Annotated in this window: 409 protein-coding genes, 2 tRNA genes and 6 pseudogenes (2 of these 417 cut by a window edge); 200 read left to right on the top strand and 217 right to left on the bottom strand. The window is 66.4% G+C overall.

The window, feature by feature from the left end:
* The 6 genes from ACSQ24_RS12400 to hflX all read left to right on the top strand — a co-directional run.
* Nucleotides 1-965, top strand: partial view of a two-component system sensor histidine kinase NtrB gene (locus ACSQ24_RS12400; protein ID WP_436097881.1) — the 3' portion only. Its footprint begins 88 nt before the window's first position; 965 of the gene's 1,053 nt are visible here — the last part of the coding sequence; its start codon lies off the left edge, out of view; its stop codon occupies nt 963-965.
* 25 nt (nt 966-990) lie between these two features.
* Complete coding sequence (ntrC, locus tag ACSQ24_RS12395; RefSeq protein ID WP_436094966.1) at nt 991-2,442, top strand: nitrogen regulation protein NR(I); 1,452 nt, start codon at nt 991-993, stop codon at nt 2,440-2,442.
* A gap of 258 nt (nt 2,443-2,700) precedes the next feature.
* Complete coding sequence (locus ACSQ24_RS12390) at nt 2,701-4,950, top strand: ATP-binding protein (protein ID WP_436094965.1); 2,250 nt, start codon at nt 2,701-2,703, stop codon at nt 4,948-4,950.
* A complete protein-coding gene (ntrX, locus tag ACSQ24_RS12385; RefSeq protein WP_436094964.1) occupies nt 4,947-6,314 on the top strand; it encodes a nitrogen assimilation response regulator NtrX in 1,368 nt (455 codons plus the stop codon). Before ACSQ24_RS12390 ends, ntrX begins: the two co-directional genes overlap by 4 nt.
* A 196-nt stretch (nt 6,315-6,510) precedes the next feature.
* Nucleotides 6,511-6,759 (top strand): RNA chaperone Hfq, encoded by a 249-nt coding sequence (hfq, locus tag ACSQ24_RS12380; protein ID WP_069880868.1) that lies wholly within the window; start codon nt 6,511-6,513, stop codon nt 6,757-6,759.
* Between the two features lie 3 nt (nt 6,760-6,762).
* Nucleotides 6,763-8,160 (top strand): GTPase HflX, encoded by a 1,398-nt coding sequence (hflX, locus tag ACSQ24_RS12375; RefSeq protein ID WP_436094963.1) that lies wholly within the window; start codon nt 6,763-6,765, stop codon nt 8,158-8,160.
* A 51-nt stretch (nt 8,161-8,211) separates the two neighbouring features.
* On the opposite strand, the gene ACSQ24_RS12370 is transcribed toward hflX, so the two are convergent.
* The 9 genes from ACSQ24_RS12370 to ACSQ24_RS12330 all read right to left on the bottom strand — a co-directional run bounded on the left by ACSQ24_RS12370 (nt 8,212) and on the right by ACSQ24_RS12330 (nt 19,897).
* Nucleotides 8,212-9,834: a phytoene desaturase family protein gene (locus ACSQ24_RS12370; protein WP_436097880.1), complete on the bottom strand. Its 1,623-nt coding sequence runs from the start codon at nt 9,832-9,834 to the stop codon at nt 8,212-8,214.
* Nucleotides 9,835-9,889: 55 nt separating this feature from the next.
* Nucleotides 9,890-10,219 carry a heat shock protein HspQ gene (hspQ, locus tag ACSQ24_RS12365; protein WP_436094962.1) on the bottom strand — a complete coding sequence of 110 codons (330 nt, stop codon included), beginning with the start codon at nt 10,217-10,219 and terminating at the stop codon, nt 9,890-9,892.
* Nucleotides 10,220-10,339: 120 nt separating this feature from the next.
* On the bottom strand, nt 10,340-11,389 hold the full coding sequence (locus ACSQ24_RS12360; protein ID WP_436094961.1) for an HpcH/HpaI aldolase/citrate lyase family protein: 1,050 nt from the start codon (nt 11,387-11,389) through the stop codon (nt 10,340-10,342).
* Between the two features lie 127 nt (nt 11,390-11,516).
* Nucleotides 11,517-12,638 (bottom strand): DUF2865 domain-containing protein, encoded by a 1,122-nt coding sequence (locus ACSQ24_RS12355; protein WP_436094960.1) that lies wholly within the window; start codon nt 12,636-12,638, stop codon nt 11,517-11,519.
* A 180-nt stretch (nt 12,639-12,818) separates the two neighbouring features.
* The gene (locus tag ACSQ24_RS12350) at nt 12,819-15,965 is read right to left on the bottom strand and encodes an efflux RND transporter permease subunit (RefSeq protein WP_436094959.1); all 3,147 of its coding nucleotides are present in this window, start codon (nt 15,963-15,965) and stop codon (nt 12,819-12,821) included.
* Complete coding sequence (locus ACSQ24_RS12345; protein ID WP_436094958.1) at nt 15,965-17,017, bottom strand: efflux RND transporter periplasmic adaptor subunit; 1,053 nt, start codon at nt 17,015-17,017, stop codon at nt 15,965-15,967. Before ACSQ24_RS12345 ends, ACSQ24_RS12350 begins: the two co-directional genes overlap by 1 nt.
* Nucleotides 17,018-17,445: 428 nt before the next feature.
* Nucleotides 17,446-17,856 (bottom strand): MAPEG family protein, encoded by a 411-nt coding sequence (locus tag ACSQ24_RS12340; protein WP_436094957.1) that lies wholly within the window; start codon nt 17,854-17,856, stop codon nt 17,446-17,448.
* Nucleotides 17,857-17,879: 23 nt separating this feature from the next.
* Entirely contained in the window at nt 17,880-19,373 is a 1,494-nt protein-coding gene (guaB, locus tag ACSQ24_RS12335) for an IMP dehydrogenase (protein WP_436094956.1), read from the bottom strand.
* A 179-nt stretch (nt 19,374-19,552) separates the two neighbouring features.
* Nucleotides 19,553-19,897, bottom strand: a complete 345-nt coding sequence (locus ACSQ24_RS12330) for a hypothetical protein (protein WP_436094955.1) — start codon at nt 19,895-19,897, stop codon at nt 19,553-19,555.
* Between the two features lie 286 nt (nt 19,898-20,183).
* Here ACSQ24_RS12330 and ACSQ24_RS12325 point away from each other — a divergent pair, with 286 nt between their 5' ends.
* From ACSQ24_RS12325 to ACSQ24_RS12315, 3 genes are all read left to right on the top strand, one after another.
* Nucleotides 20,184-21,623: an MFS transporter gene (locus ACSQ24_RS12325; RefSeq protein WP_436094954.1), complete on the top strand. Its 1,440-nt coding sequence runs from the start codon at nt 20,184-20,186 to the stop codon at nt 21,621-21,623.
* Nucleotides 21,624-21,669: 46 nt separating this feature from the next.
* The gene (recJ, locus tag ACSQ24_RS12320) at nt 21,670-23,472 is read left to right on the top strand and encodes a single-stranded-DNA-specific exonuclease RecJ (RefSeq protein WP_436094953.1); all 1,803 of its coding nucleotides are present in this window, start codon (nt 21,670-21,672) and stop codon (nt 23,470-23,472) included.
* A gap of 94 nt (nt 23,473-23,566) precedes the next feature.
* Nucleotides 23,567-23,641, top strand: a tRNA-Glu gene (locus tag ACSQ24_RS12315).
* A 94-nt stretch (nt 23,642-23,735) separates the two neighbouring features.
* On the opposite strand, the gene ACSQ24_RS12310 is transcribed toward ACSQ24_RS12315, so the two are convergent.
* Nucleotides 23,736-25,424, bottom strand: a complete 1,689-nt coding sequence (locus tag ACSQ24_RS12310; RefSeq protein WP_436094952.1) for a hypothetical protein — start codon at nt 25,422-25,424, stop codon at nt 23,736-23,738.
* A gap of 257 nt (nt 25,425-25,681) precedes the next feature.
* Here ACSQ24_RS12310 and ACSQ24_RS12305 point away from each other — a divergent pair, with 257 nt between their 5' ends.
* Together ACSQ24_RS12305 and ACSQ24_RS12300 are read left to right on the top strand one after the other, a co-directional pair.
* On the top strand, nt 25,682-26,653 hold the full coding sequence (locus ACSQ24_RS12305; protein WP_436094951.1) for an AEC family transporter: 972 nt from the start codon (nt 25,682-25,684) through the stop codon (nt 26,651-26,653).
* A gap of 33 nt (nt 26,654-26,686) precedes the next feature.
* A complete protein-coding gene (locus tag ACSQ24_RS12300) occupies nt 26,687-27,790 on the top strand; it encodes a CaiB/BaiF CoA transferase family protein (protein ID WP_436094950.1) in 1,104 nt (367 codons plus the stop codon).
* A 3-nt stretch (nt 27,791-27,793) separates the two neighbouring features.
* Here the strand turns inward: ACSQ24_RS12300 and ACSQ24_RS12295 are convergent, their stop codons facing one another.
* Together ACSQ24_RS12295 and ACSQ24_RS12290 are read right to left on the bottom strand one after the other, a co-directional pair.
* Nucleotides 27,794-28,966, bottom strand: coding sequence for a UbiH/UbiF family hydroxylase (locus tag ACSQ24_RS12295; RefSeq protein ID WP_436094949.1), 1,173 nt, complete (start codon nt 28,964-28,966; stop codon nt 27,794-27,796).
* A 73-nt stretch (nt 28,967-29,039) separates the two neighbouring features.
* Complete coding sequence (locus ACSQ24_RS12290; protein WP_436094948.1) at nt 29,040-30,740, bottom strand: SulP family inorganic anion transporter; 1,701 nt, start codon at nt 30,738-30,740, stop codon at nt 29,040-29,042.
* A gap of 128 nt (nt 30,741-30,868) precedes the next feature.
* On the opposite strand from ACSQ24_RS12290, the gene ACSQ24_RS12285 reads away from it, so the two are divergent.
* A complete protein-coding gene (locus ACSQ24_RS12285; protein WP_436094947.1) occupies nt 30,869-31,840 on the top strand; it encodes a quinone oxidoreductase family protein in 972 nt (323 codons plus the stop codon).
* Nucleotides 31,841-31,993: 153 nt separating this feature from the next.
* On the top strand, nt 31,994-32,206 hold the full coding sequence (locus ACSQ24_RS12280) for a hypothetical protein (RefSeq protein WP_436094946.1): 213 nt from the start codon (nt 31,994-31,996) through the stop codon (nt 32,204-32,206).
* A 12-nt stretch (nt 32,207-32,218) separates the two neighbouring features.
* Here ACSQ24_RS12280 and rimO read toward each other — a convergent pair whose 3' ends face one another.
* Nucleotides 32,219-33,538 carry a 30S ribosomal protein S12 methylthiotransferase RimO gene (gene rimO / locus ACSQ24_RS12275; RefSeq protein ID WP_436094945.1) on the bottom strand — a complete coding sequence of 440 codons (1,320 nt, stop codon included), beginning with the start codon at nt 33,536-33,538 and terminating at the stop codon, nt 32,219-32,221.
* 306 nt (nt 33,539-33,844) lie between these two features.
* Here rimO and ACSQ24_RS12270 point away from each other — a divergent pair, with 306 nt between their 5' ends.
* Nucleotides 33,845-34,300 (top strand): hypothetical protein, encoded by a 456-nt coding sequence (locus tag ACSQ24_RS12270; protein ID WP_436094944.1) that lies wholly within the window; start codon nt 33,845-33,847, stop codon nt 34,298-34,300.
* Between the two features lie 21 nt (nt 34,301-34,321).
* Here the strand turns inward: ACSQ24_RS12270 and ACSQ24_RS12265 are convergent, their stop codons facing one another.
* From ACSQ24_RS12265 to ACSQ24_RS12175, 19 genes are all read right to left on the bottom strand, one after another.
* Entirely contained in the window at nt 34,322-35,185 is an 864-nt protein-coding gene (locus tag ACSQ24_RS12265) for a sulfurtransferase (protein WP_436094943.1), read from the bottom strand.
* Entirely contained in the window at nt 35,182-35,619 is a 438-nt protein-coding gene (locus tag ACSQ24_RS12260) for an OsmC family protein (protein ID WP_436094942.1), read from the bottom strand. The genes ACSQ24_RS12265 and ACSQ24_RS12260 overlap by 4 nt, the downstream gene beginning before the upstream one ends.
* 65 nt (nt 35,620-35,684) lie before the next feature.
* Nucleotides 35,685-36,731 (bottom strand): sulfate/molybdate ABC transporter ATP-binding protein, encoded by a 1,047-nt coding sequence (locus ACSQ24_RS12255; RefSeq protein ID WP_436094941.1) that lies wholly within the window; start codon nt 36,729-36,731, stop codon nt 35,685-35,687.
* A 128-nt stretch (nt 36,732-36,859) separates the two neighbouring features.
* Entirely contained in the window at nt 36,860-37,753 is an 894-nt protein-coding gene (gene cysW, locus ACSQ24_RS12250) for a sulfate ABC transporter permease subunit CysW (protein WP_436094940.1), read from the bottom strand.
* Nucleotides 37,746-38,591 carry a sulfate ABC transporter permease subunit CysT gene (gene cysT, locus ACSQ24_RS12245; RefSeq protein ID WP_436094939.1) on the bottom strand — a complete coding sequence of 282 codons (846 nt, stop codon included), beginning with the start codon at nt 38,589-38,591 and terminating at the stop codon, nt 37,746-37,748. The genes cysW and cysT overlap by 8 nt, the downstream gene beginning before the upstream one ends.
* Before the next feature lie 2 nt (nt 38,592-38,593).
* A complete protein-coding gene (locus tag ACSQ24_RS12240) occupies nt 38,594-39,631 on the bottom strand; it encodes a sulfate ABC transporter substrate-binding protein (RefSeq protein WP_436094938.1) in 1,038 nt (345 codons plus the stop codon).
* 174 nt (nt 39,632-39,805) lie between these two features.
* Nucleotides 39,806-41,263 (bottom strand): siroheme synthase CysG, encoded by a 1,458-nt coding sequence (cysG, locus tag ACSQ24_RS12235; protein ID WP_436094937.1) that lies wholly within the window; start codon nt 41,261-41,263, stop codon nt 39,806-39,808.
* On the bottom strand, nt 41,260-41,427 hold the full coding sequence (locus tag ACSQ24_RS12230; RefSeq protein WP_436094936.1) for a hypothetical protein: 168 nt from the start codon (nt 41,425-41,427) through the stop codon (nt 41,260-41,262). The genes cysG and ACSQ24_RS12230 overlap by 4 nt, the downstream gene beginning before the upstream one ends.
* Before the next feature lie 76 nt (nt 41,428-41,503).
* Nucleotides 41,504-42,022, bottom strand: coding sequence for a DUF934 domain-containing protein (locus ACSQ24_RS12225; RefSeq protein ID WP_436094935.1), 519 nt, complete (start codon nt 42,020-42,022; stop codon nt 41,504-41,506).
* On the bottom strand, nt 42,009-43,691 hold the full coding sequence (locus tag ACSQ24_RS12220) for a nitrite/sulfite reductase (RefSeq protein WP_436094934.1): 1,683 nt from the start codon (nt 43,689-43,691) through the stop codon (nt 42,009-42,011). Before ACSQ24_RS12220 ends, ACSQ24_RS12225 begins: the two co-directional genes overlap by 14 nt.
* A 3-nt stretch (nt 43,692-43,694) precedes the next feature.
* Nucleotides 43,695-44,048, bottom strand: coding sequence for a DUF2849 domain-containing protein (locus tag ACSQ24_RS12215; RefSeq protein WP_436094933.1), 354 nt, complete (start codon nt 44,046-44,048; stop codon nt 43,695-43,697).
* A gap of 174 nt (nt 44,049-44,222) precedes the next feature.
* A complete protein-coding gene (locus ACSQ24_RS12210) occupies nt 44,223-44,678 on the bottom strand; it encodes a hypothetical protein (RefSeq protein WP_436094932.1) in 456 nt (151 codons plus the stop codon).
* 79 nt (nt 44,679-44,757) lie between these two features.
* Entirely contained in the window at nt 44,758-45,453 is a 696-nt protein-coding gene (locus ACSQ24_RS12205) for a response regulator (protein WP_436094931.1), read from the bottom strand.
* Nucleotides 45,450-48,173 (bottom strand): DUF4118 domain-containing protein, encoded by a 2,724-nt coding sequence (locus ACSQ24_RS12200; protein WP_436094930.1) that lies wholly within the window; start codon nt 48,171-48,173, stop codon nt 45,450-45,452. Before ACSQ24_RS12200 ends, ACSQ24_RS12205 begins: the two co-directional genes overlap by 4 nt.
* 5 nt (nt 48,174-48,178) lie before the next feature.
* Nucleotides 48,179-48,760 carry a potassium-transporting ATPase subunit KdpC gene (kdpC, locus tag ACSQ24_RS12195; RefSeq protein WP_436094929.1) on the bottom strand — a complete coding sequence of 194 codons (582 nt, stop codon included), beginning with the start codon at nt 48,758-48,760 and terminating at the stop codon, nt 48,179-48,181.
* A 22-nt stretch (nt 48,761-48,782) separates the two neighbouring features.
* Nucleotides 48,783-50,834, bottom strand: coding sequence for a potassium-transporting ATPase subunit KdpB (gene kdpB, locus ACSQ24_RS12190; protein ID WP_436094928.1), 2,052 nt, complete (start codon nt 50,832-50,834; stop codon nt 48,783-48,785).
* 21 nt (nt 50,835-50,855) lie between these two features.
* Entirely contained in the window at nt 50,856-52,565 is a 1,710-nt protein-coding gene (kdpA, locus tag ACSQ24_RS12185) for a potassium-transporting ATPase subunit KdpA (RefSeq protein ID WP_436094927.1), read from the bottom strand.
* A gap of 24 nt (nt 52,566-52,589) precedes the next feature.
* Complete coding sequence (gene kdpF, locus ACSQ24_RS12180) at nt 52,590-52,676, bottom strand: K(+)-transporting ATPase subunit F (RefSeq protein ID WP_126116082.1); 87 nt, start codon at nt 52,674-52,676, stop codon at nt 52,590-52,592.
* Nucleotides 52,677-52,962: 286 nt separating this feature from the next.
* On the bottom strand, nt 52,963-53,124 hold the full coding sequence (locus ACSQ24_RS12175) for a hypothetical protein (RefSeq protein ID WP_436094926.1): 162 nt from the start codon (nt 53,122-53,124) through the stop codon (nt 52,963-52,965).
* A gap of 148 nt (nt 53,125-53,272) precedes the next feature.
* On the opposite strand from ACSQ24_RS12175, the gene ACSQ24_RS12170 reads away from it, so the two are divergent.
* Nucleotides 53,273-53,716: a GFA family protein gene (locus ACSQ24_RS12170; protein WP_436094925.1), complete on the top strand. Its 444-nt coding sequence runs from the start codon at nt 53,273-53,275 to the stop codon at nt 53,714-53,716.
* A 1-nt stretch (nt 53,717) separates the two neighbouring features.
* Here the strand turns inward: ACSQ24_RS12170 and ACSQ24_RS12165 are convergent, their stop codons facing one another.
* The 11 genes from ACSQ24_RS12165 to ACSQ24_RS12115 form a co-directional block, all read right to left on the bottom strand.
* The gene (locus ACSQ24_RS12165; RefSeq protein WP_436094924.1) at nt 53,718-54,146 is read right to left on the bottom strand and encodes an acyl-CoA thioesterase; all 429 of its coding nucleotides are present in this window, start codon (nt 54,144-54,146) and stop codon (nt 53,718-53,720) included.
* An 89-nt stretch (nt 54,147-54,235) separates the two neighbouring features.
* Nucleotides 54,236-54,532, bottom strand: a complete 297-nt coding sequence (locus ACSQ24_RS12160) for a GNAT family N-acetyltransferase (RefSeq protein WP_436094923.1) — start codon at nt 54,530-54,532, stop codon at nt 54,236-54,238.
* A gap of 144 nt (nt 54,533-54,676) precedes the next feature.
* A complete protein-coding gene (locus tag ACSQ24_RS12155; protein ID WP_436094922.1) occupies nt 54,677-54,895 on the bottom strand; it encodes a DUF2934 domain-containing protein in 219 nt (72 codons plus the stop codon).
* Between the two features lie 300 nt (nt 54,896-55,195).
* The gene (locus ACSQ24_RS12150) at nt 55,196-55,855 is read right to left on the bottom strand and encodes a 3-oxoacid CoA-transferase subunit B (RefSeq protein ID WP_436094921.1); all 660 of its coding nucleotides are present in this window, start codon (nt 55,853-55,855) and stop codon (nt 55,196-55,198) included.
* Nucleotides 55,855-56,565 carry a CoA transferase subunit A gene (locus ACSQ24_RS12145; protein WP_436094920.1) on the bottom strand — a complete coding sequence of 237 codons (711 nt, stop codon included), beginning with the start codon at nt 56,563-56,565 and terminating at the stop codon, nt 55,855-55,857. Before ACSQ24_RS12145 ends, ACSQ24_RS12150 begins: the two co-directional genes overlap by 1 nt.
* Nucleotides 56,566-56,736: 171 nt before the next feature.
* Nucleotides 56,737-57,612 (bottom strand): hydroxymethylglutaryl-CoA lyase, encoded by an 876-nt coding sequence (locus ACSQ24_RS12140; RefSeq protein ID WP_436094919.1) that lies wholly within the window; start codon nt 57,610-57,612, stop codon nt 56,737-56,739.
* A 2-nt stretch (nt 57,613-57,614) separates the two neighbouring features.
* A complete protein-coding gene (locus ACSQ24_RS12135) occupies nt 57,615-58,319 on the bottom strand; it encodes an ABC transporter ATP-binding protein (RefSeq protein WP_436097879.1) in 705 nt (234 codons plus the stop codon).
* Nucleotides 58,320-58,321: 2 nt separating this feature from the next.
* Entirely contained in the window at nt 58,322-60,115 is a 1,794-nt protein-coding gene (locus tag ACSQ24_RS12130) for a branched-chain amino acid ABC transporter ATP-binding protein/permease (RefSeq protein WP_436094918.1), read from the bottom strand.
* The gene (locus ACSQ24_RS12125; RefSeq protein ID WP_436094917.1) at nt 60,115-61,032 is read right to left on the bottom strand and encodes a branched-chain amino acid ABC transporter permease; all 918 of its coding nucleotides are present in this window, start codon (nt 61,030-61,032) and stop codon (nt 60,115-60,117) included. Before ACSQ24_RS12125 ends, ACSQ24_RS12130 begins: the two co-directional genes overlap by 1 nt.
* 156 nt (nt 61,033-61,188) lie before the next feature.
* Nucleotides 61,189-62,391 carry an ABC transporter substrate-binding protein gene (locus ACSQ24_RS12120; RefSeq protein ID WP_436094916.1) on the bottom strand — a complete coding sequence of 401 codons (1,203 nt, stop codon included), beginning with the start codon at nt 62,389-62,391 and terminating at the stop codon, nt 61,189-61,191.
* A 58-nt stretch (nt 62,392-62,449) separates the two neighbouring features.
* Nucleotides 62,450-63,769, bottom strand: a complete 1,320-nt coding sequence (locus ACSQ24_RS12115) for a hydroxymethylglutaryl-CoA reductase, degradative (protein ID WP_436094915.1) — start codon at nt 63,767-63,769, stop codon at nt 62,450-62,452.
* 161 nt (nt 63,770-63,930) lie between these two features.
* On the opposite strand from ACSQ24_RS12115, the gene ACSQ24_RS12110 reads away from it, so the two are divergent.
* On the top strand, nt 63,931-65,340 hold the full coding sequence (locus tag ACSQ24_RS12110) for a PLP-dependent aminotransferase family protein (RefSeq protein ID WP_436094914.1): 1,410 nt from the start codon (nt 63,931-63,933) through the stop codon (nt 65,338-65,340).
* 100 nt (nt 65,341-65,440) lie between these two features.
* Here ACSQ24_RS12110 and ACSQ24_RS12105 read toward each other — a convergent pair whose 3' ends face one another.
* The 8 genes from ACSQ24_RS12105 to ACSQ24_RS12070 form a co-directional block, all read right to left on the bottom strand.
* Nucleotides 65,441-66,187, bottom strand: coding sequence for an SDR family NAD(P)-dependent oxidoreductase (locus tag ACSQ24_RS12105; RefSeq protein WP_436094913.1), 747 nt, complete (start codon nt 66,185-66,187; stop codon nt 65,441-65,443).
* 42 nt (nt 66,188-66,229) lie between these two features.
* On the bottom strand, nt 66,230-67,186 hold the full coding sequence (locus ACSQ24_RS12100) for a carbohydrate kinase family protein (RefSeq protein ID WP_436094912.1): 957 nt from the start codon (nt 67,184-67,186) through the stop codon (nt 66,230-66,232).
* Between the two features lie 47 nt (nt 67,187-67,233).
* The gene (locus ACSQ24_RS12095; protein ID WP_436094911.1) at nt 67,234-67,926 is read right to left on the bottom strand and encodes a class II aldolase/adducin family protein; all 693 of its coding nucleotides are present in this window, start codon (nt 67,924-67,926) and stop codon (nt 67,234-67,236) included.
* 132 nt (nt 67,927-68,058) lie between these two features.
* On the bottom strand, nt 68,059-69,054 hold the full coding sequence (locus ACSQ24_RS12090) for an MDR family oxidoreductase (RefSeq protein WP_436094910.1): 996 nt from the start codon (nt 69,052-69,054) through the stop codon (nt 68,059-68,061).
* A gap of 75 nt (nt 69,055-69,129) precedes the next feature.
* Nucleotides 69,130-69,888, bottom strand: coding sequence for an IclR family transcriptional regulator (locus tag ACSQ24_RS12085; RefSeq protein ID WP_436094909.1), 759 nt, complete (start codon nt 69,886-69,888; stop codon nt 69,130-69,132).
* A 100-nt stretch (nt 69,889-69,988) separates the two neighbouring features.
* Nucleotides 69,989-71,080: an extracellular solute-binding protein gene (locus ACSQ24_RS12080; RefSeq protein ID WP_436094908.1), complete on the bottom strand. Its 1,092-nt coding sequence runs from the start codon at nt 71,078-71,080 to the stop codon at nt 69,989-69,991.
* 35 nt (nt 71,081-71,115) lie between these two features.
* Nucleotides 71,116-72,900 (bottom strand): ABC transporter permease subunit, encoded by a 1,785-nt coding sequence (locus tag ACSQ24_RS12075; RefSeq protein ID WP_436094907.1) that lies wholly within the window; start codon nt 72,898-72,900, stop codon nt 71,116-71,118.
* A complete protein-coding gene (locus ACSQ24_RS12070; protein ID WP_436094906.1) occupies nt 72,897-74,039 on the bottom strand; it encodes an ABC transporter ATP-binding protein in 1,143 nt (380 codons plus the stop codon). The genes ACSQ24_RS12075 and ACSQ24_RS12070 overlap by 4 nt, the downstream gene beginning before the upstream one ends.
* Nucleotides 74,040-74,302: 263 nt before the next feature.
* Between ACSQ24_RS12070 and ACSQ24_RS12065 the strand changes: the two genes are divergently transcribed.
* From ACSQ24_RS12065 to ACSQ24_RS11985, 17 genes are all read left to right on the top strand, one after another.
* Nucleotides 74,303-75,103, top strand: coding sequence for a CoA transferase subunit A (locus ACSQ24_RS12065; RefSeq protein ID WP_436094905.1), 801 nt, complete (start codon nt 74,303-74,305; stop codon nt 75,101-75,103).
* Nucleotides 75,100-75,849, top strand: a complete 750-nt coding sequence (locus ACSQ24_RS12060) for a CoA-transferase (RefSeq protein ID WP_436094904.1) — start codon at nt 75,100-75,102, stop codon at nt 75,847-75,849. The genes ACSQ24_RS12065 and ACSQ24_RS12060 overlap by 4 nt, the downstream gene beginning before the upstream one ends.
* A 42-nt stretch (nt 75,850-75,891) precedes the next feature.
* Nucleotides 75,892-77,109 carry a CaiB/BaiF CoA transferase family protein gene (locus ACSQ24_RS12055; protein WP_436094903.1) on the top strand — a complete coding sequence of 406 codons (1,218 nt, stop codon included), beginning with the start codon at nt 75,892-75,894 and terminating at the stop codon, nt 77,107-77,109.
* A complete protein-coding gene (locus ACSQ24_RS12050) occupies nt 77,106-79,418 on the top strand; it encodes a molybdopterin-dependent oxidoreductase (RefSeq protein ID WP_436094902.1) in 2,313 nt (770 codons plus the stop codon). Before ACSQ24_RS12055 ends, ACSQ24_RS12050 begins: the two co-directional genes overlap by 4 nt.
* Before the next feature lie 75 nt (nt 79,419-79,493).
* Entirely contained in the window at nt 79,494-80,063 is a 570-nt protein-coding gene (locus ACSQ24_RS12045; RefSeq protein WP_436094901.1) for a peroxidase-related enzyme, read from the top strand.
* Between the two features lie 305 nt (nt 80,064-80,368).
* Nucleotides 80,369-81,613: a tyrosine-type recombinase/integrase gene (locus ACSQ24_RS12040; protein ID WP_436094900.1), complete on the top strand. Its 1,245-nt coding sequence runs from the start codon at nt 80,369-80,371 to the stop codon at nt 81,611-81,613.
* Between the two features lie 318 nt (nt 81,614-81,931).
* Complete coding sequence (locus tag ACSQ24_RS12035) at nt 81,932-82,243, top strand: helix-turn-helix transcriptional regulator (protein ID WP_436094899.1); 312 nt, start codon at nt 81,932-81,934, stop codon at nt 82,241-82,243.
* A gap of 10 nt (nt 82,244-82,253) precedes the next feature.
* Complete coding sequence (locus ACSQ24_RS12030; RefSeq protein ID WP_436094898.1) at nt 82,254-82,547, top strand: hypothetical protein; 294 nt, start codon at nt 82,254-82,256, stop codon at nt 82,545-82,547.
* A 573-nt stretch (nt 82,548-83,120) separates the two neighbouring features.
* Nucleotides 83,121-83,981 (top strand): hypothetical protein, encoded by an 861-nt coding sequence (locus ACSQ24_RS12025; protein WP_436094897.1) that lies wholly within the window; start codon nt 83,121-83,123, stop codon nt 83,979-83,981.
* A 354-nt stretch (nt 83,982-84,335) separates the two neighbouring features.
* Nucleotides 84,336-84,632 (top strand): hypothetical protein, encoded by a 297-nt coding sequence (locus tag ACSQ24_RS12020; RefSeq protein ID WP_436094896.1) that lies wholly within the window; start codon nt 84,336-84,338, stop codon nt 84,630-84,632.
* 287 nt (nt 84,633-84,919) lie between these two features.
* On the top strand, nt 84,920-86,554 hold the full coding sequence (locus tag ACSQ24_RS12015) for an ATP-binding protein (protein ID WP_436094895.1): 1,635 nt from the start codon (nt 84,920-84,922) through the stop codon (nt 86,552-86,554).
* A 1-nt stretch (nt 86,555) separates the two neighbouring features.
* Nucleotides 86,556-87,374 carry an HNH endonuclease gene (locus tag ACSQ24_RS12010; RefSeq protein WP_436094894.1) on the top strand — a complete coding sequence of 273 codons (819 nt, stop codon included), beginning with the start codon at nt 86,556-86,558 and terminating at the stop codon, nt 87,372-87,374.
* Entirely contained in the window at nt 87,367-89,199 is a 1,833-nt protein-coding gene (locus ACSQ24_RS12005) for a DEAD/DEAH box helicase (protein WP_436094893.1), read from the top strand. The genes ACSQ24_RS12010 and ACSQ24_RS12005 overlap by 8 nt, the downstream gene beginning before the upstream one ends.
* Nucleotides 89,196-89,630, top strand: coding sequence for an EcoRII N-terminal effector-binding domain-containing protein (locus tag ACSQ24_RS12000; protein WP_436094892.1), 435 nt, complete (start codon nt 89,196-89,198; stop codon nt 89,628-89,630). The genes ACSQ24_RS12005 and ACSQ24_RS12000 overlap by 4 nt, the downstream gene beginning before the upstream one ends.
* A gap of 133 nt (nt 89,631-89,763) precedes the next feature.
* The gene (locus tag ACSQ24_RS11995; RefSeq protein ID WP_436094891.1) at nt 89,764-91,212 is read left to right on the top strand and encodes a hypothetical protein; all 1,449 of its coding nucleotides are present in this window, start codon (nt 89,764-89,766) and stop codon (nt 91,210-91,212) included.
* 209 nt (nt 91,213-91,421) lie between these two features.
* Nucleotides 91,422-92,612, top strand: a complete 1,191-nt coding sequence (gene dcm, locus ACSQ24_RS11990; protein ID WP_436094890.1) for a DNA (cytosine-5-)-methyltransferase — start codon at nt 91,422-91,424, stop codon at nt 92,610-92,612.
* A complete protein-coding gene (locus ACSQ24_RS11985; RefSeq protein ID WP_436094889.1) occupies nt 92,605-93,093 on the top strand; it encodes a very short patch repair endonuclease in 489 nt (162 codons plus the stop codon). The genes dcm and ACSQ24_RS11985 overlap by 8 nt, the downstream gene beginning before the upstream one ends.
* On the opposite strand, the gene ACSQ24_RS11980 is transcribed toward ACSQ24_RS11985, so the two are convergent.
* The 7 genes from ACSQ24_RS11980 to ACSQ24_RS11950 form a co-directional block, all read right to left on the bottom strand.
* Nucleotides 93,090-93,284 carry a hypothetical protein gene (locus tag ACSQ24_RS11980; protein ID WP_436094888.1) on the bottom strand — a complete coding sequence of 65 codons (195 nt, stop codon included), beginning with the start codon at nt 93,282-93,284 and terminating at the stop codon, nt 93,090-93,092. The genes ACSQ24_RS11985 and ACSQ24_RS11980 overlap by 4 nt on opposite strands.
* 334 nt (nt 93,285-93,618) lie before the next feature.
* On the bottom strand, nt 93,619-93,852 hold the full coding sequence (locus ACSQ24_RS11975) for a hypothetical protein (RefSeq protein ID WP_436094887.1): 234 nt from the start codon (nt 93,850-93,852) through the stop codon (nt 93,619-93,621).
* On the bottom strand, nt 93,849-94,061 hold the full coding sequence (locus ACSQ24_RS11970) for a hypothetical protein (protein ID WP_436094886.1): 213 nt from the start codon (nt 94,059-94,061) through the stop codon (nt 93,849-93,851). Before ACSQ24_RS11970 ends, ACSQ24_RS11975 begins: the two co-directional genes overlap by 4 nt.
* Nucleotides 94,058-94,309, bottom strand: a complete 252-nt coding sequence (locus ACSQ24_RS11965; RefSeq protein ID WP_436094885.1) for a hypothetical protein — start codon at nt 94,307-94,309, stop codon at nt 94,058-94,060. The genes ACSQ24_RS11970 and ACSQ24_RS11965 overlap by 4 nt, the downstream gene beginning before the upstream one ends.
* Nucleotides 94,306-95,328 (bottom strand): phage major capsid protein, encoded by a 1,023-nt coding sequence (locus tag ACSQ24_RS11960; protein ID WP_436094884.1) that lies wholly within the window; start codon nt 95,326-95,328, stop codon nt 94,306-94,308. Before ACSQ24_RS11960 ends, ACSQ24_RS11965 begins: the two co-directional genes overlap by 4 nt.
* Nucleotides 95,329-95,423: 95 nt before the next feature.
* Nucleotides 95,424-95,729, bottom strand: coding sequence for a hypothetical protein (locus ACSQ24_RS11955; protein WP_436094883.1), 306 nt, complete (start codon nt 95,727-95,729; stop codon nt 95,424-95,426).
* 197 nt (nt 95,730-95,926) lie between these two features.
* Nucleotides 95,927-96,016: transfer RNA gene (locus tag ACSQ24_RS11950), tRNA-Ser, on the bottom strand.
* Between the two features lie 399 nt (nt 96,017-96,415).
* Between ACSQ24_RS11950 and ACSQ24_RS11945 the strand changes: the two genes are divergently transcribed.
* The 7 genes from ACSQ24_RS11945 to ACSQ24_RS11915 all read left to right on the top strand — a co-directional run bounded on the left by ACSQ24_RS11945 (nt 96,416) and on the right by ACSQ24_RS11915 (nt 103,737).
* Nucleotides 96,416-97,534 (top strand): septal ring lytic transglycosylase RlpA family protein, encoded by a 1,119-nt coding sequence (locus ACSQ24_RS11945; RefSeq protein ID WP_436094882.1) that lies wholly within the window; start codon nt 96,416-96,418, stop codon nt 97,532-97,534.
* 121 nt (nt 97,535-97,655) lie between these two features.
* Complete coding sequence (locus ACSQ24_RS11940) at nt 97,656-98,798, top strand: D-alanyl-D-alanine carboxypeptidase family protein (protein WP_436094881.1); 1,143 nt, start codon at nt 97,656-97,658, stop codon at nt 98,796-98,798.
* 2 nt (nt 98,799-98,800) lie between these two features.
* Complete coding sequence (tmk, locus tag ACSQ24_RS11935; protein ID WP_436094880.1) at nt 98,801-99,475, top strand: dTMP kinase; 675 nt, start codon at nt 98,801-98,803, stop codon at nt 99,473-99,475.
* On the top strand, nt 99,472-100,542 hold the full coding sequence (locus tag ACSQ24_RS11930) for a DNA polymerase III subunit delta' (protein WP_436094879.1): 1,071 nt from the start codon (nt 99,472-99,474) through the stop codon (nt 100,540-100,542). Before tmk ends, ACSQ24_RS11930 begins: the two co-directional genes overlap by 4 nt.
* 23 nt (nt 100,543-100,565) lie before the next feature.
* A complete protein-coding gene (gene metG, locus ACSQ24_RS11925; RefSeq protein ID WP_436094878.1) occupies nt 100,566-102,125 on the top strand; it encodes a methionine--tRNA ligase in 1,560 nt (519 codons plus the stop codon).
* Complete coding sequence (locus tag ACSQ24_RS11920) at nt 102,125-102,925, top strand: TatD family hydrolase (RefSeq protein WP_436094877.1); 801 nt, start codon at nt 102,125-102,127, stop codon at nt 102,923-102,925. The genes metG and ACSQ24_RS11920 overlap by 1 nt, the downstream gene beginning before the upstream one ends.
* Before the next feature lie 8 nt (nt 102,926-102,933).
* Nucleotides 102,934-103,737 (top strand): MBL fold metallo-hydrolase, encoded by an 804-nt coding sequence (locus ACSQ24_RS11915; protein WP_436094876.1) that lies wholly within the window; start codon nt 102,934-102,936, stop codon nt 103,735-103,737.
* 184 nt (nt 103,738-103,921) lie between these two features.
* Here ACSQ24_RS11915 and ACSQ24_RS11910 read toward each other — a convergent pair whose 3' ends face one another.
* Nucleotides 103,922-104,428: a winged helix-turn-helix transcriptional regulator gene (locus ACSQ24_RS11910; protein WP_436094875.1), complete on the bottom strand. Its 507-nt coding sequence runs from the start codon at nt 104,426-104,428 to the stop codon at nt 103,922-103,924.
* A gap of 66 nt (nt 104,429-104,494) precedes the next feature.
* Between ACSQ24_RS11910 and ACSQ24_RS11905 the strand changes: the two genes are divergently transcribed.
* Nucleotides 104,495-104,983: a MaoC family dehydratase gene (locus tag ACSQ24_RS11905; RefSeq protein WP_436094874.1), complete on the top strand. Its 489-nt coding sequence runs from the start codon at nt 104,495-104,497 to the stop codon at nt 104,981-104,983.
* A gap of 152 nt (nt 104,984-105,135) precedes the next feature.
* Nucleotides 105,136-106,116, top strand: coding sequence for a Bug family tripartite tricarboxylate transporter substrate binding protein (locus ACSQ24_RS11900; RefSeq protein ID WP_436094873.1), 981 nt, complete (start codon nt 105,136-105,138; stop codon nt 106,114-106,116).
* Nucleotides 106,117-106,128: 12 nt separating this feature from the next.
* Here ACSQ24_RS11900 and ACSQ24_RS11895 read toward each other — a convergent pair whose 3' ends face one another.
* The gene (locus tag ACSQ24_RS11895) at nt 106,129-106,680 is read right to left on the bottom strand and encodes a regulatory protein RecX (RefSeq protein ID WP_436094872.1); all 552 of its coding nucleotides are present in this window, start codon (nt 106,678-106,680) and stop codon (nt 106,129-106,131) included.
* A gap of 230 nt (nt 106,681-106,910) precedes the next feature.
* On the opposite strand from ACSQ24_RS11895, the gene ACSQ24_RS11890 reads away from it, so the two are divergent.
* The gene (locus ACSQ24_RS11890; protein WP_436094871.1) at nt 106,911-107,210 is read left to right on the top strand and encodes a hypothetical protein; all 300 of its coding nucleotides are present in this window, start codon (nt 106,911-106,913) and stop codon (nt 107,208-107,210) included.
* Nucleotides 107,211-107,297: 87 nt separating this feature from the next.
* On the opposite strand, the gene arfB is transcribed toward ACSQ24_RS11890, so the two are convergent.
* Nucleotides 107,298-107,717, bottom strand: coding sequence for an alternative ribosome rescue aminoacyl-tRNA hydrolase ArfB (gene arfB / locus ACSQ24_RS11885; RefSeq protein ID WP_436094870.1), 420 nt, complete (start codon nt 107,715-107,717; stop codon nt 107,298-107,300).
* Between the two features lie 140 nt (nt 107,718-107,857).
* Here arfB and mazG point away from each other — a divergent pair, with 140 nt between their 5' ends.
* Nucleotides 107,858-108,694, top strand: coding sequence for a nucleoside triphosphate pyrophosphohydrolase (gene mazG / locus ACSQ24_RS11880; RefSeq protein ID WP_436094869.1), 837 nt, complete (start codon nt 107,858-107,860; stop codon nt 108,692-108,694).
* 60 nt (nt 108,695-108,754) lie between these two features.
* On the opposite strand, the gene ACSQ24_RS11875 is transcribed toward mazG, so the two are convergent.
* Nucleotides 108,755-109,600, bottom strand: coding sequence for an invasion associated locus B family protein (locus ACSQ24_RS11875; protein WP_436094868.1), 846 nt, complete (start codon nt 109,598-109,600; stop codon nt 108,755-108,757).
* Nucleotides 109,601-109,841: 241 nt separating this feature from the next.
* Between ACSQ24_RS11875 and ACSQ24_RS11870 the strand changes: the two genes are divergently transcribed.
* Entirely contained in the window at nt 109,842-111,692 is a 1,851-nt protein-coding gene (locus ACSQ24_RS11870; protein ID WP_436094867.1) for an ABC transporter substrate-binding protein, read from the top strand.
* A gap of 14 nt (nt 111,693-111,706) precedes the next feature.
* On the top strand, nt 111,707-112,735 hold the full coding sequence (locus tag ACSQ24_RS11865; protein ID WP_436094866.1) for an AMP-binding protein: 1,029 nt from the start codon (nt 111,707-111,709) through the stop codon (nt 112,733-112,735).
* Between the two features lie 124 nt (nt 112,736-112,859).
* On the opposite strand, the gene mfd is transcribed toward ACSQ24_RS11865, so the two are convergent.
* Together mfd and ACSQ24_RS11855 are read right to left on the bottom strand one after the other, a co-directional pair.
* Complete coding sequence (gene mfd / locus ACSQ24_RS11860) at nt 112,860-116,408, bottom strand: transcription-repair coupling factor (RefSeq protein WP_436094865.1); 3,549 nt, start codon at nt 116,406-116,408, stop codon at nt 112,860-112,862.
* Between the two features lie 180 nt (nt 116,409-116,588).
* Nucleotides 116,589-116,885: a succinate dehydrogenase assembly factor 2 gene (locus ACSQ24_RS11855; protein WP_436094864.1), complete on the bottom strand. Its 297-nt coding sequence runs from the start codon at nt 116,883-116,885 to the stop codon at nt 116,589-116,591.
* Between the two features lie 142 nt (nt 116,886-117,027).
* Between ACSQ24_RS11855 and recG the strand changes: the two genes are divergently transcribed.
* Nucleotides 117,028-119,130 (top strand): ATP-dependent DNA helicase RecG, encoded by a 2,103-nt coding sequence (recG, locus tag ACSQ24_RS11850; RefSeq protein ID WP_436097878.1) that lies wholly within the window; start codon nt 117,028-117,030, stop codon nt 119,128-119,130.
* Between the two features lie 8 nt (nt 119,131-119,138).
* Here the strand turns inward: recG and ACSQ24_RS11845 are convergent, their stop codons facing one another.
* On the bottom strand, nt 119,139-119,564 hold the full coding sequence (locus ACSQ24_RS11845) for a RidA family protein (protein WP_436094863.1): 426 nt from the start codon (nt 119,562-119,564) through the stop codon (nt 119,139-119,141).
* A gap of 138 nt (nt 119,565-119,702) precedes the next feature.
* Here ACSQ24_RS11845 and ACSQ24_RS11840 point away from each other — a divergent pair, with 138 nt between their 5' ends.
* Nucleotides 119,703-120,596, top strand: coding sequence for a LysR family transcriptional regulator (locus ACSQ24_RS11840; RefSeq protein ID WP_436094862.1), 894 nt, complete (start codon nt 119,703-119,705; stop codon nt 120,594-120,596).
* Nucleotides 120,597-120,665: 69 nt separating this feature from the next.
* Nucleotides 120,666-121,499, top strand: coding sequence for an AraC family transcriptional regulator (locus tag ACSQ24_RS11835; protein ID WP_436094861.1), 834 nt, complete (start codon nt 120,666-120,668; stop codon nt 121,497-121,499).
* Nucleotide 121,500: 1 nt separating this feature from the next.
* Here the strand turns inward: ACSQ24_RS11835 and ACSQ24_RS11830 are convergent, their stop codons facing one another.
* Complete coding sequence (locus ACSQ24_RS11830; RefSeq protein ID WP_436094860.1) at nt 121,501-122,205, bottom strand: DUF502 domain-containing protein; 705 nt, start codon at nt 122,203-122,205, stop codon at nt 121,501-121,503.
* Between ACSQ24_RS11830 and ACSQ24_RS11825 the strand changes: the two genes are divergently transcribed.
* Nucleotides 122,192-122,716 carry a YbaN family protein gene (locus ACSQ24_RS11825; protein ID WP_436094859.1) on the top strand — a complete coding sequence of 175 codons (525 nt, stop codon included), beginning with the start codon at nt 122,192-122,194 and terminating at the stop codon, nt 122,714-122,716. The two genes, ACSQ24_RS11830 and ACSQ24_RS11825, sit on opposite strands and share 14 nt — an antisense overlap.
* On the opposite strand, the gene ACSQ24_RS11820 is transcribed toward ACSQ24_RS11825, so the two are convergent.
* The 3 genes from ACSQ24_RS11820 to glmU all read right to left on the bottom strand — a co-directional run bounded on the left by ACSQ24_RS11820 (nt 122,680) and on the right by glmU (nt 126,240).
* Nucleotides 122,680-122,907, bottom strand: a complete 228-nt coding sequence (locus ACSQ24_RS11820; RefSeq protein ID WP_436094858.1) for a hypothetical protein — start codon at nt 122,905-122,907, stop codon at nt 122,680-122,682. The two genes, ACSQ24_RS11825 and ACSQ24_RS11820, sit on opposite strands and share 37 nt — an antisense overlap.
* A 42-nt stretch (nt 122,908-122,949) precedes the next feature.
* The gene (gene glmS, locus ACSQ24_RS11815; protein ID WP_436094857.1) at nt 122,950-124,776 is read right to left on the bottom strand and encodes a glutamine--fructose-6-phosphate transaminase (isomerizing); all 1,827 of its coding nucleotides are present in this window, start codon (nt 124,774-124,776) and stop codon (nt 122,950-122,952) included.
* Nucleotides 124,777-124,884: 108 nt separating this feature from the next.
* Nucleotides 124,885-126,240, bottom strand: a complete 1,356-nt coding sequence (gene glmU, locus ACSQ24_RS11810; protein ID WP_436097877.1) for a bifunctional UDP-N-acetylglucosamine diphosphorylase/glucosamine-1-phosphate N-acetyltransferase GlmU — start codon at nt 126,238-126,240, stop codon at nt 124,885-124,887.
* A 383-nt stretch (nt 126,241-126,623) separates the two neighbouring features.
* Here glmU and ACSQ24_RS11805 point away from each other — a divergent pair, with 383 nt between their 5' ends.
* A complete protein-coding gene (locus ACSQ24_RS11805; protein ID WP_436094856.1) occupies nt 126,624-128,114 on the top strand; it encodes a glucan biosynthesis protein in 1,491 nt (496 codons plus the stop codon).
* A 38-nt stretch (nt 128,115-128,152) separates the two neighbouring features.
* Nucleotides 128,153-130,309, top strand: a complete 2,157-nt coding sequence (gene mdoH, locus ACSQ24_RS11800) for a glucans biosynthesis glucosyltransferase MdoH (RefSeq protein WP_436094855.1) — start codon at nt 128,153-128,155, stop codon at nt 130,307-130,309.
* Nucleotides 130,310-130,326: 17 nt separating this feature from the next.
* On the opposite strand, the gene ACSQ24_RS11795 is transcribed toward mdoH, so the two are convergent.
* From ACSQ24_RS11795 to ACSQ24_RS11780, 4 genes are read right to left on the bottom strand one after another with little or no spacing between them, the layout of a single operon-like run.
* Nucleotides 130,327-131,202, bottom strand: a complete 876-nt coding sequence (locus tag ACSQ24_RS11795) for a VOC family protein (RefSeq protein ID WP_436094854.1) — start codon at nt 131,200-131,202, stop codon at nt 130,327-130,329.
* Nucleotides 131,203-131,223: 21 nt separating this feature from the next.
* Complete coding sequence (locus ACSQ24_RS11790) at nt 131,224-132,390, bottom strand: glutathionylspermidine synthase family protein (RefSeq protein ID WP_436094853.1); 1,167 nt, start codon at nt 132,388-132,390, stop codon at nt 131,224-131,226.
* A gap of 2 nt (nt 132,391-132,392) precedes the next feature.
* Nucleotides 132,393-133,025, bottom strand: a complete 633-nt coding sequence (locus tag ACSQ24_RS11785) for a DUF1190 domain-containing protein (protein ID WP_436094852.1) — start codon at nt 133,023-133,025, stop codon at nt 132,393-132,395.
* Nucleotides 133,026-133,035: 10 nt separating this feature from the next.
* Nucleotides 133,036-133,437 (bottom strand): DUF350 domain-containing protein, encoded by a 402-nt coding sequence (locus tag ACSQ24_RS11780; RefSeq protein ID WP_436094851.1) that lies wholly within the window; start codon nt 133,435-133,437, stop codon nt 133,036-133,038.
* A gap of 121 nt (nt 133,438-133,558) precedes the next feature.
* Here ACSQ24_RS11780 and ACSQ24_RS11775 point away from each other — a divergent pair, with 121 nt between their 5' ends.
* Nucleotides 133,559-133,939, top strand: coding sequence for a GFA family protein (locus ACSQ24_RS11775; protein ID WP_436094850.1), 381 nt, complete (start codon nt 133,559-133,561; stop codon nt 133,937-133,939).
* Nucleotides 133,940-133,948: 9 nt separating this feature from the next.
* On the opposite strand, the gene ACSQ24_RS11770 is transcribed toward ACSQ24_RS11775, so the two are convergent.
* The 3 genes from ACSQ24_RS11770 to tpiA form a co-directional block, all read right to left on the bottom strand.
* The gene (locus tag ACSQ24_RS11770) at nt 133,949-135,577 is read right to left on the bottom strand and encodes a CTP synthase (RefSeq protein ID WP_436094849.1); all 1,629 of its coding nucleotides are present in this window, start codon (nt 135,575-135,577) and stop codon (nt 133,949-133,951) included.
* Nucleotides 135,578-135,698: 121 nt separating this feature from the next.
* Nucleotides 135,699-136,103, bottom strand: a complete 405-nt coding sequence (gene secG / locus ACSQ24_RS11765; RefSeq protein ID WP_436094848.1) for a preprotein translocase subunit SecG — start codon at nt 136,101-136,103, stop codon at nt 135,699-135,701.
* Between the two features lie 271 nt (nt 136,104-136,374).
* A complete protein-coding gene (gene tpiA, locus ACSQ24_RS11760; protein ID WP_436094847.1) occupies nt 136,375-137,136 on the bottom strand; it encodes a triose-phosphate isomerase in 762 nt (253 codons plus the stop codon).
* A 149-nt stretch (nt 137,137-137,285) separates the two neighbouring features.
* On the opposite strand from tpiA, the gene ACSQ24_RS11755 reads away from it, so the two are divergent.
* The 5 genes from ACSQ24_RS11755 to ACSQ24_RS11735 all read left to right on the top strand — a co-directional run bounded on the left by ACSQ24_RS11755 (nt 137,286) and on the right by ACSQ24_RS11735 (nt 143,902).
* On the top strand, nt 137,286-139,193 hold the full coding sequence (locus ACSQ24_RS11755) for a SurA N-terminal domain-containing protein (protein ID WP_436094846.1): 1,908 nt from the start codon (nt 137,286-137,288) through the stop codon (nt 139,191-139,193).
* A gap of 10 nt (nt 139,194-139,203) precedes the next feature.
* The gene (trpE, locus tag ACSQ24_RS11750; protein WP_436094845.1) at nt 139,204-140,718 is read left to right on the top strand and encodes an anthranilate synthase component I; all 1,515 of its coding nucleotides are present in this window, start codon (nt 139,204-139,206) and stop codon (nt 140,716-140,718) included.
* A 220-nt stretch (nt 140,719-140,938) separates the two neighbouring features.
* Nucleotides 140,939-141,913, top strand: a complete 975-nt coding sequence (locus tag ACSQ24_RS11745) for an ABC transporter substrate-binding protein (protein WP_436094844.1) — start codon at nt 140,939-140,941, stop codon at nt 141,911-141,913.
* A 274-nt stretch (nt 141,914-142,187) separates the two neighbouring features.
* Nucleotides 142,188-143,111: an ABC transporter permease gene (locus ACSQ24_RS11740; protein WP_436094843.1), complete on the top strand. Its 924-nt coding sequence runs from the start codon at nt 142,188-142,190 to the stop codon at nt 143,109-143,111.
* Nucleotides 143,108-143,902 carry an ABC transporter ATP-binding protein gene (locus ACSQ24_RS11735; RefSeq protein WP_436094842.1) on the top strand — a complete coding sequence of 265 codons (795 nt, stop codon included), beginning with the start codon at nt 143,108-143,110 and terminating at the stop codon, nt 143,900-143,902. Before ACSQ24_RS11740 ends, ACSQ24_RS11735 begins: the two co-directional genes overlap by 4 nt.
* 167 nt (nt 143,903-144,069) lie before the next feature.
* Here the strand turns inward: ACSQ24_RS11735 and ACSQ24_RS11730 are convergent, their stop codons facing one another.
* A complete protein-coding gene (locus ACSQ24_RS11730) occupies nt 144,070-144,984 on the bottom strand; it encodes a LysR family transcriptional regulator (RefSeq protein ID WP_436094841.1) in 915 nt (304 codons plus the stop codon).
* A 107-nt stretch (nt 144,985-145,091) separates the two neighbouring features.
* Between ACSQ24_RS11730 and ACSQ24_RS11725 the strand changes: the two genes are divergently transcribed.
* From ACSQ24_RS11725 to lexA, 13 genes are all read left to right on the top strand, one after another.
* A complete protein-coding gene (locus ACSQ24_RS11725; RefSeq protein WP_436094840.1) occupies nt 145,092-146,285 on the top strand; it encodes an MFS transporter in 1,194 nt (397 codons plus the stop codon).
* Nucleotides 146,286-146,316: 31 nt separating this feature from the next.
* Nucleotides 146,317-147,351: an aldo/keto reductase gene (locus tag ACSQ24_RS11720; protein WP_436094839.1), complete on the top strand. Its 1,035-nt coding sequence runs from the start codon at nt 146,317-146,319 to the stop codon at nt 147,349-147,351.
* Between the two features lie 254 nt (nt 147,352-147,605).
* Nucleotides 147,606-147,971: a YciI family protein gene (locus ACSQ24_RS11715; RefSeq protein WP_436094838.1), complete on the top strand. Its 366-nt coding sequence runs from the start codon at nt 147,606-147,608 to the stop codon at nt 147,969-147,971.
* Nucleotides 147,972-147,973: 2 nt separating this feature from the next.
* On the top strand, nt 147,974-149,236 hold the full coding sequence (locus ACSQ24_RS11710; protein ID WP_436094837.1) for an RNA polymerase sigma factor: 1,263 nt from the start codon (nt 147,974-147,976) through the stop codon (nt 149,234-149,236).
* Nucleotides 149,237-149,438: 202 nt separating this feature from the next.
* The gene (locus ACSQ24_RS11705; protein WP_436094836.1) at nt 149,439-150,221 is read left to right on the top strand and encodes a DUF899 domain-containing protein; all 783 of its coding nucleotides are present in this window, start codon (nt 149,439-149,441) and stop codon (nt 150,219-150,221) included.
* 141 nt (nt 150,222-150,362) lie between these two features.
* Nucleotides 150,363-150,914, top strand: coding sequence for an SRPBCC family protein (locus tag ACSQ24_RS11700; RefSeq protein ID WP_436094835.1), 552 nt, complete (start codon nt 150,363-150,365; stop codon nt 150,912-150,914).
* A gap of 51 nt (nt 150,915-150,965) precedes the next feature.
* Nucleotides 150,966-151,502, top strand: a complete 537-nt coding sequence (locus ACSQ24_RS11695) for a DUF1579 domain-containing protein (protein ID WP_436094834.1) — start codon at nt 150,966-150,968, stop codon at nt 151,500-151,502.
* 260 nt (nt 151,503-151,762) lie between these two features.
* Entirely contained in the window at nt 151,763-152,380 is a 618-nt protein-coding gene (locus ACSQ24_RS11690) for an anthranilate synthase component II (RefSeq protein WP_436094833.1), read from the top strand.
* Between the two features lie 14 nt (nt 152,381-152,394).
* Nucleotides 152,395-153,408, top strand: a complete 1,014-nt coding sequence (gene trpD / locus ACSQ24_RS11685; protein ID WP_436094832.1) for an anthranilate phosphoribosyltransferase — start codon at nt 152,395-152,397, stop codon at nt 153,406-153,408.
* A gap of 9 nt (nt 153,409-153,417) precedes the next feature.
* The gene (trpC, locus tag ACSQ24_RS11680) at nt 153,418-154,230 is read left to right on the top strand and encodes an indole-3-glycerol phosphate synthase TrpC (RefSeq protein ID WP_436094831.1); all 813 of its coding nucleotides are present in this window, start codon (nt 153,418-153,420) and stop codon (nt 154,228-154,230) included.
* Nucleotides 154,227-154,715: a cyclic pyranopterin monophosphate synthase MoaC gene (moaC, locus tag ACSQ24_RS11675; protein ID WP_436094830.1), complete on the top strand. Its 489-nt coding sequence runs from the start codon at nt 154,227-154,229 to the stop codon at nt 154,713-154,715. The genes trpC and moaC overlap by 4 nt, the downstream gene beginning before the upstream one ends.
* Entirely contained in the window at nt 154,712-155,923 is a 1,212-nt protein-coding gene (locus tag ACSQ24_RS11670; RefSeq protein WP_436094829.1) for a molybdopterin molybdotransferase MoeA, read from the top strand. The genes moaC and ACSQ24_RS11670 overlap by 4 nt, the downstream gene beginning before the upstream one ends.
* Nucleotides 155,924-156,159: 236 nt before the next feature.
* Nucleotides 156,160-156,891 (top strand): transcriptional repressor LexA, encoded by a 732-nt coding sequence (gene lexA, locus ACSQ24_RS11665; RefSeq protein WP_284170052.1) that lies wholly within the window; start codon nt 156,160-156,162, stop codon nt 156,889-156,891.
* Here lexA and ACSQ24_RS11660 read toward each other — a convergent pair.
* Nucleotides 156,885-159,146, bottom strand: a complete 2,262-nt coding sequence (locus ACSQ24_RS11660) for a ComEC/Rec2 family competence protein (RefSeq protein WP_436094828.1) — start codon at nt 159,144-159,146, stop codon at nt 156,885-156,887. The two genes, lexA and ACSQ24_RS11660, sit on opposite strands and share 7 nt — an antisense overlap.
* A 170-nt stretch (nt 159,147-159,316) precedes the next feature.
* Here ACSQ24_RS11660 and gltX point away from each other — a divergent pair, with 170 nt between their 5' ends.
* From gltX to ACSQ24_RS11645, 3 genes are all read left to right on the top strand, one after another.
* A complete protein-coding gene (gene gltX / locus ACSQ24_RS11655) occupies nt 159,317-160,735 on the top strand; it encodes a glutamate--tRNA ligase (RefSeq protein ID WP_436094827.1) in 1,419 nt (472 codons plus the stop codon).
* Between the two features lie 382 nt (nt 160,736-161,117).
* Complete coding sequence (gene gltA, locus ACSQ24_RS11650) at nt 161,118-162,407, top strand: citrate synthase (RefSeq protein WP_436094826.1); 1,290 nt, start codon at nt 161,118-161,120, stop codon at nt 162,405-162,407.
* 138 nt (nt 162,408-162,545) lie between these two features.
* Entirely contained in the window at nt 162,546-163,532 is a 987-nt protein-coding gene (locus ACSQ24_RS11645; RefSeq protein ID WP_436094825.1) for a Bug family tripartite tricarboxylate transporter substrate binding protein, read from the top strand.
* Nucleotides 163,533-163,539: 7 nt separating this feature from the next.
* Here ACSQ24_RS11645 and lpxB read toward each other — a convergent pair whose 3' ends face one another.
* From lpxB to frr, 11 genes are all read right to left on the bottom strand, one after another.
* Entirely contained in the window at nt 163,540-164,715 is a 1,176-nt protein-coding gene (gene lpxB / locus ACSQ24_RS11640; protein ID WP_436094824.1) for a lipid-A-disaccharide synthase, read from the bottom strand.
* Nucleotides 164,712-165,581, bottom strand: a complete 870-nt coding sequence (locus tag ACSQ24_RS11635; RefSeq protein ID WP_436094823.1) for an LpxI family protein — start codon at nt 165,579-165,581, stop codon at nt 164,712-164,714. The genes lpxB and ACSQ24_RS11635 overlap by 4 nt, the downstream gene beginning before the upstream one ends.
* A complete protein-coding gene (lpxA, locus tag ACSQ24_RS11630) occupies nt 165,578-166,387 on the bottom strand; it encodes an acyl-ACP--UDP-N-acetylglucosamine O-acyltransferase (RefSeq protein WP_436094822.1) in 810 nt (269 codons plus the stop codon). Before lpxA ends, ACSQ24_RS11635 begins: the two co-directional genes overlap by 4 nt.
* Nucleotides 166,388-166,440: 53 nt before the next feature.
* Nucleotides 166,441-166,899 carry a 3-hydroxyacyl-ACP dehydratase FabZ gene (gene fabZ / locus ACSQ24_RS11625; RefSeq protein ID WP_436094821.1) on the bottom strand — a complete coding sequence of 153 codons (459 nt, stop codon included), beginning with the start codon at nt 166,897-166,899 and terminating at the stop codon, nt 166,441-166,443.
* Nucleotides 166,900-166,991: 92 nt separating this feature from the next.
* A complete protein-coding gene (gene lpxD, locus ACSQ24_RS11620; RefSeq protein WP_436094820.1) occupies nt 166,992-168,056 on the bottom strand; it encodes a UDP-3-O-(3-hydroxymyristoyl)glucosamine N-acyltransferase in 1,065 nt (354 codons plus the stop codon).
* Nucleotides 168,057-168,092: 36 nt separating this feature from the next.
* Complete coding sequence (gene bamA / locus ACSQ24_RS11615) at nt 168,093-170,594, bottom strand: outer membrane protein assembly factor BamA (RefSeq protein ID WP_436097876.1); 2,502 nt, start codon at nt 170,592-170,594, stop codon at nt 168,093-168,095.
* Nucleotides 170,595-170,933: 339 nt separating this feature from the next.
* The gene (gene rseP / locus ACSQ24_RS11610) at nt 170,934-172,082 is read right to left on the bottom strand and encodes an RIP metalloprotease RseP (protein WP_436094819.1); all 1,149 of its coding nucleotides are present in this window, start codon (nt 172,080-172,082) and stop codon (nt 170,934-170,936) included.
* Nucleotides 172,083-172,104: 22 nt separating this feature from the next.
* Entirely contained in the window at nt 172,105-173,286 is a 1,182-nt protein-coding gene (dxr, locus tag ACSQ24_RS11605) for a 1-deoxy-D-xylulose-5-phosphate reductoisomerase (RefSeq protein WP_436094818.1), read from the bottom strand.
* A gap of 7 nt (nt 173,287-173,293) precedes the next feature.
* Entirely contained in the window at nt 173,294-174,112 is an 819-nt protein-coding gene (locus tag ACSQ24_RS11600; protein WP_436094817.1) for a phosphatidate cytidylyltransferase, read from the bottom strand.
* Entirely contained in the window at nt 174,109-174,870 is a 762-nt protein-coding gene (locus ACSQ24_RS11595) for an isoprenyl transferase (protein WP_436094816.1), read from the bottom strand. The genes ACSQ24_RS11600 and ACSQ24_RS11595 overlap by 4 nt, the downstream gene beginning before the upstream one ends.
* Before the next feature lie 65 nt (nt 174,871-174,935).
* Nucleotides 174,936-175,499, bottom strand: a complete 564-nt coding sequence (gene frr, locus ACSQ24_RS11590) for a ribosome recycling factor (protein ID WP_092154115.1) — start codon at nt 175,497-175,499, stop codon at nt 174,936-174,938.
* 268 nt (nt 175,500-175,767) lie between these two features.
* Between frr and ACSQ24_RS11585 the strand changes: the two genes are divergently transcribed.
* Nucleotides 175,768-176,181 (top strand): VOC family protein, encoded by a 414-nt coding sequence (locus ACSQ24_RS11585; RefSeq protein WP_436094815.1) that lies wholly within the window; start codon nt 175,768-175,770, stop codon nt 176,179-176,181.
* A 106-nt stretch (nt 176,182-176,287) separates the two neighbouring features.
* Here the strand turns inward: ACSQ24_RS11585 and pyrH are convergent, their stop codons facing one another.
* The 5 genes from pyrH to ACSQ24_RS11560 form a co-directional block, all read right to left on the bottom strand.
* Nucleotides 176,288-176,995: a UMP kinase gene (pyrH, locus tag ACSQ24_RS11580; RefSeq protein ID WP_436094814.1), complete on the bottom strand. Its 708-nt coding sequence runs from the start codon at nt 176,993-176,995 to the stop codon at nt 176,288-176,290.
* Nucleotides 176,996-177,114: 119 nt separating this feature from the next.
* Complete coding sequence (gene tsf / locus ACSQ24_RS11575) at nt 177,115-178,038, bottom strand: translation elongation factor Ts (RefSeq protein WP_436094813.1); 924 nt, start codon at nt 178,036-178,038, stop codon at nt 177,115-177,117.
* A gap of 171 nt (nt 178,039-178,209) precedes the next feature.
* Nucleotides 178,210-179,217 carry a 30S ribosomal protein S2 gene (locus ACSQ24_RS11570; RefSeq protein WP_436094812.1) on the bottom strand — a complete coding sequence of 336 codons (1,008 nt, stop codon included), beginning with the start codon at nt 179,215-179,217 and terminating at the stop codon, nt 178,210-178,212.
* A 160-nt stretch (nt 179,218-179,377) separates the two neighbouring features.
* Nucleotides 179,378-179,689: an antibiotic biosynthesis monooxygenase gene (locus ACSQ24_RS11565; protein ID WP_436094811.1), complete on the bottom strand. Its 312-nt coding sequence runs from the start codon at nt 179,687-179,689 to the stop codon at nt 179,378-179,380.
* Nucleotides 179,690-179,797: 108 nt separating this feature from the next.
* Nucleotides 179,798-180,190 carry a pore-forming ESAT-6 family protein gene (locus ACSQ24_RS11560; RefSeq protein ID WP_436094810.1) on the bottom strand — a complete coding sequence of 131 codons (393 nt, stop codon included), beginning with the start codon at nt 180,188-180,190 and terminating at the stop codon, nt 179,798-179,800.
* A 307-nt stretch (nt 180,191-180,497) separates the two neighbouring features.
* Here ACSQ24_RS11560 and ACSQ24_RS11555 point away from each other — a divergent pair, with 307 nt between their 5' ends.
* Entirely contained in the window at nt 180,498-180,884 is a 387-nt protein-coding gene (locus tag ACSQ24_RS11555) for a RidA family protein (protein ID WP_436094809.1), read from the top strand.
* 42 nt (nt 180,885-180,926) lie between these two features.
* Here the strand turns inward: ACSQ24_RS11555 and ACSQ24_RS11550 are convergent, their stop codons facing one another.
* The 5 genes from ACSQ24_RS11550 to dnaE form a co-directional block, all read right to left on the bottom strand.
* Complete coding sequence (locus ACSQ24_RS11550; protein WP_436097875.1) at nt 180,927-181,298, bottom strand: VOC family protein; 372 nt, start codon at nt 181,296-181,298, stop codon at nt 180,927-180,929.
* Between the two features lie 69 nt (nt 181,299-181,367).
* Nucleotides 181,368-182,060 (bottom strand): helix-turn-helix transcriptional regulator, encoded by a 693-nt coding sequence (locus ACSQ24_RS11545; RefSeq protein ID WP_436094808.1) that lies wholly within the window; start codon nt 182,058-182,060, stop codon nt 181,368-181,370.
* A gap of 17 nt (nt 182,061-182,077) precedes the next feature.
* A complete protein-coding gene (gene pncA / locus ACSQ24_RS11540; protein ID WP_436094807.1) occupies nt 182,078-182,806 on the bottom strand; it encodes a bifunctional nicotinamidase/pyrazinamidase in 729 nt (242 codons plus the stop codon).
* 142 nt (nt 182,807-182,948) lie between these two features.
* Complete coding sequence (locus ACSQ24_RS11535) at nt 182,949-183,671, bottom strand: FkbM family methyltransferase (protein ID WP_436094806.1); 723 nt, start codon at nt 183,669-183,671, stop codon at nt 182,949-182,951.
* A gap of 236 nt (nt 183,672-183,907) precedes the next feature.
* The gene (gene dnaE / locus ACSQ24_RS11530; RefSeq protein ID WP_436094805.1) at nt 183,908-187,375 is read right to left on the bottom strand and encodes a DNA polymerase III subunit alpha; all 3,468 of its coding nucleotides are present in this window, start codon (nt 187,373-187,375) and stop codon (nt 183,908-183,910) included.
* A gap of 468 nt (nt 187,376-187,843) precedes the next feature.
* On the opposite strand from dnaE, the gene ACSQ24_RS11525 reads away from it, so the two are divergent.
* A complete protein-coding gene (locus ACSQ24_RS11525) occupies nt 187,844-188,749 on the top strand; it encodes a DMT family transporter (protein WP_436094804.1) in 906 nt (301 codons plus the stop codon).
* A gap of 17 nt (nt 188,750-188,766) precedes the next feature.
* Here ACSQ24_RS11525 and ACSQ24_RS11520 read toward each other — a convergent pair whose 3' ends face one another.
* From ACSQ24_RS11520 to ACSQ24_RS11505, 4 genes are all read right to left on the bottom strand, one after another.
* Nucleotides 188,767-190,398, bottom strand: coding sequence for a PAS-domain containing protein (locus tag ACSQ24_RS11520; RefSeq protein ID WP_436094803.1), 1,632 nt, complete (start codon nt 190,396-190,398; stop codon nt 188,767-188,769).
* Between the two features lie 91 nt (nt 190,399-190,489).
* Nucleotides 190,490-191,272 (bottom strand): hypothetical protein, encoded by a 783-nt coding sequence (locus ACSQ24_RS11515; RefSeq protein WP_436094802.1) that lies wholly within the window; start codon nt 191,270-191,272, stop codon nt 190,490-190,492.
* 1 nt (nt 191,273) lies between these two features.
* Nucleotides 191,274-192,488, bottom strand: coding sequence for a PAAR domain-containing protein (locus ACSQ24_RS11510; protein WP_436094801.1), 1,215 nt, complete (start codon nt 192,486-192,488; stop codon nt 191,274-191,276).
* A gap of 1 nt (nt 192,489) precedes the next feature.
* Nucleotides 192,490-192,879, bottom strand: a complete 390-nt coding sequence (locus ACSQ24_RS11505; RefSeq protein ID WP_436094800.1) for a hypothetical protein — start codon at nt 192,877-192,879, stop codon at nt 192,490-192,492.
* Between the two features lie 199 nt (nt 192,880-193,078).
* On the opposite strand from ACSQ24_RS11505, the gene tssK reads away from it, so the two are divergent.
* From tssK to ACSQ24_RS11475, 6 genes are all read left to right on the top strand, one after another.
* Nucleotides 193,079-194,416, top strand: a complete 1,338-nt coding sequence (tssK, locus tag ACSQ24_RS11500) for a type VI secretion system baseplate subunit TssK (RefSeq protein ID WP_436094799.1) — start codon at nt 193,079-193,081, stop codon at nt 194,414-194,416.
* Complete coding sequence (icmH, locus tag ACSQ24_RS11495; RefSeq protein ID WP_436094798.1) at nt 194,413-195,936, top strand: type IVB secretion system protein IcmH/DotU; 1,524 nt, start codon at nt 194,413-194,415, stop codon at nt 195,934-195,936. The genes tssK and icmH overlap by 4 nt, the downstream gene beginning before the upstream one ends.
* Nucleotides 195,937-195,967: 31 nt before the next feature.
* Complete coding sequence (gene tssM, locus ACSQ24_RS11490; protein WP_436094797.1) at nt 195,968-199,630, top strand: type VI secretion system membrane subunit TssM; 3,663 nt, start codon at nt 195,968-195,970, stop codon at nt 199,628-199,630.
* A gap of 267 nt (nt 199,631-199,897) precedes the next feature.
* Complete coding sequence (tagF, locus tag ACSQ24_RS11485; RefSeq protein ID WP_436094796.1) at nt 199,898-200,602, top strand: type VI secretion system-associated protein TagF; 705 nt, start codon at nt 199,898-199,900, stop codon at nt 200,600-200,602.
* A complete protein-coding gene (locus ACSQ24_RS11480) occupies nt 200,599-201,396 on the top strand; it encodes a PP2C family protein-serine/threonine phosphatase (protein WP_436094795.1) in 798 nt (265 codons plus the stop codon). Before tagF ends, ACSQ24_RS11480 begins: the two co-directional genes overlap by 4 nt.
* Entirely contained in the window at nt 201,393-203,336 is a 1,944-nt protein-coding gene (locus ACSQ24_RS11475) for a protein kinase domain-containing protein (protein WP_436094794.1), read from the top strand. The genes ACSQ24_RS11480 and ACSQ24_RS11475 overlap by 4 nt, the downstream gene beginning before the upstream one ends.
* A 126-nt stretch (nt 203,337-203,462) precedes the next feature.
* Here the strand turns inward: ACSQ24_RS11475 and ACSQ24_RS11470 are convergent, their stop codons facing one another.
* From ACSQ24_RS11470 to ACSQ24_RS11455, 4 genes are all read right to left on the bottom strand, one after another.
* On the bottom strand, nt 203,463-203,741 hold the full coding sequence (locus tag ACSQ24_RS11470; protein WP_436094793.1) for a hypothetical protein: 279 nt from the start codon (nt 203,739-203,741) through the stop codon (nt 203,463-203,465).
* 114 nt (nt 203,742-203,855) lie between these two features.
* Nucleotides 203,856-205,445 carry a transglycosylase SLT domain-containing protein gene (locus ACSQ24_RS11465; protein ID WP_436094792.1) on the bottom strand — a complete coding sequence of 530 codons (1,590 nt, stop codon included), beginning with the start codon at nt 205,443-205,445 and terminating at the stop codon, nt 203,856-203,858.
* A gap of 58 nt (nt 205,446-205,503) precedes the next feature.
* Nucleotides 205,504-207,045, bottom strand: a complete 1,542-nt coding sequence (locus ACSQ24_RS11460; protein ID WP_436094791.1) for a methyltransferase domain-containing protein — start codon at nt 207,043-207,045, stop codon at nt 205,504-205,506.
* Nucleotides 207,046-207,184: 139 nt separating this feature from the next.
* Nucleotides 207,185-208,693 (bottom strand): caspase family protein, encoded by a 1,509-nt coding sequence (locus tag ACSQ24_RS11455; protein ID WP_436094790.1) that lies wholly within the window; start codon nt 208,691-208,693, stop codon nt 207,185-207,187.
* Nucleotides 208,694-209,092: 399 nt separating this feature from the next.
* On the opposite strand from ACSQ24_RS11455, the gene ACSQ24_RS11450 reads away from it, so the two are divergent.
* Nucleotides 209,093-211,327 carry a caspase family protein gene (locus tag ACSQ24_RS11450; protein ID WP_436094789.1) on the top strand — a complete coding sequence of 745 codons (2,235 nt, stop codon included), beginning with the start codon at nt 209,093-209,095 and terminating at the stop codon, nt 211,325-211,327.
* Nucleotides 211,328-211,404: 77 nt separating this feature from the next.
* Here the strand turns inward: ACSQ24_RS11450 and ACSQ24_RS11445 are convergent, their stop codons facing one another.
* From ACSQ24_RS11445 to ACSQ24_RS11415, 7 genes are all read right to left on the bottom strand, one after another.
* On the bottom strand, nt 211,405-211,743 hold the full coding sequence (locus ACSQ24_RS11445; protein ID WP_284173073.1) for an SUF system Fe-S cluster assembly protein: 339 nt from the start codon (nt 211,741-211,743) through the stop codon (nt 211,405-211,407).
* A gap of 77 nt (nt 211,744-211,820) precedes the next feature.
* Entirely contained in the window at nt 211,821-213,059 is a 1,239-nt protein-coding gene (locus ACSQ24_RS11440; protein WP_436094788.1) for a cysteine desulfurase, read from the bottom strand.
* A gap of 1 nt (nt 213,060) precedes the next feature.
* Nucleotides 213,061-213,270, bottom strand: coding sequence for a tautomerase family protein (locus ACSQ24_RS11435; RefSeq protein ID WP_436094787.1), 210 nt, complete (start codon nt 213,268-213,270; stop codon nt 213,061-213,063).
* Nucleotides 213,270-214,619, bottom strand: a complete 1,350-nt coding sequence (locus ACSQ24_RS11430; protein ID WP_436094786.1) for a SufB/SufD family protein — start codon at nt 214,617-214,619, stop codon at nt 213,270-213,272. The genes ACSQ24_RS11435 and ACSQ24_RS11430 overlap by 1 nt, the downstream gene beginning before the upstream one ends.
* A complete protein-coding gene (gene sufC, locus ACSQ24_RS11425; RefSeq protein ID WP_436094785.1) occupies nt 214,619-215,371 on the bottom strand; it encodes a Fe-S cluster assembly ATPase SufC in 753 nt (250 codons plus the stop codon). Before sufC ends, ACSQ24_RS11430 begins: the two co-directional genes overlap by 1 nt.
* Before the next feature lie 110 nt (nt 215,372-215,481).
* Nucleotides 215,482-216,954, bottom strand: a complete 1,473-nt coding sequence (gene sufB, locus ACSQ24_RS11420) for a Fe-S cluster assembly protein SufB (RefSeq protein ID WP_436094784.1) — start codon at nt 216,952-216,954, stop codon at nt 215,482-215,484.
* Nucleotides 216,955-217,015: 61 nt separating this feature from the next.
* Nucleotides 217,016-218,221 (bottom strand): cysteine desulfurase family protein, encoded by a 1,206-nt coding sequence (locus tag ACSQ24_RS11415; protein ID WP_436094783.1) that lies wholly within the window; start codon nt 218,219-218,221, stop codon nt 217,016-217,018.
* Nucleotides 218,222-218,511: 290 nt separating this feature from the next.
* Here ACSQ24_RS11415 and ACSQ24_RS11410 point away from each other — a divergent pair, with 290 nt between their 5' ends.
* Together ACSQ24_RS11410 and tyrS are read left to right on the top strand one after the other, a co-directional pair.
* The gene (locus tag ACSQ24_RS11410; protein WP_436094782.1) at nt 218,512-219,183 is read left to right on the top strand and encodes an alpha/beta hydrolase; all 672 of its coding nucleotides are present in this window, start codon (nt 218,512-218,514) and stop codon (nt 219,181-219,183) included.
* A gap of 170 nt (nt 219,184-219,353) precedes the next feature.
* The gene (tyrS, locus tag ACSQ24_RS11405; RefSeq protein WP_436094781.1) at nt 219,354-220,604 is read left to right on the top strand and encodes a tyrosine--tRNA ligase; all 1,251 of its coding nucleotides are present in this window, start codon (nt 219,354-219,356) and stop codon (nt 220,602-220,604) included.
* Between the two features lie 69 nt (nt 220,605-220,673).
* Here the strand turns inward: tyrS and ACSQ24_RS11400 are convergent, their stop codons facing one another.
* Nucleotides 220,674-224,150, bottom strand: a complete 3,477-nt coding sequence (locus ACSQ24_RS11400; RefSeq protein ID WP_436094780.1) for a hypothetical protein — start codon at nt 224,148-224,150, stop codon at nt 220,674-220,676.
* Between the two features lie 224 nt (nt 224,151-224,374).
* Between ACSQ24_RS11400 and ACSQ24_RS11395 the strand changes: the two genes are divergently transcribed.
* Nucleotides 224,375-224,839, top strand: a complete 465-nt coding sequence (locus ACSQ24_RS11395; protein ID WP_436094779.1) for a peroxiredoxin — start codon at nt 224,375-224,377, stop codon at nt 224,837-224,839.
* Nucleotides 224,840-224,987: 148 nt separating this feature from the next.
* Nucleotides 224,988-226,265 carry a M23 family metallopeptidase gene (locus ACSQ24_RS11390; protein WP_436094778.1) on the top strand — a complete coding sequence of 426 codons (1,278 nt, stop codon included), beginning with the start codon at nt 224,988-224,990 and terminating at the stop codon, nt 226,263-226,265.
* A gap of 96 nt (nt 226,266-226,361) precedes the next feature.
* On the opposite strand, the gene ACSQ24_RS11385 is transcribed toward ACSQ24_RS11390, so the two are convergent.
* The 5 genes from ACSQ24_RS11385 to ACSQ24_RS11365 form a co-directional block, all read right to left on the bottom strand.
* Nucleotides 226,362-227,471 (bottom strand): SGNH/GDSL hydrolase family protein, encoded by a 1,110-nt coding sequence (locus tag ACSQ24_RS11385; protein ID WP_436094777.1) that lies wholly within the window; start codon nt 227,469-227,471, stop codon nt 226,362-226,364.
* Nucleotides 227,472-227,633: 162 nt separating this feature from the next.
* A protein-coding gene (gene prfB / locus ACSQ24_RS11380) for a peptide chain release factor 2 (RefSeq protein WP_436094776.1) occupies nt 227,634-228,762 on the bottom strand; the annotation gives its coding sequence in 2 pieces (ribosomal slippage) (nt 227,634-228,692 and nt 228,694-228,762; 1,128 coding nt in all).
* 96 nt (nt 228,763-228,858) lie between these two features.
* A complete protein-coding gene (locus tag ACSQ24_RS11375) occupies nt 228,859-229,080 on the bottom strand; it encodes a hypothetical protein (RefSeq protein ID WP_436094775.1) in 222 nt (73 codons plus the stop codon).
* A gap of 41 nt (nt 229,081-229,121) precedes the next feature.
* A complete protein-coding gene (locus ACSQ24_RS11370) occupies nt 229,122-231,569 on the bottom strand; it encodes a penicillin-binding protein 1A (protein ID WP_436094774.1) in 2,448 nt (815 codons plus the stop codon).
* Between the two features lie 155 nt (nt 231,570-231,724).
* Nucleotides 231,725-232,945: an N-acetylmuramoyl-L-alanine amidase gene (locus ACSQ24_RS11365; RefSeq protein WP_436094773.1), complete on the bottom strand. Its 1,221-nt coding sequence runs from the start codon at nt 232,943-232,945 to the stop codon at nt 231,725-231,727.
* A 692-nt stretch (nt 232,946-233,637) separates the two neighbouring features.
* Here ACSQ24_RS11365 and ACSQ24_RS11360 point away from each other — a divergent pair.
* From ACSQ24_RS11360 to ACSQ24_RS11350, 3 genes are all read left to right on the top strand, one after another.
* Nucleotides 233,638-236,394, top strand: coding sequence for an Rne/Rng family ribonuclease (locus tag ACSQ24_RS11360; protein WP_436094772.1), 2,757 nt, complete (start codon nt 233,638-233,640; stop codon nt 236,392-236,394).
* A gap of 164 nt (nt 236,395-236,558) precedes the next feature.
* Nucleotides 236,559-236,960: a VOC family protein gene (locus ACSQ24_RS11355; protein WP_436094771.1), complete on the top strand. Its 402-nt coding sequence runs from the start codon at nt 236,559-236,561 to the stop codon at nt 236,958-236,960.
* A gap of 113 nt (nt 236,961-237,073) precedes the next feature.
* Nucleotides 237,074-237,448 (top strand): hypothetical protein, encoded by a 375-nt coding sequence (locus ACSQ24_RS11350; RefSeq protein ID WP_436094770.1) that lies wholly within the window; start codon nt 237,074-237,076, stop codon nt 237,446-237,448.
* A gap of 22 nt (nt 237,449-237,470) precedes the next feature.
* Here the strand turns inward: ACSQ24_RS11350 and ACSQ24_RS11345 are convergent, their stop codons facing one another.
* The 7 genes from ACSQ24_RS11345 to ACSQ24_RS11315 form a co-directional block, all read right to left on the bottom strand.
* Nucleotides 237,471-239,729, bottom strand: coding sequence for a mechanosensitive ion channel family protein (locus ACSQ24_RS11345; protein WP_436094769.1), 2,259 nt, complete (start codon nt 239,727-239,729; stop codon nt 237,471-237,473).
* A gap of 59 nt (nt 239,730-239,788) precedes the next feature.
* Nucleotides 239,789-240,979, bottom strand: coding sequence for a pyridoxal phosphate-dependent aminotransferase (locus ACSQ24_RS11340; RefSeq protein ID WP_436094768.1), 1,191 nt, complete (start codon nt 240,977-240,979; stop codon nt 239,789-239,791).
* A 63-nt stretch (nt 240,980-241,042) separates the two neighbouring features.
* The gene (locus tag ACSQ24_RS11335; RefSeq protein WP_436094767.1) at nt 241,043-241,609 is read right to left on the bottom strand and encodes an ImmA/IrrE family metallo-endopeptidase; all 567 of its coding nucleotides are present in this window, start codon (nt 241,607-241,609) and stop codon (nt 241,043-241,045) included.
* A 123-nt stretch (nt 241,610-241,732) separates the two neighbouring features.
* Nucleotides 241,733-242,701: a Gfo/Idh/MocA family protein gene (locus tag ACSQ24_RS11330; protein WP_436094766.1), complete on the bottom strand. Its 969-nt coding sequence runs from the start codon at nt 242,699-242,701 to the stop codon at nt 241,733-241,735.
* A 58-nt stretch (nt 242,702-242,759) separates the two neighbouring features.
* Nucleotides 242,760-243,986: a diguanylate cyclase domain-containing protein gene (locus tag ACSQ24_RS11325; protein WP_436094765.1), complete on the bottom strand. Its 1,227-nt coding sequence runs from the start codon at nt 243,984-243,986 to the stop codon at nt 242,760-242,762.
* A 182-nt stretch (nt 243,987-244,168) separates the two neighbouring features.
* Nucleotides 244,169-244,636 (bottom strand): DUF6644 family protein, encoded by a 468-nt coding sequence (locus ACSQ24_RS11320; RefSeq protein ID WP_436094764.1) that lies wholly within the window; start codon nt 244,634-244,636, stop codon nt 244,169-244,171.
* 5 nt (nt 244,637-244,641) lie between these two features.
* Complete coding sequence (locus ACSQ24_RS11315; protein WP_436094763.1) at nt 244,642-245,031, bottom strand: DUF6152 family protein; 390 nt, start codon at nt 245,029-245,031, stop codon at nt 244,642-244,644.
* A gap of 160 nt (nt 245,032-245,191) precedes the next feature.
* Between ACSQ24_RS11315 and tenA the strand changes: the two genes are divergently transcribed.
* The 21 genes from tenA (at nt 245,192) to ACSQ24_RS11210 (ending at nt 269,859) form a co-directional block, all read left to right on the top strand.
* Entirely contained in the window at nt 245,192-245,869 is a 678-nt protein-coding gene (tenA, locus tag ACSQ24_RS11310) for a thiaminase II (RefSeq protein ID WP_436094762.1), read from the top strand.
* A 202-nt stretch (nt 245,870-246,071) separates the two neighbouring features.
* Nucleotides 246,072-247,259, top strand: a complete 1,188-nt coding sequence (locus tag ACSQ24_RS11305) for an MFS transporter (RefSeq protein ID WP_436094761.1) — start codon at nt 246,072-246,074, stop codon at nt 247,257-247,259.
* A gap of 239 nt (nt 247,260-247,498) precedes the next feature.
* On the top strand, nt 247,499-248,749 hold the full coding sequence (locus ACSQ24_RS11300; protein WP_436094760.1) for an ABC transporter substrate-binding protein: 1,251 nt from the start codon (nt 247,499-247,501) through the stop codon (nt 248,747-248,749).
* Nucleotides 248,750-248,919: 170 nt separating this feature from the next.
* Nucleotides 248,920-249,774, top strand: a complete 855-nt coding sequence (locus ACSQ24_RS11295; protein ID WP_436094759.1) for an AraC family transcriptional regulator — start codon at nt 248,920-248,922, stop codon at nt 249,772-249,774.
* Complete coding sequence (locus tag ACSQ24_RS11290; RefSeq protein WP_436094758.1) at nt 249,767-250,780, top strand: branched-chain amino acid ABC transporter permease; 1,014 nt, start codon at nt 249,767-249,769, stop codon at nt 250,778-250,780. The genes ACSQ24_RS11295 and ACSQ24_RS11290 overlap by 8 nt, the downstream gene beginning before the upstream one ends.
* A gap of 2 nt (nt 250,781-250,782) precedes the next feature.
* Nucleotides 250,783-251,871 (top strand): branched-chain amino acid ABC transporter permease, encoded by a 1,089-nt coding sequence (locus tag ACSQ24_RS11285; RefSeq protein WP_436094757.1) that lies wholly within the window; start codon nt 250,783-250,785, stop codon nt 251,869-251,871.
* Nucleotides 251,868-252,656, top strand: a complete 789-nt coding sequence (locus ACSQ24_RS11280; RefSeq protein WP_436094756.1) for an ABC transporter ATP-binding protein — start codon at nt 251,868-251,870, stop codon at nt 252,654-252,656. The genes ACSQ24_RS11285 and ACSQ24_RS11280 overlap by 4 nt, the downstream gene beginning before the upstream one ends.
* Nucleotides 252,649-254,892 (top strand): ABC transporter permease, encoded by a 2,244-nt coding sequence (locus ACSQ24_RS11275; RefSeq protein ID WP_436094755.1) that lies wholly within the window; start codon nt 252,649-252,651, stop codon nt 254,890-254,892. The genes ACSQ24_RS11280 and ACSQ24_RS11275 overlap by 8 nt, the downstream gene beginning before the upstream one ends.
* 205 nt (nt 254,893-255,097) lie before the next feature.
* Nucleotides 255,098-255,979, top strand: coding sequence for a phosphoenolpyruvate hydrolase family protein (locus ACSQ24_RS11270; RefSeq protein WP_436094754.1), 882 nt, complete (start codon nt 255,098-255,100; stop codon nt 255,977-255,979).
* Between the two features lie 175 nt (nt 255,980-256,154).
* Nucleotides 256,155-258,920 carry a flotillin domain-containing protein gene (locus tag ACSQ24_RS11265; RefSeq protein WP_436094753.1) on the top strand — a complete coding sequence of 922 codons (2,766 nt, stop codon included), beginning with the start codon at nt 256,155-256,157 and terminating at the stop codon, nt 258,918-258,920.
* Nucleotides 258,921-258,931: 11 nt separating this feature from the next.
* On the top strand, nt 258,932-259,369 hold the full coding sequence (locus tag ACSQ24_RS11260; protein ID WP_436094752.1) for an SRPBCC family protein: 438 nt from the start codon (nt 258,932-258,934) through the stop codon (nt 259,367-259,369).
* Nucleotides 259,370-259,371: 2 nt separating this feature from the next.
* Entirely contained in the window at nt 259,372-259,824 is a 453-nt protein-coding gene (locus tag ACSQ24_RS11255) for an SRPBCC family protein (RefSeq protein WP_436094751.1), read from the top strand.
* 1 nt (nt 259,825) lies between these two features.
* Nucleotides 259,826-260,647: an FAD binding domain-containing protein gene (locus ACSQ24_RS11250; protein WP_436094750.1), complete on the top strand. Its 822-nt coding sequence runs from the start codon at nt 259,826-259,828 to the stop codon at nt 260,645-260,647.
* An 11-nt stretch (nt 260,648-260,658) separates the two neighbouring features.
* Nucleotides 260,659-261,141: a (2Fe-2S)-binding protein gene (locus ACSQ24_RS11245; RefSeq protein WP_436094749.1), complete on the top strand. Its 483-nt coding sequence runs from the start codon at nt 260,659-260,661 to the stop codon at nt 261,139-261,141.
* Nucleotides 261,142-261,155: 14 nt separating this feature from the next.
* Complete coding sequence (locus ACSQ24_RS11240; RefSeq protein WP_436094748.1) at nt 261,156-262,916, top strand: xanthine dehydrogenase family protein molybdopterin-binding subunit; 1,761 nt, start codon at nt 261,156-261,158, stop codon at nt 262,914-262,916.
* Between the two features lie 128 nt (nt 262,917-263,044).
* Entirely contained in the window at nt 263,045-264,088 is a 1,044-nt protein-coding gene (locus ACSQ24_RS11235) for a xanthine dehydrogenase family protein molybdopterin-binding subunit (RefSeq protein ID WP_436094747.1), read from the top strand.
* A 4-nt stretch (nt 264,089-264,092) separates the two neighbouring features.
* Nucleotides 264,093-264,977, top strand: a complete 885-nt coding sequence (locus ACSQ24_RS11230; protein WP_436094746.1) for an AAA family ATPase — start codon at nt 264,093-264,095, stop codon at nt 264,975-264,977.
* A gap of 247 nt (nt 264,978-265,224) precedes the next feature.
* Entirely contained in the window at nt 265,225-266,340 is a 1,116-nt protein-coding gene (locus ACSQ24_RS11225) for a vWA domain-containing protein (protein ID WP_436094745.1), read from the top strand.
* Nucleotides 266,337-267,218 carry an amidohydrolase family protein gene (locus tag ACSQ24_RS11220; RefSeq protein WP_436094744.1) on the top strand — a complete coding sequence of 294 codons (882 nt, stop codon included), beginning with the start codon at nt 266,337-266,339 and terminating at the stop codon, nt 267,216-267,218. The genes ACSQ24_RS11225 and ACSQ24_RS11220 overlap by 4 nt, the downstream gene beginning before the upstream one ends.
* A gap of 18 nt (nt 267,219-267,236) precedes the next feature.
* The gene (locus ACSQ24_RS11215; RefSeq protein WP_436094743.1) at nt 267,237-268,085 is read left to right on the top strand and encodes an N-acyl homoserine lactonase family protein; all 849 of its coding nucleotides are present in this window, start codon (nt 267,237-267,239) and stop codon (nt 268,083-268,085) included.
* Between the two features lie 157 nt (nt 268,086-268,242).
* Nucleotides 268,243-269,859: an isochorismatase family protein gene (locus tag ACSQ24_RS11210; RefSeq protein WP_436094742.1), complete on the top strand. Its 1,617-nt coding sequence runs from the start codon at nt 268,243-268,245 to the stop codon at nt 269,857-269,859.
* A 100-nt stretch (nt 269,860-269,959) separates the two neighbouring features.
* Here ACSQ24_RS11210 and ACSQ24_RS11205 read toward each other — a convergent pair whose 3' ends face one another.
* The 3 genes from ACSQ24_RS11205 to ACSQ24_RS11195 are packed head-to-tail and all read right to left on the bottom strand — an operon-like array spanning nt 269,960 to nt 272,896.
* Nucleotides 269,960-271,462 carry a tripartite tricarboxylate transporter permease gene (locus ACSQ24_RS11205; protein WP_436094741.1) on the bottom strand — a complete coding sequence of 501 codons (1,503 nt, stop codon included), beginning with the start codon at nt 271,460-271,462 and terminating at the stop codon, nt 269,960-269,962.
* The gene (locus tag ACSQ24_RS11200) at nt 271,463-271,888 is read right to left on the bottom strand and encodes a tripartite tricarboxylate transporter TctB family protein (RefSeq protein ID WP_436094740.1); all 426 of its coding nucleotides are present in this window, start codon (nt 271,886-271,888) and stop codon (nt 271,463-271,465) included. It lies immediately after the preceding gene.
* A 36-nt stretch (nt 271,889-271,924) separates the two neighbouring features.
* Nucleotides 271,925-272,896: a tripartite tricarboxylate transporter substrate binding protein gene (locus ACSQ24_RS11195; RefSeq protein ID WP_436094739.1), complete on the bottom strand. Its 972-nt coding sequence runs from the start codon at nt 272,894-272,896 to the stop codon at nt 271,925-271,927.
* Nucleotides 272,897-273,108: 212 nt separating this feature from the next.
* Here ACSQ24_RS11195 and ACSQ24_RS11190 point away from each other — a divergent pair, with 212 nt between their 5' ends.
* The 5 genes from ACSQ24_RS11190 (at nt 273,109) to ACSQ24_RS11170 (ending at nt 278,643) form a co-directional block, all read left to right on the top strand.
* Nucleotides 273,109-274,560: a bifunctional 2-methylcitrate dehydratase/aconitate hydratase gene (locus tag ACSQ24_RS11190; RefSeq protein WP_436097874.1), complete on the top strand. Its 1,452-nt coding sequence runs from the start codon at nt 273,109-273,111 to the stop codon at nt 274,558-274,560.
* A 6-nt stretch (nt 274,561-274,566) separates the two neighbouring features.
* Nucleotides 274,567-275,499, top strand: coding sequence for a methylisocitrate lyase (gene prpB / locus ACSQ24_RS11185; RefSeq protein ID WP_436094738.1), 933 nt, complete (start codon nt 274,567-274,569; stop codon nt 275,497-275,499).
* A gap of 108 nt (nt 275,500-275,607) precedes the next feature.
* A complete protein-coding gene (locus tag ACSQ24_RS11180) occupies nt 275,608-276,558 on the top strand; it encodes a Bug family tripartite tricarboxylate transporter substrate binding protein (protein ID WP_436094737.1) in 951 nt (316 codons plus the stop codon).
* Between the two features lie 68 nt (nt 276,559-276,626).
* Nucleotides 276,627-277,118, top strand: a complete 492-nt coding sequence (locus ACSQ24_RS11175; protein ID WP_436094736.1) for a tripartite tricarboxylate transporter TctB family protein — start codon at nt 276,627-276,629, stop codon at nt 277,116-277,118.
* Nucleotides 277,119-277,122: 4 nt separating this feature from the next.
* On the top strand, nt 277,123-278,643 hold the full coding sequence (locus tag ACSQ24_RS11170; RefSeq protein WP_436094735.1) for a tripartite tricarboxylate transporter permease: 1,521 nt from the start codon (nt 277,123-277,125) through the stop codon (nt 278,641-278,643).
* 28 nt (nt 278,644-278,671) lie between these two features.
* Here the strand turns inward: ACSQ24_RS11170 and ACSQ24_RS11165 are convergent, their stop codons facing one another.
* Nucleotides 278,672-279,373, bottom strand: coding sequence for a GntR family transcriptional regulator (locus tag ACSQ24_RS11165; protein ID WP_436094734.1), 702 nt, complete (start codon nt 279,371-279,373; stop codon nt 278,672-278,674).
* A 122-nt stretch (nt 279,374-279,495) separates the two neighbouring features.
* Nucleotides 279,496-279,957, bottom strand: coding sequence for an Lrp/AsnC family transcriptional regulator (locus tag ACSQ24_RS11160; protein WP_436094733.1), 462 nt, complete (start codon nt 279,955-279,957; stop codon nt 279,496-279,498).
* Nucleotides 279,958-280,017: 60 nt separating this feature from the next.
* Between ACSQ24_RS11160 and ACSQ24_RS11155 the strand changes: the two genes are divergently transcribed.
* The 11 genes from ACSQ24_RS11155 to ACSQ24_RS11105 all read left to right on the top strand — a co-directional run bounded on the left by ACSQ24_RS11155 (nt 280,018) and on the right by ACSQ24_RS11105 (nt 292,094).
* The gene (locus ACSQ24_RS11155) at nt 280,018-281,472 is read left to right on the top strand and encodes a PLP-dependent aminotransferase family protein (RefSeq protein WP_436094732.1); all 1,455 of its coding nucleotides are present in this window, start codon (nt 280,018-280,020) and stop codon (nt 281,470-281,472) included.
* Between the two features lie 132 nt (nt 281,473-281,604).
* Nucleotides 281,605-282,633 (top strand): hydroxyectoine utilization dehydratase EutB, encoded by a 1,029-nt coding sequence (eutB, locus tag ACSQ24_RS11150; protein WP_436094731.1) that lies wholly within the window; start codon nt 281,605-281,607, stop codon nt 282,631-282,633.
* Nucleotides 282,630-283,643 carry an ectoine utilization protein EutC gene (gene eutC, locus ACSQ24_RS11145; RefSeq protein WP_436094730.1) on the top strand — a complete coding sequence of 338 codons (1,014 nt, stop codon included), beginning with the start codon at nt 282,630-282,632 and terminating at the stop codon, nt 283,641-283,643. Before eutB ends, eutC begins: the two co-directional genes overlap by 4 nt.
* Nucleotides 283,640-284,818, top strand: a complete 1,179-nt coding sequence (doeA, locus tag ACSQ24_RS11140; RefSeq protein ID WP_436094729.1) for an ectoine hydrolase DoeA — start codon at nt 283,640-283,642, stop codon at nt 284,816-284,818. Before eutC ends, doeA begins: the two co-directional genes overlap by 4 nt.
* Nucleotides 284,819-284,822: 4 nt before the next feature.
* Nucleotides 284,823-285,836, top strand: a complete 1,014-nt coding sequence (gene doeB, locus ACSQ24_RS11135; RefSeq protein WP_436094728.1) for a N(2)-acetyl-L-2,4-diaminobutanoate deacetylase DoeB — start codon at nt 284,823-284,825, stop codon at nt 285,834-285,836.
* Nucleotides 285,837-285,942: 106 nt separating this feature from the next.
* Nucleotides 285,943-286,794, top strand: coding sequence for an ectoine/hydroxyectoine ABC transporter substrate-binding protein EhuB (gene ehuB / locus ACSQ24_RS11130; RefSeq protein WP_436094727.1), 852 nt, complete (start codon nt 285,943-285,945; stop codon nt 286,792-286,794).
* Between the two features lie 84 nt (nt 286,795-286,878).
* Nucleotides 286,879-287,544 (top strand): ectoine/hydroxyectoine ABC transporter permease subunit EhuC, encoded by a 666-nt coding sequence (gene ehuC / locus ACSQ24_RS11125; protein WP_436097873.1) that lies wholly within the window; start codon nt 286,879-286,881, stop codon nt 287,542-287,544.
* 10 nt (nt 287,545-287,554) lie between these two features.
* Nucleotides 287,555-288,247, top strand: a complete 693-nt coding sequence (ehuD, locus tag ACSQ24_RS11120; protein WP_436094726.1) for an ectoine/hydroxyectoine ABC transporter permease subunit EhuD — start codon at nt 287,555-287,557, stop codon at nt 288,245-288,247.
* Nucleotides 288,244-289,023 carry an ectoine/hydroxyectoine ABC transporter ATP-binding protein EhuA gene (gene ehuA / locus ACSQ24_RS11115; protein ID WP_436094725.1) on the top strand — a complete coding sequence of 260 codons (780 nt, stop codon included), beginning with the start codon at nt 288,244-288,246 and terminating at the stop codon, nt 289,021-289,023. The genes ehuD and ehuA overlap by 4 nt, the downstream gene beginning before the upstream one ends.
* A gap of 135 nt (nt 289,024-289,158) precedes the next feature.
* Nucleotides 289,159-290,667, top strand: a complete 1,509-nt coding sequence (locus tag ACSQ24_RS11110; RefSeq protein ID WP_436097872.1) for an NAD-dependent succinate-semialdehyde dehydrogenase — start codon at nt 289,159-289,161, stop codon at nt 290,665-290,667.
* Nucleotides 290,668-290,702: 35 nt separating this feature from the next.
* Complete coding sequence (locus ACSQ24_RS11105) at nt 290,703-292,094, top strand: aspartate aminotransferase family protein (protein WP_436094724.1); 1,392 nt, start codon at nt 290,703-290,705, stop codon at nt 292,092-292,094.
* 147 nt (nt 292,095-292,241) lie between these two features.
* Here ACSQ24_RS11105 and ACSQ24_RS11100 read toward each other — a convergent pair whose 3' ends face one another.
* The gene (locus ACSQ24_RS11100; protein ID WP_436094723.1) at nt 292,242-293,135 is read right to left on the bottom strand and encodes a LysR substrate-binding domain-containing protein; all 894 of its coding nucleotides are present in this window, start codon (nt 293,133-293,135) and stop codon (nt 292,242-292,244) included.
* Nucleotides 293,136-293,243: 108 nt separating this feature from the next.
* Between ACSQ24_RS11100 and psrA the strand changes: the two genes are divergently transcribed.
* From psrA to ACSQ24_RS11030, 14 genes and pseudogenes are all read left to right on the top strand, one after another.
* On the top strand, nt 293,244-294,332 hold the full coding sequence (gene psrA, locus ACSQ24_RS11095) for an iron-containing alcohol dehydrogenase PsrA (RefSeq protein ID WP_436094722.1): 1,089 nt from the start codon (nt 293,244-293,246) through the stop codon (nt 294,330-294,332).
* Between the two features lie 76 nt (nt 294,333-294,408).
* The gene (phnD, locus tag ACSQ24_RS11090; RefSeq protein WP_436094721.1) at nt 294,409-295,284 is read left to right on the top strand and encodes a phosphonate ABC transporter substrate-binding protein; all 876 of its coding nucleotides are present in this window, start codon (nt 294,409-294,411) and stop codon (nt 295,282-295,284) included.
* Nucleotides 295,285-295,313: 29 nt separating this feature from the next.
* Nucleotides 295,314-296,123, top strand: a complete 810-nt coding sequence (phnC, locus tag ACSQ24_RS11085) for a phosphonate ABC transporter ATP-binding protein (RefSeq protein WP_436094720.1) — start codon at nt 295,314-295,316, stop codon at nt 296,121-296,123.
* A 15-nt stretch (nt 296,124-296,138) separates the two neighbouring features.
* Nucleotides 296,139-296,942 carry a phosphonate ABC transporter, permease protein PhnE gene (phnE, locus tag ACSQ24_RS11080; protein WP_436094719.1) on the top strand — a complete coding sequence of 268 codons (804 nt, stop codon included), beginning with the start codon at nt 296,139-296,141 and terminating at the stop codon, nt 296,940-296,942.
* Nucleotides 296,943-296,967: 25 nt separating this feature from the next.
* On the top strand, nt 296,968-298,221 hold the full coding sequence (gene phnA, locus ACSQ24_RS11075; RefSeq protein WP_436094718.1) for a phosphonoacetate hydrolase: 1,254 nt from the start codon (nt 296,968-296,970) through the stop codon (nt 298,219-298,221).
* Between the two features lies 1 nt (nt 298,222).
* Nucleotides 298,223-299,674, top strand: a complete 1,452-nt coding sequence (gene phnY, locus ACSQ24_RS11070) for a phosphonoacetaldehyde dehydrogenase (RefSeq protein WP_436094717.1) — start codon at nt 298,223-298,225, stop codon at nt 299,672-299,674.
* Nucleotides 299,675-299,798: 124 nt separating this feature from the next.
* Nucleotides 299,799-300,539: a metallophosphoesterase family protein gene (locus ACSQ24_RS11065; RefSeq protein ID WP_436094716.1), complete on the top strand. Its 741-nt coding sequence runs from the start codon at nt 299,799-299,801 to the stop codon at nt 300,537-300,539.
* A 48-nt stretch (nt 300,540-300,587) separates the two neighbouring features.
* Nucleotides 300,588-300,944 carry an ArsR/SmtB family transcription factor gene (locus tag ACSQ24_RS11060; RefSeq protein ID WP_436094715.1) on the top strand — a complete coding sequence of 119 codons (357 nt, stop codon included), beginning with the start codon at nt 300,588-300,590 and terminating at the stop codon, nt 300,942-300,944.
* A pseudogene (locus ACSQ24_RS11055) lies at nt 300,937-301,011 on the top strand (arsenate reductase ArsC); the annotation flags it as partial. The gene ACSQ24_RS11060 and the pseudogene ACSQ24_RS11055, both read left to right, overlap by 8 nt.
* A gap of 50 nt (nt 301,012-301,061) precedes the next feature.
* Nucleotides 301,062-301,487, top strand: a complete 426-nt coding sequence (arsC, locus tag ACSQ24_RS11050) for an arsenate reductase (glutaredoxin) (RefSeq protein WP_436094714.1) — start codon at nt 301,062-301,064, stop codon at nt 301,485-301,487.
* Between the two features lie 7 nt (nt 301,488-301,494).
* Complete coding sequence (arsB, locus tag ACSQ24_RS11045; protein WP_436094713.1) at nt 301,495-302,547, top strand: ACR3 family arsenite efflux transporter; 1,053 nt, start codon at nt 301,495-301,497, stop codon at nt 302,545-302,547.
* A gap of 58 nt (nt 302,548-302,605) precedes the next feature.
* Nucleotides 302,606-302,923: an ArsR/SmtB family transcription factor gene (locus ACSQ24_RS11040; protein WP_436094712.1), complete on the top strand. Its 318-nt coding sequence runs from the start codon at nt 302,606-302,608 to the stop codon at nt 302,921-302,923.
* Between the two features lie 55 nt (nt 302,924-302,978).
* A complete protein-coding gene (locus tag ACSQ24_RS11035) occupies nt 302,979-304,376 on the top strand; it encodes an FAD-dependent oxidoreductase (protein WP_436094711.1) in 1,398 nt (465 codons plus the stop codon).
* Entirely contained in the window at nt 304,373-305,605 is a 1,233-nt protein-coding gene (locus ACSQ24_RS11030) for an MFS transporter (RefSeq protein ID WP_436094710.1), read from the top strand. Before ACSQ24_RS11035 ends, ACSQ24_RS11030 begins: the two co-directional genes overlap by 4 nt.
* A gap of 108 nt (nt 305,606-305,713) precedes the next feature.
* Here ACSQ24_RS11030 and ACSQ24_RS11025 read toward each other — a convergent pair whose 3' ends face one another.
* Together ACSQ24_RS11025 and ACSQ24_RS11020 are read right to left on the bottom strand one after the other, a co-directional pair.
* Nucleotides 305,714-306,952, bottom strand: a complete 1,239-nt coding sequence (locus ACSQ24_RS11025) for an ABC transporter substrate-binding protein (protein ID WP_436094709.1) — start codon at nt 306,950-306,952, stop codon at nt 305,714-305,716.
* A gap of 266 nt (nt 306,953-307,218) precedes the next feature.
* Complete coding sequence (locus ACSQ24_RS11020) at nt 307,219-307,905, bottom strand: DJ-1/PfpI family protein (protein ID WP_436094708.1); 687 nt, start codon at nt 307,903-307,905, stop codon at nt 307,219-307,221.
* 92 nt (nt 307,906-307,997) lie between these two features.
* On the opposite strand from ACSQ24_RS11020, the gene ACSQ24_RS11015 reads away from it, so the two are divergent.
* Complete coding sequence (locus tag ACSQ24_RS11015; protein WP_436094707.1) at nt 307,998-308,936, top strand: GlxA family transcriptional regulator; 939 nt, start codon at nt 307,998-308,000, stop codon at nt 308,934-308,936.
* Between the two features lie 22 nt (nt 308,937-308,958).
* Here the strand turns inward: ACSQ24_RS11015 and ACSQ24_RS11010 are convergent, their stop codons facing one another.
* Both ACSQ24_RS11010 and ACSQ24_RS11005 read right to left on the bottom strand, forming a co-directional pair.
* Nucleotides 308,959-309,885 (bottom strand): CobW family GTP-binding protein, encoded by a 927-nt coding sequence (locus ACSQ24_RS11010; protein ID WP_436094706.1) that lies wholly within the window; start codon nt 309,883-309,885, stop codon nt 308,959-308,961.
* Nucleotides 309,885-311,396 (bottom strand): annotated as a pseudogene (locus ACSQ24_RS11005) (amidohydrolase family protein); the annotation flags it as partial. The gene ACSQ24_RS11010 and the pseudogene ACSQ24_RS11005, both read right to left, overlap by 1 nt.
* Before the next feature lie 248 nt (nt 311,397-311,644).
* Between ACSQ24_RS11005 and ACSQ24_RS11000 the strand changes: the two are divergent.
* The 13 genes from ACSQ24_RS11000 to ACSQ24_RS10940 all read left to right on the top strand — a co-directional run bounded on the left by ACSQ24_RS11000 (nt 311,645) and on the right by ACSQ24_RS10940 (nt 326,065).
* Nucleotides 311,645-312,904 carry an extracellular solute-binding protein gene (locus ACSQ24_RS11000; RefSeq protein ID WP_436094705.1) on the top strand — a complete coding sequence of 420 codons (1,260 nt, stop codon included), beginning with the start codon at nt 311,645-311,647 and terminating at the stop codon, nt 312,902-312,904.
* A 64-nt stretch (nt 312,905-312,968) separates the two neighbouring features.
* Complete coding sequence (locus ACSQ24_RS10995; RefSeq protein ID WP_436097871.1) at nt 312,969-313,883, top strand: carbohydrate ABC transporter permease; 915 nt, start codon at nt 312,969-312,971, stop codon at nt 313,881-313,883.
* Entirely contained in the window at nt 313,876-314,724 is an 849-nt protein-coding gene (locus tag ACSQ24_RS10990; RefSeq protein WP_436094704.1) for a carbohydrate ABC transporter permease, read from the top strand. The genes ACSQ24_RS10995 and ACSQ24_RS10990 overlap by 8 nt, the downstream gene beginning before the upstream one ends.
* Before the next feature lie 37 nt (nt 314,725-314,761).
* Entirely contained in the window at nt 314,762-315,859 is a 1,098-nt protein-coding gene (locus tag ACSQ24_RS10985) for a Gfo/Idh/MocA family protein (RefSeq protein WP_436094703.1), read from the top strand.
* A 17-nt stretch (nt 315,860-315,876) separates the two neighbouring features.
* A complete protein-coding gene (locus ACSQ24_RS10980) occupies nt 315,877-316,518 on the top strand; it encodes a ThuA domain-containing protein (protein ID WP_436097870.1) in 642 nt (213 codons plus the stop codon).
* A complete protein-coding gene (locus tag ACSQ24_RS10975) occupies nt 316,518-317,570 on the top strand; it encodes a LacI family DNA-binding transcriptional regulator (RefSeq protein ID WP_436094702.1) in 1,053 nt (350 codons plus the stop codon). Before ACSQ24_RS10980 ends, ACSQ24_RS10975 begins: the two co-directional genes overlap by 1 nt.
* A gap of 235 nt (nt 317,571-317,805) precedes the next feature.
* Nucleotides 317,806-319,656, top strand: coding sequence for an ABC transporter substrate-binding protein (locus ACSQ24_RS10970; protein WP_436097869.1), 1,851 nt, complete (start codon nt 317,806-317,808; stop codon nt 319,654-319,656).
* 106 nt (nt 319,657-319,762) lie between these two features.
* Complete coding sequence (locus tag ACSQ24_RS10965; protein ID WP_436094701.1) at nt 319,763-320,767, top strand: ABC transporter permease; 1,005 nt, start codon at nt 319,763-319,765, stop codon at nt 320,765-320,767.
* Nucleotides 320,767-321,630, top strand: coding sequence for an ABC transporter permease (locus ACSQ24_RS10960; protein WP_436094700.1), 864 nt, complete (start codon nt 320,767-320,769; stop codon nt 321,628-321,630). Before ACSQ24_RS10965 ends, ACSQ24_RS10960 begins: the two co-directional genes overlap by 1 nt.
* Nucleotides 321,627-322,637, top strand: coding sequence for an ABC transporter ATP-binding protein (locus ACSQ24_RS10955; RefSeq protein WP_436094699.1), 1,011 nt, complete (start codon nt 321,627-321,629; stop codon nt 322,635-322,637). Before ACSQ24_RS10960 ends, ACSQ24_RS10955 begins: the two co-directional genes overlap by 4 nt.
* Nucleotides 322,634-323,479: an ABC transporter ATP-binding protein gene (locus ACSQ24_RS10950; protein WP_436094698.1), complete on the top strand. Its 846-nt coding sequence runs from the start codon at nt 322,634-322,636 to the stop codon at nt 323,477-323,479. Before ACSQ24_RS10955 ends, ACSQ24_RS10950 begins: the two co-directional genes overlap by 4 nt.
* Complete coding sequence (gene arfA / locus ACSQ24_RS10945) at nt 323,476-325,011, top strand: arabinosylfuranosidase ArfA (RefSeq protein ID WP_436094697.1); 1,536 nt, start codon at nt 323,476-323,478, stop codon at nt 325,009-325,011. Before ACSQ24_RS10950 ends, arfA begins: the two co-directional genes overlap by 4 nt.
* 19 nt (nt 325,012-325,030) lie before the next feature.
* A complete protein-coding gene (locus ACSQ24_RS10940) occupies nt 325,031-326,065 on the top strand; it encodes an ArsR/SmtB family transcription factor (RefSeq protein WP_436094696.1) in 1,035 nt (344 codons plus the stop codon).
* Between the two features lie 102 nt (nt 326,066-326,167).
* Here the strand turns inward: ACSQ24_RS10940 and ACSQ24_RS10935 are convergent, their stop codons facing one another.
* The 7 genes from ACSQ24_RS10935 to ACSQ24_RS10905 form a co-directional block, all read right to left on the bottom strand.
* Nucleotides 326,168-327,493, bottom strand: a complete 1,326-nt coding sequence (locus ACSQ24_RS10935) for an NAD(P)/FAD-dependent oxidoreductase (protein WP_436094695.1) — start codon at nt 327,491-327,493, stop codon at nt 326,168-326,170.
* Nucleotides 327,486-328,250 carry an amino acid ABC transporter ATP-binding protein gene (locus ACSQ24_RS10930; RefSeq protein ID WP_436094694.1) on the bottom strand — a complete coding sequence of 255 codons (765 nt, stop codon included), beginning with the start codon at nt 328,248-328,250 and terminating at the stop codon, nt 327,486-327,488. Before ACSQ24_RS10930 ends, ACSQ24_RS10935 begins: the two co-directional genes overlap by 8 nt.
* Nucleotides 328,247-329,746 (bottom strand): argininosuccinate lyase, encoded by a 1,500-nt coding sequence (argH, locus tag ACSQ24_RS10925; RefSeq protein ID WP_436094693.1) that lies wholly within the window; start codon nt 329,744-329,746, stop codon nt 328,247-328,249. The genes ACSQ24_RS10930 and argH overlap by 4 nt, the downstream gene beginning before the upstream one ends.
* A gap of 37 nt (nt 329,747-329,783) precedes the next feature.
* Entirely contained in the window at nt 329,784-330,500 is a 717-nt protein-coding gene (locus ACSQ24_RS10920; protein WP_436094692.1) for an amino acid ABC transporter permease, read from the bottom strand.
* A gap of 10 nt (nt 330,501-330,510) precedes the next feature.
* Entirely contained in the window at nt 330,511-331,173 is a 663-nt protein-coding gene (locus tag ACSQ24_RS10915) for an amino acid ABC transporter permease (protein ID WP_436094691.1), read from the bottom strand.
* A 72-nt stretch (nt 331,174-331,245) separates the two neighbouring features.
* Nucleotides 331,246-332,088, bottom strand: a complete 843-nt coding sequence (locus tag ACSQ24_RS10910; RefSeq protein ID WP_436094690.1) for a transporter substrate-binding domain-containing protein — start codon at nt 332,086-332,088, stop codon at nt 331,246-331,248.
* The gene (locus ACSQ24_RS10905) at nt 332,085-333,260 is read right to left on the bottom strand and encodes a PLP-dependent lyase/thiolase (RefSeq protein ID WP_436094689.1); all 1,176 of its coding nucleotides are present in this window, start codon (nt 333,258-333,260) and stop codon (nt 332,085-332,087) included. Before ACSQ24_RS10905 ends, ACSQ24_RS10910 begins: the two co-directional genes overlap by 4 nt.
* Before the next feature lie 61 nt (nt 333,261-333,321).
* Between ACSQ24_RS10905 and ACSQ24_RS10900 the strand changes: the two genes are divergently transcribed.
* Together ACSQ24_RS10900 and ACSQ24_RS10895 are read left to right on the top strand one after the other, a co-directional pair.
* Nucleotides 333,322-334,320 carry a LysR substrate-binding domain-containing protein gene (locus tag ACSQ24_RS10900; RefSeq protein ID WP_436094688.1) on the top strand — a complete coding sequence of 333 codons (999 nt, stop codon included), beginning with the start codon at nt 333,322-333,324 and terminating at the stop codon, nt 334,318-334,320.
* Between the two features lie 422 nt (nt 334,321-334,742).
* The gene (locus tag ACSQ24_RS10895; protein ID WP_436094687.1) at nt 334,743-336,332 is read left to right on the top strand and encodes a carboxylesterase/lipase family protein; all 1,590 of its coding nucleotides are present in this window, start codon (nt 334,743-334,745) and stop codon (nt 336,330-336,332) included.
* 114 nt (nt 336,333-336,446) lie between these two features.
* Here the strand turns inward: ACSQ24_RS10895 and ACSQ24_RS10890 are convergent.
* The 8 genes and pseudogenes from ACSQ24_RS10890 to ACSQ24_RS10855 form a co-directional block, all read right to left on the bottom strand.
* Nucleotides 336,447-337,109: pseudogene (locus ACSQ24_RS10890) on the bottom strand (efflux RND transporter permease subunit); the annotation flags it as partial.
* A gap of 229 nt (nt 337,110-337,338) precedes the next feature.
* A pseudogene (locus ACSQ24_RS10885) lies at nt 337,339-337,470 on the bottom strand (3-isopropylmalate dehydratase); the annotation flags it as partial.
* 91 nt (nt 337,471-337,561) lie between these two features.
* Nucleotides 337,562-337,717: a hypothetical protein gene (locus ACSQ24_RS10880; protein WP_436094686.1), complete on the bottom strand. Its 156-nt coding sequence runs from the start codon at nt 337,715-337,717 to the stop codon at nt 337,562-337,564.
* Nucleotides 337,718-337,722: 5 nt separating this feature from the next.
* A complete protein-coding gene (locus ACSQ24_RS10875; protein ID WP_436094685.1) occupies nt 337,723-338,574 on the bottom strand; it encodes an ABC transporter permease in 852 nt (283 codons plus the stop codon).
* Between the two features lie 2 nt (nt 338,575-338,576).
* Nucleotides 338,577-339,413 carry an ABC transporter ATP-binding protein gene (locus tag ACSQ24_RS10870; protein WP_436094684.1) on the bottom strand — a complete coding sequence of 279 codons (837 nt, stop codon included), beginning with the start codon at nt 339,411-339,413 and terminating at the stop codon, nt 338,577-338,579.
* A gap of 7 nt (nt 339,414-339,420) precedes the next feature.
* Nucleotides 339,421-340,467, bottom strand: a complete 1,047-nt coding sequence (locus ACSQ24_RS10865; protein ID WP_436094683.1) for an ABC transporter substrate-binding protein — start codon at nt 340,465-340,467, stop codon at nt 339,421-339,423.
* A 22-nt stretch (nt 340,468-340,489) separates the two neighbouring features.
* Nucleotides 340,490-341,641, bottom strand: coding sequence for a CaiB/BaiF CoA transferase family protein (locus ACSQ24_RS10860; protein WP_436094682.1), 1,152 nt, complete (start codon nt 341,639-341,641; stop codon nt 340,490-340,492).
* A complete protein-coding gene (locus tag ACSQ24_RS10855; RefSeq protein ID WP_436094681.1) occupies nt 341,638-342,564 on the bottom strand; it encodes a hydroxymethylglutaryl-CoA lyase in 927 nt (308 codons plus the stop codon). Before ACSQ24_RS10855 ends, ACSQ24_RS10860 begins: the two co-directional genes overlap by 4 nt.
* Here ACSQ24_RS10855 and ACSQ24_RS10850 point away from each other — a divergent pair.
* Nucleotides 342,550-343,584 carry a GntR family transcriptional regulator gene (locus ACSQ24_RS10850; RefSeq protein ID WP_436094680.1) on the top strand — a complete coding sequence of 345 codons (1,035 nt, stop codon included), beginning with the start codon at nt 342,550-342,552 and terminating at the stop codon, nt 343,582-343,584. The two genes, ACSQ24_RS10855 and ACSQ24_RS10850, sit on opposite strands and share 15 nt — an antisense overlap.
* A 54-nt stretch (nt 343,585-343,638) precedes the next feature.
* On the opposite strand, the pseudogene ACSQ24_RS10845 reads toward ACSQ24_RS10850, so the two are convergent.
* The 4 genes and pseudogenes from ACSQ24_RS10845 to ACSQ24_RS10830 form a co-directional block, all read right to left on the bottom strand.
* Nucleotides 343,639-343,734: pseudogene (locus ACSQ24_RS10845) on the bottom strand (IS481 family transposase); the annotation flags it as partial.
* 204 nt (nt 343,735-343,938) lie between these two features.
* Complete coding sequence (locus ACSQ24_RS10840; RefSeq protein WP_436094679.1) at nt 343,939-344,904, bottom strand: Bug family tripartite tricarboxylate transporter substrate binding protein; 966 nt, start codon at nt 344,902-344,904, stop codon at nt 343,939-343,941.
* Between the two features lie 151 nt (nt 344,905-345,055).
* Entirely contained in the window at nt 345,056-346,336 is a 1,281-nt protein-coding gene (locus ACSQ24_RS10835; protein WP_436094678.1) for an FAD-dependent oxidoreductase, read from the bottom strand.
* 79 nt (nt 346,337-346,415) lie between these two features.
* On the bottom strand, nt 346,416-347,975 hold the full coding sequence (locus ACSQ24_RS10830) for a tannase/feruloyl esterase family alpha/beta hydrolase (protein ID WP_436094677.1): 1,560 nt from the start codon (nt 347,973-347,975) through the stop codon (nt 346,416-346,418).
* A gap of 277 nt (nt 347,976-348,252) precedes the next feature.
* On the opposite strand from ACSQ24_RS10830, the gene ACSQ24_RS10825 reads away from it, so the two are divergent.
* A complete protein-coding gene (locus ACSQ24_RS10825) occupies nt 348,253-349,152 on the top strand; it encodes a LysR family transcriptional regulator (protein WP_436094676.1) in 900 nt (299 codons plus the stop codon).
* A pseudogene (locus tag ACSQ24_RS10820) lies at nt 349,118-349,382 on the top strand (transposase); the annotation flags it as partial. The gene ACSQ24_RS10825 and the pseudogene ACSQ24_RS10820, both read left to right, overlap by 35 nt.
* A gap of 32 nt (nt 349,383-349,414) precedes the next feature.
* Here the strand turns inward: ACSQ24_RS10820 and ACSQ24_RS10815 are convergent.
* Nucleotides 349,415-349,714, bottom strand: coding sequence for a lactonase family protein (locus tag ACSQ24_RS10815; RefSeq protein ID WP_436094675.1), 300 nt, complete (start codon nt 349,712-349,714; stop codon nt 349,415-349,417).
* Here ACSQ24_RS10815 and ACSQ24_RS10810 point away from each other — a divergent pair.
* Nucleotides 349,677-349,931: an autotransporter outer membrane beta-barrel domain-containing protein gene (locus ACSQ24_RS10810; protein WP_436094674.1), complete on the top strand. Its 255-nt coding sequence runs from the start codon at nt 349,677-349,679 to the stop codon at nt 349,929-349,931. The genes ACSQ24_RS10815 and ACSQ24_RS10810 overlap by 38 nt on opposite strands.
* Nucleotides 349,932-349,959: 28 nt before the next feature.
* On the top strand, nt 349,960-350,391 hold the full coding sequence (locus tag ACSQ24_RS10805) for a hypothetical protein (RefSeq protein WP_436094673.1): 432 nt from the start codon (nt 349,960-349,962) through the stop codon (nt 350,389-350,391).
* A 73-nt stretch (nt 350,392-350,464) separates the two neighbouring features.
* Here ACSQ24_RS10805 and ACSQ24_RS10800 read toward each other — a convergent pair whose 3' ends face one another.
* From ACSQ24_RS10800 to ACSQ24_RS10780, 5 genes are all read right to left on the bottom strand, one after another.
* Nucleotides 350,465-351,613, bottom strand: a complete 1,149-nt coding sequence (locus tag ACSQ24_RS10800) for an acyl-CoA dehydrogenase family protein (RefSeq protein WP_436094672.1) — start codon at nt 351,611-351,613, stop codon at nt 350,465-350,467.
* A 141-nt stretch (nt 351,614-351,754) separates the two neighbouring features.
* Entirely contained in the window at nt 351,755-352,954 is a 1,200-nt protein-coding gene (locus ACSQ24_RS10795; RefSeq protein ID WP_436094671.1) for an acyl-CoA dehydrogenase family protein, read from the bottom strand.
* Between the two features lie 4 nt (nt 352,955-352,958).
* Entirely contained in the window at nt 352,959-354,146 is a 1,188-nt protein-coding gene (locus ACSQ24_RS10790) for an acetyl-CoA C-acyltransferase (protein WP_436094670.1), read from the bottom strand.
* A 9-nt stretch (nt 354,147-354,155) separates the two neighbouring features.
* Nucleotides 354,156-355,853, bottom strand: coding sequence for an AMP-binding protein (locus ACSQ24_RS10785; protein ID WP_436094669.1), 1,698 nt, complete (start codon nt 355,851-355,853; stop codon nt 354,156-354,158).
* A complete protein-coding gene (locus ACSQ24_RS10780) occupies nt 355,850-357,937 on the bottom strand; it encodes a 3-hydroxyacyl-CoA dehydrogenase NAD-binding domain-containing protein (protein ID WP_436094668.1) in 2,088 nt (695 codons plus the stop codon). The genes ACSQ24_RS10785 and ACSQ24_RS10780 overlap by 4 nt, the downstream gene beginning before the upstream one ends.
* A 236-nt stretch (nt 357,938-358,173) precedes the next feature.
* Here ACSQ24_RS10780 and ACSQ24_RS10775 point away from each other — a divergent pair, with 236 nt between their 5' ends.
* From ACSQ24_RS10775 to ACSQ24_RS10735, 9 genes are read left to right on the top strand one after another with little or no spacing between them, the layout of a single operon-like run.
* Entirely contained in the window at nt 358,174-359,334 is a 1,161-nt protein-coding gene (locus tag ACSQ24_RS10775; RefSeq protein ID WP_436094667.1) for an ABC transporter substrate-binding protein, read from the top strand.
* Between the two features lie 28 nt (nt 359,335-359,362).
* Nucleotides 359,363-360,235, top strand: a complete 873-nt coding sequence (locus ACSQ24_RS10770; RefSeq protein ID WP_436094666.1) for a branched-chain amino acid ABC transporter permease — start codon at nt 359,363-359,365, stop codon at nt 360,233-360,235.
* Nucleotides 360,236-360,245: 10 nt separating this feature from the next.
* Entirely contained in the window at nt 360,246-361,208 is a 963-nt protein-coding gene (locus ACSQ24_RS10765; protein ID WP_436094665.1) for a branched-chain amino acid ABC transporter permease, read from the top strand.
* Nucleotides 361,195-361,908 carry an ABC transporter ATP-binding protein gene (locus ACSQ24_RS10760; RefSeq protein WP_436094664.1) on the top strand — a complete coding sequence of 238 codons (714 nt, stop codon included), beginning with the start codon at nt 361,195-361,197 and terminating at the stop codon, nt 361,906-361,908. The genes ACSQ24_RS10765 and ACSQ24_RS10760 overlap by 14 nt, the downstream gene beginning before the upstream one ends.
* Complete coding sequence (locus ACSQ24_RS10755; RefSeq protein ID WP_436094663.1) at nt 361,901-362,617, top strand: ABC transporter ATP-binding protein; 717 nt, start codon at nt 361,901-361,903, stop codon at nt 362,615-362,617. The genes ACSQ24_RS10760 and ACSQ24_RS10755 overlap by 8 nt, the downstream gene beginning before the upstream one ends.
* A gap of 12 nt (nt 362,618-362,629) precedes the next feature.
* Complete coding sequence (locus ACSQ24_RS10750; RefSeq protein ID WP_436094662.1) at nt 362,630-363,589, top strand: NAD(P)H-dependent flavin oxidoreductase; 960 nt, start codon at nt 362,630-362,632, stop codon at nt 363,587-363,589.
* Between the two features lie 7 nt (nt 363,590-363,596).
* Complete coding sequence (locus tag ACSQ24_RS10745) at nt 363,597-364,364, top strand: enoyl-CoA hydratase-related protein (protein WP_436094661.1); 768 nt, start codon at nt 363,597-363,599, stop codon at nt 364,362-364,364.
* A 4-nt stretch (nt 364,365-364,368) separates the two neighbouring features.
* Complete coding sequence (locus ACSQ24_RS10740; protein WP_436094660.1) at nt 364,369-365,199, top strand: IclR family transcriptional regulator; 831 nt, start codon at nt 364,369-364,371, stop codon at nt 365,197-365,199.
* Nucleotides 365,196-366,395, top strand: a complete 1,200-nt coding sequence (locus ACSQ24_RS10735) for a CaiB/BaiF CoA transferase family protein (protein WP_436094659.1) — start codon at nt 365,196-365,198, stop codon at nt 366,393-366,395. The genes ACSQ24_RS10740 and ACSQ24_RS10735 overlap by 4 nt, the downstream gene beginning before the upstream one ends.
* Nucleotides 366,396-366,835: 440 nt before the next feature.
* Here ACSQ24_RS10735 and ACSQ24_RS10730 read toward each other — a convergent pair whose 3' ends face one another.
* The 4 genes from ACSQ24_RS10730 to ACSQ24_RS10715 form a co-directional block, all read right to left on the bottom strand.
* Nucleotides 366,836-367,744, bottom strand: coding sequence for an alpha/beta hydrolase (locus tag ACSQ24_RS10730; RefSeq protein ID WP_436094658.1), 909 nt, complete (start codon nt 367,742-367,744; stop codon nt 366,836-366,838).
* A gap of 64 nt (nt 367,745-367,808) precedes the next feature.
* Nucleotides 367,809-368,399: a TetR/AcrR family transcriptional regulator gene (locus ACSQ24_RS10725; protein ID WP_436094657.1), complete on the bottom strand. Its 591-nt coding sequence runs from the start codon at nt 368,397-368,399 to the stop codon at nt 367,809-367,811.
* Complete coding sequence (locus tag ACSQ24_RS10720) at nt 368,399-369,217, bottom strand: oxidoreductase (protein WP_436094656.1); 819 nt, start codon at nt 369,215-369,217, stop codon at nt 368,399-368,401. Before ACSQ24_RS10720 ends, ACSQ24_RS10725 begins: the two co-directional genes overlap by 1 nt.
* Before the next feature lie 519 nt (nt 369,218-369,736).
* A complete protein-coding gene (locus ACSQ24_RS10715; RefSeq protein WP_436094655.1) occupies nt 369,737-373,462 on the bottom strand; it encodes a vitamin B12-dependent ribonucleotide reductase in 3,726 nt (1,241 codons plus the stop codon).
* 704 nt (nt 373,463-374,166) lie between these two features.
* Here ACSQ24_RS10715 and ACSQ24_RS10710 point away from each other — a divergent pair.
* The gene (locus ACSQ24_RS10710; protein WP_436094654.1) at nt 374,167-374,862 is read left to right on the top strand and encodes a putative quinol monooxygenase; all 696 of its coding nucleotides are present in this window, start codon (nt 374,167-374,169) and stop codon (nt 374,860-374,862) included.
* A 73-nt stretch (nt 374,863-374,935) separates the two neighbouring features.
* Complete coding sequence (locus tag ACSQ24_RS10705) at nt 374,936-375,346, top strand: NADH:ubiquinone oxidoreductase subunit NDUFA12 (RefSeq protein WP_436094653.1); 411 nt, start codon at nt 374,936-374,938, stop codon at nt 375,344-375,346.
* A gap of 22 nt (nt 375,347-375,368) precedes the next feature.
* On the opposite strand, the gene ACSQ24_RS10700 is transcribed toward ACSQ24_RS10705, so the two are convergent.
* From ACSQ24_RS10700 to ACSQ24_RS10690, 3 genes are all read right to left on the bottom strand, one after another.
* Complete coding sequence (locus ACSQ24_RS10700; RefSeq protein WP_436094652.1) at nt 375,369-375,683, bottom strand: type II toxin-antitoxin system RelE/ParE family toxin; 315 nt, start codon at nt 375,681-375,683, stop codon at nt 375,369-375,371.
* Nucleotides 375,680-375,931, bottom strand: coding sequence for a ribbon-helix-helix domain-containing protein (locus tag ACSQ24_RS10695; protein WP_436094651.1), 252 nt, complete (start codon nt 375,929-375,931; stop codon nt 375,680-375,682). The genes ACSQ24_RS10700 and ACSQ24_RS10695 overlap by 4 nt, the downstream gene beginning before the upstream one ends.
* Nucleotides 375,932-375,995: 64 nt before the next feature.
* Entirely contained in the window at nt 375,996-377,342 is a 1,347-nt protein-coding gene (locus ACSQ24_RS10690; protein WP_436094650.1) for an Nramp family divalent metal transporter, read from the bottom strand.
* A gap of 241 nt (nt 377,343-377,583) precedes the next feature.
* Between ACSQ24_RS10690 and ACSQ24_RS10685 the strand changes: the two genes are divergently transcribed.
* Complete coding sequence (locus ACSQ24_RS10685) at nt 377,584-378,195, top strand: DUF2155 domain-containing protein (protein ID WP_436094649.1); 612 nt, start codon at nt 377,584-377,586, stop codon at nt 378,193-378,195.
* A gap of 9 nt (nt 378,196-378,204) precedes the next feature.
* Here the strand turns inward: ACSQ24_RS10685 and aat are convergent, their stop codons facing one another.
* From aat to ACSQ24_RS10665, 4 genes are all read right to left on the bottom strand, one after another.
* On the bottom strand, nt 378,205-378,882 hold the full coding sequence (aat, locus tag ACSQ24_RS10680; protein WP_436094648.1) for a leucyl/phenylalanyl-tRNA--protein transferase: 678 nt from the start codon (nt 378,880-378,882) through the stop codon (nt 378,205-378,207).
* Nucleotides 378,883-379,047: 165 nt separating this feature from the next.
* On the bottom strand, nt 379,048-380,412 hold the full coding sequence (gene accC, locus ACSQ24_RS10675) for an acetyl-CoA carboxylase biotin carboxylase subunit (RefSeq protein WP_436094647.1): 1,365 nt from the start codon (nt 380,410-380,412) through the stop codon (nt 379,048-379,050).
* Nucleotides 380,413-380,441: 29 nt separating this feature from the next.
* Nucleotides 380,442-380,900 carry an acetyl-CoA carboxylase biotin carboxyl carrier protein gene (gene accB, locus ACSQ24_RS10670; protein WP_436094646.1) on the bottom strand — a complete coding sequence of 153 codons (459 nt, stop codon included), beginning with the start codon at nt 380,898-380,900 and terminating at the stop codon, nt 380,442-380,444.
* Nucleotides 380,901-381,090: 190 nt separating this feature from the next.
* Nucleotides 381,091-381,699: a cysteine hydrolase family protein gene (locus tag ACSQ24_RS10665; RefSeq protein ID WP_436094645.1), complete on the bottom strand. Its 609-nt coding sequence runs from the start codon at nt 381,697-381,699 to the stop codon at nt 381,091-381,093.
* A gap of 121 nt (nt 381,700-381,820) precedes the next feature.
* Between ACSQ24_RS10665 and ACSQ24_RS10660 the strand changes: the two genes are divergently transcribed.
* Nucleotides 381,821-382,777: a GlxA family transcriptional regulator gene (locus tag ACSQ24_RS10660; RefSeq protein ID WP_436094644.1), complete on the top strand. Its 957-nt coding sequence runs from the start codon at nt 381,821-381,823 to the stop codon at nt 382,775-382,777.
* A 104-nt stretch (nt 382,778-382,881) separates the two neighbouring features.
* Here the strand turns inward: ACSQ24_RS10660 and ACSQ24_RS10655 are convergent, their stop codons facing one another.
* The gene (locus ACSQ24_RS10655; RefSeq protein ID WP_436094643.1) at nt 382,882-383,670 is read right to left on the bottom strand and encodes a DsbA family protein; all 789 of its coding nucleotides are present in this window, start codon (nt 383,668-383,670) and stop codon (nt 382,882-382,884) included.
* 365 nt (nt 383,671-384,035) lie between these two features.
* Between ACSQ24_RS10655 and ACSQ24_RS10650 the strand changes: the two genes are divergently transcribed.
* Nucleotides 384,036-384,317, top strand: a complete 282-nt coding sequence (locus ACSQ24_RS10650; RefSeq protein ID WP_436094642.1) for a YARHG domain-containing protein — start codon at nt 384,036-384,038, stop codon at nt 384,315-384,317.
* A gap of 177 nt (nt 384,318-384,494) precedes the next feature.
* Here the strand turns inward: ACSQ24_RS10650 and ACSQ24_RS10645 are convergent, their stop codons facing one another.
* Together ACSQ24_RS10645 and ACSQ24_RS10640 are read right to left on the bottom strand one after the other, a co-directional pair.
* Nucleotides 384,495-385,208, bottom strand: coding sequence for a DNA helicase (locus ACSQ24_RS10645; protein ID WP_436094641.1), 714 nt, complete (start codon nt 385,206-385,208; stop codon nt 384,495-384,497).
* Between the two features lie 138 nt (nt 385,209-385,346).
* The gene (locus tag ACSQ24_RS10640) at nt 385,347-386,282 is read right to left on the bottom strand and encodes a LysR substrate-binding domain-containing protein (protein WP_436094640.1); all 936 of its coding nucleotides are present in this window, start codon (nt 386,280-386,282) and stop codon (nt 385,347-385,349) included.
* A gap of 119 nt (nt 386,283-386,401) precedes the next feature.
* Here ACSQ24_RS10640 and ACSQ24_RS10635 point away from each other — a divergent pair, with 119 nt between their 5' ends.
* The 4 genes from ACSQ24_RS10635 to ACSQ24_RS10620 all read left to right on the top strand — a co-directional run bounded on the left by ACSQ24_RS10635 (nt 386,402) and on the right by ACSQ24_RS10620 (nt 389,635).
* On the top strand, nt 386,402-387,127 hold the full coding sequence (locus ACSQ24_RS10635; RefSeq protein ID WP_436094639.1) for an SDR family oxidoreductase: 726 nt from the start codon (nt 386,402-386,404) through the stop codon (nt 387,125-387,127).
* Between the two features lie 11 nt (nt 387,128-387,138).
* Nucleotides 387,139-387,600 (top strand): carboxymuconolactone decarboxylase family protein, encoded by a 462-nt coding sequence (locus ACSQ24_RS10630; RefSeq protein ID WP_436094638.1) that lies wholly within the window; start codon nt 387,139-387,141, stop codon nt 387,598-387,600.
* Between the two features lie 11 nt (nt 387,601-387,611).
* Nucleotides 387,612-387,983, top strand: coding sequence for an Atu4866 domain-containing protein (locus ACSQ24_RS10625; RefSeq protein ID WP_436094637.1), 372 nt, complete (start codon nt 387,612-387,614; stop codon nt 387,981-387,983).
* A gap of 146 nt (nt 387,984-388,129) precedes the next feature.
* The gene (locus tag ACSQ24_RS10620; protein WP_436094636.1) at nt 388,130-389,635 is read left to right on the top strand and encodes a helicase HerA domain-containing protein; all 1,506 of its coding nucleotides are present in this window, start codon (nt 388,130-388,132) and stop codon (nt 389,633-389,635) included.
* 160 nt (nt 389,636-389,795) lie between these two features.
* Here the strand turns inward: ACSQ24_RS10620 and ACSQ24_RS10615 are convergent, their stop codons facing one another.
* Nucleotides 389,796-390,365, bottom strand: a complete 570-nt coding sequence (locus tag ACSQ24_RS10615) for a TIGR00645 family protein (protein WP_436094635.1) — start codon at nt 390,363-390,365, stop codon at nt 389,796-389,798.
* Nucleotides 390,366-390,578: 213 nt separating this feature from the next.
* Between ACSQ24_RS10615 and ACSQ24_RS10610 the strand changes: the two genes are divergently transcribed.
* The gene (locus tag ACSQ24_RS10610) at nt 390,579-391,028 is read left to right on the top strand and encodes a BA14K family protein (protein ID WP_436094634.1); all 450 of its coding nucleotides are present in this window, start codon (nt 390,579-390,581) and stop codon (nt 391,026-391,028) included.
* 98 nt (nt 391,029-391,126) lie between these two features.
* On the opposite strand, the gene ACSQ24_RS10605 is transcribed toward ACSQ24_RS10610, so the two are convergent.
* Nucleotides 391,127-391,579, bottom strand: coding sequence for a universal stress protein (locus ACSQ24_RS10605; protein ID WP_436094633.1), 453 nt, complete (start codon nt 391,577-391,579; stop codon nt 391,127-391,129).
* A 255-nt stretch (nt 391,580-391,834) separates the two neighbouring features.
* Between ACSQ24_RS10605 and ACSQ24_RS10600 the strand changes: the two genes are divergently transcribed.
* From ACSQ24_RS10600 to ACSQ24_RS10590, 3 genes are all read left to right on the top strand, one after another.
* Nucleotides 391,835-392,092, top strand: coding sequence for a hypothetical protein (locus tag ACSQ24_RS10600; RefSeq protein ID WP_436094632.1), 258 nt, complete (start codon nt 391,835-391,837; stop codon nt 392,090-392,092).
* A 154-nt stretch (nt 392,093-392,246) separates the two neighbouring features.
* Nucleotides 392,247-393,026, top strand: a complete 780-nt coding sequence (gene xth, locus ACSQ24_RS10595) for an exodeoxyribonuclease III (protein ID WP_436094631.1) — start codon at nt 392,247-392,249, stop codon at nt 393,024-393,026.
* 2 nt (nt 393,027-393,028) lie between these two features.
* The gene (locus ACSQ24_RS10590; protein ID WP_436094630.1) at nt 393,029-393,319 is read left to right on the top strand and encodes a putative quinol monooxygenase; all 291 of its coding nucleotides are present in this window, start codon (nt 393,029-393,031) and stop codon (nt 393,317-393,319) included.
* A 25-nt stretch (nt 393,320-393,344) separates the two neighbouring features.
* On the opposite strand, the gene ACSQ24_RS10585 is transcribed toward ACSQ24_RS10590, so the two are convergent.
* The 3 genes from ACSQ24_RS10585 to ilvD form a co-directional block, all read right to left on the bottom strand.
* Complete coding sequence (locus ACSQ24_RS10585; RefSeq protein ID WP_436094629.1) at nt 393,345-393,713, bottom strand: hypothetical protein; 369 nt, start codon at nt 393,711-393,713, stop codon at nt 393,345-393,347.
* 165 nt (nt 393,714-393,878) lie between these two features.
* On the bottom strand, nt 393,879-394,832 hold the full coding sequence (locus tag ACSQ24_RS10580; protein ID WP_436094628.1) for a tetratricopeptide repeat protein: 954 nt from the start codon (nt 394,830-394,832) through the stop codon (nt 393,879-393,881).
* A complete protein-coding gene (ilvD, locus tag ACSQ24_RS10575) occupies nt 394,819-396,549 on the bottom strand; it encodes a dihydroxy-acid dehydratase (RefSeq protein ID WP_436094627.1) in 1,731 nt (576 codons plus the stop codon). Before ilvD ends, ACSQ24_RS10580 begins: the two co-directional genes overlap by 14 nt.
* A gap of 667 nt (nt 396,550-397,216) precedes the next feature.
* On the opposite strand from ilvD, the gene ACSQ24_RS10570 reads away from it, so the two are divergent.
* From ACSQ24_RS10570 to ACSQ24_RS10560, 3 genes are all read left to right on the top strand, one after another.
* Nucleotides 397,217-398,230 carry an extracellular solute-binding protein gene (locus ACSQ24_RS10570; protein WP_436094626.1) on the top strand — a complete coding sequence of 338 codons (1,014 nt, stop codon included), beginning with the start codon at nt 397,217-397,219 and terminating at the stop codon, nt 398,228-398,230.
* Complete coding sequence (locus ACSQ24_RS10565) at nt 398,227-399,924, top strand: ABC transporter permease (protein WP_436094625.1); 1,698 nt, start codon at nt 398,227-398,229, stop codon at nt 399,922-399,924. The genes ACSQ24_RS10570 and ACSQ24_RS10565 overlap by 4 nt, the downstream gene beginning before the upstream one ends.
* Nucleotides 399,925-400,106: 182 nt before the next feature.
* Entirely contained in the window at nt 400,107-401,855 is a 1,749-nt protein-coding gene (locus ACSQ24_RS10560; RefSeq protein WP_436094624.1) for an AsmA family protein, read from the top strand.
* A gap of 151 nt (nt 401,856-402,006) precedes the next feature.
* On the opposite strand, the gene gyrA is transcribed toward ACSQ24_RS10560, so the two are convergent.
* The gene (gene gyrA / locus ACSQ24_RS10555) at nt 402,007-404,808 is read right to left on the bottom strand and encodes a DNA gyrase subunit A (RefSeq protein WP_436094623.1); all 2,802 of its coding nucleotides are present in this window, start codon (nt 404,806-404,808) and stop codon (nt 402,007-402,009) included.
* Between the two features lie 266 nt (nt 404,809-405,074).
* Between gyrA and ACSQ24_RS10550 the strand changes: the two genes are divergently transcribed.
* From ACSQ24_RS10550 to ACSQ24_RS10540, 3 genes are all read left to right on the top strand, one after another.
* Nucleotides 405,075-405,704, top strand: coding sequence for a MarC family protein (locus ACSQ24_RS10550; protein WP_436094622.1), 630 nt, complete (start codon nt 405,075-405,077; stop codon nt 405,702-405,704).
* Between the two features lie 98 nt (nt 405,705-405,802).
* A complete protein-coding gene (locus ACSQ24_RS10545; protein WP_436094621.1) occupies nt 405,803-406,981 on the top strand; it encodes an ROK family transcriptional regulator in 1,179 nt (392 codons plus the stop codon).
* A gap of 15 nt (nt 406,982-406,996) precedes the next feature.
* Nucleotides 406,997-408,553 (top strand): ABC transporter substrate-binding protein, encoded by a 1,557-nt coding sequence (locus ACSQ24_RS10540; protein ID WP_436094620.1) that lies wholly within the window; start codon nt 406,997-406,999, stop codon nt 408,551-408,553.
* 76 nt (nt 408,554-408,629) lie between these two features.
* Here ACSQ24_RS10540 and ACSQ24_RS10535 read toward each other — a convergent pair whose 3' ends face one another.
* The 4 genes from ACSQ24_RS10535 to ACSQ24_RS10520 all read right to left on the bottom strand — a co-directional run bounded on the left by ACSQ24_RS10535 (nt 408,630) and on the right by ACSQ24_RS10520 (nt 411,616).
* Nucleotides 408,630-410,015, bottom strand: coding sequence for a PepSY-associated TM helix domain-containing protein (locus ACSQ24_RS10535; protein ID WP_436094619.1), 1,386 nt, complete (start codon nt 410,013-410,015; stop codon nt 408,630-408,632).
* Between the two features lie 102 nt (nt 410,016-410,117).
* Nucleotides 410,118-410,507, bottom strand: a complete 390-nt coding sequence (locus ACSQ24_RS10530) for a hypothetical protein (RefSeq protein WP_436094618.1) — start codon at nt 410,505-410,507, stop codon at nt 410,118-410,120.
* A gap of 71 nt (nt 410,508-410,578) precedes the next feature.
* The gene (locus ACSQ24_RS10525; protein WP_436094617.1) at nt 410,579-410,926 is read right to left on the bottom strand and encodes a gamma-glutamylcyclotransferase family protein; all 348 of its coding nucleotides are present in this window, start codon (nt 410,924-410,926) and stop codon (nt 410,579-410,581) included.
* 24 nt (nt 410,927-410,950) lie between these two features.
* Nucleotides 410,951-411,616 (bottom strand): DJ-1/PfpI family protein, encoded by a 666-nt coding sequence (locus ACSQ24_RS10520; protein WP_436094616.1) that lies wholly within the window; start codon nt 411,614-411,616, stop codon nt 410,951-410,953.
* A gap of 74 nt (nt 411,617-411,690) precedes the next feature.
* Between ACSQ24_RS10520 and ACSQ24_RS10515 the strand changes: the two genes are divergently transcribed.
* Nucleotides 411,691-412,653 carry a GlxA family transcriptional regulator gene (locus ACSQ24_RS10515; protein WP_436094615.1) on the top strand — a complete coding sequence of 321 codons (963 nt, stop codon included), beginning with the start codon at nt 411,691-411,693 and terminating at the stop codon, nt 412,651-412,653.
* Nucleotides 412,654-412,761: 108 nt separating this feature from the next.
* Here the strand turns inward: ACSQ24_RS10515 and ACSQ24_RS10510 are convergent, their stop codons facing one another.
* The 5 genes from ACSQ24_RS10510 to ACSQ24_RS10490 all read right to left on the bottom strand — a co-directional run bounded on the left by ACSQ24_RS10510 (nt 412,762) and on the right by ACSQ24_RS10490 (nt 418,119).
* Nucleotides 412,762-413,355: a hypothetical protein gene (locus ACSQ24_RS10510; protein WP_436094614.1), complete on the bottom strand. Its 594-nt coding sequence runs from the start codon at nt 413,353-413,355 to the stop codon at nt 412,762-412,764.
* Nucleotides 413,356-413,360: 5 nt separating this feature from the next.
* Nucleotides 413,361-415,043 carry an SWIM zinc finger family protein gene (locus tag ACSQ24_RS10505; protein ID WP_436094613.1) on the bottom strand — a complete coding sequence of 561 codons (1,683 nt, stop codon included), beginning with the start codon at nt 415,041-415,043 and terminating at the stop codon, nt 413,361-413,363.
* Nucleotides 415,044-415,119: 76 nt separating this feature from the next.
* Complete coding sequence (locus tag ACSQ24_RS10500; protein ID WP_436094612.1) at nt 415,120-415,566, bottom strand: GNAT family N-acetyltransferase; 447 nt, start codon at nt 415,564-415,566, stop codon at nt 415,120-415,122.
* Nucleotides 415,567-415,576: 10 nt separating this feature from the next.
* Entirely contained in the window at nt 415,577-416,755 is a 1,179-nt protein-coding gene (locus tag ACSQ24_RS10495) for an E22 family MetX-like putative esterase (RefSeq protein ID WP_436094611.1), read from the bottom strand.
* A 248-nt stretch (nt 416,756-417,003) separates the two neighbouring features.
* The gene (locus tag ACSQ24_RS10490; protein ID WP_436094610.1) at nt 417,004-418,119 is read right to left on the bottom strand and encodes a M20 family metallopeptidase; all 1,116 of its coding nucleotides are present in this window, start codon (nt 418,117-418,119) and stop codon (nt 417,004-417,006) included.
* Between the two features lie 181 nt (nt 418,120-418,300).
* Here ACSQ24_RS10490 and ACSQ24_RS10485 point away from each other — a divergent pair, with 181 nt between their 5' ends.
* Nucleotides 418,301-418,564, top strand: coding sequence for a hypothetical protein (locus tag ACSQ24_RS10485; RefSeq protein WP_436094609.1), 264 nt, complete (start codon nt 418,301-418,303; stop codon nt 418,562-418,564).
* On the opposite strand, the gene ACSQ24_RS10480 is transcribed toward ACSQ24_RS10485, so the two are convergent.
* The 3 genes from ACSQ24_RS10480 to ACSQ24_RS10470 form a co-directional block, all read right to left on the bottom strand.
* A complete protein-coding gene (locus ACSQ24_RS10480; RefSeq protein ID WP_436094608.1) occupies nt 418,561-420,147 on the bottom strand; it encodes an ABC transporter substrate-binding protein in 1,587 nt (528 codons plus the stop codon). The two genes, ACSQ24_RS10485 and ACSQ24_RS10480, sit on opposite strands and share 4 nt — an antisense overlap.
* Nucleotides 420,148-420,382: 235 nt before the next feature.
* Nucleotides 420,383-421,594: a DUF2336 domain-containing protein gene (locus ACSQ24_RS10475; RefSeq protein ID WP_436094607.1), complete on the bottom strand. Its 1,212-nt coding sequence runs from the start codon at nt 421,592-421,594 to the stop codon at nt 420,383-420,385.
* The gene (locus tag ACSQ24_RS10470; RefSeq protein WP_436094606.1) at nt 421,591-422,727 is read right to left on the bottom strand and encodes a lytic transglycosylase domain-containing protein; all 1,137 of its coding nucleotides are present in this window, start codon (nt 422,725-422,727) and stop codon (nt 421,591-421,593) included. Before ACSQ24_RS10470 ends, ACSQ24_RS10475 begins: the two co-directional genes overlap by 4 nt.
* Nucleotides 422,728-422,864: 137 nt before the next feature.
* Here ACSQ24_RS10470 and ACSQ24_RS10465 point away from each other — a divergent pair, with 137 nt between their 5' ends.
* Together ACSQ24_RS10465 and ACSQ24_RS10460 are read left to right on the top strand one after the other, a co-directional pair.
* Nucleotides 422,865-423,356, top strand: a complete 492-nt coding sequence (locus tag ACSQ24_RS10465) for a MaoC family dehydratase (RefSeq protein ID WP_436094605.1) — start codon at nt 422,865-422,867, stop codon at nt 423,354-423,356.
* Entirely contained in the window at nt 423,356-424,234 is an 879-nt protein-coding gene (locus ACSQ24_RS10460; protein ID WP_436094604.1) for an HpcH/HpaI aldolase/citrate lyase family protein, read from the top strand. The genes ACSQ24_RS10465 and ACSQ24_RS10460 overlap by 1 nt, the downstream gene beginning before the upstream one ends.
* A 146-nt stretch (nt 424,235-424,380) precedes the next feature.
* On the opposite strand, the gene ACSQ24_RS10455 is transcribed toward ACSQ24_RS10460, so the two are convergent.
* From ACSQ24_RS10455 to ACSQ24_RS10445, 3 genes are read right to left on the bottom strand one after another with little or no spacing between them, the layout of a single operon-like run.
* Nucleotides 424,381-424,572 carry a hypothetical protein gene (locus tag ACSQ24_RS10455; protein WP_436094603.1) on the bottom strand — a complete coding sequence of 64 codons (192 nt, stop codon included), beginning with the start codon at nt 424,570-424,572 and terminating at the stop codon, nt 424,381-424,383.
* A 5-nt stretch (nt 424,573-424,577) separates the two neighbouring features.
* Nucleotides 424,578-425,183: a flavin reductase family protein gene (locus ACSQ24_RS10450; protein ID WP_436097868.1), complete on the bottom strand. Its 606-nt coding sequence runs from the start codon at nt 425,181-425,183 to the stop codon at nt 424,578-424,580.
* A 5-nt stretch (nt 425,184-425,188) separates the two neighbouring features.
* Entirely contained in the window at nt 425,189-425,758 is a 570-nt protein-coding gene (locus ACSQ24_RS10445; protein WP_436094602.1) for a nitroreductase family protein, read from the bottom strand.
* A 144-nt stretch (nt 425,759-425,902) separates the two neighbouring features.
* Between ACSQ24_RS10445 and ACSQ24_RS10440 the strand changes: the two genes are divergently transcribed.
* Entirely contained in the window at nt 425,903-426,796 is an 894-nt protein-coding gene (locus ACSQ24_RS10440) for a hypothetical protein (RefSeq protein WP_436097867.1), read from the top strand.
* 103 nt (nt 426,797-426,899) lie between these two features.
* On the opposite strand, the gene ACSQ24_RS10435 is transcribed toward ACSQ24_RS10440, so the two are convergent.
* From ACSQ24_RS10435 to ACSQ24_RS10370, 14 genes are all read right to left on the bottom strand, one after another.
* The gene (locus ACSQ24_RS10435; protein ID WP_436094601.1) at nt 426,900-427,730 is read right to left on the bottom strand and encodes an SGNH/GDSL hydrolase family protein; all 831 of its coding nucleotides are present in this window, start codon (nt 427,728-427,730) and stop codon (nt 426,900-426,902) included.
* Complete coding sequence (locus tag ACSQ24_RS10430; protein WP_436094600.1) at nt 427,667-428,851, bottom strand: OpgC family protein; 1,185 nt, start codon at nt 428,849-428,851, stop codon at nt 427,667-427,669. The genes ACSQ24_RS10435 and ACSQ24_RS10430 overlap by 64 nt, the downstream gene beginning before the upstream one ends.
* A 274-nt stretch (nt 428,852-429,125) precedes the next feature.
* Entirely contained in the window at nt 429,126-429,947 is an 822-nt protein-coding gene (gene tatC / locus ACSQ24_RS10425; RefSeq protein ID WP_436094599.1) for a twin-arginine translocase subunit TatC, read from the bottom strand.
* Nucleotides 429,944-430,495 carry a Sec-independent protein translocase protein TatB gene (gene tatB, locus ACSQ24_RS10420; protein ID WP_436094598.1) on the bottom strand — a complete coding sequence of 184 codons (552 nt, stop codon included), beginning with the start codon at nt 430,493-430,495 and terminating at the stop codon, nt 429,944-429,946. The genes tatC and tatB overlap by 4 nt, the downstream gene beginning before the upstream one ends.
* Before the next feature lie 50 nt (nt 430,496-430,545).
* Nucleotides 430,546-430,785 carry a twin-arginine translocase TatA/TatE family subunit gene (locus ACSQ24_RS10415; RefSeq protein WP_436094597.1) on the bottom strand — a complete coding sequence of 80 codons (240 nt, stop codon included), beginning with the start codon at nt 430,783-430,785 and terminating at the stop codon, nt 430,546-430,548.
* 69 nt (nt 430,786-430,854) lie between these two features.
* Nucleotides 430,855-431,949, bottom strand: a complete 1,095-nt coding sequence (locus tag ACSQ24_RS10410; protein ID WP_436097866.1) for an ABC transporter ATP-binding protein — start codon at nt 431,947-431,949, stop codon at nt 430,855-430,857.
* A gap of 61 nt (nt 431,950-432,010) precedes the next feature.
* Nucleotides 432,011-432,697, bottom strand: coding sequence for an SMC-Scp complex subunit ScpB (gene scpB, locus ACSQ24_RS10405; RefSeq protein ID WP_436094596.1), 687 nt, complete (start codon nt 432,695-432,697; stop codon nt 432,011-432,013).
* 7 nt (nt 432,698-432,704) lie between these two features.
* A complete protein-coding gene (locus ACSQ24_RS10400; RefSeq protein ID WP_436094595.1) occupies nt 432,705-433,523 on the bottom strand; it encodes a segregation and condensation protein A in 819 nt (272 codons plus the stop codon).
* 68 nt (nt 433,524-433,591) lie between these two features.
* Nucleotides 433,592-434,605, bottom strand: a complete 1,014-nt coding sequence (nagZ, locus tag ACSQ24_RS10395; RefSeq protein ID WP_436094594.1) for a beta-N-acetylhexosaminidase — start codon at nt 434,603-434,605, stop codon at nt 433,592-433,594.
* Between the two features lie 232 nt (nt 434,606-434,837).
* A complete protein-coding gene (locus ACSQ24_RS10390) occupies nt 434,838-435,929 on the bottom strand; it encodes a TRAP transporter substrate-binding protein (RefSeq protein ID WP_436094593.1) in 1,092 nt (363 codons plus the stop codon).
* 166 nt (nt 435,930-436,095) lie between these two features.
* Nucleotides 436,096-437,028, bottom strand: a complete 933-nt coding sequence (locus ACSQ24_RS10385; protein ID WP_436094592.1) for an arginase family protein — start codon at nt 437,026-437,028, stop codon at nt 436,096-436,098.
* A gap of 161 nt (nt 437,029-437,189) precedes the next feature.
* A complete protein-coding gene (locus ACSQ24_RS10380) occupies nt 437,190-438,773 on the bottom strand; it encodes an SPOR domain-containing protein (protein ID WP_436094591.1) in 1,584 nt (527 codons plus the stop codon).
* A gap of 187 nt (nt 438,774-438,960) precedes the next feature.
* On the bottom strand, nt 438,961-440,727 hold the full coding sequence (gene argS / locus ACSQ24_RS10375) for an arginine--tRNA ligase (RefSeq protein WP_436094590.1): 1,767 nt from the start codon (nt 440,725-440,727) through the stop codon (nt 438,961-438,963).
* 35 nt (nt 440,728-440,762) lie between these two features.
* Entirely contained in the window at nt 440,763-442,004 is a 1,242-nt protein-coding gene (locus ACSQ24_RS10370) for a deoxyguanosinetriphosphate triphosphohydrolase (RefSeq protein WP_436094589.1), read from the bottom strand.
* 86 nt (nt 442,005-442,090) lie between these two features.
* Here ACSQ24_RS10370 and ACSQ24_RS10365 point away from each other — a divergent pair, with 86 nt between their 5' ends.
* Nucleotides 442,091-442,441, top strand: a complete 351-nt coding sequence (locus tag ACSQ24_RS10365; RefSeq protein WP_436094588.1) for a HesB/IscA family protein — start codon at nt 442,091-442,093, stop codon at nt 442,439-442,441.
* Nucleotides 442,442-442,448: 7 nt separating this feature from the next.
* Here the strand turns inward: ACSQ24_RS10365 and ACSQ24_RS10360 are convergent, their stop codons facing one another.
* The 3 genes from ACSQ24_RS10360 to ACSQ24_RS10350 form a co-directional block, all read right to left on the bottom strand.
* Nucleotides 442,449-443,495 carry an HD-GYP domain-containing protein gene (locus tag ACSQ24_RS10360; RefSeq protein WP_436094587.1) on the bottom strand — a complete coding sequence of 349 codons (1,047 nt, stop codon included), beginning with the start codon at nt 443,493-443,495 and terminating at the stop codon, nt 442,449-442,451.
* Nucleotides 443,496-443,602: 107 nt separating this feature from the next.
* Nucleotides 443,603-444,280: an HPP family protein gene (locus ACSQ24_RS10355; protein WP_436094586.1), complete on the bottom strand. Its 678-nt coding sequence runs from the start codon at nt 444,278-444,280 to the stop codon at nt 443,603-443,605.
* 218 nt (nt 444,281-444,498) lie between these two features.
* Nucleotides 444,499-445,110 carry a cold-shock protein gene (locus tag ACSQ24_RS10350; protein WP_436094585.1) on the bottom strand — a complete coding sequence of 204 codons (612 nt, stop codon included), beginning with the start codon at nt 445,108-445,110 and terminating at the stop codon, nt 444,499-444,501.
* Nucleotides 445,111-445,303: 193 nt separating this feature from the next.
* Between ACSQ24_RS10350 and ACSQ24_RS10345 the strand changes: the two genes are divergently transcribed.
* Together ACSQ24_RS10345 and ACSQ24_RS10340 are read left to right on the top strand one after the other, a co-directional pair.
* Nucleotides 445,304-446,422: a mandelate racemase/muconate lactonizing enzyme family protein gene (locus ACSQ24_RS10345; RefSeq protein WP_436094584.1), complete on the top strand. Its 1,119-nt coding sequence runs from the start codon at nt 445,304-445,306 to the stop codon at nt 446,420-446,422.
* A gap of 15 nt (nt 446,423-446,437) precedes the next feature.
* Complete coding sequence (locus ACSQ24_RS10340; protein WP_436094583.1) at nt 446,438-447,070, top strand: LysE family translocator; 633 nt, start codon at nt 446,438-446,440, stop codon at nt 447,068-447,070.
* Here ACSQ24_RS10340 and ACSQ24_RS10335 read toward each other — a convergent pair whose 3' ends face one another.
* The 3 genes from ACSQ24_RS10335 to ACSQ24_RS10325 all read right to left on the bottom strand — a co-directional run bounded on the left by ACSQ24_RS10335 (nt 447,071) and on the right by ACSQ24_RS10325 (nt 448,645).
* The gene (locus ACSQ24_RS10335) at nt 447,071-447,238 is read right to left on the bottom strand and encodes a hypothetical protein (protein ID WP_436094582.1); all 168 of its coding nucleotides are present in this window, start codon (nt 447,236-447,238) and stop codon (nt 447,071-447,073) included. It lies immediately after the preceding gene.
* Between the two features lie 12 nt (nt 447,239-447,250).
* Nucleotides 447,251-447,790, bottom strand: a complete 540-nt coding sequence (locus tag ACSQ24_RS10330; RefSeq protein ID WP_436094581.1) for a GrpB family protein — start codon at nt 447,788-447,790, stop codon at nt 447,251-447,253.
* Nucleotides 447,791-447,889: 99 nt separating this feature from the next.
* Nucleotides 447,890-448,645: an SIR2 family NAD-dependent protein deacylase gene (locus tag ACSQ24_RS10325; RefSeq protein ID WP_436094580.1), complete on the bottom strand. Its 756-nt coding sequence runs from the start codon at nt 448,643-448,645 to the stop codon at nt 447,890-447,892.
* 283 nt (nt 448,646-448,928) lie between these two features.
* On the opposite strand from ACSQ24_RS10325, the gene ACSQ24_RS10320 reads away from it, so the two are divergent.
* Nucleotides 448,929-449,959, top strand: the 5' portion of a protein-coding gene (locus ACSQ24_RS10320) for an aminotransferase (protein ID WP_436094579.1). It continues 154 nt past the right edge of the window; 1,031 of the gene's 1,185 nt are visible here — the first part of the coding sequence; the start codon lies at nt 448,929-448,931; its stop codon lies beyond the right edge, outside the window.

Below are 449,959 nucleotides of genomic sequence, written 5' to 3'. Positions count from 1 at the left end.
TGAAGCGCCAGCGCCTCGACGATCTCGTCGCTTTCGGCTCGCCGGTGCTTGGGTTGGTCGAGGAAGTCCAGCGGCGCGGTGCCAGTGTCAGCGAGTACCGGCTCGAGCTGGCCTCGCCGCGGCTCGGCGTTGACCGTGTGGTCGACGTTTTTGCCTCGCTGCTGCCCAGCCAGCCCGGTGCGGTGGTACTTCTGCTGCAAGAACGGACAATTGCTGAAAAAATGGACAGGCAGCTGACGCATCGGGGGGCAGCCCGCTCGATCACGGCGCTGGGCGCGATGCTGGCGCATGAGATCAAGAACCCGCTCTCCGGCATCCGCGGCGCGGCGCAACTGCTCGAATCCTCGGTCCAGGACGACGATCGCCTGCTGACGCAGCTGATCTGTGACGAAGCCGACCGGATCGTGAAGCTGGTCGAGCGGGTCGAGCTGTTCGGCGACGAGCGTCCGAGCGAACGTGGGCCGGTCAACGTCCATGACGTGCTCGACCATGTGAAGCGGCTGGCTCAGTCCGGCTTCGCCCGGCACATCCGTTTCAGCGAGGTCTATGACCCGTCGCTGCCGCCGGTCGCCGGCAATCGCGACCAGCTGGTCCAGGTTCTGCTCAACCTGGTCAAGAACGCGGCCGAAGCGATTGGCAATGACGCGATCGATGGCGAGATCACGCTCACCACAGCCTATCGCCCCGGCATCCGCATGCAGGCACCCGGATCTAGCGCCCGACTCGCTTTGCCGCTCGAGATCGGTGTCCGCGACAACGGTCCGGGCGTGCCGCCCGACCTGCACCAGCATCTGTTCGATCCCTTCGTCACCACCAAGGCGCAGGGAAGTGGCCTTGGACTTGCACTTGTCGCCAAGGTGATCGGCGATCACGGCGGAATCGTCGAATGCGAATCCGCGCAGCGACGTACGACATTCCGAATTCGATTGCCCCTGCACGAGGCGAAGCCGCCTCAGGCTGGGTAAGAGGCGAGCAGGACATAGGAACCGCATGCCGACGGGTAACATTCTCATCGCCGACGACGACGCCGCGATCCGCACCGTCCTCAACCAGGCACTCGCCCGCGCCGGCTACGAGGTGCGCACCACGGGGCAGGCGGCGACCCTCTGGACCTGGGCCGCGCAAGGTCTTGGCGATCTCATCATCACCGACGTGGTGATGCCGGACGGCAACGCCTTCGACCTCCTGCCGCGCATCAAGCGGGTCCGGCCCGAGCTGCCGATCATCGTGATGAGTGCGCAGAACACCTTCATGACCGCGATCAAGGCCTCCGAGCGCGGCGCCTACGAATACCTGCCGAAGCCCTTCGACCTGAAGGAGCTCGTCGCCATCGTCGGGCGCGCGCTGTCGCGTCCGCGCGGCGACGTGCCACGCAGCCAGGCTGCCGAGCCCGAGGACATCCCGCTGGTCGGTCGCTCGCCAGCGATGCAGGACGTCTATCGTGCCCTGGCGCGGCTGATGCCGATCGACCTGACGGTGATGATCAATGGCGAGTCGGGCACCGGCAAGGAGCTGGTCGCCCGCGCTCTCCACGACTATGGCAAGCGCCGCAACGGACCTTTCGTTGCCATCAACATGGCGGCGATCCCAAAGGATTTGATCGAGTCGGAGCTGTTCGGTCACGAGAAGGGGGCCTTCACCGGCGCACTGACCCGTTCCTCCGGCCGCTTCGAGCAGGCCGAGGGCGGCACGCTCTTCCTCGACGAAATCGGCGACATGCCGATGGAGGCGCAGACGAGACTGCTGCGCGTGCTCCAGCAAGGTGAGTACACCACGGTCGGCGGACGCACCCCGATCAAGACCAATGTTCGCATCGTCGCCGCGACCAACAAGGACCTGCGCATCTCGATCGCGCATGGCCTGTTCCGCGAAGACCTGTTCTTCCGTCTCAACGTCGTCCCGATCCGGCTGCCGCCGCTGCGCGAACGTGTCGAGGATATCCCCGACCTCGTCCGCCATTTCTTCGCGCTGGTCGAGAAGGAGGGGCTGGCGCGCAAGCAGATCGATTCGGAAGCGATGGATGTGCTGCGGCGTTACCGCTGGCCCGGCAATGTCCGCGAGCTCGAGAATCTGGTGCGGCGTCTGGCCGCGCTTTATCCGCAGGACACGATCACAGGCCCCATTATCGAGGCTGAGTTGCAGCCGGCGACCGGGGGCCCGATACAGATCGGGAGCAGCAGCGCGCCGGAGCGGGCAGAAACCCTTTCCGGCTCGGTCGAGCGTCACCTCAACCAGTATTTCGGCGGCTTCGGCGACCAGATCCCCCCGCCGGGGCTTTATCATCGCATCCTGCGCGAGGTCGAGCCGCCGCTGATCGCAGCCGCCCTGGCGGCAACGCGCGGCAACCAGATTCGCGCCGCCGAACTGCTGGGACTTAATCGCAACACCTTGCGCAAGAAGATCCGCGAGCTCGACATGCAGGTGGTGCGCTCGCCCCGTTGACAGGGCCGGGTCCGAGCAGGTTGGTTCAACCTGCTCGGAGAATCCGTCTCACTTTGAGTTGGAAACCGTTTTTCCGATCGGCTTGCAGCGCAAGCTGATCGGAACGGGTTCCGGGCACTGTGGCTGCCTTGCATCTGTCATATTTTGACAACACCGTTGCGGCGGCGCATCAGTGCGCCGTGCAGCGACTTCCATGATGGGAGCCGCAGGCGACGGAGCTTCGACATCGTCTTGACGGCCTCGACCGGCGACATGCGCATGACACCTCGAACCGAAGACCCGCCCCGGCGGGTTTCGGGCTGGCTCGGCGCGCTCGTTGTCGGCTTCGCGCTCGTCTCCGCGCTGACGACTTTCCTCGTGCTTTCGGGTGCGACGCCGGTCGTGCCGGTCCACGAGGTCGTGGTCGGCGTCTTCATCATCAACGGCCTGCTGATCCTGTTGCTGCTGATCATCGTCGCCTTCGAGGCGGCGGTGCTGATCCGCGCGAGGCGCAAGGGCGTGGCGGCAGCCGGTCTGCACGTGCGGATCGTCAGTCTGTTCAGCATCGTCGCGGCACTGCCGGCTGTACTCGTCGCCGTGATCGCGACCGCAACACTGGAGCGCGGCCTCGAGCCCTGGTTCTCGGACCGGATGCGCGACGTGATCTTCAAATCCGTCGAAGTCGCCGACGCCTACACCACTGGACAGTGCCGCTCGCTCGGCCGCGAGATCAGACTGCTCTCGGACGATCTGGGACGAGCGAAAACGGCTTACGATGCCGACCGCCGTTGGTACGAGAGCTTCGTGACGGCGCGCGCCACGGCGCTCGGCCTTCCGGTCGTCTGGATCATGAAGCCGCCGGATACCATCCTCGTCCGGGCCAATATCGATGTACTGCGGGACGCCAGCAAACCGAATGCCGATGCCTTCGAGGATGCCCAGAGCTCGCCGGAGCCGATCTGTGTGCTGCCGTCGGCGGGCCGGGTTTTCGGCGCTCTGATGAAGCTGCCGAGCTATGACGGCGCCTTCCTCTATGTCGCCCGCGAAGTCGATCCGCTCGCGGTCGAGTTCCCGGCGGTGGCTCGCGGTGCTGCGGTCGAATACCTCGGCATCGACGCCCGGCGCAAGGGCGTGCAGATCGCCTTTGCCTCGATGTACGCGCTGATCTCCGTGATCCTGCTGCTCTCGGCGATCTGGCTCGGTCTCAACTTCGCCAATGGCCTTGTCGCGCCGATCCGGCGGATGATCCACGCCACCGATCAGGTCTCCAGCGGCAACTTCTATGTCCAGGTGCCGATAAGGCGAGCGGAAGGCGATCTGGCCCATCTTGGCGAGACCTTCAACAAGATGACGGCCGAGCTCCGCCGTCAGCGCGATGGTCTCGTCACCGCAAGCGAGGTGATCGACCGGCGCCGCCGTTTCACCGAGACCGTCCTCTCCGGCGTCTCCTCCGGCGTTCTCGGCATTGACGAGGACGGACACATCACCATCAGCAACCGCTCGTCCGAGACCCTGCTCGGCGCCGGCGGGCGTCTGCTCGGCGAGCCCGTGACACGGGTTGCTCCGGAAATCGCTGCGTTCGTGTCCGAAGCGCTGGCCGGGCGGCAGCGCCTGAGCTCCAGCCAGGCGGCGATCACGCGCGGCGGTCGCGAGCGGCTGGTCAACATCCGGGCCACACGCGAAGGCGAGGGCGCCGGTGCCGGCCTGGTTGTGACGCTCGACGACATCACCGACCTCGTCTCGGCGCAGCGTACTGCCGCCTGGGCCGATGTGGCGCGCCGCATCGCCCACGAGATCAAGAACCCGCTGACGCCAATCCAGCTCTCGGCCGAGCGTATCCGCCGCAAGTTCGGCCGGGTCATCGTCGACGACAAGGAGATCTTCGACCAGTGCACCGCCACCATCGTGCGGCAGGTCGAGGACATTCGCCGCATGGTCGACGAGTTCTCGTCCTTTGCGCGGATGCCCAAGCCGTCGCCGGCGCGAGACGACATCGTCGAGACGGTCCGGCAGGTCATTTTCCTGATGCGGGTGGGCAATCCCGAGATCGACATGTCCGACAACCTGCCCGACGCACCGGTCCTGGCGCATTTCGATCGGCGCCTGATCTCGCAGGCTCTGACCAACGTCATCAAGAACGCGACCGAGGCGGTCGAGGCCGTGCCGGCCGAGGAACGCGGCAAGGGTCGCATCGAGATCGGCTTCGAGCGGCTCCAAGACGGCCGGATCGTCATCGACATCCTCGATAACGGCAAAGGCCTGCCGGCCGATCAGCGCCAGAAGCTGCTCGAACCCTATATGACCACGCGCGACGGCGGCACCGGGCTCGGCCTCGCCATCGTCGGCAAGATTCTCGAAGACCATGGCGGCGGCATCGAGCTGCTCGACCGGCCAGACGGCGCTCGCGGCGCCAGGATCAGGCTCTGGTTCGTCGAGACCGGACCGCCACCGGCCGGCGAAGACAGACCAGAGACAGGCAATAGGACGGCGGATGACGCCACACGACAAGTGAACGGGACGAAGGCATGAGTGCTGATATTCTCGTCGTCGACGACGAGGTCGATATTCGCGAACTGGTAGCCGGCCTCCTGGAGGACGAAGGCTATCGTACGCGCAAAGCCGGCTCCGCCGACGAGGCACTGGCTGCGATCACGGCGCGGCGGCCCAACCTCGTCTTCCTCGATATCTGGCTGCAGGGTAGCCGGCTCGACGGATTGCAGGTGCTCCAGCTGATCAAGGAGAGCCACCCCGACCTGGCAGTGGTGATGATCTCCGGTCACGGCAACATCGAGACGGCAGTCTCGGCGATCAAGAGCGGCGCCTACGACTTCATCGAGAAGCCGTTCAAGGCCGATCGGCTGGTGCTGGTCGCCGAGCGAGCCCTGGAGGCTTCGCGCTTGCGACGCGAGGTGCGCGAGCTGAAGACCCGTTCGGTCCAGGCAAGCCGGATCGTCGGCCGCTCGACCGCGGTCAACCAGCTGCGCCAGACGCTGGAGCGCGTCGCGCCGACCAATGCGCGCGTGCTGATCACCGGCGAGCCGGGCTGCGGCAAGGAATTGACCGCGCGCACGCTGCACGAGGCATCGGCCCGCTCGTCCGGGCCCTTCGTCGTGATCAACGCGGCGACGATCACGCCCGAGACGATGGAAGAGGAGCTCTTCGGCGTCGAGGGCGGCGATGGGCGCTCGCGCCGCGTCGGCGCACTTGAGGAGGCCCATGGCGGCACGCTCTACATCGACGAGATCGGCGACATGCCGCGCGAGACGCAGAACCGCATCCTGCGCGTCCTGGTCGACCAGAATTTCCAGCGCGTCGGCGGCGCGACCCGGGTCCATGTCGACGTCCGCATCATCTCGTCGAGCAGCCGTGACCTCCTCAAGCTGATCGCCGACGGTCAGCTGCGCGAGGATCTGTATCATCGGCTCGGCGTGGTGCCGATCCGCGTGCCTGCTTTGTCGGAGCGCCGCGAGGACGTGCCCGAGCTGATCGAGTTCTTCATGGACCAGATCTCGGTCGGGGCCGGACTGCCGAAGCGCCGGATCGGCGGCGAAGCCATGGCCATCCTGCAATCGCATGAATGGCCGGGCAATGTTCGCGAATTGCGCAACAACGTCGAGCGATTGATGATTCTGACCAAGGGCGATCCCACGGCGGAGATCACGGTCGACATGCTGCCTGCCGAAGTCGGTGCCATGGTGCCGACCACACCGTCCGGCTCGGGCGGCGAGAAGCTGATGAGCCTGCCATTGCGCGATGCGCGCGAGATATTCGAGCGCGAGTATTTGATGGCGCAGATAGCCCGCTTCTCCGGGAACATCTCGCGCACCGCGGAATTCATCGGCATGGAGCGTTCAGCCCTTCACCGTAAGCTCAAATCGCTAGGGGTGGGCTGACACTCGACCGTTGTGTTGCACTGCACGCAGGGCGGCAGGCCGAATTTCGCGCCTCGCAACCCTTGCGCGTTCTCACCGGGTCACGATCTAATGAGGCGTCGGTGTCCCGAACGCCCGGCGATTGGCGCCGAAGCCTAACGGGACGATCTGGATCGCATGCGCAAGCCGATTGCGATCCCAACAACAGGGGCTACCCATGGCCGCAGAGCGGGCCCAAAACCTTCAGGACACGTTTCTCAATCATGTCCGCAAGCAGAAGATTCCCCTCACCATCTTTCTCGTGAACGGCGTCAAATTGCAGGGCGTCGTCACCTGGTTCGATAATTTCTGCGTGCTGCTGCGCCGGGATGGACATTCCCAGCTCGTCTACAAGCACGCGATCTCGACCATCATGCCAGGCCACCCGGTGCAGCTGTTCGAGCCCGAGGAAACGGACAAGGCCTGAGCCGTGGCCGGCAAGGCTGGGGCTGACAACGGCGGCTCGATCGGGATTTCGATCGACGCCGCCGAGCATGCACTCGCAGCCAACACCCGCGCCGTCGTGGTCGGTCCCTATCTGGCGCGTCATGCCGCCAGTCGGGGCAGTGCGGCCGACGAGAACCAGCGCAGCCACGCAGCGCGGCTGGATGAGGCGTTCGGGCTGGCCAGCGCCATCGATCTCCAGATCGTCGAGGCGATCCCGGTTGTGCTCAGCGCGCTCCGGCCCGCGACCTATCTTGGCAAGGGCAAGGTCGAGGAACTGGCGGAACGCGTCAAGATCGAGGAGATCGGCCTCGTCGTGATGGATTGCGCCTTGTCGCCGGTCCAGCAGCGCAATCTTGAGAAAACCTTTGGTTGCAAAGTCATCGACCGCACCGGGCTGATCCTCGAGATCTTCGGCCGGCGTGCCCGCACGCGCGAGGGCGCGCTGCAGGTCGAGCTCGCCCATCTCAATTACCAGAAGAGCCGCCTGGTGCGGTCATGGACCCACCTGGAGCGTCAGCGTGGCGGCTTCGGCTTCCTTGGTGGCCCGGGCGAGACCCAGATCGAGGCCGACCGGCGCATCATCCAGGAGCGGATGAGCAAGATCGAGCGCGAGCTCGAGAGCGTAAAGCGCACGCGCTCGCTGCATCGCGCCAGCCGCAAACGCGTGCCTTATCCGGTGGTTGCGCTGGTCGGCTACACCAATGCCGGCAAGTCGACGCTGTTCAACCGGCTGACTTCGGCCGAGGTCCTGGCGCAGGACATGCTCTTCGCCACGCTCGACCCTACGGCGCGGGCAATAAAACTGCCGCATGGCGCCAGGATCATGCTGTCCGATACTGTCGGTTTCATCTCAGACTTGCCGACGCAGCTCGTCGCTGCCTTCCGCGCCACGCTCGAGGATGCGATCGAGGCCGACGTACTGCTGCATGTCCGCGACGTCTCGCACGAGGACACTCAGGCCCAGGCGGCCGATGTCCAGGGCATCCTGCGCGATCTCGGCATCGATCCTGATGATGGCGACCGCGTCATCGAAGTCTGGAACAAGGCCGACCTGCTCTCGGGCGAGGAGCGTGAGCGCCAGGGGGCACTCGCTACGCTCAAGCCGGGAGCTTCACGCCCTGTGCTGGTCTCAGCCCTGACAGGCGAGGGGATGGGCCCGCTGACCGATGCGATCGAGCAACGCATCGCGCGAACCCGGCCGGTCTACCGGCTCACCTTGCCGCCGGGCGATGGCAAGTCGCTGGCCTGGCTGCACGCCAATGGCGAAATCCTCGACCGCGAGGATGCGGAGGACGGTGCGCTGGCACTGCTGGTGCGGCTGCCGCCCGAGCGGGAAGGGGCCTTTACCGCACGTTTCCCGCAGGCTGAGCGCAGCGGGTAGCATCGGTTTCGAACGGATAGGGTTGCGGCGGTCCGTGATTGATCGCTTCGGTTACGCTCGCAACGACCGCAGCCCGAAGCGCCGAGGCTGCAGATCGGTGAGCACGGAGCGGGCTGCGTTATGGCCCGGCGCGCCGGTGACGCCCCCGCCCGGATGGGCACCGGAGCCGCAGAGGTAAAGGCCCGGCACCGGCATGCGATAATCGGCGTGGCCGAGCACCGGGCGGGCGCTGAAGAGCTGGTCAAGCGTCAGGCGACCGTGGAAGATGTCGCCACCGATCAGCCCGAAACGCTCCTCCAGATCGCTCGGCGTCAAAGCCAGCCGACCGATGACGGACGCGCGGAAGCCAGGAGCGTAGCGGTCCACGGTCTCGACCATCAAATCGGCCACCGTGTCGCGATGTTCGTCCCAGCTCTCGCCGTCCGGCAGGCTTGGCGCAACATGCTGGCAGAACAGGCTCGCGACATGCCGACCGGACGGGGCGAGGCTGTCGTCGAGCGTCGACGGGATCAGCATCTCGACGATCGGCTCGCTCGACCAGCCTGACAGCCGCGCCTGTGCATGGGCGCGGTCCATATAGCCGAGCGACGGCGCAATGATGATGCCTGCGGTGAGATGGTCGCCCGGTTCCGGCAGGCAGGCAAAGCGCGGCAGCTCCGACAGCGCCAGATTCATCCGGAATGTACCCGAGCCCGAGGCATAGCGGCGGATGCGCTCGCCGAAATCGGTCGAGACGATCGCCGGGTCGACGAGCCGCTCGAACAGCAGGCGCGGATGCAGGTTCGACACCACGGCGCGCGACCGCACCACCTCGCCCTGCTCGGTCACCGCGCCGGCGGCGCGGCCTTTCTCGGTCAATACCTGCGCGACCGGCGTCTCCAAACGGATATCGACGCCCTGTTCAGCGCAAGCCCGGGCCATCGCCTGCGTGATCGCGCCCATGCCACCGAGCGCGTGGCCCCAGGCGCCGCTCTTGCCGTTGACCTCCCCGAAGACGTGATGCAGCAGCACATAGGCAGAGCCCGGCGTATAGGGGCTGGCATAATTGCCCACGACGCTGTCGAAGCCGAACAGGGCCTTGATCGGGTCGCTTTCGAACCAGCCGTCGAGCCAGTCGCCCGCCGACTTGGCGAAGAGGTCGAGCAGGTCGCGCCGGCCGGCCTGGTCGAGCCCCGCGACGCGTCGCCCAAGTGCAGCCGCTTCCAGCATCTGCGGCAAGGCGGCAAGCCAGCCGCCTTCGCCGAGATTGGGCGGCGCCTGCAGCACGAGGTCGCGCAGCATGGCGGCGACCCGCTCCAGCCGCTCGCCATAGGCCTGGAGCCGTTCGGCATCGTGAACCGAGAACTTTGCCACCTCCGCTTCCGTGCGCCCCTCGCCGGCGGCGAGGTAGCGCCCGTCCGGCAGCGGCATGAAGTTCGCCATCCGCCGCTCGACGATCCTGAGCCCATGCCGTGCCAGCTCCATCTGCTCGATGATGCGCGGGTTGAGCAGGCTGACCGTGTAGCTCGCGGTGGAATTGCGGAAGCCGGGGTGGAACTCCTCGGTGACGGCTGCACCGCCAACCACGGCGCGCCGCTCCAGCACGGTGACCTTCAGCCCGGCCTTGGCGAGGTAGAAGGCGCAGACGAGCCCGTTGTGGCCGCCGCCGAGAATGACGATGTCGGCATGGCCGATGCTCACGAATCCGTCCCTTCGTCAGCACAAAGCCCAATTACCAGAGGGTTGAAGCTCAGTTCAGCTCGGATCGGTCGAGCCGGTATTTGCCCTTGCGGTCGCGCCGAAAATGTTCGCGCGCCTGCGGGTGCCGGATCGGTTGACCGGACTCGTCGATCACGAGATTTTGTTCGGAGACATACGCGACGTACTCGGTCTCCTCGTTCTCCGCGAAGAGATGGTAGAAGGGCTGGTCCTTGGACGGACGCAGATGCTCGGGGATCGCCAACCACCATTCATCCGAATTCGAGAACACCGGATCGACGTCGAAGATCACCCCGCGGAACGGATAGACGCGATGGCGCACCACGTCGCCGATGCGGAATTTCGCAGTGCGTGATTCCATGTCCTCGTTCAGTCCCAGGCCGGCCCGTCACTGCCGGTATCGTCGCCGCGTGCAGCGCTTGACCTAGGATTACGTCGCAAATGCGTCAATATCCCGGGATGTCGCGGCAAGAAATCTGCTTCAGAATCCGTAGCGCACTGCCAATGCCGGATCGCGAGCCGCCACCTGCCGCGCCAGGTCGACGATGACCTTGGCCTGCTTCCAGGTCGCATCGTCCTGCATTTTGCCGTCGATCATCACAGCGCCCGAGCCATCCGGCATCGCCGCCAGGATACGCACAGCAAAGGCGACCTCATCAGGATCGGGGCTGAACACGCGCTTGGCGATCTCGATCTGCGAGGGGTGGAGCGTCCAGGCGCCGGCGCAGCCGAGCAGGAAGGCGTTGCGGAACTGCGCCTCGCAGGCGGCCCCATCAGAGAAATCGCCGAAAGGCCCGTAGAAGGGCTTTAAGCCCGCCGAGGCGCAGGCGTCGACCATCTTCGCGAGGGTGTAATGCCAAAGATCCTGCTGCGCGACGGCACGCAAGCCGCCATCCGGAGCCGGATCGGCGATCACCTTGTATTCCGGGTGGCCGCCGCCGACACGCGTCGTCTTCATCGCGCGCGAGGCGGCGAGATCGGCCGGCCCAAGACTCATGCCGTGCATGCGAGGGGAGGCGGTCGCGATCGCGTCGACATTTTTCACGCCCTCGGCGGTCTCCAGAATGGCGTGGATCAGCACCGGCTTGGGCAGGGCGTGCCGCGCCTCGTATTGCGCCAGCAGCTGGTCGACATAGTGGATGTCCCAGGGCCCCTCGACCTTGGGCACCATGACGACGTCGAGCTTGCCGCCGATCTCGCCCATGATCGCGGCCATGTCGTCGAGAAACCAGGGCGAGTTCAGCGCATTGACCCGCGTCCACAAGCCGGTCGCGCCGAAATCGGTCGCCTTGGCCAGTTCGATGAAGCCGTCGCGTGCCGCCTGCTTCGCCTCGACCGGGATCGCGTCCTCGAGATTGCCGAGCACGATATCGACCTGACCGGCGAGTTCGGGAACCTTGGCGCGCACCTTTTCCAGATGAGGCGGCACGAAATGGATCATCCGCTCCAGCCGTAGCGGCAGCTCGCGATAAGGCTCGGGCGCGCCGATCGCCAGCGGACGGTAGAACTGGCGCGGCGTCTTCGTCGTCATGCTCGGCTCCATGCTGCAATGCAGCGAATGTGCCGGAAGGCCATCCGGTCGTCCATCGATCTTTCGGCGGATCTTAGGCGGATTGTCCTAGGAACAAAAACCCAGGACAATCATCCCAAAAAGTAGCTCAATTCCGCGCGAACGGTGTCTGCAGGACCACGCGCGGCGTATTTACGATGGCGTCGCGTGGAGCGAGCACACCGCGCAGGCCGAGCGCGTCGCTGGCATAGTTGTCGTCGTGCAGGCTGGCCTCGCGCACCCGCATCTGCCGGCGCAAGGCACGTACCTGCGCTTCAGCGTGCGAGATGCCGACCTTCGTATCGATCTGTCGGCGGTCGCTGGCGGTCAGCTCGGGCGAGCCGCGGAAGTCGCGGAAATCCGCCGCAGTATAGGGCCACTTGCCGGAGCCGGTGAAGGTACGAACCCGCCCGTCGAGCACGATGCTGTCGCCTGGCCGCAAGGTGAAGTCGCGCAGCAGCGAGACACGGCGATCATTCGCGGTTGCGATCGCCGGCCGGCAAGCCGCATCGGCGCCGCGCTCATAGGCATAGGCCATCGGCAGCGCGCGATAGGTCTTGCCGTCGCGCGCCACCGCATCGTCGATGGTCGCAGCACCGGCTGCGACCTTGAAGACCTTGACCGGTACGCCCGGATTGGCAGCTTGGCAGAGCGCCTCGTGCGCCCTGTAGTCGGACTGGCTGCGCAAATGGCCAATCGGCGCGTGGAAGCCGTCGCAGAGGCGCACGCAGAGAGTTCGCGTCACGTCGGCCGCGCCAGACACCGTGTCGTAGCGGATGGCCGGTGGCTTCTGCTTCTGCTGCGCCTGCTTCTGCTGCGCCTGCCTCGGCGCGGCCTGGACCGGCTTGAATGGGTTCAAGTCGACCGGCGGTGGGCTGAGGCGTCCTTCCGGGCGCGCCTGGAAGAACGGCACGGACCAGGTCTGGCGGGCCGGAGCATAGGCCGACACCGGAACGGAAGCATAAGTCGCCCGTTGCGGTGCGCGCTCTGTCCGGCGGGCAGCTTCCTCGCGATGGAAGGCGCGAATGCCGGCATCATCCTCGGCCTGAACCAGGGAGACGGTCAGAACCGTGCCACATGCGCCGAGCGCAAGCCCGAAGCCGGCCATGGCCGCGAGGCGCAGGCCGCTGCTGCGGCCGCGCGAAACGGGGTTCACTATCGTCGAGGAGCTGGAACCGGTCGGCAGGACAGGATCGGAACCCAGATAGTCGACATTACGGACACGAAGCACCGCGATTACTCCATCGCTCGCTAGTTCATTGTCCGCCGCTTTATGGGCTTAGTTTACTTTTCGTTAAGACTCAACGGCCAGCCGGCCGCTGTCACCGCAAAGCCGGCGTCATCGTTAATACGCGGATCGCCGTGAGATGGGCTGCCGGTCCTGAGGAAAGCGGCAGCCGGACGTGCAGGGTCAATCCTGCTGGCGGTGGACCGCCTGCGGGATCGCGACCGGCACTGCGCCTGGAAGCGCCGCTGCCTCCTCCCGCTCGCCACGGCCGCGGCCGGAAAGCCAGCTGTCGACCTTGTCGAGATAGAAGTAGACGACAGGCGTGATGTAGAGCGTCAGCAACTGCGAAACGATGAGGCCGCCGACCACGGCGATGCCGAGCGGCTGGCGCAGTTCCGCGCCGGCTCCGGCGCCGAGCGCGATCGGTAGCACGCCGAAGATCGCGGCGAAGCTCGTCATCATGATCGGCCGAAAGCGGACGAGCGCCGCATCGCGGATCGCGGTCAGCGCGTCATCGCCCATCTTGCGGCGCTCGATCGCGAAGTCGACCATCATGATCGCGTTCTTCTTGACGATGCCGACCAGCATCAGGATGCCGATGATCGCGATCACCGACAGGTCCATGTGGAAGTACTGCAGGGCGAGCAGGGCGCCGAGACCGGCCGAGGGCAGGCCGGACAGGATCGTGATCGGGTGGATGAAGCTCTCGTAGAGAATCCCGAGGATGATGTAGATCACCAGGATCGCGGCGAAGATCAGCAGGCCCTGGCCCTTCAGCGCATCCTGGAAGAGCTGGGCCGAGCCGGCGAAGCTGGTGACGATCGAGGCCGGCAGGTTGACCTCGCGTTCGGCCGCACGGATCGCGTTGACCGCGTCGCCGAGCGAGATGCCCGGTGCGGTGTTGAACGAGATCGTCACCGCCGGCTGCTGCGAGATCCGGTTGACGGCAAGCGGCCCGACGCTCGGCTTGATCGTTGCGACCGTTTCCAGCGGCACGTTCAGGCCATTGGCCGCCTTCAGCAGCAGGCGCGACAGCACCGCCGGGTCCTGCTGGTAGGCGCGCTCGGCCTCCATGATCACCTGGTAGTCGGTCGCCGGCGTGAAGATCGTCGCGATCTGGCGCGAGCCGAAGGCATTGCCGAGCGCCTGGCGGATCTGGTCGCTGGAGATGCCGAGGCTGGCGGCGCGCTCGCGGTCGATCTCGATCGAGAGCTGGGGATTGCGCAGCTGGAGGTCGATATTGGCGTCGCGCAGTTGCGGCAGCTGCGCCAGGCGCTGCTGCATCAGCGGCGCGTAGTTGAAGAGAGCGCCAAGATCGGGCCCCTGCAACGAATAGAGGTACTGCGCCCGCGAGGAGCGGCCGGCGTTGAGATTGATGTTCTGGACCTGCTGGAAGACCGCGGTGATGCCCGGCACCTCCGAGACCGCCCGGCGCAGGCGGGCGATCACCACATCGGCCTTGTCGCGCTGATCCTTCGGCTTCAGCGCGATGAACATGAAGCCGTTATTGGTGGCGTTGAAGCCGCCGATGTTCGAGGTCAGGTAGTCGATCGCCGGATCGGCCTTGACGATCTCCGCGACGCGCATCTGGCGCGCCGCCATCGCCTCGAACGAGGTGTCCGGCGGCCCCTCGGTCGCGCCGCGCAACAGGCCGGTATCCTCGGTCGGGAAGAAGCCCTTGGGCACGTCGATATAGAGCTGGACCGAGACGTAGACCGTGCCCAGCGTCACCAGCAGCATCAGGAAGCGCGCCTTGAGCACGGCGTCGAGCGTCCAGCGATAGGCGCTCAGCATGCCCTGGAAACCGGCCTCGAACACGCGTTCGACAATGTTCGGCTTCTTGTGATGATCGTGCGCCTTGAGGAAGCGGGCGCAGAGCATCGGCGTCAGCGTCAGCGAGACGAAGCCGGAGACGATGATCGCCGCCGCGATCGTGCCGGCGAATTCGGCGAAGACCTTGCCGACTACCCCGCCCATGAAGAAGACGGGGATGAAGACCGCGACCAGCGAGATGGTGATCGACAGGATGGTGAAGCCGATCTCGCGCGAGCCGTCGAGCGCCGCCTGGAACGGCTTCTTGCCCATCTCGATGTGCCGGATGATGTTCTCCAGCATGACGATGGCGTCGTCGACGACGAAGCCGACCGCGAGCGTCAGCGCCAGCAGCGAGATGTTGTCGAGCGAATAGCCCAGCGCGTGCATGATCGCGAAGGTGCCGACCAGCGAGATCGGCAGCGCCAGCGTCGGGATCACCGTCGCGGCGAAACTCTTCAGGAACAGGAAGATCACCATGACCACGAGGGCGATCGCGATCATCAGCGAGACCTCGACATCCTCGACCGCCTCGCGGATCGGGATCGAACGGTCGTTGAGCACGACAAGGTCGATCGCGGCCGGCAGTTGCGCACGATAAGCGTCGAGCCGGCTCTTGATGCTGTCGACGACCTGGACGGTGTTGGCGTCCGACTGGCGATAGACCGCCAGCATGATCGAGCGCTGGCCGTTGAACCAGCTGCCGGTCTGGTCGTTCTCGACCGAATCGAGGATCTGCGCCACGTCATTGAGGCGGATCGGCACGCCGTTCTTCTGCGAGATGATCAGGTTGCCATATTCGTTGGCGCGTTCCATCTGGCCGGTGGCGCCCAGCACCATGCGTTGGTTGGTGCCGTTGAGCGTTCCGACGGGGGAGTTCGAGTTCGCGGCGGCGATGGCGCTGCGGACATCGCTCAAAGCGAGGCCGCGGGCGGAGACGGCGTCGGGGTTGACCCGCACCCTGACCGCATATTTCTGCGCGCCGAAGATGTTGACCTGGGCGACGCCGGGCAATTGCGAAATCTGCTGCTGCAGGATGTTCTCGCCGAACTCGTGGACCTCGTAGAGCGGCTTGGTCGCCGAGGTCAGCACCATGAACAGCACCGGCTGATCGGCCGGATTGACCTTCCTGAAGCTCGGCGGAGCCGGGAGCTCGGGCGGTAGCCGCCGGGTCGTGGCGCTGAGCGCCGCCTGCACATCGAGAGCGGCGCCGTCGATATTGCGGTTGAGGTCGAATTGCAGCGTGATCGAGGTCGAGCCCTGCTGCGAAACCGACGACATCGAGGTGATGCCGGAGATCGAGGCGAATTCGCGCTCGAGCGGCGCGGCGATCGAGGAGGCCATCGTCTCCGGGCTGGCGCCGGGCAGGCGAGCACTGACGTTGATGGTCGGGAAATCGACGCGGGGCAGGGCCGCGACCGGCAACTGTTTGAAGGCGAACAACCCGAAGATCAGGAACGTCGCCATCAGAAGGGTCGTCATGACCGGGCGACGGATGCAGGCCTCGGGCAGGTTCATCAGCCGGCGCTCCCTCGCTGGGAGGTCAGGTTGGGCGCCGGCGGGCTCTGGCCGCCGCGGCCGCGCTCGATCGTACGCGCACCATCGGTCAGGAGCAGCTGCCCGTCGATCACGACGGTCTCGCTGCCGGTCAGGCCCGACGCGATGACCACGCGGTCCTCGACATTGCGGGCGACCACGATCGGCCGAGCCCGAGCGGCGCCGTTGTCGATGACGAAGACATAGGAGCCGTTCTGCCCGGTCTGGACCGCCTCGCGCGGAACCGTGACGGCATCGGGCTCTGTCCTCAGCGTCAGCCGGACCTGGCAGAGTGCACCGGGCCAGAGCGCCTCATTGGGATTGTCGAAGCTGGCCCGGATCTGGATCGTGCCCGTCGTCGCGTCGACGGAGTTGTCGACCACCGCGATCGTGCCTTCGACGCTCTTGCCGGCGCCTTGCTGGGTCGCCTGGACGGCGGCCGTCTTTGCCTGCATCGCCTCGCGGATTTCCGGCAGATAGCGCTGCGCCACGGCGAAGCTGACATAGATCGGGTCGATCTGGTTGATCGTCGCCAAAGTGGCCGAACTGTCGCCGCTCTTGGCGATATTGCCTTCCTTCAGTGCGGCGACACCGACCCGCCCCGAGACCGGAGCGGTGATCGTGTAGTAGCTGAGCTGGACGCGCAGGCTGTCGACGGCAGCTTCCCCGCCCCGGATCGCAGCACGCAGCGTGCTCACTGCGGTGCGGGCATTGTCGAGGCGCTGGTCGGTGGCGATCTCACGCCGCGAGAGTTCCTCGGCCCGCCGCAGATCGGACTCGGCTGCAACGAGCGAGGCCTTGTCGCGTGCGACATTGGCCTCGGCCTGGCGCGACTGCGCCTCGAGCTGGCGCGAGTCCAGCCGGAACAGCACGTCACCCCTGTTCACGGTGGCGCCGTCGCGGAACTCGACCGCCATGATCTGGCTGTCGACGCGTGAGCGGATATTGACGGTGGAGATCGCCTGCACCGTGCCGATCGCATCGATCCGGACGGGCATCGGGCGGCGCTCGGCCTTGGCGGTGACGACGGTCACCGGCGGCCGGTTGGCCTGGCCCGGACGATTACCCCCGGCTGCGGGGGCGGAAGCTGTTGGAGTCGGCTTTGCCGGTGCCGGGAGCACCTTGCCGTAGGGAATCTGGTCTAGCGGCCATGGCACAGGGCGCCCGGTCACATGAAGAAGCGCGCCCGCGGCGAGAACACCCGCGGCCGAGAGCAGAGCCACACGCCCGAAAGTCAGCACCGCCATAGAAAGCCTTGCGCCACGGGGAGCACGACGCCGACCCTGCCGGACGGCTGCTTCCCAAACCATCCTCACCGCAAGTATTTAGCATGAAGAGGGTGTAGTTTGGACGCAAGTGTCGATTACGGTTTATCGGTCGCTGTAGCGAGGATGTGACAGAGCCGACAAATCGGCGGCGAGAACTCGCCGCCACACGTCTTGCGTGCGCGAAGAAAAAACGATCAGACGACGGCAATCACAATACCGAGCCACATGAAGAACAGGCATGCGACGCCGATCGCGAAGATGATCGCGCGTTGCCGCAGCCTGTTCGAGCCAGTGTGGATCAGTGTATGGACAATTCGGGTCGCGACATAAGCCCAAGCCAGCGCCGCCATGACATAGCCCGTCGCGCCGACGTGGATCGCGATCAAGGTCAGCACGAAGAACAGGAGCGGGGTTTCGAACTGATTACTGAAGTTGGCCGCTGCGAGCCGCGCCGGCTCCGGATAGCGTTCGGTCGAGATGGCGATATCGGCGAGCCCGACCTCGCGATTGGCGAATGCCTGCTTGCGGCGTCGGAACATGATGACGAGGACGACGAAGCTCCAGAGGATCTGGGCCAGCGCCGGATAGATCAGCTTGAGCGTCATGTCGGCCTCGCCTCAATCATTCATCAAGAGCGCGTCGGATAGTTCGGGCTCTCGCGAACGATCGTCACGTCGTGGACGTGGCTCTCGCGCAGGCCGGCGCTGGTGATGCGGATGAAGCGCGCCTTGTTGCGGTAGTCCTCGAGGTTGCGGCCGCCGACATAGCCCATCGCCGCGCGCAAGCCGCCGGCGAGCTGATGCAGCACATTCGAGACGGGCCCCTTGTAGGCGACCTGGCCCTCGATGCCCTCCGGCACCAGCTTCAGCGCGTCCTTGATGTCCTGCTGGAAGTAGCGGTCGGCCGAGCCACGCGCCATCGCACCGACCGAGCCCATGCCGCGATAGGCTTTGTAGGAGCGCCCCTGGTAGAGGAAGGTCTCGCCTGGGGTCTCGTCCGTACCGGCGAGCAACGAGCCGACCATGGCGCAGGCGGCGCCGGCGGCGAGCGCCTTGGCGAGGTCACCAGAATACTTGATGCCGCCATCGGCGATCACCGGGATGCCGGCCTTCTGCGCGGCGGAGGCGGCATCCATGACCGCGGTGAGCTGCGGCACGCCGACGCCGGCGACGATGCGGGTGGTGCAGATCGAACCCGGACCGATGCCGACCTTGATCGCGTCGGCACCAGCGTCGATCAAGGCCTGCGCTCCACCGGCGGTCGCGACGTTGCCGGCGATGACCTGGACGGCGTTGGAGAGCTTCTTCACCCGCGTCACGGCTTCCAGCACCTTGGCCGAGTGACCATGGGCGGTATCGACAACGATGATGTCGACGCCGGCATCAATCAGCAACTCCGAACGCTCGAAGCCCTGATCGCCGGTCGTGGTCGCGGCCGCGACGAGCAGCCGACCCCGCGCGTCCTTGGCGGCGTGCGGGTGGGTGACCTGCTTCTCCATGTCCTTGACGGTGATCAGCCCGATGCAGCGATAGTGATCATCGACCACCAGGAGCTTCTCGATCCGGAACTGGTGCAGCAGGCGCCGCGCCTCGTCCTGGCCCACGCCCTCGCGCACCGTGATCAACCGGTCCTTGGTCATCAGTTCCGAGACAGGTTGCTCGGGATTGGCAGCGAAGCGCACGTCGCGATTGGTCACGATGCCGACGAGCTTGCCGTTGTGACCCTGCGGGCCGCGCTCGACCACCGGAATGCCGGAAATCCCGTTGTTCTTCATCAGCGCCAACGCATCGGCCAGCGTCTCGTCCGGGTGGATGGTGATCGGATTGGCGATCATCCCGGATTCGAACTTCTTGACGAGGCGGACCTGCGCCGCCTGCTGATCGGGATCGAGGTTGCGATGCACGACGCCGAGGCCGCCGGCCTGTGCCATGGCGATCGCCATCTTGGCTTCAGTGACCGTGTCCATCGCCGAGGCGATGATCGGCAGGTTGAGCGAGATCGTCTTGGTCAGCTTGGTCGAGATGTCGACATCGCTCGGCATCACCTCGGATGGACCGGGCTCGAGCAGCACATCGTCGAAGGTGAAACCGTCGCGAATGAGACCGTCAGTGATCGTCGCCATCGTCAACTCCGGGGCCGGTACGGCCGGCACTGAAAAGGGGCAGGGCGGATATGCCCTAAGCCGAGTTGACGAGGCCCGATATCACGCGTGCGACGCGGCCGCTAGGGGCGCTGCAACAAAAACTGCCGAGGCGGCCGCGGCACGGGGCCGCGACCGTCGGAATTGCGAGAGATGCTGGCTTACTGCTGCTGGGATGGCCGGGCCTTGCCGGCCTGCTGCGCGACTGGGGCGGAGCCCTTCGGTTCAACGCCGAAGCAACCCATGCCCATCATCATGCCGCCTTTGGCATTGGCCATCTGTTGGCACATTTTCTGCCGGTCGCAGTTCATGGTCCTGAGGATGTCGCCGGAGCCGGGCGTGACCACGCGCACAGCGCAGCCTTCCTCCCAGCTGGTGGATTGGGCGAGCGTCGGCGCCTGACCGGCGCCAAAAAACGCAGCTCCCGCCAGTAGCGCGACCGCGGCGCCGTGACGGAGCGCGGTCGAAGCGAACGAGCGGACGTGGTGGTGCGTGGAGTTGGTCATGGAAACACCTTTTGCCCGCGGACCGGCCGCGTCGGCATATGCAAAATCATCACCCCTTCAACCTGCAGATAGGTAGCGCTCGACTAGAATGACCCGCTAAAAACGCATAACGGGGCCGCAATCACATCCTTGTGACGACGTAAGGGCAGGTCGGAATCCGGCTCAGCACGGCCCGCCCGCCATGCGCCAGACGCAACCCTCGTCACTGTGCTCCGATCCGCTCTCGCCAGCCGGATACACCCGCAGTAAAGGGCAGCAGGGCGGCCAAATCCGAAAGTCCGATTCCTTGCAGCGCGCCAAGCTCCTGCCTCTCATCGTTGCCTGCGCGCTGTTCATGGAGAACACCGATTCGACGGTGATCGCGACGTCGCTGCCGGTGATCGCCCAATCGCTCGGCGAGGACCCCATCGCCCTCAAGCTGGCGCTGACCTCCTATCTCGTCAGCCTCGCAGTGTTCATACCGATCTCCGGCTGGATGGCCGACAAGTTCGGGGCCCGCACCATCTTCCGCACTGCGCTCTGCATCTTCATGCTCGGCTCAGTGCTCTGCGCCTTCTCGAATTCGCTCGGAGCGTTCGTCGGCGCGCGCTTCATCCAAGGCATGGGTGGGGCGATGATGGTGCCGGTCGGCCGGCTCGTCATCCTGCGCAGTGTCGAGAAGTCGCAGATCGTCAGCGCGCTCGCCTATCTGACGGTCCCGGCGCTGGTCGGACCGGTCGTCGGACCGGTGGTCGGCGGCTTCATTACCACCTATTTCGACTGGCGCTGGATCTTCTTCATCAACATCCCGATCGGCCTGCTCGGCATCGCCTTGGCGACGATGTTCTTCGAGGACATCCGCGAGGAGGACGTCGCGCCGCTCGACATCACCGGCTTCCTTTTATCCTCCAGCGGCTTTGCCGCCTTGATGCTCGGCCTTGCCACCGGCGGACGCCACCTCGTGCCCGCCGCGGTCTCCTATGGCTGTGTCGCTTTCGGCATCGCGGCGCTGCTCCTCTACTGGTTTCACGCGCGCCGGCTGGCCTATCCGGTGCTCAACCTCGCGCTGCTGCGGATACCCACCTACCGGATCGGCGTGATCGGCGGCTCGGTCTTCCGCGTCGGCATCGGCGCCATACCGTTCCTTCTGCCGCTGATGCTGCAGCTCGGCTTCGGGCTCGATGCACTGCAGTCGGGCCTGATCACCTTCGCTTCGGCTGCCGGTGCGCTGATCATGAAGACGCTGGCGAAGACCATTCTCGCCCGCTTCGGCTTCCGGGGCGTGCTGACCTTCAACGCGCTGGTCGGCTCGGCTTTCCTGGCAGGCTCCGGCCTGTTCACGCCGGCGACACCGCATTGGCTGATGCTCGGCGTGCTGCTCGTTGGTGGCTGCTTTCGCTCGCTGCAGTTCACCGGCATCAATGCGCTGAGCTATGCCGACGTCTCGAACCGCGACATGTCGAGCGCGACCAGCCTCTCCAGCGTCGCCCAGCAATTGTCGCTCAGCCTCGGCGTCACCATCGGCGCCTTCGCGCTCGAGTCGGCCAATCTTCTCAATGGCGGCAAGGCGCTCGGCGCTGGCGATTTCTGGCCCGCTTTCGTCCTCGTTGGCCTGATTTCCGCCTCCTCGGTCTTCTGGATGATGCAGTTGAAGCCTGATGCCGGCGCCGAGGTCTCCGGCCATGCGCCGGTGAGCGCCCGCAAGGTCACCGCGCAGGCGATCGAGGACCAGAAGCCGCTCGAGTGATGCGCCAAGGATTGACGAGGCCGCGCCACTGCGCCAGCGGTGGCGCATGAACTCCGGCCAGAATCGCCTTTTCCTCGGTGTCGGACATTCGGCGCTTGGACGCCCATGGCGCGACCGGCTCGATTCCGCCGGCCTCGCACAGGCCGAGGCGCTGGCGCAGGTCGAGGGCGTGCCCGATACGCTGGCCCGCATCCTGGCCGGGCGCGGCGTCCTGTCGAGCGAAGCACTGCGTCATCTCGAGCCAAAATTGCGAGACCTCCTGCCGGACCCGTCGGTTCTGCGCGACATGGATCGTGCCGCCGAGCGGCTGGCGCAGGCGGCGATATCCGGCGAGAAGGTCGCGATCTTCGGCGACTACGACGTCGACGGCGCCTGCTCGGCGGCGCTGCTCGCCGGCTTCCTCGCCGAGGCGGGCGCGCGGCCGCGCATCCACATCCCCGACCGGCTGATCGAGGGCTATGGCCCGAACGCCGAGGCGATCACGATGCTGGCAGGCGAGGGGGCAACCCTGCTCGTCACTGTCGATTGCGGCACGACCAGCCATGAGCCCCTGCAGCAGGCGACACGGCTCGGGCTCGACACGGTGGTGCTCGACCACCACCAGGCGCCCGAACTGCTCCCCAGCGTTCAGGCGCTGGTCAATCCGAACCGGCAGGACGATCTCGCGGGCCTCGGCCATCTCTGCGCCGCCGGCGTTGTCTTCCTCACGCTCGTGGCGACGAATCGCGAATTGCGCCGGCGCGGCGCCTGGCAGGCGAGGGGAAGCGAGCCCGACCTGCTCGCAGCGCTTGACCTCGTCGGGCTCGCAACCATCGCCGATGTCGTGCCGCTCACTGGCCTCAATCGTGCCTTCGTGCGCCAGGGCATCACCATCATGCGCCTGCGCCAGCGGCCGGGGCTCGCGGCCCTACTCGATATCGCAGGCCTCGACGGTCCGGTGCAGCCCTGGCATCTCGGCTTCCTGCTCGGCCCGCGCATCAATGCCGGCGGACGCATCGGCGATGCCGCTCTTGGAGCCCGGCTACTTCTGACCCGCGACGAGGTCGAGGCGCGCACCATCGCCGCCGAGCTCAACCGACTCAATCAGGAACGGCAGGAGATCGAGCGGGCCGCGGTCGAGGAGGCGGTGGCCGAGGTCGAGCATCGTTTCGAGGATGCCGCCTCGCACCCGGTGCTGGTCGTCGGCTCGGCCGATTGGCACCCCGGCATCGTCGGGCTGATCGCAGGACGGTTGAAGGAGCGCTTCCGCCGGCCGGCCTTCGCCTTGGCACGTAATGGCGATGGCGGCGCGACCGGCTCCGGCCGCTCGATCGCCGGCGTCGATATCGGCGGAGCCGTGCGTCAGGCGGTCGAGACCGGTCTTGCGGTCAAGGGCGGCGGCCATGCGATGGCGGCCGGCGTCACGCTGGCGCAAGGGCAGGAGGCCCCCTTCGCAAGCTTCATCGGTGAACGGCTGGCCGCCGGCGTGGCGAATTCGCGCGAGGCCGAGGCGCTGCTGATCGATGCGGCGATCAGCGCCGGCGGCGCCAATCCGCGCCTGCTCGCCGAGATCGATCAGGCCGGGCCTTTCGGCGCCGGCTGTCCCGAGCCGGTCTTCGTGCTGCCGGCCCACCGGCTGACCGAGGTCATCGAAGTCGGCACGGGCGGGCATCTGCGCATCAAGCTGCGCTCAGGCGACGGCGCCACCATCGGCGGCATCGCCTTCCGCGCCGCGCGCGAGCCGCTCGGCCAGGCGCTGCTGGCGGCACGTGGCGAGAGCGTGCATCTTGCCGGCACGTTGACGCTGAATCGCTGGGGCGGCAGCGAGCGGGCGGAGCTGCGCGTCGTCGATCTGGCCCGGCCTGCCTGAGCCGTTGCGAAAAACCCTGACAGCGGGCTTGCCCAAGCTTCGCCGGGACACTATAGCTCGCCCCGCCTCGTTAGAGCGCTTCGCGCTCCGGCCTGCGGTCTTCGTCTATCGGTTAGGACACCAGCCTTTCACGCTGGGGAGACGGGTTCGACTCCCGTAGACCGCGCCACCCTCACTCAGAGCTGCAAACGTCAGAATCCACAGCGTTGGCGCCCGCAAACAGGCGTCATATTGCTATCGATTCGCACAGCTACGGGCCGCCTCTACTTCCGCAGATACATGTCCCAGCAGGGCGAGAGAGCCACGAGCTGGCGGCCTTCGAGAGCCTGGGCGTATTGCTTCCAGATCGCTGCGCGTTTGACCTCGACCGGGCATTTCGGCCGCATGATCGCGTCAATGTCGCGCAGGGCCTGCAGCATCTCGGCCGTGACCCGAGGATTGGTGCGCTCGGTGTCGATGCCGAGCGCGACGTGAAGCGGCGCGGCGCGACCGAGCAGGTGGTTGAACGGGCTGACGAAATCGAGCGCGAAGAAGCCGTTGAGCTGGCGACCATTGGTCGCCTCCCAGCGCTCGATCGCGTCGATGCCCTGCTGCACCTCGAGCAGCCAGGTCGCCTGATGATCGATCTCCGAGAACAGCGTAGCGGACGGAAGCAGGCCGCGACGGACGAGATCCTCATAGGCATCGTTGTATTTCGGGTAATGGTCGACCTGCGCGATCGCACGCTCGGCCAGCTCCGGCTTGAGGCTGACCCGGCCGAGCGGTCCGACATCCGGCACGTCCAGCGCCTGATAGCGCGGCGCAGCGATCACGGCCCGGGCGCCTCTCTCCAGAAAGTTCACGGCGCTCGGCAGCGACACGGCCATGACGAGCACCAGCACATAAGGCCGCAGGCGGTCGTCGGAGCGAGGATAATACGCCCTGAGGATCAGGATCAGGACCGGCCAGAGTCCGATGAATTCGAGCGATCCGCTGTTCTGGGTTTCGCCCAGGATCAAAGCAAAGAGGCTCGCGGTCAGCCAGCCGAGTGGCGACGCCAGAAAGCTCGCCAGCGAGTGCTTTTCGCGGCGGGCAGCGACGGCAAGCACGCCGAGCAGCATCAGGCAGGGCGCGATCACGTTGAACTTGATCGAGCCCAGCGTCAGGAAACGCCGCAGGAACGAAGCGGAGTTGAGCATGGCGAGGACGAGGACGTCCTCGACATAAGCGTAGACGACGCCGGTCGTGAGCTCGATCACGCCCAGGCAGGCTATGACAGCGCCGGCGGCGATCGCCGCGTCGCGAAAACGCAAGCGCCCGGCCAGAACCGCATAACCGACGAGAACGGCACCCGATACCGGCCCGGTGACCTTGACCAAGAACAGCGCCGCCATCAGCACCGCGACGAGCGTGGTCAGCAGGATCCGGCTCTCGACGAAGAGAAGCGCTGCCAGCAGAAGATAGAGCAGCAGGGCGACATGGCGGTTGTAATAACCGAAGCCATCGAAGCCGGGCGACGGATAGAGGCTGTGAAGATTGATCGGCAGCGAGGTCAGGAACAGCAGCGGTATCAGGATCGCCAGGGCCAGGCGACGCGACCGCGGGGCCACATCTCGGACGATCAACGCTGCAATCGGCAGCAGGACAGGCACGATCGCCCAGTTGGCAAGCAGGGCCGGCTGGGCCTGCGGGAAAAGCGCCTTGATGCCGGCGGTGAGATAGAATCCGAGCGGGCCGATCGACGTGAAGAAGTCGATATTGGGAATCTGCCCCTGCCAGATGCGCTGGGCGGCATCGAGGTAGATATCGGTGTCCCAGTAATTCGGCCCGAGCGGCAGGCGTATGGGAAGCGCGAGCCCGAGGATCACCAGCACGAGGAAAGACACTATCCAGAACGTCGGAGACATCACGAAATCGCGCCAGAACGCCCCGGTTGCCGGATTATCTGCCGCCGCCTGAGTGCTGGTTGTCATTGCCTGTTCCACGAGCCCTTCGCGGAACGTGGCAGAAATATGTTACCGATCGCTTCCACTGGATCGGAATTTTGCAATTCCCGGTTGTGCCGATGCTCGGGCGATCGGCTTGTCGGTATCGCGTTCTACTCCCGGTGCAGAGCGTGCCTCCGCTACCGGGTTCTCATGCGCTGACGGCCATCCTATAAGGCGGCGCCGTCGCCATCGGTCGGGCGAGAAACCGTCAGCGGCTCTCGCTCCGCCCCAAGGACCTTCGCATGGCCGACATCGCCAATCTGTTCAATCTCGTCGCGCCCTTCTTCGGCCTGATCCTGCTCGGCTTCCTCGTCGGCCGCTACAAGCGGCTGCCCGGGGAAGGGCTGGCCTGGATGCAGTTCTTCCTGATCTATGTGGCGCTGCCTTGCCTGTTCTATCGGCTGATCGCCGATAAGCCGTTGAACGAATTGACGAACTGGGGCTTCGTCGCCGTGACGACGCTCGCGACCTTCTGCGCCTTCGTGCTCTCCTTCGCACTTGGCTGGCGCCATAACCATGGCGACATGCCGCAGGCGGTGATGCAGGGCGTCGCCGGCTCCTACTCGAACATCGGCTATATGGGCCCGCCCTTGATCCTGGCCGCCCTCGGGCCGGTCGCCAGCGCGCCGGTCGTGCTGATCTTCGTCTTCGACAATCTCCTGCTGTTCTCGCTGATCCCGTTCCTGATGGCGCTGGCCGGCGTCGAGAAGCGTAGCCTCGCCGCAACGGCCCGCGAGGTGGCCTGGCGGGTTGTCAGCCATCCTTTCAATATCGCAACGGTCGTCGGCGTGCTCGCAGCCTTCCTGAAGCTCGAATTGCCGACCGCGCTCGACAAGATGACGCTCTGGCTCTCGCAGGCGGCCGCGCCCTGCGCGCTCTTCCTGCTCGGGGTCACAGTGGCCCTGCAGCCGATGCGGCGGATGCCGGGCGAATTGCCGGCGCTCGTCGCGATCAAGCTTCTGCTGCATCCTCTGCTGGTCTGGCTGCTGCTCTCGGCACTCGGCAATTTCTCGGCGCCCTGGGTCTACGCCGCCGTGATCATGGCGGCGCTGCCGCCGGCGCTGAACATCTTCGTCATCTCGACCCAATACCGCGTCGGTGTCGAGCGCGCCTCGGCCTGCATTCTCGTCGGTACCATCGTCTCGACGGTGACGCTGACGGGCTTCCTGTGGCTGGTGAAGACGGGCAGGATGCCGGCAGACCTCTTCCACTGATGGCCCGCACGGGCCAGCTTGCCCGGGCCATCGATGCAGCCGCTCTCCGATCTCCTCGTCCTCGACTTCTCGACGCTGCTGCCCGGGCCGATGGCGAGCCTCTTTCTCGCCGAGGCCGGCGCACGCGCGATCAGGATCGAGCGGCCGGACGGCGAGGACATGCGCCGCTTCCCGCCGCGCTTCGGCGAGACCTCCGCGCCCTTCGCCGCGCTCAACCGTGGCAAGCAGAGCCTCGCCATCGACCTCAAGGCGTCGGATGCGCTGGCGCGGCTGACACCGTTGATCAAGCAGGCTGACATCGTCATCGAGCAATTCCGGCCGGGCGTGATGGCCCGGCTCGGCTTCGGCTATGAGGCGCTGAAGGCACTCAATCCACGGCTGATCTATTGCTCGATCAGCGGCTACGGCCAGGATGGTCCGCGCGCCTTCGAGGCCGGCCACGACATCAACTACCAGGCGATCGGCGGGCTGCTGGGCCAGTCGCTCGCCCATGGCAGGCAACCACCCCTGCCGCCGACCTTGGTCGCCGACATCGCCGGCGGCGCCATGCCGGCGGTGATCAACATCCTCCTGGCGCTGCGCGAGCGCGACCGCTCCGGCCAAGGCTGCCATCTCGACATCGCCATGACCGATGCGATGCTCACCTTCGCCTGGTATGCGCTGGCACAGGGCCAAGCCTCCGGCCGCTATCCGGCCGGCGGGGAGGGGCTGCTGACCGGCGCCAGCCCGCGCTATGGCCTCCATGTGACGGCGGATGGCTGGTTCCTGGCCGTCGGCGCGATCGAAGAGAAGTTCTGGGTCAGCTTCTGCGAGGCTATCGGGCTCGATGCTGAGTTGCGTGACGACCAGCGCGACCCTGCGGCGACGCGCGCCGCCATTGCCGCGATCATCGCATCCCGGCCGGCAGAGCACTGGCGGGTAACGATCGAGCCGCTCGACTGCTGCTGCACCGTGGTCCGGACGCTCGACGAGGCGCTGGCCGATCCACATCTGACCGCGCGTGGTCTGCTCGACCGACAGGTGGAGGAACCGGGCGGAAAACGCATGGTCTCGACGCCGCTGCCGCTCGCGCCCGTCTTCCGCGACGCTGCGCCGGCACTACGGGCGAGCCCGCCGATCGGCGACTACGAAATCTGAGCCTCAGCCTGCGGCGGTGCCGCCCGCCAGCCCCTGCCGCATCACCAGCCGACGCAGCGGCGCGATCCGCGACAGCGCCAGCAGGCCGGCGCCGCGCATCAGGTCGGCCGGCATCAGGTCGGTCAGCAAGGTCCGGTTGAGCGCGTCGACCGCACCGGTGCGCAGGCGGACATCGGCCTGGCGCGAGCGGTCGTAAGCGGCGAGCGCCGCCTCGTCGCCGGGATCGTCAGTGCCGGCAACCGCATCGCGCAGCGCCACGACGTCGCGCAGACCGAGATTGAGCCCCTGCGCCCCGATCGGCGGAAAGACATGTGCGGCTTCGCCGATCAGCGCCATGCGCGCATCGGCGAAGCGGTCGACCGACAGCCCGCCCATCGGCACACGGCCGCGCGGGCCGGCGACCGTCATCGCGCCAAGGAGCGAGTGTGTCTGCCGCTCGACCGCGCGGGCGAAGGCGACATCGTCGAGCCCGGCAATGCGCTCGGCCTCGCCTGGTTCGAGCAGCCAGACCAGCGACGAGCGCCGGCCGGGCATCGGGACCAGCGTGCAGGGGCCGGAGCGGGTGTGGAACTCGGTCGAGGCATCGCGATGCTCGCGGCGGTGGCCGAGGATCGCGGTCAACGCCACCTGCGGATAGCTCCAGTCGCGCGCTGTGATCCCGGCAGCTTCGCGTACGCGCGACTTGCGACCATCGGCGCCGATGGCGAGCCGTGCTTCAACGGGCTCGAAACCGTCACCGGCCAATCTGACGGCGCCGGTGCCCGCCGAGATTTCCGTCACGGCGTGCGGGATCATGCGAATGCGCGGCTCAGCTTTCGCCTTGGCCGCCATCGCCTCGACCAGTGCTGCGTTCTCGATGTTCCAGCCGAAGGCCGGCAGGCCGAGCTCGGCCGCCTTGAACTCGACCGGCGGCTGCTTGAACAGGCTGCCGGTATCATCGACGAGGCGCATCACCGCGAGCGGCGCCGCCACCTCGTCGAGCGTCTCCGTCAGGCCGAGTGCCTCGAGCAGCCGCCAGGAACCGTCGAGCAGGGCGACGGTACGACCGTCGCGCGGGGCGCTCGCCTGCCCGAACAGCATCACCTCGCGGCCAGCAGCGGCGAGCGCGAGCGCCGCGGCAAGCCCAACAGCGCCAGCTCCGACGATGGCGATGTCGCAATGCTGCTCGTTCGTCATGGCCTTTCGGTAGCCGATGCCGACGCCGCTGGCGAGCGCACGCTTGCCGCAGCGCGTAATACCCGGCCTGTGTTCAACCCCACACCACGCCCTCGGATGGTCTTCGTTCGGTGTCTCGGAAAGTCACGAAGCGCTCGTCGATCCCCTCATGGCCGAGCACGGCCCGCACCTGCCGCCCAGCGCCGCGAATCTCGACCGCCGAGCCGTGGTGCAGCGCTTTGTCGATCACCGTCTTGAGTGAGACCGCCGCACTGGAATCGGCGAAGGGCACGCCGGAAAGGTCGAGCACAATGCGCTCGGGGAACGGCCCGACGCGGTCCAGCACCGTCGCGACATGGGTGCTGGCACCGAAGAAAAGCGGACCGGTGATCCTGTAGTGGAAAGCCTCGCCATTGCGCTTGCCGTTGCCGTTCGCTTGCGGCTCGTCCTCGCCGGCTTCGTCATAATCGACGAGCGCTGCATCCATGCCAGCCTCGACCGTGACGATGTTGGCCATGCGATGCATGAAGATCAGCGAGCCGAGCACGACGCCGACGCCGATCCCGACCATCAGGTCCTCGAACACCACCAAGAGGAAAGTCGCGAGCAGGACGAGCGAATCGGCACGCGAATGTCTCAGGATCGCGACGAAGGCGGCCTTCTCAGCCATATTCCAGGCGACCACGGCGAGCACACCAGCCAGCGCCGCGAGCGGAATGTGCGAGGCGAGCGGCGCTGCGACGAGCATGAACAGCAGCACGAACGCCGCGTGCAGCATGCCAGCGACCGGCGTGGCACCACCGGCGCGGATGTTCGTCGCCGTGCGAGCGATCGTACCAGTAACGCAGATGCCGCCAAACAGAGGCGAGCCGATATTGGCGACGCCCTGCGCGACCAACTCCATGTTCGAACGGTGCCGTCGCCCGCTCATCCCGTCCGCGACCACAGCCGAAAGCAGCGATTCAATGCCGCCCAGCACGGCGATTGACAGCGCCGCCGGCAGCACCGCGACCAGCTTGTCGAGGCTGAAGGCGGGGAGCTGCGGAGCGGGCAGGGCGCGCGGAATGCCGCCGAAGCGACTGCCGATCGTCTCGACCGGCAAATGCAGCAGGAAGGTCGCGGCGGCCGCGAGCGCAACCGCAATCAGGAGGCCGGGCCAGCCCGGCCGCCAGCGCCTCAGGCCCAGGATCGTCGCGATGGTCAAGGCCGAAAGGCCGAGTGCCGCCGGGTTGAGCGTGCCGAGCGCGGCCGTGAGCGCCTGCAGCTTCGGGATCAACGCCGCCGGCTCCTTGCCGGGCAGCGTCAGCCCGAAGAGATCGCGAATCTGGCTGGCGAAGATGATGATCGCGATGCCGGTGGTGAAGCCGACCAGAACCGGATGCGGGATGTATTTGATGTAGGTGCCGAGCCGCAGCAGCCCGACCGCGATCAGAATCGCGCCGGCCAGCATGGTCGCGAGCAGGAGCCCGTCGAAGCCATGCTGGTCGATCGTCGCCGCGATCAGGACGATGAAGGCCCCCGCCGGCCCGCCGATCTGGTGACGGCTGCCGCTCAGCGCCGAGACGAGGAAGCCACCGACGATCGCCGTGAACAACCCGGCTGCCGGTGTGGCCCCGCTGGCGATGGCGATCGCCATCGAGAGCGGCAGCGCGACGATCGCGACGGTCAGCCCCGAAAGCGCATCGGCCCGTAGCCTCGATAGTCCATAACCCTCTCGGAGGGCCGAGATGAGCTTGGGGGTGAAAGCCTCGCGCAGGACCGGATGGCTGCCGAGCTGGGCGCCTTGGCTGTTCATCTCAGAGACCGATCATGCAGTTCTGCCAGACCGACTCGGCGTTTGCGCGGGTCTGATGTGCAGTGCAGCCGTTGCGCCGGAGGAAGGCAAGTCCCTATCGTCGTTCCCATCGACAGCAGGAGATCGCCATGGCGAAAGCTATCCGCATACACAAGACCGGTGGGCCCGAAGTCCTGCAACTGGAGGAGATCAGCCTGCCTGCTCCGGGGCCGGGTGAGATCCTGATCCGCAACCGCGCCATCGGGCTGAACTTCATCGATACCTATTTCCGCACCGGGCTCTATCCGGCGCCGCTGCCGTTCACGCTCGGCAATGAATCGGCCGGTGACGTGCTCGCAGTCGGCCCGGGCGTCACAGAGTTCAAGCCCGGGGATCGCATCGCCGTCGTCGCCGCGCACGGCGCCTATGCCGAGGAGCGCATCGTTCCGGCGTCGGCGGTGGTCGCGCTGCCCGAAAACGTCTCCTATGAGGCGGCCGCCAGCATGATGCTCAAGGGGCTGACCGCCGAATACCTGCTCCACCGCACCTATAAGGTGAAGCCGGGCGATACGATCCTCGTCCACGCCGCGGCCGGCGGGACCGGTTCGATCCTCTGCCAATGGGGCAAGGCGCTCGGCGCGACCGTGATCGGCACGGTCGGCAGCAAGGAGAAGGCCGAGCTCGCCAAGGCGAACGGCGCCGACCATGTCATCCTCTACCGCGACGAGAACGTCGCGGCCCGCGTCAAGGACATCACCGGCGGCCAGCTCTGCGACGTCGTCTATGACGGCGTCGGCAAGGACACCTTCATGGCCTCGCTCGATTCACTGAAGCCTTTCGGCCTGCTGGCGAGCTTCGGCAATGCCTCGGGCGCGGTCGAGGCCTTCAACCTCGGCATCCTCTCGGCGAAGGGCTCCCTTTACGTCACCCGCCCGACGATGAACACGCACACGGCCAAGCGCGAGACCCTGGTCGCGATGGCGAAGAACCTGTTCGAGGCCGTCGGCTCCGGCAAGGTCAGCGTCGCGATCAACGCGCGTTTCGCGCTGAAGGATGCCGCCGATGCCCATCGCGCGCTGGAAGGGCGCGGCACCACCGGCTCGACCGTGATCGTGCCGTAGACCGAGTAGTTCTAACAGCACATCTGGCGGCCGCCTCTCGGGGCGGCCGTTTCCGTTGCGGCAAGAAAAATCGAAAGTTTCGAAACCTCAAAGCGAAAGCGCGCCTGGAGCCGGCAAAGCAGGGCCAACAACAAGAACTTTGGTCCTTACGTCATGTCCCCGTTCCTGCGCCGCACCGGCTTCATCCTCTCCTTCGTCATCGTCGCGATGACGCTCCATGCGCAGCTCAGCGCCCGCCCGACCGTCCAGCTCGCGACCCATATCAGCGATGCGCAGGCCGTCTTCGAGAAGCCGGCGCGCGCGCGCGTCGGCCGCGTCACGCAGTTGCGCAACGTGTCGCGGCCTGTGCCCGTCGTTCTTGCGTAAGCCGAAGCCGACTCAGACCGCAATGCCGTGCAGGTCATAGGCGTCGGCACGCTCGATCTTCACCGTGACGATATCGCCCGGCCGCAGCGGCCGGCGGCTCGACACATAGACGTTGCCGTCGATCTCCGGCGCATCCCATTTCGAGCGGCCCTTGGCGACGGTCGGACCGGCCTCGTCGATGATCACCGGAATGCGCTTGCCGACACGCGCCTTGACGATGCGGGCCGAAACTTCGGCCTGCGTCTTCATGAAGCGATGCCAACGCGCCTCCTTCTCGTCCTCCGCGACCAGCGGCAGCCCAAGATCATTGGCGGTTGCGCCCTTGACCGGCTCATATTTGAAGCAGCCGACGCGCTCGAGCTTCGCTTCCTTCAGCCAGTCGAGCAGGAAATCAACATCGTCTTCGGTCTCGCCAGGGAAGCCGACGATGAAGGTCGAGCGGATGGCGAGGTCCGGGCAGATCTCGCGCCACTTCCGGATCCGCTCCAGCGTCTTCTCGTGATGGGCGGGTCGCCGCATCGCTTTCAGCACGCTTGGCGAGGCATGCTGGAACGGGATGTCGAGATAGGGCAGCACATGCCCTTCCGCCATCAGCGGGATGACCTCGTCGACATGCGGATACGGGTAGACATAGTGCATCCGGACCCAGACGCCCATCTGGCCGAGCTCGCGCGCCAATTCGAAGAAGCGGGTGCGGACCTCGCGATCCTTCCACATCGAGGGCGCATACTTGATGTCGAGCCCATAGGCGCTGGTGTCCTGCGAGATCACCAGCAGCTCCTTGACGCCGGCCTTGACCAGCTTCTCGGCCTCGCGCAGCACCTCGCCGATCGGCCGCGAGACCAGGTCACCGCGCAGCTTGGGAATAATGCAGAAGCTGCAGCGATTATTGCAACCCTCTGAAATCTTGAGATAAGCGTAGTGCCGCGGCGTCAGCTTGATGCCCTGATCCGGGACGAGATCGAGGAAGGGATCGTGCATGGGCGGCACGGCCTGATGCACGGCCGAGACGACGCTCTCATAGGCTTGCGGCCCGGTGATCGCGAGCAGGTTCGGGAAGGCGTCGCGGATCTGCTCGGGCTCGGCGCCCATGCAGCCCGTGACGATGACCTTGCCGTTCTCGGCCATCGCCGAGCCGATCGCCTCGAGCGATTCCTGCTTGGCGCTGTCGAGGAAACCGCAGGTGTTGACGATGACGAGGTCGGCGCCCGCATGGCTCTTGCTGAGCTCGTACCCCTCGGAGCGCAGCGAGGTGATGATGCGTTCGGAATCGACCAGCGCCTTGGGGCAGCCAAGAGACACGAACGAGATTTTCGGCGCGACGGCATTCATCGGCGGCAGAACTCAAGAACGGAGAAAGGGAAGGGCGCGGCAAGGCCGGCGCGTTGGCGCTTCCTTTGATCCTTTTTGGACGAATTTGCAAATGCGCAGCCCTCAAGGTGGCTCTGCCGAGGGCCCGGCTCATATCTCGACCGCTCGGCAATCCGAAATTCTCGGCCATCGCGCGAAAAGCACTGAAATCGCGACAAATCCAAATCATCCTTCCGGCGAATCCTGCCTGATTGGCCTGCCAGAAGAAGCCTAACGCCCAAGCGCAGCGGCAGGAGCCGTTGTGCAATCCCGATCAGGAGGCTGGCTATGGCTACGATGTTCTCATTCAGATCGCGCGCGACGCTGCTGGCGCTTTGCGTGTGTGCACCTCTCGCTTCGGCCTTCGCCGAGGGCGGTGGCGGTGGCGGAGATGGCGGCGGCAGCGACCGTTGGGCGCAGCCTCAGATCTTCGCCCGTCCGCCGGTGCCCGCCCGGGACGCGCGGCCCTATGCCGAGACGAGGCTGCCGGACGGAACCCGCATCCGCTCGACCGGGCTCGGCCTCGGCAATCACCGGGTTACCACGACGACGCCGGACGGCGTCCGCGTTTCCGGCAATAGGCCACGCCGGGCCTTCAACAAGCCCAACGGCAACAAGACCGTCTTCAATCGGGAAACCGGGATCACCAGTACCTACACAACCAACCCGGACGGCTCGCGCACGGGCGTTCATGTCGATCGCTGGGGCAACCGCTCGGTTTCAACGAGCTGGCCGCGCAATTGAGACCGCCCCGCCCGGAGCTGCTCAGGCAGCTCCGGGCGCGACCGGCCGGTCCGGATCCTGAGTCCAGTCGGTCATCGAGCCGTCATAGAGCGAAACCTCGTCGCGGCCGAGCAGCTCGGACATGACGAACCAGTTCAGCGACGCCGTATGACCGGTGTTGCAATAGGAGATCGCCGGCCCCCTTGGCACTGGACCATACAGGGCGGAGAGGTCGCCGGCCGGCTTGAAGCCCCCCGTCGCCGGGTCGAACGCCGCTGCATAGTCGCGCGAGACAGCGCCGGGGATGTGGCCGGCACGTGTCGCTTCCGCCGCCTTCTCCTTGCCGTCGAAATAGCTCGACGAGCGTGCGTCGACGAGCGTCGCCAGCTTGCTGCGCGAGGCGACGAGTGTGGCGTCGGCGGTGCTGCGCAGCTTCTGCTGCACCACGACCGGATAAGGTGGTGCTGAGCGGGGCTTGGACGGTCCGGTCTCGATCGGAATCCTCGGGGAGGTCTGCCAGCCCTTGAATCCGCCATCGAGGATGGCCTGCTGGCCATGGCCGATCAGCTTCAGCGTCCAGTAGACGCGGGTGGCGGCTGCAAGGTCGCTGGCAGTGAGCCCGGCCGGCACGATCACGACCTCGCTCGGCGGGATGATGCCGAGGCGCCCCGCCAGTTCGGCGAGATGGTCGAGCGGCGGCAGCATGCCGGGCGCATTGCCGACCTTTGCGCGCCAGCCATCGGCTGCGTAGTCGCTGTGCACGGCGCCGGGGATGTGGCCGGCCTCGAAGGCCTGGCGCCCGCCCTCGGCGGCGGCGCGAATGTCGATGATGACGAGACCGGGTGAGCCCAGCGCATCGGCCAGGGCTTTGGGCGATACCAGTCCCGAGGTCGGGATATCCGTCATTCCGCGGCCTCCTGTTGCAGTTCGTCGACCACAACGAGCGAAGTGGTCATCTCGGCGGTTGCCCCCAGCATGATCGAAGCGGAACAGTATTTTTCCTTCGACAATGTGACGGCGCGCTCGGCCTTGGCCTGCGACAGGCCGCGGCCGCTGACACGATAGGCGATGTGGATCCTGGTGAAGACCTTCGGATCCTCGTTCGCCCGCTCGGCCTCGACCTCGACGTCGCAACCGGTCACAGATTCGCGGCCCTTCTTCAGGATCTGAACCACGTCGAAACCGGTGCAGCCAGCAAGCCCTATCAGCAGCATCTCCATCGGCCGGATGCCAATATTGCGGCCACCATATTCAGGCGCGCCATCCATCATCACGGCATGGCCGCTGCTGGCTTCGCCCATGAAGGCCATGCCCTCGACCCAGCGTGCCCGTGCCTTCATCGCGCTCTCCTCCGTTCGTTCTGCCTTAGGGATAACCCGCCAGACAGGCAGAGGCGAGGGCGGCTTCAAGCCGCAGCGAAGAGGTTGCCATGCGTGATGCGCAGCCGGATGCGCTCGCCGATCGCCGGGGCGACCTGACTGGCGAGATCGACGTCGAGCCGCTTCGGCAACCCATCGACGGCGACCTCGGCGCGGCGCAGTGGGCCGTTGCGGCGCAGATGCTCGACCACGCCCGGCAGAGCGAGCGGCGCGTCGTCGACGATACGCAGATGCTGCGGCCGGACATAAAGCGAGGCCGGACCACCCAGGTTCTGGCGCAGGCCGCCGAGAACAGGGCGGTCCTGGAAGAAGGCCTGGCTGCCGACGACCTTGACCGGAAGATGGTTGGCGTCGCCGAGGAACTGGCAGACGAAGGGCGTTGCCGGGTGGTCGTAGACATCGTCCGGCGAGCCGACCTGCTCGAGCCTGCCGTCGTGGAGGATCGCGACCCGGTCGGCCAGTTCCAGCGCCTCCTCCTGATCGTGGGTGACGAAGACGGTGGTGTGGCCCGTATGACGGTGCAGCTCACGCAGCCAGGCGCGCAGATCCTTGCGGACCTTGGCGTCGAGCGCGCCGAAGGGCTCGTCGAGCAGCAGGACGCGCGGCTCGATCGCGAGCGCTCGGGCGAGCGCGATGCGCTGGCGTTGGCCGCCGGAGAGCTGGCTCGGATAGCGCTTCTCCAACCCCGGCAGCTGGATCAGTTCGAGCAGGTCGGTGACGCGCTTCCTGATTTCCGTGGGGCTCGGCCGTTCGGCGCGCGGCCGCGATTTCAGCCCGAACGCGATGTTCTCGCCGACGCTCATCGTCTTGAACAGCGCATAGTGCTGGAAGACGAAGCCGATCCGGCGCTCGCGTAGGCTGAGCTCGCGGGTGTCGGTTTCGCCGAACAGCACGCGGCCGCGCTCGGCCTGTTCCAGCCCGGCGATCACCCGCAGCAAGGTCGTCTTGCCCGAGCCCGACGGACCGAGCAGGGCGACAAGCTCGCCCGGCTGGATATCGAGCGAGACGCCACGCAAGGCGGGGAAGTTCTGGAAGCGTTTCTCGACGCTTTCGATGGTGACGGCGACCGACATGGGCTTATCCAGTCTTTGAGCCCGTTCCGATCGGCATGCGATGCAAGCTGATCGGCAAAACGGTCTCAATCTTTAAGTTCAGAGGCGGATTCACCGGTCAGATTGGTTCAATCTGACCGGATCCGGCTCTAGTGACGACGACTGGCGGCGATCGCGTCGGCGAAGCGCCATTCCAGCACGGTTTTCAGGACGAGCGTGACGAGGGCGAGGCCGGCCAGCAGCGAGGCGACGGCGAAGGCAGCGGCGCCCATGTACTCATTGTAGAGGATCTCGACATGCAGCGGCATGGTGTTGGTCAGGCCGCGGATCTTGCCGGAGACGACGGCGACGGCGCCGAACTCGCCCATGGCTCGGGCGTTGCAGAGCAACACGCCGTAGAACAGGCTCCACTTCACATTCGGCAGCGTCACCGTGAAGAAGGTGCGCCAACCGGAGGCCCCCAGCGTCAACGCCGTCTCCTCATCGGCCGAGCCGAGTGACTGCATGTGCGGGATCAGTTCGCGCGCGACGAAGGGGAAGGTGACGAAGATCGTCGCCAGCAGGATGCCCGGCACGGCGAAGACGATCTTGATGTCGTTTGCCGCGAGCCATGGCCCGAAATAGCCCTGGGCGCCAAAGAGCAGGACGAAGACCAGGCCCGAGATCACCGGCGAGACCGAGAAGGGCAGGTCGATGAAGCTGGTCAGCAGGCTCTTGCCGCGGAACTCGAACTTGGCGATCGCCCAGGCGGCGGCGAGGCCTATGATCACATTGAACGGCACAGCGATCGCTGCGACGAACAGAGTCAATCGGATCGCCGCCAACGCGTCGGGCTCGAGGATGGCCTCGCGATAGGCCTGCCAGCCGCGCGCGCCCGCCTCGACGAAGACCGAGATCAGCGGCAGGAACAGGAAGAGGCAGAGGAAGGCGAGCGAGACGGCGACCAATACGAACTGGACGATGCGGGACTCGCCCGAGACGCGGCGCGCCGCGCGCGCCGGAGCAAGATCCTCGATCTGATAGGGCAAGCTGGCGTCAGACATCGCCGAACCTCCTGCGTGCGCTCGCCTGGATCAGGTTGACCAGCAGGATCAGGGCGAAGGAGAGCAGCAGCATGATCGTCGCAACCACGGCGGCCCCGGCATAGTCGAACTGCTCCAGCCGGATCACGATCAAGAGCGGCGCGATCTCGGAGACCATCGGCACATTGCCTGCGATGAAGATCACCGAACCGTACTCGCCGACGGCGCGCGCGAAGGCCAGCACGAACCCGGTCAGCAGCGCCGGCAGCACCGGCGGCAGCAGCACGGTGAAGACGGTGCGCCAGCGGCTGGCGCCGAGCAGTGCCGCGGCCTCCTCGATATCGGCCGGCAGCTCTTCCAGCACCGGCTGGATCGTGCGGACGACGAAGGGCAGGCCGATGAAGATCAGCGCTACCATCACGCCGAGTGGCGTATAGGCGACCTTGATGTTGTAGGGGGCGAGCAGGCCGCCAACCCAGCCATTTGGTGCATAGATCGCCGCGAGCGCGATGCCGGCGACCGCAGTCGGCAAGGCGAAGGGCAGGTCAACCGCCGCATCGATCAGGCGCTTGCCCGGAAAATCATAGCGGACGAGCACCCAGGCGAGGATCAGCCCGAAGACGGCGTTGACCGCCGCGGCAAAGAGCGCCCCGAGGAAGGAGAGCTTCAGCGCAGCCAGCGTACGCGGCGAGGTCGCCACAGCCCAGATATCGGCCGGACCGGCACTCGCCGCCTTGAGGAACAAGGCGGCGAGCGGGATCAGCACGATCAGCGACAGCGCCGTCACCGTTATGCCCAGCGCCAAGCCAAAGCCCGGCAGGATGCTGGGCTCGCGCCAGCGGAAGACTGTCGCCGTCATACTCAGCGCGCCGGCTTGTAGAGCTGGTCGAAGGTGCCGCCATCACCGAAATGAGCGGGCTGCGCCTTGGCCCAGCCGCCGAAACTCTCGTCGATGGTGACGAGCTCGACCTTCGGGAAACGAGCGATGTCCTTCGGATCGGCGGCTTCAGGATTGCGCGGCCGGTAATAGTGCTTGGCGATGATCGCCTGCCCCTTCGGCGTATAGAGGAATTCGAGATAGGCCTGCGCCTCGGCGCGGGTGCCCTTGGTGTCGACATTGCCGTCGACCACCGTGACCGGTGGCTCGGCCAGGATCGAGAGCGAGGGCACGACGATGTCGAACTTGTCCTCGCCGAACTCCTTCAGCGCCAGGAAAGCCTCGTTCTCCCATGACAGGAAGACGTCGCCGATGCCGCGCTGCGTGAAGGTCGTTGTGGCGCCGCGCGCGCCGGTGTCGAGCACCGGGACGTTGGCGAGCAGCTTGCCGATATAATCGCGGACCTTGGCCTCGTCCTTGTTGAAGGCCTTTTCGGCATAGGCCCAGGCGGCGAGGTAGTTCCAGCGGGCGCCGCCCGATGTCTTGGGGTTCGGGGTGATGATCTGGACACCGGGCTTCACCAGGTCGCCCCAGTCCTTGATCGCCTTCGGATTGCCCTTGCGGACCAGGAAGACGATCGTCGAGGTGTAGGGCGAGGAGTTCTGCGGCAGGCGCTTCTGCCAGTCGAGCGGCAGCTTCTTCGAGCGCTGCGCGACGGCATCGATGTCTCCGGCGAGCGCCAGCGTCAGTACATCGGCGTTGAGGCCATCGATGACCGTGCGGGCTTGTGCGCCGGAGCCGCCATGCGACTGCCGGATCGTGCTGATCTTCTTGGCGTTCTTGCCGTTCCAATCGGCGATGAAGGCGGTGTTGATCTCGCGATAGAGCTCGCGGGTCGGGTCATAGGAGACGTTGAGCAGCTCGGTCTGGGCGCGGGCGCCGCTGATCACGCCGAAGCACAGGGCGAAGGCTCCGAGCGTCAGGCCGGCCTGCAGCAGGCGGTGAAGTCTCTGTCGCGTCATCTCAGTGCTCCGTACTGAACAGTTCAGGAAACCGCCGAAACGGGTTCAAAACTGTTCTGAAAAACAAACAGAACGTACTGAATTGGCGGTCATCGCTCAACTGGTGGCGGCAGTAGAGCCCTTCCAAACTTTTCGCGCCAGAGAGAAAACGCATCTCCGGCGTTTTGGTTCGGCTCAGCCTTGCGCCAATTTTCCGCTTGCTGCCGCCGGCAGCGCAGCGCCCATGGCGTGGCCGATCAGGACAAGGACAGGCCCCTTGCTCGGCAGCTCGCCGAGCCGTTCCGGCAGCTCCGCGATCGTGGTGGCGATCCGCGTTTCGGCTGGCGTCGTAGCGCCAAGAACGGCGATCGCCGGCGTTGCCGGATCGAGCCCGGCGGCGAGCGCCTTCTCGCGGAACAGTGGCAAGGTCGCGCGCGCCATGTAGAGCGCCGTGGTCGCGGCAGGATCGGCCAGCGCCTTCCAGTCGAGGTCCTGCGGCAGCTTGCCGTCGCGGGCATGGCCGGTGACGAATTGCAGGCGGCGGGCATGATCGCGATGGGTCAGCGACAGGCCGAGCGAAGCCGCCGCGCCCTGCGCCGCCGAGATGCCGGGCACGATCGCAACCGGAATGCCGGCGCGGTGGCAGGCCTCGATCTCTTCGCCGGCGCGGCCGAAGATGCCGGGATCGCCGCCTTTCAGCCGCACGACATGCTTGCCCTGGCCGGCGAGCGAGACCAGCATCGCGTTGATGTCGTCCTGCTTCACGGCCGGGCCATAGCCCTGCTTGCCGACCAGCATGCGCTTGGCCTCGCGCCGGGCGAGCTCGAGCACGCCGTCCGAGACGAGGTCGTCATAGAGGATGATGTCGGCGCTCTGCAGCGCCCGGATCGCCTTCAGCGTCAGCAGCTCCGGGTCACCGGGACCGGCGCCGACCAGCGTGACGCGGCCATGCTGAGTGCTGCCGCGCTCGATCTCGTCGAGCACGGTAGAGAGACTGTCCTGGTCGCTCTCGTCCGGCTGGCGCTGCGGCTCGGCAAGGGCGCGGCTGGTGAAACGCTCCCAGAAATCGCGCCGGAGCGGGAAGGAGAGCTCGCGCGCCTTGACCAGCGGGCGCCAATCATGCGCGGCCTGCGCCCAGGCCTTGAGGCCGGAAGGCAGCAGCGCCTCGATCTTGGCCCGGATCGCCTGACCGAAGACGGGAGCGGCGCCGTCGGTCGAAATCGCGACCACGAGCGGCGAGCGGTTGACCACCGAGCCGAAGGCGAAGTCGCAGAATTCGGGCTTGTCGACGACATTGACCGGCACGCCGCTCTGTCGCGCGGCGGCAGCGAAAGCCTTCGCTTCGTCGAGGGAATCGATGTCGGCGACGGCGAGCGCCGCACCGTCGAGGTCATCAGCCTGCCAGGCACGCGGCAACACCGTCACCGAGCCTGCCGGTGGATCGGCCGCAAGACCGGCGAAAATCTCTGGGCTGTCGCCGGCGAGGATCAGCAGGTCGCAGCCCGCCGCCGCGAGCAATTCGGCCTTCCAGAGCGCGCCCTCGCTCGCCCCCGCGAGCACGACCTTGCGCCCGTCCAGCTTGTGGAAGAGCGGCAGGGTCGCGAGCCGTTCGATCCGGCGGGGGGCGGTGGCTTCCGGGGGTCTTGCGCTCATCTTTGCGTCGCTGCGGCCTTCACATCGGGTTGCGTCCGGGTGTCGCCCGCAGGTGGCATGAACAACCACAGACCGGCAAGCACCAGGATGATAAGCCGGAAGCAAAGATCGAACCAGCGCTCGCGCGGGCCGGGAGCGGAATGGCTCAAGGCGTCGTTCAGCATGGCCTCCTCCCATTCATCGTCGCTATGGTGGTCGGCCGGCCGCCGCAGGCTGGGTTGGGCCGAACCGTGCATCGTCTCAGCTCGCCGCAGCATGTTTCAGCCGGGCCGAGCGGCGCCGGTCGAGGATGTTGCCGCTGTCGCCATAGCCGCGCTGATAGCCATGGCTGATCTGGCCGAGCGCCCGGGTCCATTGCTCGACCGGCTGCCGTGTGGCGCTCGCCTCGGGCAATTCGACCTCGTCGAAGCCGCAGGCGAGGGCATAGGCGAACTGGTCGACGATCAGCGGGCCGCTGGCCCGCAGCGTGCCGGTGAAGCCGTGGTTGCGGATCAACCGCGCCAGGCTGAAGCCGCGCCCGTCGCCGAAGGACGGGAAGCTGATCGCGATCAGCGACAGCTGCCGCATCAGGAGCTTGAGTTCCGGGATGCGGACGGTGTTCGGAATGACGACGCCGATGCGCTGGTCGCGCGTCTTCTGCGCCAACGCCTCCGGCAGCACTTCCCAAGCGACGAGCGCATGCGAGAGATTGCCGATCGCAGCGCCTTCGCTGCGCGTCCAGATCTCGGCCTTGGCGCCGTGACGATCAAGCAACGGCATGACTGACCTCACGATTGGCTTCCTGGAAAGCCGCCTTGAAGGGCGCAAGCCCGATCCGGCGGACATTGTCGATGAAGCTCTCGCCCGTCTGGCGCTGCGCCAGGTAGACCGAGACGATGCGCTCGATCGCGTCCGGCACGTCCTCGGCCGCGAGGCCGGGGCCGAGGATTTCGCCGATCGCCGCGTTCTCGGTCGCGTCGCCGCCGAGCGTGATCTGGTAGGATTCGATGCCGCGCTTCTCGAGCCCGAGGATGCCGATATGGCCGACATGGTGGTGGCCGCAAGCATTGATGCAGCCGGAGATCTTGATGTTGAGCTCGCCGATCTCCTTTTGCCGTCCGGCATCGGCGAAACGCTGGGCCAAGGCCTGCGCGATCGGGATCGAGCGCGCCGTCGCCAGCGCGCAATAGTCGAGGCCGGGGCAGGCGATGATGTCGGTGATCAATCCGACATTGGCCGTGGCCAGCGCCGCTTCGCCAAGACGCCGCCAGACCGCGAACAGGTCGGCCTGCTTCACCTGCGGCAGGACGAGGTTCTGCGCATGGGTGACGCGGATCTCCGACAGGGAGAACTCGTCCGCCAGGTCCGCGACGAGGCGCATCTGCTCGCTCGTGGCGTCGCCGGGAGGCGCGCCGATCGGCTTCAGCGAGATCGTCAGCGCGGCATAACCCGCCTGACGGTGCGGTGTGACATTGGTCTCGACCCAGCGGGCGAAATCGGGATTGCCTGCCTTCGCCGCTTCGAAGGCGCCGCTGGTCGCCGGCAGCGCCTCGTAGGCCGGTGGCGCAAAATAGGCGGCGATGCGCGCGACCTCGGCCGGATCGGCATTGACCGAGGGGCCATCGAGCCGGGCGAACTCTTCCTCGACGCGGCGGGAGAATTCCTCGGTGCCGATCTCGTGGACGAGGATCTTGACCCTGGCCTTGTACTTGTTGTCGCGCCGGCCTTCGAGATTGTAGACCCGCATGATCGCCTCGAGATAGGCGAGCAGGTCGGCCTTGGGCAGGAATTCGCGCACGACCTTGCCGATCATCGGGGTGCGGCCGAGGCCGCCGCCGACGATGACCTCGTAGCCGATCTCGTGCGTGTCGGGATGGCGCAGGATGCGCAGGCCGATATCATGCGCCTTGATGACGGCGCGGTCGTGGGCGGCGCCGGTCACAGCGATCTTGAACTTGCGCGGCAGGTAGTCGAATTCCGGATGCAGGCTCGACCACTGCCGGATCAGTTCGGCGGTCGGCCGCGGATCCTCGATTTCGTCCTGTGCGACGCCGGCGAAATGGTCGGCGGTGACATTGCGGATGCAGTTTCCCGAGGTCTGGATCGCGTGCATCTCGACATCGGCAAGCAGGTCGAGAATGTCCGGGATGTCGCGCAGCTTCGGCCAGTTGAACTGGAGATTGGTGCGCGTGGTGAAATGGCCGTAGCCGCGGTCATAGCGCTCGCCGATCAGCGCGAGCTGGCGCATCTGCTTCGACGACAGGGTACCGTAGGGGACGGCAATCCGCAGCATATAGGCGTGCAATTGCAGATAGACGCCGTTCTTCAGGCGCAGCGGCTTGAACTCGTCCTCGGTCAGCGAACCATCGAGCCGGCGGCCGACCTGGTCGCGGAACTGCGCGACCCGCTCTCGGACGAAACGCTCGTCGAATTCATCGTAGCGATACATGCGTCAGGCTCTCAGGAAAGCTTGGGCGAGCGGCAGTTCAGCCTGCTTGCCGAGGTCACGCCGGATGCTGGGTCCGGTCGTCTTCATGCGCTCGCGATAATGGCGCGGCACCGGCACGCCGTCCTCGATCGCGACATCGACCAGATAGGCATCGACGACATGCTGGTTGCCGAGTTCGGCGGCGGCGAAAGCATCGAGCCGGTCGGCGGTCGCGTCGTCATCGCCGACCAGCGCCGCACCGGGATCGCGCGACCAATGCAGGCCATTGGCATCACCCGTCGCGAAGACGACGTCGCCATCCAACAGGTCGTTGGCCAGCAGGATTACCGGCAGGGCAGGGCGCTTGGCGGCAGCCATGAACAATGCTCGCTACGTTCGCTATTCCGAACGTTTTACATAATGCAGCGGCCCCCAAGCATCAATTCACGTTGGGTAGTGTGATTTTTCTTATTCCCGTTCCAAAAGAGGAAATCTCTCTTCAGGGTCGTTCCACTGTCGAAATCCGGGGAAGCATTTTCTCCTGCGCAAGCGTCAGCGCGGCTTGCAGACCTGGCTCAGCCGGCGCAGCGCCGGGCCGATGCCGGCGAGCGGAATCACGTCATAGCCCTTCTTGATGCCCTCCTGACGGATGCGCAGCGATTGGCCAGCAGGGAAGGCGGCGAACATCTCGGCATCGGCGCCCGCGACGCGATAGGCATCGCCGAAAGGTCCCCCCGTGGACTGCAGCGCGAGCTGGAAATCGCGGCTATCGATTGCGAGCGTGATCGGCCCCTCGGAGAGCACGCCAGGGATATCGAGATAGAGGCCGAGCTGCTTGTCTGGCTCACAGCGGATGAAGGCGCAGGACCAGGAATCGTCGGTCGATTTCGCTGCGCAGCCCTGAATCGCGCGCTTCGTCTCTCCCTCGAAGATGCTCGGCTTCCACTCGGCTGCGGCCTGGATCACCCAACCAATCGAGACCATCAATCCCAACGCTAGAAGCCGCATCGCCAACCTCGCACGCCTGTTGCGGCCAGGACGGTACGAGTCCGGTCACTGTGTCACAATGTGGTGCGGTGGCGAGGTCTCAAACCAATCCGCCCAGCCGATAGCCGACCCCCGGCTCGGTCTCGATCAGCTTCGGCTCGGCCGGATCGTCCTCGAGCTTCTGCCGGAGCTGGCCGACGAAGACGCGCAGGTACTGCACGTCGTGCTCATGGGCCGGGCCCCAGACGGCGGTGAGGATCTGCTTGTGGGTCAGCACCCGGCCATTCCCCCCGGCCAAGCTGGCGAGCAGGTCGTACTCCTTGGGCGAGAGCTTTACCGGAACGCCCGCCTTGCTGATCCGGCGGTTGACCAGGTCGATCTCGACATCGCCGACCTGCAGTGCCGGTTCGGAGCCCTGGCGTTCGAGGCGATGACGCAGCGCGACACGCAGGCGCGCCAGCAACTCGCCGACGCCGAAGGGCTTTTCGACATAATCGTCAGCCCCTGCGTCGAGCGCGTCGATCTTCTCGGTCTCGCGGTCGCGGGCCGAGAGGATGATCACCGGTCCGTCGTAGAAAGCCCGTGCCCTGGCGAGCGCCTCCTTGCCGTCCATGTCGGGCAGGCCGAGGTCGAGCACGACGGCGTCCGGCGGCTTGCGGGCGATCTCGCGCAGGCCGCTGGTGGCATCGTCGGCCCGGATCGGCTCGTAGCCGGCGGCATCGAGCGCCGGGCCGAGGAAACGGTGGATCTGCGGCTCGTCGTCGATGACGAGGATGCGCGGGCGGAAGGCGGTCATGGCTTGCTCTCTCCACCCGCGGGGTCCTTGCGCAGGCTGATCAGGATGCGGGTGCCGCCCTTGCTGCCGTCCGGGCGGTCTTGGATCGGGCTGGCGGCGGCGATGCGCCCGCCCATGGCTTCGACGAAGCCCTTGGCGATGGCGAGGCCGAGGCCGGCGCCCTTGCCGCGCTCGCCCCCACGATCGATCGATTCCTCCAGCCGTCGGAACTTCTCGAAGACGCGCTCCAATTCGGCAGTCGGGATGCCGCGGCCCTCGTCCTCGATCGAGATCACGACATTGCCGCGATCCTCATAGGCGGCCGCCTCTATCAAGGCGCCGTCCTCGCTATAGGCGATCGCATTCTCGAGGATGTTGACCAGCACCTGCTCGAGCAGGCCCTGATCTGCTCTGACCATCGAGAGCTCCGCCGGAAAATCGCGCTGGACCCGGCGCTGGCCGAGCCGGCGCGAGACGCGCGCCAGAGCCGCGGCGATCACGTCGCGGACATCGATCCAGTCGCGCCGCGCCACCAGCGCGCCGCCTTCGAGTCTGGTCATGTCGAGCAGGTCGCCGACATAGCGGTTCAGCCGCTCGGCCTCCTCGCGGATCGAGAGCAGGAGGTCGTCGCGCACGGCCGGCTTCATGCCATCGCCATAGTCGATCAGCGTCGTCGCCGAACCGAGCACGGTGGCGAGCGGCGTGCGCAGATCATGGCTGACCGAGTTGAGCAGCGCCGAGCGCAAGCGATCACTGCGGCGCAACGCCTCGGCGTCGACAGCGGCGGCAGCAAGCTCGGCCCGCTCGATCGCGATTGCGCCCTGGTCGAGCAGCGCCAGCGCGAAGCGCTCGTTCTCTGCCGTCGCCAGCGCCTTGGGCTCGAAGCCGACCACACCAGAACGAGCCCGCACGCCCTGCAGCGGCCGGAAAGTCCAGGCCGCGTTCGGCAAGGTACCGGTGCCGGCACCGGCCGGCTCGCCGCGGTTCCAGGTCCAGCGCGCCGCGGTCATGTCGGCGGTCGAGAGTGCTTCGAGCTCGGGCGCGCCGGCGCTCGGGGCGATCTCGCCATCGATCGGCAGCAGCACCACGACCTTGCCGGAGGTCGCAGCCGAGACCTGCTCGGCCAGGATTGCCGCGACATCCTCGCGCCGCGCTGCTGCCGAGAGCCGGCGGCTGGCGGCGAGCAGGGCGGTGATCGCCGAGGCGCGCCGCGCCGTCGCCTTGGCCTGGTCGCGGATGCGTCCGGTCAGGCCACCCGTCGTCAGCGCTACGGCGAAGAAGACCAGGAACGTCAGGACATCGGCCGGATGGCCGATCCAGAAGGACAGGCGCGGCTCAAGAAAGAAAAAGTTATAGGCGAAAGCGGCGAGCGCAGCCGCCGTCACCGCCGGCCAGAGGCCGAAGGCGAGCCCGGCGCCGAGCACGCTGACCATGAACAGCATGGCGAGATTGACGTTCTCGACCCGCTTGTCGATCAGCTCGGCCAGCCCGATCACGACGCCGACCATGGCGGTCGCGCCGAGATGGGCCAGCCAGTTGACGCCGGTGCGCGGCGCGCTCGCGACGATCTGCTGAACCGGCCCGCTCGTGACCTCTGTGATGATGTGCAGGGCGGCGCCGTTCTGCGCCTTCAGCAGTTCGGGGGCGAGAGAGGGGCGGAACCAGGCGCGCCAGCCCTTGCGATGCGACTTGCCGACGACGATCTGGGTGACATTGTTCCGACGGGCATAGTCGAGCACGGCGCCGACGAGATCGTCGCCGTTCAGCACGACACTGGCGCCGCCGAGCTGCTCGGCCAGCTTCAGCGCTTCCACGAGATGGGCACCGCGCCCGGAATCCGCGTCCGCCCGGCTCGGCCGTTCGACATGGGCGACCGTCCAGGGCGCATCCATCATCATGTCGGAGAGCCGGCGTCCGGCCCGGACGAGCGATCCGGCCATCGCGTCGGGGCCGATCAGCACCAGGATACGTTCGCCTGCCGCCCAGGGGCCCTCGACGCCGGCACGTTTCATCGCCTGGCTGAGCTGGTCATCGACCGTCTGGGCGGCGCGCCGCAACGCCAGCTCACGCAGCGCCGTCAGATTCTCCGGCTTGAAGAAATTGCCGGCGGCGAGCCGGGCGGTCTCGGGAACATAGACCTTGCCTTCCTCCATGCGCTGGCGCAGCTCGGTCGGCGTTATGTCGATCAGCTCGATCTCATCGGCGCGGCTGAGTGCGCTGTCGGGCACCGTTTCGCGCTGGCGCACGCCGGTGATCTTCCAGACCACGTCGACCAGGCTTTCGAGGTGCTGGACGTTCAGCGTCGTCCAGACGTCGATGCCGGACTCCAGCAGTTCCGCGACATCCTGCCAGCGCTTCGGATGGCGGCTGCCCGGTGCGTTGGAATGGGCGTACTCGTCGACCAGCAGCAGCTTCGGCTTCAGCGCGAGCGCGGCATCGAGGTCGAACTCCATCATCAGCCGGCCGCGATGCTCGAGCGGCCGGCGGGCCATGACCTCGAGCCCGTCGAGCAGGGCTTCCGTCTCCTGGCGTCCATGTGTCTCGACGACACCGACCAGGACCTCGCCATGCTCCTCCTGGGCCCGCCTGGCCTGGCTCAGCATCTCGTAGGTCTTGCCGACGCCTGGCGCCATGCCGAGAAATATCTTCAGCCGGCCGCGCTTGCCGCGGCCGGCTGAAGCGAGCAGGGCGTCGGGGTCGGGCCGCCCGGCCTCGCGGAACTGGGATTCGTCGTTCGCCATCGATCCTAACGTTGAGCGCGTGGCCAGCGCGCGTCGAGTGCCAAATTGACGGCGAGCACATTGACGCGCGGCTCACCGAGCAGGCCGAAGGTCGAGCCTTCGGTGTTCGCGGCGATCACAGCCAGGACTTCGTTCGGCTGAGCCTTGCGGGCAGCGGCGATGCGCGCCACCTGCCGCGCCGCATTGGCCGGCGAGACATGCGGGTCGAGGCCCGAGCCGGAGGTGGTGACGGCGTCGACCGGAATCGGCGCCGGGCTCTCGGCGCGCAGCGCCTCGGCATCGGCCTTGATCCGGGCTGCGAGATCCTCGTTCAACGGCCCGAGATTGGAGCCAGACGAGCCGGCGGCGTCGTAGCCGTCCTTGCCGGCGGCAGAGGGGCGGGGACGCAGATAGGCCTCGTCCTTGAAGTTCTGCCCGATCCAGCGCGAGCCGACGACCTCGCCGGAGGCATTGCGGATCAGCGAGCCGCCGGCCTGGGCCGGGAACAGCGCCTGCGCCAGCCCGGTGACGCCGAGCGAATAGGCCAGGCCGAGCAGGAGGCTGAAGAGTGCCATCGAGACGATGGCGGGGCGAAGATTGGCAATCATGACATGTGTCCTGTTCAGGCTGTCAGGCGAGCCCAAAGGCCGAGACGATGAGATCGATCAGCTTGATGCCGACGAAGGGCGCGATCAGCCCGCCGATGCCGTAGAGCGTGAGGTTGCGCGAGAGCAGCTTGGCCGCGCCGATCGCCCGGTAGCGCACGCCGCGCAGCGCCAGCGGGATCAGCGCGACGATGACGAGCGCGTTGAAGATCACCGCCGAGAGGATGGCGCTCTGCGGGCTCGACAGGCCCATGATGTTGAGCGCGCCGAGCGCCGGCAGCGAGACGACGAAGAGCGCCGGGATGATGGCGAAGTACTTCGCGACATCGTTGGCGATCGAGAAGGTGGTGAGCGCGCCGCGGGTGATCAGCAATTGCTTGCCGACCTCGACGACCTCCAGGACCTTGGTCGGATCGCTGTCGAGGTCGACCATGTTGCCGGCCTCGCGCGCCGCCTGCGCGCCGGTCTGCATGGCGACGCCGACATCGGCCTGAGCTAGGGCAGGGGCGTCGTTGGCGCCGTCGCCGCACATCGCGACGAGGCGGCCCTTGGCCTGCTCGGTGCGGATGATCCGCAGCTTGTCCTCCGGCGTCGCCTCGGCGAGGAAGTCGTCGACGCCGGCCTCGGAGGCGATCGCCGCCGCTGTGACCGGGTTATCGCCGGTGATCATCACCGTGCGCACGCCCATGCGGCGCAGATCCGCGAAGCGCTCCTTCACGCCCGGCTTGACCACGTCCTTGAGGTGGATGACGCCGACCAGCGCGCCGTTCTCGCTGACGGCGAGTGGCGTGCCGCCCGAGCGGGCGATGCCGTCGACTGCCTGGCGCAACTCCGCCGGCACCTGGTTGTCGGCAAGGTCGAGTGTCTTGATCACCGCGTCGACCGCGCCCTTGCGCCAGGACTTCTTGCCAGAGTCCTTGCCGTCGAGGTCGAGGCCCGACTGGCGGGTGGTGGCGCTGAACGGGATCGTGGTGGCTCCAGCCGGGACTTCGGCGGTGACGCCCTGATTGCGGGCGAGCTCGACGATCGAGCGGCCCTCGGGCGTCTCGTCGGCGAGCGAAGCCATCAGCGCAGCGCGCAGCGCCGCGTCGGGACGCACGCCGGGAACCGGGATCACCTCGACCGCCATGCGGTTGCCGAAGGTGATGGTACCGGTCTTGTCGAGCAGCAACGTATCGACGTCGCCGGCGGCCTCGACGGCTCTGCCTGAGGTCGCCAATACGTTCACTTTCAGAAGCCGGTCCATGCCGGCGATGCCGACGGCGCTGAGCAGGCCGCCGATCGTGGTCGGGATCAGCGTGATGAAGAGCGCGCCCAGCACCATCGGATCGAGCGAGACGCCCGAGAAGGCGCCGAGCCCGGTCAGGGTGACGACCGCGATCAGGAAGACCAGGGTCAGGCCGGCAAGCAGCACGGCGAGCGCCAGCTCGTTCGGCGTCTTGCGCCGGTCGGCGCCCTCGACCATCGCAATCATGCGGTCGAGGAAGGACGAGCCCGGCCGCGAGGTGACGCGGACCTTGATCCAGTCGGAGACGACCGTGGTGCCTCCGGTGACGGCCGAGCGGTCGCCGCCGCTCTCGCGGATCACCGGGGCGGACTCGCCGGTGATCGCGGCCTCGTTGACCGAGGCGACGCCCTCGATGATCTCGCCATCGGCGGGGATGACGTCCCCGGCCTCGACCAGGACGATGTCATCAGGCGCGAGCTCGTGAGCCGGCGTCGGGATCATCGCATTGCGCGAGGCGTCGATGATGAGCTTGGCCTTGGTGGTGACGCGCGTGGCGCGGAGCGAATCCGCTGCCGCCTTGCCGCGCCCTTCGGCGATCGCCTCGGCGAAATTGGCGAAGACGACGGTGAGCCAGAGCCAGATCGCGATCTGGATCGGAAAGCCCGCAGCCTGGCCATTGGCGATGGCGACGACGGCCGAGACGGTGGCGAGCGCGGCGACGACCTCGGTCGCAAGAATGACCGGATTGCCCGTCAGCTTGCGCGGGTCGAGCTTGCCGAAGGCGCTTTTCAGCGCCGTCAGGACGATGGCCTGGTTGAAGGCGCTGGATTTGGCGAGTGAGACACTCATGGACGGGGTTCCTTTGTCGGCTCAGCGAGAGGCCGCAAGCGCTTGGAAGTGCTCGACGATCGGCCCGAGCGCGAGCGCGGGGAAGAATTGCAGGCCGCCCAGGATCAGGATGATGCCGATGAGCAGGCCGACGAAGAGCGGTGAGTCGCTCGGCAGCGTCCCGGCGGTCGGCTTCAGCTTCGGTTTGGCGGCGATGGCTCCCGCCAAAGCGATGACCGGGATCATGTAGGCGAAGCGGCCGAGCAGCATGGCGATGCCGAGCGTCGTGTTCCACCAGGGCGCGTTGGCGGTGAGGCCCGCGAAGGCGGAGCCGTTGTTCCCTGCTGCCGAGGAATAGGCGTAGAGGATCTCGGTGAGCCCGCGCGGCCCCTTGTTCAGCAAGCCCTCGAGCGCGACCGGCAGTACCGCGGCGATCGCCGAGAAACCGAGGATGGCGAGCGGCAGGATCAGCACCGCCAGCATGGCGAACTTGATCTCGCGGCTCTCGACCTTCTTGCCGAGATATTCCGGCGTGCGCCCAACCATTAGCCCGGCGACGAAGACGGCGAGCAGCGCCATCACCACCATGCCGTAGAGGCCGGAGCCGACGCCGCCGGGCAGGATCTCGCCGAGCTGCATCAAGAACATCGCGACGCCGCCGCCGAGCGGCATGAACGAACCGTGCATGGCATTGACCGAGCCGTTCGAGGCACCGGTGGTCTGCGCCGCCCAGATCGACGAGGCGGCGGCGCCGAAGCGCACCTCCTTGCCTTCCATGTTGGCGGGCGCGTCGGTAATGCCGGCCGCGATCATGGCCGGCTGCGGCGTCAATGTCTCGGAGGAGTAGATCGCGGCGGCGCCGAGGCCGACCAGGATCACCATGGCGGCGAGCAGGGCGCGCGCTTCCTTGCGGGCGCCGGCGACACACCCAAAGGCGATGACGGTGCCGAAGGCAAGCGCGTTCAGCGAGACGACCTCGATGAGGTTGGTCAGCGGCGTCGGGTTCTCGAGCGGATGCGCCGAGTTGACGTTGAACAGGCCACCGCCATTGGTGCCCCATTGCTTGATCGCCTCCTGGCTGGCGACCGGGAAGAGCGCGATGATCTGGTCGGCGCCTTCAAGTGTCTTGGCCGTGACGTTGGCGATGAGGCTCTGCGGCACGCCGGCGGCGACGAGCGCGAGCGCGGTGACGATCGAGAGCGGCAGCAGCACGTAGAGGACGCTGCGGGTCAGATCGACCCAGAAATTGCCGAGCGTCTCGCCGCGGTCGGCGGCGAAGGCACGCGCCACGGCCGCGGCCACGGCCAGGCCTGCGCCGGCCGAGACGAAGTTCTGGACGGTCAGGCCCATCATCTGGCTGAGGCTGCTCATCGTCGTCTCGCCGCCATAGGACTGCCAGTTCGTGTTGGTGACGAAGCTGACGGCGGTGTTGAAGGCGAGATGCGGCGACAGGCCGTCGAAGCCCTGCGGGTTCAGCGGCAACAACCCTTGCAAGCGCAGAAGGGCGTAGAGCAGCACGAAACCCGCTGCGCTGAAGGCGAGCACGGCGCCGGCATAGCCGAGCCAGTTCTGCCCCTTGTTCCGGTCGACGCCGAGCGCGGCGTAGAAGCCGGTCTCGACCGGTTTCAGCACGAAGTCGAGCGGCGTGCGTTCGCCCGCCCAGACGCGCGCCATATAAATGCCGAGTGGCCAGCCCACGGCCACCGTCACTGCGATCGTGAAAACGATCTCTGCCCAGCCCCGCCAGTCCATGCGAGGTCTCCTTTTTTATGTTGTTCAGAAGCGGTCGGGGCGCAGCAGCGCGGCGACCATGTAGATCGCGAGCCCGAGGGCCGCGGCGGCATAGAGCAAGGTCAGGCCCATGACGGTCAGACCTTGCGCAGCAGCGCTGCGTACCAGCCGAAGAGCGCAAAAGCTCCGGCTCCGAGCGCGAGAAAGACGATATCGGCCATGATGGATCTCCAGCCTGGTTCAGACCAGAGATGTGGTGCCGCAGCTGCTAAGCGGTCGAGCGGGAAGGACAAGCGGGAGCATAAGGGCGGCATAAAGATGCCGGCCGGAAGGACCGTATGACGACTCCCCGCATGCAAGGACGAAACCGGGCGACCTCGAGCCACCCCGGTCGTCCGGCAGTTTTACGAGAAAGGCCTCAGCTCGACGCTTCGAGCCCGGCGGTCGTGATGAAGGCGGAGAGAGCGAGGCCCGCCCAGAAGAAATCGTTGAGAACACCCTGCAAGGGTACGGCCCCCATGGTCACGGTTGAAAGGCCTCCGGCCAGGAACAACGCCGAAACCGCAACAAGGCTGCTCATGATGATCCTCCCGCATTGTGAGCCCGAACACGGCAGGGGCGATTCCGTTCCTCCGATTCGACGCGGTATCCAATGATTTGTGTTGATAGGATCGTCACACAGCTACAATGCCCGTGATGTGACGGAGTTCGGGCTGAGGAAGACAGCAATGACGCATCGTTTGACCGGCACCTGTCATTGCGGCGCAATCGGCCTCGAATTGTCTCTGCCGCGACCGCCGGAGGAGGAGATCGTCGGCGCCTGCCAGTGCTCGTTCTGCCGCAGGCACAATGCCCGGACAGTGTCTGATCCGAAGGCAAGCGCGCGCCTGATGGCCCATGAGCCGGCTCAGCTCCAGCGCTACCGCTTCGGGCTCAGCGCTTCCGACGTCGTTCTCTGCCGCCGCTGCGGTGTCTATGTCGCCATGCTGATGGTCGAGGACGGCAAGGCCTGGACCACGATCAGCATCGATGCGCTCGACGAGCGCGCCCGTTTCACCAAGCCGGCCGAGCCCCGGGATTTCAGCGGTGAAGCGCTGGAGGGACGGCGCGAGCGCCGCAAGACGCGCTGGACACCGACCGAGCTGGTCGGCTGGCCGGAGGAGGGCGGGTAGATCAGGCGGCTGGCACTGCCAGCTGCGCCAGCCGTTCTCGCACCGCGTCGGAGAACGGCCGCGACTTGCGCGTCGCCTCGTCCATCTGGACCATCACCGTGATCGCGTTGGCGACGCAGTGCTCGCCCTGGAAGATCGCCTGCTCGAGCCGGACCGAGCTGCGGCCAACCGAGGCGACGCGCGTGCCGATCTCGACCTCGCCGGGCCAGAGCAGCTCGGCTCGGAAATCCATCTCCAGCCGGGCAATGACGAAGGCCGTTCCGGGCTCGACCAGCTGACGGGCGCGATCATAGATCAGCTCGACCCGCCCGGTTTCCAGGAAAGTCGAGAACACCGCGTTGTTGATATGCCCTTGGCGATCGGTGTCGCCGTAGCGGAGCTTGTCCTGCGCCCTCAGCGGAAAATCGGTGATGGCGAGATCGTCCGGCATGGCGGGCCCTGTTCTGTGGCGGGGCCTTTCAACGCGATCATCGCGCACGAGGCAAGCTCGTCCTGCAAGCAGGGGCAGGCAAGGGTCCTTCAGGCCAGCACGTCGTTATAGTGGGGATGGCGCCGCGCCCAGTCTGCGACAAAGGAGCAGCGCGGTACGACGCATCGTCCGCTGACGCGCGCGATCCGGAAGATGCCCTCCGCCAACTGCGAGCCGAGACCACGTCCATTGAAGGCCGGCGGCACCTCGGTATGGGTCACGACGATCCGGTCGCCGTCGCTGCGATAGAGGGCGAAGGCCTGTCCGCCGGGAAAGTCGAGCTCGAACCGTCCGGTTTCCGGCCGTTCGAGCACCTGAAGCTGACCGGTTGCAATATGCTGCGCCATAACCGTTCCCCGCGGGCGCCGGCCACAGGGCACGCCATCGCCTCAACCACAATGTGGGAAGCGCGCTGCGGTTTGCCTCCGGTCGCGATCATTCCGGCTGGGAATGGCAGGGCTGTGGCTGGCCGCAGCCCTGCAAGATGTGGATCAGGACAACAATTCCTGCTCGCGCCGGCGGGCGCGCTCGACCTTGAGCTCGTCTTCCGCGCCGGTATCGACGACCTCCGTCGTGCGGTTGCGGAAGTTCCAAATCTCCTTCGCCACTTCCCAATGCTCGTGGTCGCGGCCTTCCGGCTGCCCTTGCTCCATCCAGAGCGCGTAGGCGATCTTGCGGATCTCGCGCTCCTCCTTGCCAAGATGGCTCATCTCGTCCTCCTGGTTCCGTTGCAGTCGACGAGGAAACGACGGAACGCCAGGCAGCGTTCCGCGCCTCTGAACCAATCTGTCACGGCAATGTGGCACTCGCGTGAGCCCATCGGAGGCAGCGCCCGGCTCCTTTTGGGAAGGCAACTGATCCCCGAACCGCGCGGGCGATAGCGAACCTGACTATGGCGGCGATGCTGGCTTGTCGCTGCAGCTGCTGCTCTGGGAATGGTTCGCGCTGAAGGCGCCGACGAGGGCAGGGCGGTGTGACCGCCGCTGCCCCTCGCCAATTCTTCAGGGCCCTCAGGCGGCCTTGGCCAGCGCCGGAGCAACCGTAAACGGCGCGGCCGTCTTGGCCTTGACCTCGTCGAGCGTGACGCCTGGCGCGAACTCGAGCAGGGTCAGGCCGCCCTTCACCTTATCGCAGGCCAGCACGCAGAGGTCGGTGATGATCAGGTCGACGACACCGGCGCCGGTCAGCGGCAGGGTGCAGCGTTCCAGCACCTTGGACTCGCCCGCCTTGTTGGCGTGATCCATGACCACGATGACCTTCTTGACGCCGGCGACGAGGTCCATCGCGCCACCCATGCCCTTCACCATCTTGCCGGGGATGGTCCAGTTGGCGATGTCGCCATTGGCGGCCACTTCCATGGCGCCGAGGATGGTCAGGTCGATATGGCCGCCGCGGATCATCGCGAAGCTGTCGGCCGAGGAGAAGTAGCTCGAGCTCGGCAGCGAGGTGATCGTCTGCTTGCCGGCATTGATCAGGTCCGGGTCGGCCTCGCCCTCATAAGGGAAGGGGCCGATGCCGAGCAGGCCGTTCTCCGACTGCAGCGTCACGTCGACGCCATCGGGAATATAGTTCGCCACCAGCGTCGGGATGCCGATGCCGAGATTGACGTAGAAGCCGTCCTTCAACTCCTTGGCGGCGCGGACGGCCACCTCTTCACGGGTCCAGGCCATCAGGCTGCCTCCCTCTTGCGCTCGGTGAGCTTCTCGATCTTCTTCTCGTTGATCGTGCTCTTGATGATGCGGTCGACATAGATGCCGGGGGTGTGGATGCCTTCAGGATCGAGCGAGCCGACGGGCACGATCTCCTCGACCTCGGCGACGGTCACCTTGCCGGCGGTCGCCATGTTCGGGTTGAAATTCCGCGCCGTGCGCCGATAGACGAGGTTGCCAGCGGTATCGGCCTTCCAGGCCTTGACGATGGCGACGTCGGCCCTGAGCCAGGTCTCGCGGACATAGAGCTGTCCCTCGAATTCCTCGACCGGCTTGCCCTCGGCGACGACAGTGCCGACGCCGGTTTTGGTGTAGAACGCCGCGATGCCGGCACCGCCGGCGCGGATGCGCTCGGCCAGCGTGCCCTGCGGGTTGAGCTCGAGCTCGAGCTCGCCGGAAAGGTATTGCTGCTCGAACAGCTTGTTCTCGCCGACATAGGACGCGATCATCTTCTTGATCTGCCGCGTCTCCAGCAACATCCACAGGCCAAAGCCATCGGCGCCGGCATTGTTGGAGATCACCGTCAGGTTCTTCACGCCCGAAGCGCGGACCTCCGGGATCAGGCTCTCGGGGTTGCCGGAGAGGCCGAAGCCGCCCGACATGATCGTCATCCCGTCGAACAGCAACCCATCCAGGGCCGCCGCCGGGCTGTCATAAACCTTCTGCGTCATCCGTCCCTCGTCGCTCGAGCCAGCTTGGGCGGGCTCATCCGTCACTCGTTCTGCCCGAACGGAGACGATCGGTCGACTCCGCTCAATGCGCTGTGGTGGAGCATCAATACCGGGCGTCTCGCGCTGCGTCGATGCCATCGCTGAGGCGTCTGCCATGCCGGGCAGCGCTGGTTATCTCGGTGCACCGCCGGCTGGCCGAAAGCGCCCGGCAACCCGTTCGCCGATCGTGCTCAGGCGCGCGAGGTCGACCCCGGTTTCGACTCCCTTGGCTGCGAAATGCGCGACGAGCCGCTCGGTCGCGAGATTGCCGGCTGCACCGGGCGCATAGGGGCAGCCGCCGAGACCGCCGACCGAGCCGTCGAAGACGCGCAGGCCCAGCTGCCAGGCAACCTCGACATTGGCGATGGCCCGGCCGGAGGTGTCGTGGAAATGCCCGGCCAGCATCGCGGCCGGCGCCCTTCGCAACGCTGCCTCGACCATGGCGGCCGTCCGTTCCGGCGTGCCGCGGCCGAGCGTATCGGAGAGCGCGATCTCGTGGCAGCCGAGTTCAAGCAGCTCGGCCGTGACCATCGCCACCGCCTCGGGAGCGATCTTTCCCTCATAGGGACAGTCGAGTGCGCAGGAGACATAGCCCCTGACCGGCACGCCGGCACGTTCCGCCAGCGCCATCACCGGCCGGAAGCGCGCTATGCTCTCGGCGATCGAGCAATTGGTGTTCTTCTGACAGAAGCTTTCGGATGCGGCAGTGAACACGGCGAGCGCCTGCGCGCCGGCGGCAAGCGCGGCTTCCGCACCTTTCTCATTGGGGACGAGCGCCGAGAAGACCACACCCGGTCGCCGGTCGACGCCGCGCATCACCGCCTCATGATCGGCCATCTGCGGCACCCAACGCGGCGAGACGAAGGCAGTCGCCTCGATCCGTGCCAAGCCAGCATCGGCGAGCTCGGTGATCAAAGCGAGCTTGTCCTGCGTCGCGACCTCCGCCTTCTCGTTCTGCAGCCCATCGCGGGGGCCAACCTCGACGATGACGACGTGGTCTGCGGTCATCGTCAAGCGCCGAGATAGGCCGAGCGGACGCGCTCGTCGCGCAGCAGCTCGGCGCCGGTGCCTTCGAGCGTGATCGTGCCGGTCTCGATCACATAGGCGCGGTCGGCGACCGCGAGCGCCTGATTGGCCATCTGCTCGACGAGCAGGATCGTCATCCCATCCTCGCGCAACCGGCGGATCACGGAAAAGACCTCGCGCACGATCAGCGGAGCGAGACCGAGCGAGGGTTCGTCGAGCAGAAGCAGTTTCGGGCGCGCCATCAGGGCACGGGCGATCGCCAGCATCTGCTGCTCGCCGCCGGACAGCGTGCCGGCGAGTTGGTCCTGCCGTTCGGCGAGGCGCGGAAAGATGCCGAAATAGCGCTCGATATCAGCGGCGATGCCATCCTCGTCTCTGCGCGCATAAGCGCCGAGCACGAGATTGTCGCGCACGCTCTGGTCGCCGAAGACCATGCGCCCCTCCGGCGAATGGCCGATGCCAAGCCGGACGCACTCATGGCCCTTGATGCCAGTGGTATCGCGGCCTTCGAAGCGGATCGATCCGCCAGCAACCTTAACCAGCCCGCCGATCGCCCGCATCAGCGTCGACTTGCCGGCGCCGTTGCCGCCGATCAGCGTGACGACCTCGCCTTGCCCGACCCGCAGCGAGATGCCCTTCAGCGCCTCGACCGCGCCATAGCGGACCTTGAGCCCTTCGATCGCGAGCATGGTCATGCGGCGTCTCCGGTCACGGCTGCATCATCGTCGGCACCGAGATAGGCGGTGACGACCTTGGGATCCCGTCGGATTGCCTCCGGCCGCCCTTCTGCGATCAGCGCGCCGTAGTCGAGCACCAGCACATGCTGGGAGATGCCCATGACCAGGTCCATATGATGCTCGATCAGCATCACGGTGACGCCAGCCTGCTGGATGCGGCGGATGACCTCGCCAAGCTCATGCGTCTCCTGCGGGTTGAGGCCGGCGGCTGGCTCGTCGAGCAGCAGGAGCTTTGGCTGCGAGGCGAGGGCGCGTGCGATCTCGAGCCGCCGCTGCAAGCCGTAGGGCAGGCTCTTTGCCGGCTCATGAGCGCGCTCGCCGAGGCCGAGATCGGCGAGCAGCGCCAGCGCATCGGCCCGCGCCGTGGCTTCCACGCGCCGGCTCGACGGCAGGCCGAGCAGTGAGGCGACAAAGCCGGTCTCGACATGTCGGTGTGCGCCGAGCAGGACGTTGTCGAGCGCCGAGAGTTCGCCGAACAGCTTCAGGTTCTGGAAGGTCCGCGCAATCCCGAGCGCCGCAATACGATGGGCCGGGAGGCCGGCCGTCTCGCGGCCCTCGAAGCGGATCGAGCCGCCATCGGGCGCGACATGGCCGGAGAGCAGGTTGAGCAGCGTCGTCTTTCCGGCGCCGTTCGGGCCGATCAGCGCATGGACCTTGCCGGCGCCAATCGCGAAGGAGACATTGCGGACCGGCACGATGCCGCCATAGGCCTTGTAGAGATCCTTGACGACGAGGATCTCGCCGCCAGCCGGTGCTGACGAGGCTGCCGCCAGAGCGCTGTGGCCGGGGACATCGGGCGCCACCGCCTTGCGTTGCCGCCAACGCGCCGCGAGACCGGACACCGCCCCGGCGATGCCGTTCGGCATCAGATAGAGCGAGAACAGCAGCAGCGCGCCATAGCTGAAGTGCTGCAAGGCTGGCCAGCGCGCCAGCCAGGCGTCGAGCAAGGTCAGGATGACCGCGCCGAAGAGTGGCCCGTAGAGCGAGCCCGAGCCGCCGAAGATCACCACCACCAGAAGGAAGATCGACAGGTTGAAGGTGATGAAGTCGGAGTTGAAGTACTGGTTCTGCTGCGCCACCACGGCGCCAGCGAGCGCGCAGGTCACCGCCGAGATGACGAAGGCCAGCGTCTTGGTCCGCACGACGGAGATGCCGACCGACTGCGCCGCCGGCTCTGCCATCTGCACCGCGAGGAAGGCGCGGCCATAGCGGCCGGCAAGCAGCGAGCGCAGCATCAGATGGGTCGCGATGCAGAGTGCGCCGACGAACCAGACCCAGTGCAGGTTGGTGAAGCTCGTCCCACCGATCGACGGTGCATTGATGCCGTAAAAGCCGGCCTGTCCCTTGAAGACATCAGTCCATTCCGTGGCGATCTTCTCGACGACGATGCCGAAGCCGATCGTCACCATGGCCAGACTCGGCCCCGAGACTCGCACCGACGGCATCGCGATGACGAGGCCGAAGACGGCGCCGAAGACGCAGGCCAGCGCCAGCGACAGCCAGGGGCTGAAGCCCCATTCGATATTGGCGATCGCCGCCGTATAGGCGCCGACGGCGAAGAGGCCGGCATGGCCGAGCGACTTCTGGCCGGCATAGCCGACCAGCACGTTGAGCCCGGCGGCGGCGAGATAATTCACCCCGATGGTGAACAGGATCTGCAGGTAGAAATCGTTGAAGCCGAGATAGGGCACGAGCGCGAGCGCTGCGACCAGCACCGCCACCCCGATGGCGTGGGCGAACGCGGGCATCAGATCTTCTCCACGCTGCGCGCGCCCATCAGCCCGCTCGGCCTGACCACCAGCACGATGATGATCAGCAGGAAGATGGTGATCTCGCGCAATTCGGCGCGCCAGAGCCCGACCAGCGCCTCGACCACGCCGAGCAGGAAGCCGCCGAGCATGCAGCCGCGCGGGCTGGTCAGGCCGCCGACGATCGCCGCCGAGAAGGCCTTCAGCGCGACGCCGAGCCCGATGAAGACCGAGGCCGTGGTGATCGGCGCGATCAGGATGCCGGCGAGGCCCGCCAGCGCCGAGGAGATCACGAAGGCTGCGATCACGATCATCTCGACATTGATGCCGACGATCGCCGCCGCCTGCGGGTTGAAGGCGACGGCCCGCAGCGCCTTGCCGAAGCGCGTCTTGCGCAGGACGATGTCGAGCCCGACCATGACCGCGACCGCGACGACCGCGATCAGCACCTCCTGCGGCCGGATGCCGGCCCCGGCGATGCGCCAGACATCGCTGCCGAGCGGCGAGGGCACCGCGATCGAGGCCGGGCCCCAGATCGCCAGCGCAGTGTTCTGCATGATGATGCCGAAGCCGATCGTGCTCAGCACCCAGTTGAGGCCGCCTGCACCGACGAAGGGTTTGATCGCGCAATAGTAGAGCGCGATGCCGATCGCGCCGACCACGACGACGCTGGCGACCGTGGCCAGCACATAGGCCGTCATGGTCATCTCGGCCTGGGTGAGGTTGCCGAAATGCGGCTTGCCCGCCGCCAGCAGCAAGAGCGAGACGCCGACCAGGCTGCCCGGCACGAGGAAGGCGCCCTGGCCGAAGTTGAAGGTCTTGGTCGTGGCGTAGGTGATGTTGAAGCCGAGCGCGATCAGCCCGTAGATCGCGCCCAGTGCCAGACCGCTGGCCAGAGCCTGAAGGAATGCCGTCATCGTCTCTCCGTTATGACGAACCAAGCCGTTCCAGCTTCGTCATGCTCGCCCTTGTGGCGAGCATCCACGTCTTGAACACCGCTCTCGATCGATCAAGCGAAGACGTGGATGGTCGGCACAAGGCCGACCATGACGGGACGAGTCCGATGAGGACGCTCAGCGCTTCAGATCCGCCGCCGACAGCTCCTTGACCACCGGATCATCGAGCTTGACCACGCGTCCGTCCTTCCACTGCGCCAGGTGGAAGTCGGCGACGCCGAGCGCCTCGTGCTGCTCCTTGCTGAAGGGCTTGTCATAGGCCTTGATGATGCCCTGAACCTTGCTGAGGTTCTCCAGTGTCTGCTGCAGCTTCGGCCCCTCGGTGCCGCCGGCCTGCTTGATGGCGGCGGCAATCAGCATCACCGCGTCATAGCCCTGCGCCGCCGAGACGAAGGCCGGCATGTTCGGGTGCTTGGCGACGAGGCGCTTGTGCAGCGCCGCGGCCCGGTCGCTGGCGTCCTCGGTGGTCGAGGCCGCGAAGATCGTCTTCTCGGCGAGCTTGGGCCCGGCGATGTTGACCAGCGGCGTGTTGATCGAGCCCCAGGTCGAGAGCAGGCCGGGATAATAGTCCATCTTCTCCATGCTCTTCAGCACCTGTGCCGTCGCGTCGGCGAGCGAGCCGGTGATGATCATGTCGGCGCCGGCCGCCTTCAGCTTGGCGAGCTGCGAGGTCATGTCGGTGTCCTTCGGCCCGAACTTCTCGATGCCGACCGGCTTGATGCCGTGCAGGGCGAGAATCTCCTGCAGGTCCTTGGTCGCGGCCTGGCCGTAGCCGGTGGTGTCGGCGATGATCGCGACGTTCTTGGTCTTCGAGGCCTTGACCGCATAGGCGGCGAGCAGAGCGAGCTGCTCGCGGTCGACCATCGAGACGCGGAAGATGTAGTTCTGCGGCTCCTTGGCGTAGCGGGCGGTGATGTCGGTCGCGGTCGCGACATGCGAGATCACCGGCACCTTCTTCTGCTGCGGGATGTGCAGCCAGGCGAGGGCATTGCCGGAATTGGTCGGTCCGACGACAGCGGCGACCTTCTCGTTGTCGATCAGCTCGTTCATGTTCTGGATCGACTTCGGCGGTGCGCCGGCATCGTCGCGGACAACGCCGACGAGCTTGCGGCCGAGAATGCCGCCCTGCGCGTTCAAATCCTCGATCGCGGCCTGGAAGCCGTAGAGACCCGACAGGCCGAGCTCGGCCGCGCCGGAGGCGGACTGGTCGGCATTGTAGCCGATCTTGATCTCGTTCTGCGCGAAGGCTGGCAGCGACAGCGCCATGCCAGTCGAGACCAGCAGGGCACTGAGTGTGCGGCGGGTGATGCGATTGTCCATGAACGTTCCTCCGATTGTCGTCCGCTTGATGCGGTTCTGTGGTGAGTCTTGAAAAAGGTCAGCCCTTGCGCCGCTCGGCCAGCAACTCGCGCGCCCGATCGACACGGACGTCGTGGCTGCGGGCGAGCTCGGCGGCGACCGCCTCGATCTCGGTGCCCTCGGCGCCGGCGACGATGGCGATGTTGCGGGCGTGCAGCGCCATGTGGCCGCGCTGGATGCCCTCCGTCGCCAGCGCCCGCAGCGCCGCCATGTTCTGGGCGAGGCCGACCGCAACGGTGACCTCTGCCAGCTCCTGCGCCGTCTGGACTCCAAGCAAGCGCAGCGACCATTGCGCCAGCGGATGCGTCTTGGTCGCGCCGCCGACCAGGCCGAGCGCCATCGGCAACTCGATCGAGCCGACGAGATTGCCGTCCTTGTCCTCTTCCCAGGTCGTCAGCGAGGTGTAGCGGCCGCTGCGGGCGGCATAGGCATGGGCCCCGGCCTCGATGGCGCGCCAGTCATTGCCGGTCGCGACCACGACCGGGTCGATGCCGTTCATGATGCCCTTGTTGTGGGTGGTGGCGCGGTAGGGATCGATCGCGGCGAAGGTATAGGCGTCGAGCATGCCGTCGATCATGCGTCGCCCGGAGAATTCCTTCGTCGCCAGCGCCGCCTCGGGAATGGTGACGCTGGCGCGCGCCAGCCGGAGATCGGCGAGGTTCGACAGGATGCGCAGGCGCACCGTACCGCCGGTGATGCGCTCGACGATCGGCGCGACCGTCTCGGCCATGGTGTTGACGGTGTTGGCGCCCATCGCGTCGCGGACATCGACGAGCAGGTGCATGACGACGATCGGCCCGCGCGGGGTCTGCGGGAAGACATGGACCTCGATGCCCTGGCAGCCGCCGCCGAGCGAGATCAGCATCTTGTCCTTGGCATTGGCGGCGGCGACGATCTCGGCCTGCGCCGCCAGCAGCTTGTGGCGCGCGCCTTCCGGATCACCGACGCCGAGCAGCTGGACCTGCGCCCGCATGATCGACCGATCGCTCGAGGTCCGGAAGCCGCCCGAGCCACGCGCGATCCGGGCCATGTAGGAGGCGGCGGCGACGACGGAGGGCTCCTCCACCGCCATCGGGATCAGGTAATCCTTGCCGTTGACGGTGAAGTTGGTGGCGACGCCGAGCGGCAGCTCGAAGGTGCCGACGACATTCTCGATCATGCCGTTGGCGAGATTGAGCGGCAGCGCGCCTGGTTGCGCAAGCAGAGCGCGATCGGCATCGGAGAGGCCCGCCGCGGCGACCGCCTGCGATAGCCGTTCGGCGCAGCTCAGATTGCGATAGTTCTCGATGCGCGAGTTCACCCCACGCCCGGCGGCGCTCTGCGCCTCGGCCGTCACCATGTCATGTCCTCCCCAGCCGGGGTTAATTTTGCGGCGCGCGATCGGCGGCGGCGCTTCTTCGGTTGACAAGCTCGGACAATCGCCGGAGAGCGGCAAGGCACAATTTCCGCAATGTCCCATTCTCTGTACCAGCCAGATGACTGGTACAGATGCGAGGCTTGATGGACGAGCAGACCGACAGCAACCGGACCGGTGCGATCGTTGCCCGGATCAGCCGGATGATCGATGAAGGCCTGCTCCAGCCGGGGCGACGCATGGCCTCGCTGCGGCTGGCAGCCGGCGAATATGGCGTCTCGAAGAACACCATGGTCGAGGTCTATGACCGGCTCGTCGCCGGCGGCCGCCTCGAAGCCCGTCGCGGCGCCGGCTTCTATGTCCGCGCCCCGGGACAGCGGCCGAGCGAAGCTCCGCCGCCGCATATGAGCGAGGCGATCGACATCGTCTCGCTGCTGCGCGAGCAGCTCTGCCAGGTCCATCCCGTGCGCGTCGGCGATGGTCGCCCGCCACGCTCCTGGATGGAGGATTCCGAGCTCGGGCGGCATTTGCGCCTGCGCACGGGCAAGGGCGACCTGCCGGTCGAGCACGGCTATGGCGATCCCGTCGGCTATGCGCCATTGCGCGCCCAGATCGGGCTGATGCTGGCCGAGCGCTCGATCCAGGTCTCGCCGGCGCAGATCCTGCTGACCTTCGGCGCCAACCACGCGCTCGATCTCATCATCCGCCAACTGCTGCAGCCCGGCGACACCGTTCTGGTCGACAGCCCCGGCTACTATCCGCTCTTCGGCAAGCTGAAGCTCGCCCGCATCGAGATCGCCGGCGTCAGGCGTCTTCCGGACGGGCCGGATCTCGACGATCTAGCCACCCAGATCGCGCGCCACCGGCCCAAGGTGTTCTTCACCCAGTCGCTGGCGCATAATCCGACCGGCGGCTCGATTGCCCTGCCGATCGCCCATCGCCTTTTACAGATCGCTGCCCAGCACGATCTCACCATCGTCGAGGACGATCCTTTTGCCGACGTGATGCCGGCGAGCGCGCCACGGCTCGCCGCGCTCGACCAGCTGGAGCGGGTGATCTATCTCGGCACCTTCTCGAAGACGCTCTCGGCCAGCCTGCGCATCGGCTATGTCGCGGCGAGCCCGGCGCTTGCCCGCTCGCTCGGCGACATGAAGATGCTGACCGTGGTCAACAGCTCCGGCTATCTGGAACGCCTGGTCAGCGACCTGATCGCCAGCGGCCAGTACCGTCATCACCTCAAGCGCCTCAAGGAACGCATCGGCAAGGCGACCCGCAACGCCTTCGGCGGTCTGGAGCGCCTCGGCCTGCCGGTCTTCACGCGCCAGGGCGGCGGCTACTATCTCTGGGTCGGGTTGCCGCCCGGCCTAGACGATCTCGCGCTCGCACGCCGCGCTTCCGAGCAAGGCATCTTCATCGCGCCCGGCACGGTTTTCCTGCCCGAACGGCACCAACCCGAAACCGACGAAAGAGCGGCCGGTATGCGCATCAACGTCGCCTATGCCGATGACCCCGCCTTCCTGACCTTCCTTCAGGCAGAACTGGCGAACGCGACCTAGCGTATCGGCGGCGACCGGCTATGCCAGAGCGGCATCAAAATCGGCGTCTGCCAACGAGTTCAACAGGCGATATTGCCAGGTTCGATCATCTCTACGCTGCTTAGCTGTAGAAGATGCCGCCATCCACATTGAGAGCCTGGCCGCTCACAAAGGCGGAGTCGTCTGAGGCGAAAAAGGCAACCGGCCCAACCACATCCTCCGGATCGCCGAGCCGATGCAGGTCCGTGACCTTCTCGAAATAGGCGACCCGCTCGGGATCACGCAGATTGTTCATTCCCATCTCGGTCTGGATGATGCCGGGGCAGACTGCGTTCACGGTGATGCCGTACTGCCCGAGCTCCATCGACGAGACGCGCGTGAAGCCGACGACCGCCGATTTAGATGCGGCATAGTGCGCCTGGCCCGGTCCGCCGGTGCGGGCGGCCAGCGAGGCGATGTTGACGATGCGGCCATAGTGCCGCTCGCGCATATGCGGGATCAGCGCCTGGGTCATCTGGAAGACGCCGCGTGCATTGACGGCGAGCGTCATGTCCCAGAGTTCGGGCGTCAGCTCCTCGATCGAGGCGAGCTTCAGGATGCCGGCATTGTTGACCAGCGCATCGACATGCCCGAGGCCCTGTACCGCCTCGGCGGCTGAGCGGCGGCAATCCTCCTGATCGCTCACATCGGCCACGATGGTGAGGCAACGCCGACCGCGCGCCTCGATCTCCGCTGCCGTTTCGCTCAGCGCGGCCTTCTGCGGGCCGATATCGGTCAGCGCCAGATCGTAGCCGCGCTCGGCGAGCCCCAGAGCGATAGCGCGGCCGATGCCCCGGCTGGCGCCCGTCACGATGGCATGTCTGATCATGTCTGTTCTCACTGCGGAAGCCGAAAGACGGTGCTGCCTGCGTCAGGCGGTCTTGCGCACCGGCAGGCTGTTCATCGCCTGCACGGTTTCGTCGAAGGAAACGAGGTTGGCGCCGGAGCCGAGACCGGTGGCGACGAGCGCCGCGGTCGCGGTCGCGAGCCGTGCGCATTCGGTGAGGTCCCAACCCCGGACGAGGCCGGCGATGAAGCCGCCGGAATAAGCGTCGCCGCAGCCGGTGGTGTCGCGGACCGCGATCTCGAAGGCCGGCATCGTGAATTGCTGGCCATCCCGCGTCATGATGAAGGAGCCGTCGCCGCCCAGCGATATCGCGCAGGCGCCAGCTCCCCGGTCGAGGAAGAAACGGGCGCAGGCGGCCGGATCATGCGTGCCGACCATCACGGCCGTCTCGTCGATGCTCGGCATGAAGAAGTCGACCTCGGGCAGCAGCGGCTCGAGGAGCGCCAGGGTTTCGGGCCGTGCCGAGATCAGGTCGAGCGTGGTCGCGCGTCCGGCCTTGCGGGCGTCGGCGAGCAGGGCGCGGGAGGGCTCGCCATCCATCGCCAGCAGCGAGCCGACGCCGCCGAGATGGACGATCCGCCCCTGACAGGCGCGTGCTTGCGCGGCGGGAGAGATGCGCCAGCGGGCCGAGGCGCCGCGGGCATGGAGGGCAGGGCGCGAGCCATCCGGCCGGATCGGCAGGATCGTGGCGGAGGTCGGGCTGCCGGCAAGGCGCTCCATCACCGACACGTCGATCCCGTCGCGCCGCAGCGCATCCAGCATCCAGTCCGCCTTTTCGTCCTCGCCGACTGCGCCGACAGCGAGCGCCGTGAGGCCCAGCCGTGCGCAGGGAACGACCGTCCCGCCGGCGGTCCCGGCGACGGTAAGGCGGATCTCGTCGATCAAATAGCGCGTGCCGGCCGGTGGAATCTCTGTGACCGGCACGCCCAGGATATCGAGGATGTAGGAACCGCAGACGCTGACATCGTGGGTGGGCGACATGGAGGCTTTCTCGGACGGGAAGAGGAGTAGCGGTGCAGGCGGCCTTGTCAGGCGGCGCTGCCAGAAGCCGCTGCGAGCGGGTTCCTGTCGCGCAGGCCGTATTGGCCCCAGCGCCTCAGGATGCTGTCGATCTCCACGTCCGGAAGGAGTGGCGGTGTGCCGATCTGCAGGCAGCCATGGTACTGCTTCGCCAGGGTCTCGACCTCGATGGCGAGCCACATCGCCTTGCGTAGGCTGACTCCGGTCGCGATCAGCCCGTGATGGGCCAGAAGGCAGGCACGTCGGTCGGCCAGCGCCTCGAGCGCCAAATGGGACAGCTCGGCTGTGCCGTACTGGGCATAGGGCGCGCAGGGTATGTCGTTCCCGCCGCCGGCGGCGATCATGTAGTGGATCGCCGGGATGCTCTTCTGCATGATCGCCAGGATCGTGCAGTAGGCCGGATGGGCGTGGACCACCGCGCCCGTCTCCGGCTTCGCCTTCAGGATGTCGAGATGGAAGCGCCACTCCGTCGAGGGCACATTGCCCTCCCGCGCCGTCCAGCCGCCATCCCAAGCCATGAAGACGATGTCCTCGGGTGTCATCTGGTCATAGGGCAGCCCGGAGGGCGTCAGCAGGATGCCGCCATCGACGCGGACGCTGATATTGCCCGACGTGCCCTGGTTGATGCCCGCCGCCGTCATCTCGCGGCAGGCCATGACGATGGAGTGCCGCAAGTCGCGGTCGTCCCGGTTCGTTCCCATCCCGCGAAGCCTCCCTGGTCCGGTGATCGCCTTACTAGGTTGACGATCTGTTCTGTATTTCAGAACACAATTCTATTTTGATAAAAGCGCATAAAGCCTGTCAATGCCGGCGCGCACGGCTTTACGCGATGGTCAGCGGGAAACGTCGATCACGACGCGGCCACGGATCTTGCCGGCGACGATGTCCTCCGCCAGCGCCGGCAGGGCCGACATCGGCTCGACACGGGCGATCCGGCCGAGCTGTGCCTTGTCGAGGTGATTGGCCAGCGTTTTCCAGGCGCGATCGCGCTTTGCAGCCGGCGCCATCACGCTGTCGACGCCGAGAAGGCTCACGCTGCGCAGGATATGCGGTGCGACGCTCGCCGGAAGGTCCATGCCGCCCGCCAGCCCACAGGCCGCGACCGCCCCGCCATAGGCCGTCTGCGCCAGCACATTGGCCAGGGTCGTCGATCCCACCGAATCGACCGCGCCGCCCCAGCGCTCCTTCTGCAGCGGCCCGCCCTTTTCGGCGAGAGCCGCGCGCTCGACGAAACCGGTGGCGCCCAGCTCGGACAGATAGGCGTGCGTCTCGGGCCTGCCGGTCGCCGCGGTGACCGTGTAGCCCTTGCGGGCGAGAAGGCTGACCGCGGTCGAGCCGACGCCGCCGGCCGCGCCCGTCACCAGCACCTCGCGCCCGCCGGGGACGATCGCCCCCCAATCCTCGAGCGCGTCGACGCAGAGCGCGGCCGTATAGCCGGCGGTGCCGATGCCCATGGCCTCCTCGAAGGTGAAGGCTTCGGGCAGCCGTGTCAGCCATTGCGGCTTGAGCTTCTGGAAGCGCGCATAGCCGCCCCATTCGGTCTCCGAAAGTCCCCAGCCATTGACCAGCACCTTGTCACCGGGCCTCCAGTCCGGGGAGCGGCTCTCGACGACCGTTCCGGCCAGGTCGATGCCTGCCACCATCGGTAGCCGCCGCGCGATCCGGCCCTTGCCGCTGATCGCGAGCCCGTCCTTGTAGTTCAGCGTCGAGAAGGTGATCTCCACCAGCACGTCGTGATCGGGAAGATCGGCGAGCGAGAGGTCCCGGAACTCGGCGCGCGGGCGCCCCTCATGGTCGACGATCATCATGGCCCGGAAGCTGTCGTTCATGGTTCGGCCTTTCCGCGGATGGAGCGGGTTCGTTTCGGGTGATGCGCTCGCGCCGGGCGGAGCGCCGGAGTGGTGTCAATGCCGAGGTCGGTGGCCGAGCGTCGCGCTGATCGACTGTGCCGCCTTCCGGACCTCTTCTGAAAACTGTTTCAATTCCTTGCGCTTCAGCCGGGAGTCGGGTCCCGATATCCCGATCGCGCCGACGACCTCGCCGGCCTGGCTGAGGATCGCGCAGGCGCAGGCCGCGATGCCGTCGCGCCATTCCCCCTGCAGGACCGTGGCGTAGCCCTGCTGCCGGACCTGCCGGATATCGGCCATGAGTTCCTCGAGCGTCACGCGCGTCGTTGCAGTGTAGCGCTTGAAGAGTGGCCGGAACCGTTCGAGAGCCTCGTCGGGTTCATGCGCCAGCATGGCCTTGCCCGTCGCCATGGCGAAGGCCGGCGCGCGCATGCCGACGCTGGTATGGGCCCTGATTTGATGCTTGCTCTCGATCTTGTCGACATAGACCACGTCGGTGTCGTCGAGCACGGAGAGATGAACCGTCTCGCCGGTCGCCTGGGCCAGCGTCTCCATGGCCGGGTGGGCGATGGCGACGAAGTCCAGTCGCTTGACGACGTAGCTGCCGAGTTCCCAGATCTTCAGCGTCAGCTCATAGGTGCTGCTCGGCGGGGGCGCCTGCCTCACGAAGCCCTGCGTCTGGAGGGTTGCCAGCAAACGATGCACGTTGCTCTTGGTCAGGCCGAGCTCGCCCGCGAGATCCGTGATGCCGCGAGGCTTGCTGCTGCGTGCCAGAACCTCGAGAAGCCGCAGCCCCTTGGTGAAAGCCTTGTCCATCGTGAAGTTCGATCCTCTGAGCCGGGCTTATCTCTAGCCCCGGCCATACGCGACGGGAAGGCGGCCGCCCATCGGGACCCGGCCGCTTTCCGCCAGCCGGCTATTTCGCCAGCAACGCGTTGAGCTTCTCCTGGCCGTGCTCCTCGTTTGTCGAGCGGCCATCGGGCGAGGCGGCGCCCCAGTAGTCCGGGCTCCATTCGATCGCCTGAGCCAGATTCTTGGGGTTGTTCGCCCAGTAGACGCTGGTCTTCGGGTCGGCTGCGTCGAACACGACGGAGGAGGGCAGGGCGACCGGGAAGTTCGAGGTCAGCTCGGCCGCGCGCTTGGGGTCGAGCCGCCAGGACAGCACCTTCAGGGCGTTGTCATAGTTGGGCGCCCCCTTCGGGATCGAGAAGAAGTCGTAATAGACGAAGCCCTGGTTCCAGGTCAGCCCGACAGGCGCTCCCTCGAGGGCGAATTTACTCATCGAGCCGGTATAGGCCATGCACATGTCGGCCTCGCCATCCAGCAGCAGCTGTGGTGGCTGCGCGGCGGTCGTCCACCATTTGGTCACATGGGGCTTGATCTCGGCGAGCTTCTTCAGCGCCCGCTCCATGTCGATCGGATAGAGCTTGTCCTTCTGCACGCCATCGGCCATCAGCGCGGCCTCGAATGTGAAGCGCGACCAGGCGGGCATGCAGCGCCGGCCCGGGAACTTCTTGACGTCCCAGAAATCAGCCCAGCTCTGCGGCTCGCTGCCGCTCTTGTACTTGTCCTTGTTCCAGGCGAGGCCGACGCCGATGACCTGCAGGGCGACGCCCTTGGGCCGCTTGAGGTTGTCCGGCATCGCCGCCAGCGTGGTCTGGGCGGATTCCGAGAGCTTCTTGTAGTCGATCTCGGCGAGGCAGCAGTCACCGAGGAGCTTGGTCTCCTGGTCGAAGATGAAGGCGAGGTCCCAGGCTGCCTTCCCGGCGTCGGCCTGGGCCTTCAGCCGCGGCCCGCTCCGCGCCTCCTGCACGGTCACGACCTTGATGCCCGTCGCCTTCTCGAACGACCCATACATGATCTTGCGCAGGGCTTCGCCATAGGCGCCGCCCGGGTCCTGCACGATCACCTCCTTGCTCTGGGCCTGAGCACCCTGGGCCAGGCCCAGCGGCGCTGCCATCGCGGCCAACGCGGGGAGCACCCGCCAGATCGTCATGCGTTGCGTCATGGTCTTCATCCCTCCCGTTTCTGATTGATTGCGCCTCAGGCACCCGTACGTGACCGGGCGAGTACGGGCCCAGCGAGCGCGAGCCCGATCACGACCAGCAGGACCTCGAGCGAGGAGACCACCGCCAGCACCGGATTGAGCTGGTAGTTGATGTCGGCCCAGAGCATCAGCGGCAGGGTCTTCAGCTGCGCGCTCGACAGGAACAGCGACAGCACCAGCTCGTCGAACGAGTGCAGGAAGGCGAAGAAGGCCGCGGCCGCGAGCCCCGGTGCGATCGCCGGCAGCGTCACCGTGCGAAAGACGGTGAGCGGGGAGGCGCCATGCACGGCAGCCGCTTGTTCGAGGCGCTTGTCGACGCCCTGGAGCGCCGCCGAAACGATAATCACGACGAGTGGAATGCCGCCGATCGCATGGGCCGAGGCGAGCCCCCAGATCGTCCCCACGAGATCGAAGCGCAGGAACAGGCTGTAGAGTGACAGGCCGAGCACCACCGGCGGCACGATGGCCGGGCTCACGAGCAGGAGCATGATGACCGACTTGCCGCGGATGTTGCTGCGCACGATCCCCATCGCAGCGGAGGCCCCGAGCACCACCGAGATGACGGCCGACGCGGCAGCGATCACCGAGGATTTCCAGAAGGCCTCCATCCAGTTCGGATCGGAGAAGAACTTCTCGTACCAGCGCAAGGAGAAGCCGGGCGGCGGGAAGGTGAGATAGGAGGCGCTGCTGAACGAGATCACCATCACGACCAGGATGGGTAGGATCAGCGTCGCGATCACGCCGCCGCCGAGGATGATGACGGTCCAGCGTCCCCAACCGGGATGCAGCCGGCTCAGCAGCCGCAGGATGGGCCAGCCGATTCGGTCAGTGATCCCGGCGAAGAGACGCTGCCGTGGAGCGGCTGCCTCCCGGCTCGTGCCGGTGCGCGCCTGCCCCTCCGCGAACTTGCCGCCGCCCCAGATGAACTCGAAGCCGAGGACATGGCCGGCGAGGCCGACGAAGAGCAGAGTGATGACCAGGAGCACCACGGCGAGCGCCTGGAGAAAGCCCTCGCTGCTGATGAAATCAGCCTGTTGCACGATGTGCATGGCGAACATCTGGTCGCCCGGCCCGCCGAGCAGTGTCGGCGTGATGAAGAAGCCGAGCGCGGCCACGAAGACGAGCAGGAAGCCGGCCCCCATTCCGGGCAGGGTGAGCGGCAGAAGGATGCGCCAGAACGTGGCGATCGGCCCAGCGCCGGACGCCTGTGCGGCGCGCGGCAGCGCCGCGTCGAGGCGCGAGACGCTGGAATAGATGCTCAGCACCATGATCGGCAGCAGGACCGCCGTCATGCCGAGCAGGACCGTGCCGCGATTGAAGAGAAGCTGGGCCGGCTCGTCGAGGAGGCCGAGCCCGGTCAGGAGCTTGTTCACCGGACCGTTGCGGCCGAGCAGCACCATCCAGGCATAGGTCCGGATCAGGACCGCGATGAAATAGGGCAGGATCACGCCGGCCGTGATCAGGGTCCGGGTCATGCCGGAGGTGCGCCGGATCAGAAGCGCCGTCGGATAGCCGAGCAGCAGGCACAAGGTCGCCACTGTGAGGGATATCTGCATCGTCCGGACGAGCGAATCCCAGTAGAGCGGCACCAAGAACACCCGCTCGAAGAACGTCGAGACCGTCGGCCCGCTGACACTGAGGCGGACGAGGTCGATGACAGGCAGCAGATAGATGAAGCCGAGGAAGAGCGCGGCCGGCAGCAGAAGCAAAGCGGGATTGGAGAGCCTTCCGGCAAGACCAGTTCGCCCGTGGCGAGGGGCAGTGGCGGCGAGGACGCTCACGACAGTACCCAGCAATCGGCGGCGCCCCAGCTGACATGCAGGCGGTCCTCGATCGCCGGCAACGCCCGGACCGCCGTGTCCGTGCAGCGGATCAGCAGCGTCTCTCCGCTGTCGGTGCGGGCCTCGATCCGCAGGACCTCGCCGAGGAACAGAGCGGAGGTCACCGTGACCGGCATCGTGTTCGGTCCGGGCGCATCAGCGATGGCGATCCGCTCGGGCCGCACGAGCACGGTAGCGCGCCCGACCTCGATGCCGTGCCCGGCATCGGCCTCGAAGACGTAGCCGGCGCGATTGCGCAGCGCCATCACCCCGCCGCGCCGCTGGATGATCTCCGCCTCGATCAGGTTGCTCTCGCCGACGAAGGAGGCGACGAAGCGGTTCTGCGGATGCCGATAGATATCGACCGGAGTGCCGATCTGCACGATCCGCCCGGCGTCCATGACCGCGATGCGGTCGCTCATCGTCAGCGCCTCGCCCTGGTCGTGGGTGACGAATAGGATGGTGCTGCCGATCGCCCGGTGCAGCTCGCGGATCTCGATCTGGATGGATTCCCTCAGCCGCCGGTCGAGCGCGCTCAGGGGCTCGTCCATGAGCACGATCTTCGGGCGCCGGACGATGGCGCGGGCGATGGCGACGCGCTGCTGCTGGCCGCCCGACATCTGCGAGGGCGTCTTCGCGGCATGCTCGGACAGGCGCATGATCTCAAGCGTCTCGGCGACGCGGCGTTCGGCGGTCGCGCGGTCGAAGCCGGCCATGCGCAGCGGGAACGCCACGTTCTGCGTGACCGTCATGTTGGGAAAGAGCGCGTAGCTCTGGAAGACCATGCCGAAGCCGCGCTTATGGGTCGGGACATGGTCGATCGGCGCGCCGTCGACATGCATCTGTCCGCCATCGAGCGTCTGGAATCCGGCAAGGAGATTGAGCAGCGTCGTCTTCCCGCTGCCCGAGGGACCGAGCAGGGTGATGAACTCGCCGGGCAGGATGTCGAGAGAGATGCGGTCGGCGGCACGGAAATCGCCGTAGTTCTTGACCACGTCGCGCAGGACGATGCCCGAGCCGATCGAGCCCTGCGCCCTTGCCGCTCCCGACTGTTTCGCCCGCGCCGGCTGCTCGGCGCGAGACGCCAGTTCAGTCGCCATAGCGTTTCTCCCAGAGTTCTAAATTATAGAACGCTATTCTGTTTCTTTTAAATAAGGAGCTTGCCAGAGGCGCTGTCAAGCAGTCTCATCGGGATACGGCGAAGGGTGGCAGACGCTGCGTAAGGGTCGTTGCTGCGTCATATTGACATCGCGCGCCGCGGGCCGATAGGCTCATTTTTAGAATATTATTCTATATTATAGAACGACCGCGCGATAGTGTGGTCGATACCGAAGGGAAGGGATGCGCAATGGACCTGCGGGGCATGGCGAGCCGTGTCGAGGCGGGAATGCAGCTCGCGCTGCCGGTCGACTACGCGGGGGTCTCGATGGCGATGACCCGGGCGCTGATCGACCATGGCGCCGGCGATCTCGATCTCTTCTGCGTTCCGACCGGAGGGCTGCAGGTCGACCAGCTCGTGGGCGCCGGGCTCGTCCGCTCGGTCGAGACCAGCGCGGTCTCGCTCGGCGAGGCGGGTGGCGCGCCGCGTTTCAATCAGGCGGTCGGGGAAGGGCGGATCGCGCTCAAGGACGCGACCTGCCCGGCCATCCATGCCGGGCTGATGGCCGCCCAGAAGGGCAACCCCTTCCAGCCGCTGCGCGGCATCATCGGCAGCGACATCCTGCGCTTCCGGCCGGACTGGCGGGTGATCGACAATCCCTTCGCCGACGGCGGCGATCCGATCGTCCTGATCCCGGCGGTGCGGCCTGACATCGCACTCTTCCATGCGCCGGTGGCGGACCGCCATGGCAATGTCTGGATCGGGCGGCGGCGCGAGCTCGCGGCGATGGCTTACGCCGCGGAACAGACCCTGGTCACGGTCGAGCGCATCGTCGACGAGAACCTGCTCGGCAGCGAGATGAGCGCGGCCGGAACCCTGCCGGCGCTCTACGTCACCGAGATCGCGGTCGCGCCCCGTGGTGCCTGGCCCTATGGTCTCTGGGGCGAGTATCCGACCGATACGGCCGAGATCCAGCGCTACGCGAAGGCCGCCCGGACGCCGGAAGGCTTCGCCGAATACATGGCTGGATTGCCGGGTAATCGGAGCCGGGAGCTGGCCCGATGACGGACGTGCATCCTCGCGAGATCCTGATCGCCAGCATCGCCCGCCTGCTCGACGGCGTCCGGCATGTCGCCGTGGGCGCGTCGTCGCCGATTCCCGCTGCCGGCGCGATGCTGCTGCGGGCCTTGAAAAAGCACGCCGGTGCGCCTCCGGTCAGGATCTCCATCCTCGGCTCGGTCGAGCACAACTTCTTCACGAACGGCTCGGCCGAATTATTCGACTGCGCCGGCCAGGGGCGGATCGATGCCTTCTTTCTCGGCGGCGGCCAGATCGACGGGCAGGCCAATATCAATCTCGTGGGCATCGGCGATTACCCGGCAACGGCGCCGCGTTGGCCGGGCTCGTTCGGGTCGGCCTATCTCTATTTCGTCGTTCCGCGCGTCATCCTTTTCCGCGAGGAGCACAGCCCGCGGGTCTTCGTCGAGAAGGTCGATTTCATCAGCGCGCCCGGGACGAGCGAGGCCGGCGTCCATCGCACCGGCGGACCGGTGGCGCTGCTGACCGGCAAGGCCCTGTTCAGCTTCGACAAGAGCCGGTCTGGCTTCACCCTGGAGAGCCTCCATCCTGGCCACGATCTGAACGAGGTCAAGCAGGCGACGAGCTTCGCGTTCAGGCATGCCGAACGCCCTGGCCAGACCGAGCTGCCCGACCCGGCAACCCTCGCTCTCCTGCGCGGACAGGTCATGGACGAGCTCGCGGAAACCTATCCGGAATTCGCCAACCAGATGCGGCAAGAGGTCTGCGCATGACGCGACTGCCCAGCCGAGACAGCCAGCAGGACAGGACAGGACATGAATTCTCGCATCGGCTCCCTGGCCAAGATCAAGGTCATCGACGCCAGCCGCGTTCTTGGCGGCCCCTATGCCGGCCAGATCCTCGGCGACCATGGCGCCGACGTCATCAAGATCGAGCCCCCGACGGGCGACGAGACACGCGGCTGGGGACCGCCCTTCCTCGATGACGCCGCCAGCTATTTTCTCGGCGTCAACCGCAACAAGCGCGGCATGGCGCTCGACCTGACGCAGGAGGCCGGCCGCGAGCTGCTCCTGCGCCTGCTGGAAACCGCGGATGTCTTCATCGAGAACTTCAAGACCGGCACGCTCGATCGCTGGGGCCTCGGCCGGGCGGAACTGGAGCAGCGTTTCCCGCGTCTCGTCCATTGCCGCGTCTCGGGCTTCGGCGCCGACGGGCCGCTCGGCGGCCTACCTGGCTACGATGCCGCGATCCAGGCCTCGGCCGGCATCATGAGCGTCAACGGCGAGCTCGGCGGAGCGCCGCTGCGGGTCGGGCTCCCGGTCGTCGATATGGTGACAGGGCTCAATGCCGTGATCGGCATCCTCATGGCGCTGCAGGAGCGGGCCTCGAGCGGGAGAGGGCAGTTCGTCGAGGCGACGCTCTATGATTGCGGGGTTTCGCTGCTGCATCCCCACCTGCCGAACTACTATCTCTCGGGGAAGGTCGCGGGGCGTTCCGGCAACGCCCATCCCAACATCACCCCGTATGATGTGTTCGCCGCGCGCGACGCGCCGCTATTCCTCGCCGTCGGCAACAACCGGCAATTCGCCACGCTGTGCCAGGTCATCGGCCGGCCGGCGCTGGCGGAAGACCCGCGCTATGCGGCCAACAAGGATCGCAACAGCAACCGCGACTCGCTCAAGGCCGAGCTGGAAGAGGCAATGACGGGTTTCGATTGCGGCCCGCTGGCCGAGCGCCTGATCAAGTCCGGCGTGCCCTGCGGCGCCGTCCGCACGATCGATCAGGTGATGGCCGACCCGCATACGCACCATCGCGAGATGGTGGTCGACATCGGCGCCTACCGCGGCACCGGCAGCCCGATCAAGCTGTCGCGGACCCCGGCCTCCTACCGCCTGGCCCCGCCACGCTTCGGCGAGCACACTGCCGCGATCCTCGACGAGGTCGGCGTGCAGGGCGATCTCTTCGCCGACGTGTTGCCGGGCTTCGAGGCGGACGCGGACACGACCGCCCGGCAGCAGAAGGTGCGCCGATGACCTCGGTTCAGCGCTATCCCCATTGCAGCCATTGGGGCGCCTATACTATCCTGGTGGAGGATGGCCGGATCACCGGAATCGAGCCCTTCGAGCATGATCCCTCACCCTCGCCGATCAACCAGTCGGTCCGCGACTGGGCGAGCCCGGAACGCCGCGTCCTGACGCCGCTGGTCCGTTCCGGCTGGTTGGAGGGCCGCGAGAACAGCGATCGACGGGGCAGGGGCCGCGACAGGTTCGTGCCGGTGAGCTGGGAGGAGGCGAACTCTCTCGTCGCCGACGAGATCCGGCGCGTCTCGGAAACCTTCGGCAATGCCTCGATCTTCGCCGGCTCCTATGGCTGGACGAGCTGCGGGCGCTTCCATCATGCGCCCTCGCTGCTTAAGCGCATGCTGAACCTCGTTGGCGGCTATACCGGCCATGTCGATACCTATTCGATCGCGGCCGGCCCGGTGATCCTGCGTCATACGCTGGGCGATGCCGGCGCCTGCGGCGGCCAGGCCAATACGCTCGACACCATCGCGGAGCATACCGAGACGCTGCTCGTCTTCGGAGCGCTCTCGCCGCGGACGGCCCAGAACGAGGCCGGCGGCATCGCGAGCCACGCCCTCGAGACCCATCTGCGCAAGATCGCCGAAAGGGGCGTGAAGGTCATCCTCATCTCGCCGCTCCGCGACGACGTTCCAGATTGGCTGAACGCCGAATGGTGGCCGATCCGGCCGAACACCGACGCGGCGCTGATGCTCGGACTCGCCGGCGAGATCCTGAAACAGGGGCGGTATGACCGCTCCTTCCTCGCGCGCTGCACGAGCGGCTCCGAGCGGCTCATCTCCTATCTCGACGGCAGCCAGGACGGGGCTGTCAAGGATGCGGCCTGGGCAGCCGGCATCACCGGGCTGGAGGCGAGCTCGATCGCGGAACTGGCGCGGCGGCTCGTCGAAACGCGCTCGATGCAGACCGTGAGCTGGAGCCTGCAGCGGGCTCATCACGGCGAGCAGCCGTTCTGGGCGGCGCTGGCGCTGGCGGCGATGACCGGCCAGATCGGCCTCCCGGGTGGCGGCGTCGGCTATGGCTATGCGTCGCTCGGAGGCGTCGGGGCGCCGATCAATCTCGGCAAGTCGCCGGCGATGTCGCAATTACGCAAGCCGCTGGAGAGCTTCATTCCCGTCGCCCGGATCAGCGACATGCTGCTTCGTCCGGGCAGCACGTACACCTATGAGGGCGAGACCCGGACCTATCCTGATGCACGGCTGGTCTACTGGGCGGGCGGCAACCCCTATCACCACCATCAGGACCTCAACCGCCTCGCCGAGGCCTGGACGCGGCCGGAGACAATCATCGTCCAGGACCCGATGTTCACGGCGACCGCCCAGCGGGCCGATATCGTGCTGCCGGCCAACACCTCGATCGAGCGCAACGACATCGCGGGTAACAAGCGCTCCGATTGCATCATCGCCATGCACAAGGCGATCGGGCCGGTGGGGGAGTCCCGCTCCGATTTCGCGATCTTCCGGGGGATCGCAGAACAGCTCGGTGTTGGGCCGGCTTTCGACGAAGGGCGCGATGAGATGGGCTGGCTGCGCCATCTCTATGACCTGACGCGCACCGACGCCGCCGCGCGCCTCGGCTTCGAGATGCCGGATTTCGATACGTTCTGGACCCAAGGCTACGCCCATTGCCCAACGCAGGCGAAGGTTACCTATCTATCCGAGTTCCGCGAACGGCCCGAGGACCACGCCCTCGACACCGAGAGCGGGCGGATCGTCCTCGGCAGCAAGACCCTGGACGCGCTCGGCTATGATGATTGTCTCGCTCATCCGGCCTGGATCGAGCCGGTGGAATGGCTCGGCGCGGCGGATGCTGCCGACCAGTTCCACCTGATTTCGCATCAGCCGGAAGGACGGCTGCACAGTCAGCTCGAGACCAGCGCTGCCAGCATGGCCACGAAGCGCGGCGGCCGCGAGCAGGCGCGCCTCCACCCGGAGGATGCTGCCGCGCTCGGCATCGCCGACGGCCAGACCATCCGGCTCTGGAACGAGCGCGGGGCCTGCCTCGCGACCGCCTGGCTCACCGAGGGGGTTCGGCGGCGGGTCGTTGTCCTGCCGACAGGCGCCTGGTTCACGCCAACAGGCAATAGCAGGCTCGACATCGCCGGCAATCCGAATGTCCTGACCGTCGATATCGGAACCTCCGCCTTCGGCCAGGGCTGCTCGGCCCATACCTGCCTCGTCAGGATCGAGCGCTATGAGGGCGCGGCTGGAGATGCGGTGGAGCGCTATCGCGAGCAGATGGAGCGTCTGGTCGCCGTCTAGCCCCGCGTTTTTACAAAGACACGCGCGCCGCCCCCGTGCGGCGGTTGAGATTCGCGCAAGAGAGGAATCGCCAACATGACACAGCCCGCCATCAGCCGCTTCCCGGTTCCCGAGATCGGCACGCTGCCGGCCGACATCCGTGAGCGGATTCTCGCCGTGCAGGAGAAGTCCGGTTTCGTGCCGAACGTCTTCCTGACCCTGGCCCATCGCCCGGATGAGTTCCGTGCCTTCTTCGCCTACCATGATGCGCTGATGAACAAGGCGGAAGGGCTCACCAAGGCCGAGCGCGAAATGATCGTGGTCGCGACCAGCAACGCCAATCAGTGCCAATACTGCGTCGTCGCCCATGGCGCGATCCTGCGCGTGCGGGCGAAGAACCCGCTGATCGCCGATCAGGTGGCCGTCAATTATCGCAAGGCCGACATCACGCCGAGGCAGCGGGCGATGCTGGACTTTGCCATGAAGGTGTCCGCCCGGGCCTACGAGGTTGGCGACGACGATATCGCCACGCTGCAGAACCACGGCTTCAGCGAGGACGACGCCTGGGACATCGCCGCCATCGCCGCCTTTTTCGGGATGTCGAACCGCCTCGCCAACGTGACCAGCATGCGCCCGAACGACGAGTTCTACGCGATGGGCCGGTAGGGCATAGCCGTGATCGTGCCGAGCGGTCGCAGGTCGCGCAGAAGACAGCAGCGGCTCGATTGGGAAGCCGCGAACCTTGGCGTCCGATCGGCATGGCGTCAGCGAGAAGCATGATGGCGGAAGGGGTGTCTGTTTCCGTCGAACCCAACCGCGTCCAATCCCGTCCAAAAACCGCAACCAAAGAGGATAGTTAGGCTAGTTAGTTCGTCCAATCCCGTCCATTGAAATTCAGCCAAATCCGACGTACAGATGTGGGTCAAGATGTGGGTTGATTGAGTTCGAATTCCATTTCGCCAGGGACTTCAATGGCCATCGAACGACTTACCGCGCTCGGCATATCCCGCCTGAGCAAGCCGGGCATGTATGCTGATGGCGGCAACCTCTGGCTACAAGTCTCGCCCGCCGGAACGCGGTCCTGGTCGATCAGGTTCACAATCAACGGCAAGGCTCGACAGATGGGCATTGGCTCCGTCCTCGATGTCTCGCTCAGCGAAGCGCGCAATATGGCGAGGGAGGCTCGCCGACTGCTCAACGCGGGCGAGGATCCGATCGAAGCGCGGAAGGCTCGACTAGAGGCCCAGCTCGTCGCTGATGCAAAAACGTTGACGTTCAAAGATGCGGCGGAACGCTACCTCGCATCCCACAAGGCGGGCTGGAAGAGTGAGAAGCACGCTGCACAGTGGCAGGCAACGCTTTCAAAGTTCGCCTATCCCGTTTTTGGCGACCTCTCCGTCGCTGCAATCGATACCGGCCTCGTGCTCAAGGCTATCGAGCCCATCTGGAAATCGAAGGCCGAGACGGCATCGCGGGTGAGGGGCCGCGTCGAATCCATTCTGTCGTGGGCGACGGCGCGTGGTTACCGCAGCGGACCGAATCCTGCCGCTTGGCGTTCGCATCTCGACCGTCTGCTTCCGGCGAAGACGAAGGTAGTCAAGGTGAAGCATTTCGCCGCCATGCCATTCGATGATCTGCCGGGGTTTATGGCCGAGCTCCGCTCGAAAGACTTCGTGTCCGCACGCGCGCTAGAATTCACGATCCTCTGTGCCTCGCGCACTGGCGAGACGATCGGGGCGCGGTGGAGCGAGATCGACCTTGATCAGGCGCTATGGACCCTCCCCGGCGAACGGATGAAGGCAGCGAAGCCCCATCGCGTCGCGCTGTCTGAGCGCGCGATTAAGATTTTGAAGGGTCTGCCGCGAGAGGGGCAGGGCGACGGCTATATCTTCATGGGATCCCGACAAGATCGCCCTCTATCGAACATGGCGTTGCTGGAAGCGCTTCGTGGCATGCGCCCGGATGCCGGACTGACGGTTCACGGCTTCCGATCGTCATTTCGAGATTGGGTCGCTGAGTGCACGTCGTTTCCGTCCGAAGTGGTCGAGATGGCGCTGGCACACCGAGTGTCCGACGCGGTCGAGGCCGCATATCGGCGTGGCGATTTACTTGTGAAGCGGAGGCGACTGGCGGAGGCATGGTCGGGCTTCTGTGGGGCCGAGCTGGCATCGGCAGGGAAGGGTGGCAGGGTCGTCGCGATCGGTAAAAGGGCCTAGCTGCGACAACGCGCCGCATCGATGATCGCGTCCGGAAGAGGCTCTGCGGGACCGTTTTTAGGGGGCAGGGAGCCCCCATTTTCGTGCCCATTTTCGGCACCTCGGAACGCCCCCTAAAGCAGAATAGTGCCTACTGCTGTTGAAGTATAGAAAATGCGTTTCGCATTACAACGCGACATTTAAATTCTTTTAATTTTGCGTATAGCGACAATTTTGCGTCCGCAGTCAAAATACTTTCTCAATCTTTTCAAGTTAATTTGAATCACTCATATTTGAACGCATCCAACCGTGATCGGTGAAAGCCGACGTAATTCGGAGATGCGCATCATGAAAGTACTCAGACTTCCGGAAGTTATCACGATATCGGGTTACCAAAGATCATCAGTACTTGCGAAAGCGAGAACTGGGGAGTTTCCCGCGCCGATCCGGCTTGGCCCGAACTCGATCGGCTGGATCGAGAGCGAAATCCTCGACTGGCTCAGAGAGCGGATGGCCGCACGCGACGCCAGCGCGAAAACCGTCAATTCTGGCATGATCGAGCCCGCATCGGCGCCCTTCCCGAAGAAGCGCCGTCAGGAGGTCGACCGCGCCGACGAAGCCGCAGCGGCTGGCCGCCAGCGTCCGGCGTGAGGGGGCGCTCATGACCGACAAACTGGACGCCGTAGACGAGACCTTTCGGGCGTACCAACGGCCCCCGAACAACCTGCGCCCCGAAGTGGCTGCGACAGTCATCGGGATCAACTTTGGGAGGGCACTGCTGGTGGACGCTGCGACTGTTGCGCGCGGCCCAGCCATATTGATCCGCGCCGCCAGAGCGATGGCACAAGCTGTGCCGTCAATAGTGTCTGCCGGACTGGTCGAGGAGACGGTCGCGGCAGCGGAGCGAGTTATCAGCGAGGCGCTGGCCGCTATCCCCGCGGGAGGGCGTTCGTGATGCAACCCGAACACCCCGAAAGCAGAAACCCCGGCGCGGCGGCAACCGCGCAGGGGCAGATCGAAGAGTCAGTGAGCGCCCTTGCGATAGACCTCGTCGGCCCTGCCGACAAGGCCGAGCGCAGCCCCTTACTGGCAGCCGGCACCCAAGCCGACCGAATCCGCGCGGCGGCTCGTGAGCTCTGCCGGCGGCTCCGCGAGGGGCGGTCATGAGCCAACCTCACCCCAATTGCCGGCAGTGGTTCGACAACCTGCTAAGTGATGCGCACGCGGAAGGCTACAGCGGGGCGGCTGCGCTGCATCGCATAGCCGAGCGGGCCGGTAATGATGCGGGCCGGATCGCCTATGCGGCCGGCACGGTAGCGGCGCACTGGGCGCAGATCGAAGCGCTCAGCTGCGGGAGGCGGTTCGCCGACATCCTGACCGCCGGCGGCCTGTCCCGAGCGCGCCGCGCTCCGTTGCTTGAGCGCATGACGGCGGAGCGTAGGCGCCGTGTAACCGAGCTAGAATCGAGTCTTGGTCTTTGGGCGGCTCGCGATCGCGCTCGCGGTGAACAGGCGAGGGGAGGCCGGCCATGAGCGCCGACGATCTCCGTAACTTTGCGACCCGAAAATTCCGCCTCATTGAGGCCGCTGGCTCCGATCCCGAGCTTTCAGCACCTTTCTTCCGGCTGCTGCTGTGCGTTCTCGACCGGCTCCCGGAAGGTTCGAGCATTGTGGCCCTTGGTGACGATTACCTACGCGATGAGTGCCCCGGTTACCGAGGCGATGGAAGATTGCGAAAGGCCAGGTCTGCCATTCGAGCGATTGGTTATTGGGATTTCGTACCGGGCAGCGGACGCGATGCGACCGCCTACACGGTCAAGTGGGATCGCGTCGCTCAGCTGCTCATGGAGCGGAAGAAACGAGCGAAGATTCGAAGTGACAAGCGCGAGGAGCGCGATGCGGCCTTCCGCGCACTCGGCGCAGTTCGTCGTGGCGAGCTCGTCCCCACCCCCGGCAGAATTGATCCCCCCTCGTCGTCCGTTGGGGAGGGGATCAAATCTGCTCGCTCGCATCTTGATCACCGAGGGGGGATCAAATCTGCCTCCCCTCAAACTGCGCAGTTGAGACGGGGCGAAATTGATCCCCCGTTCAATTGCTCTACCTCAATAGGAAGGGCTACCGAGAAAGAGGTTCCCTCGTGCGCGCGCGAGATCCTCGCCCGCCATTATGCTTTCGACCGGGAAGAGCTCGAACTTGCTGCTGGCATGATGGGCGACGGTGATCCCGATCGCGGCTTCGCTCTGCTCGCTCTCCTCGACGATGGACATCTCCGAGCGCTCGCGAGCCGGCTGGATAATGCCGGAGCCTTGCTCTCGGCAGGCGCAATCCAAGCCGCGCGCACCGCCGCTCTGCGCATTGAAGCCGAGGCCGCGAGGAGGGCCGAGCGATGACAGGCTGGGGTGAAACGCCGCTAGGCCGTTGGGCCAATCAGCCCGAGCCCGTTGCGGCCAGCGTGCACGATCTGGATGAGTTTCGGGCCAGGTCGGCAAGGTGGCGTCTCGAAATCGCGCCTCGCGCTGCGAGTGTCGGGTCGGCGATGCTGGTGCTTGATCGTGTCCTTGACATCGCGCCGCCGCCGCCGATGGTGCGCCTCGCTGACGTCATCCCGCGCCGCCGGGCATGAGTTGAATAGACGCAGCGCATCACAGGCGGCGCTTTGCCCTGCGACGCTACGCTTGCACCTGAAACCTCTCAGCTGCCGCTCGCGGGGCATCGTTAGCCCGGCACTAGGTAAGGAAAAATCTATGTCCGACAATGAAACAAAAATCCGACCCGTGCGGCTTGCCGCCCCTCCGCCAAAGGAAGTTATCCGAACGATTCGGATCGTCGCGAGCGGTCTGAGTGTTCGCGTCGGCCCTCATTACCGATTTCTGGAGCCGAGCGCAGAGGACAGCGTGACCAGGCTGAAGACTGCAATGCGTGAGCTAGAGCACTTCAAGGCCAAGCACCGGCTGTTGCTCGATCCTCAGAATATCAATCTGCTCGACGACGTGCTCGAAAATCTGCGCTGGCGGATCGCGGAGCATTTGAATAAGCGCTGAGCAGATCACGAAGATTACCGGAAAGCGGTGGAACCAGGACATCGGTCAATCCGCGTTGGCTAGTCCGGATTGCGCCAAGCGCAGTCATTGGTGGTCCGTATAGCAGAATTCCCCCTTCCGAGCCCAATCTCCATCGCTAGCAAGTCAACCATGGTTGCAGCAAGCCGCCCGATCCGTCGCACAGTCGTTTGACGCCTTTTCTTTAATTCTGGCGCGTGCAACCTAAGCAGGTAAAAGCAGGGGGGAATCCGGCCTTTGCTTGCGGACGGGGACTAGGGGCCAGTTCAGTGAACGATCTTATCAACCAGCCTGATGCGCCCCGCCTTATCTATGGCCTTCGGGACACGGGCTACAGCTTCAACACTGCGGCTGCCGACATTATGGACAATTCCATTGCTGCCCGGGCCACCGAGGTGAATGTCAGGATCGAGCTGGACGAAGACGGCCGCAAATTCGTGTTTTTCGGCGACAATGGCGATGGCATGAACGAGGCTACACTGTTTTCCGCGATGCGATACGGAGCCCCGGCCCGCGCCAATCTCGCAAGCCTCGGCAAGTTCGGACTTGGCCTGAAAACCTCATCGAGCTCGGTCTGTCTCAAGTTCACGGTAATCTCGCGCACCGGGCCCGATGCCGAATTCGCAAAACTCGCTTGGGACCTCGAGCATGTCGAGGAACAGAATCAGTGGGAGATGCTGCGCGAGCCAATGACCGCCGACGAATATGAGCTATTCAACGAGCTCTGCGGCAAAAAGGGTACGCTCGTCATCTGGTCGAAGTGTGACCGGCTGCTCTCGAAAGAATATGACGATCCCGGCGGGGCACGCGAGCAGGCCGCGATTCGCCGGCTAGGTGAGCGCCTGATCGAGCACGTCGCCCTGATCTATCACCGATTTCTCAATGCCGGCGATGATCGCGAGCGCAATGTCTCGATCACGGTGAATGGCCAGCCGGTTAGTGCTTGGAACCCGTTCTATCCCGAAAAGTCGGAACAGGTACTCTCGGTCAAGCAGCAGCAGCTCGAGATCGAGCTCGATGACGGCAGCGTCGAGACCGCGCACATCAAGGCGTGGATTCTGCCGCACCGCCGGGACCTGTCCAAGGAAGAGCGGAAGATCGCGAACATCACCAATCGCGGCCAAGGCTTCTACATCCATCGCGAGGGGCGCGTCATCCAGCAGGGCGGATGGCTCGGCGTGTTCGGCGTTATCGAACCGCACTATTCGCTTCTCAGGGTCGAGTTCGACTTCAACCACAAGCTCGACGAGGCGTTCAAGGTTGACGTCAAGAAGTCGAAGATCCTCTTCGATCCCGCGCTCGAGGAAGCGCTTCGGACGCTTCTGAATCCCACTTATCGAGAGGCGGGCAACCGCTACCGCCGCACCGAGCGCAAGGCAGCGGTCGAACGCGGCTTGGATCATAGCAGCGCGAACAAGGTTATCGGCAACACCCCCGCGACTGCGAAGCCGAGCGTCGAATCCGCTGACCCCGCACATAAAACCGCAACCGTCTCGAACAATCGAGGGTCCGGCATCAAGCTTCGCGTTCCAGTCGATGTCAATGTCAGGCCCGGGACCATCCATGTGGAGGCGGTGGAGACCATCACCTCGGGTGATCTTTGGGAACCAGCGATGCGCAGCGACGGGGAATCCGGTTTTGTTGCCGGCGTCCGCATAAACAAGCATCACGACTTCTACCTTAAGATCTATCAGCGAGCTGCGTCCAGCGGCTATGCGGTCGAGGGCATAGATCTGCTGCTCTGGGCATTCGCGGTTGCAGAGCACAACAATGTCAACGAGGAGCTCGAACCGATCTTTGAGGATATCCGCAACGAGATCGCGACCAATCTCAAGAAACTTCTGCGCGAGGTTCCGCTGCCCGACGAGAGCGAACTGAACGGCGGCGAGGACGACGAGGACTGAGATGCTGGCGGCGAAGCAGTCGCTCATCCTGCGCGAGGTCGAGGAGGGGACAGGGGCAGCAATCGGTCTTGAGGAGGACCGCTCCGGCATGCAGATCGGATTGCGCCTCTGGTTCGCGGATCTGCCTCGATCCCACAGTCCGATCGTCACGCTGCGGCCTGCGGGCTTGAGGCGGTTCCGGGCGACGCTCACCTTCGGAAATTTTGCGGCGGACACCGTCCGTCAGATGAGCCGCGCCGATGCCGAGGAAGTGCAGCTGGCGCGCGCATTGGTCTCTTCCGTCGCCGGAGACGCCACAGTCCGGTTCGGAGGCGGCCAGTTGCTGGACGACTGGCGCATCCATGACGGGAGCTTCTCACTAATCGCCGAGAAGCGCGACATCGCTGAGCGGTTCGAGGACGACGCGCTCGCGGCCACGTGTCGCGAACTTGTTATCCCGCTCCTTGCGGCGATGGCCGAACTCTATGGCTACGATCCGGTCGAGGAGCCGGTCGTTCTGGCAGGCGAGATCGAGGGTTCACTTTCGGTCTCACTCATCAGACGGCGCGAACGGAATCCCCGAAACCGCTTGCTCGCACTGCGGATCCATGGCGAGCTGTGTAAGGTCTGCGGCTTCGACCCGGCACGGCAATATCCCAATCTACGCTCGATTATCGAGGTTCATCACATCCAGCCGCTAAGCTCCCTGAGCGAGCCCCGCGCCTATGATCCGTCCGAGGATTTGATCCCGCTCTGCCCCAATTGCCATCGCGCCGCACATACTAGGCGCCCGCTCCCGTGGAGTCCCGCCGAGCTCAGGGCAATGCTGTATCATGACTGATCTCCCGCAGAACCTTCCAGCCGACTTCAGGCAACTTGCGCTGCATCCACCAGCTGGCAGGGAGGTATCCAGCAGGCTTGTGGAAGCGGAAATCCGGGTGCGCCGGGAGGGCGGACGCTTCGTCGCCGCGCTCGCCGGTACGCGCACGGTCCGAGGCGAAAAGGCCATCTGGTACGTGTCCGGTCGCGATCGCAACTGGGTTGATGACGGCTCAGTGATCCGTCCACTCCCCCGCGACGCCCCGCAACTGATGCAGCAGATGCTTGGCGATGCCGATGCCCAAGATCTAGCGTTCGCCGACGTCATCCGCCTTTTGCGGATCGAGAACCCGCATATTCCAATCTCGGCAGATGCGGATGTCTTCCAGCCTGCCGGTAGGGCTGCGGCAGAGCTGACCGATGCGGATCCGGTTCCGGGCCTCAACGCGACCCTTTTCCCCTATCAAGCTCAGGGGGTCGAATGGATCGGCCGGACGATCCGTCACACCGGCGGCATTATTCTTGCGGACGAGATGGGTCTGGGAAAGACGATCCAGATCATCGCTCTGTTGCTGGGCGACAGGCCGTCGAACGACGAGCCAGCACTCATCATCTGCCCGACTAGCCTGATCGCGAACTGGCGCAAGGAGATTCTGAAATTCGGTCCCGAGCTGTCGGTCCTTATCCACCGTGGACATCACCGTGCCGGCACCACGAGAGGGTTGCAGCGAGCGCAGGTCGTACTCGCAACCTATGACACCATCGTCAACGACATCGCGATCTTCTCCGGCATGACGTGGAGCTGGCTCGTTTGTGACGAGGCGCAGGCGATCAAGAACCCAGATTCGGTTCGCCGTAAGGCGATTGCGACCATTCCGCGGCGTCGCATGATCCCGATGACCGGCACCCCGGTGGAGACTTCACTGCTCAACCTCTGGTCTTTAGCCGATCTCGCCATTCCCGGTCTCCTCGGGAGCCGGGCTGGATTCGAGGCCCAGTTCCCCGACTCGGAAGATTCCGCGCGACAGCTCGCGCACCTCACAGATCCGGTCGTTCTGTGTCGCAAGGTGCGGGATGTAGCGGGTGACCTTCCGGAGCGGATCGATATCGACTTGCCGCTCGAGCTCGGCGAGGATCTGTCGAAGCTCTACGACGCGGTGCTTGCCGACGTCCTGCAGAAATACCCACTCGCCGGCGCTCTGGTCGCAACTAGTCAGCTCCAGCTGTTCTGTGCTCATCCATGGCTGCAGGGAAATGACGAACGGGCGGACGGCAATGACGACGCATCCTGCCTCAGAAGGCCGGGATTGCCGCTTGTCACTCCCAAGATTGAGCGGACGCTCGCCATACTCGATGAAGCATTCCGCACTGGCAAGAAGGTGCTGGTGTTCGCCATCTTCAACCGCTGTGGCGACATCATCCGAGAGGCAGCTGCGGATCGTCTTCCCGCCGCATTCTGGGATGCTATCAACGGGTCGACTCCGCAACAAGAGCGACAGACCATCGTCGACGCCTTCACGGCGCACTCGGGACCTGCTTGCCTGTTCCTTAACCCCAAAGCCGCCGGCGCGGGTCTCAACATCACGGCGGCGACGATTGTCATTCACTATACCCAAGCGTGGAACCCTGCGCTTGAGGCGCAAGCGAGTGCTCGCGCACATCGTCGCGGCCAGACCGAACCGGTACGCATCTACCGGTTATTCTACGAGAACACCGTCGAGCGGGTGATGATCGACCGTTCCGCATGGCGGCGCGAGATGGGTAACGAGGCAGTACCGGTCTCGACGCGCGACGCCGACGATCTGCAGCGCGCCCTCACAATACGGCCGGAAAGGGACGGGCAATGACTATGCAGACTTATGAGAAGGAGCTCACCGCCAATGACACCGGCGAGACGGGCGCCCACCAGGCGGGGATTCATATTCCCAAGTCGCAGACCGACCTGCTCTCGTTTCTCCCTCCGCTGGATCCCTCTACCAAGAATCCCGACGCCTGGCTTGAGGTGAAGGATGACGCGGGTGACGTTTGGCGCTTCCGCTACATTCACTATAACAACAGCCTGCACGACCCGGGCGGAACGCGCGACGAGTTCCGGATCACCCACATGACCGGCTTCTTCCGGTCCGCGGGGGCAACGGCAGGAGACAAGCTCGTCCTCTCGGGCGAACTCGGCACGTGGCGCTACGAGATATCGGTTCGCAAGGCCGGTGACGCGCCGGAAGCCGAGCCATCGGAACCGGTTCGGATTCGTCTGCGTGGCTGGCAGCGTGTGTATTGAGGGAGCAGCCAAGCCGATGCCATGCGGGCACGAGCAAGGGACTGAGGCCCTTGACCGTCTGTCGATCGGGGTCCTGCATCTTGGGACCAAGACCCGGCTACTCGAGGAAGCGGGGTACCTGACGGTAGGAGACGTGAAGGATCTCGATACTTCCGTCCTCATGCGGATCCGGATGGTCGGACGCCGTACCGCAGATGAGCTTGTCCGCAATCGGATGGCGCTGCGCGCGGCTGTCGACGGAAGCGGTGTGGTCGACTGGCAGGCATATTGCGCGTCGACGGGAATTCCGCTGGTACCCGCCCAGCCTCCGGCCGACGGGTGCGAGCTTCTCGCGGGCCTGCCCTGGTTCTTCGAGGCGCTTGCAGAAGAACTGGACGACAACGTCCTAGCGGCCATTCTCCTCAGCCGGATCTGCAGACCCCCGGGCAGCCAAAAGACGCTCGAGGAGATCGGTGCGGCGGCTTCGCCAGCGCTGACGCGGGAGCGCGTCCGACAAAAGGAACGCAAGTTGTTGGGGCAGATCACCGGTGGGCTGCTTAATGACAGCTATGACGGCCTCGGAATTCACTTCCATCCCGGTTTTGCACGTTGGTGGCAGAGAGCGGCGGATGTCCTTGCCGAAGTCGAGGAAATCGAGGTAGGCAGCTTCGTGAAGCTGCTCGCTACGGCTTGGGGCGTTCCCTTCGCAGCTGTCGTGGAGCAGCTCCCGGCGCTGGTGGCTGTTGCGACCGGCGAGCCGCAGATGGCAGCAGGCTTCCGGGCCTTCGCTACACTCGATTCGCGGCTGTTGGCTGAAGGCAGTCGGGGCCTAGACCGACTCCCAGTGCTGAAGCTGCGCATTGGCAACGCCGCTGTCCGACTGACAGAAGCAGGTCTGCCGCTTGTGGGAGACGTGATCGACAGCCTTCGGTCAGGCGACCTCGAGAGGGTTGGCATGACGGCGGCGAAACGCGTTACGGATCATCTCAATCTCGTCGCATCCTGTATCAAAGAGACCGGCGTCGATTGGGACGGCTATCGAACCACAATGAGCCTCGACTGCCTTCCCCCGACCCCCCTCGTCACTCCGGCTGACTTCGTCAGCACCTTGCCGGAGGTGATCGAGAAACTGCTGCGGAGCCACAGTGTCAGCATGCGGGCTGGCGATATATTCCGAAACCGCACCGGAAAGGACGCTCGAAACCGGATGACGCTCCACCAAGCCAGCGAGGCACTCAGCACGTTCACCTCGACGATCAAGCGCGAGGAGACGGTACTTCTCGCCTGGTTGAACGATGTGCTGGTGAGCCGTGAGTTCTGGAGGCTGGACGTCTGGCTCGACGGCACCTGGCTTGCTTGGTGGGCCGAAGCGCTGGAAACATATGAGCAATCCGAGGATGACTATGATCGCTTTGCGGACAATCTCGCGTGGCGCTGGCGACTGAGCGGTAGGGAGATGAAGTCCGCAGTGCCGACGCTATGGGCTGTCTTCACCGGTTATCCCGACAAGCGACGGCCAGTGCACCAGCCGACTGTACCGGTCGCCGACGCTGGATCCGCGATGGGTCGCATCCGCCTTCATGGGTTCCGGCGCGTGCATTGACGATACCCTGCGCGCCCAGCCATTAGTGGCCGAAGGAAGCAGATTAGCGGTGTCGCCGTGGCCACTAGGCGCGGACACTAGCCAAACTGGCAGGATCGCTTGCCAGCTGGGAATATTCCTGCCATCCCGACACAAGATTACCCAGTGGGTTTTTAAAGGGGATTCGCTTGGGTTCCAACGGTTTCGAAACTAGCTTAGCCCGAGCTGGATTGTCTCTCGATCAGGCCGAGGAGGAGCTGGGCGTTTCGGCTAGGCAGATCCGTCGCTACATCGCGGGCGAGGCTGAGGCGCCGAAGCTGGTACGCGAGCGGGTGGCACAGATCGCCGGACAGCGGCTTTCAACGCGGTCACCGGCGAAATTCCGGTTCATCGACCTATTCGCCGGGATCGGTGGTCTGCGCCTCGGCTTCGAGGCCATCGGCGGGCGGTGCGTGTTCACTAGCGAGTGGGACCGCTGGTCAAATCAGACCTACCGAAAGAACTTTGCCGACGGTGACGATCACTTGATGGTCGGGGATATTCGGCCATATAGCGCGAACCCGGCACTCATCCCTGATCACGACCTGTTGCTAGCGGGATTCCCCTGCCAACCTTTCTCGCTCGCAGGCATTTCCAAGAAGAATTCGCTGGGACGCCTCCACGGCTTTGCCGACGAAAAGCAGGGCAATCTCTTTTTCGAGATCGAGGCAATCCTGCGGCATCACCGGCCAGCCGCGTTCCTGCTCGAGAATGTGAAGCATCTCCAGCGGCACGATCGAGGCAATACTTTCGAGGTTATCCGCCGCACGCTGCATGACGAGCTCGGCTATGCCATCGACTGGCGGGTTATCAGCTCCGAACCTTGGGTGCCGCAGAAGCGTGAGCGCATCTTCATCGCGGGCTTCCGCAAGGATGTGGGCTTCCGTTTTGACGACTTCGATCGGATGCTCCCGAGCAGAAGAGAATGGCCGAAGCTCGGCAGCATCCTGCAGACGCACAACGAGGTGGACCGGAAGTACACGCTGACGCCGAAGCTCTGGGAATATCTGCAGGCCTATCGCACCAAACACGAGAAGGCTGGCAACGGCTTCGGGTACAGCCTGTTCGGCGAAGACGAGGTAGCGCGTACACTCTCGGCGCGCTATCACAAGGACGGTTCGGAGGTGCTGATCCGGCAAAAGGGAACGCGCCCGCGCCGATTGACCCCGACCGAGTGTGCTCGCCTGATGGGGTTCGAGCATGGCGCCCGGAAGTGGCACGTCCCGGTCTCCGATACTCAGGCCTATCGCCAGTTCGGCAATGCCGTCGTCGTACCCGCAGTGGAGGCTATCGCGCGCTATATGGAGCCCTCGATTACCGCGGTACTTACGGCTGACCGTTCCCGTGAGGTAATGCCGGCTGGGCGACGCGTTCTTGGCTGACGTCGTTTCACCCGAGGTACGCAGCCGGATGATGGCTGGCATTCGGGCCTGTAACACCAAGCCAGAGCTGCTGCTTCGTAAGGGGCTGCATGCGCTAGGCTGGCGCTACCGGCTCCATGGCCGTGCACTTCCTGGCAAGCCGGACATGGTCTTTGCCGGGCGGCGCGCAGTACTGTTCGCAAACGGCTGCTTCTGGCACGGCCATGACTGCCATCTGTTCCAATGGCCGAAGACCCGATCGGACTTCTGGCACGAGAAGATCGCCGGAAACATCGCGCGGGATCTTCGCGTCCGCGAGCAGCTGATCGCAAAGGGCTGGCGCGTTGCGGACGTCTGGGAGTGCCAGCTCAAAGGACGGGCGCGGAGACCGCTAGATCAGGTTCTGGCCGACTGCGACGCATTTTTGCGCAGTGATCAACGGATGCTCAGTGTTGGAGCCGACCGGCGCATACTTGATGCCGGTCGTGCAGCCCGGGACTAAGCCGCGATCAGCTTCAGATCCTTTGCCAGCCGCCGGCAGGCTGCAGCCGCCCGGTCGACCGTCGCGGCAACGGCGAGTTGCTCGCTGAGGAACATATTTTCATTTCGGCTGCCTTGCGGGATACTCTGCCCCCAAACGAGCTTCTTCAGCCAAGTAGCGAGGCGGGCGCGCATCAAAACATAATCGGCCAATATGTCGGTCTCGGTCGCCCGAACCGGATTTCCGGCCTTCCTTCTCAAGCCGCAAACTCGCCGAAACTCGCTTTTCTCGGCTTTCTAAAACCCGCGCGGCGGGCTCGGATCAGCTTCCGCGCGGTGAACTTGCCGATGAATTCAAGCGTTTCATGGTCGCCAACCCTTCGACGTGAGGTTGAAATCACGAGAGAAGTGCTCTCTCGTCTCGAAAAATGGCCAAAACTTTCAGGCCGACAGAATAAAAAACCCGGGCGTGAGACCCAATGCGGTGTTCGCCCCCTTCGATCGCGATTTCGGACATACCCCCCGGCCTTGGCCGTGCCGCCGACGCTCAGGCTGCGGTCGCGGGCGGGTCGGGCAGGTCAGCGCCGATCGTTGCCTCTGTCTGGTCGGCCCACGCCACTAGGCGCTTCCGCTCGGCGGCAAGGCATTCGAGCAGGTCGGCGCCTTCGAAGCCGGAGGCTGCAAGCTGCTGACGGACCCGGTCGACCCCTGCCTCGATAGCTATGTCGAGGCCGCGGCGGAGATCCCCGCGATGGCGGCACGGGCCTAGACTGATCCTCATGAGCTTGACCTCCCAGCTGCGACGGCTGAGCGCAACGCGGCGCCAGTGGCACGCTCGCGCCAGCGTCTGATCTGAGCACGCGTCTTCGCCATGGCGGCGGCACACTCGGCCGCACCGGTGCCTGCGATGTCGAGCTGCCGGGCTTTGCGCCGCAAGGTCTCTGCGGCCACGGCATCAAGCCGACGCTCCAGATTCTCGACGGTGATCATGAGCGACTCCCGATCTTGGCCGGCTTGGCGGCCGGTGGACGGGCCTTGGCACCGGGTGCAGGCATAGTGGGCTCGGCAGCCGGTGCAGGCGTGGCGACGCCCAGCGCGGCCAGCCGGAGCTCGCTGACCAGCGCCCGGCGCTCGGCGCGAAGGAGCTCGAGTTCCGTCAGCCACTGCTTGCGGAGATCGCCGATGATCTGCCCAAGGGTGGTGGCGAGGGCTTCGGGAAGCGTGTCTTCCAGCTTCATGGCGCGTCACCCCAGCTGATGCCATCGAGGACCGCGACGGCGTTGCTGCGGAACCGCTCCGCGCCGAAATGCGCCGTGGCCAAGAGCGCGCTGCGGTTCGTTTGCCAGAGCGAGGTCATGACCGCCCCCGCGTTCGGCGGGCTGTTCGGCGCAGAATCCATCTGGATCGTAGCCTCCTGCGAGACGCTGACGCTCACGGTCTCGATCTCGCCGCCGATGCCGGACGCATCAACCAGCATGATGTGACCGTCGAGGACTGCATCGCTGACGAGCACGGGCACGCCGAGCAGTTCGCCACCCGTCGGGCTCAGACCGGGGAACATTAGATGGCCGCTCGCTGCGGCCAGTGTCGAGCCCGCATTGGCGACGTTCGCCGGCATCAGCCAATAGAGAGCGCCGCCAGCGTTGTGGTTGACGAGATCCAGCAACGCCCGCAGGTCGACCAAGGCGGCCGCAGCGGTTGCGCCGGAAGCCGCCAGGGACGTGATGCCGTCGGTGATCAAATCGATGAATTTCGCATCGAGCGCCGAGCCGACGGCAGCCCGCAACGAATTATCGAGAAGCGCGCGAGCCGCCGGGCTGATGGACCGAACCAGCTCGCTCGAGATGACGATCAAGCCGGCCGCTTTGTGCTGCGCGAGGTGAGGACCGGACAGCGCCAGCGCGGAAACCGGGACCGGCATGCGCTCGCCGACGACGTAACCGCTGGCGTCGGCCGCAACGACCGCCGCGCTCGTGCGCAGCGGCATGCGAACCAGACCACCATCGATCAGCATCCGCGCGAAAATCGACTTCGATCGCAACGCCTCGACGAAGGCGCCGACGATACCGCTGTCGACCAGCGCAGCAGCGAACGCAGGATCGGAGGTGGTGCCGGCGTCTACCGCCGCTCTCAGCACTACCTGCACGCTCTCCGGCGCCCGCGTGGATTCGGCGACGTACGACGCCTGGACGAGGTTGCCACCGGAAAGCGCGATCATCTTCGCGATGGTGGAAAGGTCGGTGGAGCGAGCCTTCATGGAGCCTCCTGAATTGAGGCTCCATGATCAGGGCGGGGCACCTGGGGCGTCGATCGGCGGCGATGTACACGGATGGGCTCAGATGGCGGAGCCAGTCAGAATTGTTCGAGGCGTCGCGCGAGCCATGAAGCGAGGTCTACAATGCGGTAGGAGATGCTCCGGCCGATCCTGAACGCGCGTGGTGCGCGGTCCATCGTTCGCATGTTCGCGAGCGAGCCGGCGGCATAACCCAGCAGCCGGGCGGCAGCTTCCTCGGGCACTCGGTCATCACCGGTAGGCTCGACGCCCCATCTGTCGAGCGCCTCGCGGAACATGCGCTCGATCTCCTCGGCGCGCTCGCCCAAGGTCTCATCTTCAGCCTCAATCCTGCGCGCCCGCATAAGCATGATGCAGAGAATCACGCATCGAATCGCCGTGCAAATCGCCAGCAACCGCTGGGAATCTATCGCACCACATCGGCGTCGATCGCGCAGGGGAGGGTACCTCGGGCGCAAATCGGCCTAAAGAGAAGCATGAATTCCGATGTAGGTAGAAACGTGGGTTAAGGCTGAGCTGTAAATAGATAATTCAGCGTATTCAGCAATTTAGCACCAGTATCTGGCGGAAGGGGTGGGATTCGAACCCACGGTGGGCTTGCACCCACGGCGGTTTTCAAGACCGCTGCCTTAAACCACTCGGCCACCCTTCCAGTGGCCCTGTCATTGCCGTCCCCGGTCGACTTTTGCAAGCCGCATGCGAACGGATTGCCGCAAACTCAACCGAGCCGGCACAGAGACATATTGATTTTCAATATCTTATCACAGTTCACTTGGCCTAGCGCCACTCCCGGCCCGGGGGCAAACCCAAGCGTTGCGCGCTTGTCACGATCCCCTGAAAAATGGCGGCGAGAGGGTGGCGGATTGACAGTTGCCGCATTTCCGACACCTTTATGCCCGCCCAAAGGCCGGGCTGGGCTTCCGTTGACGGTGGCGCGTACGCGCTCCCGCCGCTTAACGATCCCTTAATAGAACTGGTCGAAAACTGCGACCTTGCCACGATAGTGGCTTGGGCGGCGCAGCATTTTCGGCGCGACGAACGGGAATGCGGCATGATGCGAGGCGCGAGCACTTCGGCACCGGCGGTGATCACCCCTGCAGCCAATTGCGACGACGCCCCGCGCGCTTCATCCTCGCTCTCCACGGCGACCCGCCTCGGCTGCGTCATGCTGGCCGGCCTCTTCCTGGCGAACTGCGCCAACGATCAGGTTGCCCGCCGCGGCAAGTCGAAAGAGATCGGCGCCTTCCCGTCCTCGAAATACGGCCCCGCCAGCGCACGCGTCGTCGAAGACGGGCAGCCGGTGCCGAAGGGTGGCGGTCGCGAGCTGATCGGCCGCAGCTATACCGTCGCCGGCAAGCGCTACACGCCTTATGAGAAACCGGTCGGCTTCACTGCCGTCGGGACGGCGTCCTGGTATGGCGAGGCCTTCCATGGCCGCCGCACCGCCAATGGCGAGGTCTATGACCGCATGAGCATCAGCGCCGCGCATCCGACCATGCCGCTGCCGGCCTATGCCCGCGTCACCAACGTCACCAACAGCCGCTCGATCATCGTGCGCGTCAACGACCGCGGCCCGTTCCATGGCGGGCGCGTCATGGATGTCTCGCAGAAGACGGCCGATGCGCTCGCCTTCCGCCATCTCGGCACGGCACGCGTCAAGATCGAGTATCTCGGTCAGGCCTCGCTCGCCGGCTCCGACGACCAGATGCTGCTTGCCTCGCTGCGCACCGACGGCTCGCCGGCCTCGATCCCGGGCCAGAGCAGCCGCACGATGATCGCGAGCGCCGCGCAACGGGTCGATCTCGGCCGCTTCGCCGGGCCGGATCTCGATGACGAGGCCGCAAGGCCGGCGCCTGCGCCCGTCAGGGCCGAGCCGGCGCCGGTCGCCGCCCAACCCATCGTGCAGGCCTACGCTCCCGAGCAGCCGCGAACGATCGCGGTGCAGAGCCCGATCGTTGCCAGCGTCGCGACGACATCGCCCGCCGAGGGCGTGCCGATGCGCGGCGTCCGCCTGCCGCCATCTCGCCCGTTCGATCTCGACACAATCGCCAATGCCGGCAAGCCGGTTCCGGTGCTGCGTCCGGCCGCGGTCAACGCGCCGCTGCCTGTGCCGCGTGCCAGCTTCAGCAGCATGAAGGTGCAGACACTGCAGCCGCTGGCGCGGAATTGATCCTGCTCCGGGCTTGACCGCCCGGAACCGCACATCATCTGATCTCGATATGACGCAAGGTCGATCAGGGATGGCGCTTGCCTACATTCCGCCAGTTTGGAGCAGGGCCCTTGCCCTCTTCATGGTTTGGTGCGCGCTCACGCCGGATTTCGCCCGCGCGCAGGCTTTCCAGTCGGCTGCGCCCTACGCGATCCTGCTCGATTCCGGCAGCGGCGCCGTGCTCTACGAGAAGGCCGCCGACGAGCTGATGGCGCCGGCGAGCCTGGTCAAGCTCGCGACCGCGCTGGTCGCCTTCCAGGAGATCGCTGCCGGCAAGATGACGCTGGAGACCGAGATCTCGATCTCGGAGAACGCCTGGCGCAAGGGCGGCGGCGTTTCCGGCGGCTCGACCATGTTCGCGATCGTTCATAGCCGGGTGAAGCTCGGCGACATCCTGCAGGGGCTGATCGTGCAGTCGGGCAACGACGCCGCGATCGCACTCGCGGAGGCTGTCGCCGGCGACGAGGCGAGCTTCGCCAGGGTGATGACCGAGCGCGTCCATGCGCTCGGCCTGCGCAAGTCGCAGTTCCGCAATGCCAGTGGCATGGCCGATCCGCAGCAGAAGGTGACGGCACGCGAGCTCGCCTTTCTGTCCGATCACATCATCAAGACCTACCCGGAGCTCTACAGAATCTTCGGCCAGCGCGACTTCACCTGGAACAAGATCAAGCAGAGCAACCGCAACCCGCTACTGGCGATGGATATCGGCGCTGACGGCTTGAAAACCGGCAATATCGACGAAACCGGCTACGGTCTCGTCGGCTCGGCGGTACAGAAGGGCCAGCGGCTGATCGTCGTCGTCAACGGGCTGAAGAATGCGCGCGACCGCGCCAGCGAGGCCCGCAAGCTGCTCGAATGGGGCTTCCGCTCCTTCGAGCAGAAGCAGGTCTTCGCCGAGGGCGAGACGGTCGGCGAGGCCAGTGTCTTCGGTGGCGAGAAGGGCCGCATCGCACTCAAGGCCAAGGGGCCCGTCAACCTTTTGGTGCCGCGCGGCAGCAGCGAGCGCCTTGCCGCCCGCATCGTCTATCGCGGTCCCCTGCAGGCGCCGGTGGCGGAGGGTGCTGAGGTTGCGCGCCTGTTGGTCACGCGCGGCGAGATCAAGACGCTCGAGATCCCGCTCTATGCCGCCGAGACCGTGCCGGTCGGCAGCCTGCAGCGGCGTGCCCTCGACGCGCTGATGGAGGCTGCGACCGGTTGGGTCCGCAAGGCCCTTAAGCGGAGCTGAGCGTGGCGAAGGCAAAAGTGCGGCCCGCTGGGCATTTCATCACGCTCGAAGGCGGGGAGGGGGCTGGCAAGTCTACCCTCGCCAAGGCGCTCGCGGCGCGGCTCGAGGCACTGGGGCTCACTGTCGAGCTGACGCGCGAGCCCGGCGGCTCTCCCAAGGCGGAGCGCATTCGCGAGGCCCTGCTCGCGGGCAAGATCAAGCCCTACGGCGCCTTCGCCGAGGCGCTGATGTTCCAGGCCGCCCGCATCGACCATGTCGACAGCCGCATCCGGCCGGCCATGGCGCGGGGCGACTGGGTGATCTGCGACCGCTTCATCGATTCGACCCGTGTCTACCAGGGCACGCTCGGCGAGATCGCCAGGGACAAGCTCGCCGCGCTGGAGGCTGTCGCCATCGCCGGGCTTGTGCCGGAGCTGACTTTCATCCTCGACCTCGCGCCCGAGACGGGCCTGGCCCGTGCTGCCCGTCGCCGCAAGCCAGGTGAGGCCACAGATCGTTTCGAGAGCGAAACGATCGCGTTTCACCGCCGCCTGCGCCAGGGCTTTCTCGACATTGCCGCCGCGGAGCCGCAGCGCTGCGCCGTGCTCGATGCCAGCCTCACACCCGAGGTACTGGCGGAGAAGGCCTGGGAGGCGCTTTCCACCCGGCTGCCCTTGCCGCAGATTGCGCCGGCATGATCGAATCGAGCAACGAACCCGACCGCCTGCCAAACGCGCCGCATCCGCGCGAGACGCTGGCGCTCATCGGCCACCACCGCCAGGAAGAGGCCTTCCTGACGGCGCTGCGCTCCGGCCGCATGCACCATGCCTGGCTGCTCGGCGGCCCCGAGGGCATCGGCAAGGCGAGCTTCGCCTATCGCGCCGCCCGCTTCATGCTCGGCGAAGGCGATCCCGTGCGTCGCGCGGAAGCTGCCCGTGACCTCGCCATGCCGGAAACGGACGGTGCCACCCGCAAGATCGCGGCGCAGTCCCATCCGGACCTGCACCTCCTGCGCCGCATCGCCAAGCCGGACGGCAAGAGCTTCACCAGCAACATCCCGGTCGATCTGGTCCGCCGGATCATCGACCGCTTCGGCTCCAGTGCGGGTGAGGGCGGCTGGCGTGTGGCGATTGTCGATTCGGCCGAGGATCTCGACCGGCCGGGCGCCAATGCCCTGCTGAAGCTGCTCGAGGAGCCACCGCCGCGCTGCCTCTTCCTGATCGTCGCGCATGCGCCCGGCCGCGTCCTGCCAACGATCCGCTCGCGCTGCCGGTTGCTCGCCTTCGAGCCGCTGGGCGAAGGCGATGTCGCCAAGGCCGGCGAAATCGCGTTGGAACGCATGCGGCTGCCCTTCGACGCTTCCGCACTCGGACGGGCCGCCGCTTTGTCCGAAGGCTCGGTAAAGCGGGCGCTGACCTATGTCGACCCGGAGACGCTGGCGCTGGTCGAGGCGGTGAGGGCGCGGCTCGACGCGCTGCCCTCGATCGACCTCACGGCGCTGCTGGCGCTCGGCGAGGATGTCGCGGGCAGGGCGGGCGAAGCCGATTTTGCGGTCATGATCGAGACCGTGCAGGGCTGGCTCGGCGCCCACCTCCATGCGCATGCCGCCGCCGGCCCGGCCCGGCTTGCGCCCCTTGCGGAGGTGTGGGAGAGACTTGCACGCGCCGCGAACGAGGTCGAAACCTACAATCTCGATCGCCGCCCCCTCGTCATGTCGCTGTTTCACGATCTGTCGGAGGCGGTTTCCCGCTCGCGCGCGGCCTGACAACGACACGAAACCGGACAGCCATGGCCTCGGCCCCGACCTTCTACATCTCGACCGCGATCTCCTATCCGAACGGTGCGCCGCATATCGGCCACGCCTATGAGGTCGTCGCGGCCGACGCGATCGCCCGCTTCAAGCGCCTCGACGGCTTCGACGTTTATTTCCAGACAGGCACCGACGATCACGGCCTGAAAATCTTCCAGGCGGCCGCCAAGGAAGGCCTGACGCCGAAGGAACTGGTCGACAGCACGGCGCCGCGCTTCAAGGCGATGGCCGATGCGCTGAACTGCGCTTATGACCGCTTCATCCGCACAATCGATGCCGACCACCTCCCGTCGACCCAGGAACTCTGGCGCCGGATGGAGGCCAATGGCGATATCTATCTCGACCGTTATGCCGGCTGGTATTCGGTGCGTGACGAGGCCTATTACGGCGAGGAGGAGACTCATCTCAACGCCGATGGCGTCCGTATCGGCGGGCAGGGCACGCCGGTCGAATGGACCGAGGAGGAGAGTTATTTCTTCCGCCTCTCGGCCTATCAGGAGCGGCTGCTGGCGCATTACGAGGCCAACCCGTCCTTCATCGGGCCGGAGACGCGCCGCAACGAGATCGTCTCCTTCGTCAAAGGCGGGCTGCAGGATCTCTCGATCAGTCGCACCACCTTCGATTGGGGCCTGCCGGTCCCGGGCGATCCGAAGCATGTGATGTATGTCTGGGTCGACGCGCTCAACAATTACGTCACCGGCTGCGGCTTCCCCGACGAGAGCGACCCGCGCTGGCGCTTCTGGCCGGCCGACGTCCACATCATCGGCAAGGACATCACGCGCTTCCATTCGGTCTACTGGCCGGCCTTCCTGATGTCGGCCGGCCTGCAGCTGCCCAAGCGCATCTTCGGCCACGGCTTCCTGCTCTCCAAGGGCGAGAAGATGTCGAAATCGGTCGGCAACGTCGTCGACCCGTTCGCGCTCGCCGACACCTATGGCGTCGACCAGCTGCGCTATTTCTTCCTGCGCGAGGTCTCCTTCGGTCAGGACGGCAACTACAGTCACGACGTGATCGTCGGGCGCATCAATGCCGACCTCGCCAACGATCTCGGCAATCTGGCACAGCGCTCGCTCTCGATGATCGCCAAGAATTGCGAGGGCAGGGTACCGCCGGCCGGCGCGTTGACCGAGGCGGACCTGGCGATGCTGGCACAGGCCGATGGGCTTCTCGCGAAGACACGCGCCGCCATGCAGGATTTCGCCTTGCATGTCGTGCTCGCCGATATCTGGGCCGTGGTCGCGGAGGCCAACCGCTATTTCGCCAACAACGAGCCGTGGAAGCTCTCCAAGAGCGACCCCGCCCGGCGCGATACGGTGCTCTACGTCACGATCGAGGCGATCCGGCAGGTTGCGATCCTGGTCCAGCCGGTGATGCCTGAGGCCATGGCGAAGCTGCTCGACTTGCTGGCGGTTCCCAGCGAAGCGCGCGACTTCGCGGCGCTCGGCGAGAGCGCCCGCCTTGCCTCGGGGACGGCCCTGCCGGCGCCGAGCGCGGTCTTCCCGCGCTATGTCGAGCCGGAAGGCGGCGAGGCGGCCTGATGCTGATCGATACGCACTGCCATCTCGATTTCCCGGATTTCGCCGAGGATATAGAGGCTTACGTCATGCGTGCGGAAGCGGCCGGCGTCGGCCGCATGGTGACGATCTCGACCCGAGTCGCGCGCTTTGCGAGGTATGCGGCGCTGGCCGAGCGTTTCCCGTCGGTCTGGTGCACGGTCGGCACGCATCCGCACGGCGCCCATGAGGAACTCGACGTCACGGTCGAGCAGTTGGTCGAGCTGGCGCGTCATCCGCGCTGCGTCGCCATTGGCGAGGCCGGGCTTGACTATCACTACGACAAGAGCCCGCGCGAGGCGCAGGAGCAGGGCTTGCGCACGCACATCGCCGCGGCGCGCCAGACCCAGCTGCCGCTGGTGATCCACTCGCGCGAGGCTGACGACGACATGGCGGCGATCCTGCGCGAGGAAATGGGGAAGGGCGCCTTCCCTGCCATCCTGCACTGCTTCACGGCCGGCGAAATGCTCGCCCGCACCGGCGTCGAGCTCGGGCTTTACGTCTCCTTCTCGGGCATCCTGACCTTCAAGACCTCCGAGGCGCTGCGCGCGATCGCCCGCGACATCCCGCTGGAGCACCTTCTGGTCGAGACCGATGCGCCCTACCTCGCCCCGACACCCTATCGCGGCAAGCGCAACGAACCGTCCTATGTCGTTGAAACCGCGAAGGTTCTCGCCGATGTCAAGGGCGTCTCCTTCGACGAGATCGCCAGGATCACCACGGAGAACGCCAGGCGCTGCTACTGGAAGATGGATCACGCGGCGCCAGTGGCGCAGGTCGCCTGACGCGCCGCATGAGCCTGACCGTCACCATCCTCGGCTGCGGCTCATCCGGCGGCGTGCCGCGGCCGGGCTCCGGCTGGGGCGCCTGCGATCCGAACAATCCCAAGAACCGTCGGCGGCGCTGCTCGCTATTGGTCGAGCGCCGCGGCACGGACGGCACGACGAGCGTGCTGATCGACACCACGCCCGACCTGCGCGAGCAACTTCTGTCCGCGAACGTCACGCGGCTCGACGCGACGCTGTTCAGCCATGACCATGCCGACCATACCCACGGCATCGACGATCTGCGCGCGCTCGTGCTGCACATGCGCAAGCGCATCCCAGTCCATGCCGACGCGGTGACCGGGGCGACGCTGCGGGAGCGCTTCGGTTATCTGTTCGAGACACCGCCCGGCAGCCTCTATCCGCCGATCCTCGATCTCGCGCCGCTGGCCGCCGGCGAGGCGCTGGCGATCGATGGTCCTGGTGGTGCGATCGAGACGCTGCCGTTCCGGCTCGAGCACGGCCCGAACTATGATGCGCTCGGCTTCCGCTTCGGCGGCCTCGGCTATGCGCCGGATGTCAGCGCGATCCCGCCGGAAACGCTGGCGGCGATGAGCGGGCTCGACATTCTGATCCTGGATTGCCTGCGGGAGGCGCCGCATCCCAGCCATTTCAATCTGGAGCAATCGCTGGAGGCGATCGCGCAGCTCAAGCCGCGCCGTGCGATCCTGACGAACCTCCATGTTGATCTGGATTATGCCAGCCTGTGCAAGCGCTTGCCGGACAACATTGAACCGGCATTCGATGGCATGACGATCGACATCCGAGCTTAGGGCGCGCTTTCAGGGCGCCATCTGGATATCAATTTAAGTTCCATAATATGTCTTATGCGAATCGAACTTGCCTCGGTTCGCGGGCATCCTGGCCCGTCATGAAGCTGGCTGACTGACCGACAGATTCAGCCGAAACAGAACCTCCCCGAGGTCCTCACGCCGACCGCCATCGGAGTTCCCTGGTTCAGCGTTGTCCATGTCCGCGAAGGGCGCTGCGGCGCTCTGCGCGTTCGACTGCGAACGTTTCCCCGATCACAGCCCGAGCGTCGCGCGCGCCGAAGGGTTGGTCGCAGGCCGAACAGGTCAGCGTGAGACCTGTCGCGTGTCCGCAGCCACAGTGGACCACTGCGATCGCTGGCTGGCCATTTGCGTCAAGGCCGCCCCAGCTTTCCCCCCACGACTTCAGCCCGAGCAGGATCGGATAGAGAGCGAGCCCCTTCTCCGTCAGGCGGTACTCGTGCCTGGCCGGGCGGTCGCTGTAACGACGCCGGCCGACCACACCGTCAGCCTCCAGCCGCTTGAGCCGGCTGGAGAGAAGATGGGACGACATGCCGGTCTGGGCCTGGAATTCCTCGAAGCGTCGCGTCGCCAGGAAGAGCTCACGCAGGATGAGCATTGTCCAGCGGTCGCCGACAACGGCGAGCGCACGCGCGATCGGGCAAACCGTGCCGCCAACCTCGGACCAGCCCATATTGACTCCCTTCAAAAATTGAAGTGATTTTGCCTGCAAAGGCTTACTCAGACAAGAGGAAGGCCCATGCACGCGAACGACGACGAATCTATCCGGCGCCATCCGCAGTATCTCGACGACTTCAAAGCTGGCGATCGCATCAGCTCCGGTAGCTTCGAGGTGACCGCGGAGCTGATCCGATCCTTCGCCGAGCTCTACGATCCGCAGCCGATGCACATCGACGAGGAAGCGGCCCACCAGACGATCTTCGGCGAATTGGTCGGCAGCGGCTGGCAGACATTGGCGATCACCATGCGGCTTCTGGTCGATGCCAAGCTGCTCGGCGGCAACCCCATCATCGGCGCCGAATTCGCGAATCTGCGCTTCCACCGCCCAATGCGCCCAGGCGACAGCCTCAAGGCGATCGCCGAGGTGCTGCAGACTCGCCCGTCGCGCAGCCGCAATGACCGCGGGTTCATGGATCTGCAGGTCACCACGACGAACCAACACGATGAGACGGTTCTGACACAGGCCTGGACACTGATCGTGCCGACGCGCACCGCCGTCCATGACTGACGGCGGCAGTATGGCCGGGAGCCCCTGCTTTCGTCGGGTTGCCATTTCGATAGGGCGATGCGCTAAATCGTTGCAACGCTCGGCAATCGCATGAAGCGCAATCGCAAGGGCCTTTGAAGAGCCCGGGGAAAATCTCAAGGGAGGTCTGTTCGATGGTGAAGTCCGGCTGGCTCGGCGCGCTTGCGCTTGCCACCTTTGCTCAGCTTGTCCCGGCTGTCCCGGCGACGGCTCAATCCTGGCCGCAGAAGCCGATCAGCTTCATCGTGCCGTTCCCGGCCGGCGGCGGCACCGACGCTTTCGCCCGGCCCCTCGCCGCCCAGCTCGAACAGCAGGTCGGCCAGCGCATCCTGATCGACAACCGCGGCGGTGCCGGCGGCACGGTCGGCGCCTCGGCGGCCTCGAAGGCCGCGCCGGACGGCTACACCTTCTTCATCGGCGCCGCGCACCATGCCATCGCGCCGGCGCTCTATCCCAGGCTCGACTACAATATCCAGACCGACTTCATCCCGATCGGGGTGATCGCCCAGCCGCCGCAGGTCGTGGTGGTCCATCCGGGCAAGGTCCAGGCCAAGACGCTGGCCGAGTTGATCGACTACGCCAAGAAGAACCCCGACAAGCTGAACTACGGTTCAGCCGGCAACGGCACCACCCACCATCTCGCCGGCGAGCTGTTCAAGCTCACCACCAAGGTGAACCTGACCCATGTCCCCTATCGCGGCGCCGGCCCGCTGATGCAGGACCTCGTCGCTGGTCAGGTCGATCTCGCCTTCGACGGCCTCGGCTCGTCCGCAGCGCAGATCGCCAGCGGCACGCTGCGGGCGCTCGCCGTCGCTGCGCCCAAGCGCGCCAGCGCCTTCCCGGACGTGCCAACCACCGCCGAAGCGGGCGTGCCGGGCTACGAGGTCTCGACCTGGTACGCGATGTGGGCGCCGAAGAACACGCCGCCCGAGATCGTCGCCAGGATGACGGCCGAGGTACAGAAGGCGCTGGCCGCGCCGATGGTGAGCACGGCCTGGCAGAAGAACGGCTCGGAAATCCCGAACCTCTACGGGCCGGCCTTCGGCGACTTCGTCAAGTCGGAGGTGGCGCGCTGGGGCAAGGTCGTGGCCGAGGCCAACGTCAAGCCTGACTGAGCGAGTGGGCAGTCACAGGCCCTCACCCGCGTCGTCGATCACGGCGCGGGCGATCGTCAGGCTGAAGCCGGCCCGCGCCAGCGTCGCGATGTGCTTCTGGCGTTGCGCGGCCCGGTCGCCGCGGCTCCATGGTCCCAGGCGCTTGCGACGGGCAGCGACACGCGCCGCCGCCAGCTCGGCGTCCTCGTTAGGGACAACCATCTCGGCGACGAGCTCGCGCCCAACGCCCTTGGCGGCAAGCCCTGCCGCCACGGCGCGTGCGGACCGCCCCTTGCGACGCAGGCTCTGCGCCCTCGCCTCCGCGAACCGGCGGTCATCGACCAGGCCGGAAGCAACGCAGGACGTCACGATCTCGTCCACCATCGCCCGGAACGCCTGCGGGTCGAGCCCGTGATGCCGGCAGCTGCGCTCGACCTTGCGCTGCAGGACGCGCCGCAACTGCGCCTCCGGCACCGAATAACGTTCGAGATAATAGAGAGCGGCGCGCCGCAAATAGGTCGCGGTGATCCTCTTGGGCGCGGGTCGTGCTCCCAGCGATCTCTCATCCTGTTCGACCTCGGTCACATCGGCCCCCTGCCCGCATCTCGGCTCGCGTTGCGGGATTCGCCTCATATTGGGCCTGACTAAGGCCAGCCTCTCGCGAAATCACCTTCGAAATCTCTCAGAATGGTCAAACCCCGTGGTTTGCATCGTGCGTGCGTCGCTCGTGCTTCGCAAAGCGCGGCAGCCGATCGCCTCGCGGGCGGCGCAACAGATCGGCCGCGCCCCGTCGCGCAACCACCGAGGAGAAGCTAATGAAGGCTATCAAGACGTCCGTGATCGTGCTCGCCGCGTCGGCCCTGCTGGCCGGCCCCGTCCTGGCCCAGGGTGTCACGACCGATACCCAGACTCGCAGTCAGACCAGAGGGACGACCTCCGCGCCCGGCGCCGCCGGCGGCGCCGAAACCGGCGTCGATACACAGGTCGGCGCTCCCGGCGCGAAGGCCGGCGTCAAGGCCAAGGCGGGCACGGCGGGTGGCGTCGAAGCACCGGCCGGCACAGCCAAGAGCAGCGCTGGCGCAGCCGGCAAAGCCGGCGCGGACGTCAAGCGCTGACGGGCCGAAAACCCAGGCACCAACTGCAATGGGTTCCGAGGTGAGGCCGAGCCATCGGCCTCACTTTTTTGGCGACGCCCTCGCGCGCTAATCCAGCCCCGGCTTGCCTCTGCCCGACTTGACCGAGGAGCGCCGCTCCTTTGAGGCGAGGCGCCGCTCCTTCGAGGCCTTGGTCGGCTTGGTCACCCTACGCACCTTCGGCCGCACCTCGGCCTTCCGGATCAGCTCGATCAGCCGCGCCAGCGCTTCTTCGCGGTTGCGGCTCTGGCTGCGATGTTCCTGCGCCGAGATGACGATGACGCCGTCCTGCGTCAGCCGGCTGCCGGCGAGCTTCATCAGGCGGATCGCCACATCATTGGGCAGCGACGCCGAGCGGCGGACATCGAACCGAAGCTCGACCGCGCTCGAGACCTTGTTGACGTTCTGCCCGCCCGGACCGGAGGCGCGCACGAAGCTCTCCTCGATCTCGCTCTCGTCGATCGCAATGGACGGCGTGACTTGAATCATGGGAGGAGGCTAACCCAACGCATGCTCCGCAAAAGTGGAAACCGGTTTTGCGGCGAGAGCATGCTTATCCTAATTTGCGCGAATTCCGATCGTAGGGCCGGAACAGCCCTACGGAAAGCGCGCGTCGGAGAATTGCAGCGATGAAGCCTTCGCGTGACATCGAGCGCCTGATCGAGATCATGGCGGCCTTGCGCACACCCGGCACGGGCTGTCCCTGGGATCTCGAGCAGGACTTTGCCTCGATCGCGCCCTACACCGTCGAAGAAGCGTATGAGGTCGCCGACGCAATCGCGCGGGGCGATCTCGTCGACCTCAAGGACGAGCTTGGCGACCTCTTGCTGCAGGTCGTGTTCCACGCCCGCATGGCGCAGGAGCAGGACTCCTTCGCCTTCCCCGATGTGGTCGAGGCGATCACCACCAAGCTGATTCGCCGGCACCCGCATGTCTTCGGCGAGGCCCGCGACCTGTCGCCCATCGAGGTCAAGGCGCTCTGGGGACAGATCAAGGCGCAGGAAAAGGCGGACAAGGCCCGCGCGAGGGCTGAGGCCGGACTGCCGGAGCCCGCTGACGCCAAGGGCGTGCTCGCAGGCGTTCCAACCACCCTGCCCTCGCTGACCCGCGCCTGGAAGCTGCAGGCCAAGGCCTCGACCGTCGGATTCGACTGGAACAACGCCCGGCTGGTGCTGGACAAGATCCGCGAGGAGACCGCCGAGATCGACGAGGCGCTCGCCAGTGGTGACAAGACTGCGATCAAGGAGGAGATCGGCGATTTGCTCTTCGTCATCGCCAACCTCGCCCGCCATGTCGACGCCGACCCGGAGGCTTGCCTCACCGCGGCCAACGCCAAGTTCGAGCGGCGCTTCGCCGGCATCGAGGCGGCGCTGGAGCGCCAGGGGCGCGAGCCGCGGCAGGCCTCGCTCGAGGAACTGGAGGCGCTCTGGCAGCAGGTCAAACGCGCCGAGCGCGCGACCTCCTAATTAAACGAAAACGCCGGGCGCGAGGCCCGGCGTCGATAATCATCTTGTCTGATCGGCAGATCAGGGCTTCGGAGCCGGAGCGGGCGTCGCGCCCGGAGCGGGAGCCAGACCGGGAACCGCTGGCGTACCGGGAGCCGGCGCTGCGCCGGGGGTGGCGTCGGCCGCGCCGCCGCCAAGGCGCTTGCGCAGCTCCTCCTGACGCTTGGCGAGCTCGTCCTGCAGCGCCTTTTGCTGCTCTTCCAGCACCTTGGGATCGATCGGCGCGCCGTCGAAGCCCTTGGCGAAGTCCGAGAGCGGGATCGAGAACGAAACTTCGCGGGCCGCCTGGTTCTGGACGCTGATGTTGAGGTTGGTGCCCTTCTTCATCGCGTTGATGAAGTCGTCCTTGACCTGCGCCTCGGCGAAGCAGCCATTCGGGAAGCAGACTGCATAGCGGCCCGGCGACGGCTGCGCGGTGTCGACACCAAAGCGGATGCCCGGCTGCAGCAGCAGGCCGAGCGGCATCAGGAAGCGCACGATCTTGTTGGGATCACCCTTCACGTCATAGACCGCGACGGCGAGCACCGGTTGGCCCTGGTCCGAGACGAAGTCGCGCGTGGTGTAGCAGATTTCCTTGTTGGCGGCCTGATCCTTGCCGCAGACCTTGGTCCAGGTCGTCTGCGACGGCTCGGGCTTGACCTGAACGACGGTCGGGCCGGTCTGCGCGGCCTGGCCCTGGGCCGGCTGCTGCGCCGGGGCGGGCTGCTGCGCCGGCTGGGCCGGACGGCTCGCCGGGCGCTGTGGCTGCTGGGCGAGCGAGGCGAAGGGAGCAAGAGCAACGGCGGCGCCCAGCACGAGCGCGAGGCCGCGGACCGTGCTCTTCGCGGTGGCGCCCTGGCTCTGGGACAGGCGGGTCGAAGCTGACATCTGCGATTCCTTGACCATCGAAACTTGTTCGGCTGCCGAAGCTGGCCGCTTACATCACCCGAGCGCTCAACCGGCAAGGCGCCGGAGCCGATTGCGGCGTGAGCACATCAAGCGCGATTGAGGCGTTTGAATGACGCCCGGCCCTGCGTTTAGCGACTTCTTTCGCCGGTTTCCAGCCCGAAGAGCGCGGCGCGACAAGTTTGATCGCATGTTATCCTGCGGCAGGGAATCAGGTTTGAGCATGTATCGACGCATCAGCGCCTCGGCGCGCCCGGTTTGGGTTTTCGGGCTCGTCCTTGCGAGCCTCGCGGCGTTCGGCCTCGTGGGCGGAGCGCGCGCGACCGCTGCCGAAAACGACAACGCCATCGCCATGCACGGCGAGCCTGCGCTGCCCAAGGGGTTCGAGCACCTTCCCTATGCCGATCCCAAGGCGCCCAAGGGCGGGCGAATCATCTTCGGCCAGCAGGGCACCTTCGACAGCCTCAACCCCCTGATCGTGCTCGGCGTCGCACCGGACGCGGTGCCTCGCTACGTCCAGCAGAGCCTGCTCTTCCGCTCCGCCGACGAGCCGTTCACCGCCTATGGCCTGCTGGCGAGCAAGGTCGAACTCAACCCGGAACGAACCCGCCTCGCCTTCCAGATCGATCCGCGCGCCCGCTTCTCGGATGGCAAACCGGTTACCGCTGAAGACGTGATCTTCACCTTCGAGATGCTGAAGGCCAAGGGCAAGCCGTTCCACCGCTCAAGCCTGTCGCGGGTGACCAGGGCCGAAGCGCCCTCGCCCGACCGCGTCGTGTTCGAGCTCGGCGACGGCTCCAACCGCGAACTGCCGCTGGTCATCGGCGCCATGCCGATTTTCGCCAGGCACGCCACCGACGCCGAAAAATTCGGCGACACCAGCTTCAAGCCGGCGCTGGGCTCTGGTCCCTATCTGGTCGAGGAGGTCAAGCCCGGCGAGATGCTGCGCTTGAAGCGCCGCAAGGATTTCTGGGCCGAGGAGCATCCCCTCACCCGCGGGCTCTTCAACGCCGAGGAGATCAGGTACGACTTCTATCGCGACTCCAATGCCTTATTCGAGGCTTTCAAGGCTGGACTTTATGATGTCCGTCTCGAAAGCGACCCGACACGCTGGATGACCGGCTACGACGTCCCGGCCGTGCGCGACGGCCGGATCATACGCGACACACTCCGCTTCAGGGCGCCGAAGGGCATGACCGGCCTGGTCTTCAACACCCGCCGGGCGCAGTTCGCCGATATCCGCGTCCGCGAGGCGCTGGCCATGCTGTTCGACTTCGAATGGGCTAACCGCAACCTGTTCCACGGCGTCTACCGCCGCGCCGGCAGCTTCTTCGCCGATAGTGAGCTCTCGGCGCTCGGTGTACCGGCCGATCAGCACGAGAAGGCGTTCCTCGCTACTTTCCCAGGCGCCGTACGCGACGACATCCTTGCCGGAACCTGGGCCCCGGCCGCGACCGACGGCTCCGGCCGTGACCGGGATCAGGCCCGCCGCGCGCTCGACCTGCTGGAGGCGGCCGGCTACCGGATGCGCGACGGAGAGCTGCGCAACGGTGACAAGGGCGAAGTCTTCAGCTTCGAGATCACCGTCACCAACCGGCCGCAGGAGCGGCTGGCTTTGAACTACGCGACCTCGCTGGCCCGGCTCGGCATCGCTGTCTCAGTCCGGCTGATCGACGACGTCCAGTACTGGCGCCGGCTTTCGGCCTTCGATTTCGACATGATCCAGTGGACCTGGCCGGCTTCGGCCTCGCCAGGCAACGAACAGGTCGGGCGCTGGGGTTCGGCCAATGCCGAGCGCAAGGGCGCGCTGAACTATGCCGGCGTGCGTTCGCCGGCGATCGACGCGACGCTGCAGACGCTGCTGGCGGCACGCTCGCGCGAGGGCTTTGTCGCCGCCGTGCGCACGCTCGACCGGCTGCTTCTCTCCGGCTTCTACGCAGTGCCGCTCTACTATCTGCCAGAGACCTGGCTGGCGCGTTCGCGCGAGATCGCCCTGCCCGGGCGGCCGCCGACATACTTCCTTTCCAATGAGACGCTGGCGCGGCTGCCCGCCCCGCCTGCGCCCGCCAACTAGGCCGGCCGATGCGGATGAGCTCTGACGAAATCTCCATCGGCGCGCTGGTCGAAGGGCTCGATTTCGACAGCCTGCTCAAGGCGCTCGCCACCCGCCGCGGCTATGAGCCGGCCTTTCGCGACCCGCCGGGCCGGCGCGACTGGAGCGATTTTTCGCCGAATGCCTTCGGTTTTGCCGAGCTCGACAGCCGCGTCGACCGGCTCGCCAATCTGCTGCTGCTGGCCAGGCCCCAGCCCGGTGCCTGTGTAGCGATCCTGGCGCCGCTGGGCCCCGAGGCGCTGGTCTCGACCCTCGCCAGCCTGCGGGCTGGTCTCTCGCCGATGATCCTGCCGGCCCATGCCACGGAGGCGGAGCTGCTGCGCCTGATCGAACGCTCCGGCGCCGTGATGGCGCTCGGCGTACCGCGGATCGGCGACCTCAGGCCATTACATCTGTTGCGCGATGTCGCCGCGCGCTCCTTCGGCATGCGTTTCCTCGGCGGTTTCGGGATGCAGGTGCCGGACGGCGTCGCGGCACTCGAACCTCTGCTCGGCCACGGCGCCACACCGGCAACGCTGGCACCGGCTGCCGTCCGGGCACCGATCCGTGTGGTCGACGGCGATAGCCTCGCCGGCCCCTTCGCCGTCAGCGAGAAGGAAGTGCTGGTCAAGGCGCTCGAAATCTCGCGGGTGCTGAAGCCGCTCGCCTCGTCGCGGCTGATCACGACTCTCGTCGGGGGCGACCTTGCCGCGCTCGCGACGGGCCCCGGTATCGCGCTCCTGACCGGCGTCGAGCTGCTGCCGCTCGGCCTGTTCGTGCTCGACGACCTGCGCGCCTGCCTGGAAGGCGGCCGCATGGTCCATCTCGTCATTCCCGCGGCGATGGAGCCTGCGCTCGCCCGCTCGAAGCTCGGCAGCCACAAGGCGTTGGCCAGCCTCGTGGTCACCCGTCGCATTGGCGAGGATGACGGGCTGCCGCGCCTCGACCGGCAAGACCTCGCCATCGTCGATGTCATCACGCATGCGCCGGAGCGGGTCGAAGTCAGGCGGCGTAATCCGGATTGAGCCTCGCCGTCATGCTCGGGCTTGACCCGAGCATCTCAGGCCGAAAGAGGCTCCAGCCGGCGCGTTCTCGTCATGAGATTCTCGGGTCTCCGCTGCGCTTCGCCCGAGAATGACGGCTGAAGACCTACGCCGCCTTCTTCCGCTCGGCGATGCGCGCCAGATCGGTCAGCAACCGCCGCGTGCCCGTCAGCCGCTGCTCGGCGCTCTCCAAATCGTCGATGAAGACGACGCGCATGTCGGGGCGGACCTTGGCCAGCGTACCGATCTTCGCGACATAGGAGACGAGCCCCTCCGGATTGGCGAACTCGTTGTCGCGGAAGGCGACGATGATGCCCTTCGGCCCCGCCTCGACCTTCTCGACATTGGCGCGCTTGCACAAAGCCTTGATCGCGACGATCTCCAGCAGCTGCTTCACCTCCTCTGGCAGCGGGCCGAAGCGGTCGACCAGCTCGGCGCCGAAGGATTGCAGCTCGCCATCGTCATCCATGGTCGAGAGGCGCTTGTAGAGCGTCAGCCGCAGTGTCAGGTCGCCGATATAGTGCTCGGGAATCATCACCGGCGCGCCGATCTGGATCGTCGGCGACCACTGCGCGTCGCTCTCGATCTCGATGCCGGCCTTGAGAGCCGCCACCGCCTCCTCCAGCATCTGCTGGTAGAGCTCGTAGCCGACCTCCTTGATATGGCCGGACTGCTCGTCGCCGAGCAGGTTGCCGGCGCCTCGAATGTCGAGGTCGTGGCTGGCGAGCTGGAAGCCGGCGCCCAGCGTGTCGAGCGATTGCAGAACCTTCAGGCGCTTGTCGGCCTGGTCGGTCAGCTTGCGGTTGGCCGGCACGGTGAAGAGCGCATAGGCGCGCACCTTCGAGCGGCCGACACGACCGCGCAGCTGATAGAGTTGCGCCAGGCCGAACATGTCGGCGCGGTGGACGATCAGCGTATTCGCGGTCGGGATGTCGAGCCCGGACTCGACGATCGTGGTCGAGAGCAGGATGTCGTACTGGCCCTCGTAGAAGGCCGTCATCACGTCTTCCAGCGTGCCTGCCGCCATCTGGCCATGGGCGATGCCGACCTTGGCCTCGGGCACCTGCTTGTCGAGGAAGTCCTTGACCTCGGCGATGTCCTCGATGCGCGGCACGACATAGAACGAGCGCCCGCCGCGATAGCGTTCGCGCAGCAGCGCCTCGCGCACGATCAGCGGATCGAAGGGCGTGACGAAGGTGCGCACGGCAAGGCGGTCGACCGGCGGCGTCGCGATGATCGAGAGCTCGCGCACGCCGGTCATGGCGAGCTGGAGCGTGCGCGGGATCGGCGTCGCGGTCAGCGTCAGCATGTGCACCTCGGCGCGCATCTCCTTCAGCCGTTCCTTGTGGGCAACGCCGAAATGCTGCTCCTCGTCGACGATGACGAGGCCGAGATCCTTGAAATCGATGCTCTTGCCGAGCAAAGCGTGGGTACCGACGGTGATGTCCATGGTACCGTCGCTGATGCCCTGCTTCACCGCCTTGAGATCGGGCGCCGATACGAAGCGAGATGCCTGGCCGACCTTGACCGGGAGCCCGGCGAAGCGCTCGACGAAATTGCGGTAGTGCTGGCGCGCGAGCAGGGTCGTCGGCACCACGACTGCGACCTGCTTGCCGGCAAGCGCCGTGGTGAAGGCGGCGCGCAGCGCGACCTCGGTCTTGCCGAAGCCGACATCGCCGCAGACCAGCCGGTCCATAGGGCGGCCGGCCGCGAGGTCGTCGAGCACGGCGTCGATGGTGTTCTGCTGATCCTCGGTCTCCTCATAGGGGAAGCGGGCGCAGAACTCGTCATAGAGTCCGCCCTGCGGCACGAAGCGCGGCGCCTCCTTGAGCGCGCGGGCCGCGGCGATCTGGATCAGCTTGCCCGCCATCTCGCGGATGCGCTGCTTCAGCTTGGCCTTGCGCGCCTGCCAGCCGCCGCCGCCGAGCCGGTCGAGCATGACCTCGGTGTCCTCCGAGCCGTAGCGCGAGAGCAGCTCGATATTCTCGGCCGGCAGGAATAGCTTGGCGTCGCCGGCATAGTGGATTTCGAGGCAGTCATGCGGCGCGCCGGCGGCCGTGATCGTCTGCAGGCCGACGAAGCGGCCGATTCCGTGGTCGACATGGACGACGATGTCGCCCGGCGTCAGCGACGACAGCTCATTGATGAAGTCCTGCGGCCGGCGCGTCTTGCGGCGCGGCCGCACCAGCCGGTCGCCCAAAATGTCCTGCTCGCCGATGACCGCGAGCTTGCCGGCCTCGAAGCCGGTCTCGAAGCCCCAGACAGCGAGGGCGGTTGTACCGGGCTTGAGGTCGAACGCAGCCCGCAATGAGCCGGTCATCTGCACGGTCTTGAGACCGTGATCGGCGAGCACATGGGCGAGGCGCTCGCGCGAGCCTTCCGACCAGGCGGCGAGGATGACCCGCCGCCCCTCGGCCTCCAGTGCCTTCACATGGGCGACGGCGGCATCGAAGACGCTGCCGGCATTGTCGGCACGCTCGGCCGCGAAGCTGCGGCCCTGCTTGCCGGCGAGATCGACGACGAGCTTGCCTTCGCTCTCCGGCAGCTGGAACGGCGTCAGCGAGGCGACACCGGCCTCGCCAATGAGCCCGCGCCAGTCGGCCGGCGAGAGATAGAGCGCCTCCGGCAGCAGCGGCTTGTAGGGGATCGAGCCCGGCGAAGGTTGGCCGAGCGCGCTCTTGCGGGCGTCGTAATAGTCCTTGATCAGGCTGATGCGTTCACCGACCGCATCCTCGGCCTGATGGTCGAGCACGATCGGCACATCGGGCAGATAGGTGAAGAGCGTGTCGAGCTTCTCCGCCAGCAGCGGCAGCCAATGCTCCAGGCCCGCCGGGCGCCGCCCCTCGCTCACCGCCTCGTAGAGGGTGTCGTCACGGCCGGGCGTGCCGAAGGTCGCGATATAGGACTGGCGGAAGCGGCGAATGCTGTCGCTCGTCATCTGCGCTTCGGACATTGGCACGAGGTCGAGCCCGCGCAATTGCCCGGTGGTGCGCTGCGTCTCCGGATCGAAGGTACGGATCGATTCCAGCGTGTCGCCGAAGAAGTCGAGCCGGATCGGCGCCGGCATGCCCGGCGGATAGAGATCGACGATGCCGCCGCGCACGGCGAATTCGCCGGTCTCGCGCACCGTCGAGGTGCGCAGATAGCCGTTGATGTCGAGCCAGCGCGCCAGCTCCTCGGTGTCGACCATGTTGCCGGGCGCGGCCGAGAAGCTCTCGGACGCGACCTTGCCGAACGCCGGCACGCGCTGGAGCGCGGCGTTGACCGTGGTCAGCAGCAAACGCGGCCTGTCGCCCGACTTGGTCCGGGCGAGCCGCGACAGCGTCGTCATCCGGTGCGCGACGATCGAGGGCGCCGGGGAAACGCGGTCATAGGGCTGGCAGTCCCAGGCCGGGAAGCTCATCACCTCGAGATCGGGCGCAACGAATTGCAGCGCATTCTCCAGCACCTGCAGGCGCTGGCCGTCGCGGGCGACGAAGACGAGGAGCGCCGGCCCTTCCGACTTCTTGGCGCGGGCGCGCGTCAGATCAGCGAGCACGACGGCGTCGAAGCCATCGGGTACGCCGGACAGCGTCGGCTTGTCGCCACGGTTCAGCGCATCGAGGACGCGCTCGAGCTGTGGCTTGGCGATCTGGGCGGGAGGCGGAATGCTCATCGGGACGCTTCAATTCTGACTATGGCTTGTCATTCCGGGGCGCGCCGCAGGCGCGAACCCGGAACCCACGACTGGGTGGAACATCTGGTGCGTGGTTCCTGTCCGCTCACCCGATCGTGGGTTCCGGGTTCTTCGCTGCGCGAAGCCCCGGAATGACAATGAAGGGAGCAGGCCAAGCCCTCACACATGGATCGGCTTGTCGTGCTGGTGAAACGCCTTCAGCCGCCTGAACACGTCGCTATCGTAATTCGACGGCACCTCAGCCTCGCCGGTGATCCAGCTCAGCAGGTCGCGGTCGAGCACCTCGATCAGGCGCTCGAACTCGTCGAGCTCGGCCTCACTCAGCCCTCCGACCTCGGCATCGGCGAAGCGGCCCATGATCAGATCGGTCTCGCGCATGCCGCGATGCCAGGCGCGGAACAGGATCTTGCGCCGGCGCGGGTCGAGGTCGGCGCTGGTTCTCGTCGAGCCGCTCATCGTTTACCCTCGCGCAGTCCAATGCGAAACGGGCCGGCCCCGTCGCGGAGCCTGCCGTCGCGAGCTATATAGCGAGCGACCCAAGCGAAGTCAGCGGCTGAAACGCCGCGAGGCTTCGCACTCCTGACATGCCGTGAGCCCATTGCGCCCCTCCGCTCTCGATCCACTCTTCGCACCCGTTACGGCGCTGTCCGGCGTCGGCCCCAAACTCGCCAAGGCGCTCGACAAGCTGTTGGGCGACGAAACGCATGCCGCTCGCGTCATTGATCTGCTCTTCCATTTGCCGACCGGCGCGATCGACCGGCGGCCGAGCGAGAGCATTATCGAGGCACCGATCGGCGAGATCGCGACCTTTTCGGCAAAGGTAACCGAGCATCGCCCTGCCCCGCCGACCAAGGCCAAGGCGCCCTATCGCATCCTCGTCGAGGACGAGACCGGCGACGTGACGCTGGTTTTCTTTCACGCCGATGTCCGCCATCTCCTGCAGACCCTGCCGGTCGGCGCCTATCGCATCATCTCGGGCAAGCTCGAGCTCTGGGACGGCATGCGCCAGATGGTGCATCCCGATCGCATCCTCGACCCCAAGCTCGCCGCGACCATGCCCTCGGTCGAACCGGTTTACGGCCTGACTGAAGGCATTGGCGGGCGCGTCATGGCCCGCATCGCTGCCGGCGCGGCCGAGCGCTGTCCGGAACTGCCGGAATGGCAGGACGCAGCTTTCCTGGCGCGCAACGATTTCGTGTCGTTCCGCGATGCTATCGACGCCCTGCATCATCCTGTCGACCTCAAGGCCGCCCCAGGCGAGACCGTCGCACGCCGGCGCATCGCCTATGACGAATTGCTGGCGAGCCAGATCGCGCTCGCGCTTGTCCGTCGCCAGCAGAAGAAGGCAGCCGGTCGTGCCACTGCCGGCGACGGCGCCTTGCGCCGCGCCATCGAAACCGCCCTGCCCTTCAAGCTGACCGAAGGCCAGCGCAAGGCGATCGCCGACATCCATGACGATATGGAAAAGCCGGAGCGCATGCTGCGCCTGCTCCAGGGCGATGTCGGCTCGGGCAAGACCGTGGTCGCGCTGATGGCGATGGCCGCTGCCGCCGAAGCCAGACGGCAATCGGTGCTGATGGCGCCGACCGAAATCCTCGCTCGCCAGCACGCCGAGCGCCTGGCTCCTTTGGCGGACAAGGCCGGACTTAAGCTCGCCTTGCTGACCGGCCGCGAAAAGGGCGCCGGGCGCCGGCAGGTGCTGGAAGGCTTGGCGAATGGCGAGATCGATATCGCCGTCGGTACCCATGCGCTGTTCCAGGAAGGCGTCGCCTTCCATGACCTGGCCCTCGCCGTGGTCGACGAGCAGCATCGTTTCGGCGTGCATCAGCGCCTGTTGCTAGGCGCCAAGGGCGAGGCGGTCGACATCCTGGTGATGACCGCGACGCCGATCCCGCGCACGCTCTCGCTGACCTGGTTCGGCGACATGGACATCTCGATCCTCGCCGAGAAGCCGGCTGGCCGGAAACCGATCGCCACCAAGGCGATTTCTTCCGAGCGCTATGACGAAGTCGTCGGCGCCGTCGGCCGGGCGCTGGATGCCGGCGCGCAGGTCTACTGGGTCTGCCCGCTGGTGCAGGAATCCGACACGCTCGACGTTGCGGCCGCGCAACAGCGCTTCGAGGCACTGCAGGAAGAGTTCGGCGACAAGGTCGGCCTGTTGCACGGCCAGATGCCGGGGCGCGACAAGGACGCGGCGATGGCCGCCTTTGTCGCCGGTCAGACGCGCCTGCTGGTTTCGACCACCGTGATCGAGGTCGGCGTCGACGTGCCCAATGCCTCGGTCATGGTGATCGAGCATGCCGAGCGCTTCGGCCTCGCCCAGCTCCATCAGTTGCGCGGGCGGATCGGGCGCGGATCGGCGGCTTCGACCTGCCTCCTGCTCTACAAGGGCCCGCTCGGCCAGGTGGCGGAAGCGCGCCTCACCATCATGCGCGAGAGCGAGGACGGCTTCCGCATCGCCGAGGAGGATTTGCGCCTGCGCGGCGAAGGCGAGGTGCTCGGCACCAAGCAGTCCGGCTCTCCGGACTGGCGCATCGCCAGGCCGGAAATCGACGGCGACCTGCTCGCGGCGGCGCGCGACGATGCCCGCCTGCTGATCGAGCGCGATCCGCAGCTAGAGACGGAACGCGGGCAGGCGATCAGGACGCTGCTCTATCTGTTCGAGCGCGACGTCGCGATCCGCCTGCTGCGGGCAGGCTGAGGCGACACTCAGCCCTGCGCTCCCGAAGTGCTCGCGGCAGCGGCAGCCAGGACGCGAGCGATCACCTTGATCTCGAAATCGAACCCCGCGAGCCAGGTCACGCCGATAGCTGTCCAGCTTGGATAGGGCGGATCGCCGATTTCCTCGGCCCTGACGGCCAGCACCGTGTCGAACTGCGCCTGCGGGTCGGTGTGGAAAGAGGTGACGTCGATCACGTCGTCGAAACTCGCGCCTGCCGCCGCCAGCACGGCGCGCAGATTGGCGAAGGCACGCCGGACCTGATCCTCGAACACCGGTTCGGGCGAGCCGTCTTCGCGGCTGCCGACCTGTCCTGAGATGAAGAGCAGGTCGCCATGCCTGATGGCGGCCGAGTACTGGTGGAGATCGTACAGTGCGTGCCGATCGGCCGGGAAAATCGCATCGCGTTTAGGCATCTCGTTTCCTTTCTCGGTTTTTTAAAACGCAACCGGGCCGAAGCCACGCGATTGCGCTCGTGCCGACAGGAGATGGAGCCCGGCCATTGTTCGGATTAGACATTGAAATTGGTACAGGCTGATGCAGATTTACCAGCAATGACTCGCCCATCGCTGAACGACCTCACCGCCTTCGTTGCCGTCGCCAGCCGCCGCAGCTTCCGGCGCGCGGCGGATGAGCTCGGCACCGCGCCCTCCACCTTGAGCCATGTGATGCGCGCCCTCGAGGAGCGCATGGGCGTACGGCTGCTCAACCGCACGACGCGCAGCGTCTCGCCGACGGAAGCCGGCTTCGAACTGCTCGGCCGTTTGCAGCCAGCACTCGCGACGCTGGACGAGGCGCTGGACAGCATCGCCACCTTTCGCGGCAGCGTCGCCGGCAGCGTCCGGATCAATGCACCGCGGCTGGGGGCGTCGCTCCTCGTCCGCGACGTTCTGCCCGTTATGGCCGATCGCTTTCCCGATGTGGTTGTCGACCTCGTCGTCGAAGGGAAGCTTGTCGACATCGTCTCGGCAGGTTTCGACGCCGGCGTGCGCCTGGTCGACTCGATTCCGAAGGATATGATCGCCGTGCCGTTCGCCGGCGAGGTCAGCTTCATCTGCGTCGCGTCACAGGCCTATCTCGAACGCTTCGGCGAGCCGGCCACACCCGACGAACTGCATCGCCATCGCTGCATCGGCCACCGCGTGCCGGGCGGCAAACTCTACCGTTGGGAGTTCGAGCGGGCCGGCCAGGCGCTCACGATCGAGGCAGCCGGCCCCATCATCCTCGACGACGAGGAACTGATGGTGGATGCCGCTGTGAAGGGCTCAGGGGTCGCCTATGTCGCCAGCCCGGCTGCCGAGGCAGCGTTGGTGGAAGGACGCCTTCTGCGGGTTCTGGCGCCTTGGACGCCAGCTTCCGAACGGGTCGCGGTCTATTATCCCGGCCACCGCGCCGTACCGCCGACGCTACGGGCCTTCCTCGATGTCGTCAAGGCGATGCGATCGTAAGCGGCAGCAATCCCGATCAAGCGCGGCCATCTTGCCTTGGCCATGGTGCCGGCGTTTCGTGAGTGAGCCATGGACCCCATCAAGAAAGCCCTCTGGTGCATTGAAAGCCGCTTCGCCTCCGAGCTCTCGCTCGACGAGATCGCGGAGGTGAGCGGCGTTTCCCGCTTCCATCTCAGCCGCGCCTTCGGCGTGGCGACCGGCCGCTCGGTGATGCGCTATGTCCGCGAGCGCCGGCTCTCGGAAGCGGCGCGCCAGCTGGCGAACGGCGCACCCGACATCCTCCAGGTCGCGCTCGACTGGGGCTATGGCTCTCACGAGGCCTTCACCCGCGCCTTCCGCGAGCAATTCGGCCTCACGCCGGAAGAGCTGCGTTCAAGGCGCGACCTCTCCTCCCTTGCCCTCGTGGAGCCCCTGTCCATGCATGCCGCATCCCCAACGCCCCTCGCAGAGCCGCGCCTCGTCACCGGCAAGCCCATGCTGATCGCCGGCTTCAGTGGCCATTTCTCGGTCGGCAAGACCGAAGGCATTCCTTTGCTCTGGCAGAGGATCGTCCCGCATTTCGGCCATATCCCCGGCCAGAAAGGCTTCATCGCCTATGGCGCGAGCTATAATTGCGACGATGTCGGCGCCTTCGACTACATCGCCGGCGCCGAAGTCTCCTCCTTCAGCGACCTGCCGGACGAGTTCGCTCGGCTGAGCGTACCCGAGCAGCGCTGTGCCGTCTTCGAGCACAGCGGCCACATCACCGGCATCAAGCAGACCTATGAGGCGATCTGGCGCGACTGGTTGCCGAAATCAGGACGCGAACCCGCCATGGGTGTCACGCTGGAACGCATGGACCAGCGCTTCGACGGCGCGACCGGCAACGGCATCGTCGAGATCTGGGTGCCGCTGAAGGGCTGAGCTATTTGCCCGTCTCGACGCCGACGCGCGGCACTGCCTCGCCGGGCTGGATCAGCCCGGCGGACATGATCAGCTTGGCGCCGTCCTCGACCGAGATCGAAAGCTCGATCACCTCCTTGCGAGGCAGGTAGAAGAAAAAGCCCGTGGTTGGATTCGGAGTACAGGGCAGGAAGACGCCGATCTGTTCCTCGCCATCCGGCAGCTTGCCGGCGATCTCGGGCGCCGCCTCCTGCGCGATGAAGACGATCGACCACATCCCCGGCTGCGGGAACTGCACCATGCCGACCTTGCGGAACGAGGTGCCGGATTGGGAAAAGATCGTCTCGAAAACCTGTTTCACGCCCTTGTACAGGCCTCGCACCACCGGCATGCGATCGAGGATCGACTCTCCGGCGCCGATCAGCGTGCGCCCGACCAAGTTCGCAGCGAAGAAGCCGATCACCGTCAGGCCGATCAGGGCGATGATCAGCCCGAAGCCCGGCAACGGGAACGGCAAATGGTTTTCGGGCCAGAACTGGGCCGGCACCAGCGGCTTCACCATTCCGTCGACCAGATTGATGAACCACCAGGTCACCGAGGCGGTGATCGCGAGCGGTGCTGCGAGCACCAGCCCGGTCAGGAAATAGCGCCTGAGCCTGGTGCCGAAAGTCGGCCGCAGCAGATCCGTCTGAACGACGAGGCGCGGATCGGGCATGCGGGCGTTCATCGACGATCCAGGACTCCAGCCGCTCTTGCGGCCCGTCTACATTGCGCCGCACTATCAGACGATAGCCGAGCGCGCGGCGCTGGCCACCCCCGATTCGCCGGGATCGACGAGTTTCGTGTCCGAACCTTCCAGACCGCAACGCCGCTGGCATCGGCCGCTCTACCTCGCAGCCGGCTGGCTCTGTACGCTGCTCGGCATTGTCGGGCTGATCCTGCCGGTGATGCCGGGCACGGTCTTCCTGATCGCAGCGGCCTGGTGCTTCTCGCGCTCGTCGCCACGCTTCGAGAGCTGGCTGGTCAACCATCCCCAGCTCGGTCCGCAGATCGTGCGCTGGCGAAAGACGGGCGCGATCGACCGCAAGACAAAATATGTCGCCTGCGGCTCGATGCTGCTGGGTTTCGTCATCATGGCAGCGACCGATGCGCCGCCGATCGCGCTCTGGCTGAGCGGCGCCGGCCTGATCGCGGCCGGCACCTATGTCGCGAGCCGGCCGGAGCCGAAGGACGAATAAGGCTTCAGCGGACGTTTTGCGTCATTCCGGGGCAGGCCAAAGGCCTGAGCCCGGAACCCATGAACACAACGCTGCTCCAGTTCGTCATGCTCGCCCTTGTGGCGAGCATCCACGTCTTGAACACGGCCTTCGACCAGCGGAAACGTGATGGCCGGGACAAGCCCGACCATGACGGAAAGGCCGGTGTTCATGGGTTCCGGGCTCTTCGCTACGCGAAGTCCCGGAAAGACGACTCACTCGACGGTGACGGATTTCGCCAGATTACGCGGCTGGTCGACGTCCTTGCCCATGAAAACGGCGGTCTGGTAGGCGATCATCTGAATCGGCACCGCATAGGCGATCGGTGCGAACAGCGGATCCATCTCCGGCATGATGATCGTCGCTTCCGGCACGATCCCGGCTTCGGCCGCGCCCTTGGCGTCGGTGATCAGAATGATCCGCCCGCCACGCGCCGCGACCTCCTGCATGTTCGAGGCAGTCTTTTCGAAGAGCGCATCGTGCGGTGCGATCACAATGACCGGCATGTCCTCGTCGATCAGCGCGATCGGGCCGTGCTTGAGCTCGCCAGCCGGATAACCTTCCGCATGGATGTAGCTGATTTCTTTCAACTTCAGGGCGCCTTCAAGCGCCAGCGGGAAGCTGGTGCCACGGCCGAGATAGAGCACGTCGCGCGCTTTGGACAGCTTGCGAGCGATCTTCTCGATCTCCGGCTCCAGCGTCAGTGCCTGAGCCATCAGGCCGGGCAGCGCGATCAGCTCCTGAACATAGCGCGCTTCCTCCGCGGCCGAGAGCGTGCCGCGGGCGCGGGCAGCGGCGATGGCGAGGCCAGCGAGCGCGGTCAGTTGGCAGGTGAAGGCCTTGGTCGAGGCGACACCGATCTCGGGACCGGCCAGCGTCGGGGCGACGACATCGCTCTCGCGGGCGATCGTCGAGGTCGGCACGTTGACCACCGACATGACGTGCTGGCCTTCCTGGCGGGCATAGCGCAGGCAGGCGAGCGTGTCGGCCGTCTCGCCCGATTGCGAGACGAAGAGCGCAAGCCCGTTCGCCGGCAAGGGAGCCTCGCGATAGCGGAACTCCGAGGCGACATCGATCTCGACCGGCAGGCGCGCCAGCTTCTCGAACCAATATTTGGCGGTGAGGCCGGCATAATAGGCGGTGCCGCAGGCCGAAACGGAGAGCCGCGACAGGCTCTTCCAGTCGAAAGGCACTTCGAAGGGCAAGCGCGCCACGCCATTCGCCATGTCGACATAATGCGTCAGCGTGTGGCCGACGACCTCCGGCTGCTCATGGATCTCCTTGGCCATGAAGTGGTGGTAATTGCCCTTCTCGACCAGGAAGGCGCCGGCGGCGACGCGCTGGGCGCGCCGGTCGACCTGCTGACCGTCGGCGTCATAGAAGGTCGCGCCCTGGCGGTTCAGCACCACCCAGTCGCCCTCGTCGAGATAGGCGATCAGGTTGGTGAAGGGCGCCAGCGCCAGCGCGTCCGAGCCGAGATACATCTCGCCGTCGCCGACCCCGACCGCCAGCGGCGAGCCCTTGCGGGCGCCGATCAGCAGGTCGTCCTGCCCCTCGAACAGGAAGGCGAGCGCAAACGCGCCGCGCAGGTGCGGCAGCGACGCTCCGACCGCCGCGACTGGGTCCTTGCCGCGATCGAGCTCGCGGGTGACGAGATGGGCGATGACCTCGGTGTCGGTCTCGCTGGCGAAAACATGCCCATCCGCCTCGAGTTCGGCCTTGAGCTCGCGGAAATTCTCGATGATGCCGTTATGAACGACCGCGAGTTTCTCGGTGGCGTGCGGGTGGGCATTGGTCTCGGTCGGCTTGCCATGCGTCGCCCAGCGGGTGTGGCCGATGCCGATCAGGCCCTCGAGCGGTTCGTTCGAGAGGCGCACTTCGAGATTCTTGAGCTTGCCCTCGGCGCGGCGGCGGCCGAGCTTGCCGCCTTCGAGCGTCGCGACACCGGCTGAATCATAGCCGCGGTATTCGAGCCGCCGCAGCGCCTCGACGACCTGGCCTGCGACGGCCTGCTTGCCGAGAATGCCCACGATCCCGCACATCAATGTGCCTCATCCGTTGATATCGATGTGCATCGCAATAGTCCGAGGCGGCGCAATTACGAAATCACGTTGAATGTCGAACTGTGAACGAAATGCCCTGCAAATCGCCTATTGCCTGGCTTTTCTGGCCTGGGCTGCAGCCCGGAATGCCGCCGCCCAGCCCTCGCGCTCCATCTGCCGGCCGCGCGCGACGGCGAGCGCATCCGGCTTGACGTCCCGGGTGATGACCGAGCCGGAGCCGACATAGGCGCCGGCGCCGATCGTCACCGGCGCGACCAGCGCGGAGTTGGAGCCGATGAAGGCGCCCTCCCCGATGATCGTCTTCGCCTTGAAGAAGCCGTCGTAATTGCAAGTGATCGTGCCGGCGCCGATATTCGCATTCGCGCCGATCTCGGCATCGCCGATATAGGTCAGGTGGTTGACCTTGACACCCTCGCCAATCATCGCTGCCTTGATCTCGACGAAGTTGCCGACCCTGGCGCCCTTCGCCAGCTCCGCCCCCGGCCGAAGGCGCGCATAGGGGCCGATCGAGGCGCTTGGACCGACGCTCGCCCCCTCCAGATGCGAAAACGCGTGGATGACGGCGTTGTCCGCGACCCTGACGCCCTTGCCGAAGACGACATTGGGCTCGATCACGACATCGCGCCCGACGATGGTGTCGTGGCTGAAGAAGACGGTCTCGGGCGCGACCAGCGTGGCGCCGGCGAGCATAACTTCGAGCCGCTTGCGGCGCTGGAAGTCGGCTTCGACTGCGGCAAGCTGGGCGCGGTCATTGACGCCCTGGACCTCGGCCTCCGGCGCGACCCGGGCAACGGCCTTCAGGCCCTGCGCGCGCGCCACCGCGACGGCGTCGGTCAGATAGTATTCGTTCTGCGCATTAGCACAGCCGATCGCATCGAGAATGGCGAGCGCCTTCTTGCCATCGAGTGCCATCAGTCCCGCATTGCACAGGGTGATCGCGCGCGTCGCCGCGTCGGCATCCTTGTGCTCGACGATTCCCTGCAGTTCGCCAGCCTGCGTGACAAAGCGGCCATAGCCGGTCGGATCGCGTGCCTCGAAGCCGAGGGCGGCGACGGCAGCGCCGGTGCGCAAGGGCTCACGCAAATCGGCGAAGGTCTCCGGACGCACCAGCGGCGTATCGGCGAAGGCGACCAGCACATCGTCATGGTCGCCCGCCAGACTCTCCCGCGCCGCGAGCACCGCATGCGCCGTGCCCTTGCGCTCGGTCTGAACGAAGATCGCGGCATGCGGAGCATGCTTCTTCACCTCGGCGGCGACATCGGGCCGGTCGGGCCCGATCACCACGGCGAGCGCGTCGGCGCCGGCGGCCGTGACGGCCGCCAGAGCGTGGCCGAGTAGCGAACGACCGGCCACCTCGTGCAACACCTTCGGCCGCGCCGATTTCATCCGGGTCCCCTCGCCCGCCGCCAGCACGATGGCGAGGCAGGTCCGCGCGGGCTGCATTTCCGTCATGATCGTCCTGTCACATGCTCGTCAGAGGAAACGCGGCCATGACCGGCCGTCGTCCCGGGCGCGGCGGATACCGCACCGGCGGTGGATAGCCGATAGCGAGCGGATTTGGCAAAGCCCAACGGACGATGCGCCATTGCGCCGGCTCCGAGCGAGCAATCTGGCGCGGCTTCGTTTCGGCATGGCATTCCTGCACGCGAGGCGTCCCTTTTTTCGCCTTTGGCCTTGCACTGCGCTTTTCAGCCCCGCGCGAAATGCTCTAGAAGCGCAAGGCGGCAGAGCTTTGCCGGCCCAAGTTGGATGTGATGTCGAAATCCTTGAATCGCCGTCGATTTTTGAGCCTCGCTGCAACCGGCGCCATTGCGCAGCGGTTTGCCGTGGGCACGGCGACGGCACAGGCCCCGACGAGCTGGGCCGGGCTGGTGCAATCGGTGATCGCCGAAGGCCAGCGCTTTGATCCCACGCTCGTGATCGAGGCCGCCCGCGTCCTCTCGCGCCGGCCGATGGTGCCGCTCGTCGCGACCGATTTGCCCGAAGGTTACGCTACCCTGCCCTTCGATCAGTATGTCGGCATCCGGGCGCAGCCCTCCGGAATGATCTGGGCGGGCGAGAATCGTGGCTTCACCGTCGAGCCGCTGCATCGCGGCTACGTCTTTTCTTCGCCGGTGAGCCTGTTCACCGTCGAGGACGATGTCGTTCGGCGCGTCGCCTTCGACCCCGGAAAATTCAATTACGGCCGGGTGACACCGCCCCCCTCTGGCGCGGACCTGCAATTCTCGGGCTTTCGGGTCTCGGCCGGGTTGGAGCGTCCCTATGAACTGGCGCTCTTCCAGGGCGCGACGTTCTTCCGTTCGCTGGCGCGCGGCCAGAATTTCGGCGCGATGGCCCGTGCCCTGATCCTGCGGCCAGGCGAACAGCGCGGCGAGGAGATCCCGTTCTTCCGTGCCTACTGGATCGAGCGGCCGAGCCCGGCCGCCGGCGTGCTCGTCATCCATGCTTTGCTCGACTCAGAGAGCGTCACCGGCGCGGTGCGCATGACATTGCGTCCCGGCGACATCACCCTGGTCGATGTCGAGATGACCTTGTTCGCCCGCGCCAATCTCGACCATGTCGGGTTCGGCTGCGTGATGGGCACCTATCTTTCCGGCCCGCAAAGCCGGCGCGGCTTCGATGATCTGCGGCCAGCGGTCCACGAGGTTTCGGGCGTCCAGATGTTCACCGGCAACGGCGAATGGATTTACCGCCCGGTGAGCAACCCCGCCAGTCTCCAGGTCTCCTCCTTCCAGGATTCCAACCCTCGCGGCTTCGGTCTGATTCAGCGCGAGCGCGACCCGAACGCCTTCGTCGACGACGATCAGCGTTTCGAGCTCAGGCCGAGCGTCTGGATGGAGCCGCTCGGCGAGTGGGGACCGGGCTCGGTCCAGCTCATCGAGATCCCGAGTGAATCCGAGCTCAACGACAACATCATCAGCTATTGGCGGCCGCGCCAGCCGATCGCCGCCGGCAGCGAGACCACGGTCGCCTATCGCCAGGCCTGGTGCTGGCAGCCGCCGGAGCGGCCGCCGCTCGCCATCGCGACCCGCATCCGGCAGGGCCGCGGCTCGCAGGCGCGCCGGCGCCGTTTCCTCGTCGACTTCAGCGGCGACAGGCTTGGCGACCCGGCACTCGTCGCGGCGATCCGCGCCAATGTCACGGCGAGTCCCGGCACGATCCAGAACCTGCGCCTCTGGCCCTATCCGGAGCGCCGGACCATGCGCGTCGCCTTCGAGGTCGATCCGGGCAGCGAGACTCTGTCCGAGCTGCGTCTTGTGCTCGATGCCGGCGGCCAGCCGGCTTCGGAAACCTTGTTGAACCGATGGACCTGGTGACCGTGGACGCGCTTGCCCGTCGGGGCGATACCGAGCCCATGACCAGCTGCCCGGCGCCGGTCGAGGCGACGCCGCCCGAGAACCGGCTGGAGATGCCGGTGCAGTCCTTCCGCAGCTGGAAGGCCTCCGAAGCCCGTAAGCCGGCCGCTCCGCAAGCCTGGCGCACGCCCTGGCTGGCGCGAGCCTTCGTCTTCGGCGGCGCCTGGGTGCTGACCGCCTACGGTGCCTGGGAGATGTACAATGTCGTGTCGGTCAGCCGCACGACCTTCCTGCAGTATGTGCTGCTCGTCCTCTTCACGGTGAACTTTTCCTGGATCGCGCTTGCCTTCACCAGCGCCATCCTCGGCTTCTCCGCCCTGCTCCTGCGCCTTATGAAGAGCCCCCGCGCCGAGACGCTGACGCAGAAGACCGTCGTGGTCATGCCGATCTATAACGAATCGACGGCACGGACCTTCGCCGCAGTGGCGGCGATCCGCGAATCGATCGAGGTGACGGGCTTAGGCGCCCATTTCGACTATTTCATCGTCTCCGACACGACCAATCCCGACATCTGGGTGGCGGAGGAGCGCGCCTTCCTGGCCCTGCGCCAGCGGCTCGGGCCGGATGCCCGCATCTACTACCGGCACCGGCCGAAGAACCATCATCGCAAGGCCGGTAACATCGCCGATTTCGTCATGCGCTGGGGTGGGCATTACGAGCATATGGTCGTGCTCGACGCGGACAGCCTGATGACCGGCACCTGCATCGTGCGTCTCGCCGCCGCGATGGAGGCCGATCCCGATGCCGGTATCATCCAGTCGCTGCCGCTGATCATCAACCGCAACACCTTCTTCGCCCGGCTGCAGCAATTCGCAGCGCGCGTCTACGGTCCAGTGATCGCGACCGGGCTCGCGATCTGGTCCGGCCGTGACGGCAATTACTGGGGCCACAACGCGATCATCCGGACCAAGGCCTTCGCCGACCACTGCGGCCTGCCAGATCTCAAGGGCAAGCCGCCCTTCGGCGGCCACGTCCTCAGCCACGACTTCGTCGAGGCCGCGCTGATGCGCAGGGCCGGCTGGTCTGTCTACATGCTGCCCGACCTGACGGGCTCCTATGAGGAGAGCCCGCCCTCGCTAATCGATATCGCCACCCGCGACCGGCGTTGGTGCCAGGGCAATCTGCAGCATTCGCGCGTCATCGGCGCCAAGGGTCTGCTGACGGCGACCCGCCAGCACTTCGCCACCGGCATGATGGCGTACCTCGCCTCGCCCTTCTGGCTGATGCAGCTCGTGGTCGGCATCCTGATCGTCCTGCAGGTCAACTACGCCAGGCCCGAATACTTCACCGAGGAATTCCGGCTCTTCCCGATCTGGCCGCGCTTCGACCCCGAACGCGCGCTCAACCTGTTCGGGCTGACCATGGCGATCCTGCTCGCTCCGAAACTGTTCGGCCTGCTGCTGACACTGTTCGACGGCAAGCTTAGGCGCGCCTGCGGCGGCGGCATCCGCCTCACGCTCTCGGCTTTGCTCGAGATCCTGTTCTCGGCCTTCTTCGCGCCGATCATGATGGTGATCCAGTCGGGCTCGGTGTTCCAGATCCTGGTCGGGCGTGACACCGGCTGGAACCCGCAGCGGCGCGACGACGGCTCGATCCCGTACAAGGACATCGTCCGCCGGCATCGCATGCATACACTGCTCGGCCTGGTCGCCGGCCTGTCGGCTTTCATGATCGCGACCTCGCTGTTCGCCTGGATGTCACCGACGATTGTCGGTCTCGTGCTGGCGATTCCGCTCTCTTGGGCGTCCGGGAATCTCGCGCTCGGGCTCTGGCTGAAGCGGCGCGGCCTCCTGATCACGCCGGAGGAAGGCGATCCGCCGGCGATCGCGCTGCGCGCCAATGCATTGCAGGCCGAGTTCGCGCAGGCCGGGCATGACGACGCCGACGGGCTCGCCGCCCTCCATGCCGACCCGATGCTGCGCGCGACGCATGAGGCGATGCTGCCCCAGGTCCAGCCGCGCCGTCGCGGCGAGATCGAGCCCGACCGCGCTGTCGCCCAGGCCAAGCTGATCGACGCCGAGACGATCGCCGACGCCGTGATCTGGCTGAAACCGAAGGAGCGCATGGTCGTCCTGCACGACCGCGCCTTGCTCGGTCTGCTCGCGAACCTGCCGGAAGGCCCGGCCCATGCCGGCGCCGAGGCCCGCACGGGCTGATCGGCCGGGCCTCGGGGTCAGTCCAGCTCGAAGACGATGGCGCAGCCAAGCGCCGTGCTCGCCGGGACGACGATGCGCGCTCCATCATGGCGATATGCAACATCGCGCTCAGCGAGCCTCGCCCTGACAGGTCCGAGATCCGGCACTGTAACCGCGAAGCCGGCGAAACAGGCCTGCTCCTGTCCGCGATCGTCATCGAGCATGGCTGCGGCCGCCTCGGGCGTCAGCACCTCAAGGCGCCCGCGCGGCAGCGGCAGGCGTAGGCCCGCCTCCATTGTCGCAAAGCTTTCCGCTCCCGAAAAGGCGGCAAGGAAATCGACCTGCGCGGCGGGCTCCTCGGCGATCATGAACACGGCAGAGAGCCCGCTCGCGCCGTTCTCGTGTTGTTGGAACGCGGGGTTCCAGAAGTTCTGCGGCTCGTGCTGCTGGCAGAGGAAGAAACCGCATTTGGGCGCCGCTCGATTCTCGGCGAAGGCGAGCGAGAAGGCGACACGCACTTCGCTGCCATCAGGCCGGCGCGCCTGTCGTTCGAAGAAGAACGGCTCGAAATCGCCGATCCCGTCCTTGCGGAAGCCGACGGCATCTCCGGCCGCATCGCGGCTCTCCAACACGAGCATCGACATCCCCTCGCCGCGGGCCAGCGCTTCGCGCACGAAGGCCCCGAAGGAAAACCGCTGCGGTGCGTGCGGCGGGATCAAAGTTCGGTCGCCGATCGTGATCAGTTCGAGGAAGGCGCCGGGGAATTGGACGATCCGGTTCTCGGTACCCCAGGGATGGCGATTGCGCGCGCCGACCCGAAAGCCGAGTCGCTCATAGAAAGTGCCGGCAGCATCGAGATCGGCGACGCCGATGACGAGATGGTCGAGGCCGCGCGATTCTGAAGGCATGGTCATGGGCAAGCCGTAGCGTTGGCGCTACGGCTCGATGAAATGCGGCACGAAGCGCGATGTGTTCTTGGTGATCGGAGTCGTATCCTCGCGGACCCCCAAGCCGCAAGGCTGCGAGGCGACGAGCCAGGAGCCGAGCACCGGATAATTGCCGTCGAGATTCGGCAGCGTCGCGGTCGCCTGCACGATGAAGCCCTCCGCGCCATAGGGGCCGTCATCGCTGTCCCGGACCGTCCCGCCCTCGACCAGCGTCACATTGGCGCCCTCGCGCGAATAAAGCGGCTTGCGGACGTGGTTCGCTCCGAGCTCCGAACAACGCGGGTCATGCTCGAAATAGGCCGGCAGCAGATTGGGATGGCCGGGCGCCATCTCCCAGAGATAGGGCAAGAGGCCCTTGCTGGAGACGAGCGCCTTCCAGGGTGGCTCGACGAACTGGCAACGCGAGCCGGCAAGCGCCGAAGCGTATTGCTCGCGGAACAGCCACTCCCAGGGATAGAGCTTGAACAGCAGCTCGATCGGCAGGCTGGCACCGTCGCAGAAACGTCCGTCGGCGAGCAGGCCCATCTCCTCGATGAAGGTGAAGCGGGCATCGATCCCGGCTTGGCTGGCGCAGTCGATCAGATAGTCGACCGTGCCCTTGTCCTCGAAGCTGCCCTGCACGCAGGTGAAGTGCATGCGCTCGGGCTGCGGGTTACGGAGCTGGCCGAAAGCGGCGATCAGGCGCTCGTGCAACGAGTTGAACTGGTCGCAGCCGCGCGAGATCAGCCCCTGCGCCATCGCCTGCTCGAGCCAGTCCCATTGCACGACGGCGGCCTCGAACAACGAGGTCGGCGTATCGGCATTGTATTCCAGCAGCTTGGCCGGCCCCTTGCCGTCATAGGCGAGGTCGAGTCGGCCGTAGAGATTACGATCACCGCGCTGCCAGCTGTCGCGGATCAGGCCCCACTGCGCTTCCGGGATGGCGAGCCGGCGCAGGACCTCCTCATCCTTGAGGGCGCGCTCGACGAAGGCAAAGCAGAGCCCCTCGATCTCGCTGGTCGGCGCCTCGATGTCGTCCTCGATCTCCTTCAGCGAGAAGGCATAGGCAACGCTCTCATCCCAATAGGTCGCTCCGTCGAGCGTGTGATAGGCGAAGCCGAGACGCTCGACCTCCGCCTGCCAGTCCTTGCGTGGCGCTACGCGAAGCCGCTGCATGATCAGGATGATGACGAGGAGGAGAAGGAGCGCGAGGTCGAGCCGAAGCCGCCCCGCGAAGCGACGCTCGGCGTGCTCGCCATGCCCGTCGAGGAAATGTTGCGGGCGACCATCGCCTGGCCCGAGGTCGTCGTATAGGCGCGCGAGCGGCTACTGCTGCCGCCGTAATAGCCTCCGCTCGACGATGAGGACGACGAGGTCCGGGTCGGCTGCTCGCATTCCGGCCGGCCGGAGCCGGGCTGGCGCGTGCCGGGTGGGCAGGCCGAGCTGGTCGGCGGCAAAAGCGGCTGGGCCGCGCCACCGCCGGACATGAACTGCCGAGCCAGCATGATGCCGGCGAGTGCCGGAATGAAGACCTGGGCATTGTTCCAGGTCGCGCTCTGGCAGCCGCTGGCGCCGAACTCCTGCTCGCAGGAGGCGCTGCTGGTGAACTTCTTGGCATCACGCAGATGGTTCGCCGAGGCCTCGTTGAAGCGCTGCTCGCACTGGCTGGCGCTGAGCTGGTTGGCCGCCCGGCACTCGGCGACGTTGTTGTAGACCAGCGAATCGTCGGTCTCACCTCCCGAGAGCGACCAGTAGGTCGCCACCAGCACCACGCCAGCAGCGGCAAGCCCGATCTGGGTCGAGCGCTTCATCGACGCCTCCTCACTCGGTCATGCTGGCGGCAGCAAGCGTGCCGCTGAGGATGGCGATCACCGCCAGCATCGCGGCCGAGGGGATCCGATCCTCCTCGATCTTGCGCGAGAGGTTGGGGATGACGATCCGAGCGAAGCCATAGGCGCCGAACTGGATGACCATGGCGATTACCGCCCAGATCACCAGGTCGGGGACGCTGGCCGCCTGCTCGATCGCCTTCTCAAGCGGCACCGAGAAGCCAATGAGATTGCCGCCGAAGGCGATCGCGGCCGAGAGATTGCCGCCCCGAATCAGCGCGACCTCGTCATGGGCGGTCAGCCGCATATAGACCGCGGCGAAGCCGGCGATCAGCGCGAAGCCGACAGAGAAATACAGGAGGAACGCCGGCAACCCGGCCATCGAGATCGTCATGCCGCCGCCCCTTGCATGCCATGATGGTCAAGGCGCTCACTATACGTCAGCTGCGCGGCTGCGCCAGACTGTCGCGGCTTGCTTTGTGGGCACGCAAATGAAGGCGTCACGGAGAGGCTCCATGAAGGAAAGACATGCCCGCTGCTCTTGCGGGTCTCTGAGCCTGATCTGCCGCGGCGAGCCGGCGCTCGTCTCGCTTTGTCATTGCCGCGAATGCCAGCGCCGCACCGGCAGCACCTATGGCATCGCCGCCTTCTTTGTGCGCTCGGAGGTCGAGATCAGCGGCGAGGCAACGGCCTATCGCCGCGAAGCCGACAGTGGCTTCGACGTCACACAGCACTTCTGCCCGCGCTGCGGCAGCACGGTCTACTGGGAGCCGTTGCGCAAGGCCGAGATGATCGCGGTCGCCGTCGGCGCCTTCGCCGATCCGGATTTCCCGGCCCCCGGCAAGCAGGTCTACCCCCAGCACCGCCACCCTTGGGTCGCGGTGCCGGTCGATTAGATCAGCGGTTCAGACCAGGCGGCTCTGCACCACCGCCGCCTCGATGAAACTGGCGAACAGCGGATGCGGCTCGAACGGCCGCGACTTCAGCTCGGGATGGTACTGCACGCCGATGAACCAGGGATGGTCGGGATACTCGACCGTCTCCGGCAGCAGGCCGTCGGGCGAAACGCCGCTGAAGCGCAGGCCCTTGCCCTCGAGCTGCTCGCGGTAGCCCATATTGACCTCGTAGCGGTGGCGGTGCCGCTCGGAGATCTCGGTCGAGCCGTAGATCTTCGCGATCTTGGTGTCGGCCGACAGATTCGACTGGTAAGCGCCAAGCCGCATCGTGCCGCCGAGATCGCCGCCGGAAAAACGCTGTTCCAGCTCGTTGCCGCGCATCCACTCCGTCATCAGGCCGACGACGGGCTGGCTGGTCGGGCCGAACTCGGTCGAATTGGCGTCCTTGATGCCGGCGAGCGAGCGCGCCGCCTCGATCACTGCCATCTGCATGCCGAAGCAGATGCCGAAATAGGGCACCTTGCGTTGCCTTGCGAAGCTCGCCGCCTTGATCTTGCCTTCAGCGCCGCGATGGCCGAAGCCGCCGGGCACCAGGATGCCGTGGACATGCTCGAGGAAGGGCGCCGGGTCCTCTTTCTCGAAGACCTCCGACTCGATCCAGTCGAGATTGACCTTGACCCGGTTGGCGATGCCGCCATGGGTCAGGGCCTCGATCAGCGACTTATAGGCGTCCTTCATCCCGGTGTACTTGCCGACGATGGCGATCGTGACCTCGCCTTCCGGGTTCTTGATCCGCTCGGAGATGCGTCGCCAGTTGCTGATGTCGGGTGCGGTCTTGTCGTCCATGCCGAACGCCGCCAGCACCTCGGTGTCGAGCCCCTCGGCGTGATAGGACAGCGGCACGTCGTAGATCGAGGCGACGTCGCGCGCCTCGATCACCGCGGTTTCGCGGACATTGCAGAACAGCGCGAGCTTGCGCCGCTCCTCGTGTGGAATCTCGCGATCGGTGCGGCAGAGCAGGATGTCGGGCTGGATGCCGATCGAGCGCAGTTCGGCGACCGAATGCTGCGTCGGCTTGGTCTTCAATTCGCCGGCAGTCGGGATGTAGGGCAGCAGCGTCAAGTGCACGAAGATGCACTGGCCGCGCGGCAATTGCTGACCGGTCTGGCGAATGGCCTCCAGGAAAGGCAGGCTCTCGATGTCGCCGACCGTGCCGCCGATCTCGACCAGCACGAAGTCGTAGCCGTCATTGCCCGAGAGGACGAATTCCTTGATCGCATTGGTGACGTGCGGGATCACCTGGATGGTGGCGCCGAGATAGTCGCCCCGGCGCTCGCGCGTCAGGATGTCCATGTAGATGCGGCCGGTGGTGATATTGTCGCCCTTGTTGCAGGGCCGGCCGGTGAAGCGCTCGTAATGGCCAAGGTCGAGATCGGTCTCGGCTCCGTCATCGGTGACGAAGACCTCGCCGTGCTGATACGGGCTCATCGTGCCCGGATCGACATTGAGGTAGGGGTCGAGCTTGCGCAGGCGGACCGTATGGCCACGCGCCTGCAGGAGAGCAGCCAGAGCCGCCGCCGCCAGGCCTTTGCCAAGCGAGGACACCACGCCGCCGGTGATGAAAACATACCGCGTCATGGGAGGTCACCTTTAACGCCTTGAGTTCGATTCGCTAAGCGCCGTGACGAGGGTCCGATCCGCGCCGCACGCTTGTCCACAAAAGAGAAGGGCCGGTTTCCCGGCCCCTGCCCTGTCCAGCTCACCGTGTCGGTGCGCCTGGTTGCGGCGGTTGCGATCCGCCTTGGTTCTGCATCTGCCGGAGCTGGTCGAGCACCCCGCCGGCATTCGGCGCGGAGGGCCCGCTCGGAGCGGCCGGCGCGGTGGTGCCCGCCGGAGCCGGGGCGCCGTCGATGATCGAGCGCTGCGTCCGGCCCTGCGTCGCCATCACCGCCAGCACCAGCGAGGTGATGAAGAACAGGCCGGCAAGGATCGCCGTCGCGCGGGTCAGCGCATTGGCCTGACCGCGGCCGGTCATGAAGCCACCGACACCGCCGCCACCGCCGGAGCCCATGCCGAGGCCGCCGCCTTCGGAACGCTGGAGCAGCACGACGCCGACGAGCGCGATCACGATCAGCAGGTGAATGACGATGAGAACGTTCTGCATGGCTCACGAAATGGGTATGGCGCGGGCGCCTGCCAAGATGGCGGCATCCCGCGGGTCGGCGCTGGCCATAGCATGGGCTTCCCGCCCATGCCACCCGCGATTTCATCTTCAGCCGCATCGTGGTCCCCTTCCCCCCGCTTGCGGTGGGGAAGGGTTAGGGATGGGGGACCGGAAAGCAGGGCTCGGGACTTCTTCCAGTAAAGTGTCGAGCGGCACTGCCCCCCCACCCAACCCTCCCCACCGCAAGCGGGGGGAGGGCTTGAGCATTTGATCAGGCGCAGGCGCGCGCGATCGAAAGGAAGTCCTCGGCCTTGAGACTGGCGCCACCGACGAGCGCGCCATCGACATTGGCGACGTTCATGAGTTCCACCGCATTGCTCGGCTTGACCGAGCCGCCATAAAGCAGCCGGACACCGGCCGCCATCGCCTTGCCGAGGATACGCCCGAGCTCGGCGCGGATCGCTTCATGCATTTCGGCGACATCCGCCGCCGTCGGCGTCAGACCGGTGCCGATCGCCCAGACCGGCTCATAGGCGACGACAAGGGAGGCCGCCGTCGCGCCGTCGGGCACCGAGCCGCGCAGCTGCTTCTTCACCACGGCCAGTGCCTTGCCGGCCTCTCGCTCGTCCTTGGTCTCGCCGACACAGATGATCGGCGTCAGCCCTGCCGCAAGCCCCGCCTCGGCCTTGGCCTTGACCGTCGCGTTGCTTTCGCCATGCAGGGTGCGGCGCTCGGAATGACCGACAATCGCGTAGCTCGCGCCGGCATCGACCAGCATCGCTGCCGAGGTTTCGCCGGTATAGGCGCCGCTCGCATGGGCGCTGCAATCCTGCCCGCCGGTCGCGATGCGCGAACCGATCAGCGAAGCCGTCAACGTGAAGAGCAGTGTCGCGGGCGGGCAGATGGCGAGGTCGACGGCGCGTCGCAGTGCCACGTCATGGCCCTTGGCGACCTCGGCGGCGATGGCGAGATCGGCCTTCAGCCCGTTCATCTTCCAGTTGCCCGCCACCAGCGGCTTGATCGTTCGTGTCACGGCTGCTCTCCAATTCTTGTCCGTTCGGCTCTAGCAATGCCGTACCCCGATCGCAATCGAGGCGATCCAGAGCGATTGCCGGGAGCCGTTGCTCTTCCTATAAGCGGCGCGCAGCGGCATGGCCGCGAGAGGATCGGGAAGACAAGACCATGATGATGCAGGGCATCCGCAAGGCGGGGCAGAGCTTGATCGGCAAGCTCATCATCGCCGTGATGTTCGGCTTCCTGATCATCTCCTTCGCGGTCTGGGGCATTGGCGACATCTTCCGTGGCTATGGCCGCAACGCCGTCGCCGTCGTCGGCAAGACCGAGATCGGCCTCGAGCAGGTGCGCACGGCCTATCAGAACGAGGTCCAGCAGCTGACGCGCCAGCAGCGCCGCCAGATCAGCCCCGAACTGGCGCGGGCGCTCGGCCTCGACCAGCGCGTGCTTTCGCGCCTCGTCACCGATGCGGCACTGGACCAGACCGCCACTAGGCTCGGCCTCGCTGTTTCCGACGAGACCGTCCGCAACATCCTCTTCAACGATCCGAACCTGAAGAACGCTTCCGGCCAGTTCGACCCCAACCGTTTCAACGAGCTGCTGCGCGCGACGGGCGTCAACGAACAGGGCTTCGTACGCGAGCAGCGCGCCGTGACGATGCGCCAGGAACTCGCCGAGATGGTGGTCGGCGCGGTCACGGCCCCCGGCGCGCTGCAGGAGCTCGGCCATCGTCTGCGCCATGAGAAGCGCGAGATCGGCTACGTCACCTTACCCGACAGCGCTGCCGGCGAGATCGCCGCTCCGGCCGAGGACGCGCTGCGCAAGTATTTCGACGAGCGCAAGGCCGCCTTCCGCGCCCCCGAATATCGGACCGCCAATGTGCTCGTCCTGACGGCTGCCAACCTCGCCGACCCCGCCAAGGTCAGCGAGGCCGACGCCCGCGCCCGTTACGAGCAGGTCAAGGCCCAGCGCTTCGGCTCGGCCGAGCGCCGCACCGTCCAGCAGATCGGCTTCCCCTCCATCGAAGAGGCCCGGGCTGCCAAGGCGAGGATCGACGCCGGCGAGACCTTCGAGGCGGTCGGCGCCAGCCGCAACATCGCCGCCGCCGATCTGACGCTCGGCACCTTCACCCGCGAGGGCCTGTTCGACCCGGCCGTGCGCGACGCAGCCTTTGCCCTGGCGCAGGGCGCGGTCAGCGAGCCCGTGCAGGGCGGTTTCGGCATCGTGTTGCTGCGTGTTCCCACGATCGAGCCGGCACGGCTGAAGAGCTTCGAGGAGGTCGCCGACGAAGTCCGCCGCGACGTCGCCACCTCGCGTGCCGCCGAGCAGATGACCGAGCTGCATGACAAGATCGAGGACCAGCGCGCCTCGGCCAAGCCGCTGGCCGAGATCGCCAAGGAGTTCGGACTTGCGCTGCGCTCGTTCGGCCCGGCCAATTCCAGCCTCGGCAAGGCCGATGGTACGCAGGAGACCGCCCTCCCCGGCGGCGACGCGACGCAGCAGGCGATCTTCCGCACCGATATCGGCGTCGACAACGAGGCGATCCGCCTGCCGAGCAATGGCGGCTATGTCTGGTTCGACGTCAGCAAGATCGACCCGCCGCGCGAGCGCAGCTTCGACGAGGTCAAGGCCGAGGTCGAGAAGCAATGGCGCGCCGACGAGATCGCCTCCCGCCTCTCGGCCAGGGCACGCGAGATCGTGCAGAAGCTCGACGCCGGCGAGAAGCTCGACGCGCTCGCATTCGCGCAGGGCCTCGCCTTCGAGGATGCGACGCTCGGCCGTCAAGACCAGAGCGACGCCCTGCCGCGTAACGTCGTCTCGCTGGTCTTCGGCACGCCTGCCGGCAAGGCCGGTTCGGCTGCGGTCGACAATGCCGGCCGAGTCGTCTTCCAGGTCAAGGCGGCGACGGTCACCCCTTATGTCCGCACCGCCGAGGAAGCCGAGAATTTCGTCCGCCTGCTGACATCGAGCATCAGCGAGGACATCCTCGCCCAATATGTCGGCAAGCTGCAGAACGATCTCGGCGTCCAGGTCAACCAGGCGGCGCTGCGCAATGCCACCGGCGGCCAGAACTGAAGCAGGCCATATGGAACCGGCCGCCGACTTCGCCCGCTTCGCCACCGCCTACGCGGCCGGCGAGCCACAATTGCTGACGCTGTCGCTGGTCGGCGATTGCGAGACGCCGGTCGGCGCCTTCCTCAAGCTGCGCCAGGCCCATCGCGGCCCCGCCTTCCTGCTGGAATCCGTCGAGGGCGGCGCCGTGCGCGGCCGCTACTCGATGATCGGGCTCGACCCAGACCTGATCTGGCGCTGCCATCGCGGGCAGGCCTCACTCTGCCGTCCTGCGCAAGGCGAGGATTTCGTTTCCGATCCGCGTCCCGCCTTCGACTCCCTGCGTGCCTTGCTCGCCGAGAGCGCGATCCCCGATCGCGACGGACTGCCGCCGATGGCTGCCGGCGTCTTCGGCTATCTCGGCTACGACATGGTGCGACTGATGGAGCGTCTGCCCGAGCCGAAGGCGACCGGGCCGGACGTGCCCGACGCCATCCTGACGCGGCCGACGCTGATGGTGGTGTTCGATTCGATCCGCGACGAAATCACGGTGGTGACACCGGTCAGGCCTCAGGCTGGCGTTTCGGCCCGCATTGCTCATGAGCGAGCGCAGGAGCGGCTCGATGCGGTGGTGCGGGCGCTCGAAGGTCCCCTGCCCGCCGAGGCCGGCATCGATATCGCCGCGATTCCCCATCCCGAATCCGTCTCGAACACCAGCGAGGCCGAATTCCACGCCATGGTGGCGACGGCGCAGGAATATGTCCGCGCCGGCGACATCTTCCAGGTCGTGCTCTCGCAGCGCTTCGAGGCGCCGTTCGAATTGCCGCCCTTCGCGCTTTACCGGGCGCTGCGGCGGGTCAATCCGGCGCCCTTCCTCTGCTATCTCGACTTCGAGCGCTTCCAGGTCGTCTGCTCCAGCCCCGAGATCCTGGTCCGGCTACGCGACGGCAAGGTCACGATCCGGCCGATCGCGGGCACGCGGCCGCGCGGCGCCACGCCGGCGGCTGACGAGGCGCTCGCCGACGAGCTGCTGGCCGATCCGAAGGAACGGGCCGAGCATCTGATGCTGCTCGATCTCGGCCGCAACGATGTCGGCCGGGTCGCTGAGATCGGCAGCGTCAGCGTCACCGATTCCTTCTTCATCGAGCGCTATAGCCAGGTGATGCACATCGTCTCGAACGTCGAGGGACGCATCTCCGGCGAGCACGACGCATTGTCGGCGCTCGCTGCCGGCTTCCCGGCCGGCACCGTCTCCGGCGCACCCAAGGTGCGCGCCATGGAGATCATAGACGAGCTCGAAAAGGACGGACGCGGCGCCTATGGCGGCTGCATCGGCTATTTCGGCGCCAATGGCGAGATGGACACCTGCATCGTCCTGCGCACCGCGGTCGTCCAGGACGGCCGCATGCAGGTCCAGGCCGGCGCCGGCATCGTCTACGATTCGAATCCGGCTTCCGAACAGCTCGAATGCATCAACAAGGCGAAAGCCCTGTTCAAGGCTGCCGAGGAGGCCGTCCGCTTCGCCGCGCGCAGCCGGCGGGGGCAATGATCCGGAGGCGCTCGCTCGCATGCGCAAGTCCCACAGGCGCATGCGGCCTGCTCACTTGCGCGACGCAATTTCGCCCGCGCATATTGCCGGTAATCGAGATCGCCGCTCACTAGCCTGAGGTTGCTTTGGGCGGCCCTCATCATTGAACACGACAAGACCTTGTCGGCCCAGCCAATGTTTGCAGCAGGCAAGACAAGGCTCGACACTGGGAGACGAAACAATGCGTTTCAAAGCAACCATGATTGGCGGCAGTCTCGCTCTGGCACTTCTGGCCGGCACGGCCGCATTCGCGCAGCAGGCTCAGAAGGTGACCGTCGCAGTCACCGCCATCGTCGAGCATCCGGCGCTCGATGCCGCCCGCGACGGCGTCAAGAAGGCGCTTGAGGATGCCGGTTACAAGGACGGTGCCAACCTCACCTTCCGCTATGAATCGGCGCAGGGCTCCCCGGCGACGGCAGCGCAGATCGCCCAGAAATTCGCCGGCGAGAACCCGACTGTGATCGTCGCGATCGCGACCCCCTCTGCCCAGGCGATGGTCACGGCGACGCAGACGATTCCGGTGGTGTTCACCGCCGTGACCGACCCGGTCGCGGCCCAGATCGTCAAGGACAGGCAGGCGCCGGGCGGCAACGTCACCGGCATTTCCGACTTCTCCCCGCTGGAAGCGCAGTTCGACCTGATCAAGGAACTGGTCCCGACGGCCAAGCGGATCGGCATCGTCTACAATCCGGGCGAGGCCAACAGCGTCGCCCTCCTCAACGCGGTCAAGGCCCTGGCGCCCGCCCGCGGCCTCCAGATCGTCGAGGCCTCGGCCGGCCGCACCGCCGATGTCTCCGGCGCGGCGCAGAACCTGGTCGGCAAGGTCGACGCGATCTATCTGCCCACCGACAACACCATCATCTCGGCGCTCGGCACGGTTCTGAACGTCGGCGCCGACAACAAGCTGCCGGTCTTCACCGGTGATACGGAGTCGGTCCAGAAGGGCTCGGTCGCCTCGATCGGCTTCGACTATTTCCAGGTCGGCGTCGAGACGGGCGCGGTGGTCGTGCGCGTCCTCAAGGGCGAGAAGCCCGGCACCATCCCGGTCAAGAATGCCAGCGGCAGCAACCTCGTCATCAACACGAAGGCCGCGGCCGCCATGGGCGTGACCATCCCGCCGGCGGTGCAGGCGCGCGCCAAGCAGGTGATCAATTGATCCGCATCGCCGAAACAGGGCAATCGTTCGAAAGGATTTTCTGCGGTTGCCAGCGGGCTCAGGCCCTCCCCCCGCTTGCGGTGGGGAGGGTTGGGTGGGGGGCAGTGCCGCTCGGCGCGACCTTGAAGAAGACGCGAGCCCTGCTTTGCGGCCCCCCATCCCTAACCCTTCCCCACCGCAGGCGGGGGGAAGGGGACGCGCGCGACCTTCAAGCGAAGGCCCCGATCTTCGAAAATCGTGTCGTCATTCAAGGCTTGCATCGGCAGGGCGACCGATGAGCCTCATCGCCACCCTGGGCGCCATCGAGATCGGACTGGTGTTCGCTCTCGTGGCGCTCGGCGTCTACATCACCTTCCGCGTGCTCGACTTTCCGGACCTCACGGTCGACGGCACCCTGCCGCTCGGCGCCGCGGTCGCGGCAGCGATGATCGCGGGCGGCGTCAATCCTGTCTTCGCCACACTGGCGGCGATCGTCGCCGGCTGCCTTGCCGGCACGGTCACCGCCTGGCTCAACATCCGCTTTTCGATCCTGCACCTGCTCGCCGGCATCCTGACGATGACGGCGCTGTTCTCGATCAATCTGCGGGTCATGGGCGTGCCCAATATCCCGCTGATGAACCGGCCGACGGTGATCGACTTCTTCGCCTGGCTGAACCCCTTCATCGCTGCCATGGGGCTGCCCGCCCGCCCGGCCTTGCGGGTGCTCGCCTTGCTGATCATCGTCACCGTGATCGCCGCTTTGCTCGCCCGCTTCCTGAAGACCGAATTCGGGCTTGCCATGCGCGCCACCGGCGCCAATCCGCGCATGGCCCGCGCACAGGGCATCCGCACCGACATGTACATCTATGTCGGCGTCGCCCTCTCCAACGGCCTCGTCGCTCTGGCCGGCGCCCTGTTCGCGCAGACGGCGGGCTTCGCCGATGTCAGCATCGGCACCGGCACCATCATCGCCGGCCTTGCCGCCGTTATTCTGGGCGAGACTATCTTCCGCTCGAGGTCGATCGTTGTGGCAGTCTTCTCCTGTCTGATCGGCGCCATCGCCTACCGTCTCGCCATCGCGCTCGCCCTGAATGCCGGCTGGCTCGGCCTGCGCGCCTCCGATCTCAATCTCGTCACCGCGGTGCTGGTCGGCATCGCTCTGATGCTGCCCACCGTCGCCAATCCGCTGCGCGGCCTGTTCAAGCGGAGCGCGTCATGATCAGCGTTCGCGATGTCCACGTTACTTTCGGACGTGGCACACCGCTGGAGAACCGGGCGCTGCGCGGGCTCGACCTGACGGTGTCGGATGGCGAGTTCATCACTGTCATCGGCTCCAACGGCGCCGGCAAGTCGACGCTCCTCAATGTCCTCAGCGGCGACGCCCGGGCCGAAAGCGGCACGGTCGAAGTCGACGGCATCGACGTGACGCGCTGGCCGACGCCGAAGCGGGCCGGCCTGATCGCCCGCGTCTTCCAGGACCCGATGGCCGGCACCTGCGAGCGCCTAACGATCGAGGAGAACATGGCGTTGGCCCAGGCGCGCGGGCGCAGTCGCGGTCTCGGCCCGGCACTCGACAAGCCGCGCCGCGCCCTGTTCCGCGACAAGCTGGCGATGCTCGGCCTCGGGCTGGAGAACCGACTCGGCGATTCGATGGGGCTCCTGTCGGGTGGGCAGCGCCAGGCGGTCAGCCTGCTGATGTCGACGCTGGCGGGAACCAAGACCCTGTTGCTCGACGAGCATACCGCCGCGCTCGATCCGCGCACGGCCGCCTTCGTGCTCGACCTGACGCGGCGCATCGTCGAGGACCAGAAGCTGACCGCGCTGATGGTCACCCATTCGATGCGCGACGCGCTCGACCATGGCAGCCGCACCGTGATGCTGCACGAAGGCAAGGTCGCCTTCGACATCGCCGGCGAGCGCCGCAAGACAATGGACGTGCCGGACCTCCTGCAACTGTTCAAGCAGGTACGTGGCGAGGAGCTCGCCGACGACAGCCTGCTGCTCAGCTGAGTCCTCCGCCGTCATTCCGAGGCGGCGCGAAGCGACGAGCCCGGAACCCATGAACAGCACGGCGCCGAACATTCGCTACGGCAACCGCGACACCTTTGCGTCGAATCCTGTGTTCATGGATTCCGGGCTCAGGCCTTCGGCCTGCCCCGGAAAGACGGTGGATTCGCTCAGGCTCGTATCCGGACATTCCGGGCCAGGAAATCGATGAAGGCGCGCATCCGCGCCGGCACGAAGCCGCCCTGCCCGAGATAGACGGCGTGGATCACCTCGATGTCGCCGGCATTGAAATCCTCCAGCACCGTGACGAGCCGCCCGGCGGCGATCTCGGCCTCAGTATGGAAGCGCCCGAGCCGCGCGAGGCCGACGCCGGCGACGGCAAGCTGGCGCGCCGTCTCGCCATCGCCGACCATCGTATTGCCGACCGCAGCGATCGAGATCAGCTCGCTGCCGACGCGAAACGGCCAGCCCTCGACCGAACGGGCGAAGTTGAAGCCGATCAGGTTGTGCTTCTCGAGCTCGGCCGGCGTCTTCGGCTCGCCATGGCGGGCGATGTATTCCGGCGACGCGACGACGGCGACGCCGCTCTCGCCGATCTTGCGCGCCATCAATTGATTGCCACGTAGGGGCCCGGGCGCCACCCGGATCGCGATGTCGGCCCGCTCCTCGATCAGGTCGACGACCTGATCGGTGAAGACGAGATCGAGCGAGAGCTCGGGATGCTCGGTGAGGAAGGCCGGCACCAGCGGCAGCAGCACATGATTGCCGAAGGCGATATTGGCGTTGACGCGCACTCGGCCGCGCGGTGCTCTCCCGGCGGCCGCCTCGCATTCCGCCTCGGCGATGTCGGAGAGGATGGTGATGCAGCGCTGATGGAACGCTTGCCCCTCGGCGGTCAGTTGCAGCTTGCGCGTCGAGCGGTTGATCAGCCGGGCGCCAAGCCGGGCCTCCAGCCTTGTGACGAGCTTGCTGACGGCTGACGGCGTCATGCCGAAGAGCTTGGCGGCAGCGGAAAAGCCGCCTCGCTCGACCACGGCAGAGAACACCTCCATCTCGCCGGAGCGGTTGCTGAGCAGAGCTGCCATGATGAACTCAAGTCACAAGTGATGTTACGGGCGGCATCCTAGTTCATCCCGCTGCGTTGCACCATCTGGCTGGGACCCGTTCCCTTGCGCCCTGCGCGGAGCCTCCCATGCCCATTGCCGTTTATGCCCTCACCGCCGGTGCCTTCGGCATCGGCACCACCGAATTCGTCATCATGGGCCTGCTGCTGCAGGTCGCGACCGATCTCGGCATCTCCGTCTCGATGGCCGGCCTGCTGATCTCCGGCTACGCGCTCGGCGTCTTCGTCGGCGCGCCGATCCTGACGCTGGCCACGCGCAAGCTGCCGCGCAAGCAGGTGCTGATCCTGCTGATGGCGATCTTCACCCTCGGCAACATCGCCTGCGCGATCGCGCCGAGCTACGGTCTCCTCATGGCCGCGCGCATCATCACCTCGCTGGCGCACGGCACCTTCTTCGGCGTCGGCTCGGTCGTGGCCACCAGCCTCGTTCCCGAAGACAAGAAGGCTTCGGCCATCGCTGTGATGTTCACCGGCCTCACCATCGCGACCCTGCTCGGCGTCCCTGCCGGCGCCTGGCTCGGCCTGCACTTCGGCTGGCGCGCCACGTTCTGGACCATCGCCGCGATCGGCGTCATCGCCATGCTGGTGCTCGCCCGCCTCGTCCCGGCCGACAAGGACAAGGTCGAGGTCGCGCCGTTGCGCCAGGAACTCGCCGTGCTCGCCGAACCGCAGGTGCTGTTCGGCCTCGCCATGACAGTGCTCGGCTTCGGCGGTGTCTTCGCGGTCTTCACCTATATCCAGCCGATCCTGGTCGAGATCACCGGCTTCTCGCAGGAGGCCGTCTCGCCGATCCTGCTGCTCTTCGGCCTCGGCCTGATCGTCGGCAACATGCTGGGCGGCAAGCTCGCCGACCGCAACCTACCCGTCGCTTTGCTCGCGACCACCGCGACGCTCGCCATCGTGCTCTTCGCCATGACGGCGGCGCTGCGCTCGCCCGTCGCGGTCACCATCTTCGTCGGCTTGATCGGCGCCGCCGCCTTCGCCACCGTCGCGCCCCTGCAGATGCGCGTGCTCGACAAAGCCGGACCTGCCGGGCGTAATCTCGCCTCCAGCCTCAACATCGCCGCCTTCAACCTCGGCAATGCCTTCGGCGCCTGGCTCGGCGGCGTCACCATCGACCACGGGCCGGGACTGGCGGCCGTGACCTGGGTCGCCGCCCTCGTGCCGCTGGCGAGCCTGGTGCTGGCCGTGATCAGCCTGCGTCTCGACAAGCGCGAGCGGGTGGCGCTCCAGACCGCCCCCGTTTCCTGCCCGCAATCATAAATATCAACGGCTTCGCAGAAGGAACTCGACCATGGACTACAGATATCTCGGCCGCTCCGGCCTGAAGGTCCCGGCGCTCAGCTTCGGCGCCGGCACCTTCGGCGGCCAGGGCCCGCTCTTCAGCGCCTGGGGCACCAGCGACGCCAAGGAGGCGACCCGTCTCGTCGACATCTGCCTGGAGGCCGGGGTCAACCTGTTCGACACCGCCGACGTCTATTCGAACGGCGCCTCCGAGGAGGTGCTCGGCGCCGCAATCAAGGGCCGGCGCGACAAGGTCCTGATCTCGACCAAGATGACGCTGCCGATGGGCGACGGCCCCAACGATGCCGGCTCCTCGCGCAGCCGCCTGATCGACGGCACCGAGGCGGCGCTGCGCCGGCTCGGCACCGAGCATATCGACCTGCTCCAGCTCCATGCCTTCGACGCCTTCACCCCAATCGAGGAGGTGCTGTCGACGCTCGACGTGCTGGTCCGCGCCGGCAAGATTCGCCAGGTCGGCGTCTCCAACTTCGCCGGCTGGCAGTTGATGAAATCGCTCGCGCTTGCCGAGAAGCATGGCTTCCCGCGCTATGTCGCGCATCAGGTCTATTATTCGCTGGTCGGCCGCGACTATGAGTTCGACCTGATGCCGCTCGGCCTCGACCAGGGCGTTGGCGCCCTCGTCTGGAGTCCGCTCGGCTGGGGCCGCCTCACCGGCAAAATCCGCCGTGGCCAAGCCCTGCCCGAGGGCAGCCGGCTGCACCAGACGGCCGATTTCGGCCCGCCCGTCGATGACGAGAAGCTCTACGACATCGTCGATGTACTCGACGAACTCGCCAAGGAGACCGGCAGAACAGCCCCGCAGATCGCGATCAACTGGCTGCTGCAGCGCCCGACCGTCGCCTCCGTGATCATCGGCGCCCGCAACGAGACGCAATTGCGCGACAATCTCGGCGCCGTCGGCTGGGCGCTGGCGCCCGAGCAGATTGCTAGGCTCGACACCGCGAGCGCGACGGTTCCGCCCTACCCGGCCTTCCCCTATCATCGCCAGGAGGGCTTCGCCCGGCTCAACCCGCCGGTGGTGTGACGCAACGATCCAGCAAATTTCTCAGCCCTCATCCTGAGGAGCGATCGCAGATCGCGTCTCGAAGGATGCTCCAGTTATCCCCGCTGCCTCTTGGAGCATCCTTCGAGACGCCGCTTCGCGGCTCCTCAGGATGAGGGCTGAGGATGAAGTTCGATTGCATGAATGCGGTATGCTCTCCGGCTTGATTTTTTCTGCCCGGCCTTGTCGGCTGCCGGCCTGGCCAAACGTCCTTGGCCTGAACCGGAGCGCTGCGCATGCACTACGCCATCCTTTGCTATCATTCCGAAGAGGTCGTCATGGCCTGGTCGAAGGAGCAGAACGACGAGGTCATGGGCCGCCTCGAAAAGGTCCGCCAGCGCCTCGCCAAGGAAGGCAAACTCGGCCCGGTCGCGCGGCTGCTGCCGACCACCGCCGCGACGACCCTGCGCAAGGACCGCGACCCGCCGCTGATCCTCGATGGCCCCTTCGCCGAGACCAAGGAGCAGTTCCTCGGCTTCTACGTCGTCGACGTCGCCGATCTCGACGAGGCGCTCGGCATCGCGCGCGAGCTCGGCGAGGCCAATCCGGGCGGCGCCTTCGAGGTCCGCCCGCTCGCCGTCTACTATCCGGCCGGAGTCTGATCATGGCGGAGATCGCCTGGATCCATGCGGCGCTGACCTCGGCGCGCCCTCAGGCGATCAGCGCCCTGCTCCGCTATTTCCGCGATCTCGACGTCGCCGAGGAGGCCTATCAGGAGGCCTGCCTGAGGGCGCTCCGGACCTGGCCGCAGAACGGCCCGCCGCGCGATCCCGCCGCCTGGCTGATCTTCGTCGGCCGCAATGTCGCGCTCGACCAGGTCAGGCGGCAGAAGAAGCAGACAGTCCTACCGGAGGACGACCAGCTCTCCGATCTCGACGATGCCGAGAGCGAGGTCGCCGAGCGGCTCGACGGCGGCCATTACCGCGACGACATCCTGCGCCTGCTGTTCATCTGCTGCCATCCCGACCTGCCATCGACACAGCAGGTCGCGCTGGCGCTGCGCATCGTCTCGGGGCTGACCGTCAAGCAGATCGCCCGCGCCTTCCTCATCGGCGAAAGCGCAATGGAGCAGCGCATCACCCGCGCCAAGGGCCGGGTCGCCGCCGCCAACGTGCCCTTCGAGACGCCGGGACCGGTCGAGCGAGCTGAGCGCCTCGCGGCGGTGGCGGCGATGCTCTACCTCGTCTTCAACGAGGGTTATTCCGCCAGCGGCGCCGAGAGCGACCGCCGCCGTCCCTTCAGTGAGGAGGCGATCCGGCTGATGCGGCTGCTGCTGCGGCTGTTCCCGACCGAGCCGGAGATCATGGGGCTGTTGGCGCTGATGCTGCTCCAGCACGCCCGGGCACCGGCCAGGCTCGACGCGAATGGCCAGATCATCCTGCTCGAGGATCAGGACCGCTCACTCTGGGATCGCGAGATGATCGCGGAGGGGCTCGCTCTGGTCGACAAGGCGATGCGCCATCGCAGGCCCGGCCCCTACCAGGTCCAGGCGGCGATCGCCGGCGTTCATAGCCGCGCAGAGCAGCCGGGCGAGACCGACTGGGCCCAGATCGACGTGCTCTACGCCACGCTGGAGCATATCCAGCCTTCACCGGTGATCACGCTCAACCGCGCCGTAGCCATCGCCAAGCTGCGCGGGCCGGAGGCGGCGCTCGCCACGGTCGAGCCACTGGAACAGCAGCTCTCGGGCTATTTCTACTTCTTCGGGTTCAAGGGCTGGCTGCTGATGCAGCTCGGCCGCAGCCGCGAGGCGCGCGCTGCCTTCGACCGTGCCATCGGGCTCGCCGGGTCGGCTAGCGAAGCCGCCCATATCCGCCAGCACATCGACCGGCTGATGCGCGAGGGCGAGCCGGCCGCAGCCGGTTGAGGCCGGTAAAGCATCGCTGCTAAAAATTTCTCCGGTGTCGTGTCGGCGCCAGGTCCGCTCATTCGTCCTTGCTGCAAAGGGGCGGCGAGTGAATGCGCTGGTCGGATATGGCCAGGGCAGAAAACTCGCCGATGACAACCGCTTGCTTCGGAATCCTCAAGTCTCGGGATCGGAAGCGGCCATTGCAGCGAGGAGACCGACCATGACGCAGACCACCGTCAGCAAGGAAGACTGGATCACCGCCCGCAAGGCCCTGCTCGTCAAGGAGAAGGAGCTCACGCGCCGGCGCGACGCGGTCGCCGCCGAACGGCGCGCCTTGCCGCGCATCCGGATCGAGAAGACTTATGTCTTCGACACGCCGGCCGGAAAGCAGACGCTCTCCGACCTCTTCCGCGGCCGCTCCCAGCTCATCGTCAAGCACTTCATGCTGGCGCCCGGCCAACTTGAAGGCTGCGTCGGTTGCTCCTTCGAGGCCGATCATGTCGACGGTGTGCTGAAGCATCTCGAACGGCACGATGTCGCCTATGTCGCGGTGGCGCGCGCGCCGCTGGCCGAGATCGAGGCTTATAAGCGCCGTATGGGCTGGCAGTTCCACTGGGTCTCGTCCCATGGCAGCGACTTCAACTACGATTTCGACGTCTCCTACACACCGGAGCAGCTCGCCAACAACGACGTCTTCTACAATTTCGAGACGATCGCCGCGCCGCTGGAGGACCTCTCGGGCTTCACCGTCCTCGAGAAGGATGCGGACGGAGAAATCTACCTGACCTATTCGACCTTCGGGCGTGGCGCCGAGGAGGTGCTCGGCACCTACATGTTCCTCGACATGACACCCAAGGGCCGCAACGAGACCGGGCCGGGCCGCAATCTGACCGACTGGGTCCGCCCGCACGACCGCTACGACACCCCCGGCAAGACCGACATGACCGGACGCTGGCGCGAGGAACCGGCAGCGGCCTGCTGCCATGCCCCGGCAGGGAGCTGATCGCCAAAGTAGCGGCAGAACGTGCCCGCCGCAGCGCGAAGAAAATTTTCACTCGCGTTGTCGGATCACCCGAGGCGCCAACGTCCTCGCAGCAGATGGGCGGACTACCAGCCCCGAAACGCCTGCAAATAGGAGTAAGCCATGCTCACCGCCATCGTCATCGCCGTGCTCGCTTTCGTCGCCGGCGTCCTCATTGTCGCCGCACGCAAGCCTGATATTTTCGAGGTCAGCCGTTCCGCGACGATCCGGGCAACGCCCGAGCGCATCTTCGCCCTGCTCGCGGACTTCCAGGAATGGGGCGTCTGGTCGCCCTATGAGAAGAAGGATCCGGCGATGAAGCGCAGCTTCAAGGGCGCGACCTCCGGCGTCGGTGCCGTCTATGCCTTCGACGGCAACAAGCAGGTCGGTACCGGCGAGCTCGCCATCGTCGAGGTCCAGGCGCCGGTGAAGCTCGCGGTGACGCTCGACATGACCCGCCCGATGGCCTGCAGCAACCTGATCACCTTCACGCTCGCCCCCAGCGAAGGCGGCACGCTGGTGACCTGGCGCATGGAAGGGCCCTGCCCGTTCATGGGCAAGCTGATGGGTACGATCTTCAACATGGACCGCATGGTCGGCGGCGATTTCGACAAAGGCCTCACCGCCCTCAAGCAGGCCGCTGAGCGGCCGAAACTGGTTGCTGCCGCGGCCTGACCAGCACGCGATCGACGTTCACCCGCAAGAAGCAAGCAAAGGAGGAAGACCATGACCAACGCAGCAGAACTCGACAAGCCGCAGGTCGGCGACCTGTCCGGCTGCATGCCGGCCAAGCCCCAGGCGGAGCATGAATGGCTCCACCAGCTCGTCGGCGAATGGACCTATGAGGCCGAATGCCTGATGGGACCGGACCAGCCGCCGATGAAGTCGTCGGGCACCCAGTCGTTCTCGTCCTTCGGCGGACTCTGGCTCGTCGGAGACGGCGCCGGCGCCATGCCGGACGGCAGCCCTGCGACGACCCGAATCACGCTCGGCTACGATCCGCAGAAGGAGCGCTATGTCGGCTCCTTCATCGGCTCGATGATGAGCAATCAATGGGTCTACACCGGCACGCGCAATGCCGCCGGCACAACGCTGACGCTCGACACCGAAGGCCCGGACTTCACTCAGCCGGGCAAGACGGCGGCCTATCAGGACATTCTCGAAATCAAGAGCCCGGACCATCACATCCTGTCCTCGCGCAGCAAGGGCGAGAACGGCGAATGGGTCCAGTTCATGACGGCGCATTACCGCCGGGTGAAGTGAGGCAGCCTTTGCGAGATCGTCATTCCGGACAAGCCGCATAGCGGCGCAGCTCCGGAATCCATCGAAGGGCACGACGCTCTACGATTGATTCCGGCACTCCGCTTCGCTCCAGCCGGAATGACGGTGTAGGTTGAGCCCGGGAATGGCCCCAAAAGCGAGGGCGCGGAGCAACCAGCTCCGCGCCCTCGCGCTTGACCGGCATGCGCGTTCGGGGGCATGTGCAAACCCCAAGAAACTGGGTTGGGGACGGCCTAGAGGCGATGCGCATCCTGCTGATCGACAATTACGACAGCTTTACCTGGAACCTGGTCCACCTGATCGGCGGGCTCGGCGCGAAAGTCGACGTGCGCCGCAACGACACGCTCTCCGTCGACGAAGCTCTCTCCGGCGACCATGACGCGATCGTGCTCTCGCCCGGCCCGTGCACGCCGAACGAAGCCGGCATCTGCCTCGACCTCGTCCGCGAAGGCGCAGATAAAAAGCCGATCTTCGGCGTCTGCCTCGGCCTGCAGGCGATCGGCCAGGTCTTCGGCGGCGAGGTGGTGCGTGCCCCCCTGCCGATGCACGGCAAGGTCTCGACCATCACCCACCGGGCGCGCGGCCTGTTCCACGGCATCAACGGCCCGCTCGAGGCGACGCGCTATCATTCGCTCGTCATTCGGCGCGAGAGTTGCCCGGCCGAGCTCTCGATCGAGGCCGAATCCGGCGACGGGATGATCATGGCGCTGTCGCATCGCGAGCTGCCGGTGCATGGCGTGCAATTCCATCCCGAGAGCATCGCCTCCGAGCACGGGGCGACGATCCTGCGCAATTTCCTCGATCTCGCCGAGCGATGGTCGCGCCATACGAACAAAGCCGCCCTTTCCGCGACAGCCTGATCGATCGAGTTCCCATGGACGACTTCAAACCCTTCATCGCCAAGGTCGCGACCGGCGCCTCGCTGTCGCGCGAGGAAGCCCGCGACGCCTTCGAGGCCATGCTCTCCGGCGAGGTCACCAATGCGCAGGCCGCCGCCTTCCTGATGGCGTTGCGCGTGCGCGGCGAGACCACCGAGGAGATCGCCGGCGCCGTCAGCGCCATGCGTTCGCGCATGCTCACCGTCGAGGCCCCGGCCGATGCCATCGACATCGTCGGCACCGGCGGCGATGCCTCGGGCTCCTACAATGTCTCGACCTTGGCCTCGATCATCGTCGCGGCTTGCGGCGTGCCGGTCGCCAAGCACGGCAACCGCGCCGCCTCCTCGCGCTCCGGCGCCGCCGACGTGCTGACCGCACTCGGCGTCAAGGTCGGGCTCGAACCTGCCGGCACCGAGCGCTGCATCGCCGAGGCCGGCGTCGGCTTCATGTTCGCGCCGACCCACCACGCCTCGATGCGCCATGTCGGACCGGTGCGCACCGAGCTCGGCACCCGCACCATCTTCAACCTGGTCGGGCCGCTTTCGAACCCGGCCGGCGTCAAGAAGCAGCTGATCGGCGCCTTTTCCGAGACCTGGCTCGAGCCGATGGTCAAGGTGCTGCAATCGCTCGGCTCCACGACGGTCTGGGCCGTGCACGGCTCCGACGGGCTCGACGAGATCACCACGACAGGCCCGACCCGCGTGATCGCGCTGAAGGACGGCAAGATCGAGAGCTTCTCGATCGCGCCCGAGGATGTCGGCATCGCCCGCGCCAGGCCTGAGGATCTGCGCGGCGGCGAGCCGGCGCAGAATGCACAGGCGCTGCAGGAGGTGCTTGGCGGGGCGAAGAGCGCCTTCCGCGACATCGCCGCCTTCAACGCTGCGGCCGCGCTCGTCGTCGCCGACAAGGCCGCCACGCTCGGCGAGGGGCTGGCGCAGGCCTATGCGGTATTGGACAATGGCAAGGCCAAGGCTGCGCTCGTGGCCCTGGTTGCCAGTTCGAACGCGTGAGGCTGCCCTATGTCCGACATCCTGAAGCGGATCGAGGCCTATAAGCGCGAGGAGATCGCTGCGGCGCGCACCGCGGTGCCGCAAGCCGAGATCGAGAAGCGCGCTGCGGCGATGCCGACGCCGCGCGACTTCATCGGCGCGCTCGAGGCCAAGCATCGCGCCGGTGGCCCCGCCCTGATCGCCGAGATCAAGAAGGCATCGCCATCCAAGGGCCTGATCCGCGCCGATTTCGACCCGCCGGCGCTGGCCAAGGCCTATGCGGCCGGTGGCGCAGCCTGCCTTTCGGTCCTGACCGACACGCCCTCCTTCCAGGGCCAGCCGGAATATCTCGCGCAGGCGCGCGCCGCCTCCGGCCTGCCCGGCCTGCGCAAGGATTTCATGTTCGAGCCCTACCAGGTCTTCGAGGCGCGGAGCTGGGGCGCCGACTGCATCCTGATCATCATGGCCTCGCTCGACGATGCCGCCGCGCGCGAGCTCACCGCCACGGCGAAGGCGCTCGGCATGGCCGCGCTCGCCGAGGTCCATGACGAAGCCGAGCTGGAGCGCGCGCTGAAGCTCGATACCAGGCTGGTCGGCATCAACAACCGCGACCTGCGCAGCTTCGAGCTCAACCTCGCCGTCACCGAGCGGCTGGCGCCGCGTGTGCCGAAGGACCGCCTGCTCGTCGGCGAGAGCGGCATCTTCAGCCATGCCGACATCGCCCGCCTGCAGGGCTGCGGCGTCAACACCTTCCTGGTCGGCGAGAGCCTGATGCGCCAGGCGGACGTGGCGGCTGCAACGCGCGAGCTTCTGACTGGCAAGACCACCGAGGCGGCGGCGTGAGCCGGCTCACCCATCTCGACCAGAAGGGCGCGGCCCATATGGTCGATGTCGGCGACAAGGCCGAGACCGTCCGGGTCGCGGTCGCCGAAGGCCATGTCGTGATGCAGGCCGAGACGCTTGCCATCGTCCGCGATGGCGAGGCCAAGAAGGGCGATGTGCTCGGCACCGCCCGCCTCGCCGGCATCATGGCGGCCAAGCGCGCGCATGAATTGATCCCGCTCTGCCACCCGCTGCTGCTCTCGAAGATCGCTGTCGACCTTACGATCGATGAGACCCTGCCCGGCGTACGCGTGCGTGCCGAGGTCAAGCTCACCGGCAAGACCGGCGTCGAGATGGAAGCGCTGACCGCCGTCAGCGTCGCCTGCCTCACCGTCTACGACATGGTGAAAGCGGTTGATCGCGCCATGCATATCGAAGGCATCCAGCTCGTGCATAAATCCGGCGGCAAGTCCGGAACCTATGAGCTGGCAGGGCGATCGGCATGAGCCTCACCCCCGTTCCCGTAGCGCTGCGAGCGCTGCTCGACAGCGTGCCAGGCCCGACACCAGCCGAGACGCTGCCGCTCGCCCATTGCGCCGACCGCGTGCTGGCCGAAGATGTCGCCGCACTCCGAACCCAGCCGCCCTTCGCCAATTCGGCCATGGACGGCTATGCCGCCCGCGCGACTGACCTGGAGCCCGGCAGGGAGCTCAAGGTCATCGGCGAATCCGCCGCCGGCCGCGGCTTTTCCGATCCTGTCGGCCCGGGCGAGACGGTACGCATCTTCACCGGCGCCCCCATTCCGAACGGTGCCGACGCGATCCTGATCCAGGAGCATGCCGAGGGTGTCGGCGGCCCGGTGATCCGCGTCGCCAAGCCGGCGAACAAGGGCCAGTTCATCCGCCCGGCCGGACTGGATTTTCAGACCGGCGCAATCCTGCTGAAGGCCGGCCACCGGCTCGACAGCGCCGCGCTCGGGCTCGCCGCAGCCGCCGGGCATCCGACACTCGCGGTCCGCTGCAAGCCGCTGGTCGCGATCCTCGCGACTGGCGATGAACTCGTCCTGCCCGGCGAGCCGGTCGGCCCCGACCAGATCGTCGCCTCCAACAGCTTCGCGCTCGCCGCACTGGTTGAGCAGGCCGGCGGCACGGCGCTCGATCTCGGCATCGCCCGCGACAACCATCCCGATCTCGCCGGCAAGATCGAGGCGGCACGCAGGGCCGGAGCCGACGTCCTGATCACGCTCGGCGGCGCCTCGGTCGGCGAGCACGATCTCGTCCAGGCGGCGCTGAAGGCGCAAGGCATGGAGCTCGGCTTCTGGAAGATCGCGATGCGCCCGGGCAAGCCGATGATGATGGGCCGCCTCGGCGCCATGGTCGCGCTCGGCCTACCGGGCAACCCGGTCTCCTCGATCGTCTGCGGGCATCTCTTCGCCATCCCGCTGGTCGAGGCTCTGCTCGGCATCGACGATCCCGAACGCGACCGCAGCGAGCCCGCCATCCTGGCCGTCGATCTGCCGGCCAATGACGAGCGCCAAGATTATCTGCGCGCCACCTTCGAAACCATCGATGGCGAGCGGCGTGTCAGGCCATTCGCCAAGCAGGATTCGTCGATGCTGGCCAACCTGGCGCGCGCCGAAGCTCTGGTGATCCGCCCGATCTTCGCCGAGGCCGCCAAGGCGGGCGATTCCTGCCGGATCATCCGGCTGCGCTAGCCGGGGCTCCTGCCCTCCTGCATCGTCACCCCGGACAAGCCGCGTCAGCGGCGCCGATCCGGGATCCATTTCTGAAGCGTTCCGGAATGGATCCCGGGCCTCCCTTCGGTAGCCCGGGATGACAACGCTCTGGAAGCGCGCGCTCTGCTCGGGCAATCCCTTGCGGAACACAAAGCGAACAGCTATGGTGTTCGTGCTTTGTTTCGATTCCAGCCCGAGAGGCGAGCGGCGCGACCATGCTGACACGCAAACAGTTTGAACTGCTTCGCTTCATTCATGAACGCCTGCGTGAATCCGGCGTGCCTCCCTCCTTCGACGAGATGAAGGACGCGCTCGATCTGCGCTCCAAATCCGGCATCCACCGGCTGATCATGGCGCTCGAGGAGCGCGGCTTCATTCGCCGGCTTCCCAACCGGGCGCGCGCCCTCGAGGTCATCAAGATGCCGGACGGCATCGGCGGACAGCAGGCGCAGCGCGCCCGCTTCAGCCCCTCCATCGTCCAGGGCGGGCTCGGCCAGACCCCGCCGGCACCGGCAGCCACCTTGGCGAAGCCGCGCCCGGCGGGCGCCGAAGAGAGCGGGCGCTCCACCGTCTCCATCCCCGTCATGGGCCGCATCGCCGCCGGCACGCCGATCTCGGCGATCCAGGACCGCAGCCATAGCGTCTCCATGCCCGCCGACATGCTTGGCGGCGGCGAGCATTACGCGCTCGAGGTCCGCGGCGATTCGATGATCGAGGCCGGCATCCTCGACGGCGACACTGTGGTGATCCGCAAGCAGGACAGCGCCAATACTGGCGACATCATCGTCGCGCTGATCGACGACGAGGAAGCGACGCTGAAGCGGCTGCGCAAGCGCGGCTCCTCGATCGCGCTCGAAGCGGCCAATCCCGCCTATGAGACGCGCGTGCTCGGGCCGGACCGGGTCAAGATCCAGGGCCGGCTCGTCAATCTGATGCGGCGCTACTGAAGCGCCTCTAGATCCTGTGCCGGCTCTGCAGTAGCGGAAATCGGTGCAGGAGCGGGTTCGGGCACCGGCCTCGTTTCCGGCCGCGCACGGGTCCAGGGACGCAGGCGTGCCACCTCATCCGCCGTATAGGAACGCCAGCCGCCGCGGGCCGCATGATAAGCGGTCGCGCCGTCGCGGATGAGCGCGCTGCGGTCGATCAATCGGGCAGCGCAAGGCGCGCTCCAATAGAGCGACGTCACCACGAGATCGGCGCGCTGGCAGTCCTCGACCAAAGCGATGCGGTCGCGCGTATAGGCGACGCTGCGGCCGTCCGGCAGGCGGATGACGCAACCACGCGCATCGCAGGCGGCGCCCGCGCGCAGGGCCGCATCGTCGGGCGAACGGGAATCGCCGTCGGCATGCAGCCATTGCGTCAGCACGAAGCGGCTCGGCTTGCCGGCGAGCACCATCCGCCCTTCTAGTCCACGCACCAGCACGCCCGAACCATCGCGCTCGATCAGGATATCGGGCTGCGACGGGGTCGAGGCCAGCGCCAGCCCGCCAACCAGCGGCAGCGCAGCAAGGAAACGTAGCGCCGTCGTCCACAGCGTCAGCCAGAGCAAGGACAACGAGAAGCAGATCAGGGCGAGCGAACCGAAGGCGGGCAGCACCACAGTCGAGCGGTCGATGCCGGCGACCCAATGCGCGAGCTGGAGCACGAGGCCGGAAGCCCAACCCATCAGCGCCCAGGCCGGCCAGTCGAGCCCGAACGGATAGGCGAGCACGCCGAAGACGGCGGCCGGCATCACGATCAGCGAGACGAAGGGCAGCGCCAGCGCATTGCCGAGCAGGCCGAACGGGTTGAAGGTCTGGAAGTGGAAGACGCCAAAGGGTGCCGTCGCCGCTGTCGCGACCATGGTCGTGGTCACGATACCCACAGCCGAGAGCCAGAGCGGCCGCAGCGGCCAGGGCCATGACGCCGCCGCCGCGTCGGGCGGGCGCTCCTGCCAGCGCTCGGCGAAGGCGATCAACGCCGCGACCGCCCCGAACGACATCTGGAAGCTCGGACCGAGCACCGCTTCGGGCTCGCGCAGCAGCACGATGATCGCGGCGAGCGCAAGGTTGCGCATGGAGAGCGCCGGCCGGTCGACCAGGATCGCCCCCAGCATCACCAGCGTCATGATCAGCGAGCGCACGGTCGCGACCTCAGCGCCGGAGAAGATGCAGTAACCGATGGCGCCTGCCATGGCGGCGAGCGCCGCGAGCTTCTTCACCGGCCAATGGAGCGCCGCCGTCTGCGACAGCGCGAGCAGCGCCCGCGCCAGCCAGAAGATCGTGCCGGCGGCGAGCACCATGTGCAGGCCGGAGATCGAGACGATGTGGTAGATGCCGGCGGCGCGCAGGTCGTTGTTGGTCGCTTCGCTGATCAGCCCTCGCTTGCCAGTGACCAGCGCCGCCGCCATCGCCCCGGCCTGCCCGCCGCCGCTCGTCGCGATGCGTTCGGTCAGCGCGTTGCGGGCCTGGTCGATCGCGACCGCCAAGGCGAGCCGGCGCGGCATCGGGCTCGGCGCCGGCGCGAGCGTGATCTTGCCGGCGATGCTGCCGACCGCGCCGATGCCCTGGAAGAAGGCGTCGCGAGCGAAGTCGTAGCCGCCAGGGCGTGCCGGGCCGGGCGGCGGCAACAGGCGCGCCGTCGCGCCGATATGGTCGCCGGGCTTCAACATGGTGACCGGCGTGGTGACGCGCACCCGGCGCGGCCTCTGAGTGGCTTCGATGCCAGGCAGGTCCGTGACCTGCACGACGATCCGCACGCCCTTGTCGCGTTGCTCCAGCGCCTCGACGAATCCGGTGAGCTTGCCGACATGGTTGCGGGCGAGCGCGGGCGCGGCGATGCCGGCCGTTCGCCAGGCTGCCGCCGCGAAACCGGCGAAGATGGCCGCGGCCGCGATGCAGACCGCCATGACGGCACGGCGCCGGCGCGTCAGCCAACTGGTGAGCGCACACAGCGCCAGCCCGGCAAGGGGCGCGCTCAGGCCCGGTTCACGATCGGCCAGGAAATAGAGCAGTACGCCGGCGCCCATGCAGACCGGCAACCAGTTGAAGAGACGTCGCCGCTCGACCTCGGTTTCGAGGGCCCGGCGAAACCGACCACCCCATTCGTGCAACGGCAACGTTGCGGGCCATGAGAGGCCACCGACGCGTCGCAAGCGCGCCGGCAAGGCCAGCACGCCGGCACGCACCCTGCTACGGCGCTGTTCTGGCCCGTAGGAGAGCATCCGTCCCCCCATCGCAGCCGCGCGAATGGTGAGCCCGTCCCCACAGGAGGCTCTTAACGGCGGCTGGCAAGCCATGTTACAGCGGCGGCGCCGGATGTCAGCCCCGGCCGAGGCCCGCACTGAAGCCTGCCCTCGCCTTTTGCCTGCCCGTTCCCCCGGAGCCTGTTTTCATGAGCGATACGGTCGTCACGCGCTTTGCGCCGTCGCCAACCGGATTCCTGCACATCGGCGGTGCCCGCACCGCGCTGTTCAACTGGCTCTATGCCCGCCGCCATGGCGGCAAGATGCTGCTGCGCATCGAGGATACCGACCGCGAACGCTCGACCGAGGGCGCGATCGCCGCGATCCTCGACGGCCTCGCCTGGCTTGGCCTCGATTGGGACGGGCAGACCGTCTACCAGTTCCAGCGCGCCGCCCGCCATCGCGAGGTCGCCGAGCAGATGCTCGCAGCCGGCAAGGCCTATTACTGCTATGCGACGCCGCAGGAACTCGACGCGGAGCGCGAAGCTGCGCGCGCCGAGGGCAAGCAGTGGCGTTATGACGGGCGCTGGCGCGACCGCGACCCGTCAACCGCGCCTGAAGGCGTCAAGCCGGTGATCCGCCTCAAGGCCGAGCAGACCGGCGAGACTGTGGTCGAGGACGAGGTCCAAGGCCGCGTCACCTGGCAGAACGAGAACCTCGACGATCTCGTGCTGCTGCGCTCGGACGGCAATCCGACCTATATGCTCGCCGTGGTCGTCGACGATCACGACATGGGTGTCACCCACATCATTCGCGGCAGCGACCACCTGACCAATGCCGCCCGCCAGACGCAGATCTACCAGGCACTCGGCTGGACGGTGCCGAGCATGTCGCACATCCCGCTGATCCACGGAGCTGACGGCGCCAAGCTGTCGAAGCGGCATGGCGCGCTCGGCATCGAAGCCTATCGCTCGATGGGCTATCTGCCGATCGCGCTGCGCAACTATCTGCTGCGCCTCGGCTGGAGCCATGGCGACCAGGAGATCTTCTCGCCCGAGGAGATGATCTCGCTGTTCAACCTGTCCTCGATCGGCCGCTCGCCGGCCCGCTTCGACTATGCCAAGCTCGAAAATCTCAACGGCCTCTATATGCGCGAGGCTAAGGATCACGAATTGATGATCGCGCTGAAGGCAATCTGGTCGGAGATCGGCCCGCCGCGCGGTATCGGCACCGAGCCGACACCGGAGCTCGAAGCCAAGCTGATGGCGGCGATGCCGGGCCTGAAGGAGCGCGCCAAGACACTGATCGAGTTGATCGACAGCGCCTCCTATCTCTACGCCACGCGCCCGCTGGCGCTTGAGCCCAAGGCGGCCGCCCTGCTCGACGACGCTGCGCGCCTGCGCATGCCGAAGCTTGCGGAAAAGCTCTCGGCTATTGCCGACTGGGCTCCGCCGCCGCTGGAAAGCGCGATCCGCGACTTCGCCGAGGAGAGCGGCGTCAAGCTCGGCCAGGTGGCGCAGCCATTGCGGGCCGCGCTGACCGGCAAGACCACCTCGCCGGGCCTGTTCGACGTGATGGCGGTGCTCGGCCGCGACGAGGTGCTGGCGCGGTTGGCCGACGCCGCCTAGAGCCCGTTCCCATCAGCTTGCAGCGCAAGCTGATGGGTCAAACGGTCTCTATCTTTGAGTTGGAGACGGATTCACCGATCAGGTTGTTTCAACCTGATCGGATCCGGCTCCGAGGCCGGCAGAAAGGCTAATGACCGCTCGGTTGAACGCCTCGCGGAATTGGTCTAGCAACGCCCCTGCGGACCGGCTGCTCCCGCTGCCGGCCCGGCACAAAAAATGCTTTAGAATCAGTCTGATGAACTCTTCCTGCCTGCCCGCCCCCGACATTCCCGTCATGGAGCCGTCATCGTGGGACGTTCGGATGATGCCGGAACGCGACAAGCAGCCGGCGTTTCCGTCCGCCGGGGCATGACTGAAGAACGAGCCTGAAAGGATCGGATCCATGAGCGGAACTACCAGTCAGTTGACTGTCGAGGGCAAGGCCGTCGACATGCCGGTCAAAACGGGTTCGATCGGGCCTTCGGTCATCGATATCGGCAAGCTCTACGGTCAGACCGGGATGTTCACCTACGACCCCGGCTTCACTTCGACCGCGAGCTGCGAGTCGCAGATCACCTATATCGACGGCGACGAGGGCGTCCTGCTCTATCGCGGCTTCCCGATCGAGCAGCTCGCCGAGCACGGCGACTTCCTCGAGACCTGCTATCTCCTGCTCTACGGTGAACTGCCGACGGCGGCCCAGAAGGCGGATTTCGACTATCGCGTCACGCGCCACACCATGGTGCACGAGCAGATGGCCCGCTTCTTCCAGGGCTTCCGCCGCGACGCGCACCCAATGGCGGTTCTGGTCGCCTCAATCGGCGCCATGTCGGCCTTCTACCACGACTCGACCGACATCTCCGATCCGCAGCAGCGCATGATCGCCTCGATGCGCATGATCGCCAAGATGCCGACGCTAGCGGCGATGGCTTACAAGTACACGATCGGCCAGCCCTTCGTGTATCCGCTCAACTCGCTAGACTACACCTCGAACTTCCTGCGCATGTGCTTTGCCGTGCCGGCCGAGGACTACAAGGTCAACCCGGTGCTCTCGCGGGCGCTCGACCGGATCTTCATCCTGCACGCCGACCATGAGCAGAACGCCTCGACCTCGACGGTCCGCCTCGCCGGCTCCTCCGGCGCCAACCCCTTCGCCTGCATCGCCGCCGGCGTCGCCTGTCTCTGGGGCCCGGCGCATGGCGGCGCCAATGAGGCGGCGCTGAAGATGCTCGAGGAGATCGGCAGCGTCGACAACATCCCGAAATACATCGCCAAGGCCAAGGACAAGAACGATCCGTTCCGCCTGATGGGTTTCGGCCACCGCGTCTACAAGAACTACGATCCGCGCGCCAAGATCATGCAGAAGACGACGCATGAGGTCCTGGCCGAGCTCGGCATCAAGGACGACCCGCTGCTCGATGTCGCCATGGAGCTCGAGCGCATCGCCCTGCATGACGAATACTTCATCGAGAAGAAGCTCTATCCGAACATCGATTTCTATTCGGGCATCACGCTGAAGGCGATGGGCTTCCCGACCTCGATGTTCACGGCGCTGTTCGCGCTGGCGCGCACGATTGGCTGGATCGCACAGTGGAAGGAGATGATCGAGGATCCGTCCCAGCGCATCGGCCGTCCGCGCCAACTCTACACCGGTGCGCCCAAGCGCGACTACACGCCGATCGGCCGCCGCTGACCGGCACCGCCCGCAGAAACAAGGCCGCGATGAACCCGTCGCGGCCCTTATTGTTTCAGTAGATTGATGCATGCCATGCAGGTGACGGTTGCAGCAGCCGCGCTACTGTCCTCGACCCTTCAGAGAGGTTCATCGCTCATGTCGAAAACAGAAGACCTCAGCCGCCGCGGCTTCCTCGTTGGCGCTTCCGCCCTGCCCTTCGCCGGCTCTTCCTTCGCCCAGGCTCAGTTCCCAACGCGGCCGATCTCGCTGATCGTGCCTTTCGCCGCCGGCGGCTCGACCGATATCGTCGCGCGCCTCGTCGGTCAGAAGATGGGCGAACTGCTCGGCCAGTCGCTCGTGATCGACAACCGCGCCGGCGCCGGCGGCAATATCGGCTCGACCGCGGTCGCCCGTGCCCAGCCCGACGGCTATACCCTGCTCCTGGGCACGATCTCGACCCATGCGCTCAACCCGGCGATCCTGAAGACCGTGACCTTCGACGCGGTCAAGGACTTCACCCCGATCTCGCTGCTCGCCGTCGTGCCGAACGTCATGGTCGTGCATCCGAGCTTCCCGGCCAAGACGGTGCCGGAGGTGCTGAAGCTGCTGAAGGACAATCCGGGCAAGTACTCCTATGCCTCGTCCGGCGTCGGCACGCCGCTGCACCTCTCCGGCGAACTGTTCAAGTCGCTCGGCGGCGTCAGCATGAACCATGTGCCCTATCGCGGCGCCGGCCCGGCACTGAACGACGTCGTTTCCGGCGCCGTGCCGATCATGTTCGACAACCTGCCCTCCTCGGCCCAGTTCATCCGCAGCGGGCAATTGCGCGCCATCGGCGTCACCACCAAGGAGCGCGTCTCTTCTTTCCCGGATCTGCCGACCATCGCCGAGGGTGGGCTCGCCGGCTACGAGACCTATACCTGGAACGCGCTGTTCGGACCGGCCAACATGCCGCGCCCGGTGGTCGACAAGCTCAACAGCGCTGCCAACGCCTCGCTCAAGGACGCCAATGTGAAGCAGCGCCTGGAGGATGTCAGCGCGGTGATCGTCGGCTCAACGCCGGAAGCGCTGGGCGAGCACGTCAAGGCCGAGCTGGCGAAATGGGGCCCGATAGCCAAGGCCTCCGGCGCGGTCGTCGAGTAATCGATCGTCAGCCGCCTGTCGGCTCACGAACGAGGGCGAGCGCCGCGCTGACGGCGTTCGCTGCCGGTCTCGGCCCGGCGCTGCGCATATTCTGCTCCACCGTCGCGAAGCCGTCGAGCTGGCGTTGGCGCGCAGGTCCTTCGACCACTGCCGCGAGCAGCGCCTCGGCGAGGGCCTGAGGCGAAGCGTCGTCCTGGATGAACTCCGGCACCACGCTCTCACCGATGATCAGGTTTGGCAGGATCACGGTCGGCAATTTTATGAGGCGCCGCGCCAGCACGGCCTCCCAGCCCGCTCCGCGATAGGCCGCGACCGTCGGCACCTGTGCCAAAGCGAGTTCGAGGGTCACGGTTCCAGAAGCGGCCAGCGCCACTCGGGCCTGTCGAAATGCCGCCAGCTTCGCCGGTTCGCCAGTAACGATCTCAGGCTTGATCCGCCAGCCGGCGCTGAGCGCCGTGATTTCCTCGGCCAGACGTGGCACGGCGGGAAGGACGAAGCGGGCCTGTGGCAGTCGTTCGGCGACCAGCGCGATCGCCTCGCCGAAGGGCGGCATCAGATGCCGGATCTCCGAGCGTCGGCTGCCGGGCAAAACCAGGATCGTCGGCGCCGCCGCATCGTCGCGCTGCGCAACCTCGTTCGGATCGGGCCGGTAAGCTTCCAGCCGTTCGATCAGCGGATGGCCGACATAGACGGTCTCCGGTCCGCCGAGGCGCGCCAATGCCGCTGGCTCGAAGGGCAGCAGCGCCAGGATCCGGTCGACATGCGGGCGCATGCGCTTTGCCCGCCCCTGGCGCCAGGCCCAGACACTCGGGCAGACCCAGTGTGCGATTGGCACAGCCGGCGCGAGCCGCCTCACCTTCTTCGCGACACGCAGGCTGAAATCAGGCGAGTCGATGGTGAGCATCAGGTCGGGCTCGCAGGCTGCGGCCGCACGCGCCGCATCCGACATCCGGCGCAGCAGTAATGGCAGGCGCGCCACCACCGGGCCAAAGCCCATCACGGCGATGTCCTCCTGCGGGAAGACGCTGTGCAGCCCCTCCGCGATCAACGCCTCGCCACCGACCCCCGAGAGCTCGAGCGGCCGCTCGCCCAGCACCTCTCGCAGCCGCGCCACGAAGCGCGCGCCGAGCGCATCGCCCGACGCTTCGCCGGCAACGATGAAGAGCTTGAACGGGCGGGTCACGCCACGCCCTCGATGAACAGGCCCGACGCGTCCGCGAGCGTCGCCAGCCGTTGCCGGTCACCGATCAGCACGCTGCCTGCCTTGACCGCGATGCCGGCGAGACCGGCCGCTGCCACGCGCGCCACCGTATCCGGGCCGATCGCCGGCATGTCGACCCGCAGGTCCTGCCCGAGCTTCGGCATCTTGATGAGGACGCCGTCGCCTTTGCCGGGCTTGAGGCGCCCGGACTGGACGAGCCCGGCGACACGCTCGACCATCGCGTCGGTGCCTTCGGCCGCCTCGACGGCTACGACGCGATGGTCGGCGATGATCGCCGCCTGTCCGATATCGAAAGGCGAGAGCGCGGCAAGCAGGTTGAAGCCGGTCGCGATCGCTTCACGCGCCACGGCCGAGGGCTTATGGCGTCCCAGCGTCCCTACGGGCGCGACGATATCCGGGGCCAGCTCAGCCGGTCCGAGCACGCGCAGCCCTTGTCCTTCGAAAAAGGCGACGACGCCGCGCAGCAGATGATCATCACCGCCCTGAAAGGCACGGGCGAAATGCGGCAGGTATTTCAGCGTCGACAGTTCCGGCGCCAGCGCACCGAAACTTGGCCGCGGCAGCGCGCCGACCATGACGATCTCGTCGATCTCGCGGCGCTTGATCTCGTCGAGGAAGCGCCCGAGCTGACCCAGGCGATACTCCCTGGCGTCGTAGGCAGCGTAGTCGGCTGGATCGCCCGCACCGGTGAGCACGGCGACATAGACGCTCGCCCCTTGCGCTGCAGCCGCACTCGCGACCCGCAGCGGATATTCGCCACGGCCGGCCAGGACGGCGATGCGCCGGCCCTGCGGCCGGCCAGTTGCGTCGGCCGGCCCTGTACTCACCGCTCGGGAGCGTTCACGTCACGCGGCACGCAGATGCCCCGGTCGCCGCCGGCACGGATGAAGTCGAGGATTTCGTGGATCAGCGGATGCTCGGCGAACTCGCTGGCGACGTCCTCGACCCGCTCCGAAAGCGTGCCCTCGTCGGCGAAGAGCAGGCGGTAGGCGCGGCGCAACTCGTGGATCTGCTCGCGCGAGAAACCGCGCCGCTTGAGACCGACGAGGTTGAGGCCGGCGAGATGGGCCGGGTTGTCGCGCACCATCCCGAACGGGATGACGTCGAGCAGGACACCCGAGCCGCCGCCGATGAAGGCGTGATCGCCGATGCGCACGAACTGCTGCAGGCCGGTGCCACCGCTGACGATGACGAAATCGCCGACGGTCACATGCCCGGCGCACATCACATTGTTGGAGAAGATGACATTGTTGCCGATGATACTGTCATGGCCGACATGGCAGTTGGCCAGGAACAGCCCACGATCGCCGACAACGGTCTTCATGCCGCCGCCTTCGGTGCCTGGATTCATCGTCACGCCTTCGCGGATCACGCAATCGACGCCGATCGTCAGTGTCGACGGCTCGCCCTTGTACTTCAGATCCTGCGGCGGATGGCCGATCGAGGCGAAGGGATAGATCTTGGTGCGCGGACCGATCGTCGTAAGGCCCGCGACCACGACATGGCTGATCAGCTCGACGCCGTCACCAAGGACGACGTCGGGGCCAATCGTGCAGAATGGGCCGATCTTGACGCCCGCGCCCAGCTTGGCAGATGGGTCGACGATCGCCATCGGATGGATCGAGGTGCTCATGGCGGAATCCTGCTTCTGGCCGGGAACGGGAGCGTGCATTGCGATCCCTCTGCTCACACGACCATCGCCGACAGCTCGGCCTCGGCGACGAGCACGCCGTCGACCTTGGCCTCGCCACGGTAGAACCAGATATTGCGCTTATGCGCCAGCTTGGTGAGGTGGAAGCGCAGCGTATCGCCCGGAACGACAGGCTTGCGGAACTTGGCCTTGTCGATGGTGGTGAACAGCACGGTGGTAACCGCAAGCTCCTCGCTGCCGCGCGCGCTGACGACGAGCACACCCGCTGTCTGCGCCATGGCCTCGATCATCAGCACGCCCGGAAAGACCGGCCGGCCGGGGAAGTGCCCGGTGAACTGCGGCTCGTTGAAGGTGACGTTCTTGATGCCGACGCCTGACGCGTCGCCATCGATCTCGACGACCTTGTCGACCAGCAGGAACGGATAGCGATGCGGGATGCAGGCCATGATCTTCTGGATATCGGCCACGCCGAGCGCTTTCGTCGCATCCGTCATCGTGTCATTTCTCCTCGGACGCCCGCGGCCCGCGCGGGGCGTTCGCCACCACCCGTCATGAAAAGCTGGTTTTGCCGGAAGCCGGCGTGAGATCAAGCGTTTTCGCTGCCGCCCGGGCCTTTGCCGCGCCTGGCGACCAGTTGCTTGAGCAGCGCGATCTCTCGCGCCCAGCTCAGCGCGGGCTGCGCCGGTGAGCCGCCATAGCGGGCGCCACGCGGCACATCGCCGGCAACGCCACTCTGCGCCGCGATCTGCGCGCCCATGCCGATCGTCAGGTGCCCCGCCAGTCCGACCTGCCCGCCCAGCACGACGAAGTCCTCGAGCGTGGTGGAGCCGGCGATGCCGACTTGCGAGACGATGACGCAATGCCGTCCGATGACGCAGTTGTGCCCGATCTGCACGAGGTTATCGATCTTGGTGCCCTCGCCAATCACCGTGTCGCGGCTGGCGCCGCGGTCGATCGTCGTGCTGGCGCCGATCTCGACATCGTCCTGGATGATGACGCGGCCGACCTGCGGCACTTTCATATGCCCCTTCGGCCCCATGGCGAAACCGAAGCCGTCCTGGCCGATCCGTGCGCCGGGATGAATGATCACCCGATTGCCGACCAGCGCCGCCTGCAGCGTCGTACCGGCTCCGACAGAACATTGCCGTCCGATTCGAACCTGTGGGCCGATCACGGCATGTGGTCCGATCACCGTACCGGCGCCGATCTCAGCACCGGGGCCGATCACCGCGCCGGGATCGACAGTGACATCGGCCTCGAGCTTTGCCGTCGCATGCACAAAGGCGCCTGGTGCAACGCCAGCCGAGCCGAACATCGAGCCCGGCCGCAATGCCTGCGGATGGAAGACCGAGAGCAGCTTGGCGAAAGCATGGTAGGGTGCCGGCGTGACCAGGGCGACCGTCCCGGCCGGCGCCCGCGCGGCAAAGCGTGGCGAGACGAAGCAGAGCCCGGCCGAGGTCGCGGCCAGAGCCGCGACATATTTCGGATTGTCCATATAGGCGGCATCGCTACTGCCGGCCGTCTCGAGCGGCGCCACGCCCTCGAGACGGCGCTCCGGATCGACGCCCTCCGGCAAGGCGGTGCCTGACAAGGAAGCGACCTCGCTGAAGGACAGCGAGGTCGCGATCGGAAAGAAACTGGGATCTGCCATAAGATGATCCGTTGCGGGGCGCGTGCGCCCCGCCGGTCAGAAGCGGGCGCCGCCCGAGAAGCGGAAGGCCTGCGTCCGGTCGCCGCCGAACTTGCCGGTGATGGTCTGGCCGTTCGGAAGGACCGCTGTGCCGAACTGGCCGTCGTCCTTCGACAGCGCGTAGGCGTAGTCGAAGCGGATCGGGCCGAGCGGCGACTGCCAGAGCAAGCTCACGCCGACCGACGAGCGGATGACGTTCTTGTCGCGCACGCAGGCCACGTTGCTCTGGAAGCCCGAGACGATCGCAACATTGAACTGGCGAGCTTCCGAACCTGCAGGGCAGGTGCCGAAGTTGGGGTTGGTGACCGACTTCGAACCGCCGTCATAGTTGAACAGCGTGCCGGCGTCGGCAAAGACCGCGCCCTTCAGGCCAAGATCGCGCGGCAGGCCGAAGATCGGGAACTGCACTTCGAGCGAGCCGCCGAAATAGGTGGTGCCACCGAGCGCGTTGCCGGTCGGGTCATTGAGCACGTCGCGCGGGCCGATGCCGGAGGGCGCGAAGCCGCGCACCAGGGTCGGTCCGAGGAAGTAATGGTCGATCATGCGCAGATCGTCGCCGGTGGCCTGGACGTGACCGGCCTGGACGCGCGCGATGCCGACGAAGTCCTCGAGGAACTCCCTGTAGTAGCGCGCATCGGCACTGACGCGCAGGAACTTCGAGTCGCCGCCGACACCCGCGAACTCCGGCTTGAGCTCGGCGATGAAGCCGTTGCGCGGGCTCTGGTAGTTGTCGAGCGAGTTGTAGTTGAAGTTCAGGCCGACCAGCGAGGTCAGCGTCGTCCCTTGTGCTTCCTTGACCGCAACCGTCGCTTCGCCGTTCGTCAGGCAGTTGATGGCGGTAGACGCGGGCAATCCGGTCAATGTGCCGGGCGTGATGCCCTCGAGCGGGACGCTACAGTCGTTATACGGCTTCGAATAGGTGTTCGGGATCTTGATTTCGGTCGTGTAGATCGAATAGCGCGGCGTGATCGAGAACTCTTCCGTGATCGGGAAGGAGAAACGAACCTGGCCGCCGGTTACGCGGCTCTCGAAATAGCCGACATTGGTGTTGTCGTTGAACTTCGAGAACAGGTCGAAGCCGGCCGCGATGCGGTGGCCGAGGAAGTAGGGCTCGGTGAACGAGAAGTCGATGCCCTGGGTACGCTGGCCCATGGTGCCGGCGATGCGGACATACTGGCCGCGGCCGAGGAAGTTCGACTCCGACAGCGAGACCTCGCCGATGATGCCGTCCGAGGTCGAGTAACCGCCGGCGACCGAGAACGAGCCGGTTGCCTTGTCCTCGACGTCGATGTTGACGACCACGCGGTCGGGCGCGCTGCCCGGCTCGTTGGTGATGCGAACCTTGTTGAAGAAGCCGAGATTGTTGAGGCGGCGCTCGGCGCGGTCAACGAAGACCTTGTTGTAGGCGTCGCCTTCGCCGAGATCGAGTTCGCGGCGGACGACATAATCGCGGGTGCGGGTGTTGCCGCGCACATTGATGCGCTCGACATAGACCCGCGGCCCTTCCTCGACCACATAGGTGATGCCGATCTGCTGGCCGGCCGCATCGCGCTCGCCGCGCGGACGGACCTGCGCAAAGGCATAGCCGCGCTTGGCCACCTCGGTGGTCAGGGTGACCAGCGAGCGCTCGACCGCCTCGGCATTATAGGTGTCGCCGGCGGAGGTGTTGACCAACGACTGCAGCGCAGCCGGGTCGACGTCGCGCAGACGGGAATCAACCGAGACGTTGCCGACCCTGTACTGCGGGCCTTCATCGACGGTGACGTCGACGACCCAGCCGCCGGCCGCATCGTCGAAGCGGGCATCGCTCGAGACGATGCGGAAGTCGGCATAGCCGTTCTTCAGGTAGTAGCGGCGAACCAGCTCGAGGTCTGAGTTGATCCGGTCCGGATCGTAGACGTCGGAGGTCTTGATCCAGCTCAGGAAGTTCGACTCGGTCGAGCTCATCAGGCCGCGCAGGCGCGACGAGGAGTAAGCCCCGTTGCCGGAGAAGTTGATCGACTTGATACCGGTCTTGCCGCTCTCGACGATCGTGAAAACCACGTCCGAACGGCCGTTCGGCAGCGGCTGGATTCGGCCGCTGATCGTAGCCAGACCGTAGCCGGCGCGGCGATAGACTTCCTTGAGACGCTCGACGTCGGCGTCGATGAGCTGCTGGCTCAGCGGACCGCGGGCCTTGGACTGGACCTGGCCGAGCAGGACGTCGCCCTTCAGACGGCGGTTGCCCTCGAAGGCAACGCGATTGATCGTGTCGTTCTCCTGGACCGAGACGACGGTCTGCGCGCCGCGGCGGCTGACCTGAACGTTGGAGAACAGGCCGGTCGCCATGAGATTCTGGCGAATCTCCTGCGGGTTGCCCGAGCCCTGCGTCACATAGGAGCGGATCGTCTCCGCATCGACACGACGGTTGCCTTGGACAAGTACGGACTGCGCGAACACCACGCTGCCGCTGACGGCCACCATGATGGCCGCAAGTCCGACTGATCGAGAGAGCCGCATGCGCAAGGACCGGCTCTGAAGCGTCGACGTCATCGGGTCGCCTATTCCATTCTTTGGGTCGCCACCCCGAGTAAGGGGGACCCCGCTACGGGCGAGGCTCGGCGACATTGAAGACCAAACGCTTCTACAAAGTTTCCCGCAGGGTGCAAACCGCCATTGTCGTTAACAAAAGATTTTTGCGGGAGACGTTGCCGGGAGGCCACGCGCGCTGCCGAGAAAACCGGGTTGCGCGACGAAAACGGGCCATAAAAAGCCATAATCCACAGGCGCGCGGGGCCTTGGCAGTGACCGCCGTCAGCTCGGTGCAAGCTAGTTTGCAGCAGCGATGAGAGTCCGGGCTCAGAGCAGCGAGCGGACGTGGACGAGGTCGTTCCAGGTCACGAACAGCATCAGCATCAGGACGAGGCCGAGGCCGAGTCGGAAGCCGATCTCCTGCGCTCGCTCGCTCAGTGGTTTTCCGCGCAGCGCCTCGATCGCATAGAACAACAGATGGCCACCATCAAGCATCGGCACCGGGAACAGATTCATCAGCCCGATCGAGACCGAGAGCAGCGCCGCCAGATTGATCAGCGCCAGGAGGCCGCCGCTGGAGGCGACCATGCCCGAGACCTGGGCGATGCGGATCGGCCCCGACAGCTGGTCGGTCGATTCCTTACCCTTGATCAGCTTGGCGATGTAGTCATAGGTCCGCTCGACCACGAACCAGGTCTCGCTCATGCCGAGCAGTACGGATTCGCCCAGGCTGAAATGCTGGGTCGACCAGTCCTCGGGTTTCGCCGATGCCTGCACGCCGATGATCCCCAGCCTCTGCTTGCCGAGAGGCGACGAGGTTTCGACGAGATCGGGCGTCACCGAGAGGGCGATCGTGGCGCCCCCGCGATCGACCGTCAGGGGCAGGGTTTCGCCAGGACGAATCGAGATCGCACGCTGAAGATCACTGAAGCTCTTGATCTCGCGCCCATCGACCAGACGGACCAGATCACCGGATTGCAAGCCGGCGCGCGCCGCCGCCCCGCCGACAGTGACGCTGTCGACGCGCGGAGCCAAAGTCGGCTTACCCATGAAGTACGCCGTCGCGCCAAAGATCAGGATGGCGAGCAGGAAGTTCGCGATCGGCCCTGCGGCTACGATCGCCGCTCGTTCTCCGATCGACTGGGCTGGGAAAGACCGCTCGCGTTCCTCGCGGCTCATGCCCGAGAGAGCACCGGTATCGGTCGCGCTCGCCGCGTCGAGATCTCCGGAGAACTTGACGTAGCCGCCGAGCGGAATCAGCGCGAAGCGCCAGCGCGTGCCGTGCCGGTCATTGAAGCCGAAGAGCTCACGGCCGAAACCGATCGAGAACGTCTTCACGTCGACGCCGCACCAGCGCCCGACCAGGAAATGGCCGAGCTCGTGCACGAATACGACGAGGGTGAGGACGAACAGGAATGGCAACAGATAGCCCAGCAGGAAGCTCCCCGCGTGCCAGACCGATCCGACGATATCCATAAAACTCTCCCGGCTTCAGTCACTAAGTGACAGTGAAGCGGCCTCCGGACAAGAGCGCGCGCGTCCGGTTTCTCGCATCGTGGTCAACAGTGAGGGCCTCTGCGACGTCCGCTGGCGGCGGCATTGGCGCGCCTGCAGCTTGCGCGCAGACGGCCTCGACCAGCGCCGGAATCGCCGGGAAGCCGATCCGCCGGTAGAGAAAGGCCTCGACGGCGATCTCATTGGCGGCATTCAGCACGGCCGGTGCCGCGCCGCCTTCAGCCAGAGCGGCGATGGCGAGACCCAGCGCCGGGAAACGGGCGAGATCGGGGCGCTCGAAGGCAAGCGGCCCGGCTGCGACCAGATCGAGGAAGCGGGTCGGCGGTGCATCGAGCCTGCCGTCGATGCCGAGGCAATGGGCCGCCGCCACGCGCATGTCCGGCACCGCCATGCCGGCGCTGACCGAGCCATCGCGGAAGGTGACGAGGCCGTGCACGATCTGCTGCGGATGGACCAGCACCTCCAGCTGCTCGGCGCCGAGCCCAAACAGGAACGAGGCTTCGATCAGTTCGAGGCCCTTGTTCATCATGCTGGCCGAGTCGATCGTGATCTTGGCGCCCATCGCATAGTTCGGATGGGCGAGCGCCTGCTCGGGCGTTGCACTCGCGATACGTTCGGCGGACCAGGTCCGGAACGGACCGCCGGAGGCGGTCAACGTCATGACGCGGACCGCAGAGATCGGCTCGGCTCCCAGCACCTGGAACAAGGCGTTGTGCTCGGAATCGAGCGGCAGGATGCGGGCGCCGACCGCCCTCGCCCGCGCCATCACCGCAGCTCCGGCGCAGACCAGACTCTCCTTGTTGGCCAATGCGACGACACGGCCCGGCGTCAGCGCCGCGAAGGTCGCCTCCAGCCCGGCCGCTCCCGAGATGGCGCTGACCACGATGTCGCTGTCGCGCGCCACCGCTTCGAGCACCGCCTCCCGGCCCGCGCCATGGCGGATACCGCTCCCGGCCAGCGCTGCAGCGAGCTCCCTGCCCTGCCCTTCGTCCGCGATGGCCGCGAAGCTTGCACCTGTCTCACGAGCAATTCGCGCCAGGCCTGCCGCATCCTTGCCGGCAACGAGCGCAGCAATCTGCAGCCGCTCCGGATTCTCGGCGATGACCGCGCGCGTCGAGCGGCCGATGGAGCCGGTAGCTCCTAGAATGGTGACAGTGCGGCGCATCAGGTGATCAGTGTCCCAGCCGCGCCAGATAAAGCAGCAGGCCAGCGAAGACCAGCACGGCCCAATAGCCGTCGAGCCGATCGAGGAAGCCGCCATGGCCGGGAATCAGATGGCTCGAATCCTTGGCGCCGAAACGCCGTTTGATCGACGATTCGAACAAATCTCCGGCCTGGCTCGCAGCCGAAGCCGCAAACGAGACGACGAGCACCGGCCAGACGCCCGATGGCAAGCCGGGGAAGAAGAACGCCCAGACGGCGGTACCGCCAATGGTTCCTGCCAAGGCGCCGCCGAGTGCGCCTGACCAGGTCTTCTTCGGGCTGACGCTCGGCATCAGCTTCGGCCCACCCAACGCCCGCCCGGTGAAATAGGCGGCGATGTCGGTGAGCCAGACCACAGCGAAGGTCCAGATGATCAAGGCGAGCCCGATTCCGGGCGCATCGCGCAGCATTGGGGTCACCAGCGCGAAGCAGAGCGCGTAAGCGACGCCGCAAGCTTCGAGCACGCGCCGGTTGGCGGCCTGGGTCGTCACGATCGCGCCAATCAAGCCAGCGAGCGCTGCGACGCCCGCGAGCGCTGCACCACTCACCGGCAGGAAGCTGAGCGCAAGCCCGGCGAGCCCGACTCCGATGCCACCCGCGACCGCGTTCCTGCGGCTGACGATAGCGAACCATTCATAGGCGACGACGCCGGCCACCGCGGTCCAGATCAGACGGAAGGACCAACCTCCGAGCAAAGTGAGGCCCAGCACGACCACGGCGAGCACCAGCGCCGAGACGACCCGCAGGCGAAGCTCGGATGCCCCCGCATTGGCGCCGGTCTCATTCACGCGACCCCTACCTTGGCTTCGGCCGCCTGGCCGACGCCGCCATAGCGGCGCTCGCGGCGATGGAATTCGGCCAGCGCATCCTCCAGCGCCTTGCGATCGAAATCCGGCCAGAGCACCGGCGTGAACACGAACTCGGCGTAGGCCGCCTGCCAGAGCAGGAAATTCGAAATGCGGGTCTCGCCCGAAGTACGGATCACCAGATCCGGATCCGGCAGCGCGGCGGTGTCGAGACGCGACGCCAGCATCTCTTCGTCGATCGCCTCGGGCACGAGCCGGCCAGCCACCACGTCCCGCGCGAGGTTGCGCGCCATGCGTGTAATCTCGTCGCGCGAGCCGTAGTTGAAGGCGACGACCAGGGTCAGCCCGGCGTTGTCCTGCGTCATCGTCTCGGCCCGCTCGACAAGCCCACGCAGGTCGGGAGCCAGATCCTCGCGGCTGCCGATGATGCGCACGCGCACCCCAGCCTCGTTCAATTCGGCGAGATCATTCTCGACGAAACGGCGCAGCAGCCCCAGCAGGAAGGAGACCTCCGCCATCGGCCGGCGCCAGTTCTCGGTCGAGAACGAGTAGAGCGTCAGGACGCGGATGCCGAGATCGGCGGCGTTGCGGACCGTCCGCCGCAAGGCTTCGAGGCCGCGCCGGTGTCCCTCCTGGCGCGGCAGGCCACGCATCTGCGCCCAGCGGCCATTGCCGTCCATGATGATCGCGACATGAGCTGGTGCTGGATCAGGCGCTGCCGGGCGCGGGCCATCTGACATTTAGAATGCCTCTTCAGGGCAACAGCCCATGCGTCGATGATACAGGACGGCGCCGCGCCACGCACTCAGACGTGCAGGATTTCCTTTTCCTTGGCGGCGAGCGCCTGATCGATCTCGCCGATATGCTTGTCTGTCGCCTTCTGGACCAGGTCGGTCTGCTTGGTGACGTCATCCTTGGGCATATGCCCGTCCTTCTCGAGTTTCTTGATCAGGTCCATGCCGTCGCGGCGGACATGCCGGACGGCCACCTTGGCGTCTTCGGCATATTTATGCGCGACCTTGACCATCTCCTTGCGGCGCTGCTCGTTGAGCTCCGGGATGCGGATGCGCAGCACCTGCCCCTCGGTCTGCGGATTGAGGCCGAGATCGGATTCGCGGATCGCCTTCTCGACGGCCTGGACCATGCTGCGGTCCCAGACCTGGACGGAGAGCAGACGCGGCTCAGGCACGCTGACGGTGGCGAGCTGGCTCAGTGGCGTGCGCGCACCATAGGCCTCGACCGTGATCGGATCGAGCACATTGGCCGAGGCGCGGCCGGTGCGAAGCGAGGCCAGGTCGCTCTTGAACTTCTGCACGCCACCGTCCATGCGGCGATTGAGATCGGCGAGATCGAAAGTGGTTTGGGCCATCGTCTTCAAAACCTTGTCGAAACCGGCTGAATGAAGCCGGAAATGCGCGCGACCATGGCGAGCAGCCGCCACAGGGTCAAGGGTTTATGCTTCAACAGCATTTTCCCCGGCGGGTCTGCAAGGGGAATCGGATCTCGATCGCTGGCAGATAGCCAATAGACTGGCAGATAGCCAATAGACCGGCTGCCGCGCTGGCCAAGATAGCAAACGGTTCCTAGGTCCGTCTTGCGGCTGTGCGATCGGCCGCGGCTGCTTTGAGGAGCGTCCCATGCCCCGACTGAACCGCATCGTCGAAACCGCGCTCTATGTCGACGATCTCGACCGCGCCGCCGCCTTCTACGAGACAACACTCGGCCTCAGCACCATGCTCAGGACCCGGACGCTCTTTGCCTATGATATTGGCGGGCAGAACGTGCTGCTGCTGTTCCTGCGCGGCGCCTCGGTGGAGACCCAGACCTCGGAGCGCGGCAGCATCCCGCCGCATGACGGCCATGGCCCGCTGCACATCTGCTTTGCCGTCGATGCCGACGAACTGGCATCCTGGGAGGCGCAGCTGGAGCAGCAGGGCGTGCCTATCGAGGGGCGCATGAGCTGGAATCGCGGCGGCAGCAGCATCTATTTCCGCGATCCCGACGGCCATCTGCTCGAGATCATGACTCCCGGCAACTGGCCGAACTACTAAAGCAATTCCAGCAAAAGTGCGTAGCGGTTTTGCGTCCGGAGTTGCGTGGAAACAAGGAGATAGAGTATTGGAGGCGAACTCCTGTTCGCCGGAAATGCTCTATCAGTCAGGGCGTGACGTAGGTCGCCCTGCCCTCGCCGCGGAGCACGGCCGCGAGCGCGCCCTTTTCCGCGATCGAGAAGACCACGATGGTCAGGCTCGCGTCGCGCGCCAGCGCGAAGGCGGCAGTGTCCATCACCTTGAGGTCGCGCCTGATCGCGTCCTCATGGGTCAATGTGTCGTAGCGGGTCGCGCCCGGGTCCTTCTTCGGATCGGCCGAGTAGACGCCGTCGACCTGCGTCGCCTTGAGCAGATGGCTGCAACCGAGTTCGGCCGCGCGCAGCGCCGCGCCGGTATCGGTGGTGAAATAGGGATTGCCGGTGCCGCCGCCGAGGATGACGACCTTGCCATGGCTGAGATGGTCGAGCGCCCGCTTGCGGGCATAGCTCTCGCAGAGCGAGGGCATCGGTACTGCCGACATGGCGCGCGCCGGGGCACCAGCCGCCTCGATAGAATGCTCGAGTGCGAGCGCATTCATCACCGTGCCGAGCATGCCGATCGAATCGGCCGTCGTCCGGTCGAGGCCTTTGTTGAGGCCCTGCACGCCGCGAAAGAAGTTGCCGCCGCCAACGACAATGCCGATCTCGACACCCTCGTGCGAGGCATAGGCAATGTCGGCAGCGAGCGCCGTCAGCGTGGCGCCGTCGAGGCCGTTTCCTGCAGTTCCTGCAAGGGCTTCGCCGGAGAGCTTCACGAGAACACGTTTAGGTCTCATCGGGGCTCTCCATTGCCTGCGCCATGCTCCGGCAGCAGCCGAATCGGCAGGCCGGTCCTTCCTACTTACAAAAAAGGCCGCGCCAGGCGCGGCCTTTCTGATCTCTATCAACCAGCTTGTCAGCCCGTCGTGCCGCCAGCGGCCGCGACCTCGGCAGCGAAGTCGGTCTCTTCCTTCTCGATGCCCTCGCCGAGCGCATAGCGGGCGAAGCCGGTGAGCTTGACCGGACCACCGACCTTGCCTTCGGCCTCCTTCAGCACCTGCGCGACCGACTTCGAGCCGTCATGGATGTAGGCCTGCTCGAGCAGGCAGTACTCCTTGGCGTAGCTCTTCAGCCCGCTCTCGATGATCTTGGTGAGGACGTGCTCGGGCTTGCCGGCATTCTTCTCGGCCAGGATCGCCTTCTCGCGCTCCAGCACCGCCGGATCGACGGAGGCCAAGTCGAGCGCCACCGGATTGGTCGCGGCAACGTGCATGGCGAGCTGACGGCCGAGCGCCGCGAGCTCGTCGCCCTTGCCGCTTGTCTCCAGGCCGACGATCACGCCGATCTTGCCGAGGCCGTCAGCGATCGCGCCATGGACATAGGAGCCGATCAGGCCGGCCGAGACCGAGACCTGGGCGACGCGGCGCAGCGTCATGTTCTCGCCGATGGTGGCGATGGCGTTGGCGATCGCGTCGGCAACAGTGCCGCCGCCCGGATAGTGATGGGCGGCCAGCGCCTCGACATCGCCGCCGCGCTCGAGCGAGACATCGGCGATGGTGCGGGCCAGAGCCTGGAATTCGAGATTGCGGGCGACGAAATCGGTCTCCGAGTTGACCTCGACGACGACACCGCTATGGCCGCGCACGGCGACGGCGACGAGGCCCTCGGCGGCGACGCGGCCGGCCTTCTTGGCGGCCTTGGACAGACCCTTGGCGCGCAGCCAGTCGATGGCGGCTTCCATGTTGCCGTCGGTGGCCGAAAGCGCGGCCTTGCAGTCCATCATGCCCGCGCCGGTCTTGTCGCGGAGTTCCTTCACCATGCCGGCGGTGATCGCAGCCATTTGCGTCGTCCTTGCTGTCTTGCGGCGCTCGCCCGGTGGCGTGCCGCACTGTCGAAAAGCGGAAGCCTGGATTGGCAAACGCCGACGCTCCGTTTCCGGTCGTCGGCGCTGCTTCGGCTTTAGTCAGGTATCGAAATGCGACGCGCCAATGACGCGCCGCAATCCGGGGGATCAGGCGTCGGCGAGATCGCGCGCCTGGGCAACCCAGCCGTCGCGCTCGATGCGGCCGGCAAGCTTGAGGTCGTGATCGACCTTGGTGACCTCTGCCGGCGTCATGGCAGCGAGCTGCCAGAAGTGGAAGATGCCGCCATCGTTGAGCTTCTGCACGATCTCCGGGCCCATGCCCGAGAGCTTCATGAAGTCGTCCGGCGCGCCACGCGGCGCAGTCAGCACCTCGAAGACCGGGGCGGCGTCAGCGGCAGGCTCGGCGACGATCGCGGTCTCGACGATCGGGGTCTCGGCGGCGCCGAGGTCGATGCCATGATCGCCCGAGGCGCGCGAGATGCCGTCGATGGCCGAGCGCGCAACCAGATCGCAATAGAGCTGGATGGCGCGGCCGGCGTCGTCATTGGCCGGGACCGGGAAGGTGATGCCGTCCGGATCGCTGTTCGAGTCGATGATGGCCGCGACCGGGATGCCGAGGCGCTGAGCCTCCTTGATCGCGAGCGCTTCCTTGTTGGTGTCGATCACGAAGATCATGTCGGGCGTGCCGCCCATGTCCTTGATGCCACCGAGCGCCTTTTCGAGCTTGTCGCGCTCGCGCGCCAGCATCAGGCGCTCCTTCTTGGTCAGGCCGGTGCTGGCACCGCTCAGCAGCTCGTCGACCTTGCGCAGGCGCTGGATCGAGGCCGAGATGGTCTTCCAGTTGGTCAGCATGCCGCCAAGCCAGCGGGAGTTGACGTAGTACTGGGCCGAGCGCTTGGCGGCATCGGCGATGGCGTCCTGCGCCTGGCGCTTGGTGCCGACGAAGAGGACGCGGCCGCCGCGGGCGACGGTATCGCTGACGGCCTGCAGGGCGCGCGACAGCATCGGCACCGACTGCGACAGGTCGAGGATGTGGATGTTGTTGCGCGTCCCGTAGATGAACGGCGACATCTTCGGGTTCCAGCGATGCGACTGGTGGCCAAAGTGGGCGCCGGCCTCGAGCAGCTGACGCATGGAGAAATCTGGCAGAGCCATGGTGTTCTTGTCCTTCCGGTTGAGCCTCTGGGGAGCGAATGAGCCGGCCATAAGCTGGCCAGTCACCGGAACGCCTCGGTGTCGAGGTGATGCTCCCCATGTGGGATAGGGCGCGCCTTACACGCCGTGGCGCCGGAATGCAAGACCTGGAGGCTTACCGTCAGAGCGAACCGACCTCGTAAGCAACCTCATAGGCGCCTGGCACGGCCCGTTCGAGCAAGGGACGAATGCGCGCCATATGGCTGGTGAAGCGCTCGTCGCGAGCAAAGCGCAGCGCGGCCTCTTCCGATTCGAACATCGTCACCAGCACCACATCGCGATCCTGCCGCGAGCGGAACAGCCTGCCGCCGACCAGCCCGTCGACCTTGCCGCGCAGGCTGTGGTGCTGGGCGAGCTGCAAGCCCATGAACTCGGCGAAGCACTCCGGCTTCGGAGTGATGATGCTGATGTTGACGATCGGCTTTTCTGACATGCCCGGCTCCTTCGGCACAGATGATGGGAGCCGGGTCGATACGGCCTCAACCATGGTTGAGGTCAAGCCGCTCCCTGCCAACCGCTGGCAGAGCGGCTATTTCAGATCTCACTTGGGCAGCGATGCCGCCGCCTTCTGCACGACGTCGCCGATCTGCTTGCAGTAGGCCGCGGCCGTGCCGCCCTGCGCCTTGGCAATCGTCTCGAGATCCTGGGTCACGCCCATCATCGCGATCGTGCCCTTCTTGCCGGCGGCCTCGGCGGTATCACCCGCGCTCTTGTCGGCCGGGGGCGGAATCAGCGCCAGTACCTTGGCCTGGATCGCGACGACGTCGGCGCCGACATGACCCTTCTCGGCGCAATAGCTCAGGATTCCGAGCTGGTTACGGCCGGCCTGATAGGCCATCGCGAGCTGATCGGCCTGGCTCTGGGCGAAAGCCTGGCCGCAGGACAGAGCCGCAAAGGCGGCGAGCGCAGTGAAGCGCTTTAAGGAAAGCAGCATGAAAATCTCTCTCAAGTTGAACGCATCTGCAGATGCAAGCCCCGCTTCCCCAGCACCAGAATAGCCTTCCTGCCGGGTGCGACAAGGACGCGACAAGAAGCCTCGCGCGCTGCGGAAGCGGGCCGTCCTTGTGAAAGCCTGATACCGTTTCGCCGAAAGCGCCACCTCCCCGCTGCACCGACGGCCGAAGCGGAATGTCATCTGTATTTCGCCCGGCTTTCGCTTTTCCGCTACTGCAGGAACCTCCTCCAGCCATAACACTCCCTCGCCAGACAACGTTCGGCCCAACGACTGCGAGGAGGAAACCATGCAGCTGATCGCCCATAATCCGAGCCGCGGCATCTACCCGGCGACCTCGGACTACGCCCACGCAATGGAAGTGGTCGCCCCGCAGCGGCTGCTCTTCGTCAGTGGCACCATGGGGCTCGACGAAGCCGGCAAGCCCGGAGAGACCCTCGACGAACAGCTCGCGCTGATCTGGAACAATTTGCGCGCCATCCTCGCCTCGGCGAGCATGAGCGTCGACAACATCGTGCGCCTGACCAGCTATTTGCGCGATGCGAGCTTCGTCGAGGCCAATCAGAACGCTCGTCTCGCCGCCCTCGGCGGCCGCGCCATCCCGACCACCGCGATCGTGGCGCAGACCCTGCGTGAGGACTGGCTCGTCGAGATCGAGGTGATCGCCGCCGCTTGAGACGTCCAGGTGCAGATGCGCGCCTTGGCGAGGTAGGCGCGCCTACCCCTCGAACGGGTGAAAGACCCGCAGCCTGTGCCCGTCAGGATCGGTCGCGACGAAGGTTCGGCCGAAGTCGAGATCGGTCGGCGGCTGCAGGATCGCAAGGCCCCGCTGCTGCCAGTCGACATGCGTCGCATCGACCGCCTCGACACTGCCGACCACCACGGCGATCTCGCCGCCGCCTCCTGCCGCCTGAGCGCCCGGCTCGACCGTATGGCGCGACCAGAGGCCGAGTCTTGCTCCCGACGGTAGCGCGAACATGGCGAAGGTCGGCGATGCCTCGAGCGGCGCTGAGCCGATCAGGTCGGCATAGAAGCGGGCGCTGGCCTCAGGGCTGTCGACATAGAGAATGATGAAATTGGCATCGAGCATCGGCGTCATCTCCGGTTTCAGGACCGGCATAGGATCGCTGCGGGTGCTGCCAATTTCCGGCAGTGTATCTCAAGACGGCGGCGGAATTCCCTCGCGTTCGCGCCATTGCCTGAGCAGCGCCTGACGCCGGCGCGGATAGCGGACGTCGACCAGCTCGGCCTGCGCGATACGGTCGGCGCGGAAATGCCGGAAATCATCGCGCAATTCGCACCAGGCGACGACGACGCGGACATGGTCGAAGAAGCCGAGCGCGAACGGCCAGACCAGACGCTGCGTCGCCGCTGCCTTGCCGTCCTGATAGGTCAGCGCCAGCTTCCGCTCGGAGCGGATCGCCTTGCGGATCAGGCTGAGATCGACGCCCGTCGAAACGATCTTCGCGCCGGGGCCAACCAGCAGCGCTGAGGCGTCCGCCTTGTCGCGCAGATCGGCGGGCAGCACGGCGACGATCTTGGCCATGGCGTTGTGCGCCGCGCCGGCGAGCCGGCCATCGGCGCGGCCCGCGACCCAGCGCGAGCCGAGCACCAGCGCCTCGATCTCGTCCTCATCGAACATCAGCGGCGGCAGCATGAAACCGGGCTTGAGCACATAGCCGAGCCCGGGCTCGCCCTCGATCGGTGCGCCCTGCCCCTGCAAGGTCGCGATGTCGCGGTAGAGCGTGCGGATGCTGACGCCGGTCTCCTCGGCCAGCTTGCGTCCGCTGATCGGCCGGCGATGCCGGCGTAGCACCTGGACGAGGTCGAGCAGGCGCTCTGCACGCGACATCGCCCGCGCCGCCCCGCTCAGCCGGTCAAATCGGCGAGCCGCGCCCGTTTCACGCCGAGCGCCGTCATGTCGGCCCAGGCCTTGTCGAGCGAACCGTTGAGGTCGATCGCCCGGCACGCCTCCTCGACGACGAGGGTCTCCAGTCCGTTGCGCGCCGCATCCTGCGCCGTCCAGCCGACGCAGAAATCGGTGGCGAGGCCGACGACCACGGCGCGGGCCACGCCGCGTTCCCTGAGATAGCCGCCGAGGCCCGTCGGCGTCTTGCGGTCGGCCTCGACGAAGCCGGAATAGCTGTCGACCTCGCGGCGATAGCCCTTGCGCACGATGGTCTGCGCCATGGTGAGGTCGAGATCGGCGCGGAACTCGGCGCCCTTGCTGCCCTGGATGCAGTGGTCGGGCCAGAGCACCTGCGGGCCATAGGGCATCTGCATCATCTCGAACGGCTTCTTGCCGGGATGGCTGCTGGCGAAGGATGAATGGCCGGCTGGGTGCCAGTCCTGCGTCATGACGACATTGGCGAAGCGCTTGCCCAAGGCGTTGATGACGGCGACGACTTCGTCGCCCTTGCCCACCGCCAGGCTGCCGCCCGGGCAGAAATCGTTCTGCACGTCGACGACGATGAGGGCGGTCCTTGCGTCGATCACCGGTTTCTCCTGTGCCTTCAGCGGCGACGCCGCGACGGATGCGACGAGCACCGTTGCGCCAGCGACCAGACTGCGCCGGTCGATCCCGAAGCCATCCTGCATCTTCGCCTCCCGAGCTGCTATCGGCGTCTCGGCGGCCGGAGGTGCGGAGCCGGAACCGAAGCGCACCATGATACTGCCAACCAGAGCGCGACGATATGCTTTCGCGCGCCGACAGTGACGACAGCCGGGCGCAGGCCGCCGCTCATTCTCCCGCCGCCCGCGTCATTCGCGTGATGCCCCTGCGGGCGGCGAACATGCGGCCATAGACGTCGCCGGCGAGATCGGGCCGGTAGCAATGCTGTTCGAGCAGCGGATCCCAGATGTGCTCGACCGTGTCGATCAGTTCGAAATCAGCCTTAAGGCGTGCTTCCAACTGTAGGCGATTCTTGCGGTTCTGGTATTCGAGCAGCACCAGCGAGGTCTTCGACAGGTCGAGATGGTCGAGCACGTCGCCCTCCCCGCCCTCGATATCGATCTTGACGATGTCAGCCGAGGGCAGGCTCGCCGGATCGACCACGGCCACCTCGTAACGCTCGACCATTGCCCCGGCCACGAACGTGTCGCCGGCATAGGAGGCGAGCCCCGATTCACCGTCGCCGGCAAAGCGGCTGAGGAAGGTCGCCGTTTTCTGACCGCCCGGGAACAGCGCAGCGTTGACCGTGACGATGTCGCGGCGCAGCCGGGTATTCTGCTGCAGCAGCGCAAAGGTTCCTGGATGCGGCTCGTAGGAGGTCACCGCGCTACCGGGCCAGCGCGCGCTCGCCCAGAGCGCGAACGAGCCGACATTGGCGCCGATGTCGAGAATGTCGAGGCCGACGCCGTCGAAGCCGGCTTCGTACTCGCCTTCGAGCACGTCCTTGATCGCCCAGTGCATCGCCTCGGGAACGGCGAGGCTCATCGGGATGCGCGCGACATACTGCTTCATTTAGTCCCCCAGGCGACCGGCTTTCTCTGCAACCGGCTTCGGCGCATCTGACGCCGCAGCAGCTTACGGCGCAAGCTCAGGAAACCACGCCATTCTTCTCAGCCCTCATCCTGAGGAGCCGCACAGCGGCGTCTCGAAGGATGATTCAGGAAGCTCCGGAGCCAGCTGGAGCATCCTTCGAGACGCGATCTACGATCGCTCCTCAGGATGAGGGCTGAGAGGGCATCCAAGACTCGTCAGCGCAATTCGACGTTCACCACGCCCGGCGCGGCGCGGACCGCATTGGCGACCTGCTGGTTGACCGGATAGCGCCCTGGCAATTCGATCTCGACCTCCTGGGCGCCGTCGTCGAGGATCATCACCAGCGAGACCTTGCCGTCGGCGCGCACGCCGTCGCGCGGCTTCACGCGTTCGGCGATAGAGGACAGCGCCTTGTCGTCGCGCAGGAAGATGCAGAGGTCCTGCTTCTGCCGGTTGGCGAGATCGTCGAGCCGCTCGCAATCCTCGATGCGCGGGCGCACCTCCTCGCCGTCGAGCACGGCCGAGAGCCGCAGGACCAGCGCCGCCCCGGGCTCGAGCAGCTCGCGATAGCGCTGCAGGCCTTCCGAGAACAGGATCGCCTCGAACTGGCCACTGGGATCGGACAGCTGCACGATGCCCATCTTGTTGCCGGACTTGGTCCGTCGCTCCGACCTGTCGATGACGGAGGCCGCGACCTTGGCGATCGAGGTGCCGCTGGCGCGGACATTGCGGGCGAAATCGGCATAGCTCTGCACCCGCAGGCGCTTGAGCAGATGCTCATAATCGTCGAGCGGATGGCCGGAGAGGAAGAAGCCGACAGCATCGTGCTCGCGCTGCAATCGCTCGGCGGGCGCCCAGGGCTCGAAGGATGGGATGCGGAATTCCTCCTGCACCATCCCGCGGCCGAGCATATCGAGCTGTCCGGCCGCCGCCTCGTCGCGGGTGCGGTTCGCGAGCGCCAGCATGCCGTCGACCGCCGCCATCGCCTTGGCCCGCTCCGGCTCCACCTCGTCGAGCGAGCCGGCCGAAATCAGCGCCTCGATGGTACGGCGATTGACCAGGCGCGTGTCGATCCTGCGGGCGAAGTCGGCGAGGTCGCGGAACGGGCCCTCCTTGGCGCGCGCCACGACGATCGACTCCACTGCGGCACGGCCGACCCCCTTGATCGCGCCGAGCGCATAGCGGATCGCGCCGTCGGCGACGTCGAAATCCACGCCGGAGCGGTTGATCGAGGGCGGCTCGACCTTGATGCCGAGCCGCTCGGCGTCGCGGCGGAATTCGGAGAGCTTGTCGGTGTTGCCGATATCGAGCGTCATCGACGCCGCGAGGAACTCGACCGGGTAATTCGCCTTGAGATAGGCGGTCTGGAAGGCGACCACGGCATAGGCGGCCGCATGGCTCTTGTTGAAGCCGTAATCGGCGAACTTTGCCAGCAGGTCGAAGATCTCGGAGGCCAGATCCTTCTTCAGCCCGGCCTCGATCGCGCCCTTCACGAAACGGTCGCGCTGGGCGTCCATCTCGGATTTGATCTTTTTGCCCATCGCGCGGCGCAGCAGATCGGCTTCGCCGAGCGAATAGCCCGAGAGCGCCTGCGCCACCTGCATCACCTGTTCCTGGTAGACGATGATGCCATGCGTCTCGGACAGGAACGGCTCCATGCCGGGGTGCAGATAAGTCGGCTCCTCCAGCCCGAGCTTGCGGCGGCAATAGGTCGGGATGTTGTCCATCGGGCCAGGGCGGTAGAGCGCCACCAGCGCGATCAAATCCTCGATCCGGTCGGCCTTCATCTCGACCAGCGCCTTGCGCATGCCGACCGATTCCACCTGGAACACGCCGACCGTCTCGCCGCGCGACAGCATCTCGTAGGTCTTGGGGTCGTCGAAGGGCAGCTGCGCCAGATCGATCGCAATGCCGCGCTGGGAAATGAGCTGCACGGCAATGTTGAGCGTCGTCAGGGTCTTGAGGCCGAGAAAGTCGAACTTCACCAGCCCGGCCTGCTCAACCCATTTCATGTTGAACTGGGTGACACGCATGCCGGTGCGCGGATCGACCGAGAGCGCGACCAGTTCCTCCAGCGGCCTGTCGCCGATGACGACGCCGGCGGCGTGGGTCGAGGCGTGGCGGTGCAGACCTTCGAGCTTCTGGGCGATCTCGAGCAGGCGGGCGACAACCGGCTCCTCGGCCGCCGCCTCCTGCAGCTTGGGTTCGCCGGCGATGGCTTCGGGCAAGGTGATCGGCTTGGCCGGATTCTGCGGCACCAGCTTGGTCAGCTTGTCGACCTGGCCATAGGGCATCTCCAGCACGCGGCCGACGTCGCGCAGCACGCCACGCGCCTGCAAGGTGCCAAAGGTGATGATCTGGGCGACGCGCTGCTCGCCATAGCGATGCTTGACGTATTCGATCACCTCTTCACGCCGGTACTGGCAGAAGTCGATGTCGAAGTCCGGCATCGAGACACGGTCGGGATTGAGGAAGCGCTCGAACAGCAGGCCGAAGCGCAGCGGGTCGACGTCGGTGATCGTCAAGGCATAGGCGACGAGCGAACCCGCGCCCGAACCGCGCCCCGGCCCGACCGGGATGTCATGGTCCTTGGCCCATTTGATGAAGTCGGCAACGATGAGGAAATAGCCCGGAAATTTCATCCGGGTGATGATCGAGAGCTCGAAGGCGAGCCGCTTTTCGTAGTCCTCGACGGTGAAGGCCGCAGCCGGGCCATGCTTGGCCAGCCGTGCCTCGAGCCCCGCCTTCGCCTGACTCTCCAGCTCCTCCGCTTCGTCACGCCCCTCCTCGCCGAAGCGCGGCAGGATCGGCCGGCGCAGGCCGACGCGCCAGGAGCAGCGCCGGGCGATCTCGACAGTCGAGGCTAGCGCCTCGGGCAGATCGGCGAAGCGCCGCTTCATCTCGGCCCGGCTGGCGAAATAATGCTCCGGCGTGACGCGCCGGCGCTCATTGTCGGAGACGAGCCTGCCGGCCGCGACCGCGAGCAGCGCGTCATGCGCCTCGAAATCGGCAGGCTTGCCGAAATAGGGCTCGTTGGTGGCGACGATCGGCAGGTCGGAATCATAGGCGAGCCGCAGCAGCCCGGCCTCGATCGCCGCCCCGTCTTCGCGATCATGGCGTTGGAGCTCGACATAAAGCCGATCGCCGAAGATCTCCCGCAGACGCGCGAGCCGTGCCGCCGCCTGGGCCGGCTGGCCGGCACGCAGCGCCGCGTCGAGCGGCCCACCGAAGCCGCCGGTCAGCGCGATGAGATCATGGCCGCATGCGGCGACATGGTCGATCGCTGCGACCGGCGCACCGGCCCCCGCCACCAGGCAGGCCTGCGTCACAAGCTTCATCAGGTTGCTGTAGCCGGCCTCGCTCGTCGCCAGCAGGACGAGATGCGGCGTAACACTCTGGATCGGCTTGCGCCCGCCACTCTCCTCATCGCCGAAATCGACGGAGAGCTGCACGCCGGCGATCGGCTGGATGCCGGAGCTCGCCAGCTTCTCCGAGAATTCGAGCGCACCGAACAGGTTGTTGGTGTCGGTCAGCGCCATGGCCGGCTGGCCGTCGCCTGCAGCGAGCTTGGCGAGCGTGCCGACCTGGATCGCGCCTTCGAGCAGCGAGTAGCTCGAATGGACATGGAGGTGGACGAAGCCGACCTCGTCCTGAACCAGTTTGTCGTCTTTGCGGTCGGTCATCGCGCCCTCCGGCGCACCATCCGTTCAGCCAGGTTGCTGAGCGGGAGGACCTGCGCCGATTCTTGATCCTGGAGCATGCTCCGAACCGGTTATGGCGCGCCACCCCATCCCGGTCGAGCGGGCCGGGGTGGGAGGCTGTGGACACACCGCCAAAGCCTGCCCCACCCCGTTCGCAATGCTGTCAAACGTGGGGTCCTGAGGCGAGCGCGGCCCAGACCCAGATCATTCCGACGAAGAGCGCGAGCGCGAGGAACTCCACGGCTCCAGCCATCAGCTTGCGGGCAACCAGCATGTCCGATCTCCAATGTTCTCTATATGTTCATATTAGTTTTCTGTTTGTTCGCGTCAATATCGCAAGGGCAGTGCTGGCTGGCCAATACCGCAAGCGGTTAACGAGCGTTTACCGAGACTTCAAAGACGTTAACGACAGCACCTGCCGTCAGACGGAATCATGTAAGGCTCCGCCGCATGGCCTCCTCCCCCGATCAGCCGCGCCCTCGGCTCCGTAACGAGACGCTCGGCATTGTGCTGATGGCTACGGCGATGCTGATCATCCCGACCTCCGACGCCATCGCCAAATACCTCAGCGGTGCCCACTCACCCGTCTTCCTGAGCTGGGTGCGCTATGTCGCGGCACTCGGTTTCATCCTTCCGGTCACCCTGCTCTGGCGTGGACAGAAGCCGGTGGCTCCACCCGCGTCGTCAGGTCGATACTGGCTGGCGCAGATTCTGCGCACCGCCTTCCTCGTCGCAGCGATGACGCTCTATTTCGTCGCGATCGCGCGGATTCCGCTGGCCGATGCGCTCGGCGCCTATTTCATCGCCCCGATAGCGGCAACCCTGCTCGCTTCGATCGCGCTACGCGAGCGGCTCGACCGGCGAAAACTGCTTGCAGTCGCCCTCGGCTTTGTCGGTGCGATTCTCGTCGTGCGCCCGGGCACCGAGACCAGCGCCGACACGCTGATCGCGCTCGCCTCCGGCTTATGCATGGCCTGCTATCTGGTGCTGACCCGCGCCACCGCGCAGGACCGGCCGCCGGTGGCGACGCTGACGATCCAGCTCGTGCTCGGCATCGTGATGCTGATGCCCTTCGCCCTGCTGCAATGGGCGACGCCGACGCGCGAAGGCCTGATGCTCATCCTGCTGATGGGCCTCGTTTCGACGCTCAGCAACCTGATGACGATCAGCGCCTTCCGCCTGGCGCAGGTGCAGACGCTCTCGCCCTTCGTCTATCTCGAACTGATCGGCGCAACCGCGCTCGGCTTTGCCTTGTTCGGCGACCTGCCCTCGCCCGCGACCTGGACAGGCATCGCCGTGATCGTCGTCGCTGGATTGATCGTCGCTACTGCGCCGCCTGTGCGTCGCGAGAGCTGAACGGACGTACCGCCGCCTCAACCGCCCGCCAGCGCCGACTGCTCGGTCCGATCCTCGATCAGGCTCAGCAGCACCCGAGATTCGCCGTCATGCATGACGATCGGCAGGCGCCGGATGCCGATCAGGCGGCGACCGTTCCCGGGCGTCTCGATGCTGCGCACCGTCATCGGCGCTCCGTCATCCGCCTGCTGGAGCTGCCGGTCCTCGTGCTCGATCCACTCGGCCGTCTCGGTGCCGAAGACGTCGCGTGCCGACCGGCCGACCATTTCTGCGCGGCCGACGCCGAACAGGGTCTCTGCCGCGCGGTTGACGAAGATGTAGCGGAGCGTGGCCGCGTCCTTGGCGACGATGGCCACGCGGACGTTCTCCATGATCGCGGCGAGCAGATGCTCGGTGCGCTCGAGCGAGCGCTGCAGATGCCGCTGCTCGGTGAAGTCCTCATGCGTTGACACCCAGCCGGTGCCGCCATTCATCGGCCGCTCGACGATGCGAATGACGCGTCCGTCCTTCAGGTCGACATGCTTGACGGCGGGCCTGCCCTGCTCGATCCGCACGAGGATGGCCTCGACATAGCTCTCGACGTCGCCGGAAAATGTGCCGATCTCGATCCGGCGCCGGAGGATGTCGCGGATCGTCAGGCCCGATTGCGGCATGTCCTGCGGAAGCCGATAGATCTTCCGGTAGGACTCGTTCATCAGGATGACCCTGCCCTCCAGATCCAGCATCATCAGGCCCGGCATCATGCTGTTGATCGCTGCCAGCAGATGGCGCTTGTTCTCCTGGAGCTGAATTTCGAGATTGTCGCGCTGCCGCGAGCTTGTCCGTTCAAGCGTCCGCAGCTCCTTGTTACGAACCAGCGTGTCCTGGAGCTGTTGTACGGCCTGACCGAGCTTGCCGACTTCGTCGAGCCGCTCGCTATGCGGCACGGTGACGACGACCTTGCCGGCCGCGATGCGGTCGGCGGTTTCAGTGATGTCGTGCAACGGGGCGATCAGCGAGCGGCGGATCACCGCGCCAACGTAAGCAGCGAGAGCGAACGCGACGAGACCGAGCAGGATGATCAGCAAGGTGGTGAACCAGGCGCGCTGGTTCAGGGCGACGATCTCGTCGGCCCGTCGCGCATAGACGCGCCCGAGCGCCTCGAAGTCGTCATTGAGGGCGGTCCGGGTCGTGCGGTTTGCTTCGTTGTCACCCCATGCCCGGCCGGCGGCCTGACCGATGGCGTTGGCGCGGCGCACGAGCTCGGCCCGGAAGCGGATGAAGTCGGCGATGCGTCCCTTGAACGCCGCAAAGAGTTCGGCATCGTCGTCCCGGACGATTTTCTCCCAGGCTTCGACGACGTCGGCGAGATCGCGATTGCGCCGCAGCAGGTTGTCGCCGTAGCGCGCCACGGTCGCCACATCGCTCGACATGTAGATGCCGCGCGATTCCATCACGACGGCGTAGATCAACCCGTTCGCCCGCTCGATATTGACGGCCGAGCGCGCCGACAGGCCGAGCTTGTCCTGGTATTCGGCCTGCTGCCGGAAGGACAGGATAGCGACCGCCACCAGCGCGCAGATCACGACGAAGAAGGCACAGCTCGCAGCATAGACCTGATGGCGCAGGCTGACGGCCCGCAGGCGATCAAGCATATGGCGCTGCACCATGTCAGCGACCTCCAGTTGAGGGAGGTCACTGCTGCACGCGAATTCCTTAAGGTCGGGTTTCGCAGCCCTCGGTGCGCAGTTTGCGGGGAAGCTACCTGACCAGGCCCGAGAGCAGCCCGATGATCGCACGCGGCTCGATCTCCGACGGCGTCTCGTCGAAAGCGGCGCGATAATAATCGAGCATGCTGAGCTGCTCGAAATTGTTCCAGATCTCCTCATCGTTCATCGCCTGGCCGCGTTCCTCGAGATTGAGGATCATGCCGTAATCCTCGGTTCCGGGCGCACCATAGACCAGCGGCGGCGGCAGCGGCTCGGAGCGTAACTCGTGCTCGGCCGCGGCGATCGCCGCCAATGCCCCCGTAACCCAGACGCGATGATAGGCATTCGAGACGTCGCGCTCAGGCTCGCCCGTGCCGGTCAGCACGGCGCGGCAGGCGGCAGCGAACGTATCGACCATGCCGTTGCGCTCGGCCAGCCGGTCGGCGGCGTTGTAGTTGGCATGGATCGGGTCGACATAGGCGAATTCGTTCTGCAAGAGCCGCGCCGGCTCTCCCTGCAGGAAAAGCCAGGGATAGGTATTGTCGATCAGGATCTGGCCAGGCAGCAGATGCGCCGCCTGGTTCTCGCCGGAGGCGCTGAAGAACTGCTGTTCCGCGCCTTTGCAGGTCACGCTCGGATTGGGCGTCAGCGGCAGCCCGCCCTGGCCCGGCATCCGGATCGCCGCCATGTAGACCAGCACCTTGGCGACGCGCGCATTGCGCGAACGCCCATGCCAGATCGCCTTTTCGGTATCGGAAGAAAAGCGCTGGACCCGCAGCAGGCGGAAGCGCTCCTGGCCAGAGACGGCGCGATCGGGAGAACGACGACGCCCCATCTCAGCCACCGATCAACACGGTAGGCTCGCCCATGGCGATCTTGTTGGGCGGACCGACCGCCTCGATGATCGTGTCGCCCATGCGGCAAAGCGGCAAGCCGTTGACCAGCACGGTCTGCGAACCGTCGATGACGACGCCTGGCCCGTGCGGCGGAATCGGCAGCGGCGTCGCGCAGATATGGATGTCGGCCCCGCCGGCAGCGCCCGAGATCATCGAGCCCATGCTGGTCGCGGCTGTCGCCTTCGCGGTTTCTTCCGCGACCTTGGCGGCCGGCGCGCCTGGCGTGCCCGCCGCCGCGAGCGTCGCAGCCTCGGCGACCTGGATCGCCGCGTCAGAGGTCGCCTTGGCCCCCTGGATCGCCGCCGCGGCGCCGGCCGGAACCCCGCGCCAGGCGAGCTTGCCGCCGATGATCACGTTGAAGCTCCCCGGCCCCGGCTGCAGCATTCCTGGCAGAGGGTGGATCACCGGGTCGAAAATGCGGGCGGCGGGGCGACCGGCTCCACCTCCTCCGCCTCCTCCGCCGCCTCCACCACCCCCGCCTGGCACTGACGAGGAGGGGGGTGCCGGCGGAGTGAATAGCTTCGCACGCGCCTCGGCCGAGGGCCAAAGCGTGCTGAGCGCGACGTTCGGATTGGGCGGCAGCGACGCGATCGGAATCGCATTGATCGTCGAGCCGGGAAGCTTGCCGGCAGCACAGGCAGCTTGAAGCGCCGGCAATTCAACCGCCCAGAACACCTTCTGGACGGGGCGGCCCAGCAGCAGCACGACATGTCCGGATGCGCCCTCGGCGAATTCACGCGAAGCCTCGCCCCAGAACGAGCTCTGCAACGCCGCCGCATCGCCCTCGACACCGAACATGGCAGCGTTGCCGATGGTCGCCGCAGCCTTGTCGGGATGCCCATCCGGCAGACGGCTGCCTTGCATCAGATTATCGATGGCGCGTTTCGGGTTGGTCTCGGTGATTCCGACCGCCTGCGCGACTGCAAACAGGAAATCGTTGTTCGACAGGAAGGTGGCGCGCTCCGTATCATCGATCAGAGCATAGCCCGTCGTCCCCTGACAGGCCCGCTTCGCCGCATCCGAGACGGCGGAATAGAGGATAACATCGGGGCCTGCGGGTGCGGCCGAGACCTGGCGCGCCAAGGCGCGCAGCTCGTCCAGGGTCGCTCCCGGCTTGATCTGCGCAATCGCATCCGCGGGGCTCAGCTTGGCCATCTCAGAAGATCTCGACCATCGGATCCTCGGCGACGAAATCGACGCCGGTGATCCTCTCTCCGAACAGCGGCAGCGGATGGAGCATGGCGTAGATGCGCAAGCGTTCCTGGATCCGCACGAGCACAGTCGGGGTGAAGCTCACCGGTGGCAATGGCGACCCGCCGAGCTTGGCGCCGATATGCGAAGCGACGATGCGGTTGTCGCTCGGAGCCGGGCTATTCGTCGAAAACCGCCAGCCGAAATGGAATGCCGGGAGCCCCGGCGCATGAACCCGCAGGGCATGCGGGCCGCCCGGATAGAGCATCCGGTTGAGATCGACGATCTGCCAGCCATCCTCGTCGATCGGGAACCGACCGCTGCGATCGTAATCTGGCGCCTGGTTCTGGTTCATCCTGCTGCCCCAATAGGCGACGGCCGTTGGCTGCCTCTCACGCTACATCCATCTGCGCGCTCTTGCGATCATTTCGCAGCGCCCCAGCGAAATGCGCCCTGAATCCGGCAATGGTCGAGGCATCGATGACATTGCAATGGTGACGCTCGGGAACGAGCCGTATATTGTCCTGCATAGGCCTTGAGATAGCGAGAACCGGATGTCGTGGTATAGTAAGGTCGTCTGGTCCGAAGGCTTGTTCCTGCGGCCGCATCACCTGCAGCAGAACGATCGTTATCTCGAAAATCTGCTGGAGAATCGCGTTCGGCACGTCACGCCTTATCCGTGGGGGTTCTCGGTGCTCGAGATCGACCGCGACCTGGCGCAGCAGAGCCGCATCGGGCTCAGGCGCGCCGTTGGCGTGATGCCGGACGGCACGCCCTTCGCCATGCCGGACAACTCACCGCTGCCGCCGGCGATCGAGGTGCCGGAGAACGCCGCCGGCCAGGTCGCCTGGCTCTCGCTGCCGCTCGCCTCCTCCAATACCCGCGAGGTCGAGGACAGCCTGAACGGCTCGGCCAGCCGCTTCTATCCGGCGACCGAGATGCTGATCGACTCGACCGCCTCGCTGCGGGTCGACGAGGAGATCGACATCGCCCATCCGCGCTTCGGCCTCGAACTGCGCAAGACCGGTAAGCCAGGCTATGTCGGCCTCGCGCTCGGGCGGGTGCTCGAGGTGCGCGACCGCGCCATCCTGTTCGACGAGAAATTCGCGCCGCCGGTGCTGCTCTGCTCGGCCCATCCCGTGGTCGACGGCTGGATGGACCGTGTCATCGGCTGGATCGACAACAAGCTCGAGGAGCTCGCCCGCTACGCCGCCGACCCGACCGCCGGCGGCGGCCTGCAGAGCGCCGACTATTTCATCCTGCAATTGCTCAATCGGCACATTCCGGTGCTGAAGCATATGCGCGGCTCGCGCTTCGTCCATCCCGAGCGGCTGTTCATCGCCTTGCTCGCCATCGCCGGTGAGCTCGCGACCTTTACCACCGCCGAGCGCCGCGCCCGCGACTACCCGGCCTATGATCACGACGACCTGGAAGGTTGCTTCACCCCGGTGGTGCGCGACATCCAGGACTTCCTCTCGGCCCAGCTCGGCCGCCGCGCCATTCGGCTCGAGATCGTCGAGCGCGCGCAGAACGCCTTCATGTCGACCATCCGCGACCGCGCTTTGATGCGCAACGCGACGCTGATCCTGGAGGTCGCGGCGCGCCGGCCGCTGACCGAGATCCAGTCGCAGTTCCCGCATCTGTTCAAGATCGGCCCCAACACCAAGATGAACGAGATCGTCCATGCCCATCTGCCGGGCATCAATCTCGTCCACCTGCCGACGCCACCGCCCCAGATCCGGGCGCTGACCGACCACGTCTATTTCTACCTCGACCGCACCTCGCCGCTCTGGCCGGAGTTCAGCACGGCGAGCTCGATCGGCATGCATTTCTCCGGTGACTGGCCCGATCTCGAAATGGAGCTCTGGGCCGTGCTCGAGGGCAGGCGATGAGCAACGACGGCCCGTCCGATCCGTTTGGCCGCTCCGACCGGACCTTCATCCGGCCGAATCCGGCGGGACGGCGCGTGCCTCCACCCTCGCGTCCGGCGCCGGGGCAGCCCGGCTACCCGCCGCAGGGTCAGCCTTATCCGCCGCCGAACGCGCCCTATCCGCCACAACAGCCCGCCGGCTACCCGCCACAGGCCTCGCCGTATGGGCCCTCGGGCGGCCCCCAATACCCGCAAGGTGCCCCCTCGCCCGGCGTACCTGGCGGCGAGGAGTGGATGGCACAGCCGCAGCCGCGGCAAAGCCCGCCACCACCCCCACAGGGCTACGTGCCGCAGGCTCTGCCGAAGCGCGAGCAGATGCTCACGCCGAACACCAATCCACTGCTCAAGGCGGCCGGCCCGCTGCTGCTCCTGCTCGGGCGCCTGCGCGCCAACATCAGCAGCGCGCCGGCGACGCAGATGATCGGCCAGGTCGGCGAGACGATCGAGGCCTTCGACCATGAGGTGCGCGCGGCCGGCTTCACCGCCGAGCAGACGCGGACAGCGAAATACATCATCTGCGCCTTCGCCGACGACATCGTCCAGAACATCCCCGGCGACGAGCGCCATGTCTGGACGCAGTACAGCATGCTCTCGCGCTTCTTCGGCGAGCGCACTGGCGGTGTCCGCTTCTTCGAGGAGCTCGAGCGCGCCAAGCGGGACCCGAGCGTCAATTATGACCTGCTCGAATTGATGCATGCCTGCCTGGCGCTCGGTTTCGAGGGCGTGCACCGCACCTCGGCCGGCGGCGCCGCCAACCTGCAGATGATCCAGCGCAGCCTGTTCGAGACGCTGCGGCGCGTGAAGCAGCCCGATCCCGAACTGTCGCCGCGCTGGCAGGGCCAGGCTCTGGTCGCGCGGCTGGCGCGCTTCAAGATACCGGTCTGGTCGGTCGCCGCCGTCGCGGCGGTCGCCGTGCTCGGCCTCTATTTCATCTTCCGCGCTTTGCTCGGCGGCAATGCCGAGGCCTCGGCCGCCGCTCTGCTCTCGGTCCACCCCAAGGGCGACATCGAGATCATCCGCAAGGTCGCCGCCCGGCCGCCGCCGCCACTGCCGCCCCCGGCGCAGCCGCCCAAGGTCTGCGGCACGGTGCAGCCGCCGATCACCTGCCAGGTCACGCCGAACCTGATCATCGTGCGTCTGATGGACATCACCCTGTTCGATCCGGGTCAGGCGGTGGTCCGCAACGAATTCCGCCCGCTGATCGAGCGGATCTCCGCCGTGCTCAACGAGGAAGGTGGCTCGATCAAGGTCGTCGGCCACTCGGACTCGGACCCCATCCGCACCGCCCGCTTCCCCTCCAACCTCGAACTGTCGAAGGCACGCGCGGTCGCGGTCGGCGACCTCTTGAAAAGCAAGCTGAAGCAACCGAACCGGATCAGCACCGAGGGCAAGGGCACCGACGCGCCGATCGACACCAACGCAACCGCAGCCGGCAAGGCTAAGAACCGACGCGTCGAGATCCTGATCCAGCGTAACGGCTAGGACGGGCGACGATGCAGGAGACGGGCAGACGATGAATCTCGCGACGTGGCTCAGGATCGCAGCCATCTTTGTCGGCGCACTCGCGCTGACGCTGCTGATCTGGTTCGGCGGCCCCTTCGTCGCTTTCGGCGAAGTGCGTCCGTTCGAATCGTTCTGGGTCAGGCTGCCGATCGCGCTGATCCTGATGCTCGGCGCGCTCGGCTGGATCGCCTGGATCGTGATCAGCCGGCGCAGGGCCGTCGCCGCGCTCTCCGACGCGATGGCCAAGGAGGAATCGCAAACCGGCGACGGCGCCGCGCTCGGCGCCGGCATGCGCGACGCGCTGGCGACGCTCAGGCGCACCCGCGGCAAGGATGGCGGCGACTATCTCTACGACCTGCCCTGGTACGTCATCATCGGCCCGCCCGGCGCCGGCAAGACGACTGCGCTGGTCAATTCGGGACTGAAGTTCCCCCTCGCCCGCGGTGGCCAGGCGCCGGCGGCGGTCGCCGGCAATGGCGGCACCCGCTATTGCGACTGGTGGTTCGCCGAGGAGGCGGTGCTGATCGACACCGCCGGCCGCTACACCACCCAGGACACCGACACCAAGGCCGAGCGGACGAGCTGGCTCTCCTTCCTCGATTTGCTCAAGTCCAACCGGCCGCGCCAGCCGATCAACGGCGTCATGGTCGCGATCAGCGTCGAGGACCTGCTGACCTCCTCGCAGGAGGAGATCACCGCCCATGCCGAGGCGATCCGTGCCCGCCTGCTCGAGCTCAACGAGCGGCTCAAGATCGACTTCCCGGTCTATGCGGTCTTCACCAAGACCGACCTGATCGCCGGTTTCAACGAGTTCTTCGCCGCGCTCTCCGAGCCGCAGCGGCGCATGGTCTGGGGCCACACCTTCCAGACCGTCGACAAGACCCGCAACATGATCGGCGACGTGCCGCCGGAATTCGACGCGCTGATCGAGCGCCTGAACGAGCGCCTCTCCGACCGCCTGCAGGACGAGCACAACCCGACCTCCCGCGCCAAGCTCTTCGGCCTGCCGAGCCAGATGGCGGCGCTGAAGCCGATCGTGAACGACTTCCTCGGCCGGGTCTTCGAGCCGACGCGCTACCAGTCGAGCGCGACGCTGCGTGGCTTCTACTTCACCTCCGGCACCCAGGAAGGCACGCCGATCGACCAGCTGATCGGCGCGCTCTCGCGCAATTTCGGCAGCGAGCATGCCGATTCCGGCAGCTATTCCGGCCGCGGCAAGAGCTTCTTCCTCACCGACCTGATCCAGAAGGTGATCATCGGCGAATCCGGCTGGGTCTCGACCGATCTGCGCGCCGCCCGCCGCTCGACCCTCATGCGCATCGCCGGCTTCAGCGCGGTCGCGCTGGTCTCGCTGGCGCTCGGCGGCATGTGGTGGACAAGCTATGCCCGCAACAGCGACCTGATCAATCAGAGCAATTACGGCCTCGCCGACTATCGCTCCAGCGCCGCCCCGGTGCTGCAGGAAACGACGCTGTCCGACCGTAATTTCAGCCGCGTCCTGCCGCTGCTGCACAAGCTGCGCCACATGCCGGCCGGCTACGCCGACAAGGACGAGCCGACGCCGGTTGCCGCCACCTTCGGCCTGAGCCAGCGCGAGCGCCTGCAATCGGCGGCGCAGGAGAGCTACCATCAGGCGCTGGAGCGGCTGCTGCGCTCGCGCATCATCTTCCGGCTGGAAGAGCAGCTCGAAGCCAACGTCAACAACCCCGGCTTCATCTACGAGGCGCTCAAGGTCTACCTGATGGTCGGCGGCCGCGCTCCGCTCGACCGCGACCTCGTGCTTGCCTGGATGCGGCTCGACTGGGCCGAGAACCTCTTCCCTGGCGCCGCCAATGCCAAGGGGCGCGAGGCGCTGGAGGAGCATCTCATCGCGCTGCTCGATCTCGACGACGGCAGCGAGCCGGTGGTCAAGCTCAACCAGCCGCTGATCGAGAGCAGCCAGCGCACGCTGCGCCGGCTCAGCATCGCCGAACGCGCCTACGAGTTGCTGCGCACGCAAGGGCGCAACGCCAGCCGCGACTGGGTCGCGGCGATCCGTGGCGGCTCCGATGCACGGCTGGTCTTCGAGGGCGTCTCCGGCGAGGATCTGGACTCGATCCGGGTGCCCTATTTCTACACCTATGACGGCTTCCAGAGTGCCTTCGTCGACCGGCTCGGCGATATCGGCGAGCGCATCGAAAAGGAGCGCTGGGTGCTGGGCGACAATGCCGACCAGGCGGCGATCACCTCGCAATATGCCAGCCTGTTCCAGGATCTGCTCAAGCTCTATGCGCGCGACTTCACCGCCTCCTGGCAGCGGACGCTGCGCCGGCTGAAGCTGCGGCCCCTCAATGCCGACAAGCCGAAATACATCGCGCTCTCGGCGATCGCCGCACCGACCTCGCCCTTCAAGCAGCTACTTGAGTCCATCCGCGACGAGACGCAGCTGACCAAGGAGCGCGCGGCGCCGAAACGCCCCCCCGGAGCGCAGGCCACCGAGAAGATGGCCGGTCAGGTCGCGGACCATGCGGCCAAGACCCTGGAGCAGCGCGCCAATTATTCGCTGAGCCGCCTCGGCACCAGTCTGCCGCTCAGTGCGCCCGGCGTCGATCGCGTGCTCTCGGGCGGTGGTGGCGGCGAGGCGCTCGGCGCCAATATCGAGGCTCAGTTCAAGGCCTTCCACGTCCTGGTCGAAGGCGATGGCGGCAAGCGGCCGGTCGATCAGGCGCTGCAGATCTTCGCGGAGATCAACCAGAACCTCGCCATCGCTGCGACCACGCCGGCGCAGGCTGCCGCCGCCAATGCGGCGCTGGTGCCACTGATCGCCTCACTGCGCGGCAACTCCTCGCGCTACCCGGCGCCGTTCGACGCGATGATCGTCGCTGCCGTGAACGATTTCGAGGGCGATGCCACCGGCGCGACCGTCTCGCTGCTGCGCCAGGCCCTCGCCAGCGACGTCGCGCGCCAGTGCGCCGACATCCTGACCAATCGCTATCCCTTCGTGAAGGGCTCGACGCGCGACGTTCCGCTCACCGCCTTCGCCAGCCTGTTCGCCCCCGGCGGCACGATGGACAAGTTCATGAAGGAGCGGCTCGACCCCTATATCGACAAGTCCGGCCAGAATTGGAGCTGGCGTCAGGACAGCCGGGTCGCCCGCGCCCTCTCGCCGACCACTTTGCGCGAATTCCAGCGCGCCAGCGACATCCGCGAGGCCTTCTTCCCGACCGGCGGCAACCTGCCCAATTTCCAGATGGTGGTCGTGCCCACGACCATCTCTTCCGATGCGCAGAGCGCCAAGCTCGAGATCAACGGCTTCACAGTCGCCAGCCAGCAGGGCGTCAACACGCCGACGCCAGTGATGTGGCCAGGCGCGGGGCTGAAGAAGACCTCGATCATCCTGGCGATCGGTGGCGCAACCAGCAACAACAATGCCGGCGGCATCTTCGGCGGCGGCTTCTTCTCCAACAGCCCGACCCCGGCTGCGCCGAGCGAAGTCAAGATGTTCGAGCGCGACGGCGACTGGTCGTTCTTCCGCCTGCTCGATGCAGGCTCGGTGCTGCGCCAGGGCGACAATGTCGTCTTCACGCTCGCCGCCAGTGGTCGCCAGGTCGGCTATCAGTTCGGCGTCGGCTCGCTGAAGAACCCGCTGGTGCTGCCGGCACTGCGCGAAATCCGTTGTCCGGCGGGGATTTAAGCGCTCCTAACGGAATCTGGAGGGGTCTCGATGGGCTTTGGAGGAGACGAATGCCAGGAGAAGTGCGCAGCCGATACCCTTCGGTATCGGCAAGTCGCTTCGACGCCGCAGGCGGCCCTCCAAAGCCCACCTTCGGCGCCGGGAATTCGCCCGCCCGCGGCGTCGCGCTGCTTGCCGATACCAACGGTATCGGCTGCGCGCCGCTCCTGGCGGAGCAAACGAATTGCCGGCGTCGCGCCCCCTCCAGATTCCGTTAGGAGCGCTTAGATGGCGTGCGGGTTGTTCGGGAAGCTTCCCGGCAAACGGGACTTCATCGCGCTGGGTGCCCCCACCGCCTTTCTCTCGGCCTATGAGCCCTGGCTCCAGGGCGGTCTTACGGCCAGCCGGGTCGAGCTCGGCACCGGCTGGCAGAATGCTTTCCTGAACGCTCCGATCTGGCGCTTCTGGTTCGGCAGCGCCTTCTGCGGGACGACGGTCGCCGGTGCTTTCATGCCGTCGGTCGACGGCATCGGCCGCTATTTCCCGCTGACGGTCTTCGCTCTCGCCGGCCCTGGCGCGGCGATCCCGCCACCGGAACTCGACCCACAGGACGCCTGGTTCGCGCAGGCCGAGGATTTCCTGCTGCACGCGCTCGAACCCGAGGCGAGCTTTGAAGCGGTCTCGCAGGCGCTCGGCGGGCTCGCCATGCCGAGTGACGATCTCATGGCCGCCCCGCCCGCCGACATGGTCAGGCTCTCTGACGGAACGATCGTCAGCGCGCTCGATTCAGCTACCTTCCCGGCACGGCTCACCGCTTTGCGGGTCGAGGATCACACCCGTTCTTACGCCCATGCCAGCTATCTCTGGACGGTCGGCGGCGACGATTTTGAGCCGCTCGCTCTGGTCGGCCAGGGCTTGCCGAGTCCCTATCTCTTCACCGGCCTTCTGACCGGACGCTTCGACGCCTTCCTCGGTGCAGGATCGACAGCATGAACGAGCACAGCCCCGGCGCCGCCTTCGAGACGGGCGCAGTCAGCCATGCCGGGCGCGTGCGCAGCCATAACGAGGACAATCTGGTCGTCCGGCCCGAACATGGCCTCTGGGCCGTCGCAGACGGCATGGGTGGCCATCAGAACGGCGCCATGGCGAGCGCGACGGTGGCCGCGAGCCTCTCCGCCATCGGCCCCGCCGCCTCCGCCGCCGAACTGCTCGACCGGCTCGAGCGCGGCGTGATCGAGGCCAATGCGGAACTGCGCCGCAAGATCCGCGAGCATGACGGCGCCACCATGGGCGCGACCCTCGCCGTGTTACTCGCCCATGGCCGCCACTTCGCCTGCGTCTGGTGTGGGGACAGCCGCATCTACCTCGTGCGCGGCAACGGCATCACTCAGGTCTCGCGCGATCACACCGAGGCGCAGGACATGATCGAGCGCGGCTTGCTGACCGCCGAGGAGGCGCGGACCTGGCCGCGGCGGCATGTCATCACCCGCGCCATCGGCGTGCACGATCGGCCCGAGCTCGAGATCGACCATGGCGAGCTCGAAGGCGGCGACGTCTTCGTACTCTGCTCGGACGGGCTCACCGACCATGTCCGCGACGAGGAGATCCTGCAGGCAGCCTCCTCGGGCGGCGCGCAGGCCGCCAGCGACGCGTTGCTGGCGCTGACCCTGGAGCGCGGCGCCACCGACAATGTCACCGTGATCGTGGTGCGCTATCATCACGACGGCGGAACCGAGAAGACGCGCTGGGTGCCGAACATGCGCCAGCGCCGGAGCGATGCGCCATGAGCGACCCCGACCGCACAGTCTTCCTGCCGCGCACCGGTCTGGCGCCGGGCGTGCGGCTGAACGGCATCTACGAGATCGAGCGCCTGATCGCGACCGGCGGCATGGGCGAGGTCTATCAAGGCCGCGCCATCCAGACCGGCGACGCCGTCGCGATCAAGATCGTCCGTCCCGACATGGCGCAGGACGCCAATGTCCTCGCCCTGTTCCGCAACGAGGCGTCGGCGCTGCACAACCTCTACAATGAGGCGATCGTCCGCTACTACGTCTTCACCGTCGATCCCGCGACGCAGGCGACCTATCTCGCCATGGAGTTCGTCGATGGCCAGCCGCTGTCGGACCGGTTGAAGCAGGGCCCGTTGCCCTTCGAGGAGGTCGACCTGCTGCGCCGGCGCATCGCGTCCGGCCTGCATGCCGCCCATATGCTCGGCATCACCCATCGCGACGTCTCGCCCGACAACATCATCCTGCCCGGCGGCCAGGTCATCCGCGCCAAGATCATCGATTTCGGCATCGCCAAGTCGAAGCTGGCCGAGAAGACCGTGATCGGCTCCGGCTTTGCCGGCAAGTACAACTACGTCTCGCCCGAGCAGCTCGGCCTCTACGGCGCCGAGGTCACCGGCAAGTCCGACATCTACAGCCTCGGCCTCGTGCTCGCCGAGGCGCTCGGCGGCCGCCCGCTCGATATGGGCGGGACACAGATGCAGATCCTCGAGAAGCGCCGCCGCGTTCCGGATCTGTCGGCCATCGACAAGCGCATCCGCCCGCTGCTGGCGCGCATGCTCGCGCCCGATCCCAAGGATCGCCACGCCGACATGGCCGAGGTCGCCGCCTGGCAGGCCAAGGGCAGCGCGGGATCCAGCGGCAAGCGTGGCTTTCCCTGGCCGCTGGTCGCCGGGGTCGCGGCACTCGCGCTCCTCGCGGGCGGCGGCTTCGTCGCCTGGCAGATGCTGGGTGGAGCAGCCCCGATCCAGCAGGCGATGAACACTCCGCCGCCTGCCCTGAGCGATGATCGCCCGCCCGCTCCCTCAGGCACGGGATCGGGCAATCCGCCACCCGAGCTCACCCCGGCAAACCCGGTTCCGCCGGCCACTCCGGGACCGTCGCCGCAACCCGCGAGCCAGAACGAGCCACCCACCCTGCAGCCGCCGGCGGCTCCCGGCCCGGCTGCGCCGCCACAGCCGCCCGCACCTGCCCCGCCGGAATTGAACCCGACGCCAACCTCACCGCCGCCCAGCCCAGCGTCGACGACCGGTCCCAAGCCGACACCAACCGTCCCGCTGCCGACACCGTCCGGTCCGGAGCCCGAGCCGCGCACCGCTGCCGAGCGGACCGCGCGCTATGTCGCCGACTATGACGGCGGCGCCTGCTTCTTCCTGTGGCCGACGGCGATCGCCGACAAGCGCGCCACGATCGAAGGCTTCGGCAGCTCGGCCGAGCCCTTCGTCGGCTTCGACGGCGCTTTCAAGAAGGCGCAAGGCTACGAGGCACAGATCAGCCTGCGCACGATCACCACAGCGCAGTGCCCAATGGTCGATTTCCTGCGCCAGCTCGGCCGCGGCATCGACCGCAGCCCGGTGATGCAGATCGGCGCCTTCACCATCAAGAGCGGCGACACGCTTTCGGGCACGGTCGAGAGCGACCCGAGCCGAAATCTCGACATCCTGCTCATCGGCGATGACGGGCTGGTCTACAACCTCGCGAACTACACGCGCCGCGAGGGCAGCAAGGCGAGCTTCAGCCTGAAACTGGAATCGACCGCCGCCTCCGGCGCCCCGGTGCGGCCGCAGACCGTGCTGGCGCTCGTCAGCCAGGCGCCGTTGCCCGCCTTGTCAGGCCCCAATCCGGCTCCGGCCGGCGACATCTTCCCCGGCCTGCACCAGGACATCGCCCGCGCCGGCGGCAAGGTCGGCATCGGCATCAAGTATTTCCGGATCGAGTGATTACCGGATGCGTCATTCTCGGGCGAAGCGAAGCGCAGACCCGAGAATCTCGTGACGAGAGCGCTCCTGCCGACGCCTCACGTGTCCTGAGATGCTCGGGTCAAGCCCGAGCATGACGCGGTGGCGTCAGTCCTCCCGGAAGAGCTCGCCCCATTCATCCTGCCAGAGCCCTTCGCCGTCCTCGACCACGATCGGGGCCTTGATCTCGTTGGCGAGGCGGACGGCCGAGCGGAACCCTTCGATCGGGTCAAGCTCGTCGCTGACGAAGTCGTTGGCGAGATGGCCGGCGGCCAGCTCGGCCGGACAGGCAATGCGGATGAAGCTCTTGCCGTCGCGCTGGCCGAGGCTCAGCGTGATGGCATCGGGCTGCGGCTCGTCGACCTGCTCGAACCGGTTCTTCGCCATCGTCGTCTCCTCGCCTCTGCGACTGGTTGATGATGGGCCATCGCCACCTTCGCGGCAAATTCGCTGCGCCCGCGATCGCTTTGGCCCGGCCTGGCCGGTATTCGCCTCCGGCCCCTATTTCTGCTGCGGCCGCGCCGGCGCGGCTGCGGGTCCACGTACGACCTTGTAGCGGTCGAGCCTGACCTTGATCATCTCGTCGAATTTCTTGTGCACCTCGGAGACCGAGAGCGTCTTGGTCTCGCCGCCGGCCTGGGCATAGAAGATCGGGCGGTTGGCCTCGGCCGGGCGCGGCAGCAGCGCTGCCGCGCTGGCTCCCGGCGTCTCCTCCATCGTCTCGATGAAGGTCTGCGCCGCGTCCGGCCCGAGGAAATGGATCAGGTAGATCTCGCCGCCGGTGAGATGGCGGCCCATCGCCTTCTCGAGCCTGAGCGTGTCGCGCTTCAGCATCTCCCCCGCCAGCAAAGCCGAGAGGTAGGGCTCGCGCCGAAGATCGAGGACGCGCTGGCGCTCGTTCGCATCAGCGATGACGAACTGCCGGCCATTGCGGCCGATGAGAGCGGCCTCAGCATGGAGCCCGTGCTTGCGGCCGAACTCGAAGATCACGCCGAGCCAGGTCTGCTCGATGAACTGGTAGAGTCCGGTCGCCGAGGAGGTCTTCGCCTGGACCGCGGTCGAGAAGGAGGATTCCTTGTCGGCGACCGCCATCAGCAAGGTCGGATCGGCGCCGACGACGCGCCCTGCCCTGACGATCATCTCGACCAGATGCCGGCGGATCTTGATCGGCCCGAAGGTCAGGACCTGGTTGGGATCGCCGTTATAGTTGACCGGCGCCTGCGGCAGCTGGCTTCGCGCCGCCGCAGGCGCGCCGGGCTTGCCCGGCAGGCTGGGCGGAACCAGGATGATGTTCGACGGCGGCATGACCGGTATCGGCATTGCCGGTTGATTTGACCCGCCCGCCGGCGCCACCTGCTCGGTGATCGCCTTGAGCGATGGGTCGGCATTCAGGGCGAACTGCGTCGCCTGTCGCGCGGCTTCGAGATCGCCTTCGACCGAGGACAGGATCAGCGAAGGCCGGGTCGGCGCCTTCAGCGATGGCGCCTCGACGCTTTCCATCGGCTCGAACCCGCCGCTCAGCTCGGTCGACCCCGGCCTCAGGGTCGCAACTGCGACACCGCCAGCGATGGCCAGAACCAGCGCACCGCCCCCAAGAAGGGAGACGAGCCGGAGCCGGGAGCTTCCATCCATCGCGGTAAAGGGCACGCCGGCAGCGACGTTCGTGACATTCGCACTTCCGATCACCGACTTTTGGGCGGCCACGAGCCAGTCTGGCGCCTTGCCGTCCTTGCCGGCCGCCTCCTGCAATTCGGCGATCATCCGGCGCGCCTGCTGGGAAGGGATGTTTCCCTCGCGTTCCACAGTCGTCGCCGCGCCACGCGGGCCTTGCTCGGTCAACGCCTTGAGCGCGAAGAACCAGAGCTGCAGCGAAATGCGCCGGCTCTCCAGCAGCGTCCCCTTGCAGGGCGAGACCAGGAAACCGCAATGCGGGCAGGCATAAGCACGCAGCTTCACCCGCGGCGCGAAGGCCGCGGTCTTCCCGCAGGCGGAGCAGGCAAGCGTGATGCCGCCCTGTCGCGCCTGCATGATGGTTTCGAGGCAGGCATCCTCCTGGAATGCGGCCTGAAACTGCTTGAAGCGCTGACTCATCCCTCGCTACCGCTGCTGCCGCGCTCCGCAATAAGCTGGCGGCCTCCTTGCAACAAGCTCAGCCTGCCAGCAACGCCAGCCGCGCGACATCCTTCAAATGCATGTCGACTTCCGCTGCCGTAGCCTGTTTCGGCAGAGCCGAGGTATCACCGCCGGAGGCGTGTGCTTCCGTCAGGAAGGCGTTGACCTCGTCGAGCAGCATCGCCGGCGTCCGTGTCCCGTCGAGCAGGCTGACGAACTTGCGCACGACGACTCCGTCGAGCGCGACCGCACGATGGCGCAGATCGGTGACCTCCTGGCTGGTCAGTGCCTGGCGCCGCGCCAACAGGCTCGCGAGCGGCCGCTCGCTGATGCGCGTTGTCAGCCGATGCGGCTCCAGATTGACCTCGAGCAGGCCGGCCCGATAGATCGCGGTCAGCGCCTCGTTGAGACGGCTCTTCTCGCGGGCGAGATCGGGGCCCAGGCTGTCTTTCGCCTCGTGCAAGGCCAGTGCCGCAAGCTCGCCATGGCTGATGCTGCCCGGCCAGGCCTTGCCTAGCGCCCGCAGGGCCGCGATGGCAGCCGGCAGGTCCAAAGCGAGGCGCACCCCTTCCGAGAACAGGAAACTCACGGCCTCCGGCCGCTTCTCATCCTTCTCCTCGACCTCGCTGACGCTCGCCGCGAGATGGTAGGGCTCGAGGCTGAAACGCGAGAAGCCGCGATGCAGCGCGACATCGGCGCGGCAGAGCAAGGTCTGGCGGAAGCAGCGGCCGATGAGCAGGTCGAGCGATTGCTCCTGTCGGAGCGGCTCCGTGATCGGTATCTCGTTCAGCACCTGCTGCGCCGGTCCCCGGGCACCACCGAAATTGTTCGGGAAGGACGCCTCGGCCAGGAATTGCAGCCCGTGCGGCTCCGCCGCCGCCAGCACCTCGTGCAGGGCGAAGGCGCGCGCACCGGGGTTGAGATCGTCGTGATAGAGCACGTTGTCCGGGATCGTCTCGATCTGCTTCATGCGCTCGCGCAGGGCCGCGCCATAGAAGGTCTCGGCATCGGTCGCTTCGGCGAAACGCTTGATCGCCGCCCGCGCCGCCCGGACCTTCTCGATGGGATCATCGATGTCGCGCGTCTCGAACAGCATGACGTCACGTGCGAGGTCGCGCAGCCGGCAACCCGGCAGGGCGTTGTAGCTGACATAGGCGATGCCCTGCGGCGTCAGCAATTCGCCGAAGAGCGCCATGATCCGCTCGCGCACCGGCTGCGGCACCCAGGAATAGACCCCGTGCACGAGGATGTAGTCGAAGCGGCCGAGCGCAGCCGACGCGGCCATGATGTCGAGATGGTGGAAGCTGACATTGGTGGCGCCGAGCTCCGCGGCATCCGCCTTGGCGTGCGCGATCGCCTGCCCGCTCAGGTCGATGCCGACCAGTTCTGCGCCTGGACATTGCAGCGCCATCGGGATCAGGTTGCCGCCGCGGCCGCAGCCGAGTTCGAGGACGCGCATTGCCGTCGTCGGCGCCGGGGTCATGCCGTGGATATGCGCGATCGTCGCCAGATGCGCAGGGTGCGTCTGCGCGAAGGCATGCCCGGGATAGGCGACTGCGTCGTAGGGATTCGTCGCCATGTCGTTCATCGAGGAGATCCGCCTATCGCATGCGTTGGACTGCAATTTCAGTCATTCTTGAGACGGTCTGAGCCCGCGAACGATCGTCAGCCCGCGCTCGCCAGCCCCTTGCCCTCGCCGCTGTCGGCGCGAGACGGTCTCAGCGGCAGTTATTAGCGCTGCCGCCGATCTGGGCCCGCAGGGCATCAGCACAATCGGTCGCGGCGGCCGGCTTGCTCGGCCGGCGACCGCGAGCATTGCGCGGCTCCGGCTCTGGCTCGACGCCACCGGTCAGGATGCCGGTCGACTTGCGGTCGAGCACCACGCGCTGCTGCGGCTTCAGCTCGCGCGGCTCCTGCCGTTGCGGGCGCGCGCTCGTGCTGGGCAACAGCGGCTTTTGCGGCACCGGTAGCTCGGTCGCGCCGCTGGCGTCATTACGGGTCGCCACTGCCTTCTCGCGATCCTGGCGCTCCTGAATCAGCTTCGCCTTCTCGGCCTCGAGCGCCGCCAGTTCCTGCTCGCGCTTGGCAAGCTCCTTGGCGAGGCGGTCGCGCTCGCTGGCATCGGAAGGCTTCGCCGCCGGGGTCTCGCCCGGCTTCGGCACGGAACGTTCGCCATCGCCCTTGCCGGCATCGCGACCGGCGAGATCGACCGCGGCCTGCTGCCGGTCCTTCTCGGCCTTCTGGACGCGATCGAGCAGCTCCTTCTCGCGCGCCGCGAACTCCTGCTCCCTCTTCTCATGATCGGGCGAGGCACTGCGCCGCTCGATCAGGTCGAGCCGCGTCTTGGCGTCGACCGCAAAGAAGCTCGTCGGGAAGCGCTGGATGAAGGCCTTGATCTCAGCGGCGTTGTCGCTGCTGCGCAGCTGCTTCCAGATATCGGCGTCGGTCTCCTCGCGATTGAGGTAGAAATCGCCGAGCAGGGAGAGCGAGAGCTCCGGCGTCTGCTTGCCGCCGGTGGAATCGTAGACCGCCTTCTGGACGCGCCGGAACAGGGTCGCGATCTCAAGGCCCGGCTGCTTGATCTCCTGCACCAGCGCCGCCGTGAACGGGCTGTTGCGACCCGAACCATCGGCGGCGACATCGTTCGCCTGGGTCGCATACGCCGTCACCATGCCCTGCGCCTTCACGATCGGCGCCAGGCCGGTGCCGACCGAGAAGCTGCGCGTCACCTGCTTCTTCGAGAGCTGAGCGACGAAGGGATTGTTGCGGCAGGCGTCGAGCACCATGATCTTGACGCCCTTGGCGAAGCCGAGCGCGGTCGTCACTTCGCTCAGCTTGACCGTCTCGTACTGGACCGAGACTTCGTCATCGATCTTGGCCTCGACCGGCACGAGGAAGTTCTCGCCGTTGAACTGGAAGCCGTGGCCGGCATAGTAGAACATCACCGCGTCGGCATCCTGCGCGAGGCGCGCGAAGCGGGACACGGCGGCATCCATGCCGCGCTTGTCGAGATCGACACCATCGACCACCTCGAAGCCGACCTTGCGCAGCGCCTCGGCGGTGTCGCGCGCGTCATTCGGGGTATTGGGCAGGGCGGGCGCGTTCTTGTAGGCGGAGTTGCCGATCACCAGCGCGACGCGGCGCTCCTGGGTCTGGGCAAGCGCCGGCAGGGCGACAAAATGCGCAAGAAGAGCGATCAGTGCGCAAAATCTGACAACTGCGGTCATGGCACCATTCCCTGCGTCACCCTAAGGAAAGTGACCCCGAAAATCCAGTTTTATCCGCCCCTAGCGACAGGCGGGTTGCGCTCCTCCTTCGTCCGCCGCTAGCCTTGCGGTCATGGAGCGCCTCCGGGGAGCGTCGACCGGATCTTGTGACGGTTACAGCCGTTCTCGCCGTGGCCCCTGGCAAGCGCCTCTCGCAATGGCGAACTCAGCGGCTCGCTTCCCGAGTGCGTCGATCGGATCGTTCAGTCGACCGCGGCGGAACGCACACTGCGTTCCTCATGCGTCGACTTCGCGACATAATCTTGTTCGCAGCGCAACGGCAGCTAAGCTCACCTGGCTGACGGTACGACACGAATCGGCTGCGGCTCCGGTCCCAAGCGGGGTCGCCGAGGAGGCGCCATGCGGACACGCTTGCGGCTACCCATCTGCGTCTTCCTGGCGCTTGCTGCCATCATGAGCGCCCTTTCTCTTGCAATATCGCCCGCGGCGGCACAACAACGCCGCTTCGCCTTCGTCATGGGCAACGGCGCCTACCAGAACATTGCGAAGCTGCCCAACGCCCTGAACGACGCCAATGCGACGCGCGCGATGCTGCAGGAGGCCGGTTTCGACGTCACCACGGCGACCGACCTTTCGCTCGCTGGCCTGCGCAGCGCCCTCGACGTCTTCGTCGAGAAGGTCAGGCAGGGCGGCACCGGTTCGACCGCGCTGGTCTACTATGCCGGCCACGCCGTCCAGCTCGATGGCGCGAACTACATCCTGCCGACGGATGTGCGGCCGGAAACCTCGGCGAATATCCCGAACCAGTCGCTCTCGCTGACGGAAATCCTGCGCAAGCTCGACGCGGCGGGCGCCCGGTCGAAGATCGCGATCCTCGATGCCTGCCGCAACAACCCCTTCGCTGCGCGCGAACTCTCCCGCGGCCTGGCGTTGCAGATGGTCGACGGTGCGAATGAGGGTATCCGCAGCGAAGCCGGCCTGGCCCGCATCGACTCCAATAGTGGCACCTTCGTCGCCTTCGCGACCTCGCCGGGATCGACCGCAGCCGATGGCACCGGCCCCAACAGCCCCTTCACCACCGCCTTCCTGCGCGAGGCGCGCGAGCCCGGCTTGCCGGTCGAGCAGGTCTTCCGGCGCATCCGCCTCGCCGTCTACGATGCCACCAACGGCATCCAGATTCCCTGGGACACCTCCTCGCTGATCACCGATGTCAGCTTCTTCCAGCGTCCGGCGGGCGCGCCTCCGGCTCAGCCGGCCGTTGCTGGCGCCGTCCCGCTCGCGACCCGCCCGACCGTGGCAGCGCTGCGCGCCATGTCGCCAGCCGACGCCTATCGCACCGCGATCGCCTGGGATCGTCGTGACATCTACCGCGGCGCCCTCGACACCAATCCAGACGATCAGAGCGCGCTGCGGCTGCACCGCATCCTGTCGCAGCGGACCGAGGAAACCGCCTGGGCCGAGACCGTGCTCGCCGGCGACGCCGAGTCCCTCAAGCTCTTCGCCCGTCTCTATCCCGGCTCACAGCACGTGGGAGAGGCCCTGCGCTTGGCCGCCACCGCGCCCAGCCGCAACCGCGTCCAGGTCGCGCAGACCTGCCCGGTCTGCCCCGCCCTGCAGCAGCCGCGAGTCCGCCGCGCCGACTATACGCCGCGCTCGCCCGGCCGCCCCGGCATGCCGCGGCAGCCGCAGACCGCACCGCCTCCCCCGCCGCCGATCTATGCACCGGCCCTGCCGGTCATCCTGCCCGGCCGGCCGCGCTGGACCGGCTTCTATGTCGGCGGCTCACTCGGCAGCGGACAGCAAAGCGGCCGCACGACGGTCGGAGGCCCCTTCGGCAGTCCGACGGTGTCTCCGACGACCACGACGACCAGCGCCTCAACCAGCACGACGACCAATGTCGCGAACACCACGACCACGTCGACGAGCACATTCACGACCATCAACGATTCCATCCCGGTCACGACGACCGTGACCGCGACGACCAACACGACCACCACGACCACCAGCACGTCGACCAACTCGTCGAGCGTCACCATCCCCGGTACGCCGACGCTCGCTCCCTGGGCGATCAATCAGTCGGCGGTCCCGCGCAGCCTGACGCCAGAAGGAACCGGGGCAGTTGGGGGCGCCCAGTTCGGCTTCAACTATCAGATTGGCGCGGTCGTGATCGGTGCCGAGACCGACCTCTCCGCCACCCGCCTCGGCGGCGCCAAGAGCGCCTCCGCAAATCCCGGCACACAGTTCACCACCCGCTCCAGCAACGAACTCTCGATGCTGGGCACAGTGCGCGTCCGTGCCGGTGTCGCCCTCGGGGACTTCCTGATCTACGGCACCGGCGGCTACGCCTATGGCCTGGTCGAGCAGAAGGGCTCGATCATTCCCGACAACCTGCAAACCACCTCGGCCGCCAGCGGCTCGCGCTCGGGCATCTTCCACGGCTGGGCGCTGGGCGGCGGCGTCGAATATGCGATCGCGCCCGGAATGTCGGTCCGGCTCGACTACACCCATTACGAGCTCGGCCAGAAACGAATGATGCTGCAGGACTTCACCGGGCTGGCACCTGGCCAGTACGCAACCATGCGGACCCGCACCGCAGGCGACATCGTCAAGGCCGGCTTCAACTTCGGCTTCTGACAGATATCACGACAACAAAAAAGGCCGCTGCGTCGCAGCGGCCTTTCCTGTTTGCGAGGGTGGTGAAGCTTCCGCGCTCACCACATGTCGAGCGCGACCCTGGCCTCGTCCGACATGCGCGACTGGTCCCAGGGCGGATCGAAGGTCATGTTGACGGTCACGCCCGAGATACCCGGCACGGCGCCGACCGCGTTCTCGACCCAGCCCGGCATCTCGCCGGCGACCGGGCAGCCCGGCGCGGTCAGCGTCATGTCGATCGCGACCTGTCGGTCGTCGGCGATGTCGACGCGGTAGATCAGGCCGAGCTCGTAGATGTCGGACGGGATCTCCGGATCGTAGACGGTCTTCAGCGCCGCAACGATGTCGTCGGTCAGCCGGTCGATCTCCTCCGGCGGCAGGCCCGAGCTGGCGCCCATGGTCGGCGCATTCGGCTTGAGGTCTTCGGCAACGCTCTCGGTCATCGCTAAACTTCCGGTCGGCACGAGGCGGAGCGTCATGAGAACAGCTCTTCCGCCTTGCGCAGGGCTCCCACCAATATATCGACTTCTTCCAGCGTATTGTAGAGGCCGAAGGACGCACGGCAGGTCGAGGTCACGCCATAGCGGGCGAGCAGCGGCATGGCGCAGTGCGTGCCGGCCCTGACCGCGACGCCGGCCCGGTCGATCACCGTCGCGACGTCATGGGCATGGGCGCCGGCGAGCTCGAAGGCGATGATCGCGCCCTTCTCCTTCGCCTTGCCGAAGATGCGGATCGAGTTCATCTCGCCGAGCCGCTGCATGGCATAGGCGTTGAGCCTGGCCTCGTGCGCCGCGATATTCTCGCGCCCCAGCGCCATCATGTAGTCGAGCGCGGCGCCCAGCCCCACCGCCTCGACGATCGCCGGCGTGCCGGCCTCGAAACGATGCGGCGGATCGTTATAGACGATCGCGTCCTCGCTGACGGTCGCGATCATCTCGCCACCGCCCTCATAGGGCGGCAACTTCTCCAGCCATTCGCGCTTGCCCCAGAGGATACCGGAGCCGGTCGGCCCATAGGTCTTGTGGCCGGTGAAGGCGTAGAAGTCGCAGCCCAGGGCCTGCACGTCGACCGGCAGATGCACCGCGCCCTGCGAGCCGTCGACGACCAGCGGGATGCGGTAGGCCTGGCAGATCTTCGCGACCTCGGCGATCGGGACGATAGTGCCGATCGCGTTCGACATATGGGTCAGCGACACCACCTTGGTACGCGGCGTGATCAGCTTCTCGAAGTCCTCGATGAGGAAATTGCCGTCCTCGTCGACCGGCGCCCATTTGATCACGGCGCCATGGCGCTCGCGCCAATAATGCCAGGGCACGATGTTGGAATGGTGCTCCAGGATCGAGAGGATGATCTCGTCGCCGTCCTGGATCTTGAGATACTGTCCGAGCGAGGAGGCGACCGTGTTCAACGCCCCGGTCGAGGAGCGGGTGAACAGCACCTCCTCGATATGCGCGGCGTTGAGGAAGCGCCGCGCGCTTTCGCGAGCCGCCTCATAGGCTTCGGTCGAGGCGTTGGCGAGGTAGTGCAGCCCGCGATGGACATTGGCGTAGTCCTCGCGCATCAGCCGCGTCATCGCCTCGATCACCGCTTCGGGCTTCTGCGCCGAGGCGGCGTTGTCGAGATAGACAAGGGGCTTGCCGTAGACCTCGCGTGCGAGGATCGCGAAGTCCTTGCGGATCGTCTCGACGTCGTAGGGCTTCGCGATCGCGTTCATCTCAGGCCTTTCCGGCAGGCTGGGCGGGCCGGTCGGCGACGAGCGTGCCGGCGTGTCCCCAATCCTCGCGCTCGATCTCCTGGATCACGATATGGGTGTTCTGCGGGTTCTTGCCGAGCACGCGGACGAGCGTCTCAGTGAACTCCTTGACGATCTCGGCCTTCTGCTCGCGCGTCGCGCCCTTGGTGATCTGCAGATTGACGTAAGGCATCAGGCGGCCCCTAGCTTGGGTGCGCCGTCGCGCTGGGTCAGCCAGGCGTCGATCTCGCGGCCGACGATCTCGCGAACACCCTCGTCGCCGACCATGTCCGAGACCTCGCCGACGAAGGCGGCGAGCACCAGCGCCTCGGCGTGGGGCCGCGGCAGCCCGCGCGCCATCAGGTAGAACAGCTGCTCGGCATCGACCTGCGCCACCGTCGCGCCATGGCCGCAGACAACGTCGTCGGCGAAGATCTCGAGCTCCGGCTTGTTGAACATGGTCGCGCCATCGTTCAGCAGCAGCGCATGGCTCTTCATGCTGCCATCGGTCTTCTGCGAATGCGGGCGTACGACGACCTTGCCCTGGAAAACGCCGGTGCCCTCGCCCTCGATGATGCTCTTGAACAGCTCGCGGCTCTCGCCATGGGCGGCCGCATGGTCCATCACCAGCGTGACGTCGGAATGCTCCTGCTTGCGCAAGAGGTTGATGCCGCGCAGCGCCGCACGGGTATGCTCGCCGCCATAGCGCAGAAAGCTCTGCTGGCGCAGCACGCCGCAATTCACGGCGACAGCGACCGAGTCGAACGAGACATGCGCGCCGAGCTCGGCGAGCAGTGACTGCACCTGTACGGTCTCGGCGCGCTGGCGGGTGACGATGCGGACATGCTCGACCTCGGCGCCGTCGCCGATGACGAAGGCGGTGGCATGGTTGAGCTGGACCGGCGCCGCGCCAACGCTCTCCTGCAATTCGACGATCGTGACCTTGGCGCCGGCGCCGATCTTGACCAGCGAGCGCGAGACGATCGAGGCCTCGCTCGCGCCGGAGCCGAGCGCGAGCAGTACCAGCGGCTGGTCGAACGTGGTCCCGGGCGCGACCTCAATCACGACGCCGTCCTGCGCAAAGGCCGCATTCAGCATCAGCGCGCTGTCGTCACGGGCCACTTCGGGCAAAGCGAACGCGGCCGCGATCTCGTCCGGAGTTTCGGTCAGCGCCTCGGCCAGGCTGCGGGCGGTGATGCCGGCCGGCAGGCCCTGCAGATCGGAATCAGCCGCGCTGAACACGCCGTCAATTGTGACGAAGCGCCGGCCGGCGATGGTCTGCAGCGCCAGCCGGTCGGCGATCGCCTGCGGTCGCGCCGGGCGACGCGTCAGCGGCATCGCCTCGCGCATCAGGTTGCGCAGATCGGTATAGCGCCAGGATTCGAGCCGGCGATGCGGCAGGCCCTTGGCCTCGAAGCCGGCGAAGGCATCCTCGCGCAGCTTGCGCATTGCGCCGGCGCCCGGCAGTTCGGCCTTGATGTTGGCGAACTGCTCGGCGAGCTGCTGCTCGGCCGCGGTCTTGAGTGGGGTGATGAGCGCCATTACGCGGCCTCACCATAGGACGCATAACCGCTCTTCTCGAGCTCGAGCGCCAGCTCCTTGCCGCCGGTCCTGACGATCCTGCCCTTCGACATCACATGCACCGTGTCGGGCACGATATGGTCGAGCAGGCGCTGATAGTGGGTGATGACCAGGAAGCCGCGGTTCTGGGCGCGCAGGGCGTTGACGCCATCGGCGACGATGCGCAGCGCGTCGATGTCGAGGCCGGAATCGGTCTCGTCGAGGATGCACATCGACGGCGACAGCAGCGCCATCTGCAGGATCTCCATGCGCTTCTTCTCGCCGCCGGAGAAGCCGACATTGAGCGGCCGGCGCAGCATCTCGCGGTCGATGCTGAGCTTGTCGGCGGCAGCGTTGACCTGCTTGATGAAGTCCGGGGTCAGCAATTCGGCCTCGCCACGCGCCTTGCGCTGCGCGTTCATCGCCGCCTTGAGGAAGGTCATGGTGGCGACGCCGGGGATCTCCAGCGGATACTGGAAGGCGAGGAAGATGCCGGCGGCGGCGCGGGCATCGGCCTCCATCTCCAGCAGGTTCTCACCATTGAGCAGGATCTCGCCGTCGAGGACCTCGTAGTCCTCCTTGCCGGCGATGACGTAGCTCAGCGTCGACTTGCCAGAGCCGTTCGGCCCCATGATCGCGGCGACCTCGCCGGCGTTCACGGTGAGGTTGAGGCCGTTGAGGATCTGCTTGTCCTCGTCGGCGATCTTGACGGTGAGATTGCGAATTTCGAGCATTGTTCAGGTTCCGAATGCGAATGGCGAGTGGCGAATGGCGAGTGGAAAAGCATGGCGTGGCGGTCTGCGGCGAAGCGAACCATTCGCTATTCGCCACTCGCCATTCGCCCTTATCCCACAGAGCCTTCGAGCGAGATCGTGATCAGCTTCTGCGCCTCGACCGCGAACTCCATCGGGAGCTGCTGCAGCACCTCCTTGACGAAGCCGTTGACGATCAGCGCCACCGCCTCCTCCTCGGAGAGGCCGCGCTGCTGGCAGTAGAACATCTGGTCCTCGCCGATCTTCGACGTGGTCGCCTCGTGCTCGAACACGGCCGTCGAGGTCTTGGCCTCGATGTACGGGATCGTATGGGCGCCACATTGGTCGCCGATCAGCAGCGAGTCGCAATTGGTGAAGTTGCGCGCGTTCGTCGCCTTGCGGTGGGCCGAGACCATGCCGCGATAAGTCGAGTCGGATTTACCCGCCGCGATGCCCTTGGCGATGATCTTCGACGTCGTGTTCTTGCCGAGATGCAGCATCTTGGTGCCGCTATCGACCTGCTGCGCCCCGTTCGACACCGCGATCGAGTAGAACTCGCCACGCGAGCCGTCGCCGCGCAGGATGCAGGACGGGTACTTCCAGGTGATCGCCGAGCCGGTCTCGACCTGCGTCCACGAGATCTTCGAGTTCTTGCCACGACAATCGCCGCGCTTGGTCACGAAGTTGTAGATGCCGCCCTTGCCCTCGGCATCGCCCGGATACCAGTTCTGCACGGTCGAGTACTTGATCTCGGCATCGTCGAGCGCGATCAGCTCGACCACCGCCGCATGCAGCTGGTTCTCGTCGCGCTTGGGCGCGGTGCAGCCTTCAAGATAGCTCACATAGGAGCCCTCGTCGGCGATGATCAGCGTGCGCTCGAACTGGCCGGTATTCTGCTCGTTGATGCGGAAATAGGTCGAGAGCTCCATCGGGCAGCGCACGCCCTTGGGGATGTAGACGAACGAGCCGTCGGTGAAGACGGCGCTGTTCAACGTCGCGAAATAGTTGTCAGTCACCGGCACGACGGTCGCCAGGTACTTCCGCACCAGCTCGGGGTGCTCCTGGATCGCGTCCGAGATCGAGCAGAAGATCACGCCGGCCTGCGCCAGCTCCTTCTTGAAGGTGGTGACGACCGAGACCGAGTCGAACACGGCGTCGACCGCGACCCGGTTCTCGGGCGCGACGCCGGCCAAAATCTCCTGCTCACGCAAGGGGATGCCGAGTTTCTTGTAGGTCTCCAGGATCGCCGGATCGACCTCGTCGAGCGATTGCGGCGACGCGCCGCTCTTCGGCGCGGCGTAGTAGTAGATGTCCTGGTAGTTGATCGGCGGGTACTGGACGCGCGACCAGGCCGGCTCGGTCATCGTCTTCCAGCGCCGGAAGGCGTCGAGCCGCCATTCCAGCATCCATTCCGGCTCGTTCTTGCGCGCCGAGATATAGCGCACCGTGTCTTCGGTCAGGCCCTTGGCGGGCTTGTCCATCTCGATCTCGGTGACGAAACCGTATTTGTACTCGGTCACGTCGATCGACTTGACCTGATCGATGGTCTCCTGGACCGCTGCCATCTCTACACTCCTGTCGCGGGTTCAAGGCCCGCCGGTTCGGTCTTGCTCTTGCGGAGAACGCTCAGGCTGCCGCCTGCGTTCGCCGGTTCGGGTTCGCGGCCAGGGCCTTGGCATAGGCCGCGATGAATTGATCGATGTCTGCCTCGCAGGTGGTCCATCCGAGCGAGGCGCGCAAGGCCCCTTCGCTCATGACAGGGTCGATGCCCATGGCTGACAGGACGTGCGAGCGCCTGACTTTGCCGGACGAGCAGGCCGAGCCCGAGGACAGGGCGACGCCAGCGAGATCGAGCATGATCAGCGCCGTCTCGGCCTTGATGCCGGGCGTAGCGAAGGCGGCGGTATTGGGCAGGCGCAGAGCCTTGCCACCGAACACCACCGTATCGGGCGCCAGCGCCACGAGCCGCGCTTCGAGCTGATCGCGCAGCACGGCCAGGCGCGCCGCCTCAGCCGCCAGCGCCCTGCCCGCCTCCTGCGCCGCCACGCCGAAGCCGACGATGCCAGGCAGGTTCTCGGTGCCGGCGCGCCAGCCGCGCTCCTGGCCGCCGCCGCGCAAGGGCTTGTCGGCGAGTTCGAGCGCGCCGGTGCGGAAGACGATCGCGCCGACGCCCTTGGGACCACCGATCTTGTGGGCGGACAGCGTCAGAGCATCGACGCCCAACGTATTGATATCGATGGCGATTTTGCCAGCAGCCTGGACCGCGTCGGAATGCACGAGTGCGCCATGGCGCCTGGCAATACCGACGACCTCGGCGATCGGCTGGACCACACCCGTCTCGTTATTGGCGAGATGAACTGTGACCAGCGCACGCTCATCGGGCCGCTCTACGGCAAACCGCGAAAGCCGTGTATCGAGCCAGCCGAGATCGACGAGCCCCTCGCCATCGACCGGGATCGCCTCGGCCTGCCCGGCCGGGAAACGATGGCCGTCGCGCACGCAAGGATGCTCGCTGGCGCTGTGCAGCAGCAGCGTCACCGGCGCCCGCACGCACTCGCGCCCGCCGCTGCAATCGCTGAGGCCGGGCGACAGGATCGTCGCATTGGCTTCTGTGCCGCCGCTGGTAAAGACGACATTGCTCGCCTTCGCGCCGACGAGCGCGGCGACCTGCTCGCGAGCCTGTTCGATCGCGCCGCGCGCCGCACGGCCCTCACTATGGACGGAAGACGGGTTGCCCGGCATCTGCAAGGCACTCAGCATCGCCTCGGCCACGGCCGGGCGAACCGGCGTCGTGGCGTTGTGGTCGAGATAGCTGCGGGTCGTCGCAAACACCTGCGCTTTTGCTCCGCTTCGGAGGGCCTGCCCGAAGACGCGGCACGAAATGCTTGAAATCGCACCCCTGCGCCGTGCTATAGCCGCCCGTCCGAGCCGCGATGGACCGGAACCGCAAGCAGCTCTCGCTTGCATGTTCCAGTTCTGTTCACGGCTGTTAGAACCATTCTAAGCGCTTCATGTAGGGCGCGAGCGGCGGGGCCGTCAAGGGTGAGCAGGCTTTTCAGCGGCAGCAACGCCGCTTTTCAGCCGGCCACCCGCGTGCCTCGCCCGACAAAAGGCGAGATGCGATGCCAGAGGTGATTTTCAACGGACCGGCCGGCCGGATCGAGGGCCGGTACCAGCCCGCCAAGAAGCGCGGCGCGCCGCTGGCGATCATCCTGCACCCGCACCCGCAATTCGGCGGGACGATGAACAACCAGATCGTCTACAACCTGTTCTACACCTTCGTGAACCGCGGCTTCTCGGCCCTGCGCTTCAATTTCCGCGGCGTCGGCCGCAGCCAGGGCCAGTTCGACCACGGCGCCGGCGAACTCTCCGACGCCGCAGCCGCCCTTGACTGGATGCAGGCCCTGAACCCCGAGGCCAAGAGCTGCTGGATCACCGGCGTCTCCTTCGGCGCCTGGATCGGCATGCAGCTCCTGATGCGCCGCCCCGAGATCGAAGGCTTCATGTCGATCGCGGCGATGGCCAACCGCTACGACTTCTCCTTCCTCGCTCCCTGCCCCTCCTCCGGCCTGTTCGTGCACGGTTCGGAAGACCGCGTCGCGCCGGTCAAGGAGGTCATGGCGGTGATCGAGAAGGTCAAGACCCAGAAGGGCATCCAGATCGAGCACGCGGTGGTCGAGGGCGCCAACCACTTCTTCGACGGCCGCGTCGACCAGCTGATGGAGCAGGTCAGCGCCTATCTCGACCGCAAGGTCGGCCCAGAGATCCTCAAGAGCGAGCAGGAAAAGGCCTGATCGCCAAAACAGACGAGGGCGTCATCCCGGACAAGCGGCCGAAGGCTGCGCCGATCCGGGATCCATCGTAAGGCTCCAGCGCTCTACGATGGATTCCGGCGCTCCGCTTCGCTACGGCCGGAATGACGGCGCTTTTCATGAGAAAGGTCGCCCGAGAATCGAGAGTTGCCATGACCGCCTTCAAATCCGACTTCCTGCGTGCGCTCGACGAACGCGGCCTCATCCACCAGGTCTCGAACCCGGAGGAGCTCGATGCCCTCTGCCGCCAGGGGCCGCAGACCGCCTATGTCGGCTATGACGCAACTGCGACCAGCCTGCATATCGGCAACCTGATCTCGGTGACCATGCTCTACTGGTTCCAGGAGACCGGGCATCGGCCGATCACGCTGATGGGCGGCGGCACCTCGATGGTCGGCGACCCATCCTTCCGCGACGACCAGCGCAAGCTGCTCTCCATCGAGGAGATCAACGCCAATATCGAGAGCATCAAGAAGGTCTATTCGCGCATCCTGCGCTATGGCGACGGGCCGACCGATGCGCTGATGGTGAACAACGCCGACTGGCTGCTCAAGCTCAACTATGTCGAGTTCCTGCGCGAGGTCGGCCGGCATTTCTCCGTCAACCGCATGCTGTCCTTCGACTCGGTCAAGCTGCGGCTCGATCGCGAGCAATCGCTCTCCTTCCTCGAGTTCAACTACATGATCATGCAGGGCTACGACTTCGTCGAGCTCAACCGCCGCTATGGTTGCCGCCTGCAGATGGGCGGCTCCGACCAGTGGGGCAACATCATCAACGGGGTCGACCTCTCGCACCGCATGGACGGCAAGCAGCTGTTCGCGCTGACCACGCCGCTATTGACCACCTCGTCCGGCGCCAAGATGGGCAAGACCGCCAGCGGCGCCGTCTGGCTCAATGGTGATCTCTTCAGCCCCTATGAGTTCTGGCAGTATTTCCGCAACACCGAGGACGCCGATGTCGGCCGCTTCCTCAAGGTGTTCACGCGCCTGCCGCTCGCCGAGATCGCCAAGCTCGCAGCGCTCGGCGGCTCTGAGATCAACGAGGCCAAGAAGGTGCTGGCGACCGAGGCGACGGCGCTGCTGCACGGCCGCGAGGCGGCTGAAGCTGCGGCCGAGACCGCCCGCAAGACTTTCGAGGAAGGCGGGGCCGCACAGGACCTGCCGAGCGTCGAGGTGCCGTCTGCCGAGTTCAAGGCCGGGGTCGGCGTGCTCAACGCCTTCGTCACCGCCGGCCTCGTGCCCTCGACTGGCGAGGCCCGCCGGCAGATCAAGGCCGGCGGCCTGCGTGTCAACGATGCCCAGGTCAGTGACGAGCGCGCGACACTGTCGCCGGCCGATCTGGTCAACGGCGCGATCAAGCTCTCCTTCGGCAAGAAGAAGCACGTCCTGCTGCGGCCGATCTGACGGCCGCCCTCGTCAGGCACGGGATGGTTTGAGCGTCCGGCTTGCCATGCAAGCTGGGCGCATCTGCATCTAGCGCTCCGCAGCACTTGGCGCGGGCACTCTGGCACCGGGACGCGCCTGCTCCAGCGGGCCGCCGCCGAGCGGATCGACGAAGCGGCGCAGGATGCCGGGCGCGATCGCCGAGAGCGGGTTCACCGTCATCGTCGGCTGGCTGGCCGAGCCCGAAACGCGGAAATTCACAGCGAACAGGCCGCCATACTGCCCGCCGCCGAGGATCATGCCGACCACCGGCACCTGCGCGAAAGCATTGTTGAAGGCATAGCCCGGCACGAAGGTGCCGCCGATGTCGACGCGATCGCGGCCATAGTCGACGCTGCCCTGGATGGTGAAGCCGACCTGCTGGCCCCACAGCACCGCGTCGCTGACATCGATCCGGCTGGCACTGCGCACGAATTCGGCCCGCAGCTTGGTGAAGGCGACATCGCTCGCATCGATGCGCGGAACCGGCGCCCCGGTGCTGTCGAGCGCGTTCGGCGCCTGGGAGCCCGGCGGGCCGACGACGCGGCGCAAGGCCGGCTCGTCCCGCACTGTGAAATTGCGCAGGAGCAGCTCGCCCGGCTGGCGCCCCTCGCCGGCTCCGAGCTGCAGGATCAGGTCGCCGCCATAGGCGCGGCGATAGAGGTCGAGGAAGCGCAGGGTCGCGCCGCCGTTTTCCGACTGCATGACCAACTGGCCGGCGCCCTCGCCCTGCCTCGCCTGCTTGATCGAAAGATCGGCCTTGCCGATGCGGCCCTGATAGGCGACCGAGCGAATGGCCCCGTTCCGGCGCGAGAGCTTGAGCTGCGAATTGCCGAGCGCCTCATTGTTGAAGCCGGTCAGGATCGGCACGTCGAGATCGAGATCGAAATCCGGCCCTGATGCAGCACTCTGGCCGCCACGCGCGCCGCGGGTCGGAGCTGCCGGTGCGTCGAACAGGTCGCGGATGAAGGGCCTGGCATCGAACACCGCCCCGCGCACCGAGAGCTTGGTCAGGTTGCCATCGCGGCCGATCTCGACCTTGGTCAGATTGTCGCCGGGCGACAGGCGCAATTGCGAGAAGCTCGCGCTCTCGAACGCATTCTGCTTGGTCAGCGAGATACGTCCCTTGGCCAGCAGCGGCGCGCTCTCGATCGTCAGATCCTCCAAATCCGGACCGTCGGCATCGCTGACATAGGTGAAGGCTGCCTTGCCAGCCCGGCCTGCGGGCTTGCTGACGCCCGGAACACCTGTGTCGATCGCTGCTTTCGTCAGGTCGACCTCGACCCGTGGCGGCGCCTCCGGACTCTTGCCGAGCGGCTTGACGACCTTGATCTGCACGGGGCCGCTCATCCCGGTCTCGGGACCGAAGCCACGCCGCTTGAGCGCGGCGTTATCGAGCGCGAGCGAGACGGTCGCCTCGCCCTGCCCCTTGGCGTTCTGCTTGAGTTCGATCGGCGCCTTGTCGCCGCCGACCTTGCCCTCGCCCTTGATGGAAAGCTGACCGCGATCGTAGTTCAGGGCCAGATTGGCACCCTCCAGCTTCTCGCCGCCGAGCAGGTTGTCGGAGGCGACATTGGCCAGGGCGCCGCTGCTGCGGATCACGACGTCGGCGAACTGCAGATCGTTGACGAGCGGCAAGGAGAGCTGGCTGGTCAGATCGACCATACCGCGAAGTGCGCCCGGCTCGATCTTGAGCGGCGAGAATTCACGCAGGGACGGGAAGTTGAGGAGCGCGACGAGCCCATCGGCGGAGCCCGTCGACTTGAAGCCGATCCGCGCCTGTGGCCGATCTGCCCAGGTGTCGGACATGGCGAAGGTACCTTCGCTCAACCCGAGCTTGCGGCCGTCGCCGAGCTCGGCGGTAGCCTGCGAAATCGTGAGGTCGACGGTACGACCGGTGGTCGAACCTACGACGCGTGCATCGGTGAGGAGCGGCAGGCCGGGATTGGGCAGGAAGCTGACCTGCGAGGCCTTCAAGCTCACGGCGACCGCATCGTCGTCCATGCCCTTGCCGCTCGCGAGCCGCATGTTCGCTTCTGGCGACATCGTCACCTTGACGTCGATCTCCTCGACCCGCCCGCTCTGCACCATCTCGGACAGGGCCGCATGCAGGCCGGGCGAGGTCACCGCCGGCCAGACTGCGAGTGCGGCCCGCATATCGGTATCGACCGCCCTGATCTGGAACTGATGCGAGTTCTGCTCGTCGCGCCGGCGCGCCATGCCGGAGCCTTCGGCGTTGATCAGCGGCCCCTTGATCGAAAGCTGCCCGAGCCGGATCTCGCCCGCGCCGGGATCGACATCGAACTGCGTGCGCAACGCCGAGATCGCGACCGCGGCATCCTTGCCGATGCCGGCGACCTGCCCGCCACCATCGAGCACCAACCGCCAGATGCCGCCCTCGTTCCGCGCCTGCCCGCTTCCGGCGAGCTTCGTCTCGCCGGCCTGGAGTTCGACGGTTGCGACCTTGATCGTCTTGAGGCCGTCCTCACTGGTGAAATCGAGCTTCGCCCCTTGCACCTCAATCGGGTCGAGCCCGGCATTGTGGACACGGACGACGCCCGGCGCGACGGTCAGCCCCGCCGCGAACTTGCGCTCGCCATTGCCTGCCTGGGTCAGCGAAATCTTGCCGCTGAGCGCCATGCCATCCAGCGCGACCATGGCGTTGCCGAAGGCGAGCGCCACGGCTTCGGCCGGCTCGAAGCGCTGGATATCGATGGTCGCGCTGCTTGTGCCGTCAGGAGCGCTCGACAAATCAATGGCCAGCTCTTTCCAGCGCGGGCCGATCCGTCCCTTCATCGCCAGCCGCGCTTGCCCGCCGCCGAAGCGCACCAGCCTGATATCGACGTCCTCCAGGCCGGATCGTTGCCGTCCAGCCGGATCGATCAGGGTGACACGAGCCCCGCCAATGCCGGCGACCTCGAGTGATCCGAGCAGGCCCTCGTTCGAGACCAGCGCGCCGATCGCATTCATGGCGCCGGCGAACGCGTCCCAGTCGACCGGATCACCGGCCACGGGTGTCTTCGATACCTGCTCCGGCTGGGCATCCTGTTCCAGCAGCAGCGATCCGTCCTGCCTGACGCCGAGCCGGATATTGACGCCGCGCAGGTCGAGCGAGACCAGGCGGATATTGCCGCGGAGCAGCGCCATCGCGTCGTAGCCGAGGACAGCCTCCGGCGCCCGGAACGACGCCCCGCTCGCATGCCGGAACGAGACCTCGCGAACCCGCAGGCGCGAACGACCGTCGACGCGATCGAGCTCGGCCTGCTCGGCCGTGATCTTCCAGTTCGGCCCGAGCCGCTCCTCGATGGCGGTGGAGATGCGGCCTTCGAGCCCTGACAGCGGAATGAACCCGCTGACCAGCAAGGCCGCTGCGACAAAACCGAGGGTCACCACCGCGACGCAAACCGCCACTGCAATGGTGACGATACCGCGCCAGGCGCGCTTCGCCACAGCGACGACTTCCTGGCATTCCGCCGCGGAGGTCGCGCCAGATGCGGAGATAACGCTGGTCTTGCTGTTCTCGGTCAAACGGAAACGCTTCTTGTCTTGCTGCTCGAATCGTGCGGATCGATGTAACGGCTCCGGCGGCGGGCCGCCTTGCTGTCCGCATGATGCGCCTGATCCGGGGAGCGGTACAGCAATCTGCAAGCTAGCTGATTCGGTCCCGGCGGTTCTGATCTGTGGTCCGAGCCGACTTGTCGTTGACGGCTTGCCCGGCCGTTGCATGTGATCGAGACCAAAGGAAGGCGGAGATGGCGTTGAACGAAGGCATTGCGGCCCCGGACTTCACCTTGCCGACGGATGGCGGTGGAACCCTGACGCTCTCCAGCCTGCGTGGCGGCAAGATCGTGCTCTACGCCTACCCTCAGGACGACACCCAAAGCTGCACCAACGAGGCGCTCTCCTTCGACGCACTGCGCGAGGAGTTCGCCGCTGCCGGCGCAACGGTGATCGGCATCTCGCCCGATTCGGTGAAGCGCCACGACAAGTTCAAGCAGAAGTACGGATTGCGGCTCACCCTGGTCTCGGACGAGAAGCGCGAGGCGATCGAATCTTATGGCCTCTGGATCGAGAAGCAGATGTATGGACGGCACTATATGGGGGTCGAGCGCAGCACCTTCCTGATCGACGCGACGGGCAAGATCGCTCGCGTCTGGGCCAAGGTCCGGGTCAAGGGCCATGCCGAGGAGGTGCTCGCCGCTGCCCGGGTGCTCTGACGCCTGCAGGCCAAAACCCTGCGAAACCGACGATGATTTGCGATTGATTAACCCTAACGGGGTCTAATCGAACCATCGCAGCGTCAACTCGGTTTTGCGTATGATTCCCTCGGATTCTCGTGTCCAAGCCCCTGGCCCTGCGCTTCCCGTGACCGGCATTCTGTCTCGCCGCAGCTTCACGATCAGCCGCTCGACCGCATTGTTCGGCCTCAGTTTGCTGGCGCTGACTACCGCCTGGAGTGGTGCGACGAGCTGGTACATCCTGCGCAAGGACGATCTCGCTGCGCGACTGATCACTCGCGAGACTTCGCGCCAATACGCCTATGAGGACCGGATCGCGGCGCTGCGCGCCGATGTCGACCGGCTCGCCAGCCGCGCATTGCTCGATCAGGACGGGGTCGAGGCCCGTGTCGGAGAGATTGCCACGCGTCAGGCCGAGCTCGAATCGCGGCAGTCCCTCGTCAACGCCGTCGCCGAGAGCCTGCAATCGGCCGGCATCGGTACCTCGCAGGCCGCAAAGAACCCGCTGCGCCAGCGCATGATCAAGCCCGAGGAGCCGATCCGTGCCTCCGGCGTCACCAGTTTCGCGCCGTTCGCGTCCGGCAAGCCGACACCGGCGCCGGAGACCTTGCCGCTGCGCGGCGCCGACGACCGTGCGGCTCCCTGGCAATCGGGCGAGGCGGAGGAGCCCGTACCGCCGGCCAAGCGCGTGGCGGGCGCGCTGATCCAGCTCGATCAATCGATCGAGCGCAGCTCGGCCGCCCAGCTCGCCGCCTTGCGCGACATCGACCGCACCCTCGGCGAGACCCAGAAGACCCTGCGCAGTGCGCTCGCAGAGACCCGGCTGGACACTGACAGGCTCGCCGCCGCGAGCTCCGTCGCAAAGGGCGTCGGCGGACCGCTCGTCCCGCTCAACATCGATCCTGCGGCCGGCCCCTTCGAGGCGACGCTGAACTCGTTGCAGCCGCGCATAGCGACTGTATTCAGCCTGCGCGGCCTCGCCGAGCGGTTGCCGCTGAACAGGCCGCTCGACGGAGAGCTCGAGCTGAGCTCCAATTATGGCTACCGCGCCGATCCCTTTACCCGTGGGGCCGCCCTGCACACAGGCATGGACCTGCGCGCCGAGCACGGAGCGCCGGTACGCGCCACGGGTCCGGGAAAAGTCGTGACCGCCGAATATTCGGGTGGCTACGGCAACATGGTCGAGATCGAGCACGCGAACGGACTCACCACGCGCTACGCTCACATGTCGGCGATCCTGGTCAGCCTAGGCCAGACGGTGACCAGCGGAGCCCTCGTCGGCCGCGTCGGTTCGACCGGCCGCTCGACCGGGCCGCATCTGCACTATGAGACCCGTCTCGACGGCGACCCGATCGATCCGAACCGCTTCCTGCGCGCCGGCAACAAGCTCGCCGGACGGGTCTGAGGCTCACGTCCTCAAGGGCGGTTTTCTGAACTCAATCAGCTTCACAGATCGCTGCAGCGCTCACGCGCAGCGATTTGTTTTGATTCGAGAATCGATTCAGCGCAAAGCTTCGGCGATAGCGGCGGCTGCGACCTGATGGCCATACTCGTTCCAATGCGCGTCGGCCTGGAATTCGAAACGCTTGCCGGCTCTGGCCCATTCGGCGGCGAAGACCGGGTTCAGGTCGAGGAAAGCAATACCGTGCTTGCCGGCCATCTTGGCGGCGATCCGATTGAGCTTCAACGCCGGGCTGTCGGCCCGGCCGGCATAGATCGCCTCGCGATCGCCATCCATGACGAGCTGGAGCTTTGCCCCGATCGCATCGGCGCGCGCCTTCAGCCGGCCGAACAGGTAATCGGTCGCAACGCGGATATCGGCCTCCTGCGCCAATACGCTCGCCACGTCGATGTTGGCGGCATAACCACCCTCGCCCGCGGCTTTGGCCGGACCAAGGATCGCATCGACCAGCGCCTGCGGCCTGACTTGCCAGCGATAGAGCAGGAAGCAGGCCGTCGCGCTCTGGCGAACGAATTCGAACCAGCCGGCGCGCCAGGGCTCGGGAGCAACCTCGCCAACGACCTTGCCGCCTTCGATCTTCAGTTTGAGGAAGCTCGACGTATAGCGCCCCGCCTTGAAGACGAAGCTCTCGTCGAAGTCGTTGTGGACCAGGTTGACGACGATCAGGTCGGGCCGCCGCTGCACGACCTCGCGCTCGACCATCTGCAGATACTGGCTGAGTGGAGCGCCGGCGACACCGAAGCGCTGGACCTCGACGGGGCCCGCAGCAGCCAGCTTGGCGCCAACCGCTTCGGCGAAGCTCTTGTCGAACGGCACCTGCAACGCCTCGACGAAGCTGTCGCCGACGAAGGCGATGCGGGCGACGCCAGGCTTGCGCTCGACCGGATAGTCCGGCAGCGGCGAGTTCCAGCCCTGCACATTGATCCTGAATGGCGCCGCGATCTCGTCGCGCACCCGCCAAATGCCGCTCTGTCCCGGTTGGTAGCGCACCACCTCGTTGACGAAGGCGTTGCGCGGCACATCGCTCGCCGGCAGCACGAAGCGGAACAGCACCAGTTCGCAGAATAGCAGGAAGACGACGACGCTGCCGGCCGAGACCGCGAGATTGATCAGGCCGTTGCGCAGCCGGGACGGTGACGACGGCCTCATCCTAGCGCTATCCTTCCCGCGTCATTCCGGACAAGCGGCGAAGCCGCGCAGCTCCGGAATCCATCTTAGAGCGCCGGAGCCCTACGATGGATTCCGGCGTTCCGCTTCGCTGCGGCCGGAATGACGGCGCGGTGGTTTCAGACGGCGCCATCCTGACCTCGACTAGTCGATATCCTCGACTTCGACTGTCGTCCCGTAGACGCGCTGCGCCAGCGACGCCTCCATGAACGGGTCGAGATCCCCGTCGAGCACGTCGGACGGTGCCGTCGAGGAGACGCCCGTGCGCAGGTCCTTCACCAGCTGATAGGGCTGCAGCACATAAGAGCGGATCTGATGGCCCCAGCCGATATCGGTCTTGGAGGCCTGTTCGGCGTTCGCCTTCTCTTCCCGCTTCTTCAGCTCGGCCTCATAGAGGCGGGCGCGCAGCATGTCCCAGGCCTTGGCCCGGTTCTTGTGCTGCGAACGCTCCTGCTGGCAGGCTGCCACGATACCAGTCGGAATATGGGTGATGCGCACCGCCGAATCGGTCGTGTTGATGTGCTGACCGCCGGCGCCCTGCGCCCGGTAGGTATCGATCCGACAGTCAGATTCCTTGATGTCGATCACGATCCGGTCGTCGACCACCGGATAGACCCAGACCGACGCAAAGGAGGTCTGCCGCCTTGCATTGGAATCAAAAGGCGAGATCCGTACCAGCCGGTGCACGCCCGATTCCGTCTTCAGCCAACCATAGGCGTTGTGTCCCTTGAACTGCAGCGTGGCCGACTTGATGCCGGCCTGATCGCCATCCTGGTATTCCAGCATATCGACCTTGAACTTCCGCCGCTCGCCCCAGCGCCGATACATGCGCAGCAGCATCTCGGCCCAGTCCTGGCTCTCGGTGCCGCCGGCGCCGGGATGGATCTCGACATAGGTGTCGAGCATGTCGGCTTCGCCCGAAAGCAGCGTCTCGACCTGGCGGCGCGCCGCCTCGACCTCGACGGCCTTGATCGCCGCCTCGCCCTCGGAGACGGTGGCCTCGTCCTCTTCCATCTCGCCGAGCTCGATCAGCGTCAGCGCGTCGTCGAGCTCGCGCTCCAACTTGGCGATGCCGTTGATCTGGTCCTCGAGCGAAGTGCGCTCGCGCATCAGCTTCTGCGCGGTCTCGGCGTCGTTCCAGAAATCCGGACCTTCGGAAAGCGCGTTCAGCTCCGCCAGGCGTCGTTGTGCGACATCCCAGTCAAAGATGCCTCCTCAGCAGTCCAATCGACTGCTTGGCGTTGTCGAGTTGCGTTTGGATTTCGGGGCGCATGATCCTGGATCGAAGTCCTGTGCGAAAGAGCTGTCTGGGCGCTGGCATAGAAAGGATGCGCCACGCTGTAAATGCCCGGCCTTGGCTGGCCGGCGTTCAGAAGCCGCAGGCGAGGCAATGGCGCCCGCCATCATGGCGATATTCGGCTTGCCAGTGGTGCGGGTCGTTGATGTCCGCGTAGTCGAGTCCGGCCGTCAGCGTATAGCGTTTGCGAAAGGGCCGTTCGAGGATCACCAGCAGCTCGCAATGCAGAGGCCAGTCGCCGATCTCCGCGATCCGGTTGCCACGCGCCAGTTCCGCCCGCAGGATATCCCGCAAAGACGCGGCGAGCGCCGCCGCCTTGGCGGGGATGGGAGGGCTCAGTAGAGCCCGCCCGTGCCTGAGCCGACCGAGCGGCCGCCCGCCGGGGCAACGCTCATCGCCCCGCCCGTACCATCGGACGCGCCGATCACCGAATAGCTGTCCGGCGGCGCCGTGCCCGGCTTGAACGCTTCCAGGATGCCGCCCTCGCCGCCGGCGCGCATGCCGGTGCGCGGATCGACCCGGATCAGCTTGATGCCGGGCGGCACGCGGAATGGCGTCGCCGGCTTCTCCTTCAGCGCGACGGTCATGAAATCGCGGAAGATCGGTGCGGCATACTGGCCGGCGGTCGCCGAGTTGCCGAGCGATTTCGGCTTGTCGAAGCCCATATAGACGCCGACGGCAAGGTCGGGCGAGAAGCCGACGAACCAGACGTCCTTGGCGTCGTTGGTTGTGCCGGTCTTGCCGGCAAGCGGCTTGCCGACCGACTTCACTACCGTCGCGGTGCCGGCGTTGACGACGCCTTCCAGCATCGAGACCATCTGGTAGGCGGTCAGCGGGTCGAGCACCTGCTCGCGATTATCGACCAGGCGCGGCTCGCGCTGGTTCGCCCATTTATCGGCCTCGCAGCCCTCGCAGGTGCGCTGGTCGTGCTTGTAGATCGTCGCGCCCCAGCGGTCCTGGATGCGGTCGATCAGGGTCGGCCGGATGCGCTTGCCGCCATTGGCCAGCATCGAATAGGCCGCGGTCATCCGCATCACCGTGGTCTCGCCGGCGCCGAGCGCCATCGAGAGAACCGGCAGCATGTCGTCATAGATGCCGAAGCGGCGGGCATATTCCGCGATCAGCGGCATGCCGACATCCTTGGCGAGGCGCACCGTCATCAGGTTCTTCGAGAACTGGATGCCGTAGCGCAGCGTCCGTGGGCCGGTGAACTTGCCGTCATAGTTGCTCGGCGTCCACATCCCGAGGCCGCCGCCCTGGTCGACCTCGATCGGCGCGTCGAGCACGATGCTGGACGGGGTGTAGCCATTGTCGAGCGCCGTCGCATAGACGAAGGGCTTGAACGACGAGCCCGGCTGGCGCAGCGCCTGCGTCGACCGATTGAACTCCGACTGGTCATGCGAGAAGCCGCCGACCATGGCAAGCACGCGGCCCGAGAACGGGTCCATCACGGTGATCGCACCATTGACCTCGGGCATCTGGCGCAGACGGACCTGTCCGGGCTTGCCGTCGAGCGGTTCGACATAGACGACATCGCCCGGCGAGACCGCCTGCGAGACGCGGGTGCGCCGCGTCCAGCGGATGCCGTCCGGGCCGAGCGTCACCGTCTCGCGCTCCGGCCGGAGCTGGCCCGATGTCTCGCGCACAGGCTGCAAGCCGAGGCGGGCGCCGTCGCCGGCAACGTCGAGCACCACGGCGAGCCGCCACGGCTTGACGTCGCCGAGCACCGGCAACTCGCCGAGAGCGACGCCCCATTCGCGGCTCGACGCATCGATCTTCTGGATCGCGCCGCGCCAGCCGCGCGCCTCGTCGAAGCGCACGAGACCGTCGACCAGCGCCTTGCGCGCCATCAGCTGCATCTTCGGATCGACCGTGGCACGGACCGAGAGCCCACCTTCGAGCAGCTTCTTCTCGCCATAGCGATCCTGCAGCTCGCGCCGAATCTCCTCGGCGAAATAGCCGGCGGCGATCTGGTTCGGCGAAACCGTGCGCGGATTGACGCCGAGCGGCTGCTTCTTGGCAGCCTCGGCATCGGCGCGCTTGAGGAAGCCGTTCTCTCCCATGCGATCGAGCACGTAATTGCGTCGCTCGATCGCGCGTTCGCGGTTGCGGAACGGGTGCAGGTCGGTCGGTGCCTTCGGCAGCGCCGCAAGATAGGCCGCTTCCTGCGCGTTCAGCTCGTGCACCGACTTGCCGAAATAGTTCAGTGCCGCCGCGGCGACGCCATAGCTGCCCTGCCCGGGCGCCGGTGCGCCGAGATAGATCTCGTTGAGATAAAGCTCGAGGATCTTGTCCTTGGAGTAGGTCGACTCGATGCGCAGCGCGATCAGCGCCTCACGGATCTTGCGCTCGATGCTCTGTTCGGAGCCGACCAGGAAGTTCTTCGCCACCTGCTGGGTGATGGTCGAAGCGCCCTGCGGGCGGCGGCCGGAAGCACGATTGCGGAAGTTCGAGATCGCGGCGCGGGCGAGGCCCTCGGGGTCGACGCCGAAATGCTTGTAGAAGTTCTTGTCCTCGGCCGAGAGGAAGGCGTCGATGATCAGCTTCGGCACTGCCTGAATCGGCAGGTAGAGCCGGCGCTCACGCGCAAACTCAGCGATCAGGCTGCCGTCGCCGGCATGGACGCGGCTCATCACCGGCGGCTCGTAATTCCGCAGCTGCGCCGAATCGGGCAGGTCCTTGGAGTAGTGCCAGATCACGCCGGCCGCACCCGCGACGCCGATGACGAAGAGGATCGTACCGGCGGCGAACGCCCATCCGAAAAGGCGCAGTATGAACCGCATCGAGAATTTTGACCTCGGCTAGCGGCAGCGGCAGCGCCCTCCCCCTTTGGCGTCGCACCGTGCCCGGCTGATCTTGAACTCGTCTCTATATCATGGCGGACATGGCGGAACCGTGGCTTTACGACCACAAATCGCCATCTTCGACCACTCCGCCGTCAAGGCTTGCTCTGCGCAGCCTTGCCCGGTGTCTGCAGGCGTTCGAAATACTGGTCGACGGCCTGTTGGACAGCCGCCGCCGCCTGGTTGCGCCAGCCCTCGGAAATCAACAGCTCGGCGTCCTTGGGGCTCGACATGTAGCCGAGCTCGATCAGAACCGACGGCACATCGGGAGCGGTCAATACGCGAAAACCTGCAGAACGCAACGGAACCTTGTGCATCCTGACCGAGCCGCCGAGCCGCTCGACCAGATTTCGTGCGAAGATCGTCGAGAAGCTGCGGGTCTCGCGCTTGGCGAGATCCATCAGAATGCCGGCGACGTCATGCACGTCCTCGCCCGAATCAAGGCCGGCAACGGCATCGGCCTGGTTCTCCTTCGCCGCCAACCGCGCCGCCTCGGCGTCGCTCGCGCGCTCCGAGCCGGTATAGATGGTAGCACCACGCACATCCTGAGCTTGCGCCAGCGAATCGGCATGGATCGAAATGAACAGGCTGGCCTCGACTCCGCGCGCGATACGGACACGATCGCCCAGCGAGATGAAGGTATCGTCCGAGCGGGTCATGATCACCCGGTAACGCCCTTGCGCCTCGAGCTGCTCCTTCAGCTTGAGCCCGAAGGCGAGCACCACCGCCTTTTCGGCGATCGCAGCAACCTGAGTACCCGGATCGATGCCGCCATGCCCGGGATCGATCACCACGATGCGGCGCGAATCGCCCTCGGCCTTGCGCTCGACCGGAATGCTCGGCAGCTGTGCCTTGGCAGCTGCCTCTCGAGCAAGCGCAGCGAATTCCTCGCGGCTTGTCCGCTTCAACTCGACCGTGAGCTCGCCAAAGCCGCCGCGTTGCGGCTTGACGGAGACGCTCGCCACCATCGCCGGCTGCGCCAGGTCGAGGATGATGCGGGCACGATCGGCCATGAACAGGCCGTAGCGGAAACCGGAGACAAAACCGGCCGACTTGCGGCCCTGCTTCGGCTCGATCTGGAAATTGATCGACGGCAGGTCGACGATGACGCGATCGGGGCCCGCCATCACGGTCGCGCTCGCGGTCACCGGTCGCGACAATGTCAATGTCAGCCGAACCGCATCGCCCTGGGCTTCGATCCGCGCATCGGTGGCGACCGGAAAGTCGCTGGCGCCGCGGCCGGCCGGATTCGCCGCCGCAGCGGCCGCGAGCAGGCAGCCCAGCGTCGCAACCAAGGCGAAACGCCATGCCAGCATGGCGATGCAGCCCATGCGCGCACCAGAAAGGCGAAGCCCGTGCAGCAGGAGAAAGCTCCTCGATTCGCTCGCTCGACGCTTAACGAAGGTTAACCATAGCGCCGCCATTCGTTGACAACCCGTTACCATGCAGGGCCAGCGCCGGGAACCGCCCGCCAAAACTTGGCCACTGTTAACGCGCTTGCAAAAATGCATCGCCTGTCTGTAATGGAGATGGTTGCAACGCGAAGGCTACCGCAGCGCACAAGCTGGGCCATCCAAGCCTGCCAGCGCCCTGCGAAACAGCCGAACGACCGGGTCGGTCAAACCGATCCGCGCCGGCGCGGAGGCAGTCAACAACGGAATCGTCCGCGGACGAGCTTGCGCCAGGCAGCAATCGGCGCCGGTCTTCTTGTCCGCGAGCGTGTCAAACGCGGTGTGCCTCGCTTCTAGAGGTGCGCTGTAGGTCAAAGGTCAGATGTCGGGGCAAACGACGCCGCTTTCCCTTTCGGTGTTTCGTCGAGACCTTTCAGGTGGCGACGGGCTTTTTGCCCGCCCCGCCGCTCGCTCCCGTCGTCGTCTCTTGATCGAATTCCTTCCCCTGCAACATGCCGGCCTCAGCCGGCTTACGCGCGGCGCCCCTGCCCGCGGCCGCGGATTCGCATCCGCAGCCCGGCGGATTGCCAAGGCCGCCGCGCCAATGGATTTGTCCCATGGCCAACAAGATGCTTATCGATGCCACCCACCCGGAAGAGACCCGGGTCGTGGTGTCCCGCGGCTCGCGCATTGAAGAGTTCGATTTCGAATCTGCCAGCCGCAAGCCGCTCCGCGGCAATATCTATCTGGCGAAGGTGACGCGGGTGGAGCCGTCGCTCCAGGCCGCCTTCGTCGAATATGGCGGCAATCGCCACGGCTTCCTCGCCTTCTCCGAAATCCACCCGGATTACTATCAGATCCCGATCGCCGATCGGCAGGCGCTGCTCGCTGAGGATGCTCGCGCCGAGCGCGAGGAAGAGCGCGACGAGGAAAAGCGCGAGCGCCGCGGCCGCCGTGGCCGCCGCGATCGTGACGGCCGCGACAACCGTGCCAAGCGCACCGCCGAGAGCGGCGAGACTGTCAGCGCCGAGGTCGAGGGTGGCAATGGTCATGTCGAGACTGACGGCAAGGAAGCTGCGATGGTCAACGAAGGCGCGCCGGCTTTCGGCGACTCCTTCGCCCCGGCCGTCGCTGAATCCGACAGCGAGACCGTCGTCGAGAACGCTGCGCCGCTGACCTTCGAGACCACTGAGGCTCCCGTATCAGAAGAAAGCGGCGAGGAGACAAAGGCACGCCGGCCGTCGCATGACGACGAGAGCGGCGACGACGAGAACGGCGGCGAAGAAGCCCAGGAAGAGCCCGAGCAGCTCGGTGGCGGCGACGCCCTCGACGACATCGCCGAGCGGCCGCACCGCCATTCGCGTCGCCAGTACAAGATCCAGGAGGTGATCAAGCGCCGCCAGATCATCCTGGTTCAGGTCGTCAAGGAAGAGCGTGGCAACAAGGGCGCCGCCCTCACCACCTATCTCTCGCTCGCCGGCCGCTATTCCGTGCTGATGCCGAACACCGGCAAGGGCGGCGGCATCTCGCGCAAGATCACCAACGCCGAGGACCGCAAGCGCCTGAAGGAGATCGCCCAGGAGCTGGAGGTGCCGGAGGGGATGGGCATCATCCTGCGCACCGCCGGCGCCTCCCGCACCAAGCCGGAGATCAGGCGCGACTACGAATATCTGATGCGAATGTGGGAGAGCGTGCGCGAGCTCACGCTCGGCTCGGTCGCCCCGGCGCTGGTCTATGAGGAGGGCAACCTCGTCAAGCGCTCGATCCGCGACCTCTACAACAAGGACATCGACGAGGTTCACGTCGCCGGTGAGAATGCCTATCGCGAGGCGAAGGACTTCATGCGCATGCTCATGCCGAGCCATGCCAAGAGCGTGAAGCCCTATCGCGAGCAGACCCCGCTCTTCGCCGCCTTCGGCGTCGAGAGCCAGCTCGACGCGATGTTCTCGAACACGGTGACGCTGAAGTCGGGCGGCTACATCGTCATCAACCAGACCGAGGCGCTGGTCGCGATCGACATCAACTCCGGGCGCTCGACCCGCGAGCACAACATCGAGGACACTGCCCTCAAGACCAATCTCGAAGCGGCGGAGGAGATCTCCCGCCAGCTGCGCCTGCGCGACCTTGCCGGTCTCATCGTGATCGACTTCATCGACATGGAGGAGAACCGCAACAATCGTGCGGTCGAGAAGAAGCTGAAGGAGTGCCTGAAGAACGACCGGGCCCGTATCCAGGTCGGTCGCATCTCCGCCTTCGGCCTGCTCGAGATGTCGCGCCAGCGCATCCGCACCGGCGTGCTCGAGAGTTCCTCGGTGCCCTGCCCGCACTGCGCAGGCGCCGGCCTCGTCCGCTCGACGCCGTCGATCGCGCTGCAGATCCTGCGTGCGCTCGAGGAGGCATTGATCAAGAGCGCCTCGCATAATCTCGAGGTCCGCACGCGGCCGGAAGTCGCGCTCTACGTGCTCAACCAGAAGCGCGCGCATCTGCGCGACCTGGAAGAGCGCTTCAACATCGCCATCACCGTCTCGGCCGACGCCGCCCTGCTCGGCACACGCTATTTCGAGGTCGAGCGCGGCGAGTTCGTCGGCAACGAGAACCGCGTCGTGCCGGTGTCGAGCATGCGCGCCGAGGCGATCGTCGACGAGCCGGAGGAAGAGGACGTCGTCGAGGTCGAAGTCGAGGTTGCGAGCGAGGCCGAAGGCGAGAGCGAGGCCGCGCCGCGCCCCGCTGCCGAAGGCGAAAGCCAGGAGAGCCGCGACGGCCGTCGTCGGCGCCGCCGTCGTCGGCGGCGGCGCGGTGGCGAGCGCGATAGCCAGGGCCAGCTGGTGGAAGGCGCTGCCGACGAGTCCGATGACCAAGACGACGAGGGCAGCGATGACGACGCGGTCGGCGAGTCGGACGATGCCGCTCCTGGCCCTGGCGCAGTCCCACTCGAGGAACCGGCCACCCCGGTGATCGAGACCCCTGCGCCCGAGCCGGAAGCTGGTGCCAAGCCGAAGCGCCCCCGCCGTGGCCGCGCCAAGAAGGCAGACGCCGAAACAGAAGCGGAAGTCGTGGTGGCCGAAACCGCCAAGGCTGTCGCCCCCTCGGACGAGACGGTCGCCGAGCCGGTCGAGAAGCCGAAGCGCAGCCGCTCGCGCAAGAAGGTCGTGCCGATCACCGAGGACGGCATCGCTGCCGCTCCGGCCGAGCCGGTGACCGCGCCCAAGCCGACCAAAGCCGCAGCTCCTCAGCCGGAGCCTGTTGCCGAGGAGCCGCCTACCCCGCCCGCCCCGCGCGTGATCGAGGAACCGGTCGCGGTCGTGCTGACGCCGCCCGACCCGGACCGGCCGAAGCGCGGCGGCTGGTGGAACAAGCTGGCCGGACGCAAGTAGAAATCAGGGCCGCTGCGAGCAATCGCGGCGGCCTTTTTCTATTGGACAGCAGGGGTCAAGGCGCCAACTCGTTGTTTATCTGAAACGGCTGTGAGGCGGCCGCCCGATGAGTTTCCGCCCGCGGGCGGAAACGGCAGGATGCAGAGAGTGTTGGGGAGTTGGTGATGCCGATCCGAGCGCTTGATCACATCCAATTGGCAATGCCTGAGGGCGAGGAGGAACAGGCTCGTGCCTTCTATGATAATTTGCTGGGGATGCCGGAGGTTCCTAAGCCCGACAACCTTCGCGCCAGAGGCGGCTGCTGGTTTGAAAGCGGAAAACTTAAGGTTCATCTCGGCGTCGATCCCGACTTTAAACCCGCGCGAAAAGCTCACCCTGCTTTCATTGTAGATGGATTGGATGACCTCGTTAGAACGCTATCGAGCGCTGGCTACCGCGTCGTCGAGGATGAACCGCTTGCAGGCTACAATCGGCGATACGTTTCTGATCCATTTGGGAACCGTATTGAGTTGATGGAGCCGATATCGGGATCCGCGTCGATAGCGAACGTCCGCAACGGATTGTGAGCTGACTGTCCTGCGAGTTCTCCGGCGTCCCTCCGAAGTCGGCTCCGTGATCGCTTTTCTGACTGCCGCCAATAAGTGGTCGATCAAGCTTTTTTCGTGATGGGGAGGAAGGAATGCGCCCGCCGCGAAGCCGTGAACGCCTGCTGGTGAGGGCGATCGCCTGCGCCGGCCTTCTCGGTCTTGCCTGGCTCGCCCAGCAGATGATCGGCTGGCTCGGCGTCGGCCTCACCGGCCTGTTCACCCTCTTCGTCGCGGTGCGTTACGAACTGGAGGGCAACCTGCCGGTCGGCCCGCAGATGACGCCCGACCTCTATGCCAGCCAGTTCCGCAAGCACGGCCGCGAGCGCGCCGCCGAACGCGCTGGACAGCGCCATGAATGGGCAGGCCAGCTCTCCGCCGCCCGTCTCGCCGCCGGCATGGGCGGCCTGCTGGTGCTGATCGGCTTCGGCTTCTTCTTCATGCTGGAATTTGGCCACCAGCCCGGGTGAAACTACCCGGCCCGGTCGAGGTTCACTCGGCCGCCGGAACCAGCGGCGTCGGTGGCGGCACGGCCGCGATCGCCGCCGCGCCAGCCTTGCCGCCGCCCTCGCGCACGGTCACCGCATTCGAGGCGAACGGCACCTCCGCCTCGTTCAGCCCGCGATAGACCCGCTTCAGCGCCTCGCGCTGCAGCATCGAGGCCTGGTTCGGCTTGCCGGTGAATTTCAGCCTGATCACGATCGCCGAATCGGTGATGTCGGCAACGCCCTGCATCTTGAGCTGAGCGATGAAATGCGGCCCGTATTCGGGATCCTCCATCAGCGCCAGCCCGACCTTCTTGATGGTCTTGCGTGCTTTCTCGATGTCGGCCGAATGGTCGAGGCGGACGTTGAACTTCACCGTCGCCCAGTCGCGGCTGGCATTGGTCAGCGACTGCACCTGGCCGAAGGGCACGGTGTGGATCTGCCCGCTCTGGTGGCGCAGTTGCATCGAGCGCAGCGATATCTTCTCGACCGTGCCCTTGAGGCGGCCGGTATCGACATATTCGCCGACACGGAAGGCGTCCTCGAGCATGAAGAAGAAGCCGGAGACGATGTCGCGCACCAGCGCCTGCGAGCCGAAGGAGATGGCGAGGCCGAGAATGCCGAAGCCCGCCAGCAGCGGCCCGATATCGACGCCGAGCCGCGACAGCAGCACCAGTCCGGTCAGGGCAAACACGGCGGTGAGCACGACGCCGCGCAGCACCGGCAGCACGGTCGCGAGCCGCGACGGCACATGATCGTGCGCGACCGCATCCTCGTCGCCCGGCAGGCTCGCCACGGGCTTCGGGGTATAGGCGTCGAAGAAGCTGCGCAGGAAGACGATCGCCACCCAGCCGCCGAAGGCGAGTACGGCGACGCCGCCAGCCTGGCGCATCAGCACGGTGAACTGATCGGAGCTGACGCCGAACAGGAAACCAGCCCAGAGCCGCGCCAGCAAATAGAAGCCGCCGGCCCAGATCGCACCGCCCGCCGCAGCGCGCAGGGCATGGCCGATTGCGAGCGAGAGCGGCGCGGTCTCGCCCATCGCCGCCGCATGCGCCTGCCGGCAGGCCATCAGGCTGGTGATGCCGACGGCCAGGATCGGCGCCAGCACGATGATGAACTGCGTCAGTGCGGCTGCCTCGGCCCAGCGCGCCCCACCCTCCATCATCGAGGATGCATTGCCGACCATCCAGATCAGCACGGCGAGCGCGGCATAGAGCCACCCCGTCGTCAGCGCGATCACGCGGCGCGCCGTCCCGGGCTCATGCGCTGAACCGAGGATGAGCGCCGCCAGATCGTGCCGCGCATCGATGAACCACCAGACCTTGAACAAGGTCGAGACAATGCCGACCAGAGCGAACAGCCCGACAACGGCTCCGGGGCCGGTGGCATGCTGGATCGACACCGTCGCCGTCAGCAGGACGGGGGTGAGAATGCCGAAGAAGATCAGGAATTTGAAAGCCCGTTCGGCCCGCGGCAGCGGCATGAGCCGACGTTCCGAGGCGCCGGGAGCGAGCAGGAAGCGTCCGATGATCAGATATCCGGCGCCGATGGTGAGGCCGTTGGCGATCGTGCGCAGCATCATATGGGCGAGGTCGGGCTCCGGCAGCCAGAATCTGCGCACCGCATGCAGCACTGCGAGCCAGAGCCCGAGCGTCGCCAGATCCTGCAGCAAGCCCCAGGATGACGCGATCAGGCGCGGCGTGAATTCCGGTCCCTCTGGCCGCAGCCGGCGTGTGAACCAACTTTTGGTCACGAGCCGGAACAGCCCGGCCACAGTGAGCGCGAGGAAAAGACCAATTGCGAGCCGCCAGCCTGCTGAGAGCCCGCTTGCGCCGTTGCGGTTCTGCGCCCAGGCGCTACGCCAGGCATCCGGTATCTGGGCAAGGCGCGGTACGGCCCCGAGGCCCTGCGACACCCCATCGACGAAATGATCCCAGAAGGCTTCGGCCGGGGTTTCATGCTCTGCCGGAGCGTTGCTCGACGATGGCGGCAGCGCTGCACCAGCCACTGCAGATGCCTGTGCTGCAGGAGCGGCAGCTGCCTCGCCCTTGCCGGCGATCCTGATCTCGACTTTTCGCCCTCCGGCTGACAGGGCATCGACCAGCTTGCGCACCGTCTCGGGCGTCTCATCGCCGCGCAGGGTCAGCACCGGCGATGAATCCGCCTTGGCATGCTGTGCCGCCACCGGGCCCGCGGCAACACCGGCCGACAGCGCCGCCGCGCACAACGCCAGGGCTTTCAGCCAGTTCCGCATTGCGACCATGTCCTGCCCCCAAGCCGGATCAGATTGAGTCCACCGCTTCGCCTTGGCAAGCACTCGCTTCAGCGTGCCTTCAGCCAGCGCCCCATGCGCGCGACCGCCTCCTCGCATTCGGCCAGCGAACCGGCGAAGGAGAGCCTGACCGTCCGCGCGCCGCGTCCCTCGTCGAAATCGAGCCCGGGCGTGATCGCGACGCCGGCATTCTCCAGAGCATCCCGGCAGAAGCTCATGGAATCGTTCGAATATCGCCCGATATCGAGATAGATGTAGAAGGCGCCATCGACAGGCAGGAAATCTCCGAACCCGATCTCCGGCAGCGCCTTGAGCAGATAAGCACGATTCTCGGCATAACCGGCCTTGATCGCCTCGCATTCCTCGGTCGCGTCGAAGGCCGCCTCGCCGGCGACCTGGCTCAGCATCGGCACCGAGATCGAGAAGTTCTGCTGCAGCCGCTCGATCACGCGCACCAGGCGCTCCGGCACCACCAGCCAGCCGACACGCCAGCCGGTCATACAATAGTACTTCGAGAAGGAATTGACGATGATCGCGCCTTGATCGGCGGCGAGCGCCGTCGTCGCCGGCCGCTCATAGGTCAGGCCGTGATAGATCTCGTCGGAGATGTACCAGAGCCCGAGCCTCCGGCATTCGGCCGCGACAGCTGCGATCGCCTCCGGCGCCATCACCACGCCGGTTGGGTTGGCCGGGCTCATCGTCAGCACGCCGGCGAGCGGCTTCTCGGCATGAGCCCTGGCGATCAGCTCCGGCGTCAGCGCATAGCGCGTCTCCGGTCCGACCGGAATCGCAACCGGCTCGAACCCGAGCGCGATCAGGATGTTGCGATAAGCCGGATAACCCGGCGCCGTGATTGCGATGCGCGCACCCGGTTCGAAACAGGCGAGGAAACTCAGGATGAAGCCGCCGGAGGAGCCGGTTGTGACGACGACGCGCTCGGCCGGCACCTCGACGCCGTAGCGCTCGCGATAATGCCGGGCGATCCGGGCTCGCAGCGAGCCGATGCCGAGCGCCTGGGTATAGCCGATGCGGCCATCCTCCAGCGCCCGCGCCGCAACCGCCCGGATGCTGGCCGGCGTCGCCGCCGAGGGCTGGCCGACCTCCATATGCACGACCGAGCCGCCGCGCCGCTCGATCGCCTCGGCCGCGTTCATCACGTCCATGACGATGAAGGGCGAAACGGCCTGAGCCCGCTGGGCGGGCCTCGGCGCCAGCGGCAGGCCGGTAGCGGCAATGGTCATGGCAGCCTCGATAATCGTCACGTTGCCCGAGCCATGCCTCGCGAGCGCGCCGACCGCAAGCGGCTAGAGATCGAGGCTGGCCTGTCGCAAAGGCAGGGCCCGCGCACTCTCGCCGGAGCGCAGCTCGCTATGACGCACGATCGCGGCGCTCATGCTGACCCGGTAGCGTTCGCTCAGCGCGCTCGCATCCAGCAGGCGCACTGCCGGCGTGTCCGGGATCAGGAACGCCGCCGCATAGCGCCGCGCCTGATACTCCATCGACCGGAGCTTCGCCGAGACCCGCTCGGCCCGGCTGCCGGCCGGCGCGCGGTTGAGATTGCCGTCATGGCCGAGCAGTGCATGGCCGACCTCGTGCGCCACCGTCATCAGCGCCCTGCCCTCGCCGCGCTCGGCGGCCTGGAACACGCTCTCCCGAATCAGCAGCCGCTTCTCCAGCGAATCCCACTGCGCTTCGGCCTCGCCAAGCGAGCCATCGGGTACACGCTCATAGGCGAACTCCGGGTAGCGTGTCTTGAGCCTGGCCAGCAGCGTCATGGCATCGACGGCCTCATCGTCGGCAAAGCCGAGCCCGCGCCGATGCGCCAGAGCGCGGGCGTCGATCTGGGTGTCGGTGAGGAAGGCATGGCGCATCGGCAGGCCTCCTGAGCCCGCCGATCATAGCCCTCCTGCCATGTCGCCTCAATGAAGGCAGCGCGCTTTCCGTTCGACCGGAACCGGCCGAACGACAAGAATTCTCGCCACTTACGAGAGACCTCAGCTCGCCAGGATCGCCTCGACGATCTCCTGCACGTTGAGCGCCTCCTCCAGCGTCGCGAGTTGATGAGCCTCTCCGCGGGCCAGCTTCGCCACACCTTCGAGCTGCCGCTTCAGCGCGACCGGGCGCGCCTCGAGCTGTGTCAGCGCATCGGGAGCACGCCGCCAGGAACCGTCCGACTGGCGCTGCTCGGCCAGCGACCAGTCGCAGAGCCTGACCGCTCCGCCCTCGCCTTCCAGCACCCAGATGTTGTGATCGTCCTTCTGGGTTGTGCCGACGCTGCCGGTAAGCGTCACCGGGATGTCGCCGGCCATCAATCGCGCCTCGATCCGGCGCTCCGACTTGCCCGCCTCCGGGAAGGAAGCGCTCGCCTGCAGGCCGTGCAGCGCCCCGCCGAGCCGGCGGCTCAGGAAGAGGAAATGCGAGACGACCTCGCGCGTAAAGCCGCCTTGCTCGCGCCGGTCGAGCCACCCCGCCGCATCGGCCTGCCAGGAGCGCGGCCAGGTCGCGAAGGCGACCTCGATCGAGATCCGCCTGTTGCCACCGACAGGCCCGGTCTTGATCCAATCCTGCAATTGCGCGATCGCAGGCGAAGAGGCGAAGGGGAAGTTGACCGCGCCGCGCGCTGCCGCCTCGGCGACAAAAGCGCGGGAATCGGCCACGTCGATCGCGAGCGGCTTTTCGCAGAACACGCTCTTTCCAACAGTGAGCGCGGCGCGCGCATGGCCGAGATGGGAGGCCGGCGGCGAGGCGATGTAGACGCAATCGCTCGCCGCGATCACTGCAGCGGCATCGGCAACCCGCGCCACCTGCGGCAGCTCCTGCGCGATCCGCGCCATCGCCTGCCCGGACGGATCCCAGATCCCGGCGGCGCGCACGAGCTCGGGCGCCTGCGCCAGGATCGCGCGCAGCATGCGTTCGCCCATGATGCCGGCGCCGATCAAGCCGATGGAAACGGGTTCGTACATGGGAGTTCTCTCATCGCGAAGGGAGGAACGCCGCATAGCAGCTCGGCGGCGGACGCGGCTAGCCCGCCAGGCGCTCGCCGCTCTCGCCCAACTCGACCCGGTTCCGGCCCGAGGCCTTGCCGGCATAGAGCGCCGCATCGGCACGGCGATAGAGATCGACGGCCGTCTCCTGCCCGTCGAAGCCGACGGCCCCCATGCTGACCGTGATGTATTGCGCCGTCGGCGACGCGGCGTGCTCGATCCTGAGCTCGGCGATCGCCTGTGCCACCTGCTCCAACCGATCCTGCGCTTTCTCCGGCGTGGTGTCGTAGAGGAACAGGCCGAACTCCTCGCCACCGAGCCGCCCGACAATATCCATCGGCCGGCGCAGCGTGCCGTCAATGGCGCGGGCGATCAGGGCCAGCGCAATGTCGCCGGCCTGATGGCCGTAACGGTCGTTGTAGCGCTTGAAATGGTCGACATCGAGCACTGCGAACACGACTGGCACGCGGTCACGCCGCGCCTGCAGCAGCGCCATGGCGACATGCTCCTCGAAGCCGCGCCGGTTGGCGATCCCGGTCAGCGGATCCGACATCGCCCGGTTGTGCAGCATGCGGCGCAGCAGGAACTGGTCGCGCTCGGCCCGCTCGCGCAGCCAGGCCCCGACCGCGCTGACGAAAACGGCGAAGAACAGCAGGATCGACAGCCGACCATGTTCAGCCAGTTGCGCCGGCTCGAGCATGACGAAGCCGAGCACGGCGGTGAACAGGGCGATCGACAGGGCGACGCTGAGGCTCTGCAGGAAGGTCAGCCCGATGGGCAAGAACACCGCGGCGATGATCACGAGCTGGGCGATGTCCGCCTGCGGCAGGCCGCGCAGCTTGTACATGTTGGCGATGAAGGCGCAGGTCACGCCGATCAGCACCAGCGCCAGCATGGTGAGATGGTGAAAGGAGCGGGCGTGCCGGTTGCGGCGCACGATCCAGACCAGCCGCAGGATCACGGCGAGCGTACCCAGCCGGAGCGCGATGGCGAGCTCGACCAAGCCATCGCCGCTTGCGATCATGGCGAAGTTGTCGAGCCGCGTCAGGTCGAGCCCGATGAAGGTCAGCCAGATGCCGAGCGCCGTGATCAGGCAGACCAGCGTGCTGCTGCGCTGACCGGCGCGCATGTGCTGTCGGTACTCACGTTCCAGCACGGGCTCGAAGCCGAGGCCATCGAAGCTGCGCGCCGGCGCCGCGCCGCTCGGCGCTTCGCTCGCCGGTTCGGCGTGCCTGGATATGGGATCGTGGCGTGGGGCGTGCACGCGCAGGAAGGTGACCGCGAGAAGCTAATTTCGCTTTGACACATCGCTGGCGACACACAGCTTTCGCCGCACAGGGTTTCGCGTCCCTGTTCGCAATCCAGTGCATTTGAGTCAGAAGACGGACCCGGCCAAGAATGGGGGTGGATCAACGAGGCGATGAAAGCGCTTATGCTCTGAAGCCATCACAGGAAGCCGATCCAGCGCCCGGCGATCAGTACGCAAAGCCAGAGCGCGGCCGACAGGGCGGCAAGCAGGCGCACCCTCAAGCCGATTTCGCCGCCGGTCAGCACCGGCTTCAAACCACGGTGCTGGAGCATGATATTGGCCAGCGCCAGCGCGAGCAGGCCGAGCTTGGCGAGGAAGGCGCTGTTGCCGAGATATTCGCCCGGCTTCACCGTGAACAGCCAGAAACCGGTCGCGAGTGCGAGCGCAAGGCCGCACGCCGCCGTCCGGATCAGGACCGGCCCGATCAGAGGGAGCGCAGAAGCGCGCAAGATCCCCATCAGTCTGAGATCGAGCGGCAGGATCGACCCGAGCAGGAGGCCGATGCCGAGGATATGCGCCGCGTTGACGAGGAGATAGGCCGTGCCGGAGCGCTGCAGCAGCACGGCCCCCGGCCAGCTGCCGAGCCAGTCGACGAGAACAGACACGGCGCTCAGTTCGTCCGGATCCGCTCCGGATACATGTCGTAGTTCTTACCGCCGATGGTGATGCGCACAGCTTTCATCTGCTTCTTGCTCGCATCCTGATGGCGGTTGCCGAGCACGGTGATGGCATCTCCGGGCTTGGCGGTCTCGGCGGTGAAATTCGCTCGCGCCGTCTGGCTCGGATTGCCGAGATCGATCTGCCAGACGACGCCGTCCGCGGCGGCGACCTGCAATGTCGGATGCGGCGGCGCCATCGAGATCGAGCGGATCGTGCCCTTGAGCTCGCTTTGCTCGTCCACGGCCCAGCCCCAGCCATGATGCGCCCATGCCGGCAGGGCGAATACCGCAGCGGCCACGCCACAAAGCAGAGCGCGCCGGCCGATCGCAGAATTGACCATCGCCAAACCCTCCTGGCTTTACAAAACGATAGGGAGGCTAGCCCGATGCCGCCCCCCTGTCGCCGCCAAAGCGGATCAAACCTGCGTTAGCCGGCGCGGGCGACCTGGCGCCGGTTGCGCTATGACTGCTGCGTGATTCCCTAGGAAGGAAGCTCAGGCCGTGGACATCTTCGACAGGTTGAAAACCGCCGCCGCCTCGGCTTGGACGTCCTATGTCGAGCACGATTTCGTGCGGCAGATGGGCGACGGCTCACTGCCCGAGGCGGCGTTCCGGACCTATCTCGTCCAGGATTATCTCTTCCTGATCCAGTTCGCCCGCGCCTATGCGCTGGCGACCTATAAGAGCCGCAACCTCGCCGACATGCGTGCCGCCAAGGCCGGGCTCTCGGCCATCCTCGACCTCGAGATGGACCTGCATGTCCGGCTCTGCGAGCGCTGGGGCCTGTCGCCCGCTGATCTGGAGGCGGCGCCCGAACATCAGGCGACCGTCGCCTATACCCGCTTCGTGCTCGATTGCGGGCAGGCTGGCGATCTGCTCGACCTGCACGTGGCGCTTGCACCCTGCGTCGTCGGCTATGCCGAGATCGGCGCCCGCCTCGCCGCGGATATCGGCCCAGCGCTCGCGACCCATCCCTATCGCGATTGGATCGGCGAATATGCCGGAGAAGCCTATCAGCAGGTCGCCCGCGACGCCCGCCGCCATCTCGACGCGCTCGCAGCGCGCGCCATGACGGAAGTTCGCTTCAACGAGCTCGCCGCCCTGTTCGGCCAGGCCTCAAGGCTGGAGGCCGATTTCTGGCAGATGGGGCTGGAGGCGACGGCGACGGCTGCAAGCTAGCAGCGAAGGTCCATACGGCCGCCCCATGCGCCCGATGCAGGCCTGTCAGCCCATCACCGGCCTCGACTGCTCCCCTGCATTGCCGGAAGACCAGTTCAACGTCGCGATCCCTTGGCTCCGCCTCTTCAGGTGCCAGAGGGCATAAGCCTGCGTCGACGAGGCCGGGGGACCTGGTTTGAAGCTGCCATTGTGGGGGAGCGCCTTGAGCGCGACTCTCCTCGTGCAAGTCGTGAGTTCGTTCGCCGCTGCCGCGATCCCGCTGCTGGGGCCGATCCTGACGCTGCGCTGGGGCCTGGCGCCTGAAAACATCGGCTATGTCTCCGCTGTCGTCTCGGTCGGGATTTGCTGGTTTCTGGCCTGCGGCGGCCCGATGCTGGATCATCACGGCCCCATCCGCACGTTGCAGCTCGGCCTGATCTTCGTCGCCGCGGGTCTCGCGCTCCTGTCGCAGCCGGCCATTTCGCTCGGGCTGGCCGGGGCCCTGCTCGTGGGCCTCGGGTTGGCGCCCAACACGCCGGCCGGCAGCCAGGTCCTGATGCGCGCAGCGCCGGCCGAGCATCGCACGCTGATCTTCTCGATCAAGCAGGCGGGCGTGCCGCTCGGCGGGGCGATTGCCGGTGTTGCCGTCGCGCCTTTGGTCCTAGCGTTCGGCTTCATCGGCGCGGTTTCGGCCATCATTGCCGTCGTGCTTGCCTGCACCGTGCTGGTTCAGGTCTTTCAACCGCGGCTCGATGCGGAAAAGGGGCCACGGAACCGGGGCTGGCCCCGCCTGTTCCTGTCGCCGTCGTCGTTGACGAGAGCGGCGCGGATCATCATCGCCCATCCGGGCTTGCCGATGCTCACCGCGATCGGCGTGTCGTTCTCGATCACGCAAGCCTGCATCACCGCCTTCACCGCGACCTACATGGTCATCCAGCATGGCGCGAGCCTGGCCCAGGCCGGGCTCTATATGTCGGTGCTGCTGGCGACGAGCACGGTCGCGCGCATCGTCTTCGGCTGGCTGGCGGATCGGTTGGGATCGGGCTTGCTGCTCCTATCCGTTCTGGCGCTGGCCGCGGGCGGCGCAATCCTGCTGCTGGTGTGGTCGGCAACGGCAAGCCCCTGGCTGGTCTATGGCTGCATGGCGCTGGTCGGAGCGACATCGATGGGCTGGAACGGGGTTCACATGGCCGAGCTCGCCAGGGCTTCGCCGCCTTCGATCATTGGCGACGTCACGTCGAGCGCCAGCCTGTTCGGCTTCATCGGCTCGATCTGCGGACCGCTGGTGTTCGCCATGGTCGCCAGCAGGACCGGAAGCTTCACCTGGCCCTTCATTCTTGTCGCCGGTCAGTTGATCGCCTTTGGAGCATTCGCTCTCGCCATCAAGGTCGCTCCTCGATCGCATAGGTGAGAGACGGAACGCGTTCGAAGCGCGAGCAGTTCGCACTCAACGTCCAACTCACAGCAACTGACGTTCGATACCGCTCCAGCGCCGGACCGTCGGCAGCGAAAAGCAGACCCTCGGCAATATCTACGACCTTGGCAGTAGGCCGGCCTGTGCTAGCCTAGATTTAGAGCGGAACAAAAAACCGCCATCGGCTCCGCCGTTGAAACCTTCGGCGCAGCCGACCATGCAGGGAGGTGAATGCGATGCGGAAGGCATTAATGGCCGCCGTTGCGGCGTGCGCTTTGATTGCGGCCAGCGGTACCGGCCAGGCTCAGGAAAAACTCAAGATCGGCATGCTGGCGACGCTTTCGGGCGCGCTGACGTCGGGCGGCGAGGACGGGGTCCGCGGTGCTCAGGTCGCCCTGAAGCAGCGCGGCGGCAAGATCGCCGGCCGCGAGGTCGAGTTCATCATCGCGGCGACTGACGCCAGTCCGGACTCGGCGCTCCGCGCCGCGCGCAAGCTCGTCGAGCAGGACAAGGTCCAGCTCATCCTCGGCCCGCTCTCGGGCTCCGAGGGCATCGCGATGCGCGACTACTCGAAGACGGTTCCCAACGTCACCGTCGTCGACGCGTCTTCGGGCGCGCTCGAGACCACCTACGTCAATCCATCGCCGAACTATTTCCGCTTCAACAGCAACGGCGCGATGTGGATGGCCGGCCTCGGCGAGTATGTCTTCAAGGACAAGGGCTACAAGAAGCTCGCGGTCATCGGCGAGGACTACTCCTTCCCCTATACGCAGGTCTTCGGCTTCGCGCTCGGCTACTGCAAGGCCGGCGGCCAGATCGTCCAGCGTCAATGGGTGCCGCTCGGGACCAAGGATTTTGGCTCGGTCATCGCCAATATCCCCGATGACGTCGACGCAGTCTTCCTCGGGCTCGGCGGCGGCGACTCCGTGAACTTCCTCAACCAGTACGGTCAGACCGGCGGCAAGGCGAAGTTCGTCGGCGGCTCGATCATGGTCGACCAGACCGTGCTCTCGTCGCGCGGCGCGGCGAAGCGTCTGCTCGTCGGCACGCCCTCCTCGGGCGGTGTCGCCGATGCCTGGGACGATCCGAAATGGAAGGCCTGGGTCAAGGCCTACCAGGACGCCTTCCCGGCGGATAAGCGCTTTGCGAGCCCGTCCCTCTTCGCGACCAATTATTACAATGCCTTCAATGGGATGGCCACCGGTCTTGAGAAGGTGAACGCCGACCTTTCCGATGGCGGGACCAAGCTTCGGGCCGAACTCGCCAAGGTCCAGCTCGATGCCCCCAACGGCCCGATCAAGCTCGACGACAACCGGCAGGCGATCGCGACGACCTTCATCACCGAGGTCGTCGAGACGGCCAATGGCGATCTGACCAACAAGTTCGTCAAGACGGTGCCGAACGTCTCGCAGACGCTCGGCCTCACCGCCGAGGCGTTCAAGGCTGTCGGGCTTCCGTCCCGGACCAATCCGGAATGCAAGCCGTAGTCGCCACGAGCGCCTGACTCCCGGGAAAGGACGCGCCAGGAAACGCGCCCTTTTCCGCCTGCCGTCCCATTCCGGTCGACGATGTCGCGCGCGATCCGCGTGCGCCATCGGGCCAAGGCTCACCTGATGAGGCAGCCCTAACCCCACCGGACATTGCTACGCGAGGAGCCATGAGTCGCGCAGTCGCGGTCTGCCACGGTCCGTTCGGACGGGTATCGATCTACGATCTCGACCGCCCGCTCGTGGTGCATGCCCACCGGGAAGCCCATCTGATCTTCTTCCTCGACGGATCGCGCGGGCTCGTGACCGTCAACGATTGCACGGTTCGGGTCGACCCTTTCATGGGCGTCGCGATCAATCCCTGGGAGCCGCATAATTTCCAGCCCGAGCAGCCGGGCGCCTTCGGGCTGTTCCTCGTCGTCTATCTCAAGCCGGAATGGCTGGCGGCGCAGGCGATGCCATCAGCCGGTTCGCTGGTATTCCCGTCCTCCGAGCTCGTCGTGACCCGCGAGCTCGCCGCCTGGCGCGACCAGGCGGTCGAAATGCTGCTGTCGCAGCATCGCGAGCTCAACCTTGCCCCGGTGCTCATGGCGCTGGCGCAGGCCTCCAGCGAACCGATCGGGCCCGAACTCGCCTCTTCGCTGCTGCACCTCTCCGCCGAAGGCGCGGTCGACCGGCGCGTGCTGCGCGCCTGCCGGCTACTGGAGCAGCGCCCGTCCTGCGAAGGCGCGCTCGCCCGTGTCGCCCGCGAAGCCGGGCTGTCTCGCGCCCATTTCTTCAAGCTCTTCCGGGAGCAGGTCGGCGTCACGCCGACCGTCTTCGCCAATACGGTCCGGCTCGACGCGGCGCTCGAGCGGATCGTTCTGTCGAGCGATCCGGTGACCAGCATCAGCCACAGCCTCGGCTTCTCCGGCCAGAGCGTCTTCACCCGCTTCTTCACCGCCCATATGGGCATGGCGCCACGCGACTACCGGCGGGTGCTGCGGACCGTCGGCCTGCCGCAATCGCAGGCGAGCCATGTCTGATTTCATCGAACGCCGCCCGATCTGGTCGCTGGTGATCCTGATCGCGGTCGCCCTCCTCGCCTTCCTGATCTTCGCGGTCTGGACGCCGTGGATGGAGCTGACCTTCGGCCGGAAACGCGTCTTCCTGAGCGCGCTCTTCAACGGCATCACGCTCGGCGGGCTCTATTTCCTCGTCGCCAGCGGTTTCACGCTGATCTTCGGCCTGATGCGCAACGTCAACCTGGCGCATGGCTCGCTCTATTTGTTCGGCGGCTATGTCGGCTACAGCATCGGCAACCTGACTGGCTCCTGGTTCGCCGCGCTGATCGCAGCCTTCATCTTCGTCGCCCTGGCCGGCATGCTGATGCAGGTGCTGCTCTTCCGCTGGATGGAGGGACAGGACCTGCGCCAGACGCTGGTGACGATTGGGCTCTCGATCATCGTCGCCGACCTGCTGCTCTGGAGCTATGGCGGCGACACCTTCCAGGTGACGACGCCGGACTGGCTCTCCGGCCCGGTGCAGCTACCTTTCGTCGTCGCGTTGCGCAGCAATGGCGAGGCGGTGATGATGATGTACCCGCTGGTCCGCATCGCGATCCTGATCGGCGCGATCATCCTGGGCGTCGCGATGTGGCTGGTGCTCAACCGCACCCGCATCGGCATGCTGGTGCGCGCCGGCGTCGACGACCGCGACATGCTCTCGGCCACCGGCGTGCGCGTGCAGCTCGTCTTCATCATGGTTTTCGCCTTCGGCGCCGGGCTCGCCGGCCTTGCCGGCGTCGTCGGTGGCACCTTCCAGTCGCTCCAGCCCGGCGAGGACACCAAGATCCTTTTGTCCTCGCTCGTCGTCGTCATCGTCGGCGGCATGGGCTCGATCCCCGGCGCGGCGATGGGGGCCCTCATCGTCGGCCTCGCCGAACAGTTCGGCTCGGTCTACATGCCGACCTATGCGGTGATGCTGACCTTCGTCATCATGGTCGTGGTGCTGGCGATCCGGCCGCAGGGCCTGGCGGCGGTGAGGCGCTAAAGATGGCGCTCGCCGAACCCCGCCTCGCGATTGCGACCCCGCGCCCCCGCGAGGGGCTCAGCGAGGTGATCGCCCGGCAGGGCACGGCATTCTGGATCGTTGCAGCCCTGCTGCTGGTGATGCCGCTGATCGCCAACCCGTTCTGGCTCGTCCAGATCCTGGCCTACGCGATGATCCTCGGCATGATCGCGCTCAGCCTGATGTTCCTTGCCGGCTATGGCGGCATCGTCAGCCTGATCCAGATGACGGTCGCGGCCTTCGCCGCCTATCTCGTCGCCATCTTCGGTGACAGCGCCATCACGCAGATCAGCCTGAAATGGCCGTGGTGGACGGCGGTGCCGGTCGCGATCCTGCTCGCCACCCTGTTCGGCACGCTGGGCGGCGCGCTCTCGGTTCGGACCGAGGGCATCTACACGATCATGATCACGCTCGCGATCGGCTCGGCCTTCTATTACCTGACGCTGCAGAACTACACGATCTTCAACGGTTTCAGCGGCTTCAACGGGGTTCTTCCTCCAGTCTTTCTCGGGATCGACTGGGGCAGCACCGTGCCGTTTTACTACCTGACGCTCGGCTGTGCCGCCCTCGCCTATGCGGTGGTCGTCTATGTCTCGCGGGCTCCTTTCGGCCTTGCCTTGCAGGGCACGCGCGACAATCCCAGGCGCATGGCGGCGCTCGGCTTCGACGTCGTCGCCCATCGCATCGCAGCCTACGCCTTCGCCGCGGTGATCGCCGCTTTCGCCGGCGTGCTGCTGGTCTGGTACCAGCGCCAGGTCTCCCCCGGAACGGGTGGCGTCGGGCCGGTGGTCGACATGCTGATCATCGCAGTGGTCGGCGGATTGAGCCGCCCGATCGGCCCGTTCATCGGCGCGCTGGTCTATGTGCTGCTGCGGACGTTCGCGCTGGACTTGCTCGAGTCCGTTGGGTTCGAGGGCAAGCGCTATCAGCTGCTCATCGGCCTCGGCTTCCTCGTCATCGTGCTGTTCTCGCCGGATGGGCTGATCGGCATCTGGCAGCGCCTGCGCGACCGCTATCGCAAGAGCCGCGAAACGCAGGCGGCGCAGATGCGCGTCGGCGGAGGCGCGCCATGAGCGCCGTGCCGAGCCTGGAGCGGCTGAGCACGGCCAGCTCGGGCAATGCGCTCGAACTGCGCGGTGTCTCGCGCCTGTTCGGGGCGCTGGCGGCGTTGTCCGATGTCACGCTGTCGGTCCGGCCCGGCGAGCGGCGGGCGGTGCTCGGCTCGAACGGCGCCGGCAAGACCACGCTGTTCAACTGCGTCACCGGCGATTTTGCGCCGAGCTCCGGCGTCATCCGCTTCTTCGGCGAGGATGTGACGACCTTCCCGCCGCATGAGCGTATCCGCCGCGGCCTCAGGCGCACCTATCAGATCTCCTCGCTCTTCGCCGGGCTGACGGTGGTCGACAATGTCTATCTCGCTTGCCGCGGGGTCTCGCGGAACCGCTTCTCGCTGCGGCGGCCGCGCCGTGACGATACGCTCCAGCATGCGGCCGAGAGCCTGGTCGACGCCGTCCATCTCACCGCCGTGAAGGACAGGCTGGTCGGCGAGCTCGCCTATGGCCAGCAGCGCCAGCTCGAGATTGCGCTCGCTCTCTCGGGCGCTCCGCGCTTCATCCTGTTCGACGAGCCGGCGGCGGGCCTGTCGCCGACCGAGCGGCAGGATCTCGTCCGGATCCTGACCTCGCTCCCGGCTCATATCGGCTACATCATCATCGAGCACGACATGGACGTGGCGCTGCGCGTCGTCGAGAGCGTGACGATGATGCACAACGGCCGCATCTTCAAGGAAGGCCGGCCGGACGAGATCGAGTCCGATCCCGAGGTTCAGGAACTCTATCTCGGGGGCGGTCATGGCTGAGCGCCTGAAAGCCCCGCCCGCTGCCGGCGTTCCGATCCTGCAGATCGCGGGCCTCAACGTCTTCTATGGCCGCTCGCATGCCGTCCAGGGCGTCGACCTCACACTGCAGCACGGCGTGCTCTCGGTCGTCGGTCGCAACGGCATGGGCAAGACCACCATGTGCAAGGCGATCATGGGACTGGTGCCGATCTCGTCCGGCTCGATCCGCTTCTTCGGCGAGGAGATCGCGGGACGTTCGCCGGCCGAGGTGGCGCGGCTCGGCATCGGCTATGTGCCACAGGGCCGCCGGCTCTGGCGTTCGCTGACCGTCGACGAGCACTTGCGGCTGATGCAGCGCGGCAAGCGCGGGCCCTGGACGCCGGAGCGCATCTACGAGGCCTTTCCGCGCCTGGCCGAGCGCCGCAACAATGGCGGCGGCCAACTCTCCGGCGGCGAGCAGCAGATGCTGGCGATCAGCCGGGCGCTGCTGCTCAATCCACGCCTCCTGATCATGGACGAGCCGACCGAGGGGCTCGCCCCGGTCATCGTCGCCCATGTCGAGGAGATGCTGGTCCGGCTCGCCGAGCAGGGTGAGGTCGCGATCCTGGTGATCGAGCAGAACATCGGCGTCGCGACGCAGATGTCCGATCCCGTCGCGATCATGGTCAATGGCCGGATCAATCGCATCATCGCCTCCGCGACACTGGCTGGCGATCGCGAATTGCAGCAGCGCCTGCTCGGCGTCGGCCGGCATGGTCATGACGATACCGACGCGGCCTCGGACACGGCGCGGCCCGGCGCGGCCGCAGAGGCCGCCGCCTCCGCCCCTGCCGGGCCGATCCGCGTCTATGTCTCGAACCCGGTCATCCCGAACCGCTGGTCGCAAGCCGTGCCGGCCGCCCGGATCGAGGCCCAGGCCCGCACCATCTCGCGCCCGACGCTGGCGACGCGCGATGGCCAACCGATCGGCGGGATCCGGCCGCTCGCGGCTGCGGCGAGCAGCGAGCCTTACGTCGTCATCGCCGGTACGCTCGACACCAAGGGCGAAGAGCTGCGCTTCATCCGCGACCTGATCCGGGCCGAAGGCCTGCGCACCCGCCTCGTCGACCTGTCGACATCCGGCCGCAGCGCCGGCGGCGACGTCACCCCGCAGGAGGTCGCCCTCGCCCACCCGAAAGGCTCGGCCGGCATCGCCTCGGGCGATCGCGGCACCGCGGTCGCGGCGATGACGGAGGCGTTCAAAGCCTGGCTGCCGCGCCAGCAAGGCCTGCTCGGCATCATCTCGGCCGGCGGCTCGGGCGCGACCGCGATGGTGACGCCGGCGATGCAGGAGCTGCCGGTCGGCCTGCCCAAGCTGATGATCTCGACCATGGCCTCTGGCGATGTCCGCGCCTATGTCGGCGCCACCGACATCGCGATGCTGCACGCCGTCACTGATGTGCAGGGCGTCAACCGCGTCTCTCGCCTGGTGCTCGGCAATGGCGCACGCGCCATCGCAGCCATGGCCAAGGCCCGCCTCGCCGAGCTCAAGCCCGAGGGACCGCGCCGCCGCGAGCCTGAGAAGCCGCTGGTCGGGCTCACCATGTTCGGCGTGACCACCCCTTGCGTGCAGCAGGTCGCCAAGCTCCTCGCCGTGGAATGGGAGCCGCTCGTCTTCCACGCCACCGGCACTGGCAGCCGCTCGCTGGAGAAGCTGGTCGACTCCGAGCTCGTCGGCGCGGTGATCGATGTCTCGACCACCGAGATCTGCGACATGCTGATGGGCGGCATCCTGCCGGCGACGGAGGACCGCTTCGGCGCGATCATCCGCACCCGCATCCCCTATGTCGGCTCGGTCGGCGCGCTCGACATGGTCAACTTCGCCGCGCCTGAGAGCGTGCCCGAGCGTTATCGCGGCCGCCTCCTTTACCCGCACAACCCGCAGATCACCCTGATGCGGACGACGGCGGACGAAAATGCCCGCATGGGCCGCTGGATCGGCGAGCGATTGAACCTGATGGAAGGGCCGGTCCGCTTCCTGATCCCCGAGCTCGGCGTCTCCGCTTTGGATGCGCCCGGCCAGCCCTTTCACGACCCGTCCGCCGACGCGGCCCTGTTCCAGGCGCTGGAGCAGACGGTGCGCACCGGCCCCAACCGGCAGCTGATCCGCCTGCCACTCCACATCAACGACCCCGCCTTCGCCTCCGCTTTGGTGCAGCAGTTTCGTGTGCTGCACGCCGGGAGGCGGCGCGAGCGGGCCGGCGGAGGCAAGTCATGACGATGCCGCACGGAAACCTGGCCGTCATTCCGGGGCGCTGCGCAGCAGCGAGCCCGGAACCCATATCCGCTGGTCCCACAGGAAAGAGCCGGACGATGCCGCGAGCTTGTCTCGGGACGACCAATGTTCATGGGTTCCGGGCTCATCGCTGCGCGATGCCCCGGAAAGACGGTGCGGTTCCGTCGCCAATCGGTATGGGGCGGCCATGACGCATTTCGACAAGAAAGCCCTGCTGAAGCGATTCCGGGCGATGATCGCCAAAGGCGAGCCGATCGTCGGCGGCGGCGCCGGCACGGGCCTCTCGGCCAAATGCGAGGAAGCCGGCGGCATCGACCTGATCGTGATCTATAATTCCGGCCGCTACCGCATGGCCGGGCGCGGCTCGCTCTCCGGGCTGATGCCCTATGGCGATGCCAATGCGATCGTCATGGAGATGGCAGCCGAAGTGCTCCCGGTCGTGAAGACGACGCCGGTGATCGCCGGCGTCTGCGGCACCGACCCGTTCCGGCGCATGGACGTTTTTCTCGACGAGATCAGGCGCATCGGCTTCTCCGGCGTGCAGAATTTCCCGACCGTCGGGCTGATTGACGGCACCTTCCGCGCCAATCTCGAAGAGACCGGCATGGGCTACGGGCTCGAGGTCGAAATGATCGCCCTCGCCAACGCCAAGGGCCTGCTGACCACGCCTTACGTCTTCTGCGAGGACGATGCCCGGGCGATGGCGAAGGCCGGCGCCGACATCATCGTCTGCCATCTCGGTCTCACCACCGGCGGCTCGATCGGCGCCGGGACGGCGCGCAAGCTCAAGGACTGCCCGGCGCTGGTCGAGCGCTGGGCCAAAGCCGCGCACGCCGTGAAAAAGGACGCGATCATCCTCGTCCATGGCGGGCCTGTCGCCGAGCCGGCCGATGCCGACTTCATCATGAAGAACACGGTCAACTGCCACGGCTTCTACGGCGCGTCCTCGATGGAGCGCCTGCCGGTCGAGATCGCGATCCGCGACCAGACCCGGGCCTTCAAGCGGATCAGCCGCGAAACGACGACCAGCAAGCCGGCGCGCAAGGCTGGAAAAGGCACGAAACCATGAGCATTCGGCTCACCCTCAGCCCTCATCCTGAGGAGCCGCGAAGCGGCGTCTCGAAGGATGATCCAGGAGACTCCGGAACCATCTGGAGCATCCTTCGAGACGCGCCTGCGGCGCTCCTCAGGATGAGGGCTGAAGGGGAAGGCGCGAACGTGGCGCTGGCGGGGAGAACGTCACCATGACCGGGCAACTGATCGGATCGCTGATCCTCTGGCTGATCGTGGCGGTGATCGTCATCGCCATCGTCGTCTATCTGGTGAACTGGCTCTACCGCCGGTCCTCGAAGGAGGTCTCCTTCGTCCGCACCGGCCTGTTCGGCGAAAAGGTCGTGATCAATGGCGGCGCCTTCGTGCTGCCGATCATCCACGACGTCACGCCGGTCAACATGAACGTGCTGCAGCTCGCGGTGACGCGGGCGAGCAATGACGCGCTCATCACCCGCGACCGGATGCGCGTCGACATCGACGCCGAATTCTATGTCCGGGTGAAGCCGGAGCGGCAGTCGGTCTCGGTCGCCGCGGCCACGCTTGGCCGGCGGACCCTGCAGCCGGACCAGCTCCATGCCCTCCTGTCCGGCAAGTTCATTTCCGCTCTCCGGACGGTCGCCTCCGAGATGACAATGGAGGAGATGCACGAGCAGCGCGGCGCCTATGTCCAGCGCGTCAAGGATGCTGCTGCCGAGGCGCTCGACCAGAACGGGCTCGTGCTGGAATCGGTCGCGCTCACCGACCTCGACCAGACCGACCTGCAATATTTCAACCCGTCCAACCGCTTCGACGCCGCGGGTCTGACGCGGATCATCGAGGAGATCGAGGACAAGCGGAAGCTGCGCAATGACATCGAGCAGGACTCGATGATCCGCATCCGCACCCGCAATCTCGAAGCCGAGCGTCAGGCGCTCGACATCGAGCGTGAGAGCGAGACGGCGCGTCTCGAACAGCAGCGCGAGATCGAGATCAAGCGCGCCATGCAGCGCGCCGAGGTCGCCCGCGAGCGCGCCATCCGCGATACCGAGGCCGAGCAGGCGCAGATCACCTCGCGCGAGGAGATCGAGAAGTCGCGCATCGCCAATGAGCGCGGGATCAGCGAGGCGCGCATCGCCTCAGAGAGAGACATCCGCCAGCAGGAGATCGCCCGGACGCAAGCCGTCGAGGAGGCCGAGATCGCCGCACGCGAACATGTCGAGAAGGCGCGCATCGCCAACGAGCAGACGATCAACGCCGCCCGCATCGCCTCCGAGCGCGAGATCAGGCAGCAGGAGATCGAGCGCACCAAGGTGCTGGAAGCCGCGGAGATCGAGGCTCGCGAGTCGACCGAGAAAGCGCGAATCCTGCAGGAGACAGCGGTGAATGCCGAGCGCATCACCCGCGAGCAGGAGATCCGCAACCGCGAGATCGAGCGCACTCGCACGCTCGACCAGGAAGATATCGCGGCGCGCGAGGCGGTCGAGACCGCCCGCATCGGCCAGGAGGAGCGCGTCCGTGCCCTCCAGATCGCCCGTAACCGAGCCTTGGACGAGGCCGAGATCGGCGCGCGCGAAGCGGTGGAGAAGGCAAGGATCGCGCAGGAGGACGTGATCACGGCCGACCGGATCGCGCTGGAGCAGCGCAAAAGCCTGCTGGAGATCGGGCGCACCGAGGCGGTCGAAGCAGCCGAGATCTCCGCCCGCGAGGCGACGGAAGCCGCCCGCATCGGCCAGGAGAAGGCCGTCGCGGCCGAGCGCATCGCCGCCGATCTCGCGACGAAGGAGCTCGAGATCAGGCGCAATGCCGAGCTCGACACTGCCGAGCTGAAGCGCCGCGACGCGGTCGAGCGCCAGCGGATCGCAACCGAGCTCGGCCTCGACGAAGAGCGGATCAATTCGAGCAAGACCCGCGAGATGCTGCAGATCGCCCAGAAGAAGGCGGTCGAGGTCGCAGAAGAAGAGCGCGCCATCGTGCTCGCCAACAAGAAGGTCGAGCGCACCGATGCCGACAAGGCGCTGCGCCAAGCCGAGATCACCGCGCGCCAGCAGGTCGAGACCGTCGACATCGCCCGCGAGCAGGCGCTGGAAGCGGTGCGGATCGAGCGCCGCCGGGCGCTGGAGCAATTGGAGGTCGCGCGCAATCAGGCCCTTCAGGAAGCGCAGATCGCCGCGAACGAAGAGGTCGAGCGGGCCCGCATCTCCTCCGATCGCGGGCTCGACGAGGCCCGTATCGGCCGGCAGCGCGAACTGCGCAAGCTCGAGATCGGGCGCGAACGCGAGGTCGAGACGGCCGCCATGGACAAGGCGATCGCGCTCTACGCCAAGTCGCTGGAGGAATCGGCGGCGCAGGCCAGCGCCGAGATCGCCCGCGCCAAGGCCGTCGAGGCCGAGGAGAAGGTCAAGACCGTCCGCGAGAGCGAGAGCGCGCAGCGGCGCAAGACCGTCGAGATCCTGCTCGCCGAGAAGGCCGCCGAAGAGTCCCGCATCGCGTCCGAGGCCGAGAAGGTGCGCCGCGCCGTCGATGCAGAGGCGCAGAAGCTGCTCTACGAGGCCGAGAACGTGCTCAGCGATGGCGCGCGCTACGGGCTGTTCCGGCGCCGCCTGCTCGACAAGATCGAGGGCATCGTGCGCGAGAGCGTCAAGCCGCTGGAGAAGATCGAGGGCATCCGCATCCTCCATGTTGACGGGCTCGCCGGAGCGGCCAGCGGCAGCGGCGCCGGTGGCGCGGCACGCTCGCCCACCGACGAGGTCATCGAGTCGGCGCTGCGCTACCGGGTCCAGGCGCCGATGATCGACCAGGTGCTGAAGGAGATCGGCATCGAGGGCGGCAATCTCGCCAAGATGGGCGGGCTGATGCGCGAGGCCTCCGACATGCAGCGGGTCGCCAAGGAAGCGCAGCCAGCGAAGCCGAAGGAGGCTGGCGAGCCCACTTCCGCTCCCGAAGGCGGCGGCCGCTCCGGCTCCGGCAAGAAGTCGTGAGGCGCTGACCGATGGCCCGCGTCTACGTTTCCAGCGTCATTGCCGCTCCCGCCGCCAAGGTCTGGGCCCGGGTGCGCGACTTCAACGGCCTGCCGAACTGGCACCCCCGCATCGCCGAGAGCCGGATCGAGAACGGCGAGCCGGCCGACAAGGTCGGCTGCATCCGTGCCTTCTCGCTGCGCAGCGGCGACCGGCTGCGCGAGCAGCTCCTCGGCCTCTCCGACTACGACATGTTCTGCACCTATTCGATCCTCGACTCGCCGATGCCGCTGACGAACTATGTCGCGACGCTGCGGCTGACGCCGATCACCGACCAGGAGCGGACCTTCATCGAGTGGTCGGCCGATTTCGACTGCACGCCGGAGAAGGAGACTGAGCTCGTCGCCGGCATCGGCACCAATGTCTTCCAGGGCGGCTTCGACGCCCTCAAGCGCGCTTTTGGGGGATAGCCATGCCCCATGTCGTCCGCAGCACGATCATCGATACGCCGGCGGACCGGCTCTGGTCGGTCCTGCGCGACTTCAACGGGCACGACAAGTGGCATCCCATCGTGGCGCGCAGCGAGATCGAGCGCGCCTACCCGTCCGATCGCGTCGGCTGCATCAGGCGCTTCGTGCTGCGCGACGGCAGCGAATTGCGCGAGCAGCTGCTGACGCTCTCCGATCTCGAAATGACCTTCAGCTACTGCCTGCTCGATACGCCGATTCCGCTGTTCAACTACGTCGCCCATGTCCGCCTGCTGCCGGTGACCGACGGCAATCGCAGCTTCTGGCACTGGGAGAGCCGCTTCACCACGCCGCCGGGACGGGAAGCCGAACTCGCCAGGCTCGTCGGCGACGAGGTCTACACCAACGGCATCGAGGCGGTCCGCCGCCTGCCGCAGATCGTCGGCGAGGAGGTCTGAGATGCTCGATCTGAGAACCTGCGCGAGCCTGTCGGAAGCCGCCGGCATCCTCTCCGGTGATCGCCGGACGCTGCTGATCGGCGGCGGCACTTTGGTGATGCGCGAGGTCAATGAGGGCCGGCTGACCGAGGGCACGCTCGTGCGCGTCACCGATCCGGCCTTGCGCCAGATGAGCACCAGCGGCGCCCGCGTCGAACTTGGCGCCGGGGTGACCATGGCGATGGTGCTGGGCAATCGCGACCTCGCCTGCCTGCATGCTGCCGCGCGCGCCATCGGCGGACCGGCGGTCCGGACGATGGCGACGATTGGCGGCAATCTTTTCGCCGCTGCGCCCTATGGCGACTTCACCGTGGCGCTGCTCGCGCTCGATGCGCAGGTCGTTCTGCAAGCCGGCTATGGCTCGGGCCGGGCGGTGTCGCTGGAGGATTTCCTGAGCGCGCGCGAGCGCGGCGGCCAGGGCCTGGTCACTGCGGTACAGTTCGCCCGGCCGCAGAACCCGGCCGAGCTCCATTTCCGCAAGATCAGCCGGGTCAAGCCGAAGGGCATCTCGCTGCTCTCGATCGCGGCATATTTGCCGCTCTCGGGCGGCCGCGTCGCGCAGGCGCGGGTGGCCTATGGCGCGATGGCGCCGACACCGATCCGCGCCCGCGGCGTCGAGCGGGCGCTGGAAGGCAAGCCGCTCGACCAGGCCGCGATCCAGGCCGCGAAACAGGCGGCGCTCGAAGGCTGCCGTCCGGCAACAGATGCGATCGCCAGCGAGTGGTACCGGCGCGAGATCCTCCCCGTTCATCTCGGCCGGCTGCTGGCCGGCGAGCCACGCTGAAGAGGCGCGCCATGGCCAAGCTCCCGGTCCAGTTCCGCCTCAATGGCAGCGATCGCGCCACCTTCGTCGATCCGGCGAGCAATCTTCTCGATACGCTCCGGCGCGGGCTCGGCGACTTCGGTCCCAAATATGGCTGCGGCCAGGGCACCTGCGGCGTCTGCACCGTGCTGGTCGACGGCGAACCGCAGCTCGCCTGCCTGACGCTCGCGGTCTCCTGCGAGGGCCGGCAGATCGAGACCACCTCCGGGATGGCTGATGGCCCTGAGCTACATCCGCTGCAGGCCGCCTTCATGGATCATTTTGCCGCCCAATGCGGGTTCTGCACACCGGGCATGCTGACCGCCGCGCGGGCGCTGCTGGCGAAGAACTCGCAGCCGAGCCGCGACGAGGTCGTCGAGGCGATCAGCGGCAATATCTGCCGCTGCACCGGCTACGAACCAATCATCGCCGCCATTCTCGCCGCAGCGGGCGCGCCCGGCGCGCGCCGGGCCTGAAGAAGGAGCCTGCCATGCTCGAGATGCGCAAGGATCTGTTCGCCGACGAGCGCGACGACAATCTCAACGTCGTCGGCAAGGGCATACAGCGCCAGGACATGCCGGGCCATGTCACGGCGCGCACCCGCTTCTTCGACGACCACGCCTTCGACGGCATGCTGCATCTCAAGGTGGTGCGGAGCCCGCATCACCATGCCCGCATCCGCGCGATCGACGTCTCCGCCGCCGAGCGTGCACCCGGCGTCAAGCGCGTGCTGCGCGGCGCCGATGTCCCGGTGAACAAGAACACGCTGCTCAGCCTGATCAATTTCGGCAAGGACGACGAGCCGTCGCTGGCGGTGAGCAAGGTCGCTTACAAGGGCGAGCCGGTGGTGGCGATCCTCGCCGACAGCGAGGCGCAGGCGCTCGCGGCGCGCGAGCTGGTCCGGGTCGACTATGATCCGCTACCGGCGGTGTTCGACGTCGAGGAGACGCTGAAGACCGGCGCGCCGGTGGTCAACGAGACCTATCCCGGCAACTATTTCGAATATCACGAGCGCTTCGACCATCAGAAGCTGCGCTTCGGCGATGTCGAGCGCGGTTTTTCCGGCGCCGACATCGTGATGGAACATCGCTACCAGATGTCGCCGATCGAGCACGCGCCGACCGAGACCAACGGCTCGATCGCCGCGCCCGAGCAGAACGGGCGCTACGTCGTGCACTCCTGCGCCCAGGGCCTGTTCTTCGCGCTGGGCACCACCGCCAAGATCGTCAATGTCGAGTCGAACCAGCTGCATTTCATCGGCGGCACGGTCGGCGGCGGTTTCGGCGGCAAGGTCGACTCGCTGACCGAGCCGCTGGCCGTGCTCGGCGCGATGCTGACCGGCAGGCCGGTGCGCTTCGTCCTCGATCGCGAGGAGGAGATGCTCTACGGCTCGCCGCGCGGCGCCGAGCGCATCTACATCAAGGATGGGCTGATGCGAGACGGGCGGATCGTCGCCCGCCATATCCGCAGCTATTTCGACGCCGGCGCCTATACGCGCCTGTCGAGCTATGCCGCGATCAAGTGCACGGCGCATGTGCCGGGGCCGTACTGGATCCCCAATGTCGCCTCCGACATCTACGTCGCCTACACCAATCGCTGCCCGTCCACCGCCATGCGCGGCTTCGGCGTCACCGCGGTCGACTTCGCGCTCGAGGTCCAGATGGACCGCCTCGCCGAAGCCGCCAACATGGACCCGATGGAGCTGCGCATCCTCAACGCCTATCGCGATGGCGATATGAAACCGCATCGGCGCGCCGCCAAGAACACGGCGCTGGTCGAATGCGTGCAGGTCGCGGCCGAGAAGGCGAACTGGCCGCTGTCCGAGCAGGCGAAGCGGGCGTCCTCACTGATCGGTGGCGGCGCCGGCGAGCGCGCGCAGATCCCCGCGACCCAGCTCGACGCCCGCGGCCAGATCGGCCGGCCCGATACGCGCAGCGGGCCGGTGACGCAGGTGCTGCCGGCCGGCACGACCCGGATCGCGCCCAGCAAGCAGCCGGTGATGGAGGGCGCGCGCGACGGGCACGCCGCGCCGACGCAGGTGCCGCGCTACGAGCCGCCCCGGCCCGCCGCCGCACCAGCTCCACCGCCCTACCAGCCGACACCGTCCCCCTATCAGCCGGCCGGCTCGCATCCGACACCGCCCGCCTACCAGCCGCCGCCCGCTCCCCCTGCTCCGCCGCCGGTTGCGCCGGCTCAGACACAGCACGGCGCAGTGCGGTTCTCGTCGGTCTTCGGCACAAGGAGGCGCTGAAATGCCGGCGATCAACGACGCAGCTCAAAGCGGACGCTTCCCCTCCCCCTTGTGGGAGGGGAAGCGCCTTGCCTCGCCATCACGGCGGCTTTCGAGCTGCGCCCGCCCCTCAGGGAAGGAGCGCTGAGATGGCTCGTCACGAAGGCCGCGGCATGGCCTCGGTCAATTATCCGATCGGCATGAATCTCGGCGGCGATCCGAGCCAGGCCCTGATCCACTCCAACCCGGACGGAAAGTTCACCGTCGCGCTTTCGGCGATCGATCTCGGCCAGGGCATGAAGCAGGTCTCGCGCCAGATCGCGGCCGAGACGCTCGGCGTGCCCGTCGAGGACGTCTATATCGACACCGCCGACAGCGACACCGGCCCGCACGACATGGGCTCGTTCGCCTCGCGCGGCACGCACCGGATGGGCAATGCCATCATCGTCGCTGCCCGCGAGGCGCGTGGCGTGCTGCTCGAAGCCGCGGCCGAGGAGCTCGAGGTCAATGCCGACGACCTCGTCACCGACGGGCGCGGCAACATCCATGTCCGCGGCGCGCCCTCGCGCAGCATCACGGTCAAGGCGACGGCGCAGGCGGCGCAATTCAAGCAGGGCAAGACCATCGCCGGGCGCGGCATCTTCCTGATCCCGCTCTCGGCCGTCGATGCCGAGACCGGCGAGATGAACCCGAACACGGCCTTCGCCCATGCCTGCCTCGTCGCCGATGTCAGCGTGGACGACGAGACCGGCGAGGTCGAGGTGCTCCGGATGACCAGCGCTTATGAACTCGGGCGCGTCATCAATCCGCGCATGGTCGAGCAGCAATTGGTCGGCGGCGCCTGGATGGGCATCAGCCACGCATTGTACGAAACGCCGGAACCGTACTACCCCAGCCCCGAGCACGGCCCGCGCGACTTCAACGAATACCTGATGCCGGGACCGGGCGACATCGCGCCCTATCACGTCACAGTGCTGGAGCGGCCAGCGCCGGATGGTCCATTCGGCGGCAAGGGCCCGGGCGAGATGTGCGCCAACCCGGTGCTGCCGGCGGTCGCCAACGCCGTCTACAACGCCGTCGGCGTCAGGGTCGACGAATTGCCGATCACGCCGGAGAAGATCCTGCGGGCTATCCGGGCCAATGGCGGCGTCAAGCCGGGTCCACGTCGTGGCGGCCCGGTGAATTGGCGGTGACGCGATGGCGCTGAGGACGACCGTCGCCGGCATATCGAGCCCGGAGGACCTCGCCGAGGCCCTGCAGGCAGCGATGTATCTCGCCGATGACGGGATCGCGACGGCCGGCTACCTCTCGCTCGCGCTTGGCAAGCCGCTGCTGCTCGAAGGCGCGCCCGGCGTCGGCAAGACGGAGGCCGCCAAGGCGCTCGCCGGCATCCTCGGGCGCCAGCTCATCCGCCTGCAATGCTTCGAAGGCATCGACGCGGCGGCCGCACTCTACGAGTGGAACTATCCGCGCCAGATGCTCGCCATCCGCCAGGCGAAGGAAGGCGAGCAGCTCGACATCTATCGCGACGACTTCCTGATCGAGCGGCCGATGCTGACGACGCTGCGGCGGCCGGACCAGGTCGTGCTGCTGATCGACGAGATCGATCGCTCAGACCATGAGTTCGAGGCCTTCCTGCTCGAATTCCTCTCGGATTTCTCGATCTCGATCCCCGAGCGCGGTACGCTGCGCGCAGCCGAACGGCCAGTCGTGATCCTGACCTCGAACCGGACGCGCGAGCTGCACGAGGCGCTGCGCCGCCGCTGCGTCTACCACTACATCGCCTATCCCGAGCCGGAGCGCGAGGCTGACATCATCATGCTGCGCTCCTCCGCCGTCGCCGAGAGCACGGCGCGCGCGGTCGTCCATGCCGTCGGACTGCTGCGGCAGGAGCCGCTCGCCAAACCGCCGGGCGTCGCCGAAGCGGTCGACTGGGCCGAGGCCGCGACGGCGCTCGCCCAGACCGGCGCACCCTGGCCGGAAGCCTTCCGCCGCTCGCTCGGCGCAGCAATCAAGGATGAGGAGGATCTCGCCCATTTGCGGCCACGCCTGCCACTCTTCATCCCGGGGCTGGCGGCATGATCGTGGTTCGGGAAGCGCACAACCTGTCCCCTCTCCCCCTGCGGGAGAGGGTTAGGGTGAGGGGTCGTGCCACGCTTCATCGTCATGGTCGGGCTTGTCCCGACCATCCACGTCTTCGCTGGTCGAGTGCTGTGTTCAAGACGTGGATGCTCGCCACAAGGGCGAGCATGACGGACAGGTTTGTGCGACCCCTCATCCGGCCCTTCGGGCCACCTTCTCCCGCAAGGGGAGAAGGGAGGTGCGCGCCATGATCGCGCCCCTGCCAGCTGCCGCCCGGCCTTTCGTCACCTTCCCGGCGCTGCTGCGCGAGCACGGCATCGCGGCCGCCCCGGAACAGACGACCAGCTTCCTGATGGCAATCGAACTGCTCGGCCCGCGCAGCATCGAGCATGTCCGCAAGGCCGCGATCGCGACGCTCGCGCCCCATCCTGAACAGCGCGAGCGCTTCGATGCGCTGTTCGATATGCATTTCCTCGGCGGCGCCCTCGCCGAGCCCGGCGACGACGATTTCGCGCCAGATGAGGATATCTCGGTCCAGGAAGACACCGGCTCCCGCGAAATCCTGATCGCCGACGAGGCTAATGAGACCGGCCAGGCTGCGACCGGCGCCGAAGCCTTGTCGGTGCGCCGGCTGGCGACCCTCGACGAGAGCGAGACCCTGCGCCGCTTCGGCCAGGCATTGCCCGCCGCCCTGCCCCGTCGCCGCGGCTACCGTCATCGGGCCGCGCGCCGCGGGCCGATGGTCGACCTCGCCCGCAGCCTCAAGGATGCGATCCGCCATGACGGCGAGGTGATGAGCCTGAAGCGGCTCCGGCGCGTGACGCGGCCGCGGCCGATCCTGCTGATGATCGACGTTTCCGGCTCGATGAAGCAGCGCAGCGACGCCAATCTCGCGCTGGCGCATACCATCGTGCAGGCGACGCAGCGCGTCGAGGTCTTCACCTTCGGCACAAGGCTGACCCGCGTCACGCGGGCGCTCCGGCGCAAGCGGCGCGAGCAGGCGCTGGCGGAGGCTTCCGGGCTCGTCGCCGACTGGGATGGCGGAACGCGCATCGGCGACGCGTTGCAGGCCTTCCTCGCCGTGCCCCGCTTCGCCTCCTACGCGCGCGGCTCCGTCATCGTCGTGCTCTCGGATGGTCTCGAACGCGGCGATCCGTCGGCGCTGGTCAGCGCCGTCGCCCGGCTCGCCCAGCGCGCCCATCGCATCGACTGGCTGACGCCGCTCGCGGCCGATCCCGGCTACCGGCCGGAGACCGAGGCGCTCAGGCTGATCGCGCCGCGCCTCGCCAGCCTTTCGGACGGCGGCAGCACGGCGCGGATCTGCCGGCACATCCTTTCGCTCGGAGGCTCGCTAGCCGCATGACCGGTCTCGTCGATTCCCATTTCCATATCTGGCAGCAGGCCGACCTGCCTTGGCTCCTCGGGCCGATGCAGCCGCGCATCTTCGGGCCCTATGAGCCGATCCGGCGCGACTATCCCGTCACGGAATATCTCGGCGATTGCCGCCCGGCGGGCGTAACCGAAGCCGTCTATGTCCAGGCGAACTGGGCGACGGACCGCTATCTCGACGAGGTCGCATACGTCTCGCAGGCGTCGGAAGAAAGCGGCTTCCCGATCGCCATTGTCGCCTATGCCGACATGCTCGCCGGCGATGTCCGCCCGCAGCTCGACCAGCTCGCGCGCGACGCCCGAGTGCGCGGCGTGCGCATGCAATTGCACTGGCACGAGAACACGCTCTACCGCTTCGCCAGTGGTCCGGAGCTCGCACAAGATCCACGATTGATCGCCAATGTCGGCCGGCTGGCGGAGTATGGCTTCAGCTTCGACCTCCAGGTCTTCGCCGGCCAGATGGCGGGCGCGGCCGAGCTCGCCGCCGCCTGCCCGGGCGTGACCTTCGTGCTCCAGCACGCCGGCATGCTCGAGGACCTTTCGCCGGAGGGCATCGCCGCCTGGCGCGAGGGCATGACGCTGCTTGCCGGCCAGCCCAACATCACCAGCAAGCTCTCGGGCCTCGGCACCTTCCTGCGCCGGAACGATCCCGAGACGATCTCCTTCATCGCCGGCGAGACGCTTGCCCTGTTCGGTGCCGAGCGCTGCCTGTTCGGCTCCAATTTCCCGATCGAGAAGCTCTGGACGAGCTATGCCGAGCTGATCGCAGCACATCGCGCCGCGGTGCCGGAAGCGGCGCAGGCCGCGGTGTTCAACGAGACTGCAAGGCGGGTCTACCGCCTCGGCCAATAATCAAGGGGAGGCATGTCCATGGCGCTCGAAATCAAGATCCTCGACTATGGCGATATCGAGCTGGAATCGAGCTTCCTCGTGCTCGGCCGCGATTGCGGCCGCACCCGCCGCGTACCGACCTATGGCTTCCTGATCCTCGGCGGCCCCTGGCCCGTGGTGGTCGACACCGGCTATCGCCACAACCAGATCATGGAGAGCCTCGGCATGCGCGGCCTCCAGTTCCACGAGAACATGATCGAGAACCAGCTCGCCAGGCACGGCGTGCGGATGGGCGATGTGCGCTATGTCATGCACACCCATCTCCATATCGACCATGCCGGCAAGGACGAGCTCTTCCCGATGAACACCACGGTGCTCGTCAACCGCCGCGAGCTCGAATACTCGGTCTCCGGGCTGATGCACCCGCAATATCCGGCACCCGACATCAAGCACCTGATCGACCGGTTGCACACGCGCGATGCGCTGCGCTTCGAGGACCTCGAATTGTCCGGGATGATCGAGCTCTTCCCGGGCTGCTATCTCGAAGCCGCCGGCGCCCATACCGAAGGCTCGATGAACGTCCATGTCGACACTAATGAAGGCCGCGCCATCATCTGCGGCGACGTGATCTACGACTTCAACGACCAGATCGTCGCGCCCTTCCACGAGCTGCATGCCAACGAGCCGCGTACCACCGGCAATCACGGCCTCTCCAAGCGCGAGGAGAAGGCGGCGATCAAGAAGCTGCTCTCGGCCGGTGCGTTCCTGTTGCCGGTGCACGACAAGCCGGCCAAGATCGCCCATGGCCAGATTGTCGGCCGCATGGACATGGCGGTACCCGGCCCGGTGGTGCAGTCGCTGCCCGCCCGCAACTGGTTCGCGGCGTGATGACTGCCGCTGCACACCCTCATCGTCATTGCGAGCGCAGCGAAGCAATCCAGGGGCAGCAGCGCTCGACGTCCCCCTGGATTGCTTCGTCGCTGGCGCTCCTCGCAATGACGGGAGGCGGCGGCGTCGCGCACGCTCACCTCGCCATGGTGTTCCCATGACCACGCATCTGCCCGTCCAGCCCGGCTTCGCCGACCTGATCGATCTCTGGGCGCCGGTGCGCCAGCTCGGCACCGGCTTCGAGTTCTGCGAGGGACCGATCTGGCATCCCGCCGAGCAGCATCTGCTGTTCTCGGACATGCCGGGCGATGTGCGCCGCCGCTGGGACAAGGCCGGCGTGCGCGAGGTCAAACGGCCGGCGAACAAGTGCAACGGCATGACCTACGATGCCGCGCTCGACCTGATCGTCTGCGAGCACGCGACCTCGTCGCTGGTGCGCGAGCGGCCGGATGGGCAGCGCGAGACCATCGCCTCGCATTTCGAGGGCATGGAGCTCAACAGCCCCAACGACGTCGTCGTGAAGTCGGACGGGTCGATCTATTTCTCCGACCCCTGGTATGGCCGCATGCCGGTCTTCGGCGTCGAGCGGCCGCGCCAGCTCGGCTTCCAGGGTGTGTACCGCATCCCTCCGGACGGCGGAGCGCCGCAGCTCCTGGTCGATCGCTATCTCTTCGACCAGCCGAACGGGCTCTGCTTCTGCCCGAGCGAGGAGCGCCTCTTCGTCAACGACACCGTCCAGCACAATATCCGCGTCTTCGATGTCCTCCCGGATGGCCGGCTCGGCTCCGGCCGCATCTTCGCCTCGGGCATCGTCGGGGCTGAGCCCGGCGTTCCAGACGGGATGAAATGCGATGCGCAAGGCAATATCTGGGTTACCGGGCCCGGAGGCGTCTGGGTCTATTCGATCAAGGGCGAGTTGATCGGCAAGCTGCGTGTGCCCGAGCTCGCCGGCAATCTCACCTGGGGCGGGTCCGACTGGCGCACGCTCTTCCTCACCGCGAGCCGTTCGCTCTACGCGGTCGAGACCAAGGTCGGGCCGCGGATCGAGCCTTACATGAAGGCGGCCGCCACCGCGCATTCGGGTCGCAGCACGACAGCGGAGAGGCCGATGGCCGATCCTGGCCCAGTTGCCTCCATCTCCGCCAATGGCCTGAAGAAGGCGCCCTCGGGCTACCGGCTCGATCCGTCGCGCTGCGCCCTGATCATCCAGGACATGCAGAACGACGTCGTCATGGAGGGCGGCGCCTTTGCCTCCTCGGGCTCGCCGGAGCATTGCCGCCAGCAGAACGCGATCGCCAATGGCGCCCGCCTGGCGCAGGCGGCGCGGGCGCGCGGCATTCCGGTGATCCATGTCTGGTTCATCGTCGAGCCGGGAGCGCCCGGAGTCACCATGAACGCGCCCCTGTTCGAAGGCCTGGCCGACGCCAAGGCGCTGGTGCGCGGCACCTGGGGCGCAGCGCCTGTGCCCGGCCTCGAGGCGCAGAGCGGCGACCATGTCATCGAGAAGCAGCGCATGAGCGCCTGGGAGGGCACGCGGCTGGAGACCGTACTCAAGGCGCTCGGCCGCGACATCGTCATCGTCACCGGCGCCTGGACCAACATGTCGATCGAGCACACCGCCCGCACCGGCGCCGACAAGGGCTATTTCATGGTGGTGCCGGAGGATGCCTGCTCGACGATGAACGCCGAATGGCACACGGCCTCGGTCAATTACGCGCTGCAGAATGTCTGCGTCGTCACGGATGTGGATGCCGTCATCGCTGCGACCGCCTGAGCGCCTCCCCCGACATGACGGCGGTAGCGGCTCTTGCCTGTCGTCCCAAGGTTTGCGGCCTCGGCGGCGTGACGCTGAGCGTGAACGGGGAGGATGGCGTTCAGATCTCGCTCGGAGCCGCAGCGCGGCCTCGCTGCAATTGCCCGACGAGCGGCCAAGCTATGGCGAGGAGCGCCAGAACCCAGAGGATGATGCTCGTCGGTGTCGAGAACAGGATCTCGTACCCGCCATCCGAAAGCGATAGCGCGCGGCGGAAATTGTCCTCGAGCAGGCGGGCGAGGACGAAGGCCAGGAGCAGCGGGATCAGCGGAATACCGACCTTCCGCAACACATAAGCGATGACGCCGATGGCGGTGGTGATGATGAGCTCGAATGCCGAGTTCGAGACGGCATAGACGCCGGCATAGGACAGGGCGAGGATGCCGGGATAGAGAATCCAGGCCGGCACCAGGAGCAGCCGCGCGAACAGCCCGACCAGCGGCAGGTTGAGCACCAGCAGCATCAGGTTGCCGATGTACATCGAGGCGATCAGGCCCCAGGCGACCTCCGGACGCTGCGTGAACAGCAGCGGGCCGGGCGTGATCGAGTACATCAGGAAGGCGCCCAGCATCACCGCGGTCGTGCCCGAGCCGGGAATGCCGAGCGCCAGCAGCGGCACCATCGAGGCGGTCTGCGCCGCATTGTCGGCGGTTTCCGGTGCTGCGAGGCCGCGCATGTCGCCCTTGCCGAAGGTGCCCTTGTCGGAGATGCGCTTCTCGGCGGTGTAGGCCATGGCCGAGGCGACCGAGGCGCCCGTGCCGGGAAGCACGCCAAGGAAGAAACCGAGGCCGCTCGCACGCAGCATGGCCGGCGTGCAGTACCGGATCTCCTTCAGCGACAAGCGGGCGCCATCGCCGGTGCGCGAGACGGCGCCGCTGACCATCCCCTCTGCCAGGACGAGGATTTCGGCGACGGCGAAGAGACCGATGGTCAGGCTGGTGAAATCGATGCCGCCGAGCAGTTCGAGTGAGCCGAAGGTGAAGCGCTCGACGCCGGAGCCGCCATCGATGCCGACCATGGCGAGCAGCAGGCCGAGCGCGACCGCGATCCAGGTCTTTACGGCCTTGCCTTCGCCCATCGTGCCGAGCAGCGCGAAGGACAGAACCATCAGCGCGACGTAATCCGCCGGGCCGAACGACAAAGCGAGGCGCGCCAGCGGCACGGCGAGGAAGGTCATCAGGATGACGGCGCTGGTGCCACCGACGAAGCTGCCGATGCCGCTGATCGCCAGCGCGGCGGCGCCGCGCCCCGCCTTGGCCAGCGGGTAACCGTCAAGCGTCGTCATCACCAGCCCGGGATCGCCGGGAATGTTGAGCAGGATCGAGGAGATGCGACCGCCATAGCCGCTGCCGTAATAGAGTCCGGCGAGCAGGATCAGCGCCGTCTCGGGTGGCAGCTTCAGGGCAAAGCACAGCGGCAGCAGCAGCGCCACGGCGTTGATCGGCCCGATGCCGGGCAATGCGCCGATCGCGGTGCCGAGCGCGACACCGGCGAAGGCGACGGCGAGGTTGAGCGGGGTGAGCGCGACCTGGAAGCCGGTCAAAAGGGCAGACAAAGCGTCCATCTAGATCCCCAGCGGCCCGCGCGGCAGCGGCAGGTCGAGCACCTTGTCGAGCAGCAGGAAGAAGACCACGGCCGTCGCAATGGCAGAGACGGCGGCCGGAAGCGGCCTGGCATGGAAGGCGAGAGAGGCCACGAAGCACAACAGCGCTGTCGCCATGATGAAGCCGATCGGCAGGAGCAGGAGTGGATAAACCAGGCTCGCGGCGAGTACCGCGAGCGCACGCGGCCAGGTGCCGAATTCCAGCTCCACCCTACCCGGGCGGATCGCGAGAACGCAGCCGGCCAGGACCAGGACGGCGCCGATGATGGTGGGGAAAACCCGCGGCCCGATAGGGTCGGCGGCGAACGGCACATGCAGTGTCTGCGCGTGCCAGATCGCTCCGCCGCCGAGCAGGATGCAGGTCAATCCGACCAGACGGTCGATCATGGCGTCATTGCCTTGGCTTCGAGGGCAGGTACGGCGCTATTTGGCGAGACCGACCTCGATCGCCAGCGCGCGGAAATCGGCCGTCCGCTTCTTGGCGAATGCGTCGAAGTCCGGCCCGATCATGTCGAACTCGAACAGCCCCTGCTCGGTGCGTGCCTTCTGCCAACGCGGGTCGGCGTTGAGCTTGGCGAGGATGCCCGTCCAGTAGGCATAGGACGCTTCCGGTGCCTTCGGGGGCGCATAGAAGCCGCGCACAATCGGCCACTGCACGTCGTAGCCCTGCTCCTTCGCGGTCGGGATTTCGGCGAAGGCTCCCGGCAGGCGCTTGTCAGAGAAGGTCGCCAGCAGCCGAATTTCGCCGGCCTCGAGCTGGCCGCGCACCTCCGAGGCATCGCCTGGGAAAAGGTCGATATGGCCGCCGATCAGCGCCCCTATGGCCTCGCCGCCGCCCTCATAGGACAAATAGCGCATCTTGCGCGGGTCGACGCCGGCGGCTTTCAGGACGAGCGCCGGCTTCATCCAGTCCTGGCTGCCGACCGTGCCGCCAGCCCCGACCTTGACCGAAGCAGGGTCCTTCTTCAGTGCGTCGACGACATCGCCGAGCGATTTGAAGCGGCTGTCCTTGCGTACGGCGAGCACGCCGTAATCGGCGCCGATCGCGCCGAGCCAGCGCACATCGGATTCGTTGAAGCGGCCGAACTTGCCCTGGGCGAGATTGACCCAGGAACCGGTCGAGACCGCGACGATGACGTTCGGATCGGCGGCGCGCTGCGCCTGGATGTTGTTGTAGGCGATCGCGCCGATGCCGCCCGGCAGATTGGTGGTGCGGATCGACGGGCCGACCAGCCCGGTCTCGTTCATCATGCGGCTGGTCAGCCGGCAGGTCAGGTCGAAGCCGCCGCCCGGCGCGGCGGGTGCGATGCATTCGGGGTTCTGGGGCTGAAACTGCTGCGCCTGCGCGGCTGCCGACAGCATGACGGCGCAACAGACGGCGATCGATGTCCTCATCAGGTTTCCTCCAGCCCTTTAGTTTTTGTCGTTGGCGACCGGCTATGCCCGGACATGCGCCGGAGCCAGATTGCGACTAACCAATTATTGTCGACAATTTTGAGATTAATGATCCGATCAAGCTTGTCAAACATCAATTACGGTGCAATTTGTGTCGACAATAAATGCCTGTCGCAGAAAGCGAGCGGAGCGATGCGAGGAATGGCCTGACGATGGCGAGCTTCAACAACAACGAGCGGCCGGCCCCGGACGGCGTACTGGTCGACATCGCCGACTATGTCCTGAGCTATCGCGTCGACAGCGCGCTCGCCTACGAGACCGCCCGCAACTGCCTGATCGACACGCTCGGCTGCGGCCTCGAGGCGCTCGAGTATCCGGCCTGCACCAAGCTGCTCGGCCCGGTTGTCCCGGGCACCGTCGTGCCGAACGGCGCCCGCGTCCCCGGCACGCCCTATCAGCTCGACCCGGTCCAGGCGGCCTTCAACCTCGGCACCATGATCCGCTGGCTCGACTTCAACGATTGCTGGCTGGCGGCCGAATGGGGGCATCCCTCCGACAATCTCGGCGGCATCCTCGCCGTGGCCGACTGGCTGTCGCGAACCGCGGTCGCCGCCGGCCGGGCGCCGCTGAGTATGCGCGACGTGCTGACCGCGATGATCAAGGCCCACGAGATTCAGGGCTGCCTGGCGCTGGAGAACGCCTTCAACAAGGTCGGCTTCGACCATGTCATCCTGGTCAAGGTCGCCTCGACCGCGGTGGTGGCGGGCCTGCTCGGGCTCAGCCGCGACGAGATCGTCAATGCGCTGTCGCTGGCCTTCGTCGACGGCCAGGCGCTCCGGACCTATCGCCATGCGCCGAATGCCGGCTCGCGCAAGAGCTGGGCGGCGGGCGATGCCACGAGCCGGGCGGTGAAGCTCGCCTTGATCGCCCAGACCGGCGAGATGGGCTATCCGTCGGCGCTGACCGCCAAGACCTGGGGCTTCTACGACGCCTCGTTCCGCGGCCAGAGCTTCAAGTTCCAGCGCCCCTACGGCTCCTATGTCATGGAGCACGTGTTGTTCAAGATCTCCTACCCGGCCGAATTCCATTCCCAGACCGCGGTCGAAGCGGCGATGAGCGTGCAGGAGCAGCTGCGTGCGACGGGACGAAGCAGCGACGATATCGCCTCGATCAGGATCCGGACCCATGAGGCCTGCATCCGCATCATCGACAAGAGCGGCCCGCTGCACAATCCGGCCGATCGCGACCACACCATCCAGTACATGGTCGCCGTGCCGCTGATCTTCGGCCGGCTCACCGCGTCCGACTACGAGGACGACGTCGCCGCCGATCCGCGCATCGATGCGCTGCGCGACAAGATCGAGTGCGTCGAGGACCCCGCCTTCACCCGCGACTACCACGACCCCGACAAGCGCTCGATCGCCAACGGCATGACCGTGACGCTGAAGGACGGCACGGTGCTGCCCGAGCTCGTGGTCGAGTACCCGATCGGCCACAAGCGCCGCCGTGCCGATGGCATCCCGCTGCTCGAGGCGAAGTTCCGCACCAATCTCGCCCGACGCTTCGTCGAGAAGCGCCAGCACCAGATCCTCGACGTCTCGCTGAATCAGGCGAAGCTCGAGGCGATGCCGGTCCACGACTACGTCGATCTCTACTGCAGCTGAGCGCCCATGCCCTATCTCGTCGCCTCCGAACTGCCTTCCGAGCCGGCCGGCCAGCGTTTCCGGGCGCTGATCGAGCGCGGCAGCATCCTGCGCCTGCCCGGCGCGCATAACGGCATGGCCGCGCTGCAGGCCAAGGCCGCCGGCTTCGAGGGCTTGTACCTCTCGGGCGCGGCGATGACTGCGTCGATGGGCCTGCCTGACCTCGGCATCATTACCGTCGACGAAGTCGCCTTCTTCATCCGCCAAATCGCCCGTGCCAGCGGCCTGCCGCTGCTGGTCGATGGCGACACTGGTTATGGCGAGGCGCTGAACGTCATGCACATGGTGCGCGTCTTCGAGGAGGCCGGCGCCGGCGCGGTCCATATCGAGGACCAGCTGCTGCCGAAGAAATGCGGCCACCTCAACGACAAGAAGCTCGCCGACATCAATGACATGGCGGCCAAGGTCGCGGCCGCCGCCAAGGCGCGCCGGCACCTCTACCTAGTCGCCCGCACCGACGCTGCGGCGAGCGAGGGCATGGATGGCGCGGTCGCCCGCGCCAAGCTCTATCTCGAGGCCGGCGCCGACGCGATCTTCCCGGAGGCGCTGAACACGGCCGAGATGTTCCGCGAGTTCGCCCGGCGCGTGCCCGGCGTGCCGCTGCTCGCCAACATGACCGAATTCGGCCGCACGCCCTTCTTCACGGCCGACGAGTTCGAGGCGATGGGCTACCGCATGGTGATCTGGCCGGTCTCGTCGCTGCGGGTCGCCAACAAGGCGCAGGAAAAGCTCTACGCCGCGCTCGCCCGCGATGGCGGCACCCACGCCATGGTCGAGCAGATGCAGACCCGCGCCGAATTGTACGGAGCGATCGGACTGCACGAGTACGAGGCGCTCGACGCTTCGATCATTGAAACGATCATCCCCGAGGGAATGCCGCCGCGCGAGCGCAGCGCATGACGACGATCGCGGCAGCCGGAGTGATCCTGCTGCCCGCATCCGCGCCCGGCGCGGCAAGAGACGACCGACCGGACAAGGCGGCGTAACGGACAAAGGGAGGAGAAAACGATGCTGAAGCGTTTGACGATGGCTGGCGCGCTGGTGCTCGCGCTCGGCGCGGTGACGGCCTCGGCCGATCCGGCGAAGGTCATGATCCCCGCCAACCCCGGCGGCGGCTGGGACGGGGCCGGCCGCCACACCATGGCGGCTTTCGCCCAGTCGAAGGTGTTCGCGGACGGTGCGTCCTTCACCAACAAGGGCGGCGCGGCCGGCACGATCGGCCTCGCCGAATTCGTCCGCACGGCCAAGGGCGACGATAACGCCCTGCTGGTGACCGGCGTCATCATGGTCGGCGGCGTCATCACCAACAAGACGCCGGTTTCGCTGGCGGATACGACACCCCTGCTCCGACTGACCAACGAATACAACGCCATCGCGGTGCCGGCGAACTCGCCTATCAAGACGTCGCAGGATTTCATCGCGGCGCTCAAGGCCGATCCGAGCGCGCTCTCGGTCGGCGGCGGCTCGGCCGGCGGCGCCGACCACGTCATGCTGGCACTCCTCGCCAAGCAAGCGGGCGCGCCCGTCGCCAAGATCAACTTCGTCTCCTTCTCGGGCGGCGAGATTCTGGCCGCGCTCGGCGGCGGCAAGATCAAGGCAGCGATCTCGGGCGCCTCGGAGTTCCGTCAGTTCGCCGAGTCCGGGCGCATCCGGATCATCGCAGTGTCCGGGCCGACGCGCGTGGACGGCATCAATGCGCCGACGCTGAAGGAATCCGGCATCCCGGTCGAGATCGGCAACTGGCGCGGCTTCGTCGGCGCGCCCGGCATGAGCGACGGTGCCAAGAAGCTCTGGCTCGAGCGCTTCGCCAAGCTGCATGAGACACCGGCCTGGAAGGAAACTTTGAAGACTCAGGGCTGGGAGGACGCCTATCTCCCCGGCGACAAGTTCAATGCCTTCCTCAAGGAAGAGGAAGCGAACTGGACGAGCGCGCTCAAAGAAGTCGGCATCCTGAAATAGCCTCTCGCCAACGGTACGCGTGCCTAGCCGTGTGCCGTTCGACATCCGGTTCAAGGGAGCGGACGCACATGCCGGCAATCGAAGAGGCACCGCCGCGAGGGCGCCGATCGAAGCCGTGGTGGCTTGGACTGGCGCTCGCGATCATGGGCGCGCTCTGGCTCAACGGTGCGCGCGGCATCGCCTCGACGACGAATTATATCGGTCTCGGTCCGGCGGCAATCGTGCTCGCCGTCGGGCTCGGTCTCGTGTTCCTCGGGATCCTTCTGATCCTGCAGGCGCTGCGCGGCGATTTCCGCGCCGTCGATGACGAGGCCGAGGCGCCGCCGTCCCGCGCAGCCTTCTTGCTCGCGCTGGCGGGGGTCGCCATTCCACTGCTCACGATGCGCTGGCTCGGCTTCCCACTCACGGCGATGCTGGCCTTCGCTCTCGTAACCCATGGCTTCGGCTCGCGCCGCACCATCCTCGATCTCGCGATCGGCTTCGTGCTGGGCGCTGCCGCCTGGTTCGGCTTCTCCCGCCTCGGGATCAGCCTCGGCGGCTTCCTGCCGCTGCTCGGGTGACCTGATGGACATCCTGAACCAGCTCATCGGCGGCTTTGCCGTCGCACTCCAGCCGATCAACCTGTTCTGGGCCTTCATCGGCTGCGCGCTCGGCACCGCAGTCGGCGTCCTGCCCGGGATCGGCCCGGCCTTGACCATCGCGCTGCTGCTGCCGGTGACGGCGCAGGTCAATCCGGCCTCGGCCTTCATCATGTTCGCCGGCATCCTCTACGGCGCGCTCTATGGCGGCTCGACGACCTCGATCCTGCTCAACACGCCGGGCGAGAGCGGCTCGGTGATGACCGCGATCGAAGGCAACCGCATGGCGCGCAAGGGGCGCGGCGCCGCGGCACTGGCGACGGCGGCGATCGGCTCCTTCGTCGCCGGCACGGTCGGCACGCTCGCCCTCACCTTCCTCGCCCCCGCCATCGCCGAGCTCGCCTTCGTCTTCGGGCCCGAGGACTATTTCGCGCTGATGGTGCTGTCCTTCACCTCGGTCGCGGTGGTGATGGGGCGCTCGCTGGTGCGCGGCTTCGCCGCGCTGTTCTTCGGCCTCGCGCTGGGAACGATCGGCATCGACACCCAGACCGGTCAGACGCGCATGGTCTTCGGCATGCTCGAACTGCTCGACGGCGTCTCTTTCACGGTCGTGCTGGTCTCGCTCTTCGCCATCGGCGAGACGTTCTATGTCGCCAGCCGCCACGCCTCGGCGCCGGCCGCGATCAACCCGCTTTCCGGCGGCCACTGGATGACGCGGCAGGACTGGGCGCGCTCCTGGAAGCCCTGGCTGCGCGGCAGCGTCATCGGCTTTCCGATCGGCGCTCTCCCGGCCGGCGGCACCGAAATCCCGACCTTCCTGTCCTATGCGCTGGAACGCCGCCTGTCGAAGCATCCGGAGGAATTCGGTCATGGCGCCATCGAAGGCGTCGCCGGGCCGGAAGCCGCCAACAACGCCGCCGCCGCCGGCATCCTCGTGCCGCTGCTGACGCTCGGCCTGCCTTCGACCGCGACGGCCGCGGTCCTGCTCGCCGCCTTCCAAAACTATGGGCTGCAGCCCGGGCCGATGCTGTTCGCGACCAACCCCGATCTGCTCTGGGGCCTGATCGCCTCGCTCTATATCGGCAACCTGATCCTGCTCATCCTCAACCTGCCGCTGGTCGGCATCTGGGTCCGGCTGCTGCTGATCCCCCGCCACTACATCTATGGCGGCATCGTCGTCTTCGCGCTGGTCGGCGTCTGGGGGCTTTCGACCTCGTGGATGGATCTTGCCCTGATGTGCGGGCTGGGGCTGATCGGCTATGTCGCCCGCGTCTATGATTTCCCGATCGCGCCCGTGCTGATCGGCCTGATCCTCGGCCCGCAGGCCGAGATCCAGCTGCGGCGGGCCCTGGCGGTCAGCCAGGACGACTGGAGCGTGCTGGTCGGCACGCCGATCTCCGCCTCGCTGCTCGCCATTGCAGCGCTGGTCCTCGTGGTGCCGCCGCTGCTCGCCTATCGGCGCCGGCAGGCTGTACCGGGCAGTGAGCAGCCCGCTTCGGCAGGCTGACCAGCCAGCGGAGCGACGCAAGTCCGGCTCAGGGTGACGGGCTGCGCCGGCGCTTGGCCGGCCGTGCCGTCTCCACGCTCGCAAGCGCAGTCTGGAGCGCCATCCGGGCCGCGCGGATATGGCGGCGCATCAGGATTTCGGCGAGTTCGCCGTCGCGGCGGCTGATCGCTTCCGTGATCCTCAGATGCTCCTGCCAGGCTTCGCGGCCACGGCCGGGCACGGTCGAATGCAGCCGCCGGCACAGGCGCAGGCGCGGATAGAACTGCTCGCAGAGCAACTCGGCCAGGATAGGATTGCCGCTGCCCTTGGCGATCCGGCGATGGAAGTCGGCTTCGGGCTCGTCCTGGAGATAGGCGCCCGTCGGATTGCGCTCGATCTCGCCGCGGTGCCCCTGGACCAGCGCCTCCAGCGCCGCGATCTCCTCGTCGTTCATGCTCTCGGCAGCCAGGCGGGCGGCCATGCCCTCGGTCGCCTCGCGCACATCGAGGAGCGCCAGGAATTCGGCTGCGCTGGGCTCCGCGACGCGCGCGCCCTGATTGGCGACGTAGGTGACCAGGCCGCGCTCCTGCAGCCGGCGGATAGCCTCACGGACAGGTGCCCGGCTGATTCCATGGCGGCGCGCGATCGCCGGTTCACTCAGCTTCTCGCCGGGTGCGATCTCGCCGGTCACGATCGCGCTGGTCAACGCCTCGTAGAGCTTGTCGCCAATTCCGGATCTGCCGGTCGGCACCAAGTCCAGGAGTTCGGCGATGTCTGGCTTACCGGAGATTGGTATTGCCACTGTCATTACCCCAGAAGATCACGATTTGCGGGTGACACAAAATGCGCCCGGACGAGGCCCTGGCCGTATCGCTATCCAGGGAGATACGCATGGGCGGTCGGGATGCTCTTGGTCACGACATAGGTATAGTACCGCTCGATCCCGATCATGGGCTCGAGCAGCCGGTCGATCAGGCGCTGATAGCTGTCGATGTCGGGAACGACCACCCGCATGATGTAGTCGATGCCGCCGCCGGTGGCGTCGCAGGCGACGATGGCAGGCTCCCTCGCCACCGCCTCCTCGAAGCGGCGAAAATCCGCTTGCTGGTGGCTCTTCAGGCTGATCTCGACGATCACCGTGGTGCGTGGCGTGTCGGGTTCCAGATCGACGATCGCGGTGTAGCCCTTGATCACGCCGGCCTCTTCCATCCGGCGCAGCCGCTCCCAGCAGGCGGCGGGTGACAGCGCGACCGTTTCGGCGAGCTTGAGCTTGGTCATGCGGCCGTCGCGCTGCAGAGCGGCGACGATCTTGAGGTCGATGGGATCGAGCTTCATCTTCGGTGACCGCGCGTGCATAATGTCATGAACAATGTTTCCTAAGAACGAGACAATCCCATGCTTCGTCAAGCCGATCGGCCTTCGGGCAACAGGCTCTCCCCAGCTCTGGAGAAGGCTGTCGCGTGGCAGCCCACCCTGACGAAGCAGAAGGGCGCGACCAAGCACGCCGCGCTGACCGAGCGCATCATCGCCGACATCAATGCCGGCGTCCTGAAGCCGATGGACCGGATGCCGACGCATCGCGACCTTGCGCGCGAGCTCGGCATCTCCGTGCAGACCGTCAGCCTCAGCTACAAGGAAGCCGAGCGCCTCGGCTATCTCAGTGGCGAGGTTGGGCGCGGAACCTTCGTGAAGAGCCGCGTCACCGAGCAGGCGGGGCGGCTGATGCTCGACCGCAGCCCGACAGAGGTCGTCGATCTCTCGATCGTGCGCGGGGTCTATCTCGACGCGCATGAGACGGCCTCGCGCCAGGCATTGGCGGCCTTGGCCGAGGACGACAACGGCGCCTTCATGCGGCCTTGCCGGCCGATCGCCGGCCTCGACCGCCATCGCGAAGCCGCGCGCCTCTGGCTTGCACCGCTCGGCGTCGAAACGGCCGTCGAGCGCGTTCTGGTCACCAACGGTGCCGCGCATGCGCTCTTCCTGGCGCTGGCCTGCGTGGTCCGGGCCGGCGATCTCGTCCTGACCGAGAATCTGACCGATCATGGCGTCATCGGCCTCGCCAACATCCTCGGCTTCAGCCTGAAGGGTCTGCCGACCGACGAGGAGGGCATTCGCCCCGATGCGTTCGAGGCCGCTTGCCGTGCCGGCAGCGTGCGTGCGCTCGTCCTGATCCCGACGCTCAACAACCCGACGAGCCATGTCGCCGGACCCGAGCGTCGCCGCGCCATTGCCGAGATCGCGCAGCGTCATGGTGTCTTCGTCGTCGAGGACGAGGTCTACAAGCCGCTCATCGAGGAGCCGTTGCCCTCGATCACGGCGATGCTGCCCGAGCTCGGCTTCTTTCTCACCAGCTTCACCAAGGCGGTGCTGACCGGCCTGCGCGTCGGCTACCTGGTCGTGCCGCCGCAATACTCGATCCGCGCCACCTCGATCCTGCGCGTCACGAGCTGGAGCGGCACCTATCTGCCGGCCGAGATCGCGACGCGTTGGGTCGAGGACGGCACGGCGCAGAGGCTGCTCGCCATCCAGCGCAAGGAGGCGATGGCGCGCCAGCGCATCGTCGCGGAGACGCTCGGGAGCCATGTCGCGTCGAGCCACCCGCTCTCGCTCTGCGCCTGGCTCAAGGTGCCGGCGCATTGGACCGAGGACAGCCTGGTCCGCTCGCTCGCCGACAGGCGCATCGCGGTGACGCCGTCCGATCCCTTCGTGGCCGGCACTGGCCATGGCGGCGGCATCCGCATCTGCCTCGGCGGGCGGGTGAGCCATGAGTTGCTGGCCCGGACGCTGACGACCGTGAGCCAGACCTTCGAGCAGCTTCCGCCGGTCTTCGATATCGGCGCGATCGGTTGAGCGGCAGCGACGTCCGACGGCGCGGCTTTCCGCGCCGTCGTGGCATCTGCACGCGCATATCACGATTGGATCATGACAATATAATAATTGACATGAAATTTTCTCCCTCGCAGCATGACAAGCGAGAGGGGAATGACGGTGATCAAACCGCATCTTGCAATCGTCGAGGCAGACCACCTGGCCACGCCGCCGGCGTTGGTCGCTCTGCCCGACATCCAAGCCGCCGCAGCGCGCATCGCCGGCCGGGTGGCGCGCACGCCGCTCGTCGCCTCACCGTCCCTGAGCCGCCTTTGCGGCCAGCCCGTCCACCTCAAACTCGAAACCCGCCAGCCGATCGGCGCCTTCAAGCTTCGTGGCGCGATGAATGCGGTGCTGGCACTGGACGAAGAACAACGCCGGCACGGCCTCGTGACCGCGTCCACAGGCAATCACGGCCGCGCCGTTGCCTACACCGCCCGGGAACTCGGCCTTCACGCCACGATCTGCATGTCGGCGCTGGTGCCGGCCAACAAGGTCGAGGCGATCCGCTCGCTCGGCGCCGAGATTCGCATCGTCGGCCGCTCGCAGGACGATGCGCAAATCGAGGTCGAGCGGCAGGTTGCAGAGCGAGGGCTCATTCCGATCCCGCCCTTCGACCATCCGGATGTCGTGGCGGGTCAGGGCACGATCGGCCTCGAACTGGTCGAGGACCTGCCCGAACTCGCTCTGGTGCTGGTGCCCTTGTCGGGCGGGGGCCTCGCCGGTGGAATCGCAGCCGCGATCAAGGCGTTGCGCCCGAAGGCTCGTGTCATCGGCATCTCGATGGAGCGTGGCGCCGCCATGGTCGCGGCGATCGCGGCTGGCCGGCCGGTCGAGGTGGTCGAAGAGGAAACGCTGGCGGATTCGCTCGGCGGCGGTATCGGCCTTGCCAACCGTGTCACCTTCGCCCTGTGCCGCGACCTGCTCGACGAAGTCGTGCTGCTGAGCGAGACGGAGATCGCCGCGGGCATCCGCCACGCTGCACGCGAGGAAGGCGAGATCGTCGAGGGGGCCGGCGCGGTCGGTATCGCGGCCCTGCTTGCCGGCAAGGTCCGCCCGCACGGGCCGACGGCGATCATCGTCTCGGGACGCAATATCGACGACGCCGGGCACCGGCGCATCGTCTCCGGAGCCGCCGCATGAGCCGCATGCACGTCCTCACCGAGGCGGAACTGCGCCGCGTCGTCAGGCTCGATCTGAGCGCGGTTGCCTGTGTCGAGGAAGCCTTCGCAGCGCTTGCGACCAAGGCCGTCGCCATGCCGCCGATCCTGCGGCTCGACATCCCCGAGTATCGCGGCGAGGTCGACGTGAAGACGGCCTATGTGCCGGGCCTCGACGGTTTCGCGATCAAGGTCAGCCCCGGCTTCTTCGACAATCCCAAGCTCGGTCTGCCCAGCCTGAACGGGCTCATGATCCTGTTCAGCACCCGGACCGGGCTGGTCGAGGCGCTGCTCCTGGACAATGGCTACCTCACCGATGTCAGGACGGCTGCGGCCGGCGCCGTCGCGGCGCGCCATCTCGCCCGGCCGGATGCGGCGGTCGCTGCCATCCTCGGCGCCGGCATGCAGGCGAGACTCCAGCTCGAAGCGCTGGCGCTGGTACGGCCGATCCGCGAGGCACGGATCTGGGCGCGCGACCAGGAGAAGGCGAACGAGGCCGCAAGCGAGCTCTCCCGCAAGCTCCGCATTCCCGTCACCGCCCTCCCCAATCCCCAGGCCGCTGTGCGAGGCGCCGATGTCATCGTCACCACGACGCCGGCCGAGCAGCCGATCCTGATGGCCGATTGGCTCGAGCCGGGGCAGCACATCACCGCAATGGGCTCCGACAGCGAGCACAAGAACGAGATCGACCCGGCCGTCTTCGCCCGCGCCACCTATGTCGCCGACCGCCTCACGCAGACGCGCCGCCTCGGCGAGCTCGCTTCAGCGATCCGTGCCGGCCTCGCCACGGACGACCAGTCTTTCGCTGAACTGGGCGACGTCATCGCCGGCAAACGCGCCGGCCGGACGCGCGCCGACGAGATCACCCTGGCCGACCTGACCGGCACCGGCGTGCAGGATACGGCGATCGCCAATCTCGCCGCCGCCCGCGCCCGCAATGCTGGCGCCGGGCAGACCATCAATACCAAGGCCGAAGCGGGAGACGCCGCGTGACTGTGACCCTGAATTTCACGCGCGAGGAATATGCCGAGCGCCTCGCCAAGACCCGTGCCGCGATGGAGCGGGCCGGTATCGAGCTGATGATCGTCACCGATCCGTCCAATATGCATTGGCTCACCGGCTATGATGGCTGGTCGTTCTACGTCCATCAGTGCGTGCTGGTGCCGCCCACCGGCGAGCCGATCTGGTATGGCCGCAAGCAGGATGCGAACGGCGCCAGGCGCACCGCCTATCTCGGCCATGACAACATCATCGGCTATCCCGACCACTATGTTCAGTCGACCGAGCGCCATCCGATGGATCTGCTGGCGCAGATCATCGCCGAGCGCGGCTGGGACAAGCTCTCTATCGCCGTCGAGATGGACAATTATTACTTCACGGCGGCGGCCTTCGCCTCGCTGCAGACGCATCTGCCGAATGCCCGCTTCAAGGATGCCGGTGGGCTGGTGAACTGGCAGCGCGCGGTCAAGAGCAAGACCGAGCTCGACTACATGCGCAAGGCCGGCCGCATCGTCGAGCTGATGCACCAGCGCATCGTCGAGGTCGCCTGCCCCGGCATGCGCAAATGCGACCTCGTCGCCGAGATCTACGATGCCGGCATTCGCGGCACGACCGAATTCGGCGGCGACTACCCGGCGATCGTGCCGCTGCTGCCCTCGGGCGCCGATGCCTCCGCCCCACACCTGACCTGGGACGACAAGCCGATGCGATCAGGTGAAGGCACCTTCTTCGAGATCGCGGGCGCCTATAAGCGCTACCACTGCCCGCTGTCGCGCACCGTCTTCCTGGGCAAGCCGACGCAAGCCTTCCTCGACGCCGAGAAGGCGACGCTCGAAGGCATGGAAGCCGGTCTCGCCGCGGCCAAGCCTGGCAACACCTGCGAGGACATCGCCAATGCCTTCTTCGCGGTGCTGAAGCGGTACGGCATCATCAAGGACAACCGCACGGGTTATCCGATCGGGCTGTCCTATCCGCCCGATTGGGGCGAGCGCACCATGAGCCTGCGCCCCGGCGACCGGACCGAGCTCAAGCCCGGCATGACCTTCCATTTCATGACCGGCCTCTGGCTCGAAGATATGGGCCTCGAGATCACCGAAAGCATCGCGATCACTGAGAGCGGCGTCGAATGCCTGTCGAACGTGCCGCGCCAGCTCTTCGTAAAGGCGTGAGCGCATGCTGACCGCCTCGCCCCGCCCCTCCCCGGTGACGCCCACGATCGATCTGTCGGCGCAAGGCGTCCAGCATGGTCACTTACGCCTGCCTTATAGCCGCGACGACAGCGCCTGGGGCTCGGTGATGATCCCGATCTGCGTCGTCGCGAATGGTAGCGGCCCGACCGCGCTTTTGACCGGCGCCAACCATGGCGACGAATACGAAGGGCCGGCGGCGCTGTTCGAGCTCGCGCGCGTGCTCGATCCGGCTGAGGTTTCGGGCCGGGTCATCATCGTGCCGGCGCTGAACTATCCCGCCTTCCGGGCCGGGACGCGGACCTCTCCGATCGACAAGGGCAATCTCAACCGCAGCTTTCCCGGCCGGCCGGATGGCAGCGTCACCGAGAAGATCGCCGACTACGTCACACGCCATCTCGTGCCGCTCGCCGATATCGTGCTCGACTTCCATTCCGGCGGAAAGACGCTCGACTTCCTGCCTTATGCCGCGGCGCACGAACTGCCGGACAAGGCACAGGAGGCGCGCTGCTTTGCGGCGGTCGCCGCCTTCTCCGCGCCCTACTCGATGAAGATGCTGGAGATCGACGCTGTCGGCATGTTCGACACCACCGTCGAGGAGATGGGCAAGGTTTTCGTCACGACCGAACTCGGTGGCGCCGGAACCGCGAGCGCCCGCAGCATCGGCATCGCCCGGCGCGGCGCCGCCAATCTCCTGAAGCATGCCGGCATCCTCGCCGGAGCGCCCGAGACTACCCCGACCCGCTGGCTCGACATGCCCTCCAGCGACTGCTTCGCCTTCGCCGGGGAAGACGGGCTCATCGCCTTCGAGCGCGATCTCGGCGAGCCCGTGCGTGCGGGCGAGATGATCGCGCGGCTCTACCCTGTCGGCAGGACCGGGCTCGCCCCGGCTGAATATCGCGCTGCCATGGACGGCGTCCTCGCCGCGCGCCACGTCCCCGGGCTGATCAAGGCGGGCGACTGCCTCTCCGTCCTAGCCGTGCTGACGGAGGCGCCCTGACCCATTCGGCCGGGAGACCGGCCCAAGCCAAACCGCCGGCGCAAAGACGCCAGGTAAGCCGAAGCAATCGGCATGCGGAGAAACATCAACCAGAGGAGAATTGCACATGCCGTTTCTGAAGATTGCGGGACTCTCCGCCACAGCTCTCGCCATCGGTCTCGCCGCCGCCGGCGCCACCACGCTCAAAGACGTCAAGGACCAGGGTTATATCCGCGTCGCGACCGCCAATGAGGTGCCCTATTCCTACATGAAGGATGACGGGACCTCGGCCGGCATCGGGCCCGACGTCGCCAATGCCGTGCTGAAGAAGCTCGGCGTCGCCGAGGCCAACTGGTCCGTCACGCCGTTCGGCACGCTGATCCCCGGTCTCAAGGCCAAGCGCTTCGATTTCGTCGCCGCCGAGCAGAACATCTCGCCAGAGCGCTGCAAGCAGGTCTCCTTCTCCGAGCCGAACTCCTCCTATGGCGAGGGCTTGCTGGTGAAGAAGGGCAATCCGAAGAAGCTGACGACTTATGCCGACATCGCCAAGGATCCGGCGTTGAAGGTCGCGGTCGTGTCCGGCGCGAACAATATCGACTTCCTGCGCGCCGTCGGCGTCAAGGACAGCCAGGTGATCTTCATCACCGCCAATGCCGACGCGCTCGCCACCGTGCAGAGCCGCGCCGACGCCTATGCCGCGACCGAGCTCACCGTCGCCTCGCTCGCCAAGGGCCAGGCCAATGTCGAGCAGGTCGCGCCCTTCACCGACCCGGTGGTCAACGGCAAGCCGGTCCGCAATTTTGGCGGCTTCGCCTTCCGGCCCGAGGACAAGGAGCTGCGCGACGCCTTCAATGTTGCCCTCGTCGAGTTCCGCAAGAGCGACGAGTACAAGAAGATCCTCGGCAATTACGGGCTGTCCGAGGCCAGCATCAAGGCGGCGGCGGAGCGCAAGGTCGAGGACCTTTGCGCCGGCAAGTAAGGCGCTGATCGAGATCGTTCCGCCCGCCCAGGCGGCGGGCGGAACTCTGCGCCCATGTTCGACGCTCTTGCGGGAGTCTGCTGGATGGAGTGGCTGTCCTATCTGCCTGCGCTGTCGCGCGGCGCACTCGTCACCGCGGCGATCACGCTCTCGGCGATCGCGATCGGCGCCGTCGCCGCCTTCGTGGCCGGCATTGCCCGGGTCGAGGGTGGGCGCCTGCTGTCGATGGTTGCGCTCTGCTATACCGAGCTCTTCCGCGGCACATCGCTGCTCGTCCAGCTGTTCTGGTTCTACTACGCCCTGCCGCTCGTCGGCATCAGTTTCGAGCCCGTCGCCACCGGCATTCTCGTCCTCTCCCTGCATGTCGGCGCCTATGGCTCCGAGATCGTGCGCGGCGCGCTGCAATCGGTCTCCGCGCAGCAGCACGAGGCGGCGCGGGCGCTGAATTTCGGCCGCGCCCAGACGCTTCTCCATATCACCCTGCCGCAGGCGCTGGTCGAGATGATGCCCGCCTTCGGCAATCTCGCCATCGAGACCCTGAAGCTCTCGTCGCTGGTCTCGCTGATCTCGATCGCCGACCTGACCTTCCGCGCGCAGTCGATCCGCAACCTCACCCTCGATAGCGCCGGCGTCTACAGCCTGACGCTCGTCGGCTACTTCGCGATGTCGCTGGTGCTGATGCTGATCATGCGGCTGATCGAGCGATGGGCCCGGCGCGGCGCGGCCTTCCCGCGCGCGGCGCATTCGTGAGGCTGACGGCATGATGTACGGCTTCGAATGGGATACGACGACGCCGCTGAGCTACGCGTCCTCGATCCTGCCGATCATCCTCATCGGGCTCACCGTGACACTGCAGGCCGCCGCGGCCGGCTTTGCGATCGCGTTGGTGCTCGGCCTCGTCTTCGCGCTGTTGCGCCGCAGCCGGCTCGCGGCCGTATCCTGGACGACGGCCGTCATCGTCGAGTTCCTGCGCGACACGCCGCTCTTGGTGCAGCTCTTCTTCCTCTACTACGTGCTGCCGGATTACGGGGTGACGCTGCCGGCTTTCCTCACCGGGGCGCTCGCGCTCGGGCTGCAATATTCGGCCTATACCTCCGAGGTCTATCGCGGCGGCATCGAGGCCGTGCCGCGCGGGCAATGGGAGGCCGCGACCGCGCTGAACCTCTCCCGGCTGCAGACCTACCGCGACATCGTCGTGCCGCAGATCGTGCCGCGCATCCTGCCGGCGATGGGCAACTATCTCGTCGCCATGATCAAGGAGACGCCGGTGCTCTCCGTCGTCACCGTGCTCGAGATGATGGGGCTCGCCAACATGATCGGCGAGCGCACCTTCGAATATCTCGTCCCGCTGACGCTGGTCGGCGTGATCTTCCTCCTCCTCACGCTGATCTGCTCGGCCGGCCTGCACCGGCTGCAGAAGGCGCTGCCGAAAGCAGGGATCCCGCTGCGATGACCGAGACTCCCCAGGCGCCCATCATCGAGTTCGCCGGAGTGACCAAGCGCTTCGGCGCCTTGACGGTGCTCGACGATTTCAACTTCAGCGTCGCCCGCGGCGAGAAGGTCACGCTGATCGGCCCGTCCGGCTCGGGCAAATCGACGGTGCTGCGCATCCTGATGACGCTGGAGCCGTTCCAGGAGGGCCGGCTGACCCTCGCCGGCATGCCATATCACGAGGAGGGCGGCCATGGTCCGTTCAAAGCGTCGGACGGGCATCTGCGCCAGATCCGCAGCCATGTCGGCATGGTCTTCCAGAGCTTCAACCTGTTTCCGCACATGACCGTGCTGCGCAATGTCGTCGAGGCGCCGCTGCGCGTGCTCGGCCTGCCACGCGGCGAAGCCGAATGCCGGGCCGTCGACCTGCTCGCCATGGTCGGGCTCGCCGACAAGAAGGACCATTATCCGGCGCAGCTTTCCGGCGGCCAGCAGCAGCGCGTCGCCATCGCCCGGGCGCTCGCCATGCGGCCACGTGTCCTGCTCTTCGACGAGCCGACCTCGGCACTCGACCCGCAACTCGTCGGCGAGGTGCTCTCCGTCATCCGCGGCCTCGCCAGCGAGCATGACCTCACCATGCTGCTCGTCACCCATGAGATGCGCTTCGCCCGCGAGGTCTCCGACCGGGTCTGCTTCTTCGACAAGGGCCGTATCTGCGAGCAGGGCGAGCCCGAGCGCATCTTCAGCGCGCCCGAGCAGCCGCGCACCCGCGAGTTCCTGGCCTCGGTGCTGGGATGACCCGGCGCCGACACTCTGTCGGCGCTGCCTCGAACTTCCGAGACTCCTTCGGCGTGAAGCCGGCACTTCGAAGACAGTCCCGCCACCGTTCCGCCTAGGCTCGTCGTCAGCCGAGGGAGGATGGTCATGAACGCAATGACGAGCACGGCAAGGCGGGAAGCCACGATCGCCAAGCCTGCCGAGCACCCCGGCCTGTCGCGCCTCGCCGATCGGCGCCTGCTGCGGCAGCTTTCCTATATCGACGGGCGCTGGACCGCCGCGCCCGACGGGGAGGCCTTCCCGGTGACCGACCCCGCGACCGGCGCCCTCGTCGCGCAGGTCGCGGCGCTCGGGGCGAACGAAGCTACGCGGGCTATCGATGCAGCTCATGCGGCCTTCCCGGCCTGGAAGGCACTGCTGCCGCAGGAGCGTGCTGCGCTGCTGCGGCGCTGGCATGCGCAGATGCTGGCAGCGGCTGAAGACCTCGCGCTGCTGATGACGCTGGAACAGGGCAAGCCGCTGGCGGAATCGCGCGGCGAGATCGCCTATGCCGCCGACTTCATCGCCTATTACGCTGAGGAAGCGCTGCGCCTGAATGTCGAGGGCCTGACCAGCCACCTGCCGGGCGCACAGATGTCGCTCTCCCGTGAGCCGGTCGGCGTCGCAGCCTTGCTGACGCCCTGGAATTTCCCTTCCGCCATGCTGACGCGCAAGGCCGCGGCCGCGCTCGCCGCCGGCTGCACCATCGTCGCCCATCCCTCGTCGCATACGCCGCTCTCGGCGCTGGCCCTGGCCGAACTCGCCGACCGCGCCGGATTGCCGGCGGGCGTCTTCAACGTCGTCACCGGCGAGGCCGCACCGATCGCCGAGACCTATTGCGCCGATATCCGCGTGCGCGCCGTCAGCTTCACCGGCTCGACCGAGATCGGCCGCATCGTCGCTCGCAATGCGGCCGCGACCGTCAAGCGCGTGGTCATGGAGCTCGGCGGCCATGCGCCGTTGGTCGTCTTCGACGATGCCGATCTCGACCGCGCCGTCGCGATCGCGATCGATGCCAAGTTCGCGACATCCGGGCAGGATTGCCTCGCGGCCAACCGGATTTATGTGCAGCGCGGTCTCTACGAACGCTTCTGCGCCGCCTTCGCCGAAAAGGCCGCGGCGCTGCGGGTCGGGGCCGGCCTGGAGGACGGCGTCGAGATCGGGCCCCTGATGCACGCCGCAGCAAAGCGCAAGGCCGAAGCCCAGATCGTCGATGCGCTGGCGCGCGGCGCAAGGCGGCTGACACCGGAGCGCGCCATGCCCGGCCCGCTCTTCCTGGCGCCGACCGTTCTCGCCGACGTGCCGGACGAGGCGCTGATCATGTGCGAGGAGACCTTCGCGCCGGTCGCGGCCATCGCTCCCTTCGACAGCGAGGACGAGGTCGTCACCCGTGCCAACGATACCGAATACGGCCTCGTCGCCTATGTCGTGACGCGCGATGGTGCTCGCGCCGCACGAATGGCCAGGACGCTCGATTACGGCATGGTCGCGGTCAACCGCGTCAAGATCACCGGTGCGCCGATCCCCTTCGGCGGCGTGAAGCAGTCCGGCCTCGGCCGCGAGGGCTCGCGCCACGGCCTCGAGGCCTTCACCGACCTCAAATATGTCTGCCTCGATCTGAACTGAGGCGCCGTTTCCCGCTTCCACGAAGGATTATCGTCATGCTCGACCAGCCCGCCCGCACCGACAACGAACTGGACGCCTGGGACCGCGACCATTTCTTCCATCCCTCGACGCATATGGGCCAGCATGCCCGGGGCGAGACGCAAAACCGCATCATCACCGGCGGCGAGGGCGTCTACATCGTCGATCGCGACGGCAAGAGAAGCCTCGACGCCTTCGCCGGCCTCTACTGCGTCAATGTCGGCTATGGCCGCAAATCGATCACCGATGCAATCGCCGAGCAGGCAGCGAAGCTGCCCTATTACCACGCCTATGTCGGCCACGGCTCCGAGCCGTCGATCAGACTAGCCAAGATGGTTATCGACCGCGCGCCCAAGGGCATGAGCCGGGTCTTCTTCGGCCTCTCGGGCTCGGATGCCAACGAGACCAATCTCAAGCTGGTCTGGTACTACAACAATGTCCTGAAGCGGCCGGAGAAGAAGAAGATCATCTCGCGCTGGCGCGGCTATCACGGCTCGGGCGTGATGACTGGCAGCCTCACCGGCCTCGCCGCCTTCCACAATCTCTTCGACCTGCCGAAAGCCCCGGTGCTGCACACCGAGGCGCCCTATTATTTCCGCCGCGCCGATCGCAGCATGAGCGAGGAGGCGTTCTCGCAGCATTGCGCCGACAAGCTCGAAGAGCTGATCCAGGCCGAGGGGCCGGAGACCATCGCCGCCTTCATCGGCGAGCCGGTGCTCGGCACCGGCGGCATCGTGCCGCCGCCCGCCGGCTATTGGGCGAAGATCCAGGCGGTGCTCAGGAAGCACGACATCCTGCTGATCGCGGACGAAGTCGTTACCGGTTTCGGCCGTCTCGGCAGCATGTTCGGCTCGGACCATTACGGCATCGAGCCGGACCTCATCACCATCGCCAAGGGCCTGACCTCGGCCTATGCGCCGCTATCTGGCGTCATCGTCTCGGAGACGCTTTGGCGGGTACTGGAGCAGGGTTCGGACGAATTCGGCCCGATCGGCCATGGCTGGACCTATTCTTCGCATCCGCTCTGCGCCGCCGCCGGCGTCGCCAATCTCGAACTCGTCGACGAGCTCGATCTCGTCCGCAATGCCGGCGAGGTCGGCGCTTATTTCAACGCGGCGCTGAAGGATGCGGTCGGCGGCCATCGCCATGTCGGCGAGGTCCGCGGCGAGGGCTTGCTGGCGGCGGTCGAATTCGTCCGCGACAGGGACGATCGCGTCTTCTTCGACGTATCGGAAAAGGTCGGTCCGCGCATTGCCGCCGCCCTGCTGGAACAGGGCGTCATCGCCCGCGCCATGCCGCAGGGCGATATTCTCGGCTTTGCCCCGCCGCTATGCCTGACCAGGCAGGAGGCCGATGAGGTTGTCGGTGCAACGCGACGCGCAATCGAAGCGGTGACGGCAACGCTCTAGCGCCAATCCGGATACTGGAAACGACTCGCGAGCGGACGAAGGCAGGGCAACCTCACTGAGGACGTATCTGCCGAAGGGAACTGCGGATTTCTTACGAAACGAGGGCAATTCCTACCTGAAACGCGCCGATCGCAGACATTCACCACATCATGATCTGCGCGTGTCGGCATCAAAAGCATCGCGCGTACGGTGAACCACATCGAGAAAGGCCTTGATGATCCGGCCGTTCTCGCGCTGTTTCATCACCACGACGTGCGCGTAGGTGTAGACCTCGGCCCCGTCGATCGGGATCAGCTTCAGGGTCTCGTCCGGAACGAACTCGGCCTCTGAGACATAGCTGATCCCGAGCCCGCGGATCACCGCCTCGCGGACGGCCTCGCGGCTACCGATCTCCATGACCAGCCTGGGCCTGGTGCCCGTCTCGGCCAGCGCTCCCTCCAGAGCGCGCCGCGTCGTCGACCCCTGTTCGCGCGCGATCATCGGCTCGCCTTCGAGCTCCGGCAGCCGGATGCTGCGGCGCCCGGCAAAGCGATGATCGCGTCGCACGAAGATCGCCACCGGATGGCGGCGATAGGGAATGGTCAGGAGCCTGTCGTCCTCATCGATGTAAGCGAGGACCGCAACGTCGCATCGGTAGGCAACGAGGTCGTCGAGCACCTCGGTGGAGTTGCCGATCTTCACGGCGAGCTCGATGCCCGGATAGGCCAGGTTGAAGGCTGCGAGCATCTCGGTGACGTGCACCGGCCCGACGGCGCCGATCGAAAGCCGGCCTGTCCTGAGCTCGCGCGACTCCGTCAGGAAGGCGAGCGCTTCGGCCTCCTCGGCGAACAGGCGGGTTGTGATCGCGAGAAGCTGGCGCCCGGTGTCGTTCAGTTCGCGCCGCCGGCCCCGCTTGACGAAGAGCTCGACGCCGAACTCCTCCTCCAGCGCCCCGACCTGCGCCGTCAAGGTCGGCTGGCTGATGTTGAAGGCGTCCGCGGCAGCGTTGAAACCGCCCGCACTTGCGACGTGGTGGAACGACCTGAGCTGGGTATAACGCATAGAGAATTACTATCCATTCCGAATAAAAAATCAATTTGTTATAGGAAGCGGGCTCTGTGAACATCCTCGTAACGAAGCCGGCAAGGCGCATTTTCGAGGATGGAACGCATGAACTGGGCGTACTGGAACCCCGTGAAGATCCGTTTCGGGTCCGGCCTGCTCGACGAGGTCGCGGGGCTGATCGGCAACCGCCGTTGGGCCCTCGTCACCTATGACCAGCCGCTCTTCCGCGAACTCTCCGTCCGGCTGACGGCTGTCGCCGGCGCGCCGGTCGTGTCGATCACCAACATCGAGACCAATCCGGATTGCGCCGATCTCGCCGAGTCCTGCCGTCAGTTCGGCGCGGCCGAGCCTGCCGAGGTCATCGTCGCGCTCGGCGGCGGCTCGATGATCGATGCCGCGAAGGTGCTGGCGGCCAGCGGCGGCGATTTCGAGACCGTGCGCCAGCATCTGGTCGAGAAGACGCCGCTCGACGAGACCACGATCATCCCGATCATCGCCGTGCCGACCACCGCCGGCACCGGCAGCGAGGTCACCTCCTGGGCAACGGTCTGGGACTCCGCCAATGGCAGCAAGTATTCGCTCGCCCATCCCAGGCTCTACCCTGAGACGGCAGTGCTCGACCCCATCCTGACGGTCGGCGCGCCGCGCGGCCTGACGCTCGCGACCGGGCTCGACGCCCTCTCCCATGCGCTCGAAAGCATCTGGAATGTCAACGGTAATCCGGTCTCGGCCAACTATGCGGTCGAGGCGGCGCGCGAGATCATCGACACGCTGCCACGCCTGCTGGAGCGACCGGGCGATGTCGAGCTCCGCTCGCGGCAGATGCGCGCCAGCCTGCTGGCGGGCCTCGCCTTCTCCAACACCAAGACGGCCCTCGCCCACAACATCTCCTACGACATCACGCTGAAGAGCGGCACGATCCACGGCATCGCCTGCTCCTTCTCGCTGCCGATGGTGATGCGTTGGGCGATGGGCGCACAGCCGCAATGCGATGCGGCACTGCGCCGGGTCTTCGGCCCCGATCTCGAAGCCGGCGCCGAGCGGCTCGGCGCCTTCCTCAGGGATCTCGGGGTCGCGACCGATCCTGACGCCTATGGCGTCTCCGCAACGGAGTGGAACCGCCTCGTCGGCAAGGCACTCGAAGGTGAACGCGGGCGCAACTTCATCGGACGGCAGGCGGCCATGGCCGCCTGAGATCAAGACGGGCGGCGACGCCCGCAACGGCTCACCGGCAGATCAAAAGATCGCCGGATCATCTTGGGAGGATGACATGACCATTTCGCGTCGGACGATTCTGACAAGTTCGCTGGCCGCAGGAGCGATGCTGGCAGCGCCGGCCCTGGTTCGCGCCCAGACCAAGCTGATCCGCGTCGGGCTGATCCCGTCGGAGGATTCGCGGGCGATGCTGGAATCAAGCGCGCAGCTCCTCGCTGCGCTGCAGAAGAATCTCGGCATCCCGGTCCAGGGCTTCGTCGCCTCGGACTATAACGGCGTGATCGAGGCGATGCGCTCGAACCATGTCGACGTCGCCTATCTCGGCCCGTTCTCCTATGTGCTCGGCACCACGGTCGCGGCCATCGAGGCCTTCGCGACCGCCGAGACGGCCAAGTCGAGCCGCAGCTATTATCGCAGCCAGATCATCGCGCGGAAGGATAGCGGCATCAGCGATTGGAAGGGCCTGAAGGGTCGTACCTTCGCCTTCGTCGATCCGTCCTCGACCTCGGGACACCTGTTCCCGAAAGCCGGACTGATGAAGCTTGGCTTCGATCCGGAGAAGGATTTCGGCCGCGTGCTTTTCACCGGCTCGCATGACGCCAACGCACTCGCCGTCGCCAACAAGCGCGTCGACGCCGCGACCATCGCCGACCGCATCCTCGATGCCGCCGTGCAGAAGAAGCTGGTCGATCGCGCCGACATCCACGTCGTCTGGGAGTCGGACCCGATCCCGGAATCGCCGACCTGCTGGCGCAAGAACCTGCCCGAGGATCTGAAGGCGCAGATCAAGTCCGCCTTCCTGAACATCCGGGACATCACCTGGGCTGACCAGGGCAAGCTCAACCGCTTCGTCGAGACCAACGACCAAGCCTACGACATCATTCGCGAAACGGCGAAGGTGCTGAAGCTCGATCTCACCAAGATGAAGTAGTCGCGAACGCGACCGGCGGAGGAAGCGACATGATCAAGATCGAAGGGCTGAAGAAGTCCTATGCAGGGCGCCCTGTCCTGCAGGGCATCGACCTCAGCGTCAAAGCCGGCGAGTTCCTCGTCGTGCTCGGCCCCAGCGGCGCCGGCAAGTCGACGCTGCTGCGCTGCATCAACGGCCTCGCCCTTCCCGATGCGGGCCGCACCGTCATCGACGGCAAGGTGTTCGACCTGAAGCGGGGCGCGCGCGGCAAGCGGCCGGTGGCGATGATCTTCCAGCACCATAATCTGGTGAAGCGCCTCTCGGTGCTGAAGAACGTGCTCGTCGGCCGCATGGCCGGCCTATCGTCCTTCTTCAGCATGCTGCAGCTCTTCCCGAGGCAGGATGTCACGATCGCACTGGACTGCCTGGCGCGGGTCGAACTCGCCCACAAGGCGAACTCGCGTGGCGACCAGCTCTCCGGCGGCGAGCAGCAGCGCGTCGGCATCGCCCGGGCGCTGGCGCAGCAGCCTGCGGTCATCCTCTGCGACGAGCCGGTGGCGAGCCTCGATCCCAAGACCTCGCGCATCGTGCTCGGCTATCTCAAGGCGATCTGCAAGGAGGAAGGGATCGCCGTGATCTGCAACCTCCACCAGGTCGACTACGCGGTGGAGTTCGGCGAGCGCATCGTGGGCTTAAGCGGCGGCCGGGTGGTCTTCGACGACACGCCGGACAACCTGACCTCCGAGATCGTCCACCAGATCTATCCCGGCCTCGAGGACCCCGGCATCAGCCGCGTACTCAAGCCGCGCCCGGCCAGCCAGCCCGTGCTGGCGCCGATGATCGCCACCGCAACCGCCTGACGGGGAGAGAAACCAATGTCGTTCGGAACTCTGCAACTCGTCATCCGCCCGCCACAGGGCCGCTTCGGCTGGTGGGGCGTCGGCTTCATCGCGCTCGCCGTGCTGGTCTTCCTGTGGTGGGCCGCGGTCGGCTCACAGATCAACGCCAGCAATCTCTGGAACGGCATCCCCTATATGGTGGACTTCCTCGTCCGGATGATGCCGCCCAATCCGGAATTCCTCGAGCGACTCTGGCAGCCGGCGCTGGAAAGCCTGCAGGTCGCGGTTTGGGGCACGCTGCTCGGCGTCGTCATCGCCCTGCCGGTCTGCTTCTTTGCAGCGCGCAATCTCAGCCCGAGCCCGGTTATCTTTCACGCCACGCGCCAGGCGCTGAACTGCATGCGCGGCATCAACGAGATCATCCTGGCGCTGATCTTCGTCGCCGCCATCGGGCTTGGTCCCTTCGCCGGCGTGCTCGCCCTCGCCATCCACGGCGCCGGCATGCTCGGCAAGTTCTTCGCCGAGGCGATGGAGGACATCGACGAGGGGCCGCTCGAGGCCTTCCGCTCGGCCGGCGTCGGCCCGTTCAAGACCTTCTTCTTCGGCGTGCTGCCGCAGGTGCTGCCGACCTGGCTCGGGACGATCTTCTACCGGCTCGAGACCAATGTCCGCCAATCGACGGTGCTCGGCATGGTCGGCGCCGGCGGCATCGGCTTCGAGCTCGTCTCCTCGATGAAGCTCTTCAAATACCAGGACACCGCGACCTGCATCCTCGTGATCCTCGCCATGGTCCTGATCGCCGACCTGATTTCGTCCCGCGTCCGCGCTCTGATCCGCTGATCGGCGCCGACCCAAGGAGTTCGTGATGAACGTGTATTCGAAGGTTGGGTCTGACGTGGTCGTCAACGGCCGCAGCTATGGCCGGCCGCAACGCCCTACAGTTGTGATCTGCATGGACGGCTCGGAGCCTTCCTATATCGCGGCGGCGAGCGCCAGGGGGCTGACGCCGCATCTCGACCGGATCATGCGGACGGGCGCCAGCACCTACGCCTATTCGGTGATCCCGAGCTTCACCAACCCGAACAACCTGTCGATCATCACCGGCCGCCCGCCGGCCTGGCACGGCATCGCCGGCAACTTCTTCTACGACCGCGAGGCCAAGGAAGAGGTGATGATGAACGATGCCCGCTTCCTGCGCGCCCCGACCATCCTCGCCGCCTTCCAGCAGGCCGGCCTCAAGGTCGCGATGGTCACCGCCAAGGACAAGCTCAGGACCCTGCTCGGCAAGGGCCTCGACTTCAGCACCGGCACCGCGATCGCCTTCTCCTCGGAGAAGGCCGACAAGGCCAACATGGCCGAGAACGGCATCCAGAACGTGCTCGGCTTCGTCGGCCTGCCGGTGCCCTCGGTCTATTCAGCCGCTCTCTCGCAGTTCGTCTTCGCCGCCGGGGTCAAGCTGCTGGAGACCTTCAAGCCCGACCTGATGTACCTCTCGACCACCGACTATGTGCAGCACAAGGCGGCGCCGGGCTCGGAGATGGCTGATGCCTTCTACGCCATGTTCGACGGTTACGTCGGCGAGCTCGACGCTCTCGGCTGCACGCTGGTGATCACCGCCGACCACGGCATGAACGACAAGCATCTGCCGAACGGCGAGCCCGATGTCGTCTATCTGCAGAGCCTGATGGACGAGTGGTACGGCAAGAGCGTGATGCGGGTGATCCTGCCGATCACCGACCCTTACGTCGTCCACCATGGCGCGCTCGGCTCCTTCGCCACGGTCTACCTGCCCGACGGCGCCAGCCAGGAAGAGGTCGCCGCCCGCATCTCCGGCCTCGACGGCATTGCGCTCGCGGTGACGGCTGCCGAGGCCTGCGAGCGCTTCGAGCTGCCGGCCGACCGGATCGGCGATGTCGTGGTGATCTCGACGCGGCAGAAGGTGATCGGCACCTCGCCCGACCGGCACGACCTCTCCGGCCTGACCGAGCCGCTGCGCTCGCATGGCGGCCTCACCGAGCAGCGCGTGCCGATGATCGCCAACCGGCCGATCGCCGTCCCGGAAGGCCGGACCCTGCGCAATTTCGACGTCTTCGACGTCGCCCTCAACCTGGTGAACTGAGATGAACGCGACCGTGAAGCCGCCGGTGCGGCGCGAGACGATGCGCATCGCCGGCAAGCTCGTCTCGACCGACGACATGGTCGAGGTCAGGAACCCCTATGACGACAGCGTCGTCGGCCTGGTGCCGGCGGCCCGGCCCGAGCATGTCCGCGAGGCCTTCGCCAAGGCGAAAGCCTTCAAGCCGACGCTGACCCGCTATGAGCGCCAGCGCATCCTGCAGAAGACGGCCGAACTCCTGTTCGCACGCAAGGAAGACTTCGCCCGGCTGATCACCGCCGAGGCCGGCCTGTGCTGGAAGGATTCGCTCTACGAGGCCAGCCGCGCCTACGATGTCTGGTCCTTCGCGGCCCAGCTCACCATCAAGGACGATGGCGAGATGTTCTCCTGTGACATCTCGCCGAACGGCAAGGCCCGCAAGATCTTCACCACGCGCCAGCCGCTGCTCGGGGTGATCTCGGCGATCACCCCGTTCAACCACCCGCTCAACATGGTCAGCCACAAGCTGGCCCCGGCGATCGCGACCAATAACCGCCTCGTGCTGAAGCCGACCGAGCTCACCCCGCTGACCGCGCTGGCGCTGGCCGACGTGCTCTACGAGGCCGGCCTGCCGCCGGAGATGCTCTCGGTCGTCACCGGCAATCCCTCGACCATGGGCGATGCGATGATCACCGATCCCGACGCCGACCTGGTGACCTTCACCGGCTCGGTCCGGGTCGGCAAGCACATCGCCGCGACGGCGGGCTACAAGCGCATCGTGCTCGAGCTCGGCGGCAACGACCCGCTGATCGTCATGGAGGACGCCGATCTCGACAAGGCGGCCGAGCTTGCCGTCACCGGCGCCACCAAGAACTCCGGCCAGCGCTGCACCGCGGTCAAGCGCATCCTGGTGGTCGAGAGCGTCGCCGACGCCTTTTCCAGGCTCGTGGTCGAGAAGGCGAAGACGCTCACATGCGGCGATCCGATGGACCCGGCCACCGATGTCGGCTGCGTCATCAACGCCCGCTCGGCCGCGCTCTTCCAGGCCAGGGTCGACGATGCCGTCAGCAAGGGCGCAAAGGTGCTCCACGGCAAGCGCGCCGAGGGCGCCCTCTTCCATCCGACCGTGGTCGACCACATCCCCTACACCTGCGAGCTCGTGCATGAGGAGACCTTCGGCCCGGTCATCCCGATCATCCGCGTGCCCGATGACATCGCCGAGGTCATCCGCATCTCGAATTCGACCGCCTACGGCCTCTCCTCCGGCATCTGCACCAACCGCTTCGACTACATCCAGCGCTTTGTCGCCGAGCTCGAGGTCGGCACCGTCAACCTCTGGGAGGTCCCCGGCTACCGCATCGAGATGTCCCCCTTCGGCGGCATCAAGGATTCCGGCCTCGGCTACAAGGAAGGCGTCGTCGAAGCCATGAAGTCCTTCACAAACGTCAAGACATGGTCAACCCCATGGACGGCATGACCTCTGCGTCCGGCTCATTCCCGGATTGCAGCACAACGGTATCCCCGGGTTTGGTGCGAGCCTCGGGACGCGCCATCACAAGACCGGTCGGCACCGAGCCGGCTCTGGATTCGGGATCTGCGACATGCGGCTAGGCGTCATCGCCGATGTGCACGGCAACCTGCCGGCCCTCGAAGCCGTGCTGGCCAGCCTCGCCGGCCTCTCCGTCGATGCGGTGGTCAATCTCGGAGACTGTGCCTCGGGTCCGCTCTGGCCGGCGGAGACGGTGCGGCTCCTGCGCGCCAGCAAGATGAGCCATGTCCGCGGCAACCATGACAGGGCGCTCGACGCGGCCTCCCCTGAGGAACTCGGCGCTTCCGACAGCTTCGCCTGGCGAGACCTCGACGCCGAGGCGCGTGGCTGGCTGGCGGCGCTTCCATTCGAGATCGAGATCGGCAAGGCTCGCTGCTTCCATGCCAGCCCGATCGACGACGAGACCTATCTGCTCGACGAGATCGATAGCGGGCGCCTGGTCGCGGCCCGTCCGCAGGCGGTCGAAGCGCTGATCGGCGCGGCTGGCCACGCCGTGGTCCTGTGCGGGCACAGCCATCAGCCGCGCCTGCTGCGGCTCGCCAACGGAACCGTCGTCGTCAATCCCGGCAGCGTCGGCAATCCTGCCTATCACGCCACCGAGCCCAGCATCCATGTTTCGGAAAGCGGCGCGCCGCATGCCCGTTTCGCGGTGGTGACGATGACGGGTGCGGTCGCGGTCGAGCATCACGCCGTCGCCTATGACTGGGAGCATGCAGCGCGGCGCGCCGAAGCCAATGGTCGGGCCGACTGGGCTCACGCCTTGCGCAGCGGATTGGTTCCAACATCAAGATAGCACCCTCCCCGCTTGCGGCAGCCTCCATATGTCGATAAGTCTCGACATATGGAAAACGAGCAAGTCATCCTCTCCCTCGCGGCGCTGGCGCAGACCACGCGGCTCGACGTCTTCCGTTTGCTGGTTGCAGCGGAACCCGACGGCTTGCCAGCCGGAGAGATCGCCCGGCACCTCGAAGTCCCGCACAACACGATGTCGTCGCATCTCGGCATCCTGAGCCGGGCGAGCCTCGTGCGGTCGGAGCGCTTCAGCCGCTCGATCGTCTATCGCGCCGATCTGGAAGCGCTGCGGGCCGTCATCGCTTTCTTGCTCAAGGATTGCTGCGGCGGACGTGCGGAGATCTGCGCGCCGCTGCTGGCCGAACTCAGCCCCCGCTGCCCTCCGAAGGTCACGGCCGATGCCTGATCGCATCCACAACGTGCTGTTCCTCTGCACGCATAACTCCGCCCGCTCGATCATGGCCGAGGCAATGCAGATCGGCTGCCTCGAAGGAACGACTGGTCGTCGTCCGGAGGGGGCATGATGGACGTCGTCATCTACCACAACCCCGCCTGCGGAACGTCGCGGAACACGCTCGGCCTGATCCGCAATGCCGGCGTCGAACCGCATGTGATCGAATACTTGAAGACGCCGCCGACCAGGGCGTTGCTGCAGCAGCTCCTGGCTCGCGCAGGGCTAGCGGTGCGCGAGATTCTCCGGGAGAAGGATACGCCCTTCGCCGAACTCGGACTCGGTGATCCGAACCTCTCCGACGATGACTTGCTCGACGCGATCGAGGCCAATCCGATCCTGATCAACCGGCCGCTCGTCGTATCGCCGAAGGGTGTCCGTCTCTGCCGTCCGTCAGAGGCGGTCTTGTCTCTGCTGCCGCCGCAATTGGGCGAATTCCGCAAGGAAGACGGCGAGCTCGTCGTTGACGCTGCCGGCCGTCCCGCCGCTCTCGCCTGAGGTCAACATGTCCACATTCGAACGCTACCTCACGCTGTGGGTCGCACTGTGCATCGTCGTCGGCATCGCGCTCGGCCATGTCATGCCCGGCGTCTTTCAGGCCATCGGCGCGGCCGAGATCGCCAAGGTCAACCTGCCGGTGGCCGTGCTGATCTGGCTGATGGTCATCCCGATGCTGCTGAAGATCGACTTTGCCGCGCTCGGTCAGGTCGGCAGGCATTGGCGCGGGATCGGCGTCACGCTGTTCATCAACTGGGCGGTCAAGCCGTTCTCGATGGCGGCGCTGGGCTGGTTCTTCATCGCCTGGCTGTTCCGACCCTGGCTGCCGGCCGACCAGATCAACAGCTACATCGCCGGGCTCATCATCCTGGCAGCGGCCCCCTGCACCGCCATGGTCTTCGTCTGGTCGAACCTGACAAAGGGCGAGCCACATTTCACGCTGAGCCAGGTCGCCCTGAACGATGCGATCATGGTCGTCGCCTTCGCCCCGATCGTGGGCCTGCTGCTCGGCCTGTCGGCGATCACGGTGCCGTGGGGAACGCTTGTTCTATCTGTGGTGCTCTACATCGTCCTGCCCGTGATCGTCGCGCAGCTCATCCGCAATCGTATTCTCGCGAACGGCGGACAGGCCGCGCTGGATCGCCTGCTCAGCCGGTTGGGCCCGGCCTCGCTCGTTGCATTGCTCGCGACGCTCGTCCTGCTCTTCGGCTTCCAGGGTGAGCAGATCCTGGCGCAGCCGATGGTGATCGCGCTCTTGGCCGTGCCGATCCTAATCCAGGTCTATTTCAATGCCGGGCTTGCCTATCTGCTGAACCGGGTTGTCGGCGAACAGCACTGCGTGGCTGGCCCCTCGGCGCTGATCGGCGCCTCGAATTTCTTCGAGCTTGCCGTCGCCGCCGCCATCAGCCTGTTCGGCTTCAACTCCGGAGCGGCGCTCGCAACCGTCGTCGGCGTGCTGATCGAGGTTCCTGTGATGCTCACCGTGGTCTGGATCGTGAACGGGTCGAAGGGCTGGTACGAGCGCGGAAGCAGCGTTCGAAAGACGCAGGCCGCCGAATAATTCGACAATCATCGAAATATGGCTTGACGGCTTCTTGTGAGCGGCGCAGTTTACTTCCATGAAAATCGAAGAAGCAGCAAAGCAGCTTGAGGCGCTCGGCAATCCGACCCGCCTTGAACTCTATCGGATTCTGGTCCGTGCCGGTCATAGTGGCCTGCCGGTCAACCAGGTGCAGGAGCGTCTGGGCATTCCGGCCTCGACCCTGTCGCACCATCTTCAGCGCCTTGTGCAGAACGGGCTGGTCTCGCAGGAGCGGCAGGCCACGACCCTGATCTGCCGGGCCGAATACACAGCCATGGCCGCTTTGCTGGGCTTCCTCGCAGATGAATGCTGCGCGGACGAAGCCTGCGCAGCGACGTCCGATCAGGCTGCTTGAGCGGCTTTTTATTTGCCGACTAATTCGATCGTTCTAGGAATATAGGAGTTTTGTGATGATGGAACTACCCGTCGGCGTCATCGGCGCCGGTCCGGTCGGCCTCGCCGCCGCCGCCAATCTCGTCGCGCGCGGCCTTGCAGTGAAGGTCTATGAAGCCGGCGCTGCAGCAGGCACGAACATCAGCGACTGGGGCCATGTCCGGCTGTTCTCGCCATGGGCCTACAATGTCGATCCGGCGGCCCGCTCGCTACTGGAAAAGGCGGGCTGGCGAGCGCCGGACGAGGCGGTCTACCCGACCGGCGCCGACCTCGTCAGCAGGTATCTTGCGCCCCTTGCGCAATCCCCTGCCCTGGCGCCGGTCATCGAGTACGGAGCGCGTGTCAAGGCGATCGGGCGGCGCGGCATCGACAAGGTCGTCAGCCGCGACCGGGAGTTGCACCCCTTCCAGCTGACCATTGTCGACAGCGACGGGCGCGTCCGCCGCGAGCTCGTGCGGGCCGTGATCGACGCCTCGGGGACCTGGACGTCGCCAAACCCGCTCGGAGCGGGCGGCGTGGCTGCAGACGGCGAGGAGACGTTCCGCGGCCGGATCGCCTACAGCATTCCGGATGTGCTTGGCCGCGATCGGGATAGCTATGCAGGGCGCACGACGGTGGTTGTCGGCGCCGGCCATTCGGCGGCAAACGTGCTGCTCGACCTGGCCGAGCTCGCGACTGATCAAGCCGGGACCAGGGCAATCTGGCTGACGCGCGGCAGCAACCTCTCTCGCGTCTATGGCGGCGGCGCCAACGATCAGCTCGCGGCGCGCGGCGATTTGGGGCAGAGGCTGCGACAGCTCGTCGAAACCGGCCGCATCGAGCTCGTCACCCGTTTTGCGGTCACCGCTGTGCGCGAGGTGAGCGGCCAACTCGCCCTCGATGGCGAGACGCCTGATGGTCTTCGCACGGTTGGGCCGATCGACCAGGTCGTGGTCTGCACGGGCCAGCGCCCCGACCTCGCCTTGACCCGAGAATTGCGTGTCGAGCTCGATCCCTGGCTGGAGAGCGCCAAGGCGCTCGGACCGATGATCGATCCCAACCTGCATTCCTGCGGCTCGGTACCCCCACACGGGCATCGCGAGCTCTCCCATCCGGAGCCGGGCTTCTACACGGTGGGGATCAAGAGCTATGGGCGCGCGCCCACATTCCTGATGCTGACAGGGTATGAGCAGGCCCGTTCGGTGGTCGCGGCCATTGCTGGCGATATGGCGGCTGCCGACAATGTCCAGCTTGTCCTGCCTGAAACCGGCGTATGCACGAGCGCGCCTGAAAGTGCCGGCGGTTGCTGTGGCGGACCGGCTCCGAGCGATGCAGACGCCTGCTGCGTCGACGACGCTTCCGCCAAGGCACAAGGTAAATCAGGTTGCGGCTGCAGTAGCTCCGCAAAAACGAGTGAAGCCGTCCAGGTGCAATGACGACGCTTGCCACCTCCGACACGAGTCCGGCTCCGGCTGCCGGAATCGGGCTCATTCTCGCTCTGGGCGTTACTCAGGTCGCCGGCTATGGCGCGCTCTATTACGCGTTCGCCGTGCTCGCGCCTGGCATGACCAAGAGCCTGGGCTGGGCTCCCGAATGGACGTATGGCGGCTTTGCTCTCGGACTGCTCGCCGGGGGCGTGACTGCGCCCTTCGCCGGGCGCCTGATCGACCGGTACGGCACGCGCCGGATGATGAGCATCGGCAGCGTGCTCGCGGGCCTGTCTCTCTTTGCCCTGTCCAAGGCCGAGGGCTTGGTCAGCTACTACGCGGCGATGATCGCCCTCGAGGTCGTCTCGACGCTGGTCTTGTATGATGCCGCATTCACGGCACTGACCCAGGCACATGGTGCGGGAGCCAGGCGCGCGATCAGCAAGCTGACGCTGATCGGCGGCTTCGCCTCGACGTTGTTCTGGCCGCTCACCACTGCGCTGCTGGCGCAGGCGGATTGGCGCACGATCTACCAGATTTACGCGCTGGGCTACGCGGTCCTGGCGCTGCCATTGCATGCGTTCCTCTTGCCTCGAGGCCAGGCAATGTCGGTCGCCAAGCCGGCTCGGCCGTCCGACACGCCGAGCCTTGATGGCTACCTCGCCGGCTCGGCCCGCCAACGCGCCTTCGTCCTGCTCGCGATTGCGTTTTCGCTCCAGGGCTTCGTCGTTTCGGCCATGTCGGTCCACATGCTGACGCTGCTGCAGGGCTTCGGCTTCAGCGCGGCACTGGCTGTCACCTTGGGCGCGATGGTCGGCCCGTCGCAGGTGACCGGACGGCTCATCGAGATGTTGTTCGGCGCGAATGTGCCTCCGGTGACAACTGCGTGGGTCTCGGGCGCGCTCATGCCGCTCGGGTTCATTCTGCTTGTTGCCGGCGGCAGCATGGCCGTGCTCGCTGGGCTGTTTGCGATCGCCTATGGCATCAGCATGGGCTTGAGCTCGATCGTCCGCGGCACGGTCCCGCTCCAGCTCTTCGGCCCCGCCGGCTACGGTGCGATGCTCGGCAAATTGTCCGCGCCCGGCCTCGCCATCCGCGCCGCAGCGCCGCTTGCCTTTGCTGTGATGCTCGAACGGGCTGGACTCGCGGCGAGTACGATGGTCCTGGTCGCGTTATCGGCTGCAGCCGCACTGGCATTGCTCATGCTGGCGCGTGACGTCGGCCGGGCAGAACGCTGACATCGACCCTCAGATCGACCTCAGCATCAATGGCTGGCTCGACCGGCTGCAGACCAGATCGAAGCCTTCCGGTAGTGACAACGTCCGGCCCTGAGCGACGTTTCGTTGTCACTTGCTAGAGGCGAGCGGACAATCACTTTCGCTCAAAGGGCGGTACGCGTCCTTGGCGGCGATCTTCTCCACGATCTTGTAGTACGCCCACGGCTTGTCCAGTTCCTTGGGTTCCTTGGCCTGGACGAGGTAGAAATCGTGGTAAAGCTTGCTGTCGGCTCGCAGCATGGCCCCGCGGGCATAAAAATCATCGACAGCGGTGGCGCGCATCCTTTCGAGAACGCGATCGGTGTCATCCGATCCCGCCGCGGCAACGGCCTTCAGGTAATGCAGAACCGACGAATAGACCGCGGCTTGAGGAGCGGTCGGCATGGCGCGATGCACTGTAAAGAATCGTTTTGCGAACGCCCTGGTTTCATCATCTAGGTCCCAATACCAGGCCGTGATGGTGGTCAGTCCTTTGGCCACCTCGAGGCCCATGCTGTGGACATCGGTCAGGAACATCAGCAGCGCCACCGCCTTTTGCGGTCCGTGGCCCATGCCGAACTCATTCCACTGCTTCATGGCGGAAACCAGCTGTTCGCCGGCATTCGCAAACGCCACGACCTTCGCGCCCGACGTCTGAGCCTGCAGGAGAAAAGAGCCATAGTCCGCGTTCCCCAGAGGATGGAAGACCGAGCCCTGGCTCTTCCCGCCGACGGAAGCGAGCATGCCTTGCGATTCTGCCACCATGTTCCGGCCGAAGGCGTAGTCGGCAGCGATGAAGAACCAGGTGTCCAGCCCCTGAGACTTCAGCTTGCGAATGGGGCCGGCGACCAGATTGTAGTTGTCGTGCAGCCAGGCCAGCCCTGTGGGCGCGCATTGCCTGCCTGTGATCTCGGCCGTGCCGACCGCCGAATAGATCACCAGCTTGTTCCGCTCGCGGGCAAGCGCTTGCACCGCAAGGGCGACCGCCGAGTTGCCGACATCCACCACCATGTCGACGCCGTCGACGCCGTACCAGCGGCGCACGATCTGCGCCCCGACATCCGGTTTGTTCTGGTGGTCCGCCGCGACGATCTCGACCTTGATCGACGGCGCCAGCTTCTGGAAATCTTCAACGGCCAACTTCGCCGCGACGATCGAGCCTGGCCCGGCCAGATCGGCAAGTGGCCCAGACTGATCGTTGATCACGCCGATCTTGACCACGCCATCGGAGAGCTGGGCGGCGGAAGAGCCCGCCATCAGCGCCCATGCGGCGAACACGCCGACGGTGGATTTGAGCAAAGCACAAACGAGGCCGCCCCGGAGCGGCATGCTGCGATCCGATCTCATTATTGTTCCCCTGATGAGCCGACTCTCGCGGCTTTTCCATCGGTTCAGCCCGGAAAGCGAAGGCGCTTCGCGGTGTCATGCCGATCTGTCGCCGAGCTAACGCCCGGCAGGAAAGGACTACAATGGCCTATTTCCCTCGATTTCAGCCATTGAAGGCCCCTCTCAAAGATCTTCGGCGGCAAGCATCGACCTGACGTCGGGCGTCGCCGCTCCCTTTCGTCGAGAGTACAATCCCGTGTCCGTCAGGCTCAGCGCATTCTCGCGGCGGCCTCGCTTACAAGCGCCAGCCGGCGCTGACGCGGCACTTTCATCCTGTTCAACAGCAGATCGACGATCTCCGGCGGCGCCGTCTCCGGAGACCCCGCATCGAATGGCGGCGCCGGGTTGTATTCCAGCCGCAGCTGGATCGCTTCGGCGGCCTGGCGATCCACCAGCTCGGAGACGACCGTCAGGCCAAGGTCGATGCCTGCGGTAACACCTCCACCCGTGATCCGATTCCGATCTATGCAGACCCGTTCGCGCGAGATCGTCGCGCCGAGCATGGGCAGCGCATCGACCGCACTCCAATGCGTCGCCGCCCTGTAATCCTTGAGCAGTCCCGCTGCGGCCAGGACGATCGACCCCGTGCAGACGGAGGTGACAAAGCGCGCTTTCTCCGCCTGGCGGCGCAGGAAGCCAAGGATCTCGTCGTCGCTTAGCAGGTCGTCGGTTCCGTAGCCGCCTGGGACGCAAATGACATCGAGCTGCGGACAGTCGACCAAGGTGGTCGTCGGCATGATGGCCAGGACAGTGTCGCTCGGCACAGGCTCGATACGCTTCCAGATCAAATGGACTTCTGCCCCGGGCAGGCTGGAAAACACCTGGAGGGGCCCAGTCATGTCGAGCTGCGTAATGCGCGGGAAGACCAGCAGTCCGAACTTGAATGACTGGGACATGACTTGAACCTCGAAGCCAACTTGACGATCGCAGTCTGCCATGGTGGCATTTCTGTCGAAATGACGCAGTTCCCTCGTTTACGGACATGCCGATGATCGGGATACTGATCTTCCCTGACTTCCAATTGCTCGACGCCTCCGGGCCTGCCTCGGTGTTCGAGATCGCCAGGCGCTTCGTCCCCGATGCGCCAAAAATCCAGATGGTCGCCGCCCAGACTGGGCCGGTTCGCAGTTCAAGCGGGGTCGAGGTGGTGGCCACCAGCCTGCGCTCGGTAAAGACGATCAGCACGCTGGTCGTCGCGGGAGGGCTCGGCGTCGAGGCGGCCACCGATTGTCGGGATACCCTCGCCTTCGTGAAGCGGCTTGCGAAGGATGGAACGCGCGTCGCGAGCGTGTGCTCCGGGGCCTATGTATTGGCGGCGGCGGGCTTGCTGGACGGCCGCAAGGCTACGACGCATTGGTGCCGCACCCAGGATTTCGTCTCGCGATATCCCAGGGTGAAGCTCGATCCTGACCGGATCTTTCTCCGTGACGGCAATGTCTGGACCTCAGCCGGCATCACGGCAGGTATCGACCTCGCGCTCGCCATCGCCGCGGAAGATCACGGCGAGGCGGTCGCCAAGGACGTTGCCTGCCAGCTCGTCCTTTATCATCGCCGAAGCGGAGGCCAGTCCCAGTTCTCGTCGCTGCTGGAGTTCAAGACGCCGAACGGGCGCTTCGGTCCGCTGCTCGCATGGGTCCGCGAGCATCTCGATCAGCCTCTCAACGTCGAGATCCTGGCCGATCGCGCTGGGCTCAGTCCTCGCCATTTCGCCCGCATCTTCACTGTGGAGACCGGTTCCACGCCATCCAAGGCGATCGAGAGGCTTCGGCTGGAGGTGGCGCGCGAACATGTGAAATCGTCCGGCGAGCCGATCGAGAGGGTTGCCGAGACAACGGGCTTCCGCGATCCGGAGAGAATGCGACGCGCTTTCGTCCGGGCGTTCGGTCAACCCCCGCAATCGATCCGCCGAGCGTCTCGGGACAACTGATCAAACCTCGTCGGTTACGCCTTTATGGCAGCACCGCCTCGTTCAGCAGCGCGGTGATGTCGCCGAGGTCGGCGACCTCCTTTCGGCCGATCAGCACAATCGCCGCCGCCAGACCGTCGCCGGGCGGGATGGGGGACGGTATCAGCGTGGCGCGCGAGCCGACGAGCTGAAAGAGCAGCGGTTGGGATTGCTGCTCTGCAAAACGCACGACGCCTTTGGCGCGCAGAAGCTTTTGCGACATCAGATTGAGAGCGGCCTGGAATTTGACCAGCGATAGAGGCCGGGGTGCGGTCCAGCTAACGGTCTCGAAGGTCGCAGGCGATGTCGGGCGAGGCGGCGGCAGCGTTCGCTGGTCGCCCGGGCCATGGCCGAACATCAATTCCATCGGCAACTCGCCCTGAAGCACAAACACCGGCTTTGGGAAGAAGCGGCGCTCGAGCTGCGAGATCAAACGCTCGGTCGCCTGGCTGCCGGCCAGATCGGCCTTGGTGACGAGCAGCACATCGGCCGACCTCACTTGGGAGAGCCAGAGCGGATCGTCCCATAACTCTGCGTCTTCGGAGGCTCGCAGGCCATCCACCAGCGTCAGCACTGTTTCCAGCGCCGCAGCCTTGAAAATCACGGGATCGAGAAGGCTGCGGATGATCTCTGCCGGGTCCGAGATGCCGCTGGTCTCGATCACGATGGCATCCGGGGCGGGATCGCGTCTCACCACCGAGGCGAGCGTCCGCAAAAGATCCCCCTGGAGCGAACAGCATATGCAGCCGTTCTTCAGGCTGACGAGCCCTTCGCTGGATGATTGCAGCAAGGCAGCGTCGATATCGATGGCCCCGAAGTCGTTGACGATCGCGGCGATGCGCTTTCCATCCGCCTCCTGAAGCAATCGATTGATGAGCGTCGTCTTCCCTGCCCCCAAATGGCCGGCGATCAGCAGGATCGGTATCGCCATCACAGCGTCGGGCGCCGGATGGGGCGGCCTGGGCGGGCACCCCTGACGAGATCTCCGTCCGCGATCACAGCCTCTCCACCGACGAGCAGATGTCGCACACCCTCTGAAGGCGCGTTCATCCGGGAGAAGTCCGCTCGATCCGTCAGTGCCTCGTAGTCGAATGCGACGATATCGGCATCGCAGCCGATCTGGACGCGACCCTTCTTGCGCATGCCCGGCGTGCAGCCCTCGAGAAGCTGGGCCGGGATGAGCGAACATTTGCTGAGACCGTCGAGCAGGCCGATGACCTGTCGCTCCCGGACCCATTCTTTCAGGAACTTCGTGAACGTCGCCGAAGACCGAGGGTGCGATACCGCGTCATCGGGGAGCGGCCAGGCATCTCCGGTGTAGGTCGAGCCATTCGGCAACGTCCAGGGCATTGCGTCGGACGCGATCATGCCGCCTGGAAACATGACCGAGACGTCCAACAGCTTTCTGTGTCGGTCGTTGGCGGCAACGTCGAGGAAATGGATCAGGACCAGCGCGCCCGCATTCTCCTGTTGGGCGTGCAGGAGCTCGTCGCGGTCGCGGAACCGATGTCGCGAAGCGACGACCTCGATGGCGCTGTAGTCCGTACCAAAGCGTGTCGGAAACGCCGGGTCGCTGAAGAAGTCTGCGCTGACCACCGTCGAGCCGGTGCCGTAGGGATACGCCTCGACCGTTACCTTGAGGCCTTGGGCCTGGGCATTGCGCACGAGTTCCGCCGCCCTCTCCACGTCAAGCAAGCTCGTGCTGTTGAAGTGGCAGATATGCATGTGAGCTCCGGTGGAGCCGGCCAGCCCGATCAGCCGCGTATACCCCTCGATCGAACTCAGCGGATCGACGTTGGACATGAAAGCGATGTGGGTAAATGTCGGCGTGCCAAAGCTGGCAGCCAGGCTGCAGAGCTCCGAGATCTCCTTGATGCCAGTTCCGGGCGCGTAGGCATTGGGAAAGCCGATACCGAGCCCGCCTTGTTCAAGGCCGGTTCGGACACGCTCGACGATGTCGGCGGTCTCGCCCGGATCGGCGGCATCGGTGACCCAGCGCTTGTCGCGCATGGCGAGGCCCATGCCTTCGATCGTGGATTGCGTCTGCTGCGAGGTCAGCGCGGCGATCCGGCCAAAGATCCAACCCGCAGAGGCGCCATAATTCAGGACCCGGCCGGCATGGGCCTGCTCGTCGTACCATCGGGCCACCGGCAAGACGCCGATCTCCAGCTCCAGCGAGGTCGTGACGCCGTCGAAGGCTTGCATCCGGTCGGCTGGGATCGACTGGCCATGCCCATGCAAGTCGACGAAGCCGGCCGTGACGATCAAGCCGTCGGCGTCCAGCGTTCGCCCGGCCGGTTGGGAAACGCTTCCGATCGCGACGATCGTTCCGTCCTTGACAGCGACATCAGCCACCTCGTCGAACGCGGTCTCTGGATCGATGACGCGCCCACCTCGGATAATGAGATCGAACATTCGGGATCCTTCTGTTTCGCGCTGACGGTTACAACAAGCGCGATGATTTCAAAGCCCTTTGGCGATCGTTCGATCGAGCAGTTTCCGCAATCTGCCGGCGAACCAATAGCGTCGACCGCCATCAAGATGCCTGCCCTCCAAACGATGCAGGTACTGGACGGCCTGACCATCATGCTCGCCGCTGGACATGCAACTCAGGTTTTGAGTTGCGCACCTCAGATTTTGAGCTACGCTACCCTCAACCCGATATAAATTCGGGATTGGGAGGACGAGAGATGAGTTTCCTGAGGACGCTTGCATTCGCCGCCGCCGTTTCGACCTTCGCCGCAGGCGCCGCCGCGGCCCAGACGACAGTCAAATGGCTCCACATCGAGCAGAACCCGGCTCAGGTGAAGATCTGGGAGGAGGTTGCGCGCAAATTCGAGGCGCAGCATCCCGGCGTGAAGGTCGAGATGCAGTTCCTCGAGAACGAGGCCTACAAGGCCAAGCTGCCGACTATCCTGCAGTCGAAGGACAAGCCGCATATCCTCTATTCCTGGGCCGGCGGGGTGCTGAAAGCGCAGATCGAGGCCGGCGTGCTCGAGGACATCACCGCGCCGGTCGGCGGCTACAAGGACAAGCTCTCCTCCGGAGCCGTCGAGGCCTTCACCATCGACGGCAAGCTCTACGGCCTGCCGCATAACGTCTCGCAGGTCGGCTTCATCTACAACAAGGATCTGTTCGCCAAGGCGGGCGTCGACGGCGCAGCGATCAAGAGTTGGGACGATCTGCTCGGTGCCGTGAAGAAGCTGAAGGCGGCCGGCATCACGCCGATCACCGTCGGCGGCGGCGACAAGTGGCCGCTGCATTTCTACTGGACCCATCTGGCTGTCCGCCTCGGCGGCAAACCGGCCTTCGAGGCGGCGTCTAAGGGGCAGAATGGCGGCTTCGAGGGCGAGACCTTTCAAAAGGCCGGCGAGCTGATGAAGCAGCTCGTCGATCTCGAGCCTTTCCAGACCGGCTTCCTCGGTTTCAAGAACCAGCAGGCGCTCGGCTTCTTCGCCGACGGCAAGGCGGCGATGAATCTCGCCATCTCGCATCATTCGACGACGCAGCGGGCGCTCGCCGCCGACAAGAAAGGCATTCCGGAGGACAAGCTCGGCTGGTTCGACTTCCCGATGCCGGCCGGCGGCAAGGGCCAGCCGACCGACACTCTGGGCGGTGTCAATGGCTGGATCGTCACCAAGGGCGCACCGAAGGAAGCGGTCGGGTTCCTGCAATTCTTCATCTCCGACGACGTCCAGCGCACGCTCGCTGCGCAGAACTTCCTCATCCCGACCTACAAGGGCGCGGAAGCCACGCTCAGCACGGCGATCATGCAGAACGTGGCGAAGAACATCGCCGCCTCGAAATACCACCAGAATTTCTACGACCAGGATCTCGGTCCCTCGGTCGGCCGGGTGGTCAACGACGCCGTAGCCGAGATCGCCGGCGGCTCGATGACGCCGAAGCAGGCGGCCAAGGCGATCCAGGACGCCTTCAAGCAGGGCAACTGACCGGTGCGCCGCGCTCGATGAGCTGGGAACGGAATCGATGAGCGAGCGTGGCCATGCTCTCGTCATGCGCAACCACCCGCGCCCCGTGGCCGGCATAGCCAGGCGACGCGGCCGGGGTCTCGATTCGCGCCTCGCCACGCTCCTCATCTTCCTGCCGCCGGCGCTGATGCTGTTCACGCTATTCGTCGTGCTGCCGATCGGCGAAGCCGCCTGGTATTCCGGCTTCAACTGGAACGGATTCGGCAAGCCGACGCGCTGGATCGGCCTCGACAATTACCGCTTCGTCTTCGATTCGCGCGGCTTCGGCACGGCGTTCAAGAACAACCTCTTGATCATCGTCGTGTCCTTGACGATCCAGTTGCCGCTGGCGATGGCGCTGGCGCTGATCCTGGCAGAACGATTTCGCGGCGCGGTGGCGCTCAGGATGCTGTTCTTCCTGCCTTATGTGCTCGCCGAGATCGCGACCGGCCTGATCTTCAGCTTCATCTATGACGGGAATTACGGGCTGCTCGCCTCGATCTACCGTGCCTTCGGAGCCGAGGCGCCGCACCTCCTCGCCTCGACGCAGACCTCGATGCTGGCGATCCTGATCGTCGTCGTATGGAAGTATTTCGGCTTCCACATGATGCTGTTCATCGCGGCCCTGCAGGGCATGGACCGCAACCTGGTCGAGGCGGCCCGCATCGACGGTGCCTCACGCTGGCAGGTGCTGCGCCATGTCGTGATCCCGCTGCTCTATCCGACGATCAAGCTCTCGGTGTTCTTCGCCGTCGTCGGCTCGCTGCAGCTCTTCGACCTGGTGATGCCGCTGACGCGCGGAGGGCCGGCGGATTCCTCCAACACCATGGTGAGCTTCCTCTACAACCATGGCGTCTCGCGCATGCGCGTCGGCTATGGCAGCGCCATTGGCGTCGTCCTGTTCGTGATCTGCGTCACCTTCGCCTTCAGCTACAAGCGCTGGTTCATGCGCAATGAGTGACGCCCTCGCCCCGCGCCGGCCGCTCGATCTCGTGCCGCTCTACAAGGCCGTCTTCCTCGGCTTGGTCGCCCTGCTGGTGATCGTGCCGCTGCTGGCGACGGTGCTCGGCGGCTTCAAGTCACTCGGCGAGCTGCGCACCAACCCGTTCGGGTTGCCGGAGACCTGGGAGTGGGAGAACTACACCGGGATCCTGCTCTCGCAGCGCTACTGGCAGCTCCTCTGGAACTCGCTGGTGATCGCGGCTCTGACGGTCGTGCTGACGCTGATCGTCGCGTCGATGGCGGCTTTCGTCTTCGCCCATATCCACTTTTTCGGCAGTTCGATGCTGCTGAGCTATCTGACGATGGGGCTGCTGTTCCCGGCCGCGACCGCGATCCTGCCGCTGTTCATCAAGGTGCGCGATCTCGGCCTGCTCGACAGCTATCTCGGCGTCGCGCTGCCGCAGGTCGCCTTCAGCCTCGCCATGAGCATCCTGCTCCTGCGTCGCTTCTTCAGGGATCTGCCGCATGAGCTGCTCGAGGCGGCGCTGGTCGACGGCTGCAGCTACATCGATTTCTTCCGCCATGTGACGCTGCCCTTGTCGCGGCCGATCCTCGCCACCGTCGGCACGATCACCTTCGTGCACAGCTGGAACAGCTACCTGCTGCCGCTGGTGATGCTGAACTCGGATTCCATGTACCCGTGGCCGCTCGGCATCATGATCTATCAGGGCGAATTCTCGTCGGAATGGCACCTGATCCTGGCGTTCATCACGCTGACGATCCTGCCAACCTTCCTGCTCTTCATCCTCGCGCAGAAGCACATCGTCGCCGGGCTCACCGCCGGCGCGGTCAAGGGCTAGGCCGCGGGCGCTGTTCAATCGAAACCGGAGAACGGGAATGCGGAAGGTCGGAATCGGAATCGTCGGCTGCGGCAACATCAGCACGAAATATCTCGAGGCGATGCGTCGCTTCCCGATGCTGGAGCTGAAGGCCGTGGCCGACATGCGCAGCGCTGCAGCCGAAAAGCGCGGCGCCGAGTTCGGCGTGCCGGGCCTGCGCGTCGGAGAACTCCTGAAGCGCGACGATGTCGAGATCGTCGTCAATTTGACCGTGCCGCTCGCCCACACCGATGTCAGCCTTGCAGTGCTGAATGCCGGCAAGCATGTCCATTCCGAAAAGCCGCTCGGCATCAACACGCTGGAAGCCCGCAAGGTCATGGATCTCGCGGCCCAGAAGAACCTGCGTGTCGGCTGTGCGCCCGACACCTTCCTCGGCGGCGGCCACCAGACGGCGCGAAAGCTGATCGACGACGGGGCGATCGGCAAGCCGGTCGGCGGCAGCGCCTTCTTCGGTTGCCCGGGCCACGAAAGCTGGCACCCCGCGCCCGGCTTCTACTATCTGCGCGGTGGCGGCCCGATGCTCGACATGGGCCCCTACTACCTGACCGATCTCGTGCAATTGCTCGGGCCGGTCGCCAGCGTGATGGGCTCGACCGCGCGGCCCCGCCTGGAGCGGCTCGTCACCAGCCGGCCTATGAATGGCGCGCTGATCCCGGTCGAGGTTTCGACCCATGTCGCCGGCACGGTCGAGTTCGAGAACGGCGCTGTCGTCTCGATCACGATGAGCTTCGATGTGCCCCAGCACACCCATACGCCGATCGAGATCTATGGCGACAAGGCGAGCCTTCTAGTGCCGGACCCCAACAAGTTCGGCGGCGAGGTCAAGCTGGCGAAGCCGCGCGGCGCCTGGGAGGCGGTCGCGCTGACGCATGGCCATGCCGAGGGCGAGTTCCGTTCGATCGGCGTCGCCGACATGGCAGCCGCCATCCTCGCCGATCGCCCCCACCGTGCCAGCGGCGCACTCGCCTTCCATGTGCTGGAGGTGATGGAGGCATTCCAGAAGTCGGCGGACGAGGGGCGCAGGATAACCATCGAAAGCCGCGTCGAGAGGCCGGCGGCGCTGCCGGCCGGGCGCGATGTCGGGCAAATCGATTGAGCGAGGGAATGGCGACGATGCGCAAGGCGATGATCGTATGGGGCGGCTGGGCTGGGCATGACCCCGACCTGTGCGCCTCGATGATGCGGGGCTGGCTCAGGGCGGAGGGCTTCGAGGTCCGCGTCGAGACCTCGACGGCGGCCTTTGCCGATCCGGCGATCCATGAGCTCTCTCTGATCGTGCCGATCTACACCATGTCGAAGATCGAGAAGGAGGAGGCCGCCAATCTCTGCGCCGCGGTGCGCGGCGGCGTCGGCCTCGCCGGTCATCATGGCGGTATGGGCGATGCCTTCCGGGAAGCGGTGGAATACCAGTTCATGTGCGGGGGGCAATGGGTTGCCCATCCCGGCAACATCATCGACTACAAGGTCGACATCACCCGGCCCGACGACCCGATCATGGCCGGGATCGACAGTTTCGAACACCGATCGGAGCAGTACTACATGCATGTCGACCCGGCCATCGAAGTGCTCGCGACCACGACCTTCGGTGGCGAGCATGCGCCATGGATCGAGGGCACGGTGATGCCGGTCGCCTGGAAGAAGCCGTATGGCGACGGGCGCGTGTTCTACTGCTCGCTCGGCCATCGCGCCTATGAACTCGACGTGCCGGAGATCAGGACGATGCTGACGCGCGGGATGCTCTGGGCAGCGCGCTGATGACGGATACAGGCGCAGCAGCGGGGATTGGCAGGGCGACGCTCGAGGATGTCGCCCGCGCCGCCGGCGTCTCGGTCGCAACCGTCGACCGCGTCGTCAACCGCCGCGACGGCGTGCGCGACAAGACGATCGCGCGGGTCGAGGCCGCCGTCTCGCGGCTCGGCTATCGGCCGGACCCGACGGCGGCCCGCCTCGCCCGAAACCAGAGCTTCCGCTTCCTGTTCATCCTGCCGTCCGGGGCCAACAGCTTCATGACCCTGTTGGCCGAGCAGGTCGCCCGCACCGCCGATTGGCTTGCCAGCCAGCGCGCCGTCATAGACGTGCAGCATGTCGACGTGTTCGAGCCGGACGCGCTGGCGCGGGCGCTGGAGACGGTCCTTCCCGGTTATGCCGGCGTCGCCACCATCGCGCTGGACCACCCGCGGGTGCGCGCCGCGATCGACGAACTGGCAGAGCGCGGCATTCCGGTCGTCACGCTGGTGTCGGACGTGCCGAGCGCGAAGCGCCTGCACTATGTCGGCATCGACAATCCCGCCGCCGGACGCACGGCTGCGACGCTGATGGGCCGTTTCCTCCACGGCAAGTCCGGGGCTGTCGGTGTGATTGCCGGATCGCTGGCACTGCGCGACCATGCCGAGCGCCAGTTCGGCTTCAATCAGGTTCTGACGGTCGAGTATCCCCAACTCACCGTTTTCCCTGCGGTCGAGGGCCGGGACGACAACGAGCTCACCTACCACGCCACCGTATCGCTGCTGCGTGAAAAGCCCGACCTCATCGGAATCTACAATGTCGGCGCCGGCAATCGCGGTATCGCCGCGGCGCTGAACGAAGCGGGCCGCAGCAACGCCATCGTCTGGATCGCCCATGAACTCACCGCACACACCCGTCGCTTCCTGGTGCGCGGCGAGGTCGACGCGATCATCAGCCAGAACCCCGGTCACGAAGCGCGTTCGGCGGCACGCGTGCTCCTCGCCTATTGCTCCGGTGATCCGCTGTTTCCGGATCAGGAGCGCATCGGCATCGATATTTTCCTGCGGGACAATCTCCCCTGATCGACAGGCTTTGGATGCCTGTTTGTCGAAACAGGTAAGCAAGAAAAATCAATAAAAATCAGTGCGATAAGCACTCTATATCTAACCTTCTGATATGGATCACATCCGTCGTTGCCCCAGCTCTGGGCGGCGCCTAAGCTCCCGACCACGAAGGGCGAGAAACGCCCCGTTCAGGGAGGTGACGATGACGCGTTTACGCGCCTGGCTGCTTGCCGCTGCGCTCTTGGCTGCGACAATGCCGCTCTCGCCCGCGCCGGCCTCGGCGCAGGGCATTCCACAGAATATTCCCCGCAACGAACTCCTGATCCTCGAGAATCCGGAAGGGACGATCAAGAACGCCGGCTGGTTCAATATCTGGGCGATCAACGCCGGCAGTCAGTCGAACGGGCTGCAGCAGGCGGCGCTCGACACCCTCTGGTACATCGACCCCGAGAAAGGCCTCGACGGCCCCTGGTATAATTCGCTCGCCGCCGATAAGCCGGTTTACAATGCCGACTTCACCGAGATGCAGGTCAAGCTCCGGCGCGGCCTGTTCTGGAGCGACGGCGTGGAGTTCAGCTCCGCCGACGTCAAGGCCACCGTCGACATCCAGGTCAAGAACGCGAACATGCGCTTCTCCGCGGTGTTGGCGAACAATGTCGCCTCCGTCGAGGCGCCCGATGCGGAAACGGTGATCTTCAAGCTGAAGAAGCCGAATTCCCGCTTCCACACCAATTTCACGGTCCGTTGGGGGGCGGTCTGGATCCTGCCGAAGCACGTCTTCGACAAGGTCGAGGACCCCGCGAAGTTCGACTTCAACAAGCCGGTCACGCTCGGCGCCTATACGCTGCACTCCTTCGACCCCGACGGAAAGTGGTACATCTGGCAATTGCGCGAGGACTGGCAGCGCACCTCGCTCGGCAGTCTCGGCAAGCCTGGGCCGAAATACCTCGCCTATGTCGATCCCGGCCCCCCCGACAAGCGCGTCATCGCCCAGCTGAACCACGAGCTCGACGTCATCCATGACATCGCGCCCGAGGGCATGTTCACGCTGGCGAAGCAGGACAAGGGCACGCGCGCCTGGTTCAAGGGCTTCCCCTATGGCCATCCGGACCCGACCCTGCCGGCAGTCATCTTCAACACCCAGAACGAGAATCTCAAGAACCGTGACGTGCGCTGGGCGCTGGCGCTGATGATCGACGTCAAGGCGGTGTCGATGGCGGCCTATCGCGGCGCCGCGACCATCTCGGCGATCGCCGTCCCGCCGACCGGCATCCATCCGGAGGCTTACCACAAGCCGATGGAGGCCTGGCTCAAGGATTTCGAGATCGACACGGGCAAGAGCAAGGTCAAGCCTTACGATCCAACAGTTGGTAAGCAGATCGCCGACATGCTGCGGCCCTCCATGGGCGACCAAATTCCCTCCGATCCGGCGGTGATCGGCAATTCCTTCGGCCTCGGCTGGTGGAAGACCAATGTCGCGGCGGCCGGCGAATTGCTGACGCGCGCCGGATTCCGCAAGCAGGGCAACCAGTGGCTGACACCGGACGGCAAGCCGTTCGTCGTCAGGCTGATGGTCGAGGGCGACCTCCGGCCGGTGATGACACGCGCCGGCACGATGATCGTCCAGCAATGGAAGCAGGCCGGCATCGACGCGCGCATCGACGTCGCGCAGGGCACGCTGCTGACGCGGCGCGCTGCAGGTGACTTCGACAGCTTCATCGGCTGGAGCGTCGAGACCTGGGGCGGGCACCAGGATCTGTCCTACTTCATGGACAGCTGGCACTCGCAGTTCGTCGCCCCGCCCGGCCAGCCGCAGCCCTTGCGCAACTGGCAGCGCTGGACGCATCCCGAGCTCGACAAGATCATCGAGGACATCCGCAGGATCGGTTTCGACGATCCCAAAGGCGTCGAGCTCGGGCGCGACTACGTCAAGCTGATGACGCGCGAAATGCCGATCATTCCGCTGATGGCCTACAACGTCTTCACCGCGATGGATCAGACCTACTGGACCGGCTACCCGACCTCCGACGACCCTTACGCCAACCCGGTCACGAACTGGGGCAACTCCCGCTACATGTTCATACGGCTGAAGCCGACCAAATGATCCGAAAGGGGCCGCGCCTCGAGCGGCGGCCCCTCCTCCTTCCCAGGACAATCGCCAGCCGGCGCGCGGCCCTTCGCCGCCGGCCAGGTTGAGCTTTCGGGATCGCATGAACGCTTACATCGCCTATCTCGCGAAACGCTTGGTCCAGTTCGTCGTGGTCGTCTTCATCGGCGTCAACCTGGCCTTCGTGATCACCCACGCCTCCCCGATCGACCCGGTCGAGCAGTCGATCTCCGCCGTGACCTCCTTCGGCAGCACCTCGCCCGATGCGATCGCCGCGATGCGCGCCTCACTTCAGGAGCTCTATGGCCTGAAGGGAACGCTGGCCGAGCAATACATCACGTTCTGGAGTCGGGTACTGCGCGGCGACTTCGGTCCCTCGCTCTCAGCCTTTCCCACCCCGGTCTCGGCCCTGATCGCCCGGGCCCTGCCCTGGACGGCCGGACTGCTGATCGTCTCGACGCTGATCACCTGGGTGCTCGGCAACCTGCTCGGCGGGCTCGCCGGTTACTATCAGCGCAACCGCACGCTGAAGCTGATGGGCGTGGTGGCGATGGGGGTGCATCCGATCCCCTACTACATCGTCGCGCTGCTCCTGCTCATCGTCTTTGGCTTCCTCTGGCCAGTGCTGCCGATCACCGGCGGCTCGGCGATGAACCTGCAGCAGGGCTGGAACTGGCCTTTCGTCTCGAGTGTCGTCCGGCATTCGATCCTGCCGGCGCTCTCGCTGATCCTGATAGGGCTCGGCAGCTGGTTCCTCGGCATGCGCTCGCTGGTGTCGAACATCGTGACCGAGGACTATGTCGTCTATGCCGAGACCGCCGGGCTCGACAGCCGCCGCGTGCTCGGCTCCTACGTCATGCGCAACGCGCTGGCGCCACAGGTCACCGGGCTCGCCATGTCGCTAGGCGGCATCTTCAACGGCGCCGTGATCACAGAGAAGGTCTTCGGCTATCCCGGGGTCGGCACGCTCCTCGTCGACGCGGTCTATGCCGGCGACTACGGGCTCGTTCTTGGCGTCACGACCGTCTCGATCATCGCCGTCTCCATCGGCGTCCTGATCATCGACCTGCTTTATCCGCTGATCGACCCACGCGTGGAGCTGCGCTGATGCTGGCGATCCTGCGCGACCTCCTCCGCTACAATATCGAGTTCCGGATCGGCCTCGTGCTCGTGTCCGTCGTGCTGGTGATGGCGGCGCTGTCCTTCGTCGCTCCCTATCCGCCGGGCGATGTCTATCTCGTGCCGCCCGATCTGCCGCCCTCGTCCGTCCACTGGCTCGGCACGACCTCGCGCGGACAGGATGTGTTCTGGCACCTGACCTTCGCGATCCGCAACACGCTGAGCTTCGGCATCATGGTGGCGCTGCTGTCGCGGGTCATCGCCCTCGTGGTCGGGCTGCTCGCCGGCTACAGCGGCGGCTGGATCGACCGGGTGCTGATGTCGATCAACGACACCTTCATCATCATCCCACTGTTCCCGATCCTGATCCTGTTCTACTTCGTGCTGCGCGACACGATGTCGACGCCGCTGCTCGCCACCATCATGGCCTGCCTCGGCTGGGCCTATGACGCCCGCCTGATCCGCTCGGTCGCGCTCAGCCTCAAGACGCGCGAATTCACCCAGACAAGCATCTTCTCGGGCATGAAGACGCACGAAATCCTGGCGCGCGAGCATCTGCCCTATGTGATGCCGATCGTGTTCTCGACCACGATGAACAACATGAACTGGTCGATCGGCATCGAGGTCACCCTCGCCGTCCTCGGCTTCACCGACATCAACACCCCGACCATCGGCGGCATGATCTACTGGGCGAACCAGCACACGGCGCTGGTCGCCGGCATCTGGTGGTGGATCGCCTTCCCGGTCGGGCTGGTGGTGATGACCTTCGTCGGCCTCTTCCTGCTCGCCGTCTCGATGAACGAATACATCGACCCGCGCAGCCGCCTGGCCAGGATGGGGGGCACCCGATGACCGGCGCGGCCGATCAGGCGCCGGTGCTCGAGGTCAGCGACCTCCAGGCGCATTTCCGCACCCGCTATTTCGGCGTCCATCGCGAGGTCCGGGCGGTCGACGGGGTCAGCTTCGATGTTCGCCGCAACGAGATCTACGGGCTCGCCGGCGAATCCAGCTCCGGCAAGACGACGCTGGTCAAGACGATCGCAGGGCTGCTGAAGCCGCCACTCGAAATGGTTGGCGGGTCGGCCCGCTTCTCCTTCCTGCCGGAATGGGATGCGATCGGCCGGGCCCCGCAGGAGGTCGTGCGCCGTATCCGCTGGCGGCACCTGTCCTACATCATGCAGGGCTCGATGAACGTGCTGAATCCGCTCAGGCGGATCAGATACAGCTTCCGCGACTTCGCCTGGCGCCATCTCGGTGGGAGCAAATCCGAGTTCGACGCCAGGGCGGCGGCGCATCTCGAACGCGTCAAGCTCGACCCTTCCGTGCTCGCCGCCTATCCGCACGAGCTCTCCGGCGGCATGCGCCAGCGCGTCACAATCGCGCTCGCGACGATTTGCAAGCCGGAATTCATCATCGCCGACGAGCCGACGACAGCACTCGACGTCGTGGTGCAGAAGGACGTGCTGGGGATGATCCGTTCGATCCAGCGCGAGATGGGCTCGAGCATGTTGTTCATCACGCACGACATGGGCGTGCATGCGGCCCTGACCGATCGGCTCGGCATCATGTATGCGGGGCGGCTGGTCGAGGATGGCGAGACGGCCGAGATCTTTGCCGAGCCGCTCCACCCCTATACGCGGCATCTGATCGCGAGCCTCCCGCGCATCGGCGACGTCAAGCAGCGCGAGGGGCTCGAGGGCACTCCGCCCAACCTCGCTGCCCCGCCACCGGGCTGCCGCTTCCATCCGCGCTGCCCGCTCGCCATGCCCGTCTGCGCGACGACCGTGCCGGCCATGATCGCGACCATGCCCGGCCATCGCGTTGCCTGTCATGCCGTCAATCCCGGAGCGGCGGCATGAGCGCGCTGCTCGAACTCGACAAGATCAGCAAGAGTTTCTCGCGCGGCGGGCTGCTGTCGACGCAGCGCATCGACGCCGTGAAGGAGGTCAGCTTCGCGCTGCAGGACGACAAGCCCGAGATCTTCACCGTGATCGGCGAGTCCGGCTCGGGAAAATCGACGCTGGCCGGCATGATCCTCGGCATCCATGCGCCGAGTTCCGGCCGGATCAGGCTCGCAGGGCGCGATGTCGCAGCCTATGAGCGCCGGGCCTTCATGGCCGAGGTGCAGCCGATCTTCCAGAATCCGTTTGAGGCCTTCAACCCGCTGAAGCAGCTCGACCGCTATCTGTTCATGACGGCGGAGCGCTTCGGCGGCGCCGTGGGCAAGAGCGCGGCCGGCGAGCAAGCGGACGAGGCGCTCAGGCAGGTCGGACTGTCCCTCGCCGAGATCGCGGGGCGCTTCCCGCACGAACTGTCCGGTGGCCAGCTCCAGCGCGTCGCGATCGCCCGCGCGCTCGTGGCCAAGCCCCGGCTGATCGTCGCCGACGAGCCGGTCTCGATGGTCGACGCCTCGCTGCGCATGTCGATCGTCAACCTGTTCGGCCGGCTGCGCGACGATCTCGGCCTGTCGATCGTCTACATCACCCACGACCTGGCCACCGCCTACTACATCAGCGACCGGCTGATCATCATGCAGAAGGGCGTGGTGGTCGAGGAAGGGGCGGCCCGCGCCGTGCTCTCCGCCCCCACCCATCCCTATTCCCGCCAGCTCCGCGATGCCGTGCTCACGCCCGACAGCGCGGGAGCCTTCCGTACCGATCATCCACGCAAAGCCGTTGCTACACCCGGAGCTACGTCATGAGACAAGCCAGCATCACCTTCGACCGCGCCTTCGCCATCGGCGAGACCGATCCGCGGCTGTTCGGTGCCTTCGTCGAGCATCTCGGCCGCTGCGTCTACGGCGGCATCTACGAGCCCGGTCATCCGACTGCCGACAAGCGCGGTTTCCGCAAGGACGTGCTCGACCTCGTCACGGAACTCGGGCCGACGATCATGCGCTATCCCGGTGGCAACTTCGTCTCGGGCTATAATTGGGAGGATGGCGTCGGCCCGGTGAAGGATCGCCCCGCCCGGCTCGACCTGGCCTGGTTCACCACCGAGCCCAACAGCTTCGGAACCAACGAGTTCATCGACTGGTGCCGCGCCGCGAAGATCGAGCCGATGCTCGCCGTCAATCTCGGCACGCGCGACGGCGACGCGGCACGCAATCTCGTCGAATACTGCAACCACCCCGGCGGCACGGCCTGGTCGGATCTGCGCATCGAGCACGGCTGGAAGAAGCCCCATGACGTGAAGTTCTGGTGCCTCGGCAACGAGGTCGACGGCCCCTGGCAGATGGAGCACAAGACTGCGACGGAGTATGGCCGCGTCGCGCATGAAGCGGCGAAGATGATGCGCTGGATCGACCCGTCGATCGAACTCGCCGCCTGCGGCTCGTCGGGGCGCAACATGCCGACCTATGGCCGTTGGGAAGACGAGGTGCTGGAGCACACCTTCGACCAGGTCGAGTTCATCTCGCTGCACACCTACTTCAACAACTATGCCGGCGACACCAAGGCTTTCCTGGCCAGTCCCGACCTGATGGACAACTTCATCGAGGAGGTGGTCGCGATCTCAGATGCGGTCGCGGCACGGCGGCGCTCGGACAAGCGCATCATGCTGAGCTTCGACGAGTGGAACGTCTGGTACCGCACGCGCCGCGTCCGGGCCGATCGCGTCAAGGAGGGCTGGCCGGTGGCGCCGCCGATCCTCGAGGAGGTCTATTCGATGGAGGACGCGCTGGTCTTCGGCGGCGCCTGCATCTCGCTCCTCAACCACGCCGACCGGGTCAAGGCCGCCTGCCTCGCGCAGCTCGTCAACGTCATCGCGCCGATCATGACCGAGACCGGCGGCCCGGCCTGGCGCCAGACGATCTTCTGGCCGTTCGCGCAGATGAGCCGTCTCGGGCGTGGCACCGTGCTCAAGGCCATCGTCAAATCGGAGAACTACCAGGCCAGCTACTTCGATCCGCGCGGCAAGCAGGACCTCTTCTATCCGATCGACGCCCCCTATCTGAAGGCGTCGGTGGTGAGCGACGACAAGGGCGTCTCGCTCTTCCTGCTCAACCGCGACCTGGAACAGAGCATCGACGTCGCGATCGATGCACGGGGCTTCGGCAAGTTCAAGGTCACGGAGGCGACGGAGCTGCGACACAGCGATCTGAAGGCGGTCAACAGCAAGAAGGAGCCGCTCAAGGTCAAACCCGCGACGCTGAACGGTGTTTCCACGAAATCGGACAGGATCACTCTGGAATTGCAGCCGGCCTCGTGGAATGTGATCAGGCTCGAGAGCTGACAGAACGGTGCCAGCAAAGATGGACCAGAGCCCGACAGCCTCAACTCGCGGCCGACGCCGTAACGGCGGCGGCGCTGCATCACGGGCCGAGGAGCGGCAGGGCCAGGGTTTCCTCGTGGTCGATGCGGGGCGGCAGTATCAGGTGCTGCACGGCCTGGCCTCCCCGGTCAGGCTTCGTATCTTGAAACTGCTCAACCGGCACGGCCCCAAGAACATCAACCAGATCGCCGAGGCGCTGGGCCTGCCGCAGTCGACGATCGCGACCAATGTCCAGGTCCTGGAAGAGGCCGAGCTGATCTCGACGTCGCTCGGCAAGGCCACCAAGGGCCAGCAGAAGATTTGCGCCGCGCGCTATTCCGAGATCGTCGTCAATCTCGATCCGGACGACCCGAGCCGCGAGAACAACATCGTCGAGGTCGAAATGCCGCTCGGGCTCTATACGAGCTCGAACGTCTCGGCGCCTTGCGGCCTCTGCTCGACCCAGCGGATCCTCGGCGTGCTCGACGTTCCCGAGCTCTTCCTCGATCCGCGCCGGGTGCAGGCGGCGCTGATCTGGTTTGGCCGCGGCTATGTCGAATACAAGTTCCCGAACAACGCCAAGGTGCTGAACCGGGCGATCGCCGCGCTCGAATTCGACATGGAGATGTCGTCGGAGGTGCCGGGCACCAATGCCGACTGGCCGTCCGACATCAGCCTCTGGGTCAATGGGCACAAGGTCGGCACCTGGACTTGCCCTGGCGACTATGGCGATCGGCGCGGGACCTACACCCCGCCCTGGTGGAAGCTCGAAGGCTCCCAATACGGCATTCTGACGACCTGGCGCATCACGTCCGATGGCACTTTCCTCGGCGAGCGTCGGCTAGGAGACGTCGTCCTGGCAGATCTGGACCTCGATCGTCACCATTCGATCCGGTTACGTATCGGCATCGATGAAAAGGAAGGTCGGCCGGGAGGTATCAATATTTTCGGGCGCGGCTTTGGGAACCACAACCAGGATATCAAGATGCGGCTGCATCTGAATGGCGTGAACGCCTTGCCTCATGTTGCAACCTAGCACTTCCCTACAAGGCGTGTGAGCTGCAGGCTGAATCCCCGGAAGCTCCTCGACGCGCTCGATCCACGGCTGGCGAATGGCCTGGGCCGCAATCCACCTTTCTCAGAGCCGCGCCAAGCGGCGATCTATCGCGTCCTGCAGATGGTACCAGCCACTGACGATGGGCAGGAACCAGGGCCGGCCGTCATAGAGCGGCACCGGAATCTCCGGGAAGGCGGGGTCGTCGAAAGCGCTGGTGCGGTTTTGCTTCCCCAGAAGCTTGAGCGCCGATTGATGCCCGAGATAAGTCATCAGCGCGACGCCGTTGCCATTGCAGCCGACGGCGAAATCGATGCCGCCGAGCTTGCCCATATGCGCGATCTTGTCGGCCGTCATGCCGACCTTGCCGCTCCAGCAATGCGTGACCTTGTAGCCTGCAAGCTGCGGCCAGACCCTCAGCATCATGGCGTGAAGGCGTGGCGCCGCCTCGCGTTCCGGCAAGGCGAATAGACCTGGCCGGCTACCGAACAGGATGCGCGTGCCGTCCGGAGACGGGCGCGTATAGATCAGCTCGCGTTTGGAATCGGTGATCATGCGCCGGCCCGGATTGATCTCGGCCATCAGTTCCGGCGGCAGCGGCTCGGTCGCGATCTGGTAGCTGCGGACGCCGACGATGCGCTTGTGCAGGAAGCCGCTCGCTCTGTCGCTGTAGCCGTTGGTGCCGAAGAAGACGTGGCGGGCGCGAAGCACGCCGCGCCCGGTCTGCACCTCGTGAAGGCCACTTGCGAGCGGGCTGACCTTGAGGACCGGCGCATGCGAGCGCAGCTTCGCGCCGTTGGCCTGCGCGAGGCGGCGCAAGGCGCGATGATACTTCGCCGGATGCAGACCACCGTAGTCGTCGATGACGATGCCGCCATGGTAGAAGTCCGTCTTCGTAATCTCGTGCTGCCGCGATTTGGGAATCTCGTGGACGGTGACGCCGGTGTGCCTGGCCAGCAATTCGCCATGCCGGCGCAAGCGGTCGTAGTGGCGCGGCACATGGGCGCCGAAATAGCGGCCGAAGACGCCGAGATCGGCATCGAGCTCCCTCTCGCGGATCAGGGTCTTGAGATGCTCGTAGGATGAGAGCGAGTCCTCCAGAAGCCGCTCCATGCGCGCGGCATCCACTCCCCTGATCGCGCCGCCGATCACGAGCTTCTGGCCGCTCGAGACCATGCCGCCCGAGCGCGTCGAGGCGCCGGCGCCGAGCTCCTCCGCGTCGACGACCGTGACGTCGACGCCATTGCGCGCAAGCTCGGCAGCGGCCGAGAGGCCGCAATAGCCGGAGCCCACGACCAGAACGTCGGTCTCTTCGGGCAACGGGTCACGCGCGGTCTCGGGTGGGGCAGCGTCCCACCAGTACGGATCGGTGGTGAAGTTCGGCGCCAGGACGCCGGCCGGCTCAGCCATGGGCTGCCTCTCCGAAGGATCTGATGTTGGACAGGAAGGTGCGGGTGCGCTCGTTTCGGGGTGCGCCGAAGAAAGCGCTTGGCGGCCCCTCCTCGACGATCCGCCCCTCCGCCATGAACACGACGCGATCGGCAACCTCGCGGGCAAAGCCCATCTCGTGCGTGACGACGACCATCGTCGTGCCCTCGCGGGCGAGGTCCTTCATCACGTCGAGGACGCTGCCGATCGTCTCGGGATCGAGCGCAGATGTCGGCTCGTCGAAGAGGATCGCCTTCGGCCGCATCGCGAGCGCGCGGACAATGGCGACGCGTTGCTGCTGCCCGCCCGAGAGGGAAAAAGGATAATCCAGCGCCTTGTGAGCGAGGCCGACGCGCGCCAGCAGCGCCCGTGCCTCCTCCTCGGCCTTCACGCGCGGAACGCCGCGGCGGCGCTCCGGCGTGATCGTCATGTTGCGCAGCACGGTCAGATGCGGAAACAGCGCGTAGTCCTGGAAGACCATGCCGACCTCGGTCCGCATCCGCTGCCAGGCGCTCTCGTGGTGAATGTCGACCGGCTTTCCGGCGATGCGCAGCGTGCCCTCGTCGGGCCTGACGAGGCCGTTGATGCAGCGGATCAACGTGCTCTTCCCGGAACCGCTGGGGCCGATCAGCACAACCACGCTTCCGGCTTCGACATCGAGGTCGATGCCCTGCAGCGCCTGATGCACGCCGAAGCGCTTGCCGATGCCGCGCAGGCTGATCAAGGGCGCGGCGCTCATGCGGCAAGCTCCCGCATTGCGCGCTTCAGCGCCTCACGCGTCGCCTGCAGGTCGCTGCGCTTGCGTGCGAGAATGCCACGGCGGCTTTCTAGCCGCGCTTGCGCCGCCTCCACCGCCTGGGCAACCGCATCCGGAGCCGGACCGCCGGGCACGAGGCGCGCCGCAACGCTGGCGGCAGGGTCGAGGCTTTCGCGGACATGATCCGCCGGCAGGCCAAGCGGCCGGCCAAGTTGGTCTTGCGCCGCGACATCGACCATCTCGGTGGTGATGCCGTCAGCCGCGAGGCCTGCGTCCATCGCCGCGCGGACCACGCCGCCGACGATGTGATGCGCCTCGCGGAACGAGAGATCGGCTTCGCGCACCATCAGGTCGGCGAGATCGGTCGCGGACGCAAAATCCTCGGTGACGCGCCGCTTCATCAGCGTCGCGTTCGGCCGGGCCGTGGCGATGATGAGATCGAAGAGCGAAAGGCAGCGCAGCATCTCCTCACCCGCCTCCCAGACACCGCGCATCCCCTCGCGATTGCCATCGATGGTGTTGGTGAAATGGGTCGCTTTCACCGCCGTCGCAGAGGCGACATAGAGGCCGAGCAGATGGCCGGCCTTGCCCTTGAGGTGTTCGAGCACCACCGGGTTTTTCTTCTGCGGCATGATGCTCGACGTCCCGGTTACCCGGTCGGGGAACTCGATCGTCTGGAACTCGTGCGAGACCATCACGTGGTAGTCCTGCGCCACGCGGCTCCACCCCAGCGCGATCTGAGTGAGCGCCGACAGGATTTCGAGCCCGAAATCCCGGGTCGCGACGGCATCGAGTGCATTTTCCACGAGTCCCTGGAAGCCGAGCGAACGCGCCAACGCCTTCCGATCGATCGCGAAGGTCGTGCCGGCGAGCGCGCCTGCTCCGAGCGGGCTGAGATTGGTGCGCGCCCAGGCGTCGGTCAGGCGGCCGTGGTCGCGTTCGAGCGACTGCGCGACGCCGGCGAGATAGAAGCCGTAGGTGATAGGCTGCGCCGGCTGGAGATGGGTGTAGCCCGGCATCACCACGTCCCGGAAACGGAAAGCTCCGTCGAGCGCATGCTCCTCGACCGAGAGAAGGGCCTGGCTCGCATCGAGCAGCAGGTCGCGGGCGCGCAGCCGGTCGATCGCCGCGGTCAGGTCATTGCGGCTGCGGGCGATATGCATCCGCCCGCCAGCCTCGGTGCCGATCAGCTTGATCAGATGCGCTTCGAAGTTGAAGTACGAATCCTCGCGCTGCGGGTCGAGCTCGACGACATCGGGCCCGTCCGCCTCCATGCGCAGGAGCCCGGTGGCGAGCGCTTTTCCGGCCTGCGGGGAGATCAGCCCGCAGCGAGCGAGCATCAGCACATGCGCCTGGTTGAGGTCGCTCATGTAGCCGAAGACAGTGCGGAAATCCCGCGCGAGCCGCGGCGCGTAGATGTGTTCGCAGACCTCCTCGGCGACCTTCTCGGTCAGACGGCGGCTGACTTTCGATTCCATGACGGCTTCCCCAGTATCCAGGTGAGTTTGCGAAAGATCAGGGCAGTTGCGCTGCCGGCTCGGCCGCGGAGATTGCCCCCGGACGGGCCTGCGGGCGGTCGCGCTTCAGCCGGCGCTCCAGCCAGCGGCCGAACCAGGTCAGCGTCGAGCAGATGACGAAGTAGGTCAGGAGCACCGCGGCGTAGACGGTGAAGGCCGGATTCCAGCCCTCCATCATCGTGGTGCGCTCGACGATGATCTGCCCGACCTTGAAGAACTCGTTGACCCCGACGAGCGCGCCGAGCGACGTCGCCTGCACGAGCAGCGTCAGGAGCCCGACGAAAGGCGGCAGGATCGCGCGCAAGGCCTGCGGGCCGGTGATGAAGAGATAGATTTCCCAGGTTTTCAGCCCGAGCGCGGCGGCGCTCTGCCATTGATGCCTTGGCACTGCATTGAAGCCGCCACGGACGATCTCGATGCCGTTGGCGCTGCCCCAGACCGAAAGCCCCACCGTCACGGCCGCGAAGGGCGAAAGCTCGAGCCCGAAGAGCGGTGCCACGAAGAACACGAAGAAGATGTTCACGATCAGCGGGATGTCGCGGAAGAGCTCGACATAGACCTTCACCAGCACGCGCAGCCAGCCGAAGCGCAGGGTCGCCAGCGTGCCGAGCACGAAGGAGATGATCGTCGCGAAGAACAGCGTCGCCAGCGCCAGGCCCAGCGTCATGGCAAGGCCTTGCAGGATGAAGGGAAGGTTGCGGATCAGCAGGTCCATCTCATCCCCCTCACAGCCTGAACGGGGCGTTGAGCCGGTATTCCAGCCGGCTCGCGAGGAATGAGAGGGTGAGGACCAGCAGGAGGTAGATGACGCAGATCGCGGCGAACATCTCGATGGTGCGGAAATCCATCGAGATCCGGTCGATCGCGACATAGGTCAGCTCCGCAAGGCCGATCGCCTGCAGATACGAGGAATTCTTCAGGAGCGAGATCGAGGTATTCAGCATCGACGGCAGGCCGACGCGGATCGCCATCGGCGCGGCGATGAGCCGAAAGAAGCGCCAGGGCGACAAGCCCAGCGAGAAGGCGGCCTCCCGCAGGCCCTTGCCCACGGTTTCGAGCCCGCCACGAACGTTCTCGATCTGGTAGGCGCCGGCCCAGATCGTGAGACAGAGCACGCCCGACCAGAACAGCGAGAGTCTGAGGCCCAGGCCCGGCAGGCCGTAGAAGATGAAGAAGAGCTGCGCGAGCAGTGGCGTATTGCGGATGAACTCGACATAGCCGACGACGAGCTTGTCGAGCACCGGCACCTGCAGTACGCGCGCCGCCGCGCCGAGCACTCCGACGAGGATGGAGAGCACGATCGAGAGCGCGCTCACCTGTACCGTCAGCCACAAGCCGCGCATCAGCGCGGGCCATTGCGCAGTCAGATAGGCGAAGTCGAACTCCATGGCACGCGCTCCTCTCGCTGCCAGGCTGTCGGGATACCGGGAGCTCGGACCGCTCCCGGCGCTTGCCTGCGCTCAGCGCGCGGTGGGCTTCGGCTTGGTGAAGGCGTCGACGTAGAACGGCCGGATCTCGGCAGGAACCCACTTGTCGACCCATTTGGCGTAGAGGCCCTCGGCCTTCATGCGGTCGAGCGCGGCATCGACATAGGCGAGCCATTGGGGCTCGTTCTTGCGTACGCCGACGGCGGCGTCCGAGACCGCGAAGGACTCGCCGACGAGGCGCAGGCTCGGATCCTTGGCCGCGATGACCACGAGCGTGGCGGCATCGTGGGTATAGGCGTCGCCGCGACCCTGCTTCAGCGCCTGAAGCGCGTCGGACGCCGTGTTCAGTCGCATGCCTTCGAGCTTGGGCATGTTGTCCTCGAACCATTTCGCCTGGGTCGAGCCCTTGAGCATGATCACCGTCTTGCCGGCGACATCGTCGAGCTTCTTGATCGGACTATCCTTGGCGACGAGCATGTCCGAGCCGCCCCAGCGATAAGGTTTGGAGAAGTCGACCACCCGAGCGCGCTCGGGTGTGACGCCGAGCGTGGCGATCAGGATGTCGACCTTCTTGCCTGACAGCTGCGGGATGCGGTTCTCGGCCGTGACGCAAGTCAGCTCGATCTTGTCCGGGGAGCCGAAGGCCCAGGCGGCGATCTGGATCGCCATGTCGGTCTCGACGCCGGCGAACTTGCCGGTCTCGTCCTTGTAGCCATAGGGCGGCTGGTCGCAGCGCACGCCGGCCTTCAGGACACCTGCCGATTTGATCGCCTCCGGCAGTGGGGGCAGGCTCTGGACCTGGGCTGCGACAGAGAGCGTGAAGGCGGCGCCTGCGAGAGCCGAGAGCGCCGACAGGCGCGAGATATACGTGGTCATCCGTTTTCCCTCTTCTGTTGGACCGATGGATCGGTTCTCTGTGGTGAAGCGCCGGTCGTTGCCGGCTGCGCGAGCGCCCCTTCGGTGGCAGCTTCGTTCTGGGGCCTTGCGGCCAGGTCGGTGTCGCCGGGATCACGGAAACCTGCCCCGGTAAGCACAATGACGACGTGGCGGCCGGCGAGCCCACCCCTCGCGGCAAGGTCGGCGAGCGCAGCCAGTGCGGAGGCTGCAGACAGTTCGGCATCAAGCCCGCAGGCTGCCAGGCGTCGTTGCGCCAGCCGCGCGGCCGCATCGTCTACCGGCACCGCGCGGCCGGCGCCGGCACGCAGCGCCGCGACCGCCTGCCATGTCACCGTGCTGCCGGCGATCGAGGCCTGGGCGGTGTCGCCTGCGAACTGCTCGCGATAGTCGGCGCCGGCGAGCACGCGCTCGAGGCGTGGAAAGGGCTCGGCCGCGACCAGCATCGGCAGGCCTGCTCCGGCCTCCTCGAAGCCGAGGCGGATGCCGGACAGAAGATCCCCGCGCGAACAGGGCACGACGACGAGATCAGGCATCATCCCCGATGTCAGCTCGGCCGCGATCGCCTTGTAGCCTTCGATGCCGAACGGGTTGGTGCCGATGGCAGGCACCTTGTAGTTCGTCGCCGCGAAAGCCCCCTCCCCGACCCGCTTCGCGAGATGCTCCCAGCGGGCCATGCTGTCGGCAAAGCTGACCAGCGTCGCTCCATGTGCGGTGATGGCCCTGCGATAGACCCGCGGCAGCGCGTCGGTGGTCGCGATCTCTGCGGCAATTCCGGCACGCGCCGCGTAGGCCGCCACCGAAAGTCCGCCATTGCCACTCGACGCCGCCACGACGCGCGCGGCGCCACGATCGAGCGCTCGCGCGATCAGTTGCGCACTCATCCGATCCTTGTGGGAGCCCGTCGGATTGCACCATTCCAGCTTGGCGGAAAGCCTGCCGAGCTTCAGTTCGCTCGCCAGCTCAGGCAGCTCGACCAGCGGCGTGCCGCCCTCACCCAACGAAACCGCGTCGGGATAGGGCAGCGAGATGTCGCGCCCGCTAGGCGTGTAGGTCAGCCGCAGATTGGATGCATGCCCCTCGGCCGCGCAGCGCGGACAACCCGCTTCATACTCCGCAACCGGCCAGGGCTCGGTGCAGCGCAGGCAGGCCATGCCGGTGAGGCGGGACGTCACGGCGATGCTTGGGCGCGTTGACATAGCCAAAAGTATTGTCTTGGCCATCTATCTGGTCAAATGTCAGTTTTTAGCGCTTCTATTCACCAGCGATATGGGCACGCGGATGAATCTCCGACAGGTCGATGCGTTCCGGACCATTATCCTGCGCGGCTCGATGACGGCGGCGGCGCAGGAACTGCGGACCTCGCAACCCAGCGTCAGCCGGCTGATTGCCGAGCTTGAAGCCGAGATCGACCTCAAATTGTTCGAACGGAAAGCAGGGCGGATTCGACCGACCCAGGAGGGGCTGGCCTTCTATCGCGAGGTCGAGCGCAGCTATATCGGGCTGGAGACCCTGTCCTACGCCGCGCGCGACATCCGCATTTTCGGGACGGGGCGCCTACGGATCGCAGCGATGCCGGTGATGGCGCTGGGGTTCGTTCCACGCTGCATCCGGCGCTTCAAGGAGCGCTTTCCGCAAGTGAGCGTCTCGCTGCAGATGGGCCATGACGGCACGGTGACACGTTGGATGTCGTCATCCTATTGCGACATCGGCTTCATCGCGAACGTGATCGACATTCCGCTCGTCGAGCATCGCCCGCTCTACATGATCCCTGGTGTCTGCGCTCTTCCACCGGGGCATCGGCTTACGAAACGTGATCGCATCACGCCCAGGGATCTCGAAGGCGAAGCCTTTGTCTCGCTCTCGCTGGAGGATGGCGCGCGGGCCCGTGTCGATCGCATCTTCCAGGATGCGGGCGTGCGGCGTCATCTCGCGCTGGAGACGCCGTTCAGCGCAGCTATCTGCGCGCTCGTCGAGCAAGGGCTCGGCATCGGCATCGTCAATCCCATAGCCGCCGACGACTATCGGCGCAGCGGTATCGCCTTCCGCCCTTTCAAGCCGGAGGTGATGTTCCATGGCCACGTCATGTTTCCGAGCCACTACCGCGCCGATCCTCTCGTCGATGGTTTTCTTGCCGTCGTGCGCGAAGAGCTCGCCGGATACGAGACGACGTCGGCGCATCACGGGGAACGGTCCACGGAAGGGCCGATATAAAGGCATCCGTGCGGTGGCATTTGCGCGGGGACAATCGTGCATGCCGTCATCCCTGCGCTAGAAGCGACGTGCGTCGGCTTGGCGCCAGGAGCGGCGGTTGGCGCCATGCCCGAGAGTGGACATTCATTTGCCGGCTAGCGTCGGCCGTTTGCACGGGCTGGAACATCGATCGAGAGAGCCATCGCAGACGGCGTGACGACCTCTTCACCGAGAAACAGCCGCACCAGCATCGCTTCGAAGTGCGCAGCCATAGCTCGTTCGCCCTGACCCAGGCTTGCAAGGCCGCTGGCAGTCATGCCAGGGCGCCACCTCGCCCCGATTTGACGACTCCGCTTGCGTGCCAGAATATTTTAAGCTTAAAATATATTTCGGCCTGCAGAGAGGGCTTGACGATGTTTCTGACCGATCGAAGGACTGTTCTCGTGGGCCTGTCGAGCACGCTCGCCGCTGCGGCGCTGGCGCAGAACATGCCGGTGGTCGAGACCGCGAGCGGCAAACTGCAGGGCTTTGTGCAAGAAGGCGCCGCCGCCTTCTTCGGCATCCCCTACGCCGCCGCCCCCGTCGGGCCGCTGCGCTATCGCGCGCCACAGCCGGCCGCGCCCTGGGCCGGCATGCGCGACGCGAGCAAGCCGGGCGCAGCCTCGATCCAGACCTTGGGGGGCGCGGCCGCCTGGCTCTACGACGGCGCCGATCCGCAATCGGAAGACTGCCTTTTCCTCAACGTCTGGACGCCCTCCGCCCAGGGCAAGCGGCCGGTGATGGTCTGGCTCCATGGCGGCGCCTGGCGCACCGGCCACGGCCTCGTCGCCGGCACGAACGGCGCAGCGCTGGCTATGCGCGGCGACGTCGTGGTGGTGACGGTGAATTACCGGCTCGGCGCGCTGGGCTGGCTGGCGCATCCCGAGCTCAAGGACGAGGGCTCGGGCACCCTCGCGAATTGGGGGCATCAGGACCAGATCGCGGCGCTGCGCTGGGTGAAGGACAACATCGCCGCCTTCGGCGGCGATCCGGCGCGGGTGACGATATTCGGCCAGTCGGCCGGCGGGCAGAGCGTCGCGACGATCGCGCAGAACCCTGCCAATGCCGGGCTGTTCGACAAGGTCATCCTTCAGAGCGCCTCGCTGCACGGCGCTCCGGGCTTTCCTGAACTCGACACCGCCGCTGCCTATGCAGAGGCGCTGGCGAAGCGGCTCGGCACCAGCATCGCCGGCCTGCGAGAGCTTCCCGCCCAGCAGCTTCACGACGCCGAGCTTCAGCTGGCGCGCGACCCCGCCATGGTGCGCTCGCTCGGACGCCCGCCGATCCTGCCTGTGCTCGATGGCAAGGTGCTGACGGCCTGGCCACGTGACGGGCAATTGCCGGCCGTCCCCGCGCTGATCGGCACCACGCGCGACGAAGGCGTGTTCTGGTACGATCTGGTCAATCCCGACGGCAAGGCTGTGGGCGGACCGAAGTCGCCGCAGACGGAGGCCGAGTTGCAGGCGATGATCCGCGATCTGGTCGCGATCTATCGCCCCGAGGCGGCGCAGCTGCCGGTGGCCGAGATCGTCGCGGCCTATCGTTCCACCGCAGCGCCGGTCGAGGGCGACGCTGTGAAAAGCGCGTGGATCGCCGCCTATGGCGACATCGTCTTTCGCCTGCGCGCACTCGAGGCCGCCAGGCGCCATGCACGGGCTGGGCATGCCGCCTATCTCTACGAGTTCGATCAACCCCTCGCGCCACCGGCGCGCGGCGTGCCGCACACGGCCGAGATCCCCTTCGTCTTCGGCACCTATCGCCACCCGTTCTTCAGCGCCAAGGTGGGCGCCGGGCAGGCCGAGGCCAGGCTGTCCGAGCTGATGCTGGCGAGCTGGGCGCGCTTTGCTCACACCGGCGTGCCCTCATCCGAGATCTCGGGAGCGTGGCGTGCGGTCTCGCCGGAGGGCAAGGGCGTCAACATCCTCGGCCGCGAAAACAGCTATCGAGTTGCCGACGCCATCCAGCCCGGGCGTACCGCGGCTTGGAAGATCTGAGGCGCCCTTGCGCCGATGGCTGACATTAGGACATTGCCGGAAGGCAGACTCTCACGACTGGCGAAAGCAGCTACAACACACGCCCCCTCGCCGGTCTCTTTCCACGACGGCTTCTTACTCAGCGGCCATCGCTACTCGCAGCTCCGGCTTCTCCGTCGAAACCTCATGGATCCCATCCGCAGTCGGCTTGATCCGGAACCACGTGGTGTAGAGCGCAGGTAGGAACAACAGGATCAATACCGTGCCAACGGCTGTGCCGCCGATCAGCGTGTAGGCCATCGATCCCCAGAAGACGGAGTGCGTGAGGGGGATAAAGGCAAGCACCGCGGCGAGTGCCGTCAGGATCACGGGTCTCGTCCGTTGGACAGTGGCCTCGATGACGGCGTGATAATCGTCAAGTCCGGCTGCGCGGTTCTCCTTGATCTGTTCGGTCAGGATCAGCGTGTTGCGCATCAGGATGCCGGCCAAGCCGATCAGGCCGAGGATGGCGTTGAATCCGAAGGGCTGGTTGAAGGCGAGCAATGTCGGCACGGCGCCGACGAGCCCGAGCGGCGCCGTCAGCAGCACCATGGCCATCATCGAGAAGGATCGCACCTGGAGCATGATGACGATCAGCGTGATGGCGATCATCAGCGGGAAGACCTTGCCGAGCGCGGCATTGGCCTTGCCGGCTTCCTCGATCGAGCCGCCGAGCTCGATGCGATAGCCGGCCGGCAGCGAGGCGATCAGCGGCTGCAGGGCCGTCATGACCTGCTTGGAGACCTCCGGAGGCTGGGATGTTGCGCTCGATGATCTTCTGGACGAGCGTCCGCGGCTCGGTGACTGGCACGGCAGGCTGCGGTGCAAGGCCCATCAGGTTATTCTGGCCGTATTTTAGCAGGCCGCCAGCCGACAGGATCTCCGCTGCCAGAGCGTCGCGGCCTTCGAGCAGGTCGGTGAGCGGGATGGCCTCTCCCGCCTTGATCCTGTCGACCAGGCCGAGATCGGTCGAAGTGAACAGGCCGATATTATCGCAGTTCTGGCGGTAGATCCGCTCGAAGCTCTCGGCGATGACCAGCCTGATGCCGGCGGTGTATTCGGCGAGAGGCGAATGCTCGCGTGACGAGCCCTTGCCGTAGCGGCGGCCGGCGACGAGGATTCCGAACCCGCCGTCGCGGAGCCCGTCGAGCGGGATGGGATGCGCTTCGCCCGCGCGAAATCCGGTATGCGCATGCCGGCCGATCTCGTCGTCATAGTGGACGAGCGACGGTAGCGGCGTGATCTCGTCCGTCGAGATGTCGTCCCGCAGCGGCGAGATCGATGTCCTCCCCGCCGATCTGGCAGCCGACGACATCGGGATCGGCCGAGAGGAAAAGGATGCGCCCGTCGAACCGGATCGCCTGCATGGCTGTCAGCCCTGGCTCTCGAATTGCGGTTGCCAGCGCAGCAGATAGCTCTGCAGCTGGCGGACGATGGTCGCGAGCACGATGCCGACGACCATCATGACGAAGATCGCGACCATCATCTCGGCCGCATTCGCCCTCGCCTCCGCCTCGATGATCAGCTTGCCGAGCCCGCGCTCGGCACCGATGAACTCGCCGACGATGACGCCGATGAGCGCGAAGGAGACCGCGGGCGTCAGCGAGGCGAACACCCAGGCCAGCGCGGACGGCACCACCACGGTCCGCAGCACGGTCAGTTCCGAAGCGCCGAGCAGCCTTGCCGCGGCGATCTGGTCGCGGTCGACGGCGCGGGTGCCCTCGAAGGTGTTGAAGAAGACCACGAAGAACACGACGATCCAGGCGGTGACGATCTTAGACATGTCACCGAGGCCGAACATCAGGATGATCAGCGGCACCAGCGCGATGCGCGGAACCGAGTTCATCGCCACGACATAGGGCTGGAAAATCCGCGAGAGATAGTCGGAACGCCCGAGGATCAGGCCGCAGAGCACGCCCGAGCCGGTGCCGAGCACAAAGCCCCACCACATGTTCTTGAGGGTGACGAGCAGGGCTAGCCAGAGATTGTTCTCGTTGCGCGCGAAGCAGGCGCTGAAGCCCGTGGCATCCCCGAGGCAGCTCAGCTTCAGGAAGCTCATCCAGATCATCGACGGTCTGGAGATGAAGTACGGGTCGAGGATGCTGGGCACGAAGGGCCTGAGCGCGGGAACGCTGCGCAGGCTGTAGCCCCATTCCCAGATGCCGAAGGCGACGGCGAGGATGGCGACCTGCCAGAAGAGGACTTTGGCGGAGCTGTATTTCATCGTCAGTCCGCCTTGGTCCGCCTGAACTCTTCGCCGAGCGAATGCCAGATATGGGAGTAGAGCCGCCCGAACTCCGCCGTTTCCCGCAGCGAGACGGCGTCGCGCGGCCGCGCGAACGGAACCTCGAAATCCTCCTTCAGCCGGCCGGGTCGGGCGGAGAGCAAGATGATGCGGCTCGCCAGCGTCAGCGCCTCGCCGAGATCATGCGTCACGAACAGCACGGTCTGGCGCTCGCGCTCCCAGATCTCCAGCAGCGTCCTGTGCATTTCGAGCTTGGTGTGGGTGTCGAGCGCGCCGAAGGGCTCGTCCATCAACAGGATCTCGGGCTCCATGATCAGCGTGCGCATCAGCGCGACGCGCTGGCGCATGCCGCCCGAGAGCATGCGCGGGAACTTGCTCCCGAAACCCTTCAGGCCGGCCGTCGCGACCGCCTGCGCCACCTTCGCCTTCCGCTCCCGCGCGCCGACGCCGGCGATCTCGAGCCCGTAGCCGATATTGGCCTCGACCGTGCGCCAGGGGAACACCGTGTCGCGCTGGAAGACGTACCCGACCTTGCGGTTGACCTCGCCCAGCCTGACCTCGTCCTGGTCGATGGCGATGTGGCCGCCGCTGCGGGGGATCAGGCCGGCCACCATGTTGAGGATGGTGCTCTTGCCGCAGCCGGACGGGCCGAGCAGGGCGACGAACTCGCCCTGCCTGACCTCGAACGAGACCTTGTCGACCGCGGTGACGCCGCTCTCGCCGGAGCCGTAGCGCTTGTCGAGGTCCTGGACGGTGATGCGGGCGCGCTCGCTGGCCGCCTTCACCGCTGCGAGCTTCAGGGGTTGCGGTGCTGCCATCACGGCGTCACTTGAACTTCGCCCGGGCGGCGTCGAGGAAGCTCATGTCGACGATGTCCTCGTACTTTGCCGGCGGGATGTCGGTGCCTTGCCGGTACCAGACCTTGCCGCCGCGCTCGAAGGAGGCCTTGTCGATGCGCCCGTCATAGTCCCAGGTCTGCTTGTCGAAGCCGAGTTCGGCCTTCACCGCGTCGGGATTCTGACCGCTGTAGAGCTTCTCGCCGATCAAGGCATAGACTTCGTCGATCGGCGTCGCCTTCACCCATGTCATCGCCTGGTACATCGCGTTGACGAAGGCCTGGACCTTGGGCTTCTCCTGCTCGCAAGTTTCGGCAAGCGCGTAGAGCACCAGGACCGGCACCGTGCCGCCATAGGTCGAAACGAAGACGCCCGGTTTGGAAGTGTCGAAGATCGCCTTGCCGAAGCCTTTGGTCTCAGCCTCGAAGACAAAGCTCGGCGGCGCCATGATCGCATCGAACTGCTTGGTCTCCAGGCCCGGCAGCAAGGTGTTGATCCCGCCGCCCGCGACCCAGGTGATCTTGTCGCCCAGCCCCTTCGCCTCGAAGGTGTAGGTGCCGTACATCCAGGTCCCGGACCCGATCGCGGTCGCGGCGATGATTGGCTTGCCGCCATTGGGGCGCTTGTAGGCCGCAAGCTTCTCGACGCTGTCGATGCCCGCATCGTAGAGGTCCTTGCGGACGACGATGTTGGCGATCGACGAGATCATCTGCGTCGCCATGATGATCTTGCACGGCTTGCCGCGGGTCGAGAGCTGCAGCGGGTGGCTCGCGTCGCCATGGGCGAAGAGCGCCTGACCGGCTGCGAGAGTCTGGCGGCCATGCGTCCCGGCATTGCCGACCACGAGCTTGAAGTCGAGCTTCTCGGCCTTGAAGAGCCCGCGCGCCTCCGCGATCGCGCCGAGCGCGTAGACGGCCGTCGAGGGGCCGTAGGCGAGCGAGGCCGTGCCGGCCTGCGCCCGCGCCATAGCGGGGATAAGGCCCGCTCCGATGAGGGAGCAGCAGCCTGCGAGCAGGTGTCGGCGCGTGAGATCCATGACGTCCTCCCTGGACAATTGACTATTGCGACGTGCCGGTTTTCCGGTCTTGGAGTTCCGCCAGCACCTCTCGCGTGTGCTGGCCGATGGCTGGCGGATCGCGCCGCTTCTTCAGCCGCTGGCCGTCGAAGGTGAGTGGCAACGCGGGCGTCTTCACCCTGCGCCCGTCATTCAGCGTGAGTTCGAGCAGGCCGCCGGATGCGTTGAGATGCGGATCGTCGAAGAGGTCGCCCGGCGTGTTCACCGGCGCGAAGGGCAGGCCGAGGCGCTCGAGGACAGGGCTCAGCTCCGCGATGTCGTGTTCGGCGATGAGCGCCGCGATCTCCGGTATGATCCAGCTGCGATTGTCGACCCGGCCCTGGCTGGTCGCCAGGCGCGGGTCGCCGAGCCAGGCCTCGCGTCCGAAGGCGCGGCAGAACCCGTCCCAATGCTCCTCGCCGACGATCGAGACGAAGATCTTGTCGCCGCTCCTGGTGTCGAAGAGATCATAGACTGGCCATGGCGATTCCTTCACCGACCAGGGCACCGAGCGCTCGCCCGTCACGCTCTCGAACATCATGGCCTGCGCCATCAGGAAGACGTTGTTCTCGAACAGCGCGCTCTGGACGTAGCTGCCCTTGCCGGTGCGCTCGCGCTGGGCGAGCGCTGCCTGGATCGCGATCACGCCGAACATGCCGCCCATGATGTCGTTCACGGAGGCGCCGGCCCGCATCGGCTTGCCGGGCAGGCCCGTCATGTAGGCGAGGCCGCCCATCATCTGCACGACCTCGTCGAGCGCCAGCCGATTCTCGTAGGGCCCCGGCAGATAGCCTTTGAGCGAGCAGTAGATCAGCCTCGGCGCATCGGGTGCGAGCGCGTCGTAATCCAGGCCGTATCGGGCCAGCAGCCCCGGTCGGAAGTTCTCGATCAGCACGTCGGCGCCGCAGATCAGCTTGCGCGCAGTCGCCTGCCCTTCCGGCGTCGCGGTATCGATGATGACGCTGCGCTTGTTGCGGCTGTAGGTGTTAAAGAAGCCGGCGGCGACGCTTTTGAAGTTGCGGGTCCGGTCGCCCTTGGGCGGCTCGACCTTGACGACGTCCGCGCCCAGATCGGCCAGGATCATCCCGCAGGACGGCCCCATGACCATCTGCGAGAACTCGATGACGCGAACGCCCTCCAGCGGCAGCGCGGTCATGCCGCGACCCCATAGACCTTCGGCAGCCCAGCCTCGCGGACATGGCTCCTGATCCGCTCCTCCGGCAAGGCGGTGGCGAGGGTCTCGGTCGCCGCCAGCAGCCTGCTAAGATCGACTCCCGTTCGTAGGCCCATCTGCTCGAGCATGAAGACGAGGTCCTCGGTCGCGATGTTGCCCGAGGCGCCGGGCGCAAACGGGCATCCGCCGAGCCCACCCGACGCGGCGTCAAAACGCGTCACGCCGGCCTCAAGCCCCGCGAGCACATTGGCGAGGCCGAGCCCCATCGTGTCGTGGAAATGCAATCTGATCGGGATGGCGGGCCCGATCGCGCTGCGGACCGTCCTGACCAGGTTTCGCACCAGGGTTGGATCGGCGTATCCGACCGTGTCGGCGAGGCCGATCTCATCGACACCGCGCGCCGCGAGCTGCTCCGCGACATGGCAGACATCGCGCTCGGCGACCCGCCCCTCGATCGAGCAGCCGAAGGCGGTCGGGATGCCGCCCATGACATGCGGCTGAGCACCGTCTCGCGCTCGTGCCTGCGAGACGATGCCGCCGACGATGTCCGCCTGCTCGTCGCGGGAGCGGCGCGTATTGGCCATGCTGTGGCTGTGGCTGGCCGAGACGATGCAATAGAGCATCTGCGCGCCCGCCGCGATGGCGCGCTCGGCGCCCTTGGCGTTGGGCACGAGCGCGCCGACGCGCCATTGCGCACTCGCCGCCAGGGCGGCCGGAACCATCTCGGCGGCGTCGGCGAATTGCGGGAATGCCTGCGGCGGCACGAAGCTCGTCGCGTCGATCTCCGGGAATCCGCATCGAGCCAGGGCGGCGATCCATTCGTGCTTGGTCGCAGAGGGCATCACCCGCCGGACGAGCTGGAGGCCGTCGCGAGGCCCGACCTCGCAGATGTGAACGTCGCGCATGGCCACCCTAGATGTATCAGTTTTGTTATTTATAGCCTCAAATTACAAAACAGCCGATTGGATTGTCAACCCGCGGCTGATACCTGTTTGCTTTGGGCGATCGGGGAACGGCGGGATCGGCGTGAGGCAGACATGACGGAGGTCGGGCCGATCGCGGCCAAGACGATGGAGTTGGTGGGCCAGATCGTCGAGATCGCCCGCAGCGAGAACGTCCGGCGCGGCGACCGGCTCTACGAGCATCGGCTGGCCACCCGGCTCGGTGTCTCGCGCGGGCCGATTCGCGCCGCGTTACGCTCGCTCGCCCAGTCGGGACTGGCCGAAGCGGTTCCCCATAAGGGCTTCGTGCTGGCGCAGGATCTCGACTCCGAGATTGCGCTGAAGGCGCTCGGCGCCGGCGACGCGAGCGAGGCTGCCTATCTCGCGATCGCGAACGACCGGCTGACGGGCACGCTGCCGGACACGGTCAGCGAGGCTGAGTTGATGCGCCGTTACGGCCTGAAGCGCGCCGAACTGCTGCGCCTGCTCGACCGCATTGCTTCGGAGGGCTGGGTCGAGCGCCTGCGCGGCTATGGCTGGAAGTTCACGCAGACGCTCAATAGCCCAATGGCCTACGCTCAGACCGGACGGCTGCGCATGATGATCGAGCCGGGCGGCATTCTCGAGCCGACCTTCCAGTGGAACGCCGAGTTGATGGGGCCGGTCCGGGAACACCAGCAGCGGGTCCTGGTCGATGGCATGCGCATCTTCACCCTGTCGGAGATGTTCCGCTTCGGCTGCGAGATCCACGAGGCGATCGCCGAATGCTCCGGCAACGTGTTCCTGCTCGAGGCGCTCCGCCGCCTCAACCGCATCCGCCGCCTGTTCGTCTACAAGTTAATCCCCGACAACCAGATGGTCGAAAAGCACGTGCGCGAGCACCTGCAGCTGCTCGACCTGCTCGAAAGGGATGAGCGCGCCGAGGCGGCCGCACTCATGCGCGCGCATCTCCACTGGAGCGGCGGCGGTGATCAGATCACCTGAATTGCGCGATCGGGTATCTACCAGGCCTCTCTGCTTGGCTTCCGCCGCCATCCACGTCAGCGTCGGAATCGTCGGCTGCTGCGCATGAAGGCAGTCGTCGAGTGGCAGCAGCGTATGCCGTCGAAAGGCAACGACAATGGCCGCCTCCTTCAGCACCCGCTCGGCAAGCCGAAGGCGTGGAACATCTCCAGCGTACGGCAGGCGATGTCATCGGACTGGCCCAATTGCAGCGGCCCGGCCTTCTGGTCGATGATCCGCGTCGTGATCTCCGGAAAGCCCGCGAGGAAGTTTGATCTCGGCGCCGGCTAAGCGTTGGCGAGCGATGTGAGGTTTGATCGCACCTGCTCACCGTCGTCACTGACCGAGCTTGATGTTGTTCGCTTTGATGACCGGCCCCCAGCGCTTCAGCTCGGTGTCGAGGAGCGCGCGGAAGTCCTGGGACGCATTGCCGACCGGCTCCATGTATTGGACCTTCAGCTTCTCGCGAATTCCCGGTTCAGCCAGGATCTGGCGAACCTCTCGCTCCAGCTTCGCCAGGATCGCTGGGCTCGTCCTGGCCGGTGCGATCAGCCCGATCCAGCTATCGACCTCGACTCCGATGATGCCGGCCTCGGCCAGTGTCGGCAAGTCCGGCAGGAGGGCGGAGCGTCGTGCGGCCGTGACGGCCAGCAGGACGATCTGCCCGGCTTCGGCCTGCGGCACGACGGAGGATGCGGGCAGCACCGCGATCTGCACATCGCCGCGGATCAGGGCGGTCACCGCCGCAGGCGAGCCGTTATAGGGGATGTGAACCGGCCTGGCATTGCTCTTGAGCGCGATCGCCTCCACCGCAAGATGAGACAGCGACCCGTTTCCGATCGAGCCGAAGTTCAGCTTGCTCGCGTCCCGCTTGAGGAGTGCGACAAGTTCGTCCGTGCTTCTGACGCCGAGGTCCTTGCTGACGACCAGCACGCTCGGCTGTGAAGCCAGCACCGTCACCGGCGCGAGCTCGGCCTTCGGATCATAAGGCATCTTGGCGAACAGCAGCGTGTTGAGCGCCAGCGGTCCCACGATGCTGACGCCAATGGTGTGTCCGTCCGGCTCGGCGCGCGCGATGCTCCCGGTTCCGAGATTGCCGCTCGCCCCCGGCTTGTTCTCGATCACGAAGGGCTGGCCGAGCTTGGCGTGGAGGCGTTCGGCCACCATGCGTGCCGCGACATCGGGGGTGGAGCCCGGCGCGAAGGGGACGACGACCGTCACCGGCCGGCTCGGCCAATCCTGCGAGGTCGCGGGGGATGCGCACAGCATAACTGCTGCGATGAAGGCCAGGAGCTTGGGCATGATCACCCTCCCCGGCGCAGATTTGTCCATCTCGCAGGTGGTGGCGCAGGAAAAGGCGTTGTCTCGCCCGGGTTGCTCCTGCCTGATGGTTTTCGGCTGCATTGCGTCCTCCCTGTTTTGTCTTGTTGTGCGTTGGTCAGCCCCTTCGCGGTCAGGTGGTTGCGACCGGCGGCGGCATGTCTGCCGGGTCGAGCAGCGCGTCCTGGCCGGCGAGGATGCGGCGCACCTCAGCGGGCTCGGCGCGTCCATCCCGGGCGAAGCACGCCGCCGCGACGCCAGCCGCCTGGCCGGTGGCGAAGGCCGTGCCCATGACGCGAAGCGAGGCGCCGGCCTCACGATCCGCGTCCGCGGTGCGCCCGGCTGCGAACAGGTTCGGCGTGTCCGCGCTCATCAGGCAGCCGAGCGGGATATCGTAGGTGCCGCGGTCCGGCGGATAGATGAAGCTGCTCTCGAGCGTCTCGCGATCATGCCACTCGACGCCCCAGGAGCCGAGCGCGATGCAGTCGGCGACGCGGCGCCCTTCGGTGACGTGCCGCCAGGTGAGCTGCTGGACGCTGTTGATATGCCGGCTCTCGCGCGTGCCGAAGTCAGGCCCTGTCGAGGAGAGGTAGGCGCGCTCCCAGCCCGGCAGCGCGCGCAGGACTTCCAGATAGATCCAGGCCTGGGCACGCCCGCCCATCTCGGCACGGGTCATGCTGCGCGCGTCGCGGGCATCATAGTCCTCGCTGGCGAGGTAGGCGACAACGTCGCCCGACAGTGGCAGCCGGGCGATCACGCTCTTGCTCTTGGTCAGCCCGGCAACGCCGCGGTCACGGGCCGCTTCGATGACGGCTGTGACGCTCGCGGCCGACACGTCCGCGTCAGGCGAGACGCCGCCGAAGCGGGTGCCGAGCGTGCCGAGATTGACCGCGCCGTTGTTGCCGTAACGGGTGGACGCGCCGGCGAAGAAGGCCAGGTCGCAATCGCCGCTCGCGTCGACGAAGGCGCGGGCTTCGGCGGTATGCACGCCTGAATGGTCGGCATAGTGGACCCGCTTCACCGCGTCGCCTTCGCGGTCCGCGCCCGAGACGAAGGCGTGGAGCAGCACATCGACCCCGGCCTCCCGGCAGACCTCGTCAAGTGCGCGCTTGACCGCCTCGGGATCGAAGATGACGAATACGCCGCGATGCCGCGTCGGCGGCGTCACCGCGCCCCAGCGGCGCAGCTTGGCCATGACCTCGTCGGCGACCCCGGCCACGGATTGCCGGGGCGGCTCGCCCAGTGTGTAGAGCCCGCAATAGGTCAGCACGTTGCGCATCGTGGCGGCCCCGCCGAGGCAGCCGGCGGCCTCGATCAACCCGACCCGGGCGCCCGCCTTCGCGGCGCCGACGGCCGCGCCGACCCCGCCGGAGCCGCCGCCCACGACGAGCACGTCATACTGTTCTGGACTCATGGTCGTTTCCTCCTTTTTTCCTGCCGGGCCAGCTTCGCCTCGCGCTCCCATCAGGGCCTGGGGACGACGCCGGCCGCGATCAATCTCGCGGCTTGCAGCTGAAGCTCTCGGCCCTGTTGACGTCACCCGCGCCATTGTACTGGGCGACCGTCGGGTAGGCGCAGAGAGGCCGGGTCCGGGTGACCTGGCCGTCGACCACCTGCGAAGCGGTCAGGTTTGCCGGGCGCACCCCTTTTTCGACCCAGGCCTGCATGGCGGGAAGCAGGTCGAAATTGCTGGGCCCGATTCCCCCACGGCAATGGTTCATGCTCGGCACGAGATAATGCTGATAGAACTCGGCCACCTTTTCGCTGCCGAGAACCCCGGTGACGGCCTCGAAATACTCGTTCGACGGACGTGGCGAGATCAGCGGGTCGGCTTCGCCGTGAAACACCATCAGCTTGCCGCCGGCGCGCTTGAACGGGCTCAGATCCGGATTCTGCGCATCATAAGCCCAGCCCAGCTTCTTCATGGCGTGATCGTAGTCGCGCTCGAGCTCCAACGACTTGAGCAGGTCGTAGGACTGGTCCTCGAACACGACCTGGGACCAGAATTTGCCCCAGTTCTGCCCGGGAGCGTCTTGTCCGAGAAATGGCCAGCCGTGCTCGGCACCCAGCGGGTAGCCGTCCGTGAGTTGCTCGCCGTTCTTGCGCCGCGCGCCCGCATAGGACTGCATCAGCGCCTCACCCTGGGCCGGGGTCAGGCAATCGGCGGCGTCCCCCGACTTGCATTCGATCTTTTTGACGTCGAACGAACACTTGTCCGGCCGTGAAAGAATGCCGTCCTTGAGGCCGTCGAGCTTGTCGCATTGCTCGATGACCGCGTTGTGGACGAGCGCGCGCTTCGATGTCGGGATGATCGTCTTCGGCGACTTCATCTGCGCCAGGGCCGCCGCCGTGATCCCCGCCATGGCGCGCGTCCACTGGAAAACCGGGGCGCCGGCGATGATGCCATTATAGTCGCTCGGCCAGCGCTGCGCGTTCATGAGGCCCTTGCCACCGCCCTGCGAGCATCCGATCCAGTAGGAATAGTCGATCTCGCGCCCGTAGAATTTCCGTGTGATGTCCTTGCCGGCGACAGTCGTCACATGGATCGCGCGGAACCCCATATCGACGACTTTTTGCGGTTGGTGGATCGCCCAGCTCTGATCGCCCTCGCTCTGCTGGCGGTGCCCGTTATCCGTCGATACGGCGGCAAATCCAGCTTCGGCAGCGGCGCGCAAACCGCGCTCGATCCCTGCGGCGTTGCTTTCGTAAATGATGGCGCCGGAATTTCCGCCGCCGCCGATCCCTTGAAAGCGGCCGTTCCAGCCGTTGTGCGCGGGCAACCACACCTCGAACGCGATGTCGGAGCCAGGCTCGGGACGCGATACGCCTTCGACGCGGCAGATCGGCTTGGACAGGGGCTTCGACCGCTCGCTCGCGCTGAAGGGCGGCGTCACGAAGGTCGCCCTGGTCACCGTTGTCCATGTATCGGGCCGGTAGCCGTTCAAGGCGGTGCAGGCCGACAGATCTTCATCCGAAACGCCGGGGGTTTGAGCGGCGGCGGTCGTCATCAGCGGGCCGATGGCCGCGGCGCAGAGCAGAAGGCCCTTCCTCATCGATCGTCTCCTCCAAAATGCAGCTCGTCGAGCTGCCTGGCTTGATGGGTGCGACGCGTCGCCGTTCCGCTGGCGCTCCTTCGGCGTTTCTTTGAAACACCGTCACGGCAAGGAGCGGGTTGACCCGGTGCGATGCCGCCAGAGCATCTGGAGAGCCGCGCTTGAATTGCCCGTTCGGCAAGAATTCGGCGTCTCAATTTTCGAGACTGACGCTACCTGCGCCTTGCGGATCCAAAAAGCGCCTTGCGTACGGTCCAGAATTCGTAAATCGTGAATAATGAGCATGATCGAGAATATGCGGGCGCTGATCATGATCGCCCGCAGGGGTAGCTTCGTTGCCGCAGCCGAGGCGCTCGATCTCTCTCCCTCGGTTTTGACGAAGCGGGTCATGCAGCTCGAGGCCGCCGTCAATGCGCGGCTGCTTGACCGCACCACCCGCAGCGTCGGCCTCACGGCCGATGGCGAGTACCACCTCAAGCGCATGATCGATGCCGTCAACCTGCACGACGAGGCGGTCGCCGCCATGCGCAAGGGAGCGGCTCAGCTGGAGGGCACGATCCGTATCAAGCTGCCGACGACCCAGGGCTTCTTGCACCTCAGCGCTCTGGTTCAGCAATTTGTCGAGGCGCATCCCTCGCTGAATGTCGAGGTTCTTCTGATGGACGGTCCGTTCAACCCCGCGACCGAGGGCTTCGACATCGCCATCAGCGCCTTCCCGCTGAGCTTTGACGGCGTCATCGACACCTTCCTCTGGCCGGTGAGGAGGACCCTCGTCGCAAGCCCCGATTACCTCGGGGCGCACGGCCGCCCGGACAACCCGCGTCAGCTGCAAAGCCATGACTGTCTTGTCTACCAGCCGACGGGAGCCAATTGGCCGTTCATGGGGCCCGAGGGCCGGATCAGTGTTCCTGTCCGGGCGCGCATCTCCAGCAACGACATGCTTCTGCTTCTGAACGGAGCGAAAGCCGGCCTCGGCATCGGCATGATCAGCCGATACGTGTCCTCCGCAGCGATCGCCGCCGGCGAGGTCGTCGAAATCCTCGAGGGCTATGCCGTTCCCGATCTCTGGATAAAGGCGATGGTGCCGTCCGAACGAGCCGCCGTGCCGCGCGTGCAGCACCTGCTCGCGTTCTTTCGCGAAAGAGCACCGTTGTTTGGGCTGGCATCGCTGCAATGAGTTGTCGCAACGGCTGAGCACCCCTCCCCGGGTCGGCCTCATCTCGGCCACGGCGCTGACCGCGTCGGTCATCGACGCCGGCCGCTTCCGCTCCGGACGGCAGTTTGCGGCCTCGCTCGGCCTGACGCCGCTCCCGCATGGAAGATCGCTATCTGCGGCGGCTGATCGTCGTCGGCATGACCTCGCTGGTTCGTCGAACCCGGACCAAACCAGACTCGGTCGACCCGCGGGAGCGCCGGAATCGGCTGTGCTGTGAGTGCGACTATGTCGACCGCGCTTTCCAAACTACGCAGACTGGGCTGCGCACTTGCGCGATTTCGACCGCTGGTCGGAGGCAGCCGGCTTCACCGACGTCCAGTCGGGTCAGTCCATAGCTCTCCTCATTGGCGCAGATCACGGCCGACGCATCGGGCGTAAGCGCGATGAAGCGAGGCGTGCGGCCGCCACAAGGTGTGATGCCGTTCGGCCTCAGCCGCCCGGAGCTTGGGTCGACCTCGAAACCCGCGAGGCTGTCATGCCCCCGATTGGACGCGAAGAGATGGCGTCCGTCCGGCGTCAGCACGATTCCGGCCGCGCGGCTGAAGCCGAAGAAACTGTCGGGCGGCGGTTCGCCCTTCTCGATCGCCGGCGTCCCGATCGCCCGCGACGCGCTGGTCGTCGGCGCAGGCCTCGCGCTGAAGCTCGCGCCTGGCGCCGAGGTTGCGCTCTCCTATGACGGCCAGCTCGCCAAGCACGCCACCGACCACGCCTTCAATGCCAGGCTCGCGGTCAGGTTCTGACATGATGTTGCACTGAAGGATCGCCACAGTGGCAAAGCGGATCGGTATCGTCTTGGCGGCCCTCGCACTCACGGCCTGCCAGAGCTCGCAGGAGGCGGCCAAGCTGGTCAGAAGCGAATGGGTCGGCCAGCGCGCCGATGCGTTCTTCGTCGCCAATGGACCGCCACGCGACAGCTTCCCGCGCGATGGTGGCGGCATGATCTATACTTGGCGGGGCGGCGACGCGACGATCACGCGGCCGGGCCAGCTCCAGGCCCGTCAGACCGTCGGCCCGGCCTATGACGGCAGGCCGCTGCGCGGCGCGATCGTCAACGACCAGCCGCCGCAGCAGCTCAACTATTTTTGCGAAATGCAGATCGCCGCAGATAATCAGGATATCATCGAGTCGATCCGTATCAGCAGGGACACCGCCGGCACCGGCTTTTCATTCTCCCGCTGCAGCGAACTCTTCGCGCGATGATCGCTATGGGCTGTTTCAAGGTGCAGCCGATCGAATTGTCCGAGAGCAAGATTTCGCAATGCCGGTGCACTCTTCAAGCCGCCAGCCCCCCAGCGCTCGACACCCGACGCAGGTGATGGGGCGTATCGCCGAACAGGCTCTCGACCATCGTCAGGCGCTTGAAGTAATGCGCGCCGAGATATTCCATGGTCATGCCGATGCCGCCATGCAGCTGCACCGCCTCCTGCCCGACGATGCGGCAGGAGCGGTTGACCTGGACCTTGACCGCCGAGAGCGCCGCCGCCCGCTCGGCGGTGTCATGATGCTCGACCATCATCGCCGCATAGCAGGCCATCGAGCGTGCCTGTTCGAGTGCGATCAGCATGTCGACAGCGCGATGCTGCAGCACCTGGAACTGCCCGATCGGAGCGCCGAACTGCTGGCGCGTCTTGAGGTAGTCGACGGTCAGCCCATGCAAGGCTTCCATGATCCCCACCGACTCGGCGGCAAGCGCCGCGATCGCGTAGTCGGCAACGCGCTCCAGGATCGCCAGGCCCTCGCCCTCAGTGCCAAGCAAAGTCTCAGGCCCGAGCTTGACCCCCGAGAGCGCGATCTCGGCAGCGCGCCCACCATCCTGCGTCGGGTAGCCGTGGATCTTCACGCCCTCCGCATTGGCCGGGACGAGGAACAGGCTGATGCCGTCGCGATCGCGGCGGCTGCCGGAGGTGCGGGCGCTGACGATCAGCCGCTGCGCGCTGTCGCCCGAGATCACCACGCTTTTCGCGCCTTCGAGCACATAGCCGCCATCAGCCTTGCGGGCGCTCGCTGCGACATCGAACAGATCGTAGCGCGACTGCTTCTCGGTGAAGGCCAGCGCTAGCCTGAGCGAGCCCTCGACGACGCCGGGAATGATCTCATCCTTCTGCGCCGCCGTTCCGCCGAGCCGGACTGCGCTGCCGCCGAGCACGACGCTGGCGAGATAAGGCTCCAGCGCCAACCCGCGCCCCAGCGCCTCCATCACCACCATGGTCTCGACCGGCCCGCCGCCAAAACCGCCCTCCTCTTCGGAGAATGGAATTCCGAGAAGACCCAGTTCGGCAAATTGCGCCCAGTTCGCCTCGGCAAAGCCGAGCGGCTCCTTAGCCAGATTCTGGCGCGCCTCGAGCGAGCCATAGGTCGCGCCGATCAGACGATCGACGCTGTCCTTGAGCTGCGACTGTTCGGATGTGAGATCGAAATCCATGGGTCGTTCCAGTGTCCGCAGGGACCGCTACATCGTCATGGTCGGGCTTGTCCCGACCATCCACGTCTTCATCCGCGCCGTACGACGTGGATGCTCGGCACGAAGCCGAGCATGACGGCGAAGGCCCGCCGACGGCTCGGATCAAAGCCCAAGCACCGCCTTGGCGATGATGTTCTTCTGGATCTCGTTCGAGCCGCCATAGATCGAGACCTTGCGATTGTTGAAATAGCTCGCCGCCGCCGCACCGGCCCAGTCGTAGTCGAACGGCCAGTCATTGGTCAGATCGCCCGAGCGCACTGGCGCGGCGAGCGCGAACGGCCCGGCGACTTCGAGCAAAAGCTCTGTCGTCGCCTGCTGCAATTGCGAGCCCTTGATCTTCAGGATCGAGGAGGCAGGATCGGGCTTGTTCGGATCGCGCTTACCCTGCGCCGCCACGACGCGCATCTGCGTGATCTCCAGCGCCTTCAGCTCGATCTCGACCTCGGCCAGGCGCTCGCGGAAATCGGCATCGTCCCACATTGTGCCCTCACCTGCCGGCATCTCCTTCGCCAGCCGCTTGATGCGGGCAAGCCGCTCCTTCGAGAGGCCGATCCGGGCAATGCCGGTGCGCTCGTTGGCGAGCAGGAACTTGGCGTAGTCCCAACCCTTGTTCTCCTCGCCGACGAGGTTTTCGACCGGCACCTTCACATTGTCGAGGAAGACCTCGTTGACCTCGTGTCGGCCCTCGAGCGTGATGATCGGCCGAACCGTGATCCCCGGCGTCTTCATGTCGATCAGGATGAAGGAGATGCCAGCCTGCTTCCTGGCAGCAGGATCGGTGCGGACGAGGCAGAAGATCCAATCGGCATATTGGCCGAGCGTCGTCCAGGTCTTCTGCCCGTTGACGATGTAATGGTCTCCCTCGCGCACGGCCCTGGTCTTCAGCGAGGCGAGATCGGAGCCAGCACCCGGCTCGGAAAAGCCCTGGCACCACCACTCGTCGAGATTGGCGATCTTGGCGAGGTGCTTTTCCTTCTGCGCCTGGTTGCCGAAGGCGGCGATCACCGGCCCGACCATGTAGCAGTTGAACTGCAGCGGCAGCGGCACGGCGGCGAGCAGCATTTCCTCGGTGAAGATGTAGCGCTGGATCGGCGTCCAGTCCTTGCCGCCCCACTCCTTCGGCCAATGCGGCACGGCAAAGCCGCGCTTGTTCAGGACGCGCTGCGAGGTGACATAGTCCTCGCGCGTCATGCCGCGCCCTTCCGAGACCTTCTTGCGGATCTCCGCCGGGATCTCGGTACGGAAGAAAGTCCGGATCTCGTCACGGAAGGCCAGTTCCTCGGGCGTGAAGCGCAGGTCCATTGGATCAGCCCTGGTTGATTTCGAACAGTCCGGCGCAGCCCATGCCGCCGGCGACGCACATGGTGACGACCGCATAGCGCGCCTTGCGGCGGCGGCCCTCCAGCAGCGCATGGCCGACGAGGCGCGCCCCGCTCATGCCGAAGGGATGGCCGATCGCGATCGCGCCGCCATTGACGTTGACCTTCTCGGGATCGATGCCGAGCCTGTCGCGGCAATAGAGCGACTGCGAGGCGAAGGCCTCGTTCAGCTCCCACAGGTCGATGTCGGAGACCTTGAGGCCATTGCGTTCGAGCAGGCGCGGCACGGCGAAGACCGGGCCGATGCCCATCTCGTCGGGCTCGCAGCCGGCCGAGGCGAAGCCGCGGAAGATGCCGAGCGGTTCAAGGCCGCGGCGCCTGGCCTCCTGCGCCGACATCACCACGCTGGCGGCGGCGCCGTCCGAGAGCTGGCTGGCATTGCCGGCGGTGACGAACTTGTCCTCGCCGCGCACCGGCTTGAGCTTGAGCAGCCCTTCCAGCGTCGTCTCCGGGCGGTTGCCTTCGTCCTTGGAGAGCGTCACCTGCTCCTGCCGGACCTCGCCGGTCGCCTTGTCGGTGACGGCCATCACCGCGCTCATCGGCACGATCTCGTCATCGAACAATCGGCGCTGCTGGGCGGCGGCGGTGCGGCGCTGGCTCTCCAGCGAGAATTCGTCCTGCGCCTGCCGCGAGATGCCGTAGCGCTCGGCAACGATGTCGGCGGTCTCGATCATCGTCGTGTAGATCGTCGGCTTGTTGGCCTTGAGCCATTCGTTCTCGGTCAGGTCGCGCCGCACCACCGGCCCGACCAGCGAGATCGACTCGACGCCGCCGCCGATCGCGACCGGCACGCCATCCATCACGACGCGCCGCGCCGCATGCGCGATTGCCTCCAGCCCCGAGGCGCAGAAGCGGCTGACGGTGACGCCGGCCGACTGCACCGGGATGCCGGCGACGAGCGCGCCGTGGCGGGCGACATTGCCGCCGGTCGCCGCCTCCGGATAGCCGCAGCCCAGCACCACCTCCTCGACCGCTTCCGGCTCAAGGCTTGCCCGGGCCATGGCGTGCCTGATCGCATGGGCGGCCATGTCGGCGCCGCGGACCTGGTTGAAGGCGCCGCGATGGGCCTTGCCGATCGGCGTGCGGGCAGTCGAGACAATGACGGCTTCGGTCATGGGGAGTTCCTATGCGGCGGGGTCTATGGAAGCAGGGCTCGTCGAGGCGGGCCCGGCCTGTTTCTCACGTTCTTCGGCGATCAGCACCTTGGCGAGCAGCTTTCCCGCGGCGCTGCGTGGCAGGCTGGCGCGGAATTCGAGCGCGCGCGGCATCTCGTGGCGGCCGAGGCGGTCCTTCAGGAAGACCTGCAGCTCGTCGAGGGTGAAGCCGGGCGCGCCGGCCTTGAGCGTGACGAAGGCCTTGGCCGCCTGGCCGCGATAGGCGTCGTCGATGCCGATCACGATGACCTCGCGCACGGCCGGATGCTCGTAGATCGCGCCTTCGATCGCGACGGGATAGACGTTGAACCCGCCGGATATGATCATGTTCTTGCGGCGGTCGACGATCTCGAACAGCCCGTCCTCGTCCATACGGCCGAGATCGCCGGTCAGGAACCAGCCGTCGTCGAAAGCCTCGCGCGTCGCCGCATCGTCGTCGAGATAGCCCTTGAAGACATTGGGGCCGCGAATGGCGATCTCGCCGACCTCGCCGGGCGCAAGCTCCGTGCGCGGCGGATCGAGCGCGACGATCTTCATCGCGAGGCCCGGCAGCGGCACGCCGATCAGGCCGGGCCTAAGCCGCGCCATTTTTGGCACCCGCGCTCCGGCCGGCGCCGTCTCGGTCATGCCCCAGCCATTGTTGAGCCTGGTGCCCAAAATGCCCTCCAGCCGCGTCTGCACCTCGAAGGGCAGCGGCGCGCCGCCGGACACGCAGGAGCGCAGCGAGGAGAAGTCGACCTGCTCGACACCCGGCCGGTTGAGCAGCGCGAACCACATCGTCGGCACGCCGGTGAAGACGGTCGCGCGCTTCTCGGCGATGTCGCGGATCAGCACCTCGACGTCGAAGCGCTGGCGCAGGAGGATCAGGTTGCCGTCGCGCAGATGGCGCAGCAGCGCCGCGGTCAGCGCGTAGATATGGAACAGCGGCAGCACCGCGATGACCCGGTTCTCCCCGGGCGCGAGCGGCTCGCCATCGGTCCAGAGCCGGTAGATGTTCACCGCCGCGACGAGATTGCCATGCGTCAGCATCGCCGCCTTGGGCAGGCCGGTGGTGCCGCCGGTGAATTGCAGCAACACGAGATCGTCGGGCCCGACCTGCGGCCAGCGCGTCGGTGGCCGCGCTTCCAGCAAGCTGTCGAGCGCGGCGGCGCCGGACTGGCCGGGCAGCGGCAGAACCTCGCCTTCCTGCCCCCAGCGCTCATCGGCGCCGACCAGCAGGCGCGGCACCAGCCCCGCCTCCAGCAACTTCAGCGCGTTCGGCAGGAAGCCCGGCAGGTTCGTGGTGATCAGCCAGCCCGGCCGTGTCGCCCTGAGCTTGTGCTCGAGCTCGCGCGGGGCATCGAGCGCCGAGAGATGGACCACCGTCGCACCGCAGCGCGCCACGGCGAAGAAGGTGACCGGGTGCCAGGGCGTGTTCGGCAGCAGGAGCGCCACCCTGTCGCCGGGCCGTACGCCATCCGCGATCAGACCGGCGGCGAGGCGCTCGATCAGCTCATGCAGCGCGCCATAGCTGATCAGCCGTTCGCGGAACTCGATCGCCGGCGCCTCCGGACGCGCGGCGACGACGGGCGCGAGCAGATCGGGAATCGTCCCGGTCTCGATCTCGGAGTCCCAGTCGCAGGCCTGCGGGAAGCGCTCCTGCCAGATCGGCCGCGGCGCGCCGCTCATGCGGCCTTGGCCTTGAGTTCGGAGAAGCCTTTGCCCTCGGCGGCGAGCTTGCGCAGCAGCGGCGCCGGTTCGAGTGAGGCGTCGCCGCTCTCCGCCGCCTGGGCCTGGAGCCGCCTGGCGATGACGTCGAGACCGACGGAATCGGCCCAATGCATCGGCCCGCCGCGCCAGGCCGGCCAGTTATAGCCGTTGAGCCAGACGATATCGATGTCGCCCGGCCGCGCCGCGATGCCTTCCTCGAGGATGCGCGCGCCCTCGTTGACCATCGGGTCCATCAGCCGCGCCACGATCTCGTCCGCGGTGAAGCTGCGCCGCGTCACGCCCTTTTCCTGCGAGATCCGCGCGATCAGCGCCTCGACCTCGGGGTCGCGCTCTCCGGTACGGGCGCCCTCCGGATAGAGATAATAGCCCTTGCCGGTCTTCTGGCCGAAGCGCCCGGCTTCGCAGAGCGCGTCCGCCACGGCGGCCGTCTTGCCCAGCGATTTGCGCGTGCGCCAGCCGATATCGTTGCCGGCGAGGTCGGACATCGCGAAGGGGCCCATCTTGAAGCCGAACCCGGTCAGCGCCGCATCGACCTCATGCGGCAGGGCGCCGGCGATCAGCAGCCGCTCGGCGGCGCGGGTGCGCTGTGCCAACATGCGGTTGCCGACGAAGCCGAAGCAGTTGCCGACCACCACCGGCACCTTGCCGAGCTTGCGCCCGAGCGCGATCGCGGTCGCCACCACATCGGCGGCGACACCGGCGGGCCGAACGATCTCGAGCAGCTTCATCACATTGGCAGGGCTGAAGAAATGCATGCCGAGCACCTCGCCCGGCCGGCTGGTGATCGCGGCGATCTCGGCAAGGTCGAGATAGGAGGTATTGCTGGCGAGGATCGCGCCGGGCTTGGCAATCCTGTCGAGCGCCCCGAAGATCTCACGCTTGACGCCCATCTCCTCGAAGGCGGCCTCGATCACGATATCGGCCTCCGCTGCAGCGGAAAGCCCGACGGCCGGCGTGATCAGGGCCATGCGCTGCTCACGCACCGCCTCGGTCATCGAGCCGCGCTTGACCGAGAAGCCATAGGTGTCGCGCACCCGCTCATAGCCCTTGTCGATCTGTTCCTGCGTGGTCTCGATCAGCGTCACTGGGATGCCGGCATTGGCGAAGCACATCGCGATGCCGCCGCCCATGGTGCCGGCGCCGATCACCGCGGCCCGCGCGATCGGCCTCGGCTTCACGCTCTCGTCGATGCCCGGCACCTTGGCCGCCTCGCGCTCGGCGAAGAAGGCATAGCGCAGCGCCTTGGAGCGATCGTCTGCGACGAGCTTGCGGAACAGCGCGCGTTCGGCGGCGAGCCCCTCCTTGAAGGGCAGCGTGAAGACGCCGCGCACCGCCTCGATCAGCGCCATCGCGTTCGGCATGTCGCCCGATTTTGCCGTCGCCTCCTTCGCCGCGGCCTCGAATGCTGCGCGGTCGGCGTCATCGAGCTTGTCCGACCGCTCGCCGGTGCGCGGCGGCGCGCCCTTGGCGGCGAGCTCGGCGGCGAAGATCACGGCCGCCTCGACCAGATCGCCGGCCTCGACCTTGTCGACCAGCCCGAGCGCCGCAGCCTTCTCGGCCGGGATAGGCTCGCCCGAAAGCATCATCGGAAAGGCAGCGGCTGCTCCGATCAGGCGTGGCAGGCGCTGCGTGCCGCCGGCGCCGGGGATCAGGCCGAGCTTGATCTCCGGCAGGCCGAGCTTCGCGGCCGGCGTCGCGACACGACCATGGCAGGCGAGCGCGACCTCGAGCCCGCCGCCGAGGGCCACACCCTCGACCGCCGCGACGACCGGCTTGCTACACCCTTCGATCGCGTCGAGCACATCGGGCAGGATCGGCGAGACCGGCGGTTTGCCGAATTCGCTGATGTCGGCCCCGGCGATGAAGGCGCGTCCGGCGGCCGCGATCACGATGGCCTGAATCGCGCCGTCAGCTGCCGCCTCCTCGACCGCCGCTTTCAACGCCGCACGCAACGGCGCGCTCAGCGCATTCACTGGCGGGCTGTCGATCGTGGCGATCACGACGGAGCCGCGGCGCTCGAGCCGGACGGTCTGCATAAGCATTCCCTCAATAGCAATTCTGCAATGCAGAATTTTATTCTGCATTATTTTCGCTACGAAGGGCAGGCGTCGAATTTTGTCAAGAACTCGGCTCATGACCGCGCTGAAATCCGCTATGAAGCCTGCATTGCAGAACGCGTTGTGCTTGACCTCTCGCGAACCGCCGTGCCATGGCTCCCCTCAAGCCGCGCTCAATGCCGCCGAATGGGCGCGGGAAGCGGCGCTCGGGAGGATGGAAAATGCGCGGGTACGCTCTTGCAGGCCTCATTGGTGCGACGCTGGCGATCGCCGCCCCGGCCCCGGCCGAGGAGATCGCGATCGGTTCGCATATGCCGTTGACCGGCACGATCGCCCGCTCCGGCCAGGCTTTTCGCGAGGGCATGCTGGTCGGCATCAAAGTCTTCAACGACTCGCAGTCGAAGCATCAGATCAAGGTCAGCCTGATCGACGACGAGAGCCAGCCGGCCAAGGCCGTTGGCGCCGTCGAGAAGCTGGTCTCCGACGGCGCAGTCGCGATCATCGGCGGCTACGGCTCAAACATCGTCGGCCCGGCATCGGATGCCTCGAACCGGCTCGGCAAGGTCTACATCACCGCCGGCGCGGTCAGCGAGGAGCTGGTCCAGCGCGGTCACAAGACCTTCTTCCGGATCAACAACAATTCCGGCTATCAGCGCGGCTTCGAGACCATGGTCGACGAGCTCAAGCCGAATGGCGTCTCGGTCATCGCCTCGACCAAGGAAGCGACGATGCTGCTCGGCAAGGGGCTCGAGGACGCACTGACCAAGAAGGGCGTCAAGGTCACGCTGCATCCCTTCGACCCCGCCATCACCGATTTCAAGCCGATCATCAACAAGGTCAAGCTGCAGGACAAGTCCGACATCATCTTCATGTCGGCCTATGAGAACGACTATGTCGGCATCATCCGCGCCGCCAAGGTGCTGAAGCCACAGGTCAAGCTCATCGTCGGCGCCTGGTCGCTCGCCATTCCGAAGATGTTCCAGGACTTCCCCGACCTCATGGAGAACGTCGTCGGCACCACGCCGCTGGCCTACCCGGTCGACGTCAAGGACGAGGAGAGCAAGCGCTTCGTCGCCGCCTTCAAGGCAATGTTCAACAAGGACATCGACTACGCCAACACGCTCTCCTATGTGCAGACCATGGTGATCTGCGAGGCGCTGGCGCGCGCCGCCGATGCCGGCACGCTGAAGTCGGGCGGCCTCGCCGAGGAGATGCGCAAGACCAAGCGCAGTTCGCCGCTCGGCCAGATCGTCTTCAACGAGGTCGGCGACAATCCCAGCTTCTCGCTGTCGATGGGCCAGCACCGCCAGGGCAAGATCGTCCTGGTCTCGCCGGCCGAGCAGGCAACCGGGCCGATCACCTATCCCGGCCTGCCCTGGTGAGGTGACGACAACGATCTGATCGCGCCCGATGTTCGAACTCATTCAGCAAGCGGTCTTCTCCGGCCTGCTCGTCGGCAGCGTCTATGCGCTGGTCGCACTCGGCATCGCGCTGACCTTCGGGGCGATGAAGATCATCAACCTCGCCCATGGCGAGCTCGTCCTGCTCGCCGCCTACATGGCCTATTTCATCGAGAGCCGGACTGGCTGGAACCCTTACGCCTCGATCCCGCTCGCCTTCGCGGTCACCGGCATCGTCAGCGTCGCGATCTACCTGCTGATCGATCGCATCCGCGAGCATCGCGAGCTGAACTCGCTGATCCTGACCTTCGCCATCGGCATCATCCTGACCAATGCGATCCTGCTGGTCTTCAAGAGCGATGTCCGCTCGACCAATTCGCCGTTTCTTCAGGACGCGATCTCGTTCCAGACCGTCTACGCGATGAAGGGCGAGATCACCGCTTTCGCCATCAGCCTTTGCGTCATGGCTTGCCTGTGGTGGTGGCTGAAGAAGAGCTGGTATGGCCGCGCCGTGCGCGCGGTCTCCTCCAACCGCGACGCCTCGATGCTGATGGGCGTCAACCCGGCCCGCGTCGAACTCGCCGCCTTCATCGTCGCCGGCATCCTCGCCAGTGTCGCGGGCGTCGCGCTCTACACCATGAGCGTCGTCCAGCCGGCGCTCGGCCCTGGCCTGACGATCAAGGCCTTCATCGTCACCGTGCTCGCCGGCGTCGGCTCGATCCCGGGCGTATTCTGCGCCGCACTCCTGCTCGGCGTCACCGAGGCGCTGACGGTGACGCTGGCAAGCTCGGCCCTGCAGGAACTCGCCGGCATGGTACTCTTCCTGCTCGTCCTCTTCCTCAGGCCGAGCGGGCTCTTCGGCGCCCACGCTCGGCGCGGCTGAGGGGAAACCGATGCGCAATCTCCCAGCCATCGTCCTGGTCGTCGCCGCGATCGCGATCCCGTTCCTGTTCGGCAGCAACGGCTATGTCATGGGCCTGATGGTCTCAGGGCTGATCGTCGCCGGCGTCGCGCTGGCCTGGGCGCTGCTCGGCAATCTCGGCGGCATGGTCTCCTTCGGCCATGCCGCCTTTTTCGGCGTCGGCGCCTATACCTCGGCGTTGCTTGCCGCGAAGTCGGGCCTGCCGGTGCCGCTCAGCCTGCTCTGCGGCGGCTTAGGCGCGGCGCTCTGCTCACTGGTGATGCTGCCGGCGCTCAGGCTGTCGGGTCCCTATTTCGCCCTGGCGATCCTGGCCTATGCCCATATCTTCAAGATTCTCGCGACCGAGGCGACTTCGCTGACCGGCGGCTCGGCCGGCCTCGCCCGCTTCCCGACCTTGCCGACCATCGCCGGCATCGATTTCTCCAGCCGCGTCGGGAGCTACTGCCTGCTGGTCGTCATGGTCGCGGCCTGCGCGTTCCTCTACCTCGCGGTGAAGCGCAGCCATATCGGCACGGCCTTGCGCGCCATGGCCGAAAGCGAGGACGCGACCCGCGTCGTCGGCGTCAACGCCACGTTGCTCAAGGCCTGGATGCTGGTGCTCTCCGCCTTCATCACCGGCCTGTTCGGCGCGATGAACGCCCATATCATCAACTTCCTCGAACCGGACTACGCCTTCTCCGGCAACTGGAGCATCCTGCCGATCATCGCCGCGATCTTCGGTGGCTACCGCACCATTCTCGGGCCCGTCGCCGGCGCGATGCTGATCTATCTGTTCGATCAGGTCATCGCGAAGGAGCTCGTGCCGGTCGGTCATCAGATCCTGCTTGGCGTCCTGCTCGCCGGCATGATCCTGGTGGCGCCGAGCGGTCTGTTCGGGCTGCTCGCGGGCAAGCGCAAGGCGCCCAAGCCGGAGGCCGTCCATGCTGCGGCTTGAGGACCTCACCGTCCGTTTCGGCGGGCTGACAGCGCTGAACAGCGTCTCCTTCGCCATGAGCGATGGCGAGATCCTCGGCCTCGTCGGCCCCAATGGCGCCGGCAAGACGACGCTGTTCAACACGATCTCCGGACTGGTCCGGCCGCGCACCGGCCGCATCCTGTTCGAGGAACGCGAGATCAACCGGATGCCGCTCCATGCGCGCGCCCGACTCGGCCTCGGCCGCACATTCCAGATCCCGCAGCCGATGCACCATCTCACGCTGCGCGAGAACCTGACGGTCGCGCAGGTCTTCGGCGCCGGCAAGAGCGACCCCGCCCGGATCGACGAGATCCTCGACGTCATGGAGCTGACCGAGCATGCCGACCGCGACGCTGCGACCGAACTTGCGCTCCAGGAGCTGAAGCGGCTCGAAGTCGCCAAGGCGCTGGCGACGAACCCGCGCATCCTGCTGCTCGACGAGGTTCTCGCGGGTCTGGAAAGCCAGGCCAAACGCCGCTTCGTCGACAAGCTGCGCGAGCTGCACCAGCGTTATGCGCTGGCGATCGTCATCGTCGAGCACGACATCGAGACCATCTCTACGCTGTGCTCGCGCGCCGTCGTCCTGAACTTCGGCACGCTGATCGCAGACGGCACGCCGGCCGAGGTCTTCCGCGATCCAGCGGTGGTCGAGAGCTATACCGGGGCCGCCGATGCTTGAGCTGCGCAACGTCCAGGCCGGCTATGGCAGCATCAACGTGCTTTGGGACATCTCGCTCGCCTTCCCCAAAGGCGAGCTGACCGCGGTCGTCGGGCCGAACGGCGCCGGCAAGACCACACTCTTCCGCGCCATGATGGGCCTGATTCCGCATCGCGGCGAGATCCTGCTCGATGGCGTGCCGCTCAGGGCCAAGACCTGGGACCTGATCGAGGCCGGCCTCGTCATGGTTCCCGAGGGCCGCATGGTCTTCAAGGACATGAGCGTCGAGGAGAACCTCGCGCTCGGCGCCTATCCACGCCGCTGCCGTGCCGACCGCGCCCGCAATCTCGAACGCATCTTCGCGCTCTTCCCGCGCCTGAAGGAGCGTCGCGCCCAGTTCGCCGGCTCGCTCTCCGGCGGCGAGGCCCAGATGCTGGCGATGGGTCGCGGCCTGATGAGCGAGCCGCGCATCCTCCTGATCGACGAGCCTTCGCTTGGCCTGGCACCGGTCATCGTCAAGGAGGTCTTCGCGACCATCCGCCAGCTCAAGGCCGAAGGCGTCACCATCGTGCTGATCGAGCAGAACACGCATATCGCGCTCTCGGTGGCCGACCAGGTCCATCTGATGCGCTCGGGCAAGCTATTGCTCAGCCAGCCTGCCGCCGGCATCGACCTCGACCATCTGCATGATCTCTACCTCGCCCGCGATGCCGGCTCGGCCGCCTCCTGATACCGGACGACGATGGCGCTTCCAGCTTCCCTCTCCTCCTCTGCTCTCGGCCTGCCGATCATCGGCTCGCCGATGTTCATCGTCTCCGGCCCGGAGCTGGTGATCGCGCAGTGCCTGAACGGCGTCGTCGGTTCGTTCCCGGCGCTGAACGCTCGGCCGGCCGAACAACTCGACCTCTGGCTCACCCGGATCAAGACCGAGCTTGCGGCAGCAAGAGCTGCCGACCCCAGCCGCAAGATCGCGCCCTTCGCCGTCAACCAGATTGTCCATGCCTCGAACGACCGCCTCGCGCATGACATGGAGGCCTGTGTTCGCCATCAGGTGCCGATCATCATCACCTCGCTGCGTGCACCCGGCGAGGTCGTCAGCGCCGCCCATTCCTATGGCGGGCTCGTCTTCCACGATGTCACCACGATCCGCCACGCGCAGAAGGCGCTGGAGGCCGGCGTCGACGGGCTGATCCTCGTCTGCACCGGCGCCGGCGGTCATGCCGGAACGCTCAGCCCCTTCGCGCTGGTCGGCGAGGTCCGGCGCTTCTATGACGGGCCGATCATCCTTTCCGGCGCAATCGCGACCGGCGATGCGGTGCTGGCAGCGCAGGCCATGGGTGCCGATCTCGCCTATATCGGCACGCGCTTCATCGCGACGCAGGAGGCCAATGCCGCTCAGGGCTATAAGGACATGATCGTCGGTACGAGTGCCGCCGACATAGTCTACACGCCTTATTTCACCGGCGTCCCCGGCAATTACCTGAAACCGAGCATCACTGCACAGGGGCTCGATCCCGAGGCATTGCCGCAGGTCGACAAGACCAGCATGAATTTCGGCTCGACGCGGGTGAAGCCCTGGCGCGACATCTGGGGCTCGGGCCAGGGCGTCGGCCTGATCGACGATGCACTGCCAACGGCCGACGTGATCGCCCGGCTGAAACAGGAATATGAGCAGGCCAAGGCCCGCCTGGCTACCCTTTGACCGAGACATGACCATGCAAGACCTGCCGAGAACCGAGACCGTGCTGACCGAAGCCGTCGCACCGGGCGTGCTGCAGATCACCATGAACCGGCCCGACCGGCGCAATGCGCTCGACCGCGCCACCTATGCCGGGCTGATTGCGGCGATCGCCCAGGCCGAAGCCGATGCCGGCATCCGCGCCATGGTGCTGACCGGCGCCGCCGGCTGCTTCACCAGCGGCAACGACATCAAGGATTTCGCTGCGGCCAGCACCAACGGCCCACGTGTCGCGATCGAATTCCTCACCGCGATCTCGACGGCCAGGAAGCCGGTCGTCGCCGCCGTCGAGGGGTTCGCGGTCGGCATCGGCACGACGATGCTGATGCATTGCGATCTCGCCTATGCCGGCAGGAGCGCGAGTTTCCGCCTGCCCTTCGTCGCGCTGGGCCTGTGCCCGGAAGGCGGCTCCAGCCATCTCCTGCCCCTGATCGCTGGCACCAAGCGTGCCGCCGAGCTGCTGATGCTGGGCGAGGCTTTCGGCGCCGAGGTCGCAAGCGATGCCGGCTTCATCAACGCGGTGACGCCCGAGGGCGGTGCGCTGGCGCTGGCATTGGAGAAAGCCCGGGCGCTCGCGGCGCTGCCGCCGCAATCGGTGATGCTGACCAAGGACCTGATGAAGCACAGCCAGGCCGGCGCCATCGCCAAGGCGATCGAGACCGAGGCGCATCTCTTCGGAGAGCGCCTGCTCTCCGACGAAGCCAAGGCCGCATTCGCGGCCTTCCTGATGAAGCGCTGAGGCGATGGTCGCGAGCCTTCATGCCGAGCACGAGGATCGCGGCGCGCGCGGCGCGGACGAACTGGCCGGCCCGAAAGAAGACCGCCATTTCGTCACGGCCCTGGCGCGCGGACTCGAGGTCCTCGCCTGTTTCAAGCGCGGCGAGCACGGCCTCGTCAATTCCGAGATCGCAGCGCGCTGCGGGCTCGCCCGCTCGACCGTCTCGCGCCTGACCCATACGCTGACCGAGCTCGGCTATCTGCACCATGTCCCGCAGAGCGGCGGCTACCGGCTCGGCACCTCGCTGATCGCACTCGGCTCGATCGCGCTTGCCGGGCTCGATGTCCGCCACCTGGCGCGGCCCGGCATGCGCGAACTCGCAGTCTTCGCCAATGCCACGATTGGTCTCGGCATCCGCGACCGGCTCAGCATGCGCTATGTCGAATGCGCCCGCGGCGAGACCGCGATCGCACTGAACATGGATACCGGTTCACGCATCTCGCTGCTGCGCAGCGCCATGGGGCGCGCCTATCTCGCCGTCTGCAGCGCGGCCGAGCGCAGCGAGATCCTCGAGGAGATCCGCTCGGTCGATGATGCCTCCTGGCCGAAGCTGCGCGAGGGTGTCGAGCAGGCATTGGAGGACTACGCCACACTGGGCTGCACCCGTTCGTTCGGTGAATGGCAACCGACCGTCAACGGCATCGCCGTCGCCTTCCAGCCCGGTGGCGGCCTGCCGCCGATGGTATTGAACTGCGGCGCGCCGGGCGTGATTCTCACGCCGGACTTTCTGATGGACGAGGTCAGGCCGCGACTGATCGCTCTGGCGCAGCGGCTGGAGGGGGTGATGGGGTCGTGACGCAGGTCGATCTGCCGCTCGCCGGCATTCGCGTCCTCGACCTGTCGCGCATTCTCGCCGGCCCCTGGTGCGGCCAGGTCCTCGGCGATCTCGGCGCAGACGTGATCAAGGTCGAGCACCCCGGCCGCGGCGACGACACGCGCGACTGGGGCTTGCGGCTCGGCGAGCGCAACACCTGCTATTTCAATGCGGTCAACCGCAACAAGCGCGCGATCGGCGTCGATCTCGGCCAACCGGAAGGCCTCGCCATCATCCGCGACCTCGCGGCGCAGAGCGACGTCGTGATCCAGAATTTCAAGACTGGCGGCGCCGACAGGCTCGGCCTCGGCTACAAGGCTCTGAGCGCGCTTAATCCCGGTCTGATCTATTGCTCGATCGCGGGCTACGGCTCCGACGGCCCCGAGGCGACACGGCCCGGCTATGATCTCGTCATCCAGGGCGAAACCGGGCTGATGGGCATGAACGGCACGGCTGACCAGCCGCCGCTGAAATTCGGCGTCGCGATCGTCGATCTCTTCACCGGCCAGTTCTCGGCCCAGGCGATCCTCGCCGCCCTCATCCAGCGTGGCCGCACGGCCAAGGGCAAGCATATCGAGATGGCGCTGTTCGACTCCGGCGTCTCCGTCACCGCCTATTATGGGCTGGAGGCGCTGGCGCTCGGCGAGGACCCGCCGCGTTACGGCAACGCTCATCCCTCGATCGTGCCCTATGGCGTCTTCGACGCGGCCGACGGCGCGCTCGTCATCACCGTCGGCAACAACGCCCAGTTCGAGCGCTTCTGCCGCCGGGTCATCGAGCGGCCGGACCTCGCCGAGGAGCCGCGCTTCAAGACCAATCTGCTGCAGACGCAGAACCGGCCGGAACTGCTGCCGATCCTCGAGGCGGAGCTACGGGCCCGACCGCGCGCGCTCCTGCTGCAACGGCTCGCCGCCAACGGCATCCCCTGTGGCGAAGTGCTCGGGCTGAACCAGGCTCTGACCTCGCCGCGCGCGCAACAGGCCGGCATGGTTTCGTTCTCTGCCGACGATGCCGGCGCCCCGGCCGTCCTGGCGCCACCCTATCGGTTCGATGGCGAACGCGCGCCGCTCCGCCACCGGCCGCCGGGGCTCGGGCAGGACACCGACACGGTGCTCGCCGAACTCGGCCTCGACCAGACGCGCGTCGTCGCGCTCAGGCAGGCCGGCATCATCAGCTGAGCAGCCTCTCAGGCGATGGCCATGCTGCGCCGCTTCATCCTCATTCGCGATCCTGTGCGCTGAAATCGGCTCGAAGGGGCCTACGAAAATGCGCCCGGCCTGAGCCGAGCGCATTGCAATTTTGCGGAACTTTTCCTGCAATCGCGGCAACACTATGCCTCGATTTTCTGTGGAGCGAGGCATAACCTTGCCGCTGCACCCGATGCTAACTCTTTGAAAACGCGTACTTGGTGCCTAGGGCTCCGCAGCGGCCTTTCCGCAATTGTGGGGGAAGTTCTGCCGCATCATGGAGCACCTTGCCGACCGCCGGCGGCCACTCGGCGGGCACCTGCAGGCCCCAGCGGCGCAGGGCGGTCGGCTCCCGGCATGTCGCGCCCCGTCGTGCGTTCCTTCAGTGGCGCGAGGTAGGCACGCGCGGCTGACCTGTTGTGTGCGTCCGTTCAGCCGCCGTTGAGTGCTTCGTCCAGTGCCGTCGTCTGGGCCTTGACGAAGGCCCGGGAGATGGCGGCTTTCGCTTCGATGGAGTCGAAGTTGTGGTAGGCGCCTGGCACTACGTGCAGGGTGCTGGCGACGCCGGCCTGCTGCAGTCGCCGGGCGTAGGCGACATCCTCGTCGTGGAACAGGTCGTTGGTGCCGACGCCGATCCATGCGGGCGGCAGGCCGGAGAGGTCGTCGTAGCGGGCCGGCGCGGCCAGCGGGGACACGTTGCCATCCTCGGTGGCGGGGCCGAGGTAGGCGCGCCAGCCGAATCGGTTGCTGGCCGGGCTCCAGAGGCGGAGCCGCCGCGGGTCAATGTCGGTGCGGGTGGTGGTCCGGTCATCCAGCATTGGGTAGGACAGCAGTTGCAGAACCGGACGGATTTCGCCGCGTTCCTTCGCCAGCAGCGCCAACGCGGCGGCCAGACCGGCGCCGGCGCTTTGGCCGCCGATGGCAATGCGTGTGGGGTCGATCTCGGGTTGGCGGGAGAGCCATTGCAGCGCGGTGTAGCAGTCCTCCAGCGGCGCCGGGAACGGGTGCTCGGGCGCGAGCCGGTACTCCACCGAGACGACGACGATGTTGAGCTGATCGGCGACCAGGCGGCAGAATCCGCTGTCCTGCGCCGCGTCGCCGAGCACCATTCCGCCGCCGTGGATCCACAACAGTGCCGGAGACCGAGGCCGGGCCGAAGCCGGGCGGAAGACATGTACCGACACGTTGGCGTCCACTGATATGACCTGCGCGTCCGGCCGCCGGGTGATCGCCGTGAGCTTGGTGAGGACACGGAGTGCGGGAAGCGTTCGGGCGGTGATGATGGTGCGGGGAAGGAACCGCGCAGCTCGCAGCTGTGGGTTGAAGGGTTGCTCGGTCATCGTTTTGCTGTCTGTTGGAGGGCGACGTCGCCGGGTGCGCCGGGGCTAGTCGCAGAAATGAGGGTCATGGTCGGAGCTCGGCGTCCACCAGGGCCAGGGCGTTGCGGAGGCCCTGCTCGAGGAGGTCGTCGGAGAGCTGTCGGTCGGTCAGGGCGCGGCAGAGTTGTAGCGTCCCGGCCATCAGGCCGAGGAGGCTGAGCGCCTTCACGCGGGCTGAGGGTGGATCTTCGGGTGCCATGCGGGCGGCGAGGCCGTCGATGACGACCAGCACGCCGTCGGTGTACGCCTGCCTGATGGCGTCCGCGCTGCGCCCGATCTCGTCAAGCAGGGCGGCGTTGGGGCAGCCGTCGCCGGGGTTGTCACGGTGGTGGGCCGACAGGTACCAGCGCACGATCTGTTCGAGGCCGGCCAGGCCGGGCTCCGCCAGCTCGACGATGTTCGCGTGCAGTGCGTGCAGTTGGTCGGTGAGCGCCTCCGCGACGAGGCTGTCCTTGGATTCGAAGTGGGCGTAGAAGGCGCCGTTGGTCAGCTCCGCGTCCTTCATGAGCGTCGCGACTCCGGAGCCGTCGATACCGTCCCGCTTGAGCCGTCGACCGGCCGTCGCGATGATCCGCTGCCTCGTCTCCTCCTTGTGTTCTTTCGTGTAACGCACCATCAGCTTGGCATCCGGTTGAATCTGCGGATGACCCGGTCGAAGGTTCGGGCCGGGGCGACGCGGTGCACCGCGTTGATGATGCGGGCGGTCTTACCGGCGGTGCGCCGTAGTTTGGGGTTCCGGTCGGTGGCAGCCGCGACGATCACCTTGGCGACGACGGCGGGGTCGTCACCGCTGCTGAGGTTCTTCTCCAGCAGATCGTCGTAGTTGCGCCGTCCCGCCGCGTAGAGCGGCATGGGGGTATCGGCCACCACGCTGTGACCTGCGAACGGAGTGTTGATCGGGCCGGGCTCGACGAGCAGGACCCGGACGCCGTAATCGCGAACCTCGTGGTCCAGCGACTGGGAGTAGCCATTCACCGCGTGCTTGGTCGAGACGTAGAGAGCCATGAACGGGCTGGGAACGAACCCGCTGAGGGAGGAGACATTGATGATGCGTCCGCGGCCTTGGGCGCGCATGTGCGGCAGGACCGCCTTGGTCGTCCGCATGACGCCGTAGACGTTGATGTCGAAGATGTCCTGCGTCTGGGTGATCGAGAACTCCTCGGCTGCGCCGGTGGTGCCAACGCCGGCGTTATTGACCAGGACGTCGATGTGCCCGAACCGGTCGATCACCTGCTTGACTGCTGAGGCGACCGATTGGTCGCTAGTTACGTCCAGGTCCAGGTAGGTCACCCCGGCGGGCGCGGTGAGTTGCGCGGTGTTGCGGCCGGTTCCGATCACCTGGAAACCTGCGGCGGCCAAGGCGATCGCTGTGGCCTTGCCGATACCTGAGGAGGCGCCTGTTACGAGCGCAACCTGCGGAGTTGCTGTCATCATGAGTTCCTGAAGTTTTAAATTACGTTCATACGGCAATAGCGGCTGGTTGGTCGCAGGGCAAGGATTAAATTATGTTCGTACTCGCAAGGAGAGCGAGAGAGGACCACAGCGGGCCGGACGGGTGAAGCTATGCCGGCCTCGGATGAGCCGGGCCTTCCTGGTCGACGTGGATTGCATCTGCGATCCAGCGACCGTGGTCGAGGTCCTGGAGGGCTATCTGGCGACGCTGATCGTCGATGGCCGCAGCCTCTGTTGAGATCATTAATGTTGCAGTTCATTTGCAAGGCGGTGCGTATGCCATCCGAACGGTGATCCCATCGGAGTGAATGACCGCTATCCGCGTTTCGACGCCAAAAGCAGATAGGCAGCTTCCGGCCCCATCCCTGCCCTTCAGGGCCAAGCATCCTGACCTGCAAAAAGCCCGGCGGATGATCCACCGGGCTTTGATTTGCGGCAAATTACTGCCAACTGGGCAAAACTTCGCCTCTAGTCACAAAGGGGCTATTGAGTTTTGATGGGCTACGAACACCCGGTCGTCGACCCACACGTGTTGCACTTCAAACAGGTGCCGTTCCGCACCAGCGTGAAGTTGCCGCACTCGCCGCAGCTGTCGCCGACATAGCCCTTCATGATCGCCTCGGCCCGGCGCTCGGAAGCGCTCGGCTGGGCGGCCGGCGCGGCGAAGCCGAGCTTGCTCATCTGCTCTTCGCCATAAGCCTCCGGCTCTTCCTTCAGCGCCGTCGCGCCTGCGGTGGCAAGGCCCATTGCGCTGCTGGTCGAGCGGGCGACCGCGTCGTTGGCCGCAGCCCCGCCCTGGATGGCGAGCAGGTTGATCGGCTTGCCGCGGCGGAAGCCCGAGGAGGCCAGTGGGGTCGAGGTGATCGGCCCGGCCGCATCCGGCGCCTTGCCCTGCTCGACGCCGCTGCCCATCACGTCATGGCCGATCTCGGAGGGATCGACATGGGCGAGGTCGTGCCGGCCGAGATAGGAGATCGCCAGCTCGCGGAAGACATAGTCGAGGATCGAGGTCGCGTTCTTGATCGACTGGTTGCCCTGCACGAAGCCCGAGGGCTCGAAGCGGGTGAAGGTGAAGGCCTCGACATACTCCTCCAGCGGCACGCCGTATTGCAGGCCGAGCGAGACCGCGATGGCGAAGTTGTTCATCATCGCCCGGAAGGCCGCGCCCTCCTTGTGCATGTCGATGAAGATCTCGCCGAGGCGTCCATCGGAATACTCGCCGGTGTGGACATAGACCTTGTGGCCGCCGACCACCGCCTTCTGAATGTAGCCGGTGCGGCGCGCCGGCATCTTCTCGCGGTCACGCACCCGCTCGACCCGCTCGACGATGCGCTCGACGATCTTCTCGGCGATCTGCGTGGCGCGGGCCGCCTGCGGCTGCTGGTAGAGCGCCTCGGTCGCGTCCTCGGCGTCGTCGTCCTCGTCGGCGATCAGGGCCGAGTTCAGCGGCTGCGACAACTTCGAGCCGTCGCGGTAGAGCGCATTCGCCTTCAGCGCCAGCTTCCAGGAGAGCAGATAGGCGCTCTTGCAATCCTCGACGGTGGCGTCGTTGGGCATGTTGATGGTCTTGGAGATCGCGCCCGAGATGAAGGGCTGCGCCGCCGCCATCATGCGGATATGGCTCTCGACCGAGAGATAGCGCTTGCCGATGCGCCCGCAGGGATTGGCGCAGTCGAAGACGTTGTAGTGTTCCTTCTTCAGGTGCGGCGCGCCTTCCAGCGTCATCGCCCCGCAGACATGGACGTTGGCGGCCTCGATCTCGGCCTTGCTGAAGCCGAGGAAGGGCAGGAGCTCGAACGACATGTCGCTGAGCTTCTCGGCCGGCACCTTGAGCGTACCGGTGAGGAAGTCCTCGCCCAGCGTCCACTTGTTGAAGACGAACTTGATGTCGAAGGCGCTCTTCAGCCCCTTCTCGATCGCCTCGATCTTCTCGTCGCTGAAGCCCTTGGCCCTGAGCGAGCCGGGGTTGACGGCGGGCGCCTGCTTCATCGAGCCATGGCCGACGGCATAGGCCTCGATCTCGGCGATATCCGCCTCGCGATAGCCGAGCGCACGCAGCGCATCCGGCACGGCGCCGTTGATGATCTTGAAATAGCCGCCGCCGGCGAGCTTCTTGAACTTCACCAGCGCGAAATCGGGCTCGATGCCGGTGGTGTCGCAATCCATGACCAGGCCGATCGTGCCGGTCGGCGCGATCACGGTCGACTGGGCGTTGCGGTAGCCGTGCTTCTCGCCGAGCGCCAGCGCCTCGTCCCAGCTGGCCTTGGCCCGCTCCGACAGCGTCACCGAGGAGCCGCCGAGGCGCTCCAGCGTCGCATGGTCGAGCGGCACCGGCGTGACCTGCAGGGACTCATAGCCGGAAGCCTGGCCATGCGCGGCGACGCGGTGATTGCGGATGACGCGCAGCATGTGCTGGGCGTTCTTCTTGTAGCCCGGGAACGGGCCGAGTTCACCCGCCATCTCGGCCGAGGTCGCATAGGCGACGCCGGTCATGATCGCGGTCAGGCCGCCGGCGAGCGCCCTGCCCTCGTCGCTGTCGTAGCCGAGGCCCATGGTCATCAGCAGGCCGCCGATATTGGCGTAGCCTAGGCCGAGCGTGCGGTACTCATAGGAGAGCTCGGCGATTTCCTTCGAGGGGAACTGCGCCATCGTCACCGAGATCTCGAGCACGATGGTCCAGAGCCGGCAGAGATGCTCGTAACCGGCGACGTCGAAGGCCTTCGCCTCGCGATCGTAGAACTGCAGCAGGTTGGCCGAGGCCAGGTTGCAGGCGGTGTCGTCGAGGAACATGTACTCCGAACACGGGTTCGAGGCGCGGATGCGTCCCGAGGCCGGGCTGGTGTGCCAGTCGTTCATCGTCGTGTTGAAGTGCAGGCCGGGATCGGCCGAGGCCCAGGCGGCGTAGCCGATCTTCTCCCAGAGGTCGCGCGCCTTCAGGGTCTTGGTGACCTTGCCGGTGGTGCGGCCGATCAGGTTCCAGTCACCGTCATTCTCGACAGCACGCAGGAAGTCGTCGGTCAGCGAGACCGAGTTGTTCGAGTTCTGGCCGGAGACGGTGAGATAGGCTTCCGAATCCCAGTCGGTGTCGTAGGTGTCGAACTGGATGTCGGTGTAGCCCTGCTTGGCGAACTGGATGACGCGCTTGATGTAGTTGTCAGGCACCATCGCCTTGCGGGCGAGCTTGATCTCGCGCTTCAGCGCCGGGTTCTTCTCGGGGTCGAAACAGGCGTCGTCGGCGGCCTCGCAGTTCACGCAGGCCTTCATCACCGCCTTCATCGCCTTCTGGACGATCTTGGAGCCGGCGACCAAGGCCGCGACCTTCTGCTCCTCCTTCACCTTCCAGTCGATATAGGTCTCGATGTCGGGGTGATCGACGTCGACCACCACCATCTTGGCGGCGCGGCGGGTGGTGCCACCCGACTTGATCGCGCCGGCGGCGCGGTCACCGATCTTGAGGAAGGACATCAGGCCCGACGAGCGACCGCCGCCGGCGAGCTTCTCGCCCTCGCCGCGCAGCATCGAGAAGTTCGAGCCGGTGCCGGAGCCATATTTGAACAGGCGCGCCTCGCGCACCCACAGATCCATAATGCCGCCCTCGTTGACGAGGTCGTCCTGCACGCCCTGGATGAAGCAGGCATGCGGCTGCGGGTGCTCGTAGCTCGACTTCGACTTGACGAGCTTGCCGGTCTTGAAGTCGACGTAGAAATGGCCCTGGCTCGGCCCGTCGATGCCATAGGCCCAGTGCAGGCCGGTGTTGAACCATTGCGGCGAGTTCGGCGCGACCATCTGGCGGGCCAGCATGAAGCGCAATTCGTCATGGAAGGCGGCGGCGTCCTCTTCCGAGGAGAAATAGCCGCCCTTCCAGCCCCAATAGGTCCAGCAGCCGGCGAGCCGGTCGAAAACCTGCTTGGACGAGATCTCGGAGCCGTAGCGCTCGCCTTCCGGCAGCTTCGCCAGCGCCGCCTCGTCCGGAACCGAACGCCAGAGGAAGGAGGGAACGTCGTTCTCTTCCACCTTTTTCATGGCGGCGGGAACGCCGGCCTTGCGGAAATACTTCTGCGCGAGCACGTCGCTCGCGACCTGCGACCAGGCTTCGGGCACCTCGATGCCCTCGAGCCGGAAGACGATCGAGCCATCGGGATTGCGGATCTCGCTCACCGCCGAGCGGAACGGGATCGCCGAGTAGGGCGACTGGCCGGCGGTGGTATGGCGGCGCTCAATGCGCATAAGCTTCGTCCCCAATGCTTGCCGCGGGCGTATCCGACGCTCCGCGCGGCCGGTTGATCACCGGCTCCTGATGTCAATCCAACTCGGTTTGATGCCCCTGGATCCCGCGGCGGTGTCACCCCGCCGTCGAGCGTCCGGTTGCGACCAGGCGGAGCATACGTCGCCGTTCGCCGTCGCCAACTCTGGCGCGCCGCGGTGATCGCCCGACCCATCTGGGAACTCGTTTCGCGGGTCGAAAAAGGCGTCTCCGCCAACCGTCACGCGACCGTCAAAATTTAGTCCCGATTGGGTCGCGCCGTCAAGGATTAGTGCGCAGCGATAGGTGTGGATACGACATCTTGTAGGAAGATGTGGATCACGGGGATAAGTTTCAAGGCACCCGCTAAGCCCAAGGAATCGCATGTGGATTCGCAGCGGCGTTGCCAGCATGCAACGATCCTTGCCGGTGTGAAATCCCTAAAATCCGCTGGACCATGGTTAACCGGGCGTCAACAGGCCTGTCGCGACCTACCAGCGAAAGCGCTCTCTGCAGCAGCGGCCACAAGTGCTTGAATCCGCGCGATGCTTGGCTGGCTGGCGCGATGTCGGAGCCGGCCATGGCGTGTCTCGAATCATGACCGATTCGTGGCGAGGCTGCACATGACGTTGCTGACGGAATTGGTCGGCCCCGCGGCCTAGCTGCAAAGCCAGCTTGGAGAGCCGCCATGACCGACACCGTCTTCGAACTGCGCCGCTACACCTTGAAGCCCGGCACACGCGAAACCCTGATCCGCGTCTTCGATACCCACTTGGTCGAGACGCAGGAGGCGGTGGGGATGAGCGTCGTCTGCCAGTTCCGCGACCCTGCAGCGCCCGACCAGTTCGTCTGGTTCCGCGGCTTCGCCGATCAGGAGGCGCGAACCCGCGCCCTCCCCGTATTCTATGGCGGCCCGGTCTGGGCCGAGCATGGCCCGGCCGCGAACGAGACCATGCTCGCCTGGCACGACGTGCTGATGCTGAAGCCGGCCGCATCAGGCTCCGGCTTCGACACCGCAGGCCTCGAGCGACTGCCGCAGGGAACGAGCGACCTCGAAGACGGGCGCAACTATCTCATCGCCATCCATCATCTCCCGCCAGAGGCAGCCGACGAGGAGGCAGCGCTTGCGGCCAAGGCGATCGCCGATGCGGTAGGCTCGACTGGCGGCGCAGTGATCGCCAGCCTGATCAGCGACCGCAGCGAGAACGGCTTCGCGCGCCTGCCCGTGCGCGAGAGTGAATGCGTCGCTGTCACGCTCGTCCGGCCCGCAGTGACGCAAGCGATACCGGCGCTCGAAGCGACCTTGCGCGCAGTTGCCACTGGTTCCGGCCGCGCCCCGGACATCGCCCGCCTCGTGCCGACCGTGCGCTCGCTGCTGCGCTGAGCCGCACTGGACATCGCGCGCCCGCATCTCCATAAGTCGCGCGATGGCCAAAGGCCTGCGCGGACGCGAAGCGATGAACCAGACCCTGCTCCAGATCTTCACCTGGTGGAACGGCCAGACCATGGGCACGCGTTTCCACACCTGGCGCTTCGGCGAGAAGGTCGGCGAGGACGAGTTCGGCAACGTCTACTACCGCACCAAGGGCGGCAAGAAGGACAAGGCGCTCGGCATCCAGCGCCGCTGGGCCGTCTATAATGGCCCTGCCGAGGCCTCGATGATCCCGCCCGGCTGGAATGGCTGGCTGCACCACACCGTCGATGTCGCCCCGTCCGAGGAAAAATACGTCGCCCGCGAATGGGAGCAGTCGCACCAGCCGAATTATACCGGCACGGCACTGGCCTACCGCCCCAAGGGCTCGACACTGGGCGATAACGAGACCCCGGCCGCGACCGGCGACTATCAGGCCTGGACGCCCGGCCGCTGAGGCCTCTCGTTTTCGCTGAAAGTTACTCGTCGAAGAGCCAGGCGGCGTAGTCGCGCGCGCCATGAAGCACGCGAACCACTTCGACCTGGTCGTCGCCCACGCGATAGAAGATCAGATATTCGCCATGAACGCGGCGGCGGATCCGACGATCCCTGCTTTGGGGCATGATCGGCCATGCGAGCGGCCTTTCGCCCAGATCAAGACATTTCCGCTCCAGCTCATCGACAAAACTGTCGGCACGCGCAGGGTTGTCCTGCGCGATATAGCGGCCGATGCCGATGAGATCGGTCTTGGCTGCATCTGCGATAATGACGGGCAGCGGCCCTTCTGGATTCATTTGGCCGCGATGGCGCGGCGGATATTCTTGAAAGCCTGATCCAGCGGCGAGGAACGGCCCGCGTCCATATCGGCGATGCCGATATCGAGCGCCTGGTTGAGCTCTTGCAGCTTTTGCGCCTTGTAGCGCTGGCGCAGCGCCTCTTGCACGATGTCGGCGCCGGAGTCGTAGGTGCCCTGCTCGAGCTCGGCGCGAACCAGCGTCGCCAGTTCGGCCGGCAAGGTGACGGTCATTTCTCCCGACTTCATCCGACTGCTCCGCTCATCCGCACCAGAATATAATGCCGACCTGCTGCCTTGCCCAGCGCCCGCCTCAGCCCGCCCCGCCGACGAAATCGACCAGCAGCTTGACGTTCAGCGCCGCGATCGTGACCGCGATCAGCGCGGCGAAGGCGACGAGCCAGCGCGGCGCGACGAGTTCGCCCATCTTGGCCTTGTCGGCGGTGAACATCACCAGCGGGAAGACGGCGAAAGAAAGCTGCAGCGAGAGCACGACCTGGGTCAGGATCAGCAATTTCGCCGTTCCCGCATCGCCATACCAGATCGTCACCGCCGCCGCCGGCACGATCGCGATCGCCCTTGTGATCAGCCGGCGCAGCCAGGGCGGCAGTTTGATCTTGAGGAAGCCCTCCATCACGATCTGGCCGGCGAGCGTCGCCGTCACCGTCGAGTTGATGCCGCAGCAGAGCAGCGCAATGCCGAACAGGGTCGGCGCAACCGCGAGCCCAAGCAGCGGGCCGAGCAGCTTGTGCGCTTCGCCGAGTTCGGCGATCTCCGTCTGGCCGGTCTTGTGGAAGGTCGCGGCCGCCAGGATGAGGATCGAGGCATTGATCAGCAGCGCGAACATCAGCGCCACTGTCGAATCGATCGTGGCATAGGTCAGCGCCTGGCGCTTCTCCGGCAGGCTCTCGCCATAGGCGCGCGTCTGCACGATGCCGGAGTGCAGATAGAGGTTATGTGGCATCACCGTCGCGCCGAGGATGCCGAGCGCGAGATAAAGCATCTCGGGATTGGTGACGATCTGCGTCGTCGGCGCAAAGCCGCGGATGACCTGCCCCCAATCCGGATCGGCGAGCGCGATCTGGATCGAAAAGCAGATCGCGATGACGCCGAGCAGCGTGATGATCAGCGCCTCGACCCAGCGGAAGCCGAGCCGCTGCAGATAAAGGATCAGGAAGACGTCGAGTGCGGTGATGACGACGCCGAGCTCGAGCGGAATGCCGAAGATCAGGTTGAGGCCGATCGCGGTGCCGATCACCTCGGCGATGTCGGTGGCGATGATCGCGGTCTCGGCGAGGAACCACAGCGTATAGGCGACTGGCTTCGGGAAAGCGTCGCGGCAGGCCTGGGCAAGATCGCGGCCGGATGCGATGGCGAGACGCGCGCAGAGCGACTGCAGCACGATCGCCATGATATTGGAGACCAGCGCGACGACGAGCAGCGTGTAGCCGAATTTCGAGCCGCCGGCGAGCGAGGTCGCCCAGTTGCCGGGATCCATGTAGCCGACGGCTACGAGATAGCCTGGGCCAACGAAAGCGGCAGCGCGCCGCCAGCCGGGCCCGGAACTGCGCACCGCGATCGAGCGGTGGACGTCGGCCAGCGAGGCCTCGCCGCGATCATTCCGCCAGCCAGTCGGCGTCCCGTTGACGCGCGCTTCCATGCGAACCCTCAATTTTGCACTTGCAAGGCATTGGCAGGATATGGACTTGCAAATGGATTGCAACTGCATGACTTGCCGATAAAAGCATACCCGCCATGGTGGGCGCGCAACGCGCGGCCAGCGCGCCCTGGTCACTGCCTGCGCGGGACGAGCCTCATCATCTGCCCTTTTTCCGCTGCGATTGGCATGCTACTGCGCCCCGTCGCGCCTCGGCTCCGCTCGAAGAGAATCACAAGCCAGCATGCTCTCGTTCCGCAGGATCCTCGCTCTCGCCGCCGTCTCGGGCGCAGCGCTCGCGCTGGCCGCTCCGGCCAAGGCCGACCGCATCCGCAACCCGACAGCGGTCTTCGCCGGGCTCGACAAGATCACCGGCCGGATCATCTCCTTCGAGGTGGCGATCGACGAGACGGTGCAGTTCGGCGCGCTGCAGATCACGCCGCGCATCTGTTGGACGCGCCCGCCGACCGAGGCGCCGCAGACGACCTCCTTCACCGAGGTCGACGAGGTCACCTTCAACAATGAGTACCGGCGCATCTTCACCGGCTGGATGTACGCTTCGAGCCCCGGCCTGCACGGCGTCGAGCACGCGATCTATGATGTCTGGCTGACCGACTGCAAAGGCGGCACCGAGCTGGTGGTCGACCCGAAGGAGCCGGAAGCGCCGCCTCCGCCGACGGCCGGCCAGCGCCCCGAGCGACCGGTGCGTCCGGCCCAGCAGGCGCCGCAACCGAACCAGCGTATCGACGTCGCTCCGCCGCAGGGCGTACCAGTGCAGCCGCGCCAGACTCCGTCGCAGCGCTTCTTCCCGACCAACCCCGTGCCCGGCGGGCGCGATCCCGCCGGCGGAAACTAGCCGGGCAATCTACCGTTCCAGTTCTGCGAGGGCCTGCCCTCCGCTGACGCGCTCGCCGGGTGGCCAGGCCCACCAGTCGCCTTCAGCCGCCACCGCCGCGTCGAGCAGGTCCCGATAGGCCTCACGGGGGATCTCGCGCGTGCCGAACTGGGCGAGATGCGCGGTCTGGAACTGGGTGTCGAGCAACTGATAGCGGCCGCGCCGCAGCCGGGCGACGAGATGCACCAGTGCCACCTTCGAGGCGTCCGTCTCGCGGTGGAACATGCTCTCGCCGAAGAAGGCGCCGCCCAGCGACAAGCCGTAGAGCCCGCCGACGAGCCTGCCTTCGCGCCAGCATTCGACGGTGTGGACATAGCCGAGATGGAAGAGCTCGCCGTAGAGCCCCCGGATGCGGCCGTTGATCCAGGTCTCGGCCCGGTCCGGCCGGCTTTCGGCGCAGGCTGCGATCACGCCCGCGAAATCCCGATCGACCCGGATTTCGAAGCGATCGGAGCGGACAACGCGTGCCAGCCGGCTGGGCAGATGGAAGGCGTCGAGCGGAATGATGCCGCGGATCTCGGGCTCGACCCAGAACAGGGCGGGATCGTCGGCGCTCTCGGCCATCGGGAAGACGCCGGCCGCATAGGCGCGCAGCAGAACCTCCGGCGTGATCGCCGGCGCGCGCGCAGGTGTGGAACGAGCCTTCATGAGGTGATGGGAGCGCGGGCCGGCGGGCGTGTCAAACTGAGAACGTCATTCTCGGGCGGAGCGAAGCGCAGATCCGAGAATCTCGTGGCGAAGAAGCTCCGACAACAGTCTCATCGGGCCTGAGATGCTCGGATCAAGCCCGAGCATGACGGTGTACGCCGGCCCTCACCCTTCGCCCGGCTCTTCCATGCCGCCATTGGCGAGGAATTTCTCCAGCCAATGGATGTTGTAGTCGCCGTTGAGGATATCCGGGTTGCGCACCAGCGTCCGGAACAGCGGCAGCGTGGTGTCGACGCCGTCGACGACGAATTCGTCGAGCGAACGGCGCAGGCGCATCAGGCATTCGTCCCGGTTGCGGCCGTGCACGATCAGCTTGCCGACCAGCGAGTCGTAGTGCGGCGGGATGACATAGCCCTGGTAGGCGGCCGAATCGACACGCACGCCGAGCCCGCCCGGGGTGTGGAACGAGGCGATCTTGCCCGGCGAGGGCCGGAAGGTCGCGGGATGCTCGGCATTGACGCGGCATTCGATGGCATGGCCCTCGATGACGACGTCCTTCTGGCTGATCGAGAGCGGCGCCCCGGCGGCGATCCTGATCTGCTCGTTGACGAGGTCGATGCCGGTGATCATCTCGGTCACCGGATGCTCGACCTGAATGCGGGTGTTCATCTCGATGAAGTAGAACTCGCCGTCCTCGTAGAGGAACTCGATCGTGCCGGCGCCGAGATAGCCCATGTCGGCCATCGCCTTGGCGCAGATCTCGCCGATCCGGTCGCGCTCGCCGGCATTGAGAGCGGGCGACGGCCCCTCCTCCCAGACCTTCTGGTGGCGGCGCTGCAGCGAGCAGTCGCGCTCGCCGAGATGGATCGCACGGCCCTTGCCGTCACCGAGCACCTGGATCTCGATATGGCGCGGCTTCTCGAGATATTTCTCGATGTAGACGGCATCGTCGCCGAAATTGGCCTTGGCCTCGGTGCGGGCCGTGGAGAGCGCAACGGAGACCTCGTCTTCGCTGCGAACCACCTTCATGCCCTTGCCGCCACCGCCGGATGCCGCCTTGATGATGACTGGCAGGCCGATCTCGCGAATGATGCGCAGCGCCTCCTCGTCATCGGTGACGCCACCTTCCGAGCCCGGCACGCAGGGAATGCCGAGGCGCTTGGCGGTGCGCTTGGCCTCGATCTTGTCACCCATGCTGCGGATATGCTCGGCCTTGGGGCCGATGAAGGCGATGTTGTGCCGCTCGAGGATCTCGGCGAAGCGGGCGTTCTCCGAGAGGAAGCCGTAGCCGGGATGGACAGCGTCGGCGCCGGTGATCTCGCAGGCGGCGATCAGGGCCGGGATGTTGAGATAGCTCTCGCGCGCCGGCGGCGGGCCGATGCAGACGCTCTCGTCGGCGAGGCGCACATGCATGGCGTTCGCGTCGGCGGTGGAGTGCACCGCGACCGTCGCGATACCGAGCTCCTTGGCGGCGCGCAGCACCCGAAGCGCGATCTCGCCGCGGTTGGCGATCAGGATCTTGTCGAACATCTTGAGCCCGCTCCCGCCCGGATGAATCCTCACTCGATCACCAGCAGGGGCTCGCCGTACTCGACCGGCTGGCCGTCCTCCACGAAGAGCGCGACGACCTTGCCGGCGCGCGGCGCAACGATGTCGTTGAAGGTCTTCATCGCCTCGACGAGCAGCACGCGCTCGCCAGCCTTCACCTCCTGGCCGATCTCGACGAAAGGCTTGGCTTCCGGCGAGGGCCGGCGATAGGCGGTGCCGACCATCGGGGAATTGACCGTCCCGGGATGGGCAACGGCGCTCTTGGCCTCGACCGGTGCCGCAGCCATGACCGGCGCAGCGGCGATGGCCGGCGGGGCCGCGACCGGCGCCATCACCGTCGCGGTGATGGTGCGGGCCACGCGGATGCGCAGGTCACCCTTCTGCACCTCGATCTCGGTCAGATCGGTCTCGTTGATCAGTTGCGCCATCTCGCGCACGAGTTCGGGATCGATGGGGCTCTTGGTCGCCATGGCGGATTTCACCGTCTTCGTGAGCTCGATGGGCGGGACGGCAAGGTCCCGAAGGGGATGCGCATATGCGAAGGAATGGCGCCGGATCAAGCCGGCGGCCTCGCGATGTCGCGCGTCTTTACCCGGAACCGAGGATCAGGAAAAGGGCGAAAGGTACCCCGTCCAAGGCGAAACGGGGCTCGCACCCTCCTTAGGCGCCCGGCAGCGCGAGAATCGCGTCCGTGTCGAGCACGTCGGCGAAGGTGTCGGCGAGCGCCACCAGCGACGACCGGTGCAGCTCGGCATGCGGTACGGCCGTCCCGCCCGGCCCAACGATGTCGCGTGTAGCGCAGGCATCGGCAGCGACGATGACGTCGTAGCCGAGCGGGACCGCATCGCGCGCCGCTCCAGCCACGCAGGCATGGGTCATTAACCCGCTGACGATCAGGGTCGTCACGCCGCGGGCCTTGAGCCGGGTGTCGATATCGGTGGTCGGAAAAACGCTGACCGAGCTCTTTCTGACCGTCTCATGGTGCGACGCCGGCGTGACGAGCGGGTGAAACGCGACCGTCTCGCCGTCTTCGGCGAAAATGGGCGCGCCGGCCGGCGTCACGTGCTGGACGTGATAGACGGGGATGCTGGACGCGTCGGCCTTGTCGATCAGCCGCCTGGCATTGGCCAGGGCTTTGGCTCCGTCCGGAATCGGCATGCGACCGTCGAAATATTCCTTCTGGAAATCGATGACCAGCAATGCGGTCGTCGCCGGAGCGAGGGTTTCGGGGGCGCTCGCGCCGATCATCGTTCGAATGGTCTGGGTCATGGCTGGCTCCTTTGCCGTGTCTCTTGCCGCCCAAGACTGACGAGTTGCCGGTTTTGCGAAAGTGGCCGGAAAGACAATATGTGATAGAATTCGGCCAACTCCTCTGACGACCGGCCCTTCCATGCACACCGTCGCCGTCCTCGCTTATGAAGGGGTCATCCCCTTCCATCTCTCGATCCCCTGCATCGTCTTCGGGGACGACCTGTTGAAGCTGGGGGCGCCGCGATACCGCCTGCTGATCTGCGCGGAAAAATCCGGACTGATTCCGACGATCTCCGGCTTTCAGATCAGCGTGCAGCACGATCTATCCGCCTTGGCGGAGGCCGATACCGTGATCGTTCCGGCCTGGCGCGATCCAATCGATCAGCCATCCGACATCCTGCTCGATGCCCTGCGCGCAGCCCATGCGCGCGGAGCGCGAATCGTCGGACTGTGCCTCGGGACTTTCGTCCTGGCGCGCGCCGGCCTGCTCGATGGCCGCACCGCGTCGACGCATTGGGCCTGGGCCGATGAATTCGAGCGAGCCTATCCGGGGGTCCGGCTGGATCGGAACGCGCTCTATGTCGACGACGGCGATATCCTGACCTCGGCGGGTACGGCCGCCGCGATCGATTGCTGCCTGCATCTGATCCGTCGTGACCATGGCGCCGAGATCGCCAATCGCATCGCCCGGCGGCTGGTGGTCGCGCCGCATCGGCATGGCGGGCAAGCGCAATACATCGAGAGCCCGTTGCCCGCCTTCGGCAATCCGGATCAGCTCTCGTCAACGCTGGAGTGGGCGCTCGCGCATCTCAACCAGCCGCTCAGCCTGGACCGATTGGCGGCGCGCGCCGGAATGAGCCTGCGCAGCTTCACACGCCGCTTCAAGCAGAAGACGGGCGTGACAGTCGTCCAATGGCTGCTGAATCATCGCCTCGCCGAGGCGCAGCGGCTTCTCGAAACCGGCGACTGCTCGATCGAGCAGATCGCGGAAATGGCCGGGTTCGGCTCGACCGTGTCGCTCCGGCAGCATTTCAGCCGGGCGTTCTCGATCTCGCCGGCGAGCTATCGCAGGCAGTTCAGAAAAACGGCCGCCTAGATCGACAGGCGATCTGGAGCGGCCGCTCGAATTTCGTCAATAAGATGAGATAATCCAGCTTAACATCTGGATCGCCTCGCCTTCCGGGATAGCGGCTCGCAGCCTCAGCCGCTGCAGGTCGTCTTGCCGCATTTGCGGACGGCGTCGATCTTCTGCTTCAGCGCCGCCTGGCCGACCGCGCCGAACACCACCTCGTCGCCGACGATGAAGGCCGGGGTGCCGGTCAGGCCGAGCCGGTCGCCGAGCGCGACCGTCTGCTCGATCACCGCCCGCGTCGCCGGAGCATCCATCTCCTTCTTGATGCGCTCGATGTCGGCACCGGCGTCCTTGGCGATCTCCAGCGCCTTGGCGCCGTTGATGCGGCCCTTGGTCGCCATCAGCTTGAGGTGGAAGTCCCAGTATTTCTGGCCCTGGAGCTGGTTCTTGACCGCGATCGCGACCCGGCTCGCCTCGACGGAGTCCGGTCCGAGAATCGGGAAGTCCTTGATCACGACCTTGAGCTTGGGATCGTCCTTGGCGAGCGCACGGACGTCTTCCATCGCCCTTTTGCAGAAGCCGCAATTGTAATCCATGAACTCGACCAGGGTGACGTCGCCCTGCGGATTGCCGGCGATGACCGAGGTCGCGGGATCGGTCAGGCTGGCCTTCTCGGCAGCAAGCGCGTTGCGCTGCGCTTCGACCTGCGCGACCTGATTGCGCTTCTCGAGCTCGACCATCGCCTCCTGGATCAGCTCCGGATTCTTGAGCAGCGTCTCCTTGATCAGCTCGACCACGGCCGTGCGTTGCTCGGCCGAGAGCCCCTGGGCCTGGGCCTGGGCCGGCGCGACGGCGACGCCGAGCGCACAGGCGGCAATGCCGGCGAGCGCCAGACGGCGCAGCGAAGAGAAGATCATGACGACGGTCCTTTCCAGAGCGCGACTCGGCGCACTATCGGTGTTTGTCGGGAGGAACATACCCGACCATGTCACGGGCGCGCAGTGCCCCAGGCCACTCCTGCGGCAATTTGGCCAAGACCCGGCCCGCTTTCGTATGAGCGATCATCGTCCTTGGCAAAACACGGGGGATTGAAGGCGAAGGGGCTGCATGACCTGGCGATCCTTCTCCTCCGCGGGCGCGGCAGCGTCAATTCACAGCTTTGCCAGCGGAGCGACCCTGCGTTCCTGCAACAGGATCGTGATCCTGCCATGGCAAAGCGCGAAAAGGCTTGTCGCGCCCGCAAGGCAGGGCGACAGATAACGCGCAACCGCAAGAGGTCGTCATGTCGAAGCTGCTGATCCCTGCCCTCGCCCTCGGGCTAGCCCTGCCGCTCTTCGCGACCGCGACCCCTGCGGCGGCCCAGAGCTGCGAGGACCTCTGGTACCAGCGCAACGAAATCTACAAGGCCCAGGGCTACTGCTTCCGCACCCAGCGCGGCATCAGTGCTTTCGGCAATGCCGGCTGCCAGTACGACAATGTCGAGGACGTGCCGCTCTCGGCGACCCAACGCCGCGTCGTCGCCGACATCCAGCGCGCCGAGCGCACGAGCCGCTGCCCGCGCTGAGGCGTTTCTTGCTTCGTTTCAAGCGATTTCGACTGGTTTGAGTCGTTATTGCGAGCGAAGCGAAGCAATCCAGGGGACGTAGAGCGCGGCCGGCCCTGGATTGCTTCGTCGGCTGACGCCTCCTCGCAATGACGATTCTACTCGGTATGAAAGTGCTTCCGGCTTATCGGACCACTGCTAGCTCGCCGCCTGGAAACGGACCTCGCCCTCGTTCAGGAAACAGGTCTTGCTGAACAGCGAGAGATCCAGCGGGTTCGGCAGGCGGATGTCGCTAAGGTCCGGACAGGGCTTCGTCGCCGGATCGTAGGAGCGGTCGATCTGCGAGATGAAGGCCAGGATCACGCCCCTCTCCTGGGCGAAGACCCTGAGCGCACGGATCTGGACCATCAGCTCGGGATTGCCGCGCTTCTGGTCGAGCAGTTGCAGATAATCGACGATCGCCAGCGTGCCCCGTGGCGCCTCGGCCAGCGAGCGCATGATGTGACCGGCGCTGATCGCGTCGGAATCGTCGAAGCCGAACAGTGCCTCGAATTGCGCCGGATCGGCGCCGAGCGCCCGGAAACGACCGAGCACATCCTTCGCCGTGTACTCCAGCGTGAAGAACACCGCCCGGCGGCCCGCCTTCATCGCCTCCATGGCGAGCCTGAGGCTGAGCAGCGTCTTGCCGTGCCCCGGCCGCGCGCCGATCAGCAGCAGGTCTCCGGGCACCAGGCGGGCGAACAACTCATCGGCCGAAAGCGAATTGGCCGATTTGGCCGCGAGCAGACTCCAGGCGCCAAAACCTTCGCCGATGGCGACGCGGTCGAGCGCGAGATGGAGCGGGATACCTTCCTGGCGCGACAACGCCTTGGCCTGGCGCTTCAGTCGATAGACGGGTGCGGTGAGCTTCATCGATGACCTCCTGATGCGAGCCGTTTCCGCAACCCCTCCTTATGCGCAGCGCTCGAACAGTCGGTTCGACGATCGGATAGACCCTGCACGGCAACGTGCTTCCCGATTGGAGGGAGGAGGCGCGGGCAGCGCCTAGAATCAGATCATAACCGATGCCGCCCGTGCCGTCGCCTCATGCCGATCCCAATTGAAGCCGCGCAGATGCTCGACCAGGGCGCGCAGCTTCGGCGCCACGGTACGCCGGCTCGGATAATAGAGATAGAAGCCCGCAAAATACGGGCAGAACTCCTGCAGCAGCGGCTCCAGCTCGCCGCGCGCGATCGCCGGGCGAAAGCTCTCTTCCATGCCGAAGGTGATGCCGACGCCCGCGACCGCGAGCTTGATCATCAACGCCATGTCGCTGGTGGTGATCTCCGGCGCGACGGCGACGCTGAACTCCTTGCCATCCTCGGCGAACTCCCAGCGATAGGGCGGCAGCTTCGGCCCCGGCCGCCAGCCGATGCAGCGATGCGCCGCCAGCTCGCGCGGATGCTCCGGCACACCGAAGCGCTCGCGATAGCTCGGCGCACAGACGGCTAGCTGGCGCTCCGCGCCGCCGATCGAGACGGCGATCATGTCCTGCTCGATGACCTCGCCCAGCCTGACCCCGGCATCGTAGCCGGCGGCGACGATGTCGAACTCCTCGTCAGTCACCGTGATATCGAGCTCGACCTCCGGATTGGCCGCGGCGAAGCCGGCGAGGAACGGCCCCGACAGGAAGCGCTCGGCAATCGACGACACCGCGAGGCGCAGGCGCCCGCGCGCACCGGCGCGCAGATCCCGCGTCGCCTCGACGGCGGCGCGCAGGTCGGACAGCGCGGGGCCGAGGTCGGAGAGGAGGCGCTCGCCCGCCTCGGTCAGGCTGACGCTGCGCGTGGTGCGCTGCACGAGCGCGATGCCGAGCCGCTCCTCCAGCTTCCTGATCGTCTGGCTGACGGCCGAGCGCGTGACGCCGATACGGCCCGCCGCGCCGCGAAAGCTCCGTTCCTCGGCAACGAGCGCGAACACAGCGAGGGCGTTGAGGTCCATCTCCATTGGTTAGTAAAACTCTCCAGACTGGAAAGAAATAGGCGGCTTATCGCGACAATGGCCTGCTCCTAGCTTTCGGGCAACCGCACTGACGCGGTTCCACCGAACACCAGACGGAGACGGATATGGCTCTCGACAAGGTCGTCCTCATCACCGGCGCCTCCAGTGGGATCGGCGCCGGCATCGCCCGCGAGCTCGCGGCAGCCGGAGCGAAACTGATGCTCGGCGCGCGCCGCACCGACCGGCTCGACGCACTCGCAGAAGAGATCGCGGCGAAGGGCGGCGAGGTCCGCACCCGCCGGCTCGACGTCACCGATCGCGCCGACGTCGCGGCCTTTGCCGACGCAGCGCGCGAGGCCTTCGGCCGCGTCGACGTCATCGTCAACAACGCCGGCATCATGCCGCTCTCGCTGATGGCCTCGCTGAAGGTCGACGAGTGGGACCGGATGATCGACGTCAACATCAAGGGCGTGCTCTACGGCATCGCCGCCGTGCTGCCGGGGATGGTCGCGCGCGGCTCCGGCCAGATCGTCAACATCGCCTCGATCGGCGCACTCGCCGTTTCGCCGACGGCCGCCGTCTACTGCGCAACGAAATACGCCGTGCGCGCGATCTCGGACGGCCTGCGCCAGGAACACGCCGAGCTGCGCGTCACCTGCATCCATCCCGGCGTGGTCGAGAGCGAGCTCGCCGAGACCATCACCGATCCGGCCGCGGCAGAGCTGATGCGCAGCTATCGCGCCATCGCGCTCCAACCGGACGCGATCGGCCGCGCGGTGCGTTTCGCGATCGAGCAGCCGGACGATGTCGACGTCAACGAGATCGTCATCCGTCCCACTGCCACCCGCTGAGGAGGAACACCATGACCATGTCGATGCGGTCCCCGTTGCGCGCCGCAGCCACGGCCTTCGCCATCGCGGTGATGCCCGCTCCTTCCATCGCGGAGTCGAGCGAGGAGCGCCGCAAGCGCGGCGAGGCCGTCGTGCGCAGCCTGAACAATGGCGCGCCGCAGCAGGCGCTGGAACACATGCGGCCGGAATTCCCCTTCCTCACCGAGGCGACCGAGGCCTATGCGCTCGGCGATGTCTGGTCGCGGCCCGGCCTCGACAGCCGGACGCGCCAGCTCGCCGCGGTGGCGGCGTTCGCGGCGACCGGCCAGACCGCCTTCATGAAGGTGCACGCCAGCTACGCCCTCAACATCGGCGTGCCCGAGGAGCAGTTGAAGGAGATCGTCTACCTGATCACCGTGCCGGCCCGCATCTCGCGGGCGATCGCGGCCTCCCAGACACTGTCGGAGCTCTTCGCCGAGCGACGCAAGCAGTGAGGCGAACGATCATGACCCGCTTGCTCGTGAACGCCTTGCTGCTGCTGGCCGCCGGCGTCGGCCTTGCCACCACGACCATCAAGACCGGACCAGAAGGACTTACCCGCATGACTATTGCCCGAGCCGCGGCAGCAGAGAGCCCGCAGACCCACCCCTATGTCGGCATGTGGGTCACCGCCGACGGCAATGTCCGGCACAACCTCCTGCCGAACGACCGCTATGATGAGGCACGCGGCAATCGCGATAGCGCCTATCGCGGCCGCTACAAGGTCACCGGCAGCTATATCGAGTACTGGGACGACACCGGCTTCACCGCCGACGGCACCTTCGTCGATGCGGATACGCTGCATCATGGCGGCATGATCCTGCGCCGCCGCCCCTGACATGAGGTGTCGAAGTTGCCGCGCATTTGTTGTGGATGCGGCAACCGGCAGCACCAGCGTGCTCGCGCCCGCGTGCTAGACCACCCCGCTCGCTCGTCCCGCTCCGGGGCGGGCCGCGGGGACCTCAAGGCGACACGCTGGCTGGCATGAAGACGGGCATCGACATGGGGTCGACGCGCAGCGGCGAGCCCGCTGAGCTCGACCTCGCCGAACTGCTGGCGACGCGGCTCCTGGTCCAGGGCAATTCCGGCTCGGGCAAGTCGCATCTGCTGCGCCGCCTGCTCGAGCAGAGCGCGCCGCTGGTCCAGCAGGCCATCATCGATCCCGAGGGCGACTTCGTCTCGCTCGCCGACCAGTTCGGCCATGTCGTGGTCGACGGTACGGCGAGCCCGGTCGAATTGCAGAAGATCGCGCTACGCGTGCGCCAGCACCGCGTTTCGGTGGTGCTCAACCTCGAGGAACTCGACGCCGACGAGCAGTTGCGCGCCACCGCCGCCTTCCTCGGCGGGCTGTTCGAGATCGACCGCGCCCACTGGTATCCGATGCTGGTCGTGGTCGACGAAGCGCAGCTCTTCGCGCCGGTCATGGCGGGCGAGGCCTCGGACGAGGCGCGGCGCCAGTCGCTCGGCGCGATGACGAACCTGATGTGCCGTGGCCGCAAGCGCGGGCTCGCCGGTGTGATCGCGACGCAGCGCCTCGCCAAGCTCGCCAAGAATGTCGCGGCGGAAGCCTCGAACTTCCTGATGGGCCGCACCTTCCTCGACATCGACATGCAGCGCGCCGCCGATCTGCTCGGCATGGACCGGCGGCAGGCCGAGATGTTCCGCGATCTCGAGCGCGGCCAGTTCGTCGCGCTCGGTCCGGCACTGTCGAAGAAGCCGCTGCCGGTCAGGATCGGCCCGGTCGCCTCGGTCGATCGCGGCGGCGCGCCGGGCCTTTTACCCTTGCCCGATCAGGCGCCGGAAGATGCCAGCAAGCTGATCTTCACCGCCGGCGAAGGCGAGGCCGCCCCTGCCCCTTGGCCGCGTCAGCCGCGGCCGCGGGCTGCGGTGGCGCCCGAGATCATCCGCCGCATCGAGACCCATCAGCCGGTGCCGCCGCCCGAGCCCGAGATCGAGATGGACCCGGCCGAGCGCGCGGCGGCGCTGGTCGAGATCCTGAACGAACTGCTCGACGATCCCGAAGCGCGCGACCGTCCGGTCGCCGTACTCTACCAGGACTTCACCGTGCGCTGCCGGATGCGCCGCGTCAGCGGGCCGGAGACCGGGCTGGACGCCTTCCGCAAGCGCCTCGCCGTCGCCCGCGCCGGAGCGAGCGAAGCGGTATTATCGTCGGAGGCCTGGGAAAAGGCGCTGACGGCGGCCGAGACGCTGCCGGAAGACCTGCACGGGCTCTTCCTGTTCATCGCCCGTAGCGCGATCGAGGGGGCGCCCTGCCCGTCCGATGCCGAGCTGGCCGAGGCCTATGGCAGCCATTCGCCGAGCCGGGCGCGCCGCCTGATCGGCTACATCGAGGAGCGCGGCCTCCTCGTCTGCCATGTCGACTTCCGCGGCCAGCGCACGCTCGCGCTGCCGACCCTCGGCGTCGAGACCGCGCCAGGCCTCGCCTCGCCACTGGTCAAGGGCCTGCCGCCGCGGCGCGCGCGGGGGTGAACGCGCCGTCTTTCCGGGGCAGGCCGATAGGCCTGAGCCCGGAACCCATAACCGCGAACCGAGCAGAACAGGGCGCGGCGCTCGCTGCGCCCTTTCGCTCACCCCATGTTCATGGGTTCCGGGCTCGCCGCTACGCGGCGCCCCGGAATGACGGATGAGCTCAATGCCCCTTGCTGGTGCCGCTGAGGGTCATCCGGTCGACCCAGGCGATGCCGAGCGCCGAGACGATGAAGATGGTGTGGATCAGCGTCTGCAGCAGCACGCCCGTGGTCGTGTAGTTCGTCGCCGTCGGCCCGCCGATGTTGCCGGCCTCGATGAAGGTCCGCAGCAGGTGGATCGACGAGATGCCGATGATCGCCATGGCGAGCTTGATCTTGAGCACCGAGGCGTTGACGTGGCTGAGCCATTCCGGCTGGTCGGGATGGTTCTGCAGCCGCAAGCGCGAGACGAAGGTCTCGTAGCCGCCGACGATCACCATGATCAGCAGGTTCGAGATCATCACCACGTCGATCAGGCCGAGCACGACCAGCATGATCTGCTGCTCGCTGAAATCGAAGGCGTGGGCGACCAGGTGCCAGAGTTCCTTCAGGAACAGGAAGACATAGACGCACTGCGCCACGATCAGGCCGAGATAGAGCGGCACCTGCAGCCAGCGCGAGGCGAAGATCACCATCGGCAGCGGCTTCAGCGGCGCGTTGGCGGGAAGGTCGGATGGATCAGCGGTGGCCATAGGGCTCCCAGTCGGGTTGATGCGTGCGTCAAGGGTTAGCCAGATGGGACCGAAAACGGCGCCATGCAACCCGGTTCGCGCCTCCTGCCCGAGGAATTTGTTGAAATTCCGCCGTGTTTTGCGTCTACTTCCGACGCTGAGGTCACAGCTTCGGGCGCTATCGCTAAGCGCGCCCGGCAAATCCTCCCATCCGGGAGGGAAAAGGAGTTCGAGATGATCAGGACGACGATGATCGCCGCCGCGCTTGCGGGCGGTTTCGCCCTCGCCACGCCGGCGGCCGCCGCGCCGCTTGCGCCCGCTGCGGCCGCAGTTGCCACCGCCGGCACGACCAATCTCGTCGAGCAGGTGCAGTATCGCCGCTATTACGGCCCGCGCTATGGCTATCGCGGCGGCTATTACGGCCGGGGCTATCGCTATAATCGCGGCGCAGCCGTCGGTGCCGGCATCGCCGCCGGTGCACTCGGCGCTCTCGCCGCCGGCGCCCTGCTCGCGCCCGGTCCGGTCTATGCCGCACCGCCGCCGCCCGTCTACGTAGCGCCGGCGCCCGTCTACGCCGCGCCGGATGGAGATGCGATCGCTTATTGCTCGCGCCGCTTCCGCACCTACGACCCCGAGACGGGAACCTATATCGGCTCGGGCGGCGTGGTCCGCGCCTGCCCGTAAGCGCCGGGCACTTCGGACCGCTTCGAGGCCTCTCCGCAGGGAGAGGCCTTTTTAATGAATGGATCGCGCTGACCGCGCCCATGTCCTCGACACCGGCATTACCTGACCACCAGGACGGGAACGGCACTATTGGAGAGCACCTCCGAGGTCTGGCTGCCGAGTAGAAGACGGCGAATCCCGCGTCGGCCGTGTGAGGCCATGACGATGAGGCCGCAATGGCGGTTGCTGGCCGTTTCGACGATCGCCTCGGCGGGGTGAGCCTCGGGAACATGAACAGTCTCGGCGTCGACGCCCAGCCGATCCGCCGCGGCTTTGGCATCGGCCAGTGTCTGCTCGGCCGCATTCTTCTGTCTTGCCTGATACTCCGCCGTTTCCATCGGCGGAGGCGCCCACCCGACACCGGCGGCGGCACCTGCATAGATCGGAAAGGGCTCTGTCACCGTGACGATGGTGACCTTGGCGCCAACGCTCTTGGCCAAGGCCAGGCCATGATTCACGCCCTTCTGGGCAACTTCCGATCCGTCTGTGGATATGAGAATTTGCTTGTACATGGTCGGCTCCATCTATCCGTGCCGCCGTCGGCCCGAAGCTCGCATCGGTGGGTTAAACGGTATGGATTGGCCAACAAGCAGGCCTGCCCAGACCGCGCTGGCAAATCCGTGCTCCTCGCGCCGGCCCCGCAGGCGGGTCTAGCGCCGCCGCCCGTAGCCGCCTCCCTGATGTGGCGTTGGTTTGATTTGAGGCAAACGCAAGCTCTTTCGTTTGGAGTACAATCTACCGGATGCTCCCTCATTCGGAGGTCGCCCATGAAAACGACAATCGAGCACGGGCCGGAATCCTGCAGGTCGGATCCACCCACGTTCACGATCGAGACAGTTGAAGACTATGCGCTCGCGACGCACCGCATCAAGGCGCTCTCGGTGCAGGATGGAAGCACCTACCGCGAGTTGATGGCGCTCAAGGACGCGGTCCGCGTCTGGGAGTTGAACCATCCGGGCACCGGACCGGACCTGCAATCGGATGCTGAGAACGCTCGCACCGTTTCGAGCAGCCGCAGGGACTAAAAATGCGCCGACGTCGCCCCCGCGAGCGGGCAAGCTACCCGCCTTCCGGTTGGGGCCAGCAAGTGATGTCGCCTCTTCGGTGAGGCTGCTGACTTGCCTTGGCGGTCGCCTGGGTTCTTATGGTGCGGCACTTGCAGAATCCGGAGTCGGCCCCGTGCGCATCGCCACCTGGAACGTCAATTCGATCCGCCAGCGCCTGACGCATGTGCTCGCCTTCCTCAAGGAGGCCGAGCCCGACGCGCTCTGCCTGCAGGAATTGAAATGCGTCGATGCCGATTTCCCGCGCACCGAGATCGAGGAGGCCGGCTGGCAGGTCGCGATCCACGGCCAGAAGGGCTTCAACGGCGTCGCCATCATCTCGCGCAGCAAGCTCGAGGATATCAGACGCGGCCTGCCGGGCGATGATGGCGACGAGCAGGCGCGCTATCTCGAAGGCGTGCTGCCGCATGGCGACGGCGTGGTGCGGCTGGCCTCGATCTACCTGCCCAACGGCAACCCGCCGAATACAGAGAAATACCCCTACAAGCTCGCCTGGATGGAGCGGCTCGCGGTGCACGCCAAGGGGCTGCTGGCGCATGAGGAGCCGCTGGTGCTCGCCGGCGACTACAATGTCATCCCCGAGCCGCGCGATGCGCGCGATCCCGCCGCCTGGACCGGCGATGCGCTCTTCCTGCCGCCGACCCGCACCGCCTTCCGCAAGCTGCAGAGCCTCGGCTTCACCGAGGCTTTGCGCGCCACCACCGACGCGCCCGGCCTGTACACCTTCTGGGATTATCAGGCCGGCGCCTGGCAGCGAAACAACGGCATCCGCATCGACCATCTGCTGCTTTCGCCGCAGGCGGCCGACAAGCTCGGCGCCGTCTCGATCGCCAAGCATGTCCGCGGCTGGGACAAGGCGTCGGATCATGTGCCGGTGCTGATCGAGCTGAACTGAGCATGCTGAAGGTCATCGCCCAGGACTTCATCAGGCTCGAAAGCGTCGAGCTGGTGAAGCCGCTCTACCGGGAACTGGTCGAGAAGACGCGGGCTGAGCCGCTCTGCCTCGCCTATGATCTCTTCATCGACCGGAAGGATCCCGGGCATTTCGTCTTCGTCGAGCAATGGCCGGACCAGGCGGCACTGGACGCCCATTGCCGGAGCGAGCATTTCACGCGGCTGGTCCCGCTGATCAACCAGCACCAGCGGCAGGACTGCATCGTCACACTGATGGATGCGTTCGAAGCCTAGGCAGGGCTGGCTTCGGGCGGCGCGGCTATTGCGGCGAGCCCCGCTTTATTCCGTCCTTGATGAACACCCGGAATGGCGTCGTGCCGCTGGCGCTGCCATCGGCCGAGCGCCATTTGCCGTTCATGCAGAGCACACCACCTTGCGTCTCGGCCGCCTCGAACTCGATCAGGTTGTGATAGGTCGTCCCGTTCGGCTCGACGGCACGGAACTTCGTCGTGCATTTGCCGCCGGAGACCACCGGATCATAGTCATGGATCATGATCCCGCCGCCGCCCGTGCTCGGAAACGGGTTGGTCAGCGGGGACCAGTCGTCAAAGCTTTCCTGGGCTCCAGCGCCGTGGATGGCGAGCGCGGTACACGCTGCGATGAAGCTGAAGAATGCGGCGTCGCGCATGGCAAAGCCTCCAAGGTCCGATAACCTCGGCTACGTGGCCTGACAGTGCTTGGATGCAGTCGCGCACGCATCGGACCGAAAAGTGGAATCCACTTTTCGGAAGAATCCGATGCTAAAACTATGTGATAGATCATCGTGATCGCGTCCATTCGGACGCGCGATGATCTAGCGCCGCTCGGCGCGGCCCTGCTGGCGCTCGACCAGTGCCAGTGCGGCCGTCCTGTCGTTTGCGCTCGCGCTGGCGAAGGCGGCGTCGTAGCGCTCGACGATCCAGGTCTCGCGGGTGGTGTCGGCGCCTTCGCGAGCGAGCGCCAGCCACATCAGCCCGATGATCGGGTGGCGCGGCACGCCATCGCCGCCACGCAGCAGCATGTCACCGAAGACGGCGCGTGCCGGGGCATGGCCCTTCTCGGCCGCGAGCTTCATCCAGCGCGCCGCCTGGCGCGGATCGCGCGAGACGCCGGTGCCGTTGAGATAGAGCCGGGCGAGATTGTACTGGCCGTCCGGGTCGCCGAAATAGGAGGCGGCGTAGTGGAACATGTCGAAGGCGCGATCGGGATTGGGCTTCACATAGCTGCCCTTGATCCCGTCGAGGAAATAGCCGCCGAGCGCGACGAAGGCCGCCGCGACGATGCGTCCGTCAGAGGTGCCTGGGATTTCGTCGGCATTCTCGTCCGCGATCTTCGAGAAATACTCGAAGGCCTTGAGATCGTTGGTGGGTACGCCATCGCCGCTGGCATAGACCCGGCCGAGCTTGAACTGCGCCGCCAGATGGCCTTGGGCCGCAGCATATTCGAGCGCCTTGACCGCCCCGGCCTGATCGCCGGCGGTCGAATCGCGCATCCAGGCCTTCAGCGCATCGCGGGCGCTGCTGAACGGAGCGATCGGCAACGCGGTATGTGCGGCAGGTCCGCTCGGAGCGGGTGCGATCGCGCCACGGCCGGGAGCAAGCGGTACCGGTGCAGCGAGACCCTGCGACTCCGGCTCCGGCAGCGCGATGCCTGGAATCGGGCGTGGCGGCACTGGCATGCGCTCTGCGGCTGCGTCCTGCGCCCAGACTGCCTGCTGGCAGCCCAGAGCGAGCAACGCTCCGGCAATGATGGCGTCAGATATCCGCATAGCACTGTATCTCGGCTGCGCCTCCCGGATGGGTGACGGCGCCGCCCTTGGCGGAACCGACCGTCTGCGCGTATTTCCAAAGCGCGCCCGACGTGTAGTCCGTCTTGCGCGGCGTCCAGGCCTTACGACGCTCCTCAAGTTCGGCATCAGAAAGGCGGACTGCGAGCTTTCCTGTGATCGCGTCGAGCTCGATGATGTCGCCGTCGCGGATCAGGCCGATCGGACCGCCGACAGCAGCCTCGGGGCCAACATGGCCGACGCAGAAACCGCGCGTCGCGCCCGAGAAACGGCCATCGGTGATGAGCGCCACCTTGTCGCCCATGCCCTGGCCATAGAGCGCCGCCGTGGTCGACAGCATCTCGCGCATGCCGGGGCCGCCCTTCGGCCCCTCATAGCGGATGACCAGGACGTCGCCGACCTCGTATTCGCGTTTGCTGACGCAGGCGAAGGCGTCTTCCTCGCAATCGAAGCAGCGCGCCGGCCCGGTGAAGACGAGCTGCTCGGGCGTCATCCCGGCGATCTTCACGATCGCGCCCTCCGGCGCCAGATTGCCGACGAGGCCGACGACGCCGCCATTGTCGGAGAGCGGCTTGTTCGCCGGACGGATCACGTCCTGCTCATCGTTCCATTTCACCGAGGCGAGGTTCTCGGCGATGGTGCGGCCGGTGACCGTCATGCAGTCGCCGTGCAGGAAGCCGTGGTCGAGCAGGGTCTTCATCAGCAGCGGAATGCCGCCGACCTCGAACATGTCCTTGGCGACGTATTTCCCGCCCGGCTTCAGATCGGCGATATAGGGCGTCTTCTTGAAGATCTCGGCGACGGCGAACAGGTCGAAGTCGATGCCGCATTCATGCGCGATCGCCGGCAGGTGCAGCGCGCCATTGGTCGAGCCGCCGGAAGCGGCGACGACCATGGCGGCGTTCTCCAGCGCCTTGCGGGTGACGATGTCGCGCGGCCGGATGTTCCGGGCGATCAGCTCCATCACCATCTCGCCGGCGGTGTAGCAGAAGGCGTCGCGGACATCGTAGGGCGCCGGCGCGCCGCAGCTATAGGGCAGCGCCAGGCCGATCGCCTCGGCGACCGTCGCCATGGTGTTGGCGGTGAACTGGGCGCCGCACGAGCCGGAGGACGGGCACGCGACCTCCTCGAGCTCCTTCAGGTCCTCGTCCGACATCGCGCCGACCGAGTGCTTGCCGACGGCCTCGAACACGTCCTGGACCGTGACCGGCCGGCCCTTGAAATTGCCGGGCAGGATCGAGCCGCCATAGATGAAGATCGACGGCACGTTGAGGCGCACCATCGCCATCATCATCCCGGGCAATGACTTGTCGCAGCCAGCGAGCCCGACCAGCGCATCATAGCAATGGCCGCGCATCGTGAGTTCGACCGAGTCGGCGATGACCTCGCGCGAAGCCAGCGACGACTTCATGCCCTGGTGGCCCATGGCGATGCCGTCGGTCACGGTGATCGTGCAGAACTCGCGCGGCGTCCCGCTGGCCGAGGCGACGCCCTTCTTCACGGCCTGGGCCTGGCGCATCAGCGAGATATTGCAGGGCGCGGCCTCGTTCCAGCAGGAGGCGACGCCGACAAAGGGCTGCGCGATCTGCTTCGCGGTCATGCCCATCGCGTAATAATAGGACCGATGCGGCGCACGGGCCGGCCCGACACTGACATGCCGGCTGGGCAACTTCGATTTATCGAAAACGCGCGCGTCCATGCAAACTCTGTCCCGCCACCCCACCTGGCGGGCGCCAGATGTGCCACGCTGTTGCCCGCCGGTGCAATCATCTGCCCCGAGGCGGCATGCGAAGCACTTTTCTGCTCCGCACCCTGCCCGATGGGGCTTAATTCTTCCGTATCTCAGATAGTTACTGAAGTTCGCAGCTGGGGCCGCTTTGTGGCGGCTTCGCGGCAATCGTGGCGGCCTGTAGGGCCAGCACTGCAATAGCTGCCGATGTTGTAGAAATGTCACGAATTTTAGGGATCGCGGCGGGACACGCAATGAACCTCGCCGCAACCCCGGCGCGCATCCGTTCGACGGTGTCCGGTCACGATCCCGGCACCACCGTAGACGCCGGATGACGCATTCATGATGGGCTGGGAGAACCCCTGTAGACTCGGCATTCGCGCCAGCTCGCACCGGACCAGGTACACCTCGCCCAAGGCCTTGGAATCTTGCGACTTTTGAAGCACCAGACTGCCGGATCTGACATTCGATCCTTGTATCTCGCGGCTCAGCTTAGAATTTGTATAATCAAGATGCAGTTTAGAAAGAATACAACACATTGAAACAAAAGGGATATTACCTTGACCACCTTCGCCTGCCGCTCTACCGCTCCGGCCGATATGGCTGATTTCAGAGCCCCCGCCCGAAGGAGCGAAACATGACCATCAAGACCGCGCTCGTCACGACAGCCCTGGCCTCCTGCCTGCTGGCCGCCCCGGCCCTTGCGCAGAGCGTCAACCTCTACACGACGCGCGAGCCGGCCCTGCTCAATCCGGTCATCGAGGCTTTCACCAAGGACACCGGCATCAAGGTCAACGCGGTCTTCCTCAAGGATGGCCTGCAGCAGCGTATCCAGGCCGAGGGCGCCAACAGCCCGGCCGACGTGATGCTCGTCGTCGATGTCGGCGAGATCCAGGCTGCGGCCGATGCCGGCATCACCCAGCCGGTGCAGTCGGCGCTCGTCGACAAGACCGTTCCGGCCGCGCTGCGTGGCGCCGGCAACAATTGGGTCACGTTGACCCAGCGCGCCCGTATCGTGGTCGTCTCGAAGGACCGGGTGAAGCAGGACGCGATCACCTATGACGAGCTCGCCGATCCCAAGTGGAAGGGCAAGTTCTGCATCCGCGCCGGCCAGCACCCCTACAACAACGCCTTCTTCGCGGCCTATCTCGCCCGCAACGGCGCCGAGAAGACCGAGGCCTTCCTCAAGGCGGTCAAGGCGAACACCGCCCGCAAACCCGGCGGCGGCGACCGTGACGTCGCCCGCGACATCCTCTCGGGCCAATGCGACATCGCCATCATCAACACCTACTATATCGGGCTGATGAGCAAGGCGACGAACGAGCAGAAGGGCTGGTACGAGGCGATCAAGCCGCTGAAGACCACCTTCACCGGCGGCGGCACCCATGTGAACGTCTCGGCCGCAGCGATCGCCAAGAACGCGCCGAACAAGGACGGTGCCGTCAAGCTGATCGAGTACATGCTCAGCGAGAAGGCGCAGACCCTCTATGCCGACGGCAATTTCGAATACCCGGTCAACCCCGACGTCAAGGAAGCCGCGGCGGTGAAGCTGCTCGGCGCGCTGACACCCGACACGACCCCGCTCGGCGACGTCGCCAAGAACCGCAAGGCCGCGTCCGAGCTCGTCGACAAGGTCGGCTTCGACAATTGAGCCTGAACGCATCCGCGACAGCTGCAGAACGGCCGCCAGCAACCCGCTGGCGGCCGTCGACGCGTCTGCTCTATGTCACGGTGGCTGCGGCGGGGCTGGTCGCGCTGCCGGTATTGGCGCTCGCTTTCACTGCATTGTCGCGCGAGGCGCTGACAGTCTGGCCGCATCTGACCGCCAACGTCTTGCCGGTTGCGCTCTGGAACACGGCCCTTCTGCTCGCCGGCATCGCCCTGTTCTGCGGGGCCGTCGGCACCGGCGCGGCCTGGCTGGTGACGCAATACGAATTTCCCGGCCGCCGCAGCCTGGAATGGCTGCTCGTGCTGCCGTTGGCTCTACCGACCTACATCACGGCTTACGTCTACGTTGAAATCCTCGGCTTCCAGGGGCCGTTCCAGAGCGCACTCAGGGCACTCACCGGCTGGCGCTCGCTGCGCGACTACTGGTTCCCGGACCCGCGCAACCTGCCGGGCGCGATCCTGATCCTCGGGCTCGTGCTCTACCCTTATGTCTATCTCAGCGTGCGCGCGCTCTTTGCCATGCAGAGCGCCGCGCTGATCGAATCCGCCCGCACGCTCGGAACCAGGCGCTGGCCGCTGTTCTGGCGCATCGGCCTGCCGATGGCCCGCCCCGCCCTCGCCGCCGGCCTCACGCTCGCTTTGCTCGAGGCGCTGAACGACATCGGCGCCAGCGAGTATCTCGGCGTCCGCTCTCTGACAATCTCGGTCTACACCACCTGGATCAATCGCGGCTCGCTGGCGGGCGCCACCCAGATCGCCTGCGTCATGCTGCTCGTCGTCGTCGGGCTGATGCTTGCCGAGGCGCGCACGCGCGGGGCGCGCCGTTTCACCCTGCCGGTGAAACGGCCCCGGCCGGTCGGGCGCATCCGGCTTTCAGGCGCCCGCGCCTGGATGGCGGCGCTGGCTTGCTTCCTGCCCGCACTGTTCGGCGCAGTGCTGCCATTCTTCTATCTGCTCGGGGAGCTGTGGCGCCGCGACCTCTTTGCCCAGGCCGATGCGGCGCTCTGGCGCGCGCTCGCCAACACCGTCTCGATCTCGGCGCTCTCGGCCGCACTGATCGTGGCCATCGGTATCGGCATCGCCGCAGCGCTGCGGCTCGGGCGCGAGCACGCCCTGCCGGCCCTCGCCCGCATCGCCTCGCTCGGTTACGCCTTGCCGGGAACGGTGCTGGCACTCGGCCTGCTGGTGCCGCTCGCAGCCTTCGACAACCTCGTCGCCGATGCGAGCCGCACGCTCCTGGGCACGAGCCCTGGCCTGCTGCTGCTCGGTTCCGGCACGGCGCTGGTCATCGCCTATCTGGTGCGCTTCCTGACCATCGCGGTGAACGGCGTCGAAAGCGGCTATGCCCGGATCTCGCCGCGCATCGACGACGCGGCGCGCTCGCTCGGCGCGAACAGGCACGAGCTCCTGCACCGGCTGCATTGGCCGCTCATGCGTCCTGCCATCGCCGCCGCCGCCCTGCTCGTCTTCGTCGACTGCATGAAGGAGCTGCCGGCGACATTGCTGCTGCGCCCGCTCAACTTCGACACGCTCGCCACGCTGGTCTATGGCCACGCCGCCCGCGGCGTGTTCGAGGATGGCGCCCTGGCGGCACTGCTGATCGTGGCGATCGGCATCTATCCGGCGTTGAGGCTCGCCCGAGCCGGCGAACAGCTACCGGCCGCGCGGGAAAATTGAAATGTTTCCCCGGCTTTGCGATCCTTGCCCGGCGCGCTGAACTCGACATTCGTAGAATGGGAGGCTAAACCCTTGCCGCGCGACATATATCGGCCGCCTCAAGCCGATTCGGCCGCGATATCAGGTTGCTGCCTGACGACGACCCCTCCGCCGTCGGGCCGATGAAGGCCAAACGCCAGGCCATGTCACGACGCACACTCTTCCTCGGCCTCGCCGCCGCTGCGTTGCTGCTCGTCCTCGGGCTGCGGCCGTGGAATCTTGCGCTGTCGCAAGTCGAGCGTTCCGTCATCGCCGGCATCGAGGCTCGGACCGGCCTCAAGGTGACGGCGCTGCGCCGCGCCGAGATCGCCTTTCTGCCGCTGCCCCGGATCAGCCTATCGGATGTGAGCTTCGCCGATCCCCAGGGGGTGTTGTCCGGCAAGGCGGCGCGCCTGCGTGCCAGAGCCCGGCTGCTGTCGCTGATCGGCGGCCAGCTCGATTTCGACCGCATCGACCTCGTCGCCCCCGAGCTCGATCTCGCCGTCGCGGACACCGGCGGCAGCTACGCCGAGTGGCAGAACCGCGCGCTGGGTTATCTCACCCGGCTCGAGAGCCAAACGCGGCTCGTCCTAACCTCCGGCAGCGTCATGGTCCGTGCGGGCGGCACGGTCCTGACCACGCTGCGCGACGTCAACGTCGTGATCGACGAGCGAACGGCGCAGGCGCCGGTCGCCCTCGCCGGCTCCTTCACCTGGCGCGGCGAAGCCACCAAGGTCGACCTGTTCTGGCCGGTGGCGGGCGAGCGGGCGCGCACTGCCTTCTCGATCGGCTCGCGCCTGATGAGCCTGCGGTTCAACGGCACGCACTCAGCCGCGCAGGGCGTCACCAATGGCCAGATCGAGTTCAGCACGAAGTCGCTCCCGGACGCCCTGGCCTGGGTCGGCTCGCGCCCGCGTATCGCCTCCCTGGTTCGCCAGGTCGAGCTGACCGCGCAGGCCCAGCTCAATCAGAACAGCGCCTCCCTCGACTCCGTCGTCGCGACTATCGATGGCGACCAGCTCGAAGGCGCGCTCAAGCTCGACGGCTCGATGCCGAGCTGGGCGCTCTCCGGCACGCTCGCCGGAGCCGAATTCGATCTTGGCCGCCTGCTCCGGCAGGCCGGGTTGCCGGCGCCTTCCGGAGGCAGCGATGCCGGTACCGCGCCACTCGAGTTCGACGGCTGGACGACCAACGATATCGATTTGCGCTTGTCGCTCGATTCCGCCCGGGTCGGCACTGCCCGTGTCCGCGATCTGGCGGCGCAGCTACTGATCCGAAAGGGCCGGTTCGAGGCCTCGCTCCTGCGCGCCGCCGCCTATGGCGGCTCGGCCCGCGCGCGCATTCTCGCCACACCGGTCGCGGCCGGCTCGGACGTCAAGCTGCAGCTCGGATTGGAGAAAGTGAACCTCGCGCTGGCGGCCGACGACCTGCCGGAGATTGCTCGCCTCAGCGGCACGGCAACCGGGCAGCTCGCTTTCGAAGGCGTCGGCGACAATGTGGAACAGGTGGTGAGCTCGCTGACCGGCCGGGCCAACCTGACGATCCGGCAGGGCGAGTTCCGCGGCATCGCCTTCCCGGATCTGCTGCGCAAGGCCGAGAAGCCACCGGCCTCCGCGCGCGACTGGCGCCAGGGCAAGAGCGCCTTCGAAACGCTGCAGCTTTCCGCGCTCGCCAATCTCGGCGTGGTCTACCTTACCGATACCCAGCTCGCCGGCTCCGGCTATGGCGTCGTCCTGAACGGCACCGCCGATCTCAGCCGGCGCTGGCTCGATCTCAACGGCGCCCTGAGTTCGACCACGACCTCGGCGCGCGTGCCGTTCGAGGTCCGCGGCCCCTTCTTCGGCGCCGCCTTCACCCCCGAGATCGACGCGATGCTGCGGACGCTGGGCCCGGCGATCCCACTGCTGCGCTGATACGCCCCCGACGTCATTCTCGGGCGAAGCGAAGCGCAGACCCGAGAATCTCAGGACGAGAAGGCGCTGATTGACGCCTCATGCTGCCTGAGATGCTCGGGTCAAGCCCGAGCATGACGTCACCTAGCGCGGCGGAGCTCGTAGGGAGGCGTCAAGCCTCCCCGGCCGACTCCTCGCCCCCACCGGTCTCACCTTCGACGGTCTCGCCCTCTTCGTCGGCCTCCTCGCCGATGCGCTCGACCGAGACGACCTTCTCGCCGTCACCCGTATTGAACACGGTAACGCCCTGGGTCGAGCGGCCGGCGATGCGGATGCGATTGTTCGGCCCGGCATCGACGGGCACCCGGATGACCTGGCCGCCATCGGTGACGAGCATGATCTGTTCCTTCTCCTCGGCCGGGAACGAGGCGACGAGCTTGCCGTTGCGCTCGTTGACCACCATGGCGACGATGCCCTTGCCGCCGCGCCCGGTGACCCGGTACTCGAAGGAGGAGCTGCGCTTGCCGTAGCCATTCTCCGAGAGGGTCAGGATGAACTGCTCGGCGGCGCCCATCTCGGCGTATTTCTCCTGGCCGAGATCGATGTCGCTGCCAGCATCCTCGGCATCGCCGTTCGTCACCGGCTCAACCATCTCGTCGCCCTCGCCGGTCAGCGCCTTGCGGGCGGCGGCGGCGCGCTTGAGATAGGCGGCGCGCTCGTCTGGCGTCGCGTCGAGATGGTGCAGGATCGCGAGCGAGATCACCTCGTCGCCCTCGGCCAGGTTGATGCCGCGCACGCCGGTCGAATCCCGGCCCTTGAAGACGCGCACTTCGGGGACGGCGAAGCGGATACACTGGCCGCCGGCGGTGGTCAGGAGCACGTCGTCATGCTCGGAGCAGATCTGCACATCGACGATGGAATCGCCCTCGTCGAGCTTCATCGCGATCTTGCCGTTGCGGTTGACCTGGACGAAGTCGGACAGCTTGTTGCGCCGGACATTGCCCGTCCTGGTCGCGAACATCACGTCGAGCCGCTCCCAGCTCTCCTCGTCCTCCGGCAGCGGCATCACCGTGGTGATGCGCTCGTCCTTGTCCAGAGGCAGCATGTTGTTGAGGAACTTGCCGCGCGCGTTCGGTGCCGAAAGCGGCAGCCGCCAGACCTTCTCCTTGTAGGCCTGGCCCAGCGAGGAGAAGAAGATGATCGGCGTATGCGTATCGGCGACGAAGAGGCGGGTGACGAAATCCTCCTCGCGCGTCGACATGCCAGAACGGCCCTTGCCGCCGCGCTTCTGCGCCCGGTAGGTCGAGAGCGGCACGCGCTTGATATAGCCGGCATGGCTGACGGTGACGACCATGTCCTCGCGGGCGATCAGGTCCTCGTCGTCGAGATCGGAACCCCAGTCCTGGATCACGGTGCGGCGCGGCGTGGCGAAAGCGGCCTTCACCTCGGCGAGCTCGGCCTTGATGATCTCCTGGATGCGGGCTCGCGAGCGCAGGATGTCGAGATAGTTCGAGATCTCCTTGGCGAGCTTCTCGAGTTCGTCGCCGATCTCGTCGCGGCCGAGAGCCGTGAGGCGGGCGAGGCGCAGCTCGAGGATCGCCTTGGCCTGTGCGTCGGAGAGACGGTAGGTCCCATCGGCGTTCATCGGGTGGCGCGGATCGTCGACCAGTGCGATCAGCGGCGCGATGTCCTCGGCCGGCCAGTCGCGCGCCATCAAGGATTCATGCGCCACGGCCGGGGTCGGCGCGGTACGGATCAGGCGGATCACTTCGTCGATATTGGCGACGGCGGTGGCGAGGCCGCAGAGCACATGGGCGCGCTCGCGCGCCTTGTTGAGCAGATAGCGCGTGCGCCGCGAGACCACCTCTTCGCGGAACTCGACGAAGGCGGCGATGAAGTCCTTGAGGTTCAGGATCTCCGGCCGGCCGCCGGTCAGCGCCACCATGTTGGCGCCGAACGAGGTCTGCAGCGGGGTGAAGCGGTAGAGCTGGTTCAGAACCACGTCGGCGACGGCGTCGCGCTTGATCTCGATGACGACGCGCACGCCCTCGCGATTCGATTCGTCGCGCAGGTCCGAGATGCCCTCGATCCGCTTCTCGCGGACGAGATCGGCGATCTTCTCGACCATCGTCGCCTTGTTCACCTGGTAGGGCACCTCGGTGACGATGATCGCCTCGCGCTCCTTGCGCAGCTCCTCGATATGCGTCTTCGAGCGCATCACGATCGAGCCGCGCCCGGTGTGATAGGCCGAATGGATGCCGCTGCGGCCCATGATCTGGGCACCGGTCGGGAAGTCCGGGCCGGGCACGATCTCGATCAGCTCGTCGATCGTGATCTCGGGATTCTCGATCAGCGCGATGCAGGCGTCGATGACCTCGCCGAGATTATGCGGCGGGATGTTGGTCGCCATGCCGACGGCGATGCCGCCGGCGCCGTTGACGAGCAGGTTCGGAAAGCGCGCCGGCAGGACCGTCGGCTCATGCTCCTTGCCGTCATAGTTCGGCTGGAAGTTGACCGTGTCGAGGTCGAGGTCCTCGAGCAGCGGCATCGCCGCCTTGTCGAGGCGCGCCTCGGTATAACGATCGGCCGCCGGCGAATCGCCGTCCATCGAGCCGAAATTGCCCTGGCCGTCGATCAGGGGCAGGCGCAGCGAAAAGTCCTGCGCCATCCGTACCAGCGCGTCATAGACCGCGAGATTGCCGTGCGGATGGTATTTACCCATCGTGTCGCCGACGATGCGGGCGCACTTGGTATAGGGCCGGTCCGGCAGGTTCTTGTTCTCGTGCATCGAGAACAGGATGCGCCGGTGCACGGGCTTCAGGCCGTCGCGGACATCGGGAAGAGCGCGGCTCACGATCACGCTCATCGCGTAATCGAGATAGCTCTTCTTCATCTCGTCGGTGATCGCGATCGGCTTGATGTCGCCGCCGAACTGCGGGCCGTCGTCGCGCTTGTCGTCGTTGTCTTCGCTCAAGGGAAAAAGTCCCGTTTACCGCTGGTTTTTCAACGTTCTGGCTAGCCGATTCCGACGCGCGAAGCCAGCAAAAGGCGACTCTATTCAGAGAAAATAAAATCGTTTTGTTGCAGCGGCTTGCGAGTGATTCTTGATTCGCTTTCGCGTGCCTTCCGCAATCTCGCCATGTTTCATGCGTGACGCGCACGCTGGGCCGTGACTAGATTGACCTCACGACGCTGAATCAGGGCCTTGCAGCGCGACCGAGAACAGCCCGAGGGAGAGACATGTTCGCCGAATATCTCTCCTCCGCCCTCGTCACCCTGCTGGTGACGCTCGATCCGCCCGGGCTGGCGCCGATCTTCCTGTCGCTGACGCGCGGCATGTCGGCGAGCGAGCGGCGGCAGGTCGCGGTCCGCGCCTGCATCATCGCCTTCTGCATCATGGCCTTCTTCGGCCTCGCCGGCGACGTCGTGCTGAAGGCGCTCGGCGTCTCGCTGCCGGCCTTCCGCATCGCCGGCGGCCTGCTACTGTTCTGGATCTCGTTCGAGATGGTGTTCGAGCGCCGCAACGAGCGCAAGCAGCAGACCGCCGAGACCGCGATCACCCAGGATCACATCCGCAACGTCGCCGCCTTTCCGCTGGCGATCCCGCTGATGGCGGGCCCGGGCGCGCTGACCGCAATGATGCTGCTCGCCGGTCGCGCCGACGGCAATATTGCGATGCTGTCCTCACTCGCCGCGATCTGTGGCCTCGTGATCCTGTCCTGCCTCGTCGTCTTCTTCCTGGCGGTGCCGATCGCGCGCCTGCTCGGCGTCACCGGCAATGTCGTGCTGACCCGCCTGCTCGGCGTCATCCTCGCCGCGCTGGCGGTGCAGTTCGTCATCGACGGCATCAAGGCCGTGGCCACGGGATAGGCGCCGGCCGTCGCAAGCGGAGACGAGACAGGAATTGACAGGCTAGTGAAGTTCGGCGAGCTTCATTCTTACATAAAGTAAGAATGAATGGGCGGAACGTGGCTTGGAGTCGACTCGAGACGCGGGCGGCGATCCTGGACTATCTGTGGCGCACGCACGGATCGTTCCGGCCAGAGCTGATCGGCTATGTCAGCCTCACCGACGCCAGTGTCTCCCGCATCCTCAATGAGCTGCGCGCAGAAGGGCTCGTCACGGAAACGCGCCGGCGTGCGCCCTATCGCGGGGGGCCGAGCGTCTTCGTCGGCCTGAGCGCGGCGCAACAGGTCGGCGCGATCGAGCTGTCCAACGGCGCCATCCATACCGGGGTCGGTACCCTCACCGGCGAGGTCCTCTCCTCGGGCACCCGACCGCTGCCGGACGGCGCGTCGCCCGCAGAGACGCAAGATGCCATCGCCGACGCTATAGAGTGCCTGGCGACATGGTCGCGCGGCGGCACGCAGCCGCTACGGCAAGTCGCAATCTCCGTGCCCGGCTACCACCCGGAGCGTACCGCCAATCCGATTGTACCCTTCGATCGGCGCGGGACGCTGGCCCGTCTCGAGGCCGCATTGCCTAGCGTTCCCGTCACCATCGCGGACTCGATCGTGGCGCGCACCCTCACCCACAGGCTCGGCGCCATGCCGAAAACGCCGGAGGAGCCCTATCTCCATGTCTTCATCGGCCATGGCGTGGGGGCAGCCTTCGTCGACGAGCAGGCAGAGGGTGACGGGCTGACGATCTACGAGCTCGGCCACAACGTCGTCGCGCGCCACGGGCCGCCATGCCGCTGCGGCCACCATGGCTGCGTCGAAGCCTTCGTCTCGACGACGGCATTGGCCAGCCTGCTCGGGATCCCCGAGCCGGACGTGCTGGCGGGACACATGCCCGCCGCTACGGCGCTCGCGCCGGCCATCCTCGCCGAGATCGAGCTGCGCCTCGCCGATCTCGGCATGGTCCTCGGCAATGCGCTCAACCTGCGCCGCGTGCGCCGGATCGTCATTGCCGGGTGGCCAGAGTGGCTCGGGCAACGTGCCAAACTTGCGCTGATGGCCGGGCTGGACCGCAGCCTCTTCGCGGGAGCCCAGGATGTCTCGCTCGCCTTCTCGCCGATGCCGCTCGGCCAGGAGCCTGCATCCGGCCTCGCCCTCGCCTGCTTCGCCTTCATCCGCCGCGGCGGCCAGAGAGACGCGCCCGAGGCCTCGGGCACGCAAACCGACTACGCCGCCGCCGAGCGCTAGACCCAGGAGGACTGCATGAAGACGAAATGGATCCTTGCCGCGTTCGCGGTCGCCCTGGCGGCGGTCCCGGCGGCGGCGCAGTCCGTCCTCAAGGTCAGGCCGTCGGGCGACGTGAAGATTCTCGATCCGATGCTGGGCTCCGATTCGATGGCCCGCAATTTCGGCTACATGATCTACGACACGCTGTTCGCCGTCGACGCCACGCTCGCGGTGAAGCCGCAGATGGTCTCGACCTGGCGCAACTCGGAAGACGGCAGGATCTGGGATTTCACCCTGCGCGACGGCCTCGTCTTCAGCGACAGCCAGCCCGTCACCTCCGAGGATGTGATCGCCTCGCTGAAGCGCTGGAGCGGCAATGACAGCATGGGCCAGCAGCTCAATGCGCGCGGGGCGCGCTGGACCGCGACCGACGCCAGGAGTTTCCGGCTGACGCTCGACCAGCCCTGGGGCTTTGTGCTCGACGCGCTCGGCAAGCCTGGCGCACCGGTGCCCTTCATCATGCCGGCACGGATCGCGGCTGCGACACCGGCGAACCAGCCGGTGACGGACCAGACCGGCTCGGGCCCCTTCGTCTTCAAGAAGGACGAGTGGATGACCGGCGCGAAGCTCGTCTTCCTCCGCAACCCGGTTTACGTCCCGCGCGCCGAGCCGGCCGACGGCTTCGCCGGCGGCAAGGTCGTCCATGTCAATCGGGTCGAATGGCACATCCTGCCGGACCAGCAGACCGCCGTGAACGCACTGATGACCGGCGAGATCGACATCAGCGAGGAGGTCGCGGGCGACCTGATCGGGCTCGTACGCAAAGCCAAGGACGTGGTCGTGGCGCGTCAGGACGAGATCGGCGTCGCTCAGCAGATTCGCCTGAACTCGACACAGCCGCCCTTCAGCAATCCCAAGCTCCGGCAGGCGCTGCTCGCCGCGGTCGATGGCAGCGAGTTCCTGCAGGCGGTCATCGACGACCCGTCCCTCGGCAAGGTCTGCCGCTCATTCTATGTCTGCTCCTCGCCTTACTTCTCCGAAACGGGCTTCCCAAAACCGGATCTGGAGCGCGCCAGGCAGCTCGTGAAGGAGAGCGGCTATGACGGCACACCCGTGGTGCTGCTCGATGCCAGCGAGAACACCAACATCCACGCCTTCACCATGGTGGCTGACCAGGTCCTGCGCTCGATCGGTCTGAAGACCGACATCCAGGCGATGGATTGGGCGACGGTGGTCAGCCGCCGCGCCAGCAAGGAATCGGTCGGGCGCAATGGCTGGTCGATCTTCATCTCCGGCCCGGGTGGCCTCGACATGATGGAGCCCCTGAGCCATCTCGGCCTGCGCTCGAACTGCGAGAAGGCCTGGTTCGGCTGGCCCTGCGACGAGCAGATCGAGGCGATGCGCGCGAGCTTCGCGGGCTTGTCGAGCCTCGAGGAGCGCAAGGCCCTCGCCGAGAAGATCCAGCTCCGCGCGACCGAGACGGTGCCTTATGTCCCGATCGGCCTGCAGTATCAGATCCGTGCCCATCGAGCGAACCTGACCGGCCTGCTGACGCCACCGGCGCCGGTCTACTGGAACTTGCAGCGCAAGTAAGGCTCTTCGCCCACCGGATCGACCGAGCTCCCGTGCCGGAGCGGCCTGAGCCGCCCCGGACGGAACCGGCGCAGTCTCAGGCGGAGCGCGCCAGCCGCCAGCGGGCGACGTCCGCGACGACGAACAGGCCGAGGCTGACGCCCGCCAGCGGCAGCGCCCAGCCCAATCCCGCGGCAACGAGAACCGCCGCCGCCCTGCCCGGCCAGCCGAGCCGCAGCCAGGTCTGGACCACTGTGCGCGGCAGCGAGCCCGGCGCCGGCCGCTGGCGCCACCAGATCCGGTAGCCGAATACGGTCGTCACCATCAGCGCAGTACCGAGCCCCGCCATCAAGAGCTGGTTCGGCCAGCCGAACAGGATGCCCATATGGGCGTCGATGCCCCAGCGGATCAGCTTGGCGATCAGCGGAAAAGTCTCGAAATCGACCCGGCTCACCACCGAAAGATCGCGCGGATCGAGCGCGAGCGTGTCGACCTGCGTCGGCCAGCTACGGTCGTATTCCCGAACGAGCCAGGCTTGCCCCTCGCCGCGCGGCGGCCGCATCTCGACATGCGGGGACTCGATCCCGGCCGCCTGCGCCGCTGCAAGCACGCTGTCGAGCTGATCCACGCTCCCCGGAGCCGCCCCTCCCATGGCCGGGCCGTGATCGCCATGATGGGCGTGGTCGTCGGCCGGGGGCGCCGCGCCGAGCTTCAGCGAGACCGAGGGCGTGACCCAGCCAAGGCTGGCCCTCAGCGCGTCGATCCGATCGCCCGCATATTTCGACCAGGTCAGCCCGGTAACTGACAGGAAGACGAGACCGAGCGAGAGCGTCAGCCCGATCAGGCCATGCCAGCGCCGGTCGCGCAGCGCCGGGTTAGCCCGCGCCCGCTCGGCGGCCCGTGGGTGACGCCGCCAGAACCACATCGCGACGCCGCCGAGCACCACCGCCCAGAGCCAGGACGCCGCCAGCTCGCTGTAATGGCGCCCGAACTCGCCGAGCAGCAGGTTGCGGTGGAGATAGTCGAGCGTCGTCCGGAACGGCAGGATGCCGGTGGTGCCGTAGACGACGAGGTCGCCCTTCACCGCCAGCGAGACCGGATCGATGAAGATCGCCCGGCTCTCGGAATCGCCAAGCCCAGCTTGAGCGAACATCACGCTCGTCGTCTCGCCCGCTCTCGGAGCGGGACGGATGGCGAAGAAGCGCGGCCCCTCGCCGATATGCTTGCGTGCGGCCTCGGTCTGAGCGGCGAGCGAAGCGGGCGCGCCTGCCGTCGTCGCGGTCAGCTGCTCGCGATAGATGAGGCTCTCGATCTGCGGCGTCAGCACATAGAGCGTGCCGGTGAGGGCCGCGATCAGGATGAACGGGCCGACGAACAGCCCGGCATAGAAGTGCAGCCTTCCGATGAAGGCCTTGAATTCGGACGATAACGCGAAGGCGCGGCCGGCTCCGGCACGCGCTTCGAAATCCGCATGGGCGGTCATTGCTGGTTTCCTCGATAGACCTGCCCGTTCCCCGCCGGCGAGCTCTCGCTCGGCAAAGGTCCGGTCGTTGCGACGAAAGCGGCCGCCAGGGCCGCTGTGACGTCAGGTCTGGAGAGGAGGTCCTCTGGGGCGAGCAGCGAGCCGCTCTCGTCCCGGCAGCGGCCGTCCAGCCAGATCGTCGAAACGAACGACCGTGGCGCGTGGCTCGGCGCTTTCGGGCTGCGCGGCTCTGTCAGGCGGAGCGTAGGCGGCGCCGATCCAGGCGCAGCCGAGCAGGCAGCAGGCCGGCAGATGCGGCGCGGGCTCCTCGCCCGGGAGCGGAAGGCTCGCGGCGCCCGATGCGCACAGCGTCAGATGCGCGGCGCGGTCGAGCAGCGCCGGCGCGAGGCTCTGTCCGGACACGACTGCGCCGAACAGCCCCTGCAGCACGAGCACATAGGCCGCGATGATCGCGACCCAGGATCTCGCTCTGAAGGACTTGGCTGCGTTCAAGGACGGGCTCCCTGCACCGTCGATAGCGAAGGCCCCGGAAGCTGTCTATCAGCCGAACCGCCGCAGCGGTCCTAAGCCTTGACGTAGACGAAAGCCTCCTTGCCCGAGGCCAGCTTGACGCTGATCCGCTTGTAGTCGGCGACCTCGTAGCGATCGGCTGCCGCGAGTTCCTCGGCGCTGACGCTGAAGACCTTGCCGGACACGCTGTCGGCCGGATTATCGCTCGGCGCCACCATCGGATGGAAACGCTTGCCGCTGGTGCGGATCACCTCTGGATCGGTGATCTCGAGCATGGTCTGGGAAAAGCCCGGCATGGCGTCAGGATGGCCGTCGAGCAGCCGCCCGAACGAGGAAAGCTGCACGTTCTCCTGCTGCAGCGTGCCATAGGAGAACAGAAGGATGCTGCGCTCGTCGGCCATGCTCGCGATCTCCGCCTCCCGCGGCTAGAGCGCCGCCAGCAGCTTCTCGCGCGCCGCGCGCGAGCCGGCAAGGCGCTGCCGTGCCGCAGCCAGGATGGCGGCCGGCGCCTCCTGCGGCGTACCGGCCCGGAAGGGCGGCTCCGGCGCATATTCGAGCGAGAGCTGGATCAGTTGCGCCTCCTCCTCGCCGAGCAATTCGGCGATCACCGTCAGCCCGAAATCGATGCCGGAGGTGACGCCGCCTGCGGTGATCAGGTTGCCGTCGCGCACGACGCGTCCTTCTGTCGGGATCGCGCCGAAGCGCGCCAGCAGGTCATGCGCGTTCCAGTGGCTGGTCGCGCGCTTGCCCTTGAGCAATCCGGCCATGCCGAGCACCAGCGATCCCGTACAGACCGAGGTCAGATAGCGCACCTGCCCGGCCCGCTCGCGCAGGAAAGCGAGAACGGTCTCGTCCTGCAGCAAGGCGTTGACCCCGCTGCCACCCGGCACGCAGAGCACGTCGAGCGGCGGGCATTCAGCAAAGGTCGTAGTCGGCGTCAGCACGAGCCCGGTCGCGGCCTTGAGCGGCGCTGTGTCCTTCCAGACCAGATGCACTTCTGCATCCCGGGCCGAGGCGAAGACCTCGTAGGGACCGGTCAGGTCGAGCTGCTGGACCTGCGGGAAGACGAGGATGCCGAAGCTGAGGGGCATGGTGCGAACTCCTGATTGACGAGAGCAGCCTAGCGCGCAAAACTTTGGCCGAACTGCCAAGCATCCCTCGCTTCATGCCAAACCAGCGCCGCATCGAGATCCTGACCTTCCCCGGCGGGCAATTGCTCGACGTCGCCGGGCCCCTGCAGGTCTTCGCCACCGCCAACGACCTGGCGCACCTCGCTGGCCGGCCCCTGCCCTATGAGACCGCGGTCATCGCCACCGAGGGCCGCGTCGTCACCAGCTCGAAACTCGAACTCGGCGCGGCATCGCTCCCAGAGCCGACCACGCCGCTGCACACGCTGGTCGTCGCCGGCGGCTACGGCGTCAACGCCGCCTGTCGCGATGCGGCGCTGGTCGCCTGGATCCGGCAGCGTGCTGGAGCAGCGGAGCGCGTCGCCTCGGTCTGCAGTGGCGCCTTCCTGCTTGCGGCCGCCGGACTGCTCGACGGCCGCCGCGCCGTGACGCATTGGGGCCGCTGCGCCGAATTCGCGGCGATGTTCCCTTCCGTGCGGCTCGAACCCGACCCGATCTATATCCGCGACGGCGATGTCTGGACCTCGGCCGGCGTCACCGCCGGGATCGACCTTGCCCTCGCGCTGGTCGAGGCCGATCTCGGCCGGGAACCGGCGCTCGCCATCGCCCGCCAGCTCGTCGTCTTCCTGAAACGCCCCGGCGGTCAGGCCCAGTTCAGCGCGGCGCTGACACTGCAGGAGAAAGACGAGCGTTTCGACCGGCTGCACAGCTGGATCGTCGAGAACCTGCGCGGCGATCTCTCGCTGGAGAGGCTCGCCGGCACAGCCAATATGAGCCTGCGCAGCTTCGCCCGGCATTATCGCCAGGCGACGGGCCGCACGCCCGCCCGCGCCGTCGAAGAGCTCCGGATCGAGACGGCGCGCCGCCTGCTCGAACAGGGGCTTTCGGTGGCGCAGACCGGTCGCCGCTGCGGCTTCGGCTCGGAGGAGACCTTGCGCCGTGCCTTCCTGCGCCGGCTCGGGGCGAGCCCGCAGGCCTATCGCGACAGGTTCGCCGGATAGGCCCGATCGGTTCTCCGCAGCGCCAGCTCCGTCAGCCTTGTCACTGGGGCAGTGTTCTCTCGTATCCCGGAAGCCTTGAGCCACGTAAAGAAGCCATGCGGTCGGGCGCTACGTCCCGCCCGCTTCGGGCGCAGGCAGATCCACGGCGGAAGCGAGCCGGCCCTTCCCCCGTCGGTACAGCGTCGCATGAGCTGCAGGCGCCAGCAGATCGGCATGCGGCTCGAATCCCGCGACGACCTTGTTGAATGGGACGGCACCGCAGCCGGGCACGGCGCAATCGAGCTTGCCTTTGGGACAGGCATTGAAGCTGCAAAGCCGGCCGAGATAGCGATCGCTTCCCGGCTCGATCAGGAAGATCTCGACCAGATGCCCCGGAACGCTCGGGCCGACGCCGGCCGCATAGGCGTCGCGCAAGGCGCCGTCGCGCGCCCGGCGCAATTCCGCCAGCCGGTCCAGCTTCGACAGCCACACCGCGAGATCGACGTCCTTGCACTCGTGCCAGACCTCGACGCCGGCCCGGCGGAACTCCCGGAAGCGCGGAACCTCCTTCCAGAGCGGCTTGGCGACGGAACCGATCAAGGCGACGGCCTCGACCTCCTCGAACGCCGTCAAGGCGTCCGTCACGACATCGGCGGCCCTGCGGAACTCGTTCCGGCGCCTCAGCATCAAGCGGTCTTGCTCCGAGATCAGCGAGCGCCGCATCGCTCTCACCCCAGCAGCTTCATGAAATTGCGCTTGCGCCCATGTCGCGCTTTGATGTCCGCAAGATAAGCGGCCTGCTCCGCCGCGTCGCGCAGGGGCCTCATCCGGGCGATCAGTGCGGCGGCGTCCTGATAAGCCGAATCGCCGCCGACTCCGACAAGTTCCTCGACGCGCTCGGCATAGACCGCCAGTGCCAGGTTCGGATGTGTCGCCTCGCTGGCCCTGGCGAGCGCCTCCTTCACCGTCTGCGAGACGCCGTGCGCGCGGACGCGGTCCCAGGCGGCATCGTGCTGCTTCGCCTCGATGAGAACGCGAACGAGCAGGTCGGCCGAATGATGCCATCTGGCTGGCGAAACTCCCTCGAGATCCCACTGCAGGCGGCCGATGGCGCGCTCGGCAGCGCCCTCGCCGCCGAGCGCATCCAGCCGGCCGTAGAGGCTCAGGCTTGGCGCCTTCTCGAAGGCGCGCCACAGATGCGCTTCGGCCTGCGCCTTCTGGCCCGCTTTCAGCAGCAGGTCGACGACGAAGGAGACCAGTCGCTCATCCGGCCGCTCGTCTTCGAAAAGCCACAGCCCCTCCTGTGCATGGCGCAAGGCTTCCTCTTCCCGGCCGTGGTCGCAGCAGAATGCGGCGAGTTGCAGAACGGCCCAGGGCGACGACAGGTTCTTGGCGCGCAGCGCGATCCGCATCGCCAGGTCGCCGTCGCGCTCGGCAAAGAAATCCAGGATCGAGGCCAGCCTGTAACCGTCCGCTTGAAACCCGCTTTCGCGACGGCTGCGACCTATCTGAGCGGGCAGCTTGTCCCAGGCCGCCTGCGCAAGCCGGCGATATTCGGCGAGGCCCTCCTTGCCCAGCACCTCCGCATAATGCGCTGCCGCAGCATGGAAGGTGTCGTATTCTCCCTCCGTCTCGCGCAAGAAGAGCTCGCGGGCGAGCGCAACCGAATCCGGCCTGGCCTCTCGGCAGGCTTCGAGGTGGATGCCTTGGGCCTTCGCCAGCAGGGCGCTGCAATGGCCATCAGCGTCGTCGATCTTCTCGATGGCGGCCTCGATCCGCGAGATCGCGAAGCCGGCAAGCTCGACCGCCCGCGCGGCATGCCGACCGGATGCCGTTGCCGCCAGCATGTCGAGAGCCGCATCGACGCCGGCGGCCCAGCGCGGCGCATCCTCGTAGTCGACAAAGCCGCGCGTGCGCGTCGCGTCGCGGATTGCCGTCCGCAATCGCGTTTCGAGCGCCGCGGCGTCGGGACCCGCCGCCGCAGCAGCGACCTCGAGCTTGCGGAGCAACGCCGAGTCACGCTCGGCCATGTCCATGATGATCGCGATCAGCGTGCCGGCATCCCTGCTCTCCAGATGCGTGCGGACCCGCTGCAGCACGCCGCCGCCATCAGCAGCACCGGACAACGCCGCGGCATTTGCAGCCAGCGCCGCCGCCACCACGTGCTTGCAGACCCCTTCGCGGGCGAAGGCCGGACAGGAGCATTCGCCGGCGACCGCCGTCCCTTGCCCGGAGACCACGGTGCGGTAGTCGTCCTCGCCGGCGACCCGGGCCAGCACCCGGTCCGGCCCGCTGCCGAGGATGTCGACCTTGCCCTCCCGGGCATAAGCTTCGCCGCGCGCGAAAACCTTGTCGCCGGCGAGGTCCTTCAGCGTGCGCGGATCGAATCGGGGGCGGTTTTTCGATGTCATGTCCCTTCCTGCGTCGGCTCGGGGCGAGCCCGCAGGCCTATCGCGAGCGCTTTGCCGGATAGCGTCGGTCAACCTTCTACAGCACCAGTTCCATCAACCTTTCGCCATTGGCGCGAATCTCACCCGTATCCTGGAACCCTTGCGCCAGATAAAAGCCATGCGGCCCGCCGGCACCGGCGACGTAGCTTGTCCGCGCAAGTTTGTACCCTTGCGGCGGAAGGCTCTTCAGCCAGAGCGTGATCGCCGCGCGCCCATAGCCTTTGCCCTGGTGATCCTTGTCGATCATGAAGCGCCAGAGGAAGCAGCTCGCACCGTCGCCGTCTGGCCGCCACATGATGAAGCCGACCGGCTCTTCGTCGGCATAAACAGCCCGAAAAACCGCAACCGGATTGAAATGGGCCTGCGCGATCGAGACCGCATTCGGCGCGACGAAACCGCTTTGCGCGTCATGCGGTTCGAGCTCGCAGATCGTGCGCACGGTCTCGGCCGTGATTTCCCGGAGCGTGACGACAGGCGCGCTCACGCGATCAGCCTCATTTCTCCAGGAAAGCCTTCACCGCCCCTTCGGCCTGCTTCATCGAGATCACGCCGTCGAGATGGCCGCGCGTGCCCTGGATGGTCACGTGGGTCACGTCGCGCCCGGCCTTCTTCGCCTCGGCGACAGTGCGCTGGATCATCTCGTCCGGGAAAACCAGATCCTTTGGCTGATTGACGATCAGCAGCGGCGCCTTGATCCGGCTCATCGCGTCGGCGAGCGACTTGCCGCCGGCGGCGTAGAGCTGATTGGCCTTGACCAGATAAAGGAAATGGTTGGCGTCCGAGACCTTGGCCCGCGCTTCGCCGGCATTGTCGAGGATGCTCTGGACCTGGAACTTGTTGCCGAGCGCCTTGGCGGGATCCTCGCCCTCCTTGGCCGGGCGGCGGCCGAAGGTGCCGTTGGTCCAGTCGCCATGATTGGCCTGCAGCGTCACCACGGTCAGCGCCTTGGCGAGGCCGGCATTGGGCGGCGTCTTGCCGTAGTAATCGCCCTTGTTCCAGTTCGGATCGAGCAGGATCGGCGCCGCCCAGACGTCAAGCCAGGCGATGAGCTGGGCATCGGCTTCGGCCGCGCCGATCACCGCCATCGCCTTGCCGACCATATCGGGATGGCTCGCAGCCCATTCATAGGTCTGCAGCGCGCCCATCGACGGGCCGGCGACCATGACGAGCTTCCTGATTCCAAGGCTCTCGACCAAGGCCTTCTGGACATTGACGAAATCGCCGACTGTCACGACCGGGAAATCGAGCGCGTAGGGCTTTCCGCTGTCTGGGTCGATCGAGGCCGGGCCGGTGGTCGTGGTCTTCGGGTCGCCGACGTTGAGGTTCACCAGCGTGTCGGAGGACAGGACGAAATATTTGTTGGTGTCGATCGCCTTGCCAGGGCCGATGATCGCGTCCCAATAGCCGGGCGCGGCATCCGCAGCCGCGTATTTGCCGGCGGCGTGCGAGTTGGCCGAGAAGAAATGGCAGATCAGGATCGCGTTCGATTTGTCGGCATTGAGCGTGCCGTAGCTCTCCCAGCCGACCTTGACGTTCTTCAGCGTGCGCCCACCCTGCGTGGTGTAGCTCGGCAGCTCGAAGACCTTCTTCTCGACGATCAGATCCTGCGCCTGCGCCATTCCCGTCACCATCACGCCAACGACACCGACAACTCCCGCGATCCAAGCCTTCATGCCGCACTCCTCCCGCTCCGGCCGTCGCACGGCCTTGAGGGAGATCAGAGCGGATTTATCCGGCTAACGGAAGGGGTATTCCCTTCTCCCCTTGCGGGAGAAGGTGGCGGCGCGAAGCGCTGACGGATGAGGGGTCGCGCGACCTGTCCGTGAACCAACGCCAGCACCAGTCGATACAGTGGCAATCGTTGCGAGACCCCTCATCCGCCCCTTCGGGGCACCTTCTCCCGCATGGGGAGAAGGAAGTCTCACAGCGTCTCCAGCAGCCCCTTGATCAGCGCTCGGCGCGGCGCGATCGAGGAGATCAGCGCATATTCCTGCAAGGTGTGGGCGCCGTCGCCATCGATGCCGAGCCCGTCCAGCGTCGGAATGCCGAGCGCCGCAGTGAAGTTGCCGTCCGAGCCGCCGCCGGTCATCGGGCAATCCTGCAGGTCGAAGCCGAGCCCGGCCGCTACCGCCCGCGCCTGCTCGTAGAGCGCCGCGACCTCCGGCGATTTCTCGTAAGGCGGCCGGTTCATCCCGCCGGTGATGCTGAGCTTCACGTCCGGATCATGGGGCTTCAGGCCGAGGATGCGCTCTTCCATGACCTTGCCGTCGGCCACCGTGGTGACGCGGCAATCGACGCTGAACCAGGCATGCTGCGGGATGACGTTCGCCGCTGTGCCGCCCCCGACCAGCGCGACCGTGGTGGTGATGCCGCGCGAATAGTCGGTCATGCCCTCGATGGCGAGGATCTGGTGCGCCGCCTCGCGGATGGCATTGCGGCCGTCGGCATGGCGCGAGCCGGAATGGGCCGGACGGCCCTCGAACTTGACCTCGAAACGGCCGACCCCCTTGCGCGCGGTGACGATCTTGCCGCCCTCGCGCGCCGGCTCGGTCACCAGCACCGCCATCGCCTCGCGGCCGATATCCTCGATCAAGGCGCGCGAGGTCGGCGAGCCGATCTCCTCATCCGGTGTGAACAGGAAGACCAGCGGCCGTTGCACCGTGCCGGACCTGGCAGCGTCTTTGAACGCCTGCAGCGCCAGCCAGGCGCCGCCCTTCATGTCGTAGACGCCGGGGCCGTAGAGCCGGTCGCCCTCGACCCGCACCGGCAGGTCCTTGGCGCTGGTGCCGACCGGATGGACCGTGTCGAGATGCGACATCAGCGCCACGGCCCTTTCGCCGTTACGGACGCCGGCGCGCAGGATCAGGTTGTCGCCGAGCCCATCGCGGCCGGGGATGCGCTCGACCGCGATCGGCAGGCCTTCGACCTCCCTGGCGACGAGGTCCATCATGCCGTTGACGCCGGGCACATGATGGGTGGGGCTCTCCAGCGCAACCCAGACGGTAAGCGCGGGGACGGCGGGATCGTGAATGGTCATGATCGGGAAGTTTTCGCAGGAAAGCGTGGCGATAGCAGGACATTGGCAAATTTGCCGGCTTTGTCCATGTCGAAACCCGCCTAGCTGACCTGCGGACCCGGCGCCTCAAAAAAGTTTCACCCACCTGTCGGCAGCGCCGATCCCCATCCGTCCTCGAAGCAGACCCGCCGAGGACCAGACGATGCGCCCGCCCGCCGCCTCCGCCATTGCCATAGTGCCGGCCCTGTATTGGCTGCGCGGCCTCGTGGCGGCGCTCGCCGGCTTCATTGCGGTCCTCACGCTCGCGCTTCTCGCCGACCAGCTCCTGCGTTCGCTCGGTCTGCCGCCGCCGGCGGCCCAGCCGATGCCGGAACTTGGCCGCCAGGCGCTGGCCGCCTGGCTGCGGGCGGGCTGCCTGCTGCTCGGCGGACTCCTCGCGAGGGCCGCCATTGCTAGAGCCCGCTAGACGCGCTTGACGTTCCAGAAGGTCGGGAAGCTCGGCAGCACGCCTTCGAGCTTGCGGCTGAAGGCCGTCGGCTGGAAATACTGGCCAAGTGGTGCGTAAGGCACGTCCTCGAAGGCCTGCTTCTGCAGCTCGGCCGCGATCTTCTGCTTCGTCGCCAGGTCGGTGGCCTCCATCCAGGCCTCGCGCAGCGCCTCGATCTTCGGCGCCACCGGCCAGCCCGGCCAGGCCGCAGCGCCATTGCCGCGCAGCGAGATGTGGCCGACCGGATCGAGGATGTCGATGCCGTTCCAGCCGGTGAAGAAGCAGTTCCAGCCGCCATTGCCGGGCGGCTCCTTGTTGGCCCGGCGCGTCACCACCGCACCCCAGTCCATCACCTGGTAGTCGACGTTCATGCCGATACGCTTCAGCATCTCAGCGCCGACCTCGCATTCGGCCTTGAGATTGGCGAGATCGGTGACGCCAAGCAGGACGACCTTCTCGCCCTTGTAGCCGGCCGCTGCCAGCGCCTGCTTGACCTTGGCGATGTCGCGTGGGCCGTTCAGCACTTCCATGCCGGCATCGTTCGCCATCGGCGTGCCGGGTGGGAACAGACCGACGCCGGTTCGCCACAGCTCCTTGTCGGGGCCGCCGACCGCCTCCATGAACTCGGCCTGGTCGATCGCCATCAGCACGGCGCGGCGGATCGCCGGATTGTCAAAGGGCGGATGCAGATGGTTCATCCGCATGATCGCGATCGAACCGGTCGTCTCCTTGATCGCGACCTCGAGCCTGGGATCCTTCGCCAGCAGCGGCAGGATATCAGGCAAGGGCTGCTCGACCCAGTCGATCTCGCCGCTCTGCAGCGCCGCCGCCGCGGTCGCGGGGTCCGGCAAGGTATGCCATTCGATCCGCTCGACATGGACGATCTTCGGTCCGGCCGTGCGGCCGGGTCTGCCGTCGCCGCGCGGGACATAGCCCGCGAACTTCTCGTAGACCGCCCGGCTGCCCGACTGGCGCTCGCTCGCGATGAAGCGGAACGGCCCGCTGCCGATCACCTCGGTGACCTGCGTCGTCGCCTCGGTCCTGGCCAGGCGCTCCGGCATGATCACCGGCACCGAGGCTGTCATCTTGGCAAGCGCGTCCGGCAGCAACGGGAACGGCTTCTTCAACCGGAAACGCAGGGTCTTGTCGTCGACCGCGGCGAGTTCGTCGGTCTGCGCCATCAGCGTCTGGCCGAAGGAATCGCGCTTGCCCCAGCGGCTCAGGCTGGCGACGCAGTCCTTCGCCAGCACCGGCGTGCCGTCATGGAATGTCAGACCCTCGCGCAGCTTGATCGTCCACGTCTTGCCGTCGGCCTCGGCAAGCGCACCCTCGGCCATTTGCGGCTGAGCCCTGTAGCTCTCGTCCTGGCCGAACAGTGTGTCATAGGCGAGGAAGGCATGGTTGCGGGTGACGGTCGCCGTCGTCCAGATCGGATCGACCACGGCAAGATCGCCCTGCGGCACGAACTTGATCACGTTCTTGTCGGCGCCACGGCCGATATTGGGTTTGCTGACCGCAAAGGCGGCAGCCGTGCCTGCGATGAAAGCGCGACGTGTCGGCATTTCAGGCTCCCTGGAGCCCGTTCCGATCAGCTTGCACCGCAAGCCGATCGGCAAAACGGTCTCCAAACCAAAAGGAAGAGACGGATTCACCGATCAGGTTGGAACAACCTGATCGGATCCGGCTCTGGCAACAGGGCGTCGATCCGGGATGGTAAGCCCTCGCGATACGGCAGCGCTCAGGCAATCAGCATGCCAGCGGCCGGTCAAGCCGGTTGGCGACGACCAGGCAGCTGGTTCAGGCCGCGTCGCGCAGGTCGTCGAGCTCGAGCTCGACCAGAAAGTCCGGATCGGCCTCGATCAGCAGCGCCAGCGCCGCGTCGTCGGCGAGCGAATCGGCCAGCAGCCGTGCCTCGTCACGCGCAGCCTCCGCATCGAGCCGGCGCAGCAGCGCCATCAGCGCATTGGCCTGCGGGCCTTCCAGGCCTTCGCAGGCGATCAGGACGTGCGCCAGCAAATCGCGGTCGATGCCGCCCGCGCCCCGTTGGCCGAGGCCTGCATGCTTGAGCGCCGTTACAGCCGCGGCAAAGGCCGGCAGCAAGGCCTCCGGCATCGCCGCCTTGCGATAGAGTGCCTTGAGGCCGGCGCCACGCCGGTCCCAGAGCAGCGCGCGGACGCGGTTGAGCGGCAGATCGGAAAGCGCCGCGAAGGCAGCTTCGGCCAGAGCCGGCTCGCCGCTGAGCAGCGAGCGCAGGATCACACCGGGCGTCAGACGACCGTTCTCGCGAAGGCAATCGACGATTGCAGGGGCATCGCTCGCCTCGCCACCGGCGGCGAGTGCGACGGCAACCCGCTCGGTCGATTCGCGGGCGAGCCGGGCGCTGCGCTCCTCGGTGAGCCAACCGCAGCCGGAGACGAAGGCGGCAAGCGCATCGGAGACCTTGGCCGCGATCGCCTGGCGCAGGCCTGCCGGTAGGTCGTCGCGCGCCAGCATGGCCTCGCGCACCGCCCCAACCTCGCCTGCGCGCTCGAAGATGCGCTCCAGCGAGAAATCCGGAATCTCGGCCGTCGGATTGGCGAGCAGCGCGACCAGCGCCTCCTCGACTGCGACCTCAGCGAGCGCCGCGCAGATGCCGGCCGACAACCAGGGCCGCTGTGCGATCGCGCGCTGGGCGAGCCCGTCGCCGATCGCGGCGGCATCGACGAGATCGGCCTCGGTCAGCACCGGCGACTGCGCCAGCAGTAGCGCGGCGATGTCGCTCTGCTCGGCGATCAGGCCGAGCACCACATTGCGGGGCGCCTGCGGCGCGGCCGCGAGTTCCTCGGCGAGGGCACGTCGCACCAATGGCGAGGGATCGTCGACCAGCGAAATCAGCGCCGTCTCGGCTTCGCGCCGGTCCTCGGGCGACATTGCCGAGCGCAGATAGGCGCCAGCCAGCGCTGCAGCCCCCTTCGCCCGCGCCTCGGCGGGAGCGGTGCGGGCCCAGAGCAGGAAACGGCGGACGATCATCCGCGCCTCCCATGGAGCATGAACTGGCTGAGATCGAGCGGCCCGCGACGCGGCTTGCGGGGCATGGCAGCTTCGCTGGAAGCGGTCTGTGTGTCCGCCACGGCGAGGTCACGCGGCCGCGACGGCGGCAACGGAGCCATGGCGCTGACCGGAGCAGTCGAACTGACCGCGCTTTCCGTCTTGGTGACCTTGCCCACGGGCGAGGCATCGCCGCCGTTCGCCGCCGAGCTCACGCGCGGGAAATAGCGGGTCGCCGGATCGTCATCGGTCGTGCGGGACGTGTTGCTGGTACGCGGCGTGGTCCAGAGATTGGCGACCGCCTTCGAGACGGGGGTACGCGGTCCTTCAGTCGAGAACAGGCCGATCAGCCCCTTTGCCCGGTCAGGCGCCAGCGCGGCGGCGATCGGCACGACCGGTGTATCGGCAGCATAAGCTGTGGCGGTCGTAGCCGCGCCCGTCGGCCGGGCTTGCGCCAGCATGGCGCCGGTCGTCGCCGCGACCTGGGTGTTGGCATGGCTCGCGGCAAGCAGGCCGTAGACCTCCTGGGCACTGCGGGCCCTGCCGCCCTTGTCATAGAAGATCGAGCGATTCGCGGCCGCAGCGTCCGGAAAGTCGCGTGCCGCGGCACGCGCCGGATCGGCTCCGACCGTGCGGATCAGGTCAGCAGCGCCGCGCGCGCCCAGCACATGGGCCATATAGAGCTCGCCGGCCTGCGGCTGGCGCCCGAGCGCCTGGCCGAGCTGCTCGGCGTTCTTCTGCGTCAGTGCGCCGGCCATCACGGTCGCGACACGCGGATCGGTGCGCAGCTGCAGTATCTTCTCGCGCAGCGCCGGGTCGGCCACGGTCAGCCGGCCGCTGCCATCCTCGCTGATCGCGCCGGCATAGTTGGCCATCCCCTGCTTCGGCCCTTCCTGGCGCATCATCGACAACCAGGTCTGCTCGATGAACTGGAACAGTCCGGTCGCGCTCGAGGTGCGCGCTTTGGCATCCGGTGCGAGCGCCGATTCCCGCTGCGCCGTCTTCAGGAGATAGTCGAAGCCGACACCGGTCTTGTCCGCCCCTTCCTTGATCGCGTTGACGACCGGGTTGGCAGGCGTTGTCTCGCGGGTACTCGGCGTGCTGAAAAGGAACATGAGGTCACTCGGGCCGCTGCCGTTCCAGGCGGACCGGAGCACCCGAAGAGACTGGACCGGTTATGGTAAGCGAACCGTTAAAACGGGCGTTCGCCAGGGCCGGCTCCAGGCGGAAAAAGTGCCATAGGAGCAAGACGATGGCGGAAGCGACGCGGCATAAACGGGGCGGGCTCTATTTCGAGGATTTCGAGCTCGGCGCCTCGATCGAGCACCGGCTGACCCGCACGGTCACGCAGATGGACAACATGCTGTTCTCCAACATGACGCTGAATCCGCAGCCGCTGCACATCGACGCGCATTTCTGCGCGACCGAGACCGAGTGGGGCAAGCCGCTGATGAACTCGCTGTTCACACTCGGCCTGATGATCGGCATCTCGGTCAACGACACCACCGTCGGCACCACCATCGGCAATCTCGGCATGACCGACGTCACCTTCCCCGCCCCGCTCTTCGAGGGCGACACGGTGAACTGCATCACTGAGATCGTCGCCAAGCGCGAATCGAAGTCGCGGCCGGATGCCGGCATCGTCGACTTCCATCACCGCGCCTATAAGCAGGACGGCACGCTGGTGGCCCAGTGCCGCCGCCAGGCCTTCATGAAGAAGCGCCCGACCGGAGGACAGGCCTGATGCGCTCGCTCCTCTTCATTCCTGCCGACAACCAGAAGAAGCTGCAAAAGGGTCTCGAAAGCGGCGCCGACGCGCTGATCCTCGATATCGAGGATTCCGTCGCGCTCGACGCCAAGCCGGCAGCGCGCGGGCTCGCCCGCGATTTCCTCAAGGAGATCAATGCCCGGGCGAAGCGCCCCCGCCTGATCGTCCGCGTCAACGCACTGATCACCGGCATGACCGAGGCCGATCTCGACGTCGTCATGCAAAGCGGGCCCGATGCGATCATGCTGCCCAAATCCGAGGGCGGCTCAGATCTCAGCCATCTCGCCGCCCATATCGCCGTGCGCGAGGCCGAATACGACCTGCCCGATGGCGCGACCAAGATCATCGCGATCGCGACCGAGACCGGGAAGGGCATCTTCGGCCTCGGCAGCTATGCCGGCGCCAGCCACCGGCTCTCCGGCCTGACCTGGGGTGCGGAGGACCTATCGGCCGATCTCGGCGCCGAAACCAACCGGCTGGAGAACGGGACCTATACCGACCCTTACCGGATCGCCCGCTCGCTCCTGCTCTTCGCCGCCTCGGCCGCGCAGGTCGACGCGATCGACACCGTCTTCACCGCCTTCCGCGACGAAGCGGCCCTGCGCGCCGAATGCATCGCCGGACGGCGCGATGGCTTCACCGGCAAGATGGCGATCCACCCGGCGCAGGTGCCTGTCATCAACGAGGTCTTCTCGCCCGCGCCCGAAGCGCTGGCCCGGGCCGAGGCGATCATCAAGCTGTTCGACGCCAATCCCAATCTCGGCGTGATCGGACTCGACGGCGAAATGCTCGACCGGCCGCATCTGATGCGCGCCCGCCGGCTGAAAGCGCGGGCTGACAGATTGCGTCAATGACTGGGCGCAAGCGATTCTGGTGATTCGGCTTTCTCGGCCAGACCGTCATTGCGAGCGAAGCGAAGCAATCCAGGGGAACATAGAGCTCTGCCATCCCTGGATTGCTTCGTCGCTTACGCTCCTCGCAATGACGAAGAGTCCGTGTTCTACGGCACCCCGATCTGCCGGCACTGATGGCGCGCCGCGGTCGCCAGGCACTCCTGCGCCCGCTTCGCCTCATTGAGTTCGCGCAGCAGCCAGAACCCCACGCCGATCATCACCAGCACTGCGATGATCGCGAGCAGGTTCACGGTCATCCGCCAATGCTCGTCCGGCTCCTCGTCCTGGCGCCGGACCATGGCGGTCAGCCGCCCGCAGGCCGGGTGATCGAGAACAATTCGCTGACCTCGGCATAGTCGCTGTAGCCGCAGCGGGCGATCGGGTTGGCGCCAGCCGTATCGAAGCGCCCATCGCGGACGAAGGCCTCGTCGATATAGGTCGCGACGACCTGGCCGAGCACCATCCAGCGTGGCACGTCGTTGCCGTCGACATCCCTGAGCTGCTGGATCGACAAAAGCTTGCATTCGAGCGCAGCGGGGCTGGCCGCAACCCGCGGCGGCTTCACTACGCGCGACGGCGCCATCTCGAGCCCGGCATGGCCATACTCGCTCTCCCCGCGCGGCAGCGGCGCCGAGGTCAGGTTCATCTGCTGGTCGAGCGCTTTGGTGACGAGGCTGCAGGTGAACTCGCCGGTCTCCTCGATGAAGGCGACCGCGTCCTTCTTGCTCTCGGAGGAGAACATCACGATGTTCGGCCGCGACGAGATCGCGTTGAAGAAGCTGTAGGGCGAGAGGTTGACCTCGCCCTTGGCGTTCACAGCACTGATCCAGCCGATGGGGCGCGGTGCCACGATCGCCTTGAACGGGTCATGCTTGAACTCGAGGTCGCGGCCTTCGTCGCTGTAGTACATCGTGCTCATGCTCCGAACCGGCTGACGATCGCGGCAAGATCGGGCCGCTCGCGGTCGGCGGGACGCCCATCGGCCCTGCCGAGATGGACGAAGCCGGCGATGCGCTCATCCGGTTCGAGTCCAAAGGCATCCAGCACCTTGCGGTCGAAGGCGAACCAGTTGGTCAGCCAGGAACCGTTGAAGCCGAGCGCCTCGCCAGCAATCAGCATGTTCATGCAGACCGCACCGGCCGAGAGTTCCTGTTCCCATTCCGGGATCTTCTCATGCTTGCGGGCACGCGAGACGACGGCGATCACGACCGGGGCATGGAGCAGGCGCTTGCGCTCGAACGCCACTTTATCCTCATCGGCCTGAGGATTGCGCTCCTGGAAGACACTGGCGACGATCTCCGCCGCCTTCTCCTTGGCCGCGCCGGAGAAGACGATGAAGCGCCAGGGCGCGAGCTTGCCATGGTCCGGCACACGCGCCGCCACGGTCAGGATCTCGCGGAGCTGGCCCTCGTCCGGCCCGGGGCTGGTGAGAAATTGCGGTGGCACCGAGCGACGGAGCTTGAGCAGGGAGAGCGTGTCGGTCATGAACGATCCGGAAATGGCGCGGCTGGGATGATGGTCTCCCAGTTAAGGTTTCGCCATGATGAGGACAAGCGAACCTGTTCCTTCGCTGGCGCAGGGACGATGACGGCGCAGCGCATGTTTCAACGCGACAAGTTTCAGACTGGGATGCGGATCATGGCCAAGGTCGGCATCACGCTGCTGGCCGCCGGGCTCGCAGCATCGCCCAGCCTTGCCCAAACGCCCGACGCGGCACCCTCCTCCACCACGCCCGGTTCACCGCCCGCTGCAGCTCCAGCCGCCCGCCCCGGCCAGGCGACACTTGCGCTCGGCGCCCTGTTCTCCGGTAACCGCAAGCCGATCCGCTCCGGCCTGGTCTGGCGCGTCCTGACCGAGTCCTCCGACGGCTCCCCGCCCCGGATCGTCGCCCGCTCGAACGATGCCGAGCCCAGCTTCGCGCTCGACCCCGGCGTCTATCTGCTCCATGCCGCCTATGGTTTCGCCAGCGCCACAAAACGCGTCACGCTCGGCGCGCAGGGGCTGAGCGACAAGCTCACCGTCAGTGCCGGAGGGCTCTCGCTTGCCGGCTCGATCGGCGAGACACCAATCGCCCCTGCACAGCTCAACTTCTCGGTGTTCGTGCCGTTGCAGGGCAATTCCGAGGGCCGCCTCGTCGCCGCCAACGTCAAGTCCGGCGAGCTGATCCGCCTGCCGGAGGGCACCTACCACATCGTCTCGACCTATGGTGATTCGAACGCGATCCAGCGCTCCGATGTCCGGGTCGACTCCGGCCAGGTCACCCAGGCGACGCTGCACCATCGCGCCGCGCAGGTGACGCTCAAGCTCGTCGCCGGTCCCGGCGGCGAGGCTTTCGCCGGCACCGCCTTCAGCGTGCTCACGCCCGGCGGCGACGTCATCCGCGAGGCGATCGGCGCCTTCCCGCAGGTGATCCTGGCCGAGGGCGACTATGTCCTGATCGCCCGCCAGGAGGGCCAGGTCTTCTCGCGCGACTTCAAGGTCGAGGCTGGACGCGATCGCGATATCGAGGTGATCGCGCGGTGACCATTACCGTCATCGCGAGCGCAGCGAAGCGATCCAGAAGAGCTTGCTCTACGTCTCCTGGATTGCTTCGTCGGCTGACGCCTCCTCGCAATGACGGGAAAGCTCAATTGATCGGCTTACCGGGCTCGCGCCCGCCGATCAGCTCGCTGACGATGCCGTCGGCCAGGCGGATGCCAAAGCAGCGATAGCCGGCCTCGACCACCTGGAGCCCGTCCATGCCGACGATCTCCTCCTCACTGAACTGCTTCGAGCCCGACCAGCTCTTCATCATGGCGTAGCGCGGGAAAATCGGGACACCCATCTCACTTGCCGTCTTCGCCAGCACGGCCCGGTAGTCGTCGTATTTCGGGTAGCGGCCCTCGCGCTGCAGCCAAGGCATATCCATCAGCACGAGATCGATCCCGGCCTCCTGCAGCCTGTGGGCACCCTTGCGCAGGATCTTCGCCAGCTTCTCCTCGCCGATGTCGCGGATGGCGTCGTTCACCGCTGTCTGCCAGATCACCAGCGCCGGCTTCTCGGGGATGACCTCGCTTTCGATCCGCAGGTACATCTCATAGGCCGACTGGCCGCCGACGCCGAGGTTCACGACCTTGATCTCGCGTCCCGGCAGGCGGCGGCGCAGCTCGGCCTCCAGCACGGCGGGATAGCTGCGGTCGGCATCGCTCGCCCCTGTCCCGGCAGTGCTGGACGAGCCGAGCGCAACGATGGTGAGCTTATTGGTTTCGGTCAGGGCGCGCTTCGCTGCCACCAGCGAGGGCTTGAACGGGTGCTGGGCCGCGCCGGCCCGGCAGCGCCCGTCCATCATTTGAGCGAGCGGTTTTGGCCCGGCGAATGCCGGCAGGGCCGACGCCAGGATCAGAAGAAGGGCGCTCAGGCCGTAGCGGCCTGCTCGCGAGGGGCGCTGGCGGCGCGTGCCGTAAGCGACTTGTACCACGAGAGAAAGGTTCCTAGCCCGATCAGGATGGTAATCCCGGCGAGGTTCACGATCAATTGCATCAAAAGGGCGAAGGAGGTCTCCGCAAGGATGATCTGGCCGGTGATCGCCAGCACGATTCCGGCGCAGAAGACCTCGAGCGAATGCCGCCCGAGCGAAGCCAGCCCCCTGCCGACCACACCCTTCAGCAGGTTCGCACCGGGCTTGAGGAAGCGCAGCACGAGCCAGACCAACGCGACCAGGTGAACCACGCGCAGCCAGGCGAGGTTGGTCTTGTCGATGCCGATCTGCAGGCTCTCGATCCAGTCGTTCAGGATCGCGATGCCGAACGGGTTGCCGGAGGACAGCTTCACCACCACCGCGAACAGGATGATGGCCGCAGCCGCAAGATCTGCGATGACCAGCTTCGGCAGGGCGGCGCCGACGATGCCGAGGCGACCGATCACCACGCCGAGCGTGAACACCATCTGCCAGGCGAACGGGTTGAAGAACCAGCCGCCCTCGCCCGGATGGTTCGGCAGGTTGAGCCCGACATGGGTGGCGCCCTGCCAGATTGCGAAGGAGACGAGCAGCGTCGCGAGCGGGCTGGTCCGGGCCGCGACATAGATCAGCGGGAACAGCGCCAGCAGCACGATGTAGAGCGGCAGGATGTCGAGATAATAGGGCTGGTAGACCAGACCGAGCGCGTTGACGATCGCAGCCTGCGTGTCGCTGAAGAAGGGCTGGATGTTGATCGCCTCGACATAGAGCGCGTTCTGGGTGCGCACCACCGCCGTCGCGACGATGCCGCAGACCAGCACGAACAGCGCCAGATGCGCGATGTAGAGCGTCCAGATCCGCGCGCCGACCTTGAGCGAGCCGACAAGCAGCCCACGCTGGTCGATCAGCCGGCCATAGGCGAAGGCGGCCGAGACGCCGGCGAGCAGCACGAAGACATCGGCCGCGTCGGAGAAGCCGTAATTATGCGGCATCGCCGACGAGACGATGTTGCCCGGCATGTGGTTGATGAAGATGACGAGCAGGACGAGGCCGCGGATCACGTCGATGCGCAGGTCGCGGCCGGGAGAGGCCGCATCGCGGGGCCCTTTTCCGAACAGCATCAGGCGCCAGAATCCGCTCACTTCGAACCGCTCCTCATGCGCAGCCCGGAAGAGGTAGCTGCGCATTTGTTCATCTGCGGTTCATCTTAACATTGTGTTGCAGGCGAGACTGCGGCGGGCCGATCACAACCCTGTGCGCGGAGCCGTATTGTGATCCCCGTCATTCCGGCCGCGGCGAAACGGAGCGCCGGAATCCATCGTAGAACGCTAAGCCCTACAATGGATTCCGGAGCTGCGCCGCTGACGCGGCTTGTCCGGAATGACGGTCGAAATTTCGTTCGGCAGAGCGCGGAACTCACTCGTCCTCGGCAGGCTTCTCCGCCGCGCGCTTCTTCTCGACCCGGCGCACCGAAAACACCGAGAGCTCGTAGAGCAGCAGCATCGGGATCGCGAGCATCAGCTGCGAGATCACGTCGGGCGGGGTCAGCACCGCGGCGATGACGAAGACGAAGACGATGGCGTAGCGGCGCTTGTCCTTCAGGAACTGCGCGTCGATGATTCCCGCCTGGCCGAGCAGGGTCAGGATCACCGGCAGCTGGAACGAGATGCCGAAGGCGAAGATCAGCGTCATGATCAGCGAGAGGTACTCGCTGACCTTGGGCAGGAGCTGGATACCCGCCTGCCCCTCGGCCGCCGCCTGCTGCATGCCGATCGAGAACTTCATCAGCACCGGCATGGCGAAGAAATAGACCATCGCCGCGCCGGCGACGAAGAACACCGGCGTTGCCGCCAGATAGGGTGCGAAAGCCTGGCGTTCGTTCTTGTAGAGGCCGGGCGCGACGAACTTGTAGATCTGCGTCGCGATCACCGGGAAGGCGAAGAAGCCGGCGCCGAAGGCCGCGATCTTGATCTGGGTGAAGAGATATTCGAGCGGCGCGGTGTAGATCAGCTGCACGTTCGCGCCCGGCCCCGCCGCCCAGATATAGGGCTGGACCAGCAGGTTGTAGATCTGCGTCGCGAAGGCGAAGCAGATGAAGAACATGATCAGGAAGGCGATCAGCGACTTGATCAGCCGCGAGCGCAACTCGATGAGATGATCGATCAGCGGCGCGCGCGACGCTTCGATCTCGTCCTCGCCCGCGCGCTTCGGCTCGGTGCTGGCCTCGACGACGCTCATGCCGTCTCTCCGCCCTCGGCCGAAGCGGCCTTGGCCTTGCGCTTCCGCACCGGCTTGGCCGGCGTCTCCTCAGCCACAGTCGCCTCGACCGGCAATGCCGGCTCTTCGGTCGCGACGGTCTTGCGGCGACGCTTCGGCTTGTCCTCGGATTCGGGCGTGGTCACGGGAGCAGAATCGATGCTGACGGGAGCCGGCAACTCCGGCGCCGGCAGCTTTGCCAGCGTCGCCTCGGCGTCCTTCATGGCCTGACCGTCGGCAGCCGGCTTCGAGGCGTCGGCGGCGCCGAAATCCTTCATCGGCTCGATCGGGTCGAAATTGGTCGAGGCCTGCACCGAATTGCCGATGTCCTCGACCTGCTTCTTCAGATCGGTGAGCTCGGCCTCACGCATCGCATCGTTGAACTGGCCTTGGAACTCGGAGGCCATGCGTCGAATCTTCCCGATCGCCTGCCCAGCGGTGCGGAGCGCCCCAGGCAAGTCCTTGGGGCCGATCACGACGAGCGCGACGCCCCCGATCAGCAGCATTTCGCTCCAGGCGATGTCGAACATCGACGGCCGGTCCTTCAGGAAACCTCATGCGCCGCCGGAGCGGCGCGGGCTCAGGCCTTGGTCTCGGCCTTGGCCGGCTGCGGATTGGTGGTCTGGGCCGTCTGGTCGATCACCTTGGGATCGGCCGGCTGCTGCGCGGCCGCCGGCGTCTCGTCCTCGGCCATGCCCTTCTTGAACGACTTGATGCCCTTGGCAACGTCGCCCATCAGTTCGGACACCTTGCCGCGGCCGAACAGCAGCATGACGATGACGCCGACGACGATCCAGTGCCAGATGCTGACGCCACCCATGGCGGTACTCCTCCGAAATTGAACGCGCGGCCCGACTTGTTTCGACGGGCCAGATGCTTGTGCCGGAAACTAGGTGTCCCCTACAGGGAACACAAGGACTTCGTCCATCGTAATATCGATACCGATGTCCTCGCCCTCGACGACCGCGCCGCGCAACGCCAGCCGCGCCATCAGGGGCTTGTCGAGGCCTTCGACCGCGAGCTCGACATGGTCGACCTCGCCGAGGAAGCGCCGCGTCACCACGCGCGCCGGCAGACAGAATCCTTTCGGCACCAGCCTGACCGCTTGCGGTCGGATCGCGAGCACCGCGGCTGCTCCATCAGCGAGCCCTGGTGCCGGAAAGCGCCCGAGTAGCGTATCGACCTCGCCATTGCGGACGATCGCCTCGACCTCGGTAAGATCGCAGAAAAATCGGGCGGCAAAGAGGCTGGCCGGCCTGCGGTAGAGCTCCTCGCCCGTGCCGCTCTGGACGATACGCCCCTGTCGCATCAGCACGATCCGGTCTGCGACGCGCATCGCATCCTCTGGATCGTGGGTGACGATGATCGAGGTCGCGCCAATCTCCTGCAGCAAGGCCATAGTCTCGTCGCGCACCACGTCGCGCAGGCGCCGGTCGAGATTGGAGAACGGCTCGTCCATCAGCAGCACGCCGGGACGAGGCGCCACCGCCCTTGCCAGGGCGACGCGCTGCTGCTCGCCGCCGGAGAGCATGTGCGGATAGGCCTCGGCGAGGTCGGCGAGGCCGACCCGGGCAATGGCGCGCAGCGCCGTCGCATCGGCCTCGGCATCGCCATAGCCGCGCAACCCGAACCGGACATTCTCGCGCACGCTGAGATGAGGGAACAGCGCATAATCCTGGAAGACCAGGCCGACCCCCCTCACCTCCGGCTCGACGAAATGGCCGGGTGAGGAAACGTCGCGGCCTTCGAGCAGGATACGGCCGGCGCTCGGCTGCTCGACCCCGGCAGCGAGCCGCAGCAGCGTCGTCTTGCCGCAGCCGGAATGGCCGAGCAACGCGACGATTTCGCCCGGCGCGACGCTGAGCGAGACCCGGTCCAGCGCCGTCACCTTGCCGAATCGCTGCGTGACGCCGTCGAATCCAAGCGCCATCGGAATGGCGGCGCCCGCCGTCCCCCGGCGGCCCCAGCCGAGCCAACGCGACATGCCTTCGCTGCGAGCCAACTCGTTCTCCTGCCGGCCCATCGGGCTCAATCTCCGCGCTGTGCTAGCTGGCGTCGCCGTCGTCAAGCGGCGTGAACAGGTCGCCGAGCGGATCCTCGTCATCGTGCAGGCGCGGATCATCGTCCGGCACCGGTACGGTGAGGTCCTTGGCGAGGCGCCCCTCGATGAAGCCGGCGCCCTTCAGCTCCTCCAGCCCCGGCAGGTCGTCGATCCGGTCGAGCCCGAAATGGTCGAGGAAAGCTGGGGTCGTGCCGAAGGTCACCGGACGCCCCGGCGAGCGCCTGCGGCCGCGCAAGCGCACCCAGCCGGCTTCGAGCAGGATGTCGAGCGTGCCCTTGGCGGTGGCGACGCCGCGGATCTCCTCGATCTCGGCCCGCGTCACCGGCTGGTGGTAGGCGATGATGGCGAGCGTCTCCAGCGCGGCGCGCGAGAGCTTGCGCGGCGGCTCGGCTTCCGGAGCCAACAGGTAGGCGAGATCGGGCGCGGTGCGGAAGGCATAACCGCCGGCGACGCGATGCAGCGTGACACCGCGCATGGCGTAGCTCTGCTCCAGCTCGGCGATCACCCGCTCGATCGGCACGTTCGCCGGCACCGATTTCGCCAGTTCCTCGGCCGAGAGCGGCTGCACCGAGGCGAACAGCAATGCCTCGACGATGCGGCAGGCGCGCGCCAATGCCTCGTCGGCATCCCACCCGTCCTCATCCTCGCGCTCGACTTCGGCCACGGCCATCAGCGCCTCACAGGCCGAGTGTCGGCGGCCGCGCCGAGCGGCGACGGACATAGAGCGGCGCGAAGGCACCATCCTGGCGCAGGTCGAGCACGCCCTCGCGCACCATTTCCAGCATGGCCGAGAGCGAGGAGGCTCTGACCGTCGCCGCCATCGTCTCTGCCGGCAGGCCGTGGCTGATCATGTAGCGGGTGAGATAGCCATCGATCGCGGTCCATTCGCCGGCCTCGCCGACCAGCCGCGCCAGCGCCTCGCGTGCCTCGGCCAGCGAGAGAACCTGGCGCTGGCCGACGCTCATCGGCTGGCGGATGCGCTTCTGGCGCTGCTGCGCATAGGCCGCCAGCAGGTCGTAGAGTTCCGCCTCCCATATCGGCCGCCCCTCTGAAGCGATCACTTCGGGCGCACCGCGGGCGAAGACGTCGCGGCCAAGCCGCTCGCGGGTGGCGAGCCGCTGCGCCGCTGCCCGGATTGTCTCCAGCCGCTTCAGGCGCAGCGCCAGCGCGGTGGCAAGATCGGCTGCGCTCGGCTCCTCGCCCTTGGGCGGCTCCGGCAGCAGCAGGCGCGATTTCAGGTAGGCGAGCCAGGCCGCCATGACGAGATAGTCGGCAGCGAGCTCGAGCCGCAGCTCCCGCGCCTTTTCGACGAAGACGAGGTACTGCTCCGCCAGCGCCAGGATCGAGATGCGGGCGAGATCGACCTTCTGGCGGCGGGCGAGATCGAGCAGCAGGTCGAGCGGCCCTTCATAGCCGTCGACATCGATCACGAACGCCGGCTCGCCGCTCGCGCGTTCCGACGTGCCGTCCTCCTGGAATGGCAGCTCAGCGGCCATTTATGGCCTCATCCCCATGTCCTGCCCCGCCGACCCGGCGGGGCCGCAACCCCGGGAATAGAATCAGCTTATCTGCCGCCCATGGCAAGGGCACTTGCGAGTTGTGCCCGCGTTGCCTCGATGTCGAGCGGTTCGGGCTCATGCCGGATGCGGGCGAGCGCCATCGCCGCCCGGCGGGCACGGTGGCCGCTCATCGCCGGGACGGCGCCGGCGACGGCGATCATCTCCTCCATGATGCCGTGGCAGTGCAGCACCACGTCGACGCCGGCCCGGATCGCCGCCTGCGCCTTCTCTGCGAACGTGCCGGAGAGCGCCTTCATCGAGATGTCGTCGGTCATGATCAACCCGTCATAGCCGAGCTCGCCACGCATGATCTCGCGCACGATCTTCCGGGAGACCGTCGCTGGCCGGCGCTTGTCGAGCGCGGTGAAGACGACATGCGCCGTCATCGCCAGCGGCATGTCGGCGAGATGGCGGAACGGCCGGAAATCATGGGCGCGCAACTCGTCGATACCAGCTTCGACCACCGGCAGGTCATGATGGCTGTCGGCCTTGGCCCGGCCATGGCCGGGCATGTGCTTGATCACCGGCAGCACGCCACCCGCCAGCAGCCCCTCGGCGGCCGCACGACCGAGCGTCGCCACCATTGCCGGATCGCGTGCATAGGCGCGGTTGCCGATCACGTCATGGCTGCCGGCGATCGGCACATCGAGCACCGGCAGGCAATCGACGTCGATGCCGACGCTTTTCAGGTCATGCGCCATCAATCGCGCCGAGAGCCGGACGATCTCGCGTTGCTGGATCGGATCGTTGATCGCGAGGAAGGCGAGCGCCGGCGGATAGGGCGGCCAATGCGGCGGCCCCATGCGCTGGACCCGGCCGCCCTCCTGGTCGATCAGGATCGGTGCCTGCCAGCCGACGCAGTCGCGCATCTGCGCCGTCAGCGCCGCGACCTGCGCCGGGTCCTGCGTATTGCGCTTGAACAGGATGAAGCCCCAGGGCCGAGCATCGCGGAAAAAAGCCCGCTCGTCGGCGGTAAGGCTCGTGCCGAGGCAGCCGGCGATGAAGGCGCGCGAGATCATCCGCCCGTTATCGCCGATTCGGGGGCGAGCCGCATTGCGTCATTGCGGGCTGCGCGGCTTCCCTTCTCCCCTTGCGGGAGAAGGTGGTGCGAAGCGCCGGATGAGGGGTCGCGCAGGTCTTTCAAGGTTTGGAGAATGTCTCGCGACGTTCACGACCAGCGTCGCGAGACCCCTCACCCCAACCCTCTCCCGCAGGGGGAGAGGGAGTAGGTCGCGCAAGACGGCTAAATCCTCACCGCAGCGACTGCGACGCCTGCGCGTTGAAGGCGTCGAAGGGCAGCTCCGCGACGCGGAACCAGAGCTGCTCCTTCTTCCAGTACGGCAGGAAGGAATCCCACAGTGTCTTGAAGTTCGGGTTCTTCGCCGCCTGGTCGGCGTAGAGGGCGAAAGCCTCCTTGAACGCGGCCTGCATCACGTCCTGCGGGAAGGCGCGCAGCTCGGCGCCGCCAGCGATCAGCCGCAGCAGCGCGTCCGGGTTGCCATGGTCGTATTTCGCCATGCACAGCGCATTCGCCTCGGCGCAGGCCGCTTCGACGATGGCGCGATAATGCGCCGGCAGCCCGGCCCACTTCTCGTTGTTGACGATGAAGCTGACATTGGCGCAGCCTTCCCAGAAGCCGGGATAGTAGTAATACTTCGCCACTTTCACGAAGCCGAGCTTTTCGTCGTCATACGGACCGGAGAACTCGGCCGCGTCGATCGTGCCGCGCTCCAGCGCCGGGTAGATGTCGCCGCCGCCCAATGTCTGCGGCACCACGCCGAGCTTGGCCATGATCTGGCCGCCGAGACCCGCAATACGGAACTTCAGGCCCTGGAGATCCGCGACGCTCTTGATCTCCTTGCGGAACCAGCCGCCCATCTGGGCACCGGTGTTGCCCGACGGAATCGTGTGCACGCCGAACTTCTTCATCAGCTCGCGGCAAAGCTCGAGCCCGCCGCCCTGATAGAGCCAGGCGTTCTGCTGGCGCGTGTTGAGGCCGAAGGGCAGCGAGGTCTCGAAGGCGAAGGCGGTGTCCTTGCCGATATAGAAACTCGCCAGCGTGTGGCTGCACTCGACCGTGCCGTTCTGCACCGCATCGAGCGCCTGCAGCGCCGGCACGATCTCGCCAGCGGCGAAGGTCTGGATCTGGAACTGGCCGTCGGTCGCCTCGGCCACGCGCTTGGCGACCTGGGTCGAGATGCCGAACAGGGTATCCAGGCTCTTGGGATAGCTCGAGGTCAGGCGCCAGCTGATCTTCGGATTAGTCTGCGCGATCGCCGGCGCGGCGATGGTCGCGGCGGCGGCCCCGGCGGCAGAGGTCTTGAGAAGCTTGCGGCGGTCCATGGTGTTTCCTCTCGCTTGCGAGCCGTCGACGCCTTGCGGGCGGACGCGGGTCGTCAGAATGGCGCGACGCTACCCTTACCGCCGCGGCGGCAAAACGGCGCGGCTGGAGGAGCGGCATGCGCGGAGGGCAGAGCGATTGTTCGAAACGCCCTGCGACGGCCCGTTCTCAGACTGCGACACTGCCGGCGAGCAGACCTGCCCCGAGCGTGGCCAACCGGCAGACCGTGCGCGCGCCGAGGCCGCCGATGTCCTCTTCGGGTACGAACTCGACGATGTTGAAGCCGATGATCGGCGCGCGGGCCGCGACGCCGTTCAGGAGGTCGACCACATCGCCATAGCCGAGGCCACCCGGCGCCCGGCCGAGCACGCCCGGCACCACCGACGGATCGAGGCCGTCGACATCCAGGCAGACCACCACCGGCCGGCCCGCCGGGACGCATTGAACCGCGTGGCCGATCCCCTTATCCCTGAGCGTGCGCATATCGATGAGTTGCGCACCGGCAGCGCGCGCCTCGCGGACATCGGTTTCGCGGGCGCTGCCGATGCCGCGGGCACCGACCTGCACGACCGCCTTGACGCCGGCGAACTCCGAAGCGCGCCGCATCGTGCTGGACAGCCCGAAGCGCTCGCCCTCGACCTCCTCGCGCCAGTCGATATGCGCATCGATCTGCAGGATCGTGATCTCGCTGTGCGCGGCGAAGGCTTTCAGGGCCGGAATCTGGACGCTGTCATCGCCGCCGAGCAGCAGAGGTGCGGCGCCACGTGCCAGCAACGCCGCATAGACAGCTTCGATCCGCGCCCGGTTCCCGGCGAGGTCGCCCGGATCGAAAGTGATGTCGCCGCAATCCACCAGGTTCTGGTCCGACCAGGCCGACGCCCGGCCGAGATCGAAATCATAGTGCCCGCGCCGCGCCGCCTGCCGCGCGCTCGCAGCGCGGATCGCCGCCGGTGCGGACGCGCTGTGCAGGCTGCCAGACAGATAGGGCGTCGCGCCGGGAATGCCGATCACTGCGACCGCGCCATCAGGCACCGCGTCGAAGCCGACGGCTTTAGAGCCAAGAAAGGTTTCGCTGGGGCGGGACATCGGGTCGAGAGGCATGGCGAGCGAACCGGGCAACGGAGGATGTCAGCTTCCCTACCACCGAGCGCTCCGGCAAGCAGCCGCATCACCGTGGGGCAATCGCTCAGGCGCCACATGAAAACACCGGCCGCGAAGATCGCGGCCGGTGTGTCAGGGTCTCAAAAAAAGTCGGGCGTACGTCAGTTCTTGGCGATGAAGCACTGGCCGCCAGCGGCCTGCAGCGCCGAGCACATCGAGCTCGCATCCTCGCGGGCATATGGGCCGACGCGCAGGCGGTAGACCGTCTTGCCGCCGGCGAGCTCGGTCTTGCGGATGATCGGGCTCTGGCCGGAAAGCTGGTCGGGGTATTTGCGCTGCAGGGCGGCGAAGGTGGCGCGTGCCTCGGCCTCGCTACCCGGGGCGCCGAGCTGCACGGCAAAGCCGCCCGTCGGATCGGCGCGCGGCGCGGTCGCTGCGGGTGCAGCAGGCTGGACCGGCTGCGGTGCGAGCGCCGCGGTGCGGGTCGTGTTGGCCGGCGGGGTCTGCGAGACCGGCGGGGTCGCCGGGGCAGCCGCACGTTCCTGCGATTTCGGCGCTTGCGCAGCCGGGGTGGGCGTCGCGGCCGGGCGGCTCGACGGCGCCGAGCCGGTCACGATGCCCTGCCCCGCCCCGTTCGTGGCGGTTGCGTTGCTGGTCGCCGGCGTTCCGTCCGGCCGGATCGCGACGGTGCGCACCTTGCGCGGCTCACCAAGGCCGGGAACGGCCGGGATCGGGATGAGACCGGGCTCGGTCGGAGCCAGAGCGGCGGCGGCCGTGTCGGTCGGCGTGATGCTGCCATTCGACGGTTGCGTCGGGCGCTGCGCCGCCATCGAGCGCGCCGCCTGCTGAACGTCGACCGGCTGCTCCTCGCGGCTGACGACCTTGGTCTTGTCGGTCGAAGCGTCGCCGCTGCGCTCGTAGATCTGCTTGTTCTGGTTCGGGATCTCGGCGCCGCCGGGATTGACCGGCGCGACCTTGGACGGGCCGGTATCGGCCGCGATCACCGGCGGCTGGCCGTTGACGCCCGCCGGGCGCGTGTCGCGGAAGACCATGGCGGCACCGACACCGCCGATCGCGACGACGGCGAGCGCTGCGGCCGTCAGCAGACCCTTGCGCGAGCGCGGCCGCTGGAAGTCGCGAGACTCGTCCTCGGCGATCTGCGACTGCGCGTCGTAGTTGGGAGCGGCATGATAGTCGTGATCGTAAGCTTGGGCTTGGGCTTGGGCGTGCGGCTGGCCAGCGGTCTCGTCGAGGTCGCGCGGCAGCTCGGGGACATAGGCGCGCGGCCCCTCATGCTGAACTGCGTAGGGCTGCGCGTGCGACTGCGCCGGAAGCGGCTCCGGCTGATCGTAGCCGTATGCCGGCGCCACCGGCGCCTTCGCGACCGGCTGAGCCGGTGTAGTCCGCACGGGCTCGGTGCGGCGCAGCAGCGCCTCGAATTCGTCGAGCGTGCCACGCACATCCGCCGGCGGCGGGGTCGCCGGAGCCTGCGGCGGCGTGACCAGCGTCGGCTGGAAACTCGGCTCGGTCCGGGCCCAGGAGGCGGGCTGCGGCGCAGCCGGGCGCACCGGCTCGGACCGGCCGGCAAAGAGTTCCTTCAACGGATCGTCCTGGCCGACGAGGCGCGTCAGCTCCATCAGCGGGTCGCTCGCCGCGCCCGGCTTCTGGGGCTGGGCCGCTCCACGCAGCTGGCGCTCGAGATCGTCGAGATCGAGGGCGAAACGGTTTCTAGCTGGCTCGCTCATGACTTGATCCATTCCAGCGCGTGCCGCCACCCATCAAAGGACGTCGCCACAGCGCGGTCAATCTGACGAAAGCCTTAGCCGATCGCCTTTCGGCAGACCGGCCAACACCACTTCCGTGTCGGACCCGGCGGACGCCGGCCGGATCATCCTGATCCGCAAAGCGTCCGATGCGCCGGGATGGATCCCGTCAGCGCATCTCCTCCGGCGCCGTCACCCCAACGACCGCCAGACCGGAAGCAAGGACGCTGCGCACGGCATGCACGAACGCCAATCTTGCCGATGTCGACTTTCGATCAGTTTGATTAACGAACCGTAATTGCGGCGAGTCTTTGCCCTTGTTCCATAGCGAGTGGAAGGCACTCGCCAATTCATGCACGAAAAAGGCGACACGATGGGGCTCGTGTGACGCAGCCGCGGCATCGATCATCCTCGGATAAGCGGCAATCATCTTGACGATGCCGATCTCCGACTCGTCGGTCAGCAGACCGAGATCGGCCTGCGCCAGCGCCTGCGACGACAGGTCGAGATCCGGGAAGACCTCCGCCGCCTGGCGGAAGATCGAGGCGCAGCGTGCATGCGCGTACTGAACGTAGAAGACCGGATTGTCCTTCGACTGCTCGACCACCTTGGCGAGATCGAAGTCAAGCGTCGCGTCGTTCTTGCGGAAGATCATCATGAAGCGCACCGCATCGCGGCCGACCTCGTCGATGACCTCGCGCAGGGTGACGAAGTCGCCGGAACGCTTCGACATCCGAACCTGCTCGCCGTTGCGCAGCAGGCGGACGAGCTGGCAGAGCTTGACGTCGAGCGAGCCCTGCTCGTTCGTCACCGCCTTGACCGCCGCCTGCATGCGCTTGACGTAGCCGCCATGGTCGGCGCCCCAGACGTCGATCATCTCGGCGAAGCCGCGCGTGAACTTCGAGCGATGATAGGCGATGTCGTTGGCGAAATAGGTGTAGCTGCCATCCGACTTCAGCAGCGGCCGGTCGACATCGTCGCCGAACTGCGTGGCGCGGAACAGCGTCTGCTCGCGATCCTCCCAGTCCTCGTCCTTCTGGCCCTTGGGCGGCGGCAGGCGGCCCTCATAGATCAGGTCGCGGGCGCGCAGATCCTCGATCGTCTGGTGCACCGCATTGGAGTTGCCGTCCCTGCCCTGCAACGAGCGCTCGGAGAAGAAGACCTGATGGACGACGCCGAGCGCGGCGAGATCGTCGCGGATCATCGCCATCATTCCGTCGATCGCCGTCCCGCGCACCAGCGGCAGCCAGTCCCATTCGGCCTTGTCGAGCAGCGCCGATCCATGCTCGCGCGCCAGCGTCTCGCCGACCGAAACGAGATAGTCACCGGGATAGAGCCCTTCCGGGATAGCGCCGATGTCTTCGCCCAGCGCCTCGCGGTAGCGCAGGAAGGCGGAACGGGCGAGCACGTCGACCTGCGCGCCGGCATCGTTGATGTAGTATTCGCGGGTCACGTCGTGCCCGGCGAAGGCGAGCAGGCTCGCCAGCGCGTCGCCAAAGACCGCGCCGCGGCCATGGCCGACATGCATCGGGCCGGTCGGATTGGCCGAGACGTATTCGACATTGATCTTCGGCGCAGGCTTGGGCGCGCCGCGGCCATGCTCGGTCCCGGCCAGCACAGCCGCCTTCAGAACCTGAGTGAACACAGCAGGTTGCAAGGAGAGGTTGATGAAGCCCGGCCCGGCGATCTCGGCCTTGAGGACATCGCTGTCCTTGGCCAGTTCGGCGACGATCAGCTCGGCGAGCACGCGCGGCGCCATGCCGGCCTCCTTGGCCAGCACCATGGCGGCGTTGATCGCAAGATCGCCATGGGCCGGATCCTTGGTCGGCTCGACCACGACGCGCGCCAGCGACAGGCCGGCCGGGATACGGCCGGCCTCGACCAGTCCGGTCAGGACGGCGGCAAGGCGTGCGGAGAAAGTCTCGAAAATGTTCATGACGACCAAAGATGCATGGGGAAGCGGGCCAGCGCCTATCGCAGCGACGGGGTGGCGTCAAACAGGCGCCGATGCTCATCGAGCGCGTAGGAATCGGTCATGCCGGCGATGTAGTCGGAGATTCGGCGCGAGAGGCGCGCCTCGTCGAGCTCCTCGCACCCTGCCGCCCATTCGGATGACATGGCCTGCGGCTGCGCCTTGAAGCGCACGAACAGGTCGCGGACGATGTCGGCCGCCTCCTTCCGGATCACGCCGATGCGCGGATGGCGATACATGTTCGGGTAGAGGAAGCCCTTGATCGCCTTGTCGGCCGCGACGATCGCCGGCGAGAAAGCGACGACCGGCGCGCCCGCCCGCCTGATCGCATCGGCATCGCTGGGTGCCAGCGCTGCGATCCGCGCCTCGGATTCAGCGATGACGTCCTCGACGAAACGGGTGATCACCCGGCGCACCAGCTCGTTGGTGGCGCGCGACCGCTCCAGCCCGGGATGCAAAGCTTCGATCTCGTCGAGCAGCCCAGCCAGGAATGGCACGGACCTGAGCTCGGGCAAATCGAACAGCTCGGCGCGCAGGCCATCATCGATATCATGGGCGTTATAGGCGATGTCGTCGGCGAGCGCGGCGACCTGTGCCTCTGCGGAGGCATGGCTTTCGAGCCAGAGGTCCTGCTTCTCCTGATATTCGAGGATCGCGACCGGAATGCCGGTCTTGGCGTAGCGCTCGGTCGGCTTCCCGTCCGCGGTCAGCAGCGGGCCGTTATGCTTGACCAGCCCCTCCAGCGTCTCCCAGGTCAGGTTCAGCCCGTCGAAGCCGGCATAGCGCCGCTCCAGCCGGGTGACGATCCGCAGCGTCTGGGCGTTGTGATCGAAGCCGCCGAAGCCGGCCATGCATTCGTCGAGTGCATCCTCGCCGGTATGGCCGAAGGGCGTGTGGCCGAGATCGTGCGCCAGCGCCAGCGCCTCGGCCAGGTCCTCGTCGAGTCCGAGCGCGCGCGCCAGAGCACGCGCGATCTGCGCCACCTCGATCGTATGGGTCAGGCGGGTACGGAAATGGTCGCCCTCATGCGAGACGAAGACCTGCGTCTTGTGCTTCAACCGGCGGAAGGCGGTCGAGTGGATGATGCGGTCGCGGTCGCGCTGGAACTGGTTGCGCGTCGCCGAGCCCGGCTCCTCGACCAGCCGGCCGCGGCTCGTCGTCGAGCGGCAAGCATAAATCGCGCGCCAGCGATCGCCAGGTTCCCGCCTCCCGGCTGCATGTAGTTCGTGTGCGTACGGCATGGCAGCCCCTTGGGCAGGCGCGGCTTGAAGCGATGCGCCTGCGCCATTACCTTTGCAAACGAGGCAGGAGCAAGGATGTTCTGCGCATGAGCACGGCAATCGAAGCCAATCCGCACACGATCTCGCTGACCGACAAGGCTGCGAGCCGGATCGTCGCGGTCATGGCGGGCGAGGCCCCCGGAGCGATGCTGCGCGTCAGCGTCGCCGGCGGCGGCTGCTCCGGATTCCAGTATGTCTTTGACATCGACCGAGAGAAGGCGCCAGGAGACCTCGTGCTGGAGCGCGACGGCGCGACCGTGCTGATCGACGAGACCTCGCTCGAGCTGCTCGACGGCTCGACCATCGACTTCGTCGACGATCTCGTCGGCCAGTCCTTCAAGATCATCAATCCGAACGCGACGAGCTCCTGCGGCTGCGGCACGTCCTTCGCACTCTGAAACCGCTTCAGCTCGGCAGCACCATCCGCCTGAACGCGCGGAGCAGGTCGGCATCGAGCTTGGCGCCCATCCCGATCAGCACAGAATAGGCCGCTTCCGGCGTCATCGGTTCCTTGTATGAGCGCCGCTCGATCAGGGCAGCATAGATGTCGCAGATCGTGATCATCCGGACCACGTCGGAGATCTCGTCGGCCTTCAGCCCCTGCGGATAGCCCGAACCGTCGAGATATTCATGATGGCTGCGCGTCGCCTCGACGACCTCGCGGGCGAAGGCGCCCTGCCGCAACAGCATCTCGTAGCCGGTCTGCGGATGCTCGCGGACGATCGCGACCTCCTCCACCGTCAACTTGCCGGGCTTATGCAGGATCGCGAGAGGAACGCGCGCCTTGCCGATATCGTGCAGCACGGCGGCAGTGGTCACTAGCTGGCGCGCCTCTTCCGGAAAACCGAGTTCGTGGGCGAAGGCCGCGGCGAGGCCGGCGACCAGCAGGCAATGCTGATATGTCGCATCGTCATGGTTCCAGACCATGTCGAGCCAGGCGCCGAGATCGCGGTCGTCGGCCGCGCGGTTGATCGCCTCGACCCCGCCCTCAATCGCCGCGACCGGCAGCGCCGCGCCGTCGGTGGCAGCCGCCAGGATCTCGGCCATGGCGGCGGAAGCGGCAACGAATTGCCGCTGCATCGGAGCCTGCCCCTCCGGATTGAGGATGCGGCCGATCTCGTCGAGCAGGGCCTTCGCCGGAATGTCTGCCGGCAGGACCGCGCTGGCTCCGATCGCATTGGCTTGGGTGGTCAGGCGCGGCGACCGCTCGCGCAGCAGGCAGAGATAGGGCGTTCCGTTCCGCCTGTGCTCTGCGAGCCGGTTGCGCACGGCCTCGACCACCGCGCGCTTCGACAGGTCGACATCGCTGACGAGCAGCCGCTTTGGCGCCGGCCCGCCCTGCGCCGGGCGATGCACGTCGACGACATCGCAAGGGCCCCACAACGACAGGAGGCGCTCGAGCTTGACGCTCCGTTCCGGGCGGTCGGTGATCAGCAGCACGGCGATCGGCATGTCCTCATAACGAGGATACCCTAGCCGCGGGTCCGTTGAGGTCCCGTGAAACTGAATCGCTCAAATTCGCCGTTTCCTTTCAGAAACGGCGAAAAGCCGCGAACCCGCTATGAGCTCCGGGCTTGCCGGCGCATCGCGCTCGCTTCGGCATATTGCAGCAGCCGGTCGAGATCCTCGCGGGCGATGTCGAAGGAATCGCCCATCTGCACCAGAGCCTCGTCGATATCAGGCGCGCTGAACGTCGCCGGCGTCGCAGCCTGCGGGACGGCATGACCAGCCGGCGGCGGCCGATGTGGATAACTGCGGCGCGTCAGGGCATGGAACGCCACCCCGAGCGCGACCAGCGAGAGCGAGCAGAGCCCGATTGGCACGAAGGGGAACAGCGGCCCCCACTTCATCACCGCCGGGCCGCCGAGCACGGCGGTGAGCGCGACCGCCCCACCCGGCGGGTGCAGCGAGCGCGTCAGCGACATGATCGCGATGGCGAGCGCGACAGCGAGCGCCGCGGCGACTGTCAGATCCGGCACCGCCCAGCCGACCGCGAGCCCGACCAGGGCCGAGATCACATTGCCGCCGACCACCGGCCAGGGCTGCGCCAGCGGACTCGCTGGGACCACGAAGACCAGGACCGCGGACGCGCCGATCGGCGCTACCACCAGCGGCGAGTGGGTCGGGAAGACGTAGCCAGCCGCCGCCGTGAGCGCAATCGCAGCAAAGACGCCGGCACAGGCAACGACGCGCTCGGTCGCCGTAGCGCCGGCGAGGATCGGTTGAAACAGCTTCACGGCCGGCTCTCCGGAGCATGACCCGCCGGCCATCCGGCCGAGCGAGACGCGCTTCCATATCAGTCTCGAACCGCCTCTATAATAGGCATTACGCACAATTCAACGGCAAAATACATAATTCACAGATAATCACGTGAATTACTTCAGCCATCTCGCGCAAGCCTAAGGACAACAACGAAAAAGGCGCCCGGAGGCGCCCCTTTTTAAGAAAGCTTTTCTCAGTGCGAGCTGGGAGGTCCGCCCTGCTCCATCCGGATCTCGGCCGCCATCAGTCCCTTGGGCCCAGGCCCGTAGCGGACCAGCACGACCTGTCCCGGGATCAGCTCGACGATGCCGTAACGGCGCAGCGTCTCCATATGGACGAAGATGTCTGGCGAGCCTTCCCCGGCGGAGACGAAGCCGAAGCCGCGCAGGCGGTTGAACCACTTCACCACCATGCGCTCGAGCCCGCTGGTCGGCGTGATCGTCGCATTGGTCCGTGGCATCGGCATCTCGGCCGGATGACGCGCGGCAGAGGTGTCGATCGAGAGCACACGGACAGCCTGGCGGCCCCGCGCCTTCGCGATCGCCTCGAGCACGATGCGGGCCCCCTCGGCGATGGCGTGGAAGCCGTCGCGCTTCAGGATCGTCACATGGACGAGGACGTCGCTGCCGCCATCCTGCGGCACGACGAAGCCGTAGCCCTTGCTGACGTCGAACCATTTGACATGGCCGGTGATCTCGACCGTCTGCTCGCCAACGTCGTCAGGCCCGTCCAGCCGCACGATCCGGTTGAGCGATTGCAGCGGGCCGACCGGTGGCCTGCCTCCGTCGCCGTATTCGTCGGACATGTTCCGCTCATCTCCGCCGCAAACGTGATTCGTGACGTGACGATAGCACCCCGGCGGAGTCGCGAAACAGTCGCTTCCAGCTCATCCACATCATCAGCATGCGAAAAGCGCCTGAGAGACCGACGAAAGCTGCGCCTTGTCGCTTTCGTGCATCGCGCCGATGATCGTTCGGACAGCGCTCGGGAGACCAGTCATGCGCATCGCCCATATCGAGCCCTTCATCCTGCACATCCCGGTCACCGGCGGCGCGATCGCCGATTCGACCCACCGGATCAGCCATTGGGGCGTGGTCGGCACGACGATCACCACCGAGGACGGGCTCGTCGGCTACGGCTTCACCGGCACCCATGCCGACCTTGCCTCCGATCGGCTGATCACGTCCTGCATCCGCGATTGCTACGCGCCGTTGCTCGTCGGCGAGGACGCTTCCGAGCATTCACGGCTCTGGCTCAAGCTCGCCCGCCATCCGGCGCTGCAATGGGTCGGCCGCGCCGGCATCACCCAGCTCGCGCTGGCCGCTGTCGACGTGGCGCTCTGGGATCTCAAGGCGAAGCAGGCCGGCATGCCGCTCTGGCATCTGCTCGGCGGCGCCAGCAAGCTGAAGCTCGAAGCCTACAATACCGATATCGGCTGGCTCTCGATCCCGAAGGACGAGCTCGTCGAGGGCGCGCGCATGGCGGTCGAGCGCGACGGCTTCCATCGCATCAAGATCAAGGTCGGCCACGCCGATCCGATGACCGATATCGGCCGGCTCGAAGCCGTGCGCCGCGCCGTCGGCGACCATGTCACCATGGCGATCGATGGCAACGGCAAATGGGACCTGCCGACCTGCAAGCGCTTCTGCGCCCGCGCCGAGGGGCTCGACATCTTCTGGTTCGAGGAGCCGCTCTGGTACGACGACATCGGCTCGCATGCCGAGCTCGCCCGCTCGACCTCGATCCCGATCGCGCTCGGCGAGCAGCTCTACACGCTCGATGCCTTCCGCGCCTTCGTGCAGGCGGGTGCGATCCACTATGTCCAGCCCGACGTCACCCGCCTTGGCGGCATCACCGAGTACATCCAGGTGGCGGAACTGGCGTTGGCCCATCGCCTGCCGGTCGCGCCCCATGCCGGCGAGATGAGCCAGGTCCACGTCCATCTCGCCTACTGGCATCCAGCGACGCCGGTGCTCGAATACATCCCCTGGATCAAGGACGCCTTCGCCGAGCCGGCCAATGTCGCCGACGGCTGTTTCCAGCGCCCGCAGCAGCCCGGCGCCGGCACGACGCCGACGAAGGACGCGTTCGCGCGTTTCGCCAAGCCGCTTTCCTGAACCCGAGAGCCAACCATGCCGGATTTCGCCACGCTCGCCTTGTTCACCGCCGCCTGCGCCGTACTGACCGCGACGCCCGGCCCGGACATGCTGCTGATCGCCTCGCGCAGCATGAGTCAGGGCCGCGCTGCCGGCTTCATGACCTATGCCGGCATCGCCACCGGCAGCTATCTCCAGGCGCTCGCCGCCGCCTATGGGCTGTCGCAGCTCTTTCTTTTGGTGCCGGCGGCCTATGACGCGCTGCGCTGGGCCGGCGCGGCCTATCTCGCCTGGCTCGCCTGGAAGACCTTCAGATCGCCCGCGACTTTGTTCGCGCCGACAGCGGATGCGGCGCGTTTCCCGCTGCGCCAGATCTTCCTGCAGGGCCTGCTGACCAACCTGCTCAATCCGAAGATGGCGCTGTTCATGCTGGCGCTGCTGCCGCAGTTCCTGAAGCCGGAGGCCGGCTCGCTCCTGCTCCAGGTCGTGGTGCTGGCCTCGATCCTCAATCTGATGGGCCTCATCGCCAACGGCATCGTCATCATGACGGCGAGCCGCCTCGGCCGTGCCATCGCCAGCCGCCCGCATCTGGCGCTCTGGCCGCAGCGCGTCCTCGGCGTTGTCTTTGGCGGGCTGGCGCTGCGGCTGGCATTTGCCTCGCGCGACTGATCAGTTCGCCAATCGCGCCAGCACCGGGCCGATCTCGCTGCGCACGACGAGATCGGCGATCGGGTCGAGATCGGTCGGCTCGCGGTTGAGGACGACGAGCTTGGCGCCATTGCGCTTGGCGATCACCGGAAAGGTCGCCGCCGGGAAGACGATGAGCGAGGCGATCAACCCGCCTCTGCATTATGCGGTGACCTGATCGATAAATGCCTTTTTTGCAGCAGTGTAGGCGGCCCGGTCTTGTGAGAACCGTATCGCAAGTTGGTCCTTAAGTTCCTCGTAATCCCGCGCCAAACTGCGATCAGCCCTAAGGCGATCTCGAAACATCAGGTAGTGACGCCATAATGGGCCATCGAATTTGACGACATGGACCAGATGAGTCCGCTCAATCCCCTTACCAAATACATGATCGTCCGGGACGCCTGCATGACGCGCAAAGTCGTACCCGATAGATGCCATAGCAGGCTCAAGCAGTGGCCCTGCTTGAAAATCTTCAATTCCTACCATCAGGTCCAATATTGGCTTAGATTTGATGCCGGGAATGGACGAGCTACCGATATGTTGTATGTCAATCTGACGGCCTCTGAGAGTAGAGCGGATAGTCTCCGCTTCGATCTCAAACGCGGTCTTCCATGCCGAGTTATGCGGCACTAGCATCACTGCACCTTGTCGAAGGCCCAGACCGAAATCGTTGCAGCCTGATTGGTGTTGATCACTGACCATGAGAACAGCTCACCACAGTCCTGCCTGCTCTGCAAAGATCATCCGCTTTGAAAGCGGGGCTCCATAAGATCTTCAAAGTCCGCTCCCGGTCGTGATCCCCTACCCCGCCAGCCGCGCCAGCACCGGGCCGATCTCGCTGCGCACGACGAGATCGGCGATCGGGTCGAGATCGGTCGGCTCGCGGTTGAGGATGACGAGCTTGGCGCCATTGCGCTTGGCGATCACCGGAAAGGTCGCGGCCGGAAAAACGACGAGCGAGGAGCCGGCGACCAGATAAAGATCGGCCGACATCGTCAGTTCATGCGCCCGCAGCATCGGCTGCTGCGGCATCTGCTGGCCGAAGGAGATCGTCGCCGTCTTCACGACGCCGGCGCACATCGTGCAGGCGGCGGGCTCGCCGCTCGCCTCGAACTGCACCCGGATCGCCGAAAGCTCATGCCGCCAGCCGCAGGTCAGGCAGGTCGCATAGGTGCCGTTGCCGTGCAGCTCGATCACGGCGTCCTCGGCGATGCCGGAAGCCTGGTGCAGACCGTCGATGTTCTGGGTGATCACGCCGGGCGAGCGGCCCTCCGCCACCAATGTCGCCAGCGCCCGGTGGCCGCGATTGGGCCGGGCGTCGCGATAATGGTCGTCCATCGCGAATTTGCGCCGCCAGGCCTCGATCCGCGCCTCGCGACTGGCGAGGAAGATCTCGAACGGGATCGGCTTGTTCTGCATCCACGGCGAGCCCGGCGAGCGGAAATCCGGCACGCCCGATTCGGTCGAGATGCCCGCCCCGGTGAACGGCACGATCACCCGGGCGCGGTCGAGCATGGCATGCAGTTCCTCGATCGCGTCCTCAGTCGCCTCGTCCATTCCGTCAGCCTCGCATTGCTTTGGTTCGAATATGGCGGTCGACGGGCCATGGTCCAAGCCTGCGGCGAGATCGGGCAGATTCGGCATCGTAGGGCGAGCGCAAGCCCTCCCCCCTTGTGGGGGAGGGTTGGGAGGGGGGTATCGCATTCGCAGTCCTGTCCGTGCCAAGCAAAACACATGTCGAGGGTGGCATACCCCCCTCTCTAGCTCTCCCCCACAAGGGGGGAGAGGACAGGTTGCGCAAGCCGTTGACGCCGCGGGAAACGCGCCGCAAAGCTCAGCCATGCCTGCGCCCTCTCCCGCCCCGCTCAATCCCGATCTCATCGACACCGCGACCCCGCCGATCCCCGAGGCCAAGGCCTGGGCGCGCGGCTATGCCGGTGGCAGTGGCCCGCTGGTCGACCTGTCGCAGGCCGTGCCTGGCGCCCCGCCGCCGGCCGCCCTGCTCGAGCGCCTCGCCGAGGCGGCCGTGCTGCCGGAAAGCACCCGCTACGGCCCGATCGCCGGTGACGACATCCTGCGCGAGGCCTATGCCGCCGAGAGCAGCGCCTTCTATGGCGGGGTGATCCGGCCGCAGGAGGTCGCGATCACCGCCGGCTGCAACCAGGCCTATGTCACCGTGATGATGGCGCTGGCGCGCGCCGGCGACAATGTGCTGCTGCCGACACCCTGGTACTTCAACCACGAGATGACGCTGAACATGCTCGGCGTCGAGCCGCGCCCGCTGCCCTGCGATCCGCAGCGTGGCTTCGTGCCGGATGCCGAAGTCGCCGAGGCGCTGATCGACGAGCGCACCCGCGCCATCGTGCTGGTGACGCCGAACAATCCGACCGGCGCGGTCTATCCGCCTGCCACCATCGCCGCCTTCGCCGCGCTCTGCCGCAGGCGCAAGATCTGGCTGGTGCTCGACGAGACCTATCGCGACTTCCTGCCCGAAGGCATCGACCGGCCGCATGAGCTCTTCAGCACAAGCGACTGGCAGGATTCGCTGATCGGCCTCTACAGCTTCTCCAAGGCCTATGCGGTGCCGGGCTGGCGGCTCGGTGCGATCACCGCTGGCGAAGCCGCGCTGGCACAGATCGGCAAGGTGCTCGACTGCGTCCAGATCAGCCCGGTCCGTGCCGGCCAGAGTGCCGTCGCCTGGGGCATCGACGGCATCCGCGCCTGGCGCGAGGCCAATCGCACCGAGATGAACTCCCGCGCCGCGCTCTTCCGCCAGGCGATCGCGCCGCTGAACGGCTGGAGTGTCCTCGCCGCCGGCGCCTATTTCGCCTATGTCGCCCATCCGTTCGAGGGCGTGCCGGCCGCCGATGT

Source organism: Allobosea sp. LjRoot237, from assembly GCF_964253285.1.
Taxonomy (GTDB): Bacteria; Pseudomonadota; Alphaproteobacteria; order Rhizobiales; family Beijerinckiaceae; genus Allobosea.
The sequence above is the reverse complement of the archived record's forward strand: the minus strand, read 5'-3'. Positions and strand labels throughout refer to the sequence as shown.

What these genes read in the sequence shown, in the direction of transcription:
- ntrC (WP_436094966.1), top strand. Translation starts at nt 991, where the DNA reads ATGCCGACGGGTAACATTCTCATCGCCGACGACGACGCCGCGATCCGC.
- ACSQ24_RS12390 (WP_436094965.1), top strand. Translation starts at nt 2,701, where the DNA reads ATGACACCTCGAACCGAAGACCCGCCCCGGCGGGTTTCGGGCTGGCTC.
- ntrX (WP_436094964.1), top strand. Translation starts at nt 4,947, where the DNA reads ATGAGTGCTGATATTCTCGTCGTCGACGACGAGGTCGATATTCGCGAA.
- hfq (WP_069880868.1), top strand. Translation starts at nt 6,511, where the DNA reads ATGGCCGCAGAGCGGGCCCAAAACCTTCAGGACACGTTTCTCAATCAT.
- hspQ (WP_436094962.1), bottom strand. Translation starts at nt 10,219, where the DNA reads ATGGAATCACGCACTGCGAAATTCCGCATCGGCGACGTGGTGCGCCAT.
- ACSQ24_RS12360 (WP_436094961.1), bottom strand. Translation starts at nt 11,389, where the DNA reads ATGACGACGAAGACGCCGCGCCAGTTCTACCGTCCGCTGGCGATCGGC.
- ACSQ24_RS12350 (WP_436094959.1), bottom strand. Translation starts at nt 15,965, where the DNA reads ATGAACCTGCCCGAGGCCTGCATCCGTCGCCCGGTCATGACGACCCTT.
- ACSQ24_RS12340 (WP_436094957.1), bottom strand. Translation starts at nt 17,856, where the DNA reads ATGACGCTCAAGCTGATCTATCCGGCGCTGGCCCAGATCCTCTGGAGC.
- guaB (WP_436094956.1), bottom strand. Translation starts at nt 19,373, where the DNA reads ATGGCGACGATCACTGACGGTCTCATTCGCGACGGTTTCACCTTCGAC.
- ACSQ24_RS12330 (WP_436094955.1), bottom strand. Translation starts at nt 19,897, where the DNA reads ATGACCAACTCCACGCACCACCACGTCCGCTCGTTCGCTTCGACCGCG.
- recJ (WP_436094953.1), top strand. Translation starts at nt 21,670, where the DNA reads ATGAACTCCGGCCAGAATCGCCTTTTCCTCGGTGTCGGACATTCGGCG.
- ACSQ24_RS12310 (WP_436094952.1), bottom strand. Translation starts at nt 25,424, where the DNA reads ATGACAACCAGCACTCAGGCGGCGGCAGATAATCCGGCAACCGGGGCG.
- ACSQ24_RS12305 (WP_436094951.1), top strand. Translation starts at nt 25,682, where the DNA reads ATGGCCGACATCGCCAATCTGTTCAATCTCGTCGCGCCCTTCTTCGGC.
- ACSQ24_RS12300 (WP_436094950.1), top strand. Translation starts at nt 26,687, where the DNA reads ATGCAGCCGCTCTCCGATCTCCTCGTCCTCGACTTCTCGACGCTGCTG.
- ACSQ24_RS12295 (WP_436094949.1), bottom strand. Translation starts at nt 28,966, where the DNA reads ATGACGAACGAGCAGCATTGCGACATCGCCATCGTCGGAGCTGGCGCT.
- ACSQ24_RS12290 (WP_436094948.1), bottom strand. Translation starts at nt 30,740, where the DNA reads ATGAACAGCCAAGGCGCCCAGCTCGGCAGCCATCCGGTCCTGCGCGAG.
- ACSQ24_RS12285 (WP_436094947.1), top strand. Translation starts at nt 30,869, where the DNA reads ATGGCGAAAGCTATCCGCATACACAAGACCGGTGGGCCCGAAGTCCTG.
- ACSQ24_RS12280 (WP_436094946.1), top strand. Translation starts at nt 31,994, where the DNA reads ATGTCCCCGTTCCTGCGCCGCACCGGCTTCATCCTCTCCTTCGTCATC.
- rimO (WP_436094945.1), bottom strand. Translation starts at nt 33,538, where the DNA reads ATGAATGCCGTCGCGCCGAAAATCTCGTTCGTGTCTCTTGGCTGCCCC.
- ACSQ24_RS12270 (WP_436094944.1), top strand. Translation starts at nt 33,845, where the DNA reads ATGGCTACGATGTTCTCATTCAGATCGCGCGCGACGCTGCTGGCGCTT.
- ACSQ24_RS12265 (WP_436094943.1), bottom strand. Translation starts at nt 35,185, where the DNA reads ATGACGGATATCCCGACCTCGGGACTGGTATCGCCCAAAGCCCTGGCC.
- ACSQ24_RS12260 (WP_436094942.1), bottom strand. Translation starts at nt 35,619, where the DNA reads ATGAAGGCACGGGCACGCTGGGTCGAGGGCATGGCCTTCATGGGCGAA.
- ACSQ24_RS12255 (WP_436094941.1), bottom strand. Translation starts at nt 36,731, where the DNA reads ATGTCGGTCGCCGTCACCATCGAAAGCGTCGAGAAACGCTTCCAGAAC.
- cysW (WP_436094940.1), bottom strand. Translation starts at nt 37,753, where the DNA reads ATGTCTGACGCCAGCTTGCCCTATCAGATCGAGGATCTTGCTCCGGCG.
- cysT (WP_436094939.1), bottom strand. Translation starts at nt 38,591, where the DNA reads ATGACGGCGACAGTCTTCCGCTGGCGCGAGCCCAGCATCCTGCCGGGC.
- ACSQ24_RS12240 (WP_436094938.1), bottom strand. Translation starts at nt 39,631, where the DNA reads ATGACGCGACAGAGACTTCACCGCCTGCTGCAGGCCGGCCTGACGCTC.
- cysG (WP_436094937.1), bottom strand. Translation starts at nt 41,263, where the DNA reads ATGAGCGCAAGACCCCCGGAAGCCACCGCCCCCCGCCGGATCGAACGG.
- ACSQ24_RS12230 (WP_436094936.1), bottom strand. Translation starts at nt 41,427, where the DNA reads ATGCTGAACGACGCCTTGAGCCATTCCGCTCCCGGCCCGCGCGAGCGC.
- ACSQ24_RS12225 (WP_436094935.1), bottom strand. Translation starts at nt 42,022, where the DNA reads ATGCCGTTGCTTGATCGTCACGGCGCCAAGGCCGAGATCTGGACGCGC.
- ACSQ24_RS12220 (WP_436094934.1), bottom strand. Translation starts at nt 43,691, where the DNA reads ATGTATCGCTACGATGAATTCGACGAGCGTTTCGTCCGAGAGCGGGTC.
- ACSQ24_RS12215 (WP_436094933.1), bottom strand. Translation starts at nt 44,048, where the DNA reads ATGGCTGCCGCCAAGCGCCCTGCCCTGCCGGTAATCCTGCTGGCCAAC.
- ACSQ24_RS12210 (WP_436094932.1), bottom strand. Translation starts at nt 44,678, where the DNA reads ATGCGGCTTCTAGCGTTGGGATTGATGGTCTCGATTGGTTGGGTGATC.
- ACSQ24_RS12205 (WP_436094931.1), bottom strand. Translation starts at nt 45,453, where the DNA reads ATGACCGCCTTCCGCCCGCGCATCCTCGTCATCGACGACGAGCCGCAG.
- ACSQ24_RS12200 (WP_436094930.1), bottom strand. Translation starts at nt 48,173, where the DNA reads ATGGCGAACGACGAATCCCAGTTCCGCGAGGCCGGGCGGCCCGACCCC.
- kdpC (WP_436094929.1), bottom strand. Translation starts at nt 48,760, where the DNA reads ATGATTGCCAATCTTCGCCCCGCCATCGTCTCGATGGCACTCTTCAGC.
- kdpB (WP_436094928.1), bottom strand. Translation starts at nt 50,834, where the DNA reads ATGAGTGTCTCACTCGCCAAATCCAGCGCCTTCAACCAGGCCATCGTC.
- kdpA (WP_436094927.1), bottom strand. Translation starts at nt 52,565, where the DNA reads ATGGACTGGCGGGGCTGGGCAGAGATCGTTTTCACGATCGCAGTGACG.
- kdpF (WP_126116082.1), bottom strand. Translation starts at nt 52,676, where the DNA reads ATGGGCCTGACCTTGCTCTATGCCGCCGCGGCCCTCGGGCTCGCGATC.
- ACSQ24_RS12175 (WP_436094926.1), bottom strand. Translation starts at nt 53,124, where the DNA reads ATGAGCAGCCTTGTTGCGGTTTCGGCGTTGTTCCTGGCCGGAGGCCTT.
- ACSQ24_RS12170 (WP_436094925.1), top strand. Translation starts at nt 53,273, where the DNA reads ATGACGCATCGTTTGACCGGCACCTGTCATTGCGGCGCAATCGGCCTC.
- ACSQ24_RS12165 (WP_436094924.1), bottom strand. Translation starts at nt 54,146, where the DNA reads ATGCCGGACGATCTCGCCATCACCGATTTTCCGCTGAGGGCGCAGGAC.
- ACSQ24_RS12160 (WP_436094923.1), bottom strand. Translation starts at nt 54,532, where the DNA reads ATGGCGCAGCATATTGCAACCGGTCAGCTTCAGGTGCTCGAACGGCCG.
- ACSQ24_RS12155 (WP_436094922.1), bottom strand. Translation starts at nt 54,895, where the DNA reads ATGAGCCATCTTGGCAAGGAGGAGCGCGAGATCCGCAAGATCGCCTAC.
- ACSQ24_RS12150 (WP_436094921.1), bottom strand. Translation starts at nt 55,855, where the DNA reads ATGGCCTGGACCCGTGAAGAGGTGGCCGTCCGCGCCGCCAAGGAGTTG.
- ACSQ24_RS12145 (WP_436094920.1), bottom strand. Translation starts at nt 56,565, where the DNA reads ATGACGCAGAAGGTTTATGACAGCCCGGCGGCGGCCCTGGATGGGTTG.
- ACSQ24_RS12140 (WP_436094919.1), bottom strand. Translation starts at nt 57,612, where the DNA reads ATGACCGCAGACCACGTCGTCATCGTCGAGGTTGGCCCCCGCGATGGG.
- ACSQ24_RS12135 (WP_436097879.1), bottom strand. Translation starts at nt 58,319, where the DNA reads ATGCTCGCGATCGAAGGGCTCAAGGTCCGCTATGGCGCGGTCGAGGCG.
- ACSQ24_RS12130 (WP_436094918.1), bottom strand. Translation starts at nt 60,115, where the DNA reads ATGCCCGCGTTCGCCCACGCCATCGGGGTGGCGGTGCTGGTCGCAGCG.
- ACSQ24_RS12125 (WP_436094917.1), bottom strand. Translation starts at nt 61,032, where the DNA reads ATGACGGCATTCCTTCAGGCTCTGGCCAGCGGTCTGGCACTGGGCGCG.
- ACSQ24_RS12120 (WP_436094916.1), bottom strand. Translation starts at nt 62,391, where the DNA reads ATGGACAATCGCATCACCCGCCGCACACTCAGTGCCCTGCTGGTCTCG.
- ACSQ24_RS12115 (WP_436094915.1), bottom strand. Translation starts at nt 63,769, where the DNA reads ATGGTGACGGCCGAGGCGCAGAGCGCCGCCGGGCGTGGGGTGAACTCG.
- ACSQ24_RS12110 (WP_436094914.1), top strand. Translation starts at nt 63,931, where the DNA reads ATGGACGAGCAGACCGACAGCAACCGGACCGGTGCGATCGTTGCCCGG.
- ACSQ24_RS12105 (WP_436094913.1), bottom strand. Translation starts at nt 66,187, where the DNA reads ATGATCAGACATGCCATCGTGACGGGCGCCAGCCGGGGCATCGGCCGC.
- ACSQ24_RS12100 (WP_436094912.1), bottom strand. Translation starts at nt 67,186, where the DNA reads ATGTCGCCCACCCACGATGTCAGCGTCTGCGGTTCCTACATCCTCGAT.
- ACSQ24_RS12095 (WP_436094911.1), bottom strand. Translation starts at nt 67,926, where the DNA reads ATGGGAACGAACCGGGACGACCGCGACTTGCGGCACTCCATCGTCATG.
- ACSQ24_RS12090 (WP_436094910.1), bottom strand. Translation starts at nt 69,054, where the DNA reads ATGAACGACAGCTTCCGGGCCATGATGATCGTCGACCATGAGGGGCGC.
- ACSQ24_RS12085 (WP_436094909.1), bottom strand. Translation starts at nt 69,888, where the DNA reads ATGGACAAGGCTTTCACCAAGGGGCTGCGGCTTCTCGAGGTTCTGGCA.
- ACSQ24_RS12080 (WP_436094908.1), bottom strand. Translation starts at nt 71,080, where the DNA reads ATGACGCAACGCATGACGATCTGGCGGGTGCTCCCCGCGTTGGCCGCG.
- ACSQ24_RS12070 (WP_436094906.1), bottom strand. Translation starts at nt 74,039, where the DNA reads ATGGCGACTGAACTGGCGTCTCGCGCCGAGCAGCCGGCGCGGGCGAAA.
- ACSQ24_RS12065 (WP_436094905.1), top strand. Translation starts at nt 74,303, where the DNA reads ATGGCGAGCCGTGTCGAGGCGGGAATGCAGCTCGCGCTGCCGGTCGAC.
- ACSQ24_RS12060 (WP_436094904.1), top strand. Translation starts at nt 75,100, where the DNA reads ATGACGGACGTGCATCCTCGCGAGATCCTGATCGCCAGCATCGCCCGC.
- ACSQ24_RS12055 (WP_436094903.1), top strand. Translation starts at nt 75,892, where the DNA reads ATGAATTCTCGCATCGGCTCCCTGGCCAAGATCAAGGTCATCGACGCC.
- ACSQ24_RS12050 (WP_436094902.1), top strand. Translation starts at nt 77,106, where the DNA reads ATGACCTCGGTTCAGCGCTATCCCCATTGCAGCCATTGGGGCGCCTAT.
- ACSQ24_RS12045 (WP_436094901.1), top strand. Translation starts at nt 79,494, where the DNA reads ATGACACAGCCCGCCATCAGCCGCTTCCCGGTTCCCGAGATCGGCACG.
- ACSQ24_RS12040 (WP_436094900.1), top strand. Translation starts at nt 80,369, where the DNA reads ATGGCCATCGAACGACTTACCGCGCTCGGCATATCCCGCCTGAGCAAG.
- ACSQ24_RS12035 (WP_436094899.1), top strand. Translation starts at nt 81,932, where the DNA reads ATGCGCATCATGAAAGTACTCAGACTTCCGGAAGTTATCACGATATCG.
- ACSQ24_RS12030 (WP_436094898.1), top strand. Translation starts at nt 82,254, where the DNA reads ATGACCGACAAACTGGACGCCGTAGACGAGACCTTTCGGGCGTACCAA.
- ACSQ24_RS12025 (WP_436094897.1), top strand. Translation starts at nt 83,121, where the DNA reads ATGAGCGCCGACGATCTCCGTAACTTTGCGACCCGAAAATTCCGCCTC.
- ACSQ24_RS12020 (WP_436094896.1), top strand. Translation starts at nt 84,336, where the DNA reads ATGTCCGACAATGAAACAAAAATCCGACCCGTGCGGCTTGCCGCCCCT.
- ACSQ24_RS12010 (WP_436094894.1), top strand. Translation starts at nt 86,556, where the DNA reads ATGCTGGCGGCGAAGCAGTCGCTCATCCTGCGCGAGGTCGAGGAGGGG.
- ACSQ24_RS12005 (WP_436094893.1), top strand. Translation starts at nt 87,367, where the DNA reads ATGACTGATCTCCCGCAGAACCTTCCAGCCGACTTCAGGCAACTTGCG.
- ACSQ24_RS12000 (WP_436094892.1), top strand. Translation starts at nt 89,196, where the DNA reads ATGACTATGCAGACTTATGAGAAGGAGCTCACCGCCAATGACACCGGC.
- ACSQ24_RS11975 (WP_436094887.1), bottom strand. Translation starts at nt 93,852, where the DNA reads ATGAGGATCAGTCTAGGCCCGTGCCGCCATCGCGGGGATCTCCGCCGC.
- ACSQ24_RS11970 (WP_436094886.1), bottom strand. Translation starts at nt 94,061, where the DNA reads ATGATCACCGTCGAGAATCTGGAGCGTCGGCTTGATGCCGTGGCCGCA.
- ACSQ24_RS11965 (WP_436094885.1), bottom strand. Translation starts at nt 94,309, where the DNA reads ATGAAGCTGGAAGACACGCTTCCCGAAGCCCTCGCCACCACCCTTGGG.
- ACSQ24_RS11960 (WP_436094884.1), bottom strand. Translation starts at nt 95,328, where the DNA reads ATGAAGGCTCGCTCCACCGACCTTTCCACCATCGCGAAGATGATCGCG.
- ACSQ24_RS11945 (WP_436094882.1), top strand. Translation starts at nt 96,416, where the DNA reads ATGATGCGAGGCGCGAGCACTTCGGCACCGGCGGTGATCACCCCTGCA.
- ACSQ24_RS11940 (WP_436094881.1), top strand. Translation starts at nt 97,656, where the DNA reads ATGGTTTGGTGCGCGCTCACGCCGGATTTCGCCCGCGCGCAGGCTTTC.
- ACSQ24_RS11930 (WP_436094879.1), top strand. Translation starts at nt 99,472, where the DNA reads ATGATCGAATCGAGCAACGAACCCGACCGCCTGCCAAACGCGCCGCAT.
- metG (WP_436094878.1), top strand. Translation starts at nt 100,566, where the DNA reads ATGGCCTCGGCCCCGACCTTCTACATCTCGACCGCGATCTCCTATCCG.
- ACSQ24_RS11920 (WP_436094877.1), top strand. Translation starts at nt 102,125, where the DNA reads ATGCTGATCGATACGCACTGCCATCTCGATTTCCCGGATTTCGCCGAG.
- ACSQ24_RS11915 (WP_436094876.1), top strand. Translation starts at nt 102,934, where the DNA reads ATGAGCCTGACCGTCACCATCCTCGGCTGCGGCTCATCCGGCGGCGTG.
- ACSQ24_RS11910 (WP_436094875.1), bottom strand. Translation starts at nt 104,428, where the DNA reads ATGGGCTGGTCCGAGGTTGGCGGCACGGTTTGCCCGATCGCGCGTGCG.
- ACSQ24_RS11905 (WP_436094874.1), top strand. Translation starts at nt 104,495, where the DNA reads ATGCACGCGAACGACGACGAATCTATCCGGCGCCATCCGCAGTATCTC.
- ACSQ24_RS11900 (WP_436094873.1), top strand. Translation starts at nt 105,136, where the DNA reads ATGGTGAAGTCCGGCTGGCTCGGCGCGCTTGCGCTTGCCACCTTTGCT.
- ACSQ24_RS11890 (WP_436094871.1), top strand. Translation starts at nt 106,911, where the DNA reads ATGAAGGCTATCAAGACGTCCGTGATCGTGCTCGCCGCGTCGGCCCTG.
- arfB (WP_436094870.1), bottom strand. Translation starts at nt 107,717, where the DNA reads ATGATTCAAGTCACGCCGTCCATTGCGATCGACGAGAGCGAGATCGAG.
- mazG (WP_436094869.1), top strand. Translation starts at nt 107,858, where the DNA reads ATGAAGCCTTCGCGTGACATCGAGCGCCTGATCGAGATCATGGCGGCC.
- ACSQ24_RS11875 (WP_436094868.1), bottom strand. Translation starts at nt 109,600, where the DNA reads ATGTCAGCTTCGACCCGCCTGTCCCAGAGCCAGGGCGCCACCGCGAAG.
- ACSQ24_RS11870 (WP_436094867.1), top strand. Translation starts at nt 109,842, where the DNA reads ATGTATCGACGCATCAGCGCCTCGGCGCGCCCGGTTTGGGTTTTCGGG.
- ACSQ24_RS11865 (WP_436094866.1), top strand. Translation starts at nt 111,707, where the DNA reads ATGAGCTCTGACGAAATCTCCATCGGCGCGCTGGTCGAAGGGCTCGAT.
- mfd (WP_436094865.1), bottom strand. Translation starts at nt 116,408, where the DNA reads ATGAGCATTCCGCCTCCCGCCCAGATCGCCAAGCCACAGCTCGAGCGC.
- ACSQ24_RS11855 (WP_436094864.1), bottom strand. Translation starts at nt 116,885, where the DNA reads ATGAGCGGCTCGACGAGAACCAGCGCCGACCTCGACCCGCGCCGGCGC.
- ACSQ24_RS11845 (WP_436094863.1), bottom strand. Translation starts at nt 119,564, where the DNA reads ATGCCTAAACGCGATGCGATTTTCCCGGCCGATCGGCACGCACTGTAC.
- ACSQ24_RS11840 (WP_436094862.1), top strand. Translation starts at nt 119,703, where the DNA reads ATGACTCGCCCATCGCTGAACGACCTCACCGCCTTCGTTGCCGTCGCC.
- ACSQ24_RS11835 (WP_436094861.1), top strand. Translation starts at nt 120,666, where the DNA reads ATGGACCCCATCAAGAAAGCCCTCTGGTGCATTGAAAGCCGCTTCGCC.
- ACSQ24_RS11825 (WP_436094859.1), top strand. Translation starts at nt 122,192, where the DNA reads ATGCGGGCGTTCATCGACGATCCAGGACTCCAGCCGCTCTTGCGGCCC.
- ACSQ24_RS11830 (WP_436094860.1), bottom strand. Translation starts at nt 122,205, where the DNA reads ATGAACGCCCGCATGCCCGATCCGCGCCTCGTCGTTCAGACGGATCTG.
- ACSQ24_RS11820 (WP_436094858.1), bottom strand. Translation starts at nt 122,907, where the DNA reads ATGAACACCGGCCTTTCCGTCATGGTCGGGCTTGTCCCGGCCATCACG.
- glmS (WP_436094857.1), bottom strand. Translation starts at nt 124,776, where the DNA reads ATGTGCGGGATCGTGGGCATTCTCGGCAAGCAGGCCGTCGCAGGCCAG.
- glmU (WP_436097877.1), bottom strand. Translation starts at nt 126,240, where the DNA reads ATGCAGCCCGCGCGGACCTGCCTCGCCATCGTGCTGGCGGCGGGCGAG.
- mdoH (WP_436094855.1), top strand. Translation starts at nt 128,153, where the DNA reads ATGACCAGCTGCCCGGCGCCGGTCGAGGCGACGCCGCCCGAGAACCGG.
- ACSQ24_RS11795 (WP_436094854.1), bottom strand. Translation starts at nt 131,202, where the DNA reads ATGACCATGCCTTCAGAATCGCGCGGCCTCGACCATCTCGTCATCGGC.
- ACSQ24_RS11790 (WP_436094853.1), bottom strand. Translation starts at nt 132,390, where the DNA reads ATGCAGCGGCTTCGCGTAGCGCCACGCAAGGACTGGCAGGCGGAGGTC.
- ACSQ24_RS11785 (WP_436094852.1), bottom strand. Translation starts at nt 133,025, where the DNA reads ATGAAGCGCTCGACCCAGATCGGGCTTGCCGCTGCTGGCGTGGTGCTG.
- ACSQ24_RS11780 (WP_436094851.1), bottom strand. Translation starts at nt 133,437, where the DNA reads ATGACGATCTCGATGGCCGGGTTGCCGGCGTTCCTCCTGTATTTCTCT.
- ACSQ24_RS11775 (WP_436094850.1), top strand. Translation starts at nt 133,559, where the DNA reads ATGAAGGAAAGACATGCCCGCTGCTCTTGCGGGTCTCTGAGCCTGATC.
- ACSQ24_RS11770 (WP_436094849.1), bottom strand. Translation starts at nt 135,577, where the DNA reads ATGACGCGGTATGTTTTCATCACCGGCGGCGTGGTGTCCTCGCTTGGC.
- secG (WP_436094848.1), bottom strand. Translation starts at nt 136,103, where the DNA reads ATGCAGAACGTTCTCATCGTCATTCACCTGCTGATCGTGATCGCGCTC.
- ACSQ24_RS11755 (WP_436094846.1), top strand. Translation starts at nt 137,286, where the DNA reads ATGATGATGCAGGGCATCCGCAAGGCGGGGCAGAGCTTGATCGGCAAG.
- trpE (WP_436094845.1), top strand. Translation starts at nt 139,204, where the DNA reads ATGGAACCGGCCGCCGACTTCGCCCGCTTCGCCACCGCCTACGCGGCC.
- ACSQ24_RS11745 (WP_436094844.1), top strand. Translation starts at nt 140,939, where the DNA reads ATGCGTTTCAAAGCAACCATGATTGGCGGCAGTCTCGCTCTGGCACTT.
- ACSQ24_RS11740 (WP_436094843.1), top strand. Translation starts at nt 142,188, where the DNA reads ATGAGCCTCATCGCCACCCTGGGCGCCATCGAGATCGGACTGGTGTTC.
- ACSQ24_RS11735 (WP_436094842.1), top strand. Translation starts at nt 143,108, where the DNA reads ATGATCAGCGTTCGCGATGTCCACGTTACTTTCGGACGTGGCACACCG.
- ACSQ24_RS11730 (WP_436094841.1), bottom strand. Translation starts at nt 144,984, where the DNA reads ATGGCAGCTCTGCTCAGCAACCGCTCCGGCGAGATGGAGGTGTTCTCT.
- ACSQ24_RS11725 (WP_436094840.1), top strand. Translation starts at nt 145,092, where the DNA reads ATGCCCATTGCCGTTTATGCCCTCACCGCCGGTGCCTTCGGCATCGGC.
- ACSQ24_RS11720 (WP_436094839.1), top strand. Translation starts at nt 146,317, where the DNA reads ATGGACTACAGATATCTCGGCCGCTCCGGCCTGAAGGTCCCGGCGCTC.
- ACSQ24_RS11715 (WP_436094838.1), top strand. Translation starts at nt 147,606, where the DNA reads ATGCACTACGCCATCCTTTGCTATCATTCCGAAGAGGTCGTCATGGCC.
- ACSQ24_RS11710 (WP_436094837.1), top strand. Translation starts at nt 147,974, where the DNA reads ATGGCGGAGATCGCCTGGATCCATGCGGCGCTGACCTCGGCGCGCCCT.
- ACSQ24_RS11705 (WP_436094836.1), top strand. Translation starts at nt 149,439, where the DNA reads ATGACGCAGACCACCGTCAGCAAGGAAGACTGGATCACCGCCCGCAAG.
- ACSQ24_RS11700 (WP_436094835.1), top strand. Translation starts at nt 150,363, where the DNA reads ATGCTCACCGCCATCGTCATCGCCGTGCTCGCTTTCGTCGCCGGCGTC.
- ACSQ24_RS11695 (WP_436094834.1), top strand. Translation starts at nt 150,966, where the DNA reads ATGACCAACGCAGCAGAACTCGACAAGCCGCAGGTCGGCGACCTGTCC.
- ACSQ24_RS11690 (WP_436094833.1), top strand. Translation starts at nt 151,763, where the DNA reads ATGCGCATCCTGCTGATCGACAATTACGACAGCTTTACCTGGAACCTG.
- trpD (WP_436094832.1), top strand. Translation starts at nt 152,395, where the DNA reads ATGGACGACTTCAAACCCTTCATCGCCAAGGTCGCGACCGGCGCCTCG.
- trpC (WP_436094831.1), top strand. Translation starts at nt 153,418, where the DNA reads ATGTCCGACATCCTGAAGCGGATCGAGGCCTATAAGCGCGAGGAGATC.
- ACSQ24_RS11670 (WP_436094829.1), top strand. Translation starts at nt 154,712, where the DNA reads ATGAGCCTCACCCCCGTTCCCGTAGCGCTGCGAGCGCTGCTCGACAGC.
- lexA (WP_284170052.1), top strand. Translation starts at nt 156,160, where the DNA reads ATGCTGACACGCAAACAGTTTGAACTGCTTCGCTTCATTCATGAACGC.
- ACSQ24_RS11660 (WP_436094828.1), bottom strand. Translation starts at nt 159,146, where the DNA reads ATGCTCTCCTACGGGCCAGAACAGCGCCGTAGCAGGGTGCGTGCCGGC.
- gltX (WP_436094827.1), top strand. Translation starts at nt 159,317, where the DNA reads ATGAGCGATACGGTCGTCACGCGCTTTGCGCCGTCGCCAACCGGATTC.
- gltA (WP_436094826.1), top strand. Translation starts at nt 161,118, where the DNA reads ATGAGCGGAACTACCAGTCAGTTGACTGTCGAGGGCAAGGCCGTCGAC.
- ACSQ24_RS11645 (WP_436094825.1), top strand. Translation starts at nt 162,546, where the DNA reads ATGTCGAAAACAGAAGACCTCAGCCGCCGCGGCTTCCTCGTTGGCGCT.
- lpxA (WP_436094822.1), bottom strand. Translation starts at nt 166,387, where the DNA reads ATGAGCACCTCGATCCATCCGATGGCGATCGTCGACCCATCTGCCAAG.
- fabZ (WP_436094821.1), bottom strand. Translation starts at nt 166,899, where the DNA reads ATGACGGATGCGACGAAAGCGCTCGGCGTGGCCGATATCCAGAAGATC.
- lpxD (WP_436094820.1), bottom strand. Translation starts at nt 168,056, where the DNA reads ATGGCAGATCCCAGTTTCTTTCCGATCGCGACCTCGCTGTCCTTCAGC.
- bamA (WP_436097876.1), bottom strand. Translation starts at nt 170,594, where the DNA reads ATGCGGCTCTCTCGATCAGTCGGACTTGCGGCCATCATGGTGGCCGTC.
- rseP (WP_436094819.1), bottom strand. Translation starts at nt 172,082, where the DNA reads ATGGATATCGTCGGATCGGTCTGGCACGCGGGGAGCTTCCTGCTGGGC.
- dxr (WP_436094818.1), bottom strand. Translation starts at nt 173,286, where the DNA reads ATGCGCCGCACTGTCACCATTCTAGGAGCTACCGGCTCCATCGGCCGC.
- ACSQ24_RS11595 (WP_436094816.1), bottom strand. Translation starts at nt 174,870, where the DNA reads ATGTCAGATGGCCCGCGCCCGGCAGCGCCTGATCCAGCACCAGCTCAT.
- frr (WP_092154115.1), bottom strand. Translation starts at nt 175,499, where the DNA reads ATGGCCCAAACCACTTTCGATCTCGCCGATCTCAATCGCCGCATGGAC.
- ACSQ24_RS11585 (WP_436094815.1), top strand. Translation starts at nt 175,768, where the DNA reads ATGCCCCGACTGAACCGCATCGTCGAAACCGCGCTCTATGTCGACGAT.
- pyrH (WP_436094814.1), bottom strand. Translation starts at nt 176,995, where the DNA reads ATGAGACCTAAACGTGTTCTCGTGAAGCTCTCCGGCGAAGCCCTTGCA.
- tsf (WP_436094813.1), bottom strand. Translation starts at nt 178,038, where the DNA reads ATGGCTGCGATCACCGCCGGCATGGTGAAGGAACTCCGCGACAAGACC.
- ACSQ24_RS11570 (WP_436094812.1), bottom strand. Translation starts at nt 179,217, where the DNA reads ATGGCTCTGCCAGATTTCTCCATGCGTCAGCTGCTCGAGGCCGGCGCC.
- ACSQ24_RS11565 (WP_436094811.1), bottom strand. Translation starts at nt 179,689, where the DNA reads ATGTCAGAAAAGCCGATCGTCAACATCAGCATCATCACTCCGAAGCCG.
- ACSQ24_RS11560 (WP_436094810.1), bottom strand. Translation starts at nt 180,190, where the DNA reads ATGCTGCTTTCCTTAAAGCGCTTCACTGCGCTCGCCGCCTTTGCGGCT.
- ACSQ24_RS11555 (WP_436094809.1), top strand. Translation starts at nt 180,498, where the DNA reads ATGCAGCTGATCGCCCATAATCCGAGCCGCGGCATCTACCCGGCGACC.
- ACSQ24_RS11550 (WP_436097875.1), bottom strand. Translation starts at nt 181,298, where the DNA reads ATGCTCGATGCCAATTTCATCATTCTCTATGTCGACAGCCCTGAGGCC.
- ACSQ24_RS11545 (WP_436094808.1), bottom strand. Translation starts at nt 182,060, where the DNA reads ATGTCGCGTGCAGAGCGCCTGCTCGACCTCGTCCAGGTGCTACGCCGG.
- pncA (WP_436094807.1), bottom strand. Translation starts at nt 182,806, where the DNA reads ATGCAGGATGGCTTCGGGATCGACCGGCGCAGTCTGGTCGCTGGCGCA.
- ACSQ24_RS11535 (WP_436094806.1), bottom strand. Translation starts at nt 183,671, where the DNA reads ATGAAGCAGTATGTCGCGCGCATCCCGATGAGCCTCGCCGTTCCCGAG.
- dnaE (WP_436094805.1), bottom strand. Translation starts at nt 187,375, where the DNA reads ATGACCGACCGCAAAGACGACAAACTGGTTCAGGACGAGGTCGGCTTC.
- ACSQ24_RS11525 (WP_436094804.1), top strand. Translation starts at nt 187,844, where the DNA reads ATGGCCTCCTCCCCCGATCAGCCGCGCCCTCGGCTCCGTAACGAGACG.
- ACSQ24_RS11520 (WP_436094803.1), bottom strand. Translation starts at nt 190,398, where the DNA reads ATGGTGCAGCGCCATATGCTTGATCGCCTGCGGGCCGTCAGCCTGCGC.
- ACSQ24_RS11515 (WP_436094802.1), bottom strand. Translation starts at nt 191,272, where the DNA reads ATGGGGCGTCGTCGTTCTCCCGATCGCGCCGTCTCTGGCCAGGAGCGC.
- ACSQ24_RS11510 (WP_436094801.1), bottom strand. Translation starts at nt 192,488, where the DNA reads ATGGCCAAGCTGAGCCCCGCGGATGCGATTGCGCAGATCAAGCCGGGA.
- ACSQ24_RS11505 (WP_436094800.1), bottom strand. Translation starts at nt 192,879, where the DNA reads ATGAACCAGAACCAGGCGCCAGATTACGATCGCAGCGGTCGGTTCCCG.
- tssK (WP_436094799.1), top strand. Translation starts at nt 193,079, where the DNA reads ATGTCGTGGTATAGTAAGGTCGTCTGGTCCGAAGGCTTGTTCCTGCGG.
- icmH (WP_436094798.1), top strand. Translation starts at nt 194,413, where the DNA reads ATGAGCAACGACGGCCCGTCCGATCCGTTTGGCCGCTCCGACCGGACC.
- tssM (WP_436094797.1), top strand. Translation starts at nt 195,968, where the DNA reads ATGAATCTCGCGACGTGGCTCAGGATCGCAGCCATCTTTGTCGGCGCA.
- tagF (WP_436094796.1), top strand. Translation starts at nt 199,898, where the DNA reads ATGGCGTGCGGGTTGTTCGGGAAGCTTCCCGGCAAACGGGACTTCATC.
- ACSQ24_RS11480 (WP_436094795.1), top strand. Translation starts at nt 200,599, where the DNA reads ATGAACGAGCACAGCCCCGGCGCCGCCTTCGAGACGGGCGCAGTCAGC.
- ACSQ24_RS11475 (WP_436094794.1), top strand. Translation starts at nt 201,393, where the DNA reads ATGAGCGACCCCGACCGCACAGTCTTCCTGCCGCGCACCGGTCTGGCG.
- ACSQ24_RS11470 (WP_436094793.1), bottom strand. Translation starts at nt 203,741, where the DNA reads ATGGCGAAGAACCGGTTCGAGCAGGTCGACGAGCCGCAGCCCGATGCC.
- ACSQ24_RS11465 (WP_436094792.1), bottom strand. Translation starts at nt 205,445, where the DNA reads ATGAGTCAGCGCTTCAAGCAGTTTCAGGCCGCATTCCAGGAGGATGCC.
- ACSQ24_RS11460 (WP_436094791.1), bottom strand. Translation starts at nt 207,045, where the DNA reads ATGGCGACGAATCCCTACGACGCAGTCGCCTATCCCGGGCATGCCTTC.
- ACSQ24_RS11455 (WP_436094790.1), bottom strand. Translation starts at nt 208,693, where the DNA reads ATGACCGCAGTTGTCAGATTTTGCGCACTGATCGCTCTTCTTGCGCAT.
- ACSQ24_RS11450 (WP_436094789.1), top strand. Translation starts at nt 209,093, where the DNA reads ATGCGGACACGCTTGCGGCTACCCATCTGCGTCTTCCTGGCGCTTGCT.
- ACSQ24_RS11445 (WP_284173073.1), bottom strand. Translation starts at nt 211,743, where the DNA reads ATGGGCGCCAGCTCGGGCCTGCCGCCGGAGGAGATCGACCGGCTGACC.
- ACSQ24_RS11440 (WP_436094788.1), bottom strand. Translation starts at nt 213,059, where the DNA reads ATGAACGCGATCGCGAAGCCCTACGACGTCGAGACGATCCGCAAGGAC.
- ACSQ24_RS11435 (WP_436094787.1), bottom strand. Translation starts at nt 213,270, where the DNA reads ATGCCTTACGTCAATCTGCAGATCACCAAGGGCGCGACGCGCGAGCAG.
- ACSQ24_RS11430 (WP_436094786.1), bottom strand. Translation starts at nt 214,619, where the DNA reads ATGGCGCTCATCACCCCACTCAAGACCGCGGCCGAGCAGCAGCTCGCC.
- sufC (WP_436094785.1), bottom strand. Translation starts at nt 215,371, where the DNA reads ATGCTCGAAATTCGCAATCTCACCGTCAAGATCGCCGACGAGGACAAG.
- sufB (WP_436094784.1), bottom strand. Translation starts at nt 216,954, where the DNA reads ATGGCAGCGGTCCAGGAGACCATCGATCAGGTCAAGTCGATCGACGTG.
- ACSQ24_RS11410 (WP_436094782.1), top strand. Translation starts at nt 218,512, where the DNA reads ATGCCAGAGGTGATTTTCAACGGACCGGCCGGCCGGATCGAGGGCCGG.
- tyrS (WP_436094781.1), top strand. Translation starts at nt 219,354, where the DNA reads ATGACCGCCTTCAAATCCGACTTCCTGCGTGCGCTCGACGAACGCGGC.
- ACSQ24_RS11395 (WP_436094779.1), top strand. Translation starts at nt 224,375, where the DNA reads ATGGCGTTGAACGAAGGCATTGCGGCCCCGGACTTCACCTTGCCGACG.
- ACSQ24_RS11385 (WP_436094777.1), bottom strand. Translation starts at nt 227,471, where the DNA reads ATGAGGCCGTCGTCACCGTCCCGGCTGCGCAACGGCCTGATCAATCTC.
- ACSQ24_RS11370 (WP_436094774.1), bottom strand. Translation starts at nt 231,569, where the DNA reads ATGCGGTTCATACTGCGCCTTTTCGGATGGGCGTTCGCCGCCGGTACG.
- ACSQ24_RS11365 (WP_436094773.1), bottom strand. Translation starts at nt 232,945, where the DNA reads ATGCTGGCATGGCGTTTCGCCTTGGTTGCGACGCTGGGCTGCCTGCTC.
- ACSQ24_RS11360 (WP_436094772.1), top strand. Translation starts at nt 233,638, where the DNA reads ATGGCCAACAAGATGCTTATCGATGCCACCCACCCGGAAGAGACCCGG.
- ACSQ24_RS11355 (WP_436094771.1), top strand. Translation starts at nt 236,559, where the DNA reads ATGCCGATCCGAGCGCTTGATCACATCCAATTGGCAATGCCTGAGGGC.
- ACSQ24_RS11350 (WP_436094770.1), top strand. Translation starts at nt 237,074, where the DNA reads ATGCGCCCGCCGCGAAGCCGTGAACGCCTGCTGGTGAGGGCGATCGCC.
- ACSQ24_RS11345 (WP_436094769.1), bottom strand. Translation starts at nt 239,729, where the DNA reads ATGGTCGCAATGCGGAACTGGCTGAAAGCCCTGGCGTTGTGCGCGGCG.
- ACSQ24_RS11340 (WP_436094768.1), bottom strand. Translation starts at nt 240,979, where the DNA reads ATGACCATTGCCGCTACCGGCCTGCCGCTGGCGCCGAGGCCCGCCCAG.
- ACSQ24_RS11335 (WP_436094767.1), bottom strand. Translation starts at nt 241,609, where the DNA reads ATGCGCCATGCCTTCCTCACCGACACCCAGATCGACGCCCGCGCTCTG.
- ACSQ24_RS11330 (WP_436094766.1), bottom strand. Translation starts at nt 242,701, where the DNA reads ATGTACGAACCCGTTTCCATCGGCTTGATCGGCGCCGGCATCATGGGC.
- ACSQ24_RS11315 (WP_436094763.1), bottom strand. Translation starts at nt 245,031, where the DNA reads ATGGTCAATTCTGCGATCGGCCGGCGCGCTCTGCTTTGTGGCGTGGCC.
- ACSQ24_RS11300 (WP_436094760.1), top strand. Translation starts at nt 247,499, where the DNA reads ATGCGGAAGGCATTAATGGCCGCCGTTGCGGCGTGCGCTTTGATTGCG.
- ACSQ24_RS11295 (WP_436094759.1), top strand. Translation starts at nt 248,920, where the DNA reads ATGAGTCGCGCAGTCGCGGTCTGCCACGGTCCGTTCGGACGGGTATCG.
- ACSQ24_RS11290 (WP_436094758.1), top strand. Translation starts at nt 249,767, where the DNA reads ATGTCTGATTTCATCGAACGCCGCCCGATCTGGTCGCTGGTGATCCTG.
- ACSQ24_RS11285 (WP_436094757.1), top strand. Translation starts at nt 250,783, where the DNA reads ATGGCGCTCGCCGAACCCCGCCTCGCGATTGCGACCCCGCGCCCCCGC.
- ACSQ24_RS11280 (WP_436094756.1), top strand. Translation starts at nt 251,868, where the DNA reads ATGAGCGCCGTGCCGAGCCTGGAGCGGCTGAGCACGGCCAGCTCGGGC.
- ACSQ24_RS11275 (WP_436094755.1), top strand. Translation starts at nt 252,649, where the DNA reads ATGGCTGAGCGCCTGAAAGCCCCGCCCGCTGCCGGCGTTCCGATCCTG.
- ACSQ24_RS11270 (WP_436094754.1), top strand. Translation starts at nt 255,098, where the DNA reads ATGACGCATTTCGACAAGAAAGCCCTGCTGAAGCGATTCCGGGCGATG.
- ACSQ24_RS11265 (WP_436094753.1), top strand. Translation starts at nt 256,155, where the DNA reads ATGACCGGGCAACTGATCGGATCGCTGATCCTCTGGCTGATCGTGGCG.
- ACSQ24_RS11260 (WP_436094752.1), top strand. Translation starts at nt 258,932, where the DNA reads ATGGCCCGCGTCTACGTTTCCAGCGTCATTGCCGCTCCCGCCGCCAAG.
- ACSQ24_RS11255 (WP_436094751.1), top strand. Translation starts at nt 259,372, where the DNA reads ATGCCCCATGTCGTCCGCAGCACGATCATCGATACGCCGGCGGACCGG.
- ACSQ24_RS11250 (WP_436094750.1), top strand. Translation starts at nt 259,826, where the DNA reads ATGCTCGATCTGAGAACCTGCGCGAGCCTGTCGGAAGCCGCCGGCATC.
- ACSQ24_RS11245 (WP_436094749.1), top strand. Translation starts at nt 260,659, where the DNA reads ATGGCCAAGCTCCCGGTCCAGTTCCGCCTCAATGGCAGCGATCGCGCC.
- ACSQ24_RS11240 (WP_436094748.1), top strand. Translation starts at nt 261,156, where the DNA reads ATGCTCGAGATGCGCAAGGATCTGTTCGCCGACGAGCGCGACGACAAT.
- ACSQ24_RS11235 (WP_436094747.1), top strand. Translation starts at nt 263,045, where the DNA reads ATGGCTCGTCACGAAGGCCGCGGCATGGCCTCGGTCAATTATCCGATC.
- ACSQ24_RS11230 (WP_436094746.1), top strand. Translation starts at nt 264,093, where the DNA reads ATGGCGCTGAGGACGACCGTCGCCGGCATATCGAGCCCGGAGGACCTC.
- ACSQ24_RS11225 (WP_436094745.1), top strand. Translation starts at nt 265,225, where the DNA reads ATGATCGCGCCCCTGCCAGCTGCCGCCCGGCCTTTCGTCACCTTCCCG.
- ACSQ24_RS11220 (WP_436094744.1), top strand. Translation starts at nt 266,337, where the DNA reads ATGACCGGTCTCGTCGATTCCCATTTCCATATCTGGCAGCAGGCCGAC.
- ACSQ24_RS11215 (WP_436094743.1), top strand. Translation starts at nt 267,237, where the DNA reads ATGGCGCTCGAAATCAAGATCCTCGACTATGGCGATATCGAGCTGGAA.
- ACSQ24_RS11210 (WP_436094742.1), top strand. Translation starts at nt 268,243, where the DNA reads ATGACCACGCATCTGCCCGTCCAGCCCGGCTTCGCCGACCTGATCGAT.
- ACSQ24_RS11205 (WP_436094741.1), bottom strand. Translation starts at nt 271,462, where the DNA reads ATGGACGCTTTGTCTGCCCTTTTGACCGGCTTCCAGGTCGCGCTCACC.
- ACSQ24_RS11200 (WP_436094740.1), bottom strand. Translation starts at nt 271,888, where the DNA reads ATGATCGACCGTCTGGTCGGATTGACCTGCATCCTGCTCGGCGGCGGA.
- ACSQ24_RS11195 (WP_436094739.1), bottom strand. Translation starts at nt 272,896, where the DNA reads ATGAGGACATCGATCGCCGTCTGTTGCGCCGTCATGCTGTCGGCAGCC.
- ACSQ24_RS11190 (WP_436097874.1), top strand. Translation starts at nt 273,109, where the DNA reads ATGGCGAGCTTCAACAACAACGAGCGGCCGGCCCCGGACGGCGTACTG.
- prpB (WP_436094738.1), top strand. Translation starts at nt 274,567, where the DNA reads ATGCCCTATCTCGTCGCCTCCGAACTGCCTTCCGAGCCGGCCGGCCAG.
- ACSQ24_RS11180 (WP_436094737.1), top strand. Translation starts at nt 275,608, where the DNA reads ATGCTGAAGCGTTTGACGATGGCTGGCGCGCTGGTGCTCGCGCTCGGC.
- ACSQ24_RS11175 (WP_436094736.1), top strand. Translation starts at nt 276,627, where the DNA reads ATGCCGGCAATCGAAGAGGCACCGCCGCGAGGGCGCCGATCGAAGCCG.
- ACSQ24_RS11170 (WP_436094735.1), top strand. Translation starts at nt 277,123, where the DNA reads ATGGACATCCTGAACCAGCTCATCGGCGGCTTTGCCGTCGCACTCCAG.
- ACSQ24_RS11160 (WP_436094733.1), bottom strand. Translation starts at nt 279,957, where the DNA reads ATGAAGCTCGATCCCATCGACCTCAAGATCGTCGCCGCTCTGCAGCGC.
- ACSQ24_RS11155 (WP_436094732.1), top strand. Translation starts at nt 280,018, where the DNA reads ATGCTTCGTCAAGCCGATCGGCCTTCGGGCAACAGGCTCTCCCCAGCT.
- eutB (WP_436094731.1), top strand. Translation starts at nt 281,605, where the DNA reads ATGACGGTGATCAAACCGCATCTTGCAATCGTCGAGGCAGACCACCTG.
- eutC (WP_436094730.1), top strand. Translation starts at nt 282,630, where the DNA reads ATGAGCCGCATGCACGTCCTCACCGAGGCGGAACTGCGCCGCGTCGTC.
- doeB (WP_436094728.1), top strand. Translation starts at nt 284,823, where the DNA reads ATGCTGACCGCCTCGCCCCGCCCCTCCCCGGTGACGCCCACGATCGAT.
- ehuB (WP_436094727.1), top strand. Translation starts at nt 285,943, where the DNA reads ATGCCGTTTCTGAAGATTGCGGGACTCTCCGCCACAGCTCTCGCCATC.
- ehuC (WP_436097873.1), top strand. Translation starts at nt 286,879, where the DNA reads ATGGAGTGGCTGTCCTATCTGCCTGCGCTGTCGCGCGGCGCACTCGTC.
- ehuD (WP_436094726.1), top strand. Translation starts at nt 287,555, where the DNA reads ATGATGTACGGCTTCGAATGGGATACGACGACGCCGCTGAGCTACGCG.
- ehuA (WP_436094725.1), top strand. Translation starts at nt 288,244, where the DNA reads ATGACCGAGACTCCCCAGGCGCCCATCATCGAGTTCGCCGGAGTGACC.
- ACSQ24_RS11110 (WP_436097872.1), top strand. Translation starts at nt 289,159, where the DNA reads ATGACGAGCACGGCAAGGCGGGAAGCCACGATCGCCAAGCCTGCCGAG.
- ACSQ24_RS11105 (WP_436094724.1), top strand. Translation starts at nt 290,703, where the DNA reads ATGCTCGACCAGCCCGCCCGCACCGACAACGAACTGGACGCCTGGGAC.
- ACSQ24_RS11100 (WP_436094723.1), bottom strand. Translation starts at nt 293,135, where the DNA reads ATGCGTTATACCCAGCTCAGGTCGTTCCACCACGTCGCAAGTGCGGGC.
- psrA (WP_436094722.1), top strand. Translation starts at nt 293,244, where the DNA reads ATGAACTGGGCGTACTGGAACCCCGTGAAGATCCGTTTCGGGTCCGGC.
- phnD (WP_436094721.1), top strand. Translation starts at nt 294,409, where the DNA reads ATGACCATTTCGCGTCGGACGATTCTGACAAGTTCGCTGGCCGCAGGA.
- phnC (WP_436094720.1), top strand. Translation starts at nt 295,314, where the DNA reads ATGATCAAGATCGAAGGGCTGAAGAAGTCCTATGCAGGGCGCCCTGTC.
- phnE (WP_436094719.1), top strand. Translation starts at nt 296,139, where the DNA reads ATGTCGTTCGGAACTCTGCAACTCGTCATCCGCCCGCCACAGGGCCGC.
- phnA (WP_436094718.1), top strand. Translation starts at nt 296,968, where the DNA reads ATGAACGTGTATTCGAAGGTTGGGTCTGACGTGGTCGTCAACGGCCGC.
- phnY (WP_436094717.1), top strand. Translation starts at nt 298,223, where the DNA reads ATGAACGCGACCGTGAAGCCGCCGGTGCGGCGCGAGACGATGCGCATC.
- ACSQ24_RS11065 (WP_436094716.1), top strand. Translation starts at nt 299,799, where the DNA reads ATGCGGCTAGGCGTCATCGCCGATGTGCACGGCAACCTGCCGGCCCTC.
- ACSQ24_RS11060 (WP_436094715.1), top strand. Translation starts at nt 300,588, where the DNA reads ATGGAAAACGAGCAAGTCATCCTCTCCCTCGCGGCGCTGGCGCAGACC.
- arsC (WP_436094714.1), top strand. Translation starts at nt 301,062, where the DNA reads ATGGACGTCGTCATCTACCACAACCCCGCCTGCGGAACGTCGCGGAAC.
- arsB (WP_436094713.1), top strand. Translation starts at nt 301,495, where the DNA reads ATGTCCACATTCGAACGCTACCTCACGCTGTGGGTCGCACTGTGCATC.
- ACSQ24_RS11040 (WP_436094712.1), top strand. Translation starts at nt 302,606, where the DNA reads ATGAAAATCGAAGAAGCAGCAAAGCAGCTTGAGGCGCTCGGCAATCCG.
- ACSQ24_RS11035 (WP_436094711.1), top strand. Translation starts at nt 302,979, where the DNA reads ATGATGGAACTACCCGTCGGCGTCATCGGCGCCGGTCCGGTCGGCCTC.
- ACSQ24_RS11030 (WP_436094710.1), top strand. Translation starts at nt 304,373, where the DNA reads ATGACGACGCTTGCCACCTCCGACACGAGTCCGGCTCCGGCTGCCGGA.
- ACSQ24_RS11025 (WP_436094709.1), bottom strand. Translation starts at nt 306,952, where the DNA reads ATGCCGCTCCGGGGCGGCCTCGTTTGTGCTTTGCTCAAATCCACCGTC.
- ACSQ24_RS11020 (WP_436094708.1), bottom strand. Translation starts at nt 307,905, where the DNA reads ATGTCCCAGTCATTCAAGTTCGGACTGCTGGTCTTCCCGCGCATTACG.
- ACSQ24_RS11015 (WP_436094707.1), top strand. Translation starts at nt 307,998, where the DNA reads ATGATCGGGATACTGATCTTCCCTGACTTCCAATTGCTCGACGCCTCC.
- ACSQ24_RS11010 (WP_436094706.1), bottom strand. Translation starts at nt 309,885, where the DNA reads ATGGCGATACCGATCCTGCTGATCGCCGGCCATTTGGGGGCAGGGAAG.
- ACSQ24_RS11000 (WP_436094705.1), top strand. Translation starts at nt 311,645, where the DNA reads ATGAGTTTCCTGAGGACGCTTGCATTCGCCGCCGCCGTTTCGACCTTC.
- ACSQ24_RS10995 (WP_436097871.1), top strand. Translation starts at nt 312,969, where the DNA reads ATGCGCAACCACCCGCGCCCCGTGGCCGGCATAGCCAGGCGACGCGGC.
- ACSQ24_RS10990 (WP_436094704.1), top strand. Translation starts at nt 313,876, where the DNA reads ATGAGTGACGCCCTCGCCCCGCGCCGGCCGCTCGATCTCGTGCCGCTC.
- ACSQ24_RS10985 (WP_436094703.1), top strand. Translation starts at nt 314,762, where the DNA reads ATGCGGAAGGTCGGAATCGGAATCGTCGGCTGCGGCAACATCAGCACG.
- ACSQ24_RS10980 (WP_436097870.1), top strand. Translation starts at nt 315,877, where the DNA reads ATGCGCAAGGCGATGATCGTATGGGGCGGCTGGGCTGGGCATGACCCC.
- ACSQ24_RS10975 (WP_436094702.1), top strand. Translation starts at nt 316,518, where the DNA reads ATGACGGATACAGGCGCAGCAGCGGGGATTGGCAGGGCGACGCTCGAG.
- ACSQ24_RS10970 (WP_436097869.1), top strand. Translation starts at nt 317,806, where the DNA reads ATGCCGCTCTCGCCCGCGCCGGCCTCGGCGCAGGGCATTCCACAGAAT.
- ACSQ24_RS10965 (WP_436094701.1), top strand. Translation starts at nt 319,763, where the DNA reads ATGAACGCTTACATCGCCTATCTCGCGAAACGCTTGGTCCAGTTCGTC.
- ACSQ24_RS10960 (WP_436094700.1), top strand. Translation starts at nt 320,767, where the DNA reads ATGCTGGCGATCCTGCGCGACCTCCTCCGCTACAATATCGAGTTCCGG.
- ACSQ24_RS10955 (WP_436094699.1), top strand. Translation starts at nt 321,627, where the DNA reads ATGACCGGCGCGGCCGATCAGGCGCCGGTGCTCGAGGTCAGCGACCTC.
- ACSQ24_RS10950 (WP_436094698.1), top strand. Translation starts at nt 322,634, where the DNA reads ATGAGCGCGCTGCTCGAACTCGACAAGATCAGCAAGAGTTTCTCGCGC.
- arfA (WP_436094697.1), top strand. Translation starts at nt 323,476, where the DNA reads ATGAGACAAGCCAGCATCACCTTCGACCGCGCCTTCGCCATCGGCGAG.
- ACSQ24_RS10940 (WP_436094696.1), top strand. Translation starts at nt 325,031, where the DNA reads ATGGACCAGAGCCCGACAGCCTCAACTCGCGGCCGACGCCGTAACGGC.
- ACSQ24_RS10935 (WP_436094695.1), bottom strand. Translation starts at nt 327,493, where the DNA reads ATGGCTGAGCCGGCCGGCGTCCTGGCGCCGAACTTCACCACCGATCCG.
- ACSQ24_RS10930 (WP_436094694.1), bottom strand. Translation starts at nt 328,250, where the DNA reads ATGAGCGCCGCGCCCTTGATCAGCCTGCGCGGCATCGGCAAGCGCTTC.
- argH (WP_436094693.1), bottom strand. Translation starts at nt 329,746, where the DNA reads ATGGAATCGAAAGTCAGCCGCCGTCTGACCGAGAAGGTCGCCGAGGAG.
- ACSQ24_RS10920 (WP_436094692.1), bottom strand. Translation starts at nt 330,500, where the DNA reads ATGGACCTGCTGATCCGCAACCTTCCCTTCATCCTGCAAGGCCTTGCC.
- ACSQ24_RS10915 (WP_436094691.1), bottom strand. Translation starts at nt 331,173, where the DNA reads ATGGAGTTCGACTTCGCCTATCTGACTGCGCAATGGCCCGCGCTGATG.
- ACSQ24_RS10910 (WP_436094690.1), bottom strand. Translation starts at nt 332,088, where the DNA reads ATGACCACGTATATCTCGCGCCTGTCGGCGCTCTCGGCTCTCGCAGGC.
- ACSQ24_RS10905 (WP_436094689.1), bottom strand. Translation starts at nt 333,260, where the DNA reads ATGGCCTGCCTGCGCTGCACCGAGCCCTGGCCGGTTGCGGAGTATGAA.
- ACSQ24_RS10880 (WP_436094686.1), bottom strand. Translation starts at nt 337,717, where the DNA reads ATGCAGGCGATCCGGTTCGACGGGCGCATCCTTTTCCTCTCGGCCGAT.
- ACSQ24_RS10875 (WP_436094685.1), bottom strand. Translation starts at nt 338,574, where the DNA reads ATGAAATACAGCTCCGCCAAAGTCCTCTTCTGGCAGGTCGCCATCCTC.
- ACSQ24_RS10870 (WP_436094684.1), bottom strand. Translation starts at nt 339,413, where the DNA reads ATGGCAGCACCGCAACCCCTGAAGCTCGCAGCGGTGAAGGCGGCCAGC.
- ACSQ24_RS10865 (WP_436094683.1), bottom strand. Translation starts at nt 340,467, where the DNA reads ATGGATCTCACGCGCCGACACCTGCTCGCAGGCTGCTGCTCCCTCATC.
- ACSQ24_RS10860 (WP_436094682.1), bottom strand. Translation starts at nt 341,641, where the DNA reads ATGACCGCGCTGCCGCTGGAGGGCGTTCGCGTCATCGAGTTCTCGCAG.
- ACSQ24_RS10855 (WP_436094681.1), bottom strand. Translation starts at nt 342,564, where the DNA reads ATGCGCGACGTTCACATCTGCGAGGTCGGGCCTCGCGACGGCCTCCAG.
- ACSQ24_RS10840 (WP_436094679.1), bottom strand. Translation starts at nt 344,904, where the DNA reads ATGCCCAAGCTCCTGGCCTTCATCGCAGCAGTTATGCTGTGCGCATCC.
- ACSQ24_RS10835 (WP_436094678.1), bottom strand. Translation starts at nt 346,336, where the DNA reads ATGAGTCCAGAACAGTATGACGTGCTCGTCGTGGGCGGCGGCTCCGGC.
- ACSQ24_RS10830 (WP_436094677.1), bottom strand. Translation starts at nt 347,975, where the DNA reads ATGAGGAAGGGCCTTCTGCTCTGCGCCGCGGCCATCGGCCCGCTGATG.
- ACSQ24_RS10825 (WP_436094676.1), top strand. Translation starts at nt 348,253, where the DNA reads ATGAGCATGATCGAGAATATGCGGGCGCTGATCATGATCGCCCGCAGG.
- ACSQ24_RS10800 (WP_436094672.1), bottom strand. Translation starts at nt 351,613, where the DNA reads ATGGATTTCGATCTCACATCCGAACAGTCGCAGCTCAAGGACAGCGTC.
- ACSQ24_RS10795 (WP_436094671.1), bottom strand. Translation starts at nt 352,954, where the DNA reads ATGGACCTGCGCTTCACGCCCGAGGAACTGGCCTTCCGTGACGAGATC.
- ACSQ24_RS10790 (WP_436094670.1), bottom strand. Translation starts at nt 354,146, where the DNA reads ATGACCGAAGCCGTCATTGTCTCGACTGCCCGCACGCCGATCGGCAAG.
- ACSQ24_RS10785 (WP_436094669.1), bottom strand. Translation starts at nt 355,853, where the DNA reads ATGAGCGGCGCGCCGCGGCCGATCTGGCAGGAGCGCTTCCCGCAGGCC.
- ACSQ24_RS10780 (WP_436094668.1), bottom strand. Translation starts at nt 357,937, where the DNA reads ATGCTTATGCAGACCGTCCGGCTCGAGCGCCGCGGCTCCGTCGTGATC.
- ACSQ24_RS10775 (WP_436094667.1), top strand. Translation starts at nt 358,174, where the DNA reads ATGCGCGGGTACGCTCTTGCAGGCCTCATTGGTGCGACGCTGGCGATC.
- ACSQ24_RS10770 (WP_436094666.1), top strand. Translation starts at nt 359,363, where the DNA reads ATGTTCGAACTCATTCAGCAAGCGGTCTTCTCCGGCCTGCTCGTCGGC.
- ACSQ24_RS10765 (WP_436094665.1), top strand. Translation starts at nt 360,246, where the DNA reads ATGCGCAATCTCCCAGCCATCGTCCTGGTCGTCGCCGCGATCGCGATC.
- ACSQ24_RS10760 (WP_436094664.1), top strand. Translation starts at nt 361,195, where the DNA reads ATGCTGCGGCTTGAGGACCTCACCGTCCGTTTCGGCGGGCTGACAGCG.
- ACSQ24_RS10755 (WP_436094663.1), top strand. Translation starts at nt 361,901, where the DNA reads ATGCTTGAGCTGCGCAACGTCCAGGCCGGCTATGGCAGCATCAACGTG.
- ACSQ24_RS10750 (WP_436094662.1), top strand. Translation starts at nt 362,630, where the DNA reads ATGGCGCTTCCAGCTTCCCTCTCCTCCTCTGCTCTCGGCCTGCCGATC.
- ACSQ24_RS10745 (WP_436094661.1), top strand. Translation starts at nt 363,597, where the DNA reads ATGACCATGCAAGACCTGCCGAGAACCGAGACCGTGCTGACCGAAGCC.
- ACSQ24_RS10740 (WP_436094660.1), top strand. Translation starts at nt 364,369, where the DNA reads ATGGTCGCGAGCCTTCATGCCGAGCACGAGGATCGCGGCGCGCGCGGC.
- ACSQ24_RS10730 (WP_436094658.1), bottom strand. Translation starts at nt 367,744, where the DNA reads ATGACCGAGCAACCCTTCAACCCACAGCTGCGAGCTGCGCGGTTCCTT.
- ACSQ24_RS10725 (WP_436094657.1), bottom strand. Translation starts at nt 368,399, where the DNA reads ATGGTGCGTTACACGAAAGAACACAAGGAGGAGACGAGGCAGCGGATC.
- ACSQ24_RS10720 (WP_436094656.1), bottom strand. Translation starts at nt 369,217, where the DNA reads ATGATGACAGCAACTCCGCAGGTTGCGCTCGTAACAGGCGCCTCCTCA.
- ACSQ24_RS10715 (WP_436094655.1), bottom strand. Translation starts at nt 373,462, where the DNA reads ATGCGCATTGAGCGCCGCCATACCACCGCCGGCCAGTCGCCCTACTCG.
- ACSQ24_RS10710 (WP_436094654.1), top strand. Translation starts at nt 374,167, where the DNA reads ATGACCGACACCGTCTTCGAACTGCGCCGCTACACCTTGAAGCCCGGC.
- ACSQ24_RS10705 (WP_436094653.1), top strand. Translation starts at nt 374,936, where the DNA reads ATGAACCAGACCCTGCTCCAGATCTTCACCTGGTGGAACGGCCAGACC.
- ACSQ24_RS10700 (WP_436094652.1), bottom strand. Translation starts at nt 375,683, where the DNA reads ATGAATCCAGAAGGGCCGCTGCCCGTCATTATCGCAGATGCAGCCAAG.
- ACSQ24_RS10695 (WP_436094651.1), bottom strand. Translation starts at nt 375,931, where the DNA reads ATGAAGTCGGGAGAAATGACCGTCACCTTGCCGGCCGAACTGGCGACG.
- ACSQ24_RS10690 (WP_436094650.1), bottom strand. Translation starts at nt 377,342, where the DNA reads ATGGAAGCGCGCGTCAACGGGACGCCGACTGGCTGGCGGAATGATCGC.
- ACSQ24_RS10685 (WP_436094649.1), top strand. Translation starts at nt 377,584, where the DNA reads ATGCTCTCGTTCCGCAGGATCCTCGCTCTCGCCGCCGTCTCGGGCGCA.
- aat (WP_436094648.1), bottom strand. Translation starts at nt 378,882, where the DNA reads ATGAAGGCTCGTTCCACACCTGCGCGCGCGCCGGCGATCACGCCGGAG.
- accC (WP_436094647.1), bottom strand. Translation starts at nt 380,412, where the DNA reads ATGTTCGACAAGATCCTGATCGCCAACCGCGGCGAGATCGCGCTTCGG.
- accB (WP_436094646.1), bottom strand. Translation starts at nt 380,900, where the DNA reads ATGGCGACCAAGAGCCCCATCGATCCCGAACTCGTGCGCGAGATGGCG.
- ACSQ24_RS10665 (WP_436094645.1), bottom strand. Translation starts at nt 381,699, where the DNA reads ATGACCCAGACCATTCGAACGATGATCGGCGCGAGCGCCCCCGAAACC.
- ACSQ24_RS10660 (WP_436094644.1), top strand. Translation starts at nt 381,821, where the DNA reads ATGCACACCGTCGCCGTCCTCGCTTATGAAGGGGTCATCCCCTTCCAT.
- ACSQ24_RS10655 (WP_436094643.1), bottom strand. Translation starts at nt 383,670, where the DNA reads ATGATCTTCTCTTCGCTGCGCCGTCTGGCGCTCGCCGGCATTGCCGCC.
- ACSQ24_RS10650 (WP_436094642.1), top strand. Translation starts at nt 384,036, where the DNA reads ATGTCGAAGCTGCTGATCCCTGCCCTCGCCCTCGGGCTAGCCCTGCCG.
- ACSQ24_RS10645 (WP_436094641.1), bottom strand. Translation starts at nt 385,208, where the DNA reads ATGAAGCTCACCGCACCCGTCTATCGACTGAAGCGCCAGGCCAAGGCG.
- ACSQ24_RS10640 (WP_436094640.1), bottom strand. Translation starts at nt 386,282, where the DNA reads ATGGAGATGGACCTCAACGCCCTCGCTGTGTTCGCGCTCGTTGCCGAG.
- ACSQ24_RS10635 (WP_436094639.1), top strand. Translation starts at nt 386,402, where the DNA reads ATGGCTCTCGACAAGGTCGTCCTCATCACCGGCGCCTCCAGTGGGATC.
- ACSQ24_RS10630 (WP_436094638.1), top strand. Translation starts at nt 387,139, where the DNA reads ATGACCATGTCGATGCGGTCCCCGTTGCGCGCCGCAGCCACGGCCTTC.
- ACSQ24_RS10625 (WP_436094637.1), top strand. Translation starts at nt 387,612, where the DNA reads ATGACCCGCTTGCTCGTGAACGCCTTGCTGCTGCTGGCCGCCGGCGTC.
- ACSQ24_RS10620 (WP_436094636.1), top strand. Translation starts at nt 388,130, where the DNA reads ATGAAGACGGGCATCGACATGGGGTCGACGCGCAGCGGCGAGCCCGCT.
- ACSQ24_RS10615 (WP_436094635.1), bottom strand. Translation starts at nt 390,365, where the DNA reads ATGGCCACCGCTGATCCATCCGACCTTCCCGCCAACGCGCCGCTGAAG.
- ACSQ24_RS10610 (WP_436094634.1), top strand. Translation starts at nt 390,579, where the DNA reads ATGATCAGGACGACGATGATCGCCGCCGCGCTTGCGGGCGGTTTCGCC.
- ACSQ24_RS10605 (WP_436094633.1), bottom strand. Translation starts at nt 391,579, where the DNA reads ATGTACAAGCAAATTCTCATATCCACAGACGGATCGGAAGTTGCCCAG.
- ACSQ24_RS10600 (WP_436094632.1), top strand. Translation starts at nt 391,835, where the DNA reads ATGAAAACGACAATCGAGCACGGGCCGGAATCCTGCAGGTCGGATCCA.
- ACSQ24_RS10590 (WP_436094630.1), top strand. Translation starts at nt 393,029, where the DNA reads ATGCTGAAGGTCATCGCCCAGGACTTCATCAGGCTCGAAAGCGTCGAG.
- ACSQ24_RS10585 (WP_436094629.1), bottom strand. Translation starts at nt 393,713, where the DNA reads ATGCGCGACGCCGCATTCTTCAGCTTCATCGCAGCGTGTACCGCGCTC.
- ACSQ24_RS10580 (WP_436094628.1), bottom strand. Translation starts at nt 394,832, where the DNA reads ATGCGGATATCTGACGCCATCATTGCCGGAGCGTTGCTCGCTCTGGGC.
- ilvD (WP_436094627.1), bottom strand. Translation starts at nt 396,549, where the DNA reads ATGGACGCGCGCGTTTTCGATAAATCGAAGTTGCCCAGCCGGCATGTC.
- ACSQ24_RS10570 (WP_436094626.1), top strand. Translation starts at nt 397,217, where the DNA reads ATGACCATCAAGACCGCGCTCGTCACGACAGCCCTGGCCTCCTGCCTG.
- ACSQ24_RS10560 (WP_436094624.1), top strand. Translation starts at nt 400,107, where the DNA reads ATGTCACGACGCACACTCTTCCTCGGCCTCGCCGCCGCTGCGTTGCTG.
- ACSQ24_RS10550 (WP_436094622.1), top strand. Translation starts at nt 405,075, where the DNA reads ATGTTCGCCGAATATCTCTCCTCCGCCCTCGTCACCCTGCTGGTGACG.
- ACSQ24_RS10540 (WP_436094620.1), top strand. Translation starts at nt 406,997, where the DNA reads ATGAAGACGAAATGGATCCTTGCCGCGTTCGCGGTCGCCCTGGCGGCG.
- ACSQ24_RS10535 (WP_436094619.1), bottom strand. Translation starts at nt 410,015, where the DNA reads ATGACCGCCCATGCGGATTTCGAAGCGCGTGCCGGAGCCGGCCGCGCC.
- ACSQ24_RS10525 (WP_436094617.1), bottom strand. Translation starts at nt 410,926, where the DNA reads ATGGCCGACGAGCGCAGCATCCTTCTGTTCTCCTATGGCACGCTGCAG.
- ACSQ24_RS10520 (WP_436094616.1), bottom strand. Translation starts at nt 411,616, where the DNA reads ATGCCCCTCAGCTTCGGCATCCTCGTCTTCCCGCAGGTCCAGCAGCTC.
- ACSQ24_RS10515 (WP_436094615.1), top strand. Translation starts at nt 411,691, where the DNA reads ATGCCAAACCAGCGCCGCATCGAGATCCTGACCTTCCCCGGCGGGCAA.
- ACSQ24_RS10510 (WP_436094614.1), bottom strand. Translation starts at nt 413,355, where the DNA reads ATGCGGCGCTCGCTGATCTCGGAGCAAGACCGCTTGATGCTGAGGCGC.
- ACSQ24_RS10505 (WP_436094613.1), bottom strand. Translation starts at nt 415,043, where the DNA reads ATGACATCGAAAAACCGCCCCCGATTCGATCCGCGCACGCTGAAGGAC.
- ACSQ24_RS10495 (WP_436094611.1), bottom strand. Translation starts at nt 416,755, where the DNA reads ATGAAGGCTTGGATCGCGGGAGTTGTCGGTGTCGTTGGCGTGATGGTG.
- ACSQ24_RS10490 (WP_436094610.1), bottom strand. Translation starts at nt 418,119, where the DNA reads ATGACCATTCACGATCCCGCCGTCCCCGCGCTTACCGTCTGGGTTGCG.
- ACSQ24_RS10485 (WP_436094609.1), top strand. Translation starts at nt 418,301, where the DNA reads ATGCGCCCGCCCGCCGCCTCCGCCATTGCCATAGTGCCGGCCCTGTAT.
- ACSQ24_RS10480 (WP_436094608.1), bottom strand. Translation starts at nt 420,147, where the DNA reads ATGCCGACACGTCGCGCTTTCATCGCAGGCACGGCTGCCGCCTTTGCG.
- ACSQ24_RS10475 (WP_436094607.1), bottom strand. Translation starts at nt 421,594, where the DNA reads ATGATCGTCCGCCGTTTCCTGCTCTGGGCCCGCACCGCTCCCGCCGAG.
- ACSQ24_RS10470 (WP_436094606.1), bottom strand. Translation starts at nt 422,727, where the DNA reads ATGTTCCTTTTCAGCACGCCGAGTACCCGCGAGACAACGCCTGCCAAC.
- ACSQ24_RS10465 (WP_436094605.1), top strand. Translation starts at nt 422,865, where the DNA reads ATGGCGGAAGCGACGCGGCATAAACGGGGCGGGCTCTATTTCGAGGAT.
- ACSQ24_RS10460 (WP_436094604.1), top strand. Translation starts at nt 423,356, where the DNA reads ATGCGCTCGCTCCTCTTCATTCCTGCCGACAACCAGAAGAAGCTGCAA.
- ACSQ24_RS10455 (WP_436094603.1), bottom strand. Translation starts at nt 424,572, where the DNA reads ATGGTCCGGCGCCAGGACGAGGAGCCGGACGAGCATTGGCGGATGACC.
- ACSQ24_RS10450 (WP_436097868.1), bottom strand. Translation starts at nt 425,183, where the DNA reads ATGTACTACAGCGACGAAGGCCGCGACCTCGAGTTCAAGCATGACCCG.
- ACSQ24_RS10445 (WP_436094602.1), bottom strand. Translation starts at nt 425,758, where the DNA reads ATGACCGACACGCTCTCCCTGCTCAAGCTCCGTCGCTCGGTGCCACCG.
- ACSQ24_RS10440 (WP_436097867.1), top strand. Translation starts at nt 425,903, where the DNA reads ATGCGGATCATGGCCAAGGTCGGCATCACGCTGCTGGCCGCCGGGCTC.
- tatC (WP_436094599.1), bottom strand. Translation starts at nt 429,947, where the DNA reads ATGAGCGTCGTCGAGGCCAGCACCGAGCCGAAGCGCGCGGGCGAGGAC.
- tatB (WP_436094598.1), bottom strand. Translation starts at nt 430,495, where the DNA reads ATGTTCGACATCGCCTGGAGCGAAATGCTGCTGATCGGGGGCGTCGCG.
- ACSQ24_RS10415 (WP_436094597.1), bottom strand. Translation starts at nt 430,785, where the DNA reads ATGGGTGGCGTCAGCATCTGGCACTGGATCGTCGTCGGCGTCATCGTC.
- ACSQ24_RS10410 (WP_436097866.1), bottom strand. Translation starts at nt 431,949, where the DNA reads ATGTCGCGTTGGCTCGGCTGGGGCCGCCGGGGGACGGCGGGCGCCGCC.
- scpB (WP_436094596.1), bottom strand. Translation starts at nt 432,697, where the DNA reads ATGGCCGTGGCCGAAGTCGAGCGCGAGGATGAGGACGGGTGGGATGCC.
- ACSQ24_RS10400 (WP_436094595.1), bottom strand. Translation starts at nt 433,523, where the DNA reads ATGGCCGCTGAGCTGCCATTCCAGGAGGACGGCACGTCGGAACGCGCG.
- nagZ (WP_436094594.1), bottom strand. Translation starts at nt 434,605, where the DNA reads ATGATCTCGCGCGCCTTCATCGCCGGCTGCCTCGGCACGAGCCTTACC.
- ACSQ24_RS10390 (WP_436094593.1), bottom strand. Translation starts at nt 435,929, where the DNA reads ATGGACCGCCGCAAGCTTCTCAAGACCTCTGCCGCCGGGGCCGCCGCC.
- ACSQ24_RS10385 (WP_436094592.1), bottom strand. Translation starts at nt 437,028, where the DNA reads ATGCCTCTCGACCCGATGTCCCGCCCCAGCGAAACCTTTCTTGGCTCT.
- ACSQ24_RS10380 (WP_436094591.1), bottom strand. Translation starts at nt 438,773, where the DNA reads ATGAGCGAGCCAGCTAGAAACCGTTTCGCCCTCGATCTCGACGATCTC.
- argS (WP_436094590.1), bottom strand. Translation starts at nt 440,727, where the DNA reads ATGAACATTTTCGAGACTTTCTCCGCACGCCTTGCCGCCGTCCTGACC.
- ACSQ24_RS10370 (WP_436094589.1), bottom strand. Translation starts at nt 442,004, where the DNA reads ATGCCGTACGCACACGAACTACATGCAGCCGGGAGGCGGGAACCTGGC.
- ACSQ24_RS10365 (WP_436094588.1), top strand. Translation starts at nt 442,091, where the DNA reads ATGAGCACGGCAATCGAAGCCAATCCGCACACGATCTCGCTGACCGAC.
- ACSQ24_RS10360 (WP_436094587.1), bottom strand. Translation starts at nt 443,495, where the DNA reads ATGCCGATCGCCGTGCTGCTGATCACCGACCGCCCGGAACGGAGCGTC.
- ACSQ24_RS10350 (WP_436094585.1), bottom strand. Translation starts at nt 445,110, where the DNA reads ATGTCCGACGAATACGGCGACGGAGGCAGGCCACCGGTCGGCCCGCTG.
- ACSQ24_RS10345 (WP_436094584.1), top strand. Translation starts at nt 445,304, where the DNA reads ATGCGCATCGCCCATATCGAGCCCTTCATCCTGCACATCCCGGTCACC.
- ACSQ24_RS10340 (WP_436094583.1), top strand. Translation starts at nt 446,438, where the DNA reads ATGCCGGATTTCGCCACGCTCGCCTTGTTCACCGCCGCCTGCGCCGTA.
- ACSQ24_RS10330 (WP_436094581.1), bottom strand. Translation starts at nt 447,790, where the DNA reads ATGGTCAGTGATCAACACCAATCAGGCTGCAACGATTTCGGTCTGGGC.
- ACSQ24_RS10325 (WP_436094580.1), bottom strand. Translation starts at nt 448,645, where the DNA reads ATGGACGAGGCGACTGAGGACGCGATCGAGGAACTGCATGCCATGCTC.